The following is a 337,021-nucleotide window of genomic DNA, read 5'->3' as shown; positions in this document are numbered from 1 at the left end:
ACACCACCTACACCATCGGCAAGGACGGCGTCATCAACCTCGGCAAGCCCACCGTCTTCAACAAGGACAACATCGACCAGTTCAACTTCTGATCCGTCTCGCCCCAAGTGCCCTGACGTGCGCGGGCGGTTCGACCGCCCGCGCTTCGTCGGTCCGTGGAGGACGGCACGTGACACGTCCGACCGGCGTCCCCCGACGGGGGCGCCGTGCACCGTTTGTGGAGGTTCCAGTCCGATGGCCCAGTCGGTGGGTATCAAGGACGTCGCCCGTGCCGCCGGAGTCTCCGTGGGCACGGTCTCGAACGTCATCAACCGCCCGGAGGCCGTCGCCGACGAGACCCGGTCGCGGGTCCAGTCGGCGATCGACCGTCTCGGCTACGTCCGCAGCGAGTCGGCACGTCAACTCCGCGCGGGGAGCAGCAGGATCATGGGCCTGCTCGTCCTCGACATGGGCAACCCGTTCTTCGTCGACGTCGCCCGCGGCGCCGAACGGGCCGCGCGGGCGGCGGGGATCGGCGTCATGGTCTGCAACAGCGCGCAGAACCCGAAGGAGGAGGCCGAGTACCTCTCCCTCTTCGCCGAGCAGCGCGTACGGGGTGTCCTGCTCACCCCCACCGATGTCAGCGGCGCCAACATCACCGCGTTCCGCCGGCACGGCATTCCCTTCGTCCTGGTGGACCGGGTCGCGGAGCGGGTCGACGGCTGCTCCGTCTCGGTCGACGACGTGGCGGGCGGCGGTCTCGCGGCCCGGCATCTCCTCGACGGCGGTCACACGTCGATCGCGTACGTCAGCGGGCCGCCCGAGCTGAACCAGGTCCGTGACCGGCGTACCGGTGTCCTGAACGCCCTCGCGGAGGCGGGCCTCGCCCCGGACACCCTGCGCGAGCTCCCCACCGAGCGCCTGGACGTCGCCGCGGGGCGGGACGCGGGCGCCCGGCTGCTGGGCCTCGCGGACCGTCCCACCGCCGTCTTCTGCGCCAACGACCTCCTGGCCCTCGGCGTCCTCCAGGCCCTGTACGCGGCCGGGGTGCGGGTCCCGGACGACATGGCGATCGTCGGCTACGACGACATCGAGTTCGCGGCAGCCGCCGCCGTTCCCCTGACGTCCGTACGGCAGCCCGCGGTGACCCTCGGCGCGATGGCGGCGGAGCTGCTGCTGGCGGAGACCGCCGAGCGCCCCGCGGTCCCGCACGAGCACCGGCAGGTCGTGCTCCAGCCCGAGCTGGTGGTGCGCCGCTCCACCCTCGGCTCCCGCTGAACGGACGCGGTACGGCGGGCCGGTGCCCCTCTCGTGCCGACGGTCCGTCAGACCTCGTGCGGGGCGAAGAGTTCGAGGTGTCCGCAGACCGTGCAGCGGTAGGCGTCGATCTGGAAGCGGGGACGTCCCCAGCGCTTGGCGCCGCCGAAGATCCCCCGTTCCAGGGGGCCGGGTATCCAGCGCGAGTATCCGCTCGCGTGGTCACCGCCGTCCTCGACGAATCCCGGTTGCAGGTCGGACGACGGGCACTGGGTGCACTTGATCTCCACGGGCGCACTGTAGGTCAGCCGGGTGAACCACAGGACGGCGGACGCGCCGCCCGGGCAGGAGGCCCGGGCGGCGCGTCGATCTCGTCGCTCAGCTCAGGGTCGAGCCGAACGTCCAGTGGCCCGAACCGACTTGGTAGAAGGCCTCGGTGTCCGTGGCGCCGGTCTTCCGGGCTCCCTCGGGGGCGGTGGCGTGTCCGTCGTCGGCCGGGACGTGGATCTCGGCCGTGCTGCCCGCGGGGACGTCGACCGTGAGCCGGAAGGCGTCCGAGGTGCGGGTCCAGTCGGTGCGGGCCAGCCCGTAGGGCGTGCGGTACGAGCCCGCGGCGGAGGTCAGGTCGCCCTCGACGGCGGGGTCGATGAGCAGTTCGCGGTAGCCGACGGAGTCCGCGGTCTGTCCGATGCCGGCGACCCGGCCGGTGAACCAGGAGTCGATCGCGCCGAGCATGAAGTGGTTCTGCGACTGGCCGGGGCCGCCGTCCCAGGACTCGCCGAGCGCCGTGTTCCCCGCGAGCACCTGGTAGCCGTAGCTGGGGCTGGTGGTCTGCGTGGCGATGCGGTGGACGATGTCGTCCCGGTCGGCGGCGGACAGCACCCGGAACGCGGACGGCAGGGAGATCTCGCCGAGTTGCAGATGGAAGCCCGCGGTCTCGATGGAGCCGGTGAAGTGGGCCAGGAGACGGTCCCGCTCCCCCGCCGGGTAGGCGCCCATGTCGAGGGCGAGGGCCTCCGCGCCCTGCCCGCCGCCCCCGAAGGTGCCGTTGGCGGTGTCGTAGTACTTGGCGGTCAGGGCCTGGGACGAGGTCTCGGCCTTGGCACGGTAGTCGGCGGCGGCCGTGTCGTCACCGAGGACGCCGGCGATCCGGGACAGGGCGTCGACGACACGCCAGTAGCCGTACGTCCCGGCGACGGCGCGAGGGAAGGTGCGGTCCGGGGTGAACCAGTCGCCCAGGCCGTAGTCGAGGATGCCCGCGGAGACCTGGCTCTCCAGGAACGCCGCGTAGCGCCGCATCTCGGGGTAGTAGGTGCGCAGGGTGTCCTGGTCGCCGTAGGTGGTGTAGAGCTGCCAGGGGACGAGGACGAAGGCGCCGCCCCAGTTGGAGTCGTTGCGGTAGGCGCCGGGCAGGCTCGTGTACTCGGGGACGGTGCTGGGGATCAGGCCGTCGGTGGTCTGCGCGTCGGCCATGTCCCGCACGATCTTGCGGAGTTGGGCCTGCATGTCGTAGTTGGCGGCGAGGGCCGGGAAGACGAGCTGGTCCTGTTCGAGCCAGCCCAGTTTCTCGCGGCTGGGGCAGTCGGTGAGGACGCTCATCATGTTGCCCTCGATGGACCGCCGGATGATGCCGTGGATGCCGTTGATGAGCGGGTCGGAGCTGGTGAAGTCGCCGACCGGGTTGTTGTCGGTGCGCAGCACCCGGCCGCGTACGGAGACCTTCGCCCCCTGGGGCAGGCCCTTCAGCTCCAGGTAGCGGAAGCCGTGGTAGCTGAAGGTGGGGTGCCAGGTGGCGGTGCGGTCGTCGCGGGTGGTGTAGCTGTCCCACAGGGGTGAGCCGACGTTGCTGATGGACTGGAAGGCGTGCCCGTCCTTCAGGCTCTCCGCCGGATAGACGCGGACCTCGGTCCCGGCGGGTGCGCTGACGGTGATCTCGGGCCAGCCGGCGATGTTGCGCCCCAGGTCGAAGACGCGGCTGCCGTCGGCGCCTTCGACCTCCTTGCCGGTGAGGGTCTCGACGACCCGGATGGGTTCGGTCTCGCGGGCGCTGAGCGCGGCGGGCGTGTCGGCGGTGCCGGGGGCGGCGACGGTGACGGCGTGGTCCCAGGTGCGGCGGTCGCCCTTGGGGTCGTCCCAGTGCGGGATCTCGCGGCGGGCGTCGTGGTCCTCGCCGCCGTACCAGTTGCTGGAGGTGGTGGGGCCGAGCGTGGTGCGCCAGTCGTCGCCGCTGGTGACCGTGCGGCGGCTGCCGTCGGCGAGGGTGATCTCCAGTTGGGCGAGGAGCTTGGGGTCGCTGATGTTGCCGTAGAGCTTGCGGTAGCGGTCGGCGGTGCTGACGACGTTGGACATGCCGTTGCCGAGGGCCACCCCGAGGGTGTTGGCGCCGGTGCGCAGCCGGTCCGTGACGTCGTAGGTGGCGTACTGGACGCGGTCGCGGTAGTCGGTGTTGGCGGGTTCCAGCACGGCGTCGCCGACGGGTTCGCCGTTGAGGGTGGCGTCGTAGATGCCGAGTCCGGCGATGTAGAGCCGGGCGCTGCGGATTCCGCGCGGGAGGGTGAAGTCGTCGGCGAGCAGGGGCAGTCCGGCGGGCAGGTAGGGCTTCGGGGCTTCCTGGCCGGTGACGTGGGTGAGGTCCGTGAAGGGGCCGGTGGCCGTGTCGGAGGCCGAGAGGGCGTAGTCGACGGGGAAGTTCGGGACCTCGCCGTCGGCGGTGAGGACGTCGGCGCGCGGGTAGAGCGCGATCTCGTTGAAGGTCTTGGCCGACTTCAGGTCGAGGGTGAGGGTGACGGGGGTGGCCGAGGTGTCGTCGGAGGTGTGGGCGGCGCTGGAGTAGCCGGCGGCGGTCTGGAGGGCGCTGTTGGTCAATCCGTCGACGGCGAGGGCGGGTTCGTAGGTCTTGCGGACGGTGTAGGTCTCGGAGGCGGTGACGGCGGCGCCCTTGGCGAGTCCGGTGCCGGCGGTGGCGGTGTCGCGTACGTCGATCTCGCCGAGCTGGAGGCGCCAGGTACGGGCGTCGACGCTCTCCTTGAGGGGCAGGCCGAGCTTCGTCACGTCGAGCCGGACGTAACGGGCCGTGGTGCGGGGGACCTTGACGACGGCGGGCTCGATCCGCCGTTCGCTGAGCCGCCATTCGGGGTGGGTGATCCACCGGGCGTCCCAGTCGGCGGCCTTGGTGAGGCCGGTCTCGAAAACGGCCGGGTCGCTCCAGCCGGAGTCGCCGTGGCCGCCGGACCAGAGCTGGACGCGCCAGTGCACGCGGGTGCGGGAGCCGAGGGCGCGGCCCGCGTAGGTGGTTTCCGGGGTGCCGGAGTCGACCTTGCCGGAGTCCCACAGGTCGGGCCGGCCGGAGCGCAGCCGTGCGACGGAGGTGGCGGCCTGGACGCGGTAGGCGCGTTGGACGGTGCCGGGGGTGCGGGCGGTGGTTCCCCAGCTCAGTACGGGGGTGGTGTCGTCGATGCCGAGGGCGGCGTCGAGGTGCTGGGTGCGCAGGTGGACGGGTTCGATGGTGCCGGTCGTCGCGGCGGCTGCCGGGACGGTCACAGCCATCGCGGTGACGAGGGCGGTCAGGGCGGCGGGCAGCACGGCGATCAGGCGTCTGCGTCCGGGTCGGGGCATGGTGGTCCTTCCGGAACGGGGAACGGCGGTCACAGGCGGTCCAGTTCGACGGTCACGCGGCGCTTGAAGCGCAGGGTGACCGGGCCGAGGAGGCCGGACGGCAGGGGCTTGTTCCGTTCGTTGGACAGGGTGTTGGAGACGCGGACGGCGATCCGGTTGGTGCCGGGTCTGAGGAGCCCGGTCACGTCGGTGACGAACGGCGCCCACAGCAGCGGGTCGAGCGCGGTGCCGTTGACGGTCACTCCGGCCACGTCCCGTACGTCCCCGAGGTCGAGGAGCACGCGGCGTCCGTCGAGGACGGCGCGGTCCACGTCGAGGTCGCGGGTGTAGGTGCCGCTGCCGGAGAAGAGGCTGGCGTACTGGGTCCAGCTGCCGAGGGGGCCGGTGACCGGGGTGTCGCCGTCGCGCTCCAGGGTGAGGGTCCAGTCGCCGGTGACGGGGACCGGGGTGAGCGGGTCGTCGACGCGGAGGGTGCCGCGGTAGGTGCGGCCCGCGTCGGTTCCGGTGAGGGTGTGGGTGCCTGGGCCGGTCACCTCGGCGGTGGCGCGCAGGGCCCGCCCGTGGCGTTCGACGGTGAGGACGTCGACGGGGGCGTCGGTGAGGTGGGGCGGGTCCGTGGCGTGGGCGCGGACGAGGACGACGCGCGTCTCGTAGGGCGCGAGGGCCAGGGGGACGTGCAGGCCGCGCTTGCTCTCCCGGTACACGGGCGCGGTGCCGGTGGCGCCGGTCGTCGGCTCCCACAGTTCGGGGACACCGGTGGCGGGCAGGACGGCGGTGGTGGTGAGGGCCGTGCCGCTCTCGTTGTTGAACACGAAGGCGGTGTCGGCTCCCCGGGTGACGCGCAGGGCGCGGACGCTGTCCTGGGCGGGTTCCAGGACGGCCGCGGCGGCTCCGGCGTCGTGCGCGGCGGCGCCGAGGCCCGTGACGTCCGTGACGCGCACGGCGTGGCCGCGGCCGAGGGCGCGGCTGCCGGGGAGGGTGTCGCCGAACAGGTCGCCGAGGGCGCGGCTGAGGGAGCGGTCGTTGCCGTCGGCCTCGTCGGCGGGGAGCGCGCCGACGGCGACGACGGTGCCGCCGGCGCGGACGAACCCGGTCAGGGCGCGCACGGTGACGGTGTCCAGGGTGGGGGTGACGGGCAGCACGACGAGGTCGTAGCGGGCCTCGCCCACCGCGAGACGTCCGGCGCGCACCCGGGCGTGGGCGAGCAGGTCGGGGTCGCCGGTGAGGGCGCCCTCGTGGAGCAGGTCGAAGTCGACCTGGGCGCGTTCCAGGGCGTAGGCGGCGTCGCTGATCGCGCCGTCGACCTCGCCCTGCCGCGTGGTGCCCGACCACTGTTCCGCCGCGCGCTGCGGCTGGAGCAGGGCGGTGCGGGCGCCGGAGGTGCCGCGGACGGCTTCCATGACGCGGCCGATCCACTCGGCGAGGGGCCGCATGGACCACCACCAGGGGGCGCGGGGTCCGAACGGCGGCGGGAAGTAGACGACGGCCTCGTCGGTCCACAGGGCGTGCAGCACCGTCAGGTTGACGCCGCGGGCGGCCTGGGCGCCGACGGTCGCGTGCACGAACCCGGGTGTCACCTGCCAGCCCATGTTGCCGAACATCTCCATCAACGCCCGTTCCCGGCCCATCTGGTGGGCGACGGAGACCGGGTTGCGGGGCAGCATGGTCTGCTGTCCGGCGACGTACTCGGCGGTGATGATGTCGCCGCCGGGCACCTGTGCCCACTGGTTGACCTTGTGGAGGTCGCCGGTGGTGGGGACGCGCTTGGACGGCGCGGTCTCGTCGTAGAGCGGGTTGGTGATGAGGGCGACGCCGCGCTTCTCGCACCACTGGGCCTGGGTGCGGAAGTAGTGGGCGAAGCGGTTGGAGACGGCCTGCCAGTACAGGCCGCGGGTGATACGGCCGGTGCGGCCGAGGTCGTCGAAGGCACCGGCGTAGGCGATGCCGGGTGCGACGCCCACCGCGCGCAGCGCCTTGTCGAGGGTGGGTGACCAGGGCAGCCGCTTGAAGTGGGCCTCGGCGGAGGCGAAGAACGGCTCGTCGTCCCAGAAGCCGGGCACGACGGTGCCGAAGTACCGCTTGAAACGGCGGTGGTACTCGCCGGGGACGATGTCGAGGAAGAGGCCGACGGGTTCGTCGTCGAGGAGGTCGACGTAACTGCGGCTGTAGCCCTGGGAGTCGTCGATGAGCGGGGTTCCGCCGAACAGGTCGATCTGCCAGCGCCCCGCCGGTACCTGCCAGTCGGCGCCGTCGGTGAGGCGGGCGGTGAGGTCGACGACCTGGCCGGCGTCGGTGGCGCCCACGGGGCGGGCGGACGCGGCGGCGGCCGTGACGGGCAGTGCGTCGCGCTCGGGGAAGCCGCCCGCGTCGGCGGCGTCGTCGAAGGTGGTCGTGCGCAGGGTGGTGCCGTCGGGCGCGGTGACGGTGAGGCTGTCGAACAGGCCGCGTTCGTCGCCGACCGCGCGGACGCCCACTCCGCCGGAGGGGTAACGGTCGTCGGTGGCGGTGCCCTTGGCCCGGCCGTCGAGCGTCACGGTGAGGTCGGAGCCGGTCAGGGTGACGGCGAGGGTGTGGTACTTGGTCTTGTTGAAGCCGTCCGTGCGGGTGCTGCGCAGGAGTGGGACGGGGTCGGCGTCGCGGGACAGGCGCAGGACGGTGACCACGCCGGTCTGGTCGAAGGTGACGGCGTATCCGTCGAGGCCGTCGGCGGAGCCGCGCACGACGATCCCGGCGGCCGTGTGGTCGGCCTTGGCGCTGGTGGTGACGGTGAGGTCGGTCCAGGTGTCGCCGCCGCGCAGCACGCTCGCCCCGGCGAGCACGGCGGCGTCGGCGACCAGGTGGGCGGCTTCGACGCCGACGCCGGTGGTGCGGCGCAGGTCGGCGCGGACCGGGCCCTCGACGACGGTGGTGGAGCGCCACAGGGCCTTGAGCCGCAGGTCGGGGCGGGGCGTGTAGGTGCGGTCTCCGACGGTGCCGCCCTTGACGACGTACTCGCCGGCCCGGCCGCTGGGGAAGTGGTCGTCGTTGAACAACCAGACGCGCATCCCGGTGCGTTCGGCGGTGCTGAGGACGTGTCCGACGATGTCGAACCATTCCTCGGTGAAGAAGACCGGTCGCATGGCGTCGTTGTCGAAGGAGAAGAGGATGACCTCGTACATGCCCTTGTCGCGCAGGTCGGCCATCTGCCGGTCGACGAGTTCGGGGGTGACGGGTCCGTTCCAGTACCAGTAGACGGTGGGGCGGCTGTCCTTGGGCGGGTCGGTGAAGCGGCGGGTGGTGAAGGCCGCGGGGGCGGCGCCCGGAGCGGACCGGTCGGCGGGGGCCGCGGCGGCGGGCGGTACGGCGAGTCCGAGGCCGGGCAGGCCGGTGGCGAGGGCGGTGCCGACCCCGGCGGCGGCCACGAATCCGCGTCTGGACAGGGGGTTTTCGGGCATGCGGAAGCTCCTGTGCGATGCGATGAGTGGGGTGCGGGAGGAGATGAAGGGCGCGGTGGCTCAGCCGGTGGCGAGCCGGGTGATCTCGGCGGCGCTCAGGACACGGTTGTTGATCCGCAGGTCCCGTACGGCGCCTTGGAGACAGGGGTGGGTGCTGTTCTGGGAGCGGCCCAGGAAGGAGCGGGTGGTGACGCCGAGCAGCAGCGGGCTCGCCACCATGGCGGAGTTGCGGCCCACTTCCTGGCCGTCGAGGTGGAGGACGCCGGTGCCGGAGCCGAGGGTCAGCGCGACATGCGCCCAACGCCCGACCGGGAGTGGGCCGTTGCCGTCGATGACGTCCTCGCGTTCCATACCGGCGATCTTCAGAGCGGCGCGGGCCCGTCCGGCTCCGGTGACGGCGGCGAGGAAGAGGTAGGTGTCCTTGTGGTAGCCGAAGTCGAAGACGCGGGCGGAGGCGGCGAGCGCGTCGACCCGGACGCGGACGCTGATCGTCAGCTCGTCCTGTCCGGCCAGCAGCCCCGCGGGCAGGGCGAGATGACCGCTCTTCCCGTCGAACCGTACGGCGGGTCCGGTGCCGTCGTCGGCCCACTCCGCGCCGGGGGCGAGTGTGGCGTCCGCGAAGGCGCCGGTGGTGTCGGCGGTCGTACCAGCCAACGGGTAGTGCGCGAGGTCGCGTTCACGGGTGCGGGGCGGGGTCACCGCCCAGTAGACGTTGTAGCGCTGGTGCTGGATCTCGTGGAAGGGCCGCAGGGTCACCGCCTGTCCGTCGGCGAGCGCGGTGAACCGGGTGCCGGTGCCGGTGACGGGCCGAAGTGAGCGCGGCTGGATCAGCGGGAGGGTGGCGAGGCCGGTGTCCCCGTACTCTCCGGCCAGGACGAGCGGGCCGTAGGACAGCGTTGTCACCTGGCGGTTGTCGGGGGCCGGGGTCCACACGGGGCGGCGCGGGAGGGTGAGGTCGACGGTGTCGCCGGTGCGCCAGGTCCGTTCGACGCTCGCGTAGGTGCCGGGGCGCGGACGGGCGGTGACGGGGCGGCCGTTGACCTTCAGCGTGGCGTCGCGGCCGGTGTCGGCGACCCAGGCGGGGATCCTGAGGTGCAGCGCGAAGCGTCCGTGGCCCTCGGTGACGGTGAGCCGGGTGTGCCCCTCCTGCGGGTACCGCGTCTCCTGACGCAGCGTCACTCCGCCCTCGTTCCAGCGGACTTCGGAGGGGATGAAGAGGTTGACCCAGAGCGCCGGGGAGCGGTGGCCGGCGGAGCGGAAGTAAACGGAGTCGGCGAACTTGGTGTGGGTCTCCAGACCGGTGCCGTGGTCGCAGGAGAAGTTGTCGTAGTCGCCGCTGTAACTGCCGGGCGCGGAGCCGAGTCCGCCCTTGGGCTCGCGCCGCGACCCCGCCCACAGCCCGGTGTAGTAGGTGACGAAGCCGTGCGCGGAGTCGGGGTCCTGCTCCCCCAGCATCTGGTTGTAGAGGGTCCACTCGTAGTGGTCCATGTACGCGGCCCGGGCGGGGTCGTGCAGGAAGAGGTGGCGGCCGAGCTTGAGCATGTTGTAGCTGTTGCAGTTCTCGCAGGTGACCTCGGAGAGCCTGCTGACGATCTCGTCGGGCGGGCCGAAGAGTTCCTGGTTGGAGTTGCCGCCGATGGCGTAGGAGTGGTGGCGTACGACGGTCGTCCAGAAGGTGTCGGCGATGTCGAGGTAGCGGCTCTCCCCCGTGGCCTCGTACGAGGGCACGGCGCCGACGATCTTCGCGATCTCGGTGTTGGCGTGCCGTCCGGCGAGTTCGTCGCGTCCGGCGGCGAGCGGCGCGTACAGCTCCTCGTGGTCGAAGCGGCGGGCGGTGCGCAGGTGTGCCGGGTCTCCGGTCTCCTGGTGGAGCCGGGTCAGGACGTCGTTCATGCCGCCGAACTCGACCTTGAGCAGGTTCTGCATCCGCTCGTACGACAGCGGGGCGGTGCGGGCGTCGGCCCAGGCGGCCATCTCCCGCAGGACGTCGAGGGCCTGCCGGTTGCCGCTGAGGCGGTACTGGTCGAGCAGGCCCGCCATGATCTTGTGCAGGGTGTAGTAGGGCGCCCAGGGCTTGCCGCCCGCTTCCAGCTGGTCGAAGACGGACTCGGGGAAGGCGGAGAGGTAGCCGGGGGTGAACCCGGCGGCCGGGGCTGCCTGTTGGCATGCGGCGAGGGCGGACACCAGGGCGCGGCCCCGGTCGGCGTAGGCCGGGTCGCCGGTGTTCGCGTGGGCCTGCGCGAGGCCGCTGAGGAGGTGGCCGGTGGTGTGGCCGCGCAGTTGGATGTTCGGGGCTTCCCAGCCGCCGCAGGGTTCGGCGGTGGAGGGGAGCCCCACGGTGAGCCGGAAGGTGTGCAGCAGCCGGTCGAGGTCGACGAAGAGGAGATAGGCGCAGGTGCGGCGCATGTTGGCGAGGAAGGGGCTCTCCAGCAGCCGGACCTCGGAGAGTGCGAAGGCCGCGAGGGCGGGAGCGGCTGCGGGCGGGGTGCCTCCGGCGGTGGCGCCGGTGACGGGGGCGCCTGCGGCGGGGGCGGCGGCGAACGCGGGGGTCACGGCCCCGGTCGCGGTGACGGCCGCCGTGGCGGTGGCGGTGAAGAGGATCTGGCGCCGGGACAGGGCGGCGTGGTCGCGTGGGGCGGACAACGTGCGGGACCCCCTAGGACGGGACGGCTGACACACGCGGCCGACGAACGACCCGCCTGGGGCCCGAGCGCCGCGCCGCGCTGATTGAATCGTTTTTACTGTGCAGGCGCAGACGCTAAGCTCGGCCACCATCAACGTCAAGACTTCTCACAGGTATTGAATGAAGCCCAGGCGGCGGGAAGAGTGAAATGCCTGATGGGGGCGGCTGGTTCGAATGATCGAACCAGCCGCCCCCATCCGCCTCCCCCCAACTGCCGGAGCAACAGAGGGATTTGAAACGTTCAATTCACGGGCGTTCGGACGCGCCCCGTCAACGCCCCGTCAACGCCCCGACGACACCGGTTCGTCGGCCTGGTTCTCCGTGCGCAGCCAGATCGTGCGCCGCGGGAACGGGATGTCGATACCGGCGCCGTCGAGAGCCACCTTGACCCGGCGGCGCAGCTCCCGGGTGACGCCCCACTGCTGCTGCGGGACGGTCTTGACGGCGATCCGCACGACGACACCGTCGGCGTCCAGCGACTGCACGCCCCACACCGAGGGGTCCTCCAGGAGCAGGTCCGCGAAGGCGGGGTCCTCACGCAGCTCACGGCCGGTCTCCTCCAGCACCTGATGGACGGCGTCCAGGTCGGCCTCGTGGGCCACGGCGACGTCGAGGACGGCACGCGCCCAGTCCTGGCTGTCGTTGCGCACCCGCAGGATCTCCCCGTTGCGGATGTGCCACAGCCCGCCGTTCAGGTCGCGGACGTGCGTCAGCCGCAGGCCCACGTGCTCGACCTCGCCGACGGCCTCACCGAGGTCGACGGAGTCCCCGACGCCGTACTGGTCCTCGATCATGATCAGCAGACCGGACAGATAGTCGGCGACCAGGCTCTGGGCGCCGAACCCGATCGCCAGGCCGACCACTCCGGCGCTCGCCAGCAGCGGCCCCAGGGCGATACCGACCTGGTCGAGCACCATGGCGACACCCACGAGCGACAGCATGATCGTCACGGTGCTGCCGAGCACCGTGCCGATCGTGCGGGCCCGCTGCTCGCGCCGCTGGAAGCCCCGGGAGCGGTCCCGCTGGAGGACGGTCAGCCCTCGGCCGGACCGGCGGGCCGGCCTCGGCTCGCCCTCCCCCGAACCGGGTTGCAGCACATGCCGCACGATGCGGGTGATGGCCCGCCCCGCCACCCAGCGGACGACGGCGAGCACCACGATGATCAGGACGATGCGCAGCGGTATCTCGATGAGCGCGGCACTGTGGTCGCCGATCCAGTCGGGCCACTCCACGGCCAGCGGAACCACCGCGTCAGGGGTGGCGAGAAGGGGTGGGTTCGGCATCGGCACGGGGACTCCGTTCGTAGGCTTCGCGCTGTCGTCGGACGCGCCTACCCACTGCGCCGAAAAGCATGATCGTCAGCCGGGACCGCCACCGGCCCTGACCGGGACCTGCCCGGTGGCCCGTCCCCACGGGTCCAGGAGACGCCCCATCCGCTTCACCGAGTGCAGGACGACGGTGCGCTCCCTGACCTCGACGTCGGGAAAGCGCGCGGCGAGCAGCTCGTCGAACGGGCCGACCGCGTCCAGACCGTGCAGCCAGGGCACGAAGAGCAGATTGTCCGGACCGCTCACGGACGCGCACATCCGTACCTGCTCCAGGCGGGCCAGCGCGTTCCCCGTCCGGGCCAGCCCGGCGTGGGGCACGGCGGCCCGGTAGATCAGCACGGCGGGCAGCCCGGCGAGCCGGTGCGCCAGGTCGCAGCGCAGGACGACGTCCCCGTCGCGGATCATGCGCTGGACGCGGCGCCGCGCGGTGTGCTCACCGGTCCCGGTCCGTGCCGCGAGCTCGGTCCAGGGCAGTCTGCCGTCCTCGGCCAGGGCGCTGAGCAGCGCCTGCTCCTCGGGCGGTCTGCGGTCGTGCGTGCGGGCGCTGAAGGAGTACGGACCCGCGGGCCGCGGCTGCGGGAGCTCGGCCCGGCCCGAGGAGTCCATGGCCCGGGTCCGCCAGCTGCTGCTCTCGCCGTACTGCGTGATGCCGACCGCCGTCCGGACCGCCCGCACGCCCCGGAGACCGCCGATCTCCTCACGCACCGCGCGGCCGAGTGCGGGCAGGTCGGTGGCCAGCAGGGCCAGTGCGAGGTCGTGGTCGCCGTCGGTCTCGTCGACGCCGAAGACCCAGGGCAGCCGGGCCACCGCCGCGCTCACCGACGCCGCGTGCCGGGGTGCGCACCGCACCCGCGCATAGCCGACCGTCGCGGTCCCGACCCCCTCGTGCGCCGTGATCCAGGCGAGCCCCGCGCGGCGCAGCCGCTCCCAGCGGCGGGCTGCGGTGGTCCCGTCCACGCCGAGGGCACGCCCGATCCTCGGCCAGGGGGCGCGCGGGGAGGTCTGGAGCGCGTCGAAGAGGGCCAGGTCGAGTTCGGTGAGCGCGGTGGCGGGAGGCGCCGCGGCCGTGCCGGAATCCGGCATGTGCAGGGATCCTGAGTCGTTTTCCGGCGTTGTACCGGACTTCCGGGTCATTTGTCGGAGTGTAGTGACGAGCGAGCCGCGACCGGCGTGGCCTGTGGACGGCCGGATCGGCCGGGAGACGGAGGATCGGACTCATGCGGGAGGGAGACGGCGCGGCGCGAGAGGCCGCCCGGCGCGAGATCGCGCTGCTGGACGCCTGGGGGCCGCGGTTGACGGGCAACGACGCCCATGGACGGCTCGTCGGGCATGTCGCTCGCCGGTGGACGGACCTGGGGTTGCGTGTCCAGGAGGACGTCCACACGTTCACCCGCTGGGACGCGCCCACGGCGCAGGACGGACTGCGGCTCACCATCGGCGACGGGCCCGCCGTGCTTCCCTCCTCAGCCTTCCCCTACTCCGGCGCGACCGGCCCCGACGGTGTGCGCGGCCCGCTCCGGCTCCTCGGCGGCCCGCTCCCCCGCTGGTCGAAGGCGCGTGACGGAATCGCGGTGGTCGAGCTGCGCAACCGTCCGCTGCCCGTGGGCCGACTCGTCCGCACCTGGGACGGCACCGAGGGCTGGGGCCCGCGCTCCGTCCCGCTGATCAGCGCCACCCTCGCGGGCGCCGGACTGGCCCGGACCCGGAAGGCCGGGGTCCGCGGGGTCGTGTTCGTGTGGCGGGACATCACCCCGGACAACGCGCGCGACCAGTACGTCCCGTTCACGCTCCCCTACCAGGACCTGCCGGCGGTGTTCGTCGCGGGGCCGGAGGCCGACACCGTCCTCGACGCGGCGCGCGACGGCGCGGCGGCCACGCTGGTCCTCGACGCGCGGCTGACCCCGCGCGTCCCCACGCGCACGGTCTGGACGGTGATCGAGGGCACGGACCTTCCGGACGAGACGGTCCTGGTCGTCAGCCACAGCGACGGCACGAACTCCGTGGAGGAGAACGGGCACATCGGGCTCGTCGAACTGGCCCGCGCGCTCTGCGCGGCCCCGCCCCGTCGCACCGTCGTGTTCGTCCTGGCGACCGGGCATCTGCGCATCCCCGCGGTCACGGACGAGGGCCAGGCGACCACCCGCTGGCTGCGCGACCACCCCGAGTACTGGTCGGGACCGCGACGGGCCGTCGCGGGGCTCGCGATCGAGCACCTGGGCGCGGTCGAGTACCGCGACGATCCCACGACGGGCCGGTACGGTCCGACCGGCGCCGCGGAGCCCGAACTGCTGTACGCCACGACACGGGAGCTCAAGCATCTGGTCGACCAGGAGTGGCACGGACCCGAGCCGGGCCCGATCCGCGTCTCGGCGCCCGGCCCGATGGTCCACTTCGGCGAGGGCGAGCCGCTGTACCAGCACGGTATCCCGGCCGTCTCCCTGGTCACCGCCCCGCAGTACCTCCTGTCCACGCGTCAGGACGCCTACGTCGACGTCGATCTGCTCCTGCGTCAGCTCGACGGCTTCCACCGCCTCCTCCGCCGCATCGACGCGGCGCCCGCCGACGGCCTCGGCACCGTGACCCGCCCAGGGCGCGTGAGCAGGACACTCGGCACGGCGGCAACGCTCGCGAGCTTGTTGCGGCACCGACGCTGAGGCACGGAGCCCGGACCGCGCGCACCGGACCTGGGCGAGCGGCTCGGGCCGACGTCTCCGCGGCACACGCACCGACCAACGAAAAGGCCCCGCCCATCCAGCAGCCGACACCGGGACGAACCCCACGAACGCAGCCGACGCACAGGCCCCGTCCCGACCGCCGGACCGCCCACCACCCGGCCGCCTCCGCCGGACCCGGACCCCGGGCGGCCCGGCGCGCCGGACCTGACTCGTTCCGGCGCCCTTCCCCCGCATCGGCCCGGGTCCTGGCGGACGGTCAGTGGGCTAGCGGTGCGGAGTCGTCCGGGTCGGAAGGCGTCCCGTCGCGCAGCCACTCCCCCAGCGCCGCCAGCGCGTCCGGGGCGATCGTGTGGCCGACCGGGTCGCGGCGGGCGGTCGTCACGGCCCCGGACCCGACCGAGAGGAAGTCCCAGGTCCGGTCGAGGAGTTCGCGCGGGATGACCTGGTCGTGGTCGCCCTGCGCGACGAAGACACGGGCACCGTTCAGCGTCCCCGGGCCGGTGCTCAGACCGGCGTCGAAGGGCAGGGTGCCGGAGAGGACCGCGGTGCCCGCGTAACGCGCCGGGTCGTCCAGGAGCAGTCCGCCCGCGAACGCGGCACCTCCGCTGAACCCGACGAGGAAGACGGGACGTCCCTGCGGGGCCACGCGGTCGAGCCAGGCCCGGAACCAGTCCATGGTCTCGCGCAGCGACGCGGCGACCGGACGTCCGATGCCCCGGTTGGCGAACCAGGCGAAGCCTCCGTGCTCGGCGATGGGCGCGCGGACCGCCGTGTAGTCGAACTCGGGCGGAAGGGCGTCGGCCAGCGCGATGATCTCGCTCTCGCGCGAGCCGCGGCCGTGCAGCAGGACGACGAGAGGGCGGCCGGAATCACCCCGGGTGGCGACGACGGGCGGAACGGTGAAGGTCACGGGGCGACTCCGGTGCGGGAATTCGGGACGGGACGGGTGGGGCGGGGCAGTGACGGCGTCGGCCTGGGTGGTGGACGCCGTCACCGCGCGCGTCAGTTCCGGATGAGCAGGACGAGTCCGGCGATCACGGCCGCGAGGACGACGGCGGCGGCGCCGTACAGAAGGCGGTGTGCGCGCAGCACCGGCAGCAGGCGGTCGACGGCGAGGCGGCCGGGCCCGGTCAGGGCGAGGCCCGCGGCGGTGGCCGCGAAGAGGAGTTCGTACTCGACGCCGGCGGGAGCGAAGAAACCTCCCGCCCACTTGACGGCCATGGCGTTGATCATCGTGCCGAGGACGGCGGCCCCGGCGAGCGGGGTCAGCAGGCCGAGGACGAGGCCGAGGCCACCGAGCGTCTCGCTCAGGCCCGCGACCAGCGCCATGGTCCGGCCGGACGGGTAGCCGCTCATCTCGAAGAACTGCCCGGTTCCGTCCAGTCCTCCGCCGCCGAACCAGCCGAACAGCTTCTGCGTGCCGTGCGCGGCGGCGGTCAGGCCGAGCGTGAGCCGGACGATGAGCAGGCCGACGTCGTAGGCGTGCGGGGAGGCGGCGGGGTGTTCGGACGCGGTGACGGGGTGCGGGGGGACGAGGGTGTTCGTCATGGGGTCCTCCGGTGTGGGGTCGTCGGACGGCAAGAGGGCGGTGCGTCGAGTGCGTTCAGCGCATTCGGCCGGCCCAGCGGTTCATGGGTCTTTGAATGTTCAAGCGATCTCGACCCTAACCCACTCCGTGAAACTTCAACAAAACCGGGGGCCCCGCGACCGCCTCACCGACCCTTGCCCGGGACACCGCCGCTGTTCCATGATCTGGCGCACGCATTCACGCCGTTCCCCGGCGGAACGGGCCGTCGTAGCGCCGGTCCGTCCTCTCCTACGCCCTCAGGACGCCCGTGCCCGAGCCGTCACCCTCCCGGCCGCTGCCCCCGGACTCAGCCGGACCACCGGCCGCCGCACCGCCGCTGCCGCGTGCCGTACGCGTCGGATACGGCCTCGGCTCCCTGGCCACGGGCACCTTCGGCACGGTGCCGGGGCTGATCCTGCTGTACTACCTGACCGACGTCCTCGCCGTCGGAACGGCCGTCGCCGGGGCCGCCGTCTTCCTTCCCAAGGCGTGGGACGTGCTCATCAACCCCCTGGTCGGGGCAGCCGCCGACCGCAGTCGCGCCCGGGGCGGTTCCCGCAGACCGTTCCTCCTGGCCGGCGCGCTCACGCTGCCGCCGCTGTTCGCGCTGATCTTCGCGGCCCCGCCGGTGCGCGGCGCGGGCGCGGCCGTCTATGTCGCGGTGCTGTTCCTGCTGGCCGCGACGGCGTACGCGGTGTTCCAGGTGCCCTATGTGACGATGCCGGCCGAGATGACGGAGGACCCGGTGGAGCGCGGCCGGGTGCTGGCCTGGCGGGTCGGATTCCTCGGTGCGGCCATCCTGCTGTCCGGTGCGGTGGCACCGGCGATCGCGCACGCCGACGGGGACACCCCGGCGAGCTATCGCACGATGGGCGCGGTGGTCGCCGTCCTGCTCGCCGTCGGCATGCTCGGCGCCTGGCGGGCCACCCGACGGGCGCCGGTGGTGGCCCGCAGCCGGGCCGAGGCGTCCCTGCGCGCCCAGCTCTCCGCCGCCCGGGGCCATCCGGCGTTCGCGGCGCTGCTCGGCATGTGGACGCTCCAGGCGCTCGCGGTGGGCGTGATGCTGGCCGGAGTGCAGTACTTCGCGACCTACACCCTCGGCTCCCCCACCGCCGTGACCTGGCTGTTCATCTGCATGATCGGGCCGATGGCGGTGGTGATGCCGCTGTGGAACCGCCTCGCCCGCGCCCGGGGCACGACGTCGGCCCAGTGGTGCGCCTCGGTGCTGTTCACCGCGGCGGCCGCGTCCCTGAGCCTGACCCCGTACGCGCCGTTCGGACTGTGCTACATGTCGGTGGCCCTGGTCGGTGTCGCCTACGCCGGGCTCCAGTTGCTGCCGCTGACGATGCTGGCCGAGACCCTCGCGGCCGACGTGGCGGCGACCGGGCGGCGGCGGGCCGCGACCTTCACCGGACTGTGGACGGCGGCGGAGACGCTCGCCCTCGCCCTGGGCAGCGGGCTGTTCGCGCTGGTCCTCACGGTGACGGGCTTCCGATCGTCCGACGCGGCCGAGGAGGCCGTCCAGCCCGGGGCCGCGCTGACCGGGATCACCGTCGGCATGAGCCTGCTGCCCGCTCTCGTCGCGCTCGGCGCGCTCGTGCTGCTGCGCCGCTACGGCCGGGAGGAGGGTGTCGCCGGGAGCGGCGCCGCCGTACCCGGTCCGCCCACTGGAGAGGAAGAGATCCGCCATGCCCCCTGAACCCTCCGGACCGCCGGACCCCGTGCCGCCCGCCGGGCGGACCGCCGAGGACGTGCTCGCGGAACTGCGGACCATGAGGCGGAACGACGCCCCGACGCGCGGCGGACGGACCTTCGCCTATGTCTACGACGCGGCGCTGCCGGGGCTCGACGACCTCGCGGCGGACGCCTACCGGACGTTCGCGAGCGTCAACGCGCTTGATCCGACGGTCTTCCCGAGCGTGGGCGTGCTGGAGAACGACCTCGTGGGCACGGTCGCCCGGGTGCTGGGCGGCGGTCCGGGGACGCAGGGCACGTTCACCAGCGGCGGCACGGAGTCGATCATGCTGGTGGTCAAGGCCGCCCGGGACCGGGCCCGCGCCGCCCAGGGCGTGGACCGGCCGCAGGTGGTGCTGCCCGCCACCGCGCACGCCGCGTTCCACAAGGCCGCGCACTATCTGGACGTGGAGGCGGTGGTGGTGCCGGTCGACCCGGTGACGTTCCGGGCCGTGCCGGCCGCGATGGACGCGGCGACGACCGAACGGACCGCTCTGGTCGTGGCGTCGGCGCCGTCCTACGCCCACGGGGTGGTGGACCCGGTGCCCGAGATCGCCGCCGCGGCGGCGGCCCGCGGGGTGCTGTGCCATGTGGACGCCTGCATCGGCGGCTGGTACCTGCCGTTCCTGCGGCGCACCGGGCGTCCGGTGGAGCCGTTCGACCTGTCGGTCCAGGGGGTGACGTCGCTCTCCGTGGATCTGCACAAGTACGGCTACGCGGACAAGGGCGCCTCCGTGGTCCTCTACCGTGACGCCGAACTCCGCCGCCACCAGTACTTCGCCCACGCCCGCTGGCCCGGCTATCCGGTGGTCAACCCCACTGTCCAGGGCACCAAGCCGGGCGGGCTGCTGGCGCAGGCGTGGGCGGTGCTGAAATACGTCGGCGAGGAGGGGTACACGGCGCTCGCCGCCCAGGTGGCCGACGCCGCCGGACGTCTCCTGCGAGGGCTGCGGGCGACGCCGGGGGTGCGCGTGCTCGGTGAACCGGCGGGCAGCCTGGTGGCGTTCACCGTCATCGATGCCGACGGCACCCCGGACGTGGGGCTCGTCCTGCACACCGCCGACGAGATGCGCGCACGGGGCTGGTACCTCCAGCCCCAGCTGTCCTACGGAGATCTGCCGCCCAACCTCCATCTGACGCTCACCCCCGCCACCGGCGGCCGGGTCGGGGACCTGCTCACGGACCTGGCCGCCTCGCTGGACGCGGCCCGCGCGCTGGACCCCGTCGCCGTCGACCCCGCACTCGCCGCACTGGCGGCCGGGCTGGATCCGGACAACCTGACCCCGGAGGAGGTCGCGGGACTGCTGGCGTTCGCCGGGCTGGGCGGCCGGGACGACCGGCTGCCGGACCGGATGGCGCCGGTCCTCGCCCTCCTGGACGCGCTCGCTCCGAGGCTCAAGGAGCGGCTGCTGGCGGAGTTCGTCGGAACGCTGTTCCGCGTGTGACGGCTCGTGGACTCCCCGGGGCCCGGGCGGCGGGCGGCCCGGGGTGCCGTCCTCCGTACGGGCCCCTTCGCGCGCCGCCTCGCCGTCGCGGGTCGTAAGTCGGCGGTCAGCGGGTATCAGGGCTGCGATCAGCACCGACGCCCCGCCCGGGAGGACCCCCGATGACCGACGACGCCTACCTCGTTCTGCTGACCGACGCGGCACCGACGCTGGGGGTGCCTCCCACGGCGGTGGGCGAACTGGCCTGCATGGAGACTCCGGCCGTACGGGCGTGGCTGCACGCGCAGGGGGTGTCCGCGACCTCGCCCGATCTGCGCCTGCTGCCCCCGGAGGAGACGGCCGCCATCCCCGAGGACGCCGAACGCCTGCCCGTGCCGCTCGGCGACGAGGAGCTGATCCGGCTGCGGCACGAGCTCGCGCCGGTCACCCTGGCCGGACTGGAGGAGGACCTGCTCGCCTACCGCTCCCGCGTGGACGGCCGGGACGCGCTGCTCACCCGCGCCCTCGCCGCCGGGGTCCCGGCACACCGGGTGGCGGAACTGACCGGCGAGGACCTGGCCGTCGTCAAGGGGATGGAGCAGCACTGAGAGAAGCCCTCCGGGCCACCACCCGCCGAGACCCACCGGCGCCCGCCGGCACCAGCCGACACCGGCCGGCGGCCACCGGCACCCACCGACGCCCGCGCGTCGAACACGGCGCCGCCCCACACACCTGCGGGCCACCGCCGCGCACCCTCCCTCCCGACCCGTGCCATCATTCCTACCCGGCAGTAGCTTCAGGTCCCCGACGGGAGGCGGCACCGTGGCCCGAGTGTTCACCGTGAGCAGCAGCATCCTCATCGACGTTCCACCCGCGATCGCCTACCAGGCGGTGAGCCGTCCCGAGCAGATGGGGCGCTGGAGTCCGGAGAACCTCGGGATCTCCGGGGAGGCGGCGGGCGGCCCGGCGGCCGTCGGCGGGACCTTCACGGGACGCAACAAGCGCGGGCGGTTCCGCTGGGTGACGCGGTGCACCGTCACGGCGGCCGAACCCGCCCGCCGCTTCGCCTTCCGCGTCCACGCGATCGGCGCCCGCACGCCCCGGCTGCGCGGACCCATCGCCACCTGGGAGTACCGCTTCGAGGCGGTCGACGCCGGCACGCGGGTCACGGAGACCTGGACGGACGACCGGCGCCGGTGGCCGGACTTCGTCGCCAACGCCTTCGACCGGCTGGCCACTTCGGGCCACACCTTCGCCGCCTTCCAGGCCCGCAACATCGAGACGACCCTGCGCAACCTCAAGCGCGAGCTGGAGTCGAAGGGCGCCTGAGCGCGGTCCGCGCGCCCGGTGCGGCGGCACGGTGCCGACGGGCATCGGCATCGACCGCCCCGGGCGCGCGGCTCCCCCTGACTCGGTCCCCGGAGAGACACGTCAGCCCTCGGAGAGACACGTCACCCCTCAGCGGACACGTCGGCCCGCGGAGGGGCACGACCCGCTTCAGCGAAGATCCTCCCGCCAGTCCAGATACCGCCCCCGCCCGGCCCGCAGCGCGTACCGCGCCCGGCCGCCCGGCCCGTGGGCGCCTATCTCCGTGCGCAGTTCCACCCCCGCGCGCAGTTCGGGCTCGGGTCTGCCGGTGATGTCGAGCAGCAGCCCGTCCAGCGGTCCGCCGACCAGTTCGCCGTAGACCCGGTCGGGGCGGGGCCCGGCGTCCTCGTGGTCGGCGCCGTAGACACGCCCCCGCATGACCTGTGTCCAATCCGCCCATTCCATACGCGTCAGCGTCGCATCCACCACTGACAACGGCCGCCCGACGGCCGCGCGACCGCCGCTCACGGAACATCCCGACTGTTCTTACTTACTCAGGGGTAGGCTCAGCACGAGTGCTTGTTATACGTTCCGTCTAACAACGCGGCGGAGGCAGCGATGCCACCGGGACGCGGGGATGGCTCGCGCCCACGGGAGGCCGCCGGACCGCTCCCCCGCCGATCCGATCCCCCGCGGCGGAGCTGTTCCGTTCCACTTCATTCCCCTTCGTTCCGTTCCGTTCCGTCACTCGACACCGAGGAGTTGGGAGCATGGCAAGCAGCACGGTCAGGCCGGGAGCCGAGATCGACGCCCAGGCCGTCGAAGTCGCGGGCCGACTGCTCGACTCGGCCCGGCAGCTCTCCTACGACCCCTTGACCGAGGTGGACTGGGAGACGCCCCTGGACGAGGACTTCCACGGCGCGAGCCCCGAGTGGAGCACCCTGTACGGGACGTCGTACTGGGCCGAGCTCACCGAGGCGCAGCGCAAGGAGCTGACCCGGCAGGAGGCCGCGTCGGTCGCCAGCACGGGCATCTGGTTCGAGATGATCCTTCAGCAGCTCATCCTGCGGGACGTCTACTCCAAGGACCCCACCGACGAGTCGGTGCAGTGGGCGCTGACCGAGATCGCGGACGAGTGCCGCCACTCGATCATGTTCGCCCGCGGCGCCAAGAAGCTCCGGGCCCCCGCCTACCGGCCGCGCAGGATGGCGTTCGAACTGGGCCGGGCGTTCAAGACGTTGGCGTTCGGCGAGGCCGCGTACGCGGCGATCCTCGTCGCCGAGGAGGTCCTGGACGTCATGCAGCGGGACTGGATGCGCGACGAGCGCGTCGTGCCGTTCGTGCGGACCATCAACAACATCCATGTGGTCGAGGAGTCCCGCCACATGAAGTTCGCCCGCGAGGAGACCCGGCGCCATCTGGCGAAGGCGGGCCGGGTGCGCCGACACATCCACGCGTTCGTCATCGCCGTCGCGGCGTACGTCATCGTCACCAGCATGGTGAACAAGGACGTGTACGCGAACGCAGGACTGGACTCCAAGCGGGCGATCGCCGAGGCCCGCGACAACGAGCAGCACAAGGCGATGCTGCGCTCCAGTTGTGCCGGCCTGATGGAGTTCCTCGCCTCGGCCAAGCTGCTGACCCGGCCCGCCCTGGCGTTCTACAAGCGTGCCCACCTGATCTGACCGACCCCCCGGCAGCGTTGCCGAGCAGAGCGGACACCATGACCTACGCGATCACCCAGACCTGTTGCGCCGACGCCACGTGTGTCGCCGTCTGCCCGGTCAACTGCATCCATCCCACGCCGCAGGAGCGGGAGTTCGGCAGCACCGAGATGCTCCACGTCGACCCGCGGGCCTGTATCGACTGCGGCGCGTGCGCCGACGCCTGCCCGGTGGACGCGATCTTCCCCGTGGACCGGCTGACGGGCCCGCAGAAGGCGTACGCCGAGATCAACGCCTCCTACTACGACGGCACTCCCGCGCCCGCCCCCGCGGCGGACAGCCCCAACTTCCACGCGTGGGAACGGCCTTCGTTCGAGCGGGTCCTGCCGGCCGACTTCCGCCCGCTGCGGGTCGCGGTCGTCGGGACGGGGCCGGCCGGGATGTACACGGCCCAGGATCTGCTGCTGCACACGAACGCGGAGGTCACCCTCGTCGACCGGCTGCCGGTCGCGGGCGGTCTGGTGCGCTACGGCGTCGCCCCCGACCATCCGACGACGAAGAAGGTCGGCGACACCTTCGCCCGCTTCCACGACCACCCCCGGGTGCGGATGCTGCTGGGACTGCGGGTCGGGGAGCAGGTGACGGCGGAGGAACTGTCCGCCCACCACGACGCGGTGGTGTACGCGGTGGGTGCCTCTGCCGACCGGCGGCTCGGCATCCCGGGCGAGGACCGTACCGGCAGCGTCTCCGCGACGGAGTTCGTGGCCTGGTACAACGCCCATCCCGATGTCGCGCCGGACGCGATCGACCTGTCCGCCGAGCGGGTCGTCGTGGTCGGCAACGGCAACGTCGCCCTGGACGTGGCGCGCATCCTGGTGTCCGATCCCGAGCGGCTCGCCGGGACCGACATAGCCGACCACGCGCTGCGGGCCCTGCGCGGGTCCGCCGTCCGCGAGGTCGTGCTCCTGGGCCGCCGGGGCCCCGAGAACGCGGCCTGCACCCGGCCCGAACTCCTCGCGCTCACCCACCTCCCGGGCGTCCGGCTGGTCGTGGACGACCACGACCCGCGCGTGGGCGCGGCGATCGACTCGGCCGCGCCGGGCGAACTCGCCGCCCTGCTGCGGGAGGTGCCCCGCGAGAAGGTCGACTGGTCACGGACTCCCGGCGAGGACAGGCGCGTTGTGCTGCGCTTCCACTCCGAGCCGAGGGAGATCGCGGGCGCCGACGGCGAGGGTTCCGGGGGCAGGGCGACCGCCGTACGCGTCAGTGGCGCCGACGGTGACGTCCTGCTGCCCGCCACCACGGTCCTGCGGGCCATCGGCTACCGGGGAACTCCCGTGCCGGGGCTGCCGTTCGACGAGGCGACCGGGACCGTCCCGCACGAGCGCGGCCGGGTCGCGGGGCTGCCCGGCACATATGTGGTGGGCTGGATCAAGCGCGGTTCGTCGGGCGGCATCGGCGCCAACCGCACCTGTGCCGCCGAGACGGTGGGCACGCTGATCGCCGACGCGATCGAGGGCACGCTGCCCCGTCCGGAGCCCGCGCCGAAGGCGTTCGCGCGACTGGCCCGGCGCCGGGCCCCGCACGTCGTGGACGCGCGCGGCATGGCGGCCATCGACCGGGCGGAGCGCACCCTCGGCGACCGCGACGGCAGGCCGCGCGCCAAACTCGCCACCGTGGGCGAACTCGTCAGTGCCTCCCGACGCCGTGTGACGCGCTGACCTCGGGACGGGGCAGGGCCGTCGGCTCTCCCGCGTCCCCCTCCGGCGGGCGTTAGGCTTCGCCGGGGGTACGGAAAGAACGGGGGCGGATCCATGCAGTCCGACGAGATACCGCGGTGGGCTTCGACGCTCGACGGCGTCGTGGTGTACGCACGCGGCGCGGTGTGCGGCCGGCTGGCGCGGGGCACCGTGCCGCCGGACGGCCGGGTCCGGGTGACGGGGCTGCCCCGCACGCTGGACCCGGGTTCCGTGCGGGCCCGGGTGGTGGACGGCTCGGGGACCCGGGTCACCGAGGTGCGGGTCGCCGTGGACGCCGAACCGGCCGACGCGGAGCCCTCGGACGGCCTGCGCCGGCGCGTGGAGGAGCTCTCCGACCTGTGCGTCGCCACCCGGGAACGACGTGACCGTCTGCACCGGCGCATCGCGACGGTCGGCGGCCTCCAGCCGGTCGCCCCGCCCCGCAGGCGCGACGATCCCCACCGCCGTACGCCCGTCGAGGCGTGGCTGGCCCTCACGGGTTTCGTCGAGGACCGGCTGACGCGTCTGCACGGCGAACTCACCGCGCTGGAGGAGGAGTTGCGCGGCCAGGAGCACGACCTCGAAGTCGCCGAGGACCGCCTGCGCCGCGCCTCGACCGGCACGCCCTCGGGCCGGGTGCGCACGGAGGTCGGCGCCACGGTGACCCTCGACGGGACCGGTGAGGTGGCGCTGGAGATCGAGTACACGGTGCCCGGCGCCGTATGGGTGCCCGCCTACCGGCTCACCTACCGCCAGGGCGACGGAACCGGCGCCCTCGTGCTGCGCGCCTCGGTCGCCCAGCGCACGGGCGAGGACTGGAACGGGGTGCGGATCGCCCTGGCCACCGCCGATCTGCGGCGTCAGACCGCGGCACCCCGGCTGCGCTCCCTGCGGATCGGGCGCAGCCAGCCCGCCCCGGAACCGGCCGGCTGGCGCGAGCCGCCCGCCGGGCTCGACGACCTGTTCACCGCGTACGCCACGGCGGGACCCCGCCCGCGCCCGCAGCCCGTCTCCGGCCGCCCGGTCGCGGGCGGCGCGCCGCGCCCGCCGTCCCGGACGGGCGGTGGCCCGGTGCCCCCGCCCCTGCCGAGCCCGGTCCCCCCGCCGATGCCGGTCGCGGCACCCCCGCCGCTCGCCCCTCCGTCCTACGGCGCTCCCCCCGTGCCCGCCGAGCCGGGCGGCCTCGCGGGGGCGCCCGACTTCGCGCAGCCGGAACGGACGCGTGCCCGCAGGCCGTCGGGCGCCCGCCCGGCGACCCTCGAAGGGGTGCAGGCGTCCGCCTTCGCCCCTCCACCGGCGCCGCCCGCGCCCGTGACCGGGCCGCCGGAGCCCAGCGGCGCCGAACTCGACTACGCGGCCCTCGTCCTGGACGGCCCCGACGCGTCCGCGAGCCGCAGGGGCCGGCTGTTCCCCTCGGCGACGGACGACCCGGTCGCGCGGGAGCACCGCCTGCGCGCCGAGGCGGTGGCCGCGCTGCCGCTGCCCGGCCACGCCGTACGCCCCCGCGAGTCCGCCGGTTCCTTCGACCACCGCTACGACGCCGCCGCCCGCGCGGACGTCCCCTCCGACGGCACCTGGCACACCATCACGGTCACCGAGATCCCGATCGGCCTGCGCACCGAGTACGTGTGCGTGCCGTCCGTGGAACAGCGGGTCTACGGCACTCTGGTGCTCTCCAACGCGACGGGGCAGGCGCTGCTCGCCGGGCCCGTGGAGGTCGGCGTGGACGACGACTTCGTCCTCACCGCCGCGCTGCCCACCCTCGCGCCCGGCGGGGTCCGCCGGATGGGGCTCGGACCGGCGGAGGGCATCCGGGTCACCCGGCACACCAGCCTCAAGGAGTCGACGGCGGGCCTGCGCAACAACGTCACCGTGCTCGACCACGGCGTCCGCGTGGAGCTGGCCAACCGGCTCGCGCGGCCGGTCACCGTCGAGGTGCGGGAGCAGGTGCCGGTCACCTCGGACGCCGAGGTGAAGATCGAGGAGCGCGCCGACTGGACGGTGCCGGCGGAGACCGAGGGGCCCGAACTCCCCGCCCCCGGCACCCGCGTGTGGCGCGTCGACCTGGCCGCAGGGGCCACCGCCGGCCGTCAGGGCGGCTACGAGATCCGCATCCCGGCCGCGAAGGCCCTCGTCGGCGGCAACCGCAGGAGCTGACACACACGTGACCACGGACAACACCCCGCTCCCCCTGCCCGTCACCGCCGTCACCTGTCTGGAGGACCGCGCCCAGGTGGAGCGGTCGACGACGCTCGAACTGCGGCCGGGCATCCAGACGTTGAGGCTCGGCCCGGTCAGCGCCCTCGCCGTCGACCGCACCCTGCACGCCGAGGTCTCCGCCGAGCACCCGGCGACCGTCCTCGACGCCCGGATCGTCCGTACCTGGACGCCGCGCGGACCGGGGCCGGGCGCCGACGACTCGGCCCTGCGGCTGCGGCTGCACGCCGTCGAGGAGGAACAGACCGCGCTGGAGCGCCGGCGCGACCGGCTGCGCACCCGCCTGGGCCTGCTCGACACGCTCACCGCGGACCTGCTGCGCGAGATCGGCGAGGGCACCGGGTACGGCGAGAGCGACACCGCCCGCTGGACCGCCGAACTGGACCGGGTGGACGCGGAACACGACACCCACGACGGAGAACTGCGGTCCGCCGAGGCACGGTTGAAGGTCCTCGCCGAGGAACTCCAGGAAGCCGAGGAGGCGATCGCCCTTGCGGAGGAGCGTCCCGTCGAACTGGTCGGCCATGTCGTCCTGACCGTCGAGGCCACCGAGGCCGGTCCGGCCCGGCTGCGCGTCGGCCACCTCACCGCGTGCGCGCTGTGGCGCCCCGCCTACCGGGCGGTGCTCGACGGCGACTCGCTCACCCTGGAGACCGACGCCGTGGTCTGGCAGCGGACCGGCGAGGACTGGACGGACGTACGGCTGACCCTGTCGACGGCCCGCTCGGCGCTGTCCACCGAGCCGCCCCGGCTCGGGGAGGACAGACTGACGCTCATGGACCGCTCGCCGGAGGAACGCCGCACGGTCGCCGTCGAGTTGCGCGAGGAGGAGATCACGGAGCTGGGCCCGGCCGCCGTGCTCGGCCTGCCCGGCGTGGACGACGGCGGGCACACGAGGGTGCTGCACTCCCCCGCACCCGTCTCCGTCCCGGCGGACGGTCACGCCCACCGGGTGCCGCTCTCGGCGGCGACCACCGCCGTCACCAGTGAGTACACGTGCTCGCCCGAACTGTCCCCGCTGGTCACCCGGACGGTGCGGTGCGCCAATCCAAGCGGCCACGCCCTGCTGGCGGGTCCGGTGGACCTCGTCGGCCCGGGTGGGTCCGGCGGGCGCGGCACCCTGGACTTCACCGCTCCCGGCGCACCGCTCGAACTCGCCTTCGGCAGCCACGACGACTGCCGGGTGCTGCGCGAGGTGGAGGAGCACCGCGAGACCGCGACGCTGACCCAGCGCACCACCCTGACCCGTACCGTGCGGCTTCATCTGTCCCGCTTCTCCGCTCCCGGGCACGAGAACGACCAGGTGATCACCGTGCGGGAGCGGGTCCCGGTGTCCGAGATCTCGGCGGTGGAGGTGAAGCTGCGCAAGGAGGGCTGCTCCCCCGCCCCCGACACGGTCGACACCGAGGGCATCGCCCGCTGGGACATCACCCTGCCGCCGGACGGCCGCCGCACCCTCACCCTCGTCTACGAGCTGTCGGCGAGCGGGAAGGTCACCGGCCTGTGACCGGCAGTCCCGCGGCACGCCGCAGCACGGGGTGAATCGCTTCACCCTCACCTCGTCGTGACAGCACAGCTGCCGCCGGACGGCGACGGCTGTGCCGCTCATCATGGGGCGCAAAAACAGTGCGCACTAGGCTTTTGCAAAGTGGCGCAGATCACACAGCGAGCGCTCCCCGGTTCGACCGGCCGACCGACGGCCACGGATCGGCGACCCCGGCGAGCCCTCCGGGAAGCAGCCCACCAACCCGCTCTGGCCTGCGACTTCACGAAGCCCCGACCCCACCCCGCCGATCGCACGAGCGGCACTCCCCATCGGGGGGGGTGATCACCACCCTCCGACAACACCCGCCCTCGCCATGTGACTTGGGTCACGCATCCGCAGGGCTGGCGCACCCCTTCCGACTCGGCCACCATCTGCCGCAATCCATGGAGCACAGAACGGTGATTCGACACCGAACACATTGAAACGATTCATTACCCGCACAAGGAGTTCACCCATGGCGACCAACCCCCAGGACACCTCCCGCAGATCGGTTCTGGCAGCCGGTGCGGCCGTCGCCGCGGCGGGCGCCGTCGGCTCCGTCGTCCCGGCCGGTTCCGCGGTGGCCGCGCCCCGGGCGGCCGGCGCGAGCACGGCCGACGGCACCTTCGCCGTACCGGAGGCGGCGCAGCGGCCGGCCTTCCGCTACTGGTGGCCGGGGGGCGGTGTCACGCCCCAGCAGATCGCCAAGGAGGTCGGCGCCATGGCGGACGCCGGTTTCGGGAGCTTCGAGATCGCCGACGTCCGCAACAGCGAGACGGCTCCCATGCCCGTGAACGCCTACGCCTGGGGCTCTCCGACGTGGAAGGCGGGGGTGATCGCCGCCCTGCGCACAGCGAAGGCGCGAGGGCTGCGGGCGGACCTCACCCTCGGCCCGTACTGGCCCTCCGTGGTCCCGGGCCTGCGTCCCGACGACGACGCGGCGATGAAGGAACTCACCTACGGCCAGACCGTGGTGGACGGCGGCAGCCGCTTCGACGGGGCCGTGCCCGCACCGCACTCGACGCCGAGCGGGGTCAAGTCGGGTCTGCCCGAGGTGACCGTGACCCCCGTGCTGCAGGCGGTGCACGCCGCCCGGGTGGTGGGCAGCGCCACGGCTTCTCCGGTCGTCCTGGAGGACGGCACGCTGACGGACGTGACCGGCCAGGTGCGGAACGGGCGGCTGGCCTGGACCGCGCCCGCGGGCGGCCGGTGGGTGCTCATCGCGAGCTGGTCCCGCGGCACGGCCATGATCGAGCGGCAGGCCTACTACGAGGGGTACTTCTACTCGTTCACCGACCCCCAGGCGTACGTCGTGGACCATTTCGGCGCCGCGGGCAGCCAGGCGGTCGTGAACTGGTGGAAGCGTGACCTGCTCACCGGGGAGATGCGTTCCCTGCTGCGGTCCGTGGGCGGCGACTTCTTCGAGGATTCCCTGGAGTTCCTCACCGAACTGCACTGGACGCCGAGGATGCCGCAGGAGTTCGCGGCCCGGCGCGGCTACGCGCTCAGATCCCGACTGCCCCTGGTCCACGGCCAGTCTTCGGCGGTGTACGTCCTCCAGGACGCGGCCGTGGGCAAGCGGGTGCGCTGGGACTACTTCCAGACCCTGAGCGACCTGTACCTCGACCACCACGTCGGCGTGCTCGACGACTGGGCCCGCACGCTGGGCATGCGGCTGCGGATCCAGCCCTACGGCGCCCCCGTGGACACGGGGCTGGCCGCCGCCAGGGCCGGTGTGCCCGAGGGCGAGTCGCTCGCCTTCGGATCGGAGCCCGACTCCTTCCGTGTCCTGGCGGCGGGGCGCGACCTGGGACGGCGGGGCAAGGTGCTGTCCAGCGAGATGGGGGCCGTCGTCAACGGCGCCTACCGGCTGAGCCTCGGCGACCTGGTGACCACCGCCAACCCCGGCTACGCGCTCGGCGTCAACCAGGTCCGTATCCACGGCTTCCCCTACGCCACGTCCCCCTCGGGCCAGTGGCCGGGCTTCAACCCGTGGGCCCCCATCGGCGCCCCCATCAACTTCGCCGAGGCCTGGGGACCGCGCCAGCCGCAGTGGCAGCACATCGACGGCACCGCGGGCTATCTGGCCCGCGTGCACAAGCTCCTTCAGTCGGGCACCGGCAAGGTCGATCTCGCCGTGTACCGCGAGGAGTTCGACTCGGCGGGCGAGCAGTTCGACGGGGGCGCCCTGACCGACGCCGGCTACTCCTACCAGCTCGTCGACTGGGGCCTGCTGGGGCTGCCCGCGGCGCGTGTCCGGGGCGGCAGACTCGACGCCGACGGCGCGGCGTACAAGGCGCTGATCGTGCCCGAGCGGGACACGCTGCTGCTGGACAGCGCGCGGCGCGTCCTGGCCTTCGCACGGGCGGGTCTGCTGGTGGTCCTGGTCGGCGAACTCCCCTCCGCCGGGACGAGTTTCACCGACGTGGCCCTCCAGGACAAGGAACTGGCGCAGGTGCTGGGCGAGTTGGCGCGCCACGGCAGGACCGTCCGGGTCTCCTCCCCCGCCGGTGTCCCCGCCGCCCTGAAGCGGTGCTCGGTGACGGGATCCGCCGTGCCCGACGGGTTCGGCGGTCTGCTGCACGTCCGCCGCGCCGACGGCTCGGGCTCCCGGTACTTCCTCCTCAACACCACCGCCGCCGCGGTCAAGGGCACAGTGAGCCTGGAGGGCACGGGCCGGCCGTACCGCGTAGACCCGTGGACCGGGCAGGTCACCGCGCTCGCCGTCTACGACTCCCGCGAGCGCGGGCGGGTCTCGGTGCCCGTCGAGGTGGGCGCCGGGGAGGCGGTCGTCCTCGCCGTGTCGGAACGGCAGGAGTACGGCTGCCGTACGAGCGAGTTGCACGCCGTGTCCGCCGACACGGAGGTGCGGCACACCTCGGGCGGTCTGGTCGCGCGGGCGACGGCGGCGGGCACGTACACGGCGCGGCTGAGCGACGGCCGCTCGGCGTCGGCACGGGTTCCGGCCGTGCCGACGGCGCTCACCCTGTCGTCGTGGCGGCTCGACGTGGAGGACTGGCGTCCCGCGCATCCGGGCGAGACCGGTACGGCGGCCACCGCGACCGTCCGGAGCGAGCACAGCAAGTCCCTTGCGGAGCTGGTCTCCTGGCAGAGGATCGACGGTCTGGAGGACGTCTCGGGCGTCGGTGTCTACACCGCGTCCTTCACCCTGCCGGCCGGCTACTCCTCGGCCGCCGGGGCGGTGCTCGATCTCGGCGCTCTCGGCGCGGGCAGCGTCGAGGTGCGGGTCAACGGCAAGGACCTTCCGCCGGTCAACCAGGTCAGCCCGGTCGTCGACCTCGGCGACCGGCTGCGCGTCGGGTCCAACACGCTCACGGTCACCGTCGCGACGACCCTGCTCAACCGGCTGAAGGCCACCCGCCCCGACGCCTTCGTCCAGCCCAGGCAGGACTACGGTCTGCTCGGCCCGGTCACCGTCACGCCGTACGCGCAGGCGGCGCTGCGCACGACGGGGTGACCGCCGGCACGCCGTACGGCACCGGACTCTGACGGGTCGTCAGAGTCCGGTGCCGTCGGGGGTGATGGTGCGGGCGATGCGGTCGGTGTGCAGCCGGACGGCCTCCACCAGGTCGAGGGTGCCCCCGGAGATCACCCACTGGAGCTGGAGGCCGTCGCTGACGGCGATGCACTCGCGGGCGACGGCCTTGCAGTCGGTGTCGGCGCGCAGACTGCCGTCGTCCACGCCGCGCCGCAGCTGCTCGGCGAGCTCGTCGATCGCGCGCTCGTAGCGTGCGGCGAACAGCGTGTGGGCGGCGCTGTCGGCGTCGGCGGCCTCCGCCGAGATCAGGACGAAGAGTTCGATCAGACCGGGCTCGGTGAGGTGGCGTTCCGTCGCCGCGACCATCGCCCGCAGGGTGCCGAGGCCCGTCATCGGCTCGGGCAGCCGGCTCCACCACTCCTCCTCCGAGACGAAGCGGTGCTCCATCACGGCGAGCAGCAGATGCTTCTTGGAGCGGAAGTGGTGCAGCAGACCGCCCTCCGTGATGCCCACGTCCTGGGCGATCAGGGTGAGCGGGGTGCGGTGGTAGCCCTCCTGTGCGAAGCGCAGCGCCGCCGCTTCCACGATCTTCGCCCGGCGGGCCAGGCCCACCGCGTAACTGCCCCGGGGCCCTCGGTTGTTCCTGGTCATACGGTCACCGTAGTCAATGGCGCGGGAGCCGGTCCGGTCACCCGGCGGTCGGCGCCGCCGTGGCGACGGTGCGCCGGGGCAGCTGCTCGGCCAGGGCGTGGGCGCCCCGGGAGGCGAGAGCGACGGAGGTGAGGGTCGGGTTGCAGGCGGTGGCGGTCGGGATGACGCCGTTGCCCGCGACCCACAGTCCCTCGGTGCCCCACACCCGGCTGTGGGAGTCGCAGACGCTGGTGCCGTCGTCGGCGGGGCCCATGCGGGTGGTGCCCTGGTAGTGCAGCGAACTGCCGGCGGGCAGCAGGAACGGCTCGCCGCCCAGCGGGTCGCCGAGCGCCGCACCGGCTTCGGCGACGGCGTTCCTGGCGGCCTCGATGGTGGCGAGGTCCCGGTCGGTGCAGCGGTAGCGGATGCCGATGCGCGGCATGCCGAACGCGTCGGTCTCCGTGTCGGAGAAGGTGACGCGGTCCTCGGGGTCGAGGTCCTTGGCGCAGAACCAGCCCAGTCCGACGATGCTGCCGGGCCGGACGGTGTCCTCGTCGGCGAGCGCGACGGGCGAGGCGTCGAGCTGCATGACCTGGCCGTGGAAGGGGTGCTCGTCGGTGAACGGGACCCAGCTCACGCCGCTCTGCGGGACGATGCCGCCGTCGTCCTCGCGGGTGCGGCCGGTGACCTCGTCGTGGGCGGCGACGACGTCGTCCGGGAGGCGGACGGCGTGCACGATCTGCGGCTGGTCGTTGAGGTAGCGGCCCAGGGCGGCCGGGCGGATGCCGGAGGCGTGCAGGACCTGGGGGGTGCGGAGCGCGTCGGCCGCGACGACGACCGCCGCGGCGGTGACCGTCGTCTCCCGGCCGCTGTTCAGGTCGCGGACGGCGACGCCGGTGACGGTTCCGGCGTCGTGCAGGACGCGCAGGCACAGGCAGGTGTCGGCCAGTTCGACCCGGGGATCGGCGGCGGCCGGGCCGAGGATCACGTCGGTGCCGCTCCAGGCGTGGGTGCCGTCCGGGCGGGTGGTGACCGCCAGCGGCATGGGCGCGACCCTGCGGGAGACGGGGCGTCCGGCGTCGAAGCGTGCCGCCAGCCGCTGCCGCACGACATCGGCGAAGGGCGCCCGGTCGAAGGCGTGGGAGGTGACGTGGAGGAGTTCCTCGGCGCGGGTCAGATGGCGGTCCATCTCCGCGTCCGGGACACAGGGGATGCGTTCGCTGTCGCCGGGCCGGGGGCAGGCCGCGGTCCAGTGGGCGCCCATGCCGCCGACGTTGGTGGAGATCGCGGCGGCGGGCAGGTCGGGGGTGCCGAGCAGCCGGGTGCCGGGGCGGCCGGGGGCGGCGGGCGCCGGGCCCTCGGAGGCGCGCTGGGCGCGGGCGCGCGGCTCGTCGCCGTCGATGTTCTTGACGTGCCCGCCGGGCGGGTCTCCGAGTTTCGGTCCGGCTTCGAGGAGCAGGATCCGGGCGTCGGGACGCCGCTCGAAGACCTCGCGGACGTAGGTGCTGCCGGTGGGACCGCTGCCGACCACGACGACGTCGTAGGAGGGGGCGAGGGGAAGAGACATGGAGGGCTCCTGGATCTGGGGTCGTGCGTCGGCCGACGGGCGGGGCGGGGGCGGGGGCGGGGTATGACCCGAGGGGCGGGGCGAGGTGCGACCCGAGGGCCGGCGGCCGACGAGCGGGCACGGGTCGGACCGGGGCGGTCAGCCGATGACGAGCGGGCGCAGGGTGTGGTGGGCGATGGACAGGCCCTGCCAGACCTTCTCCGGGGTGCCGCCCCACAGGGGGTCCTCGTGTTCCACGGACAGGGTCCCGGTGAAGCCGGACTCGTAGAGGCGGTCGACGACGCGGGGCCAGTCGACCTGGCCGCGTCCGGGCACGCGGTAGCGCCACCAGCCGGTGGCCCACGGGTCGCCCTTCTTGTCGGTGGTGCCGAAGAAGCCGTACCGGTTGCGGGCGACCGGGTCGATCTCGATGTCCTTGGCCTGGGCGTGGGCGATGCGGTCGGCGTACGGGGCGATGGTGGTGAGGGGGTCGATGCCGAGCCACATCAGATGGGAGGGGTCCCAGTTGAGGTACAGGCCCAGGGAGAACATCCACTCCCACAGCTCGGGCGAGTAGGCGATGTTGCCCGGGTGGCCGTCGGGGTGCCAGCCCTCCATCACGCAGTTCTCGATGACCAGGCGGACGCCGCGCTCGCCCGCGTAGTCGACGAGTTCGGGCAGGACGCGCTCGGCCTCGCGCTGGTTGTCGGGGACGCCGCGGGCGGGGTCGCGGCCGATGAAGGTGCCGACGTAGGGGACGCCGAGGGCCCGCGCCGCGTCGACAGCGTGCTTGAGGTGGGTGCGGACGGCCGCCCGGTGGCCGGGATCGGGGTGAAGGTTGTTCTCGTAGTAGGCGAGGGCCGAGATCTCCAGTCCGGTGCGTTCCAGCACGGAGCGCACCCGGTCCTCCTCGCGGGTGCCGAAGGCGGCGACGTCGATGTGGGCGGCCTCGAAGTCGCGGCTGCCCGTGCCGGGCCAGACGGCGACCTCCAGCCGCTCGTATCCCATGGCGGCGGCCCGGTCGGCGACACGGTCCAGGGACCAGGTGGGCAGGCAGGCGGTGAGCAGGCCGAGGTTCACGAGGGGATCTCCGTCCAGGTGGAGCCGTTGGCGGCGGAGCGGACCACGGCGTCGGTGAGGTGTGCGGCGCGCAGGCCGTCGGTGAAGGTGGGCAGGCCGTCGGGTGCGGCGCCGCGGATCGCGGCGTGGGTGTCGGCGACGAAGTCGGCGAAGCACTCGTGGTAGCCCTGCGGGTGCCCCGCGGGCAGCGCGTCGGGCCGTTCGCCGGGCCGGACGGGGTCGCGCAGCAGGACGCGGTTCTCCTCCCGTCCCCCGATCCACAGGCGCTCGGGGTCCTCCTGGTCGAAGACGTAGGTGGCGTCGGGGCCGTCGAAGGAGAAGGTGAGCCGGTTCTTGCGGCCGGCGCTGGCCTGGCTGACGACGACGGTGCCGAGGGCGCCGGAGTCGGTGCGGAAGCCGACCACCGCACCGTCCTCGGTGGTGCTGGGCCGGCCGGCGCGGACCGGGTGGGCGGTGCCGAGGGTGGCCTGGAGGGCGGTGATGCGCTGCCCGGTGACGAACTCCATGAGGTCGCACCAGTGCACGCCGATGTCGCCGAAGGTGCGGCTCGCGCCCCCTCGGGCGGGGTCGGTGCGCCAGTTGTCGGCGGCGGGATCGGCGAGCCAGTCCTGGAGGTAGGAGCCGTGCAGGAGCCAGGGTGCCCGCGGGCCGGCGGCGATCCGGGCGCGGGCCTGCCGCACGGCGGAGTAGAAGCGGTACACGAACGGCACGGTGGCGACGGCGCCGTTCGCGGCGGCGAGGCGTACGAGGTCGGCGGCCTCGGCCGGGGAGACGGCGAGGGGCTTCTCGCACACCACGTGCTTGCCCGCCTCCAGCACCTGGCGGGCCATGGTGTGGTGCAGGTGGTTGGGGGTGCACAGGTGCACGACGTCGACGTCGGAGGCGAGCACCTCCTCGAAGGTGGCCGGGACGGCGTCCGGGACTCTCGCGGCGAGGGCCTTGGCCCGGTCGGCGGTGGATCCGGCCACCAGCGGCACCCGTCCTCCCGCGGCCAGGGTGGCCCGGGCGTGGACCGATCCCATGAATCCGGTGCCGACGACGGCGGCGCTGACCGGTGCTGTCATAGCGGGCGTCCTCGCTCTGCGCTGCTCTGCGCTGCTGCGGGCCGGGGAGCGTCCGGTGCGACGCTCCGATGAACCCCGCCACTATTGCACGCGACATACAAAAGTAGTCAAGGGTCTCCCGGTCTTCCGGCAGAAGTGCGCGATGATGCATGGCATGACTCGTCGCCCTCCCACCGCCGTCGACCACTTCGACGCCCTGTCCGCAGTCGTGCGGATGGTCCGCTCGGGCCGCGCCCGCACCCGGCCCGAGCTCGGTTCGGTGTCCCTGCTGGGCCGCACCGTGATCTCCCAGCGGGTCGACCAGGCCATCGACCTCGGCCTGCTGGAGGACGCCGAGACCGGCCCGTCCACGGGTGGGCGCGCACCGCGCCAGCTGCGCTTCAACGCCCGGCGGGGCCTCGTGCTCACCGCGGTGCTGGGCGCGGCGGCGCTGGACGTGGCGGTCACCGACCTCGACGCGCGCGTGCTGGACCACCGCCATCTGGAGTGGCCCGTCGCCAACGGCCCGCTGGAGACCCTGGAGACGCTGCGGGCCCAGTTCGACGAGCTGCTGGCGCCCCGCCGGGACACGCCGCTGTGGGCGGTGACGGTGGGGCTGCCGGGACCGGTCGAGTTCGCCACCGGACGCCCCTCGCAGCCGCCGATCATGCCCGGCTGGGACGGCTTCGACCTGCGCGGGCACCTCCAGGAGCACCTGCGCGTGCCGGTCTGGGTCGACAACGACGCCAACCTGCTGGCCCTCGGCGAGGCCCGCGCCGCCGGCCCGGCCGACGAGGACATGGTCTTCGTGAAGGTCGGCACGGGCATCGGGGCCGGGATCATCAGCGAGGGCCGGGTCCACCGCGGCAGCAAGGGGGCGGCCGGCGACATCGGGCACGCGCGCGTGCTGGAGGACAACACGGTGATGTGCCGCTGCGGGCGCACCGGGTGCCTGGAGGCGCTGGCGGGCGGCTGGGCGCTGGCGCGCGACGCGGTGACGGCGGCCCACGAGGGGCGCAGCAGGTACCTGAGCGAGATCCACGCGGAGCGGCGCGGGATCACCCCGGCCGACGTGGGCCGGGGGGCCGCCCTGGGGGACGCGTGGTGCCTGACCGCGGTGGCGCGCGCGGCGGAGCGGATCGGCAGCCTGATGGCCACCCTGGTCAACTTCTACAACCCGGCGAGCCTGGTGTTCGGCGGCGGTGTGCTGACCGTCGGCGACGCCTTCCTGCGGGTCGTCGAGCACACGGTGCGCAGCCGTTCGCTGCCGCTGGCGGCGACGGACCTGGTCATCCGCGGTTCACGGCTGGGTGACCTCGGCGGTGTCATCGGCGGCACCCATCTCGCCGTCGAGGCCCTGCTGTCGGCCGACGGCATGGCGGCCTGGGCTCCGGCGGGAACCCCTGGCGCGGTCGATCCCGGGCGGCTGGTGGCCGGGGTGTGAGACACCGGAGGACGGGAGGCGGGATGCGCATGCGCCACGCACAGGTCGATGCGTCCTGGGACACAGGATGCCCCCAAGCCATTGACTTCCGCTCGCCACAAACATAAGTTCCGTCGACAAGCGGGCCGGGCCAGGACGAGTGCCCCGCCCGCCGTCAACGGCAGCCGCCCCGTCCCCGTCCCCGTACGACCCGACGGCGGTGCGCCCTCCCCATCGAAGGGACTCGACGATGAGTGCCGCATCCTCCCCCGCCACCGGACTGGCCGCCGGCGCCCACCCCTCGGGCCCCCGCCCCCTGGGACGCGCCGCCCAGTTCGGCTACGGCCTCGGCGACCTGGCGTCCAATCTCACCTGGACGACCCTCACCGCCTTCCTGCTGTTCTTCTACACGGACGTCGCGGCGCTGACCGCGGCCACCGCCGGAACGATCCTGCTGGTCGGCCGGATCGCCGACGCGGTCATCGACCCGGTCGTCGGCCTCGCCGTCGACCGCACGCGCAGCCGCTTCGGCCGGGCCCGCCCGTACCTGATCTTCGCCGCTCCGCTCCTGGCCGTGGCCTTCGTCCTCACCTTCACCTCGGCGGGCAGCGGCACGAGCGCCGTGATCTGGGCGGGCGTCACCTTCGTCGCCGTCGGCATCTGCCACTCGCTGGTCAACGTGCCCTACGGCGCGATGCTGCCGATGCTCACCGCCGACGACGACACGCGGCTGCGGATGAGCGGCTACCGGTTCGTGGGCGCCTCGCTGGGCCTGATCACCGTCTCGGTGGCGGTGATGCCCCTGGTCATGGCGGTCGGCGGCGGTGATCTGCGCCGGGGCTTCACCGGCATGGCGATCGTCTTCGGTGTCGTGGGCACGCTGATGTACTGGGCGGTCGCCGCCCTGTGCCGCGAGCGGGTCGCCCCCTCCCCCGTCACCACACGGGTGCCCACCGGTCGGGCACTGCGGGAACTGGTCCGCAACCGGCACTGGCTCGGGGTCTGCCTCGCCTCGCTCGTGGCCTTCGTCCGCATGGGGGTGATCACGGCCGGGGCCGTCTACTACGCCCGTGACGTGCTGCACGACGCCTGGTCCACCAGCTACATCCTGCTCGCCTTCGCCGTCTCCGCCCTCGTGGGTTCGCTGGTCACCCCCTGGGTGCTGCGCCGGGTCGGCAAGCGGCGGGGCATCGTCGCCGGGCTGGTCGCCACCGCGGTGCTCTACGCCCTGCTCTTCCCGCTGCACGGCAGCCCCGTCGGGTTCCTCACCGTGTTCCTGCTGGCCAACGTCATCGGCGGCTTCGGCTATGTCGCCGCCCCCGCCCTGGTCTCCGACACCGTCGACCACCACGAGACGATCGCCGGCCGCCGCGAGGAGGGCCTGCTCTACGCGGGCTACAGCTTCGCGACCAAGGTGGGCACGGCCCTCGGCGGCTCGCTGTTCGCCTGGGCGCTGGCCTGGGGCGGCTACCGGGTGGGCGAGGTGACCGCCCCCGCCGCGCAGGCCATCGAGTGGGCCTTCGTCGGCGCCCCGCTGGTGCTCTGCCTGATCCAGGCCGCCTGCATGTACCTGTACGACCTCGAACGCCCCGCCCAGGTCGCCGGCTGACACGGGCGCCCCCGCTCGACACCCCGTTCACGCGGGACGCATGGCCGGGACGGGCGTCCACCCCCGTCCCGGCCGGACCCGCACCCCCAGAAAGGACGAGCCCACCGTGCTCGAACGCTCCCTCATCCAGCAGCGCGGATTCCGCAACGTCACCGCCGCCGACGGCACCGTCACCGGATTCCAGCTCCGGCTGCGCAACCCCAACTACCGTGGCGTCGCCGGGAGTCTGATCGACGGCGTGCAGGTCGTCGTCGACGGCGAGATCCACCCGGCCGAGGCGTCGAGCTGGACCCTCCAGGGCCGTACCTACACCCTCGACGAGCTGCGCGCCTCCACCGACGTGCGCTGGCCGCTCGACGAGACCGCCACGGTCACCGTTCCGCACCCCGGCGGGCTGACCGCCGGAACCCACCGTGTCGAGGTGGCCGTGCACCTGCGCAGGCCCTACATCCCGGCGGTCGCCGGGCCGTCCGTCTTCCGGGCGAGCGCGACGGCGACCGTCGTCCCGGGCCCGGCCGCCGGTGACGGGCTCCGGTACGGCGTCTCCCTGTACAGCTACTCGGGCGACCTGTACACGTCGATGAGCCTGGAGGACGCGATGGCCGACATCGCCGACCTCGGCGCCACCGGCATCGAGATCCTCGGCGAGGGCAACATCCCCGGCTACCCCCGCCCTTCGGCGGACTGGATCCGCGACTGGCACCGCCTCCTGGACACCTACGGACTCACACCGACCAACTACGGCTCCTGGGTCGACACGGCCATGTGGCGCGACCGCGACCTCACGGCCGAGGAGGGCCGGGCCCAGCTGGAGACGGATCTGCGGCTGGCGAAGGACCTCGGATTCACCTCCGTGCGCCCGAAGTTCGGCGTCGTCTCCCCCGACCTCGAACCCCACCCGATCTGGCAGAGCGCCGTCGAGCGGGTCCTCGGCCTCGCCGCCGACCTCGACATCGTGATCTGCCCGGAGATCCACAGCCCGACCCCGATCAGGCACCCGGTGACCCAGGGCTACCTGGACTTCATCGAACGGACCGGCAGCAAGCACTTCAAGCTGCTCATCGACACCGGCATCTTCCAGACCGCCCCCGTCGACGACGGCCACGAGGGCTTCGAGGGCAAGAAGCGGCCCCCGTTCCTGGAGCCCCTGCACGTGCCGATGGCCGACCTCGTGGAGGTCCTCCCCCATGTCCACTTCATCCAGGCGAAGTTCTTCGAGATCGACGACCGCCTGCACGACCTGCACGTCCCCTGGGGCGAGATCGTCCCCAGGCTGCGCGACGCCGGGTGGAGCGGCTGGCTGTCGAGCGAGTACGAGGGCCGCCGCGAGCCCTACCGCGGCCGGGACCAGGTACGCCGCCAGCACGCCCTGCTGCGGGAGTTGGCCGGCTGAGCCGTTGCGCGTCGGCCCGCTAGACCTCCCGTGGCGGGGCGAACGGCCCGTGCAGGGCGGCCCATTGGAGGAGCAGGACGGTCTTGCCGTCGCGGATGCGGCCGTCGCCGGTCATGGCGAGGGCCTCGGTGAAGGGGAGTTCGAGGACCTCGATGTCCTCGCCCTCCTCCGCCACTCCTCCACCGGTGCCGATCCGGTCGGCCCGCGTGTAGGGGGCGGCGAAGAAGTGCAGGCGCTCGGTGACGGATCCCGGGCTCATGTAGGCGTCGAGGACCTCGGTGAGCGGGCCCAGCCTGACGCCGAGCTCCTCGGCGCTCTCGCGTCGGATCGCCGTCCGCGGGTCGTCCGCGTCGAGCAGTCCGGCCGCCGCCTCGACGAGCATGCCGTCGGGGTGGCCGTTCACGTAGGCCGGATAGCGGAACTGCCGGGTGAGCAGGACGCAGCCGCGGGCGACGTCGTAGGGCAGGACGACGGCGCCGTTGCCGCGGTCGTACGTCTCGCGCTGCTGGGTCTCCCACCGGCCGTCGCCGCGCCGGTAGTCGAAGGTGGTGCGGCGCAGGACGTGCCAGCCCTGGGAGGTGAGCTCGACGTCGCGGATCCGGACGCCGGGGTTGCGGTCGAGGTCGCGTCCGGCCAGATGCAGACCGGTGCGCCCCCGGTGATCGGGGACGTCGACCCCCGGGCGGCCGGTCACCTGGTCTCCCGCGCGACGCGGCGGGGGATCTCGGCGACGTCGTGGTAGACGGGCAGGCCGCGGCGGCGGGCGCCGGCGACGTCCCCGTCGGCGCCGACGGACTCGCCCGGCAGGCGCAGCACCGCGTCGCAGCGCGCGAGCAGCCGCTCGGCGGTCGGGTGGAGCACCTGGTCGGCGAGGGGGTCGGTGGGCCCCGCGCCGGCGGACCGCAGGACGGGCAGGGCGATCCACTCGCCGATCACCGGGAGGTGCCCGGCCTCGAAGACGGGCCAGGCCGCCGATTCGAGGCGGGCCAGGTTGTCCGCCATGGCCCGCGGGTCGCCGTTCGTACCGGATCGGTACGGGCCTGCGATCAGGATGAGCAGGGGCTTGTCGTGGGTCAGCGGTTGTTCGTCGTTCATGACCGCTAAGATACATGCAACATCGCGCAACACCCGGAAGGAACGTGCATGCTGGCTGCTGAACGGCGTGAGCACCTGCTGGATCTGCTGACCCGTACGGGAAAGATCGTCGCCAAGGACGTCGCCGCCGACCTGGGCATCTCCGAGGACAGCGTCCGGCGCGATCTGCGGGACCTCGCCGCCGAAGGGCTGTGCCAGCGCGTCTACGGCGGCGCGCTGCCGGTGTCTCCGGCCGTGGCGGACTACGACGCCCGGCGGGCGGTGGCCCCGGACGGCAAACGGAAGGTCGCCTCGGTGGCCGCGGGGCTGGTGCGGCCGGGCGGCTCGGTGATCCTCGACGGCGGCACCACCGCCCTGGCCGTGGCGCGGGCGCTCCCCAAGGACCTCGTCTGCACGGTGATCACCCACAGCCCGACGATCGCCGCGGCGCTCATCGACCATCCGGGGGCGGAGCTCTTCCTGATCGGGGGCCGCGTCTTCAAGCACTCGGCGGTCACCTGCGGGGCGGCCGCGGTCGAGGCCGCGCAGAACGTCTCCGCCGAGCTGTGCCTGCTCGGCGTGACGGGGGTTCACCCGGAGGCGGGCCTGACCACCGGGGACGCGGACGAGGCGGCGATGAAGCGGGCGCTGTCCGCGCGGGCCGCGGAGACGTACGTCCTCGCCTCGTCGGAGAAGATCGGCACGGCCTCGCCGTACCGCGTGCTGCCGTGGGAGAAGGTCAGCGCGCTGATCACCGACGCCGACCCCGGCGACCCGGTCGTCGGGCGGCTCGAAGGGCTCGGCGTGGACGTCCTCCTGGCCGGCTGAACACGGGGCGGGGCTCCGTCACACGGCGCGTTCCATGCACACCAGCTGCTCCCGCTCGTCCCAGGACTCGGTGACGGTGAAGCCGAGGCGGCCGTACAGGGCGATGGCCCCGGTCCGCCATCTCCACACCGACAGCCGCACGGTGTGCGCGCCGCTCTCGGCAGCCTGTTCGAGCGCGGCGTCGAGCAGGGTCGTCGCGACGCCCCGGCCGCGAAAGACCGGGTCCGTCCAGAGCCGCTTGATCTCCGACCGCCCGGCGTCGGGGGCGGTGACCACCACGCAGCCGACGGCGGCGCTCCCGCTGAGCGCGAGCAGCACCATGTCGTCGGCGAACGCGGTCGCCGGGTCGGCGATCTCCGCGCGGTAGCGGTCGGGCAGCGCGTCCACCTCGGCGACGGCCTCGCCCTTCTCGGCCTCCGTCCGCAGGTGGTAGGAGGCCAGCAGGGGGGTCAGCCCGTCCTCGGCCGAGAGCGTGCGGCCCGGCCGCCGGACGAGGGACGCCTCAGGTCGATCCGTCATGCGGCCAGCATCACACGGCACCGGCAGGACTTCGCCGCGAGCCCCTCGCGCGCGGATCACGCCGAGGCGCCGGGCCCAGGGCCCGTCCGGCGGACCATGCCGCGGACGCGGGGTCCGGTACCGCACTCCCCCACTGCCCCGAAGGCGTGTGGACCCCCGGCATCGCCGTCGTCACCCGCCGACGTCCCCCAGCCTCCGGCCGGGACGTGCCCCCGCCGCGCGGATCACGCCGGGGGCGCGGCCCTAGTCGGGTGTCGGCGGGCCCCAGGGCTGTTCGAGGACCGCGCGCAGGGCTTCGACGTTCTCGGCGCCGATGCGCCCGGCGAGCGTGCGCTCCAGTTCGTCGACCAGCGCGGTGGCCCGTTCGTGGGTGCGGCGCCCCTCGGCCGTGCGGCGGATCAGCTTGCGGCGGGCGGAGTCCGGGTCGGGGACCTGTTCGAGCAGGCCGGTCGCGACGAGACCGTGGACGGCCTGGTGTGCCGTCTGGCGGGTGACGCCCATGCGGCGGGCCAGCTCCGAGACGGTCGTGCCGTCCTCGTCGAGGACGGTGAAGATGTGCAGCTGGACCGTGGAGACGGGCGCTATCCGCGCCGCCTCCAGGGCCGCGAGCAGGCCCTCGTCGAACCATCTCCGGGCGCCGCCCAGCAGTTGCGGCATGTTGAGGCGTCCGGCGTCCATGCGCTCCTCGTCATCGGCCGCGGGGGCCGGTCGGTCGGCCACGTCGGGCCGGTCGGTCGTCCCCGGCCTTCGCGAACGGTCGGAGATTTCTGTGTCGCCAGCATAGCCACGTCAGGCAACCTGACGTTAATGTCAGGCCACCTGACATTCATCGCGAGCCGCCGAGGAGAGTCATGACCTTCGAGTACGCCACCCGCTACCGCCGCGCCTCCCACATCCCGCCCATGCCCGGAGTGCCCTACTTCATCGAGAAGGACCTCGGCGACCGGGCGCACCTCTTCAACGACCTGTTCACCGTCTACGCCGGCGCCGAGCAGACGGAGAACTCCTTCAACTTCTTCACCTGCGAAGGCCCCCGGGGCGAGATCATCCCGGCCCACATGCACGCCGACACCTACGAGGTCTTCTTCGTCACGGACGGCGCCGTACGGCTCTTCGTCGAGGACGCGGCGGGCCACCAGCAGGCCAAGCTGCTCACCAGCGGCGACTTCGGCTTCGTCCCCAAGAACTGCCCGCACGCCTACCGCATCGAACGCCACGGGAGCCGCATCGTCGGTGTCGCCGCCGGCCCCGGAGGCACCTTCGAGCGGTTCTTCGAGAACCTCGGCACCCCCACCGAGGCGCTCGGCCTCCCCCAGCGGCCCCACATCCCCGAGGGGCACAAGTTCGGCACCGTGCCGCAGGAGCACGACGTGCGCTTCCTGCCCGAGCACACCTGGCACGTCCAGTGACCGCCCACGACGACCTGCGCTCCCTCATCGCCGCACCCCACCCCGACCTGGCGCCCCTGCCCCCGGCGGCACCCGTGGGCGCGGGGGTACGGCTGCTGCGCGGCGTCCCCTACGCCGACGTCCCCGGGGCGCGGCCCCTGGAGCTCGACCTCTGGCTGCCCGAGAACCCCGGCCGGCAGCCCCTGCCTCTCGTGCTCTTCGTGCACGGCGGGGCCTGGCGCAGGGGCCGGCGCGAGGACATGGGCTACCGGACGCGGGCCTGGAACCCCGGCCCGTTCGCCCGTATCGCCGGCGCCGGGTTCGCCGTGGCGTCGGCCGACTACCGGCTCAGCGGCGAGGCCCTCTTCCCCGCCCAGCTCGACGACCTGCGGCAGGCGCTGAGATGGCTCGCCACGCGCGCTCCCGAACTCGGCGTGGACACCGCCCGCACCGTCGTGTGGGGCGAGTCGGCGGGCGGCCAGCTCGCCGCGCTGCTGGCCCTGGCCGACGACACACCCGGCGTGGTGGGCGCCGTCGTCTGGTACGCGCCGAGCGATCTCACCGAGGACGGCGACAACGCGCACAGCCCGGAAGCGCTGCTCCTGGGCGGCGCCCCCGCCACGGTCCCGGAGAACGCGGCCCTGGCCAGCCCCCTGCTGCGGGCCCACGCCGGGGCGCCGCCCATGTTCCTCGCCCACGGGGAGGACGACTCGATGGTGAGCTGCGACCACACCCGGCGCCTCGCCGCCCGCCTCACCGCACTCGGGGTGCCGGTCGAGTCACGTCTCGTACCGGGCGCCGACCATGTCTGGCACGGGCTCTCCGAGGAACGGCTGGACGAGGTGTTCCGGACGTCACTGACCTGGGCCAGACGGCGTGTGGAACGGCGGAGGGAGGCCCAGGAGCCGTCGCCCGCCTGACCGGATCGTTCCGGTACGGGCCCGGATCGGGTCTACGAACGGACCGTCGCCGCAGGTCACCATCTATGGCATGAGCAGAGCGCTGATCGTCATCGATGTCCAGGAGTCGTTCCGGGCCCGCCCCGAGTGGGCGCGGACGGCCGACCCCGAGATCGCCGGGCCGGTGAACCGGCTGGTCTCCCTCGCCCGCACGGCGGGCGACCTCGTCGTCTGGGTCCTGCACGCGGAACCGGGCACCGGCACCGTCTTCGACCCCGCCGAGGGGCACGTCAGGCTGCTGGAGGAGGTGACCCCGCCGGAGCCGGGCGAGCCCGTGCTGTACAAGACCTCGCACAACGCCTTCACCACGACCAACCTCCAGCAGCGGCTGACCGAGGCGGGCGTGCGCGAGCTCGTGGTCTGCGGCATCCGCACCGAGCAGTGCGTGGAGACCACGACCCGGGTCGGCAGCGACCTGGGGTACCGGATGGTGTTCGTCACCGACGCCACCACCACCGACCCCATCGGCACGCTCTCCGCCGAGGCGATCATCGAGCGCACGGAGGCGGTGCTGCGCGACCGGTTCGCCCGGATCACCACGGTGGCCGACCTGGCGGCGGAGCTGGCACCCTCGGCCACGTGAGCCTTGTCGTCCTCGTCCTGCTGCCCGGTGTCCACCTCCTCGACCTGGCGGGCCCGGCGCAGGCGTTCAGCACGGCGGCCGACTTCGGACGGCCGTACCGCATCGAGTACGTCGCGGAACGGGAGCAGGTGCCCAGCGCCCAGGGGCTGCTCCTGACCGCGCGGACCGACTGGCCGCGGCTCGACGCCGACGACCTGGTCGTGGTGCCGGGCTGGCGGGCCCGGACGCTGGCCGAGGGGCCCACCCTCGGCCCCGCCGGGTCACGGTGGCTGCACGACCACCACGCCGCGGGCGGCACCGTCGCCAGCGTGTGCGCCGGGGCGGAGGCACTGGGGCGGGCCGGGCTGCTGGACGGGCGCCGGTGCACCACCCACCACTGCCACCAGGACGAGCTGGCCGCCCGGTATCCCCGCGCCCACGTGGTGCGGGACGTGCTGTTCACGGCCGACGACCGGGTCGTGACCTCGGCGGGCATCGCCAGCGGCATCGACCTGGCGCTCCATCTGCTGGCCGTCCGCCACGGCCCCGCCCTCGCCGCCCAGGTCGCCCGCGACATGGTCGTCTACTCCCGTCGCAACGGCCACGAACCGCAGGCCAGCGCCATGCTGCGGTACCGGTCCCATCTGGACGACGCCGTCCACCGCGTCCAGGACCTCATCGACGCCCGTTTCACCGAGCCGCTGCCGCTCGCCCGGCTGGCCGCCGACGCCGGCGTCAGCGAGCGCACCCTCACCCGCCAGTTCCACCGCGCCACCGGCGGTCTGACCCCGCTGCGCTACCAGCAGACCCTCCGCGTCGAACGCGCCGAACACCTCATCGCCCACGGCGCCACCACGGAGTCGGCGGCCCACCAGGTCGGCTTCGAGGACGCCCGGATGCTCCGCCGCCTCCGCAACCGCACACCCCGCCGGCCCGCCACGGCCGAGGGCTGACCCCCTGCGGCCTCAGGGCCCGGCCGGGCGCATCCCCGCTCTCACCACGGCAATTTCGTCTCATCCGCAACCGAACCACCGCCCCGGACGGAACCGCTTACGGCTGGACATGTTCCGATCTCGGAGGCTCGTGGTGGAGGAAGCAGTGCGCGTCGGAGGGGTCTCCTCTGCCGGGGCCGACCTGGAGGAGCTCCTCCGCCGGGTGGCGCTGGGGGACGAGGAGGCGTTCGCGGGGGTGTACGACGCCGTCGCGAGCGGGGTCCTCGGGGTCGTGCGCGCCGTCGTCCGCGACCGGGCGCAGTCGGAGGAGGTGACCCAGGAGGTCCTGGTGGAGGTGTGGCGGACCGCCCCGCGCTACCGGCGCGACCGGGGCACGGCGATCAACTGGATCCTCACGCTGGCGCACCGCCGGGCGGTGGACCGGGTGCGGTCCGTGGAGGCCGCCGCGGCGCGTGACCACAAGGCCGCGCTGCTGGACCGGCTGCCGGAGTACGACGAGGTGGTCGAGCATGTCGAGCGGCGGCTGGAGCAGGAGCAGGTACGGCGCTGTCTGCGCACGCTGACCGAGGTGCAGCGGGAGGCCGTCGCCCTCGCCTACTACCGGGGACTGACCTACCGCGAGGTGGCCGAGACGCTGTCGCTGCCGCTCGGCACGGTGAAGACCCGGCTCCGGGACGGACTCATCCGGCTGCGGGACTGCCTCGGGGTGACCCTCTGACCGTCGCGCCCGCCCTCGTCACCCGGGGGGCAGCGGGCCTCCCTCGGACGCCCAGGCCAGCAGGGCGGCGGGTTCGCTCGTGGCGGCCCGGGCGAGAAGTCTCTCGTACTCCGTCGCGCCGAGGCGGTCCAGGATCAGGTCCTGGCACTGGTCGCGCAGGGGCTCCATCTCGGGCGTGCCGCGCTGCGGGTGGCCGACCGTCTCCCAGTAGCGCTGGGCCCCGCCGAAGGCGCACGCGGCGGCGCGCGGATCGTCCGCGTCGGCCAGGGAGATCGCGAGGACGTCCATCGCCATGGCGATGCCGAACGCGTCACCGATGCGCTGCTTGGACAGGACGGCGGCGCGGGAGTGCCGTACGGCGTCGCGTTCGCGGCGTTCCATGACGGCGATGAGGGCGAGTTGGTGGTCGAGGTAGGAGCGGGTCCAGTACTCGTCCGCCGCCACGCAGGCGTCCCGCAGTTCGAGGGCCTTGGCGCGGGCCTGCTCCAGTCGGCCGGACCCGGTCAGCGCGAAGACCTGGACGAGCCGGCACAGCGCGCCCGCGGCGGACGGCGGGCCTGGGTGGGGCGCGGCGGCGCGGGCCGCCGAGGGGGTGGCCAGCGCCACCCCGACCAGCGCCGGGACGACGACGGCCTCCGCGGCCAGGGGACGGCCTTCGAGGAGGTGCAGCAGCCCGTCCAGGTAGGCGGCGCGGCCCCGGGCCTCGGAGCCGAGGGCCTCGGCGGTGCGCCGTCCGTCGGCGGCGACGGAGCGGGCGGCGGCGTGCTCGCCCTGGAGGGTGAGGGCGATGCCGAGGCTCCACAGGCCCTGTGTCAGGATGCGCCCGCCGCGGACGCCGGACAGGAGCCGCATCGCCCGTTCCAGATACTGGCGGGCCTCGTAGAGGTAGCCGGAGCAGACCCAGTAGAAGGTGACCTGTCCGGCCATCTCCAGGGCGGTCACCGGGTCGGTGACCAGAAGGTGGTCGAGGGCGGTGCGCAGGTCGGGGTGGAGGGCGGCGATGCGCCGGTACCAGGCCGACTGCGCGGGGCCGAACCACTCGTGGTGGGCCTGCCGGGTCACTCCGAGGAGGTGGGCGACATGCCGGTCGGCGACGGCCCGCTCCTCGCCGAGTTCCGCGAGCCACATCCGGCCGTACTCCCGTACGGAGTCCAGCATCCGGTAGGCGCCGTCCCGCTCCGTGATCACCGACTTGTCACGGAGCGAGGCGAGCGCGGGGCGTACGGCGCCGGGGGCGAGGGGTCCCGAGCCGGCGACCTGGACGGCGGTGCCGGCGTCGAACTCGCCGGGCAGGTAGGAGAGCCGCGCCCACAGCAAGCGCTCCTGCGGGGTGCACAGTTCGTGGCTCCAGCCGATGGTGGTGCGCAGCGCGTCGTGGCGGCGCGGGGTGCGGTGCGGCTGCTGCGCGGGGAGGTCGACCAGGGAGCGCGGGCCGACGCAGAGGTCGGTCAGGGGCATGGTCCGCAGCCGTGCGGCGGCGAGTTCCAGGGCCAGCGGCAGCCGTTCGAGGTGGTCGCACAGGGTGGCGGCGAGCTGCCGGTCGGCGTCGTCCTTGAGGGGGTTCCCGGCCGCCGCGGCCCGGTCGGCGAATAGGGTCACGGCCTCGTCCCCGGAGGCCAGCGGTTCGATGCCCAGCACCGTCTCGCCGGAGGCCCGCAGGGGTTCCCGGCTGGTCGCGAGGACGCGTAACCCGGGGCATCCGGCGAGGAGTTCGTCGACCAGCGCGCGGCACTCGGCGGTGAGGTGTTCGCAGGAGTCGAGGACCAGCAGGATCTGCCGGTCGCCGACCCAGCCGCGGATCACGTCGGTGGGGAGCCGGGGCGTGTGGTCGGACAGGTCGAGCGCGTCGGCGACGGTGGCGGCGAGCAGGTCGGCGTTGCGCAGCGGCGAGAGGTCGGCCCAGGCGACGCCGTCCGCCGCGTCCACCCGGTCGAGTGACACCACGCGCCGGGCGAGGCGGGTCTTGCCCACCCCGCCCACTCCGGTGAGCGTGGTCAGCCGGGCGCCCTCCAGGGACGCGCCGACCAGGTCGATTTCCTGGGACCGGCCGACAAAAGAGCTCTCTTCCTGAGGAGTCATCCACACCACGCGGCAATTCTCCCGCAAGTGGAGCCCGTTGACCGCGGGTGGACGGACATGGCCCGGATTCGTGCCCGCGGTGTGCGACGCCTCGTCGTCAGCCGGTCGTCGTGAGCACCGCCGTCGTGCCGTCCGCCCTGGGGTCGGTCGCCGCGTCGACCGCGCCCCCGCGCAGACGTGCCGCCTGGACGTGGCCGGCCTCGTCGTGGGGTCCCGGCACCGTGTCCACGGCGAGCCCGAGCGCGCGGGCGGCCTCGGTGAGGCGTTCCTCGTCCGGGGTCGCCGGCTCCAGGACGAGCGTGGGCCGGGGACGGTTCAGGTCGCGGGAGCCGATCACCCAGCGGGGGCGGGCCAGCAGCGCGTGGGCGTCGGCCGTGTCGAGGAGTTCCCCGGCCACCTGGGACAGGATCCAGGCCTGGGCCCGGCCGCCCTGGCAGCCGAGGGCGAGGACGCGGTCCGGGGCGGTGGCGAGGGCCGGGCACAGGGTGTGGGGCGGGCGTGCTCCGGGGCGGAGCGCGCCGGGGTGGGCCGGGTCGAGGCTGAAGGCGGAGCCGCGGTTGTGCAGGACCACGCCGGTGGCGGGGTCGGCGATGCCCGATCCGAAGGTCTGGAAGACGCTCTGGATGAGGGAGACGGCGTTGCCCCGGTCGTCGACGGCGGTGACGGCGACCGTGTCCCCCGCGGGTCTGGGTCCCGAGGGCAGGGCGGTGGTGTCGCGGGGCGCGCGCAGCAGCAGCCCGTCGAGGTCGACGGGGCCGCAGCGGGGGTCGCCGAGCAGTGCGTCCCGGTTCAGTTCGGCCCGGCGGGCGGCGGGAAGCCGGTCGCCGTCCTGTCCGAGCACGGCGAGCAGACTGGCGCCCTGGCTGGGTGGTGGGGCGGCCCACCAGGTGACGCCGTCGCGGGTCAGGGCCAGGGGTTCGGTGTTCTGGGCGCGGTGGGCGGCGAAGTCCTCCTGGGTGAGGTGGCTGCCGCGGGCGCGCAGGGCGGCGACCAGGTGCCGGGAGGTGGGTCCGGTGTAGAAGTGGCGCCAGTCCTCGGCGAGTTCGGCGAGGGTCGCGGCGAGCGCGGGCTGTCGGAGGGTGTCCCCGGTGTCCAGGGGCTGTCCCGCCTTGTCGAGCAGGAGCGCCGCGAGGCCGGGGTCGGCCCGTACGACGTCCAGGCGGCTGCGGACGGCCCGGGCCAGTCCGGCGCTGACCGCGACCCCGGCGGCGGCCATCTCCCGCGCCGGGGCGAGGGCCCGCGCCAGGGGCAACCGTGCCCCGGCGCGGGCGAGTTCGGCCCATCCGGCGACGGCACCGGGGACCGTCACGGTCTGCGCGCCGCCGCCGGGCATCCGCTCTCCGGCCGCGCGCAGCGCCGCCGGGTCGGTGGCGGCGGCAGCGGCTCCGGCCGACAGGACGGCGCGTACGGTGCCTTGCGCGCCGTCGCGGACCAGGGCGACGAGGTCGCCGCCGAGGGAGCACTGGTGCGGGTAGGCCACCGTGAGCGCCGCCGCGGCGGCGAGGGCGGCGTCGATCACGCCGCCCCCTTCGGCGGTGACCCGGCGTGCGGCCTCGATGCCGGCGGGGTGGGGGGCGGCGATCGCGATCGTGGCCATGGTCAGTCCCGGGTGGTGAGGATCGCGCGGGCGAACGAGCCGTCGGCGCCGACCAGTTTGGTGGGGAGACAGGCCAGGTCGTAGACGCCGGGGGGTACTTGGTCCAGGTCGGCGTTCTCCAGGATGAGGACGCCGGCGCCGAGCAGGGCGTGGTGGACGTCCCAGGTGTCGGTGCGGTGGTGGCTCTCGATGGTGAGGTAGTCGATGCCGACGAGCTCGACGCCGTGCTCGATGAGCCAGTCGGCGGCCTTGGGCGACAGACCCACCCAACTGGGGGCCCGTTCGGTCTCCTTGAGCGGTCCGGCGGAGTTGGAGGTCTTGAGCAGGACGCGGGTGTGCCCGGCCGCGTCGGCCTCCTCCAGGTGGTGCGGTTCCACGTCGCCCTCGACGTGGGTGAGGTCGATGACGAGGGCGGGGCCGACCAGCGAGTGCAGGGACACCTCGTCGATGGGGGTGGCGCCGTCGCGGAAGTGGGCCGGGGCGTCGACGTGGGTGCCGGTGTGGGCGCCGAGGCGCCAGCGGGTGACGTTGGAGGCGTCGCCGCCGGCGAGGGACTCGACGATCTCCACCTCGGGCCTGCGCCCCCAGTGCAGCATCTCGGGGTGGATGGGGAGGGTGATGTCGTAGATCTTCACGCGGTCGCTCCGGGGCGGTGGGTGGGGTCGGGCCAGGGTTCGCGGACGGCGGCGGAGACCGCGCGGGCGGTGGTGAGCAGGCAGCGGTCGAACTCCTCGCCGCCGTGCTTCGCGTTGGCGTCGGCGACGTCGCGTCCCCAGACGCCGGTCTCGCTGACCTGGTCCATCCGGTAGTCCCAGAAGGAGTCCACGTCGATGTGCGAGGTGGCCTTGTCCATGTGGACGAGTCCGGGGTGGAGGTGGAGCATGACCGAGGTCTCGAAGAAGTTGGCGTGCATGAGCGCCCGGCCGTACCGGACGTGTCCGTCGACCTCCGGGCCGGGGTACATGGTCACGTAGCCGAGGGCGCGGACGCGGGCGTCGCGGTGGCGGACCCGGAGCTTCTCGGCGGACACGTCGAGCGCGCCGTTGTTCCAGATGTGCCCGTTGAGGAGGATGAACTGCCGTACTCCGGAGGCGTACAGGGAGTCGATGACGTCCTCGACGACGGCGATCATCGTCTCGGGGCGCAGGGCCACCGTGCCGCCGAAGTCGCCGTGGGAGGCGGAGACGCCGAAGCTCAGCGGGGGCACCACCGGGACGCCGGTGAGCGCGGAGACTCCGTCGGCGACGGCTTCGCAGATGAGGGTGTCGACGGCCAACGGCAGGTGGGGGCCGTGCTGTTCGGTGGCGCCGACGGGGATGATGACCGCGTCGTGGGCGGCGACCGTCGACTCGGCCTGCTGCCAGGTCAGTTCCTCCCAGCGCACGGGAGTTCCGGTGCCGCCGAGTTCGGCGGCGAGCGAGGTGACGTCGAGTCCGGTGGGGACGGTCACGGGTGGTGTCACGGGGTGTCCTCCTTCTGTGCGGGCGGCGCTCACCAGACGCGCCGGCTCTTGTCCGGCAGCAGGTCAAGGGCGCGCACGGGGACCACCGCGTCGTCCTCGACCGCGGTGATCCAGACGACGGCGTCGGGGCTGTAGTCGCTGATCAGTTCGCGGCACACCCCGCACGGGGCGATGACCCGGAACTGTCCTGCGGGCTTGATCTGGACGGAGACGACGGAGGTCACGGACAGGGGCAGGTCTCCGGGGTAGGCCGCGCGGGCGGCGCCCAGGGCGGCGCCCTCGCCGCAGATCGAGCTGCGGCGGCAGGAGCCCTCCAGATGGACCCCCGTGTGGACGGCCCCGTCGGCGGTGCGGACGGCCGAGGCCACCTCGTGACGGCCGTCGCGCCACACCTTGGCGAGCACCTCCTGTGCGAGGGTGAGGAGTTCGGCGTCCTCCTCACCCATGGCGGCGGGGACCGCGACGGGCCGGACGGCGCTCACGCGGTGATCCCGAGGAGGCGTGCCATGTTGCCGCCCTCGACGAGCGCGCGGTCCTTGTCGTCCGGTATCGCCTTGGCGATCTTCATGCGTTCCAGGTCGAAGTCGGAACCGGGCCATTCGCTGCCCATGAGGATCTTCTCCGGGCCGAGGCGCGCGTAGGCCCGCTTCACGTCGCTCATCAGGGTGGCCGAGGTCTCCAGGTACACGTGGGGCTGCCGCTCGGCGACGATGATCGCTTCGGGGACGTTCCACACCGCGCCCATGTGGGCGATGACCGTGGGGACCTCGGGGTGGTCGCGGGCGATCTCCTCGATGGCGAGCGGGGCGCAGAAGGCGTCGTCCAGGGCGTTGATCAGGACCATGAGGCCGCGCCGGGCGCAGGCTTCGAACAGCGGGTCCAGCAGGCCGTGGTCGGCGACGTGGTAGCCGTGCATGCTCGGGTGGAGCTTGAGGCCGACCAGTCCGGCGTCGGCCATCCGGTCGATCTCCTCGACGGCGTCGTCGGCCTGCGGCATGACCTGCCCGAAACCGAAGAACCGGTCCGGGTGGGCGGCGACGAGCCCGCTGATGAAGTCGTTCTCGATGCGCTGCGCGAGCGAGCAGACCATGGCCATGTCGACGCCGGCGGCGTCCATGCGGTCCAGGATGCGCCGGGGTTCGAAGGGGGTGTACGGCGGCGGGGCCTGCCCCTTGCGGACGCCGGTGAGGTAGTCCGAGCGTCCGCGGACGTCCTGGGTGGTGTTGTACGCGTCGATGATCAAGCGGGTTCAGCCTTTCTCAGGGGACACCAGCGGCAGATGGCAGCGCACGGTGCGGCCGGGCGCGATCTCGCGCAGCTCGGGCATCCGGGTACGGCACTCGGCCTCGGCGAAGGGGCAGCGGGTCTGGAACAGGCAGCCCTCGGGCGGGTTCGCCGGGTCGGGCAACTCGCCCTCCAGCAGGGGCCGTTCAGGGCGGTCACCGGGCCGCGGGGAGGGCACCGACGACAGCAGGGCGTCGGAGTAGGGGTGGGCGGGGCCGGCGAAGAAGTCGTCGCGTGAGGCGATCTCGATGATCTGGCCCAGGTACATCACGGCGACCCGGTCGGCGATATGGCGGACGACGCCCAGGTCGTGGGAGATGAACAGCATGGTCAGGCCGCGTTCGACGACCATGTCGGCCAGCAGGTTGAGCACCTGCGCCTGGATGGAGACGTCGAGTGCGGAGACCGCCTCGTCCGCGACGACCAGGCGGGGCGAGGAGGCCAGGGCGCGGGCGATGCCGATGCGCTGGCGCTGTCCGCCGGAGAACTCGTGCGGCTTGCGGCGGCCGGCTTCCGCGCCCAGGCCGACCCGCTCCAGGAGTTCCCCGACGACCGGCGCGGCCTCGGCGCGGCTCATTCCCCGTGAGCGCAGGAGGGGTTCGGCGACGATGTCGGCGACCCTGCGCCGGGGGTTGAGGGAGCCGAAGGGGTCCTGGAAGACCATCTGGAGGTCGGCCCGGGTGCGCCGCAGGCGGCTTCCGCGGAGCCGGGTGATGTTCAGGCCGAGGAAGTCGATGGTGCCGGAGGCGGGTTCGACGACCCGGAGCAGGGCGCGGCCGAGGGTGGACTTGCCGCAGCCCGACTCGCCGACCAGGCCGAGCGTCTCCCCCTCCTTTATCTCCAGGTCGATGTCGCGCAGGGCCCGCACCTTGCCGCCGGACCGGCCGCGGTACTCGACCCGCAGCTTCTCCGCGCGGATCAGCGGGGTGCCGGGCCGCGCGGCGGGAACCGGGGCGGCGGTGGCGGGTGTGGTGGGCGGGGAGGTCATGAGCGCCCCCTTTCCTTGGCTTGCGGCTGTCGTCCCACGGTGTCCGGGCCGCCGCGCGCGCCCGCCGGGCGGTCCGCCGCGGGCAGGACGCACGCGTCAAGGTGTCCGGGGCCGCCGTGGCGGACGCGCAGGTCCGGCTGCTCGGCGCAGGCGGGTCCGGCGTGGGCGCAGCGGGCGGCGAACGCGCAGCCCGTAGGGCGTTCCACGCCGGTGACCGGCTGGCCGGGGATGGCGGGCAGCCGGTCGAGGACGGGGCCGTCGAGGGGCGGCACGGAGCCCAGCAGGCCGACGGTGTAGGGGTGCTGGGGGTTGAGGAGCACCTCGTCGCGGGTCCCCTGCTCGACGATGCGTCCCGCGTACATCACGGCGACCCGGTCGGCGACCTCGGCGACGACGCCCAGGTCGTGGGTGATCAGCAGGACGGTGGTGCCGTGCTCGGCTCGTGCGCGGCGGAGCACGGAGAGCACCTGGGCCTGGATGGTGACGTCCAGGGCCGTGGTGGGTTCGTCCGCGATGAGGACGGCGGGGTCGTTGGCCAGTCCCATGGCGATCATCACGCGCTGGCGCATGCCGCCCGACATCTGGTGGGGCAGGGCGCGGGCGTTGGCCCGGGGGCTGGCGATGCCGACCTCGCCGAGCAGTTCCACGGCCCGTTCCATGCCCTGGCGGCGGGGTGTCGGGCGGTGGGCCCGCATCATCTCCACGACCTGGTCGCCGACCCGGTGCAGCGGGTTGAGGGCCGCGAGGGAGTCCTGGAAGACGACGGCGACGTCCTTGCCGCGGACGGCGCGCAGTTCCCGCTCGGTGGCCGCGACCAGGTCGCGTCCGGCGAACTCCACCTCGCCGTCGACATGGGTGCGCGGGCCCCGGTTGAGGCCGACGAGACTCATGGCCAGCGCGGACTTGCCGGAGCCGGACTCACCGACGAGGGCGAGGATCTCGCCGCGGTGCAGCGTCAGGTCGACGCCGGCGACGGCGGGGAGGCGGCCCGCGGGCACGTCGAAACCGACCCTCAGGCCGCGCACCGTGAGGACGGGCTCGGGCGGCACCGCGCGTTCTGGCCCGGTCATGGGGTGACGCCCACGGCGAGCGCGGCCGTGTGGATGAGGTCGGCCACCCGCCGCGGATGCACGAGCGTCGTGTAATGGCTGCCCGGCACGTGCTCGGTGACGGCTCCCGCGCGGGCCGCCATGTCGCGCTGTGCCTCGGGGCGCAGGGTGCGGTCGTCGTCGGCGACGAGGTACCAGCTGGGCAGGGTGCGCCAGGCCGGTTCGCCGGTGGGCTGGCGGAAGATGGCGTCCTCGGCCTTGCGGCCCTCCGCCTCGACGACGGCGCGGTGCTCGGGCGACAGATCGGGGCCGATCTCCGCCCAGAACCGCTCGCTCGGTTCCGACTTCCACTCGCCGGCCGGGCCGCGCCGCATGAACGCGGAGATCTCGGCGGGTTCGTAGCGCTCCACGATGCCGTTGACGGTCTCGCCCTTCTCCGGGACGAACGCGGCGATGTACACCAGCCCGCGGACGGCGGGGTGGCGGCCGACGTTGGAGATGACGGCGCCCCCGTAGGAGTGCCCGGCGAGCAGGACCGGCCCGCCCAGTTCCTCGACGGCGGCTCGGGTGTGCGCGACGTCGTCCTCCAGGGAGGTCAGCGGGTTGGTGACGGCGACGGTCCGGTGTCCCAGGGCGGCGAGCAGCGGCTCGACCTCCGTCCAGGTGGTGGGGCGTCCGCCCGCTCCGTGGACCAGCACGATGTCCATGCGGCTCAGCCTTTCCGTATGCGGGGGTCGAGGATCAGATAGAGGAGGTCCACGGCGTGGTTGACGAGGACGAACAGCAGGGCGATGGCGAGCGCGGCGCCCTGGACGACGGGGTAGTCGCGCTGGAGGACCCCCTGGACCAGCAGCCGGCCGACCCCGCCGTAGGAGAAGACGGTCTCGGTGATCACGGAGCCGCCCAGCAGGGAGCCGAACTGGAGGCCGAGGACCGTGACGATCGGCAGCCAGGAGTTGCGCAGGACGTGGCGGCGCACGACGGCGCTCTCGGTGAGCCCCTTCATGCGGGCGGTCCGGACGAAGTCGTCGCCGAGGACGTCGAGTACGGAGGCGCGCACGATGCGGGTGATGTAGCCGGCCATGGACAGCGCGAGGGTGGTGGCGGGCAGGATCAGGTGCTGGATCCAGGGGCCGATGAGTTCGGGCCGGTTCTGGAGGATCGCGTCGAGGAGCACGAAGTTGGTGGTCGGCTGGTAGTCCAGGGAGCTGGGCAGCCGTCCCAGGACGGGCAGCCAGCGCAGCCAGACCCCGAAGACGACGATGCCGATGACGCCGAGGGCGAACCACGGCAGGGAGAAGCCGATCGTCGCGACGGCGCGGATCGTGGTGTCGATCCAGGTGTTCTTGCGCAGGGCGGCCAGCACGCCGGTGCTCACGCCGAGCAGGACGGCGATGGTCATGGCGGCCAGGGTCAGTTCGACGGTGCCGGGCAGGGCGTCGCCGAGGAGGCCGAGGACGCTGTTGGAGCCGAAGAACGACTCGCCGAAGCGCAGGTGGACGAGGTCGTCGAGGTAGTGCGCGTACTGGGTGAGCAGCGGCTGGTCGAGGCCGAGGGCCTGGCTGGCGCGGGCCTCGTTCTGCGCGATCTGCTCGGCGGTGAGGTTGGTGCCGCCGCCGGAGAGCGCGGCGGTGGGTGAGCCGGGCAGCAGGCGCATGGCGACGAAGACCAGCGTGGCCAGGACGAACATGACGACGGGGATGCCGAGCAGGGTGCGGGCGACGGTGCGCAGGGTGTCGGTGTGCGCGGAGCGGGGGCGCCGCGCTCGCCGTAGGCGCGGGAGGGGGAGGGTGGTCATGCGGTGCCCTTCGGGTCGAGCGCGTCCCGCAGGTCGTCGCCGACGAAGTTGCAGGCGACGACGAACAGCAGGGTCAGGGCGGCCGGCAGGACCACGAGGCGGGGCGCGGAGTAGAGGAACTCCTGGCCCGCCTGGACCATGTAGCCCCAGTCGGGGGTGGGGGGCTGGATGCCCAGGCCCAGATAGGAGAGCCCGGCGGCGAATCCGGCGGCGACCGACAGGGTCATGACGACCTGGGCGACCATCGGTCCGGCGATGTTGGGCAGGATCTCCTGGACGAGGACGCGCGGGCCGCGGGTGCCGCCGAGGCGGGCCGCGACGACGTAGTCCCGGGCGCTCTCCCGGGCGGTCAGCGCGCGGGCCAGCCGGGCGAGGCCGGGGGCGAGGGAGACCCCGACGCCGATGACGAGGCTGGTGGTGCCCGGTCCCGCGGCGGCGACCAGCAGGATGACGAGAAGGATCGACGGGAAGGCCAGGGCCAGGTCGACGACCCGCATCAGCGCCTGTTCCACGACGCCGCCCAGGTATCCGGCGAGGAGCCCGATGCCGGTGCCGAGCGCCGCCGCCAGGGTGGTGGCGGCGAACGCGACGAGCAGCAGGGGCCGGGCCCCGTGGACCAGCCGGGCCAGTTCGTCCCGGCCGAGGTCGTCGGTGCCGAGCGGGTGGCCGGGCGAGCCGAAGGGCAGCATCGCGGAGGAGGTCTGGCGGACCGGGTCGGCCGTGACGAGCCAGGGACCGACGAGGGCGACGAGGACGATGACGGCGAGGAACGCCCAGGACACCAGGGCGGGCCATGAGGTGCCCAGGCGGCGGGGCCGTCTCCCGGTGGTGCGGGTGCGCGGGCGGGCGGGGGCCGCCGTCGCCCCCTGTGCGCCGCCGGTGGTGGAGCCGGCCGGTTCAGACACTGGCTTTCTCCATGAAACAGCGGTGGTTGCCGAGGGCCGGAGCGTTGATCTTCTTCACCTTCGCGCCGCTGACGACGAGGTTGGTGGAGCAGGCGAGCATGGCGATCACCATGTACTCCTCCGCCCAGCGCCGCTGGATCTTGGAGTAGGCGGCGGTGCGCTTCTTGCCGTCGGGGAGGTTCTTGGCCGTCACCAGGTCCTCGGCCAGGGAGTCGACGCCGTCCAGGGTGTCGAGGCCGGTGATGGTGGAGCCGTACAGGCCCGCGGGGTTGGCCATGGAGCCGACCATGTTGTTGGGGTCGGGGACGTAGGAGTTGCGTTCCCAGATCATCAGGTCGTGGTAGTCGTCGTCGCCGTCGCTGAGGCGGCTGAAGTAGGAGGCGGGGTCGACGGAGGTCGTCCTCACCTTGAAGCCGGCGTCCTCCAGGTTCTGCTTGACGATCTGTGCGGCCTTGGGGTGCCAGGAGTCGCTGGCCGCCATCAGCCCCAGTTCGCGGCCTTCGGCGCCGGCCTCCTTGAGGAGCTTCCTGGCCTGGGCGAGGTTGCGGGTGCTCAGGTCGGCGAGGGCGGTGTCGTAGCCGTTCTGGGCGGGCGGGATCGCGTAGCCCTCGGGTTCGCTGCCGACGCCGAAGAAGGCCTGCTGGACGATGGCCTTGCGGTCGATGGCGAGGTTGATGGCCTTGCGGACCTTGAGTTCGGGCACGCGCCGGGCGTCGATCATCAGGATGGCGTCGAAGCCCTCCTTGGTGTCGTACACGGTGACCGAGGGGTCGGACTTGAGCTGTTCGACGGCGGAGTAGGGGGTGAACTGGGTGGCGGATATGTCGCCGCTGAGCAGGGAGCTGACGATCGCGGAGGGGTCCTGGACCTGGCGCAGGACGAGGCGGTCGACGGGCGGCCTGCCGAGGCGGAAGTCGTCGAAGGCGGTGAGGGTGATGGCCTGGCCGGAGGTGGCGGAGGTGAACTTGAACGGGCCGGTGCCGACGAGGTGTTTGCCGATGTCCGCCCCGTACTTGTCGAGGGCCGCCTTGGAGATGACCCGGCCGCCGATGTCGGAGAGCTGGGCGAGGACCGTGCGGTCGGGCGACTTGAGGACGAGCTTGACGGTCAGGTCGCCCTCCGCGGTCAGCGAGGCGACGTTGTTGCCGAGGGAGGCCAGCGGTCTGGTCGCGCCCTTGGGCAGGGTCTTGTCCTCGGGGTCGAACTGCCGGCCCAGGCTCGCCAGGACGTCGGCGGAGGTGAGTGCGGTGCCGTCGTGGAAGGTGACGCCGTCGCGGAGGGTGAAGGTGTAGGTGAGCTGGTCGTCGGAGACGGTCCAGCTCTCGGCGAGGTCGGGCGCGGGTTCGTTGGACTCGAAGGAGATGAAGGTGAGGCCGCGGCAGATGCAGTCGACGGCCATCCAGTCGCCGAGCGTGGTGTAGAAGGCGGGGTCGTTGACGGCGCTGGTGGAGTCGATCGCCAGGGTGAGGGTGCCGCCCTTGCCGGATCCGCCGTCGGAATCCCCCGACCCGTCGTCGGCGACGCCGCAGGCGGTGAGCAGCGGGGTCAGTCCGAAGCCGACCCCGACACCCAGGAGTCCGGCGCCGCGCAGCAGGGAGCGGCGCGAGACCGGCGGTCGGGCCGGGTTGAGGGCGGGTGATCCCTGCGGCTGATCCGGCATGAGGGCCTCCTTGGGCACCATTCCTGAGAGAGGATGGATCACATCTTGAACTGATTGGATCCAATAGGATGCTGTCCGGCTCGCGATTCCGAGCCGTGTCCCAGGTGTTACGGGATGATGAAACGCCGATATTTAATGCTTTGTCATGACCCGCAGCAGTGCTCGGACTTGGCCGAGGGGTCGGGGATGTCCATCGCCGGATTCCGGTCGAAGAAGCCGTCGGGCTCCAGGACCAGGCGCACCCGGTCCACCGGCATGACCGGCCACTGCTCGGGACGCGGGAAGTGGTGGGTGCCCACCACCGGCCACAGCACCAGCTCGGCCCCGTCCAGCGAGCGGTCCTGCCGCTGCCACGCCTGCACCCCGTCCTCACCGGGCTCCGCCTGGTTGGGGTACCGCCCGCCGACGAACTGCTCGTCGGGATCGGAGGCGGTGGCCCACAGGTGCTGGTGGACGAAGGGCGCCCGGCGGGCCATCACCGACTCGGGCCGGGCGAACGGCCGGGTGGTGTTCGGCAGGAGCAGCCGGTACGCCGTCGGCTCGCCGTAGCGGTTGACCTGGCCGGCGCTCTCGACGCGCCAGTGCCGCTGGGTCGCCGGGTTGGTGCGGCGCGCGGCCTGCGCCTCGGACAGCAGCGGGGTGCGCACCATGCGTACCGCGTTGCCGTAGGGGTCGTGGCGCGGGTCGTCCTCGGCCTCCACGTTCTCCTCGACCAGCCGGTTGAGGGGACCGTCGACGGCGGTGTCCAGGCGCAGACCGAAGTAGTGCTGGTGGGTGGGGGCCTGGACGTTGCGGGAGACCACCCGGCCGTGCCGGACCTCCTCGCCCTCCTCTATCCCCGACGCGGACAGCATGCCGGTCAGCTTGATCTCCAGCTCGATCCGGCCGTCCTGGTAGAGCGACCAGTAGAAGCCGTAGTCGTAGTTGGCGACGGTCTGGAAATTGGAGACGATCAGCCGCCGCGAGCGGCGCACCTCGCTCACTCCGCGGCGCAGGTCGTTGTGCTTCCAGAGGATGCCGTCGTCCTCCTCGTGCATGCAGACCGCCTGGGCGACCTCCTGGGCGGTGCCGTCGCCCGCGAGGTAGGCGGCGTCGAAGTAGTGGATGACGCCCAGACAGTCGCAGCCCAGCGCGAGGGAGTTGGTGAGCGGGCCGGCGCCGTACTCACCCCAGTCGAAGAAGTTCTTGCGGAACTGCGTCGAGCTGGGGTCGAGGTAGGGCACGTACATCTCGTTGCAGGCGGCGCGCTTGAGCACCGAACGGCCCAGGAAGGACACGTCGTACAGGACGAGGCCCTCGCGGTGGGTGAAGCCGACCCGGAACTCCCAGCCCTGCCAGCTCACCCGGTGCCCGTCGACGGTGAAGCTCGGCCCCTCGGGCTGCACCACCTCCAAGGGCTTGAGCCCCTCGCGGTCCGGGCCGAACCCGCCCGCCGACAGCGGCCCCGCCTCCTCCGAGACGGGCACCACGCCGTGGTCCTCGACCTCCAGGACCTCCATCGTCGCCATGTCGATGAGCGGGATGACGCCCTGCACCGGGCGGACATAGGCGTTGTCGTCCTCGCTGACCCGGTGCCAGACCGAACCCCAGGTGAGCCTGCGGTCCTTGTACTTCTCCGGCACGAAGCCGCCGATGGACTCCGCGTCGATCACCGTCAGCGACACGTCGTGGATGCCGCGGCGGGCCAGCGCCTCACGGAACAGCGGGCTCGCCCGGCAGGCCTGGGCGGCGGCGCGCGCCTCCGCGGAGGTGATGCCGGGGCGCCGCACGTCCACCGGGCGCCAGTCCAGGCAGCGCGGTGCGGCGCCGAGCTGCACGTCGATCTCCCAGGCGCCCGGCAGGTCGTGGTCCATCGCGACCAGGCCCACCCGGACCTCGCCCGCCGGCTGACGGCCCGCCACGACCTCGCGGGCGAACGTCTCGTCCAGGACCGCGCCCCAGAACCGGGTCCGCTCACCGAGCCGCCCGTCGGCCCGTGCCACGGCGACGGCAGCGGCGATCTCCGCCGGGGACAGCGGGTCGAGCGGATGGGTCCGTTCGCGCTGTGCGTGGACCCGGGTACTGACGCTTCCGCACTGCTCGCTCATGCTGTCGCTCCGCTCATTCGCGCGGTCCGCCCCAGGGACGGACCCTTCTTTTGGATCCTGTTGCAGATAGAATGGATACACATCGCTGTACGGGGGCCGGTCCCGATCCCCCTCGATCCGACGGAGACCCCATGGACACCGCCCAGCCCTCCGACCCGGCCGCCCCGACTGGCAAGGGCAAGGCGCTCGTCGACGACACGGCCGCCGCGATCCGCGCGCGGATCCTGTCCGGCGAGATCCCCATCGGCGCCCAGCTCCGCCAGGCGGAACTCGCCGACTCGCTCGGCGTCAGCCGCACCCCGGTGCGGGAGGCGCTGCGCCAGCTCCAGGCGGGCGGGCTGATCGAGGTGCTGCCCCACCGCGGTGCCGTGGTGCGGGTCCCGGCGCCCTGGGAGGTCCGCGAGGCCTACGAGGTCCGTGCCGAACTCGAAGGGCTCGCCTGCGTCCGCGCGGTCCGTGAGGTCACCCCCGACGTGCTGCGGGAGCTGCGCGAGGTCAACGAGACGGTGCGCACGGTCAGCGGTGCTCCCGCCCCGGCCGAGGGCTCCTCCCCCTCCACCGCCGCCAACGACTGCTTCCACACGCTCATCCACACCGTCGCCGGCAACCAGCGTCTGGCCCGCGCCATCAAGGAGATCAACGAGGCCTTCCCGCGCAACGTCTCCGCGCTCGTCCTCCAGGACAACCCGCGCCACCGCGAGGACAACATCCGTGAGCACGAGCGGATCGTGGAGGCGCTCGCCGCGGAGGACGCCGAGCGGGCGCGCGCCGAGATGAAGGCCCATGTCCTCAGCGCCGGCGAGCAGTTGGCCCGCTGGTACGAGCAGCGCTCGGCGACCGTGTTCCGCGGCTGACGTCCCGCGCGGGCGGGTCCCGGCGCTCACCGGCCGGACTCCGCGCCGAGCCCCATGGCGGCCGGGGACAGGAAGTCCAGGTCCGGTCGCCGCCCGCCCCCGGCCAGGTCGGCGAGGGCCGCGCCGAGCGCGGGGCCGAACTTGAAGCCGTGTCCCGAGCAGGCCGCCGCGACCAGCACCCGGTCCTCCCCCGGGAGCGCGCCGACGGCGAACCGGTTGGCGGGGGCCATGGTGTACCGGCAGGTGATGCTCTCCTCCACCGGGCCGTCGGCGGCCGGGAGGAACCGGGCGGCGAGCCCGAGCAGCCGCTCGCGCTCGGCCTCCGTGACCGGTCCCGCGGTCACCGAGGGGTCCTCCGCCGGTCCGTGGTCCAGGCCGATCTTGACGCCCGCGCCGCCGAAGGCCGGGATGCCGTAGAGCAGTCCGATGTCGGGGACCTCCACGGAGAAGGCGCCCAGCAGCGGCGGCTCCAGCAGGTGGCGGCGGGAGGAGCCCAGGTGCAGGTTGACGATCCGCACCACGTCCAGCCGGGTGGCGAACGCGGGCAGCAGCTCGCCCGTCCAGGGACCCGCGCACACCACCAGCCGGTCGGCGCGCAGCACGCCCCGCTCGGTGTCGACGCGTACGCCCGCGCCCTCGCGGCGCCAGCCGAGCACGGCGCAGCCGTCCCGGCGGTCCACTCCCCCGGCCTTGCCCAGCGCGGCCAGCGTGCCCAGCGCGGCGGCGGCGTCGATGACACCCGCGTCGGGGTCGTGGACCGCCGAGAAGCCCTCGCACAGGCGCAGCCCCGGGAAGAGTTCGGCGGCGCGGGCGTGGTCCACGGTCTCGCAGCCGGGGCCGCGCAGCCCGCCCGGGGATGTCGCCGGCCGGGCGAACAGGCCGCCGGTGACCGTCACCAGCCGCCGCCCGGCGGCCAGTTCGAGTTCCTCCCAGGCGCCGTAGGCGGTGTCGACCAGTCCGTCCCAGACCTCGGCGGGGTAGGCGCGGCGGATCATCCGGGTCCGTCCGTGCGAGGACCCCTCGGTGTGGCCCTGCGGGAACCGGTCGAGGTGGATGACGCGGGCGCCGCGGTTGGCGAGGTGCCAGGCGGCCGAGGAACCGTGGATGCCGGCCCCCACCACGATCACGTCCGCGTGGTCCGCGTCGGTGGTGGCCGCGCCCCAGGGGGCGCCGTCGGGCCGCGGGGTGGGCACAGGCGCTGTCCCGGGCTCCGGGTGCCGGGCGGTGGGCGCCGACGGGCGGCGTCGGCGTTCCCGCCCCTCCAGGGCGGCCACGAGCGCGTCCACGTCGTCGGCGCTGTTGTACACGTGCAGGGAGGCACGGACGACCCGCTCCAGACCCCGGCTGCCGAGGTCCCACTGCCCGTGCGAGGCGGGCACGGTCGTCAGCCGGAATCCGAGGGCCCGCAGGTCGCGTACGGTCTCGCGCGGATCCTCGTCGTCCCTGAGGAACGTGACGATCCCCGAGGCCGCCGCGGCCGGGTCGGCGAGCCGTACGCCGGGGACGTCCGGCAGGGCGGTCCGCAGCGTTGCGGCCAGGGCCGTCACATGGTCGCGGATGCGCTCGACGCCGAGGCCGAGGGTCTCCTCCAGGGCGGTTCCCAGGCCCAGCCGCAAGGCGTGGGAGGACTCCCAGGTCTCGTAGCGGCGCGCTCCCGGCACGACCTCGTAGCGGTACGCGGACGACCACTGGGCGCCCCGCACGTCGGGCGCGGTCGGCCGGGCCCGCTCCCGTACGCCGGGCCCCACGTACAGCAGTCCGGTGCCGCGCGGTCCGCGCAGGAACTTGCGGCCGGTGGCGACGACGATGTCGCTGCGCGTCTCGCGGACGTCCACCGGGAGCTGGCCCAGCGACTGCGTCGCGTCGAGGAGCAGCGGTACGCCCGCGGCGGCGGCCAGCGCGCCCACGGCTGCGGCGGGTTCCACCAGGCCGGAGGAGGTGGGGACATGGGCGAGCGTGACCAGCGAGGCCGGGGTGCGCAGGGCGCGTTCGAGCGCGTCGAGGTCGATGCGGCCGTCGGCGTCGGCGGGCACGACCTCCAGCTCGATGCCGTGCGTCCGGCGCAGCTCCAGCAGGTGCAGGGCGGAGCTGACGTAGGTGGAGGAGGAGGCCACGACCCGGTCGCCGGGCCCCAGGCGCAGGGCGTCCATGGCGCGCTGCCAGGCGGTGGAGGCGCTCTCCACCAGGGCGATGTCGTCGGGCTGCGCGCCGAGGAGGCGGGCGGCCGAGCGGTACACCTGCTCGGTGCGGGGGGCGAGTGCCTCGGCCGCTTCGTAGCCGCCGAGCAGGGACTCCATGCGCAGGTGCTCGGTGATCGTGGCGAGCGTCGCGCGGCTGGGCAGCGCGGCGCCGGCGGCGTTCATGTGGTGGGCGTGGCGCATCCCCGGGGTGGCGGCGCGCAGGGCGGCGACGTCGAGGGGCACGGTGCCGGGGGCCGGTGCGGACGCCCGGAGCGGGACCAGGTCGGTGCTCATAGTGCGACGACCACCGCCTTGCGCTCGCAGTAGGAGAACAGGGCGTCGTCGCCGAGGTCCCGGCCGAGGCCCGAGTCGCCGAAGCCGCCGAAGGGCAGCGCCGGGTCGAAGATGTTGTAGGTGTTGATCCAGACCGTTCCGGCGCGCAGGCGGGCGGCCATGCGGTGGGCGCGGGAGAGGTCCTTGGTCCACACGCCCGCGGCGAGCCCGTAGGGGGTGTCGTTGCCGATGGCCACGGCCTCCTCCTCGTCCTCGAAGGGGATCACGCCGAGCACCGGGCCGAAGATCTCCTCACGGGCGATCCGCATGGTGTTGGTGACGCCGGTGAACAGGGCGGGCTCGACGAAGTAGCCCGGCCGGTCCGGGACCTGGCCGCCGGTGACGAGCCGGGCGCCCTCGGCGACGCCGGACTCGACGTACGACAGGACCTGTTCGCGCTGTTCCTGCGAGACGAGCGGGCCGACGGTGACGCCGCCGTCCAGGCCGTTGCCGACGGGGACCTTGCGGACCGCTTCGGCGAGGCGTTCCTCCATCTCGGCCAGGACCGGCCGCTGGACGAGGAGCCTGCTGCCGGCGGTGCACATCTGCCCGGAGTGGCCGAAGCTCGCGCGGATCGCGGTGGTGACGGCGGCGTCGAGGTCGGCGTCGGCGAAGACGATGTTGGGGCTCTTGCCGCCGAGTTCGAGGGTGAGCCGCTTGACGCCGGGGGCGGCGGCGCTCATCACGAGCCGGCCGACCTCGGTGGAGCCGGTGAAGGACACCTTGGCGACATCGAGGTGCGCGGTGAGCGCGGCGCCCACCTCGCCGTCGCCGGTGAGGACGTTCAGCACGCCGGGCGGCAGGCCCGCCTCCTCGCACAGCGCGGCGACGCGCAGCATGGTCAGCGGGGTCTGCTCGGCGGGCTTGACGACGACCGTGCAGCCCGCGGCGAGGGCGGGGGCGAGCTTGAAGCAGCCCGTCATGATGGGGAAGTTCCAGGGCAGGATCAGCGCGGCGACCCCGGCGGGCTCGGGCACGGTGTAGACGTGGTGCGCCGCGTCGAGGGGCACGACGGTGCCGGTGAGCCGGGTGGGCGCGCCCGCGAAGTGCCGGAAGGTCCTCGCGCTCATCGCCGTGTCGGCGCGGGAGCGTTCGATCGGTTTGCCGTTGTCGCGGGTTTCGAGGACGGCCAGTTCCTCAGCGTGTTCCTCGATGAGTCCGGCGATCCGGTACAGGATCCGGCCGCGCTCGGCGGGCGGCAGACCGCGCCAGCGGCCGTCCTCGTGGGCCGCGGTGGCCGCGGCGACGGCGGCGTCCACGTCCTCGGGCGTGGCCTGGGCGACGTGGGTCAGGACGGTGGCCGAGGCGGGGTCGTGGACCGGGAACGTGACACGGTCGCCGGGGGCGATCCACCGGCCCGCGACGAGAAAGGGCTCCAGCGGCTGGGGCTGGGCGTTGAACCGGGTCATGGCGTCTTCCAAGGAGTGCGGGCCGGTCGCGGGACCGGCGGGGCTGCCGGAGGACCGGCTGGGGGCGGTCAGACGAGGTCGAAGTACTCGCGCTGCTCCCAGTCCGAGACATGGGCCAGATAGCGGGCGAACTCCGCGCGTTTGATCGTGGTGAGCCAGGAGACGACGTCCCGTCCCAGGGCCTCGGCGAAGACCGGGTCCGCGTCGAGGGCGTCCAGCGCGCGTCCGAGCGAGGTGGGCAGGACGGGCGCCTCGGCGTCGTAGGGGTCGGTGACCGCGGGACCCGGGTCGAGCCGGCGGGCCATCCCGTCCATTCCGCTGACGACCTGCGAGGCGATGTAGAGGTAGGGGTTGGCGGCCGGTTCGCCGGAGCGGTTCTCCAGCCGGGTGGCACCGCCGCCCTGGGCGCCGACGACCCGCACCATGGCGCCCTTGTTGTCCTTGCCCCACACGACCCGGTCGGGCGCCAGGGACATCGGGAGGTACCGCTTGTAGCCGTTGACGGTGGGGGTGGTGAACACGGCGGCGGCGGGAGCGTGTTCGAGGAGCCCGGCGAGGTAGTGCAGGCCCGTCGGCGACAGCGTCTGCCCGGGCTCCGGATCGAAGACGGCCTCGCCGGTGACACGTGACCGCAGCGACTGGTGCAGGTGCCAGCCCGTCGAGGCGCTCTCCGCTCCGGCGGGGCGGGCCATGAACGTGGCGTGGTAGCCGTTCCTTCGGCAGATCTGCCGTACGGCGGCCCGCGCGAGCAGGGCGTCGTCCGCGGCCTGGAGCGCGTCGCGGGCGTCGAGGGTCAGCTCCAGCTGGCTGGGGCCGAACTCCAGCTCCAGGGAGCGCAAGGGCAGATCGAGGCCGGTGAGCCCGTCGTACAGGAGGCCGACGAGGTCGTCGACGCGGTCGAGGCCCTCCTCGTGCAGGAGTTGGGCGCCGCCGGTGAGGGGGTCGACCTCCGGCGCGGGGCCGGGGGCGCCCGGCCGTCCGGGCGCGGGCGGGACGGGGGCGCCGCCCGCCGGGCGGTAGACGTGGAACTCCAGCTCCACGCCGACCGTGAGGTCGTAGCCGTGGTCGGCGAGCGCGTTCAGCCGGTCGCGCAGGAGGCCGCGCGGGCAGAACGCGGCGCGGGTGCCGTCCGGGTGGTGGACGTCGCACAGGATCCAGCCGGTGCGCCGGGCCCAGGGCAGGACCCGGAACGTCGTCGGGTCGGGCACCAGGACGATGTCACCGGCCCCGGCGAAGCGTCCGGAGACCAGCGGGTCGCCCTCGGTGAAGACGGGGAAGACGGTCCGGCCCGAGGTGTCCTTGAGCAGGAGCGAGGACGGCGCGGTGATCCCGGAGCGCAGCGCGCCGGCGACCGCCTCCCGGGTCAGGGTCTTGCCCCGGAGCACGCCGTGCTGGTCGGCGAAGGAGAACCGGACCATGTCCAGGCCGAGTTCGTCCATCACCCGGCGCATCTGGCCGGCGGCGGCGTGGTGGCGTTCGTCCCACAGTCCGTGCCGCTCGACGAATCCGCCGGACTGGGCGGAGAGCAGCGGGCGGGCGCCGGGGCCCTGGCCGCCCTCGGCGCGCGGGCGGGCGTCAGCGCTGCGCATGCGGTACCTCCCGTCCGGCCCACGGGGACCGTGCGCGCCGCTCGGACTCCCGTGCGCGCCAGGCGGTCTCCCAGTCGTCGGCGGGTGTGATGGTGTCGATGGCGAGGGGGCCGGTGAGTTCCCCGGCCGCCTGTTCGTCGAGGGGCAGTCCGGGGACGGGGGCGCCGTTCTCGAACGCGGTGACGGCCTTCAGCAGCAGCCTGCGGTTGGCGGTGACGGCGCGGTCGGAGACGCCGAGCCGTTCGACGGTGCGGTCCTGGATCGGGCCCATGCTCTCCACCGCCCACTGGTCGTGGACGTTGATGTCCAGTCCCATGCCGGTGTAGGTCAGTTCACGCTGTTCGCGGGGGTCGAAGCCCCAGTCGTTGGCACGGTTGCGCAGCGGCCGGTAGTCGGGCAGCGACACCTCGGCGAGGCGCTGGGCGAGCAGGGTGTCCTGGTCGGTGACCTCCTCGAAGTCGTAGAGGATCATGAACCAGTAGTGGTTCTCGTCGTCGATGGGGACGTGCCACTGGCAGAACGCCTTGCCGTTGCCGAAGGGCACCACGAAGGCGTTGGGGAAGACCAGGTTGGTGATCCGCACATGGCGGACGTCCTCGGTCAGGTCGCGCAGCGCGAACACCCGCAGGCCGTGCTCGGCGCTCTCCACCTCGATGTCGGGGCGGAAGCTGGCGCCGACCAGTTCGGAGAGCTTCTTCCCGGTGCCCTCCACCTCCTCGCTGAACTGCTGCCCGTACGTCTCGCGCGGGTCCTCCCCGACGAAGCGGTGCAGGAAGGAGACATGGCTGGGGTCGATGCCGCCCTCCACGCCCTGGAGCCAGTTGCACTCCCACCAGCCCTTGAAGGCGAAGGTGTACTCGGCGGGTGCGCGGAAGCAGTCGTACGCCGGGAAGGGCGGCGGGTCGCCGGTGCCGAGGTAGGCGAAGACGATGCCGTTGCGCTCGGCGCAGGGGTAGCTGGGGATGCGCACCTTGGCGGCGAAGTTGCTGTGCGCGGGTTCGGCGGGCTGCTCGACGCACTGGCCGTCCGGCCCGTAGAGCCATCCGTGGTACAGGCAGCGCAGGCCGCCGTTCTCCCGGCGTCCGAAGGAGAGGTCGACGCCCCGGTGCGCGCAGTACCGGCCGACCAGGGCCCAGGCGCCGTCCGCCGGCGCCTCCGGGCCGTCCTCGCGCCGGAACAGGACCAGGTCCTCGCCCATGATGCGGACGGCCTTGACCGGGCGCTCCCCGGACATCTCCGAGACGAGTGCGACGGGTTGCCAGTAGGCGCGCATGAGCTGTCCGAGGGGCGTGCCCGGCCCGGTGCGCGTAACGCGCTCGTTGTCCTCGCGTCTGAGCATCGCTCTCCTCATGCATGCGATCGTCCTGGAATTGGATCCAATACTTGCACATCGGAATCCACTGCAACAGGGGGTGTTTCCCCTCGGGGGCCGCCACGCCCGCCCGCCGCCCTCCGCACACAGACGCAAGTTCCTTGATCCGTATACGAGTTGGGCAGGCAGCCAGGTCATGGCCAGGCGAGCATGATCGCCATGGCGCCGATCATGAGGGCGCCCCCCGACTCCCCCGCCAGCAGCACCCGTCGCGCGGGACGGGGGCCGGTCGGGCGGACCGGCCACGCCCGGGACACCAGGACGGCACCGGCGCGGGCCAGACCCCAGCAGCCGACGAGGACCAGCACGGCCCACGGCGTGACCGCGTCCTCCGCGACGGCGACGGACGCGGGATCGACGTGATGAGCCCCCTCGGCACCCACCGCGACGGCGGTCAGCACGGCCATCGCCGCCAGGTTCACCGACTCGGCGCATCTGCGGTACGAGCAGCCCATACGCCACTGCCACACACAGCCGGCACCGAGCGCCACGGCACCCGCCGACAGGACGTCACGGCCCGCCACCCCCGGGACCATGACGAGCATGACCGCCAGCGCGACCGCGTGCGGCAGCCACCACCGCACGGGTGAGGAGAGATGACCGGCGAGGCACAGCACGGCCCCGGCCAGTCCGGCGGCCCACAGCACGTCATGCACGGGGCCGGCCCGGGACGCCGCACCGGGAACAGGGTGACGAAGTGGCGCGCACGATCCTCCTGGTGTCTCCACCGCGGGCGGACGGCCCGGCGGACAGGACAAACGTGCGCGCTACATGTTTCAACGTTGAACGGCCTTGCGTTTCCCCTGGGTAACGGCTGGCCGGAGCCCTTCGGACACATTGAGCATCCGCGCGCCCGTTCCTGAGTACGCGCACTCAGGAGGCGGCGGCCGTCCGGCGGCGAGAGTGGGGGCACACCGAACAACAGGAGGAACTCCATGAACAGGCTCCGCACCGCCGGCCGCCCCACCGCCGCCTCGCGGCCCGTACGGGGGCGCGTCGCCGCCGCGCTGGCGACCGCCGCCGTGCTCGCGACGCTCACCGGATGCGGTGGCTGGGAGTACCGGGAGAACATCTGCGGCGGCGGTGAGTACCCGGTCCTGTCCGTGGGCTCGACCGGCCAGGCCTGTGTCGCGGACGGCGAGGAGCCCGAGGCGGGCTACGCGAGATACCCGAAGGGCAAGGTGCCCGAGGAGGTCGGCGACAAGTGGGACGTGTACTGGGACACCCACACGCTCGACGAGGACGGCAGGATCGTCGAGGTCCCCGCGGGCTGACCTCGACGGAGGCGAGGTGAAGGGCCGGTGGCCGCGGGCGTCGAACGCCACGTCACGTCGGCGGCCGGGCTTTCACCGGGACGAGGGAGCCGAGTGGACGCCCCGTGGGCCGATCGGTCACAGTGCGGGCCCGGGACGAATCCCGGCCGGCGCCACTCGCCGTCTCCACCCACGTCCCCTCAGGAGTACTCGGTGTTCTCTGGGTTCCGCTCGTTCCTCTTGCGCGGCAATGTCGTCGACCTCGCGGTCGGCATCGTGATCGGAGCCGCGTTCACCGCGGTCGTCACGGGGTTCGTGACCGCCTTCCTCACCCCGCTGATCGGCGTGGCGACGGGGGCGGTCGGCGACTTCAGCAAGCAGACCTTCACCGTCGCGGGGACGGCCTTCCCCTACGGCGCGTTCCTCAACGCGCTGATCAGCTTCCTGCTGGTCGCCGCCGTCATCTACTTCGCGGTGGTGCTGCCGGTGGGCCGTCTCCAGGCTCGTTTCCACCCGGTGAAGGACGAGCCGGTGGCCCAGCTGGACTGCCCCGAGTGCCTCAGCACGGTTCCCGCGGCGGCCACGCGGTGCGCCTTCTGCACCTGTGAACTGGCGGGCCGTCCCGGGTTCCCGGTCCAGGCGGGCACCGCCGCCCACTGACCGCCGGCGGACCACCGCGTACGACGGCCGCCCCCGCCCTCACCGGCAGGGGCGGCCGGGGTCGGTCAGGAACCGTCCACCGTGAGCACCAGGGTGGGCGGATTCGCCGTGTTCTCACGGGAGTTGAGGATCACGGCCAGGCCGGCGCTCTCTTCGGCGAGCGCCACACAGACGGTGCCGCCGAGGGCCGGGCCCACCTGGGCCGTCACGTCGAACAGCAGGGAGCTCTTCGTCGTCGTGGCGACGGCGGACGAGAGCACGTCGCCCAGGGCGGGCCTGGTGTCCCAGGTGAGCGCGGACTCCGTCCAGCCCGGGTCGGCGACCGCGTGGGCGGCGACGGTCGTGGTGTCGCCGCCGCTGTCGGAGACGTAGCCGTACACGGAGAGCGTGGCGGCGCTGATCGCTCCGAGCACCGGTGAGGTGTCGAAGGTCAGGTACGACTGCCGGGTGTAGCCGCTGCCGCTCGCGTTCTTCACGACCAGGGTGGTGGCGCTTCCGTAGCCGGTCGCCGCGTAGGAACCGTCCCGGACATAGCCGTCCGCCACCGGGGCGAGCACGGCCGAGGTGAGGGTGAAGACCGCCTCGCGGGTGGCGCCCGCCCCACCGGAGAGGTCGACGACGAGGGTGGCGCCCGGCGTCGACCGGGTCACGGTGATCCCGTCGTCGGCGCTCACCAGGTCACCGCCCAGCGCCAGTTGGACCGTGACGGTGGAGGCGGTGCGGGACGGGTCCGAGACGCCGACGACCAACTGCCCCTGTGCCTGGCGGGTGATGACCGAGCAGGGCGCGGAGACCGTGATGCCTCCGGCCGAGCCCGCCGCGAAGAAGTTCGCCGCGATCACCCCGCTCGCGGTGTCCCGGACCGCCTGCACCGAGGCCGTGCGGGCGAGCACGGTGACGGTGGGCGCGGCGGCGCGCGCGGCCGTCCGAGCCTTGCTGAAGCCGGGCAGCAGCACGTAGGCGTACGCGTCGGACGAGGGCGCGGTGCCGTGCGACAGGCACAGGGAGAGGTACCGCCGGGTGAGCGTGTCCGTCGTGCCGGACACGGTGTTGATGTCGCTCCAGGCGCCGGTGCGGGCCGTGCGGGCGGCCTGGACGGTCGCGCCGTCCGGGAAGAGATAGCCGCCGACGTCCTCCAAGTGGGCCCAGGAGTCGACCTGGAGGGTGCTCGCCCAGCCGGTCGTGGCGGGCTGGGCGGTGCCGTCCACGGTGAGGACGTTGGCGCCGTCGGCGTGCAGGTTGCGGTTCTCGACCGTGGTGACCACCTCCGCGCCGCTTCCCCCGCCGATCCCGGCGCCGAGGCAGACGACGGAGTCGTCCAGGAAGAACCACGACTTCCTCGCGGTGAGCGTGGACCCGTACTGCCGGAAGTCCATGCCCAGGCAGCCGTAGGTGCCCGACAGGCTCGCTCCGCCGACCCAGGTGGCGGCGGAGCGGGTGCCGGTGCCCGCCGCGTCGGCCAGCGCGAGGGTGTCGACGGTGGTGCCGGGCAGCCGGTACGGGTCGGCGGTGGGCCAGTAGCCGTCGGTGAAGTGGCCCGGGTCGGAGGCGAGATAGAGGTAGCCCATGCCGTCGCCGGTGTGCCAGCCGTGCAGGTTCTCGCCGTTGATCGACTCGTAGCGGGCGATGCGGGCCGAGGACAGGGAGAGGGCGAAGGCCCAGCCGTCCCCGCGGTGCACGGCCCGGTCCATGGCCGGGAACTGGAGGTGCCCGCCGGCCTCCTCGGCCGGGGTGACCGACGCGTCGTCGAGTACGGGCCGCGCCAGGGCGATCCCGGCGACGGTCGCGGTGCCCGCGAACGGCGCGTAGTCCTCGCCGCGCGTGATCCAGCCCTTGGCCAGGCTCCTGAAGTGGGCGGCCTGCGTGGCGGTCCCGGCGGACTCGGCGGCGCGCAGCACGGACTGGATGACGAGGTTGCCGTCGTAGAAGTCCGTCTCGGCGACCCGGCTGACCGCTCTGCCGCGCACGGCGTCCATGCACAGCCCGTTCCACATCCAGGGCCGGAAGGCGGTGTCGACGGAGGTGTGCACGTGGGCGGCCGACGCGTCGGTGATCTCCCACGTGGAACCGTCGAGGAGCTGGAAGAGCGCGGCGAGACCCCGCAGCAGGACCATGCCGTATGTGCCGGTGTACGGGATGCAGGTGTGCTGGACGAACGACCCGTCGGCGTACAGGCCGTCGCCGGAGGTGACGTACGGGAAGACGTCCGAGAGCGCGGCGACGGCGGTGGCGACGCGCTCGTCGTCACCGCCGAGGATGCCGCGCACGGCGACGACCTGGCACAGGTCGACGCGGTTGGCGCCGGTGGAGGTGGAGCGGGAGGTGCCGTACTTGTTGAGGGTCGGGTCCGGTACGAAGTGGTCGACCGCGGCGAGGAGTTCCGCGAGCTGCGCCGACGACAGCAGCGGACGCACCAGGACGGCCGCGTTGGTCAGCGCGACGGGCGAACCGATCTCCCACTCCCACCAGTTGCCGGACTCGGCGGTGTCGGCGTTGTACACCTGCGTGCGGACGAAGTCGAGGCCGGAGACGACCGCCGCGCCCAACTGCGCGTTGCCGTACAGGGTGCGCCCGCTGCCGTCCGTCGCAGTCGTGCCGGCAGTGGCGTACGCCGTTGCCATGGAGGCCAGTTGCTTGCAGCTGGCCGTCATGTTCGCGGGGGTGCCGAGGGTCAGTCCCGGCCAGAGGGAGCCTGCCGTGGCGTCGGCGGCGAGGGAGTTCCACAGGTCGGTGGCGGTGGTGGAGAGGCCGGTCAGGGCGGTGGCGTAGGTGTCGTCGGCGGGGTCGATCGAGCCGCCGGTGAGGATGTCGGTCCACAGGGCGCGCAGGACGGCGTGGGCGTCCTCGGCCCGGGCGGGGGCCGCGCCGGGGCCGAGCTGGAGGGCGCCGGTGAGGCCGCCGAGGGCGAGGGCGGCCGCGGTGAGGAAGCCGCGGCGGCCGATGGCCGGGGCGGTGGAGGGGGCGGTGGTCGGGGGTGTGGGGTCGTGCACGGTGTTCCTCCGCTGGGGACGAGGTGTCGGGGGACAGGGCGAGGGACGTGCGGCATCGCGGTGCGTCGGGTGGGACCGTGCGGGTCGGGTACGGGGGCGGCCCGGGTGGGCTCGTCGGGGGTGTCCGGTGGGTCAGGCCGAGCGGGCGCGCCGCTCGGCGGTGGGGGCGTGCTCCCGGGGTCGGCGGTCCTCGGCGAGGTCGAGCGCGAGGAGCGCGGCGCCGCGGCAGCCCGCCTGGTCGCCGAGTCGCGCGGTCAGCAGCTCGGGCGGCCGGTGGAAGGCGAGGCGGGCCGCGAGCGCGGAGCGCAGCGGATCCATCAGGGCCGCCCCGGCGCGGGCCAGTCCCCCGCCGATCACGACCGTGCCCGGATCGCACAGCACGGTGTACGCGGCGAGACCGTCGGCGAGCGACGCGACGGCGCCGTCCCAGACGCGCCGCGCCACGGGTTCACCGGCGGACGCCCTCGCGCAGACCTCCTCGGCGGTGACTGGGGCGGCGGGTGCGGCGGCGGATGCGGGAGAGCGGCTCTCGGCGCCGGCCGCCGTCCCGGTGTCCGCCGCGCCGGTCGCCCGCGCGTACCGGCGTGCCACCCCGGACGCCGATGCCAGCGTCTCCAGACAGCCGCGCCGACCGCAGCCGCAGCGCGGTCCGCCGCGACGGATCGTCAGATGGCCGAGTTCCCCCGCGCCTCCCCCGTCGCCGTCGCGTACGGACCCGTCTCGGACGTGCGCGGCGGCGATCCCGGTGCCGAGGGCGACGAACAGGAACTCGTCCCGGCCCCGGCCCGCCCCCAGCCGCCCCTCGGCCAGCGCGCCGGCGCGCACGTCGTGCCCCAGGGCCACGGGAAGACCGAGCCTGCGGGCCAGGACCGCGCGCAGCGGCAGGTCGCGCCAGCCGAGGTTGGCCGAGTAGCGGGCCACTCCGCGCACGGTGTCGACGAGTCCGGGTACGGCCACGCCGACGGCGAGCGGGGGCACGCCGGTGAGGGCGCGGCTCTCGGCGGCGAGGGCGGCGGCCGTGTCGGCCACCGTGTCGACGACGGCCCCCGGTCCCCGTTCCCGGCGGGTCGCCCTGCGCTCGGTGCGCAGGACGCTGCCGTCGCGCGCGACCAGCGCGGCCTTGATGCCGGTGCCGCCCAGGTCGACGGCGACGACGTGACCGGGCGGAGGGCTGCTGGCGACGTTCATGGGTTCCGGGTCCTTTCGGGCGACGGCGACGCGGCACCGGGGCCTCGCGCGACCTGGGTGAACTCGTCCCGGGCGGCGTACCGGAGTGCCTCCGTCAGCGCGGGCGCCCGCGGGAACCACCGTTTCTCCCACTCCAGGCAGAGCCACCCCCGGTAGCCGACGGCGGCGAGGGCACCGGGCAGCTCGGCGAGCGGCACCGCGCCGGTCCCGGGGAGCCGGGGGTGCGGGTCGTCGCGGGCGGCGACGTCCTTGAGCTGCACGTGGCGCAGCCAGGGCGCCAGGACGCGGGCGGACTCGGCGGGGCTCTCCCCCGCGCGCCAGGTGTGCAGCACGTCCCAGACGGCGCCCACGGCCGGGTGGTCGACGGCGGTCAGGACCCGGGCCACGTCCGCGGCGCCGGGGTGCGAGTCGTGGGTTTCCAGGAGCAGGTGTGTGCCCGCCCGGGCGGCCCGGTCCGCCGCCGCGCGCAGGCGGCGGGCCGCGCGCTCGTCCGCTTCGGGGCCCGGCCGGGACGCGCCCGGGAAGACGCGGACGCCGAGCGCTCCCAGGTCGGCGGCGAGGGTCAGCAAGGCGTCGAGCCGGGTCCGGCAGTCGGTGTCCTCGATGCCGTCGTCCGCGACCCGTACGTAGGAGGCGAGCCACAGGGCGCGTACCCCCGCGGAGGCCAAGTGGGCTTTGACAGAAGCGCGTTCGGCCGGTGACGAGTGCGGGGTGAGGAGCCCTTCGGGCGGGGCGCAGCGCAGTTCGACGCCGGTGCAGCCGTGGGTCCGGGCGAGGCGGGCCACTTCGTGGACGTCCGCGTCGGGGCAGCCGAGGGTGCTGAACGCCCGTTCCCAGTGCGGCGTCCTGGGCGGGTCAGGCAACGGACGCCTCCGCCCGGTCCGGGACGGCGACCCGCTCGCCGGTGGCGCACGCGGCGTAGACGGACTCCACGGCCTCGATGACGCGTCGCCCGTGGGCGGCCGGGATCACGGGCGGCTGTTCACCGCATACGGCCGCGGCGAACGCGGTCAGTTGGTCGAGGAAGGCGGTGGGCACGTCGTCGTCGGACTCGTCGGCGAGGACGACCGGGTCGCCGTCGTCGGGGTGGAGGACGGCGCCGGTGCCGCGGGCGACGCGGATCGTGCCGCGTTCGCCGATGACGGTCAGTTCGTCGCGGGCGGGCAGCCGGGTGCTGGTGACCGTGATGTGCCCGGCGATTCCGTCGTCCAGTTCGAGGCGGGCCAGGACGTCGGTCTCCACGAGCAGGTCTCCCCGGTGGACGGCCGTCGCCGAGACGGCCGTCGCGCGCCGGCCGGTGAGCCACAGCAGCCGGTCCACGCAGTGGGTGCCGATGTTGATGAACACGCCGCCGCCGGAGACGGCCGGGTCGAAGAACCAGGCGGGCCGGCTGCCGGGGCGGTAGTCGGTGCTGCGCCAGTCGTGCACGGCCAGGACGGCCCCGACGGCGCCCGCGTCCAGGGCGGCCTTGGCGGCGGCCACGGGCGGCAGGAAGTGCTGGATGTGGCCGACGAAGAGGACGACTCCCGCGTCGGCGCAGGCCCGTTCCATGAGGGTGCAGTCCTCGGAGCGGGTGGCCATCGGCTTCTCGACCAGGACGTGCAGCCCGGCCGCCGCGGCGGCGGTGACGATGTCGGTGTGCAGGGCGTGCGGGGTGTTGACGACGACGGCGTCCACCAGCCCGGAGGCGATGAGTGCGCGGTGGTCGGTGAAGACCGCGGCGTTCAGCGGTGCGGCGACGCGGCGCGCGGTGTCGGCGACGATGTCGCAGACGGCGGTCACCCGCACGCCGGGGATGCCGGTGGCGGCGTCGGCGTGCAGCACGCCGACGGCGCCCGCGCCGATCAGGCCGAGCCTTATGGCGGTCACGTGGTGTTCTCCTTGGGAAGGACGGAAGCGGAGTTCTTCAGGGAGGCCCGTGCGGCGCCCTGAGCCGCCCCGCAGGACTGGCGGACGACGATGGCGGGGCGCAGCAGGACGCGGCTGCGCGGGAGTTCGGGATCGTCGAGGCGGCGCAGGAGGGTCTCGGCCGCGGTCTTGCCGAGGTGCCGCTTGGGAGGGGCGACCGCGGTCAGGGGGACGTCGGCGACGTCGGCGATCTCGTCGTCGTACGCGACCAGGGCGAGGTCACCGGGCACGGTGAGACCGGCGCGGCGGGCGGCGCCGAGCAGGAGCGCGGCCTGCCGGTCGCCGAAGCAGACGGCGGCCTTCGCCCCGGCCTCGCGCAGTGCGGCGAGGCAGCGGTCGGCCGCCGCCGGGCTCCATTCCTGGCGGGCGGCCCGGAACTCGACGGTGGCCAGGCCCCGTTCGTCGGTCGCCTGGTGGAAGCCCTCGGCCACGGGTCCCGAGGTGGGGCTCGGGTGGCGCAGGACGAGGCCGATCACCCGGTGGCCGAGGTCGGCGAGGTGGCGGACGGCGTCGTACGCTCCGGCCTCGTGGTGGGTGCACACGTATTCGTTGGTGTCGGCGAGGGAGGCGTGGCGCCGTTCGACGAGCACGGTCGGGACCGGCAGGGCCGCGAGCCGGGCGAGGTAGTCGCGGGCGGGCTCGGGTCCGTCGAGGGTGGGGACGACGAGCAGGCCGTCGACCCCGGCGTCCAGCATGTCCCGCAGGTCCTTGGCCTCGCGTTCCTGGTCGTAGCCGGAGCAGGCGAAGAGCAGGCGGGCGCCGGCGGCGGAGAGGGTCTCCTCGATGCCCTGGAGGACCTTCGGGTAGTAGAAGGCGGTGTCGGGGACGCTGACGCCGACCAGGGCCCGGACGGGGCCGGGGGCGCTCGGGGGGACCACGAAGGTGCCCGAGCCCTGCCGGCGGACGACGAGTCCTTCGGCGACGAGTTCGTCGACGGCGCGGCGCACGGTGCTCACCGAGGTGCCGCTGCTGTCGGCGAGTTCCTTCTCGGTGGGCAGGCGGCTGCCCGACGGCCACACCCCCTGCTGCACCTGCTGCCTCAGCTCGGCAGCCAGCCGGCGGAACTTCAGGTCACGGACTCCGGTCACGACGGTCCTCAATCTCGCTGCGGCTGTGCTCACTTGACGGAGCCGACGGTCATTCCCTCGATGATCCGGCGGCCCAGCCACACATAGCAGGCGAGGACGGGAAGGACGACGACCGCAACACCGGCGAACAGGCCTCCCCAGTCGGCGCCGTTGTACTGCATCTGCTGGAGGAAGCCGAGCAGGGCGAGCGAGAGGGTCTGGTGGTCGGTGGTCTGGATGAAGACCAGGGCGAAGACCGTCTCTCCCCAGTGCTGGATGATGTTGAGGATGAGGACGGTGACGAGTCCGCCCCGCGCCATGGGCAGCATGATCTGCCAGAAGGTGCGCAGCGGGGTGGCGCCGTCGAGTGCGGCGGCCTCCTCCAGCTCCACCGGGAGCGTGGAGAAGAACCCGGTGAGGAAGAACACGGCGAACGGCAGCGAGGTCGCCACGTACACCACGATCAGCCCGAACAGGCTGTTCACCAGACGCAGTTGGTTCATGACCACGAACAACGGCAGCATCACCACCTGGGCGGGGATGCCGAGTCCGAGGGCGAAGAACAGGGTGAGGCCGGAGTTGAACCGGGTGGTGATGCGGCTGAGGACGTAGGCGGCGGGGGCGGCGAGCAGCAGGGTGGCGAGGGCGGTCCCGGCCACGACGACGACGGTGTTGACGGCGGCCTGGCCGAACAGTCCGTCGGTCCAGGCCCGCGCGTAGTTGGCCCAGTTGGGGGCGGACGGGAGCCGCCAGGGCGAGCTGAAGATCTCGTCGCCGGTCTTCAGCGACGACAGCAGCAGCCACAGTCCGGTGAGGACGTTGAAGGCGGCGAGCAGCCAGACCAGCGGTACGCCGACGATCCGGGCGGTGGTGAGCCGGCGCAGCCGGCGGGCGAGAGGGCCGGGCGGGCGGCCGGGGCTGGCGACAGCCATCGGGGCTGACCTCCGTGACGGGGTGCGGAAGGTGTGCGGGGGGGGGCGGGTCACGTCCGGTGCGGGCACCCGGCGTCAGTACTGCACCGTGTCGCGGCGCATGAAGCGGCGGATGAGGACGACGAGGACGCCGACGAGGGCGAGCATGACCACGGCGCTCGCCGCGGCGGAGCCGTACCGGGGGACGCCGCCGGAGGCGAACGCCTCGCCGTAGGTGTAGAGGGCGGTGTTCCACACACCGGTGTCGGGCATCTGTCCGGCGGCGCCGGCGAAGGCGTAGACGAACTCGAAGACCTTCACGGCGGAGATGGTCCACAGCACGGCGCACACCCCGACGACGTCCCACATCAGCGGGAGGGTGACGTGCCGGAACTTCTGGAGCGCGTTCGCGCCGGCGAGTTCGCAGTCCTCGTACAGCTCGGGCGGGATCTGGTCGACGGCGGCCATCAGGATGGTGGTGTAGAAGCCGGTGGAGGTCCACACCAGGCCGATCAGGATGACCTTGAACAGGTTCTCCTGGCCCAGCCAGTTGACCGCGGGGAGTCCGGCGGCGCGGGCGAGGGCGTCGACGAGTCCGTCGTGCTGGAAGAGGAAGCCCCACAGGATCGCGATGACCACGCTGGGCACGATGTTGGGGAAGAAGAGGATGGACCGGGCCGCCTTACGGCCCCGCATCTCGCGCAGCACCATGGTCAGCGCGAAGGAGAACAGGAAGGTCAGTCCGCCCGCGCCGAGGATGATCCAGAGGGTGTTGGTGAAGGAGTGCCGGAACGTCGGGTCCTGGAACAGCCGTTGGTAGTTGTCCAGGCCGGTGAAGGTCATGGGGCCCGCCCCGGCCCATTCGTTGAGGCTGAGCCAGAGGGTGAACAGCGACGGGCCGGCGAAGAAGACGACGTACACGAGGACGGCCGGGAGCAGCATCGGCCAGAAGAGTCTTCTGCGGCGGGCGGCGAGCGGGCTGGGCCGGGTGGCCCCCTGCCCGGCGGCGGACCGGCGCCGGGCAGGGGTGGCGGTGTCGGCGCGGGGCAGGGTGTCGGTGGCCGTCACGAGGCCGTCTTCCAGTAGGCGGCGGAGTCGGCCGAGAGCCGGTCGGCGAAGGACTTCGCGGTGAGACCGCCGGTGAGGAACGTGGTGTTGAGCGGCAGGAACACCTTGGTGTACCACTCGGCGGCGGTCTCCTTGACCCCGTCCAGGGTCTTCACGACGGTGCCGTCGGTGAGGGCCTTCTGGGCGTCGGCGAGTTCCGCGGGGGCGTCGATGTCGGCGCGCGGGGTGATGTTCTTGGCCTCGGTGGCGATGCCCTGGAGGTGTTCCTTGGCGAGGAAGTAGGCGATGAACTTCTGTGCCGCGACGGCGTTCCTGGCCTTCTTCGGGATGGAGAAGCCGATGAGGGAGATGTCCTGGGAGGTGTCGCCGCCCGCGGTGAAGGCGGGGACGGGCATCGACCGGTAGGTGAAGCCGGAGGCGGCGAACTCCGCGGTCTCGCTGGGCGCGAAGGTGCCCAGGAGCAGGAAGTCGGACTTGCCCTTGGCCCACTTCTGCTGGACGGCGGGCCACTTGGAGCCGTCGTAGCCCTTCGTGAAGGCGCCGCCCGAGACGAGCTTCTCGACGTGGGTCAGCGCGTCGACGAATCCGTCCGCCTTCAGCAGCGCGCCGCTCTTGTCCGTGGCGGCCTTGCCGAAGGCGCCGGGGCCGAGGCCGCGCAGGACGGCGTAGTACGTCCAGTAGGCGGCGTAGTCGGGGATGTCGCCGTCGAGGGCGAGGGGGCCGTCGCCGCGCCCCGCCCGCAGCCGGGTGAGCAGGTCGGTGAACTCGTCCCAGGTGGCGGGCGGTCGGGCGGCGACGTCGGGGAGGGCGTGGCCGTCGTACCAGAGCTGGGTGGTGATCACCTCGTACGGGATCTGCCACAGCGTGCCGTCGGTCGTGGACAGGTCGCGGTACTTGGCGGGGACGACGCCGCCGACCGTGTTGCCCTTCTCCCCCGGGACGGCCAGGTCGAGGACGGGGGTGAGGTCGAGGGCCTGGCCGGTGGCCTGGAGCTGGGCGAAGGCGAAGCGGTCGGCGGAGTCGACGAGGTCGGCGGGGACGTTGGCGGTGTTGAGGGTGGGCGCCAGCTGCTGGACGACCTGGCGGCCCTTCCACTGGACGCTGACCTCGATGCCGGTGTCCTTGGTGAACTGTGTGATCGCGGCCTGGACGACCTTGGCCTGGGGCTCGTTCTGCTTCCACATCGACCAGTAGGTGAACGAGGAGGAGCCGTCCCCGGTGGACGTGGCCGCGGCCCCGCAGCCGGTGGCGGTCAGCCCGGCCGCCGTGGCGAGCAGCGCGCCGAGCACGGCGCGACGGGAGGGGAGGCGACCGGGCTCGGTGCCGGTCGTGGACTGTCTGGCAGCGGACATACCTGCGCTCCTCGGGAGGCGATGACCTGGGCGGGGGGGGACGGCGTGGCCACATGATTGCCCTTGATTCATCGGCGTATCAACGGGCTCCAGAGGTAATGAATTGCAGATGAATCACGCCGTGATCGCGCTTTCACCGAGCAGTACGGTTCGGTCGGCGAGAGCTTCCCCCAAGTCATAGGTGATTCATTCCCTGGGAGCGATTGACTCGTCCGGTCATCGCCTCCGACCATGTGGGCACTCCGACCACCCGCCCCGTCAGGCCCGGGAGAACCATGGCAAGCCGCGATCCGGACCGTCCCAACGTGTTGCTGATCCTGTCCGACGACCAAGGCCCCTGGGCCCTGGGGTGCGCCGGCAACCACGAGATCCACACCCCCCGGCTGGACGCCCTGGCCGCGAGCGGTGTCCTGCTCAGCCGCTTCTTCTGCACCTCGCCCGTCTGCTCACCGGCCCGCGCCTCGCTGTTCACCGGCCAACTGCCCTCGCAGCACGGCGTCCACGACTGGCTCTCCTACCATCACGCCGGCCGCACGGGCGTCGACTTCCTGGCCGAGCGGACCCTGTTCACGGATCTGCTCGCCGACGCCGGCTACCGGCTCGGCCTCAGCGGCAAGTGGCATCTAGGCGCCAACGACCGCCCCCGCAAGGGCTTCGTGCACTGGTACGCGCACGAGAGCGGCGGCGGCCCCTACCGCGGCGCGCCGATGTACCGGGACGGTGTGCGCACCGAGGAGCCCGACTACCTCACCGACGCCCTCGCCGCGGACGCCGAACGCTTCCTGGCCGCCGAGGCGGAGCGCGACGAACCCTTCCACCTCTCCCTGCACTTCACCGCGCCGCACAAGCCGTGGAAGGGCCAGCACCCCAGCCGCTACACCGGCTTGTACGAGGACTGCGCCTTCGAGACCTGTCCCCAGGGCCCGCCGCACCCCTGGCAGCCGCTCGACGAGGACGGCGCCCCGGTCGGCGGCGAGTCGGACACCCGGCAGGCCCTCATCGGCTACTTCGCGGCGACGACCGCGATGGACGCCGCCGTCGGACGCGTCCTGGACCGGCTCGACACGCTCGGCCTCACCGGCTCGACCCTCGTGATCTTCACCAGCGACAACGGCTTCAACGCCGGCCACCACGGCATCTGGGGCAAGGGCAACGGCACGTTCCCGCAGAACATGTACGACAGTTCGGTGCTGGTGCCCTTCATCGCGGCCCAGCCCGGCCGCCTTCCCGGCGGACGCGTCCGGGACGAACTGCTGTCCCAGTACGACGTCCTGCCCACCCTGGTCGAGCACCTCGGCCTGGACCACCGGCCCGACCCCGCGCTGCCGGGCCGCTCCTTCGCCGGACTGCTCGCGGGCACCGACGACACCCACGGCCACGACCGTGTCGTGGTCTACGACGAGTACGGACCCGTCCGCATGATCCGCACCCGGCGGTGGAAGTACGTGCACCGCTACCCGCACGGCCCGCACGAGCTGTACGACCTCACCGCCGACCCCGGCGAGGAGCGCGACCTCTCCGGCTCCCCCGACCACGCGGAGACCCGTACCGCGCTCGCCGCCCGCCTCGACGAGTGGTTCGCCGTGTACGTCGATCCGGCCCTGGACGGCGCCCGCCTGCCCGTGTCCGGCGGCGGCCAGCGCACCCCGGTGTCCCCGGGAACGCTGGCCACGGCGTTCGAGGCGCCGCCGGGTGGGCCGTCCGGCACCCCGGGCCGGCCGTCCGGGACCGCGCGGCCGGTCTCAGGGCTCCTGGGTGTCGAAGGCGACGAACCGCAGCTCTGAGGTGTAGCGCCGCCCCTCGTCGTCGGTCAGCCAGGTCTGTTCCGGGGTGGGGAGCATCTCGGTGAACGTGGCCGTGCCGTGCGGGTCCTTGCGGGCCAGCCGGCGCAGGGCCTTGGCGAGGATCGTCACGTAGACCGGGCTGTCGAAGTCCACGTAGAAGGGGCGGGACTCGGTCGGGGAGACGACGAACACGAAGCGGGGCAGGCCCAGTCGGGCGCGCCAGCGCCGTGCTTCCACGAAGCGGCGGGCCTCGTCCTTGTCGTCGGCGAAGGCGGCCTCCGCGGCGGGCAGTTGCCAGGTCTCACGGGCCACGACCATGCGGTCGAGGGTGACGCGCGGGGTGTGGGGGGCGGGCGCGAGGAGCCGGAAGAGGTCCATCGACAGCGTGGTCAGGACGTGCGAGAAGACGTCGGCCACCGGGAACTCCGCACCGTCCGGGAGGCGCACGACCAGCCCGCCGCCGCGTTCCTCGACGACGGCGTCGGCGCTGCGCACGGCACGCGGCCGGGCGGGGTCCGCGGTGAAGTCGGTGAGGGCGACCTGGTAGTCCTGGGGCCGTACCAGGGTCTGCCGGACCCGGGCGGACAGACGCGCCCGATGCTCCTTGGGGATCAGGGGCAGCAGGCGCGGCCCGGGATGGTCCCGGTCGGTGAGCGCGAGCAGTTCGTCGACGTCCGGGTGCTGGTGGGTGAAGAGCGAGGCGCCCAAGGTGTTGGCGGCGAGGTGGAGTTCGCCCAGGACGAGGGTCAGCTCACCGCGGGCCGCCGCCTCGGGGCCGTCGGCGGCGGCCATGATGTCCGGGCTGAGGTAGCGGGCCGCGGTCCAGCCCCCGCCGCCCTCGAACTCGCGGCTGACGGCCGCCGCGATGTCGGCGGTGCGCGCGCTCACCCGGCGCGCGCCCTCGGGCACGTCCAGGACGCGCCGCCAGCGTGCGGTGAACTCCCGTTGCAGGTCGTCGGCGGCGGTGCGGGCCGTGCCGTGCAGGACCGGCAGGCAGGCGAACCAGAAGGAGGCGAGGTCGACGGGGCCCTCGGCGGCGAGACGGTCGTGGACCGGGCGGATCCCGGCGGCGACGGCGGCGGCCAGCCGTGAGGTGAGCCAGCCCGCGCTGTCCATCAGAACGCGCAGCGGGGACAGGGCGTCCAGGACCGCGGGGCCGAGCCGGGCGGTCGCGGAACGCCGGGTGTCGCTGTAGACGAGCGCGCGGCAGGGCGCCGTGGAGGAGGACTTCTCCCGGACGGCCGCGGTGTCGGTGAGGCGCGTGAAGTCGCGCTCCAACTCCTCCATCGCGCGCACGAGTTCGTCCTCGCCGTCGGCGGCGGCGACCTTCGCCCGCCCGGCCTCCAGGAGGTCGAGGGCGGCCAGGGCCCGTCGCCGCGGGTCCGGTGCGCCGACCCGTTGCGCCCAGGCGCGCAGGGCGTGTTCGGGGTGCGTGCCCGCGGGGATCTCCAGCCGCCAGGTGACCCATCTGCGGGACACCAGGTCGGCCAGGACCCCGGGGACGTCGGTGCCGGGCAGACCGGCGGCGATGTCGCGGGCCGGGCGCACGCCGTCGCAGCGGGTGAGGACGGCCGCCTGCGCGGCGGACACGGCGGTCGGGCGCCGGCCCGGCACCCGCACCCGGTCCCCGTCCAGCACCACGAAGGGCACACGCCTCGGGGCGATCCATCCGCGCAGCTCCGGATCGGCGTCGAGGATCTTCGCCAGCGCGTCGATGCCCCAACTGGCCCAGTAGACGGTGGAGTCGGCGATCAGCCCGGTTCCCGTGTCGACGGTCGCACCGGACACGGAGGCGTCCCAGCGGCCCCAGCCGACGGGGCCGAAGAAGCCGATGGTGTCGTTCTTCACGCAGAACCGCTGCCAGTAGTGGGCGACCAGTTCCTCGCGCTGGCGCGGCATGCTGCTGCGGGCGTCCGTGCCCGGCCGCCAGCGCAGGAACGGGGCGATGCCGGTGCCGAGCACGGGCCGGTTCTGCCAGGCCAGTGCCTGCCGGAACGCGGGGGTGCGGGCGATGTCCTGGAGGATGTGCGCGGTCTCGACGGCGGCGGCGGACAACTCCTTCCCGAAGCCGTCCCATTCGGGGCCGGACAGGTCGGTGCCGGGGCCGAACTTGTCGGCGGCCTCGGCCAGTCCGGGCGGGGCCAGGCGCAGCACGCCGTCGGCGGGGAAGCCGGGGCCGCGCAGCGCGAACTGGTTCCACAGGCGCCAGCGGCCGAGGGACGGAACGAGGTCTTCGGTCATAGCGGCACTCCTTGGCGCGCGCGGGGCGGGGACGAGGTGAGGGGTGCGGCGGGACGCGGCGGTGGGGGTGGCCGCCTGCGCCCCGGCCCTGTGCGGCGGACGCCGGAGGGCCGGGGGACGGACGGGCGGGCCACGGCGCCGGTCAGGCGCGGCCGTAGTCGGCGTCGACGACCTCGGCGAGGTCGCGCGGGGTCGGGTAGGCGAAGACCAGGGAGACCGGGATGTCGTCGACGCCGAGGATCTCCTGGAGCCGGCCGGTGATCTGGAAGGCGGTCAGGGAGTCGCCGCCCGCCTCGTAGAAGTCGGTGTCCGCGGTGAGTCCGGCGAAGCCGAGGACGTCCCGGAAGACGTCGACGAGCAGGTCGAGGGTGCCGGCGGCGGTCGCGGTGTTCTCGGTCATGGCGTGTGCTCCTCGGGGTGTGCGGTGGTGGTGGGTGGTGCGGTGGTGGTGGGTGGTGCGGTGGGCGGGCGGTGCAGGGCGCGCAGCCGGGCCGGGGTGTTGCCGCCCGAGACGACGGCCACGGCGTGTTCGCGGCGGCCCGCGCGCAGGGCCCCGGCCAGGGCGACGGCCCCGCTGGGTTCGGCGTCGACGCCGTGCCGGCGCAGCAGGTCGGCGGCGGCGATGATCTCCGCCTCGCCGACGGCGATCAGGTCGTCCACCCGGTCCCGGACGATCGGGTAGGTGACGTGTCCGGGGCGCTGGCCGCGCAGCCCGTCCGCGACGGTGCTGCTCGGCGGCAGCTGGACGGGGTGTCCGGCGGCCAGGGAACGGGCGTAGCGCGGAGTGAGGGCGGGTTCGACGCCGACCACGCGCACCGGACGGCCCGCGGCGGCGAGGCAGACGCCCGCCAGGAGACCGCCGCCACCGACCGGGACGTAGAGCGTCCCGGTGTCGGGGGCGTCGGTGAGGATCTCGGTGCCGACCGTGCCCTGACCGGCGACCACCAGGGGGTGGTCGGAGGAGGGGACGAGGACCGCGCCGGTCGTCGCGGCCAGGGCCGCGGCGTGTTCCTCGCGCTCGGCCACGCCCCCGGCGACCCGGACGGTCTCGGCGCCGAGGGCGCGGATCGCGGCGGCCTTGGCGGGGGCGGCGCCCGCGGCGAGGACGACGGTCAGCCGCAGTCCGAGCGTGCGGGCGATCCGGGCCAGGGCGATGCCGTGGTTGCCGGACGAGCCGGTGACGACACGGTCGGCGTCCAGGGCGAGGACGGCGTTGGCGGCCCCCCGGGTCTTGAACGAGCCGCCGAGCTGGCGGTGTTCGGCCTTCAGCAGCAGCCGCGGGCCGTGCGCGGCGGTGACCGGGCCGCGCAGCAGGGGGGTGCGGACCACGTACGGGGCGATGCGGGCGGCGGCGGCCGTCAGATCGGCGGTCGCGGGCAGGACGGGTACGGACGTCGCGGCGGTCGTGGTGCTCATGCGGTGCTCCCGGCGACCAGGCGGCGGCGGTCGGCCTTGCCTCCGCGGGTGGTGGGCAGGGTGGCGTGGCGGTGGAAGTGGCGCGGCATCAGGTGGGGCGGCAGGGTGCGCGCCAGATGGGCGCGCAGGGCGGCGTCGGTGGTCGCGCCGTCGCCGGTGAGGTGGGCGGCGAGAAAGACGCGGCCCCGGCCGTCGGTGCCGGGCGTGACGACGGCGCCGGTCACCGCGGGGTGAGTGAGCAGGGCGCCCTCGATCTCGGAGGGGTCCACGCGGTAGCCGCGGATCTTCACCTGCCGGTCGCCCCGGCCCTCGTAGCGCAGGCCCTGCGCGGTCCACCGGCCGAGGTCGCCGGTGCGGTACATGCGGGAGCCCGGCGGTCCGTAGGGGTCGGGGACGAAGGTGCCGGCCGTGCGGGCGGGGAGGCCGCCGTAGCCGCGGGCGACGCCGGTGCCGCCGATGTAGACCTCGCCCACGGTGCCGTCGGGGACGGGCACGAGAGCGGCGTCCAGGACGCGGACCGTGGTGCCGGCGCGGGGGTGGCCCACGACGTCGTCGGCCGGGTCGGGCACGGCGGGCACGGAGTGGCGGGTGGTGGTCATGGTGCATTCGGTGGGGCCGTACTGGTTGACGAGGCGCCCCGGGACGAGACGGCGTCCGCCCGCGGCGAGGAAGGGGCGCAGGGACTCGCCGCTGGAGGCGACGAGGGTGACCCCGGCCAGCGGGTCGGGCAGGTCGGGCTGTCCGGCCAGGTGGGTGAGGAAGGAGGGGGTGACGCTGAGCAGCGCGGTGACGTGGTGCTCGCGGACGGTGCGGGCGAACTCGGCGGGGCGCAGGAGCCGGGCGCGTTCCACGAGGACGAGGCGGGCGCCGGCCAGCAGGGGGGCGAAGGTGTCGCGCAGGGAGGCGTCGTAGCCGAGGGGCGCGGTCTGCAGGACGACGGTGTCCGGCCCGAGTCCCAGGGCGTGGGCGGTGTCGCGCAGGTAGCCGTCGAGGGCGTGGTGCTCGACGAGGACGGGGCTGGGGTCGCCGGTGCTGCCGGAGGTGTGGCTCACATAGGCGAGGGACCGGGGGTCGGCGGGCGGGAACGGCGGGTCCTCGTCGGGCGCGGGCCGGTCGAGGCGGAGGACGGGGACGCCGAGGTCGAGGGCGGGGGCGTGGGCGGCGGTGGTGAGCAGGAGGCGGGCGCTGGCGGTGCGGACGAAGGACGCCAGCCGGTCGCGGGGCTGGCCCACGTCGAGGGTGAGGAAGGCCGCGCCGCAGCGCAGGACGGCGGCCATGGCGGCGACCGCGTCGCGCCCGTGTTCCACCGCGACGGCGCAGACGGTCTCGGGACGGACGCCGTGGGCGTGCAGCAGGCGGGCCACCTCGCGCACACCGGCGTCGAGTTCGCGGTAGGTGACGGGGCCGTCGGGGGTGTCGAGGGCGATCCGTTCCGGGTGCCGTGCGGCGTGGGCGGCGATGTCGTCGGCGAGTGTGCGCATCAGAGCTGCTCCTCGCCGGTGACGGTCCGGTCCACGGCGACGAACCGGAGTTCGGAGGTGTAGCGGTGTCCGTCGTCGTCGGTGAGCCATGCCTGTTCGGGGGTGGGGAGCATCTCGCTGACCTTCAGCCGGGCGGCGGGGTCCTTGCGGGCGAGCCTGCGGGCGGCCTTGGCGAGGATGGTGAGGTAGACGGGGCTGTCGAAGTCGACGTAGAACGGGCGGGGTTCGGTCGGGGAGACGACGAAGACGAACCGCGGCAGGTCGTGCCGGCGCTGCCAGTGGCGGGCCCGGACGAACCGTGCGGCCTCCGTCTTCTCGTCGGCGAAGTCGAGCTCGGAGACGGGGAGTTGCCAGGTCTCACGGGCCAGGATCATGCGGTCGACGGTGATGCGCGGGGTGTGGTCGCCCTCGGGGCGCAGCGTGAAGCGGTCCATGACCCGCTGGGTGAGGGTGTTGGCGTAGGCGTCGAGGAGGTCGTAGCGGGTGCCGTCGGGCAGGACGGCGGTCAGCCGGCCGTCGGTGTCCTCCACCAGGACGTCGGCGCTGAGCGCGGTGCGCGGGCGGTGCGGGTCCCCGGTCTGGTCGACGAGTGCGACGTAGTGGTCCTGGTCGCGGTCGAGGGAGGGGCGGCTGCGGGTGGACCACTTCAGGGGGAGTTCCTTGGCGAGCATGGGCAGCAGCCGGGGTGCCGGGAAGTCGCGGGTGGTCTCGGCGAGCAGTTCCTCCCGGTCGGGGTGCTGGTGCACGAAGAGGGAGGCGCCCATGGTGTTGAGGGCGCAGTGCATCTCGCCCAGGACGAGGTCGACGTCACCGCGGGCCAGGGCCGCCTCGTCGTCGGCGACGACCAGGACGTCGGGGCTGAAGTAGCGGGCCAGGGACCAGCCGTCGCCGGGCTCGGCGAACTCCTCGCGGACCCGGTCGGCGAGGTCGGCGGTGGTCAGCCGAACGCTGCGCGCGCCGGGCGGGATGTCGAGGAGGCGGGTCCACGCGGCGCGGAGTTCGGCCTGGACGGCGTCGGCGAGGTCGCCGGCCTCGGGGTGCGGGGAGGGCAGGGTGTGCAGCCACAGGGTGGCGAGGTCGACGGGGGCGCCGTCGGCGGCGAGCCGGGCGTGCACGGTGCGCAGGCGGGCGCGGATGCCGTCGGCGAAGCGGTTGGTCATCCAGCGGGCGGCGGTCAGGCACAGCTGGAGGGGTTCCATGAGGGCGAGCAGGCCGGGTCCGGCGGTGGCGGTGGCGGCGCGCCGGGTGTCGGAGTAGACGAGGCCGCGGCAGGGCGCGGTCCTGGCTCCCTTGGCGCGCTGGGCCTCGGTGTCGGTGAGGGCGGCGAAGTCGGCTTCGAGGGCGGCGATGGCGGCGCCGAGCGCGTCGGCGTCGTCACCGGCGTCGCGTACGGTGTCGCGGCCCGCCTCCAGGACGGCGAGCGGGGCCAGCGCGCGGTCGCGGGCCGCCCGGTCGGGGACGCGCTCCAGGATGGCGCGCAGGGCCTGGTCGGGGTGGGTGGCGGCGGGTACCTCCAGGCGCCACTGCACCCACCGCCGCCGTGCCAGCTCCCGTACGGTGTGCGTCACTTCGTCGACCGGCAGGTCCAGTGCGGCGGCGACGGCGGCGACGGGCCGGGTGCCGTCGCACAGCTCCAGTACGGCCGTCTCGCGCTCCCCCACCGGCTGCGCGGGGCGGCCGGGCACCCGTACGGTGCCGTCGGCGGCGCGGACGATGGAGACGCGGCGCGGCGGGATCCAGCGCATCAGCTCGGCGTCCTCGGCCAGCACCTTGGCCAGGGCGTCGATCGCCCAGCCGGAGAAGTAGACCTCTCCCGCGGCCAGGAAGCCGTGTCCGGCGGTGGTGGCGACGGCGTCGCCGGCGTCGGGGTCCCAGCGGCCCCAGCCGACGGGGCCGAAGAAGCCGATGGTGTCGTTCTTCACGCAGAACCGCTGCCAGTAGTGGGCGACGAGCTCCTCGCGCTGGCGCGGCATGCTGCTGCGGGCGTCCGTGCCCGGCCGCCAGCGCAGGAACGGGGCGATACCGGTGCGCAGCACGGCGGGGTTCTGCCAGGCCAGCGCCGCCTGGAAGCGGGGGCGGGCGGCGACCTCCTGGAGGCGGCGGGCCGTGTCCACGGCGGCGGCGGCCAGCTCCTCACCGAACGCGTCCCATTCGGGGCCGGACAGCGCGGTGCCGGGGCCGAACTTGTCGGCGGCCTCGGCCAGTCCGGGCGGGGCCAGGCCCAGCACGCCGTCGGCGGGGAAGCCGGGGCCGCGCAGCGCGAACTGTTCCCACAGCCGCCAGCCTCCGCCCGGCAGCAGGACAGGTGCGTGCTCGTCCGACATCGCGTGCTCCTTCCGGAAAGGGGGGTGCGGGAGGCGACCGGCCCCGGGGCGGACGGTGGTCCGCCCCGGGTTCGCCGGGTTCTCCGGCCGGACAGCACGGTCCCGCGCCTCGGGGCCGGGCCGACAGAGAAGATCCGGCAGCAACGCGCGCCGCGGGTTCGGCGCGTTCGTCCCTGACCCCGGCCGTGGGGTCCGGGGCACGCTGTCGGCGTCGGCCGTGACCTGCGGCCGGTCCCATCACCCGCGGGAGGTTCACCGTGACGCAACCCGACTCCGGACACGGCGCGGACGCCGACGAGGTCCGTGCTCACACCGACGAGGAGTACCTCGTGGTCCGCAACGACGAGGAGCAGTACTCGATCTGGCGGGCGGACCGCGAACCGCCCGCCGGCTGGCACCCGGAGGGGCTGCGCGGCAGCTGGCAGGCGTGCCTGGACCACATCGGCGTCATCTGGACGGACATGCGTCCGCTCAGCCTGCGCCGGCGCCTGGCAGGGGCCGATGCCTGAGCGGCTCCCGGGCCGCCTGCCGGGCCCGTCGGCCCACGACCCGCCGGGAACGGCGTCGCGCTCCTCGCTGCTCGTTCCCCCGCCGGAGCAGGCGCTCGCGCCGCGGCTGTGTCCGGCGGTGCTGGACCTGTCCGCGCTGCGGGCCGGGGCGGGTCCCCGGGGGCCCCGTGCCCTGCGCGGACCGCTGGAGCTGTATCTCGCCCGGGTCGCGGAGCAGGACGCGCAGGCGCTCCGGGACGCGGGCGAGGTCCTGGACGAGGAGGAGCGGGCCCGGGCCCGCGCCTTCCGCCACGACCGGGACCGGGACGCCTATGTGGTGGCCCACGCGGGGCTGCGGGGTGTGCTGAGCGTCGTGCTCGGGGTGCGCGCCGAGGCCCTTCCGCTGGCGCGCGAACCGTGCGCGGGCTGCGGCGGACCGCACGGGCGGCCCGTGCTGCGCACACCCGGGGTGCACTTCTCGCTGTCGCACAGCGGCGGGCTGGTGCTGGTGGCGCTCGCGCCGGCGCCGGTCGGCGTCGACGTGGAGGAGCTGGCCACGGTGAAGGTGATGCTCAGCGCGCAGGCCGCGCTGCACCCGGCCGAGGCGGACGAACTGGCTCGGCTGCCCGCGTACGGCCGTCCGGCCGCGTTCACCCGGGCCTGGGTCCGCAAGGAGGGCTATCTCAAGGGCCTGGGGACAGGTCTGGTGCGCGATCCGGCGCTCGACTTCCTGGGCACCGGCCCGACGCCGGCCGATCCGGCGCCGGGGTGGTCCGTACGGGACGTCCTCGTGCCGTCGGGCTACGCGGCGGCGGTGGCGCTGCGCACCCGCTGAGCCGCTCGCGGACCGCCGGCGACAGCGCGGCGGGGACCGGTGGGACACCGGTCCCCGCCGCGCTGTCGGCTTGTTCCGCGGGCGTCCGACCCACGCACCGCCTTCACTTCTCGCGCACCCTTTCCGCCAGGGCCGGCGGGATACGATCACGCGCGTGACAGCGCCCGAACCGACCATCCTCGCCACGTCCGGCGGCCACCGCCCCGGTACGCGCACCCGGGTGCTCTTCGACTCCCTGGTCCATCACGCGGTCGACCTGTCCGGCGTCCACGGCAGGCGCCCGCGGATCCTGCACGTCGGCACCGCGGTGGGGGACGCCGAACACGTCACGGCGCGGGTCTCGGAGGCGGCGCGGGTGGCGGGCTTCGACCTGACCCCGCTGTCGCTGTTCCCCATGCCCAGCGTCGAGGACGTCGAGGGCACGGTCCTGGGCCACGACGTGGTGTGGGTGGGGGGCGGCTCGGTCGCCAATCTCCTCGCCGTGTGGCGTGTGCACGGTCTGGACGAGGTGCTGCGGCGCGCCTGGCACGCCGGGGTGGTGCTGGCCGGGGTGAGCGCGGGCTCGATCTGCTGGTTCGAGGGCGGCACCACCGACTCCTTCGGCCCCGAACTGCGGCCGGTGACCGGCGGACTGGGCCTGCTGCCGTACGGCAACGGCGTGCACTACGACTCCGACGCGGGCCGCCGCCCGCTGATCCACCGTCTGGTCGCCGACGGCGTCTTCACCGAGGCCCACTGCACCGACGACGGGGTGGGGCTGCTCTACCGGGGCACACGGCTCGTCGAGGCGGTGGCGGAGCTGCCGGACAAGGCCGCGTACGTGGTGCGGCGGGAGGACGGGCGCGCCGTGGAGGAACGCCTCGTCCCGCGCCGCCTGCCCTCCCCCTGACGGGCGCCCCTCCGTCCGGCTGCGGGCACACGACCGCGCGGGGCGACGGGTCCGGCGCCCGGTGCCCCCGCACCCGGTCCGTGTTCCCGTGCCCCGCGTCGTGGACGTGGGCCCGCCCGGCTCAGACCAGGCCGTGACGTACGGCGTGGGCGACCGCGTGGGCGCGGTTGCGGGCCTGGAGGCGGGCCATGATCTCGTAGATGACGTTCTTGACGGTGTGTTCGGAGCAGCTCAGCAGCAGCGCGATGTCGGCGTTGCCGTAGCCCTCGGCCATCAGCAGCAGGACCGAGGTCTGCCGTGCGGTCAGGGCCGGGGTGCCGGTGGCGGACAGCGGCTCGCCGGGGTGCGGGCCGGTGGTCAGCAGCCGGGTCAACTCCGGGTAGGGGATGCTCGGATGGGGGTGGACGGCCCGGTCGACGGCGGTGCTCAGGGTGTCCTCGGTCAGTTCGGCGGCGCCGACCACGACCGCCCCGGCGCGCAGGGCCCGCAGCCGGCCGGCGCGTCCGACGGTGTCGCAGACCAGGAGCAGCGGCCCGGGGGCTCCGACGCCCCGCAGGGCCCGGTCCGGGTCGGCGGCCACGACGACGGTGACGGTGAGCGTCCTGGCGGACGTGTGCTCCCCCGGCGTGGGGAGGAGTCCGGCCCGTTCGGCCAGCGCGCGGACCCGGTCCGCCCCCGGACCGGGTACGACCCGCACGGCGACGGCGGGCGCGGGCATCGGCGCGGGGAGGGCGGGGGCGGACGGCGGGGCCGTGAGGGCGGTGGTCACAGCAGACCCGCCCGCAGCGCGTAGGCGACCGCGTGGGCGCGGTTGCGCAGCCGGAACCGCCGGGTGATGTCGTGGACGACCGTGGTCACGGTGCGGGGCGAGTAGGCGAGCCGCTGGGCGATCTCCGCGGTCTCGTGCCCGTCGGCCACCAGACGCAGCACGGAGCGCTCCCGGTCGGACAGCATGCCGTCGCTCCAGCCGCCGGCGCCGCGGACGACGGTGTCCGGCCGGTCCAGGAGCTGTTCGAGCAGGCCGGGTGGCAGGGTGCAGTCGTCGCGGGCGGCGGCCAGCACCGCGTGGGCGAGCCGCGAGGCGTCGGCCTCGCGGCGCAGGAGCAGTCCCCGGGCGCCGGCGGCGAGTGCGTGCACCACGTCCCCCGAGGCGAGCGTGCCCGCCACGAGGACGACGGCGGGGCGGTGGGGCTGGGTGCGGGTGGCGCGCACCATGTCGAGTTCGGCCGGGCCGAGCCGGTCCACGGTGAGGACCGCGACCCGCGCGTCGGCGGGCTCGCACACGGTCAGTTCGGGGCGGACCTGGAGGGTGGTGCGGGTGCCTGCCTCCAGCACGGGGTCGAGGGCGACCACACTGACAGGTACGGGTACTCCCATCTGCTGCTCCTTGGAAGGTCGTCCGCCCGGCCTGGGGCTCATCGGGCGGTCCGGCATGGGGACTTGGGTCCACCGTGCCGTCCGCGGCGGTGCGGCGGGATCGGTAGACGGCCCCCACTTTTCCGCCGGGACGGGGGCGGGCCGGCGGACCTGAGCCGTCCCGGGGCCCCGGGAGTGAGGGCGGGCGCCCGGGAATGGGGGGACGGACGCCGGGGAACGGGGGGCGGACCCTAGGAAGAGGAAGGCGGACCCTGGGGAACGGGGGGACGGGCCCCAGGGAACGGGGGGACGGGCTCTCCGGAACGGGGGTGTCCGTGGGGGACGTACGCCCTTCCCCGGCGCCGGGCGGGGCGGTCTGGGGGGTGCGGGGCCGCCCGCGCCACCCGGACCGGGTGGTTCCGGTGGCCGTCGCCCCGGTGCCACTCCCTGCGCGATCCCCCACGCGCACGGCTCCCGCCTGCGGTTTCTCCGCCCCTCCCCCCATGTCCGCACGGGTGGGTAGGGCCTCACCGAGAATATGGGGGACGGTTACCCATGTGGGCGCGCACGGGGGTCTGCGACCTTCTTCTCGTGACCGACACCGCAAGCCTCCCGACTCCCCGGAGCGCCGGACTCCCCGCCAGCTGGTGGGCCCCGGCGCTGACCCTCACGGAGCGGCTCGCCGCCCCCGGGCTCCCCGCGGCGTCCCCCTCGGCCGCCGCTCCGGGGCCGCTGCCCTGGACCGCCGGGGACACGGAGGGCTTCGCGCTGCGGCTGGACCGTCTCGGCGTCGGCGCGGACACGGTGGCCGCGCTGGCGGCCGAGCCGGCCGAGCGGCTGGCCTCCCGGGTGGCCGAGCCCGACTGGGCGGAGTACGGGGAAGCGGTCCTGGACACAGCGCCCGACGCCCTTCCCGAGGTCGAGGTCGCAGGCGAGGGTCCCGACGCGTTCGCCGCGGTCGTCAGGCCGGTGGTCGCCACCGCCGCCGCCCGCCTCGCCGACCTGCTGACCGAGGTCCCGGCGGCCGAACAGGCCGTCTGGCTCGACGGGTTCACCCAGCGGCTGACCCGCCAGCTGGTCCGCCAGGCCGCCCGCACCCTGGTCCACGAACTCCAGGCGGCGCGGCGCTCCGGGCGCCTGGCGGGGGCCGGTCCGCGGGAGCGGTTCGCGTCCTTCGCCGCGGCCACCGGCAGCCGGGCCGGGCTCACCGAACTGTTCGCCGCCTACCCGGTGCTGGCCAGGATGCTCGCCCGCACCGCCCTGGACGCCACGACGGCCGCCGCCGAGCTCGTCACCCGCTTCCAGGCCGACCGGGACGCCCTGGTCGACAGCCTCCTCGACGGCCGGGCGCCCGGCTCGCTGGTCCGGGTGGACCTCGGCCGCGGCGACGCCCACCAGGGCGGCCGGTCCGTGGCGGTCCTGCACTTCGCCGACGGCACCCGGATCGTCCACAAGCCGCGCCCCCTCGACCAGCACGCCCTGCTCGACACCCTGGTCGGCTGGCTCAACGCCAAGGTGCCGGGACTGGACCTGCGCACCGCGCGCACGGTGCGCCACGAGGCCTACGGCTGGCTGGAGTTCATCGAGCACCGCTGGTGCGGCACGGTCACCGAGACCGACGCGTTCTACCGCCGCCAGGGTGCCCTGCTGGCCCTGCTGTACGCGGTGGACGGCGCCGACATGCACTACGAGAACGTCATCGCCCACGGCGACCAGCCGGTCCTCGTGGACGCCGAGACGCTGCTGCACACCGGCCTGGGGCAGGTCCTGACGGCGGGTGCCGACCCGGCCGCGGACGCCCTGGCCGCCTCCGTGCACCGCACCTGCCTGCTCCCCCATCTCCTCATCGGCGAGCACGGCGCCCTGGACATCTCCGCGCTCGGCCGGGACACCGACGGCACCTTCCCCGGTGAGGGGCTGCGCTGGGAGGACAGCGGCCGGGACACCATGCGGGCCATGCGCGGCCCGCTGCCCAGCCCGGCCGCGCAGAACCACCCGCTGCCCGCGGGCACGTCCCTCGCGGGCGCCGACCACACGGCCGCCCTGCTGGAGGGATTCCGCACCGCCTACACGGCGATCGCCGCGCACCGCCACGAACTGCTCGGCTCCGACGGCCCGCTGGCCCGCTGGGCGGACCGCCCGGCCCGGCTGATCGCCCGCGCGACCCGGCTGTACGCGACGCTGCTGGAGGAGTCCACCCACCCTTCCCTGCTGGGCGACGCGCTCGCCAGGGAAGGGGTGTTCGCGGTGCTGTGGACCGAGTCCGAGCACGACACGGCGCGGGAGCGGCTGACCGAGCACGAGACGGCCTCCCTGTGGCGCGGCGACATCCCCTTCTTCACGCACCGGCCCAGCGGCACCGCGGTCCGCTCCGACGCCGGCACCACGATCCCCGGCGTTATGCCCGTGGCCGCGGTGACGGCGGTCCGGGAGAAGATCGGCCGGATGGACGAGGTCGGCTGCCACGACCAGGAATGGATCATCTCGGCCACCCTCGCGGTGCGCGGCGCGGGTTCCCCGCTCGACCGCCCGCGGTCGGAGCTGGCGGTGGCGCCGGTGCCGCCCGTGGCGCCCGAGGCGTCCCGGCTGCTGGCCGCCGCGTGCGGCATCGCCGACGAGATCGCCGCCCGCGCGGTCCGCGGCGGCTCACGCACCAACTGGATCGGCCTGGAGCGGGTCGCGGGACCCCACTGGGCGGTGCTGCCGATGGGCGCCGGCCTCGCCCAGGGGTACTGCGGAGTGGCCCTGTTCCTGGCCCACACCGACGCCCTGACCGGAGCAGGCCGGTACGCGGCGGCGGCCCGGGAGGCGGTGCGCCCGCTCCCCGCTCTCCTCAAGGCGCTCGCCGACGATCCCCAGCTGGGCGCGGCGGCCGGCCCCGGCGCCTACGACGGTCTCGGCGGCATCGTGTACGCGGTGGTCCGGCTGGCGGCGCTGCTCGGCGACGGGCTGGAGGCGTGTCTGCCGCACGCCCTGACCGCGCTGGGCCACGCCGCTGCCGCCTGCCCCGACCCGGGGCTCGCCCAGGGCAGGGCCGGGGCGCTGGCCGCGGCCGTCGCGGTGCACGAGGCCACCGGCGATCCGGCCGCGCTGCGGCTGGCGGACGCCGTGGCGGACCTGCTGCTCAAGGCCGCGGGTGACGGCACGGACGGCCGGGTCCTCGCGTCCTCCACGGGTTTCGCCGACGGCACGGCCGGAATCGCCTGGGCGCTGCTGCGCTACGCGGCCCTCGGCGGAGAGCGCGCCGCGCGTGCCGCCGGGCCGGCCCGGGCCCTGCTCGGCCAGGTCCCGGCGACCGACGACGGGGCGGACCTGTCCTGGTCGCGGGGGCTGGCCGGACAGGCCGCCGCCCGGCTCCACCGGGTCACCGCTCCGCTTCCCGGCTCCCGGCTTCCCGAGGCCACCACCGCTCTTCGCGCCTCCCGACGCCCCGGGACCGCCACCCCTCGTCCCGCCTCCGAGCTCCCCGAGACCGCCGCCCCTCTCCCCGACGCCCTCGCCGGCCGTCTCGCGCAGGCTCCGGTCGCCCCCGACCTCAGCCTCGCCGGAGGCGCCCTCGGCAGGCTGGAGGCCCTGACCGCCCTGGCCGAGCACGGCAGCGCCACGGCACGGTCGGCCCTGCACCGGCACAGCGGGCAGGTCCTCGCCCTCGTCGAGGCCCAGAGCCACCGCTGCGCCACGCCCGACCACGTGCCCTCACCGGGGCTGATGACCGGGCTGTCCGGCATCGGCTACGGACTGCTGCGCCTGGCCCACCCCGAATCCGTTCCGTCGGTCCTGCTCCTGCGTCACCCGGCCCGACGATCCGACCGCACCTGAGTTCTTCCGCACCACGGCACCTCCCACCTCCAGAACGTGCCTCCCGCACGGGACATCAGAAGGGGACCACCGTCATGGACCAGAACCTCATCGCCGCCGACTCCGCCGAGACCGCCCGCGTCGACGCCGCCGCCACCGAGCAGGACGCGGCGGGCGGCATCACCCTCTCCGGCCGCAACCGCGCCTGCGCCCGCGCCCGGGTGCTGGCCGGCATGGTCCTCACCAGCGGCATCGTCATCACGCTCAGCACCCTGGACACCTCGGTCTCCGCCCCCAACTGAGGTCCACCACCCAGTCGTCGCGCGTGATGGCGCGGGCCCGCCCGGCGGGCCCGCGCCGCGGCGTTCCCGCAGGCCGTACCGGGACGCCCCTCGCGGCCCCGCGCAACCGCCGCGAACGGCATCGCGGTCGATCAGGACCCGGGCGATCTGCCCCTGGCTCACATATGCCGATTATCATCAGCGTTCATGCGTTCCCATACGCCTTCCCTGGTCGGGCGGGACCCTCAACTCACCCAGCTCGAACGCGCCATGGCCGAGGCGAGGCAGGGCCGGGGCGGTGTCGTCTTCCTGGTCGGCGAGGCCGGCGTCGGCAAGTCCCGGCTCGCGGCGGAGGCCGTGGGCGGCGCACTGGACCGCGGTATGCGGGTGCTGCGCGGACGCAGCAGCACGACCGGCCCCTCCGTGCCGTTCCGGCCGCTGACCGAGGCCCTGATGTCGCTGTTCCGGGGCGGCGAGCCGATGGACGACCTCCCGCTCGGCCCCTACCGCACGGTTCTCGGGCGGCTGATCCCGGACTGGGACACCGGGGAACGCGACAGCAGCTCCATGGTCATCCTGGGCGAGGCCGTCCTGCGTCTGCTCATCGCCACCGGGCGCGGCCAGGGCCAGTTGCTGTTCCTGGAGGACCTGCACGACGCCGACCCCGAGACGCTCGGCGTCCTGGAATACCTGGTCGACAACCTGGAGTACACGCCCGTCCTGCTGGTGGCGACCGTGCGCACCGACATCAGCGACGCCCTCGACCTCGCGCAGTCCGCCCGCCGCCGGGGCGCCGCCGCGCTGGTCGAACTCGCGCCGCTCACCCGGCCGCAGGTGCACGAGGTGATCGCCGCGCAGCTCGGCGCGGACGGCCCCGACGCCGTCCCGGCCGAGGTGCTCCAGCGGCTCTGGGAGGACAGCGCGGGCAGCCCGTATCTCGTCGAGGAGCTCCTCCAGTCGATGATCGGCTCCGGCACTCTGGTGCAGGGACCCGAGGGCTGGCGCGCCGTCGGGGACCTGCGCCGTGACGTTTCCTCTACGCTGGCCCGCGGCATCCTGCGGCGCATCGACCGCCTCGGCGCCCAGGGCCTGACGCTGCTGTCGGCCGCCGCCGTGCTGGGCCGGCGCTTCCCGCTCTCCGTGCTCCAGCGCATGACCGGCGTCGACGACCGCGCCCTGCTCGGCCATCTGCACGCGAGCGTCGCCGCCCGTCTGGTCGTGCCGGACGAGCCCGCGCCCGACTGGTACTCCTTCCGGCACTCCCCCACCGTGGAGGCCCTGTTCACCCAGATGACACCGGGTCAGCGGGCCGACCTGGCCCGGCGGGGCGCGGAGGCGGTCGAGGAACTGCACCCGGGCCTGGAGGCCGACTGGTGCGCGCTGGCGGCCGGGCTGCGCTGCGAGGCGGGCGACCGGGTCGAGGCGGGGCTGCTGTACGCCGACGCGGGCGGCCGTGCCCTGTCGGCGGGAGCGCTGAACTCCGCGGTGACGCTGCTCAGCCGGGCCGAGGGACTGCTGGCGGAGGGCGGGGACCCGCAGGCACGGGCCGCGGTGCTGGAGAACCTGCTGCCCGCGCTCGCCGAGGCCGGTGACTTCGCGCGCGCCTTCGACCTGGTGGACGACCTCCACGCGCTCGACGGCGCCGGCCTCAGCGCGGTCCGTCTGGCCACCCTGCACGCACGGCTGGCCAAGGTGGCGCACACCGCCGGACGCTGGAGCGACGGCAACCGGCAGATAGCGCGCGCCCGCGAGGTCCTGGCGGGTGCCCCCGGAGAGGCCGCCGAGACGGCGGAGGCGACCACGGCCGCCGTGGACGTGACGGCCGCCTATCTGGCCCTGGACACCCCCGGCCCGGACCGCACCCAGCACGCCGAGAAACTGGCCCGCTCCGCCGCCGACACCGCCGAACGGCACGGTCTGCCCGTCGTCGCCTGCCAGGCGTGGGAACTGCTCGCCACGGTGGCCCGCGAACGGGACCCGCGGGAGTCGGCGGCCATGCTCCAGCAGGCCCTGACCACCGCGGAACGCAACCGCCTGCCCTTGCAGCGCATGTACGCGGCCACCCGCATGGGCGGCAACGCCTGGCTCGCCGAGGGCGACACCTCGGGACTGCTGGCGGCCCGTCAGGAGGCGCTGCGCCTGGGCTCGGTGAGCATCGTGCACACCGTGGACGGCATCCTCGTCCTGGACGCCGTCCTGCGGGGCGAGGACGCGTCCGCGCGGGCGTCCGCCGAGGAGTGCCTGGCCGTGGTCCGCCGGCTGCGCCTCGCACCCGCCGTGCGCTACGTCCTGATGGCGCGGGCCACGCTGGAGGCGCATCGCGGGGACCGCGCCGCGATGGAGTCGGCGCTCGCCGCGTTCGCCGAGTGGGACGGCGCCGGCTCCCAGGAGGAACCGCTGAGCCTGGGGCTGGCACGGGCCTTCTGCTCCCTGCTGGAGGAGGACCGGCAGTTGGCCCGGGCGGAGTTGGGGGCGGTGCTGGCGCTGGAGGCGGACAACCCCTCCACGTACCACCTCAGCGGCACCCACGGTCTGGTGCTGCTGCTGGACGTGCTGGCCGGGGACGCGGACCGGGTGCGGCACGAGGAGATCGCAGCGACCGCGATGGCCCGGATGCGGTGGAACCGGCAGTTCGTGCACCTCGCCGAGGCGGTCCTGCTGGGGCGCGAGGGCGCCGGGGCGCGGGCGGCGGCGGCCGTGGAGTCGGCGCTCGCGGTGGCGGAGCCGTATCCGCTGGCCCAGCACCTGGGGCTGCGGCTGATCGCGGACGCCGCGCACGAGGACGGCTGGGGCGATCCGGTGGGCTGGCTGCGGCGGGCGGAGCACTACTTCCACGAGCGGGACGTCGCCGCCGTCACGGGGGCCTGCCGGGCGGGCCTGCGCCGGCTGGGCGCGCCGGTGCACCAGCACCGCAGCGGCACCAGCGGCATTCCCGAGCACCTGCGCACACAAGGGGTGACGGTGCGGGAGTTCGACGTGTTCCGGCTGCTCGCGGAGCGGCTGACCAACAAGGACATCGCCGACCGGCTGTTCATCTCCCCGCGCACGGCGGAGAAGCACATCGCGAGTCTCATCACCAAGACGGGAGCGGCCAACCGCGCGGATCTGTGCGCGCGGTCGGCCGCTCTGCGGGACGGCTGAGGGAGGACGGCCCGGAGGTCAGCGCATCTCCCGCACCGCCCGGGAGGCGAGCACCGCGAGGCCCGTCACGGCGAGGACCGCGGCGACGACCCCGAACAGGGCGAGGTGTCCGGTGCCCGCGAGCGCGCCGCACAGGATGAGCGAGAGCGGGGCGGCGGCGTACCCGAGGACCATGTCGACGGAGACGACCCGGGTGAGGACGTCCTGCGGGATGTTGCGCTGGATCCAGCTGAGGCCGAACACGCCCTGGTAGCCGATGGCGAAGCCCATGGCGAGGACCGTCACCACCACGACCGGGGTGCTCTCGGCGAGGCCCAGGACGGCCATGCCCGCCCCCAGCCAGCCGGCGAGCGCGGCCACCAGCAGCCCCACCCGGGGCCTCCCGCCGACCGCGCCGCCGGCCAGGGTGCCCAGCACCGCGCCCCCGGCGAGCGCCCCGTTGAGTACGCCGAGAGTGGCCGAGCCGCCGCGCAGGACCTGGTCGGCGAGGGTGGCGAAGCCGACGGTGAAGGGGCCCGCGTAGCAGAAGTTGACGGCCGTGTCGAGGGCGACGATGGTCCGCAGGCGCGGGTCCCGCAGGGTGTAGGTGACGCCCTCGCGGATGCGGGCGCCGAAGGAGGGGCCGGTCTTCGCCGGTGTCTCCTTCGGGGTCTCGGGCCGGGGGCGGGTGCGGATGCGGGAGACGAGCAGACCGCACAGGGCGAAGCACACGGCGTCGACGAGGAAGGCGACCGGCGCCTGGGTCAGCGCGATGACCGTGCCGCCGACGGCGGGGCCCACGACGGCCGCGGTGCGCGCCCCGGCGCCGAGCAGGGCGTTGGCCGGGGCGAGCAGGTCCTTGTCGACGACCGAGGGGAGGATGGAGACGCGGGCGGGCTGGAAGAAGGCGTCCACGGCGCCGAACGCGGCGGCGGCGGCGCACAGCATCCACACCGTGAGGTCCCCGGTGAGCCCGGCGACGCCGACGGCGGCCATCAGCGCGGCGCGGGTCCAGCTGGAGGCCACCATGAGGGTGCGGGTGGAGAAGGTGTCGCCGAGGGTGCCGCCGACCAGGGTGAGCAGGGCGCGGGGCACGGCCTGGAAGGCCAGGACGTAGCCGAGGGTGAGGGTGGAGCCGGTCAGGGTCAGGGTGATCCAGGAGAACGCGACGACGCTGAAGCCGTCGCCGAGCAGGGAGAGCGCCTGTCCCGTCCACAGGAGGCGGAAGGAACGGTGCCGGGCGGGCGCCCACAGCCGCGGGCGGTCCGCGGCGAGGGTGGTGGCCATGGGGTGCCTTTCGTCGTTCGGCCGGGTCGGGCCGGTCAGTAGCGGACGGGCAGGGCGGTGAGGCTGCGGTTGAGCAGGGACGGCTGCCAGGTGAGCCGGTCGGGGTCGGTCAGGGTCAGCCCGGGGCGTTCGCACACCAGGGTGCGGACGGCACTGACGGCGACGAGCCGGGCCAGGGCGGCGCCGATGCAGAAGTGGGCGCCGAAGCCGAAGCCGAGGTGGGTGGCGCCGGTGCGGGTGACGTCGAAGCGGCCGGGGTCGGGGAAGCGGGCGGGGTCGCGGTTGGCGGCGGCGGTGACGAGGAAGATCCGGTCCCCGGCGCGCAGGGTGTGGCCGTCGAGGTCGAGGTCCCGGGCGGCGGTGCGGATCGACATCTTGGACGGGCCGTCCAGCCGCAGGGTCTCCTCCACGGCGCCCTGCGCCAGGTCCGGATCGGCGCGCACGGCGGCCAGTTGGCCGGGGCGGGTGTGCAGGGCGAGGATCGTGTTGGCGATGAGGTTGCTGGTGGTCTCGCCGCCGGCGAACGCCATCTGGGTGAGCATCCCGACGAATTCCTCCTCACTGACGGAGTCGCCGACCCGGCCCTCCTTGAGGACCTGGCTGATCAGGTCGTCGCCGGGCGCGGCGCGCCGCCGGGCGACCAGGTCGCCGAGGTAGTCCTCCAGGCTGACCAGGGCCTGGAGAGAGGCGCGGTACTCGCTCTCCTCCTGCGCGGTGCCGAGGACGAGGTCGGCGACACGGGTGTTCCAGTACCAGAAGGAGGGTCCGTCGGTGGGCGGGATGCCCAGCCAGCGGGCGAAGACCAGCGCGGGCAGCGGCTTGGCGACGTCGGCCATGAGGTCGCCGGCGCAGCCGGGCACGGCCTTGCGGGCCAGCACGGCGCGGGTCGCCTTCTCGGTGAAGGCGCTGTAGCGGGCCACGGCGCGGGCGGCGAACGCCTCCTGGAACACCTGCCGCAGCCTGCGGTGCTGGGGCGGGTCGTTGAACACCATCCAGCGCGACAGGATGCCGAAGGCGCGCTCGGCGTCGTCACGGGCGCCCTGCGGGACGGCGTCCATCAGCGGCCGGACCCGGTCGGCGGAGACGGCCCGGTCACGCAGGCAGCGCATCACCTGGTCGTAGCCGGTGACGAGCCAGGCGTGGTGCAGCGGGCTCCACTGCACGGGCGCGCCGTCCCGGAGGGAGTCGAGGTGGTCGTAGGGGTCCGCGACCATGTCGGGGGCGAGCAGGTAGCGCTCGACGCGGGCGGGGGCGGTGGTCATCGGGTCTCTCCCGGGTCCGTGCGGGCGGGGGCGGCGGCCGTCATCGCGGCTCCCCCTGTTCCAGGGCGGTGAGCAGGTCGGCGATCCCCGTGACGCGGGGGGCGGCCATCATCGACATGTGGTCGCCGTCGCTGATGTGGAGGGTGAGGCCGTCGCGTGCGGTGGCGCGCCAACGGGCCACGTAGGTCTCGTAGTCGACGTCGAGGCCGGGCATCGCGACGCCGCGCGGCAGCCCGGCGGCCTCGCTGCCGACGACCAGGTGGAGGTGGCCGGGGTAGGGCCGGACCTCGTAGGAGGCGAGGGCGGCCAGCAGGGAGTGCCAGACCTCGATGGGGGCGTTCTCGACGAGGGCCGCCTCGGCGGGGCTCATGCCGGCGCCGAGGAGGGTGGCGGTGAGCTCGGCGGTGGCGCGGTCGCGCTGCGGTGAGGGCGGCAGCTCGCGCAGCCGGTCGCGCAGGCGCAGGGCTTCGCGCAGGTCGCGGGTGACGCCGTCGAGGCGGGCGCGGGCCGCGGGGTTGGGCAGGTAGGGCTCGACGAGGACGAGCGGGGCGACGGGGTGTCCGGCCTGGTGGAGCTGGGTGGCCATCTCCAGGGCGATGTTGGCGCCCATGGACCAGCCGAGGAGGGCGTGCGGGCCGGGCACACCGCGATCGGTGATCTCGGCGGCGTAGTTGGCGGCGATGCCGGTGACGGTGCCGGGGTCGACGCCGCCGAGGAGGCCGCGGGCCTGGAAGGCGTGGACGGGTCGGCCGGGCGGCAGGGCCCGGGCGAGCGGCACGAACCAGGCGGCGCTGCCCCCGGTGGGGTGCACGCACCACAGGGGCTCCCCCGTGCCTTCGCGCAGCCGCACCTCGGAGGTGACGGCGGCGGGCAGGGTCCGGCCCGTCACCCGGGTGGCGTGGGCGGCGAGCCGGGCGAGGGTGGGGTGTTCGATCAGGTCGCCGACGGTCACGGTCAGTCCGCGGCCGGCGGCCATCAGGGAGACCCGGACGGTGGACAGGGAGCTGCCGCCGATGCGGAAGAAGTCGTCGTGGACGCCGATCCGGGAGAGGCCGAGGACCTCGCGCCAGATCTCGCCGAGGACGCGCTCGGCGGGGGTGGCGGGGGCGACGTACTCGGTCCCGTCCTGGTCGAGTTCGGCGGGTGGCAGGGGCAGCGCCCGCTTGTCGGTCTTGCCGCTGCGGTTGACGGGCATCTCGTCCAGGGCGACGAAGCGGGACGGCACCATGTACCCGGGCAGGCTGGTCCGCAGGGCGCCGCGCAGCTCCTCGGGCGTGGTCCGGCCGGTGCCGGGGTCGGTGACGAGGTAGGCGACGAGGGCGGGTTCGCCGCCGGGCAGGTCGGTGCGGTGCAGGACGACGGCCTGGCGGATGCCGGGCAGTTGGCGCAGGGCGTGCTCGATCTCGCCGAGTTCGATGCGGAAGCCGCGCAGTTTGACCTGGGCGTCGCGGCGTCCGAGCCACTCGACGGTGCCGTCGGGCCGGTAGGCGCCGAGGTCGCCGGTGCGGCACAGGCGCTCGCCGGGCTCGCCGTAGGGGTCGGGGACGTAGGTGGCGGCGGTAAGGGCGGGCCGGCCCAGGTAGCCGCGGCCGACGGCGAGTCCGCCGAGGTGGATCTCGCCGGGGACGCCGACGGGGACGGGCTGGAGGTCGTCGTCGAGGACGTGGACGCGGGTGTTGCGGATGGGGGTGCCGATGGGCGGGCGCCCCTGGCCGGGGGTGAGGTCGGCGGCGACGGACCAGACGGTGGTCTCGGTGAGGCCGTAGACGTTCTGGAAGCGGCGGCCGGCGGCCCAGCGGTCGGCGAGCTCGGCGGGGCAGGCCTCGCCGGCGACCTGGAGGACGCGCAGGTCGGGGAAGGTGTCCTCGCCGAGGACGGCGAGGGCGCTGGGAGGCAGCATCCCGCCGGTGATCCGGGCCTCGCGCAGGGTGCGGGCCAGGTCCGGTCCGGGGCGCAGGTCCTCCTTGGGGGCGGTGACGAGGCGTCCGCCGTTGGCGAGGGACCAGGTCAGTTCGAGGATGGAGGCGTCGAAGCCGAAGGAGGCGAACTGCAGGACCCGGTCCTCGGGGGTGGGGGCGACCAGGTCGCGCTGGCCTTCGAGCATGTTGGACAGGCCACGGTGGGCGATGGCGACGCCCTTGGGGACGCCGGTGGAGCCGGAGGTGTAGATGAGGTAGGCGAAGGTGTCGGCGTCGGGTGCGCGTCCGGGCACCGGTCCGAGGGGTTCGGCGGGCTGGTCCAGGTGGATCGTCGGGCCGTCGAAGGGGACGGCACCGTCGAGGGCGCGCTGGGTGAGCAGGACCCGCATGCCGCTGTCCTCGGCCATGAACGCGAGCCGTTCGGTGGGGTGCTGGGGGTCGAGCGGGACGAAGGCGCCGCCGGAGCGCAGCACGCCGAGCGCGGCGCGCACCCAGTCCGGGCCCCGGTCGACGCAGATGCCGACCACGGTCTCCGGGCCGACGCCGAGCAGGCGCAGCCGCCGGGCGATCTGCTCGGCCTGCTCGTGGAGCCGGGCGTAGGTCAGGGTGTCGCCGCGGTGTTCGACGGCGACGGCGTGCGGGGTGCGGGCGGCCTGGGCGGCGACGTGCTCGTGGAACAGCAGGGGCGAGGGGGCCAGTTCGGGGCCGCTCGCCCAGTCGAGGACGGTGGCGCGGGCGGCGCCGGTGGCGGCGGGGCGGGTGACGCGGGCGTGCGGGTCGGCGGTCATCGCCTCCAGCTGGGCCACGTACACGTCGGCGACCTGTTCGGCGGTGACGGGGGCCACGTACGCCGGGTCGACGTCCAGGGTGAAGGCGTTGACGCTCGCGTTGACCAGCAGCGGGAACATGGTGCGGGCGATCTCCAGGGAGTCGTCCCAGGAGTCGTGCGCGAGGCGGTGGAAGTTGACGTAGTTGAAGACGGTGTCGGTCAGGTTCGGTTCGGTGGGGCGCAGCCGCGCGATGCGGACCAGGGGGACCCTGCGGTGCGGGAGCATCTCCTGCTCGGCGGTGAACACGTCGCGCAGGTAGGCGAGCCAGTCGCCGCGCGGGCGGTCGACGCCGAACGGGACGGTGTTGAGGAACAGTCCGCGCATCCGGTCGGCGCCGGGCAGTTCGGGGCGGCCGTTGGTGACCAGGCCGATGCTGTGGCCCTGGACGCTGTCGTCGCGCTCGGCGAACAGGCTCATGGTGTGGTGGAAGGCCGTGACGAGCACGGTGCGGCGGGGCACGCCGGCCTCCTTGGCGAGGCGGCCGATGCGTTCGGCGAGGTGGGCGTAGGAGCGGCGTACCTCGTGCACGGGCGGTTCGCCGGCCGGGACGGTCCCGGTGCGGCGGCGCAGGGTGACGGGGCGCAGGGCGGCGAGCCGGTCGTGCCAGTGGGCCAGGGAGTCCTCGCTGTCGAGGGCGGCCCGTTCCAGGGCGACGTACTCGGCGAAGGCGGGGACGCTCGGCGGGCGCGGGGCGGTGTGCTCGGTGACGGCCTCGCGGTGCAGGGCCAGCAGGTCGGCGACGAGGGAGGTCAGGCTCCAGCCGTCGAGGACGACATGGCAGTCGGTGAGGACCAGGCGCAGGTCGTGGTCGGTGACGTGGTGCAGGTGGATGCGGACGAGGGGGGCGGTGGCGAGGTCGAAGCGGCGGTCGAACTCCTCGTCGACGAAGCGGCGCAGCCGGTCCCGCTGCTCCTCGCGGGGCAGTCCGCGCAGGTCGGTGTAGCCGACGGGCAGGTGGGCGGCGCGGTGCACGAGCTGGAGGGGTTCGCGGTAGGTGACGAGGTCGACGGAGGTGCGCAGGATGGGGTGGGCGGCGACGAGCGCGTCGGCGGCGGCCTGGAAGGCGGCGGCGTCGAAGCCCTCGGGGACGGTGATCTTCAGGTCGGTGACGTTGTGGTAGGCGCCGCGCCGGGGGTCGGCGAGCATCTCGTGGAGCATGCCGGCCTGGAGCATGGTCAGCGGGTAGGCGTCGGCGAGACCGTCGGGGAGCCGGCCGGCGTCGGCGGGGTCGATCAGCGAGAAGGGGGCGACCGGTTCGGGGGCGTCGGCCGCTTCGGTGACGAGGCCCGCGAGGTCGGCGAGGGTGCGGGCGCGGAAGACGTCGGCGACGGTGAAGGCGAGTCCGGCGAGCCGGCCGACGCCGACCAGCCGCAGGGCGAGGATGGAGTCGCCGCCGAGGTCGAAGAAGTTGTCGGTGCGGCTGACGTGTTCGACGCCCAGGACCTGCCCGAACACCTCGGCCAGGGTCCGTTCGGTGGCGCCCTCGGGGGCGACGTGCGCGGAGCGTCCGGCGGTGGTGGGGCGGACGGCGGTGAGGGCGGCGCGGTCGACCTTGCCGTTGGCGGTCAGGGGCAGCCGTTCGTGGCGGACGAAGAGGGCGGGGACCATGTACTCGGGCAGGGTCAGCCGCAGCCGTTCGCGCAGGGCGGGCGCGTCCAGGGGGCGGCCCTCGGGGGTGACGACATGGGCGACGAGGCGGGCGGTGCCCTCGTCGCGGCGGGCGACGACCGCGGTGTCGGCGACGCCGGGCAGGGCCCGCAGGGCGGTCTCGATCTCGCCGGGTTCGATGCGGTAGCCGCGGATCTTGACCTGGTGGTCGGCGCGGCCGACGTAGGCGAGTTGTCCGTCGGGCAGGACGCGGACGAGGTCGCCGGTGCGGTACATGCGGGTGCCGGGGCCGGCGAAGGGGTCGTCGAGGAAGCGTTCGGCGGTCAGCTCGGGCCGGTTGCGGTAGCCGCGGGCCACTCCGGCGCCGGAGACGTGGAGTTCACCGACCGTGCCGTGCGGGACGAGGCGGCCCCAGGTGTCCAGGACGTAGCCGTGGGCTCCGGTGAGAGGGCGTCCGACGGGTGAGCGGACGGTGCCGTGGACGTCGTCCTCGGTGAGGGTGCGGATCGTGACGTGGACGGTGGTCTCGGTGATGCCGTACATGTTCACCAGGGCCGGGCGGGGGCCGGGGGCGGTGAACCAGTCGCGGTAGTCCCGTACGTCGAAGGCGTCGCCGCCGAAGACGACGGTGCGCAGGGCGAGTTCGGAGAAGTCGGCGCCGGTCTCCCGCAGATGGGCGCGCAGGCCCTTGAACGCGGCCGGGGTCTGGTTGAGGACGGTGACGCCGTCCTCGCGCAGCACCCGCAGCACGGCGGCCGGATCGCGCACCTGGTCGGCGGTGAGGACGGCGACGCGGCCACCGGTGGCGAGCGGGGCCCACAGCTCCCAGACGGAGAAGTCGAACGCGGGCGAATGCATCAGGGTCCACACGTCGGCGGGCCCGAAGTCGAAGTGCCGGTCGGCGGCGGCGAGCAGCCAGGCCAGGTTGCCGTGGGTGATCTCGACGCCCTTGGGACGGCCGGTGGAGCCGGAGGTGTAGATGACGTAGGCGAGGTCGTCGAGGGCGGGGACGGTGTCCTCTCCCACGGGTGCGGCCTCGGCCGGGTCGGCGGCGTCGAGTTCCAGGAGCCGGGCGGGCAGGGCCTCGACGGCGTGGCGGGTCGCGGTGTCCGTGACGATCAGTCCGATGCCGGAGTCGGTGACGGTGAACGCGCGGCGGGCCGTGGGGTGGGTCGGGTCGAGGGGGAGGTAGGCGGCTCCGGCGCGCCAGACGGCGAGGAGGGCGACGGCGAGGTCGGGGGTGCGGTCGAGGCAGACGCCGACGAGGTCGCCCGCGGTGACGCCCGCGGCGCGCAGGCGGCGGGCCAGGACCGTGGCGCGGGCGTCGAGTTCGCCGTAGGTGAGGGAGCGTCCCGAGCCGGTGACGGCGACCGCTCCCGGGGTGCGGGCGATGTGGTCGGCGAGGCGGTCGGCGGCGGTGCGCGGTGCCGGGCCGCCGCCGGTGACGGCGCGGGCGGGGCCGTCGGGTCCCAGCAGGTGGTCGCGGTCGGCGGCGCTGAGCGGGTCGACGGTGCTCAGCGGGGCGTCGGGGGCGGTGTGGAAGGCCTCCAGGAACCGGACGGTGTGCCGGGCGAGCGCGGCGACGGACTCCTCGCTGAACAGGTCGGGCCGGTACACGAAGGCGAGTTCGGTGCGCCCGGCGCCGTCGCGCAGGTCGAGGGTGAGGTCGAACTTGGCGGTGGTGAGCCCGATCCGGTACGGCGTGCCGCTCGCCGCGCCGAGCGCGAGGGTGCCCGAGCCGGTCTCGGTGTGCGTGTAGAGCACCTGCACCAGCGGGTTGCGGGCGAGGTCGCGCTCGGGGCTGAGCGCGTCGACGACCTTCTCGAACGGCAGGGACTGGTGGGAGAACGCCTCCAGGACGCGCTCGCGGGTGCGGGCGAGCAGCACGGTGGGGGCCGGGTCGTCGGAGAGGTCGCCGCGGAGCACCAGTGTGTTGACGAAGAAGCCGACGACGTGTTCCGTCTCAGCCCGTTCGCGGTTGGCGACGACGGTGCCGACGGCGATGTCGTGCTGTCCGCTGTGCAGGGCGAGCGCGGCCTGGAAGGCGGCCAGGACCGTCATGTAGGGGGTCGTGCCGGCCCGGCGTCCGAGGGCGGCGAGGGCGTCGCTCAGGCCGGTGGGCAGGGTGACGGTGTGGGCGACGCCGCGGCCTGACGGGGTGTCGGGGCGCGGGTGGTCGGTGGGCAGGTCGAGCGGGGTCAGTCCGGCGAGCCGCCTCGTCCAGTGGTCGAGGGCGGCGCTCTGGTCGTCGGCGCGCTGCCAGATCGCGTAGTCGGCGTAGTCCAGGGGCAGTTCGGGCAGGTCCGGGAGGCGCCGTCCGGTCCTGGCCAGGTACAGCTCGGCCAGGTCGCGGACGAGGAGGTCGAGCGACCAGCCGTCGGAGACGATGTGGTGCATGCCCAGGACGAGGACGTGGTCGTCGTCGGCGGCGCGGACGAGGGTGGCCCGGAAGGCGGGTTCGGTGGCGAGGTCGAAGGGGCGCAGGGCGGCGGCGTGGACGGCGGCGTCCAGGTGCCGGGCGCGGTCCTCGTGCGCGGGGCCGCCGACGTCGACGACGTCGAGGACGGCGTCGGCGGCGGGCAGGACCCGCTGGTGCGGGACGCCCTCGTGCTCGGGGAAGACGACCCGCAGCTGCTCGTGGCGGGCGACGAGGTCGGCGACGGCGCCGCGCAGGGCCGGGACGTCGAGGGGCCCGGTGAGCCGCCAGGCGGCGGGCATCAGATAGGTGGGGGCCCGCGGGTCGAGGCGGTCGAGGAAGTACAGGCGCTGCTGGGCGGCGGACAGCGGGATGCGCTCCGGCCGGGGCAGGACGCGGACGGGACCGTCGTCGCGTACGGCCGACCGGCCGCGCAGCCGCTGTTCCAGCAGGCGCCGGGCGGCCGGGGAGAGGCCGCCGTCCGCGAGGTGGGGACCGGGGCGTACGTCGGACGTGGTCATGGGGGCACTCCGAATCTCGGGTCGGCGCGGGGTGGCGGGGTGCGGGCGCGGGCCGCCGGCGGGGCGGCCCGCGCGGCCGGTCACAGGTCGGCGGTCAGGGACAGGTCGATCTCGTCGTCGCTCATCTGGGAGATCAGCTCCAGCAGACGGTGTTCCACCTCGGCGGCGAGCCGCTCGACGGTGGGGTGTTCGAACAGGTCGCGGACCTGGAAGGGGCAGTCGAAGGCGGTCCGCAGCCGGGAGGCGACCGAGACGGCGCGCAGGGAGTGCCCGCCGAGGGCGAAGAAGTCGTCGTGGACGCCGACCCGGGGCAGATCGAGAACCTCGCACCAGATCTGGGCGACGACCGTCTCGGCGGGGGTGCGCGGTGGTACGAGGGTGTGCGGTTCCCGGGCCGTGGGCTCGGGCAGGGCGGCGGTGTCCAGCTTGCCCTGGACGGTCAGCGGCAGGGCGTCGAGCAGGACGAACGCGGACGGCACGAGGTAGTGGGGCAGGTGGGCCCGGCAGTGACCGGCGAGGGACTCCTCGGAGAGGCCGTCGCCGGCGACGTACCCGACGAGGGCGGGTTCCCCGTGCGGGGCGCGGACCAGGACGGCGGCGCCGCGCACGCCGGGGTGGGCGCGCAGGACGGCCTCGGCCTCGCCGGGTTCGACGCGGAAGCCGCGGATCTTGACCTGGTCGTCGTTGCGGCCGAGAAACTCCAGCTCGCCGGAGGGCAGTCGGCGTACGACGTCCCCGGTGCGGTAGAGGCGTCCGCCGGGTGCGCCGTGCGGGTCGGGCACGAAGCGTTCGGCGGTCAGGGCGGGCCGCTCCAGGTAGCCGCGGGCCAGTTCCGGCCCGCCGACGAGGAGTTCACCGGGGACGCCGTGCGGGGCGAGGTCACCGCGGGGGTCGACGACGTAGGTGCGGCGGGCGCCGAGGGCGCGGCCGATGGGCACCCGGCCGTCGGGGCGGACGCGGAGGGTGTGCGCGGTCGCGGAGACGACCGTCTCGGTGGGGCCGTAGGTGTTGACGACGGGCACGCCCGGCAGGTGGGCGAACCAGCGGTCCAGCGGGTCGGCGGGCAGTGCCTCTCCCCCGGTCACCAGCAGCCGCAGCGTGGCCAGTCGTGGAGCCAGCGCGTCCAGGCGGGCCACGAGTTCCGCCCAGTAGGAGGGGGTGAGTTCCATGACGGTGATCCCGGTCGCGGCGACGCGGTCGGCGAGTTCCTCCGGCGCCCAGATCTCGTCGGGCCGTACGACGACGCTCGCGCCGGTGCTCAGCGCGGGCAGGATCTGTTCGAGGGAGGCGTCGAAGGAGGTCGAGGCGAAGGTGAGGACCCGGTCGTCGCCGGTCAGCTCGAACAGGTCGCGGGCGGTGGCCACATGGGCGTCGAGGGCGTGGTGCGGGACGCCGACGGCCTTGGGCCTGCCGGTGGATCCCGAGGTGAAGACGACGTAGGCCAGGTCGTCGCCCGCGGGGGTGTGGCGGGGGCCGTCGGGCAGCGGCGGGGCGGCGTCGGCGCGGACGGCCGGTACGCCGAGCGCGGCGACGGTGTCCTCGGTGCGGGCGTCGCACAGCACGTGTCCCACGCCGGCCTCCTGGAGCATGTGGCGCAGGCGCTGCCGCGGGAGCCGGGGGTCCAGCGGGACGTACACGCCGCCGGTCCGCCACACGGCGAGCATGGCGGCGACCGCTTCCGTTCCCCGGCCCACGCACACGCCGACCCGGTCGGCGGGGGACGCGCCCGCGGCGGTGAGGGCGGCGGCGATGCCCGCGGTGCGGGCGTCGAGTCCGGCGTAGGTGAGGGTGGTGTCCTCGCAGACGACGGCGGTCGCGTCGGGCCGTCCGGTCACCGTGAAGGGCGGTGCCGGTTCGGTGGCGCGTCCGGCGGCCGTGAGCAGGTTCTCGCGTTCGTCCGCCGAGAGGAGGGGCGCTTCGTCGACGCGGACGTCCGGGGTGTCGAGGAGGGTGCGCAGGACGCGGCCGACGTGGTGGGCGAAGCGGGTCGCGGTGGCCGGGTCGAAGAGGTCGGCGGCGTACTCGACGTTGAGGGCGAGAGCGCCGTCCCGGACCACATAGGTGGCGGTGAGGTCGAACTTGGCCGAGTTCCACGGGAGGGCGAGGTCGGTGGCGTCGAGGCCGGGGAGCGCGGAGCGGCCGGTGGAGGAGTCCTGGACGTCGACCATGACCTGGAAGAGCGGGTTGCGGGACAGGTCGCGTTCGGGGCGCAGCCGTTCGACGACCTTGTCGAAGGGGACCTCCTGGTGGTCGAAGGCGCCGAGGACGACGTCACGGACCCGGTCCACGAGGGTGCCGAGGCGGGGGCGGCCGGAGAGGTCGGTGCGCAGCACGACGGTGTTGACGAAGAAGCCGACGAGGGGCTCCAGTTCGAGCCGTCCGCGTCCGGCGACGGGGGTGCCGACCGTGATGTCGCTCTGGCCGGTCCAGCGGGCCAGGACCGCCTGGGCGGCGGCGAGCAGCACCATGAAGCGGGTGGCGCCGTGCGCGCGGGCGACGGTGTCGACGCGGTCGACGAGTCCGTCGGGCAGGGCGATCTCGACGGCGCCGCCGCGCCCGGTGAACGCGGCGGGACGGGGCCGGTCGGTGGGCAGCTCCAGGACCGGGGTGTCCTCCAGAACCCTTTCCCAGTAGGCGAGTTGGGGTTCCAGGGCGCCGTTGTCGACGCGGTCGCGCTGCCAGGTGGCGAAGTCGGCGTACTGCACGGGCAGCGGCGGCAGGGCGGCGGGGTGGTGCCGGGTGCGCGCGTGGTAGTGCTGGGCGAGTTCGTCGAGCAGGACGCCCTTGGACCAGCCGTCGGTGACGGCGTGGTGCAGGGCGATGAGCACGACGTGGTCGTCGTCGGCCAGTTCCCACACGCCGGAGCGGAGCAGGGGCGGCCGGGCGAGGTCGAAGCGGCGGGTGGCGAAGGCCGCGGCGGCGGGGCGCAGTTCCTCGACGCGGTCCCGTCCGTCGGTGCTCTCGGGCAGGCGTTCCCAGTGGAGCGGGATGCCGACGGGTTCGCACACCTCCTGCACCGGGCGGCCGTCGGTCTCGACGAGGGCGGTGCGCAGGACCTCGTGGCGGGCGACGAGGTCGTCCAGGGCCTGCTGCCAGGCGGAGCGGTCGAGGCCGCCGCGCACCCGCCAGCAGTACCACAGGAGGTAGGAGTCGCCCCGGTCGGAGGTGCGGTCCAGGAACCACAGGCGTTCCTGGGCGAAGGAGAGCGGCAGGGGCCGGTCGCGGTCGACGGGCACCACCTCGGTGCCGCCGCCGGCGCGGGCCGCGGCCACGCGCGGGGCGAATCCTCGGACGGTGGGGTGTTCGAAGACGGTGCGCAGTTCGATCTCGCGGCCCAGGCGCTGGGCGATCCGGGAGACGGCCATGGTGGCGAGGAGGGAGTGCCCGCCGAGGTCGAAGAAGCTGTCGTCGAGTCCGACCCGCTCCAGGCCGAGGACGTCGGCCCAGACCTCGGCGACGATCCGCTCGGTCTCGTCGCGGGGTGCGGCGTAGGCGGGGCCGGTGGCGCTGCGGGTGTGCTCGGGGTCGGGCAGCGCGGACCGGTCGAGCTTGCCGGAGACACCGACGGGCAGGGCGTCCAGGACGACGAAGTCGGAGGGGACGGCGTGGTGCGGGAGGTGGCGTGCGCACCAGGCGCGCAGCGCGGCCCGGTCCGGTGCGGCCGGGGCGTCGGGGGCGGGCACCACGTAGCCGGTGAGGCCGCGTCCGGTGGCGCGGTCGGGGCGGGCGGCGGCCTGGGCGACGAGCGGGCAGGCCCGCAGGACGGTCTCCACCTCGCCGAGTTCGATGCGGAAGCCGCGGATCTTGACCTGGTCGTCGCGGCGGCCGAGGAACTCCAGGTCGCCGTCGGGGGTCCAGCGCACGATGTCCCCGGTGCGGTAGAGGCGTCCGCCGGGCGGGCCGTAGGGGTCGGGGACGAAGCGTTCGGCGGTCAGGGCGGGGCGGCCGAGGTAGCCGCGGGCCACTTCGGTGCCGCCGATGAGGAGTTCGCCGCCGACGCCCACGGGGGCGGGCTCGCCGTCGGTGTCGACGACGTACACCCGGCGCTCGCCCAGCGGCCGGCCGATGGGCACGGTGTGGGCGGGCGGGTCGTCGGCGTCGTAGGTGGTGGCGGTGACGGTGGTCTCGGTGGGGCCGTAGGCGTTGACGACGCGGACGCGGGGGACGGCGGCGCGCCAGGCGGCGAGGGTGTCGGGCGGGACGGCCTCGCCGCCGAGGACGAGCAGGCGCAGGGTGCCGAGGGCGGCGGCGAGGCGGCGGTCGAGGGAGAGGGTGAGTTCGGCCCAGTAGGTGGGGGGCACGTTGACGACGGTGAGGGCGTGCCGCTGGACGATCTCGGGGACCTGGGTGGGCAGCCAGGGTTCGTCGGGGCGCATGACGACGGTGGCGCCGCCGGTGAGGGCGGGCAGGATCTGGTCGAGGGAGGCGTCGAAGGAGAAGGACGCGAAGGCGAGGACGCGGTCGGCGGCGGTGATGCCGAAGCGGGCGCGGGCGGCGGCCACGTGCGAGGCGAGGGCGGCGTGTTCGACGCCGACGGCCTTGGGGTGGCCGGTGGAGCCGGAGGTGAAGATGACGTGGGCCAGTTCGCGCGGGTGCGGGTGGTGGCGGGGGCCGTCGGCGTCCGGGGCGAGGGTGGTGACGTCGATCCGCGCGGGGGCGAGGCCGTCGGCGGCGGAGGCGGTCGCCGGGTCGCTGAGCACACAGGCGAGGCGGGCTTCCCGGGCCATGAACCGCAGTCGCTGCTCGGGGAGTTCGGGGTCGAGGGGCACGTAGACGCCGCCGGCGCGCCAGATCCCCTCGACAGCGGCGACGGACCACGGTCCGCGGCGCAGCAGTACGCCCACGGCGTCGCCCGGTGCGATGCCCGCGCCGTTGAGCGCGGCGGCGAGTCCACCCGTCATGGCGTCGAGGCCGGCGTAGGTGACGCTGTCGTCGCCGCAGCGCAGCGCGGTGGCGCCGGGGCTGCCGCGGAAGGCGAGGGGCGGTGCGGGGGCGGCGGGGTGCTCGGGGGCGCGGTGCCAGTCGGGGCGGGGCCGGGCCAGGGTGCCGGGGCGCGGCGGCAGGGTGCGGGCCAGTTCCCGCAGCGGGGTGTCGGGGGCGGCGAGGACGGCCCGGACCAGGGCCGTGTAGGCCTGGGCGAAGACCCGCATGGTGGCGGTGTCGAACAGGGCGGTGGCGTACTGGAGCAGGGCGGCGATGCTGCCGTCGGCGCGCAGGGTGAGGTCGAGGAAGACGTCGAGCGGGGTCTCGGCCAGGGGCGGTTCGACCAGGGATACCTCCAGGTCCGGCATCCGCACCGGCTGGATCGGGGTGTTGAGGAGGGTGAACGAGGCCTGCGCGAGGGGGTGGCGGGACAGGTCGCGGGAGCCGCCGAGGGCGCCGACGACCAGGTCGAAGGGTGCCTCGGCGTGGGCGAGGTCCACGGGGACACGGCCGCGCACCCGGTCGAGGAGGGTCGTGAAGGCGGGGCGGCCGGTGAGGTCGGTGCGCAGGACCACGGTGTTGACGAGCGGGCCGATGAGGGCGGCGGTGCCGGGGCGGGCGCGGTCGGCGAGGGTGCTGCACACGGCGATGTCGTCGCGGCCCGCCCAGTGGCCGAGGAGCGCCTGGTAGGCGGCGAGCAGGACCATGTAGCGGGTGGCGCGGCGGGAGCGGGCGAAGCCGTCGACGGCGGTGACCAGGTCGGCGGGCAGGTCGAAGCGGACGACGTCGCCGGAGCCGTCCCAGGTGCGCGGCCGGGGCCGGTCGGTGGGCAGGTCGAGGGGGGTGAGGCCGGACAGGCGCTCGCGCCAGTGGCCGAGCAGCCGTTCCAGGCGCGGGCCGCTGAGCCGTTCGGCCTGGGCGCGGGCCAGGCCGGAGTAGGTGAGGGCGGGCGGGGCCACGGGGTCGCCGCGGTATCCGGCGGCGAGTTCCTCCAGCAGGACGCCCCATGACCAGCCGTCGACGGCGATGTGGTGCACCTCGACCAGCAGGAGGTGTTCGTCGGGGGCGACGCGGGCGAGGACGGCGCGGACGGGCGGCTCGGTCGCGAGATCGACGGGGCGTCCGAGGCGGCGGGCGTACAGGTCGTCGGGGCCGGTCGCCTCGACGCGCTCCAGGGCGATGCCGCGCGGGGCGTCGACGACCGGGACGGGTTCGCCGTCGACGGCGGTGAACCGGGTACGCAGCACCTCGTGCCGGTCGGCGACCGCGGACAGGGCGCGGTGCAGCCGGTCCGGGTCGAGCGGGCCGCGCAGGCGCAGGACCAGCGGGAGCATGGACCCGCTGGAGGAACCGGCGAGCTGGTCCATGAACCACAGTCGGCGCTGCGCGAAGGATGCGGTGCGGGTGTCGACGCCGTCCAGGGCCCTCTCGGGGGCCGGTCCTGCTGTCACGTTGAGCCTCCAAGCCGTGTTTTGCAGCAGACTGCCGCCGGCGGCCGGGGGCCCATAGGGAAGAAGACGCAGCACCGCGCGCAGAGCGGGCTGCCGGAGCGGCTGTGCGCAGGTCGGGGGCGTGCGAGCGTCGGGCGGGAGAGCCCCGGCCGATATGCTTGTACCGTACACACACAGGCCCGCTCGGCTGCGGGACCGTCGCACGAGGAAGCCGGGTACACGAGGCGTGAGCAGCAACGTCGGGCAGCACGAGGACCGACCGGCCCGGCGCGGCCCGCGCGCAGGGGCACGGACCCTGGCGGAGGCGGCCTGGTTCCCCGCGGTCCTCTTCCTCGGCTTCCTGACCTGTTTCGCCCCGGCCCTGCACGCGCCCGAACCCCACCACGCGCCGGTGGTGGTGGCCGGTGCCGACGCGGCCCGCGAGGTGGACGCCCTGCTCGAGAAGAGCCGGCCGGGCGCGTACGACGTCACCGCCGTCCCCGACGCCGCGCACGCCCGTCAGGCCGTGCGCGACCGTACGGCGGTGGCCGGGTTCGTCAGCGGTGAACGCGCGGTGCTCTTCGTGGCCAAGGCGAACGGCGCCTCGCTGGAACAGGCGCTGACGACCACGTTCACGGACGTCACGGCCGAGCGGTCGCAGCACCTGTCCGTCGACGACGTGGCCCCCACCGTGGCCGCGGACCGCATGGGCACCACGGTCGTCTACTTCGCCATCGCCTGGAGCGTGCCGGGCTACATCCTCGCCACGACCCTGCTGCGCGCCGTCACCTTCGACCGCCGCCGCAGGTTCCTCGCGATCCTCGCCGTCTCCGCCGTCTTCGCCCTCGTCGGCTACGGCGTCGGCGTGGGCCTCGGCTATCTGCCGCACGACCCGGCGACGCTCCCCGTGGCGTTCCTGCTCACCACCGCGGTCGCCACGTCCGCCTCCGGCATCGCGCCCTTCACCCGCCAGTTCTTCCCCGCGGTGGGCATGACCCTGTTCATCGTGCTGAGCATCCCCACCAGCGGCGGCGTGGCACCGCCCGTCATGCTCCCGCCGTTCTTCCAGTACGTCCACGCCGTCATGCCGCTGGGCAACGCCGTGGACGCCCTGCGGTCGGCCCTGTACTTCGACGGCGCCGGACTGCTCCGGCCGCTGCTCGTGCTGTGCGCGTGGATCGCCGCGGGCGGGGCGCTGCTCGGTCTGGACGCCCGGCTGCACCGGCTCCGCCCGCTGCGGGAGGCGGAAGGGGACGTGCCCGAGCCGCCGGTGGACGATCCGGCCGTGGAGTCGCCGGTGCCGACCCCGCTCCCCGTCCACCCGCACCACTTCGGGGAACCGGCGCCCGACCTCGTGGGCACCGTCCTCGACGCCGGGGGCCGGCCCGTGCGGTACGCGACCGCGGCCGTGCTGTCGCCCGGCGGACGCCATCTGGTGTCCACGTCCACCGACGCGCACGGCGCCTACGCGGTGACGGGTCTGCCCGAGGGCTGGCTCGACATCCTGGTGACCGCCCCCGGCCAGGAGCCCGTCGCCCTGCGCCACCGGCTCCGGGCGGGCGAGGTGATCCGCGCCGACGCCACCATGACCACCCGGGCGCCCACGCCCACGGAACCGACGGCGTAGCCGCTGCTCAGGCGGACCGGGCGGTCCGCTCGTCCTGGACCTGGCCCGGACGGGCGAGCCCCGCACCGCGCTGGTGGAGCGCCTCGCCGGGTGGAGCCGCGCGAGTGCGGGGAGCAGGGAAGTCGCCCTCGGAGAAGGCCGGTTCCGGGTGCCGGCGGCAGCCGAGCAGGATGGTGCGTTGCGGGTGTCCGCCGGGCGTGGTTGGCTCGCCGGATGGATCTTCTGCTGACATCGAGCGGTCTGCGCAACGACACCCTGCGGGACGCGCTCCGGGACATGGTGGGCAAGCCCTTCTCGTCGGCGAACGTGGTCTACGTCCCCACGGCGTCCGTGGCCGAGCCCGGTGACCACGGCTGGCTCCTCTCGGACATGAACCGGATGCACGCCCTGGGCTGGCGGGAGTTCGACATCCTGGAACTGAACGGCCTGCCGCGGCAGTCGGTGCTCGACCGGCTGTCGCGCGCCGATGTCGTCTACGCCAGTGGCGGCAACCACTACCACCTCGCCCGCAGCATCAGCGGCAACGAGCTGACCGAGGGCTTCCGGCAAGCACTGGAGGACCGGGTCTACGTCGGGTTGAGCGCCGGATCGATGATCTTCAGCCGGAACCTCACCGCGCACTCCGCCGACGTCATCGGGGACACCGCGGACCTCCACGCCCTCGGCACGACGACCGTGGAATCCCCCTTCAACGCCTTCGACTGGTACCTCAAGCCCCACCTGTACTCACCGGACTTCCCGGAACGCGACGACGCCTGGGCCGACCGCATCGTCACGCGGGCGGACTTCCCGATCTACTTCATCGACGACGACACGGCGATCCGCGTCCGCGACGACGAGGTGGACGTCGTCACCGAGGGCCGGTGGCGCTTCCACCCGTGAGCGCCGCGATGGCGGTGTCGAGCGCTGAGGTGACCGCCTCCTGTGGGCCGGGCGGGCCCCTTGCTAAGGTGCGCCGATGTCAACGATCAAGCAGTTCCAGGTCACCTTCGACTGCGCGGAACCCGCGCGTCTCGCCGCCTTCTGGTGCGAGGTCCTGGGGTATGTCGTGCCGGCGGTCCCAGAGGGGTTCGCGACGTGGGAGGAGTACCACCGGTCGCTGCCTCCCGAGAAGCAGGTCGCGTACTTCGCGTGCAGCGATCCCTCGGGGGTGGGTCCGCGGCTGCTCTTCCAGCGGGTGCCCGAGGGCAAGGTCGTCAAGAACCGGGTCCATCTCGACGTACGGGCCGGTACCGGGCTCACGGGGGCGGAGCGCCTCTCCGTGCTGGAGGCGGAGTGCGCCCGGCTGATGGCGCTGGGGGCGTCGCACGTGCGGACGCTGTACGCCGATGAGGACAACGAGTCGTGCGTCGTGATGCAGGACATCGAGGGCAACGAGTTCTGTCTCGACTGAGGCTCCGTCGCCGGGGGGCGGTGGCGGACAGCGGCCGTCCGCGGGCCGCGGTCCGCCGGTGGCGGCCACGTCGGTGCAGGGTGAGCAGGGTGACCAGCGCACCGGCCAGGACGCAGCACGCCGCGAGACGCAGGCCGAGGTCGTAGCCCGCCAGGAACGCGGCGCGCGGTTCCGTCCCGGCCCGCAGCGCGGAGCGTTCGCGGCGGGTGAGCACCACGCCCACCAGGACCACGCCGAAGACACCGGAGACCTCGCGGGCCGCGCTGAGCAGGCCGGTGGCCATCCCGGTACGGCGTTCCGGGACACGCAGAAGGGACCGCACCGTCAGCGGCGTGGTGAACGCCGAGCCCGCGCCGATCAGCAGCAGGCCCGGCTGGACGTCCCAGTACCCCGCGCCGAGTCCGGCGCCCGACACGTGGAGCAGGCCGAGCGCCACCACCGCGAGGCCCGCGGCGATCGACACATGTGTGCCCAGGGTCCGCGCGGCGCGCTCCGACAGCGGGGTGCACAGCAGCAGCGCGCCGGCCAGGGGCAGGAACGCGAGGCCCGCCCGCGTCGGTGAGAAGCCGAGGACGCGCTGGAGGTAGAGGGCCGTGAAGAAGAACACCCCGTTGACGCCGATGCCCCACAGCATCTGCGCGAGCACCCCTCCGGTGAGGAACCGGTCGCGCAACAGCCTTAGATCGACGAGGGGTTGGGCGGCCCTGACCTCCACGGCGACGAACACGCAGGCCGCTGCGGCGGCGACGCCCAGGCAGAGCGGTACGGGCGCGGCGGTGAAGCCGTGTTCGCCGCCGCGCACCAGCCCGTAGGTCAGCAGGTACAGCGCCAGGACGGACCAGCACACGCCCGGCACGTCCAGCCCGCCCCGAGGCGCACCGCCTGTTCCGGCAGCCGGGATCGCGGGTACCAGGAGGAGCATCAGCAGGCCGAAGGGGACGTTGAGCGCGAACACCCAGTCCCAGGACCAGCGTTGGGTGACGAACCCGCCGACCACCGGACCGAGCGCCAGCGCCACCGCGAGGGCCGACGTCCACAACCCGACGGCCATGGACCGCCGGTGCGCCGGGAGGTCCGCGGCGACGACGGCCAGCGAGGCGGGGATGACCAGCGCGGCACCCACCCCCTGCACGGTGCGCGCGGCGATGAGTGTCGCCCCGCTGTCCGCGAGCGCCGCCGCGGCCGAGGCCGCCGTGAAGACCACGATCCCGGTGGACAGGACGGGGCGGCGCCCGAGCAGGTCGGTCAACCGCCCCGCGGGCAGGAGCAGCGCGCCGAAGCTCAGCACGTAGCTGCTCGCCACCCACTCCAGGTCCGCTACGGAGAGGCCGAGTTCACGCTGCACGGTCGGCAACGCGACGTTGATCACCGTGTTGTCGAGCGTCGTGACGAATCCGGTCAGCATGAGCAGCACCAGCAGCGCGCTCAGTCGTCCACGTTCCACCGTCACCCCCTTCGCCGCGGACGGAACGGGCGGTACGGAGGATTCTTGGGGGTGACGGCGGGGCGGGGCTCTGCACCGGGGCGCCGAATCGGCGCCGTTCTTTGTCATCTCGGCGACAACACCGACCGGTCGCGGTCCCCGGCGGGCGGCTACGTGCGCGCGTGGTGGTGCATGACGTGCTGGGTGCGGGAGCAGTCGTCGAGGGCGTAGGCGGAGAGGTCACGGCCGTAGCCGGAGCCCTTGAAGCCGTCCCAGGGGACCTCGCTGGACAGCACGAGGTGGGAGTCGAACCAGACGGTGCCGAAGTCGAGGCGGGCCGCGACCGCGTGGCTGCGGCGGGCGTTCTCGGTCCGCACCGAGGCGGAGAGGCCGAGCGGGACGTCGTTGGCGCGCCGGACGGCCTCGTCCTCGTCCTCGTCCTCGTCGGTGAAGGTCTCGACGGTGACGACGGGGCCGAAGATCTCCTCCCGGGCGGCGTCGGCGCCCTCGGGCACGTCGACCAGGACGGTCGGGCGATGAAGCGGCCGGGGCCGTCGAGGGGTCCGCCTCCGGTCACCGCCCGCAGGCCCTGCTCCCTCGCGTGCTCCAGGTGTCCGGCGACCCGCTCGAAGTGGGCCCGCCGTCCGACGCGCCGCGCGACGACTCCCCCGGCGCGCCCCTGACCACCGATCCGGCCGTCGGGCTGCTCCGCGGGACCCTGCTCACCGGGGGCCACCGGCCGGGCGACCGGGTTCCGCAGGCCCCGCTGGCGCTCCGGCTCGGCCTGTCCCGTCGCGGGGTGCGTACGGCGCTGCACACGCTGGCCGAGGAGGGCATGCTCGACCTGCTGCCGGGCGGCGCGACGGCGATCCCGGCCGTGACCGCGAAGGACGTGCTGGACCTGTACGCCCTGCGCGCGAGCCCCGGCGCGCTGCTCATGCGGCGCGTCGCCATGCTGGGCCGCGACAACCTCGCCCCCGCCTCGGCGGCGCTGGCGAAGGTGCGGGCGGCGGCGCGGGCCGACGCCCATCGGCGTATCCGTGAGGTGGACCTGCGCTACCAGGACGCGCTGCTCAGTGCCGACGGCAACGAGGCGGCCCGTCTGTGGCGGGTGAAGATCGAACGCTGCGTCCGCTACATGGTCGCCCAACTGCCCGAGGACGACGCGGCACCGTATCTGTGGACCACCCTGGCGGGCAGACCGCGCATACGGCCGGGCGGCCGACCCAGGGGTTCCGCGCACTGAGGCGGCGCGTGACCGGCACCCGGGTGCGACCGCCGGGAAACGGGCACGCGGCGGTCACACCGCACCGGCCCAACGGGCAGACCCCCGCCCCTTCGACGCGCTCTCCGCGGCCCCTCGCTGGGAATCCCCGTCCGGGGAAACGGGCACGTTCGGTCACGAACCGCGTGGCGCCGAACCTGGCTGGCACGGGCGTTCCCCTTGTAGAAATTTGGCCACCGAGGCTCGCAGGGACCGGACTTCGGGAAGAGCCGCCGCGGCAACGCGCGCAGAGCCGTGAAACGGAGGTGTCGCCGTGGACGCCGAGGAACGAAGACGGGGAATCCTGGAGACGGCACGCCGGTCGGGATCGGTGGACGTCGTCCGACTGGCAGCGGAACTGGGCGTGTCCAAGGAGACCGTCAGACGCGATCTGAATCTGCTGGAACGGCACGGCCTCGTCCGCCGCACGCACGGCGGGGCCCATCCCGTGGAGAGCGCGGGTTTCGAGACGACGCTCGCCGCCCGCACCCTCACGCACGTCAACGAGAAGGCCCGTATCGCCGCCGCCGCGGCCGGACGGCTCGGGGACGCCGAGACCGTCTTCATCGACGAGGGCTACACGCCGCAGCTCATCGCCGCCGCCCTCCCCCGCGACCGGCCGCTGACCGTGGTCACCTCCTCGCTCACCACCGCCGGTGACCTGTCCCGCGCCGCGAACATCACCGTGCTGCTGCTCGGCGGCAGGGTGCGCGGCGGGACGCTGGCGACGGTGGACCACTGGGCGACCCGCATGCTGTCCGGTTTCGTCATCGACCTGGCGTACGTCGGCGCGAACGGCATCTCCCGCGACCACGGACTGACCACGCCCGATCCCGCGGTCAGCGAGGTCAAGGCGCAGGTCCTCAAGGCCGCCAGGCGCCGTGTGTTCTCCGGTGTGCACACGAAGTTCGGCGCCGTGAGCTTCTGCCGTTTCGCGGACGTCACGGAGTTCGAGGCGATCGTCACCGACGCCGGGCTGCCCGCCGCGGAGGCCCACCGCTACTCACTGCTGGGACCCGAAGTCATCCGGGTCTGAGCCGCGTTCACCTTCTCACCTCCTCTTTTCCCGCACGCCCGTGGGCCTGGTTCCCCATGCCCTCGCAACATCCTGGAGTCAGTCATGCGCACACGGAGAACGATCCAAGTCCTCGCCGCGGCGACGGCCGCGAGCTCGCTGCTGGTCGCCTGTAGCGGGGCGGGCGGTTCGTCGGGGTCCGGTGACGGGGGCAAGTCCATCAACGTCCTGATGGTCGGCAACCCGCAGATGGAGGACATCGCGAAGCTCACGAAGGACACGTTCACGAAGGACACCGGGATCAAGGTGAACTTCACGATCCTTCCGGAGAACGAGCTGCGCGACAAGGTCACCCAGGACGTCGCGACCCAGGCCGGCCAGTACGACGTCGCCACCGTCGGCGCCTACGAGATACCGATCTGGCAGAAGAACGGCTGGCTGCACGAGCTCAGTTCGTACGCGGCCAAGGACTCGGCCTTCGACGAGGGCGACCTGCTCAAGCCGATGGTCACCGCGCTGTCCGGCACCGACGGCAAGCTCTACGCGCTGCCGTTCTACGGCGAGTCGTCGATGCTCATGTACAACAAGGACGTCATGGAGGCGAAGGGCGTCACCGTGCCCGAGCGCCCCACCTGGCAGCAGATCGCCGACATCGCGGCCAAGGTCGACGGCGCCGAGCCCGGCATGAAGGGCATCTGTCTGCGCGGACTGGCCGGTTGGGGCGAACTCGGCGCGTCGCTGACCACGGTGGTCAACACCTTCGGCGGCACCTGGTTCACGAAGGACTGGAAGGCCCAGGTCGACAGCCCCGAGTTCAAGAAGGCGACGAACTTCTACGTCGACCTGGTGCGCGAGCACGGTGAGGCGGGCGCCCCGCAGGCCGGGTTCACCGAGTGCCTCAACGCCATGAGCCAGAAGAAGGTCGCGATGTGGTACGACGCGACCAGCGCCGCCGGGTCCCTGGAGGACCCCGCCTCGAGCAAGATCGCGGGCCATGTCGGCTATGCCTACGCGCCGACCGTCGAGACCAAGAGCAGCGGCTGGCTGTGGAGTTGGGCCTGGGCGATGCCGAAGACCACGAAGAACGCCGACGCCGCCTCGCAGTTCATGCTGTGGGCCTCCAGCAAGGAGTACGAGAAGCTGGTGGGCGAGAAGCTCGGCTGGTCGCGGGTCCCGGCGGGCAAGCGGGCCAGCACGTACGAGCTCCCGGAGTACCAGAAGGCCGCCGCCGCCTTCGGTGACATCACGCTGAAGTCCATCGAGGGCGCCGACCCGGCCGACCCGGGGATGCAGCCCCGGCCGACGGTGGGTGTCCAGTACGTCGCCATCCCCGAGTTCCAGGACCTGGGCACCAAGGTGACACAGGAGATCTCCGCCGCCATCGCCGGCAAGACGAGCGTGGACAAGGCGCTGGAGGACGGCCAGAAGCTCGCCGAGGACGTCGCCGAGAACTACCGGTGACCGTCGTCGTCCGTCGCCCGGCCGGGTCGCCTCTCCCGCCCCGGCCGGGCACCGCTTCTCCCTGACCGGCCGTCCTTGGCGGAGGAAAGTCCATGACCACGCTCACCGTTCCCCCTCGCACCACGTCCCCACCACGGCGTCCGGGCGCGTCGACCGGCGTCGGCAAGTGGCGGCGCCGCGTCCCGCTCCTCCCGGCACTCGTGTTCACCATCGTCGTCACCCAACTCCCGTTCGTGGCCACGATCGTGATCTCCACGCTCCAGTGGAACGTCCTCAAGCCGGGCGAGCGGCACTTCGTCGGGCTGTCCAACTTCACGTTCGTCTTCACCGACGAACGTCTGCGCACCGCCGTCCTCAACACCGTCGTCCTCACCGCGTCCGTGGTGCTCGTCAGCGTGCTGCTCGGCCTCGGCCTGGCGATGCTGCTCGACCGCAGGTTCATCGGCCGCGGTCTGGCCCGCACGATGCTCATCGCACCGTTCCTGGTCATGCCGGTCGCGGCGGCGCTCCTGTGGAAGCACGCCCTGTACAACCCCGACTACGGTCTCCTCAACGGCACCCTGAACGCCGTCTACCGTCTCTTCGGCGCCGCCAACGGGCCGACCGTCGACTGGGTTTCGTCCTATCCGATGCCCGCCGTCGTGCTCTCGCTGGTCTGGCAGTGGACGCCGTTCATGATGCTGATCCTGCTCGCGGGTCTCCAGGCCCAGCCCGGTGACGTGCTGGAGGCGGCGCGGGTCGACGGGGCCTCGGCCATGGCGACCTTCCGGTACATCACCCTGCCCCACCTGCGGCAGTACATCGAACTGGGCGTCCTGCTCGGCACGATCTACGTCGTGCAGACCTTCGACGCGGTCTACACGATCACCCAGGGCGGCCCCGGCTCCCAGACGACGAACCTGCCGTACGAGATCTATCTGACCATGTTCCGCAAGTACGAGTACGGGCAGTCGGCCGCCGCCGGTGTGGTCGTCGTCCTCGGCTCGATCGTGATCGCGACGTTCGCGCTGCGCACCATCGCGTCGCTCTTCCGCGAGGAGGTGTCCCGATGAGCGCTCACGCGACCACCGCCGCGCCGGGCGCGAGGCTGAAGAGGTTCGTACGGCGACGTGACGAGCAAGGCGGCTCCGGGGCACCGAAGTTGTCGCCGCTGTGGACGTTCGTCGCCTGGCTCGCCACGCTGGCGTTCTTCGCGCCGGTGGCGTGGATGGTCCTCACCTCGTTCCATCAGGAGGCGGACGCGGCGACGAACCCGCCGACGCCGTTCGCCCCGGTCACCTTCGACCAGTACCGGCTGCTGTTCAGCCGGGACATCACCCCGTTCCTCCTCAACTCGACGATGGCCGGCGTGATCTCGACGCTGCTCGTGCTGGCCCTCGCGGTGCCGGCGGCCTACGCGCTGTCCATCAAGCCGGTCGAGAAGTGGACCGACGTGATGTTCTTCTTCCTGTCCACCAAGTTCCTGCCCGCCATCGCGGCGCTGCTGCCGGTGTACCTGATCGTCAAGGACGCCGGGATGCTGGACAACGTGTGGACGCTGGTCGTCCTCTACACGGCGATGAACCTGCCGATCGCGGTGTGGATGATGCGCTCGTTCCTCGCCGAGGTGCCCAAGGAGATCCTGGAGGCGGCCGAGGTCGACGGCGCGAACCTGCTGACCGTGCTGTGGCGGATCGTCGCGCCGGTCGCCATGCCCGGTCTCGCGGCCACCTCGCTGATCTGCTTCATCTTCAGCTGGAACGAGTTCATGTTCGCGGTCAACCTCACCGCGACGAACGCCTCGACCGCACCGGTCTTCCTGGTCGGCTTCATCACCAGCGAGGGCCTCTTCCTCGCCCGGCTGTGCGCCGCCGCCACGCTGGTGTCGCTGCCCGTTCTCATCGCCGGTTTCGCCGCCCAGGACAAACTGGTCCGCGGCCTGTCCCTAGGAGCAGTCAAGTGAGAGCCGCCGTCATCGAAGCCCCCGGCAAGGTCACCGTCACCACGGTGCCCGACCCCACCCCCGGGCCGCGCGACGTCGTGGTCGAGGTGGCGGCCTGCGGGCTGTGCGGGACCGATCTCCACATCCTCCAGGGCGAGTTCGCCCCGAAGCTGCCCATCGTGCCCGGTCACGAGTTCGCCGGGGAGGTCGTGGGACTCGGCAGCGAGGTCACCGAACTGCGGGTCGGCGACCGCGTGGCCGTCGACCCCTCCCTGTACTGCAACGAGTGCCACTACTGCCGTCTGGGCCGCAACAACCTCTGCGACCGCTGGCAGGCCATCGGCGTGACGCGCCCCGGCGGGGCCGCCGAGTACGCGCTCGCGCCCGTCGCCAACTGTGTCCGCCTGCCCGACCACGTCGACACCCAGGACGCGGCCCTCATCGAGCCGCTGTCCTGCGCGGTGCGCGGCTACGACGTACTGAGCGCCCGCCTCGGCGCCCATGTCCTGATCTATGGCAGCGGAACGATGGGCCTGATGATGCTGGAGCTCGCCAAGCGCACCGGCGCCGCCTCCGTCGACGTCCTCGACATCAACCCGGAGCGGCTGGCCACGGCGGAGAAGCTGGGCTGCTCCCGATCAGCGCTGTCCGCGGACGAGTTGGGACGCCCGGCCGGCTGGGACGTCGTCATCGACGCCACCGGCAACGCCGCCGCCATCCAGGACGGCCTGGAACGGGTCGCCAAGGCCGGCACGTTCCTCCAGTTCGGCGTCTCCGACTACGCGACGACGGCCACGATCTCGCCGTACCGCATCTACAACCAGGAGATCACCATCACCGGTTCGATGGCGGTGCTCCACAGCTACGAGCGGGCCGCGGAACTCTTCGCCGGCGGGGTGCTCGACCCGCGGGTCTTCATCAGCCACCGCATGCCGCTGGACCAATACCCGCAGGCACTCCAGCAGTTCGCCGCCGGCCAGGGCCGCAAGATCGTCGTACTCCCCTGACCCACGCGCCGCACCCCAGGACGGTCACCACGCCCATGTGACGGCCGTCCTGGCTCGGCAGGTCGTTGTTAGGGTCGTTCCCAGCGGTGGTGTGGTGGAGCCACGTTCCGTCTCGGCGAGGGGGACAGTGGTCGGGTTCGAGGAGGGGGCGTCCGGGTGCTTGCCTCGCGGGTGATCGTGTTCCTCGTGTCGGCTGTGGCGGTTCTCGGCGTGTCCGGCTGTTCTGCCCCGTGGGGTTGCTCCGACACGGCCACGGAGCGCGGCAAGGCCGGTGCGAGGGTGCAGGTCGTCAACGTGTACGGGCAGAAGGTCGGTGTCGTCGCGAAGGTCGTCGACTGGCGCCTTCAGCCTCATCCGCAGTCACCGGACGAGGGCGACCGGGTCCATTTCCACTACCGCTTCGACGACGACGCCTTCGGCTCAGAGCACGCGGTGGACGTCTGCGCGGTCGACAACGAGCGTGTCGCCCTGGGCTGCCAGATCGTCTCTTCCGCGGGGGCGTTCGGGCCGGGCGGCATCGACACGGGCGACGAGTGGCTCTCCGTCGAGGACCCGTCACAGGTGGCCGCGGTGCTCATGATCCCCAACGACCAGTCCTACCTGGGGCGGAGCTGCGCCCAGGACGCCAAGGACGGCGGCGGGCCGCATCCCCCGGCACCGGCCGGCGTGGGCGATCAGCTGTGAGCCGTGCTTTCCGGGGCGGCGGGCCCACCGGTCGTGAGGACCGTGCGGGGAGGCGCCGCCCCGGTGGGCGGTCAGGCGCCGTTCCCGGCCCCGGAATCGGTTCCGGATCCGGTCCCGGAATCGGCCGCGCCGTGCTCCTCCGCCTTCTCCCGGACATCACGCGGTGTGGGCGCGGTGACATTCCGCTGTTCAGCGGAGCGCCGCCGCGTCTCGCCGTCTTTTCGAGGTGCTTCCTTGTCGCCCGGATTCTTCATCGGATTCTCCTCCTCGGATGCTCGGGTCCTGAAGTGGGCTACTGAGACTTCGCCCGTACGCCGTCGGCGATGCGTTTGCCGATGCCCTCGTCGATGTTCGACCAGTACGTGAAGGCACGTTCGAGGACGGGTTCGCTCACACCGTCGAGGAGGTGTCCGACGACGTTGTCGACCAGCCGGTCGCGGGCCGCGTCGTCCAGGACCTCGCGCACCATCGTGCCGGCCTGCCCCCAGTCGTCGTCCTCGGGATGGCTGACGTAGGCCGCGCGGACGATCGCGCCGTCGGCCTCCCAGCTCGGCGGGGAGTAACGGTCGGGGTCGGCCGCCGGACCGCCCTTGGAGTTCGGGGCGTAGACCGGGTCGGTCGTCTTCCGGTACGCCATCGCGCCGTCCTTGGAGTACGAACGGACCTCGGCGACCGGGGCGTTCACCGGGAGCTGCTGGTAGTTGCCGCCGATACGGTGGCGGTGCGCGTCCGCGTACGAGAAGAGGCGCGCGAGCAGCATCCGGTCCGGGCTCGGCCCGATGCCGGGGACGAGGTTGTTCGGCTGGAACGCCGCCTGTTCGATCTCGGCGTGGTTGTCCGTCGGATTACGGTCGAGGGTCATGCGGCCGACCGGGATGAGCGGGTAGTCGCCGTGCGGCCACACCTTCGTCAGGTCGAACGGGTTGAAGCGGTAGCCGGCCGCCTCTTCGTACGGCATGACCTGCACGTACAGCGTCCAGCTGGGGAAGTCTCCGGCACGGATGTGCTCGAAGAGATCCCTCGTGTGGTAGTCGGTGTCGGCGCCGGCCATCTGGTCGCCCTCGTGCTGGGTGAGGAACTCGACGCCCTGGTCGGTCTTGAAGTGGTACTTGACCCAGAACCGCTCACCGGAGGCGTTGATCCACATGTAGGTGTGGGAGGTGTAGCCGTTCATGTGGCGCCAGCTGCGCGGGATGCCACGGTCCCCCATCAGCCAGGTGACCTGGTGCGCGGACTCCGGGGAGAGCGTCCAGAAGTCCCACTGCATGTCGTGGTCGCGCAGGTTGTTGTCCGCGCGGCGCTTCTGGGAGCGGATGAAGTGCTGGAACTTCATCGGGTCCTTCACGAAGAACACCGGCGTGTTGTTGCCGACCATGTCGTAGTTGCCCTCGGCGGTGTAGAACTTCACCGCGAAGCCGCGCGGGTCGCGCCAGGTGTCGGGGCTGCCGCGCTCGCCTGCCACCGTCGAGAAGCGGGCCACGAGGTCGGTGCGGGCGCCCGGCTGGAAAAGGGCGGCCTTCGTGTAGGCGCTGACGTCGTCGGTCACCTCGAAATGACCGAAGGCTCCGCTGCCTTTCGCATGGGGCTGACGCTCGGGAATGCGTTCCCGGTTGAACTGCGCCATTTGCTCGATCAGATAGGCGTCCTGGAGGAGGATCGGCCCGCCGGGACCGAGCGTCAGTGAATGCTCATCGCTCTCCACCGGAGCGCCGGAGTCGGTTGTGGTGACGTTGCGTATATCCGCCATGACAATTTTTCTCCTTCGCCGGACATCGTATTCGAGGTGCGGGACGAGCGCAGAAGAGGCGGATTCCGTTCGCTCGCCCGCGGAGCCCACTCCACGCGTGACCCGGAGAGACCGAACCAAACGTCCCGCGCACAGCGGGGGGGCGGCCACGGGCGGTTCCCGAGGACCGGGTCGAGGACCGGATCGAGGACCGGATCGAGTTCCGGGCCGCCCCAGGGCAACGGTCGGGCCGGTTCGGCAGTCGAAGGGGGTGACACACACCTGTGTCCCGCTTCCTGGGAGGGTCCATGAGCCGCTTCACCACCCCGTCCGACACCAGACCCGGCGGCGGACGCGCCACGCGCCGCGGTGTCGTGGTGGGTACCGTCGCCGTCGTGCTGGCGGGGGCCGGCACCTCGGCCGGTGCCGTCTCCGCCGACGCGTCCAGCGAACCGGTGGTCAGCGGTGCCACCGTCAACTCCGGGCACGACGTCATCGTGGGGATCACGAAGGACGTCCGGTTCCCGGTCACGGTGACCGGCTCGGACGACTCCGGTCTGTCGTTCGTCGACGTGGACCTCAAGGGTCCGAACGGCGGTTTCTACACCACGGACGCGTTCTGTGAGACGGCGACGGCCTGTACGACGGCGTTCACCGTCAACGCCCACCTGTCCCCCGGCGGCGACGACCCGGTGGACCTCGCCAACGCCGACGCGGGCACGTGGTCGGTCGACGCCCTGGTCGACGCCGAGGACGGCGGCTCCGTCTACGCCCCCGGCGTCGGCTCGTTCGGTCTCAAGCGGGCCGCGCGCCTCACCGTCAACGCGGCACCGGAACCGGTGGCCAAGGGCGCGACCATCACCGTCACCGGCAAGCTCGTACGGGCCAACTGGGACACCTACCGGTACGCGGGGTACACGGGCCAGGCCGTGAAGCTCCAGTTCCGCCCGAAGAACAGCAGCACGTACACGACGGTGGCGACGGTCGGCACCAACAGCACCGGGAACCTGCGCGCCACGGTCAAGGCCGTCAAGGACGGCTACTGGCGGTGGAACTTCACCGGCACCAGGACCACCGGTCCGGCCAAGGCCGCCGGTGACTTCGTGGACGTCCGCTCCTGACCCGAGGCAGCGCGGGCACCCGCCACCCACCGCCCGCCGACGGCGCCCTGTACTCCGTATAGGGTGCTCCGGTGGAACGGATCCTGGTGGTGGGTGTCACCGGCGCGGGCAAGTCGACCCTGGCCCGGGCGCTGGGCGCTCGCCTCGGCCTGCCCTACCACGAGATGGACGCGCTCTACTTCTCCGGCCCCGGCTGGGCCGTCAACGAGAACCTCACCGAGGACGTGTCACGGCTCGTCGCCGAGCCTCGCTGGATCATCGACTCGGTCGGCTACCCGGAGGTCCGTGACCTGCTGTGGGACCGGGCCGACGCCGTCCTCTGGCTGGACTACCCGAAGCGGGTCGTCATGCCGCGCGTCCTGCGCCGGTCCCTGAAGCGCACGGTCACGCGCGAGGCCGTCTTCGGCGGCAACCGGGAGACATGGAGGGGCTGGCTGAGCCGGGAGCATCCGGCCTGGTGGTCCTGGTCCCAGCACGGGACGCGCCGCCGCGAGATCGGACTCCGGGTCCGCGATCCCCGCTTCGCGCCGCTCGGCGTGCACCGCTTCGCCCGCCCCGAGGACACGGCCGCCTGGCTCGCGGCGCTCTGACCCCTTCACCGGTGTCCCTCGTATCCGCCGGAGGGGGTCCGCCGTATCCGTCGTAAGGGGGTCCGGCCGGACTACGTCGGATCTCCCCCCTCGCGTGACCTCTCGTACGCCGCCACGGCCGTCGGCAGGGTCGGGAAGAACAGGGGCGGGTCCGCGGAGTCGACGAGGCCGTAGGCCCTGAGGTCGTTCATGAGGTCCTGTTTGACGCGGGCCAGCGCGAACACGACGCCCCGGTCGGTGAGTTCGCGGCGGAGTTCGTCCAGGGCGTCGAGCGCGGTGATGTCGACCTCGACGTTGGCCTCGGCGTTGAGGACGAACCAGCGTACGGGGGTGTCCTGTTCGTCGACGGCGGCGAGGGCACGCCGGTGGAAGTCCTCGGCGTTGGCGAAGAACAGGGGCGAGTCGTAGCGGTAGACGACCAGGCCGGGGATGGTGCGGGCGGTCGGGTAGTCGTCGACGTCGTGCATGCCGGCGAGCCCGGGGACCAGCCCCTGGACGGCGTCGTGGGGACGGGCCACGCGGGTCAGGAGCTCCGCCACCGACAGACCCACGGCCACCAGCACGCCGTACAGGATGTCCAGGGCCAGCACCCCGGCCAGGCAGCCGACGGCGAGCAGGAGTTCGCGGTGCCGGAAGGAGGCCAGGCGGTGGAAGCCGGAGAGGTCGATCATGCGGACGGCGGCGTAGACGACGAGCGCGCCGAGCACGGCGGAGGGCGTGTCGGCGAGCAGCGGGCTGAGCAGAAGCAGTACGGCGAGGACGGCCGCCGCGGCGACCAGGGAGTACGCCTGGCTGCGGGCTCCGGCCGAGGAGGCGAGCGCGGTGCGGCTGGCGCTGCTGCTGACGGGGAAGCCGTGCAGGAAGCCGGCGCCGAGGTTGGCCGTGCCGAGCGCCAGGAACTCCTGGTTGGCGTCGAGTTGGGGTCCGTCGGGGCCGTCGCCGTCGGCCTTGCCGGTGTTGAAGGCGCGCGCGGTGAGGATGAAGTCCGTGTATCCGACGAGGAGTACGCCGATGGCCGGCAGGACGAGACGCGGCAGCTCGCCGAAGTCCGGCCACAGGAGGCCGGGAAGGCCGGAGGGGACGTCGCCGATCACCTTGACGCCGTAGCGGGTGTCGAGGTCGAGGACGGCCACGGCGATCGTGGCCAGGACGACGACGATCAGCGGGCCCGGGATGGTGTTGGTGGAGCGCGCGACGATGAACAGGACGACGATCGCGGCGGCGGACAGCAGGACGGTGGCCGCGTGGGCGTCGGTGAGGTGCGTCAGGAAGGACCACAGTTGCGGGAAGAAGCCGCTGCCCGTCGTCTCGATGCCGGTGAGCTTCTCCAGCTGGTCCACCATCATGATCAGTGCCACGCCCGCCAGGTAGCCGATCAGCACCGGCCGGGAGAGCAGGTCCGCGAGGAAGCCGAGCCGGACCGCCCGCGCGACCAGGCACAGCAGGCCGACGGTGACCGCGAGGGTCGCCGCCAGGGTGGCGTACCGCTCGGAGTCGCCGACGGCGAGCGGCGCGATCACGGTGGCCGTCATCAGCGCGGTCGTGGACTCGGGGCCGACCGAGAGCAGGCGCGAGGAGCCGAACAGCGCGTACAGGACGAGGGCGGGCAGGATCGCCCAGAGCCCGGCGACCGGCTGGAGGCCGGCGACACCCCCGTAGGCCATGACCTGCGGCACCAGATACGCGGCCACGGTGACGCCCGCCAACAGGTCCCCGCGCAGCCAGCTCCGCCGGTAGCGGAGCAGGACCACCGCTCCGGGAAGCAGTCGGCGCGTCATCAGCGCCGCCCCTCCGCCCTCACCACGTGCCATGACCAGCCTCTCGTCCGTCCGGCCCCCAGCATCCACCGGGCGGAGGGCGTGCGCGAGACGCCGCTCGGACGACACACCGCGAGTCGGGCGGACCGGGGGAGAATTTCGGTGTCCCGCGACCGGCTCGCAGTGATAGACACCCGGTGTGGCAACGACACTTGACCTCTCCGACCTGCTGAGACTGATCGACGAACGGTCCGTCGCCTTCCGTTCCGCGGTCGCCTCCGCGCCCAGCCTCGACGCACGTGTGCCGACCTGCCCCGAGTGGACGCTGTCCGACCTGGTGCGGCACCTGGGGGGAGGTGACCGTTTCTGGGCCACGATCGTCGGGACGGGCCCCTCCGACACGCTGCCCGAGCGAGCCGCAGCGGAGCGCGCCGCCGTCGCCGTACCGCACGAACGGGAGGCCCTGTCGGCCTGGTTGGCCGAGTCGACGGGGCTGCTGCTGAGCGCGCTGCGGGAGGCGGGCCCGGAGCGCGGCTGCTGGACGTGGTGGGGTGCCTCGCAGTCCCCGCAAAACGCCGCCGCCGTCGCCCGGCACCGGGTCCAGGAGACCGCGGTGCACACCTACGACGTGCAGGTCGCCCTGGGCGGCCCGCGGGCGTTGCCGGAGGACGTGGCGCTCGACGGTGTCGACGAGTTCCTCTCCACCTGCTGCGCGACGACGTCCGCCTGGCCGCACCAGCCGGCCGCGTTCGACTTCCACGCCGTCGGGGGCGCCTCCTGGCGGCTCACCGTGGACGGCGACGGCGCCCGCTCCCGACGGCTTCCCGCCGGCGGCGCCGAGGGCCGGGACCGGGCCGGTGTCTCCGTCGGGGGCACGGCCGGTGACCTGGTCCTCTACCTCTACGACCGCGTCCCGTCGAACTCCCTGCGGATCGACGGGGACCCGGAGCTGCTGGACCTCCTCCGGGCCTGGGAGCCGGAGGAGTAGTGCGCGCCCGCTCGGGCCCGTGAACGCGGAGGGCTGCCCGGCCCGTATGAAGGGTCGAGCGAGGGGAGTCACCTCATGTCCTGGAGCCCTGCCCGCATACGGCTGCTGCTCGTCCTGGCCATCGCCGACCTGGCGCTGCTGGCGGCCGTGGCCGCGACGGACACCGACGCGACGAGCCCGCCACCGCGCGACGGACGCACGGCGGCGGGCCGCCAGCTCGCGGAGCGGGGACCTGGCCAGTAGGTCGGACGCGGCAACTCAGGGACGGCACGGTCGTCGCGGACCACGTCCACGGACCCCGCGACACCGATGGTGACATTCCTTCATCGCTCCTGTTCCCCTCGCGCGCGCTCAGCGCCACCCTTCCGCTTTCGTCGGGGAAATCGATCCCGCGCGGCGTTTCGCCGACCTCGGCGGGATTTCAATGAAGTGTCATTTCGAGCAGGCACCGTTCGCGGCCCGGGACAAAGGAAAGGGCAAGGAGAAACCTCTCCTTGCCTCTCTCAACTTATAGCTCACCCAGGGGCTTGCCACAAGGCCCCCCGGGCGGCGGAGAATCGGCGGCCGAAGCCACAGCCCGCGGAAATGGGAGCACGACGTGCGTGTTGAGTTGCAGGTGCCGGAGCCGGTCGCGGAGGTGGCGTGGTGAGCCAGCGGCATGTGCTGGATCTTCGGGAGGTGGACGAGACGCGGGGCGCGCTCGTCGGCGGCAAAGCCGCGCGCCTGGGCGCGCTGGCAGGACTCACAACGTCCCCGGGGATGCCGGGAGTTCACGTTCCTGAGGGCTTCTGCGTGACCACCGAGGCCTTTCGCGATGCCGTGGCGGACGCGCCCGCCGTACGGGAGCTGATCGGGCGGCTGGCGCACGTGGCACCGGACGACCACGACACGATCCGCACGCTCGGCGCGCGTCTTCGGCAGACGATCGAGGAGATCCCCGTGCCGGAGGACATCGCGACGGCGATCGCTCACGCGCTCCGACGGCACGGCGCGGAGGCCGCGTTCGCCGTCCGGTCCAGTGCCACGGCGGAGGATCTGCCGACGGCGTCCTTCGCCGGGCAGCAGGACACGTACCTGAACGTCGTGGGAGCGGCGGAGGTTCTCCGTCACGTCAGCCGCTGCTGGGCCTCGCTGTTCACGGAGCGGGCCGTGTCGTACCGGCGGCGGCACGGTATCGAGGACGGTGCGGTCCGCATGGCCGTGGTCGTGCAGCGGATGGTCTTCCCGGACGCGGCGGGCGTGCTGTTCACGGCCGACCCCGTGACGGGGAACCGGAAGGTCGCCACCGTGGACGCCGGGTTCGGGCTCGGTGAGGCGCTCGTCTCCGGGCTGGTGAACCCGGACGTCTACAGGGTGCGGGACGGCGAGGTCGTCGCAAGGTCGATCGCCGTGAAGGAGCGTGCCGTTCGGGCCGTACCGGGTGGCGGGACCCGGGAGGTGACGGTCGACGAGGGGCACCGGGAGCAGACCGCCGTCACGGACGCGCAGGTCGTGCGGCTCGTGGAGCTGGGGCGGCGGATCGAGGCGCACTTCGGCGCTCCGCAGGACATCGAGTGGTGTCTGGTCGGCGACGCATTCCACATCGTGCAGAGTCGGCCGATCACGACCCTCTTCCCCGTTCCCGACCCCGTTCCCGACCCTGGCCCTGGCAGCGGCTCCGGCTCCGGCTCCGGCTCCGGCTCCGGGGATCAGGGCAATCGCGTCTATGTCTCCGTCGGTCACGGCCAGATGATGACCGACGCCATGAAGCCGCTGGGGCTGTCCATGTGGCGGCTCACCGCGATGGTGCCGATGCACGAGGCCGGAGGGCGGTTGTTCGTCGACGTCACCCCGCGTCTGGCGTCGCCCGCGAGCCGCGCGGGCCTGCTGGACGTGCTGGGACGGGGCGATCCGCTCGTCAGGGACGCGCTGGAGACGGTGCTCGCCCAGGACGGTTTCGTGCCGACCCCGCCGGAGGCCGCTTCTTCCTCGGGGGCGGACAGCGAGGCCGCACGGGGTGCCGCCCCGGTGGCCGAAGCCGCCACGGTCACCGTGGCCGACCCCGCGATCGTCGCCGAGCTGATCGCCCGCAGCGAGGCATCCGTCGCCGCGCTGGAGCGCGAGGTGCGGACGAAGAGCGGACCGGCGTTGTTCGACTTCCTGCTGGAGGCCTTCGAGGAGCACAAGAGGGTGGTCGGTGACCCGCTGAACATCCGGGCGATCATGGCGGGGATGGAGGCCACGTGGTGGCTCAACGACCATCTGCGCGAATGGCTGGGCGAGACGAACGCCGCCGACACCCTCACGCTGTCGGCGCCGGACAACATCACGTCCGAGATGGGTCTCGCGCTGCTCGACGTCGCCGACGTCATCCGTCCGCACCCGTCCGTCGTGGAGTTCCTCCGGCAGGTCGGGGACGGTGACTTCCTGGACGAGTTGGCGAAGTCGGCGGGCGGGCCCGAGTCGCGCGACGCCATCGAGGCCTACCTCGACCGGTACGGCATGCGGTGTGTCGGCGAGATCGACATCACGAGGCCGCGGTGGCGCGAACGCCCCGACACCCTCGTCCCGGTGATCCTCGACAACGTCAGGAACTTCGAACCCGGTGCGGCGGCGCGGCGGTTCGAGGAGGGACGGCGGCGGGCGCTGGCGAAGGAGCAGGAGGTTCTGTCGCGGCTGCGTGAACTCCCGGACGGGGAACGGAAGTCCGAGGAGACCAAGCGGATGATCGACCAGGTCCGTGCCTTCATCGGGTATCGGGAGTACCCGAAGTACGGGATCGTCAGCCGCTATTTCGTCTACAAGCAAGCCCTCATGGAAGAGGCCGCGCGACTCGTCGGCGCGGGGGTGCTCGGCGACGCGGAGGACGTCTTCCACCTCACCTTCGAGGAGTTCCACGACGCCGTGCGCTCTCAGCGGGTGGACGAGCGGCTCATCGCGCGGCGCAAGGAGGCGTTCCGCTCGTACCGGTCGCTCACGCCGCCTCGGGTGCTCACCTCGGACGGTGAGGCGCTGAGCGGGGCGTACCGGCGCGACGACGTGCTGCCCGGCGCCCTGGTCGGTCTGCCGGTCTCCGCCGGGACGGTCGAGGGGCGGGCCCGGGTCGTCCTCGACCTGGCGCGGGCCGATCTGGAGGCGGGAGACATCCTCGTCACGGCGTTCACGGACCCGAGTTGGTCGCCGGTGTTCGTCGCGGTCGCGGGCCTGGTGACCGAGGTGGGCGGGCTGATGACGCACGGCGCGGTGATCGCCCGGGAGTACGGGCTGCCGGCCGTCGTCGGTGTGGAGGGCGCGACCCGGCTGATCCGCGACGGGCAGCGCATCCGCGTGCACGGCGCCGACGGGTACGTCGAGTTGCTGACCTGACCGGCCGTCCGGCCGCCGCCCGACGCGGGGCGGCAGGCGGGCCGATGGTGTGCGCGTCGGGCGCGCCCTGGGCACGGTGCCCGCCGACGCGTCCTCGACGGACTCAGGGACGACGAGCCTCCTCCGCCTCGTCCAGGAGGTCCATCAGGCTCGCGCGTGCGCGGGCGACGCGCGAACGGACCGTGCCGATGGGGCAGTCGCTCACCTCGGCGGCCTCCGCGTACGGCACACCGGCCAACTGGGTGAGGAGGAACGCCTCGCGCCGCTCCTCGGGGAGCGCGGTCAACAGGTCGAGGAGGGCGATGCCGTCGTCGAAGCCGGGCAGGTCGCACGGCTGGGCCCGCTCGACGGCCGACTGCCAGTCCGGTACGTCGGACAGGCGGGGCCGGGCGGCGGCGCGGCGGTAGCTGTCGATGACGGCGCGGCGCGCGATGGACAGCAGCCACGCGCGCGCCGAGGAACGTCCCTCGAACCGGTGCAGGCCGGCGAGCGCGCGCAGGAAGGTGTCCTGGGCCAGGTCGTCGACGGCCTGGGCGTCACCGCACAGGTGGGCGACGTAGCGCTGGACGTCACGGTGCAGGGCGTGCACGAACCGTTCGACGGCGTCCGGGTCGCCGCCTCGGGCGGCCAGAGCCCAGGCGGTTATCGACTCGTCCATCAACTGGTCTCGGCAGGAAGCCGATTCGTCCGTCTCGGCGGGCGGGTCAAGCAGGGCGGAGGTGGTCACCTGGTGTCCTTCTCGGATCCGTGGTCCGGACCGGGTGCGCGAGGGCACGCGGCGGTCCGGTGAGTGGGGAACCGGCCTTACGACACGCGGACGCGGAGGCGCTCAGCACGCATCGCTGCAGAACCCCATGGGACGGTAAGGAGCGGTACGGATCGGTGCTGAGGCGTCACGGCGCTGGTGCGTGCACGCGTACGACCGGGGCCCGGGGCGCGCAGGGGCGGCCTCGGGAGTCCGGCTGTCGTCAGAGGACAGCCGTCCCCACCGGGGGTCCCCGGGAGGTGATCGCGTGGACGAGGAGGCGGAGGACCGGCGCTCTGTCCGAGCGGGGGCGACGCGGGCGGAGGCGAGGGCGGGCCGGGGCAACCGGAGCCGCGAGCAGCAGCCGCAGCGGAGCCGCGAGCCGAGCGGCGACGGCCCGCAGGATACGGAAGGCGGCCTTCTCTCCGTACGCCAGCCACAGTCCGGTCAGCAGCGCGGCGAGCAGGTGGGCGGCGAGCATGCCGAGCGACGAGTGCGTGCCGTCCATGACCATGTCGGTCACGCCCATGTGGCTTCCGCCCATGGCGGTTCCAGCCATGGTGGTTCCAGCCATGGTGGTGGCCCCCACCCCCATATCGGCGGCACCCATGTGATGGCTCATGTCCATGGCGTCCATGTGCATCACGCCCATATGCGCCCCGTCCATATGCGCCGCGCCCACGTGTGACGCGCCCATGTGCAGCGAGCCCATATGGGCCGAGCCCATGTCCATGGCGGCTTCCCCGCCCCCGCCCGTCACCGACTGGGCGAGCGAGAACGACTCGTGCAGCACCGTCTGCGCGGCGACCACGACCGTCACGACGGCGACCAGCCCACGCTCACGCCCCGCCAGGGCCCAGCCCACGGCGACGGTGGCGACCGCGCCGGCGGCGAGCGTCCAGGCGGGCACGTCGCCCCCGGACATCAGGACGTGGCCCAGGGCGGCGAGCAGCACGCACACGGCCGCGAACACCGCGGCCCTCACAGTGCGAGAACCCCACCCTGCTGTCATGGCGCCTCATCTTCACCTTCGGGCGTCGTCGTCACGCATGGGTACGGAAATCCACGGTCACCCGCTCAATCCGGCGCACAGGACGATCAAGAGGTCGGCGGGACGAGCACCGCGAGTGTCCTGATCGGGCCCGTGCGTTCGAAGTGCAGGGTGAACGCGACGAGTTCTCCCTCCCGCCATCCCTCGACGGGGCGCAGCGTCACGACCACGCCCTGAGGCGACATCGACAGCGCGCCGCCCGCGCGGACGGCGATCGAGGTGACGGATTCCCTGGACGCGGCCGACCCTCCCGTCATCCGGTGCCGGCTCAGTTCGACGTCGCCGCCGGTCTCGGTGGACGTCACCCGGAGCAACAGGTCGTCCGCGCCACCCGTGTTGGCGATGTCGAAGAAGGCCGCGGTGCGTGTCGTGTCGCCGTACGGCACGAACACCCGACCCGCTGACACGGTGATCCGGGGCGGGCTGCCCGCTCTCCCCGCCGTGGCCCAGGCCGTCAGGCCCCCGAGCGCGAGGCTGCACGCGGCGACGGGGGCGAGGGCGAAGTTGAGGGCGTCGGCGATCCGGCGCCGGTTCGGGCGCCACGGGTGCGGTCGGACGATCGGGTGCGGTTCGTTGCTCGGGTGCGGTTCATTGCCCGGGTGCGGTTCATTGCCCGGGTCCGGTTCATTGCCCGGGTGCGGCTCGGTCAGTCGTCGCGGTGCGGCGGTCATCGGGCACGCCTCCGGGCGGAAGAGGTCGGGAGCGGGTGCGACGGCGTGGGCCTCCAGGCCCGCAACCGCAGGCTGTTGGCCACGACGAGCACCGAACTGGCGGACATGGCCGCCGCGGCCACCATCGGGTCGAGCAGGCCGACCATGGCGAGCGGCAGGGTGACGGCGTTGTAGCCGAAGGCCCAGCCGAGGTTGGCGCGGACGGTGCGCGAGGTCCTGCGGGCGAGCCGGATCGCGTCGGCGAGTGCCTCGATGTCACCGCGCACGAGCGTGACGTCGGCGGCGCCGATGGCGACGTCCGTGCCGGTGCCCATCGCGATCCCGAGGTCGGCGCAGGCCAGCGCGGCGGCGTCGTTCACACCGTCCCCGACGACCGCGACCCGCCGGCCGTCACGCTGGAGCCCGCGCACGAGTTCGGCCTTCTCCTCGGGAGTGCAGCGGGCGTAGGCCTCCTCGATGCCCAGGCCCTGGGCGACGGCACGGGCGGGTGCCTCCCGGTCGCCGGTGGCGAGCACCGGTCGCACGCCGAGGCGCCGCAGCCTGTCGACGGCCCGGTAGCTGCCCGGCCGTACGACGTCCCCGACCTCGAAGAGGGCCTCGGCGACGTCGTCCACGTATGCCACCACCGGCGTGTACGAGGAGGTTTCCACCGCCGTGAGAGCGCCGGGCAACTCGTCTTCGGGGGCGCGGAGTTCGACCCGGTGGCCCTCGACCCGTCCCCGGACGCCGCGTCCCGGCAGCGCCCGGAACCCGCTCACCTCGGGCAGCGGCACGCCCAGTTCACGTCGCGCGTAGGTGGAAACGGCCCGCCCGAGGGGGTGTTCGGACCCCTGCTCGACGGCTCCCGCCAGCCGCAGTACGGTCTCTCGACCGATGCCGTCCGGTACGACGGTGACACGGGCGACGCTCATGTGGCCCGAGGTGAGGGTGCCGGTCTTGTCCAGCACTACGGTGTCGATCCCCTGGAGCTTCTCCAGGGCCTGTGGTCCCGTGACCAGGACGCCCAGTTGGGCGCCGCGCCCGGTCGCGGCCATCAGCGCGGTCGGTGTCGCGAGTCCGAGCGCGCAGGGGCAGGCCACGACCAGTACGGCGACGCACGCGGTGATCGCCGCCCGCGGGTCCGCGCCGGCGCCGAACCAGAACCCGAGCGTGGTGACGGCCAGTGCCAGCACGACCGGCACGAAGACCTCGGCCACCGAGTCGGCCAGTCGCTGCGCCTTGGCCTTGCCCGCCTGCGCCTCGGCCACCAGCCGCGTGATCCGGGCGAGTTGGGTGTCGGAGCCGCCCGCTTCGGCCCGTACGAGCAACAGCCCACCGGCATTGACGGACCCACCGGTGACGTTCGAGCCGGGGCCGACCTCCACGGGGTCGCTCTCGCCGGTCACCAGGGACAGGTCGACCGCCGAACTCCCCTCCGTCACCCGCCCGTCGGTGGCGACCCGCTCCCCGGGGCGTACGACGAAGACCTGCCCGACCCGCAACTCCGCGATCGGCAGCAGTCGTTCGGAGTCGCCGTCGCGTACCGCGACCTCCTTGGCGGCGAGTCGGGCGAGGGAGCGCAACGCCGCTCCGGTCCCATGTCGGGCCCGTGCCTCCAGGAACCGTCCGGTGAGCACGAACAGCGGTACGCCGACGGCCGCTTCGAGGTAGACGTGCGCCACGCCGTCGGCGGCGGAGGGCGCCAAGCCGAACGGCATCCGCATGCCGGGATCACCGGCTCCGCCGAGGAACAGCGCGTACGCCGACCAAGAGAAGGAGGCGGTCACACCGAGCGACACGAGGGTGTCCATGGTGGCCGTCGAGTGCCGCAGCCCTCGCGCCGCCCGCTCGTGGAAGGGCCAGGAGCCCCACACGGCGACGGGTGCGGCGAGGACGAAGCACAGCCACTGCCAGTTGCGGAACTGGAGCGCGGGCACCATCGACAGCACGAGGACCGGCAGCGCGAGCGACGCCGTGATCAGCAGCCGTTGCCGTTCCGCGCGGCGGGCGTCGGACTCGGCGTCACCGGCGGCGCCGTCCGGCTCCCCCCGCTCACCCGCCGGCTCGGGGACAGCCGCGGTGTATCCGGCCTTCTCAACCGTCTCGACGAGGTCCCTCGCGCTGATCTCCGCCGGATGGCTGACGCGGGCCCGCCCGGTGGCGAGATTGACGGTCGCCGTGACGCCGTCCAGCCTGCCGAGTCTCTTCTCGACGCGCCCCACGCAGGCGGCGCAGGTCATGCCGCCGACGGTGAGGTCGGTGGTCACGAGGGTGCTCGTGGGTTCGGAGCCGGTCACCGGTCCCCCTCGTGCGCGCCGCCGCCCATGTCCATGCCGCCTGGATCTGTGCCGTCGGTCCCGCCTCCGGTGCCGTCCTCGTGGACGTCACCGTCGCTCGGCGCGGTGCCGTGCAGGCCGGGTGCCACGGGACCGGCGGCGGCGCCGACGCCGTACGACACCGTGAACATCAGCGCCAGCAGCAGGAGGAAGCCGCAGAGCGCGGGCGGCGGCGCGAAGCCGCGCGGCGGGCCGCCCGCGCTCCCACGGGTGGGCGGGCGCCGGGTCGCGCCGGTGCTCGCTCGGCTGCCGGAGGGACATTTCCGGGGCTCGTCCATCAACCGGGACTCCAGGTCGTACGACAGGGCAGCGGCCGGATCGGGCCGTGCTGTCTCAGGAGTCGGCGGAATGCCCCGGAAAGTTCCCGGGTCCGGCGGATCGCTACGCGGGGCGCGCCCCGCCGGATCGTCCGCGCAGGACGGCGAAGACCGCCGCGGACAGCCCCAGCGCACCGACGACGAGCCCGGCGACGCCGAGTCCGCGGGCGGTCGAGTCGCTGCCCGCCGACGACGGGACGGCCACGGCGGCGGGGGTGCTGCCGCTCCCGGCCTTCCGCGGGGTGAGTGCGAGGACGGGCGCCGGGTTCTCCGGCTCGTCGTCCCCGGAGGACGCCGTCTCGATCCAGCGGACGGTCTTGCCGTCGGAGTACGTCTGGAGCGTCTTGAAGGTCAACGAACCCGTGTCCTCGGGAAGTTGACCGAAGGCGACGTCGAAGTCCTCGTACTGTCCGGCCCCGATCCGCCCGCCGGTCCAGGTGATCTCGGAGACGGCCTCGGTGATGGTGCCGTCGTCGGTCTTGACGGGTGTCGCGAGTTTCGTGGTGGTGACCTTGGCGGTCCATCCGTCCCGCGGGGAGACGAGCACGCCGAGGACCGGGTGGTCGGTGGGCAGGAAGACCTGCACCTCGGTCGTGTCCGCCGTGTCCTCCTCGTCGGGGACACGGAAGGTCAGAACGCCGTCGGTGGCGCCCTTGGCATAGCTCTCGGGGTGGACGGTGACGTGCGCGGAGGCGACGCCCGCGGCGGCCAGGACGCCGACGGCGGTCAGCGCGGTGACGGCACCGGCGCGGCGCAGGGTGTGACGTGCGAGGGACATGGCTGAGTGGCTCTCCGTACGGGGTGGGTGGTGCCCGGTCGGGCGATGACGGGGGGACGCCGGGTCGGACGGCGTGCGCGATCCCCGTCGGCGGCCCTCGCCGGTGCACGGCGTGACGCAGCAGCGCCTGCCGTGGCGGCGGTACGTCCCCGGTCCGCACCGGTACGGCCGTCGGCGCGTCCGGCGCGCGCCACGCGCCGCCCGCCGTCCGCCACCAGCCGGCCAGGCCGGGCACGAAGGTGGCGGCCCACCGCAGCAGCGACCACAGCGCGGCCTCACCGCACCGCAACCACCAGGTCAGGACAGCCGCGGCGCCCACGTGGGCGGCCGTGGCGTGCGGTGTCAGCGCGTGCGGGTGCGCGGCCATGCGCAGGACCCCGGTGTGCATCGCCGTGGTGGTGGTGTGCGGTCGTGCGACACCGAACAGGACGTGCAGCCCGCCCTGCGCGGCCGTCGTACCGCCCCCGATGCCGACGAGCGACCGCTCGCGGCCACCCAGGCCGTACGCGACGGCGTAGACGGCGCCGCCCCCGGCGAGCTGCGCCCACACCGGCGGTGCCACCCCTGCGGCCAGCGTGTGTCCGCCGGAGGCCAGGAGGACGCAGAGCACGGCGAAGACCGCCGCACGCAGACTCCGCACTCCCGGGGACGCCGTCACGGCACCCGATGGTGCCATGCCGCCGTCGGCGGCTTCACGGGCGGGACCGGCGAACCGGCGTCCACCGGCCCGTCAAACAAGGAACCCTCGAAGATCAACTGTTCGGCTCAGCAGTGAATCGATCCGCCGGGTGAACACCGACGACGATGATCCGAACCGCCGCCCGGAGCTGCGAGCCTGAGCCGGTCGGCGTTCGACGTTCCGAATCAGACGTTCGAGGTTCGAGGTCCGACGTTCGACGACCCGTCACCACGCACCGGGCGGCCCGGACTCCGCACTCGGAGTCGGATTCGGCTGCCCCTACCCTCCTGTGGAGTTCACCTTGCGCATCCGTCGCACCCTGACCAGCACCCTCGGTTCCGTCGCCCTCGTCCTCACGTCCTTCGGCGCGGTCACCGCGAGCGCCGGTACGGCCGCAGCGGACCCCTGCGGCTTCTACGAGACCGCCTCCGACGCCTACTACAACCACTGCACCTCGGACGGTTCGCGCATCGTCATCGAGATCGACGACTGGGGACCGAACACGGAGATGTGTGTCGGCCCCGGCGTGACCTGGATCGGCGCCGCCTCCGACGTGGACGGCGCCTGGTACACCGGCCGCCTCTGCTGACACGCGCGCCCGAGACCGCGTAACCGTACGGCGGAAACCGCGTGCGTCAGGGCCGGGACGGTCACGGGAACCCGACCTGACGTACGCGGCTCGCCCCCGGCCCGGTCATCCGAGTTCCTCGGCGAGTCCGACGACGATGCCCTCCGGCCCGCGGACGTAGCAGAGCCGGTAGACGTTCTCGTAGGCCACGATCTCGCCGACCAGTTCACCACCGTGGGCCCGCAGTCGGGCGACGACGTCCTCGACGTCGTCCACGGTGAACATCATCCGCCGCAGACCGAGCGTGTTCGCCGGCGCGACCTCCGGTTCCGGGACGATCGCCTTCGGCGTGTGGAACCTGGCCAGCTCCACCCGCCCATGCCCGCCCGGAACCCGCAGCATGGCGACGTCCTGCTGGACGTCCCGGAGCCCGATGACCCGCTCCGCCCCACGCCACTCCAGCGGACCCTTGCCCTCCAGCTCCATGCCGAGCGCGACGAAGAACGCGATGACGGCGTCGAGGTCCTCGACCACGACGAGGACGTTGTCCATCCGCCGGAGCGCCATGACGGGCCTTCTTCCTGTCGCCGGTGACCCGGCCATTCTGCGCCTGGGCGCCGCGATGTCCGGTGGTCCCGTGGAAGACTTCACATCCGTTTCGCCCACTTCCCTGTCCCATCATCCGCCCGATCGGCACAATGCTGCCTGTGCCGCACTTCGACTACATGGAGTTCGCGCTCGACGACGGTGCGTGCGTCCGTCTTGAGCTGTCGCCGGCCGGTGAGGTCGTCACGTCCTCGGCGGACGGGGGTGATCTGCCGGAGGGGATCGCCGGAGTGGCGCCCGTGGGACGCGGGGCGCGCGTCGGGGAGCTGGCCACGGACGCGCTGCGTACGGTGCTGAGTCCGCTGGGCCCCGTGCTCCAGGAAATACACGACTCGGTCCGCGGCATCGCCGATCCTCCGCAGGAGTTGACGGTGGGGTTCGGCGTGCAGATAGGCCAGGACCTCAAGATCGGCATCATCGGCGCCAACGGCCAGGCCACTCTGACCGTTTCGGCCACCTGGCGCTCTCCCGGGGCGGGCGCGTGACCTGGTTCATGGCGGCGGGTGACGCCGGGGCGACGGACGCCCGTGCGGCGCTGGTCCAGGTGCTGGTGAGGGACCAGGCACGGACGGCCGGCGCAGGCGTGTACCTCGCCGGACGGTCTCTGCTGACGTGCGCGCATGTCGTCAACGCGGCTCTGGGACTGCGGATGCTCAGCCCACGGGATCCCGGAGGCGTGGTCCTCGAGGTGGCGTTTCCCGCGCTGTCCGCCGGGAGGACATGGCGGGCGCGACTCGCGGCATGGATACCGCCTCGCCCGCACGGTCAGGGACCGGAAGGCGCCGGCTCTCTGAAGTGGGAGGGCGACCTGGCCGTCCTGGAACTCGAGGAGGAGCCCCCGTCACCGGTGGGTCCGGTGCGCTGGGTGGAGATGACCAGCGGCCAGGAGGTCAGGGCCTGGTACGGCGGCGGGCAGCCGTTCTCGTACGCCGATGTACGGGTCGCCGCGTACGAGGACGGCATCGGCTATCTCGACGGGCAGTTGTCGGGGGCGGCCATCGACGACGGCTACAGCGGTGGACCCCTGTGGTCGACGGCCGAAGGGGCGGTCGTCGGTCTGGTGATGGGCCGGATCGTCGCACCGGGTCCGGCGTTCGCGGCGCAGCACACCGTACGGCGCAGCTGGGGCCTGGGATGGCAGTCGGTGATCACGGAATTGCGCCGGGCGGGTGCGGTGCCCGACGAGCATCTGCGTGCCCTGTGGGCGAGGCCCTCGGTCCTCGGGGTGGACGAGTCGGTGCGGGACATGATGGTCGGCCCGTTGCACACGCTTCTCGGGGATCCGAAGGAGCGGGCGGCGCACGCGGGAGCGCTCGCCGCCCAACTGGGCCTGCGGGTCCCGGAGAACCGTTCGGCGCCTGCCGTCGAGGAGTTGGCGCAGTTGCTCGCCGCCACGGAGCGGGCCTTGCCCACGCTCACCGAGTCCCTGGCGCCCAAGGTGGCGTACGACGCTCGGGGACGGGCCGAACTCGACCGCCTGCTGGCGCTGGGGCGGCTCACCGAGGCGGCGCGGCTGCTGTCGGTGGCGGAGCACCGTGTGCTGCTGGGCAAGACGGAGCACCTGGTGCGGCTCGATCCGGGGCTGCTTCCGCGCGCCGCGCATGCCGCCCTGCCCTACCTCGATCTGCCGCAGTCCCTCCAGGCGGCCAGGCTCGCGCCGTCCGCGGTGCCCGGGGTGCTGCGTGAGCTGGAGTCCTGGCACGGTGACGGCTCACCGGTGCCCGAGGAGACACCGCGGCTGCCCGCGCTGCTGCGCGTGGTGGAGTACCTGGCCGCGGAGACCGGTGGCATGGCGTGCGCGGCGCTCCAGGAGTGGAGCCGACGCGTCGCCGCGCGCCTGGGCGTGCACCCTTCGGCGCTGCACGAGCGGCGAGCCGACGCGGAACGCTGGTCGCGGCGGACCGCTCCGCCCGGGGCGCGCATCCTCGTGGAACTCGACCGGTACGCCAAGGATCCCGCGGACCACTACCGGTGCTCGGTGTGGCGGCTGCGGCCGGACGGCACCGCCGCGCGCGCCGTCACCAGCTCCGAACGGCCGCGTACCGGACCGGAGATCGCGCGGCTGATCCGTGAGGTGGCGGGCGGTGGCGACGCGTCGGGGGACGGGGTGGCACTGGTCGCGGTCTCCGTCCCGCCGGACGCGCTGGAGCTGGCGGTGGACGAGTGGGACGGAGCCGGACCCGACGAGGTGATTCCCGCGCCGCTCGGCGAGGACTTCCATCTCGTGCTGCGCTGCCCCCGGTTGCGTATGCGCTCGCGTACCGCCGTCTCGGATCTCAAGCGGCGCTGGAAGGCTCGCGCGCACAGTCCTCCGCTGCTGGCCGACCGGTCCTTCGGCGGGCGCGCGGCGCTGATCGGGCTGCTGAAGACAACCCACCGGGACAGCGCGCGCGTCTTCGTGGAGGGTGACGCCGAGCGCAGGGGCGAACTGCTGCCCGTCTGCCTGGTGATGGGGGTCCCCATCGTGCTGTGGGACCGCGAGGGCGGCACGGGCCTCGCGGTGCGCGGGCACGACGGTGTCGGCGAGGAGCCGGGCCTCGACGCCTTGCTGACGCATGGTCCGGTCGATCAACTCCCGGAAAGGCTGAGGCACTTCCGGGTCCGTGTGCACGCTGACGACACGCGGCCCGAGCGCCCTGCCCTGGTCTGGGAGAACGCCGAGCTGCCCTTGCCCGACGAACTCCAGCTCGCTGACCCCGCGGAAGAGACGGAGCGGCAGACATGACGAACGGTGACGGGTGGCGGCTGTTCCGCGGCGACGGAGTCGCCCGAGAGGTCGCCTTCCCCGAGGCTCCTCCATGGCGGCAGTTCGCGAGTGCCCCCGACGGCGAGGTCCAGCGGAGCCCGTATCTCATCGGTCCGACCGAGGCGGACGTGGTGAGCGCGGCTCTGCATCTGCGCCGCCCGCTGCTGGTGACCGGGCATCCGGGGACGGGCAAGTCGTCCCTGGCCCATGCGATCGCCCACGAACTCAGCCTGGGGCCGGTGCTGCACTGGCCGGTCAACAGCCGCTCGGTCCTCAAGGAGGCCCTGTACGGCTACGACGCGATCGGCCGGCTTCAGGAAACCCATCTGCGCAAGGAGCAGGGCGACGCCGAGCCCGACATCGGGACCTTCGTCCGGCTCGGCCCTCTGGGCACGGCTCTGGTTCCGCGCGATCGGCCACGGGTGCTGCTCGTCGACGAACTGGACAAGGGCGACGTGGATCTGCCCAACGACCTGCTGACCGTCTTCGAGGAGGGCAGGTTCGAGATTCCGGAGCTGTCCCGGCTGCCCGAGGCGCAGTCGGAGGTGTCGCTCCTCACCTTGGACGGTGACCGGGTCACCGTGCGCAGGGGGTTGGTGCGGTGCGACGAGTTCCCGGTCGTGGTGATCACCAGCAACGGTGAGCGGGATTTCCCGCCGGCCTTCATGCGCCGCTGTGTGCGCCTCGCGCTGCCCGATCCGGACGAGGTGCGTCTGCGCGGGATCGTGGCCGCGCATCTGGGCGAGGACGCGCTGCGCGGTGTGGACGACCTGTTCCACACGTTCCTCAACCGCCGCGCTCCGGGCGAACTCGCCACGGATCAGCTGCTCAACGCGGTGTTCCTGCGCAAGGGCGGGATGGAACTGAACGACGGTCTGCTCGACTCGGTGCTGCACCGGCTCGGCGGGACCGTCTAGATGCCGCCCGACGGCACCCGCCCCGAAGCTCCGGCAGAGCCGGACGGCGGTGACGGGCCCCGGCGCTCGGCGCTGGCCAGGCTCGCCCGGCTGACCGGGCACGACCTGTCCATCCACGAGTTGCTCGACACGCTCTGGCTCGCGGCCCGCCTGCCCGCTGACGCCGACGCACCGCTGGCCCGCTCACTGCGCGGAGCCACCACGGCTCCGCCCCGGCCGGGAACGCCGGACGCCTACGCGGCTCTCGGCGACTCGGCGGGTACCGGTCCCTCCCGCGACACATGGCCCGCCCCGGTCGTGCCGCCCCAGCCGCCTCCGCCCGACCAGTTGCTCGGGGCGCTGCACGCCGCCGCGGCGCTGCGCAGCGCTCCCGAGTTCGCCGAACTGGGCTCGGACAGTGCCGGGAGAGGGCTGCGCGCGGACGGCCGCAGGGGTGCGATGCCCGTCAGGGTCCCGGAGGAGAAGGCGCTCGGCGAGGACGAACTGCGTTTCGGACGAGCGCTTCGCTCCTTGAAGCAGCCTCAACCGGACCCCTTCAAGGCGGAGTTCGACGAAGAGGCCACCGCGGCGGCGCTGGCCGAGACCGGTCTGCCCGACCTGGTGACCCGGCCCGCGCGTCAGCGGTGGCTCAGCCTGGTCCTGCTCATCGACGACGGCATCTCCATGCTGCTGTGGCGGCGTCTGGCCTCGGAGTTGCGTGTCCTGCTGGAGCGGCTGGGCGCGTTCCGCGACATCCGCGTCCACGGCCTGGACGCCCGGTCGGCGCGAGCGCCCCTGTTGCGGACCCGCCCGTTCGACCTCCGGGCCCCGGCCCTGTCCCCCGGCACGGTCGTCGATCCTTCGGGCCGCACGCTGGTCCTGGTGATCAGTGACGGCATCGGGGCGTGCTGGCGGGACGGGCGCATGATCAAAGCTCTGGAGCGCTGGGCGCGTCAGGGACCGACGGCGGTCATGCACACCCTGCCCGCCCACCTGTGGGACGGCTCGGGGATCCGCTCGGAGCCCTGGCTGGTGACGAGCAGACGGCGAGGCGCGGCGAACGACACGTGGGAGGTGACCGACGCCCTCCTGCCGTCCGAGCTGTGCGACGACTTCACGGGCGTGCCGATCCCCGTCCTGGAACCGTATCCACCGGCGATCGCCACCTGGGCCGGTCTGGTCGCCTCCCCCGGGGCGAGCGTGGAACTGCCTCTGATGCGGGCGCCCCACGAGCGGACGCCCCGTACGGGCGCCGACACGCGGGGTGCGGACGCACCGGACGCCGTCCTGCGGTTCCGTGACGCGGCGTCCCCGGAGGCGTACCGGCTCGCCGCGCACCTCGCCGCCGTGTCCCCGCTCACGGTGCCGGTGATGCGGCTCGTCCAGGCGGCGGTTCCCTGGCGCGCCGACACCGCACATCTCGCCGAGGTGTTCCTGGGTGGTCTGATGCGCCAGATCGACCGGGCCGACGAGCGGCTTCCGGCGCAGCACCGCCGGTTCGGCTTCCCCCGGGACGCCCAGGAGATCCTGCTGGACACGGCGTCCCCGATGGACCTGCTGCGCACGACCCGGGCCGTCACCGACCGGCTGCGCACACTGGTGGGCCACTCGCCCGACTTCCCGGCCTGGCTGGCGCACCCGGTGGGCACCGGTGAACTGCTGCCCGGTACGCGTCCGTTCGCCTGGCTGGAGGACCGTCTCCTGACCCATCTGGGCGCGCGGCCGATGACTCCCACGCCCGAGCGGGTCGTCGAGTACGAGGAGATCCGTCTGCCCACGGGGCTGGAGACGTCGCGGGCCTGGCTCCCGCTGCGCCTCCAGGACCTGCACGCCCTCGGCCCGTATCTGCTGCTCCAGCGTGACGGATCGGGTGGGAAGCCCACCGCCTACATCGGTGCGGACGAGGCGGGACGGCAGGTGCTCCTGCGGGTGTCCTCGTCGTTCGACTCCCCCGTCGGGCAGGAACTCCTGGAGATCGAACGACGCGCGCTGCACCGCATGGAGGGGGTCTACGCGCCCGCGCTGCTGGGCAGCGATCTCGGCACCGCACCCACGCCCTGGCTCGCGCTGCGCCTGGACACCCTCGCCGACGGCCGACCGGCCCCGACGTTGCGGGCCGTGCTGGACGCGGCCGGACCGCAGCCCGGCACGCCCCTGTTCACCTGGCTCGGCTGGCACCTGGCACGCGCGGTGACCCGCTGCCACCGCCGGGGTATCGTCCACGGTTCGCTGACCCCGGGCACGATCCTGCTGACCGAGTCGACGCTGCACATCATCAGTTGGACCTCGGCCCGTATCGACGGCGCCTGGAGCGCGTCGACGGCGTCCGTGCCGGCCAACTCCCCCTATCGCGCGCCTGAAGTGACCTACTGGGGCGAGTCGCGCATCGCGGCCGGGGACGTGTACTCCCTGGGCGCCATCCTGCTGCACGCCGTGATGGGCCGCGTGTGGCACGTGCACGAGCGCGGTGCGCTGGAGTACCAGCGGGAGTTCATGGAACTCGATTCGCCGTTGCGGGAGTTGCTGCTGCGCTGTGTCTCGATCCGGCCCGAGGACCGGCCGACCGCCGAGGAGGTGACCGAAGCCCTGGCCACCAGGCTGCCCGGGGGCGTGGAGTGGGCCGCCGTGGAGGAGGAACCCTGGAGGCCCGCGGAACCGGGTTCACCGTCCACCGAGGAGGAGACGGAAGCCTCGGAGGCCGGCACCGAGGAGTGGGTACGGACGATCCGCGCGCCGCTGCGACACCGGATGCGCATCGCGGTCGTGGGAGTGAAGGAGGGGGCCGGGTGCACCACGACCACCATGGTCCTCGGCGCGGTCCTGGCCGACCAGCGGCAGGAACCTGTGCTGGCCATCGACGCCGACCGGCACGCGGGCGGCCACATCCGGCTCGTGCGGCGTCTCTTCCGGGACACCCTGGAGGGGCTGTCCGATCTGGCCGGATCACTGCACGAGGTGAGCAGCTTCGAGGATCTGCGGCTGTTCCTGTCCCCGCACAGGTCGGGGCTCACCGTCCTGGCCAACGACTCGATGTCCCACCCGTCGGCAGGGCTGCAGTTCACCGACCCGGACTTCGGCAGGGTGGCACTCGCCACCCAAGCGCACTTCCCTCTCACCCTCGTCGACGCCGACACCCCGCTGCCCGTGGTCCTCCAGTACGCCGATCGTGTCGTCATCGTCTCCCGGGCCGACCCCGCGGGACTCACCCAGGCCCAGCAGTCCATGGACCGCCTGGTGACCGCGAACCGTCCCGATCTGGTACGGGAAGCGGTCGTCGTCCTCAACCACAGCCGCCCGGCGGCGGGTTGGACGCTCGACCCGGCGGCCAAACGCGCCTTGAGTTCCCGCTGCCGCGGCCTCGTCAGCATCCCCCGTGACGGCCACCTCGCCATGGGCAGCACCGTCGAACTCTCCTGGCTGACGCCCGAGGTGTACACGGCGTACCTGCGGCTCGCCGCGCTGCTGCTCGGACCACGCCCGATCTTCCCGTGACGGTGTCCGCGGCCCTACGGTGAGCGTCATGAGTGATGCCCCGGAGGCACCTGTCAGACCGGTTCCGGCCTTCGACCCCCCTTACTACATGGCCGTGTTCACCACGGTGCGGAGCGAGGAGCAGAGCGGCTTCGGTGAGACCGACGCGCGGTTGGAGGAATTGGTCAGGGGTATCCCCGGGTTCCTGGGGGCGGAGCACGCGCAGAATCCCGGTGGGCTGGGGATCACTGTCGCGTACTTCCGGGACGCCGACGCGCTGGCCCGGTGGGGTGAGCACGCCGAGCACCGGGCGGCGCAGAAGCGGGGTCGGGAGCAGTGGTACGAGAGTTACACGCTCCATGTGGGCAGGGTGGAACGGAGCAACGAGTTCGTTCGCGCCGCACCGAATCGAGGGACGCATGACCGATGACTGGCAGACGATCACCCGCCTCGCCCGCCTCCTGGAGGAGCATTCCACGCGTCCCAGGGAACAGAGCATCCTCGTGCAGCTCCTGAAGATCCAGGAGGAGGCCGGTGAGGTCGCCGAGGCGGCGATCGGCGCGCTGGGGGCGAATCCCCGCAAGGGGCACTCCCATACGTGGAAGGACGTCGAGGACGAGGTGTGCGACGTCATCGTGACCGGGATGGTGGCGCTGCTCCGGCTGAACCCGGACGCCGAGGCCGTGTTCGCCCGCCATGTGAAGCGGATCGCCGACCGGGACCTGCCCGCGGAGGGGGAATGAGCGGCCCCGTCCTGCGGGCGCGGCCCGGTCACAGGGAGGTGCGCATGAGGCGGGTCAGTTGGCTGCGATGGTCGTTGAACGCGGCCCGGGCCGCCTGCACTTCGTCGGACTCGTAGGGCAGGCCCTGGGCCACCGCGTCCCGGTACACCCGTAACAGGGCGACGGCCTCGGTGACTTCGGCCATGATGTCGTCGGGGGCGACGAGGGCCAGTTCCAGCCTCCGTGACAGCACACTGCTGTCACGGAGGACCGTCCCGGCGCGGCCCGTCGTGTCCTCGGCCCGGTCGTGGCCGCGGGCGATGTTGACGAGGGTCTCGCTCGCCTGGGCCGTGGCGTCGAGGAACGCCACGTATCCGGCGCGGCGCTCCTCACGGGCCCGCTGGGCGCTCTCCCGGGACCATCGCCGGTGCTCGACGTAGGCGGAGGTGCCCAGCGCGATCACCGCGCCGAGTGCCGTGCTGAGAATCCCGGTCCATTCCACTCCCCTACCTTGCTCACCGCCGCCCGCTCCCAACCCGCGGGCTTCCGGGGAATCAGCGGGTGGGGGTGAACGACACCTTCAGGGACTCCAGGCCGCGGAAGTTGAGGCTGCGCAGACGGCTCGGCTCGGGGCCGTCGAGGCTCCAGCCGGGCAGCCGGGTGAGCAGCGCCTCCAGGACGACGACGCCCTCCAGGCGGGCCAGCGCCGCACCGAGGCAGAAGTGGGGTCCGTAGCCGAAGGCGACGTGCCGCCCGCCGGGGCGCTCGAAGTCCAGTACGTCGGGGTCGGGGAAGACCGCCGGGTCACGGTTGGCGGCGCCGCACACGAGGAGCACCGTCTGTCCGGCGGCGACGGAACGGCCCGCGAGGTCCAGGTCGTGCCGGGCGCGGCGGAGCATGAGCTGCACCGGGCTGTCGTAGCGCAGGAGTTCCTCGACGGCGGCGGGGATCAGTTCGGGGCGTTCGCGCAACTGGTCGGCCGCCTGGGGGTGGTCGAGGAGGGCCAGTGCGGCGTTGCCGATGAAGTGGGTGGTGGTCTCGTGTCCCGCGATGAGCAACAGGGCGCTGTTGGCGAGGAGTTCGTCGACGTCCTGACCGGGGTCGTCGGTGCCGGTGGCCAGCAGGGCGCGCAGGGTGTGGGGCGCGGGCGGGGCGTCCTTCCGGGAGAGGAGCGTCCTGAGGTAGGCGAGCATCTCCTCCATGGCCTCGGAGGCCGCGCGGCTGTCGTCCGCGTCGAGGCGGGAGTTGCCGATGGCCGCCGCGACGGGGTCGGACCAGGCGGACAGGGCGGAGCGGTCCTCCTCCGGTACGCCGAGGAGGTCGCAGATGACGGCCAGGGGCAGCGGGCGGGCGAGGTCGGCGACGATGTCGAGCCGGCCCGTCGGTGCGGCGTGGTCGAGGATCCGGTCGACCGCTTCCTGGATGCGGCCACGCAGCGTCGCGACCGCGCGGGCGGTGAAGGCCCTGCTGAGCAGAGCGCGCAGCCGGGCGTGGTCGGGGGCGTCGCTGTACAGCATCTGTCGGCTCAACACCCGGGCCAGCGGGCGCAGTTCCTCGGAGACCGCGTCGATGTCCGGGTACCGCACGGAGGAGAAGCGCGGGTCACCGGCGGTGGCGCTGACCACGTCGTGGCTGGTGGCGACCCAGGCGTCGAGGTAGCGGTCCCAGTGGAGTTCGTCGGCGCCGCGGAGGTCCGCGTAGAGGTCGTAGAGGCGGTCCTGGTTCTTGGGGCGGAGTGCGAACAGCAGGGACGCGGGTCTCGCTTGAGTGGGCACCGCCGCACGTTAGCACCGCGGTTCGCCCTCCGACGGCGGGTACCGGAAGCACGGTTGGCCGCTCGGTGAAGGGGGGCACCACGGTGGTCCAGGTCGGGAAAGAGACCTTTACTTCTCTCGCTTCTCCTCATCTACGCAGGTAGAGTTGAACGAAATTCATAATGTGGGGCCCATGCCGGACGCCCGTCGAGTAACGCATCCGCGGCCCTCGGCGCTGAAGTAGTCGACAAGCCCGTACGGCCGGAGGATTCATTTCCGGCCAGAACGCGGTCGGATGTCCTGGACCGGACCTCTCTCCGGTGAAAGCGTCCGCACGTGATAGCGGTTTCGTGGCCCACTCGTGCAGATCCTGTCGGCTTTCCGTGGGCGGCCGGACCGTTCTGCGGCCGTTTAGGCTTCTACGTCCCTGACGGCGGGCCGCCGTTCACCCTCTTTGCCATGTTTCAACGCATTGCCCGCACAGCAAAGAACTCCCTGTGATTGCGCTATCTTTCGCGCCAGTCAGAGCGCGCAAGGGAGCCGACAATGCGGGAGTTCTCCGTTTCCCCCTCGGAATTGGTCCGCCCACTGGGCGGGTTGGCCGACACCGTCTTCACACGCGCCTCCGAACATCCCGAAGCGGTCGCCCTCGGCCGGAAAGACGAAGACGGCGTATGGCATGACGTCACGGCCGCCGAGTTCGCCGCGGAGGTACTGGATCTCGCCAAAGGGCTGCTCGCCACCGGCCTCCGCTTCGGCGACCGGGTCGCCATCATGTGCCGGACCCGATACGAGTGGACACTGTTCGACTTCGCGCTCTGGACGATCGGCGCCCAGGTCGTTCCGGTCTATCCGACGGCCTCCGCGGACCAGGTGAGGTGGATCCTTCACGACGCCGAGGTGACGGCGGTCCTGGTGGAGGACGAGGACAACGCCATGACCGTGGCCCGGACCATGAACCAGCAGCCCCGGCTCCGCCACCTGTGGCAGCTCGACGCGGGAGTTCTGGCCGAGCTGACGCTGCTCGGACGCACCGCCGGCATCGGCGACGGCACGGTCCACCGGCAGCGGCAGGCGGTCACCCCGCACACGACCGCCACCGTCATCTACACGTCCGGGACGACGGGGCGCCCCAAGGGCTGTGTCATCACCCACGGCAGCCTCATGTACGAGACGGACACCGTGGTCAGCCACTGGGACCCGGTGTTCCACAGCAAGAAGAACGACCAGGCGTCGACGCTGCTGTTCCTGCCGCTCGCCCACGTGTTCGGCCGTATGGTGCAGGTCGCCGCGATCAGGGGCGGGGTCCGGCTCGGCCATCAGCCGGAGCTGACCGCGTCCGCGTTGCTCCCCGATCTCGCGGCGTTCCGACCGACGTTCATCGTCTCCGTCCCCTACATCTTCGAACGGATCTACAACGCGTCCTGGCGCACGGCCGACACGGCGGGCAAGGGTGCCGCCTTCGAACGCGCCGCGGCCGTCGCCGTCGAGTACGCGCAGGCCGCGGAGGCCCAGGCCTGGGGAACGGGTCCCGGCCCGTCCACCGCTCTGCGGCTGCGGCATCAGTTCTGGGACCGGCTCGTCTACGCCAAGCTGCGCGCGGTCATGGGCGGCCGGCTGCGGCACGCGCTCTCCGGCGGCTCGGGCATGAAACGCAGCCTCGGCCTGTTCTTCGCGGGCGCCGGCATCGCCGTCTACGAGGGGTACGGCCTGACCGAGTCGGCCGCGGCGGCCACCATCAACCCGCCGGAACGCACACGGTACGGGACGGTCGGCCGGCCCATCCCGGGGACCACGGTACGGATCGCCGACGACGGCGAGGTGTGGGTGGCGGGCCAGACGCTGTTCGACGGCTATCTCAACGACGACACGGCGACCGCGCAGGCGTTGACCGACGGCTGGCTGCGCACCGGTGACCTGGGGTCCCTGGACGCCGACGGCTACCTCACCATCACGGGCCGCAAGAAGGAGATCATCGTGACGTCCGGGGGCAAGAGCGTCTCCCCCGTTCCGCTGGAGGAGCGGGTGCAGGATCATCCGCTCGTCGCGCAGTGCGTCGTCGTCGGCGACGACCGCCCGTACATCGCCGCGCTCGTCACCCTCGATCCGGAAGCCGTCAAGCACTGGCTCTCCATGCGCGGACAGCCGATGCTCACCTCGGCCGAACTCGTCGACGACCCGGATCTCGAAACCGAGATACGGCGTGCGGTCATGGCCGCCAACACACTGGTGTCGCAGGCCGAGTCGATCCGCACGTTCCGGATTCTGGCCCGCCCTTTCACCCCGGAGCAAGGGCTCGTCACCCCGTCGCTGAAACTGCGGCGCAATGCCGTCGCCGAGGCGTACGCGAAAGAGATCGAGGCGCTGTACCGGAAGCGAACCTGAGACAGGACGCACCGGCGGCCCACCACACTTCGCACCAGCGACGCCCCTATTTCGCCTTCCACCTTTCGCCTATCGCGTATTCGCCATTCGCGCTACACCTTGTCGCCCTGCACCCCTTCCCCCCTTCACTCCTCATCCCCTTTCACTCCCCGCCCCTTCGCCTTTCGCCCGAAAGGCGAGCCGTATCAGCCGTGTTCGAAGAGGAACTCCCACCTTGTATCAGACTGACGCCAGGCACGGTCTCACCACCCTCACCGACCAGGACGAGATCGCCGCCTGCCTCCCTGACGTGACGCAGCTCTATCTCGACGCCTCCGCGGATCTCACCGCGTTCGCCGGGCTGCTGCCGCCCAGCGCCTTCTTCGACCTGTACCGCGGCGACCTGCGTTCCCCCGGCGCGCGACTGGTGAAGGCCGAACGGGGCGGCCACGTCGTCGGGTTCGGCTTCGGGACGCTGCTGCCCGCCGACACCACCTGGTGGCGGAGCCTGGTCAGCTCCGCCATGCCCGACTCCTTCACCCACGAGGACGGGCGGCGCACCTTCGTCATCAGAGCCGTCGTCGTGCGGCCGGCCTGCCAAGGACTCGGCTACGGCACCGCCCTTCATGACGCGCTCCTGCGCGGCACCGGCACCGAGCGCAGCACCCTGATGGTGAGCCCCCGGATCAGGCCCGCCCTCGCGCTGTGCGAGGCGTTGGGCTACCTGTTCGTGGGCGCGGCCCGGCCGGAGGGCACGGACGCCACGTATCTGAGCATGGTCCGCTCCGAGGGCTCCACAGCGTTCCACCGGCGGCCCCGCCGCCGGTGAAGCGGGGCTCGCGCCGGTGGCCTCAGCGGCGTTCGGCCAGGTCAGGCTCGGCCGGGAGGAGGGACGTGGTGCGCCGGCCGGGCGTGGGGGTCGTCGTGGTGGGCTTCTTCCCGCAGAACGCGGCCTCCAGCGTGCCGCCGAGCGCGGTGTTCGCCGAGCCGTGGTTGGAGGTGTTCGCGACCGAGGAAAGGGCGCGTCGGCCGTCCCGGGTGGAGAAGGCGTACGTGTAGTAGCCCTGGACGGTGCCGGTGTGGCCGTACACCTGTGTGCCGCAGGACAGGTCGTAGCGGCGCAGACCCAGCCCGTAGAAGCGGGTGTCGGTGGTGTCGGTCGGGGTGACGGTGGTCATCGCTTCGAGGGTCCGCGGGGAGAGGAGCCTGCCGCGCATCAGCGCCGTCATGAACGTGTTCAGGTCGGCCGGGTCGGAGATGACCGCGCCCGCCGACTGCGCCCAGGAGACGGTCTGTTCGGTGGAGTCGACGAGCGGCTGCCCCTCCTCGTCGGGGTGGAGGTAGCCGCGCACGCGCAGTCCGGCGATACGGGTGTCGGGGTGGACGTAGGAGGTGTGGCGCAGCTTCAGCGGGCCGATGACGCGGCGCTGGTAGGCGTCCGCGACCGGCTTGCCGGTGACCTTCTCGATGAGCATGCCGACGACCACGAAGTTCGTGTTGGAGTACCGGTACGACACCCCGGGCTCGGTGGTGCGGGGCTCGGCCAGCGACAGGTCGACCAGCTCCTGGTAGGAGAAGACCCGGTTGCGCACCGCCTCGAAGCCCGGCACCGTGTGCTCGAACATCGCGTCCGTGTAGTCCGCCAGTCCGCTGCGGTGCGTCAGGAGATGGCGCACCGTGATCCGGGCGTCCGGCAGCAGCCCCGGCAGGTACCGGTTGACCGGCGCGTCCAGCTCCACCCGCCCCTCGTCGACGAGTTGGAGCAGCACCACGCTGGTGAAGGTCTTGCTGACGCTGCCGATGCGGAAGCGGGCGTGGATGTCCATGGCGGCGCCCGTGGTCCGGTCGCGGACGCCCTCGGTCCGGGCCCGGACTCCGTCGGGTCCGGTGAAGCGGGCCATCGCTCCGGGTGCGCCCTCGGCCATGGCGGCCTTCAACGCGGCGCTCACGCCCTCCATGTCGGGGGCGGGAGCAGGGGTGGTGCGCACGGCCGTGGGGACGGCGGGCGCGGCGTACGCGGTGGTGGCGGTGGGGGCGACACCGGCCGCGAGCGCGGCGATCAGGGTGGCGCCGGCCAGCGTGCGGCGGCGGTTCGACAGGGTCACGGCGGTTCCTCGGCTCGACAAGCGGTAAGGGCGGCGGTCGGGAGCGGTCCGACGGGTCAGGGGCACTGCCTGATCTGCTGCTTCCAGACGGCGGAGTTGCCGGTGTTGAGGTACCAGTCGTTGACGTAGCCGGAGTAGCTGTTGCCGACCTCGACGCGCATCCAGTAGCGGTAGTTCGGGTTGTCCACGGCGCCGTCGCCCGTCGTCCAGCAGGTGATGCCGACCTGGTTGCCGTTGTAGAGACGGCTGTACGCCTCGGCGATGGGGCCGTAGCCGTAGCCCGGGCCCGTGCGGACCTGGAGCCAGGAGCCCGGGTCGATGCCGGTGACCGTGGTGCAGGGGATCGTGGAGTCGGACATCCGGCACGGGTAGACGTCGGCGCTCGCCGGGGTGGCCGTGGACAGCAGGGTCCCGGCGGTGAGGAGAGCGGTGGCGAGGGCGGTGGCGGCACCGAGGATCTTTCGGCGGGCGGTGTTCATGGGGTTCCCCCAGTTCTGTGCGGGTGAGGTGGCCGGGCGCGGGATGTGTGGTGCGGGGACGAGGTTCCTCAGCAGTGCGGGAGCCTCTGCTGCCACACCGCCGCGTTGCCGGTGTCGAGGTACCAGTCGTTGACGAAGCCGGAGCGGATACCGGTGTCGACCTGGATCCAGTAGCGGTAGTTCGGGTTGTCCGCGGCGCCGTCGCCGGTGGTCCAGCAGCCGAGGCCGACTTCCTCCCCGTTGTCCAGGCGGCCGTGGGCGACGTCGGCGTAGCCGTAGCCGGGCCCGGTGCGCATCTGGAGCCAGGAGCCCGGGTCGATGCCGGTGACGTAGGCGCAGTTCGTCCGGTCACCGGAGATCCTGCATTCGTGGACGGCCGCCTCGGCCGGTGTCACGAGGCCCACCGTCGCCGCCAGCGCGGCCGTCCCGGCGAGCAGCCCGGTGCCCGCACGTCGTCGAAAAGTCATGCGCTTCCCCGATTTCTTCGCGATTGCTGCGCGGGGGAACGGCGCTGTGCGCGAGCGCGCACCCGGATGGTCAGCCGCCACCGTCCCCCGTGGTCGGAGCCAGTCTGGGCAATGCCGGGGGCGCGGCCCAGCATTTCGAGAGGCTTCGAAACGTGTCCCCCGAGGACGGCCCGCCGGTCCCGCCCGCCCCGGTCGGCGGGGGCTCTTCACCCGGGCCGGCGGAAACCTTTGCCGAAACCTGTGCGTCCGAGAGTGGGGAAGGTACGTCTACGGGGGAGTGTTCATGGCCCGGTTCTCGGAGTTGCGACTGGGGCCGCTGGAAACGTTGCCGGTGTCCGTCGTCGCGCAACCGGGCGTCACGCTGATGTCGTTGGTCGCGGACGCGCTCGGCGGGCGTTCCCAGGGGGTGCATCCCTCGTGGCGGCGGGTGCTGTCGGCCGCGGTGCCGGGCGGGTCGGGTGCCGTGCTGCGGCCGTTGTTCGCCCGTGAGTACTCGATGGTGCCCGACTGCCTCACCCCCACGGCGCCGCTGTGGGAGACCGACCTCACGGTCCAGCTGGAGCGTCTGGCGGACGTCTCGCCGCAGGTGCTCCTGGCCGAGCTGGAGCGGGATTTCGAGGGGACGGTCCCACGGCAGTGGCAGTCGGTCGTCGACCGGCCGAAGACCTTCATCCACGCGTACGCGGCGATCCTCGCCTCCGTGTGGGAGGCGTTCGGGCCGATGTGGGCGCGGGCCGCCGCCCTGCTGGCCCGGGAGACGGAACGCGTGGGAGTGGCGGCCGTCAGCAACGCCCTGCCGCTCGTGCTGACCGGGCTCGCGCCCAAGGTGCGCTTCTGCGAGGAGACGTTGTACGTGCCCGACCCGCACCCCGAGACGTTCGAGCGGGGCGCCCGCCGTATGGTCCTGGTGCCGATCGTGTCGGGGCACGGCGCCTCGGTGTTCAGCTTCGACCGCTCCGACGCCGTCTGGTTCGGGTATCCCGTGCCCGGCCTCGACACGCTCTGGGGCAGCCGGGAGGTCGCTCCCGGCAAGGACCGGCTGAAGCTGGTCGTGGGCTCCCTGCGGGCGGGCATCCTGCGTGAGCTGGTCCACCCGGGCACCATGGGCTCGCTCGCCTCGGCGCTCAACTGCACTCCGGCGACGGTGACCTACCACTGCGGCCAGCTGGAGTCGGCCGGTCTGCTCACCCGGGAGCGCAGGGGGCAGCACGTGGTCGCCCGGCGCACGGCGGCGGGCGTGGCGCTCGTCCAGCTGCTGTCGGAATGAGGTGCCGGGGCGGGGGCGCGGTCGACGACCCTGACATCCGTCAGGACCGCCGGTGCCTCCCGCCTTTCTAAGGTTCGAGTCGTCTTCCAGGCCTCGGCTCCGGCACGGGGCACCCTCCACAGACAGGAGAGGACGGCCCTCATGCGCCCACCCCGCCCGCCCCGCCCTTCACTCACCGGCGTCCCCGGCCCCGTCGCTCACGACAGCGTCCGCATCACCCGCGCGCACGCCTCGATCCTCTTCAGGGAGCCCGTCCAGTGAGACTCCGTCTTCTCGGCGCGGTCGCCGCGCTGCTGCTGGTCTGCGGCGTGGCGGGGTCGGCCGCCGCCGACACGCCCTCCGAGCGGCCCGCCGCACCCGCCGGCACGCAGGCCGCCGCATCCGTGCAGGTGCCCGCCGGCGTCACCGCCGGGGTCGCCGTGTTCGACCGGCAGACCGGCACCTTCACCGAACAGCTCAACACCGGCACGCAGTTCCGGTCCGCCTCCGTCGTCAAGCTGCTGCTGGCGCTGGACTACTTCTGGGACCGGGCCCCCGACTACAGCGTGCCCGCCGCGGACCGGGCCTGGCTGGAGCCGATGCTGCGGAGCAGCGACGACAAGGCGGCCAGCGCCTACTGGTCGGACCACGGTGGCCCGGCCATCATCACCCGCATGGTCCGCACCGACCGTCTCGGCCTGAGCGACACGGCGCCGCCGCCCGCCGGGTACGAGGGCTACTGGGGCTACACGGCGCTCTCCGCCCGCGACACCGTGACGATCTACCGCTACCTGCTGGACAAGGCACCGGCCCCGGTGCGCGACTTCGTCATGGGCAACCTCCGCCAGTCGACCCGCTGCGCCTCGGACCACTTCGACCAGCACTTCGGCATCGCCGGGGCGTTCGACAAGCCATGGGCGGTGAAGCAGGGCTGGTCGGGATCGTCCTTCGAGAAGGGAACGTGCGGCACGCCCGGCTCGTTCGTCGCGAAGACCGACCCGACGACCGGCACGACGACCGACTCGACGACCGGCACGACGACCGATTCGGCCGGCACCTCCGCTGCTGCCGCCGCCGCGAGCGTGGATCTCGCCCGCCCCGCCCTGCACAGCACGGGAACCGTGGGCGCGAACGACCGCTCGATCGTGGCCGTGCTGACCCTGCACCCGACCGGTACGTCGTACGGGAAGGCGTACACGGACCTCGGCCGGCTGACCCGCTCGCTCGACGTCCCGGGCGGCGTCCGTCCCGCGGGCTGGTGGTACGGCACGTGGAGCGACCATGTGAACGTCCGCCCCGGCCCTTCCACCGCCAACCCGGCGCTCACCCAACTCCCCGCGGGGGTCGAGGTGTTGGTGGGCTGCCAGAAGCAGGGCCAGCGGGTGGACGTGCCGCCGTACAGCAATGACTGGTGGGCGTATCTGCCCCAGTACGGCGGCTGGATCTCCAACATCTACATCAGCACGCCCGACAACCGCATCCCGGACGTCAGGGACTGCTGACCGCCCCAGCCTCCGTCTCCGTCTCCGCTCCGTCTCCGCTCCATCTCGCGCTCCGTCCCCGCTCCGCCTCCGCGTCGACTACCGCTCCTGGTAGTCGGCGAGGAAGCGGAGCACCGTCGTGACGTGCGGCTGTACGCGTTCGGGGACGCCGCGTTCCTCGATGACGGTGCGGTCGCTCGTGCGGTATCCGGCGGCGATCAGCGCGGGCAGTTCGTCGGCGGGCAGCTTCGCCTTCTTGAACTGCTGGTCGAGCCAGCAGATGTAGAGACTCATCGTGGAGATGGCGTCCGGCGGGGACATGTAGTCCTTGTCGCCGTCCCCGTCGCCGTCGACGGCCCAGGCGCGGAACACCGACGGCGTCCACATGGCGATGCCGTACTCCTCGCTCTCGGGGCGGGTCGCCTTGGTGTCGAAGCCGCTCTCCGCCTTGATCATGGCGGCGAGCAGCGCGGGGGTGACCTCCGCGTCGGTGCAGCGCTTGGCGGCGGTGACGATGACGGGGCGCAGCGCCTCGGGTACGTCGGAGTCCTCGGGGATGTCGCCGGCGGCCTGGCTGTGCGCGCCGGTGACGACGACGGGCGTGCCGGTCTTCGAGGCTCCGGCCTGTTCGTCGTCGTCCCCTCCCCCGCCGAGCAGCGCGGCCCCGGTCGCGACGGCCGCGGCGGTGACGACCGCGACGGCGATCGGGAGCAGCCTGCGTCGCACGCGTGTGCCGGAGAGCCGCTCGATGCGGGTCACGAGGCTTGCCGCGGTGTGGCGTTGGCGTGCCGCGTGGTCCGGTGCCAGGCAGTCCTCGATGAGCCCGCGCCAGCCCTCGGCGAGTCCGGCGTCGAGCCGCAGCGCCGCGGTGCCGCGGGCGTAGGACTGGGCCGCGAGCGAGCGGGCGCGTGCGGTGGCGCCGGGGAAGGGGTGCAGGCCGCCGGTGAGGACCTGGTGGGCGAGGACGCCGAACGCCCAGATGTCGGCGGTCGCCCGCACCACGGCCCCCTCCGCGCCGGTGCGCTGGGACCACCACTCGGGCGGCAGGTGGTCGAGGGTGCCGAGCGGCGGGACGTAGGCGTGGGTGCCGTCGAGTTCGGTGGCGAGGCCGAAGTCGGCGAGCCAGACCTCGCCGTGCGCGCCCCGCAGGACGTTGGCGGGTTTGAGGTCGCCGTGCACCCATCCGGCGCCGTGCATGTGGGAAAGCCCGGCGGCGACACCGCGCAGGACGCGCACCGCGTCGGGGATAGGGCGGCCGGTGGGCTCGGCATCCAGCACCTGGCGCAGGCTGGCCTCGGCGCGGTCCATCACGAGGGCGATCGCCCCGTCCAGGGTGGGCAGTTCGGGTGCGTCGACGGTGCGCACGGCGTGGGTGCGGACGAGGTGGGGGTGGTCGGCCTCGGCGCTGAACCTGACCTCGCGGGCGACGAGTTCTCCGAGCGCGGCGCGCTGGCCGGGGGCGAGGGCGCCGGTCGGCAGGACCTTGACCGCGACAGTGGTGCCGTCGGCGACGGCGCGGGCCTCGTAGACCGTGCCCCAGCCGCCGGAGCCGATGACCTCGTCCAACTCCCAGTCCCCGATACGGAATCCGGCGGGCAGGCGCGGTGATGCGAGGGCGCTCTCCTCGGCGCCGGACGAGGTCATGCGCGGACCCCCTGCGGGGCACCGCGCCTGCGGGACGGCAGCAGGGCGAGGTGTTCCTCGCGCACCAGGCCGAACCGCAGGGCCAGGGAGGCGAGTCGGGCGCGCTTGACGCCGGTGCGGCCGGCGCCGTCCCCTCCCGGCTCGTCGCCGGGGTCCAGGCGGAGTTTCGCGAAGGCCAGGTAGTCGATGTGGTAGTTGACGGCGGAGCGGGTCAGTCCGCGACAGCTCTCCAGGGGGCGCAGCCGTTCCGCGATGTCACCGGCGCCCGGCAGCGCGGTGTCCGACGCGTCCCGCAGGCGGGGTTCGCACAGGGCGACGAGCACCAGGAAGTACTTGGCCGTCACGTCGAGGGCGTACGGGTGCACCGTCTGCTCGCCGGCGCCGGGTGCGGACCGCTCGTCCCGGTAGGCGTGCTGCGGCGCGAAGACCTTGAACTCGGCGGTGCCGTCGAGCGCGGGCAGGACGACCCGGGAGAACTCGAACGGCACCGGTGCGCCGAGCCGCCCGGGTGCGACGGTGATGTATTCGCCGGCGCCCTCCAGGTTCTCCACCACGTAGGCGGCGTCGCGGCTGAAGTTCGACAGCCGCCAGTAGTCCTCGGCCGCCTCCAGGCGTCCCGCCTGCCGGGAGATCCCGCGATCGGGCAGGAGGATGGCGACTCCCCCGCCGCCGGGCAGCCCCCGCCCGAAGTCGGCGACGTCCCCCGGCCCCATGTGCAGCAGTTCGGGCCCGCCCACGTCGACGCCCTCGGGCCGTCTGGACGGGCCCGGGGGCTCAACAATGATCGTTTCCATGTCGGCTCTCCCCCGATATGGTCGCCAAAAGTGCAGGGACGGCACCGCCCGCCCTCGGTCACCCGTCACATGTCGTGCCGTCGTCCTCGGCAGGTGTGGCGGGGTCGGGTCCACGCGTTCCCTCGCGATCGGCAGCGGGGGTCGGTCGCTGCGTCGCGGGAGGCGTGAAGTGACGTTCCGAAGGTGGGGGCGGAAGCCATGTCCCGTAGGACGATCAACGTATCGCGACGGTTCCGGGGCGCAATCCTCCGTATGAGGACTGGCCGGAACTGGTCTACACCGCTCGTCCCAGGCCGGAATCAGGCGTCACGCGGACGGTGCGCGGAGCTTGACGGCGATGGCGTCCAGGACCCAGTCCAGCCCGGTCGTGAAGGTCGTCTCGGCGTCGACGTCCGTGCCGTCGTGCACGACCCTGCTGACCGCCGGGAAGCGGCCCGTCTCCAGCATCCGCGTCATGTGCGGGCCGCGGGCGCGCTGCCAGTCGCGCTTGGACAGGCCCGTCGCCCGCTCGGCGCGCAGGTTCGCGATCTCGCGCCGGATCGCGCCGGTGGAGTAGGCGCTCACGGTCTCCACCGCGCGCATGACGGTGTCGACGTCGGTGAGGCCGTCCAGGGAGGCGAGCGTCGCCTCGGCCACGGCCAGGCCGTTGGGGCCCATGCCCGGACGGCCGCCGAGCAGGTCGGCCAGCCATTCGTGGCGCAGCGCGGTCCGCCGGGTGCGGTGGGCGATGCCGCCGAGCGCCTCGCGCCAGCCCTCGGCCGGTTCCCCGGGGAGGATCTCGGCCTGGACCTCGTCGACCATGAGGTCGAACAGCTCTTCCTTGGTGGCGATGTAGCCGTACAGCCGCATCGGGCCGGCGTTCAGGCGCGCGGCGACCTTGCGCAGCGAGACGGCTTCCAGCCCGCCCTCGTCGGCCAGCGCGACGGCGGCGGCGACGATCCGCTCCCGGTCCAGCGGTACGGGGCGAGTCGGCGGCTCCGGCCGGTCCCAGACAGTCATGACCTCACCGTACCGTTGCGATACAGGTCATCGAATCAATACAGTGTATCGCCATGAGACATCGCATCGCTCCACACTCCGCCTCACCGCACCCCTCCTCCCCTCTTCGCGCCTCCGCGCACCCCACCCCCGCCCCCGCGCGCGTCTCCTCCGCGCGCCGAGCCCTCCGGCGCCGCGTCGCCGTGGTCGGCGCCGGTCCCGGGGGCCTCACCTTCGCCCGTGTCCTGCACCGCCACGGCCATCCCGTCACCGTCCTGGAACGCGATCCCTCCCCGGACGCCCGTCCCCCGGGCGGCACGCTCGACCTGCATGCGGGACTGGGCCAACTCGCCTTGGAAAAGGCGGGGTTGCTGGCGGAGTTCCAGGCGCTGTCGCGCCCCGAGGGGCAGGCCCTGCGCATCCTGGACACGGACGGCACCGTCCTGCGCGACTGGCACCCCGACCCCGGCGAACGGGCCAATCCCGAGATCGACCGCGGGCAGCTCCGCGATCTGCTGCTCGGTCCGCTCGACGTCCGGTGGGGGCAGCGCGTGACACACGTGGAGCCGGGGACCGGCGACGGCACGGTGGTGCACTGCGCGGACGGCCACCGGGAGGCGTTCGACCTCGTGATCGGCGCGGACGGCGCCTGGTCCCGGGTCCGCCCGGCCCTCTCGCCGACGGCACCGCACTACACCGGCGTCACCGCGTTCGAGACCTCGCTGGACGACATCGACACGACCAGGCCCGACCTCGCCCGCCTGGTCGGCGACGGCTCGATGGCCGTCTACGGGGCCGGCCGCTCGATCGTCGCCCAACGCGGCAGCGGCGGCCACGTGAAGGTGTACGCCCAGTTCCGCACGCCGCTCGACCGGCACACGGACCCGCACCTGGACCTGACCGACGCGGAGGCCGTACGACGGCGTCTGCTGGACCTGTTCGACGGCTGGGCGGCCCCCGTCCTCGAACTCCTGCGCCAGGGCGCCGCCTTCGTGCACCGCCCCCTCCACGTCCTGCCCGTGGGTCACACCTGGACGCATGTCCCCGGAGTGACGCTGCTGGGCGACGCAGCGCATCTGATGCCGCCGTTGGGGGCGGGCGCCAACCTCGCGATGCTGGAGGGCGCCGAACTGGCCGAGGCCCTCGCCACCGGTTCCGGCGAACTGGACGACACCGTCCGCGCGTTCGAGGAACGCATGTGGGCACGGGCGGCCGGATGGGCGCGGCGCACGACCGACGGGCTGGAGCGACTCGTGAGCGACGACCCCTCCGAGGCGCTGGCCCTCTTCGACGAGGTCCAGCCGTCCTGACCGGCGACCGAAGCCATCACCGGCGCCCCCCGCCCGCGCCACCCCGGTACCGGTCGCCCCCGCCCTCGCCACCCCCGTACCGGCCACCCACGTCACCCGCCGCCCCGTTACCGCCCGCCCCCATCCACCAGCACGAGCCCCTCACGCGCCGGTTCGAGCCGCAGCATGGGCCGTGGCGTCATGGCGACGACCAGCGCGGCGGCGGCCGTCGCGGCGAAGGCGGCCACGGGGAGCCCCGCCAGCGCCAGCAGCGCCCCGGGCAGGAGGAGCCGCTCGAACAGGTGCCGGTCGACGGCCTGCCGCAGCCGGGCCTCCTCGACGGCGGGCCGCACCCGTGCCGCCGACAGCACGGCGACCGCGAGAGTGAGCCCGGCGCAGAGGAACAGCAGGAAACCGGCGGCCGATCCCCGCCCGGTCGACCACGGCGACAGCGCGGCGACGGCGTACGTGGCCGCCGACAGCACTCCGAGCGCGCGCACCGCGCTCGCGACGCCATGGCGGACCGGGAACGTACGGCACCCCGCCCGGCGGTCGTTGGGGCAGTCGTGGACGGCGAGGAGGAGGTTGCCGAACGCCCCCTGGAGTCCCAGCGCGAGGGCCGGCGCGACGAGCCCGGCGGGCGGCCAGGGTGCCGTCAGGCAGGCGCCGGCGAGGAGCGCGCAGGACCAGCCCGCGAAGCCGCTGGCCAGGTCGCCCCAGAGACCGCGGTCCTTCAGCCGGCGGCCGTACGCGTAGTAGGCGGCGGCGCCGAGAGCCACGAACAGCAGAGCGCGGACGTTCAGCAGGGAGGCCAGGACGACCGCGACGACGGCGGCGAGCGCGGCGGCCGTCTTGGCGGCACGCGGGGACAGCCGTCCGGAGGGAATGGGCCGGTCGGGCTTGGTCGCGAGGTCCTCGGCGCGGGTGAGGTGGTCGGCGGCGTACAGAGCGCTCGCGCAGGCCGCGGCGGCGCTCACCGCCGCCGTCGCCACGGCGAGCGGGGCGGGGTCCGGAGCGCCGAGGGCCGCACCCGAGGCGCCGACCAGCGCCACGACGACGAGGTCGTAGGGGCGCAGGGTCTCCACATGGCCGGACAGGCGTGGCCACTTGGGGCGGGCACCGGCACAGGACGCGTGGGGGGCCGTCACCGCTGCCCGCCCCCCGGGGCCGTGACGGGGCCGTCGCCGGTTCCGGTGACGACCCCGATCAGGTGGCGCAGGGTCCGGGTGTGCGGGCCGGGCGGAATGCCGTCGAGGGCCGCGTGGCAGTGCAGCGCGTACTCCTGGGCGATGATGTGGGCCTCCTTCAACGCGCCTGTCTCCTCCAGCAGTTCGGTCAGTTCATCCTGACGGTCCGGCCGGCCGTCCGCGAGCAGGCCCGCCAGCCGATCGCGCTCCTCCGGGCCGCCGAGGACGCCGGCGAGGAGCAGTGGCAGGCTGGGGCGGGCGTTGCGCAGGTCGCTGTCGTCGGGCTTGCCCTCGTGTGCGGCGGTGGAGGTGTAGGGCAGCAGGTCGTCCCGGATCTGGAAGGCGATCCCCAGCGCCTGACCGTAGTCGGCGAGCGCGCGGGCCTGGGCGTCGTCGCCGCCGCCGAGCAGGGCTCCGATCTCGCACGCGGCCCGCAGCAGCGGTGCCGTCTTGAGCCGGACCATCTCCGTGTAGTCCGCCAACGCCGTTTCGGGGCAGGTGATTCGGGCGACGGACGTCCAGGTGAGTTCGCGGGTCACGCCCTCGGCGAGGTCCCGGCCGGCGGTGGCGAGCACACCGATCGCCCGCCGGACCGCGGACACGGGGACGCCGCGCTCGGCGCACCGCGCGACCTGCTCGAAGGCGGCGCACAGCAGCCCGTCGCCGGCCAGGAGGGCGAGCGGCGCGCCGAAGCGCCGGTGCGCGGACTGGCGTCCGCGGCGGATGTCGTCGCCGTCGAGGATGTCGTCGTGCAACAGGCTGCACACGTGCAGCAGTTCCATGCCGACCGCGGCGGGCAGCACCCGCTCGGGGCTTGCGCCGACGGCGCGGGCCGACTCCAGCAGGAGGACCGGCCGGGTGAGTTTGCCCGGGGAGGCGAGGGCCCACGCGCCCACCTCGGTCAGCGGATCGCCGCCGCGCTCGGCCAGCCACTCCTTCAGAGCCCGGTGGACCGCGGCGGTCGCGTCGCCGCCACTCTGGAGGGGTCCGGCCCCCTGACCGGAAGCCGTACCGAACCGCTGCTCGTCGTCGCCCCTGCTCACCAGTCCGTCATCCGTTCACGCGAAGATCATTGAGGTTCGCGCGGAGAACGACAGGGCGCGGTCGCGGTCACACCCGCAGCGCCGGGAACACGGGACATCACTCCTTCGCAGCACCCGGCGCGCCCTCGCACCCGGGCGCGAGGGGGCGGTCCGCCAGGTGTCCGGTCGAGGCCGAAAACCTGCCCGGTCCGTACCAATTCTCCTGACTGGAATGGTCAATTCAAGCCGTTGCTTTGATGCTCCCATGACAATCCTGTGCACCGAGTGCCACTCTTCTGCGGAAGTTCACCGTTCGTTGACATGTTCACCACGCGGTGCGACCGCGTTTCCCCCACCCCCCACCTCCTTCCACCCGCATGCCGTGCAGCGCTCCGGACCGGCATACCCCGCCGCTCCGTCTCGTCCACGGCCCCCACCACGGGCCGATCAGCCGTATCGAAGGAGCATTTCGTTGTCCATGCGACACCGCGCCCTGAACCGGCGCAGACACTCGACCGCCGTCGCCCTCACGGCCGTCGGTTCACTCCTCGCCCTGGCGGCCCCCGGACTGGCCGCCGCGGCTCCGGCGGACCCGGGCCCCACACACATATCCGCCACCCCCAGGGCGGGCGCCGCGCAGGCCTCCCTCACCCCCGCCCGCCGTACCGCCCTGATCAAGAGCGCCCAGTCCGCGGCGGCCGGCACCGCCCAGCGGATCGGCCTCGGCGCCAAGGAGAAGCTCGTCGTCAAGGACGTCCTCAAGGACGCCGACGGCACCACGCACACCCGCTACGAGCGCACCTACGCCGGGCTTCCCGTCCTCGGCGGCGACCTCGTCGTCCACGACAAGAGCGGCCGTACGACGGTCACCGAGGCGAACTCGGCCGATCTGGCGCTGCCGACCCTCAGCCCGAAGATCACCGCCGCCGCGGCGGCCGGGAAGGCGCTCGGCGCCTCGAAGAAGGCCGAGGTCGAGGGTTCCGAGACGGAGCAGGCGCCGCGGCTCGTGGTGTGGGCCGGCAGCGGGAAGCCCGTCCTGGCGTGGGAGACCCTCGTCGAGGGCGTCCAGCAGGACGGCACCCCCAGCGAGCTCCGGGTCGTCAGCGACGCGGCGAGCGGCAAGCAGCTCCTGGCCGCCGAGCAGGTGCACACCGGGTCGGGCACGGGCCAGTACGCGGGTCAGGTCGAGGTCGGCAGCACCCTGACCGGATCGGCGTACCAGCTCGTCGACCCCGACCGCGCCGGGCAGAAGACGTACGACCTCAACCAGGGCACCTCGGGGACCGGCACGCTCTTCACGGACGACAACGATGTCTGGGGCGACGGCACCCCGTCGAACCGGCAGACCGCGGGTGTCGACGTGGCGTTCGGCGCGGCGGCGACCTGGGACTACTACAAGGAGAAGTACGGGCGCAACGGCATCCGCAACGACGGTGTCGCCGCCTACAGCCGCGCCCACTACGGCAACAACTACGTCAACGCGTTCTGGCAGGACTCCTGCTTCTGCATGACGTACGGCGACGGCTCCGGGAACACGCACCCGCTCACAGCGCTCGACGTGGCCGCCCACGAGATGAGCCACGGTGTCACCGCCGCCACCGCGGGCCTGGTGTACTCCGGTGAGTCCGGCGGCCTCAACGAGGCCACCTCCGACATCTTCGCCGCCGCCGTCGAGTTCTACGAGGACCTCCCGGCCGATCCCGGTGACTACCTCGTCGGCGAGAAGATCGACATCAACGGCAACGGCACACCGCTGCGTTACATGGACAAGCCCTCCAAGGACGGTGCGTCCCGCGACAGTTGGAGCTCGACGCTCGGCAGCATCGACGTCCACTACTCCTCCGGTCCGGCGAACCACTTCTTCTACCTGCTCTCCGAGGGCAGCGGCGCCAAGACCGTCAACGGCGTGGCCTACGACAGCCCGACGTCCGACGGGCAGCCCGTCACCGGCATCGGCATCGAGAACGCCGCCGCGATCTGGTACCGCGCGCTGACGACGTACATGACGTCGACGACCAACTACGCGGGTGCCCGGACGGCCACCCTCTCGGCGGCGTCCGACCTGTTCGGCGCGTACAGCCCGACGTACCTCGCCGTCGCCGACGCCTGGGCCGGGATCAACGTGGGCAGCCGGATCGCCCTCGGAGTGAACCTCGCCCCGGTCGCCGACCAGATCAGCGGCGTGAACCAGGACGTCAGCCTCCAGCTGGACGCCTACACCACCAACTCCGGGTCCGCCCTCACCTACGAGGCGACCGGGCTGCCCGACGGTCTGAGCATCGGCGCCGGCGGCCTGATCAGCGGCACCCCCACCACCCTCGGCAGCAGTGACGTCACCGTCACGGTCACCGACGGCACGGGGGCGACGGCCACGGACAGCTTCACCTGGCAGATCGCGTACGTGTACGCCAACTCGACCCGGGTGGACATCCCCGACAACGGGGCGGCGGTGGAGTCGCCGGTCACCATCTCCGGCCGTGACGGCAACGCCTCCGCGACCACCTCGGTCTACGTCAACATCGTCCACACCTACCGCGGTGACCTGACCGTCGACCTCGTCGGCCCGAACGGCACCGTCTACTCCCTGCTCAACCGCAGCGGCGGCTCCGCGGACAACGTCGACCAGACCTTCACGGTCAACGCCTCCGCCCAGCCGCTCAACGGCACCTGGAAGCTGCGCGTGCAGGACCGGGCGTCCATCGACGTCGGGTACATCGCGCGCTGGACGCTGTCCCCGTGACGGTCTGACCCACCCCGCGCACCGTGCCGCCGCCCGGAGGGCCAGTGACCTCCGGGCGGCGGTCGGGCCTATCACACCGCCCGGGACATCGTCCGCGCACCGGGAGCGACACGGCGCGGTTCACCCCATCAGGTATTGATCCTCTCCAGAATGTTTCCGCCGCCCGAGCGCGGGGAGATAGCTCGCGGGTCGCGCCGATAGGGACGCGACCGAAGAGACAAAGGGCTTGAAGAACATGGCGCAGGGCAGTGTGAAGTGGTTCAACGCGGAGAAGGGCTTCGGCTTCATCGAGCAGGACGGTGGCGGTCCTGACGTCTTCGTGCACTACTCGGAGATCCAGAGCAACGGGTACCGGAGCCTGGACGAGGGCCAGCGCGTCGAGTTCGAGGTCGGCCAGGGCAACAAGGGCCCGCAGGCCCAGCAGGTCCGCGCGGTCTGATCTCGCGCCCGCGCGGCACCCGACTTCACGACGGGAGGCCCGGACCGTACGGTCCGGGCCTCCCGTCGTGCCTGTCAGCCCTGGCGGGCCTTGAAACGCGGGTCCTTCTTGTTGATCACGAAGGTCACCCCGCGCCGGCGCACCACCTGGGCGCCGGGCCTGGCCTTGAGCGAGCGCAGCGAGTTGCGCACCTTCATCGCGGTCTCCTTGTTCTCCTCCGCGTCAGCGGCGGACGCCTGCGGTACGGCCGTAGCGGCGCTCGAAGCGCTCGACCCGGCCCTCCGTGTCCAGCACCCGCGAGGTGCCGGTGTAGAACGGGTGGCTCGCCGACGAGATGTCCACGTCGACGACGGGGTAGGTGACGCCGTCCTCCCGCACGACGGTGTCGTGGGTGTCGGCGGTGGAGTGGGTCAGCAGTTCGAATCCTGCCGCACGGTCACGGAAGACGACGGGGCGGGAGACGGGGTGGATGCCGGTCTTCATGGGTGGTGCCTCCTTCTGGTGCCTCGGCCGGCGGACGGCCGAGGCGGGTGTCAGCGCTCTTCGCGGAACAGGACGTGCCGCGCCGCCACCGGGTCGTACTTGCGCAGGACCAGCCGGTCGGGGTCGTTCAGCCGGCTCTTGCGCGTCACGTAGGTGACGCCGGTCCCGGCGGTCGACCTGAGCTTGACGACGGGCCGCGAGGTGCTGCGTGCCATGGGGTACTCCTTCCGCCACCACCGAGTTCTTTGACTCGGTCATGTCATGCACCCGGTGTAACGCGACCCCCCGCCCCCGCATTCCCGCCCCCGTGTGTCGGTCTTCCCGGGCGACGCGCCGGCGTCCCGGCCGTGGCCCGGGCGGCGGAGGAACGGGCGCCGGAGCCGTGGCAGGCCCCGGCGCGTTCCTGGCTCCGCTGGCCGCGGGGCGGGCTCACGCCACCTGTCCTCCGTGGAGGGCCGTGTAGGCGCCGCCCCGGTTCAGGAGCTCCTCGTGGGTGCCGATCTCGCGGATGCGGCCGTGCTCCATGACCACGATGCGGTCGGCGCCGCGGACGGTGGACAGACGGTGGGCGACCACGAAGGTCGTGCGACCGCGCAGCAGACGGGCCAGGGCCTGCTGGACGAGCGCCTCGGAGCGGGTGTCCAGGGCGGAGGTGGCCTCGTCCAGGACGAGGACCCTCGGGTCGCGGATCAGCGCCCGGGCGATGGCCAGGCGCTGGCGCTGGCCGCCGGAGAGCCGGGCGCCCCGCTCGCCGACCACGGTGTCGAGGCCGTGCGGCAGCTGGTCGACGAACTCCAGGGCGTTGGCGTCGCGCAGCGCGGCGCGCACCGTCTCCTCGTCGGCCTCGTCCTCCATGCCGTAGGCGACGTTCTCGCGGACCGTGCCGTCGAAGAGGATGGACTCCTGGGGGACGACCGAGACGAACCGCCGGTAGGTGCGCAGGTCCAGCTCGCTCATGTCGGCCCCGTCCAGGCACAGCCGGCCGCCGGTGGGCCGGATGAAGCCGATGACGAGGTTGAGGACGGTGGACTTGCCCGCGCCGGAGGCGCCCACCAGGGCGATGGTCTCGCCGGGGGCGACGTCGAGATCGAACTCCGCGACCGCCGGCCGGCCGCCGTCGTCGTCGTAGCCGAAGCCGACCCGCTCGAAGGTGACCGCGCCGCGGACGCCGGTCACCTCGCGCCGGCCCTCGTTCTCCTCCAGCTCGGGCTCCTGGAGGACCTCGCCGACCGAACGCACCGACTCCAGGCCCTTGGTGATGACGGGGGCCAGGCTCGTCAGGGTCGTCGTGGAGTTGGTGAGGGTGGTGAGGAAGGCGCTGAGCATGACGACATCACCGGCGCTGACGCCCCAGGCGCCGTAGTACGACACGAGGGCCGCGGCGGTGAGGACGGCGACGCCGATGACGTTCAGGACGACCCAGGCCAGTGAGCCGAAGCGGCCGTTGACCAGGTCCAGGCGCAGCCCCGAGGTAAGCAGGCGGCTGAGGGTGCCGTCCATGCGGCGCAGGGCCTTGCCCTCCAGACCGTGGGCGCGGGTGACCGGGATGAGCCGGGTCATCTCGGTGACCTTCGAGGACAGCGTCTCGACCTCGTGGCGGAAGTGCTCGTTGTGGCTGCGCAGCCGCGAGCGGAGCCGGGCCACGAGCAGGGTCGCCGCCGGGACGACGACGAGGAAGACGGGCAGGAACTGGGGGGTGCGGAAGCCGATGATGACCAGTCCGCCGGTGAGCACGGTCAGCGCGCCCAGGCCCTGCTCGGCGGTCTGCTGGACCATCTGCTCGACGGTCTCGACGTCCCGGACGACCTTGGCCTGGAGGACACCGGCACTGACCCGGGAGTGGTAGCCGATGGACAGTTGCTGCATGCGTGTGCAGAGCGCGGAGCGCAGTGTGGTGCCCATGCGGCGGACGCTGCCGTACAGGAGCCGGACGTAGAGCACGTGCAGCGGGTAATTGACCAGGAGGATCACCATGATCACCGTGACGGCGGTCCAGAGGTCGGAGATCGGTCCGTGCTGGACGACGGTATCCACGACGGACGCGGTGATGAGCGGCAGCAGCCAGATGGGGCTGTGTTTGACGGTGAACACGGCCACCGCCGCCAGGAGCTGGCGGCGGTCCGCGCGGAGCAGATAGGCGAGTGTCCGCACCGGGTGCTCACCCCGGTAGCGGTGGTCGAGCGGCCTTTCCTGCGTCGACGCCATCGGCGTTGATCCTCCCCTGTCCCCTGTCCTGGGTACCCCGCACGGCTGAGGGCGACCGGCCCGGCCACCCCCTCTAGCAACCGCTTTCTATACGTCTGCGTCACGCTACACCGGAAGACCCGGGCAGATCATCCGGCAGTCGTTCCTACCCAGCGGCGGTAGGTGTCCATGTCGACGTTGCCGCCGCAGACGACGGTGACGACGTGCCGCCCGGCGAAGCGCTCGCGGTCCTCCAGGACCGCCGCGACGCCGAGCGCGGCCGAGGGTTCCACGACGAGCCCGGCATGGTCGAGGAGCAACCGCATTCCGGCGACGATCGACTCCTCCCGGACCAGCACGGCGTCGTCGGCGACGAGCAGGAGGTCGTCCAGGACCTCCGGGATGGGGTACCGGCCGGCGACGCCGTCGGCGATCGTGTCCGTCGCGTCGGTCGTCACGACGCGCCGCTCGTGCCAGGAGCGGGTCATCGCGGGGGCGCCGAGCGGCTGGACGCAGATCACCTCCGTCCGCGGCGCCGCCTCCTTGAGCACATGCCCGATGCCGGTGGCGAGCGCGCCGCCGCCGAGGGCGATCAGGACGGCGTCGAACGGGGCCGCGGAGCCGAGCAGTTCGAGTCCGACGGTCGCCGCGCCCTCGCAGGTCTCCAGGTCCAGGCTGTCCTCGACCAGGCGGACGCCGTCGCGGCGGGCGAGGGCCGCGGCCCGCTCGCGCGCCGACTCGTGGTCCCCGTCGACTAGTTCGAGCTTCGCCCCCAACGCACGAATGCGGTCCAGCTTGGCCGCCGTCGCGGAGCGGGACGCCACGACCGTGACGTCCAGGCCCCGGGCCCGCCCGGACCAGGCGAGGGCCTGGCCGAGGTTGCCCGCGCTGGCGCAGACCACGGCTCGCGGGCCGTGCGCGGCGAGGGCGGTCGCGACGACCTCGGTGCCGCGCGCCTTGAAACTGCGGACGGGGTTGGCCGTTTCGAGCTTGACGCTCACCGCGCAGCCCAGGTGGGGCTCCAGCGCCTCGCAGCGGTAGAGCGGGGTGTCGAGGAACACCGGGTCGATCACCCGGCGGGCCGCCCGGATGCGAGCGGTGTCCAGACGGGTTCGCTGCATGGCAGGGGAGCGTAGTCAGGGCCGGGGCATCGCGGCGAGGGGATTATGTGTCCGCTGTGTCCCCGCGCACCTTCTGCCGGATGCGGGTGTCGCGGTCGTGCTCGTGGTGTTCCAGCATGCGCAGCCGGGCCGCCTCGGGGTCCTGGGCGCGGATCGCCTCGGTGATCGCCCGGTGCTGGGCGAGCGCCGCGTCGAAGGTGTTCTCCACCGTGCGGGTCCGCCACGGCGCGCTCGTCTTCACCTGGGCGTCGACGGTGTGCAGCAGGGACGAGACGGTGGTGTTGTGCGCGGCCGAACGGACCGTGTCGTGCCACTGGTTGAGGTCTCGCCGGATCTCCTCGGCGTCCGTCGCGGTGCCGGCCCGCTCGATGACGGCGTCCAGCTTGGCCAGGTCGACGGGGCTGCGCCTCAGCGCCGCCGCCGAGGCGAGCAGGGCGTCCAGCACGGCACGCAGCTCGAAGAGTTCGAGCATCTCCTCGTCCGTGCGCAGGCGTACGGCGAAGCCGCGCCGGGTGCCCACGAGGAGTCCGTCGCGCTCCAGCAGGGCCAGGGCCTCGCGGACCGGGGTGCGGGACACCTCGAACTCCTCGCTCAGGGCGAGCGGGACGAGAGAGGTGTCCTGGGGATAACTCCCTGAGGTGAGGCGGTGCTTGAGCTCGTCGTAGATCGTGTCCCGGGTGCTCTTCATCCGTCGTTCCCGCTCTCCGGGCCGACCGTCACGGGGAGGGTGGGGTCGGCGCGCCATTCCGTGAGCGAGCCGTCGTAGAGGAGCACGTCGTCGATGCCGATCTCGTGCAGGGCGAGGGCGAGGCCCGCCGCGTTGATCGCTCCGCCGCAGTAGAGGACCGTACCGTCTCCGGGCCGGACGCCGTGGGCGCGGGCGAGGTCCGCGGAGCGTTCGGCGCGCAGGGTGTTGTCCGGGCCGAGGAAGTCGGCGTACGGCAGGCTGCCGGTGCGGGGGATGTGGCCGGAGCGGGGTCTGGCGGGGTCGCCGAGGTACTCGGTGCGGCGCAGCGCGCACACCGCCGGGGTGGGGTCGGCGCCGCTCGCGATGCGTTTCATCCGCTCCAGGTCCACGAAACCCTCGCGGGCGGGGCGGTCGACGACGTCGCCCCGCGCGGGGGCGGGTTCGCGGCCGTCGGTGACGGGCAGTCCGGCGGCCTCCCAGGCGGTGAGGCCGCCGTTGAGGACGTGGACGCGGGTGATCCCGGCCGTGCGCAGCACCCACCAGACCCGGGCGGCCCAGGCGCCGCTGAGCCGGTCGTAGACGACGACGGTGGAGTCCTCGCGCACGCCGAGGTCGCGGGCGTACGCGGCGACGCGGGACGGGGGCGGGCAGGTGAAGGGGTGGGGTGCCGCCGGGTCGGAGAAGCCGGTGAGGAGGTCGGCGAAGTGGGCGCCGGGGAGGCGGCGTTCGGTGTGCAGGCCGAGTCCGCCGACGAAGACGGCGGAGCCGTCGGGGCCGGTGCGCCGGTCGACGGTGGCGTCGAGGACGAGGACGTCGCCGTGCCGTTCGCGGAGCCAGGCGGGGTCGACGAGGACGTGCGGTGCCGGGGTCACGGCCGCTCTCCCGTCGCCGGTGCGGCCCGGTTGCGCCACTCGCCGCGTTCCGGCCGGGCCAGGCCCAGGTTCTCGCGGAGGGTGGCGCCCGCGGGTCCGGTGCGCACGAGGCCGCGGCGGCGCAGTTCGGGGACGACGTGGGCGGCGAACTCCTCGAAGGCGGCGGGGACATGGGTGGCCTGGATCATGAAGCCGTCGGCCGCGCCGCTGTCCAGCCACAGTTCCATGGTGTCCGCGATGTCGGAGGCCGAGCCGATCATGTCGCCCTCGGTGCGCGCCCCGTACCAGCGGCCGATCTCGCGCACGCTGAGCTTCTCCCGTTCGGCGAACTCCACGACCTCCCGGTAGTGCCCCTCGACGCCGACCTCCTCCAGGGAGGGCAGCGGACCGTCGAGGTCGTATTGGGTGAGGTCCACGTTGACGTGGTACGCGAGCCGCGACAACCCGGCCTCGGGATGGACGAGTCGGGTGAACTCCTCGTGCTTGGCGAGCGCGTCGCGTACGTCGGTGCCCACGACGGTCGTCGCGGCGGGCAGGACCTTGAGCTGGTCGGGGTCGCGGCCGTGGGCGGCGGCGCGGGCCTTGACGTCGGCGTAGAAGGCGACGGCCGACTCCAGCGACTCGTGGCTGCAGAAGACGACGTCGGCCCAGCGGGCGGCGAAGTCCCGGCCCGCCGGTGAGGCACCCGCCTGGATGATCACCGGGTAGCCCTGGGGCGGGCGCGGCACGCTCAACGGACCGCGTACGGCGAAGTGTTCGCCGCGGTGGTCGACCGGGTCGACGGCCGCGGGGCGGCCGAAGACGCCGCTCTCCTTGTCGGCGACGATCGCGTCGTCCGCCCAGCTGTCCCAGAGTTGGGCGGTGACCTGGAGGAACTCCTCGGCGCGGGCGTAGCGTTCGCGGCGCTCGGGCAGCCTTTCCTGCCCGAAGTTCTGCGCCTCGGCGTCCTGGAAGCTGGTGACGACGTTCCACCCGGCGCGTCCGCCGAGGAGGTGGTCGAGGGTGGCCATGCCGCGCGCCACGTGGAAGGGCTCCTGGTAGCCCGTCGAGATGGTGGCGGCGACGCCGAGGTGGCGGGTCGCGGCGGCCATCAGCGTGATGACGGGCACCGGGTCCAGACGCGGGGTGCCGGTGCCCCAGGTGACGGCGGGGTCGAAGGAGCCGCCGAGGCTGCGGGGCACGGCGAGGGAGTCCGGCACGAAGGCGAGGTCGAATCCGGCGTCCTCCAGGACCCGGGCGATGTGGGTGTAGTGGGCGGCGGTCAGGAAGCCGTCACCGGCGTCGGGGTGGCGCCAGCCGACGGTGCCCTGCGGTCCCGCGTTGAGGAAGGCGGCGAGATGCATCCGGGGCCGGTCGGCCGGGTCGGGGGTGGTGCTCAAGGGGTGCTCCAGGGTTCGCGGCGGCCGTCAGCGGCCGAGCAGGGACAGCTCGTCGAGCAGCGCGACGGCGAAGGAACCGGTTCCGGTGGTCCGGGCGCCGGCCCGCTCGGCGGCGGTCGCGAAGGCGACGTGGGCGACGGCGGTGGCGGTGAGCGCGTCGGGGACGACCGCGAGGGCGCCCGCGATGAGCGCGCCGAGGCTGCATCCCGCCCCGGTGACCTGGGTGAGGCGGACGTCGCCGCCGGGCACGGCGACGGTGCGGGTGCCGTCGGTCAGGTAGTCGGTGGGGCCGCTGACCGCGACCACGGCGCCGGTCCTGCGGGCGAGTTCCTCGACGGCGCCGACCGCGTCCGCGGAGGACAGGGTCGTCTCGACGCCCTTGCCGGTGCTGTCGCCGCCGGCGAGGGAGACGAGTTCGCTGGCGTTGCCTCGGATCACCGTGGGCCGGTGGTCGAGGAGTTCCCTGACGAACCCGTCGTACTCGGTGGCGCCGGCGCCGGCCGCGACGGGGTCCAGGACCCACGGGGTGCCGGCCCGGTGCGCGGTGCGTGCCGCGTCGCGGACGGGTTCGGCCGGGTTGCTGATCAGCGCGGCCGTGTTGATCCAGACGGCTCCGGCGCCGGCCGGGAAGACGGTGGGGAAGTCGGCGGCGGCACCGATGGCGGGCCCGGCGCCGACCGCGAGGAGCACGTTGGCGCTCAGGTTGGCGGCGACGTAGTTGGTCAGTCCGTAGACGAACGGCGATCCGGACCGGATCGCGGCGAAGCCGTCGGCCATCGCGGGGCTGTCCCAGGTGAGTTCTTCCATGGCGGGGTGTCTCCGGAGGCTCGGACGCGAGGGGTGCGCATACGGGTGCGGGGCTCGCGTGTAGTGGTGCGGGGGCTCGCGTGGGGTGGTTCGGATGCTCGGGTGCGAGGAGAACGGGCCGATGGCTCCGTCTGCATGCAACTGTATGCATCTGATGCGACGGCTCCGCGGTTCGGAGGCCGCATTTCACGGAGCTGCAATGTTCACGGCCGGACGGCCCCCGGAGGAACCCCGCGCGCGGGGCCCGGTCAGGCTTCCTCTCGGCCCAGGACGTACAGGTGGGGGAGGTTGACGACGATCGCCTCCTGGGTGCTGCGGGCGATGACGACCACGGCCTCCTCGGAGGGGTCCGGGTTCTCCTCGCGGTGCGGCACGAACGGCGGGACGAAGATGTAGTCGCCGGGGGACGTGCGCACGCGGATCTCGGTCGGGGTGCCGTCGGGGTCGCCGAAGTCGTCCAGGAAGACGAACTCGGGGTGCCCGCTGACGACATGGATGGCGGTCTCGGACTCGCCGTGGTGATGGTCGGAGGAGGCGGTGGAGGGGGCGACGTGCGTCTGGCCCATCCACAGCTTCTCGGAGCCGACGGTCGTGCCGCTGATCGCGGCGAACCGGCGCATGCCGCCGGACTGGGCGGTGTCGCCGTCGAGTGCGTCGGCGCGGATGTGGTGCAGCCGGGCGCGCAGAGGCGTCGTCGGCCGGTCCGTGCCGTCGCCGAGATGGGGGTGGAAACCTTCACCGGGGGTGGTCAGCGGCTCGCTCATGACCGGGACGCTAAGGCGGGCCGAAAAAGGATGTCAAGAGGTGTCCATTGCGCTTCACCTGCGGCAATGTTCCCGCAATGAAGGAGGAGGAACTGCGGAAACCCTGGCCTGGGGGCGCTGTTCGGGCATCATGAGCGCATGCATATCTCCGCGAAGGCGGACTACGCCGCGCGGGCCCTGCTGGAGCTCGCCCGCGAACCCGACCGCCCGTTGACCTGCGAGGCCATCGCCTCCTCGCAGCAGATTCCGTTCCGTTTCCTGAAGTCCGTGGTGGGCGAGCTGCGCAGGGCCGGTCTGGTGCGCAGCCAGCGCGGCTGCGAGGGCGGCTACTGGCTCGGCCGGCCCGCCGACGAGATCACCCTGCTCGACGTCGCGCGGGCCGTGGACGGCGAGTTGCTCACCCTGCGGGGCGAGCCGCTGGACGGCCTCGACTACCCGGGCCCCGCGGGCGGTCTGCCCGGCGTGTGGCGGCGGATCGAGGCGGACGCCGCCGCCGTCCTCGGTGGCACGACGCTCACCGCGCTGCTGCCCGCGCAGGCGGACCGCAAGGGAGCGGCGTGACGGCCGGGGCCGTGGAGATCGTGGAGTACACGGACCCGCTCTGCCCCTGGTCGTGGGGTGCGGAACCGGTCCTGCGGGCGCTGCGCGCGGCGGTCGCGGGCCGGGTCCGCTGGCGGCGCGTGCACGGCGTCCTCTTCGACGACACCGACGATCCGGCACCGGACGCCGCCGCCGAGACCGCCTGGTACGCCCGCTACGTGCGGGACATCACCGGCCACACCCACGCGCCGATGGCCTCGGCGCTGAGCCGTGTCGCCGCGAGTTCGTGGCCCGCGTCGCTGGTCGCGAAGGCCGCCGAACGGCAGGGCACCGAGGTCGGCGAGCGGGTGCTGCGCCGGTTGCGGGAGACGGTCTTCGTCCTCGGCGAGCCCGCCGACACGACCGCGCTCGCGCTGGCGGCGGCCCGCGGCGTGCCGGGCCTGGACGCGGAGCGACTGGCGGCGGACGCCGCGTCGGCGGACGTACGGGACCTGGTGCGGGCCGATCACGCCGAGGCCCGTCGGCCGGTGCCCGAGGTGCTGTCCGTGCCCCCGGGCGACTCCCCGCATCCCGGTGCCGCCAAGGAGACGCCCGAGGGCGGGCACCGGTACGCGCTGCCGACGCTGCTCGTGCGCTCCCCCGCCGGGGTCCGGGCGGTGCCGGGCTGGCGGACCTACGAGGAGTACGTCACCGTGATCGGCGCCGTGCTGCCGGGTCTTCCCCCGGCGCCGGTCCGGACGGAGGCGGCGGAGGCGCTGGGGCTGCACCGCAGCCTCACCGAGCCCGAGCGGCGGCTGCTCGCGCACGGCGTGTGGCCCCCTTCCGGAGCCGTGCGGGTGGAGACGGGGAACGGGCCCCTGTGGCTGTCCGCCGAGGAGGCCGTGACGCATCCGGCCGTGCGGTCCGGGTCACCCACCGCACCGTGACAGGGCTCTGAGCAGCGGTCACGGACCGTCCCGCCGAATGAGACACCTTTTGGTGTCCATTGACAGCCGCCGATGAGCGGCCCCAGGATGTTCACCATGCTCACGACGCACCCCGGTGTGGTGTGCCGCTACGTGGACCTGCGGCGCACCTGTAGCGCTCTCTGTCGCTGACCGCCCGCCACCCGCGGCCCACAGGCGCCTGACCGCGCCCGCCACGGCCGGCCTCATGCCGCCCGGCGGCGCCGCGTCCCCCCAAGGTCGCGCCCCCTCCCTCCTCGCGCCCCGGCGCCTGCTCCTCCCCCGCCTTCCGGCCCACCGCACCCCTGTGCCGACGCCCCATGCCCCGGGTCCGGCATGCCTCCGCACGCAACGTGGCGCGCGGGCATGCCCGTCCCGCCATGCCCCACGGCCGTCGCCGCGTCCGCCGCCCCCGTGCCCGCAGCCCTGACCGGGCCGGGGCGCCCTCGAAGAAAGAACCGTCATGCCCCGACACAGCACGCCCCGCACCGGACCCGACCCGCGTTCCCGGCGCGGCACCCGGCTGCGCGCCGCCGCCCTGGGAACGGCCCTCGTCACCGTGCTCGTCCCTGCGCTCAGCGCCTGCGGCGGCGACAGCGCGTCGGCGAGCGGCGCCGCCACCCTGAAGTGGACCTCCTCCTACTTCCCCACCCACTGGGACCCGGTGGTCGGCGGCAGCGGCGCCCAGTTCCGTGAACTCGCCCTGGTGTACGCCTCGTTGACCCGCACGGACGAGACCGGCAAGGCGGTGCCCGACCTCGCCGAGAGCTGGGAGTACAACGCGAAGGGCGACGAGATCACCTTCCATCTGCGCTCCGGCCTGAAGTTCAGCGACGGCGAACCCGTCGACGCCTCGGCGGTGAAGGCGGCCATCGAACGCGCCCAGAAGCAGAAGAACTCGGCGCTCTTCGGTGACCTGACCTCGATCGGGTCGGTGGACGCGAAGGGCCTCGACGCGGTCCTCCACCTCACCCAGGTCGACTACCAGATCCCCCAGCTCCTCGGCGAGCGGGTGCTCCAGATCGCCAGCCCCAAGGCGGCGAAGTCCCCGGAGAAGCTGGACCAGAACCCGGTCGGCGCGGGCCCGTTCACCGTCACCCAGATCGTGCCGGGCACCAAGGCTGTCCTGAAGAAGAACCCCGACTACTGGGACGCCGACAACATCCACATCGACAACGTCGAACTCACCTCGGCCCCCGACGCCTCCACGGTCGTCTCCGGGCTCCAGACCGGCGTCTACAACTTCGCCGACATCGCGCCCAGTCAGGCGGACGCGGCCAAGAAGGCCGGCCTCGACGTCTTCGTCCAGCCGGGGTTCAACGCCTCCAACATCAGCCTCAACGTCAACAAGGCGCCCTTCGACGACGACAAGGTCGTGGACGCCGTCCGCTACGCCGTCAACCGCCAGGAGTTCGTGGACAAGCTGACCTTCGGGTACGGCGAGACCACCAACCAGCCCTTCCCCAAGGGATACGTGGCCTACGACCCGGCCTCCGAGGACGACTACGCCTACGACCTGGCCAAGTCGAAGAAGCTGCTCGCCGAGGCGGGATACAAGTCCGGTGACATCAAGCTCAACCTGGTGATCCCCGCGGAGGACCCGCAGGCGGAGATCGTCCAGTCGCAGCTCGGAGCGGTCGGCATCACCGTCACCATCAAGATCGACAAGAACTGGGCGACACCGTTCTTCGCCAAGGACCTGACCTTCTCGCTGTACGGCACCACGGGCCGGGACTCGGCGGTGCAGACCCTCACCGCGCACTTCGGCCCCGACGGTCCGCTCAACCTCAGCTCCCCGTACCAGCCTTCGGGCTTCGAGGCGGCCGTCGCCAAGGTCCGTGAGACCCCGCTGGACTCGCCCGACTACGCCACGGTGCTCCAGAGCGCGACCCGCGCCGGACTGGAGAGCCGGGCGCTGGTCTTCACCTACTCCCAGCCCAACCTCATCGCCAAGAGCAAGTCCGTGTCCGACCTGCCGAAGAACCCGGCCCACATCGACTGGACCGGCGTGACCATCGGCGCCAACTGACCGCCCGTACCCATCACTTCGAGAGGGGGCACCCCCATGACGACGACGCAGGCCCGGCCGCCGGCCGCAGCCCCGCGCACCGTCGCCACGGCCAGGACCCGGCACGCGCTGGGCCGCGTCCTGGCCACCCTCGCCCGGTCGGTCGCGATCTTCGTACCCGTCTTCCTGGTCGCGACGTTCGTGACGTTCGCGCTGCGCTCGCTCAGCGGGCTCAGCCCGGCGCGGATCCAGCTGGGCGAGGACGCGACACCCGAGGCGATCGCCCGGGTCGAGGCGCAGTGGGGCCTGGACCGGCCCTTCCTGGTGCAGTACGGCGACTGGCTGAGCGGCGTCCTGCACGGCCAGTTGGGCGCGAGCTGGACCAACGGCGCCGACATCTCCACCCTGATCGGCCTCGGTCTCGGGGTGAGCCTGTCGGTGGCGACCTTCGCGCTGCTCATCGGCGTGGTCGTCGGCTTCGCGCTCGGCACGCTCGCCGCGGTGCGCCGCACGACCTGGGTGGACCGCGCCGTCACCGGGTTCGTCACCGCGATCTCCGTGATGCCGGCGTTCGTCGTCGGGATCGTGCTGGTCGCCGTCCTCGCGGTCCAGCTCGGGCTGTTCCCCTCCGCCGGGTACGTCCCGGCGGAGCAGGGCTTCGGAGCGTGGATCGCCCACATCACCCTGCCCGCCGTCGCGTTGAGCTTCGACGTCGTCGCCGACGTCGCCCGCCAGCTGCGCTCCAGCCTCGTCGCGGCCTACCGCGAGAACTACGTCACCGGCGCGCTGGTACGAGGGCTGAGCCCACGCCGGATCTTCTTCGGGCACGTGCTGCGCAACGGCCTCGGACCGGCGCTCGCGACGCTCGGCCTGAAGTTCCCCTCGCTCGTCGGCGCGTCCGTCGTCACGGAGTGGATCTTCGGCCTCCAGGGCTTCGGCAGGTTCGCGAACGACTCGGCGCAGGCCGGTGACGTACCCGCCGTACAAGGAGTGCTCGTGGTGTCGATCGTCCTGGTCGTCGCGTTCAACCTGGTCGTCAACCTGGTGCTGGCGCGTGTGACGCCCGCGTCGCAGCGGGGGGTGTGAGCCGTGGTGCGCCGCGTTCTCTCCCTGCCCTCCGGCCGGATCGCCGTGGCCGTCCTCGCGGTGATCGCCCTGCTCGCCGCGTTCGGACCGCTGCTGGCCCCGCAGAACCCGCTCGCGACCAGCGACGACACGCTCGCCGCCGCGTCGGGCGCACACTGGCTGGGCACCGACTACCTGGGCCGGGACGTGCTGAGCCGGCTCCTCGACGGGTCCCGGATCAGTGTGCTGGGCTCGCTGGAGGTCGCCCTCACCGCGCTGGTCGTCGGGGTGGTCCCCGGCATCCTGTCGGTCTATCTGGGCCGGGCCTTCGAGTGGATCACCCTCCGGCTGGCCGACACCCTGGTCGCCCTGCCCTTCCTGCTGTTCGCCGTCGCCGTCGTCGCGCTGCTCGGCAACGGCATCACCCAGGCCATGCTCGTCACCGGCGTGCTCGTCTCCCCGCTGTTCTACCGGGTCTCGCGGGCCGCGACGCTGGCCGTGGCGCGCTCGCAGTACGTGGAGGCGGCGCTGATCTCGGGCGCCTCGCTCGGTTGGGTCGTCCGCCGGCACGTGTGGGTCAAGGTGCTGCCGCCCATCGCGGTGGCCCTCGCCCAGACCGTCGGCGTCGGCTTCGTCATCGTGTCGAGCCTGACGTTCCTCGGCATCGGCGTGCAGCCGCCCGCTCCCACCTGGGGCGGTCTGCTCGCCTCGGACCTCGGCTATCTCAGCCACCGTCCCTGGGCGCCGCTCACCCCGGCCCTGCTGATCGTCGTCACCGTCTGGGCCTGCAACCTCCTCGCCGACGCCATCCGGGACGTCTCCGGCGAGGCGGGCCGCGCGCTCCTCAACAGCCGCAAGGCCCGCGCCCGTCGGACCGGTCCGGCCGACCCCGTTCCCGCAGGAGGCGCGTCATGAGCACCCTGTCCCAGAAGCTCCCCGCACCCGCCGAGGCCCTCGCACCCCAGGGCGAGCCGACCCCGCCGGTGCTGTCGGTCCGGGACGTCCGCATCGGTGACCGGGCCGGTGACCGGGAGATCGTGCACGGCGTCGGCTTCGACCTCACCCCGGGCCGCACCGTCGGCATCGTCGGCGAGTCCGGCAGCGGCAAGACGCTGACCTGCCGGGCCGCCCTCGGCATCCTGCCCGCCCACTTCGAGGTCACCGGCGGCTCCATCGAGCTGGACGGCCGGGACATCACCGGCCTGACGCCCGCCCAGTGGACCGAGCTGCGCGGCTCGACGATCAGCGCGGTCTTCCAGGACCCCGCCTCCTACCTCAACCCCTCCATCAAGGTGGGCGCGCAGGTCGCCGAGGTCGTCCGGGTCAAGAAGGGCGCGAAACGGCGCGCGGCCCGCCACGAGGCGATCGAGCTGCTGCGCGCCGTGCACCTGCGCGACCCCGAGCTGGTCTACGGGCAGTACCCCCACGAGCTGTCCGGCGGCATGCTCCAGCGCGTGCTGATCGCGGCGGCCATCGCCGCCGGGCCGCGTGTCCTGATCGCCGACGAGGCGACGACCGCGCTGGACGTCACCGTGCAGGCCGAGATCCTCGACCTGCTGGCCGACCTGCGCGAACGGACCGGCCTCGCGCTCGTCGTGGTCTCCCACGACCTGGCCGTCGTCGCCCAGCTCTGCGACGAGGTCCTCGTCATGCGGCAGGGCCGGGTCGTCGAACGCGGGCCGACCCACGAGGTCCTGCACCACCCCCGCCACGCGTACACCCGGCTCCTCATCGACGAGCACGAGCAGTATGGGCTGGACAAGTTCCTCACCCCGCAGGAGGACGTGTGAGCACCGCCGGAGCACGTGAGGACACCACGACGGACATCCGCCCCGAGCCGGTCCTCGCCGTCGAGGGCCTGGAGGTGCACTACGGGCCGCGCCGCCGGCGACGGCGCGCCCTGCACGACGTCTCCCTGACCGTCGCGCCCGGCGAGACCGTCGGCATCATCGGCGAGACCGGCTCCGGGAAGTCCACGCTGGCGAGGGCCGTGCTCGGCCTGGTGCGCGCCTCGTCCGGCACCGTCCGCGTCGACGGCGAGGACGTCACCGGGCACACCGCCCGCCAGTGGCGGGCCCTGCGCCGCCGGGGCGTGATCCAGTACGTCTTCCAGGACCCGCTGCGCAGCCTCGACCCGGACCTCACGGTCGCCGAGTCGCTCGCGGAGCCCCTCCTCGTACGGGGCACCCCGCGCCAGGAGGCCGCCGCCCGGGTACGGGAGTTCCTGCCCCGGGTCCGGCTCACCGAGGACCTGTTGGACCGGCTGCCCGGTGAACTCTCCGGCGGTCAGCGCCAACGGGTCGCCGTGGCACGGGCGTTGGTCACCGAACCACGGCTGGTCATCCTCGACGAACCGGTCAGCGCCCTCGACTCCGCGAACCGGGTGCAGATCCTCCAGATCCTCAAGGAGCTGCGCGCCGACGGCGTGGCCCTCGTCTTCATCTCCCACGACCTCGGCTCCGTCGCCGGGGTCGCCGACCGGATCGCCGTGCTGTACCGGGGCGAGCTGGTCGAGACCGGGGAGGCCGCCGCCGTCGTGAACACCCCGGAGCACCCCTACACGCGGCTGCTCGTGCGGTCCGCGCCCACCCTGCACAGCGCTCCGGCCGACCGGGCCGAACGCGAGGCGCTGCGCGCCCTGTTGCACGCCTGAGCCCACCCGACAGACAGGAACAGCCATGCCCCGCACCATCCATCTCGCCCTGCACCCCTACGGCGTCGGCGGTCCCGGCCAGCACGGGCTGTGGAAGGACCCGCGCGTCGCGAAGAACTCCAGCATCGACATCGACTACTACATCCGGCTCGCCAAGGCCGCCGAACACGCGCTGTTCGACGCCCTGTTCATCGTCGACAGCCAGTTCATCAACTCCACCTACCCGGCGCACTACCTCAACCGGCTGGAGCCGCTGACCCTGCTGTCCGCGGTCGCCACCCACACCCGGCACATCGGCCTGGTCGGCACCGCCAGCTCGACGTACAACTCGCCCTTCAACCTGGCCCGGCGGTTCGCCTCGCTGGACCACATCAGCGGCGGGCGAGCGGGCTGGAACGTCGTCACCAGCTTCGACACCGGCACCTCCCGCAACTTCGGGTTCGACGAGCACCTCGACTACACGACCCGCTACGGCCGTGCCCTGGAGTTCGTGCAGGTCGCGCGGGGCCTGTGGGACTCCTACGAGGACGACGCCTTCCCCGCCGACGTCGAGCGAGGCGTCTTCCTCGACCCGGCCAAGCTGCACGCACTCGACCACCGGGGCGAGCACTTCACGGTCGCCGGGCCGCTGAACCTGTCCCGCTCGCCGCAGGGCCAGCCGGTGATCTTCCAGGCCGGGGTGTCCGAGGAGGGCCGTGACCTCGCCGCCCGGGTCGCCGAGGGGATCTACGCTCCCGGCGGATCGCTGGAGCAGGCGCGGGACTACTACGCCGACATCAAGCAGCGCACCGCCGCCTACGGGCGCGACCCCGACCACATCAAGATCTTCATCCACGGCGGGCCGGTCGTCGCCGCCACCGACGAGGCCGCGCGCCGCCGCGAGCGCGAGATCTTCGAGGAGGACAACGACTTCGCCGGCAACCTCGCGCTCCTCGGACGCTCCTTCGGGGCCTACGACTTCAGCGTCCACGACCTGGACGCGCCGTTCCCGGACGTCGCGCACCTGGCGGAGAAGGGCGGGCGCACGGGCGCCTCGGCGCTCATCGAGCGGGCCCGCGCGGAGAACCTGACGCTGCGCCAAGTGGCCCAGTCCGTCAACCAGTTCCGTCAGTCGCCGTTCGTCGGCGATCCCAACACGGTGGCCGACACCATCGAGCGCTGGTTCGACGCCGGCACCTTCGACGGCATCAACCTCGCCTTCCGCACCGAGGAGGAACTCGCCCTCTTCGTGGACGGTGTCGTGCCGCTCCTCCAGAAGCGCGGCCTGTTCCGCACCGAGTACGCCGCCGACACCCTGCGCGGCAACCTCGGCCTTCCGGTCCCCGCCAACCGCCACGCCCTCGCGGCGCGGCCGGCCCAGGACTGACGGCACCGCCATGACCCAAGACGGACCACGCCTGCGTCTGGGCTTCCTCACCCATGTCCAGGGCCGCGACGGCGACTTCGCCCGCACCTACCGCAACGCCCAGGAACTGTTCACCGTCGCCGACGAACTCGGCTTCGACATCGGCTGGGTCGCCCAGCACCACGTCCCGCTCGGCGGCGGTGGCCTGTCCTCCCCGTGGATGTTCCTCGCCCACGCGGCGGCCCGCACCACCCGCATCCGGCTCGGCACCGCCATCACGGTGCTGCCGCTGGAGAACCCGGTGCGTCTCGCCGAGGACATCGCCACCGTCGACATCCTCAGCGGCGGCCGGGTCGAGGTCGGCGTCGGCAGCGGCTCCAGCGACCTGGAGTACGCCGCGTTCGGCCAGGACCCCTCCCGCAGGCGCGAGTTGACCAGCCTGCACCTGGACATCCTGCGCGACGCCCTGGCGCACCGGGAGGTCGGTGCTCCCGGCTTCCGCGTCCAGCCCGAGCCGGGCGACTTCACCGACCGTGTCTGGCAAGGGGTGTTCAGCGCGCCGGGCGCCGTGTACGCGGCGGAGCACGGCTCGAACCTGCTGCTCAACCGGGCGGCGTACGGCTACGACGCGCCCACCGACGAGGTGCAGCGGCCCTGGGCCGACGCCTATCTCGGCGCCTGGGACCAGCCGCGCCGGCCGCGCATCGGACTGTCGCGTTTCGTGTTCCCGGCGCGGGACCGGCGCACCGCGCTGCGGCACATCGGGGACGACGTCCACCGGGCGGCCCTGCGCATGGCGGAACACGGCGCGTTCCCGAAGGACCTGGACGCGGACGACGCGCTGCGCCGCTTCCACTGCTTCTACGGCCATCCCGAGGAGATCGTCGCGGCGCTCGGGCAGGAGAAGGTGCTGCCCGTCGCCACGGATCTCATCACCCAGTTCAACCCGGCCGTGCCCGACCACGACGCGGCGCTGCGCGCCCTCGAACTCATCGCGACCCAAGTGGCCCCCGCGCTGGGCTGGACCCCCGCCCACCGGGCCGAGCCTCACACACCCGCACCCGCAGGAGTACGCACATGACCCAGTACAGCGACCACCACGGCCCCGAGGGCCTCCTCGTGCGAGGGACCGTCGTCGTGGTCCCCGGGCGGGGCGAGACCCGCGCGACCTACACCCGCCTCGGCCGGCGGCTCGCCGCGGACGCCTACCGCGTCCGTGTGATCGACGGCCAGGACCTCCACGCGGACGACCTGGACGCGTCCCTGGACGGGCTCGCCGCCCGCCTCACCGACGCGGTGGACGGCACAGCCGTGGACGGTCAGGTCGCCCTGCCCGTGGTGTTCGTGGGAGCGGACTCCGGCGCCGCCGCGCTCGCCGCGCTGCTCGCCCGGCCCGCCACGGCCGACGAGCGGCGGCCCGACGCGCTCGTCCTCGCCGGTCTGCCCGGAGGTGTCGCGAACCAGACCGGCACAGCGGCCACTTGGGACGACGAACTCGCCGTCCGCACCTCCTGCCCCACCCACCGGGGGGTGCTCAGCGACGACCCGCGGGTGCGGCGCGGCGCCCTCGACGAGGCCCTGCCGGACGCGCTGCTCGCCGCTGCGGACGAGGCCGCCGTGGACGTCCCGGTGCTGCTGCTCGCCGGTGACGCGGACCCTCTCGCGGACCACGAGGCGCTGGCCCGCGCGGCCAAGTCGCTGCCCCGCGCCCGGCTCTCGGTCGTGCACGGCGCGCACCACGACGTGCTCAACGACCTCCAGCACCGTTCCACGGCCGCCGAGGTCGTCACGTTCCTCGAAACGCTCCGCAACGAACTGCGCCCCCTGGTGACGGTGCGGTCGAGCGCGTGGTGAGCGACCACCGCGCGTCTCCGTCCCCCGACCACCGTCGCTGAACCCCTCTCCCGGAAGGTCCCCCGCATGGCCGTCGTCCTGTCCGTCTCCGGAAGCCCCTCCCCCACCTCCCGCACCACCCGTCTGCTGCGCCACCTGGACGACCGGCTGCGCCGGCAGGGGCACGAAGTGATCCCGCTGGAGGTCCGCACCCTGCCTCCCGAAGCCCTGCTCGGCGCGGACTTCGCGCATCCGGCGATCGTCGCCGCCACCGAGCTGTTCGCGCGGGCGGACGGCGTGGTGATCGGCACGCCGGTCTACAAGGCCGCCTACTCGGGGCTGCTCAAGTCGCTGCTGGACCTGCTCCCGCAGTACGCCCTCACCGGCAAGACGGTGCTGCCGCTGGCGACGGGCGGCAGCACCGCCCATGTGCTGGCCATCGACTACGCCCTGCGCCCGGTGCTCAGTTCCATGGGCGCGGCGCACATCGTGCCCGGCTGGTTCACCCTCGACCGGGACATCGCGGCGGAGGACACCTCGCTGCCGGTCGCCGCTGCCGCCGCCGAGGCGCTGGAGGAGGTCACCGACCGGTTCTCGGCCGCACTGGGCGGACGGACGCAGGCGCTCGCCGCGACCGGGTGAGGAGTACGGCGGACGCGGTTCGCCGACGGCGGGGTCCCCTCCCCGTCATCGGGGGCCTGCACCCGGCGGGCCCGCCACCGCCTCGGGGTGATCCGCAAGATAGGCCCGGACGACCGCCTCGAAGTCGGCGTCGGGCAGCAGGCCCAGGGCCGCGGCGCGCCGGCCGTCGAAGTCGGCGGGCCACGATCCGACGATCGCCTCGACGGCCGGATCGGGTGCCACGGTCACCAGGTCGGCGGTCGCGGCGCCCGCCACCTTCCGGAGCGTGGCGAGCATGTGCGCGACCGAGACGGTCAGGGCGGGCACGTTGACCGGCTCCGCCCCCTCGATCAGGCCCGGCCCGCTGCCGTGTCCGGCTCCCGCGATGCGCAGCAGGGCCTGGACCGTGGTCCGCGGCGACGCCAGGGCGACGGTCAGGTCCGGTGCGACGGGGCACAGGGCCGGCCGTCCGGCGAGGGGTTCACGGACGATGGCGGAGAGGAACCCGGACGCGGCGGCGTTGGGGCGGCCCGGCCGCACCACGACGGTCATCAGGCGGGCGACGCGTCCGTCGACGAAGCCGCGGCGGGTCATGTCGGCGACGAGATGCTCGCACATCAGCTTCTGGGTGCCGTAGCTGGATCGCGGGGCCGGCAGGGTCGTCTCGCTCACCGGCGGCCCGGGTTCCCCGCCCGGGGCGCGGCCGTAGACGGCGATGCTGCTGGTGAACACGGCCCGCACCACCGGCCCGCCGCCCCGCGCCTGTTCCCGGGCCGTCTGGAGAAGGGCGCGGGTGGTGTCCGCGTTGGCGCGCATCCCGAGGTCGAAGTCGGCCTCGCACTCGGCGGAGACCGCCGCCGCGAGGTGGAACACCAGGTCCACCGGCTCCGCGAACACGTCGGCGAGGACGTCGGCGAGATCGCCGGTCACCGTCCGTACGACGGGGTCCGCGCCGTGCGCCGGGAGGACACGGTCGACGAGCACCAGCCCGGTGACCGGGGCCCCCGCGCAGGTCCGGGTCCGCAGGAGCTCCTCGACGAGCAGGGTTCCCAGGAAACCGGACGCCCCTGTCACGACGATCCTCATGTGCCCCTCCTGCGGTCGGCGTTCGGTCACTCCGGCGTTCGGTCACTCCGGCGTTCGGCCGATGTCGTCGGAGCGTGTCACGAAACGGACGGCTCCCCCGGTCACCCGGTACAGGAATCCGCCGCTGTCGTCCTCGACCTGGAAGTACTGGGAGGCGGCGTCGAACCCGATCCGCCGGGTGATGCCCTGCCAGGGGGCGCGCAGCAGTTCCGAGCGCAGGGCGGACCGGCCGTCGTCGCCGACGGAGGCGAGGCCGTGGGCGGCGAAGCGGACCGCGTCGTACGCCTCGGCGGCCCAGGGGGTGGGCGCGGTGCGGTGGCGGGCCCGGAACGCGGCGGCGAACTTCTCGGTCCTGGGGTCCTCGTCCGCGTCGGTGTAGCTCGTGCCGATCCGCCATCCCTCGCCGACCGCGAGGAAAGCCGCGTCGAGGATGTGTTCGCCCGCGACCCGGGCGCCCTGATGGCCCGCGTCCCGCAGCGCGGAGGCGAGGGCGGCGGCACGGTCGGGGCGTACCCCGGCGAAGAGGACGGCGTCGCGGGGGCGGGCGGCGATGTGGCGGGCGAGCGCGGTGAAGCCGTCGTCCGCGGCGGCGTCCTGGACCTCCGTGTCGCTGTCGAGCTTGCCGTGGGTGGTGGCGATCCGGACGGTGGGCAGGCTGTCGGCCTCCGTGGCCCGGTCGTGGACGATCACCGTGCGCTCGGGTCGGACGACCCGGTTCAGATAGCGCAGGACCGCGTGCGGGCCGAGGGTCTTGGTGGAGCGCAGCAGGAGTCCGCTGGTGACGTTGAGGGCGTTGAGCTCCTCGCTGTCGGCGCGGGTGATGAGCAGCGTGAGGCGGGCCTTCGTGCAGGGTTCCAGGGCCGCGAGGACGGGTGCGTCGCCACCGACGGCGATCACCACGGACACGTCCGGGTCGGCGGCCAGCCGGGTGGCCGCCGCGAGGGCGCCCGCGGCGGTCCCCCGGTCGTCGGCGGTGCGCAGGGTGAGGTCGAGGGTGCGTGCCGGGTCCTGCGCGTGCTGTTCGACGGCGAGCCGTGCGGCGCGCTCCTGCGCCGGGTAGTAGGGGTCGTCGGGTGTGCCGAGCAGGGCGACGACATGCCGGGGGCGCGGGGTCGGACCCGCTCCCGCGGACGCCTTGTTCCTGCCCCACCGCCACCACACCCCCGCCCCGGTCACGGCGGTGACCCCGAGCGCGCTGCCCGCGACGAGCACCCTCCGTCGGGTGAGCGGCGGTCGGTCCTCCGGCTCGTCCGGGCCCGGCGGTGCGACGAGCAGGGTCGGTTCGGGCACCGGCAGGTCGAGCACCCGGGCGGCGCGCGAGGCGACCAGCGCGGGAAGCCCTTCGGGCAGCCAGCCGTCGGGGGTGAACGCGCCCAGCACGGAACGGAGTTCAGGCAGTCCGGGGCGCCCCTCCGGCTCCTTCGCCAGACAGCGCCGTACGAGGTCGTCGAGGCGGTCCGGTACGCCGTCCAGGTCCGGTTCGCCGTGCACGGTGCGGTACAGGACGGCCGCGGCGCCCCCGGTGCCGAACGGGGCGCGGCCGGTCGCCGTGAGGGCGAGGACGCAGCCGAGGGAGAACACGTCGCTCGAGGGTCCCACGGTGCGCCCGCGCGCCTGCTCGGGCGAGAGATAGCCGGGTGAGCCGACGACGGTGCCGTCCGCGGTGAGCGCGGTCGCGCCGACGGCCCGCGCGATCCCGAAGTCGATCAGGCGGGGGCCGTCGGCGGCGAGGAGCACGTTCGCCGGTTTGACGTCCCGGTGGACCAGCCCGGCGGCATGCACCTCCTCCAGCGCCTCGGCGAGCACACCGCCCAGACCGCGCACCTGCGCCTCGGGCCAGGGCCCTTGGAGCGCGACGGCCTCGGCGAGCGACGGGCCGGGCACATACGCCGTGGCCAGCCACGGGGAGCGGGCGTCGGCGTCGGCGGCGACGACCGGCACCGTCCACCGGCCGGTGAGCCGTCCCGCGAGCTCCGCCTCGCGGCGGAAGCGGGCGCGGAAGCCGGGGTCGGCGGCGTATTCGGCGCGGATCACCTTCAGTGCGCACCACGCGCCGTGCGGCGACCGGGCGAGGTAGACCACGCCCATGCCGCCCGCGCCGAGCCGCCCGGCCAGGCGGTGGCCGCCGATCGCGGACGGGTCGGAGGGCAGAAGCCGTTCCATGTCAGCCGCCCACCCGTCCCCCGGTCCGGCGCACCCGTTCCCCGATCACGCCGCGCCGTTCCCCTCGCGCCTCAACTGCCCTCCGCCTGCGCCTGTCTGACCAGGTCCGCGAGCGATCCGAGCTGCCGGAAGCGCCCGTCGCGGACCTGGTGGACGAACGTCTGCTCCGTCCAGCCCTCACCACTGTTGTCGTACTGGTGATAGTCGCCGAAGACGTAAGTCCGCGCGACGCCCTGGTACTTCACCTTCGCCAGCCGCTCCGCGAGGGCCGTCCGCGCTGGGCGGCCCCCTCCGGCCGGGACGGTGCGGGCGAACTCGGTGAGCAGCATCCGCGCGCTGTCGTACGCCTCGGTGGCGTACGGCTCCGGGACGGCGTCGTAGCGTGCCCGCCAGGCGGCGGTGAAGTCCTTGGCGGGCTTCGTCGTCAGGACGGAGGGGTCGACGGCCGCCGTCACGGCGTACCAGCCCTCGCCGGCGTCGCCCGCGAGCCGGGGGAAGTCCGAGCCGTAGAGCTGGTGCTGCATCCAGCGCGGCCCGGTGAAGCCGGCCGCGGCGAGGTCCCGCGCGGCGCGGACGGTGGCCTCCAGGGTGCCCATGTAGGCGAAGGCGTCGACGCCCTCGGCGAGCAGGTCGCGGACCGCGCGCGGGCCGTCGTCGGTGTCTTCGGCGACGACGGCGGGGACGACCTCGACGCCGATCCGCCGCAGGCCGTTGACCAGGGAGGTGCCCTGGTCCTGGACGACGGAGCCGCCCGCCCGGTCGATCACCACGCCGGTGCGTCCCACCTGCTGGGTGGCGTAGGCGTGGAAGGCCACCCAGGTGCCGATGGCGATGTGCGGGGAGGCGCTCTGGAAGGAGGTCGTGGGCGAGGTAACGAAGTAGTCCTGCTGGCCCGTGGTGCTGGACATGTGGGTCAGCCCGGCCTCGCCGTAGACGGTCGCGGCGGCCCGCATCGGGATCTCGCCGACGGGTCCCAGCACGGCGACGACGGCACGGTCGGCGGTGAACTCCCGGGCCACCTGCCGGGCGGTGTCGACGTCGCCGCGGTCGGACAGGACCTTCACCTTGAGGTCGTAGGCGCGCTTGGCCGAGGCGTTGTGCTGGGCGACCGCGAGCCGGGCCGCGCGCTCGGCGGAACGGCTGACGGCGCTGTCGGCCTCGGTGTCGGAGGCGTGCACGCCGAGGACGTGGACGGGGCGCCCGGGGGCGGACGGTTTCTCGTCGTCGCCCGTCGCCCAGACGGCGGCCCCGGCCCCGGCGCCCGCGAGGAGCAGCGCGCCGCCGGAGAGCAGCAGCAGCCGGCGTCGCCCGAGGTGCCGCGTCGGGGCGTCCCGCATCTCCCGCTCGTCGGGTTTGCCGACCTCCGTGGGCTCGATGTCGGGCAGCGCGAGGCTCTCGGCGGACCGCAGGGCGACCATGCGGGCGACCGGGTCGGGGAGCCAGCCGCCGGAGCCGTCCGGGGCGTCCCCGGCGAGTGCGGCGCGCATCTCGTCGGCGGTGGGCCGCGCCTCGGGCTCCTTGGCCAGGCAGCGTTCCGTCAGGGCCAGCAACTCGCCGTCCATGGAACCGAGTTCGGGCTCGTCATGGACCGTGCGGTACAGCAGGGCGTCCGGGGTTCCGGTGCCGAAGGGCGGAACGCCGGTCGAGGCGTACGCCAGCACGCAGCCGAGGGCGAAGACGTCGCTCGCGGACTCGGCGGGACGGCCCTGCGCCTGTTCCGGCGCGAGGAACCCGGGGGTGCCGACGACCATGCCGGACGCGGTCAGGGCCGTGTCGTCGGCGGCGCGCGCGATGCCGAAGTCGATGAGCCGGGGCCCGTCCAGCGCGAGCAGGACGTTGCCCGGCTTGACGTCCCGGTGCACCAGCCCGGCGCTGTGCACGGCGTCCAGCGCCTGGGCCAGCAGCCCGCCCAGCACCCGGACCGCGCCCGGGGGCAGCGGGCCGTGCGCGGAGACCGCCTCGGCGACGGAGGGACCGGGGACGAACGCGGTGGCGAGCCAGGGTTCACGGGCCTCGGCGTCCGCGTCGAGGACGGGCACCACCCAGGGGCTCTCCACCCGCCGCGCCAGGTCCACCTCGCGGGCGAACCGGGCCTGGAAGTCGGCGTCGGAGGCCCCTTCGCCGCGGATCACCTTGACGGCGGCGAGCGCGCCCGCGTCGGTGCGCCCGAGGTAGACGACGCCCATGCCGCCCGCGCCCAGTCGGCGCAGCAGCCGGAACCCCGCGATGCGGGACGGGTCGGAGGACCACAGTGCTTCGCTCACCGCTCCGTCCCCCAGCGGTCGATGTCGGCGGCGACGAAGCCCACGCCCTGGGCGAGGTCGCTGCTGACGGCGTTGTCCTCGTCCTCGGTGCGGCCCGCGCCGTGCCGGGCCGTCCCGGCCACGGTGACCGGACCGACCCGGTACTTGTACCAGTCGAAGGGGTGCCCCTTGGCCGCGCCGTCGGCCCGCCACTCCCCCACCTCGGCCAGGTCGTCCTCGGCGACCACGCTCCGCGCGTCGGTGTACGCGTCGACCCGGGAGAACAGGCCGCTGACCACGTCCGTGGCGTTCAGGCGCTGTTCGGGGCAGCGCAGCGCCGACTCCAGCGCGCCCGCCATGTCGCGCCGCGCGGCGGCGACGTCCTCGTGCACGGTGACGGTCACCGAGACGTACACCGGCCCCTTGCCGCCCTGTTCCGGCAGTTCGAAGGATCGGGTGAGGCTCGCCAGCGCGGTGCCGGCCAGCGGCTCGCGCCGCCACAGACAGTCCTCGCCGAGGACGGCCCACTCGGCCGGATCGCTCTCGAAGGGTTCGCGCTTGCGGTATCCGGCACCGAAGTAGTCGGGCCGCACGTCGAGTTCCCGCACGAAGGCGACCGCCTCCCGGCGCGTTCCCGGCGCCCGGTCCTCCGCAAGCGTGTACGGGTCGTCGCCCGCCGCGGACGCCGACGCCGAGGCGCCGGTGCTCGGACTCGGCTCCTTCTTCGACTCCCCCGCCGCCGGGCCGTCACCGCCCGACTCGCTCGTGCACCCCACCAGCAACAGCGTCCCCGCCGCCACACCTAAGACTGGTCTCCACCCGGCCATGCCCGACTCCCCTCCGACCCCCCGTACCCTGCAAGGCAGTCTGGCGCATCCGCAACAGGCGCCAACTCCCCTTGCGGGAATACCTAGTTACGGTTTCGGACGGCGGCACGGGCCGCTCCGGTTGCACCCGGCGGGGACTTCGGTGACGTGGTGTCAGGCCGGGCGCACCGCACCCCTGATGGCAGCCTCGCCCGCGAAGAACACCGACTCCTCACGGACCGCCGCTCCCGGCCCCGGCGCGTGGATCATCACGCCGTTGCCGGCCCAGACGCCGACATGGCCGAGGTCGTCCAGGAAGAAGATCAGGTCTCCCGGCCGAACCTCCGCCAGGGCCACGGGCGTTCCGATCGCCGACTGGGCGACGGACGTCCTCGGCAGGGTGACCCCGGCCATCTTCCAGGCGGCCTGGGTGAGCCCGGGAGCGTCGTAGGAGCCCGGTCCGGACGCGCCCCACACGCAGGGCCGTCCGATCTGCTCGCGCGCGAACGCGACCACCCGCTCGCCCTTGGTGCCGTGCGCCGCGCCTCCGGGCTGGGGGGACGCGACCCAGGGGGCGGGCGCCGGGGCGGCGGCGACCGGCTGGGGGGCGGGAGCGGGCGCCGGGGCGGCGGGCAGCCCGGCACCGTAGGAGGGGGTCGGGTCGGTGGGCAGCCCGGCACCGTAGGACGGGGTCGGGTCGGTCGTCCACCCGGTCCCGGTGGCGTACGGGGCGGGCGCGGGGGCCGCGACAGGGGCGGGTGCCGGAGCGGCGGCCGGGGCGGGCATGGGTGCCATCGACCCGGCGCCGTACGTCGTCATGCCGTTCGCCGGGAATCCGGGATCGGGCAGCCCCGGGGCGGGCAGAGAGATCGAGGGCTCCGGGACGAGGGCGGGGGCGGGCATCATCGGGGCCGGAGCGGCCTGGGGCATGGCCTGAGTCATCGTCTGAGACATTGCCTGCGGCATCACCTGGGGCATCGCCTGGGTCATGACCTGGGGCTGGAGATACTCCGGCTCGTTGTCCCGCAGGACGGGCTGGGGTCCCGAGTCCCACAGGCGCTGGCCATCACCGAACGTGCCGTCCATGGCCGAGGGAACGGGCTCGGGCGCGGGTGCGGTGACCACCTGCTGCGGGCCCGTGTTCCAGAGAGGATCTCCGGAGCCGAACGTGCCGTCCGGGACGGCGGGCGCGGGCGCGGCGAACTGCTCCTGAACAGGCGGCGGGCCCGACGGGGCCGGAGCGGCGGGCAGTTCGGGAAGGTAGGCGGTCTCCGCCATCGGCATGGCGGCGGCCAGAGGGGCGGCGGCGGTCATGGGGGCTGCTGCGGCCATCGGCGCGGCCGGGCCCGCGGTCAGCTCCAGCGGCGCGCCGCCGCCCGAGGACCCCCGGGCCGCCTTGGGCGCTTCGAGGGCGAGGGGCTCGGCGGAACGCCGCGGCTGCGGCGGACGGAACGACGGCTCACGGCCCGGCCGGGACACCGGGACGGTCGGACCGAGCTTGGCCCGGGCCACGTTGAACCACTGCCGGGTCAGCGCTTCCAGATCGCCGTCACCGCCCTGGGACCGGCCACCGCCGGCTCCGCCGCGCTGACGGGGGATCGAGCCCGCGCGCGTCGCGTTGAAGGTGCCCGTGTCGTCCTCGGCCCTGTCGTAGAGCCGGTTGACCCTCCGACGGACCTCGTCACGGCTCGGCCCCTCGGCTGCGAGGGAGTCAGCGGCCGAGGAATTGCCCTTGCCCGGGAGGCTGTTCGCTCCGGTGCGCGACGTTCGTTCCGGCGCCATGGGAACGTGCTCCTTCCGTACGGGACACACGAGCGACCTGTTCTTCCGAGGAAGTCGTGCGTGTAGACGCCAACTTAGCCAACTTGTGAGTCTTCCGTGAAGATCGAAGCGTTAAATGCCCGATACGCTTCTGTGACCTTCGCCCCATCTCCCGTTCCGCGCCAGTCCTTTGACCGTCAATTCGGAAACCGGGACGGCCGCCGCTACCGCGTCCCGCTCGGTTCCAGGTCGGCCTGGACGAGGTTGTGGTCGGAGTACTCGGTCGGGTGCACCTTCTGGTCGACCGCGGTGAAGCCGCGCAGGAAGACGTAGTCGAACTTGGCCTGCCAGTCGGTGGTCGTCGCGCAGCCCGCGGCGGGCGCGGGGTGGCAGTCGGGGTCCGCGTCGACGGCCACGTCCCACATGTCGGCGAGTTCGGCGGCGTCCGGGACCGCGTTGAAGTCGCCGAGGACGATCGTGCGGTCGTACCGGGCGACGACCGGGGCCAGGACTCGCGTCTGGGCGGCCCGGACCGGTTCCTGGCGCCGCTCGGCGAGGTGGGTGTTGAAGACGCGCACGGACCGGCCGGCCACGGTCGTGGTGACCGCCATGTACCCGCGGTCCTCCGAACCCCCGTCGGGGTACTCCACGTTGACGCGGCCGGTCATCGGCGCCGCCGAGAGGATCGCCTGGCCGTATCCGCCGGGCCGCCACGGCGCTCCCCCGCAGCGGCTCCAGTTGCGCAGCACCGCCCCGTACTCGACGTGGTAGTCGAGGCCGTACAGGCGCTCCAGATAGTCGCGGATCTTCTCCACGTCGCTGGAGCACGCCTCCTGGAGGCCGATGACCTGGGGCGCGTAGGAGGCGATCTCCCCCGCCCGGTCGGCGTTGCTCAGGTCACAGGGGTTGCACATGTTCCAGGTCATGACCCGGTTCGGTACGACCTCGCCGACGGCGTCGACGGGTGTCGACCGGCCGAAGAGAGGGCCGCCCGATCCGCCGGGGCCGCCGACGAGGCCCATGCAGACCACGATCACGACACCCGCGAGCAGCCCTTTGACCCGTCCGCGCACGATCGCCTCCTTGCTTCTGCCTGCCGTCAGGCGTTGAGCGCGGCGAGCACCACGGACCGCGCCTCCTCCTGGATCCGCCCCAGGTGCTCCGGGCCGTTGAACGACTCGGCGTAGATCTTGTAGACGTCCTCCGTGCCCGAGGGCCGGGCGGCGAACCAGGCGTTGGCGGTGGCGACCTTGATGCCGCCGAGGGCCGCGCCGTTGCCGGGGGCCTCGGTGAGGACGGTGGTGACGGGCTCACCGGCGAGGGTGTCGGCGGTGACCTGGCTCGGCGACAGCTTGGCGAGCAGCGCCTTCTCCTCACGGGAGGCGGGCGCGTCGACCCGGGCGTAGGCGGGTGCGCCGAAGCGGTCCGTCAGCGCGCTGTAGTGCTGCGAGGGCGTCCGGCCGGTGACGGCCGTGATCTCGGAAGCGAGCAGGGCCAGCAGGATGCCGTCCTTGTCGGTGGTCCACACCGAGCCGTCGCGGCGCAGGAAGGACGCGCCGGCCGACTCCTCGCCGCCGAAGCCGAGGCCGCCGCCGGACAGTCCGTCGACGAACCACTTGAAGCCGACCGGGACCTCCACCAGCGGCCGGCCGACGTCCGCCGCGACCCGGTCGATCATGCTCGACGACACCAGGGTCTTGCCGATCCCGGCATCCGCGGGCCACTGGTCACGGTGCGCGAACAGGTACGAGATCGCGACGGCGAGGTAGTGGTTCGGGTTCATCAGGCCCCCGTCGGGGGTGACGATGCCGTGCCGGTCGGCGTCCGCGTCGTTGCCGGTGGCGATGTCGTACCGGTCGCGCTGCGAGATCAGCGAGGCCATGGCGTACGGGGAGGAGCAGTCCATACGGATCTTGCCGTCCCAGTCCAGCGTCATGAACCGCCAGGTGGGGTCGGTGAGCGGGTTCACGACCGTCAGGTCGAGGCCGTGCTGTTCGCCGATGCGGCCCCAGTAGTCGACGGAGGCGCCGCCCAGCGGGTCGGCGCCGATGCGGACGCCCGCGGACCGGATCGCCGCCAGGTCCAGCACGTTCGGCAGGTCCGCCACGTACGTGCCGAGGAAATCGTAGCGGCCGGTGCCGGGGGCGGTCAGCGCGCGGGCGTAGGGGATGCGCCGTACGTCCTTGAGGCCGCCGGCGATGATCTCGTTGGCGCGGTCCTGGATCCAGGAGGTCGCGTCGGAGCCGGCCGGGCCGCCGCTCGGCGGGTTGTACTTGAATCCGCCGTCGGCGGGCGGGTTGTGCGAGGGCGTGACCACGACGCCGTCGGCGAGGCCCGAGGCGCGTCCCCGGTTGTGGGTGAGGATGGCGAGCGAGACCGCGGGGGTGGGCGTGTAGCCGTCGGTCTGGTCGATGAGGACCGTCACGTCGTTGGCGGCGAAGACCTCCAGGGCCGTGATCCGCGCGGGCTCGGACAGGGCGTGCGTGTCGGCGCCGAGGAAGAGGGGGCCGTCGGTGCCCTGCGCGGTGCGGTACTCGCAGATGGCCTGGCTGGTGGCGGCGATGTGGTCCTCGTTGAACGCCACGGCCAGGGACGAGCCGCGGTGGCCCGAGGTGCCGAACGCCACCCGCTGGCCCGGCTCGGCCGGGTCCGGGTGCAGCGCGTAGTACGCCGTGACCAGGCGGGCCACATCGATGAGGTCCTCGGGTCCGGCGACCTGTCCTGCTCGCGCGTCCTGCATCTCCCGGCTCCTCCACAAGGGTCGGTCATAGGGGTGGTCGAAGGGGTGTTCCCCGGGCCACCGTCCCATTCTCCCCTGTGGGGCCCTTGTGGGCGCGCACCGGCCGCCGTTGTGGCGCACGTCCCGTCGGTGCGAGGATGCGGGCCGGCGAACGAGGGGACACCGACGTGGCGCACGAGGACCGACGACCGCCCGCCGCAGTGCTGTTCAACGCGCTGGGCGCCGACTACGAGAAGGCGTTCGCGCACGCTCCCGCGCATCTGTCCGCGCTGGAGTGGCTGATCGAGCGGCTGCCGCCCGGCGCGCGGACGCTGGACGTGGGCTGCGGCACGGGGCGGCCGACCGCGGCCACGCTCGTCGCGGCGGGCCACGAGGTGCTGGGCGTCGACGTGTCGCCCGTCATGGTCGCCCTCGCGTCGCGTCAGGTCCCCGGGGCCGAGTTCCGGCAGGCCGACATCCGTGAACTCCCTCTGGAACCGGGGTCGTTCGACGGGGTGTGCGTGTTCTTCTCACTGCTCCAGATGACGCGCGCCGAGCAGTCCGCCCTGCTGCGCCGGCTGGCCGGGGCGCTCGCTCCGGGCGGGCATCTGGTGCTGGCCACCGTGCCCGCCGACGTGGAGGACCTGGAGCTGGCCTTCATGGGCCACCCGGTCCGCGCGACGAGCTTCGGCCCGGACGCGTTCGCCGCCGTGGCCGAGGCGGCCGGCCTGACGGTCCTGTCCCGCCATGACGCCCTCTTCACCCCCGACCACCCCGACGGCGGCCCGGAACCCCACCTCTTCCTGTACTGCCGCCGCGACACCGCACGGGACTGACGGTCAGCCGCCCTGCCGCGACCGCCGCCAGGTGCCGCCCCCGTCCTCGGAGATCCACAGCCCCTCGCCCTCGACCAGGTCGTACGACGGTGCCGGCGCGTCCGCGACGCCGTAGAGGGTGGTGCCGTCGACGGTCAGCGAGGTGAAGGCGGCCGGTGTCGTGACGCGGTGGAAGGCGAGGGCGGCGCGGTCGCCGGTGATCCAGTAGGGGCCGCCTTCCTCGCCGACGAGCAGCCGGCCGTCCGCCAAGGTGCGCAGGACCAGCGCCTCGGGGCCGCTCTTCAGGTCCTTCCAGGGCACGCCGCCGTCCAGGAGCGTCCGCCACGTCCCGCCGCCGTCCGTCGTGACCAGCAGTCCGCGCACCCGCTGGTGCGTGTCGTCGCCCCGGACGAGGGCGAGCGCCGCGCTGTCGCCTCCGGCGGCCAGCGCACCGCCGGTGTACGGCTCCGGGACGGCGACGGACCCGAGGGTGCGTCCCGCGCGCTGCCGTACGACGCGTTGCGGCGCGTCGGTCAGCGGCTGCTCCAGGCTCCACACCGTGCCCCGCTCGTCGAGGGCGAGGCGTACGGCGTCGTCCGGCAGTCCGGCGGGCGGCGCCGCGGTGCGGGTGGCGGAGCGGTGGACGAGCGCCGGTTCCGGGGCGGTGAGCAGGACGTCGCCCGCGCGGGTGCGCAGGGGCGTGTCCGAGACGCCGACGGTGTAGCGGTGGCCGCGTACGTCGAGGCCGTACACCCTGTCGACGCTCTCTCCCGACGGCACCCGCAGGAAGCCGCCGGGCACTCCGGTGAAGGTGACGCGTGCCGCCTCGGCGTCGGTGTGCTCCGCGTGCTGGGCGACGGTCCGGCCGTCCGCGCCGACGATCCGCCAGGCGAAGGCGGCGGGACCCTCGTCGTCCTCGACGTTCCTGACGTCGTACGTCAGCAGGAGTGAGCCGTCGCCCGCGCGGGCCACGCCGCTCGGCGCCCCGGCCGCCCGGACGACGTCGGCGGGGGCGGGGTGCGGGTCGTCGAGGACCTGCCGGTACCGGGTCTCGCGATCCGCCGAAGCGCCGCTCCCCGGACCGCTGTTCCCGGGCGCCCCCTCGGCGGTGCCGCCCGCGCCGCAGGCGACCGTGAGGGCCAGCACCGCGCCACCCGCCACCGCGAGCCCGGCCGGTGTCCGCCCGTATGTCCTCCGCCACACCATCCGCCGATCCTCGCACGGCCCCGCCGGGCGGGGCACGGGGACGGAATGCCGGAAGGCTCCGGCAGATGCGGGATACATCGATATGCCCTTGACACTCTCGGGGGCCGACGACGTACGTTGAACTCGCGAATCCCTGACGGGTGGAGGCCCTCGATGGACGTACCTGGCGCGGCACCGTGTGGTGCGTGCACGGGTGCGCGGCTGATCACCCGGCGGCATGTCGACTACTGCCGCACCTCCTCCGCGGTCTGTCCTTCCGTACACGTCTGATCCCCGCCGGCGCGTCCCGCCGGCCGTCTCGTCGTGGCCCCGTGCGCCGCGCGCCCCGGCGTGCCGTGCGCTTCGCGCCGCGTCTCCGCGTGTTCCTCGGAAGGATCCCCCTTGTCCGGCCCTGCCCTGGCTCTCGCCGTCGAACTCGACGGCGACGGCGCCCATCCCGCGGCCTGGCGCCGCGCCGCCCACTCCCCCGACCAACTGCTCACCCCGCGCCGCGTGGCCTCGGTCGCGGCCGTCGCGGAGAACGCCGGGTTCACCCTGGTGACGCTCGACGACGGCGCGCTGCCGCCCGACGCGTCGCCCGACCCCGTCGGCCGGATCGGCGCGGTGGAGCGGGCGGCGTTCGTCGCCGCGTCAACCAGCACGATCGGGATCGCCCCCGTCGTCCCCGTCACCTACGCCGAACCGTTCCATGTCTCCAGCCAGTTGGCGTCCCTGGACCACGTCTCCGGCGGTCGTGCCGGGTGGGTCGTCGGGGAGGAGGAGCGTCCCGGGGCGGCCCGTGCCTGGGGGCGGCCTCTCGTCGCGGACGCCGAGGGGCGGGCGCGGGAGTCACGGGAGGGGGTGGAGGTGGCGCGGGCGCTGTGGGACTCGTGGGAGGACGACGCCGTCATCAGGTCCGTGGCCACGAGCCGCTATCTGGACCGTGAGCGGTTGCACTACATCGACTTCACCGGGGAGACCTACGCCGTGAAGGGCCCGGCGATAGTCCCGCGCCCGCCGCAGGGCCAGCTCGTCGTCCTGGGGGCGCCGGACCGGGTGCCCGCGGCGCGGCTGGACGTCGCCCTCGTCGCGGGACGTGACCTGGCCGCGGTCGCCTCGGCCGCCTCCGGAGCGGGCACGCCGCGCGTCTTCGCCGAGGTCGAGGTCGCGCTGGACACGCCGGAGGCGACCGCCGCGGAACGGGTCGCCGACCTGGAGCGGCATACCCCGTGGACGGACCGGGGCAGGCTCCGGCACATCGGCTCGGCGGAGCGACTCGTGCGCCTGCTGGCCGAGTTGAGCCGCCACGTGGACGGCGTACGGCTGCGTCCGCTGGTCCTGGACGAGGATCTGGGGGTGCTGTCCCGGCTCGTCCTTCCGGCGCTGTCCGAGCGGCGGCTGCTGGTCCGCCCGCTGCCCGGTGCGTCGCTGCGCTCGGCGTTGGGTCTCGAACGCCCCGCCAACCGCTTCGCAACCGCGGCCGTGGCCGCCGAGGAGGACGCCCGATGACCCGCACCGATCCCCTCGACGTCCCCCGGCCGCACGCCCGGCTGCACTTCGGGGTGTTCTTCCAGGGCGTCAACCACTGGACCATCTGGTCGGCTCCCGACAGCGGTTCGCAGATCGACCCGGCGTCCTTCCGCAAGGTGGCCCAGACCGCCGAACGGGGCCTGTTCGACGCGTTCTTCCTCGGTGAGGGGCTGCGGCTGCGCGAGGTCGACGGCAGGATCCACGATCTCGACGTGGCGGGCCGCCCGGACGCGATCACCCAGCTCGCGGCGCTGGCGGCGGTCACCCGCCGGATCGGTCTCGTCTCGACGTCCAACTCGACCTTCAACGAGCCCGCCGACCTGGCCCGCAGGCTCTCCGGGCTCGACCTGCTCTCCGAGGGCCGCGCGGGCTGGAACGTGGTGACCACCGACAACGCGTGGACCGGTGCCAACTTCCGGCGCGGCGGCTATCTGGACCACGCCGACCGCTACCGGCGCGCCGAGGAGTTCCTCACCGTGGCCCGCGCGCTGTGGGACGGCTGGGCGGACGGGGCCGTCGCCGGTTCGGCGGGCGCGCCCGCCTGGTCGGCGCCCGGCGCGGTCCGCCAAGTGCGTCACCGGGGACCGCAGTTCGACGTCGATCTCGCGCCGACCCTGCCGCGCAGCGCCCAGGGGCACCCGGTGGTCTTCCAGGCAGGTGACTCCGGGGAGGGGCGCGACTTCGCGGCCCGCAACGCCGATGTCATCTTCTCCGCGCACGGCAGCGACTTCGACGACGCGCTGGCCTTCGCCGACGACATCCGCACCCGGCTGCGTGCCGTCGGACGGCCGGACGACGATCTGCGCATCCTGCCGGGCACCGAGATCATCATCGGGGCCACCGAGGAGGAGGCCGAGGAGAAGAAGCGCTGGATCCGCCTCCAACAGGTCACCCCCGCGACGGCGTTGGGCATCGCGACGCTGCTGTGGGGCATCGATCTGTCCGGCCGTGACGCCGACGGTCCGCTGCCTGAGGAGGACCCGGTCGTCGCCGAGAACGACGGTTCCTTCGGCGCGCGGCGGGTCGCCGACCCGCGCACGGTCGTCGCCGAGTGGCGGGCCAGGGCGGAGGCGAACGGCTGGTCGCTGCGCGAGACCGTCATCGCGCTCGGCCCGCAGCGCGGCCACGTCGGCACCCCGTCGGGCCTCGCCGACAAGTTCGCCCGCTTCGTCCGGCACGGCGCCGTGGACGGCTTCAACGTCACGCCGTACCTGATCCCCGACGGGCTCGACGACATCGTCGACCTGCTCGTCCCCGAGCTCCAGGAACGCGGGGTGTACCCCACGGAGTACGCCGGTACGACGCTGCGCGAGCACCTGGGGCTGCGGGCACCCCTGACCCACCGGGCCGCGGCCGACCGGACCGCGGCCGACCGGCGCCGCGCGGGCTGACCGCCGTCCACCGTTCCGTCCGAGGAGGATTCATGACGACCGAGGCCACCACGACCAAGGCCGGCACGACCGATCTGCACGCCTTCACCGAGAGCTGGCTGGAGTGGTACCGCGCGCAGGAGGCGCGGCTCTCCGCTCCGCACGGGTTCCTCGCGATCACCGGGCTGCACTGGCTCGACGAGCGCCCGCAGCGGTTCCCCGACGCGCCGGGCGCCTGGCACACCGGCCCCGACGGGGTCGTCGTCGCGCTCGGCGAGGGCGAGGAACTGGTCGTCGAGGGGCGGCCGGTGCGCGGCGAACACCGCTTCGGAGTGCTGCCCGAGCGGGGCGGCGTCGACGCGGTGTGGGGCGACGCGGTGATCGAGGTCGCCAAGCGCGGCGGCAACGACATCGTGCGGCCCCGGCACCCGGACGCGCCGCTGCGCACGGACTTCACGGGGACGCCCGCCTACGCGCCGGACCCGCGCTGGGCGGTGCCGGGCCGGTACGTCCCGTTCGAGACCCCGAGGCCGACCACCGTGGGCGCCGCCGTGGAGGGCCTTGAGCATGTGTATGACGCGCCGGGCCGGATCGAGTTCGACCTGGACGGGCGGCGGTTGTCACTGACCGCGTTCCCCGGGCACGGGGAGGGGCGGCTGCTGGTGCTGTTCACGGACGCGACCTCCGGCGTCACCACGTACGCCGCGAACCGGGCACTGGCCCTGGAGGCGCCCGGCGGCGACGGCACCCTCGTCGTCGACTTCAACCGGGCCGCCAATCTGCCGTGCGCCTACACCGACTTGGCGACCTGCCCGCTGCCTCCGGCCGAGAACCGGCTCCCGGTGGCGATCGAGGCGGGCCTGAAGATCCCCCGCGAGCGCGGCGGTTCGTGATCCGGCGCGTCTCACGCCGCGGAACCGTCGTTGACGTGATGTGAGACCGCTTCGTACGATCACTGACGGCATCGAGTGTCAGCGTCAAGCCCTGGCTCGCTGACCGGCAACCCTCCCGCGCGGTGGGGTGCTCCAGGTGAAGGCCCGGCGCGGATCGTGGTGATCCCCGCAAGCGCGTGGCCCCCCCTCGACGGGGGCGGAGACAAGGAGGACCGGTATGCGCCACAGCGGCGACCCGCGCGCCTCGTTCGCCCCCGCCACGGTGTTCTCCCGGCTCGCCCGCCGGCGCCACATCGATCTCAAGCGCTCGACCAGCTGTCTCTGTCAGGCCTGACACCCCCGTCGCCGGTCGTGATCCGGCACGCCCCGGTGGTCGTCGCAGCCGTCCACGGCTGCCTTCGCCGTCGCCCTCTCGCTGAACGACGGCCGCCCTCGTCCTCGCCGTGATCCTCGGGCTCCTTCGCCCGCCCTCCGGCCCACGGCTGCCTGCGCCTTCCCCCGGCCCCCTGTCTGCACAGCGCTCCCCGGCGCCGGTCACGCACCGGCCGGGGCCGCACACCCCCGCACGGCCGTGCCCCGAGCGGCACCGCCCTGTCCGGTGACCCGAGTAGGAGAATCCTCCGTGACAGCTCTTCCGGCTTTCAGATCCCCCCGATGGGCGGCGGCCACCGCCCTGTTCACCACCGGTGTGCTGTTGACCGCCTGCGGTTCGGGCACCGACGGCTCCGGCTCCGGTGGCGGCGAGCCCCGGTCCGGTGGCACCCTGACGTTCGCGGTGGGCTCGGACGCCGGGTGCGTCGACCCGCAGCAGGTCGCGAGCAACGACACCATCTACTCGGTGCGCCAGACCGTGGACTCCCTCACCGACCAGGACCCGGAGACGGGGAAGATCGTGCCGTGGCTCGCGAAGAGCTGGGACATCAGCGCCGACACGACCACCTTCACCTTCCATCTGCGCTCCGGCGTCACCTTCAGCGACGGGTCGAAGCTGACCGCGCAGGTCGTCAAGGACAACTTCGACGCCGTGCCTGAGCTCGGCGCCCTCGCGACCCTCGCCCAGGGCTATCTGAGCGGTGTCAAGAACACCACGGTGGTCGACCCGCTGACCGTCAAGGTGACCTTCGCGGAACCCAACGCCCAGTTCCTCCAGGCCACTTCGACGCACTCGCTGGGCATCGAGTCGTCGGCGAGCGTGCGGCGGACACCGCAGCAGCGGTGCAGCGAGGGCATCGTCGGGTCCGGGCCGTTCGTACTGAAGCGGTACGTGCAGAACCAGTCGATCACCCTGGCCAAGCGCACCGGTTACGCGTGGGGCTCCTCCCGCTGGGACAAGCAGGGCGAGGCCTATCTGGACCAGCTGGTCTTCAAGGTCGTGCCCGAGGCGGGCGTGCGCGCCGGCAGCCTCCGGTCCGGCCAGGTGGACGCGATCGGCAGCGTCGGCAAGGCCGACGAGACGGCCCTCAAGGGCGGACAGGTCAGCCTCCAGCGGCGCGCCAACCCCGGCGTGGTGTTCGGACTCGGCCTCAACAACGCGCGCCCCGCCCTCAAGGACGCCAGGGTACGCCAGGCGATCCTGGCCGCCATCGACCGCGAGGAGATCGCCGGCACCGTCTTCCCGACCGGGACCCGCGCGGCGACCAGCGTCCTGGCGCACACCACACCCGACTACACCAGCCTCGCCTCCGACCTGTCCTTCGACGCGGACAAGGCGAAGTCCCTGCTGGACGAGGCGGGTTGGAAGACCGGCGACGACGGCATCCGCACGAAGGGCGGCAAGAGGCTCGCCCTGACCGTCGACTGGGTCCCCAACTCGGCCACCAACCAGCCCGCGCTGGAACTGCTCCAGCAGCAGCTGAAGGCGGTCGGCGTCCAGGTGACCCTCAAGCAGCTCCAGATCACCCAGTTCGCCCCGATCCTCCAGGCGGGCGACTACGACGCGGCCTGGGGCAACATCACCCGGGCCGACCCGGACATCCTGCGCAGCTCCTTCTCCACGAAGCTCGCCAACAACTACCGCGTCCCGGAAGGGGAGCTGGACACGGCGCTGACCGCGCAGGCGGCGACCACGGACCCGGCCGAGCGCGCGGAACTGGTCGCCCGGGCGCAGCAGCTGATCGTGCGGAACGCCTACTACGCGCCCGTGGTGGAGCTCCAGACCCAGATCGGTGTGTCTAAGAAGGTGCACGACCTGGACTTCGACGCCTCCAGCCGGCTCCAGTTGCACGACACGTGGATCGGCTAGACCGTGCGCCGCTATGTGATCAAGCGTCTCGCGCAGGCGGTCGGGGTGCTGTGGGCGGCCTACACGGTCTCGTTCCTCGTGCTGGACTATCTGCCGGGCGACCCCGTCACGGCGATGGCGAGCGCGGGCATGGACTCGGGTGAGGTCGACCCGGCACGGCTCGCGGCGCTGCGCCATGAGTACGGCTTCGACCAACCGGTGCTGGTCCAGTACGCGGACTATCTGGGGCGGGCGGTGCACGGCGACTTCGGCGACGCGATCTCCACCGGCCGCCCGGTCACCTCGACCCTGGCGGACGCGCTGCCGCAGACCCTCCAGCTCACCGGTGCGGCGCTGTTGCTCGCGGTGGTCCTCGGCGGAGGTCTCGCGGTGGCGGCGACCTTCACCTCCCGGCGCTGGCTGCGGCAGTTCCTGCTGTCGCTGCCGCCGCTCGGGGTGTCGGTGCCGACGTTCTGGGTGGGGCTGCTCCTCGTCGACATGTTCTCGTTCCGGCTGAACTGGTTCCCGGCCTTCGGCAACGACGGCTTCCGGGGCCTGGTGCTGCCCGCCCTGACGCTCGCGGTCCCGACGGGGGCGCTGGTCGCCCAGGTGCTGGCCAAGAGTCTGCTGACGGCGCTGGACCAGGCGTACGTGGAGACGGCGCGGGCCAAGGGCGCGGGGCGCTGGCGGGTCCATCTGCGCCACGCGCTGCGCAACGCCTCGCTGCCCGCGCTGACGGTCGTCGGCCTGCTGGTGGGGCAGCTGGTGGCCGGTTCGGTGGTCGTCGAGACGGTGTTCTCGCGGGACGGGCTGGGCCGGGTCACCGCGGCGGCCGTCACCACCCAGGACATTCCCCTGGTCCAGGGGGTGGTGGTGTTCGGGGCGCTGATCTTCGTGACGACGAACCTGCTGGTCGATCTGGTCTATCCGCTCCTCGATCCGCGGATCGTGGTCGCCTCGGACAGAAGGGCGAGCTTCGCATGAGCCGGAACCAGAGCCTTGTCGACATCGGCGGTCCGCTCAAAGAGCCTCAGGAGGGGCCTCACGAGGGGCCTCATGGAGACCCGGTCGAGGCCCGCCCTGGCCTCCCGGAACCGGCGGACGGCACCGGAAAGCAGCCCGGCCGGGGGCGGCGCACCGGCCTGCGCAGGACAGGGCGGTTCCTGCTGCGCCGGCCCGGTCTGCTGCTGTCGGGGATCGTCGTCGTGCTGGTGGTGCTGGCCTCGTTCCGGCCCGGACTGTTCACCTCGCGGGACCCGCTCAAGGGGGTGCCCGCGGAGAACTTCCGGGGCCCGAGCGGCGCCCACTGGTTCGGGACGGACGAACTGGGGCGCGACGTGTTCGCCCGGGTGGTGCACGGCGCCCAGCTGTCCCTCAAGGCCACGCTGATCGCCGTCCTGGTCGCGTTCGTGGTCGGTGGCCTGCTCGGCGTGGTCGCCGGGTTCGTGGGCCGGTGGGTGGACGACGTGCTGATGCGGTTCGTGGACGTGCTGCTGGCCATCCCGGCGCTGTTCCTGTCGCTGGCGCTGGTCACCGCGCTCGGCTACGGGACGGTGAAGGTGGCCGTCGCGGTCGGTGTCGCGAGCGTCGCCTCGTTCGCCCGGGTGGCGCGCGCCGAGGTGCTGCGGGTACGGCAGGCGGTGTTCGTCGAGGCGTCACGTTCCTGCGGTGCCCGCTGGTACTCGGTGCTGGGCCGGCATGTGCTGCCCAACGCGGCGGGGCCGGTGATCGTGCTGGCCACGCTGGACTTCGGCGCCTCGATCCTCGCCGTGTCCGCGCTGAGCTTCCTCGGCTACGGGGCGCCGCCACCGGCCCCGGAGTGGGGCACGCTGATCTCCGACGGCCGCAACTACCTCGCCAACGCCTGGTGGCTGACCGCGCTGCCCGGTCTGGCGATCGCCGCGACCGTCCTGGCCACCAACCGCATCGCGCGGGCGCTGGACGGCGAATGGGCGGGGCAGCGATGACCGACGCGCGTCAAGAGGGTTCCAGGACCGACACACTTCGACCCGGTGAGAGCGAAGGGCCCGTGAGCACACCCCTGTTGGAGATACGCGGCCTGTCCGTGTCGTACCGGACCCGTGGCGGGACCGTGCCCGCCGTGCGGGGTGTCGATCTGGACGTGTGGCCGGGGCAGGTGACGGCCGTGGTCGGCGAGTCGGGCTCCGGGAAGAGCACGACCGCGCACGCGATCCTCCGGCTGCTGCCGGGCAACGGCGTCCTCGACGGGGGCACCGTCCGGTTCGGGCGGCGTGACCTCGCGACGCTGTCGGAGGCGGAGCTGCGGACCGTGCGCGGGGCGCGGATCGGGCTGGTCCCGCAGGATCCGACGGTGTCCCTCAACCCGGTCAAGCGGATCGGCGAGCAGGTCGCCGAGGTGCTGCGGGTGCACGGTCTGGCGACCCGGCGGGCCGCTCCCGCGGAGGCGGTGGCGATCCTGGACCGGGCCGGGCTGCCCGACGCGGCCCTGCGCGCCCGGCAGTATCCGCACGAGCTGTCCGGCGGTATGCGGCAGCGGGTGCTGATCGCCGTCGCGATCGCCGCGCGGCCGGATCTGATCATCGCCGACGAGCCGACGAGCGCGCTCGATGTCACCGTGCAGCGGGTCATCCTGGACCATCTCCAGCACCTCACCGAGGAGTCGGGCACCGCGGTGCTGCTCGTCACGCACGATCTCGGGGTGGCCGCCGACCGCTCCCAGCGCCTGGTCGTGATGGAACGGGGCCGGGTCGTGGAGGCCGGCCCGACCCGTGACGTCCTCGCCGACCCTCAACACCCATACACGCGGCGCCTGTTGGCCAGCGCCCCGAGTCTGGCCACGGCTCCGGCCCGCGTCCCGGTGTCCGCACCGGCCGCCACGGAGACCCCGCTGGTCGAAGTGCGGCACCTCGTCAAGGAGTTCAGGCTGCCCCGCACCGGGGGCGGGCCGCGGACGCTGCGCGCGGTCGACGACGTCGGCTTCACCCTGCACCGGGGCCGGACCCTCGCCCTGGTCGGCGAGTCGGGCTCGGGGAAGTCGACCACCGCGCGCCTCGCGCTCCGGCTCGCGGACCCGTCCGCCGGCCAGGTCCTGTTCGACGGCGTCGACGTCACCACCGCGCGGGGCTCCCGGGCCAGGGAGCTGCGCCGCCGCGCCCAGCTCGTCTACCAGAACCCCTACGCCTCGCTCGACCCGCGTTTCACCGTCGCCGAGGTCGTCACCGAGCCGCTGCGCGCCTTCAAGGTCGGCGACCGCGCCTCCCGGCTCGCGCGGGCCCGGGAGCTGCTGGAGCGGGTCGCGCTGCCCGCCGCCACCCTGGAACGGCGGCCGGCGGAGCTGTCGGGCGGGCAGCGGCAGCGGGTGGCGATCGCCCGCGCGCTCGCCCTCTCCCCCGACCTGGTGGTGTGCGACGAGCCGGTCTCCGCGCTCGACGTGTCCGTGCAGGCCCAAGTCCTGCAACTGCTGGCCGAGTTGCAGGCGGACACAGGGGTGGCCTATCTGTTCATCTCCCACGACCTGGCCGTCGTGCGGCAGATCGCGCACGAGGTCGCCGTGATGCGGTCGGGGCGGATCGTGGAGACGGGACCGCCGCAGGAACTGTTCACCGACCCCCGCCACCCGTACACGCGCGAGCTGCTCGCGGCGATCCCCGGCGACCGCGCCACCCGGACCACGACGAGCTGAGGCCCCGTTGAGCACTCCCCGCATCACCTCGCTGGCCCTGCTCACGCCGGGCAACTTCGCCGACGACGACCCGTACACCGGCCTGGAGGAGACGCTCCAGCTCTTCGAGCACGCCGAGGAGCTGGGCTTCGACGGGGCGTGGATCCGGCAGCGCCACCTCGAACACGGGGTGGGCTCGGCGGCCGTGTTCCTCGCCGCCGCCGGTCAGCGCACCCGGCGCGTCGAACTGGGCACGGCGGTCATCCCCATCGGTTACGAGAACCCCTTCCGCCTCGCCGAGGACCTGGCGCTGGCGGACGTGCTGTCCCGGGGGCGGCTCCAGGTCGGCTTCAGCACCGGCATGCCCCACGCGGACCTGCTCGGCGACCTCGTGCACGACGGCGACTGGCGGACGTACGACCTGTCGTACGGCCGGATCGCCCGGGTCCTCGACCACCTGCGCGGTGACTACCTGGGCGGCCCGGACACGGTCGTCCACTCCCCCGGCAACGTGCAGCGGCCCCGGCTCCAGCCGCACGACCCCGGACTGGCGCGGCGCGTCTGGTACGGCGGCGGGAGCCTGCGGTCGGTCCGCTGGGCCGCCGGGCGGGGGCTGAGTCTGCTGTCCGGGAACATCGTCACCGGCGAGGACACCGACGACTTCACCACCGCCCAGCTCGGCCTGCTGCGCGCGTACCGCCGCGAGCTGCCCTCCGACGCCTCGGCGCGGGTGGCGCTGGGCCGGGTGATCGTGCCGCTGGACGGCGCCGACGCGGCGGGCCGGGCCCGGTACCGCGCCTACGCGGCGAGCCGTCACGAGCGGACCCTGGCGCCGCAGGGCCCGAGGCGGGTGCTGTTCGCGCCGGACGTGGTGGGCACCGCCGAGCAGATCCTGGAGCGGCTGACCGCCGATCCCGTCCTCGCCGAGGTGTCGGAGCTGCGGCTGGAACTGCCGTACGAGTTCCACCGGGAGGAGTACGAGCAGATCCTGCACGACGTACGGCACCTGATCGCACCCGAGCTGGGCTGGCGTCCGGTCGCGGCGGCGGAGACGGTGCGGTGAGCGTGCGACCGGAGGTGCACGGGTGCGGCCGTGGCGGGGGTGCGCGCCCCGATGGTCGCGGTGCCGCCCGGCACGTACACCGGGTGGAACACCGTGCCCTGCACGAGTTCGGCGGCTCCACGTTCCCGTTCGCCGCGACGGAGGACGAGCGGGGGTACACCGGTGACCGGCGGCCGAGCGTGCGCGAGCGGTACGCGGACGCGGCGGACCGGCAGGCCCGGATCGGGTCCGCCGCCCGGGAGCCGGTGGCCCGCCGACTGCTTCTGGAGGAGGACGTGGAGCGCGCGGTGACGGCGGCGGCCGACTGGTCCGCACCCCGGCACCGCTTCGACCTGCTCTGACGCGGCGTCATGTCCGGTGCCGGGGAGGGCTCCTGGCATAGTGCCCGCATGCTCCGATGGATACGGCTCCCCAGACGTCCGCTCGTTGCGGCGGCGGCCCTCGCCGCCCTGCTCGCCGTGTCGCACGCGCCCGCGTCGGCCGCCGATCAGGTGGAGTTGAGGTTCGGCGTCCCGCCGGTGTTCGTGATGTACCGGGCGGACGAGGGCGCGCGGGCCGTGAACGGCGACTTCGTCCTCCCCGTCTCCGTGGTGCGCGGTGGCGGGGGTCCGGCCCGGAACGTCCGTGTGGTGGTGGACACTTCAGGGCTGAAGGGGGTCGCCACGGCGAGCGCGGGCACCGGCGGCAACTGCACCGGCGACGGGCCCGTGTACACGTGCCGGTACGGGGATCTCCAGAACGGCGACGGGGAGGCCACCCCGGCCTTCACCCTGCACGGCGTGGACGGCGTCGCGCCCGGCGACAGCGGGACCGTGACCTACACCGCCACCGCCGACAACGCCCCGTCCGTCACCGGCACCACCCGGATGACGGTGGGCCGCCCGACGCTGCACGCGCCCGACGAGACCGAGAAGGTGACGGGAGCGGCGCCGGGTGCCCCGCGGCGTCTGACGGCCAGGTTCGCCAACCGCTCCCGCTTCCCCGCGGACCGGGGCGTCGCGCTGCGCGTCGACGCGCGGGACGGTCTGCGGCTGACGTCCCGCCCCGGCAACTGCTGGTTCGCCTCCGACTCCGCCTCGGCCTGGTGCCGGTTCGCGACGAAGGCCGCGCCGGGCACCGCGTACGCCACCGCGTCCCCGCTCACCTACACGCCCGCCGCCGGGCAGTTGGCGGGTTCCCTCGACTACAGCTGGTCGTCCGAGCCGCAGCGCCCCGAGGACCTGCCCGAGCGCGGGACGGACGCACCGCTGGCACTGGAGCGGCTGACCGGCACGGCGGCGCGGGGGCTCGCGGGCGACACCGGACGCGTCGATGTCGAGACGACCGCGCAGGCCGACTACACCCCGGTCACCGCGACCGTGCGGGGGCGGGTCGGGGACACCGTGCGCGTGCGCCTGGGGGTCCGTGTCCTCAGCACCGGGCAGATGGCCTCCAGCGAGGCGATGGGCGGTTTCCGGGTGGTCCCGCCCGAGGGCACCACGGTCACCTCCATCCCGTACGTCTTCGAGGGGGACGAGAGCGACTGGGGCTGCGCACGGCCGCGGAAGCCCGGCGGCGCGTTCGACTGCCGGATCGGCACCGATGCGTTCTTCGACGACCGGCACCAGGACGGCACGACCACGATCGTCTTCCATCTGCGCATCGACCGTCAGGTCACCGGCGCGCAGGGCAGCATCCGCACCGACAACCCCTACGACCGCACCCCGGGCAACGACACCGCGGTCATCGCCGTGGACGCCTCGCCCGCACCGCTGTACCGGCGCCTGCACCTCGTCCCGGTCACGATCCTGGCGGTGGCCGTCGCCTTCGGGGCGCTCCTGTACCGGAACCGCCCGAGCCGCCGGCCGCGGCCCTGACCACGCCCGTGACCGGGATCGTCCCGTTGGCCTAAGAGGGTTCCCCAGGACGGGGCGGGAGAACGTTTCCGCTGTTCGGGGCCGCCCGCCCGGTGGACATGATCCTGACGCCCCGGCTCCGGGGCGCAGTTCCGTCCGGTCCCCGCGCCGCCGGCCCACGGCGGGCGCCGGGCCGTCCGAACCGGAAGAGGCACCGAGACATGAGACGTACCCCCACCCGCCGCGGCCTGGCCGCGGCCCTGCTCGTGGCGTCCGTGCTGGCCCCGATGGCGGCGGCCCCCGCCACGGCCGCGCCCGTACGCACCCCGTCGGTCACCGCCGACCGGTGCCCGAAAGCCGAGTGTCCCCCGCACGGACTCGACCGCAGGCTCACCGCACGGCTCGACAGGGCCATCGAGAAGGTACGCCGCCAGGCCTCTGTCCCTGGTGTCGTCGCCGGGCTGTGGATGCCGGGCAAGGGCAGCTACGTGCGGGCGACCGGCGTCGCGGACACCGCCACCGGCGCGCCCATGACCAAGAACGTGTTCGTCCGGATCGGCAGCGAGACCAAGACGTTCACGGTCACCGCGCTCCTCCAGCTCGTCGACGACGGGCGGGTCCGCCTGGACGACCCGATCTCCGACTACGTCCACGGCGTGCGCAACGGCCGCCGGATCACCCTGCGCCACCTCGCCGAGATGCGCAGCGGCCTGTTCCCCTACACCGAGGACGCCGGCTTCCAGCACGACCTGCTCAGCGACCCGCGGCGCTCGTTCACCCCGGAACAGTCACTGGCGTACGCGCACCGGCACAAGAACACCTTCGCGCCGGGCGCGAGGTTCCAGTACTCCAACACCAACCTCGTCCTGCTCGGCCTGGTCGTCGAGAGGGTGAGCGGGCGCAGCCTCGGTGACTTCCTGAACCGGCGGATCCTGCGCCCGGCCCGTCTGACCCGCACGTTCCTGCCCGAGAGCTTCGAGTTCCCCGAGCCCCACCCGCGCGGGTACACGAACCAGACCCTGTCGGGCGAGGTCACCGACAGCACCGACTGGAACCCCAGCTGGGCGTGGGCGGCGGGCGGGATGATCTCCGACCTGCACGACCTGCGCCGCTGGGCGCGGATCGTCGCCACCGGGACCCTGCTGCGGCCCGGGACGCAGGCCGAACGGCTGAGGATGCTGCCCACCGGCGTCCCGGGCACCGGCTACGGCCTGGGCATCTTCGAGAGCGGCGGCTGGATCGGGCACAACGGCTCCATCCCCGGCTACGAGACCGTGACGGTCTACCTGCCGTCGGAGAAGGCCACCCTGGTGCTGATGATCAACACCGACATCACCTACCAGGGCCAGGAGCCGTCGTCCCTGCTCGCACGGGCGATCACCGAGATCGTGACCCCGGACCACGTCTACGACCGCCCGAGGCCGCTCACGTAGTCCCGCCGGTCCCGGCGCCGGGCGGTGCCGGTTCCGTACGCTGGCTCGTATGCGCACCCGCCCCACTCTGCACTGGACGCCGCCCGCGGACCTGCCGCCGGGCACCACGGACCTCGGGCCGCTGGCCGGCGCGCTGGGCGCGGGCGGGGTGCTCGTGCTCAGCGGGGCGGGCATCTCCACCGAGTCGGGCATTCCCGCCTACCGGGGCGAGGGCGGGAGCCTGACCCGGCACACGCCGATGACGTACCAGGACTTCACCGGCAGCGCGGGGGCCCGGCGGCGGTACTGGGCGCGCGGGCACCTGGGGTGGCGGACCTTCGGGCGCGCCCGTCCCAACGCCGGGCATCTGGCCGTGGCCGCGTTCGCCCGGCACGGTCTGCTGTCGGGGGTCGTCACCCAGAACGTGGACGGTCTGCACCAGGCCGCGGGCAGCGAGGACGTCGTGGAACTGCACGGCGGGCTGGACCGGGTCAGATGCCTGGACTGCGACGCCGTCAGCGCCCGCGCCGAACTGGCCGTACGGCTGGAGGAGGCCAACGCGGGGTTCGCGCCGGTGGCGGCAGGCCTCAATCCGGACGGCGACGCCGACCTCACCGACGAGCAGGTCGCCGGGTTCCGTGTCGTGCCCTGCGCGCGGTGCGGGGGCGTCCTCAAGCCGGACGTGGTGTTCTTCGGCGAGACGGTGCCCGCGGCGCGGACCGAGCACTGCCGGCGGCTGGTCCGGGAGGCGGCCACGCTGCTGGTTCTGGGCTCCTCGCTGACGGTGATGTCCGGGCTGCGGTTCGTCCGGCAGGCCGCTCAGGCCGACATCCCCGTGCTCATCGTCAACCGGGAGCCGACCCGGGGCGACGCGCTGGCCTCGACGCGGATCACGCTCCCGCTCGGGGAGGCGCTGACCTCGGTGGCCGGGAGGCTGGGCGTCGCCGTCGAGGGGCGGACGGCCGGGCCGGGGAGCCGCTGAGCCCGGCGGCCCGAGCGCGCCGCGAGCCCCACCGGGTACGTCGTCTTGCCCGGGTCGACGACGGGTTCGCCGAGCTCGATCCGCCCTGTCTCCCGCAGTTCCTCGCACACGGCGGTCGGCAGCGCGGCATAGGCGCCGCCGCCTCCTGGTCCCGACCCCGCGGAGCGCCAATAGCCGTACCGGATGCGCCCGTTGGGCTGGACGGTGACGAAGACCGGGGTCCTGGGGTCGGCGATGATCCGCAGGACGTCGGCGGCGCGATCGCCCGGCCCGTCGAGGGGCGCGGACACCGGGGCGGGGCGGACTGCGTGCAGCATCGGCGCGGCTCTTTCCTGGGGGACGGTCGGGACACCGTTCCCCGCTTCGGGCCCGGTGTGGATCTTGCTCGCCGCATTCTCGCGCCTGCCACTGACAACGCGCTCGACGGGTCCTCCCCGGGCCGCTCCGGTCACCGGCCGGGCGGCGGCGCGGTGCTCTCGCGCAGCACCAGGCGGGTGGGGACGAGAGTGGTGCCGTGGGTGGCGTCGTCCTGGCGCATCTTGCGCAGCACGGCCTGGACGCAGAGCCGGCCGACCTCCGCGAAGTCCTGGTGGACGGTGGTGAGCGGGGGCAGGAAGGACGCCGACTCGGCGAGGTCGTCGAAGCCGACGACGCTGACGTCCTCGGGGACGCGCCGGCCGCGTTCGTGCAGGGCGCGCAGCAGGCCGAGCGCCATCTGGTCGTTGGCCGCGAACACGGCCGTGCAGTCGGGGTGGTCGGCGAGTTCGAGGCCGGCGCGATAGCCGGAGGTGGCCGACCAGTCGCCGCGGGCCAGCTCGGGGGTGGGGCGTCCGGCCTCGGTGAGGACGGCGCGCCAGGCGTCGGCGCGGCGCTGGGCGGCGAAGGAGTCGGCGGGTCCGGCGAGATGCCAGACCGTCTCGTGGCCGAGGCTCAGCAGATGCTCGACGGCGATACGGCTGCCGCCGGCCTGGTCGGTGTCGACGACCGTGTAGTGGTCGCCGGCGTCGGAGTCCACGACGAGGACCTGGACGTAGGGCGGGAGCGCGATGGTCGCGGCGTCCAGGAGGTGGACCTCCATGATGACGATCACCGCGTCGACGGCCAGCTCCTCCAGGCGGGTGAAAGCGCCGCTGACCTCGTCCTGGGTGGGCAGGGCGACCGGCAGCAGGGTGACGGCGTAGCCCTCCGCGGCGGCGGAGGTGGCGATGGCCTCCAGGGTGCGGACGTTGCCGGTGCTGGAGAGCGAGAAGGTGATCACGCCGATGGTGCGGAACTCGCCGCGCTTGAGGGCGCGGGCGGCGCTGTTGGGCCGGTAGCCGAGCTCCTTCATGGCGTCGAGGACCTGGCGGCGGGTCTCCTCGTTCACCCCCGCGTAACCGTTGGAGACCCGGGAGACGGTCTGGGAGGAGACTCCGGCGCGCTGGGCGACGTCGGCCATGGAGACGGTGGTGCGGGCACGCCCCCGCCGTTTGGGCGTGTCTCTGTCAGCGAGCTCCACGGTTGCCCCACCTCTCCAGCCGTTTTCGCCACGGCCTTCCCAGAAGACCCTTGACCGTCGTTAACAGGGCAGTGTAGACATGCCGCCATCAGATGTTTACGTAAACATAACAGCTCCGTCGAGCACCGCGGGCGGCGTATGTTTACGCAAACATCGTGATGGCGGCTACGCGCCGGAATCCTCCGTCCGCGCCGCCGCCGGTTCCACCACCGCACGAGCGAGGAACGACATGACGACGCTGCAACAACAGGCGGCCGCAGAACCCAGGCCGGCGCCCCCTCCGGCGCGACGAGACCGCCGCTCCTGGACGGGCTGGGGTTTCATCGGTCCCTTCGTGGCCGTGTTCGCCCTCGTCTTCCTCGCCCCGATCGTGTATTCGATCTACCTGAGCCTCTTCCGTGACCAGCTCATCGGCGGCACCACCTTCGTCGGCCTGGACAACTACACGCAGGCCCTCAAGGACGAGCAGTTCTGGGACTCGCTGGGCCGGGTCACCCTGTTCCTGCTGATCCAGGTCCCGATCATGCTCGGCATCGCCCTGCTGGCGGCCCTGGCGCTGGACAGCGGACGGCTCTACGGCAAGAGCTTCTTCCGCATCACGATCTTCCTGCCGTACGCGGTGCCCGCCGTGGTCGCCACCCTGATGTGGGGCTTCATGTACGGCACCAAGTACGGCCTGGTCGGCGACATCAACGGGGCCTTCGGCGTCACGCTGCCCGACCCGCTCTCCCCCGACCTGGTGCTCGCCTCCATCGGCAACATCGTGACCTGGGAGTTCGTCGGCTACAACATGCTGATCTTCTACTCGGCGCTCCGGGTCATCCCGCACTCCCTCTACGAGGCGGCGGAGATCGACGGCGCCGGGCAGTGGCGGGTCATCAGCTCGATCAAGCTCCCCGCGATCCGGGGCGCCCTCGTCATCGCGACGATCTTCTCGATCATCGGCAGCTTCCAGCTCTTCAACGAGCCGAGCATCCTGCGCCCGCTGGCCCGCAACGCGATCACCACGGACTACACGCCGAACTTCTACACCTACTCGCTGTCCTTCAACGGCCAGCAGCACAACTACTCCGCGACGGTGGCCATCATCATGGGCGTCATCACGATGGTGATCGCCTACATCGTTCAGCTTCGCGGCATGCGCAAGGGAGCCTGACCGATGAGCAGCCCTGCCTCGACGGCCTCCTCGGCCACGCCCGCGAGCGCCGCCAAGAGCGCGCCCCGCCTGCGCGGCAAGCGGGCGCACTCCCCGACCCGCCCCCGCCGCAGCGTCCTGATGACGGTGCTGGCCTCGCTGATCGTCCTGTACACCGTGGTGCCGCTGATCTGGCTCGTCATCAACGCGACCAAGACGCAGGCGGGCCTCGGCGCCTCCAACGGACTCTGGTTCGCCCACGACTTCGCGCTGTGGGACAACATCCGCGACACGTTCACCTACAACGACGGGGTGTTCGGCCGCTGGCTCCTCAACACCCTGCTCTACGTCGTGCTCGGCGCGGGCGGCGCGACCCTGCTGGCCGTGCTCGGCGGGTACGCGCTGGCGAAGTTCGACTTCCCCGGCAAGCGCGGCATCTTCGCCCTGGTCATCGGAGCCGTAGCCGTCCCCGGTACGGCGCTGGCGGTGCCCACCTTCCTGATGTTCAGCAAGATGGGCCTCACCGACACCCCCTGGGCGGTGATCATCCCGTCGCTGGTGTCCCCGTTCGGCCTCTATCTGATGTGGGTCTTCGCCACGGAGGCCATCCCCACCGAACTGCTGGAGGCCGCCCGGATCGACGGGGCCGGCGAGGCGCGCACCTTCTTCACGGTCGTGCTCCCGCTGCTCGCCCCCGGCATCGTCACCGTGCTGCTGTTCACCACGGTCGCCACCTGGAACAACTACTTCCTTCCGCTGATCATGCTGAAGGACCCGGACTGGTACCCGCTCACCCTGGGTCTGTCCGCCTGGAACTCGCAGGCCGAGACCATCGGCGGCGACGTGATCTTCAACCTGGTGATCACCGGATCACTCCTCACCATCCTGCCGCTGATCGCCGCGTTCCTGCTGCTCCAGAGGTACTGGCAGTCGGGTCTCGCCGCCGGAAGCGTCAAGGAGTGACCCCCGCGGCCCCGCGCCGCCCCACGACCCCACCTTCGCCCGGACCCCGGGTCAACGCACTCCCCCACCCTCACCTGTCCCACCCACGAAGAAGTGGAAGCACCGACATGCGCAGAAAGACCAGCCGCGTGCTGCGCGGCATCGCCCTCCTCGCCACACTCGCCCTCGGCGCCACCGCCTGCGGCGGCTCGGACGACGACTCCAGCACCAAGGACGTCTCCGCCTCCGACATCCAGGCCGCGCTGAAGAAGGGCGGGGACATCACGGTGTGGGCCTGGGAGCCCACCCTGAAGACGGTCGCCGCCGACTTTCAGAAGAAGTACCCCAAGGTCAAGATCAACCTGGTCAGCGAGCGGTCCGGCGACAAGCACTACACCGCCCTCTCCAACGCGATCTCGGCCGGCAAGGGCGTCCCGGACGTCGCCCAGGTCGAGTACTTCGCGCTCGGCCAGTACTCCCTCACCAAGGGCCTCGCCGACCTCGCGCCGTACGGCGCCGACAAGCTCGCCTCGAAGTACACGCCCGGCCCGTGGAACGCGGTGACCGAGGGCGACGCGGTCTACGGCCTGCCGATGGACTCGGGCCCGATGGCGCTGTTCTACAACAAGAAGGTCTTCGACAAGTACGACATCGCCGTCCCCACCACGTGGGACGAGTACCTGGACGCCGCGCGCAAGCTGCACAAGGCCGACCCCAAGGTCTACATCGCCAACGACGCCGGTGACGCGGGCTTCACCACCAGCATGCTGTGGCAGGCCGGTTCCCGTCCCTACCAGGTCGACGGCACCAACGTGAAGATCGACTTCGACGACGCCGGGGCCAAGAAGTTCGAGGCCGTCTGGCAGAAGCTGATCGACGAGAAGCTCCTCGCGCCGATCAACGGCTGGACCGACGACTGGTACAAGGGCCTCGGCGACGGCAGCATCGCCACCCTGGCCACCGGTGCCTGGATGCCCGCCAACTTCGTCTCCGGTGTCCCGGACGCCGCGGGTGACTGGCGCGCCGCCGCCATGCCGGCCTGGACCGCGGGCGACAAGGCCAGCGCGGAGAACGGCGGCAGCTCGCTGGCGCTGCCCGAGCTCGGCAAGAACAAGGAACTCGCCTACGCCTTCGTCGAGTACGCCAACTCCGGTGACGGTGTCGCCACCCGCGTGAAGGAAGGCGCCTTCCCGGCGACCAAGGCGGAGCTCCAGTCCACCGAGTTCCAGAGCAAGAAGTTCGACTACTTCGGCGGGCAGGAGGCGAACAAGATCTTCGCCGAGTCGGCCGCCAACGTCGCCGACAACTGGTCCTACCTGCCCTTCCAGCCCTACGCCAACTCGATCTTCAACGACACGGTCGGCAAGGCCTACGTCTCGGGCACCACGCTCGCCGACGGTCTGAAGGCCTGGCAGGACGCCTCGGTCAAGTACGGCGAGGAGCAGGGCTTCACCGTCGAGAAGTAGCCCTCGGCCAGCGGTACCTCAACGACGGGCGGCGCGGCGCGTGAGCCGCGCCGCCCCCGTGCACCACTTCGGAAGGAACGCCATGATCTCCACCCTCCAGTCCCGCATGCTCCGCGGGGCGGACGGTGACCCCGCCCCCCGCCTGGCCTACGGCGCCGACTACAACCCCGAGCAGTGGCCCCGGGACGTGTGGGACGAGGACATCCGGCTGATGCGGGAGGCCGGCGTCACCGTCGTCTCCGTGGGGATCTTCTCCTGGGCGCGCATCCAACCGGACGCCGACACCTACGACTTCGGCTGGCTCGACGAGGTCATGGACCTCCTGCACGCCGGCGGCATCGGCGTCGACCTCGCCACCGCGACCGCCTCCCCGCCGCCGTGGCTGTCCACGGCCCACCCCGAGATCCTCCCGGTCACCGCGACCGGCGAGACCCTGTGGCCGGGCGCCCGCCAGCACTGGCGGCCCACCTCGCCCGTCTTCCGGGAGCACGCGCTGCGCCTGGTCCGCGAGATCGCCGACCGGTACAAGGACCACCCGGCGCTGGTGGCCTGGCACGTCTCCAACGAGCTGGGCTGCCACAACGTCTACGACTACTCCGACGACGCGGCCCGCGCCTTCCGCACCTGGCTGCGCGCCCGCTACGGAACGCTGGAGAACCTCAACCACGCCTGGGGCACGGCGTTCTGGTCGCAGCGCTACAGCGACTGGGAGCAGATCCTGCCGCCGCGGCTGGCCGCCTCGCACCCCAACCCGACCCAGCAGCTGGACTTCAAGCGGTTCTCCTCGGACGCGCTCAAGGACTACCTGGTCGCCGAGCGGGACCTCCTGCGCACGATCACGCCCGGCATACCCGTCACCACCAACTTCATGGTGATGGGCAACACCAAGGGCATGAACTACCCGGACTGGGCGGACGAGATCGACTTCGTCTCCAACGACCACTACGTCCACCCCGGCCCGCAGGACCGCGACGAGCTGTCCTTCTCGGCCAACCTGACCAGCGGCATCGCGCTGGGCAAGCCGTGGTTCCTGATGGAGCACTCCACCAGCGCCGTCAACTGGCAGCCGGTGAACGTGCCCAAGCGACCCGGTGACCTCGCCCGGGACGCGCTGCTGCACGTGGCGCACGGCGCGGACGCGGTCTGCTACTTCCAGTGGCGCCAGTCCGCCGCGGGCGCCGAGAAGTACCACTCGGCGATGGTCCCGCACGCCGGCGCCGACAGCGACGTCTTCCGTGCGGTGGCCGCCCTCGGCGCCACCCTCAAGACCCTCGCCCCGGTGGCCGGTTCGGAGCGCGAGGCGGCCTCCGTCGGCATCCTCTACGACTGGGACTCCTGGTGGGCCAGCGAGCAGGACTCGCACCCCACCGAGCTGCTCGACTACCGGCAGGAGGCCCTCGACTGGTACTCGGCGCTGCTCGAGCTGGGCATCCGCGCCGACCTGATCACCACCCGCAACGACCTCTCCCGCCACCAGGTCGTCGTCGCGCCCGTGCTGCACGTCGTCCCCGCCGAACTGGCCAAGGAGCTGACGCGCTTCGCGGAGCAGGGCGGCCATCTGATCACCACCTACTTCTCCGGCATCGTCGACGAGAACGACCGGGTGTGGCTGGGCGGTTACCCGGGCGCCCTGCGCGAGCTGCTGGGCATCCGCATCGAGGAGTTCGCGCCGCTGCTCGACGGTGTGAGCGTGGGGCTGGACGACTCCTCCACGGGCACCCTGTGGACCGACCGGATCTCCGCGACCGACGCCGGCACCGAGGTCCTCGTCCGCTACACGGACGGCGAGCTGGCCGGGCTTCCGGCGATCACCCGCCGTCCCGCGGGCACCGGTTCGGCGTCCTACGTCTCCACGCGGCTCGGCGTCGACGGGCTGACCGGGCTGCTGCCGCGGCTGCTGGAGCCGGCCGGCGTGCGGAGCGAACTGCCCGCCGCGCTGCGTGGTTCGGTCGAGCTGACCGTGCGCCGCGGGGCCGGGGAGCGGTTCCTGTTCCTGGTCAACCGGACCGACGCGAGCGTCCCGGTGACCGATCTCGCCGGTGACGTCCTCATCGGCACGACCGGCCAGGACGGTGCCCTCGTCCTCGGTCCGCGGGAGGTCGCCGTCCTGCGGCAGCCGGCCGGCTGATCCGACGGCACCACGTCACACCTCACAACTCCACACCCACGACTCCTCGGCGCGGCCTCGGCCGCGCCGAGGGCCATCCCCTGGTGCCGGCACGGCGCCAGGGGCCCACCACAGCGACCGCACCGCAGTTGGGAGCATTGATGGCACGCCGTACCCGCAGCAGACGGACCTTGCCCGCCGCCGCGCTGACCGCCCTGGCGACCGGGGCCGCCCTCCTCACCGTCCCGGCCCAGGCGCACGCCGCAGCCGCCGTCACGGTGACGCCGGACCCGTCGTACGCGCACGAGAAGTTCGAGGGCTGGGGCACCAGCCTGGTCTGGTTCGCCAACGCGACCGGTGACTATCCGCCGGCGATCCGGGAGAAGCTCGCGAAGCTCCTCTTCGGCGACGACGGGCTCGCCCTGAACATCGCCCGCTACAACATAGGCGGCGGCAACGCCCCGGACGTGACGGACTATCTGCGGGCCGGCGGCGCCGTCGAGGGCTGGTGGAACGCGCCGGAGGGCACCACCCGCGAGGACACCGACTGGTGGAGCGCGGACGACAAGGCGGACTGGAACAAGGACGCGGACGCCACCCAGCGCTGGTGGGTGAACCGCATCAAGAACGACATCGACCACTGGGAGACGTTCAGCAACTCCCCGCCGTGGTTCATGACCGTCAGCGGCTACGTCTCGGGCGGTTTCAACTCCTCGGCCGACCAGCTCAAGACCGGGTCGGTCGACGACTTCGCCGCCTATCTCGCGGGCGCGACAAAGCTGCTGGAGAAGTCCGAGGGCATCAAGGTCGACACGATCGACCCGTTCAACGAGCCCAACACAAGCTACTGGGGCACCACCCTCGGTGCGGACGGCGAGCCGGTCGGCGGCCGTCAGGAGGGCGCCCACATCGGGCCCGCGCTCCAGCAGAAGGTGCTCGCCGCGCTTCCGGCGGCCCTGAAGAAGGCCAAGGTCAAGGCCGGCATCTCGGCGATGGACGAGACCAACCCGAGCACGTTCGCGACGAACTGGAACTCCTACTCCCAGGAGGCCAAGGACGTCGTCGACCAGATGAACGTCCACACCTACGGCACCGGGCAGCGCACCACCGTCCGCGATCTGGCCAAGGCCGCCGACAAGCCGCTGTGGATGAGCGAGGTCGAGGGCGACTGGGGCGACGGGCAGAGCTTCACCGACATGCGTCCGGGTCTGGGCCTGGCCCAGCGGATGGTCGACGACCTGCGCGAACTGGAGCCCACGGCCTGGGTGTTCTGGCAGCCGGTCGAGGACTACGACAACATGAAGCCGGGCGGCGAGTCCGCCAAGGGCGGCAACTGGGGTTCCATCCAGCTGCCGTTCAGCTGCACCTCCGCGGACACCCTGGAGTCCTGCCCGATCTACACGAACACCAAGTTCGACACGGCACGGAACTTCACGCACTTCATCAAGCCCGGCGACCAGCTGATCAAGGTCGACGACACCTCCAGCGCCGCCGCCGTGACGAAGAACGGCAAGGGTGCCTCGCTCGTCCACGTCAACTCGACCACCGAGGCGCGGACGGTCACCCTCGACCTGTCCAAGTTCCGCACGATCAAGCGGGACGCGACGGTCACGCCGACCGTGACCAGCGCCGACGGCAAGCTCCAGCGCCAGGCCCCGGTCAAGGTCGTCGACGGCAAGGCGACCTACACGGTCCCGGCGCAGTCGGTGACGTCGTTCGCCGTGAAGGGCGTCTCCGGTGTCGCGAAGGACGCCGGCCTGTTCAGCAAGGGCCACTCCTACACGCTGACCGGTGTGCAGAGCGGCAAGGCCGTCACGGTCGCCGCGAACGGCACGAACCTGGTCATCGGCGCGGCCAACGGCACGGTCGCGCAGGAGTGGCAGCTCGACGCGCGCCACGGCAGGACCGGCAACCGCCAGCGGTACGTGTTCGCCAACCCCGCCGAGGGCGAGCGGCTCGCGGTGCGGGACGACGTGCCCGTGGTGGAGCCCGACACCGGGGAGCGGGACCCGGCGACCGAGTGGATCCTGTCGTCGACCGGTGACGGCACCTGGACGCTGGTCAACGTGGCCACGGGACGGCTGCTGGAGGTCGGCGGCCAGGCCACGGGCGAGGGTGCGGCGGTCACCACCTGGCAGGCGAACTCCGGGTCCAACCAGCGCTGGCGGATCACGGACGTGACGGCCCCCTAGCGCCTCGTCCGGCCCCATGTTCCCGTCCGCGGTGCGACCTGTCGCACCGCGGACGGGGCGTTCCCGGGCCCGGCCGGGCGTTACGCCGTTCGAGTGGTGGGTTCGGGGCGGCCGTCGTAGCGTCGGAGGTGGACATCAGACGGCGATCCGCACCGGGGAACGGCCATGTACAGACGAGCGGGAATCAGCCTGGTCGCGTTCTGCGCCGCCGCCGCCCTCTCCACCGCGGTGGGCCCGCCGAGCGCCGCCGCCGCGGAGCAGGCCGCACCAGGGCGCGCCCCGCAGACCGTCCTCGTCGACTGCCTGTGGAACCCGGAGGTGCGCCCCTCCGACTTCATGCTGGCCTGCGGTGACGGCAACAGCCGCCTGGCCTCGCTGAAGTGGACGCAGTGGGGCACGGAGGCGGCGCGCGCCGAAGGCGTGAACTGGGTCAACGACTGCACGCCGTACTGTGCGGCGGGCCGCTTCCACGGCTACCCGGTGAAGGTGCTGCTGGACCAGCCGCAGTCGTGGAAGAAGCAGCCCGGGACGACCCACTACGCGCGGATCACCCTCGTGTACCCGGACGACAGGCCCGCGGGGTACGGGCAGACCATGTCCTATCCGCTCTGGGACTGAGCGGAGCCGGCGACCGGGTCCAGGGCCTGTCCGGACGGGGTGCCCGAGGAGGCGACCACGTCGGAGGAGCCCTCGCCCCGGTCCATGACGCCGCCCATCACCGCGAGCCCGATACCGGCCACGCCGAGCGCCGCGCCGACCAGGGCCGGTGAGGCCCAGCCCCAGCCGGCCGAGATGGCGAGGCCGCCGAGCCAGGCGCCACCGGCGTTGGCCAGGTTGAACGCGGAGTGGTTGGAGGCCGCCGCCATGGTGGGGGCGTCCTTGGCCTTGGACATGAGCAGGATCTGCACGGGCGTGGTGATCAGGGCGCCCATCGCGCCGATGAAGGCGATCGTGATCAGCGCGGGCACCGTGCTGTGGACGGTGAAGTAGAAGACGACCAGCGCCGACGACAGCAGGGCGAGGCCCGCGTACAGAGTCGGGCGCAGGGCGCGGTCGGTGAGAGGGCCGGCCAGCAGGGTGCCGAGGGTCATGCCGACGCCGTAGAGCGCGAGGACCAGGGTCGTCGAGGAGTCGGACAGGCCCGTCAGGTTGGTCAGCATGGGGACCAGATAGCTGTAGACGGCGAAGAACCCGCCGAAGCCGACGACGGCGGTGGCCAGGCCGATGAACACCTGCCGGTTGCCCATCGCGCGCAGCTCGTGCCGGATGCCGGCCTGGGCGCCCCGGGGCTGGTGGGGGACGAAGACGGCGAGCGAGGCGAGGGCGACGAGGCCGATGACGGCGACCGCGACATAGGCGGCCCGCCAGCCGAGCTGCTGGCCGAGCGCCGTGCCGGCGGGGACGCCCACGATGTTGGCGACGGTCAGTCCGAGGAACATCCGCGACACCGCGGTGGCGGCCCGGTCGGCGGCCACCAGGCGGGACGCGACGACGGCGCCGACACCGAACAGGGCGCCGTGGGGCAGACCCGCGAGGAAGCGTGCGGCGAAGAGGGTGCCGAAGCCGGGGGCGAGCGCGGAGGCGATGTTGCCGATGACGAAGAGCCCCGACAGGAGCAGCAGGAGGCGCTTGTGGGGGATGCGCGCACCGATGCCCGTCAGCAGCGGGGCGCCGACGACGACGCCCAGTGCGTAGGCGGAGACGATGTTGCCGGCCTGGGGCACGGACACGCCGATCCCGTCGGCGATCTGGGGCAGCAGACCCATGGTCGCGAACTCGGTCGTGCCGATGCCGAACGCGACAACAGCCAGGGCCAGGAGAGCCAGTGGCATGGCGCAGGTCAACCTTTCGGAGGTGGTGCGGGGAAAGTCCGTGGGCGGGGGCGGGGCGGGGCCGCGTCCGCGCGGCTCCTCGTGCCCGGCATCGTCGCCCGGCGCCCCCTGGGCATGGTGAGCCCGTAACCAGTGCAGCAGCCGCGCGGAGGCGGACATTCCAAGATCCCGCCCCGGCGTGCGTGAGCTGTGTCACTTCACCACCGCGGTCGCCCCTCCGAGCCCTCTGCGCCCTTCCGTGCTCCCGTGCGCCCGGTCGCCCGGCCTGTTTTCTGCCGCCGGTCGAGCATTCGTTCGGCCGGATGGGTATTCCTCCGGCATCGGCGGAAGCAGGGGCGCGGCAGGAACAGGGGCAGGGCAGGGCAACGGGACAGGCAGGGGGGCTTCACTGTGGCACGCCCGTCATGGACGTCCGATCCGGCTGAGGAACCGCGCCGTCGAAAACGGGACGTGGTGCGCGGGCTGCGCGCCCAGGACCGGTACGGGCCGAGGTTCCGCGATGTGCTGCCCGCGTTCATGGTGCTGACGGTGGTGGTGTGCTCGGTGGTGGCCGGGCTCGTCGTGGGGTCCCGCACGGTCGGGGTGGCCGTGCCCGTCGCCGCCGCCGGCGTCTTCCTGGTCGCCTTCTCGGTGGGGGTGCGCCGCCGCCGTCCGGGCGCCCGGCGCCGCAAGGGCCGCTACACCGCCCAGGAGCTGTTCGAGCTCGACATCCAGGGCCTGGCCCTCGCGGTGGCGCGGATGCTGCGCCGGGACCACTGGAAAGTACGCCTCTTACCCGCGCCGGACCGCCCCCGGCTGTGCGCCCGGCATCCCGACGGCCGCCGGCTCGACGTGGCGTTCCGGCCCGTGGCGGAACCCCTCCCCGACGAGGACGAACCCCACCCCCACACCCACAAGGGGAACCCCGACACCTTCCTCCACCTGGTCGTGCACCGCGGCACGTTCCGGGACCGCGACATCCGCTGGGCCCGGCGCGACGGGAAGACCGTCCTGCTGGACGGCTCGGCGTTACGGCTGTGGGCCGAGGGCGCGTCCCTGGACAAACTGCTCCCCCGCGGCAGATGACGGGGAACCACTACCCGGGTCGGCGGGAGGCGTGCGGGCGCAGGACGATCGCCGTCTTGCGCCGGCTGAGCCGGTGGACGGACCGGTACGGCCAGTCGGCGCCCACCGTGTCGAGTTCGCCCGGGGTGAGCGCGCCCCGGAACGCGCCCCGCCGCCTGCGGCACCCGGCGTCCTCGGTGCCGTCCCGCAGGTGCACCAGCGCGTAGAAGGCGCCTCCGGGGCGCAGCCAGCGGGCGATGTCCGGCAACAGACGCGCGTGCCGGAGGTACGGGAGGGCGTACCGGCAGGTGACCAGATCGAGGGTGCCGGCGGCGAGACCGGCGGGGGCGGGGTCCCGGTCGATGTCCCAGCGTGCGTAAGCGAGGTCCTCGTGGACTCCGGCGGCGGTGGCCTGGCGCAGGGCCTCGGCGGAGAAGTCGTAGCCGCGGACGGTCAGGCCCCAGGCGGCGAGCTGCCGGGTCCACTGCCCGTTGCCGCACGCGAGATCGACGGCGCGCAGGCCGGGCCGCGGGGCCAGGTGGCGACAGAAGAACTCGGCCTCCTTGCAGCTGACGACGAAGGGCAGCCCGGTGCGGTGCCAGTCGTCCCACTGGTCGGGCCGGGGCGGGGGCGATGACTCGGTACAGGGCACGGGCGGACACGTCTCTCGTGGTCGTGGGCGTGGTCGAGGGCAGAGGGCGTGGTCGAGGGCGAAGGGCGTGGTCGTGGGCGTGGGCGTGGGGTGCGGCCGGGGAGGGAGGGCACGGGAGCGGGGGCCCTCCGAGGCGAAGGGCACGGGCTCAGGGGCCGCCCTCCGTGGCGGGGGGCGCGTTCTCGGGTCCTCGCTGCGAGGTGGACGGCCCGTATGCCTGAGTCCCCTCCGCGGCGAAGGCCCGATCCGCGCGGGTTCCTCCTCCGAAGCGGAGAGCCGGGCGCGCACGTCCCCCTCCTTCTCGGAGAGGGGCACGGGCTCACGGGGCTCTCCCTCTCCCAGACGGAGGGCACGGGCTCGCGGGTGGCTCCCTCCGCAGCGGACGGCGCAGGCTCACGGGTCCTCTTCCAGGGCGAGGGCCCATGCGAACAGGTCCCTCTCCGCGGCGAAGGCCCCTTGCGCACGAGTCCCTCACTGAAACGGAGAGCCAAGAGCTCAGGTCCCCATCCGCAGCAGTGGGCACGGGCTCCGGAGGTCGCCCTCCGTGGCGGGGGGCCGTGTTCGCGGGTCCTCGTTCCGGCGGGGGACGGCCCATATGCGCGGGTCCCCTCCCAAACGGAGGGCCCAAGCGGAGGGTTCGTACACGCGGGTCCCCCTCCGAGGCGGTGAGCCGCGCACGCAAGCGCCCTCCGTAGCAGAGGGCACAGGCTCCGGCCCCCTCCGAGGCAAGGGCCCATGCGAGCAGGTCCCCCTCCGCGGCGCAGGGCCCACGCGAGCAGATTCCCCGCGGCGCAGGCCCCCTCCACCCGGTCCCCCTCCGGGGGCGGACCCGGTCAGTTCGGGGTTCGGGCTGCTGAGGGGGTCAGGGGTGACGGGGCCTCGCGGGGCTGGGGCGGGTTCGGTCGCCGTTCGCGTCGGCGGGCCTGGTCCGGGGTGTCGTCGGGTTCCTGGGTGTCGGCGAGGAGCTGACGGAGGTCGGCGGTGCCCCGGGGTTCGGGCAGCGCGGGGTCCAGGGCCGCGAGGACGCGGCGGGCCCGGCGGGCGGCGCGGCGGCCCCGTCCTTCGTGCCGGTCGAGGTGGGCCTGGGCGGAGCGGGCGAGGAGCGTGGCCCAGGCGTCGGTGCGGACGCTGGGGTGGGTGAGGGCGCGGCGGGCGCTGCGGCGGGCGTCCCGGGGTGCGAAGCGGGTCTGGGCGACGGCGAGGGCGGCGAGGCTGACGGCGGGTGAGGGGCCGCCCGGCGCGTGCGCGGGGATGGTCTCGGCGGCCTGCTGGAAGTGGAGGGCGGCGGCGCGGGCGTCGTCGTGACGCCAGGCCAGGGCGCCCTGGACGTGGGCGACGCGGCCGATGGCGGCGTCGTCGCCCGCGAGCACGGCGGTGCGCCAGGCGCGGTCGAGCAGGCGGCCGGCTCTCGCCAGGTCGGGGTCGGCGCACAGCCAGGCCGCCAGCCACCAGCCCTGGACGAGCGCGGGGCTGCCGGCCGGGCACAGCGGCAGCAGTCGCAGCAGCGCCTCGCGGCCCTCCTCGGCGTGGCCGTACACGACCCACCAGAACCAGAGGCCGACCACGGTCTCCACGGCCCACTCCGCGTGGTCGGGATGCGCGCACGCGTGGTGGAGGGCGGCCAGGAGGTCGGCGCGCTGGGAGCGGACGAGTTCGACGGCCTGTCGCTGGGAGCCCGTGCTCCACAGGTTCTCGGCGACCGCGGCCGTCTGCCGGGAGTGGAGCATGCGCCGCTCGGCGGCGACGGGCAGTTCGCCCGCCTCGGTGAGGCGTTCCAGGCCGAAGTCGCGGGCCGCGCGGGTCATCCGGTAGCGCGGGGCCCGGACGCCGCCCGTGTCGCCGAGGGGTTCCAGGACGCCCGAGGAGACCAGCCGGGCCAGGCAGACCGGGACCTGTTCGGGAGCGACCTCCCCGCCGGCGCACACGAACACCGCCGTCGGCTCGGTGAACGGCCCGGCCAGGACGCTCGCCCGGCCCCACACGGTGCGCGCCCCGTCCTCGCAGAGCAGGTAGTCGGCGCCGAGGGCCTCGCGCAGGGAGCGGTGACGGGGCACCGTCCGGGCGTCGCCGGTCAGCCAGCACTGGTTGCCGGCGAGCAGGGCGGGCAGGTCGGCGACCGGGTGGGCGGTCAGCTGCCGTGCGGCCAGGCCGATCGCGAGCGGGACGCCCTCCAGGAGGGCGCAGACCTCGTCGATCGCCCTCAGTTCCGGCTCGCCGGGGCTGAATCCGTCGACGACGGCGCGGGCCCGGGCGAGGAACAGTTCCGCGGCGGCGGAGGGGCCGTCGGGGTCGTGCGGTTCCCGGCAGCCGAGCGGGGTCAGGCGGAGCACCCGCTCCTCGCCCACGCCGAGCGCGCGGCGGGAGGTCACCAGCAGGCGCAGCGCCGGGGCCGCCATCAGCAGCCGCTGCACCACGCCCACGCACTCCAGGTGCACGGCGTCGACGTCGTCGAGGACGAGCAGCGTCGCCGCGGTGGGCAGGGCGGCGGCGGTCGCGGCGAGGTCCGTGCCGCGGGGCAACCCGCGTCTGCCCGCCAGTTCCTCGGCGACGCGCCGGCTCAGGGCGCCGGGGACGGCGGCGCCGCGTCCGCGCCAGCGCACCCGGACCACGCGCTGCCACGGTCCGGCGACCGAGGCCTCGCCCGCCAGGCGGCTCTTGCCCACTCCGACGGAGCCGGTGACCGTGACCAGCCGGTGTCCGGTCATGAGGTCCCGCAAGGCCGTGAGTTCCCGGGCCCGGCCCACCAGAGGGCCGTCCTCGGAGTCCCTGGACAGGGACAGGCGGCCTGAGCCGCCGACGGATGTCCGCACGTTCCACTTCTCCCCGTACCACTGTCAGCACATATCGAACAAAGAGCATCGAACACGGACACGGAAGGCGGGCGAAACAAGTGAAGAATCGTCACTGCAACCGCGTCACACGAGCTTCAACGCGCTCCCGGTACGCTGGGTGGCGCGGATGGGCGCCGATTCACACCCTCCAACGAACGTCCGCACGCCCATCCGTCCCACGCTCTTGCCACGAGGGCCCGCCACCCCGACACCCCCGGCGGGCCGCGCACCTGCATGGATGGCGGATACACACTTGCCAGAACATTAGGTAAGCCTTACCTTAATCAATCGCACCACTCGGGGCCGGCCGTCTCACGGTCCGCCCGCGGCGAGCGCTCCACCGACGCAGCCTGGCCGTCCGCTGTCGGACCCCGCTCCCTGGAACCGCACTTGAATCACGCCTCCTTCCCCGCGTCCGGTCTCCATGACCCCGCCCGCGACCACAGCGACTGCGGCGTCGGCTTCCTCACCCGCCTCGACGGGACACCGAGCCACGACGTCCTGCGCAAGGGCCACGAAGCGCTCTGCGCCATCCCCCACCGCGGCGGCAAGTCCGCCGAGGGCGTCGGGGACGGCGCGGGCGTGAGCATCGACCTGTCCGTGGAGTTCTTCGGCGCCCTCACCGGGGAGCCGCTGCGGGCCGGGCACTTCGGCGTCGCGAACTGCTTCGTGCCGACCGACGCCGGACGGCGCGAGCGGGCCGAGGAACTCGTCGGACGGTGCCTGACCGAGCAGGGCTTCGAGACGCTCCTCGTGCGCGAGGTGCCCGTCGACCACTCCGTCGCCCGGCCCGCCGCCGAGCAGTACCAACTCCCCATCGTGCAGTGGGTGTTCCGGGCCCCCACGGCATGGGAGCGGGCCGAGGTCGACGCGGCGGCCCACCGTGCCCTGCTCGCCGTCGAGGCCGTCGCCTACGCCGACGACTCCTGCGCCGGCCTGTACCCGCTGTCCCTCGGTGCGCGCACCCAGGTCCTCAAGGGGCGGCTCAACTCCGGTGAGGTCATCGGGTACTTCCGCGACCTCGGCGACCCCCGGCACTCCGTGCGGTCGCTGTACTTCCACACCCGGTTCTCCACCAACACCGAGCCGCACCCCACGATGGCGCAGCCGTTCCGGCTGATGGCGCACAACGGCGAGCTCAACACCGACCGCAAGAACCGGCTCAGCGACGAGGCCCTGGCCCGGGCCCGCACCCGGAGCATCGTGCGCCCGCCCGGCCAGTCCGACTCCAGCCGCCTCGACCAGACCCTCCAGAGCCGGGTGTTCGACGACGGACTCGACCTCGTCGAGGCGGTCGTGTCGCTGATGCCGCCCGCCTGGGAGAACGACCGCACCCTGCCCGACGCGGTCCGCGACATGCTGGAGTACTTCTCCCTGTACGAGGAGAAGAACGACGGTCCGGCCGCTGTCATCTTCAGCGACGGCGACGTCGTCGGCGCCCGCCTCGACCGGCTCGGGCTGCGCCCGCTGCGCACCGTCGAGACCGCCGAGTACCTGCTGGTGGCCTCCGAGGCGGGCCAGGTCGCCTTCCCCGACGACGAGGTCGTGCACCGGGGGCGCATCGAAGCGGGCGGCATGCTCGTCGTCGACCACCGCACCGGGAGCGTGCTGCGCACCCGTGAGGTCCTCGACGCGCTCGCCGGGCGCCGCCCCTACTCCCGGCTGCTCGCCGCCGCCCGCGTCGACCTCGACGACCTGCCCGCCCCCGGCTACCACCGCGGCACCACGACGCTCGGCTACGACGGCGACCTCACCCTCGCCGGACGGTACGTGGCGTACTCGCTGAACCAGGAGAGCTTCCGGTTCATGCTCGACCCGATGCTCGCCAGCGGGTCGGAGCGGATCTCCGCCATGGGGTACGGCAACGCGATCAACGCCCTCAGCGACACCGAGGGCGGCATGGCCAAGTACTTCTCGCAGCGCTTCGCGCAGGTGACGAACCCCCCGCTGGACAGCATCCGCGAGGCCGACGGCATGAGCATGCGGGTCGCGCTCGGCCCCAAGCCCGACGGGACCGGCGACACCAACGGCCGTCAGCTCGTGGTGTCCTCCCCCGTCCTCGGCCACCTCGACATGGTGCGGCTGCGCGACCAGCAGATCGTGCCGCTCGCCCGGTTCGACATGCTCTACGACCCGGTCACCGGCGACGAGAGCGCCAACGCCGACGCGTTGCGCGGCGCGCTGGAGCGACTCTGCGACGACGTCGAGCGGTTCGCCGCCGAGCGGGGCGGCATCGCGCTGCTCAGCGACCGGGCCGTCTCCTCGACGCGGGCGCCGCTGCCCGTCGTCCTCGCCGTCGCGGCCGTCAACCAGCGGCTCATCGAGACCGGTCTGCGGCTGCGCGTCTCCCTCGTCGCCGAGAGCGGCCAGCTCGCCTCCTCGCACCATGTCGCGACCGCGCTCGGCTTCGGCGCCTCCGCCGTCTACAGCCTCAGCGCCCGGCTGCGCGCCGAGGAGAAGTACCCGAGCGCACCCGCCCCCGCGGGCGAGACCACCGACACCGACCGCGCGCTCGCCAAGTTCCGCAAGGCCGCCGAGAAGTCCCTCGCCAAGACGATGGGCCGGGTCGGACTGTGCACGGCCGAGAGCTACATCGGCGGCGAGTTCTTCGAACCGAACTACCTCGACACCCGCGACGACGTGTTCGCGCGGATCTTCCCGCACCTGGACGCCCCGGTCGGCGGCGTCGGCTTCGCCCGCATCGCCCAGGCCGCGACCGACTGGCACGCACGGGCCCGCGCCGTGGAGAGCGAGCAGCAGATCCCGCTGCTCGGCCTGTTCAAGGAGCGCTCGGACGGCGCCGGGCACTCGTTCGGTGTCACCGCCGTGCGCGGTTTCGGCGACATGACCGAGGAGAAGGCCGAGTTCGCCCGCCCCGACGACCCGGACGCGCTGCGCCTGCTCACCCTCGGCCGGCTCGACGACGCGTTCGGCATCACCGACGCCGCCTACCGCAACACCGGGTACGACGCGCTGAGCGACGCCGAGATCGACGCGTTCCGCATCACGCCCGGCTACCGGGCCTTCCTGCGCACCACCCACGAGGAGCGCTCCCGGCGCCCCTCGGCGCTGCGGGACGTCCTCGCGCTCCCGGCGGACGTCACCGGGCTGCGCACCGCGGAGGACTTCGCCCGTGAGCTGGGCCGGTTCTCCACCGACGGCAACGCGAGCGTCACGGCCCGCGGGGTGGTCGCGACCGCCCTCGGCGACGACACGTTCCGGCTCCGCCTCACCTCCCCCGGCCCCGACGCGGCCGAGCGCCACACCGCCCTCGCCGAGGGCCTCGCCCGCCTCGGGACCGTCGAGACCCTCGACGTCGACGCGAGCGGCGTGACCGTCGCCGCCACCGGGGGCGCCGCCCGGCTCCTCACCCTCCTCGACGGCGCCCCCGACAGCGTCGAACTCGACGCCGTGCAGCCCGCGCACGAGATCACCCGCGCGCTGGCGTCCGGCGCGATGAGCCACGGCGCGCTGGTGGCGACCGCGCACGAGGCCGTCGCGCACGGCACCAACATGGTCGGCGGCATGTCGAACAGCGGCGAGGGCGGCGAGCACCACACGCGGTACGGCACCATCCGCGGCTCCCGCATCAAGCAGTTCGCGTCCGGCCGGTTCGGCATCTGGGCGGGCTATCTCGCCGATCCGATGCTCCAGGAACTGGAGATCAAGATCGGGCAGGGCGCCAAGCCCGGAGAGGGCGGCCAGCTGCCCGCACCGAAGGTCACCGTGGACATCGCGGCGGCCCGCGGCGGCACCCCCGGCATCGAGCTGATCTCCCCTCCCCCGCACCACGACACCTACTCCATCGAGGACCTGGCGCAGCTCATCCACGACTGCAAGGCCGCCCGGGTCCGGGTGGTGGTGAAGCTGGTGTCGTCCGAGGGCATCGGCACCATCGCGGTCGGCGTCGCCAAGGCGGGCGCGGACGTCATCAACGTGGCCGGGAACACCGGCGGTACGGGTGCCGCGGCCGTCACCAGCCTGAAGTACGCGGGCCGTTCGGCGGAGATCGGCGTCGCCGAGGTGCATCAGGCCCTCGTCGCCAACGGGTTGCGGCAGAAGGTCGTCCTGCGCTGCTCCGGCGCGCATCAGACCGGCGGTGACGTCGTCACCTCGGCGCTCCTCGGCGGCGACAGCTTCGAGTTCGGCACGACCGCGCTGATGATGCTCGGCTGTGTGATGGCGAAGAACTGCAACGTGAAGTGTCCCGCCGGACTCACCACCAACCCCGAGGTCTTCGAGGGCGACCCGCGCGCGCTGGCCCAGTACCTCCTCAACATCGCCCACGACGTACGGCAGATCCTCGCCCGCCTCGGTCTGCGCTCCCTGCGCGAGGCCCGGGGCCGCACGGACCTGCTCCAGCTCCTGGACCATCCGGCGAGCGTCGGCCGCCTCGACGTCCGGCGCCTGCTCACGCGCGTGCCGGAGAAGACCGTGACCGACCCGGAGTACCTGGAGAAGGACTTCACGACCGACGACGCCCTCATCGAGCGGGTCAGGACCGCGCTCGTGGACCGGCGCGAGCCGTCCGTCCTCATCGACGGCATCCGGCTCGGCAACAGCGACAAGTCGGTGGGCGGACAGCTCGGCATCGACGTCGAGCGCCTCCTCAACCACGCGTTCGACGGCGACGTGCCCGCCATCGTCTCCGACGACCGGGGCCGCCGACGGCTCGTCGACGACGCCGTACGGATCCGCACCAGCGGCTCCGCCGGACAGTCGTACGGCGTGTTCTGCAACGACGGCATCACCCTCGAACACACCGGCACCGCCAACGACGGCGTCGGCAAGAGCCAGAGCGGCGGCCGGATCGTCGTCCGCGCCCCGGGCGGCGGCAGCACCGAACGCGGCGGGAACGTCCTCGTCGGGAACTTCGCGCTGTTCGGCGCGACCGGCGGGCGGACCTTCGTGCAGGGCGAGGCCGGGGACCGGTTCGCGGTGCGCAACTCCGGTGCGACCGCGGTCGTCGAAGGGCTCGGCGACTTCGGCTGCGAGTACATGACCGGCGGCACCGTCCTCAACCTCGGCGGCTTCGGCAAGGGCCTCGGCAACGGCATGAGCGGCGGGTTCCTCTACCAGTACGACCCCACCGGCGAGTTGGCCGGACGGGTCAGCGCCGACTCACTGCTGGTGTTCCCGGTGACCGACACCGGCAACGGCGCCTTCCACGAGGAGGCCGTACGGCTGCTGCTCGCCTGGCACGTCGAGGCGACCGGATCGCCGCTCGCCGCACGCCTGTTGGAGAACTGGGACGACGAACGGCGGTACGTGTACTGCGGGATGCCCCGCGCGCTGCTGCTGTACCAGGACTCCACCGAGATCCTCGCGGCGGCGACCCGCTCCGAACTCCTCGACGAGCTGGCCACGTCCGTCGCCTCCGACAAGCTGCGCGCGTTCAAGGTCGACTACCGCGACCGGCGGGCCGTGCTCGGCGGCCGGGCCCCCGCCTTCGGCGACCAGGGCGACGACATGTTCTCGCTGCTGTCCTCGTACACGGTGCTCGCCGTCGCGCAGGACCTGGCGCTCCAGCGGGTGCCCGGCGCGAGCGGCCCGGACGACCCCCGGGTCGCCGAGGCGGTGCGCAACCTCGTGCTCACCGAGGACTTCTTCGTGCGGCAGCGGGTGGTGAAGTACCTGCGCGGCACGCTGGACCGGTTCGACGAGGGCGAGTTGGCCACGCTGATCGCGATGAAGCGCCTCGACGACTACAAGCGGGCGCTGCGACAGCGCAACAACCTCAGCGTGGACTCCCCCGGCACCTACGGCTGGATCGTCCACCAGACCGCCAAGAACGCGGGCCTCGCCCGCGCCTCCCGGTTCGACGAGCTGCTCGCCAACGCGGCGCTCACGGACCTCGCCACCCGCCGCGCCCCGCAGGCCCCCACCGAGACGGTGACCGCGTGACCCTCATGCCCCCGACCGGCTCCCTCATCCCGGCCGACGCCCCCTTCTCCGCCCAGCAGGAGGCCTGGCTCGCCGGGTTCATCGCCGGCATCGCCGCCGCCGCACGCCAGGACTCCGCGACCGACGCGGCGCCCTCGGCGACGGTCGACGTCCTGTTCGGCACCCAGACCGGCAACGCCGAGTTCCTCGCCGGTGAACTCGTCGCCGGGGCCCGCGCGCACGGCCTCGGCGGGCGGGCCACCGCGCTCGACGACGTCACACCGGACCACCTTGCCTCCCTGTCCCACGTCCTCGTCGTCACCTCGACGTACGGCGAGGGCGAGATGCCCGACAACGCGGGCCTGTTCTGGGAGGCGTTGGAGTCCGACACGGCACCGCGGCTCGAAGGGCTGCGGTACGCGGTCCTCGGCCTCGGCGACCGCGGCTACGACGACTTCTGCCAGGCGGCCAAGCTCATCGACACCCGCCTCGAGCAGCTCGGGGCGACCCGGCTGCACGAACGGGCCGACTGCGACGTCGACTTCGAGGACCCGGCCGCCGCGTGGACGGCGACGGTCCTGGAACGGCTCGCCGCCGAGACCGGCGCCTCCGGGGGCGAACCGCAGCAGGCCGCGCCCGCGAAGCCGCGGTCCCAGTGGAACAAGCGCAACCCGTACCGCTCCCGGCTCGCCGTGAACCGGCTGCTCTCCTCGCCGGGCAGCGCGAAGGAGATCCGCCACTACGAGTTCGACCTCGGCGACAGCGGCATCGACTACGAGGCGGGCGACGCGCTGGCCGTCGTCCCCGTCAACGACGGCGCTCTCGTGGACGCGCTGCTGGAGCGGCTGGGCGCGGGCGGCGACGAGGAATCCGCCCGGCTCCTGCGCGCCGAACGGGAGATCCGCACCCCGTCGAAGGAGCTGATCGCCGATCTCGTCGAGCGGGCCCCGGCCGGTGAGCTGGCGTCGGTCGTCGCGCACGGCGACCGGTCCGACCTCGACTCGTGGCTGTGGGGCCGGGACATCCTGGACCTGCTCCGGGACGCCGGACCGGCCGCGCCGTCGCTGCCCGAACTCCTGCCCCTGCTGCGCCCGTTGCAGGCCCGCCAGTACTCCATCTCGTCGAGTCCGCTGGCCCACCCCGGCAGCGTCCACCTGACGGTGGCGTCCGTCCGCCACGGCGCGGGCGAGCGGACGTACGGCGGTGTCGCCTCGACGTATCTCGCGGACCGGATCGGCGCGGGCGGGGACGTGGGGGTCTTCGTGCAGCCGAACGCGTCCTTCGGCGTCCCCGCGGACGACTCCGCGCCGATGGTGATGATCGGCCCCGGCACCGGCATCGCGCCGTTCCGCGGCTTCCTCCACGAACGCGCCGCGCGCGGGGCCACCGGCCGCAACTGGCTGTTCTTCGGCGACCAGCACCGGGCCACCGACTTCGTCTACGAGGACGAGCTGACCGGCCTCCGGGACAGCGGTGTGCTCACCGAACTCGACCTGGCCTTCTCCCGCGACCAGGCGGAGAAGGTGTACGTGCAGACCCGCATGCGGGAACGCTCGCGCGAGCTGTACGCCTGGCTGGAGGAGGGCGCGCACCTGTACGTCTGCGGGGACGCCACCCGGATGGCGAAGGACGTCGAGACGGCCCTGCTCGGGGTGATCTCCGAGCAGCGCGGGCGCGGGGACGACGACGCCGCCGAGTACCTGGCGGGACTGCGCCGGGCCAAGCGCTACGTACGGGACGTGTACTGAGCATGACCGACCATGAGGGATGCGCGTTCGAGGGCTGCTGCGGGCGGCGCGACAGCAGCGTGCGGCTGATCGACGCGCGGATGCCGGAGCTGGTGCGGTGCCTGACGCTGTTCCGGTACGTCCAGGCGGTCACCGGAGGGCCGGTCGCGCGGATCGACCAGGCGGGCAGCTACGCCGTGCCGAGCCTGCGCGGTGAGGCGTTCGCGGTGGCTCCGGGGGCGATCGCTCTGCGGCTGGACGCGGACGGCGTCGACTCGGCGGTCGTCGCCCGGGACCGGGGCACCGACGCGGTGTCCCTGCACCTGTTCGACGCCGACGGCCGGACCGTGCACCAGGGGCGGCTCCTGTCCGACGGCGACCGGCTGCTGGCGGGGCTCGTGGACACCGTCCACGCCGGGGCGCGCGAGCCGGGTGCGTCCACGCCCCCGGCCGTGCCCGACTGGGAGAACGGGGACCAGCTCGCCCAGTTCGACGCGATCCTCGCCGACGGCGGCCCCGCCCGGCGCACGGCCTTCCACCGGTACCGGGGCGAGCACCGGGCGATCGACGTCGATGTCCTGCCCGCCGTCCTCGACCACGTCTGCTCGGTGGGCCTGCCCATCGGCGTCGCCGTGTTCGCGCCCTCGGCCATGCAGGCGTGCGCGGGCCGGGTCCATGTCACCGACCGGACCGTCGGGGGTCGGCTCTTCGCGGCGATCGACCACAGCTCGGTGGAGATCGATCTGCCGTCCGTCCACGCCTGCCGCCTCGTCCGCTCGACGGCGGCCCACGGTCCCACGTCGGCGCTCGAACTGGACGACGGCGACGGCAACTGCGTCGCCGTCGTCACCCAGTTCGGGATCGTCGGCCAGGACGTGCACGGGGCGTGGGAGCACCTGACGGAGTCGCTGCCGGACGCGTAGGGGATCAGTCCTCGGCGGGCGTCACGTCGGTCACCTTGCCCTTGGGATCGGCCTCCAGGTAGCCGGAGCCGTAGTCGGTGGTGAGGTAGACCATCAGGTGCGCGGGGGTGTTGAAGGTCTCGTCGGGCACCTTGACGATGATGTAGCGGTTCTCGGGGTCGTCGACGTTCAGCTTGGCGTCCGCCTCCTTGAGGAGCGCGGGGACGCTGTCCCAGTCGAACTCGTCGAGGGTGATGGGCTGGTCACCACCGATGATGCTGCCCTTCATGCTGCCTTCCTCCACTCCCGTCCCCGGACGGTAGTAGTAGGTGTCGTATTTCTTGTCGCTGCCCTTGACCATCACCTCCGCCATCGCGAAGTCGTCGTACACGGTGAAATCGGCGTACCGGTTCCGGCCCGTGGCCTTCTCCAACTCCTTGATGACGGTACGGATGTTGGCCGGGGTGAGCAGGGAGGCCGTCGAGTCCACCGACGGCTGCTCGGCCTGCGGGGACTCGCCGGTGGACCGCGAGGCGGTCGGGTCGGGGCTGCTCGAACTCGACGTCGAGGAGCCCGGCTTGGCGTCCCCGCCACCGCCGTCGTCCGTCAGGGGGATCAGCCACCAGGCCAGGAGGCCGGTGAGCGCGACACCGGAGACGCTCCACAGGGCCGCCAGCCGGGGGCCGCGGCGGCCCGCCGTGCCCGCCACCGTCGTGGTCGGCTGGTGGCCGACCCGGACCGGCTCGGGGGCGATCAGCGGCGGCGGCCCGAACCCGGCCGGCGGGACGGTGGGCCGGGTGGTGGGGGACGGCGGGTTCAGCGGGTACGACGTGGGGGTCTGCGGCGGCGGGGAGGTGGCCGGGGCGGACTCGATCTCCGCCAGCAGCGCGTCCAGGCGGGCGGCGGACGGGCGCGCGGCCGGGTCCTTCACCAGGACGCCCATCAGGACGTCGCCCAGGGCCCCGGCGCGCACCGGCGGCGGGACCTCCTCGTTGAGGACCGCGGCGAGGGTCGCCAGGGTGGTGCCGCGGCGCAGCGGGTGATCGCCCTCGACGGCCGTGTACAGCATCATCGCCAGCGACCACAGGTCGGAGGCGGCGCTGCCGTCGTCGCCGGTGATGCGCTCGGGGGCCATGAAGTCGGGTGTGCCGATGATGGAGCCCGTGGCGGTGAGGGTGGTCGTCTCCCGGATCGCGGCGATGCCGAAGTCGGTGAGCACCGGGCGCCCGTCCGGACGCAGCAGCACGTTGGCGGGTTTGACGTCCCGGTGCTGGATGCCCGCGGCGTGCGCGGCGCCGAGCGCGGCCAGCACGCCCCGGCCGATCCTGGCCGCCTCCGGTACCGGCATCGGGCCCTGGGCGAGCCGGTCGGCCAGCGAGCCGCCGCTGACCAGTTCCATCACCAGCCACGGGTACGTGCCCTCGCCGCCGTCGACGATGTGGTGGATCGTCACCACGCTCGGGTGGTCGATCCGGGCCAGCGCCCGCGCCTCGCGCAGCACCCGCTCGCGCAGCATCGCCGCGGCCTCGGGGTCGTACTCGGCCAGGTCACGGTCGGGCGGCCGGACCTCCTTCACCGCCACCAGCCGGTGCAGCACCAGGTCCCTGGCCCGCCAGACGGTGCCCATCCCGCCGCCGCCGAGCCGGGTCTCCAACTCGAAACGCCCGTCGACGACTCGTCTGCCGGGCGGTCTGTCTGCCTCGCTCATGCGCCGGAGCCTACTGGCCGGGTCCGACATCTTTCACCGGCCCCCACCCCACCTCCCACCTGCGACGCCCTCGTGTGTCACTGGGGATCCCGTATGAGAGTGCTGTGAATTCTCGAGACGGTTGAACACGCGCGGCTCCGCGTCCGTACTGGGTCGGGGGATTTCCATGCTCGTACGGACGACAGGCGCAGGAGTACATCCGTGGGACGCAATAAGCGCAGACGGCCGAAAGCAGCACAGAGGGCGACCTTCGCCGCCGTGGCCCTGATGCTCGGCGGCAGCGGCCTGGTGGCGGTGAACGTGTACGCCTCCGCGACCGAGGGCGGCTCCAGCCAGCCGTTCCAGGCCAGTTGGGGAGCGGGCACGGTGGACTGCCCGGATGTGGGTGACGCGTTGACCAGCGTCCCCGACGAGGCGCGGGCGGAGGTCGACAAGGAACTCGCCGTACTGGACCAGCAGACGGCCGAGGCGTACCAGAAGTTGCAGGATCCGGCGGTCCAGAGCATCGAGGACGCCGAGAACGAGGTCATGGCCCCGCTGGCCGAGGACCGCGGCGAGACGGTGGCGCGGATCGCCGCCGCCCTGGAGCGCACGGGTGCGAGCTCCGAGGGCCTGGACCAGATGGCCACGTGCGAGATCCGCCAGAACTACGACCAGGCGGACGACCAGGGCGGCCAGGGCGACCAGAACGGCGGAGACCAGGACGGCCAGGACGGCCAGGACCAGGGCGACGACGGTCAGGACGGCCAGCAGCAGGGTGGTCAGGACCAAGGCGGTCAGGACCAGGGCGGTCAGCAGGGCGGCCAGCAGGGCAACGGCGGTCAGTCCGGCAACGGTCCGGTCGCCGCCGACTACGCCGACATCAGGAACGCTCCGCCCGCCGCGGCGGCTCCCGCCGCCGGTGGCGACGCCTCGCGCGGGAAGTTCGTCACGAGCTGCGGCGTCAACGCGAACGGCCTGTTCAACTCGGACAACGTGATCGTGGCCCCGGGTGTCTCCAACGGCGCCCACCACTTCCACGACTACGTCGGCAACCAGGCCAACAACGCCTTCGCGGACGACAACGAACTGGCCGCGGCCGACACGACCTGCGCCGACCAGCGCGACAAGTCCTCCTATTTCTGGCCCGTCCTGCGTCTGCAGAACGGCACCGAGGAGCAGGACGCGGCCTCTCCGGGCGGTGGCATCGAGGGCAACTCGGGTGAGATCGTCACGCCCAAGGCGGCCACCCTCACCTTCGTCGGCAGCCCGAAGAGCAAGGTCACGGCCATGCCGCGGCTGCTGCGCATCATCACCGGCGACGCCAAGGCGTTCGTCAACGGCACCGCGAACGCCAACGCCTCCTGGAGCTGCACCGGGTTCGAGGACCGTCAGCTCAAGGACAAGTACCCGCTGTGCCCTTCGGGCAGTGACGTGGTCCGTACGTTCAAGTTCCAGAGCTGCTGGGACGGTCGCAACATCGACAGCGCCAACCACCGCACCCACGTGGCGTTCGCGCAGGCCGACGGCGCCTGCCCGTCCGGGTTCCAGGCGATCCCGCAGCTGGTGCAGCGGATCGTCTACGACGTCGACGCGCCGAGCCTCCAGGACAACGGGCGCACCACGCCGCTGTTCGCCGTGGACTCGTTCCCGGAGCAGCTCCACAAGCCCATCACCGACCACGGCGACTTCATCAACGTCTTCGACGAGAAGCTGATGACCAAGATGGTCGGCTGCATCAACGACGGCCGGAAGTGCGGCGCGGGCCAGAACGAGCAGCCGCCCGGCGGCGGCAACGGCGGCAACAACGGCGGCGGTAACAACGGTGGCGGCAACGGGGGCGGTGACCAGAACGGCGGCGGTGACCAGGAGCCCGGTACCCCGGCTCCCTCCGAGACGGCCGGCGGTTCGGACGACGAGCCGACGCAGCAGCCGACCCAGCAGCCGACGCAGCAGCCGTCCCAGCCCGTCGACGAGAACGGCAACCCGAGCGAACCCCCGGCCTCGGGCGGCGACACCGGCACCACGGCGGCGGCCGAGCAGCCCAAGGCGGACGTCTCGCCGTCGGCGACCCGGCGGCCCTCGACGCAGTCCCCGGACGCCACCGCGTACCCCGAGGACCAGAACTCGGCGAGCGCGTCCGAGACCGGATCGTCGGGTGCGGTGGCCCAGCCTCCGGCCAACAGCTCCCAGACGGTTCCGCAGGGCGGTGACGGCTCCCTCGCGGAGACCGGAGCCCAGCTGTGGCCCGCCGCGGCCGGAGCGGTTCTGCTGATCTCCGGGTTCGTGCTCCTGCAGCGCACGAGGCGCCGCTACGCGTGACGCGACCCCGCTGAAACCCGCTTGATCACCCGGTCCCGCGAGCCGCTTCCAGGCTCGCGGGACCGATTGTCAGTGATCGCCGCTAACGTTCCCCTCATCGTCGCACTGGCGCCGGGATTGTCCCCGGTTGAACTGTGCTTTCTTCTTGCTGTCTTGTTGCGGAAGGCGGGGACTCGTGGGTTGGCTCTCGGCGGGTGACGGATATGAAGTCGCCCTGGTGGAAGGACGGGTGGCAGCGCGTGCCACCTCTGGGCGGGCGGCGGGACGGCAGCTGAAATCGCTGCCGCGCGCGCTGCGCGACCACCCGGAGGTGGACCGGCTGCGGCGGTTCGCCGAATGGCTGGACCGGCACGCCGCGTCCTGTGTCGCGCAGGTCGACTCCTGGATGGTGTCGTCGCTGCCCGTGCCCACCGGTCTGCTGGCCCGCGTGTGGCCGGACGAGGCCTGGCAGTCGGCCCTGCGCGACCTGGCCGTGGTCGGCGACGACCCGGACGAGGTCGGCTTCCTGCGCGGCGCCACCGAGGACGGCGAGCTGCGCGTGGTGAATCTGGACGGCGAGACGGTCCGGCTGTCCCCGCGCACGGTGGTGCTGCCGCACCCGGTGCTCCTCCCCGACCTGGACGACATCCGGGAGTTCGCGGCGGAGCTGGGCATCGTCCAGCGCGTCGAGCAGATCCACCGGGCGACCTGGCTGCGGCCCGAGGACCTCGACCCGAAGACCGCCGAGATACGCGACTTCGCCGGCGGTTCCTACCGCTCCCGTTTCGCGCTCGCCTCGCGGGCCAGCTCGCTCGGCTACCGCGTCTCCGGGGGGTACGCGACGGCCCGGGTCCGCGACGGCGGGCGCACGGTGGAGGCCTCCGTGTGGATCGGGGAGCCGTACTGGGAGGACACCGTGGAGACCGGCGGTCTGACCTGGCACGACGAGGACGGCCGTGCCCTGCCGCCGCGGGAGGTGGGCCCGGTGGCCTGGTCGGAGGGGATGCGGATGGCCGCGGCGCTGTACGCCGGGCGCGTGATCGAGGAGGGCAAGAACGCATGAGCGGGGGGACGCAGGTGTCGTACGAGGAGCTGCTGTCGGCGGGCGCGGTGCTGCCGCCGGACACGGAGGGGGCCGGGGAGCGCGCGGTGCCGCTGACGGCGCGCGCCTACCGTCACCCGGGGCTGGACGACCGGGTCGTGGTGCGGCTGGTCGCCGGTGAGCTGGGGGCGGCGGAGGATCTCGCGGCCGGGTTCCTCGGTCTGGAGCCGGAGGCCGAGCCCGCGGTGGTGGGGCTCGGGCTGCGGCAGTCGCTGGGCTTCCCGGAGTGGGTGCTGGTGCACCACCCGGAGGACGGGCACCACGCGCTGGGGGTCGTGCCGGATCTGGAGCGGGCGGCCCGGCAGGCGAAGTCCCGGCCGAAGGCCGCCCTGGACGCCTATCTGGAGCTGGGGCAGCGGCTGGCCGCCGCGGTGCCGCACTTCCTGCCGACCTTCTACGAGCAGGCCGGACGGGTGTTCCTCGCCGAGGAGAACGCCACCTACGCCTCGCAGTTGTTCACCCGGGCCCGCAAGGCCGAGGCGGAGCACGGCCTGGTGGTGGAGGAGGAGCGCCTGGACGCGGTGTTCCTGGAGTTCGCCCTGGCGGGCGCGCTGCCGGTGAAGGTGCTGTCGTCGTACGGCAAGGAGCTGTCCGCGCGGGTCTCCCCCGAGGAGGCGCTGCGCCGGTTCACGCGGCTGTGTCTGCGCCGTACGGCGGGCGGGCTGCCGCCGTCCGCGCAGATGGCGGGCGATCTGCGCAAGCTGGCCCGGGCCGCGGGCCAGGACGCCGACCGCGCCGAGCAGGACTATCTGGCCGAACTGCTGGGCCTGCCCGCCACGTTGCGGGCGGCGCCCGGCTGGTGGAAGGGGCACCGGGCCGCGCTGGTGGCACTGGCCGCGCGGGAGCGGCGGGTGCGCGGCGCCCTGCTGGACATGCTGCCCGCGGGCGGTGACGACGAGTTGCCTTCGATGTGGTTCGAGGTGTTGGAGTCGTCCGGCGCGACGGCGGGCCTGTGGGACGCGTCCGTGCCCGCGGAGGAGCGGCCCGCCGACGGTACGGCGGGCTGGCTGGACCGGTTCCTGACGTTCCGGGAGCGGGCCAGGTCCTGGCGCGGCTCGACCCGGATGCCGGAGCTGTATCCGCTCGTGGAGCGCGCGGCCGATCTGCTGCGCGGCGAACTCGCCGCCTCCGGGGGCGCGGTGAAGGTGCAGTTCGACCTGGACCTGGCCGATCTGCTGATGTCGCTCGACGTGCCGGTGGCCGCCCCCGTCAAGGACGCGGACCTGCCGCTGACGGCGTGGGCGCAGGGCGAGGGACACCGGGATCTGCTTCTGCTCTGCGGCGACGACCGCTTCCACGACGCGTTCCTGCGGGGCGCGGAGCGCTTCCACAACAGTGACCAGGCGCTGCGGGCCATCCGGGTGCTGGCCGCGTCCCCCGGCGGCCGTCCGTGGCTGACGGAATGGGTGAGCCTGGTCGTCAGCCGCTTCACCGCGGTCGGGCTGCCCGGTCTGCCGAACGCGCTGAACCGGCTGGGCTGGCTGCCCGCCGAGGCGCTGGCGCTCGCCGAGGACGACGTGCGTGCCGCCGTCGGCACCGACCTCGCGCCGGTGCTGGCCCGCACCCTGCACGCGGGCATCTTCGACGAACTGACCTGGCCCGCCTGGGAGGAGGCGACGGCCGAGCTCGTCCCGGCGAACCGGGTCGAGGACATCGTCGTCGCCGACGCCTGGCCCCACCTCGTCGTGGCCGGCAACGCCCAGGCCCGGGTCATCGGCGCCGAGGGGACCGTGCTCACCCACGATCTGCGGCTGCCCGCGAACGACGTGTCGGGCGACCCCGGTTTCCACCATGTCGACGGCGAACTCCTCGTGTACTGGAAGTCCCGCCGGGACGGCATGCGCGGCTACTGGCACTCCCGCGCCGACCGGGTCGAGTCCCTGAGCGGTGCGCTGCGCACCCGCGGCAGCGAGATGGACTGGTACCGGGGCGACTTCCCGATCACCCTGCCCCTGCCGGACGGCGGACGCACCACCGGCGCCGGTGTGCTGCACGCCGGGGACACCACGCTCCCCGACGAGCAGCCGGTCCTCTTCGACGGCTCGTCCTACTGGACGTGGTTCGCCAACACCGAGGACGAGGCGGAGCGCGGCTGGTACGAGTACGACCCGGCGACGAACACCCGCGGCCGGATGAGCCGCCCCGCCTTCCTCGCCGACGCCCTGCGCGGCGCCCCCGAGGGCAGCACGTACGCGGGCGGACGTCTGACCCTCGCCCCTCGCGCCGACGCCGCCCCGGCCTGCGCGCCCGTGGACGGGCTGGTCGGTCTGCGGGTGGTGGAGCTGCCCGACGGCTGCCGCCGGGCCGAGGACCTCGCCGGGAACACCGTCACCGTGCCCTCGGGCGTGGACCGGCCGACGGCACTCGTCGTCTTCCCCGGCGCCGAGCGGGCCAGTGCCGTCGTGCGCAACAACTGGCAGCTCGACGTGGTCGACGCGGACGGCGTCGTCACCTCCTGGGGCAAGACGGACCGCACCCCCGGCATCTTCGGCGAGGGCACCCTGCTGCTCCCGCCGGTGCAGTACTGGGCGTTCCTGACGCCGCGCGACGCGGAGGGCTCGAAGGCGCTGCGGTCCCTGGACCGGGACACGGCCGCCGCCCTGCTGGCCGCCGCCGCGAGCGAGGACGAGAAGGCGCTGCCCGACGCGATCCGCGCGCTCCTCCCGGTCACCGACGAGGCGCTCGTGAAGGGCATCGCCGGTGTGACGCGCTACGCCGCCGAGCAGCAGGCCGTGCTGGACGCGGCGGCCACCCGCCTCACCCGCGCCCTCGAAGAGGGCCTGGAGGACGAGGGCCCGGCCGGACCGGCCGACAGTCTGCTCAACGACGCGATGAGCGGTCTCGGTGTGGCCCACAGCTACTGGTGGAGCCGCGACGACGAGTCCACCACCACCTTCGGTGCGCTGCGGCTGATCGGCCGGGCCGCCGGGCTCACCGCTCCCGCCCTGCCCGAGCGTCCGAAGGGCCGGCTCCACCTCGACGGCCATGAACTGCCCTCCGGGCAGCCGGAGCTGGACTCGCTGCTGGACCGGACGGCCGCCCTGGCCTACCGGGCGGCCTGCGGCACCACCGGCGAAGAACACCGCGAGGCGCTGCGCGCCCTGCTCGCCGAGTTCGACCGGCTGGGACTCGCGCCGGGGTCGTCGGACCGCTGGCGCAAGGTGCGCCTGCGGCTGGAGGCGGGCCCGCTGCGCGGCGGCCCGTCCGGCGGCTGGCGCGAGGGTTCGTGGAACGCCGTGCTGCCGCTGCCGGACGGCGCCTTCATCGCCGTGACGGCGCACGACTCGCTCGGCGACGACGGCTGCTCCTTCACCGGCTACTTCCACGACCCGGCCGGGCGCTTCGAGGCGCCGGAGCCGTACCGGACGCTGTCGTCGGAGCCGCTGGGCGGGGACGAGGGACGGTTCGGCCGGTTCCTCGCGGAGCTGGCCGGGAACGGTGCGGCGCCCTGGTTCCCGCAGGCCGCCGAGGAGTTCGCCCGGCTGACCGGGGTCACCGAGACGCTGGCGCGGCTGATCGTGGCGGGCCTGCCGGGCATCGACGCCTACGAGCGGAGCTTCCTCGGCACCGAGGCGCGGACGCTGATCGGGGTGAAGGTCGCCGCGGCGGCGGTCGCCAAGGACGAGCTGCGCGGCCTCGACGGCGCGGTGCGGTGCGCGGTCGTGGGGGCGCTGCTGCCCGCCGACCCGGCTCTGCTGTGGACCGAGGGCCCGGACGTGGTGGCGGCGGCCGAGGTGTGGAACGCCCAGGTGGGCCGTCGGGTGGCCGTGCCCGAGGAGCTGATGGGTGACGCGATCCGCGCCTTCCGCCACACCCCGTGGGCGATCCGTGAGGCGCTGCCCGCGCTGCTGGACCCGGCGGCCTCGCCGCGGCTCAGCACGGATCTGGAGTGGGAGATCAACGGCGACCGCGCGCGGCCCGTCGGTGACAGCGGGAACGGGTTCACGGCGGAGACGCTGGTCGGCGCGACCGGTCTCGCCGCCTGGCTCGCGCACCGGCTGCCCGCGGGCGACCCGGTCCGGTCGGTGCTGCCTCCGGCCCTGACCGCCGTGCGCGACCGGCTCGCGGCCCCCGGCCTGATGCTCGACCTGGGGCGCTACATCAGCCTCCCGGAGTTCCGGAAGACCGCCGGCGCCCCGACCGAGACCGGCAAGGGCTTCGTGCGCTACGGCGCCGTCGTCCTCGCCACCCACGACGAGCAGCCCGCCCCGGCGATCCGGGTCGATCTCCTCGACGAGGCCGGTCAGGACCCGTATCTGCCCGCCACCCGCGTCGACGACCAGCGGCCCTACGCCGCCGAGGTGGCGCTGCGGCTCGTCCGCGACCAGCGGTTCGCGGCGCTCCTCGCCGACCCCGGTGAGCCGCTCGCGGGCGACCGGGACAAGGACGGCACGTGGTGGCCGCAGGACCCGAGCCGCTCGGTGCCCGAGCTGGTGACGGAGGCGGCCAAGGAGTACGGGCTGGGTGAGGACGCCGCGACGCTGTATCTGATGCTGCTCGCGATGCCCGACCCGACCGACCGTATGACGGCCCGGTGGACGGGCTGGAAGCCGGCCCGGCTGAAGGCCGCCCGTGCCGAACTCGCCGGCACCGACCTCGTGGTGGCGGCGACCCGTACCCGGGCCGGACGCTCCCTGTTCCTGCCCGGCGGCTGGGCCGAGCAGTCGGCGCCGCGCGTTCCGCTGGAGCGCTGGAAGCTGCCGCTGTTCGACGAAGTGACCGAGAACCACTCGCCGTTCGGCGCGATCGTGCCGACCGAACCGGCCGCGGACCTGTACCGCAGGGCGTGGGAGCGCGTGCGCAGCGGTGACGCTCCCCGGTTCGAGGAGCTGAAGGTGCGGCGGGGCCGCCGCCGCTGACGCACGGCGGCACGGGGCGCCGCCCGACCGGCGGCGCCCCTCCCTCCCCGCACCACCCCGCGACCCGTGCGGATCACCCGACCCGCCCGATTCTTCCGAACCACCCGATCCATCCGGACCACCCGATCTACTGAGCAAGGACACCCATGGCTCCGACCGACACGGTGACGGCCCTTCCGGCCCGGCAGACGCTGCCCGCCGAAGAACGCTTCGCCACCGAACTCGCCTTCCTCGCCGCCCATGACGACGGCCCCCGGCCGCCCGGCTGGCTGCTGACGCCCCGCGCGGTGATCACGTTCATCTGCGGCAGCGACGGCGAGCCGCTCAAGCTGTCCGCGGCCGACCCGACGCTCCCCGGCGAACTGGTCATAGCCCCCAAGTTCGTCGGCGAGCGCGCCCTGGTGGAGCGCTGTGTGGTCACCCTCGCCGGGGAGCGCGGGCTGCTCCTCGTCGGTGAGCCCGGTACCGCCAAGTCGATGCTGTCGGAGCTGCTGTCGGCGGCCGTCAGCGGCACCGGTGCCCTCACCGTGCAGGGCACCGCGGGCACCACCGAGGACGCGCTGCGCTACGGCTGGAACTACGCGCTGCTCCTCGCCCAGGGTCCGACCCCGCAGGCGCTGGTGGACTCGCCGGTGCTGGCCGCGATGCGCGCCGGGAAGGTGGCGCGGATCGAGGAGATCACCCGCTGTCTGCCCGAGGTGCAGGACGCGCTGGTGTCGATCCTGTCCGACCGGCGGATGAGCGTGCCGGAGCTGTCGGGCACCGTCGACGCGCAGGTGGCGGCGGTCCCCGGGTTCACGGTCATCGCCACCGCCAACCTCCGCGACCGGGGTGTGTCGGAGATGTCGGCCGCCCTCAAGCGGCGCTTCAACTTCGAGACCGTGCACCCGATCGCGGACGTCGAGGCGGAGACCGCGCTCGTCAAGCGGCAGGCGACGGCGGCCGTGGAACGGGCGGGCGCGGCGTTCGGCGTGGACGACGCGGTGCTCGACGTCCTGGTCACCGTCTTCCGCGACCTGCGCGCCGGACGCTCGGCGGAGGGCTGGGACGTGGAGCGTCCGGGGACGGTGATGTCGACGGCCGAGGCCGTACAGGTCGCCGCCTCCCTCGGGGTGGCCGCCGCCTATCTCCCCGGCGGGGACTCCCTCGACCTGGTCCCGGGTCATCTGCTGGGCGTGGTCCGCAAGGACGACCCGGCCGACCACGCGCGGCTGCTCGGCTACTGGGACGGTCCGGTGCGCCGCCGCGCCGAGGACGGTTCGGCGACCTGGCGCCGCCTCTGGGACCTGCGGGAGAACCTGCGGTGACACTCGTTCAGGAACCGCGGGCGGCGCTCACCGCCCTCGCGGACTCGGTGACGCCGTACCTGCTGGGGGTGCGGCACCACAGCCCGGCGCTGGCCGCCGTCGTGCCCGCTCTGCTGGACGCCGCCGGCGCCGAGGTCGTGTGCGTGGAGCTGCCGGTCGACTTCCAGCCGTGGCTGACGCATCTGGGCGCCCCGGGCACGATCGCCCCGGTCGCTCTGGCCGGGGCGGGCGAGGGCGGCCGGCTCGGCTTCTACCCGTTCGCCGACTTCTCGCCCGAACTCGCCGCGGTCCGCTGGGCCAGGGAGCGCGGGGTGGAGGTCGTGTGCTGCGACCTGCCGATGTCGGACGCCCGCTGGAGCGCCGCGACGGGCCCGGACGAACGGCTTCCGCAGGACGGGGCGCCGACCGCGTTCGCCGCCGCGCTCACCGCCGCCGGTACGGGCCGCGACGGGGACGACATGTGGGACCGCAGCGTCGAGGTGCTCGCCCCGGGCTGCACCCCCGAGGCGGTCCGCCGCGCCGCCCTGGGCGTGGGCTGGGCGCTGCGCCGTGACGCCGAGTCGGCGGGCGGGGTGCCGTCCGTGGACCTGGCGCGCGAGGCGCACATGCGGGACGTGATCGCCGCCGCCGGTGCCGGTGGGCGCCGGGTCGCGGCGGTCGTGGGCTCTTTCCACGCGGCGGCGCTGACCTCCGGGGGTGCTCCGCGGGACGGCGCGGCCCCGCGGGCTTCCGTGGCCGACGGCGAGGGTTCGACCGTCGTCACCTCGCTCGTGCCGTACGCGTTCGATCTGCTGGACTCCCGTTCCGGCTATCCGGCCGGTATCCGCGATCCGCGCTGGCAGCAGGCCGTGTTCACGGCCGGGGGCGACCCCGGGCTGCTGCACGAGGCGGCGGCGCGGGCGATCACGGACGTGTGCCGTGAGCTGCGGGCGGCCGGGCACGTGGCGGGTACGGGCGAGGCCCGGGAGACGCTGCGGGTGGCGGGCGACCTGGCCCGGCTGCGGGGCCTCGCCGCCCCGGGCCGCGGCGAGGTGCTGGAGGCGCTGACGACGGTGATGGGCCAGGGCGAACCCCTCGGCCGGGGCCGGGCGCTCGCCCAGGCGCTGGAGGTCGTGCTGGTCGGCACGGCACGCGGCCGGATCGCCCCGGGCACCCCGCGTTCGGGGCTCGGCCCGTCCGTCGAGGCCGAACTCGCCGCGCTGCGGCTGCCGGGCCCCGACGACCCGGCCGGGCGTGAACTGCGTCTCGACCCGCTGCGCTCGGCGCTCGACGGCCGCCGGGAGATCCTGCTCCAGCGGCTCGCCGTGTGCGGCGCGGGGTACGGCGAGCCGGTCCAGGTGGCGGGCACGGGTGACGCGGCGGCGCTCGGCACGCGCTGGCGGTTGTCGTGGAGCCCCGCGGTGCCTGTGCGGCTCGATCTGGCGGGCATCCGGGGGGTCACCGCGTCCCTGGCCGCCGAGGGCACCCTGCGGGAGACCTTCCGCAGGGAGTCCGCGGAGGGCGGGCCCACCACCGCGCTCGTCCTGGCGGGTCTGCGGGACGCCGCCCGGTGCGATCTGCCGGGGCTGGTCGCCGAGCGGCTGGCCGACGCCGCCGAGGTGCTGCCGGTCTGCGCGACGCTGCCCGAACTCCTCGGCGCCCTGGATCTGCTGGAGGCACTGCGGCGGGGCCATCTGCCCGGCACCACGTCGGGGACCCGCGAGGCGTCCGCCGCGCTGGCCGCCGAGCTGCTGGAGTCGGCGGTGCGGTCCCTGCCGGGCCTGGCGGGCAGTGACGACCCCGAGGACGCGAGCGCTCTCGTCGCGCTGGCGTCCCGCGCGGGCGAACACCGCCTGGGGCTGCGGATCGACGGTGCCCTCGACGAGCTCGCCCGCACCGGGTCGCCGCTCGTCCAGGGCGCCGCGCTGGCCGCCCGTGTGCTGCTGGACCTCGATGACGCGGACACCCTCGGCAACCGTGCCGCGGGCTGGATCGACACCGCCACGGGACCGGACGGACGACAGGCGCTGAACCGCCGGCTCACCGGTGTGCTGAGCGCCGCCGCGCCCTTGCTCCAGTCGGCGCCGACCGCGCTCGATCCGCTGCTCGACCGTGTCGAGACCCTCTCCGACCAGGGATTCCTGGCCCGGCTCCCCGCGCTGCGCGGTGGCTTCGACACGCTCAGCCCGGCGGGCCGGGACCGGCTCCTCGACACCGTCACCGAGCGCCTCGGCGACCGGCTCGACCTGTCGCTGGGCGCCTCACCGCACCTGCTCGCCCTGTGGACGGCGGCCGACACGGCGGGCCGTGCGGCGGTCGGGGCCTTGCGCCTGCCGCTGGGCACGGGCGAGGAGCCCCCGGCGAAGGCACCGGCCGAGCGGGCCCCGGCCGAAGTGCGCTCGCCGTCCCCCGCGGACGGCACCGCGCACCTCGCGCCGACCGACCGCTGGCGTCTGCTGCTGGGCCGGGAGAGCGAGAAGCTCCCGCAGAACGCCCGCCGTTACGCGCACGCGCTGGACGAGCTGTACGGCACCGGCCGCGGCGAGGGTTCCTCGGATCTCGGCCGGGTGGGCGGCAACCGGGGCGGTCAGGAGGCGTCCTTCCCGACGGCCCGCGAATGGGCCGAGGAACTCGACGCCCTGTTCGGCGCCGACGTCCGCGAGGAGGTGCTCGCCCGGGCCGCCGACCAGGGCCGCACCGACGTCCTGGCGGAGCTGGACCCTAAGGCGGTACGGCCCTCGGTCGATCTGCTGACGTCCGTGCTGTCGCTGGCCGGCGGCATGCCGGAGCAGCAACTGGCCCGGTTGCGCCCGCTGGTGCGCCGGCTGGTCGAGGAACTCGCCAAGGAGCTGGCCACGAAGCTGCGTCCGGCGCTGACCGGGCTGGCCACGCCCCGGCCGACGCACCGGCCGGGCGGCCGGATCGACCTGCCGCGCACCCTGCGCGCGAACCTCGCCCACACCCGCAGGACGGAGGACGGCCGCACGCTGGTCGTCCCCGAGCGCCCGGTGTTCAGCACGCGTTCGCGCAGGGAGGCGGACTGGCGGCTGATCCTGGTGGTCGACGTGTCCGGGTCGATGGAGGCGTCCGTCATCTGGTCGGCGCTCACGGCGGCCGTCCTCGGCGGGGTGCCCACATTGAGCACGCACTTCCTCGCGTTCTCGACGGAGGTCATCGACCTGACGGACCGGGTGGACGATCCGCTGTCGCTGCTCCTGGAAGTGCGGGTCGGCGGCGGTACGCACATCGCCGCCGGTCTGGCCCAGGCCCGTTCCCTGGTGACGGTCCCGAGCCGCACCCTCGTGGTGGTGGTCAGCGACTTCGAGGAGGGCTATCCGCTCGGCGGGCTCCTCGGCGAGGTGCGCTCCCTCGCGAACTCCGGGGTGCATCTGATGGGCTGCGCCGCCCTGGACGACACCGGCAATCCGCGGTACTCGGTCCCGGTCGCCCAGCAGCTCGTCGCGGCCGGGATGCCGGTGGCCGCCCTCAGTCCCCTCGCCCTCGCCCGCTGGGTGGGCGACCGTCTCCGCGGAGAGACCCGATGAACGCCGAACTGCCTCCCGTGGCACCCGAGGTGGTCGCCGCCGCCGTCGAGCACCTGACGTCCCGGCTGCGCAAGAAGCTGGACGCCGCGATCGACACGTACACGTCCCTGCCCGTCACCGCGGACGGGACGGTACGGCGGGTGCGCTGCGGGGAGGACGCCGAGGTCACCCTGTCCCCCGGCCCGTCCGGCACGGTCACGGACGACGATCAGGCGCGGTGCAGCTGCCTGCTGGCACCCCGGTGTCTGCACCGCGCGGGCGTGCTCAGCGCGGCGCCGGTCGCGGACGCCGTGCCGGAGGCGGCACCGGAGGATCCCGGAGCCCTTCCGAGTGGAGCCGCTGAGGCCGGAGTCCCTCAGGCCGGAGAACCTCAGTCCGGTTCCCCGGAAGGAGCTTCCGGTACCGGGCAGGACGTACCTGGCGCCGACCCGGCCGTCGCGGCGCACCCCGAACCGCCCGCCGGGCCCACCGCGGCCCAGGTGGCCGCCGCCACCGGGCTGTGGGCGGCGGCCTCCGCCGTGCTGGCCACCGGGGTCCCCGGTGCGGGCGCGGTGCCGCAGGCGGAACTGCTGCGAGCCGCGCACACGGCACGGCTCGCGGGACTCCACCGGTGCGAGGCGGCGGCGCTGCGCGTGGTGCGCGGGCTGCGGGCCGCACGGGCCCGGCACGACGGTCACCGGCTCGCCGACCTGCTCGCCTCCCTGCGTGAACTCCTCCTCACCAGCAACCTGCTGGCCGCCTCCGACCCCGAACCGGCCCTGATCGGCACGGCCCGGCGCGGCTACAGTCCGGGCGGCAGCCTGCGGGTCCACGGGGTGTGCCGGGAGCCGGTGATCTCGGCCACCGGGTACGGCGGCGTCGTCACGCATGTGCTGTCCGAGGACGGCCGCTGGTTCTCGGTCGCGGACGTCCGGCCGGGCGGCACGGCACGGGCGCGGGGTGCCGCCACGGCGACCGTCGCGCTGGGCTCCGGAAGCGTCGACCACGCGCAGCTCTCCCGGGGCGGGCTGCTGATCTCCGGCGCCACGATCTCCCCGGACGGCCGGCTCGGCGCGGGCAAGGGCGTGCGGGCCACTCCGCTCGCCGGTCTGTCGTGGACGTCGGGCCCGCTGGCCGCCCTGTTCTCACGTCCGCTGGCCGAGGCGGCGTCGGCACGGCTCGGGGGCGCGGCGTCGACCGACCCGGAGCTGGCCGGGCGGGCGGCGGAGGAACTCGTGGGCTGTGACGTGGTGGTCGTGGGGGCGGCCGAGGACCATCTCCTCGCGCGGGAACTGACGCCGAGGGGTCCGGACGCGGACGGATCGACGGACGAGCCGCGCGCGGAGGGCCTGCTGATCCGCCTGGTCCCCGCCAACGGCCACCCCGAGCTGGGGCACGCGGTCAACTTCCGCAAGCTGGCGGCCCGTCCCGGGCTGCGGTTGCGCGTGGTGGGGCGCCTGGACCCGGAACGCGCCGCGACGCTCCGGCCGCTCGCGGTCGGCCCCGTCCCGGACGGCACGGCGACGCTGCGGCTGCCGCCCGAGTGGGGCGGGCACGCCGACCTGGGCTACGACCGTCTCGAGGGCGCGCACTTCCCGCCGGCCGACGAACTCCCGTCCGGGGCGGGCCTGTCCGAGGCGCCGGTCGACCCGGTCGCCGAGGCGCCCCTGTGGCGGCTGCGGCGACTGGTCGAGGTCTCGGTGACCGGGGGCCGCCGGGCCGCCGCCGAACCCGCGCGCGCCGGTGACCGGGCCTCGGGGGCGGCGGCGCTGCGGCGCAGCGGCTTCCGGACCGCGGCGGCGCTCGCCGAGTCGCTGGCCGCCGAGGCGGACCGCCGGGACAGGGACGTCTTCGGCCGGACGCGGGAGGCCGATCCGGAGGGCTACGCGCGGGCGTGGCTGGCCGCGGCCGTCTATCTGTCCGGGACGGAGCGGGCGCTCGTGGAGGCGACCTGGCAGCCGCCGGCCGCGGCCTGAGCCGTCGGCGCCCCCGCCGGGAGGGGCGGCCCGGCTGCCAGGCGATTCACGCCCGCGGGATATTCATGGCCGATACACAGACCCGCCGTCCGGGCGTCCGGGTGCCGGTGAGAGGATCGAAGGGTGGAGAGCGGAGGAGCCCGACCCAGAGGGTCCTCCGTCTCCCCGGAAGGGGAATGAAGAGTGTCCGTGTTCCAGCGCATCCTCATCGCCGTCGATCCCGGCCCCGCCCGGCTCTCCGCCGTACGTCTGGCGGGCGACCTGGCCCGTCTGACCGGTGCCGAGGTGCGGGTCCTGCACGTCATCGCCTCCGCCGTGTCCCTCGCCGCCGTCGTCCCCCTGGAGGACGACGCCGAGGGCAAGGCCGTCCTGGACGAGGCCCTCGCGGTCCTCGCCGAGAAGGGCGTCAAGGCGGAGGGCGGTCTCACGCGTGGGCTGACCACCGAGGTGGCGGAGTCCATCACCGAGGCCGCCGAGGCGTTCGGTGCCGACCTCATCGTCCTGACCCCGCATCACCGGGGTTCGGTCGAGGCGTTGTTCAACCCCCGGGTGAGCGACGCGGTCGCGCACCGCACGGGGGCGGCGGTACTGCTCGCTCCGGAGGACCCCGAAGCGGCCTGACCCCCGCGCCGCACCAGGGCCGGCCACCAGCCGGACCGCGGCCGTACAGACCTGCGCCCGTCCCGGCATCGGCATCCGGGACGGGCGCAGGTGTCCTCGCGCTCGGGCGCTACCGCGCGGCCCAGGAGGCGGGGTCCCACAGTCCCGAGCGGCGCAGGGACTGCGGGCAGTGCAGGAAGATCTCGTCGATCTCCAGCAGCAGGGCGAGCAGGGGGCGTTTGCCGTTCTGGGCCATGTCGTCGAAGAACGGGGCGTCGGTGAGGATCGTCGCCCGTCCGTTGACGCGCAGGACCTCCTTGCTGCCCGGGATCAGATAGAGCAGGCCCGCGTGCGGGTTCTCCAGGATGTTGTGGAAGCTGTCGGCGCGCCGGTTGCCCGGCCGGTCCGGCAGCGCCAGCGTCGAAGGGCCGAGCACATGGGTGAAGCCCGGTCCGTCGCCGCGCGGCGAGACGTCGCAGCCGCCCCGCGCGTCGGAGGTGGCGAGCAGACAGAACGGCGAGCGGGCGAGCATGTCCTGGTCCGCGTCGGTCAGTTGGTCGTGCACCTTGTCGATGACCACCGGGTGCGGTTCGCCCAGCAGTTCTCGCAATTCTTCGACCGACTTCAAAGCCACCGTGTGGGACAAGCCGAACTCCCGGAGTAGGTACGCCACCGGACTGCGTTCACAGGCGATGACCAGCAAGTGTTAGCTTAGCCTCACCTAATCACACCGGAGGTAGCCCTCCATCTCCTAGGAACCGTCATGCCCGCGCCCCGTTCCGCCCCCGTGCCCTGTCGCCAGGCCCACTCGTGACCGTCGCCACGGGAACCGCCCGCCGCAGACCCGCGGCGCTCTCCGCAGGACTCCTGCTGCTCGCCGTGCTGCTGCTCGGTTCCGCCGCCCTGAGCCTGCTCGTCGGCTCGGGTCATGTCGCCCTCGGTGACGTCGTCCACGGCGTGTTCGGCCCCGACCGCTCGGTCCGCGGCCAGCTCGTCATCCAGGAGGTACGGCTGCCCCGCACGCTCGCGGGCGTCCTGGTGGGCATCGCGCTCGGCCTCGCCGGCACCGTGATCCAGGGGCTCACCCGCAATCCGCTCGCCGACCCGGGCCTGCTCGGCGTCAACGCGGGTGCCGCGGTCTTCGTCGTCCTCGCCATCAGCGTGTTCTCCCTGACCGCACCGGACCAGTACATCTGGTTCGGCTTCCTCGGCGCCTGCCTCGCCGCCGTCCTCGTGTACGGCGTCGGCAGCATCGGACGCGAGGGCGCCACCCCGGTGAAGCTGGCCCTCGCGGGCGCGGCCACCACGGCGGCGCTCGGCTCGGTGACCAGCGCCCTGCTCCTCATGGACAGCGGCACCTTCGACCAGTTCCGGTTCTGGCAGGTGGGTTCGCTGGGCGGCCGTGACATCGATGTCCTGCGCCAGGCGCTGCCGTTCGTCGCGGCCGGCGCCCTGCTCGCCCACTTCCTCGGGCCGCGCCTGAACGGACTCGCGCTCGGCGACGACGTGGCGCGCGGGCTCGGCCAGCGGCTCGGTGTCACCCGGGCGCTGGGCGCCCTGAGCGTGGTGCTGCTGTGCGGGGCCGCCACCGCCGTGGCCGGACCGCTCGGATTCGTCGGGCTCGCCGTACCGCACGTCGCCCGCATGATCACCGGCCCCGACCATCGCTGGATGCTGCCCTACAGCGCCCTGATCGCCCCGACGCTGCTGCTCCTCGCCGACGTCGTCGGACGGATCGTGGCGCGCCCCGGTGAGATCCAGGTCGGAGTGGTGACCGCGGCGGTCGGCTGTGTGCCGTTCATCCTCCTCGTCCGCCGCTCCACGCGGTCCGCGCTGTGAACGCGGTGAGCGCCGAGAAGGCGCCCCTCACCGCCGCCGAAGGGCTCGCACGGCTGCGCAGACGGCGCCGGACCCGCTTCGGCACCGTCTGTCTCACCCTGCTGCTCGTCGTCCTGGCCACTCTGACGGTGTCCCTGTGCACGGGTGACATCGCGCTGCCCGTGGGCGACGTCTGGGCGACCCTGCTGGGCGGCGGCGACGCCGGGACCCGCTTCGTCGTCATGGAACTGCGCCTGCCGCGCGCCCTGCTCGCCCTCCTGGTCGGCTGCTGCTTCGGCCTGTCGGGCGCGGTCTTCCAGTCCCTGCTGCGCAACCCGCTGGCCAGCCCGGACGTCATCGGCGTCAGCTCCGGCGCCGCTGCCGCCGCCGTCCTCGCCTCCCTGGTCCTCGGCGTCAGCGGCCTCGGTCTGTCGGCCACGGCGCTGGCGGGAGCGCTGCTCGCGGGTGCGGGCATCTATCTGCTGGCGTGGCGGCGCGGGGTGAACGGGCAGCGGCTCGTGCTGATCGGCGTGGGTGTCGGCACCGGGCTCACGAGCATCGTGTCGTATCTGATGACCCGGTCGGAGGTGACGGAGGCGCAGAGCGCGTTCGTCTGGCTGGCGGGAAGCCTCAACGGCCGCTCCTGGCCGCATCTGTGGCCGCTGGTGGGCGCCGCCGCCGTGCTGCTGCCGCTCACGTTCGCCGTGTCCAGGACGCTGCCCGCGCTGCAACTGGGCGACGGTACCGCCGCGGGACTCGGTTCGCGGGTGGAGCGGGACCGGCTCGCGCTGCTGGCCTGCGGCACCGCCCTCGCGGGCGTGGCGACGGCGGCGGCCGGTCCGGTCGGCTTCGTGGCGTTCGTCAGCGCGCCCGTGGCCCGGCGCCTGCTGCCGGGCCACGGCGCGGCCCTGCTGCCCGCCGCGCTCACCGGTGCGGCCCTGGTGGGGCTGGCCGACATCGTGGCCCAGCACGCCCTGCCGGGGACCCAGCTGCCGGTGGGCATCGTCACCAGCGTGATCGGCGCGCCGTATCTGCTGTGGCTGCTGGCCCGCGCCAACCGCGTGGGACAGGGCGGTTGACGCGGTGCCGCAGCCACTCCCCGCGCCCCGCCGCGTCCACGAGACATCCGGCCACCCCGGCTTCGACAAGGAGACCCCGTTGACCTCACCGCACACGCTGGAGGCCAGAGAACTCAGCCTCGGCTACGGAGAGCGCGAGATCGTCTCCCGTCTCGACCTGACGCTGCCGCCCGGCCGGATCACGGTCGTCGTGGGCCCCAACGCCTGCGGCAAGTCGACCCTGTTGCGGGCGCTGGCCCGGCTGCTGCCGCCCACCTCCGGTTCCGTGCTGCTCGACGGACGCGACATCCACCGGACGCCGACCCGTGAGGTGGCCGCCGCGCTCGGCGTGCTGCCGCAGTCGCCGGTGGCGCCCGACGCGATCGTGGTCGCCGATCTGGTCGGCCGGGGCCGCTACCCGCACCAGGGCTGGTTCCGTCAGTGGACCCGGGCCGACGACGAGGCCGTGGCGGCGGCGATGCTCGCCACGGACGTCCTCGACCTGGCGGACCGCTCGGTCGACGAACTGTCCGGCGGCCAGCGGCAGCGCGTGTGGATCGCGATGGCGCTGGCCCAGGAGACCGGCGTCCTGCTCCTGGACGAGCCGACCACCTACCTGGACATCACCCACCAGTTGGAGGTCCTGGACCTCCTCACCGACCTCAACCGTGCCCGGGGCGTCACCCTCGCCCTGGTCCTGCACGACCTCAACCTCGCCTGCCGCTACGCCGATCACCTGGTCGCGATGAAAGCGGGGCGGATCGTCGCCGAGGGGTCTCCCGGCGACATCGTCACCGAGGACCTCGTGCGTGAGGTCTTCGGACTGCGTTCGGCGGTCATCGCGGACCCGGCGTCCGGTACACCCATGGTCGTTCCGCTCGGCCGCCACCACGTCTCGCCGTCCCTCTGACGGCACACCCCCCAGAGAAAGAGTCACCATGTCCCCGCTCCCCTCCGTCCGGCGTGCCCGCGGACCGCTGCGCGCGCTGACCGGCGCCCTGCTCGTGACGATGCTCGGCACGCTCACCGCGTGCGGTTTCACCACCACCGAGTCCTCGGCGTCCGGCTCGTCCACGTCGTCCGGGTCGGACGCCTTCCCCGCGAAGGTCGCGACCAAGTTCGGCACCGTCACCGTGGACGCACAGCCCAAGCGTGTGGTGGCGCTCGGCTGGGGTGACGCGGAGACGGCGCTCGCGCTCGGCGTGCAGCCGGTCGGCGCCAGCGACTGGCTGGCCTTCGGCGGCGACGGCGTCGGCCCGTGGGCGAAGGGCCTGTACAAGAAGAGCCCGGAGAAGATCGGCACCCTGGAGCCGGAGTACGAGAAGATCGCGGCGCTCAAGCCCGACCTGATCCTGGACGTCAAGTCCTCCGGGGACCAGACCCGTTACGACACCCTCAGCAAGATCGCCCCGACCATCGGCGTGCCCGAGGGCGGCGACCAGTACAAGACGGGGTGGGAGAAGCAGACCACGATGATCGCCCAGGCGCTGGGCGTCTTGGACGAGGGCGAGAAGCTGATCGGCGAGAACGACGACAAGTTCGCCGCCGCCGCGAAGGCCCACCCGGAGTTCAAGGACAAGACGATCACGATCGGTTCGCGCACCTCCAGCGGCTGGGGCGCGTACGTGAAGGGCACGGACCGGGTGAACTTCGCCCAGTCGCTGGGCTTCGTCAACAACCCTAAGGTGGACGCCGAGGCGGGCACCGGGTTCTCCGTGCAGGTCTCCGAGGAGAACCTGGAGATGCTCGACGCCGATCTGGTCGTGATGGCGCCGATCGGCATCGAGGCGACGAAGATCTCCGGCGACCCGCTGTTCAAGTCGCTGCCCGCGGTGAAGGCCGGTCACTCGGTCGTCTTCGACGACAAGAGCCTCAGCAGCGCCTTCGCCACCAACACGGTGCTGTCCGTGGGGTACGCGATCGACAACGTCGTCCCGCTGTTCGCGGACGCCCTGAAGTAGAACGCCTGAGGTAGAGCGCCTGAGGTAGAGCACCTCAAGCAGAACGCCTTGAAGGAGAACGCCCTGAGAACGGTCAAGGGGTCGCGCCGGGTGCGCGACCCCTTGACCGAGTTGGTTCATACCTTTACCGTCGCGACACACCGGAGTTCACGGACGAACTCATCGTTCACGTAGGTGAATTCGTGGGATCGGGTGGCCTCCGGCCGCACCCCTCTGTCCTCCCCCACATCACGAAGGACGGCACGATGATCCGTACCGGAGTGCTCGCGACGGTGACCGTAGCGGTCACCGCCACCGCAGTGACCCTCCTCGGCGCGTCCAGCGCCGGGGCGGCCGACCCGGACGTCGCCCCCGGCGGCAACTTCGATCTGTCGGTCTGGCAGTTGCAGGAGCCGGTGGGCTCGCCCGGCAAGCCGACCACCGTCTCCTCGTCCCGGCTCCAGGGGGCGAACGGCTTCCAGGACACGTACTTCTACACGGACACCCGGGACGGCGCGATGACGTTCTGGGCGCCGGAGAAGGGGGTGACCACCCCCAACTCGAAATACGCCCGTTCCGAGTTGCGCGAGATGAACCGCAACGGCAGCGCGGCCGACTGGCCCCTCGGCGGCAGCCACCGGCTCAGCGCCACGCTGCGGGTGGTGTCGGTGACCTCCAACGTCTGCGTGGGACAGATCCACCTGGGCTCCGGCGGCAGTTCGACGAAGCCCCTGGTCGAGCTGTACTACCGGGCGAACGGCGACATCGTCGTCGGCACGGAGAACTCGCCCGCGGGCGGCCAGACCCTGCACACCGTGGGGCATGTGGCGGTCGGCAAGACCTGGAGCTACACCATCGCCGTCTCCGGCGGGAACACCATCGACCTCACGGTCAACGGCAGCACCACTCACTACGCGATACCGTCGTCGTTCTTCCCGTACAAGCAGTACTTCAAGGCGGGTTCCTACAACCAGTCGTCGTCCGACAGCACGACGAAGGGCGCGCGGGTGGCGTTCTACGGGCTGAACGTCTCGCACGGCTGACGGCTCCGCGAACCGGCCCCGGACACGCGACGACCCGGTACCTGGAGAGGTACCGGGCCGTCGCGCATCCCCCGGGTCAAGCTCTGGTGGGCAACATCGCCCACACCGTCTTGCCGATGAAGGCACGACGGGTCCAACCCCAGTGTTCGGCAAGGGCGTCGACGATGCGCAGTCCCCGCCCGTGCTCGCTCCACTGGCTCTCGTTCCGTGCGAACTCCGGAAGACCCCTGCCCGAGTCGGTGACGGAGCACACGAGATGGGCACCCCGAAGGGTCAACTTGAGCCACACGTCGGGCTCGTGGCCCGGTACTGCACCGTCCGGCCGTGCGTGAACCACGGCGTTGGCGACCAGTTCGGAGACGATGCTGAGCGCGTCGTCGCGACGATGGCCCAGTTCCCACTCGCCGAGCGTGCGCCGCGTGAACTCCCTTGCCTCACCGCACCCTTCACGGGTGCCGGGGAGGCGCAGCGTGGCGGCTCGCCGGGTCAGGGTTGCTGGGTGTGCGTGCGCGGACAACGACACAGCGGCTCCCTGAAAGGACGTCAGGACGGAGCACCAGCGCGAACGGTGGCGCTGGGGCTATTATCCACCCCGAGAGCAGTCTCGTGCAATTTCACGGGAAATTGCATGCACCGGAGCAGAGCAAGGAGAGCGTCGTGTCCTCTATACGGAACGGGGTGCGGGCGAGTTCGCTCGGCGTGGACTGGGTCAAGAGCCGGCACAGCAACGCCGAGGGCAACTGCGTGGAGGTCGCCGCTCTGCCCGGCGGGGACATCGCCCTGCGCAACTCCCGTGACCCGCACGGGCCGGCGCTCGTCTACACCCCGGCCGAGCTGGCCGCGTTCCTGTCCGGCGCCAAGGACGGCGAGTTCGACCGCTTCGTGTGACGCGCGGAACGACACCCCACTTCGGCCGGCACATGTGCGAAGGGACCGGACAGTGCCATACTGCACGGTGTCGTCGCCTGCCCACCCGGAGTCAGGATGCCCAGCGAGTCACCCCGCGTCTCCCGGCTCGAACCGTATCTGAATCGCGCCGAGCCCGCGCCCACGTTGCTGAAGATGCTGGTCGGAGTCCAGCTCGCCGGCCTGCGTGAGGACGCGGGCCTGCCGCAGGAACAGGTCGCCCGCGCCGTGGGGTTCAGCCCTGCCAAGCTGTCCCGGATCGAGGCCGGCAAGGGGCGCCGCCCACCCACCGAGAACGACGTGCTCGCGCTCCTCCAGCACTACGAGGTCCCCGAGTACGAGACCTCCGTGCTCCTCCAACTGCTGCGCCGCGCCGGGGAGCCGGGCTGGTGGCAGCGGTTCGACAAGCGGCTCATGCCCGAGTGGTTCGACCGTCTGGTGGGCCTCCAGGAGGCCGCGCAGGCGATCCGTACCTTCGAGATCCAGTACGTCCCCGGCCTGTTGCAGACCGCCGCCTACACCGAGGCCGTGGTCCGGCGAGGGCTGCCGGGCGCGCCCGCCCGCGAGGTGGAGCGCCGCGTCGAACTGCGCATGCGGCGCAGCCAGTTGCTGATGTCGCCCGACGCGCCCCGGTTCTGGGCGATCGTCGACGAGTCGGTGCTGCTGCGGGTGCTGGGCGGCGCCGAGGTGATGCGGGAGCAGCTCGACCATCTCGTCACGATGGCCCAACTGCCCCATGTGACGGTCCAGGTGGTGCCGCTGGACGTGACCGACGCGTCCGCGCCCGCCATACCGGTCACGTATCTGCGCTTCGGCGGGCTCGAACTGCCCGACATCGTCTACCTGGAGCACATCAGGAGTGCCACGTTCCTGGAGGACCGTGACGAGACCGAGGAGTACCGGGCGACCCTGGACCGGCTGGCCGACGAGGCCCTGAACCCGCGCGAGTCGCTCGAGCTGCTGCGCTCCACGGCGGCCACCCGGTACCGGGCCGGGTGACCGCGCGGTCCGCCGCTAGGGGAGTCGGCCCAGGCCGCCGAACTCGATCCACTCCTGGGTGAGTTGACGCGGTGCGACGTCGGTGTCCGGGCGCCAGGTGGAGACCTCCACCAGCCCGGGCTCCAGGATCTCCAGGCCCTCGAAGAGGGCGGCGACGTCCTTCTCCTGCCGCACCCGGCCCCAGTGGTTCTGGGTCGCCTGCGCCATGAAGTCGGTGACGAAGTCCCGGACCTTCTCGTCCTCGCTGACCAGCTGGCACATCACCAGATAGCTGCCGGGCGCGAGCCGTTCGGTCACGCGCCGGACGACCGCCCGCGGCCCGTCGGTGTCGCTGTCGGGGATGCAGTGGAAGACGGAGTTGAACAGCACGGCGACCGGCTGGGAGAAGTCGATCAGCCGCTGGGTCTCCGGGTGGCCGAAGATGCCCTCGGTGTCCCGCAGGTCCGCCTGGATGACGACGGTGCGCTCGTCCTGCTCCAGGAGGGCCCGGCCGTGCACCAGGACCATCGGGTCGTTGTCCGCGTAGACGACCCGTGACTCGGGGTCGACGGCCTGGGCGACCTGGTGGACGTTGTTCTGCGTGGGCAGGCCCGAGCCGTGGTCGACGAACTGGCGGATGCCGAAGTCCCGGGCCAGCGTGCCGACGACCCGTTGCAGGAAGCGCCGGTTGTTCAGCGCGAGCGGCCGGGTGCTGGGCACCACCTTGTCGAGTTCCTCGCAGGCGGCACGGTCGGCGGCGTAGTTGTCCTTGCCGCCCAGATAGTGGTCGTACATGCGAGCGGCTGTCGGAACTGTCGGATCGATCTGTGTCGACAACCGGTTCCCGGACTCCATCGTCTCCCCCACTCCCGAAGCGGACCCGGCGCGGCGGCGCACCAGGTCACCCATCTTAAGGACAACCCGCCGACATGGAACGCCACTTGATCCATCGTTCTCAGACGGCGCGCACCGGATGCCGCACCACGGCGTCGAACAGATACCCCTGGGTGTTGGGCACGGTCACCTCGGGCTGGGTGCGGCCGGCGCTGTCGGTGGCGCGGGCCAGCAGGTGGTGGGCGCCGGGGGCGGGCGGGCGCCAGTCGGTGGACCAGCGGACCCAGTCGTGGCGGCGCGGGGTGTCGTGGAGCCGGGCCCGGTGCCAGCGGGTGCCGCCGTCGGTGCTGACGTCGACACGGACGACGGCACCGGCACCGGACCAGGACCGGCCGGTGAGCCGGTGGGCGCGGTCGGCCGCCAGATCCGCGCCCCAGGGCAGTTCCCAGGCGCTCTTGACGGTCTGCCGGGTCAGCGGGGCGCTGCCGCCGGCCGGATGGGCGTCCCCGAACAGCCGGTAGAAGTCGGTGTTCCAGGGCGAGTACAGGGGCTGCGCCGACACCTCGATGTCACCGACCCACTTGATCGAGGCGATGCCGATCCAGGAGGGGACGACGAGCCGTACGGGATGGCCGTGGTCGTACGGGAGCGGTTCGCCGTTCATCTCGTAGGCGAGCAGCACGTCGTCGAGCGCCTTGGACAGGGGCAGGGGGCGGCGGACGCGCCCGAGGTTGGTCCCGTCGGCGGTCACGTAGTCGGGGTCGAGGCCGCGCGGCATCACGTCGACCGCGGAGCGGGAGAGCCCGGCACGGCGCAGGACGTCGGCGAGGCGTGCGCCGCGCCATCGGGCGGTGCCGATGGCGCCGAGGGTCCAGGCGGTGCCGGTGACGGTCTGGCCCTGCTGGGTGGTGAAGAGGCTGCGGCCGTTGCCCGCGCACTCCACGAACGCCGTGCGGGTGACCGGGGGAAGGCGCTTGAGGTCGTCGAGGCCGAAGCGGACGCCGTCGGCGTGGACGAGGCCGTCGCCGTGCACGGTCAGCGTCCAGTCGTCGGCGTCGATGACGGGGGTGGAGGTGTGGTTGCGGACGAAGAAGCGGTCCACCGGGGTGTGGTGGCCGGTGTCGGCGAGCGACGCGAACCGGGTCTCGGCGTTGGTGCCGCGGACGGTGAACCAGTCCTCGGGCAGCGGTTTGACGATGCCGGGGGACGTGGCCGCGGCGGCCGGTGTGCCGAGTCCGGCGGGGACGGCGAGCGCTCCGCCCGCGGCGGCGAGGAGTCGGAGCATGTCACGGCGCGGGACCCCGTCGGCGCGGGCCTCACCGGCCAGCCATTGGCGGAGTCTGCGGCGGTCGTAGGCGTTCTCGGACATGCGCATGGGTCGGCCCTTTCACGGAAGTGCCCTGAGGGCGGGAAGGTGCACGGAGCGCGCGGGACGGCGCGGCACGCCCGACCGGAGGGTCGGGCGCGGCGGTTACGCGAGAGGGATCAACAACAGCCGGACGGGACGAGCGCGCGGTACCGCGGGGCGGCGGGGCGGCGTCGGCTGAGGATCATGCGTGCCATCGTACGAGGGCGCGCGGCCCGGCGACAGGGGCCGGGGCGCGGGAGGGCGGGGCGGGTGGGGTCTCCCCGGTCTGCGGGTGGGGCCTCCCCGGTCAGCGGGTGGCCGCCAGGACGACCGCCGCGGCCCCCGTGCCGAGGACGGCGCCGGCGATCACGTCCCCGGGATAGTGCACGCCGGTGTGGACGCGGGAGTAGCCGACCGCGCAGGCCAGCAGGCCGAGCGGCAGGGTGGCGGCCGGGACGGCGGGTCCGACGGCCGCGGCGAAGGCGACCGCCGAGGCGGTGTGCCCGGAGGGGAAGGACGCCGACGCGGGCATGGGCACATGGCGGCCGGGGAAGGGCGAGTCCTCCGCGCGGTGCGGCCGGGGGCGGCGGACCAGCCGCTTGCCGAGGAGGTTCGCGGTGGCCGAGGCGACGCCGATGGCGGCGACCCCGGCGAGCGCGGCGCGGCGGGTGCTGCCGGGGCGCAGGGCGAGGAGTCCGGCGATCGCGAAGGAGATCTTGGAGTGGTCCGCCGCCGCCGACAACCGCCGCAGCGCGCTGTCCAGGGCGGGTGTACGGGTGATCGTCACCGCCTCGTACAGGGCCTGGTCGAGTGTGGCGAGGTCGCTCAGTACGCCCTGTCGTTCGCTCAGTGCCCGGCGTGGACGGTCAAGCATGGTCGTGCTCCTGACGGTGCTGGGGGGTGATGGTCCTTCGTGCGAGGGCGAGCCGGACGATGCGCCGCCAGTCCACGGACGGGGCGACGTAGGGGGCTCCGGGCCGGTGTCTGGGGACGCGGACCCGCAGGGCGCCGGGCCGCAGGACGCAGGTGACGGGCTGGGGCAGCATCAGTGCCTCTCCGTCGACCGCGACGGGGATCTCGGGGGCGTCGGCCTCCACGACCACGCGGCGGGGCGTCAGCGAGGTGACGCTGCTGGCCCGCTCGCCGCGCAGGGTGAGCTCGGCGGCCTGGGCCGGGCCCTCCACGCGGACGGCGATCACGCCGAGGCGCCCGCTGTCCAGGCGCGGGCGCCGGCCGCCGCCCAGGGGGTCGGCGCGGGCGTAGGGGTTGTTGGAGACGAGGAGGGTCTGCGGGGCGTGCAGCCGCTCCTCGTCGGCGGTGGCGACGAGATGGGCGCCGGCCTCGCCGACCAGCAGGTCGGGCAGATGGTCCAGCGCGGTGACGGCCTTGGCCTCGCGGTACTCGGGACTCTGCACGATCTCCGCGTACGCGCCGAAGGAGACGGTGTTGACGAAGGGGCGGCCGTCGACGTCACCGAGGTCGACGCGGAGCTCCACGCCGTCGGTGAGGGCGTCCAGGCCGGTGGACGGGTCGTCGCGGTCCAGGCCGAGGTCCATGGCGAAGTGGTTGCGGGTGCCCGCGGACAGCACCATGAAGGGGACGCCGTGCTCGACGGCCACCCCGGCGACCAGGGCCTGGGTTCCGTCGCCCCCGGCGACGCCGAGCAGGTCCGCGCCGTCGGCGACGGCCTGGCGGGCCAGTTCCACGGGGTCGGGGTCGCTGTCGAGGTCCAGGAGGATGACCCGGGCGCCGAGCGCCTCGGCCCGCTCGACGAGCCCGAACCGCTCGACCTTGCCGTCGCCCGAGCGCGGGTTCATGATCAGGACCGGTCTGCGGGGCGGCTTGGCCGACCGGGAGTGCATGCCGTGCGGCTTGCGCAGATGGCGCAGGGCGCTGCGCGCGCAGCCCAGGGCCGCCGCCCAGGCCGCCAGCGCGGTGGCGGCGAAGAGCCACGCGCCGGACACGGCGTACAGGACGAGGACGCTGACGGGTGCGGCGAGCGCCACCAGCGCGCCGAGGAACCGTGTCGGGCCGCGGTGCGCCAGGGTCCACCAGATGCCCGCCCCGGCCAGTCCGAGGCCGGCGAGGCCGAGCAGCAGCACCAGCCACTGTCCGGCACCGGCGACGACCGAGGCGACCGCTCCGGCCAGGAACAGCAGGGAGAGCCGGGCCAGGGCGCGGGCCGCGTGCACATCGCGGCCTGAGCCCTCCGGCTTCTTTCCGTCCTTCGATCGGGTCGCGTTCATGATGTCCAGGGCACCTGCCGGGGATTCCGAGTCGGCTGTCCGCCGTGCCATCGGGTTCCCTCCGCTCGGCCGATCGTGCCCGGTCCTCCCCTACATGGTCATCGCCGCCCTCGGATCCGGCATCCCGGCACCGCCCGCGAGGCGGTCCGGGCAGGCCGGAACGGCAACGATCTCATGCTGGGGCCGGGTACGGGGCGCCGGCCCGGGCCGCGGCGAGAGGCCGTGACCACCAGGCGAGTTGGCCGAGGAGGGTCTTGGCGTGTCCGGGGCTCCCGGGGGCGAGGGGGCGGCCGTCCCGCCACATGGTGAGGCGGTTCGGGAAGGAGGGGCCGTCCCGGACGGTCACCGCGTGGAGTCCGGTGCACACGTTCTCCGGACGCAGGACCGGTCGATGGTGCCGCTCCTCGCGCACGACGAAACGGCCGCCGCCGCCGAGGCGTTGCGGCGGCGGCCCCGTCGGGGCGCGCTCCGGGCCGTCTTCCGAGGTCCGGAACGCGCCGCGCGCGGCGGGTCAGCCCACCGTGCGGATGAGCTTCTTGTTGACGAACTCCTCGATGCCGAGACGGCCGAGTTCCCGGCCGAAGCCGGAGCGCTTCACGCCGCCGAAGGGCAGCTCGGCGCCCTCAGCGCCCACGCCGTTGACGAAGACCATGCCGGCGTCGATGCGGTCCGCGACCCGGGCGGCCTGCTCGGGGTCGGTGGTGAAGACGTAGGAACCGAGGCCGTAGGGCGTGTCGTTGGCGATGCCGACGGCGTCGTCCTCGTCGGCGGCCCGGAAGACCATGGCGACGGGGCCGAAGAGTTCCTGGCGGGCCGCGGCGTGCCGAGGGGTGAGCCCGGTGAGGACGCCGACGGGGAAGTAGGCTCCACGCCGCTCCCCCGCGCCGTGCAGGGTGGCGCCCTCCGCCACGGCCTGCTCGACCTGGCGGGCGAGGTTCTCGGCGGCGGCCGTCGAGGAGAGCGGGGCGCCGGTGGCGGAGTCGAGGAGCCGGGCCGTGAACTTCTCGACGAACGCGTCGTAGAGGTCGTCGACGACGACGAACCGCTTGGCCGCGTTGCAGGCCTGGCCGGTGTTGTCGAGCCGGGCGGCGACGGCGGACTCCACGACGGCGTCGAGGTCGTCGGTGGAGAGCACGACGAACGGGTCGGAGCCACCGAGTTCGAGGACGACCTTCTTCAGGTGCCGTCCGGCGATCTCCGCGACGGCGGCACCGGCACGCTCGGAGCCGGTGAGGGAGACGCCCTGGACCCGGGGGTCGGCGATGACGTCGGCGATCTGCTCGTTGGTCGCGTACACGTTGACGTACGCGCCGGCCGGGAAGCCCGCCTCGGCGAAGAGGCGTTCCAGCAGGGCGGCGGTGGCGGGGCACTGCGGGGCGTGCTTGAGGACGATGGTGTTGCCGACGGCGAGGTTCGGGGCGGCGAACCGGGCGACCTGGTAGGCGGGGAAGTTCCACGGCATGATGCCGAGCAGGACGCCCACGGGGCCGCGGCGGATCACGGCGCTGCCGGGTCCCGAGGTGACGTCGAGCGTCTCGTCGGCGAGGAACGCCTCGGCGTGGTCGGCGTAGTAGTGGTAGATGTCGACGCAGAAGTCGACCTCGCCCTCCGCCTCGGCGAGCGGTTTGCCCATCTCGCGCACGATGCTCGCCGCGAGGTCGTCGCGGTGCCCGGCGTGCAGGTCGCCGAGGCGGCGCAGCAGTGCGGCGCGTTCGGCCACCGTGCCCGTGCGGCCCCAGGCGCCCGCGGCGTGGGCGGCGTCGACGGCGGCGCGGACCTCGGTGTCGGTGGCGGTCGGGAAGACCTCCACCACCTCGCCGGTGGTGGGATCGGTGACGGCGTACATGGTGCCTCCGGTGCGGGGGGGGAAGGAAGGTCGGGCGGATCAGGGTTCGAGGACGGTGCGTACCCCGGCGTTGGCCCTGAGGTCGTCGAAGGCCTCGGCGGCCTCGCTCAACGGGCGGGTACGGCCGACGAGTTCGTCCAGGGGCAGCCGGCCGCCGAGGTAGAGGCGGGCCAGCTTGGGTATGTCGATCTCGCCGACGCTGGAGCCGTAGTTGCAGCCGAGGATACGTTTGCCCTGGTCGGCGAGGTCGAACAGGTCGAAGGAGCCGGTGGCGCCGGTGGCCGCCATGCCGACCAGGACGGCGGCGCCGCCGGGGGCGAGCATGCCGGGCAGCGTCTCGATGACCCGGGGGCTGCCGATCGCCTCGAAGGCGTAGTCCACGCCGCCGAGTTCGTCCCGGCACCAGGCGGCGACGTCGTCGCGGGCGCCGTCGAAGGTGTGGGTGGCGCCGAAGTCCCGTGCCACGGCCAGGCGTTCGGGCGAGAGGTCGACGGCGACGATCGGGTCGGCGCCGACCAGGCGCAGGCCCATCACCACGGAGAGGCCGACGCCGCCGGTGCCGATGACGACGGCGGACTCGCCGGGCCGTACGCCGGCGGTGTTGACGACGGCGCCGACGCCGGTGGTGACCGAGCAGCCGAGCAACGCGCCGATGGAGAAGGGCAGTTCCTCGGGCACCTTGACGGCGGCGGTCTCGGGGACGACGAGCCGGTCGGTGAACGCGCCGAGGCCGAGGTAGGGCCAGATCTCCTCGCCGTCGGCGCCGCGGAACGGGGTGGTGCCGTCGGGCAGGGTGTTGGCGACGGCCCGGGTGCCGGTGCACAGCCAGGCCTGTCCGGCGGCGCAGCGGCGGCAGCGGCGGCAGGGCGCGAACCAGGAGAGGACGACGTGGTCGCCGGGGCTCACCGAGGTGACGCCGGGGCCGGTGGCGGTGACCACGCCGGCCGCCTCGTGGCCGAGGACGAGGGGGCGGTCGGCGGGCCAGTCGCCGGAGACGACGTGCAGGTCGGAGTGGCACACGCCCGCGGCGCGGACCTCGATCTCCACCTCACCGGGTCCGGCGGCCCGGCGGGAGACCTCGCGGACGTCGAGCCCGGTGGCGGGGTCGAAGACGACGGCGGGAGACAGGGACGACGGCATCAGGACGTCTTCACCTCTTCGGTGGTCGGGCCCGTCGCCGCGGTGCCCGGGGCGGTCGCGGAGTCGGCGAGCTTGGTGTGGGGCTTGGCGACGACGACGTAGCCGACGCCCAGGAGGAAGAGGACCGAGAAGACCAGGACGACGGCCCAGACCTGGATCCAGCTGCCGCCGACGGGGGCGAGTTCGGTGCGCGGCCAGGCGATGTTGACGGCTTCGAACAGCAGCCACACCACCGCGAGGACGTTGACGACGAGGCCGGTCCTGCCGAGGCTGACCTGTCCCGCGCCGGGGTTCCAGCGGCCGGTGAGCCGGGCCACCAGGGCGACGACGGCGACGGTGAGGAAGATGAAGTAGAACCCGCCGGAGCCGAAGGAGATGAGGGTGGCCGCCGCGTTGCCGTTCAGTCCGAGCAGCAGTCCGAGGGCGGCGAGGACGGCGGTGACGATGAGCGAGACGTAGGGGATCTGGCGGGGGCCGACGGTCGCGAGGACCGGGGAGAACGGCAGCTGCCGGTCGCGGGCGAAGGCGTAGACGGCGCGGCCGATGTAGGTCTGGATGGAGATCGCGCAGGCGAAGAAGGCGATCAGGACGACGACGATGAACGGCTTCTCGCTCCAGCCGCCGAGCGAGGCGGTGACGGCCTCGAAGACGGGGTCCACGATCGCGCCGGACACGGCGTCCTGCGGCTTCGCCAGCGCGAGGGTGACGGCGAGGCCGGTCAGCAGGACGGTGAAGGCGACGAAGAGGTAGGCGCGCAGCAGGGCGCGGGGCACGTTGCGCCGGGGCTGCTCTGTCTCCTCGGCGACCTGGGTGGTCGCGTCGAAGCCGAGGAAGGCCCAGCCCGCGACGGCGAGGCAGGTCAGGAACCCGGCGGTCACCGAGCCGCCCGAGGCGTTCTCGGCACCGAGGGTGTCGAAGAGGATGCCGAAGCCGTTGTGGTGCGCGAAGAGCAGCAGGATCAGGCTGACGGCGATGGAGGCGACGCCCTCGGCGATGATGCCCGCGTTGAGGAAGTGCTTGACGGGGTTGACGCCGAGCAGGTTGATGGCGAGGGCCACCAGGACGAAGACCACGCCGAGCAGGACGTGGACGGCGGCGGAGGGCGCGCCGTCCGCGAAGAGCATCCACAGCCAGGTCGCGCCGAGGTAGGCGACGGTGGTCAGGGAGGCGACGGCCGCGGCGAGGTAGATCCAGCCGACCAGCCAGCCCAGGCGCGGTCCGGCGAGCCGCCGTACCCACTGGTAGACGCCGCCGGTGACGGGGAACTGCGAGGACAGTTCGGCGTAGACCACGGCCACGAGGAGCTGGCCGAGGAAGGCGACGACGACGGCCCAGATCCAGGCGGGGCCCGAGAAGACGAAGCCGAGCTGGACGACGGCGTAGATGCCGACGACGGGCGAGATGGTGGCGAAGCCGATGGCGAAGACGGCCCAGGGAGACAGGGTGCGTCTGAGCTCCTGCCGGTAGCCGTATTCGGCGAGTTCGCCTGCGTCGGTGCGCGGGTCGTCCACGTGGTTCTCCTGACGGTGGTGCGCCGGCCCGGCGTCCGGTTCCGCACGCGGGGCGCTGTGGACGGACGTGGGGGTGGTCCGGGAGGTAGTGGGAGTGCGCTGTCATCGGGTGTGACCGGCCGCCTCCGCCCCGGACCGCTTATTGGGCGCATGACCAATTGCTTTATTGGTCACGTACTCAATAACATTCACCGCATGACGTCAAGAGGTTCCGGCAAGCGCGTCCGCAAAGCTCCCGCCGAACGCCGTAACGAGATCGTGGGCACGGCGGCCCGGATCGGCCTCACCGAGGGCCTGGAGTGCGTGACCCTGCGCCGGGTCGCCGACGAGCTGGGCGTTCAGCCCGGACTGGTCGGCCACTACTTCCCGGCGGCGGACCAGCTGGTCGCGGAGGCGTTCACCAGCGCGACGATGGCCGAGCTGGACGCGCTGCTGCCGGAGCCAGGGAGCGAGGGGGCGGGCGGCCCGCTGGAGACGTTCCGCGCGTTCTTCGGGCTGACGTCCAGCGCGGACTTCGACAACATCAGCCGCCTGTGGCTCAACGCCCGCCATCTCTCCCGCTACCGGAGCGTGCTGCGGGACCACGTGGTGGCGCAGGAACTGCTCTGGTGCCGCCGCATCGAGGAACTGATCACCGCCGGCGTCACGAGCGGCGTGTTCACCTGCCCCGACCCGTGGGCGGCGGCGACCCGCGTCCTCGTCGCGATCGACGGCGCGAGCGCCTACGTCAACACCAGCGCGGACCACCGCCGGGAGCCGACGGCGGACATGGCCCGGGTGGTGGCGGAGGCGGAGCTGGGGGTCGGGCGGGGGGCCCTGGCAGGGGGGTGACCGGCGGGGGTCAGGGGTGGCCCAGGAGGGCGGAGGCCGCCTCGTCCCAGTCCAGGCGGGTGCCTTCCTCGCCCGGAGGGAGCGCCTCCCAGGTGCGGACCAGCCATGCGCGTACGGGCTGGGCGGGCAGGTGCAGCAGGGCCGCGCCCTCGTCGGTGCGGAGCAGCAGGGCGAGGTCCTGGCCACCGGTGGGCCGGCGGGTGGGGCGGATGAGGACGTCACCCGCGCCCGCGGGCCGGCGCAGGCCCTCTTGGAGCAGGTCGCGGGCGAAGTACCAGTCGTTGTGCTCCTCGTCGCCCGTCCCCGGCAGCCGGAGGCGGACCGCGAAGGGCTCACGGGGGTCGTAGGCGAAGGCGGCCGGGACGGCCACGCGCGCGTCGGGGCCGAGCATCACGTCGGCCGTGAGGCGCAGGGTGACGACGTCGCCGGGCGGCCGGGCGCCGTCACCGGCGGTTCGAGGCGCTGTCACGCCCCTCCTCTCGGGCATGCCCCCGGCCGGGCGGAGCGGGTGCTCCGCCCGGCCGGGACGGGGAGGCCGGGTCAGGCGACGGCGTCGACCGCGTCGAGGACGACCTGCGCGACGGCCTTCGGCTGCGAGACGGCGACGGCGTGCGAGGCGCCGTCGATCTCCACGACCGTCGCCGAGGCGCGTTCGGCGCCGAAGCGCTCGACCTCGGGGTTGATGGCCCGGTCGGCACCGGCGATCACGGCCCAGGAGGGCTTGGTGCGCCAGGCGGCGGCGGTGGCCCGCTCATTGAACGCGCCCAGGGCGAGCGGGCGCTGGGAGGCGGCGAGGACCTTCGTGACGTCGCCGTCGACGTCGGCGGCGAACACCGTGGGGAAGGCGTCCTCGGCGATGGTGACCTCGGTGGCCGGGGTGCCGTCCGCGGTCGGGTACGTCCACTGCCGGAGGTTGTCCACCAGGGGCGAGGCGGCGAAGCGGCCCTGGAGTTCACCGAGGCTCTCGTTCTCGTCCAGGACGTACGCGGCGACGTAGACGAGACCGACGACGTTCTCCGTGGCACCGGCCACGGTGATCAGCGCGCCGCCGTAGGAGTGGCCGACCAGGACGACGGGGCCGTCGATCTGGGCGGCGACGGAGGCGACGTACGCGGCGTCGGAGGCGAGACCGCGCAGCGGGTTCGGCGGCGCGACGACGGGGACGCCGGCGGCCTGGAGCTCCTCGACGACCCCGGACCAGCTGGCGGCGTCGGCGAACGCCCCGTGGACCAGGACGACCGTGGGCTTGCTCATGTTCGTGATCCCTTCGGGGATGTTCAGGCGCTGTGCAGGGCCGCGTGCAGGGTGCGGACGGCGAGTTCGATCGCGGCCTCGGCGGCGTGGGTCCCGCGCAGGGCGTTGAGCATCACGAAGTCGTGGATGATCCCCTGGAACCGCACCGCGGTCACCGCAACACCCGCCTCGCGGAGCTTGTTGGCGTACGCCTCGCCCTCGTCACGCAGGACGTCCGCCTCACCGGTGATGACCAGCGCCGGGGGCAGACCGGTCAGCTGCTCGGTGGTCGCCCGCAGCGGCGACGCGGTGATCTGCGCGCGCTCGCCCTCGTCGGTCGTGTACTGGTCCCAGAACCACTGCATGCCGTCACGCCGCAGGAAGTAACCCGTGGCGAACTGGTGGTAGGACGCCGTGTCGAACGCCGCGTCGGTCACCGGGTAGAACAGCACCTGCTGCACCAGCGGCAGCCCCCCACGCTCCTTCGCCATCAACGTCAGCGCCGCGGTCATGTTGCCGCCCACCGAGTCACCCGCCACCGCGATACGCGTCGCGTCCAGACCGTGCTCCGCACCCTGCTCCACGACCCAGCGCGCCACCGTGAAGTTCTGCTCGATCGCCACCGGGTACCGGACCTCGGGCGACAGGTCGTACTCCGGGAAGACCACCGCGGCCTCCGCACCGACCGCCAGCTCACGCACCAGACGGTCATGCGTGTGCGCGTTGCCGAACACCCAGCCCGCACCATGGATGTAGAACACCACCGGCAGCGGGCCCACAGCCCCCGCGGGCTTCACGATCCGCGCCCGGACACTACCGGTCGGGCCACCGGCGACCGTCACCCACTCCTCGTCCACCGCGGGCTTGTCGATCTCACCGGACTGCACCTCGTCGACCGCCTTACGGCCGTCCGCCGGAGCCAGATCGAACAGATACGGCGGATTCGCCGTCGCCTCGACGAACGCCTGAGCGGCGGGCTCCAGCACGGGTACCGGCGGCACGAAGGATTCGGACATGGATGTCTCCTGATCTCTGGACAAAGGGGAATCCGCTCATGGAGCGGAAACGACGGAAGGAGGACCTTCGGGTTCCACGCTAGGCGCGTGAGGATTCCCGGATGTCCTGTCCGTGCACCGCCGCGAACTCGGCAGTGCACTGCCATTCCTTCGGCGACATGCCGTACTCCTTCCGGAACAGACGGCTGAAATGCGAGGCGTTGGCGAAGCCCCAGGAATGGGCGACCGCCGCCACGGTGCGACTGCGTCGGCGCAGGTCGCCACGGCAGGCGTCCAGCCGGAGTCGTCTGGTCCAGGCACCCACCGTGGTGCCGTCGGCCTGGAACAGTTTGTGCAGGTAGCGGACCGAGATGTGGTGGGCGCGGGCGATCGACTCGGGGGTGAGTCCGGGATCGGCGAGGTGGTCCCTGATGTGGGCGCGGATCCGCAGGAGCAGGTCGTGTCCGGGGCCCGGGGCCTCCTGTTCACGGACGCGTCCGTCCGGTTCTCCCGCGAAGTCGCGCAGCAACTGCGCGACCAGTTCCGCGGGGACCCGGAGAAAGGCAGGTTCGTCGGTGTCGGACAGGACGATGCAGAGGGTGGATTCACCGCCTGCCGCCGTTCGTGTCACCGATTCCGTGACTGTCTCCGTCATCGCGCGCATTCCACGTTCCGGTCCGCCCCGGCCGGCCCGCCGGCGGTTTCCGCGCTCTCGTCGAGAAAAGCGCGCACCACCGCGTCGAAGGCCGCCGGATTCTCCAGGAACGGGACGTCCGAGCCGGCTTCGGCGGAAGGGAACACGTGCAGCCGCGCGCCCGGGATCGCCCGCGCGACGAACTCCTGGGAACGCGGGTCGACCTTGCCTCCCTCGCAGCCCAGGACCAGGGTCGGCCGGTCGATGCGGGGCAGGACGTCCCGCCAGTCCTGGACGCAGTGGTCGAACAGGAGCGGCACCGCGGCATCGGCGGGGGTCGCCCCGGCCCGCGCCCGGACGAAGGCGAGCAGCGCGGGCGGGTCGAAGAGGACCCCGGTCTCCCGCCGCTGCTCGGCCGTCATCCACGGCAGCGCCGTGACGGCGGCGGGCTGGTCGGCCAGGACGAGGCGGCGCAGCCGGGCGGTCCCGAACTGGTCGACGAAGCTCCACCAGACGGCGGCGCCCATGGACCAGCCGAAGGCGTCGCAGCGGTCGATCCACAGATGGTCGAGGAGTTCGATCACGTCCGTGGCGAGCCGGGCGACGCGCTGTCCGTGGCGCGGCCGGTCGGACAGTCCGTGGCCGCGGAGGTCGACGGTGAGGACCCGGCGCCCCGGGCCCGGTCCGGTGAGCTGGTGCCGGAACATCTCCTGGGACCGGCCCCAGCCGTGCAGCATGACCAGGGGCGGCCCCTCACCTCCGGTGTCCCGGTACGTCAGCCGTACGCCGTCGCTCGTCGTCAGCTCGCCCATTCCTCGTTCCCTGGTCATGTCCGCCGCACGGCACCTGTCCGGTGCGGGCGGTCCGTCGTCCGCGGAGCCGACGACGCTGTCCTCCGCGGTGCTGTGCCGATTCTGTGTCGGAGGTGTGCGCGCGGGCGACCGCGCTCTGTAGGGATCGCCCGGCGGATTCCGCGTCACTCTGTCGAAGCGTCGAGCACCACGAGGTCCCTGATCCGCAGGCCCAGATGGAGGGTGAGACGGTCGCCGCCGTCGTCGAGGTCGACGCCGGTGATCTCCTGGATCTGGCGGAGCCGGTAGTAGAGCGAGGTGCGGTGCACCCCGAGGGCCTGCGCGGTGCGGGGCACGGAGCCCGCGTGCTCCAGGAAGCAGCGCAGGGTGTCCTCCAGGCGCCGGCCCACCGGGCTCTCCAGCAGGTCGCGCAGCGGCCTGGGCAGCAGCGGGGCGCCGAGCGCCTCGTCGGGCACCTGCATGAGCACCGCGTACTCCCCCAGCGCGTCCCAGACGCCGACGCCGTCGAGGCGGGGCACCCGGCGGGCGGCGCGGGCGGCGGTCAGCGCCTGGCCGTGGGAGATCCAGGCGGCGGCCAGCCCCTGTTGCACCCCGCCGGTGCCGACCACCGGAGCCGCGGCGGGATCGACGTACGTGGTGAGGGTCTTGAGGAGGGCCGCGGAGTGCTCCGCGAGGTCCCGCTCGCCGACGGGGCGGGGGTGCAGTTCCAGGAGGATCGCGCCCTCGGGTGTGACGGCGCTGATCGCGGTGGCCGAGCGGGTGCGGCCGTACTGTTCGAGCCCGCCGCGCAGGGCGACCTCGGTCTGTCCTGGCGGCTCGGCGGCCGGGGCGAGCTGGACGACGCTGACGACGGCGTGCGCGGTGTCCGGGAGGAGTCCGCCGTTCAGGACGCGCTGCCGGGCCGAGGCGCGGACGGCGGGGTGCGGATCGAGGAGGTCGAGCAGGCACTCCTGGAGCGCGGCCTCCTGCGCGGTGGCGGCGAGCTGGTCGGCGTACATCTGGGCGGTGATGGCGGGGAGGGCCTGTCCGATGGCGGTGGTCTCCTCCTCGGTGAGGGTCCCGTCGGGGGCGACGACCATCAGCAGACCGACCAGGTGTCCGCGCTCGCGCAGGGGCGCGCAGTAGCGGGTGCGCAGGCCGAGGTCGTCGCGGCCGGCGATGAAGCCGGGGCCGGGCCAGCGGGTGACGCCCTGGTCGAGGACGTGCCGGATGGCGTCGTCGGGGGCCCGGCCCTGGAGGAGGCTGCGGATGCGCACCGCGTCCTCGTCACCGAAGTGCTGGCTCGAACAGACGAGCCTGACCAGCGGATCGTCGACGACCACCGCGCGGCGGAGCCGGGCCGCGAGCGTCTCCACCAGGTCCTGGAGGGCGTCGCTTCCCACCCGGACCCGCTGCCGCTGCTCGCCCATGAAGCTCCCCGCCGATCTCACCGTGCCCTGCCCTGCCGTGCCGCGGCCCGACGGCCGCCCCCCGGCACTCAGCCAAGCAGCGCGGGCGCCCGGTCTCCAGGCACAAGGCAGGCAGAAACCTCGGCACGGATGAGGAGTGCCGGTGGTGCGCTGACGGAACAGGGGTGTGCGCGCAGGGGACGACCGTCCCCCGGACCGGCGGCTAGAGTCCGGGGGACGGGTGGTTCTCAGCCCTGGGCGGCATCGAGTTCGGCCAGTCGCAGCCGGGCCCTGGCCACCCGCTCGGGGTCGGCGTCGGGCCCCAGCGAGACACAGCGCGTCAGGGCCTCACGGGCCCGGTCGGGTCGGCCGGTGGCGAACAGGGCCTCGCTGAGTTTGCCCAGCTCGCGGCTCTCCAGGGCGGTGTTGCCGCCGTCGCGGCAGATGGCGACGGCCGCTTCGAGGTGGGTGACGGCCTCCTCCCACCGCTCCAGGGCGCAGTAGGCCGTGCCCAGGCCGCCGTGCACGCCGAGCCGGGCCAGTTCGGCGATGTGCGGCTCGATCCCGTCGCCCACGTCCTGGAGCCAGGACAGCATCTCCCGGTAGGCCGTCTCGGCCTCCTCGTGACGGCCCTGCCGCTGCAGGATCACGGCGCGGTTGTGGATGCTCTGGAGGAGTCCGTGCAGATCGCCGGCGGCCTCGAAGAGCTCCACGGCACGCTCGTTGTGGTCGATGGCCTCATCGGGTCCGTCCAGCAGGCGGTACGCCCAGGCGCTGTACTGGTGGGCCCAGGCCTGCTGGACCAGGTCGCCCGCACGCTCGGCGGCGGCCAGCGCCCGGGCGGACCGGGCGAGGCTCTCACGGGGCCGTCCCTCGCACAGGATCAGCGCCCAGGCGTGGTAGTTCAGCTGGGTGGCCTCGATCAGGGGGTCGCCGAGCGCCCGGGCGGAACGGGCGGCGGTCTCGAAGATCTCGGGCCAGTGCCCCCAGAAGATCCACTGGTCGGAGAACCAGTGCAGGGACTCGGCGACCTCGACGACCGTGGAGTGGTCGCCGTCCGCCGCCGCGGCCCGGTAGGCGGCGAGCCAGTTGGCGCCCTCGGTCTGGAGCCAGTCGCGGGCCCGTTCGGCGTCGGACAGGTCGACGCCGCCCTCCCAGCCGAGGGGCGGGGCGCCGTGGTCGGGTTCGTACCAGCGGCCCGCGACCACGGCCGTCTCCAGCAGCCAGCGGTACAGCCGGGCGCGCGCCGCGTCGGCCGTCGCGGTGCCCTCCTCGGCCGTCTGCCGGACCCGCGCGTACAGGCACAGCAGGTCGTGCAGCCGGTAGCGGTCGCGGTGGGCGCCGAGGAGCCCGGCCTCGACGAGTTCCTCCAGGGTGTCCTCGGCGTCGAACAGCTCCTGCCCGGTCAGCCGGGCCGCCCCGGCGGCGCTCGCGTCGGCTCCGGGCACCAGGGACAGCCGCCGGAACATCCGGGCGGCGTCGGGGGTCAGTTGCCGGTACGACAGGTCGAAGGCGGCGTCGACCCGGACGTCGCCGGCGGACAGGGCGTCCAGGCGGCGGTCCTCCTGGGCGAGCCGGTCGGCCAGCCGTCCCACGGTCCAGCCGGTGCGCGTCGCCAGCCAGTTGCCCGCGACGCGCAGCGCCAGCGGCAGATGTCCGCAGCGCCGGGCGACCTCGGCGAGCGCGGCCGGATCGGCTCCGGCGCGCTCGGCGCCGACGAGCGCGGACAGGAACTCGGCGGCCTCCTCGGGGCTCAGCTCGCCGAGGGGCAGCCGGTGCACGCTGTCCAGGCCGGTGAGCATGCGGCGGCTGGTGACCAGCGTCATCCCGGCTCCGGCACCGGGCAGCAGGGGCCGTACCTGGGCCTCGTCCCTGGCGTTGTCGAGCACGAGCAGGCAGCGCCGCTCGGCGAGGACCTGCCGGTAGAGCCCGGGATGTCCGTCCGGTCCGGTCCGCGCGAGGTCCCGGTCGGGGACGCCGAGGGCCTTGAGGACCACGAGCATCAGTTCGGCCGGCGCGGGCGGTGCCGGATCGGTGCCGCGCGCGTCGACGACGAGCTGTCCGTCGGGGAAGCGGTCGCCCACCACGCGGGCGGCCTGGAGGGCGAGGGTGGTCTTCCCGGCGCCGGGCGGGCCGGAGACGGTCACCACGACCGGCGGGCTCGTCGTGCCGTCCGGTGTGCGCAGGGCGGCGCGGTCGGCGTAGGCGGCCAGCCGGTGCAGTTCCTCGCCCCGGCCGACGAAGTCGTCGACACCCCGGGGCAGGGCCCGGGTGCCCGTGGGGTGATACGCCGCGGTCCGTCCCCCGCGGGCGGCCGACAGGAGCCGTTCGCGCTCGCTGTCGCCCAGGCTCAGGCCGTCGGCGAGCGCGGCCACGGTACGGCGCTGGGGGGCGGCCCGGCGGCCCCGCTCCAGGTCGCCGATGCCCCGGACACTGAGGCCCGACGCCTCGGACAGTCCCTCGATGGTCAGCGACTTGGCCACCCGCAGCTCCCGCAGGAGCATGCCGAAAGCCGCCTCGTCCACAGTCACAGCACGCCCTTCCGGCTCTCGTCCCCTGCTCACCGGCGAGCATGATCGACACAATTCTATGGAACGCCCGGGGGTGGTCGCCGCCGAGGCCGGACAACGGGTGCCGGACGAGGGTGCGACGCGCGTGGGGCCGCCGCACGGCAGGGTGTGCCGTGCGGCGGCCGTCGTACGGGCCCGGTGTCCGTCAGGAGGTGTGCGGGCAGTTGCCGCGGGCCTCGGCGATCGTCAGGCTCGTCGAGGGGACCGGGCAGAGGAACTGCTCGTAGCGGGTGTCGTCGTCGATGAACCGCTTCAGCCAGGAAATGCTGTACTTCGCGATGGTCGTGTTCGAGGTGTTCGGCGTGAAGTGGGTGGCGCCCCGCAGCTCGATGTAACCGCGGTCGGTGCCGGCGGGCAGGGTCTCGTAGAAGGGCTCCGAGTGCGTGGCCACGGGGGCGATGGTGTCGCCGTCCGCGCCGAAGACGAGGGTCGGGGTGGTGATCTCGGGCCAGGTCTTGTCCAGGTTCCAGCCGGTCAGCGGGACGGCCGCCTTCAGCGAGGGCCGGGACTTGGCGGCCTCCAGGGTTCCGCCGCCGCCCATGGAGTGGCCCATCACACCGAGCCGCGTGGAGTCGATCCGGGTGCGCACGGAGCTGCTGTTGACCAGGTAGTCGAGCGCGGCCAGCAGCTGCCTGCCGCGGCTGTCGGGCTGGTCGGCGGTGGTGAGGGTGTCGATGGTGAAGACGACGAAGCCCTGGGAGGCCAGGCGCGGGCCGAGCCAGGCGATCGACGACTGGTAGGCGGTGTACCCGGGCGACACGGCGATCGCGCCGAAGGTGCCGTCGGCGGTGCTGGTCGGGTAGTAGACGGTGCCGCCGCCGAAGCCGCTGGCGGCGAGCCGCGACACCGTGGTCTCCGAGACCGCGTAGGAACCCCGGGCGGCCTCGATGCTCGCGGTGGTCGGGGCCGGGCCGCGCTCGTAGGGGTTGTCGGCGGCCTGGGCGCCGCCGGTGAGGGAGGTCAGCAGCGCGGCGAGGGCGGCGGCCGTGGCCAGTACCGAGGTGACCGCTCCCGGACGGCGCCGGCGGTGGCCGCGGGACGGGGCGTGCGGGGTCGTGGGGGCGTCGCTCATGAGCGCTCCTTCGAGGGGGGAGGCGGCCGGGTGCCGGCCGCGCCGGGGAGTCGGAGAGCAGCGCGCACGGAGGGGACGGGCTCGGTGCGGCCCGCGCGGTGCGTGCCGGACCGGGCGCCGGGGGTGGCGGCGCCGGGGTGGGGCACCGTCAGGTCGCTGACGGGGACGGTCCGTGACGGAGGTGGTCCGTGACGGAGGCGTGCGAACGGTTCCGTGCGGGGCTGCTGCTGCCGTGATGTCCGGTGACCTCGCCCGGGGGCGTGCCATGGGTCAGCCGGTGACGACCAAGGTAGGAGCGCCGCGGGCGCCGGCCATCAGGGGAATCACCAGTCGTGTGCCGGTGCCCCCGGGGCGGCGTGGCGTCGGGCCGGGCCGGGCGCCGGTGGGGCGGGCGGGATCTCGCGGCAGGTCCTGGGAGCCGGGGCCGGCCCACGGCGGGTCCGGACGGTCCCGTCGCCGACCCGGAGGGCGGGCCCCGCGGCGTCCGGTGCGCGCTCTCGGCGTGCCGAGCGCGAGGCCTCGTACCGGACGTACTCGGGCTCGCGTCCGGTACGGCGAGCGTACGTGCCGGGCGTCGCGGGGCGGGCGGGACTTCGCGGACATGCCCTAGTGCCGGTCCGGGGCGCCGTCGGTGCTCGCGAGCAGGTGGGCCAGGCCGGTGCGGGAGCGGACGCCCAGCTGCGCGAAGACGTTGCGCAGGTGGTACTCGACGGTGCGGATGCTGATGGAGAGTTCGGCGGCGACCTCCTTGTTCGTCGCCCCGTCGGCCACGTCCCGGGCGATGCGCTGCTGCTGGGGGGTGAGTGAGGACAGCGGGCCGGTCCCGGCGGCGCCGGTCGTCTCGCCCGCGGCGCGCAGTTCGGAGGCGGCGCGGCGCGCCCACATGGTGGCCCCGCAGCGTTCGAACGCCATGAGCGCGTCGCGGAGCTGGACGCGCGCCTCGGTGGGCCGGCGTCTGCGCCGCAGCCACATGCCGAAGGCGAGGTGGGTGCGGGCGTGCTCGTAGGGGCCGGGAGCCCGCTGGTGGTGGGCGAGGGCGCGGCGGTAGAGCTGTTCGCTGTGGTCCGGCGGTGCGACCAGCGCCCGGCACCGGTGCAGTTGGGCGGGGGCCTGCGGGTCGGCGCCGAGTTCGGTCCAGCCCGCGAACAGGTCGATCATCTCGCCCGCGTCGGGGGACCTGCCGGACAGGACGCACGCCTCGACGAAGCACGGCACGGCCAGGAACCACAGCCCGAAGTGCGCCTGCCGGGCGCCCGGCCGGACGAGCGGGGCGAGCCTGGCGGCGGCCCGCTCGACCTTGCCGCAGCCCAGTTCGGCCCGCGCCCGGGCCCAGGCGGCGAGGAACGCGGCCTGGGCCAGTCCGTGCGGCTGGGCGGTGGCGAGGACCGCCTCGATGCGCCGCTCGACGGTCGGCAGGTCACCGGCGATCGACTCCACGAGCGCGAGGACGGCCGCCAGTTCGGCGGCGACGTTGGCCAGGCCCAGCCGGTGCGCGAGCGCGAGCCCCTCCTCGGCGTGGGCGCGGGCCTGGGGGTGGCGTCCCTCGCGCAGTTCCGCGTAGGCGAGGTGCGCGAGGACCGCGGGGACGGTGTCCTCGTCGTGCGCGGAGCGGGCCGAGGCGAGGGCGAGGCTCAGCAGGCGGCGCGCGGCGGGGAGTCTGCCGAGCAGGAGGGCGGTGCGGCCGGCGTCGCCGAGTTCGTCCGCCCCGGCGTCGGCGGGCACGAGGTCGGCCCTGGGACCGAGGAGCCGCTTCGCGGACCGGAAGTCGCCGGCGAGGACGGCGTCCATGCCGATGCGGTAGGCCCGCCAGTCGCCCTGCGGGCAGGTGTCGGCGCAGGGCAGGTCCGTGCCGTCGGCGCCGCAGGAGTCGCACGGGCCCACGGCCAGGACCCGGCGGTGGCCGTCGCGGTCACCGGCGGCCCAGGCCGCGGAGGCGGCGGCGACCAGGGCGTGCCGGGCGGCGGGCGGGTCGGTGTCGCGCAGTCCGACGGCGGCGCGGTGCAGTGCCGAGCAGGCGTCCGCGACGGGGCCGTCCCGCAGCAGGCCGTAGCCGTGCGCGAGGGCGCGCCGGGACTCCTCCACCGTGGCGGTGCGGTCCCGAGGGGCGCCGCGGGGCTGGTCGTTCACGCGCGTCACCGCTTCCTTCCTGTGGCCGGGCGGCGGGGGTCGGGGGGTGCGGGGGCAGGAACGTGTTGTTGAAAGAATGTCCAACAGCGCCTCACGCGTCGACAGGCATTTCAGGACTGCCGCACACGGGCTCACCGAAGTCGGCCCACGCCGTCACGGAAGCCCGGGAGGAGAGCGACGGAAGGCCGGGGCCCTGCCATCGGAGACCGGCGGCCCTTTCCTGGCGGGCCTGGCGGAACGTCACGGACGTCCGGGCCGCCCCCTCTGGGGAGAGGGGGCGGCCCCTCCCGGAGGCCGGTCGGACCGTCGCGGAGGACCGAGCGGGCCTCCCGCGGGACCGGCGGACCATGGTGGGAGTCCAGGTGGCCTTTCCCGGAAGGCCGGCGGACCGTCACCGAAGCCCGGGCGGCGCGTTCCCCGACGGTGGTGGCCCCTCGGCCGGGGGCGGAGGACCGCTCCCCGGCGTTCCGGTACGGCGAAGGGCCCGGCGGTGGCCGCCGGGCCCTTCGTGTACTGCCGCGTGCGGGCCGCCGGCCGGGCTCACCCGTCCTCGGTGCGGCGGGCGACGGCCACGCCGGCGACCGCCGCGACCCCGGCGAGCGCGCACAGCGCCCACACCATGACGTAGCCGCCCTCGTCGGGGCTGCCGGAGGCCCTCGTGGTGAACCCGGAGAGCAGCGCGGCGACCGCTCCGCCGGTGACGGCGCCGCCGACGGTCTTGACGTTGTTGTAGAGCGCGGAGGCCACGCCGGTGCGGGCCGGGTCGGTGGCCTCGACGATGACGGTGGGCATGGCGCCGAGCGCGGCGCCGACCCCGGTGCCGCTGACCACCAGCGCCGCCACGATCTGCCACACCGCGGAGTGGAAGCAGGCCAGCGACGTGAACCCGACCGTCATCAGCGTGAAGGCGGCCATCAGCGTGCGCCGGTAGCCGAGCCGGCGGGCGATGACCGCGGTGGCGCCGGAGGTGGCCAGGGCGGCGAGCGTCGCCGGGAGGCTCACCAGGGCGATGTGCAGGGCGGACAGGGCGAAGCCGTAGCCGTCGGTGTCCGGATCGGCGGCCAGGAACGTGGAGTTGGGGGTCTGGCTGCCGAAGTACATGACGCCGAACAGGAACGACGTCAGGTAGAACGGCGCCACTCGGCGGCCCCGCATCGCGCGCAGGTCCACCAGCGGGTCGTCGCTGCGCAGTTCGTGCCGGGCCCAGACCGCGCCGACGGCCAGGGCGCCCGCCACCGGCAGCAGCACGCCGACGGACAGGCCGCCGTCCTCCTCCATCCGCGAGACACCGGCGAGCAGGCAGACCAGGGCGACGCCCAGGAGCACGGCGCCGGGCCAGTCGGGCCGCCCGGAGGTCTTGGGGACGCTCTCGGGGATGAACAGGAAGCTGACCGGCACGCACAGCGCGGCGAGGACGGCGGGCACGAGCAGGGCGACGCGGATGTCGCCGACGGACTTGGCGAGCGCGCCCATGACGACGGCGCCCAGGAGGGAGCCGAGGGTGAGCGCGCCGACGAGCCGGGCGATGGCGGAGCGGGCCAGGTCGGTGGGCAGCCGGTCGCTGACCAGGGCGATCTCCAGCGGCAGCAGCGCGACCAGAGCGCCTTGGAGCACGCGTCCGGCGAGCAGGGCCGGGTAGTTCGGGGCGAGCGCCACGAGGAGGGACCCGGCGGCGACGCAGGCGAGGGCGATGCGCAGCATCCTGCGGTGGCCGTGCAGGTCGCCGAGGCGGCCGAAGACGGGGACGAGGACGGCGCCCGCGAGGAGCTGGACGGACGTCACCCAGTTGAGGGCGGAGTCGCCGACGTGGTGGTGGTCGCCCAGCGAGGGCAGCAGCGGCACCAGTCCGGTCTGGAGGAATCCGCTGGTCAGCTCGAAGAGGACGAGCAGACCGACCACGGCGCGGACGGAGGCGGGGGCCTCCTGTCCGGGCCCGTCGGTCCGCTGTGCGGCCCGGACGCCGCTCATGCGCCGCTCCCCCTTGCGGATGCACCGGCGAGGCCGTCCGCGGCGGTGTCCGCGTACCGTTCCATGGCTCCGGTGGCGAGGCGGGCCAGGAGGGCGGCCTGGACGGGCAGGGCCGCGTCGTCGAACACGGCCTGCGCGGAGTGGTTGACGGGGGCGGTGGCCGGATCGGCGCCGGGCGGGCAGGCGCCGACGCCGACGAACGCGCCGGGCACCTCGTCGAGGACCATGGAGAAGTCCTCGGAGCCGGACAGCGGGGTGGGCACCTCGAACACGGCGTGCGGGCCGAGCAGTTCCCGCGCGGTGTCCAGGGCGTAGGCGGCCTCGTGGGCGGGGTTCACGGTCGGCGGGTACTGCCGGTCGTAGGTGAGTTCGACGTCCACGCCGTGGGCGAGGGCGATGCCCTTGAGGGTGCGTTCCACCAGTGCCTGGACCGCGACCCGGCCGGTCTCGCTGTAGGTGCGGACGGTGGCGCGGAACTCGGCGCGGCCGGGGACGACGTTGCGGGCCTCGCCGGAGTGCAGCGCGCCGACGGTGATCACGGCCGGGTCGTTGACGTCGATCTCGCGGGCGACGCGGGTCTGGAGCGCGGTGACCATCTCGCAGGCCGCGACGAGCGGGTCGCGGGTGAGGTGCGGCATGGAGCCGTGTCCGCCGCGGCCGACGACGACGGCGTCGAAGGCGTCACTGGCGGCGAGGAAGGTGCCCGCGCGGGTGGCGGCCATCCCGGTCGGCAGCTGGGTGGAGAAGACGTGCAGCCCGTACGCGGCGGCGACCCGTCGGCCGGCCGCGTCGAGCACGCCCTCCTCGATCATGATCCCGGCGCCGCCGTCGCCCTCCTCGCCGGGCTGGAACATCAGCACGACGTCTCCGGCCAGTTCCTCGCGGCGGGCGGCGAGCAGCCGCGCGGCCCCGACGAGTCCGGCCGTGTGCAGGTCGTGCCCGCAGGCGTGCATCACGCCGGGCACCTCGGAGGCGTACGGCAGTCCGGTGTCCTCGGCGACGGGCAGCGCGTCCATGTCCGCGCGCAGCAGCACGGCGGGGCCGGGCCGGCCGCCGCGGAGCACGGCGGTGACGGAGCTGAGCCGCTTCCCCGTGGTGATCTCCAGGGGGAGGTCCGCGAGGGCGTCGAGCACCTTGCGCTGAGTGCGGGGCAGGTGCAGACCGAGCTCGGGCTCACGGTGCAGGTCACGGCGGAGTGCGGTGAGCTCGTCGGCCAGGGGCAGGGCGTCGTCGTACGTGAACATGGCCGGTATGGTGCACCCGGAGCCGGCAGGCCCCCTCGGTGCGCAGGCATCCGCCACCCGGTGGACACTGGATGCAGGGATCCGCCGCTCCCCGGTGGGTCCGTGAGGGAGGTTCGGTGGCCGAGGCCGTGCTCGACGAGGTCGACTATCTGCTGATCACGGCGTTGCAGCACGCGCCGCGCGCGGACTGGCGCACGGTGGGGGCGCTGGTCGGGGTGGACGCGACGACGGCCGCGCGGCGCTGGGCGCGGCTGACCGGCGAGGGGCTGGCGTGGCTGTCCTGCCATCCGTCGCCGTCCGTCCTCGGGGAGGCGGTGGTGGCGTTCATCGAGATCGACTGCGTGCGGGGCCGTCTGCACGAGGTGTGCGAGCAACTCGTCGAGGAGGCGCCGCTGTTCAATGTCGAGCACACCACGGGCGCCCGCGATCTGCTGCTGACGGTGGTGCTGCGCAGCCGCGCCGACCTGGCGCGCTACGTCGGGTTCCGGCTGGACGCCCTGGAGGGGGTGGCGGCGACCCGGACGCAGATCGCCACCGCGCTGCACACCGAGGGCAGCCGCTGGCGGCTGGACCGGCTGCGCGGCGCGGCGCAGGGCACGCCCGCGCATCCCGAGCGGACCCCCGTCCCGGCCGCGCCGCTGAGCGACGCGGATCTGGAGCTGGTGCTGCTGCTGGCCCGGGACGTCCGGCAGAGCGTGGAGCGGCTGGCCCGGGACAGCGGCCTCAGCCCGACGACGGTGCGGCGGCGGCTGGCCCGGCTGGACGCGGCCCGTGCCGTCTCCTACCGGTGCGAGGCCGCGCGGTCGGTGTCGGGCTGGCCGGTGAGCGCGACCCTGTGGGCGTCGGTCCCGGCGGCCGATCTGTCGCGGGTGGTGGGGCAGTTGTCGGGGATGCGGGAGACCCGGATGTGCGCGTCGCTGTCCGGTCCGTGGAACCTGATGACGACGATGTGGCTGCGGTCGGTCGACGACATCCAGCCCTTCGAGGCGGCGTTGGTGCAGCGCATCCCGGAACTGGAGGTCAGGGACCGGTCGTTGACGCTCTGGCAGCTCAAGCACGCCGGTCAGATCCTCGACCCCGCGGGCCGGCTGCTGCGCTCGGTGCCCCTGTCGGACCGGTGGGACGACAGGGGCGCGGGCGCCGCCGAGGCCGCGCTGCTGGAGCGGCTGCGCACCGGGGGCCCGGGGAGCCCGGGGGGTATCTAGCTCCGGTCCTGGACCCGGGTGCGGTAGAGCCACAGCACCACGCCGAGGGCCAGCACACCGACGGCCACGGCCAGTTCGGCCGGTCCTCCGTAGCCGCTGACGGAGAAGCCGGTCGCGCCGACCACCAGGATGACGGTGAGCAGGGCGGCGAGGGTCCAGGCGACCGGGACCATGAGCGACGGCAGCCGGATGGGCCGTGCCGCGTCGGGCCGGTCGCGGCGCAGGAGGGCGAAGGCGGACAGGGCGAGGATGTGGGTGAGGATGTAGCCGAGGTTGCCCGCGACGATGATCGCCAGAGGTGTCCTGAGGACGGTCAGGGTCACGACGTTCAGCACCAGGGCGACGAGCAGCGCCCGTACCGGCACGCCGCGCCGGTCGAGGACGCCGAGCTGACGGATCGTGATGCCCTCGACGCCCATGGTGTGCAGGACGCGGGAGCCGTCGGCGAGCCCGCTGACCATGATCAGCAGCAGGGAGCCGATGAGGAAGACCACCATGAGGTCGGCACCGCCGCCGATCAGGTCCTGGAACGCCTTCACGTAGAACGTGGTGGGCTCCCCCGAGATCGGCCCCTCCCCCACGTAGCCCGCCAGGGAGAGCGGCAGGAGCACGAACACCCCGAGGCCGAAGAGCACTCCGGCGCGCAGGGCCCGTGAGGTGTCCTTGACCGGGTCGGCGTACTCGGGGGCGAAGGTGGCGCAGACCTCCACGCAGAAGCAGGTCCAGGCCATGATGTAGAGCCAGACCAGGGCCTCGTGGAGGCCGGCCGCCCCGTGCAGGTTCCAGTGCAGCCGGGAGGCGTCCCAGTCGCCGGTGACGAACGGGCCGACGATGAAGACCACGAGCGGGACGAGGAGCATCGCGCCGGTGAGGTGGACGATCCACATCGCCGCGTGCAGCCCGATCATGGCGGCCCCGAACAGCAGGGCGATGACGCCGAGCCCGACGACGACGGGGAAGGTCAGCTGGACGGGCCCGAGGTCGAGGGTCCAGCGCTGGCCGGGGAACCACTGTGCCTGGACGAGGGAGCCGACGATGCCCGAGTACACGGACAGGGCGGTCGTCCAGGAGAACCAGTAGCCGAAGGAGGCCAGCGGCCCGACGACGGGCGCGCGGCTCTTCCAGCCCTCGGTGGCGTAGTGGGCGATGCCTCCGGAGGAGTCGGGGAACATCGCGGCCAGTTCGGTGTAGATCCAGTTGGTGACCGCGGCGAGGACCATCGCGGTCACCCACAGGGCGACGGCGCCCCAGGCGCCGAGGCCGCCGATGGAACCGCCGAGGGAGGCGACGAGGGCCGCGGGCATGGTGAGGGACAGCGCGAAGCCGTCGTACCAGCGCATCTTCTTCTTCGCGGGCGCGGGGGCGGTCCCCTGGTCCCGGGCGGTCGGCTCCAGGTGAGGTGCAGCAGGCATGAGAGTGCCCTTCGGGGAAGTGCGCGGGAGCCGCGCTCACAGATCGAGGACGAGGCGTGCGTCCGCGCTGCGCGAGACGCAGATCATCATGGTGTCGCCGCAGGCCCGCTCGTCGGGGGTGAGCAGGTCGTCCCGGTGGTCGGGGCGTCCGGCGAGGACCTTGGTCTCGCAGGTGCCGCAGATGCCGCTCTCGCAGGAGGAGGCCACCGGGGTGCCGGCGGCGCGGACCGCTTCGAGGATGCTGCGGCCGGGCGGGACGGTCACCTCGGTGCCGGTGCGGGCGAGTTCGACGGTGAAGATGCCGTCGTCGCCGGGGGCGGGCGCCGGTTCGGCGGTGAAGCGTTCGGTGTGCACGGGGCCGGGGTGGAGCGCGCGGACGGCGTCGAGGAGTCCGGCGGGGCCGCAGGCGTAGACCGTGGCCCGGGGGTGGGGGGCCAGGTAGGCGGCGAGGTCGGGGCGGCCCGACTCGTCCTCGGCGACGACCGTGACCCGTTGGGGCGGCGGTTCGCCGAGGAAGGCCATGGTGGTGCGGGAGCGGCCGGCGTAGAGCATCCGCCAGGGGCGGCCGAGTGCGGTCAGCCGGGCGGCCATGGGCAGCAGCGGGGTGATGCCGATGCCCCCGGCGATCAGGACGTAGTCGGCGGCGTCCTCGGTGAGCGGGAACCGGTTGCGGGGCGCGGAGACGGGCAGTTCGGTGCCCGGCCGCAGTGCGGCGTGCACCCGCCGGGAGCCGCCCCGGCCGCCGGGCACGTCCAGCACCGCGATCCGGTAGTGGGACAGGTCCTGGGGGTCGGAGCACAGGGAGTACTGCCGTACGACGTCGCCGCCCAGGTGGAGGTCGACGTGCGCGCCGGGTGTCCAGGCGGGCAGGGGGCGGCCCGCGGGGTCGGCGAGGGTGAGGGCGACGACCCCGTCGGCGGCGTCGTGCCGGGTCAGGACGCGCAGCGGCGGCGGGGCGGGGCGGTCAGCGGGCCGGGACACGGTCGTACTCCGCGGGTTCCACCAGGGCCGCCGTGCGGCGCATCAACTCCGTGAAGGCGCGACGGTAGTTGAGGGTGAACAGGTCGGCGGGGGCCGAGAACTCCGGGACGTCGGCGTCCCAGGGCACCTCGCGGGGTTCGATGTGCGCGGTGATCGGGAGGTCCTCCAGGTAGACCATCTCCTCGACGCGCAGGCACTCCTCCAGGGAGGCTCCCTTGAAGTCCCGTTCGTTGGCGACGCCCCAGAAGATGCGCACCTCCTCGTAGGAGACCGGGGAGGGGAAGCCCGCGACGACGCGCAGGCCCGCGAGGTCGTAGTGGTAGCTGATGGAGGCGAAGCCGGGGGCGGTGCAGTGGTAGGCCATGAGGCAGTCGCCCTGGGCGGCCCAGTCGCCCGAACCGGCGTCCAGGTGGTGGTTCATGTGGACGTCGATGCCGTCGCGGCGGACCTGGAGGGGCTCGACGACCTCGGGGGTGGGGCCCATGGAGACCTGGTGGACGAAGGGGAAGTGGGCGACGTCACGGAAGTTCTCGATGGCGACGGCGACGCCGGTGGGTGAGGACAGGGGGTCGGCGGCGAGCCAGACGAGGTCGCGTCCGCGCCATTCCTCGGGGTCGTAGAGGTCGGTGACGGGTTCCTCCAGGACCGTCCAGACGTGGCCGAAGCGTTCGACGGCCGGGTAGGTGCGGATCGCGGCGCGGGGCGGGATGCCCGACTGGTCGGCGAGGGAGGGCACCTGCGTGCAGTGGCCGTCCGTGCCGTCGAAGCGCCAGCCGTGGTAGGGACAGCCCAGCGAGCCGCCGGTGACGGTGCCCTGGGAGAGGTCGGCGCCTCGGTGGGGGCAGCGCCGGGCGCTGACGCGGGCCGTGCCGTCGGCCGAGCGCCACACGACGAGCTTCTCGCCGAGCAGGGTGGCCGGCTGGGGCGTGGCGAGGTCGGTGGAGCGGGCGACGGGGAACCAGGAGTGGCGCATGGCGCGTTCGGCCTGGTCGCGTTTGCCGAGGGCGGTGGCAGAAGACATGGGGTTCCTCCGGGGGGGGACGGGTCAGATGCCGACGAGCAGGGCGCCGCCGTTGACGGGGATGGTCTGGCCGGTGATGAACGCGCCGGTGTCGGCGGCGAGGAACGCCACCACCTCGGAGATCTCGGCGGGGTCGGCGAGCCGGCCGATGGGGACGGCGGCGACCTCCGCCGCGTGGTTCTCGTCGGGCACCATGCGGGTGGCGACGGCGCCGGGGGCCACGGCGTTGACCATGATCCGCTCGCTCGCGAACTCCTTGGCGAGGGTCTTCATCAGTCCGAGCTGGGCGGCCTTGGAGACCATGTAGCCGTAGGAGTGGCCGTCGGGCACCTGTCCCCACTGGGAGGAGACGAAGACGATCCGGGCGGCCCGGCTGGCGCGCAGATACGGCAGTGCGGCGCGGGTCAGCCGCAGCGGTGCGCGGACGTTGACGGCGAGGAGCCGTTCGAAGTCGTCGTCGTCGGTGTCGGCGAGGCCGGTCATGGAGAACATGAGGCCGGCGTTGTGGACGAGGATGTCGAGGCCGCCCCACCGTGCGGCGGCGCGCAGGACGAGGTCCTCGGCGTGTTCGCGGGAGGTGATGTCGGCGATGAAGCCCTCGGCCCGGCCGCCGGCGGCGCGGACCTCGGCGACGGTGCGGTCGAGTTCGTCGACGTCGAGGTCGGCGAGGGCGACGGCGGCGCCGCGGGCGGCGAGCGCGAGGGCGTGGGTGCGGCCCATGCCGCGGGCGGCGCCGGTGATCAGGGCGGTGCGTCCGGCGAGGGAGCCGGTGGCGGGGGCGCTCACGCGTCGGCCCGGTGCGGCTCGGTGATGTCCCGGTGCGGCTCGGTGATGTACAGCATGTTGCCGTCGGGGTCGTAGAACGGGCGGTAGCGGTAGCGGACGCCGGAGGGGTGGGTCCAGACGATCTCCTTCCCGGTCACCCACTCCACGCGTCCGTCGAGTTCCGCGTGGGCGAGGTCCAGGTCGTCCACCTCGAACGCGAAGGAGTCGAGGCCGGGGGCGTTGTCGGCGTTGATCTCCGTGCGGCGCGGGACGTGTTCGCCGGTCTCGGAGGCGAACAGGTAGAGGGTGAGGTTGCCGAGGTCGAGGGCGGCCCACTGTTCCTCCGGCTCGTACGGCAGGTGGAAGCCGAGGCCGAGGACGCCGTGGTAGAAGTCCACGAGCCGGCCGACGTCGTGGGTGAGGATGTCCATGTTGTCGATGCGCTTGAGGTGGAGCATGTCGTTCCTCGGGTGGATGGGGATCGGTCAACTGCCGTCGCGGGGGCGGCGGCAGGGCGGTCCCGGACGGATGTCCAGACCGCGGGCGGTGAAGTCGATGCGGACGGCGGCGAGGGTCTGGAAGACGTCGTCGGCGCCGTCGGGCGCGTGCACGCACACGCCGCCTTCGTGGTCGCTGAGCGCGGCGAGCGCCTCGGCGCCGGTGAGGTCCCGGCCGCGCGCGTGCAGGGTGCGGCGCAGCACCTCGTAGCGCACGAGGGTGTCGGGGTCGGTGCGGGGTTCGGTGTCGCCGTGGGCGCCGGGCCGGCTCAGGAAGTGGTTGGTGTGCAGGAGCAGTCCGTCGGGGTCGGGCAGGACGTGGCCGGGTCCCCCGGGCCACAGTTCGGCGGCCACGGCGCTGCGGCCCGCGCCGCGCCCGCCGACGACGGTGATCGTGGTGGACGCGCCGGTCGCGGCCCGGCCGATGATCCGCAGGGCGTCGGTGACGGTGTCGGCCTCGTCGAGCAGCCGCCGGGCGACGACGTGCACGGGGACGCCGTGGGCGCCGGTGTCGGCGCGGTGGTGGAGGATGTTGAACAGGCAGGCCACACCGCGGTCGTTGACACCGATCTTGCCGACGATCCCGAACTCGGTGAGGGTCGTGGTGCGCCGTCCGTCGGCGTGCGGGATCTCCCACTCCAGCCAGTTCGCGGCGTGTCCGGCGTACCAGTCCCAGTTCTGCGCGGCCACGGGTTCGTCGTCGCCGTCGCGCAGGGCGACGATCGTCGAGCACTCGCCCCCCGTGCGGGTGCTCGCCAGGAGTTCGGTGCGGGCGTTGACGGCGGCGACGGTCTCGGCGGGCAGCGCGGCGCCGTCGGCGATGCCGCGGATCTCGGCGGCCAGGTACGGGGCCCACTCCTCGACGGCGGCCAGCGCGCGGGCGCCGGGGGCGGTGAGGTCGTGGATGCCGCCCCGGGCGAAGAGTTCGCGGTAGGCGTCGGCCGTCGCGGTCACGCGTTCACGCCAGGTCTCGCCGAACTCGGCTCCCCGGGCCCGGGGTTCGGTCCGGGTGGACACGAACCGGGGGTGGGCGGCGGGCCCGGTCACCGGCCCGCCGCCGCGGGGACGGGCAGCAGGGGGCGTACGTGCGCGGCGACGTCGGCGAGGGGGGCGTTCCATGCCTGGCCGTCCTCGGCGATGGCCTCGACGAGCCGGACGAGTTCGGCGAACCGCTGCGGGCGGCCGACGACTTCGGGGTGCAGGGTGTAACAGACGTGGCGGCGCTCGGTCTTGGCCCACGCGTACTCGGTGAGCCAGGAGGTGTGCAGTTCGCCGGGGGCGGCGGTGTTGCCGCCGGTGTCGATGTTCCAGCCGTAGCGCGGCCAGTCGTCGAGGGACCAGTGCACGGGCAGTTCGAGCAGGGACCGGCCGTCGTGGGTCTCGTAGTAGGGGCGGTCGTCGCCCATGCAGGAGGAGTCGTAGCCGAAGCCGTACTCGTCGAGCAGGGCGAAGGTCTCCGGGGTCAGTTCCCAGGAGGAGGAGCGGTATCCGGTGGGGACGGGTGCCCCGGCGGCGGTGAGGGCGACGAGTCCGCGCTCGATCTCGGCGCGCTGTTCGGCGGCGGAGACCTTGTCGCTGCGCAGGTGCAGATGTCCGTGGTGGCCGATCTCGTGGCCCGCGGCCAGGATGTCCTCGACGGTGCCCGGGTGCCGCTCGGCGGTGTGGCCGGGGACGAAGAAGGTGGCGCGGATGCCGTGGTCGGCGAGGAGCCGGAGGATGCGGGGCACGCCGCGGACGACGCCGTAGCGGCCCTCGGAGAGGCTGGTCAGCCGGCGTGCGTAGGACGCGTCCTCGCCGAGCCAGCCGGCCTCCGCGTCCACGTCGAAGGTGAACGACACGGCCGCCCGGCTGCCCGAGGGCCAGGCGAAGTCGAGGTCGGCGGGCGGGTGCGGGGTGGGTGCGGGCGACGGCATGTCCGACTCCTTGCGTAACCAGAAGGGCCTTGCTCTACGCAAAACAACACCCAAACGGATGCTGTCCTGCGCATTGCGTTAGTGCAGGACGTTAGAACCCGCAGTTCGTCAGCGCAAGGGGTTGGGGCTGCGCAATGCGTAAACGATGCGCCGTTCGTATACGCATTGCGGAGACAGGGGCCCGTCGCGGCACGGAACGCGTGACCGCGCACCGGCGGGGATCGCCTACCATCACGCCCATGGGCATCGAACTCGACGACCTCGACCGCGCGATCATCGGCGAACTGGAGCAGGACGGACGCCGCGCCTTCCGGGAGATCGCCCGGTCGCTCGACGTCTCCGAGGGCACGGTACGCAGCCGCTTCCGGCGCCTGGAGGAGGACGGCGTCCTCAAGATCACCGCCTTCGCGGAGCCCGGCCGCTTCAGCACGGCCCGGCTGGCGCTGCTGTTCCTGAAGGTGGCCCCCGAGCACCACGAGTCCGTCGTCGCACGACTGACCGCCTGCCGCGAGATCAGCTACGTCTCCACCACCCTGGGCCGGGCCGACGTCTTCGCCCAGGTCCTCACCGCCGACGACACGGCGCTGTGGCGGTTCCTCCAGGAGCGGGTGCGCCCCCTGGAGGGCGTACTGGAGACCGAGTGCACCCTCGAAGTCGCCGTGCACAAGCTGTGGTTCGACAAGGAGGGTCCCGCCCGTCCGGCCAACTGACCGCATCGGCACCGGACATGCGGGGCCCGGCGGTCCCGCGTCCGACCGATGAGACAGATCTTGTCAGGTACCTGCCCCTGTTGAACCATGGCCGGCATGTCCGATCACGCGTATCTGAGCCGTCGACTCCACGTCGACCTGGCCTACGCGTGCTCCGCGCTCTGTCGGACCACCGCCGTCTGACACGCGCCCGCCCGGTGCCTCGCGGCGCCCGGCACGTCTCCTGATCCAGGTCCGCCGCCGCCCGCGGCCGGCCTGTCGAACCCTGCGCCGGTGCCGCCCGGCGGTGCCGCTTCCCGATGGGACTCTGCCGATGACCCACTTCCGGCTCGCGCGCACCGGCGCGCTCGCCGCGTCCGTCGCGCTGCTGCTGGCCGCGGCGCTCTCCCCGGCCGGGGCCGCGGCCCCGGAGTTCACCCCGCTGCCACCGCACAACCCGTACGCCGGACCGGACGGCACGGCGACCATGCACGGCGACACCGGTTCCTCCGACGCCACACCCCTGCCGGGGCCGGGGGCGGGCGCCCTCTCCTCCCGCCGGATCGCCCTCCAGTCCGCGTGCCCGACGATCCTCGTCGGCGCCGACGGGTACCCCGTCGCGCTGTGCACCCCGATCCTGACCCGGGTGCCGACCGTGCGTCTGCTGGACCCGGACACCGGCGAGCCACTGGCACAGCTCTCCCTCACCAAGGGCTCGCTGCTGGGCGGGGTCTACGCCTATCTGGACCAGGACGACCGGCTGGTGGTGGTCGACGGCGACAACCGGCTGCTGCGCATCGGACACCACCGCACCACCGACGGGGCCTGGCAGCTGACGGCGGACCGTTCACTGCCGCTGAGCGCGGCGGTCCCGGAGGGCGACGCGGTGACCGGTCTCGCGCCCGACTGGCAGGGCAGGGTGTGGTTCGTCACCGGCGGCGGGACCGTCGGCACGGCGGACGAGGCGACGGGCACGGTGCGCACCCTGGCGCTGCCAGCCGGTGAGCGCGTGGACAACTCGATCTCCACCTCCCCCTCCGGGACGGCGATCGCCACCACCCACGCGACCTATCTGCTCACCGCGGACGCCGACGGCACGCCCCGCGTCGCCTGGCGGCAGCCCTACGACCGGGGTCCGGCGCGCAAGCCGGGTCAGCTGAGCCCGGGCACCGGATCCACCCCGACGTTCTTCGGCCCCGGCGACGGCACCGACTACGTGGCGATCGTCGACAACGCCTCCCCCACGGAGAGCCTGCTCGTCCACCGCACCGACACGGGCGCCGTCGTCTGCTCCGTGCCGGTACTGCTCGCCGGGGGCAGCGGCAGCGAGAACTCCCCCATCGGGGCCGGGCGTTCGGTCTTCGTGGCCAGCACCTACGGCTACCCGTACCCGGCGGTGCCCGACGACGCCGGGGAGAGCGTGCCGGCCTCGGCGGACTTCCCCGGCGGGCTGACCCGGGTCGACGTGCGCGCCGACGGCAGCGGCTGCGACCTGCGCTGGGACACCGTCGTACGGTCGGCCGCGGTGCCCCGGCTGTCGACCGCCGACGGCCTCATCCACACCGTGCTGCGCGGCTCGCTGCTGGCGGGGAGCGACGCGACCTCGCTCCTGGACCCCTACTACTACGCCCAGATCGATCCGGCCACGGGCGCGGTCGTGCGCACCCACTACCTGGGGACGTCGTCCCTGTTCGACACCCTTCAGATGGCCGGGTCCATCGCCCCGGGCGGTGTCGTCTACCAGGGCACCGTCACGGGGGTCGTGCGGATCGCGCCGCGATGACGAAGAGCCCGCCGACCGGAAGGTTCCGGTCGGCGGGCTCTGGACCGCGTCCGGCCGCCTACCAGCTGGAGTACGAGCCCGAGGTGCGGTTCATGTCCTGGGCCGGGTCCGCGGCGTGGGCGCCGCCGGGCGCGAGGGCCTTGTCCCGCGGGTCGTCCACGCCCACCATCATGTCCGGGTCGAACATCACGATGACGGCCGCGATCAGCAGCACGATGAGCGGGCCCGCCAGCATCATCAGCAGGAAGGACAGCAGGCTGGTGGAGGACTGCGTCGACACGACCTTGCCGGTGACGTCGACAGAGACCGCGGCCATGCCCGTGTAGTGCATGCCGGTGACCGCTATGCCCATGACGAGGCTGGCGCCGAGGCTGGACCAGACGCCGCTCACGGAGACGGCCGCCCACAGGGCCGCGGTCGCCGCGACCACCGCGATGACCACGGACAGCGCCACGACGGTCGTGTCGTAGCGGATCGCGCCCTGGGCGTGCATGGCCGCCATGCCGATGTAGTGCATGGCGGCGACGCCGACACCGGTGAGGGTTCCGGCGAGGCCCAGGTTGAGCCGCGAGGAGCCGCGGTAGCCGACGAGGAAGACCCCGACGGAGACCACGGCGATCGCGACGAGGAGGCTCAGCACGGTCAGCCGGGTGTCGTAACTGACCAGCGCGCCCTGGACGTTGAAGCCGATCATGGCGATGAAGTGCATGGTCCAGATGCCGCAGCCGAGCGCGATCGCGCCCAGCAGCAGCCAGCCGGCTCTGCGCTGCGAGCGCCGCAGCGAGCGGGTCGTACAGCGCAGACCGAGCGCGGCGCCGAGACAGGCCATCACGTAGGAGGCGACGGGCGTCACGGCTCCGTAATAGAAGTTGGATACATCAGCCATCGAGGGTTCCTTCAGCAGGCGGGACAGACGCCGAGGACGGGTGGGTCGGCGCGACCCGGCGGGCGCTGTACCGCGGGAGAACCCTCGTGGGGGGTGTCTGGGCAAGCTGGTTTCGGCCACCTGGCGTGTTCCACCCGTCCAGGTCTTTGCAATATCAACACATATTCGCGACAGGCTGTACCCAAATGACCACGGCTTCACCGAATCGCAACATCACGATCTTTCCCGGACACCGGAGCGACATCTGCCGACATGTAGGACGCAGGGCCCGGCGGACTCCCGCAAGGAGGGTCCGCCGGGCCCCGTCGGGCGCCGCCGCGTCCGGTCAACTCCGCGTGCGGATCAGCAGGTACAGGAAGTACGGGGTGCCGATGACGGCCGTCATCAGACCGGCGCCGAGCTGGGCCGGGGCGATCACGGTGCGGCCGAGGATGTCGGCGGCGCACACCAGGACGGCGCCGAGGAGGACGGCGACCGGGACGACCCGGCCGTGCCGGCGGCCGACCAGCGCACGGGCCGCGTGCGGCGCGACCAGGCCGACGAAACCGATCGTGCCGGCGGCGGCCACGGCCGTGGCGCTCAACAGCACACTCACGACGAGGAATCCGAGCCGGGCGGGCCCCGGTCGCAGGCCGAGCAGCGACGGCGTGTCGTCGTCGAGGGAGACCAGGTCGAGTTCGGCACGCCGGGTCAGGGCCACCACCAGCCCGATCACCAGGGCGCCGACGACGGGCAGCGCGTCCGGCAGGGTGCGGCCGTAGGTCGAGCCCGACAGCCAGGTGATCGCCTTCGTCGCGTTGAACGGGTCGGTGAGCACGATGAACAGGCTGATGAGCGCGCTGGTCGCGGCGGCGACGCCGACGCCGACCAGGACCAGCCGGTTCTGTCCGTAGCCGCCGCGTGCGGCGAGCCCGAACACGACGACCGCGGTGACGGCCGCGCCCGCGAACGCCGCTCCGGCCACGCTCCAGGAGCCCGCCGTCGACACCGAGGTGACGAACAGGACCGCGCCCAGGGCGGCTCCGCCGGACACACCGAGGACGGCGGGTTCGGCGAGCGGATTGCGGGTGACGGCCTGCACCAGGGTGCCGGACAGGGCGAGCGCCGCTCCGGCGAGGAGGGCGGCCAGGACCCGGGGCACGCGGGTGTCCAGGACGAAGGAGACGGACTGCGCCGCCCGGCCCTGGGCCCAGTTGACGACGTCCCCCATGAGCAGCTTGGTGTCGCCGAGGAGCACTCCGGCGACGCACACCGCGACCAGCGCCGCGACCAGAACGCCCAGCGTCGCCAGGTAGGCGGCACGGCTGACGATCCGCAGCCGCTCGGGCGCCCTGGCGGCGGCGGTGTCCCGCACCCGCAGCGCCATGGCGACGAGGAAGACGGCGCCGACGATGCTGGTGACGACGCCGGTGGGGACGGCGACGGCCGACTCGGCGGAGACCGTCGCGCGCAGCAGGACGTCCGCGCCGAGCACGATGCCGGCGCCGACGAGTCCGGCCACGGGCAGGTTCAGCCGGATGCGGGTGAACGGCCGCATCCGGCGGGCCAGGGGCCGCACCAGCGCGGGGGCGCACAGGCCGACGAAGCCGATGGGTCCGGCGAGGGTGACGGCGGCTGCGGAGAGCAGGGCCGCGAGCACGACGACCGTGATCCGGGTCGCCCGCACCGGGACCCCGAGCCCGCGGGCGGCGTCGTCGCCGAGCGCCAGCGCGTCCACGCGCCGGGCGACGAGCAGCAGGCCGACCAGTCCGACGAGGGCGACGGGCGCCATCTGGACGACGCCGTCGAAGCCGTTCTGGCTGATGCTGCCCTGGTTCCACTGGTAGAGGCCGTTGGTCTGCTCGGGGAAGAGCAGCAGCAGGCCCTCGGTGATGGAGGTCAGGCCGAGGGTGAGGGCGCTGCCCGCGAGGACGAGCCGGACGGTGCCGGTGCCCAGGCCGGACAGCGAGAGCACGACCGCCGCCGCGGCGAGGCCCCCGGCGAACGCGACGCCCGAGGAGGCGAGCAGCGGCAGGGACGCCCCGCTGACGGTGAGCACCCCGAGCGCCAGATACGAACCGGCGTTCACGGCCAGGGTGTCGGGGGCGGCGAGGACGTTGCGGCTGACGGCCTGGAGGGCCGCGCCCGCGATGCCGAGCGCGGCGCCGACGAGCAGTCCGGCGGCCATCCGGGGCAGCCGGGAGGCGATGACGACGGACGCGTCGGCGGGGTCGGCCCGTCCGGTGAGTGCCTTCCACACCTCGGACGGGCCGACGGCCGCCGTGCCCTGGGTGATGTCGACGACCGCCAGGACGGCGACGAGGAGGACGAGCACGGCCGTCACCGCGGTCGCGCCCGTCCGGGCGGCGACGGCCGGTGAGCCGGTGGTGGGTGCGGTTGCGGTGACGGTCATGGTGCTGTGTCGTCCAGTCGTCTGCTGTGGCGATGTCCGGTGGAGCGCGGGCCGGTGGGGCGGGGCCCGTGGGGCGGGGTCCGGCTACTTCGTCAGCGCGGCCACGAGCGCGTCGATGTAGGCCTCCATGGACTTCTGGCCGCCGAACATCCAGATGCCGTCGGGCAGCCGGTGCACGTTGTTCTTCTTCACGAAGGGCAGGCCCTTCCAGACGGCGTTCTTGGCGAGGTCGTCCGCGAACGGGTCGCTGGTCTCGCTGTCGCTGCCGATGTAGGCGAACTGCACGTCACCGAGGTCGGACAGGCCCTCGACGTCGGTGGTGGCCAGGCCGTAGTTCTCGTCGCCCTTGATGGTCCAGGCGTTCTTCAGGCCCAGCTCCTCGTTGACCGTGCCGATCAGCGAACCGCTGGTGTAGGGCCGGATGGAGACCTGGTTGGAGGCGACGTAGCCGTCGGCGAAGGCGATCTCCTGGCCGTCGAGACCGGCGTCGGCGAGGGCCTTCTTGCCCTCGGCGACCTTGGCGTCGAAGTCGGTCTTCAGCTTCTCGGCCTGGTCGGTGGTGCCGGTGGCCTGGGCGATGAGGTCGACGTTGGTCTCGATCTGGCCGATCTGGTCGGCGGCGTTGGCCGAGCGCACCTGGAGGACCGGGGCGATCTCGCGCAGCTGCTTGACCGCGGAGGCGGTCAGGTCGGTGGTGGCGACGATCAGGTCAGGGGAGAGCGAGGCGATGGTGTCCATGCTGGGCTCGCCGCGGGTGCCTATGTCCTTGGGCGAGTTGGTCAGCGGGGCGGAGGTGTCCCACGTCGTGTAGCCCTTGACGTCGGCGACACCGACGGGGTCGACACCGAGGGAGACGAGGTTCTCGACCACGTTCCACTCCGTGCCGACGACCTTCTTGGCCGGCCCGTCCAGCTTGACCTTCGCGCCGGAGGCGTCGGTGAGGGTGATGCTCTCGGCGGGCTTGGCGCTGGAGCTGTCCGCGGCGGGCTCGGTGGTGCCGCAGCCGGCGAGGACGAGGGCGCTGGACACGGAGGCGAGGACGATCAGAGGGCGTCTCATGAGGTGGTGCTGAGCCTTTCGGTGCGTGCGTGGTGGCGGCCGACGGCGCGGGTGCGCAGCCGGCCCGTGAGGGGGTCGGTGTCGACGTCGATACGGATGCCGTACGTCGCGGTCAGGCGCTCGGCGGTGAGGACGTCCTCGGGGGTGCCGTCGGCGACGACGCGCCCTTCGTGGAGCAGGGTGACCCGGTCGGCGACGGCGGCGGCCTGGTCCAGGTCGTGCAGGACGACGCCGACGGCGATGCCGTGCAGGTCGGCCAGATCCCGGATCAGGTCGAGCAGTTCGACCTGGTAGCGCAGATCGAGGTAGGTGGTGGGTTCGTCGAGGAGCAGCACGCCGGTGTCCTGGGCGAGGCAGCCCGCCAGCCAGACGCGCTGGAGCTGCCCGCCGGAGAGGTGCTCGGCACCCCGCTCGGCGAGGGGTTCCAGGTCGGTCAGGGCGAGCGCCCGGCCCACGGCCGCGGAACCCTCGGGATCGGCGCGGCCCCAGCGGCCCCGGTAGGGGTAGCGCCCGAACTCGACGATGTCCCGCACGGTCAGTCCGCTCGGCGTGGGACGGCTCTGGGTGAGCAGCGCGACCTGGCGGGAGAACTCACGTGCCGTCAGCGCGAGCGCGTCGGTCGCGGTGCCTCCCCGGTCGTCCAGTGTCAGCGTGGCCGTGCGGGCCTGCTGGAGCCGGGACAGCGTCCGCAGCAGCGTGGACTTGCCGCTGCCGTTGGGGCCGACGAGCGCCGTCACCTGTCCGGGCCGGAGCGTGATCGCCGCGCCGTGCACGACGTCCGTGCCGTCGTACGACACGGTCACGTCCCGTGCGGTCAGCCGCTGACCACGGGAGGGGGAGGGCTCGTTTGCTTCTTCACCAGAACTCACGAACGGAGATTAGCTTAGCCTTACCTAATTGCGTCAATCCCGTCTAAGGTTAGGCTAACCTTCAAGCATGGCGAAGATCCACCGGCTGATGCCCCAGCACCCGAGGATGTTCCGCGCCCAGGTCGTCCGCACCGAGCGCGTCTCCCCGTCGATCCACCGTGTCACCGTGACCGGCCCGGAACTCACCGAGTTCTCCTGGCAGGGCTACGACCACTGGTTCCGCCTGTTCCTCCCGCTCCCCCACCAACAGGGCCTGACGCTCCCGGAGTTCACCGGCGACCGCTGGTACAAGCCGTATCTGGCCATCCCGGACGACGAGCGCCCCCACTGCGCGAACTACACCGTCGCGGACTTCCGCCCGGCCGCCGACGACAGTGGCGAGGCGGACGCGGAGATGGACATCGACTTCGTCGTGCACGTGGGCCCGACCGGCGAACTGGAGGGCCGGGCCGCCATCTGGGCCTGCCGGGCCCGCGCGGGCGACACCCTCGCCGTCCTCGACCAAGGGCTGCTCTTCGACTGCCCGACGGACGCCTCCGAGGTCATCGTCGTGGCCGACGAGACCGGCCTGCCCGCCACCACCAACATCCTGCGCTCCCTGCCGCGCGACACCGTGGGCCGGGTCATCCAGGAGGTACCCACCGCCGCCGACCGGCGCGACATCGACGCGCCCCCGGGAGTCGACGTCACCTGGATCGTCCGCGACGACCACGCCACCGTGCCGGGGACCGACGCGCTCGCCGAACTCCTGCGCCACACCGCCGTCGACGCGGGCGGCTACGCGTTCGTCGTCGGCGAGTCCACGCTGGCCACCGAGGGGCGCCGCCATCTGCACCGGCAGGGCCTCGCCAAGGACCGCATCTTCTTCTCGGGCTTCTGGCGCCACGAGTCACGCCAGGCCGCGTGAACTCCTCGCCCAGCCCGGAACGACCGCGGCGTCCATGGGTCCGGCCGGCTGCGGACCGGCCCCATGGACGCCGCCTGCACGACAGGCCGTACGCGCCGCCCGACGGCCGCCGGGAAACCGGCCTGCGCCACCTCGTGCGGCGTGCTGAACTGTCCCGGTGACGCGTGGACGCGCAAGAGGACTGTTCGTCGGACTGGCCACGCTCGACGTGATCCAGCTCGTGGACCGTGTGCCGGGGCCCGACGAGAAGCTGACGGCCCGCGAGCAGACCGTGGCGGCCGGCGGACCGGCGGCGAACGCGGCGGCGACCTTCGCGCATCTGGGCGGCGAGGCCCGGCTGCTCACCGCGATCGGGGCGCATCCGCTCGGGCGGGCGGTGACCGCGGACCTGGAGGCGCTCGGGGTGACCGTGTGCGATCTGGCCGCGGGCTCGCTCCGGCCGCCCGCCGTCTCGTCCGTCCTCGTGACCGCCGCCAGCGGGGAGCGCGCGGTCGCCTCGACCAACGCGGCGGGCCGTCGTGTCGCCCCGCCGGACGGCCTCGACGCATGGGTGGCGGAGTGCGATGTGGTCGAAGTAGACGGGCATCACATGGAGTTGGCGCTCGCAACGGTCCGGGCCGCGCGGGCCGCCGGGCGGACGACCGTGCTGGACGGCGGCAGCTGGAAGGACGGGACGGAGGAGCTGCTGGCATCGATCGACGTCGCCGTCTGCTCCGAGGGATTCCGTCCGCCCGGCGCGGTCGACACGCTCGACTGGCTGCGCGAGCAGGGGGTCGTCTGGTCGGCCGTCAGCCGGGGCGCGGAGCCCGTCACCTGGGCGGGGCCGGACGGGGGCGGCACCGTGGAGGTGCCCGGGGTGCGGGTCGCGGACACGCTGGGAGCGGGTGACGTCCTGCACGGGGCGCTCGTCCGGTACCTCGCGGAGGGGCGGGACTTCGCGGACGCGTTGGAAGCCGCCGCCGCGATCGCGTCGCGGGCGTGCGCCTCGTTCGGCACCCGGTCCTGGATGCGGCGGAGTTGAGAGACGTCCCGCCACCTCGGAAAAGTTGCTGTTCGGCCTGTCGGACGTCGTTCGAAAACTATTGACGCGGCCATGTACACCGTTTGACACTCTCGCAACATCACGTCACACGGTTGAAACGGCGGTCTGCCATGGCGCACGTACGTCCCCTTCGCTGCCGCACGAGACGGAGGGCCGGCCGACTGGCCGGAGCACTGGCCGCCTCGCTCCTCCTCGGCCTCGCCGCTCCGACAACTCCCGCACAGGCGGCGGAAGTCGACGTCACCGACGGACTCGCCCTCTGGTACCCGCTCGACGGCGCGACGGGCACCACGGTCACCGACGCCTCCGGTCACGGCCGGGACGGCACGGTGAACGGCACCGCCGACTGGTCGACGACCGGCCAGGGGCTCGGCTTCAACGGTTCCGACACCTACGTCAAGGTGCCGAACGACGTGATGAAGGGCATGGACTCGATCTCCGTCTCGATGGACGTGCTGGTCGACTCCACCCAGAGCACGCCGTACTTCATCTACGGATTCGGCAACTCCAGCGGCAGCAACGGCAACGGGTACCTCTTCGCCACCGGCAACGCCCTGCGGACGTCCCTCGCGACCGGCAACTGGTCCACCGAGCAGACCACGAGGCCCGGCGACGCGCACAACCTCTCCCGCGCCGTGTGGAAGCAGCTCACCTACACCCAGACCGGGACCACCGGCGTGCTGTACGAGGACGGGGTGGAGGTGGGCCGCAACAGCGCCGTCACCATCACGCCGGGCGCGATCGGGTCGGGCACCACGACCGCCAACTACCTCGGGAAATCGGTGTACTCCGGCGACAAGCTCCTCAAGGGCCGGATGCGCGACTTCCGTGTCTACGACCGCGCGCTGGCCGCCGCCGAGGTCGAGCAGCTGTCCCTGCCCGTGGCCACGCAGGGCGTCGCCGACGACAAGGCCGCCCTCGACCTCGGTGACACCACCGCCGTCACCGCCGACCTGACCCTGCCCAAGTCCGGTACGGCGGGCGGTTCTTCCCTCAGCTGGGCCAGTGACAACACCTCCGTGGTGTCCGACAGCGGCGAGGTCACCCGCCCCGCCGCAGGACAGCCCGAAGCGCACGTCACCCTCACCGCGACCCTCAAGAAGGGCACGGTGAGCGACACCAAGTCCTTCGACGTGACGGTCCTGCCCGCCTTCGACGACCGGACGGCCACCGCGTACGCGGCCGAGGCCCTCGTCGTCCACAACCTCGACGACGCCCGCGGCAACCTGACGCTCCCGGCCACCGGTGCGTACGGCACCGCCGTCACCTGGTCCTCCGCGGACCCGGACGTCGTCAGCGCGGACGGTGCCGTCCACCGGCCCGGGCACGGCACCGGTGCCACCACCGTCGCCCTCACCGCCACCGTCACCAAGGGCGAGGCGAGCACGGCGCGCACGTTCACCGCCCACGTCCCCGAACTCCCGCGCCAGGAAGCGCTCAAGGGGTATCTGTTCAGCTACTTCACCGGCGAGGGCACCTCGGACGGCGAGCAGCTGTACGCGGCGCTCAGCAAGGGCGACGACCCTTTGAAGTGGCGGGAGTTGAACGACGGCGAGCCCGTTCTGACGTCCACGCTCGGTGAGAAGGGCCTGCGCGACCCGTTCATCATCCGCTCCCCCGAGGGCGACAAGTTCTACCAGATCGCCACCGACCTCAGGATCTACGGCAACGGCGACTGGGACGCCGCCCAGCGCTCCGGCAGCAAGTCCGTCATGGTGTGGGAGTCCACCGACCTCGTCCACTGGACCGACCAGCGGCTGGTGAAGGTCTCCCCGGACAGCGCGGGCAACACCTGGGCGCCCGAGGCGTTCTACGACGCGGAGCGCGGCGAGTACGTCGTCTTCTGGGCGTCGAAGCTCTACGCCGACGACGCCCACTCCGGGGACACGTACAACCGCATGATGTACGCGACGACCCGGGACTTCTACACGTTCAGCGAGCCCCGGGTGTGGATCGACCGCGGCTACTCGGTCATCGACTCGACGATGATCCGGCACGACGGCACCTACTACCGGCTGTCGAAGGACGAGCGCAACAACACCTCCTCGACGCCCAACAGCAAGTTCATCTTCCAGGAGAAGAGCGACTCGATCCTCGACCCGTCGTGGACGGCGGTCGCCGAGGGCATCGGCAAGGGTGCGATGAGCGCGGCCGAAGGACCGCTGGTGTTCAAGTCGAACAGCGAGGACAAGTGGTACGCGTTCCTCGACGAGTTCGGCGGACGCGGCTACATCCCGTTCGAGACGACCGACCTCGACTCCGGTGTCTGGACCCCGTCCACCGGGTACGACCTGCCGTCCGCACCGCGCCACGGCACCGTCCTGCCGGTCACCCAGGCCGAGTACGACCGGCTCCTGCGCGCCTATCAGCCGGACCAGCTGGTCGAGGGCGTCGAGGACGTGTCGGTGGGGACGAGGACCGGTCAGGCACCGGTGCTGCCCGCGACCGTGATCGCCACGTACGCCGACGGCGTCGCGCGTCCCGTCGCCGTCACCTGGGACGACGTACCGGCGTCGCGGTACGCCGAGCCCGGCGTCTTCACCGTGACCGGGAGCCTGCCGGACGGGGCCGCGATCCCCGTCCGGGCGGAGGTCACCGTCTCCGAGGAGGGTCCGGACGTCCCGGCGGACCTGCTGCTGCACTACGCGTTCGACGAGACCGGCGGCAGCATCGCCCGTGACTCCAGCGGCCACGGCAACCACGGGACCTACGTCCGCACGCCCGCGTTCGGCACCGGTGTCGAGGGCGGCTCGTTCAAGATGTCCGGCGACTCGTCCACGTCCCCGTACGTCAAGATCCCCAACGGCGTGCTGAAGGACGCCGACAGCGTCACCGTGTCGACGTACGCCAAGTGGAAGGGCGGCAGCAGCTTCCAGTGGCTGTTCGGGCTCGGCCCGGACAGTGACACGTACCTGTTCGCCACGCCCTCCAACGGCGGCTCCAGCCTGTACTCGGCGATCACCAAGGCGAGTTGGTCGGCGGAGTCGAAGCTGACGGCGGGCTCGCAGCTGACGCCCGGCGAGTGGCGGCACGTCACCGTCACCCTCGACGGCTCGACCGGCGTCATGGTCCTCTACCTCGACGGCGTCGAGGCGGCGCGGACGACGACGGGCATCAAGCCGTCCGAACTGTACGACGCGGCCAAGGACTACAGCGGCTACATCGGCCGGTCCCTGTACTCGGCCGACCCCTACTTCGGCGGCGAGGTCGACGACTTCCGCGTCTACGGCCGGGCCCTGTCGGCCACCGAGGTGATGGAGCTCAGCGGCAACACGGCGGGCATCGCCAGGGCGACCGTGTCCGGACTGAAGGTCGACGCCGTCGTGGACAACGCGGACGGCGAGATCACGCTGCCGATGAAGGAGGGCACCGATCTCACCTCGCTGGCACCGGAGTTCACCCTCGCCCATGGCGCGGCGATCAGCCCGGCCTCGGGCAGTGTCCAGGACTTCAGCGAGCCGGTGACGTACGAGGTGACCGGCTCCGACGGGAAGAAGCGCACCTGGACGGTGTCGGCGGTCGTCATGAAGAGCCCGGTCCTGCCGGGGCTCAACGCCGACCCGAACATCGTCCGCTTCGGCGACACCTTCTACCTGTACCCGACCACCGACGGCTTCGAGGGCTGGAGCGGCACCCAGTTCACGGCGTACTCCTCGACCGACCTGGTGCACTGGACGGACCACGGGGTGATCCTCGACCTCGGTCCCGACGTCTCCTGGGCGGACAGCAGGGCGTGGGCACCGACCATCGCCGAGAAGGACGGCAGGTACTACTTCTACTTCTGCGCCGACGCGAACATCGGTGTGGCCGTCTCCGACTCGCCGACCGGCCCGTTCAAGGACGCGCTGGGCCAACCCCTGCTCAAGGCAGGTCAGTTGAGCGGCCAGATGATCGACCCGGCGGTGTTCACGGACGACGACGGGCAGTCGTACCTGTACTGGGGCAACGGGCACGCGTACGTGGCGCCGCTGAACGCCGACATGACGTCGATCGACACCTCGAAGACCGAGGACATCACGCCGAGCGGCTACAACGAGGGCACGTTCGTCATCGAGCGGGCCGGCACCTACTACTTCATGTGGTCGGAGAACGACACCCGCGACGAGAACTACCGCGTCGCCTACGCCACCGGCCCCTCCCCCACCGGGCCCTGGACCAAGCGCGGCGTGATCCTGGAGAAGGACCTGTCGCTCGGGATCAAGGGGCCCGGCCACCACTCGGTGGTGCGGGTGCCGGGCACCGACGACTGGTACATCGCCTACCACCGGTTCGCGATCCCCGGCGGTGACGGGACCCATCGCGAAACCACCCTCGACAAGCTGGAGTTCGACGCGGACGGGCTGATCGAGAAGGTCGTGCCGACCCTCACGAGCGTGGACCCGGTGACCGTCGTGCGCGCCGGTCCGGACGCCGCGGGCCGGGAGGGCGACGCGATCGCGCTCCACGGCACGGTGTCGGGCGCCGGCCCCGCGCGGTGGACGGCGGAAGCGGGCGCGCCCTGCGCCTTCGCCGACGCCGGGTCCGCGGCGACGACCGTCACCTGCACGGACGACGGCACGTACACGCTCACCCTGACCGGAGGCCGCAGCACCGGCACGGCGACCGTCGACGTCACCAACGCGGCACCGGCGATCACCTCCGTGTCCTCGCCCCGCACGGCCGTGTCCGTCGGCAGGCCGGTCACCGTCACCGCCGGCTTCACCGACCCGGGCACGAGCGACACGCAGACCTGCCGGGTCGACTGGAAGGACGGCACCGCGCCGGCCTCCGGGACCGTCGCCGGGTCGGTCTGCCGGGCGGAGCACACGTACCGCAAGGCCGGCATCCGGCGCCCGGTGGTCACCGTCACCGACGACGACGGCGGCACGGACGGCACGACGCTCGACGAGCTGATCGTGTACGACCGCGCCGCGGGTCCGGCCCTCGGGGCGGGGGTCTTCGACTCCCCGGCCGGCGCCTGCCCGGCCCGCCCCGGGCTGACCGGCCCGGCCGTCTTCTCCTTCGCCGCCTCCTACGCGCCGCTGACCCGGCTCCCCCTGGCCAAGGTCGCCTTCGACTTCGGGGCGGCCCGGCTGAAGTTCCGCTCGACCGGCGCCGACTGGCTCGTGGTGAGCGGCGACCGGGCCGTCCTCCAGGGCACCGGCACCCTCGACGGCACCAGCGGCTACACCTTCCGCGTCACCGCCACCGACTCACCGGACTCCTTCCGCATCACGATCCGGAAGAAGTCGGGCGGCACCGTCGTCTACGACAACACCACCAGCCCGCACCTCAAGGGCGCCGTCTCCGTCAGGTCTGCGCCTGCCGCCAGACGGTGACGTCCGCCATCAGGAAGCTCCATCCGCTGTCCGGCAGCGAGTCCGACTTCACCGTGACCACCAGGAGGGCCACGGCCCCGGACTCGTGCCGGACACAGATCTCGGTCCCGGCCGCCACCGCCGCCAGCGGAATGCTGTGGCTCGTGGCGGCCTCGGCCATCAGGCTGCACTCGTCGTAGGTGACGCCCGGCTCGCCGTACATCACCACCATGGCGGTCCTGTCGCTCTTCAGCGAGCAGCCCTCGCCGGTGCAGCCGAACCGGATGTCGCCCTTGCGGTCGTCGCGGACGTCGGGAGTGACGAGGTCCAGGGAGTTCTGCTGGTCCAGCCGCTGGGCGGCGAGCGGGAAGGCCTTGAGGGACGAGGACGGGGACGCGGCAGGGCGGGACGCCGCTGCCGCTCCGTCGTCCCCGGTCACCGCGTCCCGCGCGTCGCCCGTCCCGTCGCCGGTCTCCGTCGCCGGGGCCGACGTCCGTCCGCCGGGTGTCACCGACGCGGTGGTCTCCCGCTCCTGGCGCCGGTCCTTGGCGTCCATGAACCGCCACACCGCGCCCGACAGCAGCAGCGCCCCCGTGGCGACGGCGGCGACGGTCAGCAGGACGGTGCGGCGGCGCCGGGCGGACCGCGCGGCCGGCAAGGTGAGCGGCGGCGGGCCGAACCCGGCCGGCGGCGGGGTGTGGACCTGCACCTGGGTCGGCATGGTGTGCACCGGTACCGGGGGCGGCACGGTGTGCACCGGTACCGGGGTGGCCACCGGTTCCGGTACGACGGGTTCGGGACCGGTGATCTCCCGCCAGACGGTCGCGCCCGCGCCGGTGTCCGCGCCGAGCTGCTCACGGCACCACGCGAGGACCTCGGCCGGGGTGGCCCGCTCGGCCGGTTCGGCGGCCATGCAACGGGCGAAGAGGGGCCGGAGCCGCTCGGGCAGCAACGACAGGTCGGGTCTTTCGTGCACGATCCGGTACAACAGGTTGACGGCGGGGCCGTCGCCGTAGAGCGGCTCGCCCAGCGCCGCGAACGCCGCCGTCTGGCCGAGCGCGAAGACGTCCGAGGCCGCCGTGACCTCACCGCCGGACGCCTGTTCCGGCGCCATGAAGGCGGGCGTGCCGATGGTGCCGCCCGTGGCCGTGTGGGAGGTGGCGTCGGCGGCGAGGGAGATCCCGAAGTCGATGACGCGGGGGCCGTCGGCGGCGAGCAGCACGTTGGACGGCTTCAGGTCGCGGTGCACGATCCCCGCGTCGTGGATGGCCTGGAGCGCCTCCGCCACCCCTGCCGTCAGCCACAGCACGGCCTGCGCGGGCAGCGGCCCGCGCCGCGCGACGGCGTCCGACAGCGACGGTCCCGGCACGTACAGCGTGGCCAGCCAGGGCGGGGCGCCGTCCGCGTCGGCGTCGATCAGCTCGGCGGTGTAGGCGCCCCGTACCCGCCGGGCCGCCTTGATCTCCCGGCCGAACCGGCGCCGGAACGCGGGGTCGTCGGCGAGTTCGGGACGCACCACCTTGATGGCGACCGGCCTGCCGCCCTGGGTGTGCGACAGATAGACCCGGCCCATACCGCCCGCGCCCAGCCGCGCGGCCAGCCGGTATCCGGCCACCTGGGGCGGATCGTCCGCCTGCAACGGCTGAAACACCTCGGTCGCGTTGTTCAACGGTTCTCGATCCCCCCTGATGGTCCGATGAATCGACCAACGGACGAAGCCTAGAGGGTCTGTTGAGGTTCCCGCCGCCCTCCCCCTGAGAAGATCGACGCCGCCGTCCCGTCGACCCCAGGGGTGAACCACATGATCGATCTGCTGCTCGGGCTCCTCGTGCTCGTCGCCATCGGCGGGTGCGTGTGCGTCTTCCGGGCGGAACGCGGCGGCCCGCGCTGGGTGCGGATCGTCGCCCGTCTCACCCTTGCCGCGAGCGACGCGGCCCGGGCCTCCGCCAAGCGGTCGAGGTCGAGCAGGAGCAGCAGCGGCGACGACTAGGCCGCGGGCGGACGACGTCCGCTCCGGACGCCACCGTGTGACATCCGGAGCGGACGCGTGCCCGGTGCCGCGGGCGGGTCAGCGGGTCAGGGCGTCGGCGCCGGCCTGGGCGTACTTCTCGTCCTGGGCGCCGGAGGGGGCACCCGCGACACCGATGCCCGCGACGGGGGCGTTCTGCGCGGTGACGGGGACGCCGCCCGCGAGGAACAGGGTGCCGGGGATGTCCTTGAGCTGGGGGGCCTGCTCCAGGCGCTCGGCCAGCTTGGACGTGGGCGCGTTCCAGGAGACGGCGGTGTACGCCTTGCGCTCGGCGGACTCGTAGGACTGCGGGCCCGCGCCGTCGCCGCGCAGGGTGACGACGGTGTTGCCGTTGCGGTCGACGACGGCGACCGTGACCCGCTGGTTCTCCTTCTCGGCGGCGTCGAGGGCGGCCTGCGCGGCCTTGGCGGCGGCGTCGATCGTCAGGTGGGTGGAGGTCGTGGTGGTCCTCGCCGGGGCGGCGGCGCCCACGGCCTCGGCCTTGACCGGCGCGGAGGCGTTCGCCGAGACCGTGCCGAAGCCGGCCAGCGCGACGGCGGCCAGGACGGCGCCGCCGGTGGCGACGCGGGCACGGCGGGAGAACTTCTTGTGCGCAGCCTTCATGACGTGTTCGACTCCTTCGCTGGGCGGCCGGCCCGGTTGCCGTCCGCTTGCTTCGCTCTCCACCCTCCGCCCGCGGCCGGGCCCCGACGGTCGGCGTACCGGCTCGTCCGCGGCGCTCTGACGGACGACACGAGGGTCATCCGATCGGTTGACCCACCCCTCTGCCCCGCCGGGTCACAATGGAGGTGTTTGCCCAGTTCAGCGCCTACGGGCGGGAAGGAGGCGGCCCCGGATGGGGAACCGGACCGACGAGCCGGACGCCGTGGACACGCGGTGGCTCGGCCTCGTGCTGCACGCGGCGTTCTTCCTGCTGCTGGGCGGGGCGCTCGCGCGTTTCCTCCAGCGGCATCCCGGGGAGCCGCGCACCCCGTGGGTCATCGGGCTGTGCGTCGCGCTCGTCGCGCTGCATCTGCTGGGCACCCGGGCCGTGCGGCACGGGGTGTGGCTGGGGCCGGTCGTCGTGGTGTGGATGGTGCTGGTGGTGCTCGCGCCGAGTTTCGCGTGGTGCGCGGTGCCGCTGTTCTACACCGGTCTGCGGACGCTGCCGGTGCGCGCGGCGCTCGCCCTGGTGGGGGTGCTGACGGTGTTCGTGGTGGCGGCGCAGCTGCGACTGGCGGGGCACTTCGACCCCAATCTGCTGCTGGCCCCGCCCGCGGTCGCCGCCCTCGCCACCGCCGTGTTCCTCCAGATGGAACGGCAGACCGACCGCCAGCGGGCCCTGATCGACGACCTGTTGCGCACCCGTCGTGAGCTGGCCGCCTCCGAGCGCCGCGCGGGCACCCTCGCCGAGCGCGAGCGGCTGTCGATGGAGATCCACGACACGCTCGCGCAGGGCCTGTCCAGCCAGCGGATGCTGCTCCAGGCCGCGGACCGGGTCTGGGAGGGCGAGCCCGGCAAGGCCCGCGCCCATGTGCGCACGGCCGCCTCGGTCGCCGAGCACAACCTCGCCGAGGCCCGCCGATTCGTGCACGACCTGGCCCCCGCCGACCTGGCCCGGGGCGAGGGCCTGGACGAGGCGCTGCGCGCGCTGGCCGCGCGGGAGTCCGGCGATCGGCTGACGGTACGGGTGCACGTCGACGACGACGGGCGCCTGCCGCGGCTGCCCGACCGGGTCCGTTCCGTGCTGCTGCGGATCGCGCAGGGCGCCCTGGCCAATGTGCGCGAGCACGCGGAGGCGGGCACGGCCACGCTCACGCTGACCGTCCTGGACGACGAGGTCGTGCTCGACGTGTCCGACGACGGCCACGGCTTCACCCCTGACGCCCCCACCGGCCCCACCGGCCCCGGTGACCGTCCGGCGGACGCCGCCCGGGGCCACGGTCTGCCCGCCATGCGCGCCCGGCTGCGCGCCCTCGGCGGCACCCTGACCGTCGAGTCCACGCCCGGTGAGGGCACCGTCCTGTCCGCCGCCGTCCCCCTGGAGACACCCCGATGACCGCCGCCGCCCCGCCGGGGGCTTCCCGATGACCGCCACCTGGACGCCGGAGGCTTCCCGATGACCGCCGCCCCCGTCCGCATCCTGGTCTGCGACGACCACGCCGTCGTACGGGCCGGACTGCTCGCCCTGCTCGACAGCGCCCCGGACATCGAGGTCGTCGGGGAGGCGGGCACCGGTGAGGAGGCGCTCGCGCTGGCCGCGAAGCTCGGTCCGGACGTGGTGCTGATGGACCTCCAGCTCGGCGAGGGCATCGACGGCGTGGAGACCACCCGCCGGCTCACCGCCGCCGAGGGTGCCGCGCCGCACGTCCTGGTCCTCACCACCTACGACACCGACGCCGACATCACGCGTGCGATCGAGGCCGGCGCCACCGGCTACCTCCTCAAGGCGGAACGCCCCGACGAGCTGTTCGCCGCGATCCACGCCGCCGCCGAGGGCCGTACGGCGTTGTCCGCGCCGGTCGCCGGGCGGGTCATGGCCCAGATGCGCCGCCCCCGGCCGACGCTCACGGACCGGGAACGGGACATCCTGGCCCAGCTCGCGCGGGGCATCGGCAACCGGGACATCGCCCGCGCCCTGTTCATCAGCGAGGCCACGGTCAAGACCCATCTGCGGCGGATCTACGACAAGCTCGGCGTCGACACGCGCGCGGGGGCGGTCGCCGTCGCCAAGGAGCGACGGCTGCTGCCCTGAGCGGCCGTGTCCCGGGGCGGCTGCTTCCCCAGGCGGCGGTCAGTCGCTGGTGAGGACGACGAGCTGCCGGGTCGCCCTGGTCATCGCCACGTAGTGGTCGACCGCGCCCTGGACGCCCTCGCCGTACAGGTGCGGGTCGACGAGGACGACGAGGTCGAACTCCAGCCCTTTCGTCAGCTCCGGCGCGAGAGACCGGACCCTGGGGTCCGCCGGCCGGTACGCCGGGGCGCCGATGACGCAGGCGATGCCCTCGGCGCGCTCGGCGAGCCAGGACGCGACGACGGAGTCCAGCTCGGCGGTGGAGCCGTGGACGACGGGCCGGCCGCCGCTGCGGATGGAGGTGGGCACGTTCGCGTCGGGCAGGACGGCACGGATGACCGGTTCGGCCTCCGCCATGATCTCCTCCGGGGTGCGGTAGTTGACGCTCAGGGACGCCAGCTCGATCCGGTCCAGACCGACCCGTTCCAGACGTTCCCGCCAGGACTCGGTGAACCCGTGGCGGGCCTGGGCGCGGTCGCCGACGATGGTGAAGCTCCGCGAGGGGCAGCGCAGCAGCAGCATCCGCCACTCCGCGTCGGTCAGCTCCTGCGCCTCGTCCACGACGATGTGCGCGAAGGGGCCCGCGAGCAGGTCCGGGTCGGCGGCCGTCAGTTCGGCGTTGTCCACCAGGCTGACCTGCGCGTCCTGGCCGCGCAGCATCATCACGAGGCCCTCGCCGTCGTCCATGTCGGCGCCGGAGTTGGAGACGGCCTCGACGAGGTTGTCGACGACCTGGGTCATCCGCTCGCGCTGGGCGGCCAGGACGGCCTCGTGGCGGCGCTTGCGGCGGGCGGTCTCCGGGTCGCCGAGCCGCTGCCGTGCCGCGTCGAGGAACGGCAGGTCGGAGACGGTCCAGGCCTGGCTGTCGGCGCGCTGGAGCCGGGCGGCGTCGGCGCGGTCGAGGGCGGGCGCGCACAGGCGCAGATAGGCGGGGACCGTCCACAGGTCCCCGACGAGGTCGGTGGCCTCCAGAAGCGGCCAGGCCCGGTTGAGGGCGGTGAGCAGTTCCCGGTGGCGCAGCAGCGCCCGGCGCAGGAGCTGCGGGGACACGTCCTCGCCGTCGTGCCGGTCGCCGATGATCGTGAGCAGTTCCTCCAGGATCTGGTCACGGGCCTCGTTGTGCGGGGTGCCGGGGTCGGCGGCCTCGAACGCCACGGCCCAGTCGTCGGCGCTCAGCCGGACCTCGGACCAGGGCGTGACGACGGTCATGGGCTCGGTGGGCGGTTCCTCGTAGAACCGGACGCCCTTGTCGATGACGCGGACGACGTCCATGGCGGCCTTGAGGTCGGCCGCCGTCCGGTCGGTCTCGGTCGTCGCGGTCGCCCCCTCGGTGACGAGGTCGCGCAGGGTGCAGGTCTGGACGCCGTCCTCGCCGAGTCCGGGCAGGACGTCGGCGACGTAGTTCAGGTAGGGGCGGTGCGGGCCGACGAACAGGACCCGGCCGCGGGTGTGGCCCAGGCGCGGGTCGGCGTACAGGAGGTAGGCGGAGCGGTGCAGGGCGACGACGGTCTTGCCGGTGCCGGGGCCGCCGTCGACGACGAGGGTGCCCTTGGACCCGGCGCGGATGACGGCGTCCTGGTCGGCCTGGATGGTGCCGAGGACGTCCCGCATGCGGGGCGAGCGGTCGCCGTCGAGGCTGGCGATGAACGCGGACTGGTCGTCGAGCGCGGCGTGGTGCCCGGCGAAGGCGTCGGCGGTGAACACCTCGTCCCAGTAGTCGCTGATCCGGCCGTCGGTCCACCGGTACCTGCGGCGGCTGGCCAGGCCCATCGGGTTGCCGTGGGTGGCGCCGAAGAAGGGTTCGGCGGCGGGCGAGCGCCAGTCCACGAGGAGCCGGCGGCCCTCGCTGTCGGTGAGGCCGAGGCGTCCGACGTACAGGGGTGCGCCGTCGTCGGCGCCGGCCATGTGGCCCAGGCACAGGTCCAGGCCGAAGCGGCGCAGGGTGCGCAGCCGGGCGGTGAGCCGGTGGATCTCCGCGTCCCGGTCCATGGCCTGGCGGCCCATGCCGCCGGGTGCCCTGCGTTCGGCGTCCAGCCGGGCGGACACCTCGGCGATCGTCTCCTCCAGGCAGCGCGCGACGGCCGCGAAGTGCCGCTCGTCGTCGGCGATCAGCGCCGGGTCGGCCTTGGCGGCGAGCTGCTCGGGCAGAGCGAAGGCGCTGGTGGTCGCGGGGTTCAATACGGTGACTCCAAAGACGGGGGCGACACGGATGCGGTGCGGTACGGACGAGGCCGACGGCGACTCAAGTGTGAACGACCGGGGCGGGTGATGTGCGTGCGGGCGGTGGCGGGCGGGGTGCGGGCGCGTGGCGGCGGGTCGTGCTCGGGCGGGTGGGGCGCGGATCGGGTGCGGGCGGCCGGGTGGTCCACCGGACACAGGCTCGCGAGCAGCCGGTCGGATTGCAGACCGGTGGGGCGGGGCGAGTGCGGGTGGCCGAGGCGGGGCTCGGGTGCCGGCCGGCGCGGGCCAGGTGAATTCGGGCGGGTGGGCTGGGGTGCGGGCCGTCAGGCCGTGGGGGCCGTTGGCCGTGCGGCGATCTCGTCGGTCAGCAGGTGTGCGGCGGTGGCCGCCCCGTCGGTGCGGACGGTGTCGGCGACGGCCGCGGCCCGGGTGCGGACCCGGGGCTCCAGGACCGCTTCGAGCAGCGCCGTGAGGACCGTCCCTCCGGGAGCCGGGCTCACGGTCACCGCGCCGATGCCCAGGTCGCTGACCCGTCGGCCCCAGTACGGCTGGTCCGCGAGCTGCGGCACCACCAGCTGGGGCGCTGCGGCGAGGGCCGCCGTGGTGGTCGTGCCCGCGCCCCCGTGGTGGACGACGGCGGCCACCCGGCGGAAGAGAGCCTGGTGGTTGGCCTCGCCGACGGCGAGCAGGTCGTCCTTTCCACCGCTCACGTCGAGATCGGCCCAGCCCCGGGAGACCAGGACCCGACGGCCCAGTTCACGGGCCGCCGCGACGGTCTCCTGGGCGGTGTCCCGGGAGCCGGGCGTCGCCATGCTGCCGAAGCCCACGTACACGGGCGGCTCCCCGGCGTCCAGGAACGCCTCCACCTCGTCCGGCAGCGGCCGGTCGTCGGTGCGGAACCAGGCCCCGGTCCGGACGACGTCCAGGTCGGCGGGCTCCTGCCACGGCGCGAGCGTGGGGTCGGCCGCCAGCCAGGGCCGGTCGGTGAGGACGTGGGCGCGGAAGTCGTCCACGGCGGGCAGTCCGTGCCCGGCCCGCAGGGTGTTGAGGCCGGGGCCGAAGACCTCGTGCGTGAAGCGCGCGTCGAGGTCGTGCAGGACCCGGTTGTCGGTCTCGCCCTCGGGGAACGTCTGCCCCGGCCGCAGATGCGGCACGTGGTACGGGGACGGCAGGTAGCTGGGGAAGAAGGCCACGAACCGGTAGGGCACGCCGAGCGTGTCGGCCGCGGTGCGCGCTCCGGCGGCGGCCGGGAGCATGCCGGTCCCCACGATCGCGTCGCAGCCGCCCCGGGCGGCGGCGGTGACCGCGTCGAACTGGGCGGCCGTCATCGCGGCGGCGCGCCGGGGCAGGCCCTGCTCCGGTGACACGGCCGCCGCCTGGGCGACCATCGCCCGCGCCGACAGGTCCACCGGTACGAACGCCACCCCGGCGGCGTCGAGCCGCTCGGCGAACTCCGCGTCCGAGGGGGCGCACACCGTGGCCTCCGCTCCCAGCGCGCGCAGTTCCACCGCGAGTGCCGCGAGCGGTTCCACATCGCCCCGTGACCCGTACGTGGACAGCACCACCCGCATCGCATGACCCCCTGTGTCTGCCCGGCTCCGCGCCTTGGCCCGGTGATTCTGCGCCACCCGGGGGGCCTTGCCGCAAGTCCCCCCGTGCGCTATAAGTTGAGAGTGGCGAGCACCGGGTGCTCGCCTTTTTTCATGGGGTCCCGCGTGGAGCGCCCCGTGGGTTTTTCCGTGGAGCCGATGATCGTCGCCGTGCTAGCGTCCGGACGCCGGCCGCGGGACTTCGGTGCGACTTCCGGAACGTGCCTTTGAAGCGATGATTCGCAGCTCGTGCCTCCATTCCCCGGCCGGCTTCCGAGGGGGGCGGGATGGAGTCGTACGGGGATCTGATCGCGGCCGATGACGTGCTGCTCTTCGTGAACGCCGCAATCACGGCGACCGGGCAGCGCGAGTTCCGTTCGGACGCCGACACCCAGCGGCTGTCACTGGACTTCCTGCACGCGTACATGCTGGGCAACTACCGCGCTCTGTACGCGGGTGTGCTGGCCCTGGACATCAACGACCACAACGCGACGCTGATCGTGCGCCGACTGCTCGAGACCGCGCACGAGGCGAGCGCCGAACAGCGGGTCGCCGAGGGCCGGTTGATCGCGGGACGGCTGGCGCTGCTGCCGCCGCAGCGGGTGTACGGGCTGTTCGGTGCGCTGCGCCGGTCCGGGGTGAACAACCGTCGCACCCGCGCCCTGCTGCGCGACTGGCTGGCCTCGCGGCCCGATCTGGCCTTCGACGCGGTGAAGTACCGCGCCGGGCTCAAGCGGGCGCTGCGGCACGCGCATCTGGTGCCCGGCGGCGGGGAGATCGGACCGTTCCTGTTCGCGCCGTTCAGCCGTCCCCGCTACGAGACGCCGATCCTGGAGGCCTGGCGGCGGGCGCACTTCGAGCAGGGCGCCGTGTACGAGCTGCCGTACACCGTGGCCGAGGGGTTCGCCGCCCGGCACGGCATCCCGCGCGCCGTCTTCCTGGAGCGCATCGCGCCCCGGCTGACGCGGCTGGAGGCGCTGCGGCTCCAGGAGGCGGGGCGGCGGGCGAAGGCCGGGGCGGTGGCGGCGGATCTGTCGCGGATGCCGCTGACCCGGCTGGCCGGGTACGTCCTGTCGCTGCCGGTGGCCGAACGCGTCGCGCGGCGGGCGGAGTTGACGGGTGCGCTGCGGGCGGCGGCGGGCCGGGTGGCGGGCGCGCACCGGGGGACGTGGGGGCGGGTGACCGCCGTGCTCGACGACAGTTTCTCGTCCTACGGCTCGGGGGTGAAGCGGCGTCGGCCGCTGGCGGTGGCACTGGCCTGCCACCATCTGCTGGAGGCCCTGGCGGGCGGCTACCGCGGGCTGTGGACGTCGGGGTGCCAGGACGCGCTGCTCGCGCATCCGGTGGGCCCGACGCCGCTGGGCGCGCGGATCCTGGACGCGCTGGAGACGGCGCCGGACCGGCTGGTGATCGTCTCCGACGGCTGGGACAACGCGCCGCCCGGGCTCGCCGGGGAGGTGCTGCGGGTGTGGCGCACCCGGCTCGACCCCGGGCACCGGACCGGCGTGGTCCATCTCAACCCGGTGTACGACGCGGAGGACTTCGACGTGCGGCGGCTGTCGGCGAGTGTGCCCACGGCGGGGGTGCGGGACGCGGAGGACGTTCCCGCACTGGTGGAGATCGCCCAGTTCGCCGCGGGGCGGACGGGGTTGGCGGAGCTGACCGCGTATCTGGACGCCCGTGCGCGGCGGTTGACCGGGGGTGGACGATGACGCGGGACGAGCGGACGCCGCTGGACGGGCTGGAGACGCGTCCGTCGCAGGTGTGGGGTGCGGTGCGGCTGGTGCCGCTGGTGCGGGCGGAGGCGGTCGAGGATCTGCGGCTGCATCCGCGGCTCCACGACGGGCCCGGGGTGGTGGATCTGGGCGGGCGGGTGCGGTACTGCTCCTACGTCCCGCACAGCTTCGTCGCGGAGTGGACCGACGACGGCTCGCCCGCCGCCGCGTTCGGCACCCAGCTCACGGCGCCGGACGAGACGGTGGCGGCGGCGCGGCTGCACTTCCACCGGCGGATGGTCCGCCGGGAGGACAGACGGCGGCTGCGGTTCCTGCCGTTGCACCTGGCGCTGGAGGGGTATCTGTCGCTGCACTTCGGCGGCCCGTCGATCGCGTGGGAGGAGTGGTCCCGCCAGGCGGTGCGGCAGGGCTTGTCACCGCGCGTGGAGGCGGCGTACACGGGGGCCGACGTACCCGGTCTCGCCGAGGCGCTGAGCGTGTTCGAGATCCATCCGGGACAGTGCGGTGTGCTCGTGCACCTGGCCGACGCGCTCGCCGCCGCGTTCGTGGTGCCGCACCCGGAGGACTACCGGACGCTGCACCCCACGCTGCTGAAGGACCTGTACGGCGATCTCGTGCACCACTACGCGACGTTGATGCCGGCCGTGCCGGACTTCCGGGCCCGGATCGACGCATCGCGGGTGCGGACCCTCGGTGATCTGCGGGTCGCCGCCGTGGAGCAGACGGCGCGGTGGGCGGAGTTCCACGACACGACGATGGCGGCGGGTCTGACGGGACAGGACAGCAGGTGGCAGGAGGTGCGGCGGATGGGCCGGTTCACCCTCGCGCGGTTCCTCCCCCGGTTCGTCCCCAAGGAGGAGAACCACATCGGCGAGGCGATCACGGACGAGCGGGGCAGGACCGTGTACCTGAAGACGTTCCGGCTGTCCGAGGCCCAGGTCAGGCGCGGCCATCTGCTGGACCGGCTCGCCGCGCACGACTGGCGTCTGGCGGACACGGCGGCCGGACTCGGCCTGGAGGTCGGCCAGTTGAGGCAGCGGCTGGACGCGGCCGGGTTCGGCCACCTGCTGCGCAACACCCCCTAGGGCAGGTCCTGCGTCGTCCGAGGGTCGCGTCGCATGATGACGTCGACTCCGTCCTCGCCCTCCGGGACGAAGCCGTGGCGCTCGTAGAGTCTGCGGGCGGGGCTGCCCCGGAGGACGTCGAGCCGGGTCGTGGCGCCCTCGCGGTCGCAGCGGTCCAGCAGGACGTCCAGGATCGCGGTGCCGACGCCCCGGCCCTGGACGTCCGGGGACAGCATGAAGTGCTCCAGCCAGTACGCCCCGGCGTCCGGCCGCAGGGCGACGCAGCCGGACAGGGTGCCGTCGATGTGGATCGTCCAGGTGTGGGCGGGCTCGAACGCGTCCCGCAGGCGCCGGCGGACGCGGTGCTCGTCGTAGCGGCCGAGCCGTTCGAGGTCCGCTCGCATGACCACGGCCCGCAGTTCCACGAGGGGTTCGATGTCGGCGGCCGTGGCCGGCCGCAGTTCCCAGTCCGCCATGACCATGATCATAGCGAGGGGGGGCTCAGCCGGCCGGAGGCGTCCGGATGGCGGCGATGTCCAGCTGGAGGCGCACCTTCTCGCTCACCATCGCGCCGCCCTCGGCGAGCCGGGAGCTGTAGTTGAGGCCCCACTCCGACCGGTTGATCGTCGTCGTGCCGTCGAATCCCACACGCTGGTAGCCGAACGGGTCGGTGACCTGTCCGATGTAGGTGAGTTCCAGGACCACGGAACGTGTGACGGCCTTGATGGTGAGATCGCCGGTCATGCGATAGACGTCGTCGCCGTGGAACTCCACACCGGTGCTGGTGAATCGCATCCGCGGGTAGTTCGCCGAGTCCAGGAACTCACGGCCGACGAGATGCGCGTCGCGCTGTTCCACTCCGGTGTCGACGCTGCCCGTGGAGACGACGATTTCGGCCTGCGAACGGGAGGGGTCGCGGCCGTCGAAGTAGAGCCTGCTGCGGAATTCGGAGAACGAGCCGCGCACCGTGGTCACCATCGCGTGCCGCACGGAGAACCCGATCCTGCTGTGCGTCGGGTCGATGGCCCATTCCCCGGTCAGGGCGGCCAGAGCGGGATCGGGCAGGGCCGCCGGGCCGACCTCCGGAGGTCCGGCCGGCCGGGGCGGGGCCGCGGGCTCCGGGCGGCGGGTAGCGCCGCGGGTGAACAGATTCATGATTCACCTGATTACTCCACGGGAGTTGCAGTGGCAAGTCGTCATCCGGTCTCCCGATATTCAGCCGATCGCGTCCACGTGGCGGCCATGCGCCGCGAACAGAAACTCCACAACTCGTGCCGACCGAACGGAAATAGCGTAAGGAAATCGAATTCCGCGCAGTTTTCCGGCGATCTGGCGGGTAGCGGGCGGACCCGGGGCCTCTCCCGGAGTCGGCGGCCGGCCCGGTCACCGGGTCAGGGCGCGGGCGGGCCGTCGTCGTCGCCTTCGGTCACCAGCGGGAGCACCAGCCGGAACGTGCAGCCCTCGCCGGGGCGGGTGTCGAGTTCCAGGCGGCCGTCGTGGGCGACGGCGATCGCGGAGACGATGGCGAGGCCCAGGCCCGACCCCGGCTCGGGGGCCGTGTCATGACCGCGTACGGGCTCGGCACGGTAGAAGCGGTCGAACACCCGGCGCGCGTCCGGCGCGGTGAGCCCGGGACCGTTGTCGGCGACCTCCACCACACAGGCCCTGGCCCCCGTGCGCAGCGGCGTGCCGACGCCGGTCCGGCCGGGACGGTCGGTGCCCGCGCTTCCCGCGTGGACGGTCAGGGTGCCGACCCGGACCTGGACGCGGGTCCCGGCGGGCGTGTGGACGCAGGCGTTCACGAGGAGGTTGGTGAGGATCTGGGCGAGCTGGTGGGGGTCACCGTACGTCTCGACGGTGTCGAGTTCCGGGCCGTCCGGGTCGTCGTCCTGGTCGGTGAGCGCGCCGAGGCCGATGCGCTGGTCGGTATGGCGCAGCGCGACGGCGGTGATGCTGTCGGCCGCCAGGGAGAGCAGTTCAACGGGCTCGCGCCGGACGACGGGGGCGTCGCTCAGCTTGGCGAGCTGGAACAGGTCGTCGACGAGCCTGCTCATCCGCTCCGCGTTGCGGACGATGAGCTGATGCGCCTCCTGCCGCCTTTCCTCGCCCATCTCCGGTTCGGTGAGCAGGAGTTCGGCGAAACCCTGGAGCGAGGTGAGCGGGGTGCGCAGTTCGTGCCCGGCGTCCGCGAGGAAGCGGCGCAGGCGCTGTTCGGACGCCTCGGAGCGGCGCAGTGCCGTGCGCAGCCGCTCCAGCATGGTGTCCAGCGCCCGTCCCAGATGGGCCACTTCGGTGACCGTGGGGCCCTCCGTGACGGTCAGCTCCAGTTCCCCGTCGGCGATCCGGCGCGCGGTGTGCTCGACCCGCCCGAGGGGGCGCAGACCGAGCCGGACGGCGACGCCGGCGGAGACGACGACCCCCACGGCGACGGCCAGCCCGACCGCGAGGCTGAACCACAGCATCGTCGACATCGCGTCGTCCACGGCGTTCAGCGGCAGCGCCACCACGACACGGACCCCCTCGGAGTCCTCCTTGGCGATCACCCGCCAGTGGCCGCTCCCGCCGGTCGACAGGACCGTGGTGGGACGTCCGTCGACCAGCCGCAGCTCCGTCTCCGACCTGGGCAGGTCCGGTGCGCCCTCGGTGTCCTCGCCGCCGCCGAGGGATCCCGCCAGCAGGGTCCCGGAACGGTCGTAGAAGTAGACCCGGTAGTCCGAGGGGAGCGCCTTGGGCGCGCTCTCGCCCGGCGCGGCCCCCTGTCCGCTCGCCTCCGAGGAGAGCTGCGGCACGGCCTGGAACCGGGTGAGCCGGGCGTCGATCTCGGCCGTCAGCCGGCCGCGCAGCACCGTGAGTCCGGCCCCCTGGCAGAGCAGCACGGCCAGGGTGGCCAGCACCGTCGTGACGACGACGAGCCGGGCGCGCAGGGAACGCGGCTTGCCGAGCCGGGGCATCCGGCGGCCTCGCCACCTCACGGCGCCGACGCTCCCGGCTCCGGGTCGGCGGCGCGCAGACAGTAGCCGACGCCGCGCACGGTGTGGATCAACTGGGGCTGCACACGGTCGATCTTGCGGCGCAGGTTGCGGATGTAGGTGTCGACGATGCGGGCGTCACCGGCGAAGTCGTAGTGCCAGACCCGGGAGAGGATCTCCTTCTTGTCCAGGACCCGCTCCGGCTGGGCCAGCAGGCAGGCCAGCAGCCGGAACTCGGTGGGCGAGAGACGGACCGGCAGCCCCGCCCGGTGCACTTCGTGCGTCTGCTCGTCCAGGACCAGGTCCTCGTAGCGCAGCGGGGCGGCGCGGCGGCTCTCGGCGGGGTGCGGCATGTGGGTGCGGCGGAGCACGGCGCGGATGCGCAGCAGGACCTCCTGCACGTGGAACGGCTTGGTGACGTAGTCGTCGCCGCCCGCGCTCAGCCCGATGATGCGGTCCTCGACGTCGGTGCGGGCCGTCAGGAACAGCACGGGTGTGTAGATCCCGGCGGCCCGCAGATGGCGGGTCACCGCGAAGCCGTCGGTGTCCGGCAGCCCCACGTCGAGGACGATCAGGTCCGGCTGGGCGCGGCCCGCCTCGAACATGGCCGCCTGTCCGGTCCCGGCGGTGACGACCGCGTACCCGGCGGCCTGGAGGGCGGAGGTCAGGAGGGTGCGGATGCTCGGGTCGTCCTCGACGACGAGCACGGTGTGTCCGGCGGACATGGCTGCTTCCTTCACTGGGGACCGGCCCTGCGGCCGGGGCGGGGCGCACCGGCGCCCGGACCGCGCGCCTCCTTCGGGTGGAGGCCGCTCGTCCGGGCACCGGCGGTCAGCCGGTCACCTCTTCGTCCTCGGCCAGGGCCTCGGTGCGTTCGGTGACGGTCGTACGGAGGGTCTTCACGGCGGAGTCGAGCGCCTCGCCGTCGGCGCCCGCCGCGGCGGCCTGGTCCGCGATGCCGTCGAGGCTCTTCAGCGCCGCGCCGGAGCCGAAGAACGTCTCGTACAGCTCGCTGTACGCCTTCTTGTAGACGGAGTCGAAGGCGTCCGACTCCAGGAAGCGCGACTTCAGCGCGTGGCCCGACATTCCGCCGAACCCGCCGCCACCGCCGGCTTCCCCGTCACCCTGATCGCCTCCCGTGGCTCCGCCCGGCATGCCCTCAGGCATTCCGGACGGCATCCCTTCGGGCATTCCCGACGGCATACCGGACGGCATGGCCTGGCCGGCTCCGCCGGTGGTGGCGCCGTCCTGGGCTCCGCCGTCACCGAAGCCGCCTCCGGCGCCCCCTCCCCCGCCGCCCATGCTGAACGAGTCGTCGGGACCCGCCGTCGCGTCGCCGGAGAAGGTGAGGTTGTAGTCCCAGCCGAGCACCGAGAACTTCTTGGTGCCGAGGTCGTACCAGAGCAGGTAGTTCTTGCCCGGGCCCGCCATGTCGTCGAAGTTCATCAGCAGGTTCTGGGCGGCGGCGTAGTGCGCGAGGGACTCGACGTCGACGTACTGGCCGAGGTCCCTCTCGAACTCCTCGTCGGAGGCCTGGGAGACCCACTTGATGAGCTTCATGACCGGCTCCAGGTCCTGGCTGCCGACCTTGTTGAGCTGCTTGAACGAGTCCTTGTAGTCGCTCGGGTCGTCGCCCACGTAGTCGAAGCTGCCGCCGGCCCTGGCCTTGTAGAGGACGCCGTTGCCGTCCTCTACGGCCTCGGCGTACTCGGTGTCGGGGTTCTCGACCATGAGCCGGGTGGCCGCCGTGCCGTTGTTGACCTGGACCGAGGTGAAGGCGTACCGCTCGGCCTGCGCGCCGGTGGCGTCGGTGAGGTCCAGCGAGAGCGCCTCGTTCAGCGGCACCTGGCTGTCGCTGCCGGGGCGGAGCGAGATCTCCCGCTCGCCCTGGTAGGCGCGGCCCTCCACGTACTCGTCGACCTTGATGAGCCAGGGCAGTTCCTGCGGCTTGTCCTCGGAGAGGTTGTACTGGGTCATCCCTCCCATGCCACCACCGCCCGCACCGCCCGCACCGCCCCCGCCGGTACCGGCACCGCCCGCACCGCCTTCGGCGGCCTGGCCGTCGCCGTCGGCCCGGCCTCCGCCGGTCCCACCGCCGTCGGCGCCCTGCGGAGCGCCCTGCGCGGCACCCTCGGGCAGGGTCCGGCCGCCACCGGCCCCACCGCCCGTGCCGGTGCCGCGCAGGGACATCAGGGTGGAGTTGCCCTTGAGACGGATCCCGACGTTCTCCAGGTAGACCCCGTCGATCGTGAGGTCGGCCTGGATGTAGTCCTTGGTCCCGTCGTCCCGGAACTCCTTCATCATCTTGGTGAAGTCGGTCTGCTTGAAATCCAGTTGGACGGAGTGGGCGACCGAGGTGTCGTACAGGCCGACGGAGCCGCGCACGTTCTCCGTGATGACGTCGGCCTCCACGACCGAGTCGGAGGTGACGTACGGGGAGATGCGGGCGTCGCCGAAGAACCAGACCATCACCGCCAGCCCGGCGCACAGGGCGCCGGCCGGCTTCCAGTGGTGCCGCAGCCTGACCGGTATCCGGTCCCGCAGCCGCATCACAGGTCGGTGGAGTCGTAACCGGTCAGCACGGTCACCCGCTGACCCGACGTCCGCTCCTGGAGGGCGGAGACGAGGTCGGCGGGTTCGGTGCCCTTCTTCATGCGCACGGTGTAGAACACCTCGGTCAGCGCGCCGCCGCGGATCGTCTCGGTGCTCACCAGCTCGAACTCGGACGTGTAGCGGATGAGGACGTCACGGATGCCGGGCGTGTAGTCGTCGCCCGCGGGGACCTGGACCTTGACGACCTGGCGCTGCACGTTCAGGGCGAACCAGTTGAACTTGAACATCACGACGACGACCACGGAGATCACGATCGCCGCGACGGCCGCGAGGGTGTAGAACCGGGCACCGCAGGCCATGCCGATGGCCATCGCCAGGAAGACGAAGCCGACGTCCCTGGTCTCCTTGATGGCGTTGCGGAACCGGATCACCGACAACGCGCCGACGAGCGAGAACGCCCGGGCCAGGTTGGAGCCGACGACCAGCATGATCAGCGCCACGACCATGCCGACGATGACGAGCGTCTGCACGTAGGACTGGCTGTAGGAGACGTTGCGGTGCGTGTAGCGGTACACATAGCCGATCACGGTGCTCAGGACGAACGACAGCGCCATGGCCACGACGACGTCCGTGACACTGAACGTGCCGCTGAGTTCCTGGAGATCGAGGTTCACTCTGTTCCTGCTTTCGAGAGCATGTCGTCGGGGACGTGGAAGACCGATCGCGGCGCGAGACCGAACGCCTCGATCGACTGCACGTACTTGGAGACCCTGATCAGGCTGAGGTTGCGGCGCGCCGCCAGATCGGTGATCCAGGTGGGGGTGCGCTCGTTGACCTTGATCTCCATCACCGACAGGTGCGGGGGGATGGTGAAGCGGTTCTCGGCGTTCTCGGTGGCGAAGTGGAAGTCCCGGTCCCGGCCGCGGATGCGCCGGTCGAAGGTGACCCGGAGCCCGGTGTCGGCATCGCGTCCGACGAGGGCCTCACGCTGGTACCCGGTGATCGCCATGGGCCTCAGGTCGAGCCGTACGACGAGTTCGAGGACCTCCTGGACGAAGGCGCTCTCACGTGCCGAGTGCTCGATGAGCCGCCGGTCGTCGCAGAGTTCGCGGGCCACGCCGTAGGGAAGCGTGATCCGGCGTTTCTGGGTGACGCGGTTGACCCGCTGCTTGATCTCGACGCACACCGGGGACCCGTCGGTGACGCCGTCGAGGTCGCCGTAGTGCCGGATGCGCAGCTTGCGGCGGAACTTGAGGCCCTCGATCTTCTCCCAGTAGAACCGGAGCTGCGGGGTGTCGTAGTACAGGCTCCACACGCCGTAGCCGCCGACGGGGCTGTTGAGGTCCCGGTCCATCCGCTGGGCCAGCTCGTCGCGGATGTCGGCGGCCTGCTCGACCGGGACGAGGTACTTCAGCTCGAAGCGGTTGAAGGCGTGGAGCCTGCTCGCCACATGCAGCGCCTCGTCCCCGGCCGGTTCCGTACCGCTGCGGGGCTGCTGCCGCGTGGTCACCGGTGATGCCACCATGCGCCTCCTCTTCGTGGGCCTGGTAGGTCGACCCCGCACACGAAACCGTCGGCACCTGAGAAGGCCCTGAGAATTACGAGGTAATTCCAGGAGTATTTGAGATGGCGTCCCGGTGAACTACGCGCGTCAAGCGATCACCGGCCGTGGGGGGGGGGGGGGGGGGGGGGCCCGCCCCCCCCCCCGGGGGGGGGGGGGGGGCGCCCCCCCCCCGCGGGGGGCCCGCCCGGGGGGCGGGGGGGGGGGGGCGGCGGGCCCGCGGCC

The 337,021-nt window shown here is 73.3% G+C and carries 259 protein-coding genes, 2 pseudogenes and 1 riboswitch; of the genes and pseudogenes, 119 read left to right on the top strand and 142 right to left on the bottom strand.

What is annotated here, in order from left to right:
- The first annotated feature begins 234 nt into the window (after window positions 1-234).
- Entirely contained in the window at window positions 235-1,257 is a 1,023-nt protein-coding gene (locus tag ACIPSE_RS25135; protein WP_401666040.1) for a LacI family DNA-binding transcriptional regulator, read from the top strand.
- 47 nt (window positions 1,258-1,304) lie between these two features.
- Here the strand turns inward: ACIPSE_RS25135 and ACIPSE_RS25130 are convergent, their stop codons facing one another.
- From ACIPSE_RS25130 to ACIPSE_RS25105, 6 genes are all read right to left on the bottom strand, one after another.
- Complete coding sequence (locus ACIPSE_RS25130) at window positions 1,305-1,520, bottom strand: hypothetical protein (RefSeq protein ID WP_401666102.1); 216 nt, start codon at window positions 1,518-1,520, stop codon at window positions 1,305-1,307.
- A 94-nt stretch (window positions 1,521-1,614) separates the two neighbouring features.
- The gene (locus ACIPSE_RS25125) at window positions 1,615-4,851 is read right to left on the bottom strand and encodes a family 78 glycoside hydrolase catalytic domain (protein ID WP_401666038.1); all 3,237 of its coding nucleotides are present in this window, start codon (window positions 4,849-4,851) and stop codon (window positions 1,615-1,617) included.
- Window positions 4,852-4,880: 29 nt separating this feature from the next.
- On the bottom strand, window positions 4,881-8,285 hold the full coding sequence (locus ACIPSE_RS25120) for a glycosylhydrolase-like jelly roll fold domain-containing protein (RefSeq protein ID WP_401666036.1): 3,405 nt from the start codon (window positions 8,283-8,285) through the stop codon (window positions 4,881-4,883).
- A 60-nt stretch (window positions 8,286-8,345) separates the two neighbouring features.
- Entirely contained in the window at window positions 8,346-10,928 is a 2,583-nt protein-coding gene (locus ACIPSE_RS25115) for a beta-L-arabinofuranosidase domain-containing protein (RefSeq protein ID WP_401666033.1), read from the bottom strand.
- Between the two features lie 321 nt (window positions 10,929-11,249).
- Window positions 11,250-12,251 (bottom strand): mechanosensitive ion channel family protein, encoded by a 1,002-nt coding sequence (locus ACIPSE_RS25110; RefSeq protein ID WP_401666031.1) that lies wholly within the window; start codon window positions 12,249-12,251, stop codon window positions 11,250-11,252.
- Between the two features lie 75 nt (window positions 12,252-12,326).
- Entirely contained in the window at window positions 12,327-13,379 is a 1,053-nt protein-coding gene (locus ACIPSE_RS25105; protein ID WP_401666029.1) for an AsnC family transcriptional regulator, read from the bottom strand.
- Between the two features lie 134 nt (window positions 13,380-13,513).
- Here ACIPSE_RS25105 and ACIPSE_RS25100 point away from each other — a divergent pair, with 134 nt between their 5' ends.
- Window positions 13,514-14,950: a hypothetical protein gene (locus ACIPSE_RS25100; protein ID WP_401666026.1), complete on the top strand. Its 1,437-nt coding sequence runs from the start codon at window positions 13,514-13,516 to the stop codon at window positions 14,948-14,950.
- A gap of 277 nt (window positions 14,951-15,227) precedes the next feature.
- Here ACIPSE_RS25100 and ACIPSE_RS25095 read toward each other — a convergent pair whose 3' ends face one another.
- On the bottom strand, window positions 15,228-15,881 hold the full coding sequence (locus tag ACIPSE_RS25095) for an alpha/beta hydrolase (protein WP_401666024.1): 654 nt from the start codon (window positions 15,879-15,881) through the stop codon (window positions 15,228-15,230).
- Between the two features lie 92 nt (window positions 15,882-15,973).
- Window positions 15,974-16,519, bottom strand: coding sequence for a DoxX family protein (locus ACIPSE_RS25090; protein WP_401666021.1), 546 nt, complete (start codon window positions 16,517-16,519; stop codon window positions 15,974-15,976).
- Between the two features lie 287 nt (window positions 16,520-16,806).
- Between ACIPSE_RS25090 and ACIPSE_RS25085 the strand changes: the two genes are divergently transcribed.
- From ACIPSE_RS25085 to ACIPSE_RS25070, 4 genes are all read left to right on the top strand, one after another.
- A complete protein-coding gene (locus tag ACIPSE_RS25085; protein ID WP_401666018.1) occupies window positions 16,807-18,237 on the top strand; it encodes an MFS transporter in 1,431 nt (476 codons plus the stop codon).
- Window positions 18,227-19,717 carry a pyridoxal phosphate-dependent decarboxylase family protein gene (locus ACIPSE_RS25080; protein ID WP_401666016.1) on the top strand — a complete coding sequence of 497 codons (1,491 nt, stop codon included), beginning with the start codon at window positions 18,227-18,229 and terminating at the stop codon, window positions 19,715-19,717. The genes ACIPSE_RS25085 and ACIPSE_RS25080 overlap by 11 nt, the downstream gene beginning before the upstream one ends.
- 161 nt (window positions 19,718-19,878) lie before the next feature.
- A complete protein-coding gene (locus ACIPSE_RS25075) occupies window positions 19,879-20,304 on the top strand; it encodes a DUF6003 family protein (RefSeq protein WP_401666014.1) in 426 nt (141 codons plus the stop codon).
- Window positions 20,305-20,518: 214 nt separating this feature from the next.
- Entirely contained in the window at window positions 20,519-21,025 is a 507-nt protein-coding gene (locus tag ACIPSE_RS25070; protein ID WP_401666012.1) for an SRPBCC family protein, read from the top strand.
- A 168-nt stretch (window positions 21,026-21,193) separates the two neighbouring features.
- On the opposite strand, the gene ACIPSE_RS25065 is transcribed toward ACIPSE_RS25070, so the two are convergent.
- The gene (locus tag ACIPSE_RS25065; protein ID WP_401666009.1) at window positions 21,194-21,469 is read right to left on the bottom strand and encodes a hypothetical protein; all 276 of its coding nucleotides are present in this window, start codon (window positions 21,467-21,469) and stop codon (window positions 21,194-21,196) included.
- Window positions 21,470-21,774: 305 nt separating this feature from the next.
- On the opposite strand from ACIPSE_RS25065, the gene ACIPSE_RS25060 reads away from it, so the two are divergent.
- The 5 genes from ACIPSE_RS25060 to ACIPSE_RS25040 all read left to right on the top strand — a co-directional run bounded on the left by ACIPSE_RS25060 (window position 21,775) and on the right by ACIPSE_RS25040 (window position 31,627).
- Window positions 21,775-22,689, top strand: a complete 915-nt coding sequence (locus tag ACIPSE_RS25060) for a diiron oxygenase (RefSeq protein ID WP_401666006.1) — start codon at window positions 21,775-21,777, stop codon at window positions 22,687-22,689.
- A 38-nt stretch (window positions 22,690-22,727) separates the two neighbouring features.
- Complete coding sequence (locus ACIPSE_RS25055; protein WP_401666003.1) at window positions 22,728-24,389, top strand: FAD-dependent oxidoreductase; 1,662 nt, start codon at window positions 22,728-22,730, stop codon at window positions 24,387-24,389.
- 93 nt (window positions 24,390-24,482) lie between these two features.
- A complete protein-coding gene (locus tag ACIPSE_RS25050) occupies window positions 24,483-26,564 on the top strand; it encodes a DUF4139 domain-containing protein (protein WP_401666000.1) in 2,082 nt (693 codons plus the stop codon).
- 7 nt (window positions 26,565-26,571) lie between these two features.
- The gene (locus ACIPSE_RS25045) at window positions 26,572-28,131 is read left to right on the top strand and encodes a mucoidy inhibitor MuiA family protein (protein WP_401665997.1); all 1,560 of its coding nucleotides are present in this window, start codon (window positions 26,572-26,574) and stop codon (window positions 28,129-28,131) included.
- A gap of 493 nt (window positions 28,132-28,624) precedes the next feature.
- A complete protein-coding gene (locus tag ACIPSE_RS25040) occupies window positions 28,625-31,627 on the top strand; it encodes a glycosyl hydrolase (protein WP_401665995.1) in 3,003 nt (1,000 codons plus the stop codon).
- A 39-nt stretch (window positions 31,628-31,666) separates the two neighbouring features.
- On the opposite strand, the gene ACIPSE_RS25035 is transcribed toward ACIPSE_RS25040, so the two are convergent.
- The 4 genes from ACIPSE_RS25035 to ACIPSE_RS25020 all read right to left on the bottom strand — a co-directional run bounded on the left by ACIPSE_RS25035 (window position 31,667) and on the right by ACIPSE_RS25020 (window position 35,968).
- Window positions 31,667-32,299, bottom strand: a complete 633-nt coding sequence (locus ACIPSE_RS25035; protein ID WP_401665993.1) for a TetR/AcrR family transcriptional regulator — start codon at window positions 32,297-32,299, stop codon at window positions 31,667-31,669.
- 37 nt (window positions 32,300-32,336) lie between these two features.
- Window positions 32,337-33,845: a GMC oxidoreductase gene (locus tag ACIPSE_RS25030; RefSeq protein WP_401665991.1), complete on the bottom strand. Its 1,509-nt coding sequence runs from the start codon at window positions 33,843-33,845 to the stop codon at window positions 32,337-32,339.
- 138 nt (window positions 33,846-33,983) lie between these two features.
- On the bottom strand, window positions 33,984-34,904 hold the full coding sequence (locus tag ACIPSE_RS25025; RefSeq protein ID WP_401665988.1) for a sugar phosphate isomerase/epimerase family protein: 921 nt from the start codon (window positions 34,902-34,904) through the stop codon (window positions 33,984-33,986).
- The gene (locus tag ACIPSE_RS25020; protein ID WP_401665986.1) at window positions 34,901-35,968 is read right to left on the bottom strand and encodes a Gfo/Idh/MocA family protein; all 1,068 of its coding nucleotides are present in this window, start codon (window positions 35,966-35,968) and stop codon (window positions 34,901-34,903) included. The genes ACIPSE_RS25025 and ACIPSE_RS25020 overlap by 4 nt, the downstream gene beginning before the upstream one ends.
- Window positions 35,969-36,122: 154 nt before the next feature.
- Between ACIPSE_RS25020 and ACIPSE_RS25015 the strand changes: the two genes are divergently transcribed.
- The 3 genes from ACIPSE_RS25015 (at window position 36,123) to ACIPSE_RS25005 (ending at window position 40,372) form a co-directional block, all read left to right on the top strand.
- Window positions 36,123-37,391 (top strand): ROK family protein, encoded by a 1,269-nt coding sequence (locus ACIPSE_RS25015; RefSeq protein WP_401665983.1) that lies wholly within the window; start codon window positions 36,123-36,125, stop codon window positions 37,389-37,391.
- A 229-nt stretch (window positions 37,392-37,620) separates the two neighbouring features.
- Window positions 37,621-38,979: an MFS transporter gene (locus tag ACIPSE_RS25010; protein ID WP_401665980.1), complete on the top strand. Its 1,359-nt coding sequence runs from the start codon at window positions 37,621-37,623 to the stop codon at window positions 38,977-38,979.
- A 106-nt stretch (window positions 38,980-39,085) separates the two neighbouring features.
- Complete coding sequence (locus tag ACIPSE_RS25005) at window positions 39,086-40,372, top strand: DUF6379 domain-containing protein (RefSeq protein WP_401665978.1); 1,287 nt, start codon at window positions 39,086-39,088, stop codon at window positions 40,370-40,372.
- A gap of 19 nt (window positions 40,373-40,391) precedes the next feature.
- Here ACIPSE_RS25005 and ACIPSE_RS25000 read toward each other — a convergent pair whose 3' ends face one another.
- Window positions 40,392-41,066 carry an NUDIX domain-containing protein gene (locus ACIPSE_RS25000; protein WP_401665976.1) on the bottom strand — a complete coding sequence of 225 codons (675 nt, stop codon included), beginning with the start codon at window positions 41,064-41,066 and terminating at the stop codon, window positions 40,392-40,394.
- Window positions 41,063-41,467, bottom strand: a complete 405-nt coding sequence (locus tag ACIPSE_RS24995; RefSeq protein ID WP_401665974.1) for a DUF4406 domain-containing protein — start codon at window positions 41,465-41,467, stop codon at window positions 41,063-41,065. The genes ACIPSE_RS25000 and ACIPSE_RS24995 overlap by 4 nt, the downstream gene beginning before the upstream one ends.
- Window positions 41,468-41,515: 48 nt before the next feature.
- On the opposite strand from ACIPSE_RS24995, the gene ACIPSE_RS24990 reads away from it, so the two are divergent.
- A complete protein-coding gene (locus ACIPSE_RS24990; RefSeq protein ID WP_401665972.1) occupies window positions 41,516-42,274 on the top strand; it encodes a DeoR/GlpR family DNA-binding transcription regulator in 759 nt (252 codons plus the stop codon).
- Window positions 42,275-42,292: 18 nt separating this feature from the next.
- Here ACIPSE_RS24990 and ACIPSE_RS24985 read toward each other — a convergent pair whose 3' ends face one another.
- Window positions 42,293-42,793, bottom strand: coding sequence for a GNAT family N-acetyltransferase (locus ACIPSE_RS24985; RefSeq protein ID WP_401665969.1), 501 nt, complete (start codon window positions 42,791-42,793; stop codon window positions 42,293-42,295).
- 243 nt (window positions 42,794-43,036) lie between these two features.
- Window positions 43,037-43,471 (bottom strand): MarR family winged helix-turn-helix transcriptional regulator, encoded by a 435-nt coding sequence (locus ACIPSE_RS24980; RefSeq protein WP_401666099.1) that lies wholly within the window; start codon window positions 43,469-43,471, stop codon window positions 43,037-43,039.
- Window positions 43,472-43,644: 173 nt separating this feature from the next.
- On the opposite strand from ACIPSE_RS24980, the gene ACIPSE_RS24975 reads away from it, so the two are divergent.
- The 5 genes from ACIPSE_RS24975 (at window position 43,645) to sigK (ending at window position 47,373) form a co-directional block, all read left to right on the top strand.
- The gene (locus tag ACIPSE_RS24975) at window positions 43,645-44,202 is read left to right on the top strand and encodes a quercetin 2,3-dioxygenase (RefSeq protein WP_401665967.1); all 558 of its coding nucleotides are present in this window, start codon (window positions 43,645-43,647) and stop codon (window positions 44,200-44,202) included.
- Window positions 44,199-45,101, top strand: a complete 903-nt coding sequence (locus ACIPSE_RS24970; protein WP_401665965.1) for an alpha/beta hydrolase fold domain-containing protein — start codon at window positions 44,199-44,201, stop codon at window positions 45,099-45,101. Before ACIPSE_RS24975 ends, ACIPSE_RS24970 begins: the two co-directional genes overlap by 4 nt.
- A 70-nt stretch (window positions 45,102-45,171) precedes the next feature.
- Window positions 45,172-45,723: a cysteine hydrolase family protein gene (locus ACIPSE_RS24965; RefSeq protein ID WP_401665963.1), complete on the top strand. Its 552-nt coding sequence runs from the start codon at window positions 45,172-45,174 to the stop codon at window positions 45,721-45,723.
- Entirely contained in the window at window positions 45,720-46,655 is a 936-nt protein-coding gene (locus ACIPSE_RS24960) for a GlxA family transcriptional regulator (protein WP_401665960.1), read from the top strand. The genes ACIPSE_RS24965 and ACIPSE_RS24960 overlap by 4 nt, the downstream gene beginning before the upstream one ends.
- A 133-nt stretch (window positions 46,656-46,788) precedes the next feature.
- Window positions 46,789-47,373, top strand: a complete 585-nt coding sequence (gene sigK / locus ACIPSE_RS24955) for an ECF RNA polymerase sigma factor SigK (RefSeq protein ID WP_401666097.1) — start codon at window positions 46,789-46,791, stop codon at window positions 47,371-47,373.
- Between the two features lie 18 nt (window positions 47,374-47,391).
- Here the strand turns inward: sigK and ACIPSE_RS24950 are convergent, their stop codons facing one another.
- The 13 genes from ACIPSE_RS24950 to ACIPSE_RS24890 all read right to left on the bottom strand — a co-directional run bounded on the left by ACIPSE_RS24950 (window position 47,392) and on the right by ACIPSE_RS24890 (window position 62,282).
- Window positions 47,392-49,452: an ATP-binding protein gene (locus ACIPSE_RS24950; protein ID WP_401665958.1), complete on the bottom strand. Its 2,061-nt coding sequence runs from the start codon at window positions 49,450-49,452 to the stop codon at window positions 47,392-47,394.
- A gap of 97 nt (window positions 49,453-49,549) precedes the next feature.
- Window positions 49,550-51,049, bottom strand: a complete 1,500-nt coding sequence (locus ACIPSE_RS24945) for a gamma-glutamyltransferase (RefSeq protein WP_401665956.1) — start codon at window positions 51,047-51,049, stop codon at window positions 49,550-49,552.
- Between the two features lie 2 nt (window positions 51,050-51,051).
- Complete coding sequence (locus tag ACIPSE_RS24940) at window positions 51,052-51,684, bottom strand: cyclase family protein (RefSeq protein ID WP_401665954.1); 633 nt, start codon at window positions 51,682-51,684, stop codon at window positions 51,052-51,054.
- Complete coding sequence (locus ACIPSE_RS24935; protein WP_401665951.1) at window positions 51,681-52,511, bottom strand: creatininase family protein; 831 nt, start codon at window positions 52,509-52,511, stop codon at window positions 51,681-51,683. Before ACIPSE_RS24935 ends, ACIPSE_RS24940 begins: the two co-directional genes overlap by 4 nt.
- Window positions 52,512-52,540: 29 nt before the next feature.
- Window positions 52,541-52,993, bottom strand: coding sequence for a cytidine deaminase (locus tag ACIPSE_RS24930; protein ID WP_401665949.1), 453 nt, complete (start codon window positions 52,991-52,993; stop codon window positions 52,541-52,543).
- Complete coding sequence (locus ACIPSE_RS24925; protein ID WP_401665946.1) at window positions 52,990-53,754, bottom strand: amidohydrolase family protein; 765 nt, start codon at window positions 53,752-53,754, stop codon at window positions 52,990-52,992. The genes ACIPSE_RS24930 and ACIPSE_RS24925 overlap by 4 nt, the downstream gene beginning before the upstream one ends.
- 6 nt (window positions 53,755-53,760) lie before the next feature.
- Entirely contained in the window at window positions 53,761-54,783 is a 1,023-nt protein-coding gene (locus tag ACIPSE_RS24920) for an ABC transporter ATP-binding protein (RefSeq protein ID WP_401665943.1), read from the bottom strand.
- Window positions 54,780-55,853, bottom strand: coding sequence for an ABC transporter ATP-binding protein (locus tag ACIPSE_RS24915; RefSeq protein WP_401665941.1), 1,074 nt, complete (start codon window positions 55,851-55,853; stop codon window positions 54,780-54,782). Before ACIPSE_RS24915 ends, ACIPSE_RS24920 begins: the two co-directional genes overlap by 4 nt.
- Complete coding sequence (locus tag ACIPSE_RS24910; RefSeq protein WP_401665938.1) at window positions 55,850-56,539, bottom strand: alpha/beta fold hydrolase; 690 nt, start codon at window positions 56,537-56,539, stop codon at window positions 55,850-55,852. The genes ACIPSE_RS24915 and ACIPSE_RS24910 overlap by 4 nt, the downstream gene beginning before the upstream one ends.
- A gap of 5 nt (window positions 56,540-56,544) precedes the next feature.
- The gene (locus ACIPSE_RS24905) at window positions 56,545-57,630 is read right to left on the bottom strand and encodes an ABC transporter permease (RefSeq protein ID WP_401665936.1); all 1,086 of its coding nucleotides are present in this window, start codon (window positions 57,628-57,630) and stop codon (window positions 56,545-56,547) included.
- On the bottom strand, window positions 57,627-58,535 hold the full coding sequence (locus tag ACIPSE_RS24900; RefSeq protein ID WP_401665933.1) for an ABC transporter permease: 909 nt from the start codon (window positions 58,533-58,535) through the stop codon (window positions 57,627-57,629). Before ACIPSE_RS24900 ends, ACIPSE_RS24905 begins: the two co-directional genes overlap by 4 nt.
- Window positions 58,528-60,195: an ABC transporter substrate-binding protein gene (locus tag ACIPSE_RS24895; RefSeq protein ID WP_401665931.1), complete on the bottom strand. Its 1,668-nt coding sequence runs from the start codon at window positions 60,193-60,195 to the stop codon at window positions 58,528-58,530. The genes ACIPSE_RS24900 and ACIPSE_RS24895 overlap by 8 nt, the downstream gene beginning before the upstream one ends.
- A 143-nt stretch (window positions 60,196-60,338) precedes the next feature.
- Window positions 60,339-62,282: a primary-amine oxidase gene (locus tag ACIPSE_RS24890; RefSeq protein ID WP_401665929.1), complete on the bottom strand. Its 1,944-nt coding sequence runs from the start codon at window positions 62,280-62,282 to the stop codon at window positions 60,339-60,341.
- Between the two features lie 131 nt (window positions 62,283-62,413).
- Here ACIPSE_RS24890 and ACIPSE_RS24885 point away from each other — a divergent pair, with 131 nt between their 5' ends.
- Window positions 62,414-63,136 carry a GntR family transcriptional regulator gene (locus tag ACIPSE_RS24885; protein ID WP_401665926.1) on the top strand — a complete coding sequence of 241 codons (723 nt, stop codon included), beginning with the start codon at window positions 62,414-62,416 and terminating at the stop codon, window positions 63,134-63,136.
- Window positions 63,137-63,162: 26 nt separating this feature from the next.
- Here ACIPSE_RS24885 and ACIPSE_RS24880 read toward each other — a convergent pair whose 3' ends face one another.
- The 5 genes from ACIPSE_RS24880 to ACIPSE_RS24860 all read right to left on the bottom strand — a co-directional run bounded on the left by ACIPSE_RS24880 (window position 63,163) and on the right by ACIPSE_RS24860 (window position 70,675).
- Complete coding sequence (locus ACIPSE_RS24880) at window positions 63,163-65,610, bottom strand: FAD-dependent oxidoreductase (RefSeq protein WP_401665924.1); 2,448 nt, start codon at window positions 65,608-65,610, stop codon at window positions 63,163-63,165.
- Window positions 65,607-67,058, bottom strand: a complete 1,452-nt coding sequence (locus ACIPSE_RS24875; protein WP_401665922.1) for an aldehyde dehydrogenase family protein — start codon at window positions 67,056-67,058, stop codon at window positions 65,607-65,609. The genes ACIPSE_RS24880 and ACIPSE_RS24875 overlap by 4 nt, the downstream gene beginning before the upstream one ends.
- Before the next feature lie 68 nt (window positions 67,059-67,126).
- On the bottom strand, window positions 67,127-68,647 hold the full coding sequence (locus ACIPSE_RS24870; protein ID WP_401665920.1) for a glutamine synthetase family protein: 1,521 nt from the start codon (window positions 68,645-68,647) through the stop codon (window positions 67,127-67,129).
- Complete coding sequence (locus tag ACIPSE_RS24865; protein WP_401665917.1) at window positions 68,634-69,986, bottom strand: Rieske 2Fe-2S domain-containing protein; 1,353 nt, start codon at window positions 69,984-69,986, stop codon at window positions 68,634-68,636. Before ACIPSE_RS24865 ends, ACIPSE_RS24870 begins: the two co-directional genes overlap by 14 nt.
- A 167-nt stretch (window positions 69,987-70,153) precedes the next feature.
- The gene (locus ACIPSE_RS24860; protein ID WP_401665915.1) at window positions 70,154-70,675 is read right to left on the bottom strand and encodes a hypothetical protein; all 522 of its coding nucleotides are present in this window, start codon (window positions 70,673-70,675) and stop codon (window positions 70,154-70,156) included.
- Between the two features lie 279 nt (window positions 70,676-70,954).
- Here ACIPSE_RS24860 and ACIPSE_RS24855 point away from each other — a divergent pair, with 279 nt between their 5' ends.
- The gene (locus ACIPSE_RS24855; RefSeq protein ID WP_401665912.1) at window positions 70,955-71,293 is read left to right on the top strand and encodes an SCO0607 family lipoprotein; all 339 of its coding nucleotides are present in this window, start codon (window positions 70,955-70,957) and stop codon (window positions 71,291-71,293) included.
- 192 nt (window positions 71,294-71,485) lie between these two features.
- Window positions 71,486-71,932: a large conductance mechanosensitive channel protein MscL gene (gene mscL, locus ACIPSE_RS24850; protein ID WP_401665910.1), complete on the top strand. Its 447-nt coding sequence runs from the start codon at window positions 71,486-71,488 to the stop codon at window positions 71,930-71,932.
- A 65-nt stretch (window positions 71,933-71,997) separates the two neighbouring features.
- On the opposite strand, the gene ACIPSE_RS24845 is transcribed toward mscL, so the two are convergent.
- The 8 genes from ACIPSE_RS24845 to ACIPSE_RS24810 form a co-directional block, all read right to left on the bottom strand.
- Window positions 71,998-74,922, bottom strand: a complete 2,925-nt coding sequence (locus ACIPSE_RS24845; protein ID WP_401665907.1) for a polysaccharide lyase family 8 super-sandwich domain-containing protein — start codon at window positions 74,920-74,922, stop codon at window positions 71,998-72,000.
- Between the two features lie 132 nt (window positions 74,923-75,054).
- Window positions 75,055-76,110 (bottom strand): ROK family protein, encoded by a 1,056-nt coding sequence (locus ACIPSE_RS24840; protein WP_401665904.1) that lies wholly within the window; start codon window positions 76,108-76,110, stop codon window positions 75,055-75,057.
- Window positions 76,107-76,973: a sugar phosphate isomerase/epimerase family protein gene (locus tag ACIPSE_RS24835; RefSeq protein WP_401665901.1), complete on the bottom strand. Its 867-nt coding sequence runs from the start codon at window positions 76,971-76,973 to the stop codon at window positions 76,107-76,109. The genes ACIPSE_RS24840 and ACIPSE_RS24835 overlap by 4 nt, the downstream gene beginning before the upstream one ends.
- Window positions 76,966-77,979 carry a Gfo/Idh/MocA family protein gene (locus tag ACIPSE_RS24830; RefSeq protein ID WP_401665899.1) on the bottom strand — a complete coding sequence of 338 codons (1,014 nt, stop codon included), beginning with the start codon at window positions 77,977-77,979 and terminating at the stop codon, window positions 76,966-76,968. The genes ACIPSE_RS24835 and ACIPSE_RS24830 overlap by 8 nt, the downstream gene beginning before the upstream one ends.
- Window positions 77,976-79,106 carry a LacI family DNA-binding transcriptional regulator gene (locus ACIPSE_RS24825; protein ID WP_401665897.1) on the bottom strand — a complete coding sequence of 377 codons (1,131 nt, stop codon included), beginning with the start codon at window positions 79,104-79,106 and terminating at the stop codon, window positions 77,976-77,978. The genes ACIPSE_RS24830 and ACIPSE_RS24825 overlap by 4 nt, the downstream gene beginning before the upstream one ends.
- A gap of 29 nt (window positions 79,107-79,135) precedes the next feature.
- On the bottom strand, window positions 79,136-80,017 hold the full coding sequence (locus ACIPSE_RS24820) for a carbohydrate ABC transporter permease (RefSeq protein ID WP_401665895.1): 882 nt from the start codon (window positions 80,015-80,017) through the stop codon (window positions 79,136-79,138).
- Window positions 80,018-80,092: 75 nt separating this feature from the next.
- Entirely contained in the window at window positions 80,093-81,064 is a 972-nt protein-coding gene (locus ACIPSE_RS24815) for a carbohydrate ABC transporter permease (RefSeq protein ID WP_401665892.1), read from the bottom strand.
- Window positions 81,061-82,416, bottom strand: coding sequence for an ABC transporter substrate-binding protein (locus ACIPSE_RS24810; protein ID WP_401665889.1), 1,356 nt, complete (start codon window positions 82,414-82,416; stop codon window positions 81,061-81,063). Before ACIPSE_RS24810 ends, ACIPSE_RS24815 begins: the two co-directional genes overlap by 4 nt.
- Before the next feature lie 275 nt (window positions 82,417-82,691).
- Here ACIPSE_RS24810 and ACIPSE_RS24805 point away from each other — a divergent pair, with 275 nt between their 5' ends.
- Entirely contained in the window at window positions 82,692-84,200 is a 1,509-nt protein-coding gene (locus ACIPSE_RS24805; RefSeq protein ID WP_401665886.1) for a sulfatase-like hydrolase/transferase, read from the top strand.
- On the opposite strand, the gene ACIPSE_RS24800 is transcribed toward ACIPSE_RS24805, so the two are convergent.
- The 5 genes from ACIPSE_RS24800 to ACIPSE_RS24780 all read right to left on the bottom strand — a co-directional run bounded on the left by ACIPSE_RS24800 (window position 84,159) and on the right by ACIPSE_RS24780 (window position 91,662).
- Window positions 84,159-86,441, bottom strand: a complete 2,283-nt coding sequence (locus ACIPSE_RS24800) for a lantibiotic dehydratase (RefSeq protein WP_401665883.1) — start codon at window positions 86,439-86,441, stop codon at window positions 84,159-84,161. The two genes, ACIPSE_RS24805 and ACIPSE_RS24800, sit on opposite strands and share 42 nt — an antisense overlap.
- Window positions 86,442-86,583: 142 nt before the next feature.
- On the bottom strand, window positions 86,584-86,841 hold the full coding sequence (locus ACIPSE_RS24795) for an acyl carrier protein (protein WP_401665880.1): 258 nt from the start codon (window positions 86,839-86,841) through the stop codon (window positions 86,584-86,586).
- The gene (locus tag ACIPSE_RS24790) at window positions 86,838-87,857 is read right to left on the bottom strand and encodes a threonine/serine dehydratase (RefSeq protein ID WP_401665877.1); all 1,020 of its coding nucleotides are present in this window, start codon (window positions 87,855-87,857) and stop codon (window positions 86,838-86,840) included. The genes ACIPSE_RS24795 and ACIPSE_RS24790 overlap by 4 nt, the downstream gene beginning before the upstream one ends.
- Window positions 87,854-89,338 carry an amino acid adenylation domain-containing protein gene (locus tag ACIPSE_RS24785; RefSeq protein ID WP_401665874.1) on the bottom strand — a complete coding sequence of 495 codons (1,485 nt, stop codon included), beginning with the start codon at window positions 89,336-89,338 and terminating at the stop codon, window positions 87,854-87,856. The genes ACIPSE_RS24790 and ACIPSE_RS24785 overlap by 4 nt, the downstream gene beginning before the upstream one ends.
- Entirely contained in the window at window positions 89,338-91,662 is a 2,325-nt protein-coding gene (locus ACIPSE_RS24780; RefSeq protein WP_401665872.1) for a lantibiotic dehydratase, read from the bottom strand. Before ACIPSE_RS24780 ends, ACIPSE_RS24785 begins: the two co-directional genes overlap by 1 nt.
- A 257-nt stretch (window positions 91,663-91,919) precedes the next feature.
- Here ACIPSE_RS24780 and ACIPSE_RS24775 point away from each other — a divergent pair, with 257 nt between their 5' ends.
- The 3 genes from ACIPSE_RS24775 (at window position 91,920) to ACIPSE_RS24765 (ending at window position 93,874) form a co-directional block, all read left to right on the top strand.
- Window positions 91,920-92,171 carry an MbtH family protein gene (locus ACIPSE_RS24775; protein WP_401665870.1) on the top strand — a complete coding sequence of 84 codons (252 nt, stop codon included), beginning with the start codon at window positions 91,920-91,922 and terminating at the stop codon, window positions 92,169-92,171.
- The gene (locus tag ACIPSE_RS24770) at window positions 92,164-92,985 is read left to right on the top strand and encodes a 4'-phosphopantetheinyl transferase family protein (protein WP_401665867.1); all 822 of its coding nucleotides are present in this window, start codon (window positions 92,164-92,166) and stop codon (window positions 92,983-92,985) included. The genes ACIPSE_RS24775 and ACIPSE_RS24770 overlap by 8 nt, the downstream gene beginning before the upstream one ends.
- A 154-nt stretch (window positions 92,986-93,139) precedes the next feature.
- Window positions 93,140-93,874: a Type 1 glutamine amidotransferase-like domain-containing protein gene (locus ACIPSE_RS24765; RefSeq protein WP_401665865.1), complete on the top strand. Its 735-nt coding sequence runs from the start codon at window positions 93,140-93,142 to the stop codon at window positions 93,872-93,874.
- Between the two features lie 121 nt (window positions 93,875-93,995).
- Here the strand turns inward: ACIPSE_RS24765 and ACIPSE_RS24760 are convergent, their stop codons facing one another.
- Together ACIPSE_RS24760 and ACIPSE_RS24755 are read right to left on the bottom strand one after the other, a co-directional pair.
- Window positions 93,996-94,643: a response regulator transcription factor gene (locus ACIPSE_RS24760; RefSeq protein WP_401665863.1), complete on the bottom strand. Its 648-nt coding sequence runs from the start codon at window positions 94,641-94,643 to the stop codon at window positions 93,996-93,998.
- Window positions 94,640-95,251, bottom strand: a complete 612-nt coding sequence (locus tag ACIPSE_RS24755; protein ID WP_401665861.1) for a response regulator transcription factor — start codon at window positions 95,249-95,251, stop codon at window positions 94,640-94,642. Before ACIPSE_RS24755 ends, ACIPSE_RS24760 begins: the two co-directional genes overlap by 4 nt.
- Before the next feature lie 570 nt (window positions 95,252-95,821).
- Here ACIPSE_RS24755 and lanM point away from each other — a divergent pair.
- From lanM to ACIPSE_RS24740, 3 genes are all read left to right on the top strand, one after another.
- Complete coding sequence (gene lanM, locus ACIPSE_RS24750) at window positions 95,822-99,049, top strand: type 2 lanthipeptide synthetase LanM (protein ID WP_401665858.1); 3,228 nt, start codon at window positions 95,822-95,824, stop codon at window positions 99,047-99,049.
- Window positions 99,050-99,123: 74 nt separating this feature from the next.
- Window positions 99,124-99,330, top strand: coding sequence for a hypothetical protein (locus ACIPSE_RS24745; protein WP_401665855.1), 207 nt, complete (start codon window positions 99,124-99,126; stop codon window positions 99,328-99,330).
- Window positions 99,331-99,516: 186 nt separating this feature from the next.
- Window positions 99,517-102,450 (top strand): AAA family ATPase, encoded by a 2,934-nt coding sequence (locus ACIPSE_RS24740; RefSeq protein ID WP_401665853.1) that lies wholly within the window; start codon window positions 99,517-99,519, stop codon window positions 102,448-102,450.
- Between the two features lie 18 nt (window positions 102,451-102,468).
- On the opposite strand, the gene ACIPSE_RS24735 is transcribed toward ACIPSE_RS24740, so the two are convergent.
- The 4 genes from ACIPSE_RS24735 to ACIPSE_RS24720 all read right to left on the bottom strand — a co-directional run bounded on the left by ACIPSE_RS24735 (window position 102,469) and on the right by ACIPSE_RS24720 (window position 118,646).
- A complete protein-coding gene (locus ACIPSE_RS24735) occupies window positions 102,469-103,716 on the bottom strand; it encodes an MFS transporter (protein WP_401665850.1) in 1,248 nt (415 codons plus the stop codon).
- 35 nt (window positions 103,717-103,751) lie between these two features.
- Window positions 103,752-104,978, bottom strand: a complete 1,227-nt coding sequence (locus ACIPSE_RS24730; protein WP_401665848.1) for a cytochrome P450 — start codon at window positions 104,976-104,978, stop codon at window positions 103,752-103,754.
- Between the two features lie 40 nt (window positions 104,979-105,018).
- Window positions 105,019-112,272 (bottom strand): amino acid adenylation domain-containing protein, encoded by a 7,254-nt coding sequence (locus ACIPSE_RS24725; RefSeq protein WP_401665846.1) that lies wholly within the window; start codon window positions 112,270-112,272, stop codon window positions 105,019-105,021.
- A gap of 80 nt (window positions 112,273-112,352) precedes the next feature.
- Window positions 112,353-118,646, bottom strand: coding sequence for an amino acid adenylation domain-containing protein (locus tag ACIPSE_RS24720; protein ID WP_401665843.1), 6,294 nt, complete (start codon window positions 118,644-118,646; stop codon window positions 112,353-112,355).
- Between the two features lie 226 nt (window positions 118,647-118,872).
- Between ACIPSE_RS24720 and ACIPSE_RS24715 the strand changes: the two genes are divergently transcribed.
- From ACIPSE_RS24715 to ACIPSE_RS24705, 3 genes are all read left to right on the top strand, one after another.
- Complete coding sequence (locus ACIPSE_RS24715; protein WP_401665841.1) at window positions 118,873-120,252, top strand: carboxypeptidase regulatory-like domain-containing protein; 1,380 nt, start codon at window positions 118,873-118,875, stop codon at window positions 120,250-120,252.
- A gap of 213 nt (window positions 120,253-120,465) precedes the next feature.
- Window positions 120,466-121,134, top strand: coding sequence for a Type 1 glutamine amidotransferase-like domain-containing protein (locus ACIPSE_RS24710; RefSeq protein WP_401665839.1), 669 nt, complete (start codon window positions 120,466-120,468; stop codon window positions 121,132-121,134).
- 76 nt (window positions 121,135-121,210) lie between these two features.
- Complete coding sequence (locus ACIPSE_RS24705; protein ID WP_401665836.1) at window positions 121,211-121,645, top strand: VOC family protein; 435 nt, start codon at window positions 121,211-121,213, stop codon at window positions 121,643-121,645.
- Between the two features lie 202 nt (window positions 121,646-121,847).
- On the opposite strand, the pseudogene ACIPSE_RS24700 reads toward ACIPSE_RS24705, so the two are convergent.
- A pseudogene (locus ACIPSE_RS24700) lies at window positions 121,848-123,197 on the bottom strand (MFS transporter); the annotation flags it as partial.
- Between the two features lie 41 nt (window positions 123,198-123,238).
- Window positions 123,239-123,592, bottom strand: coding sequence for an aldehyde dehydrogenase family protein (locus tag ACIPSE_RS24695; protein ID WP_401666095.1), 354 nt, complete (start codon window positions 123,590-123,592; stop codon window positions 123,239-123,241).
- A gap of 77 nt (window positions 123,593-123,669) precedes the next feature.
- Between ACIPSE_RS24695 and ACIPSE_RS24690 the strand changes: the two genes are divergently transcribed.
- The 7 genes from ACIPSE_RS24690 (at window position 123,670) to ACIPSE_RS24660 (ending at window position 130,420) form a co-directional block, all read left to right on the top strand.
- A complete protein-coding gene (locus ACIPSE_RS24690; protein WP_401665834.1) occupies window positions 123,670-124,314 on the top strand; it encodes a GntR family transcriptional regulator in 645 nt (214 codons plus the stop codon).
- A 292-nt stretch (window positions 124,315-124,606) separates the two neighbouring features.
- Window positions 124,607-125,368 (top strand): DeoR/GlpR family DNA-binding transcription regulator, encoded by a 762-nt coding sequence (locus ACIPSE_RS24685; protein ID WP_401665831.1) that lies wholly within the window; start codon window positions 124,607-124,609, stop codon window positions 125,366-125,368.
- A gap of 84 nt (window positions 125,369-125,452) precedes the next feature.
- Window positions 125,453-126,808: an ABC transporter substrate-binding protein gene (locus ACIPSE_RS24680; RefSeq protein WP_401665828.1), complete on the top strand. Its 1,356-nt coding sequence runs from the start codon at window positions 125,453-125,455 to the stop codon at window positions 126,806-126,808.
- A 92-nt stretch (window positions 126,809-126,900) separates the two neighbouring features.
- Complete coding sequence (locus ACIPSE_RS24675) at window positions 126,901-127,860, top strand: carbohydrate ABC transporter permease (protein WP_401665825.1); 960 nt, start codon at window positions 126,901-126,903, stop codon at window positions 127,858-127,860.
- On the top strand, window positions 127,857-128,750 hold the full coding sequence (locus ACIPSE_RS24670; protein ID WP_401665822.1) for a carbohydrate ABC transporter permease: 894 nt from the start codon (window positions 127,857-127,859) through the stop codon (window positions 128,748-128,750). Before ACIPSE_RS24675 ends, ACIPSE_RS24670 begins: the two co-directional genes overlap by 4 nt.
- Window positions 128,747-129,736, top strand: a complete 990-nt coding sequence (locus tag ACIPSE_RS24665; RefSeq protein ID WP_401665820.1) for a zinc-dependent alcohol dehydrogenase family protein — start codon at window positions 128,747-128,749, stop codon at window positions 129,734-129,736. Before ACIPSE_RS24670 ends, ACIPSE_RS24665 begins: the two co-directional genes overlap by 4 nt.
- A 279-nt stretch (window positions 129,737-130,015) precedes the next feature.
- Window positions 130,016-130,420: a hypothetical protein gene (locus ACIPSE_RS24660; RefSeq protein WP_401665818.1), complete on the top strand. Its 405-nt coding sequence runs from the start codon at window positions 130,016-130,018 to the stop codon at window positions 130,418-130,420.
- Window positions 130,421-130,491: 71 nt separating this feature from the next.
- Here the strand turns inward: ACIPSE_RS24660 and ACIPSE_RS24655 are convergent, their stop codons facing one another.
- Window positions 130,492-130,674, bottom strand: coding sequence for a hypothetical protein (locus ACIPSE_RS24655; protein ID WP_401665816.1), 183 nt, complete (start codon window positions 130,672-130,674; stop codon window positions 130,492-130,494).
- 38 nt (window positions 130,675-130,712) lie between these two features.
- Entirely contained in the window at window positions 130,713-132,167 is a 1,455-nt protein-coding gene (locus ACIPSE_RS24650; RefSeq protein ID WP_401665813.1) for a catalase, read from the bottom strand.
- Window positions 132,168-132,454: 287 nt separating this feature from the next.
- Here ACIPSE_RS24650 and ACIPSE_RS24645 point away from each other — a divergent pair, with 287 nt between their 5' ends.
- Together ACIPSE_RS24645 and ACIPSE_RS24640 are read left to right on the top strand one after the other, a co-directional pair.
- Window positions 132,455-133,267, top strand: a complete 813-nt coding sequence (locus tag ACIPSE_RS24645) for a calcium-binding protein (RefSeq protein ID WP_401665810.1) — start codon at window positions 132,455-132,457, stop codon at window positions 133,265-133,267.
- Window positions 133,268-133,338: 71 nt separating this feature from the next.
- A complete protein-coding gene (locus tag ACIPSE_RS24640) occupies window positions 133,339-133,857 on the top strand; it encodes an adenylate kinase (RefSeq protein ID WP_401665808.1) in 519 nt (172 codons plus the stop codon).
- Between the two features lie 71 nt (window positions 133,858-133,928).
- On the opposite strand, the gene ACIPSE_RS24635 is transcribed toward ACIPSE_RS24640, so the two are convergent.
- A complete protein-coding gene (locus ACIPSE_RS24635; RefSeq protein WP_401665806.1) occupies window positions 133,929-135,668 on the bottom strand; it encodes a SulP family inorganic anion transporter in 1,740 nt (579 codons plus the stop codon).
- Between the two features lie 145 nt (window positions 135,669-135,813).
- On the opposite strand from ACIPSE_RS24635, the gene ACIPSE_RS24630 reads away from it, so the two are divergent.
- From ACIPSE_RS24630 to rph, 3 genes are all read left to right on the top strand, one after another.
- Window positions 135,814-136,602 carry a maleylpyruvate isomerase family mycothiol-dependent enzyme gene (locus tag ACIPSE_RS24630; protein ID WP_401665804.1) on the top strand — a complete coding sequence of 263 codons (789 nt, stop codon included), beginning with the start codon at window positions 135,814-135,816 and terminating at the stop codon, window positions 136,600-136,602.
- Between the two features lie 75 nt (window positions 136,603-136,677).
- Complete coding sequence (locus ACIPSE_RS24625) at window positions 136,678-136,845, top strand: hypothetical protein (RefSeq protein WP_401665801.1); 168 nt, start codon at window positions 136,678-136,680, stop codon at window positions 136,843-136,845.
- 402 nt (window positions 136,846-137,247) lie between these two features.
- Window positions 137,248-139,947: a rifamycin-inactivating phosphotransferase gene (gene rph, locus ACIPSE_RS24620; protein WP_401665798.1), complete on the top strand. Its 2,700-nt coding sequence runs from the start codon at window positions 137,248-137,250 to the stop codon at window positions 139,945-139,947.
- Between the two features lie 103 nt (window positions 139,948-140,050).
- Here rph and ACIPSE_RS24615 read toward each other — a convergent pair whose 3' ends face one another.
- From ACIPSE_RS24615 to ACIPSE_RS24590, 6 genes are all read right to left on the bottom strand, one after another.
- A complete protein-coding gene (locus ACIPSE_RS24615) occupies window positions 140,051-140,674 on the bottom strand; it encodes a sigma-70 family RNA polymerase sigma factor (RefSeq protein WP_401665795.1) in 624 nt (207 codons plus the stop codon).
- Window positions 140,675-140,915: 241 nt separating this feature from the next.
- Entirely contained in the window at window positions 140,916-141,704 is a 789-nt protein-coding gene (locus tag ACIPSE_RS24610; protein ID WP_401665793.1) for a hypothetical protein, read from the bottom strand.
- Between the two features lie 86 nt (window positions 141,705-141,790).
- The gene (locus ACIPSE_RS24605) at window positions 141,791-142,414 is read right to left on the bottom strand and encodes a copper chaperone PCu(A)C (RefSeq protein ID WP_401665791.1); all 624 of its coding nucleotides are present in this window, start codon (window positions 142,412-142,414) and stop codon (window positions 141,791-141,793) included.
- On the bottom strand, window positions 142,411-144,633 hold the full coding sequence (locus ACIPSE_RS24600) for a heavy metal translocating P-type ATPase (protein ID WP_401666093.1): 2,223 nt from the start codon (window positions 144,631-144,633) through the stop codon (window positions 142,411-142,413). The genes ACIPSE_RS24605 and ACIPSE_RS24600 overlap by 4 nt, the downstream gene beginning before the upstream one ends.
- 53 nt (window positions 144,634-144,686) lie before the next feature.
- Window positions 144,687-145,007, bottom strand: a complete 321-nt coding sequence (locus ACIPSE_RS24595; protein WP_401665789.1) for a hypothetical protein — start codon at window positions 145,005-145,007, stop codon at window positions 144,687-144,689.
- A gap of 103 nt (window positions 145,008-145,110) precedes the next feature.
- Entirely contained in the window at window positions 145,111-145,824 is a 714-nt protein-coding gene (locus tag ACIPSE_RS24590; RefSeq protein ID WP_401665786.1) for a YcnI family protein, read from the bottom strand.
- 980 nt (window positions 145,825-146,804) lie between these two features.
- Here ACIPSE_RS24590 and ACIPSE_RS24585 point away from each other — a divergent pair.
- A complete protein-coding gene (locus tag ACIPSE_RS24585; RefSeq protein ID WP_401665783.1) occupies window positions 146,805-147,092 on the top strand; it encodes a DUF6355 family natural product biosynthesis protein in 288 nt (95 codons plus the stop codon).
- Window positions 147,093-147,197: 105 nt separating this feature from the next.
- Here the strand turns inward: ACIPSE_RS24585 and ACIPSE_RS24580 are convergent, their stop codons facing one another.
- Window positions 147,198-147,638: a VOC family protein gene (locus ACIPSE_RS24580; protein ID WP_401665780.1), complete on the bottom strand. Its 441-nt coding sequence runs from the start codon at window positions 147,636-147,638 to the stop codon at window positions 147,198-147,200.
- Window positions 147,639-147,778: 140 nt separating this feature from the next.
- Between ACIPSE_RS24580 and ACIPSE_RS24575 the strand changes: the two genes are divergently transcribed.
- Genes ACIPSE_RS24575 through ACIPSE_RS24550 form a run of 6 tightly spaced genes read left to right on the top strand, consistent with a single transcriptional unit; the run spans window position 147,779 to window position 155,533 of the window.
- Complete coding sequence (locus tag ACIPSE_RS24575) at window positions 147,779-148,162, top strand: CU044_2847 family protein (RefSeq protein WP_401665777.1); 384 nt, start codon at window positions 147,779-147,781, stop codon at window positions 148,160-148,162.
- Entirely contained in the window at window positions 148,159-150,402 is a 2,244-nt protein-coding gene (locus ACIPSE_RS24570) for a trypsin-like peptidase domain-containing protein (RefSeq protein WP_401665774.1), read from the top strand. The genes ACIPSE_RS24575 and ACIPSE_RS24570 overlap by 4 nt, the downstream gene beginning before the upstream one ends.
- Entirely contained in the window at window positions 150,399-151,340 is a 942-nt protein-coding gene (locus tag ACIPSE_RS24565) for an AAA family ATPase (RefSeq protein ID WP_401665771.1), read from the top strand. Before ACIPSE_RS24570 ends, ACIPSE_RS24565 begins: the two co-directional genes overlap by 4 nt.
- On the top strand, window positions 151,341-154,811 hold the full coding sequence (locus tag ACIPSE_RS24560; protein ID WP_401665769.1) for an SAV_2336 N-terminal domain-related protein: 3,471 nt from the start codon (window positions 151,341-151,343) through the stop codon (window positions 154,809-154,811).
- Window positions 154,812-154,839: 28 nt separating this feature from the next.
- Window positions 154,840-155,220 (top strand): antibiotic biosynthesis monooxygenase family protein, encoded by a 381-nt coding sequence (locus ACIPSE_RS24555; RefSeq protein ID WP_401665768.1) that lies wholly within the window; start codon window positions 154,840-154,842, stop codon window positions 155,218-155,220.
- Window positions 155,210-155,533, top strand: a complete 324-nt coding sequence (locus tag ACIPSE_RS24550; RefSeq protein WP_401665766.1) for a hypothetical protein — start codon at window positions 155,210-155,212, stop codon at window positions 155,531-155,533. Before ACIPSE_RS24555 ends, ACIPSE_RS24550 begins: the two co-directional genes overlap by 11 nt.
- A 28-nt stretch (window positions 155,534-155,561) precedes the next feature.
- Here ACIPSE_RS24550 and ACIPSE_RS24545 read toward each other — a convergent pair whose 3' ends face one another.
- Both ACIPSE_RS24545 and ACIPSE_RS24540 read right to left on the bottom strand, forming a co-directional pair.
- Window positions 155,562-156,014 carry a hypothetical protein gene (locus ACIPSE_RS24545; protein WP_401665763.1) on the bottom strand — a complete coding sequence of 151 codons (453 nt, stop codon included), beginning with the start codon at window positions 156,012-156,014 and terminating at the stop codon, window positions 155,562-155,564.
- A 52-nt stretch (window positions 156,015-156,066) separates the two neighbouring features.
- The gene (locus tag ACIPSE_RS24540; protein ID WP_401665761.1) at window positions 156,067-157,287 is read right to left on the bottom strand and encodes a cytochrome P450; all 1,221 of its coding nucleotides are present in this window, start codon (window positions 157,285-157,287) and stop codon (window positions 156,067-156,069) included.
- 525 nt (window positions 157,288-157,812) lie between these two features.
- Between ACIPSE_RS24540 and ACIPSE_RS24535 the strand changes: the two genes are divergently transcribed.
- Window positions 157,813-159,651 carry an AMP-dependent synthetase/ligase gene (locus tag ACIPSE_RS24535; protein ID WP_401665759.1) on the top strand — a complete coding sequence of 613 codons (1,839 nt, stop codon included), beginning with the start codon at window positions 157,813-157,815 and terminating at the stop codon, window positions 159,649-159,651.
- Between the two features lie 214 nt (window positions 159,652-159,865).
- On the top strand, window positions 159,866-160,459 hold the full coding sequence (locus ACIPSE_RS24530; protein ID WP_401665757.1) for a GNAT family N-acetyltransferase: 594 nt from the start codon (window positions 159,866-159,868) through the stop codon (window positions 160,457-160,459).
- A gap of 22 nt (window positions 160,460-160,481) precedes the next feature.
- Here the strand turns inward: ACIPSE_RS24530 and ACIPSE_RS24525 are convergent, their stop codons facing one another.
- From ACIPSE_RS24525 to ACIPSE_RS24515, 3 genes are all read right to left on the bottom strand, one after another.
- Window positions 160,482-161,735 carry a serine hydrolase domain-containing protein gene (locus ACIPSE_RS24525; RefSeq protein WP_401665755.1) on the bottom strand — a complete coding sequence of 418 codons (1,254 nt, stop codon included), beginning with the start codon at window positions 161,733-161,735 and terminating at the stop codon, window positions 160,482-160,484.
- A 56-nt stretch (window positions 161,736-161,791) separates the two neighbouring features.
- Complete coding sequence (locus ACIPSE_RS24520; protein WP_401665753.1) at window positions 161,792-162,214, bottom strand: hypothetical protein; 423 nt, start codon at window positions 162,212-162,214, stop codon at window positions 161,792-161,794.
- 68 nt (window positions 162,215-162,282) lie between these two features.
- Window positions 162,283-162,681, bottom strand: coding sequence for a hypothetical protein (locus ACIPSE_RS24515; RefSeq protein ID WP_401665751.1), 399 nt, complete (start codon window positions 162,679-162,681; stop codon window positions 162,283-162,285).
- A gap of 283 nt (window positions 162,682-162,964) precedes the next feature.
- Between ACIPSE_RS24515 and ACIPSE_RS24510 the strand changes: the two genes are divergently transcribed.
- On the top strand, window positions 162,965-163,948 hold the full coding sequence (locus tag ACIPSE_RS24510) for an ArsR/SmtB family transcription factor (RefSeq protein ID WP_401665749.1): 984 nt from the start codon (window positions 162,965-162,967) through the stop codon (window positions 163,946-163,948).
- A 257-nt stretch (window positions 163,949-164,205) separates the two neighbouring features.
- Window positions 164,206-165,429 (top strand): hypothetical protein, encoded by a 1,224-nt coding sequence (locus ACIPSE_RS24505; protein ID WP_401665747.1) that lies wholly within the window; start codon window positions 164,206-164,208, stop codon window positions 165,427-165,429.
- Between the two features lie 78 nt (window positions 165,430-165,507).
- Here the strand turns inward: ACIPSE_RS24505 and ACIPSE_RS24500 are convergent, their stop codons facing one another.
- The 3 genes from ACIPSE_RS24500 to ACIPSE_RS24490 form a co-directional block, all read right to left on the bottom strand.
- Entirely contained in the window at window positions 165,508-167,052 is a 1,545-nt protein-coding gene (locus ACIPSE_RS24500; RefSeq protein WP_401665744.1) for a serine/threonine-protein kinase, read from the bottom strand.
- Window positions 167,049-167,846 (bottom strand): serine/threonine protein kinase, encoded by a 798-nt coding sequence (locus ACIPSE_RS24495; protein WP_401665741.1) that lies wholly within the window; start codon window positions 167,844-167,846, stop codon window positions 167,049-167,051. The genes ACIPSE_RS24500 and ACIPSE_RS24495 overlap by 4 nt, the downstream gene beginning before the upstream one ends.
- Window positions 167,847-168,152: 306 nt before the next feature.
- On the bottom strand, window positions 168,153-168,845 hold the full coding sequence (locus ACIPSE_RS24490; protein ID WP_401665739.1) for a TetR/AcrR family transcriptional regulator: 693 nt from the start codon (window positions 168,843-168,845) through the stop codon (window positions 168,153-168,155).
- Between the two features lie 182 nt (window positions 168,846-169,027).
- Between ACIPSE_RS24490 and ACIPSE_RS24485 the strand changes: the two genes are divergently transcribed.
- The gene (locus ACIPSE_RS24485; protein ID WP_401666091.1) at window positions 169,028-170,134 is read left to right on the top strand and encodes an FAD-dependent oxidoreductase; all 1,107 of its coding nucleotides are present in this window, start codon (window positions 169,028-169,030) and stop codon (window positions 170,132-170,134) included.
- A 107-nt stretch (window positions 170,135-170,241) separates the two neighbouring features.
- On the opposite strand, the gene ACIPSE_RS24480 is transcribed toward ACIPSE_RS24485, so the two are convergent.
- A complete protein-coding gene (locus ACIPSE_RS24480; RefSeq protein ID WP_401665737.1) occupies window positions 170,242-171,261 on the bottom strand; it encodes a UbiA family prenyltransferase in 1,020 nt (339 codons plus the stop codon).
- A complete protein-coding gene (locus ACIPSE_RS24475) occupies window positions 171,258-172,343 on the bottom strand; it encodes a polyprenyl synthetase family protein (RefSeq protein ID WP_401665734.1) in 1,086 nt (361 codons plus the stop codon). The genes ACIPSE_RS24480 and ACIPSE_RS24475 overlap by 4 nt, the downstream gene beginning before the upstream one ends.
- A 457-nt stretch (window positions 172,344-172,800) precedes the next feature.
- On the opposite strand from ACIPSE_RS24475, the gene ACIPSE_RS24470 reads away from it, so the two are divergent.
- Both ACIPSE_RS24470 and ACIPSE_RS24465 read left to right on the top strand, forming a co-directional pair.
- Window positions 172,801-175,062, top strand: a complete 2,262-nt coding sequence (locus ACIPSE_RS24470) for a M4 family metallopeptidase (protein WP_401665732.1) — start codon at window positions 172,801-172,803, stop codon at window positions 175,060-175,062.
- Window positions 175,063-175,297: 235 nt separating this feature from the next.
- On the top strand, window positions 175,298-175,501 hold the full coding sequence (locus ACIPSE_RS24465) for a cold-shock protein (RefSeq protein ID WP_401665730.1): 204 nt from the start codon (window positions 175,298-175,300) through the stop codon (window positions 175,499-175,501).
- Window positions 175,502-175,575: 74 nt separating this feature from the next.
- On the opposite strand, the gene ykgO is transcribed toward ACIPSE_RS24465, so the two are convergent.
- The 10 genes from ykgO to ACIPSE_RS24415 all read right to left on the bottom strand — a co-directional run bounded on the left by ykgO (window position 175,576) and on the right by ACIPSE_RS24415 (window position 183,799).
- Window positions 175,576-175,698 (bottom strand): type B 50S ribosomal protein L36, encoded by a 123-nt coding sequence (gene ykgO / locus ACIPSE_RS24460; RefSeq protein WP_125191140.1) that lies wholly within the window; start codon window positions 175,696-175,698, stop codon window positions 175,576-175,578.
- Window positions 175,699-175,723: 25 nt separating this feature from the next.
- Window positions 175,724-175,984 carry a type B 50S ribosomal protein L31 gene (locus tag ACIPSE_RS24455; protein ID WP_401665727.1) on the bottom strand — a complete coding sequence of 87 codons (261 nt, stop codon included), beginning with the start codon at window positions 175,982-175,984 and terminating at the stop codon, window positions 175,724-175,726.
- A 50-nt stretch (window positions 175,985-176,034) separates the two neighbouring features.
- Window positions 176,035-176,199, bottom strand: coding sequence for a 50S ribosomal protein L33 (rpmG, locus tag ACIPSE_RS24450; RefSeq protein WP_401665724.1), 165 nt, complete (start codon window positions 176,197-176,199; stop codon window positions 176,035-176,037).
- Window positions 176,200-176,413: 214 nt separating this feature from the next.
- Complete coding sequence (locus tag ACIPSE_RS24445; RefSeq protein WP_401665721.1) at window positions 176,414-178,189, bottom strand: ABC transporter ATP-binding protein; 1,776 nt, start codon at window positions 178,187-178,189, stop codon at window positions 176,414-176,416.
- A gap of 128 nt (window positions 178,190-178,317) precedes the next feature.
- Window positions 178,318-179,289: a threonine/serine dehydratase gene (locus tag ACIPSE_RS24440; protein WP_401665719.1), complete on the bottom strand. Its 972-nt coding sequence runs from the start codon at window positions 179,287-179,289 to the stop codon at window positions 178,318-178,320.
- A 43-nt stretch (window positions 179,290-179,332) separates the two neighbouring features.
- Window positions 179,333-179,977, bottom strand: a complete 645-nt coding sequence (locus ACIPSE_RS24435) for a GntR family transcriptional regulator (protein WP_401665716.1) — start codon at window positions 179,975-179,977, stop codon at window positions 179,333-179,335.
- Window positions 179,974-180,849, bottom strand: a complete 876-nt coding sequence (locus ACIPSE_RS24430; protein ID WP_401665713.1) for a sulfurtransferase — start codon at window positions 180,847-180,849, stop codon at window positions 179,974-179,976. Before ACIPSE_RS24430 ends, ACIPSE_RS24435 begins: the two co-directional genes overlap by 4 nt.
- Entirely contained in the window at window positions 180,846-182,228 is a 1,383-nt protein-coding gene (locus ACIPSE_RS24425; protein WP_401665710.1) for an LLM class flavin-dependent oxidoreductase, read from the bottom strand. Before ACIPSE_RS24425 ends, ACIPSE_RS24430 begins: the two co-directional genes overlap by 4 nt.
- Before the next feature lie 27 nt (window positions 182,229-182,255).
- On the bottom strand, window positions 182,256-183,035 hold the full coding sequence (locus ACIPSE_RS24420; protein ID WP_401665707.1) for a hydroxyethylthiazole kinase: 780 nt from the start codon (window positions 183,033-183,035) through the stop codon (window positions 182,256-182,258).
- A 248-nt stretch (window positions 183,036-183,283) separates the two neighbouring features.
- Window positions 183,284-183,799: a cupin domain-containing protein gene (locus ACIPSE_RS24415; RefSeq protein WP_401665704.1), complete on the bottom strand. Its 516-nt coding sequence runs from the start codon at window positions 183,797-183,799 to the stop codon at window positions 183,284-183,286.
- A 138-nt stretch (window positions 183,800-183,937) separates the two neighbouring features.
- On the opposite strand from ACIPSE_RS24415, the gene ACIPSE_RS24410 reads away from it, so the two are divergent.
- From ACIPSE_RS24410 to ssuE, 11 genes are all read left to right on the top strand, one after another.
- Complete coding sequence (locus ACIPSE_RS24410; RefSeq protein WP_401665702.1) at window positions 183,938-184,360, top strand: RrF2 family transcriptional regulator; 423 nt, start codon at window positions 183,938-183,940, stop codon at window positions 184,358-184,360.
- Window positions 184,357-185,265, top strand: a complete 909-nt coding sequence (locus ACIPSE_RS24405) for a DsbA family protein (protein WP_401665699.1) — start codon at window positions 184,357-184,359, stop codon at window positions 185,263-185,265. The genes ACIPSE_RS24410 and ACIPSE_RS24405 overlap by 4 nt, the downstream gene beginning before the upstream one ends.
- Before the next feature lie 481 nt (window positions 185,266-185,746).
- Window positions 185,747-187,312, top strand: a complete 1,566-nt coding sequence (locus ACIPSE_RS24400) for an ABC transporter substrate-binding protein (RefSeq protein ID WP_401665696.1) — start codon at window positions 185,747-185,749, stop codon at window positions 187,310-187,312.
- A gap of 36 nt (window positions 187,313-187,348) precedes the next feature.
- A complete protein-coding gene (locus tag ACIPSE_RS24395) occupies window positions 187,349-188,377 on the top strand; it encodes an ABC transporter permease (RefSeq protein ID WP_401665693.1) in 1,029 nt (342 codons plus the stop codon).
- Between the two features lie 3 nt (window positions 188,378-188,380).
- Window positions 188,381-189,271 carry an ABC transporter permease gene (locus ACIPSE_RS24390; RefSeq protein WP_401665690.1) on the top strand — a complete coding sequence of 297 codons (891 nt, stop codon included), beginning with the start codon at window positions 188,381-188,383 and terminating at the stop codon, window positions 189,269-189,271.
- Entirely contained in the window at window positions 189,268-190,146 is an 879-nt protein-coding gene (locus ACIPSE_RS24385) for an ABC transporter ATP-binding protein (protein ID WP_401665684.1), read from the top strand. Before ACIPSE_RS24390 ends, ACIPSE_RS24385 begins: the two co-directional genes overlap by 4 nt.
- Window positions 190,143-191,009, top strand: coding sequence for an ABC transporter ATP-binding protein (locus tag ACIPSE_RS24380; protein ID WP_401665681.1), 867 nt, complete (start codon window positions 190,143-190,145; stop codon window positions 191,007-191,009). The genes ACIPSE_RS24385 and ACIPSE_RS24380 overlap by 4 nt, the downstream gene beginning before the upstream one ends.
- 25 nt (window positions 191,010-191,034) lie before the next feature.
- Window positions 191,035-192,375: an LLM class flavin-dependent oxidoreductase gene (locus tag ACIPSE_RS24375; protein ID WP_401665678.1), complete on the top strand. Its 1,341-nt coding sequence runs from the start codon at window positions 191,035-191,037 to the stop codon at window positions 192,373-192,375.
- A 10-nt stretch (window positions 192,376-192,385) separates the two neighbouring features.
- Window positions 192,386-193,435 (top strand): LLM class flavin-dependent oxidoreductase, encoded by a 1,050-nt coding sequence (locus ACIPSE_RS24370; protein WP_401665675.1) that lies wholly within the window; start codon window positions 192,386-192,388, stop codon window positions 193,433-193,435.
- On the top strand, window positions 193,432-194,208 hold the full coding sequence (locus ACIPSE_RS24365; RefSeq protein ID WP_401665672.1) for an alpha/beta hydrolase: 777 nt from the start codon (window positions 193,432-193,434) through the stop codon (window positions 194,206-194,208). Before ACIPSE_RS24370 ends, ACIPSE_RS24365 begins: the two co-directional genes overlap by 4 nt.
- Window positions 194,209-194,274: 66 nt before the next feature.
- Complete coding sequence (gene ssuE / locus ACIPSE_RS24360) at window positions 194,275-194,829, top strand: NADPH-dependent FMN reductase (RefSeq protein ID WP_401665669.1); 555 nt, start codon at window positions 194,275-194,277, stop codon at window positions 194,827-194,829.
- A gap of 45 nt (window positions 194,830-194,874) precedes the next feature.
- On the opposite strand, the gene denD is transcribed toward ssuE, so the two are convergent.
- From denD to pgm, 7 genes are all read right to left on the bottom strand, one after another.
- Entirely contained in the window at window positions 194,875-195,894 is a 1,020-nt protein-coding gene (gene denD / locus ACIPSE_RS24355; RefSeq protein WP_401665666.1) for a D-erythronate dehydrogenase, read from the bottom strand.
- Between the two features lie 42 nt (window positions 195,895-195,936).
- Complete coding sequence (locus ACIPSE_RS24350; RefSeq protein WP_401665663.1) at window positions 195,937-198,057, bottom strand: bifunctional serine/threonine-protein kinase/ABC transporter substrate-binding protein; 2,121 nt, start codon at window positions 198,055-198,057, stop codon at window positions 195,937-195,939.
- A 71-nt stretch (window positions 198,058-198,128) separates the two neighbouring features.
- Complete coding sequence (locus tag ACIPSE_RS24345; protein ID WP_401665660.1) at window positions 198,129-200,321, bottom strand: bifunctional serine/threonine-protein kinase/ABC transporter substrate-binding protein; 2,193 nt, start codon at window positions 200,319-200,321, stop codon at window positions 198,129-198,131.
- Window positions 200,318-201,076 carry a hypothetical protein gene (locus ACIPSE_RS24340; RefSeq protein ID WP_401665658.1) on the bottom strand — a complete coding sequence of 253 codons (759 nt, stop codon included), beginning with the start codon at window positions 201,074-201,076 and terminating at the stop codon, window positions 200,318-200,320. Before ACIPSE_RS24340 ends, ACIPSE_RS24345 begins: the two co-directional genes overlap by 4 nt.
- Before the next feature lie 204 nt (window positions 201,077-201,280).
- Complete coding sequence (locus tag ACIPSE_RS24335; RefSeq protein ID WP_401665655.1) at window positions 201,281-202,888, bottom strand: C40 family peptidase; 1,608 nt, start codon at window positions 202,886-202,888, stop codon at window positions 201,281-201,283.
- Between the two features lie 203 nt (window positions 202,889-203,091).
- Window positions 203,092-203,943, bottom strand: a complete 852-nt coding sequence (locus ACIPSE_RS24330) for an endonuclease/exonuclease/phosphatase family protein (RefSeq protein ID WP_401666089.1) — start codon at window positions 203,941-203,943, stop codon at window positions 203,092-203,094.
- A gap of 23 nt (window positions 203,944-203,966) precedes the next feature.
- The gene (gene pgm / locus ACIPSE_RS24325; RefSeq protein ID WP_401665652.1) at window positions 203,967-205,607 is read right to left on the bottom strand and encodes a phosphoglucomutase (alpha-D-glucose-1,6-bisphosphate-dependent); all 1,641 of its coding nucleotides are present in this window, start codon (window positions 205,605-205,607) and stop codon (window positions 203,967-203,969) included.
- A 137-nt stretch (window positions 205,608-205,744) separates the two neighbouring features.
- Here pgm and ACIPSE_RS24320 point away from each other — a divergent pair, with 137 nt between their 5' ends.
- Entirely contained in the window at window positions 205,745-206,422 is a 678-nt protein-coding gene (locus ACIPSE_RS24320) for a class I SAM-dependent methyltransferase (protein ID WP_401665649.1), read from the top strand.
- A 3-nt stretch (window positions 206,423-206,425) separates the two neighbouring features.
- Here the strand turns inward: ACIPSE_RS24320 and ACIPSE_RS24315 are convergent, their stop codons facing one another.
- Complete coding sequence (locus tag ACIPSE_RS24315; protein WP_401665646.1) at window positions 206,426-207,607, bottom strand: hypothetical protein; 1,182 nt, start codon at window positions 207,605-207,607, stop codon at window positions 206,426-206,428.
- Window positions 207,608-207,988: 381 nt separating this feature from the next.
- Between ACIPSE_RS24315 and ACIPSE_RS24310 the strand changes: the two genes are divergently transcribed.
- From ACIPSE_RS24310 to ACIPSE_RS24255, 12 genes are all read left to right on the top strand, one after another.
- On the top strand, window positions 207,989-209,095 hold the full coding sequence (locus ACIPSE_RS24310) for an LLM class flavin-dependent oxidoreductase (RefSeq protein ID WP_401665643.1): 1,107 nt from the start codon (window positions 207,989-207,991) through the stop codon (window positions 209,093-209,095).
- A complete protein-coding gene (locus tag ACIPSE_RS24305; protein ID WP_401665640.1) occupies window positions 209,092-210,507 on the top strand; it encodes an NtaA/DmoA family FMN-dependent monooxygenase in 1,416 nt (471 codons plus the stop codon). The genes ACIPSE_RS24310 and ACIPSE_RS24305 overlap by 4 nt, the downstream gene beginning before the upstream one ends.
- 32 nt (window positions 210,508-210,539) lie before the next feature.
- Entirely contained in the window at window positions 210,540-211,379 is an 840-nt protein-coding gene (locus tag ACIPSE_RS24300) for a DUF1684 domain-containing protein (RefSeq protein WP_401665637.1), read from the top strand.
- A 67-nt stretch (window positions 211,380-211,446) separates the two neighbouring features.
- Window positions 211,447-211,560: riboswitch (SAM riboswitch) on the top strand.
- A gap of 441 nt (window positions 211,561-212,001) precedes the next feature.
- Entirely contained in the window at window positions 212,002-213,621 is a 1,620-nt protein-coding gene (locus ACIPSE_RS24295) for an ABC transporter substrate-binding protein (RefSeq protein ID WP_401665634.1), read from the top strand.
- A 3-nt stretch (window positions 213,622-213,624) separates the two neighbouring features.
- Window positions 213,625-214,584 (top strand): ABC transporter permease, encoded by a 960-nt coding sequence (locus ACIPSE_RS24290; protein WP_401665631.1) that lies wholly within the window; start codon window positions 213,625-213,627, stop codon window positions 214,582-214,584.
- Window positions 214,581-215,567 (top strand): ABC transporter permease, encoded by a 987-nt coding sequence (locus tag ACIPSE_RS24285; protein ID WP_401665627.1) that lies wholly within the window; start codon window positions 214,581-214,583, stop codon window positions 215,565-215,567. Before ACIPSE_RS24290 ends, ACIPSE_RS24285 begins: the two co-directional genes overlap by 4 nt.
- Complete coding sequence (locus ACIPSE_RS24280) at window positions 215,564-217,264, top strand: ABC transporter ATP-binding protein (protein ID WP_401665624.1); 1,701 nt, start codon at window positions 215,564-215,566, stop codon at window positions 217,262-217,264. The genes ACIPSE_RS24285 and ACIPSE_RS24280 overlap by 4 nt, the downstream gene beginning before the upstream one ends.
- Window positions 217,265-217,271: 7 nt before the next feature.
- Complete coding sequence (locus tag ACIPSE_RS24275; RefSeq protein ID WP_401665621.1) at window positions 217,272-218,306, top strand: LLM class flavin-dependent oxidoreductase; 1,035 nt, start codon at window positions 217,272-217,274, stop codon at window positions 218,304-218,306.
- A gap of 83 nt (window positions 218,307-218,389) precedes the next feature.
- Entirely contained in the window at window positions 218,390-218,647 is a 258-nt protein-coding gene (locus tag ACIPSE_RS24270; protein WP_401665618.1) for a hypothetical protein, read from the top strand.
- Between the two features lie 48 nt (window positions 218,648-218,695).
- Complete coding sequence (locus tag ACIPSE_RS24265; protein WP_401665615.1) at window positions 218,696-220,162, top strand: hypothetical protein; 1,467 nt, start codon at window positions 218,696-218,698, stop codon at window positions 220,160-220,162.
- Between the two features lie 200 nt (window positions 220,163-220,362).
- The gene (locus ACIPSE_RS24260) at window positions 220,363-221,574 is read left to right on the top strand and encodes a serine hydrolase domain-containing protein (protein ID WP_401665612.1); all 1,212 of its coding nucleotides are present in this window, start codon (window positions 220,363-220,365) and stop codon (window positions 221,572-221,574) included.
- A 49-nt stretch (window positions 221,575-221,623) separates the two neighbouring features.
- Window positions 221,624-222,535 carry an NAD-dependent protein deacetylase gene (locus ACIPSE_RS24255; protein WP_401665610.1) on the top strand — a complete coding sequence of 304 codons (912 nt, stop codon included), beginning with the start codon at window positions 221,624-221,626 and terminating at the stop codon, window positions 222,533-222,535.
- 448 nt (window positions 222,536-222,983) lie between these two features.
- On the opposite strand, the gene ACIPSE_RS24250 is transcribed toward ACIPSE_RS24255, so the two are convergent.
- Complete coding sequence (locus tag ACIPSE_RS24250; protein ID WP_401666086.1) at window positions 222,984-223,973, bottom strand: LacI family DNA-binding transcriptional regulator; 990 nt, start codon at window positions 223,971-223,973, stop codon at window positions 222,984-222,986.
- A gap of 289 nt (window positions 223,974-224,262) precedes the next feature.
- Here ACIPSE_RS24250 and ACIPSE_RS24245 point away from each other — a divergent pair, with 289 nt between their 5' ends.
- From ACIPSE_RS24245 to ACIPSE_RS24220, 6 genes are all read left to right on the top strand, one after another.
- On the top strand, window positions 224,263-225,189 hold the full coding sequence (locus ACIPSE_RS24245; protein WP_401665607.1) for a carbohydrate ABC transporter permease: 927 nt from the start codon (window positions 224,263-224,265) through the stop codon (window positions 225,187-225,189).
- A gap of 3 nt (window positions 225,190-225,192) precedes the next feature.
- Entirely contained in the window at window positions 225,193-226,131 is a 939-nt protein-coding gene (locus tag ACIPSE_RS24240) for a carbohydrate ABC transporter permease (RefSeq protein ID WP_401665604.1), read from the top strand.
- A gap of 107 nt (window positions 226,132-226,238) precedes the next feature.
- Window positions 226,239-227,576, top strand: coding sequence for an ABC transporter substrate-binding protein (locus ACIPSE_RS24235; protein WP_401665601.1), 1,338 nt, complete (start codon window positions 226,239-226,241; stop codon window positions 227,574-227,576).
- Between the two features lie 82 nt (window positions 227,577-227,658).
- A complete protein-coding gene (locus tag ACIPSE_RS24230; protein ID WP_401665598.1) occupies window positions 227,659-229,704 on the top strand; it encodes a beta-galactosidase in 2,046 nt (681 codons plus the stop codon).
- A gap of 140 nt (window positions 229,705-229,844) precedes the next feature.
- On the top strand, window positions 229,845-231,875 hold the full coding sequence (locus tag ACIPSE_RS24225; RefSeq protein ID WP_401665595.1) for a glycoside hydrolase: 2,031 nt from the start codon (window positions 229,845-229,847) through the stop codon (window positions 231,873-231,875).
- 165 nt (window positions 231,876-232,040) lie between these two features.
- Window positions 232,041-232,493, top strand: a complete 453-nt coding sequence (locus ACIPSE_RS24220; RefSeq protein ID WP_401665592.1) for a hypothetical protein — start codon at window positions 232,041-232,043, stop codon at window positions 232,491-232,493.
- Here ACIPSE_RS24220 and ACIPSE_RS24215 read toward each other — a convergent pair.
- Complete coding sequence (locus ACIPSE_RS24215) at window positions 232,475-233,707, bottom strand: MFS transporter (protein ID WP_401665589.1); 1,233 nt, start codon at window positions 233,705-233,707, stop codon at window positions 232,475-232,477. The two genes, ACIPSE_RS24220 and ACIPSE_RS24215, sit on opposite strands and share 19 nt — an antisense overlap.
- A 390-nt stretch (window positions 233,708-234,097) precedes the next feature.
- On the opposite strand from ACIPSE_RS24215, the gene ACIPSE_RS24210 reads away from it, so the two are divergent.
- Window positions 234,098-234,772 (top strand): hypothetical protein, encoded by a 675-nt coding sequence (locus ACIPSE_RS24210; RefSeq protein ID WP_401665586.1) that lies wholly within the window; start codon window positions 234,098-234,100, stop codon window positions 234,770-234,772.
- A gap of 10 nt (window positions 234,773-234,782) precedes the next feature.
- On the opposite strand, the gene ACIPSE_RS24205 is transcribed toward ACIPSE_RS24210, so the two are convergent.
- Window positions 234,783-235,403, bottom strand: a complete 621-nt coding sequence (locus ACIPSE_RS24205) for a class I SAM-dependent methyltransferase (RefSeq protein ID WP_401665583.1) — start codon at window positions 235,401-235,403, stop codon at window positions 234,783-234,785.
- Between the two features lie 833 nt (window positions 235,404-236,236).
- Window positions 236,237-238,213: an ATP-binding protein gene (locus tag ACIPSE_RS24200; protein ID WP_401665580.1), complete on the bottom strand. Its 1,977-nt coding sequence runs from the start codon at window positions 238,211-238,213 to the stop codon at window positions 236,237-236,239.
- 411 nt (window positions 238,214-238,624) lie between these two features.
- Here ACIPSE_RS24200 and ACIPSE_RS24195 point away from each other — a divergent pair, with 411 nt between their 5' ends.
- From ACIPSE_RS24195 to ACIPSE_RS24185, 3 genes are read left to right on the top strand one after another with little or no spacing between them, the layout of a single operon-like run.
- Entirely contained in the window at window positions 238,625-244,138 is a 5,514-nt protein-coding gene (locus ACIPSE_RS24195) for a glutamate synthase-related protein (RefSeq protein WP_401665577.1), read from the top strand.
- A gap of 5 nt (window positions 244,139-244,143) precedes the next feature.
- Complete coding sequence (locus ACIPSE_RS24190; RefSeq protein WP_401666084.1) at window positions 244,144-245,865, top strand: sulfite reductase flavoprotein subunit alpha; 1,722 nt, start codon at window positions 244,144-244,146, stop codon at window positions 245,863-245,865.
- Between the two features lie 2 nt (window positions 245,866-245,867).
- On the top strand, window positions 245,868-246,767 hold the full coding sequence (locus ACIPSE_RS24185; RefSeq protein ID WP_401665574.1) for a hypothetical protein: 900 nt from the start codon (window positions 245,868-245,870) through the stop codon (window positions 246,765-246,767).
- A 4-nt stretch (window positions 246,768-246,771) separates the two neighbouring features.
- Here ACIPSE_RS24185 and ACIPSE_RS24180 read toward each other — a convergent pair whose 3' ends face one another.
- Complete coding sequence (locus ACIPSE_RS24180) at window positions 246,772-248,454, bottom strand: protein kinase (protein WP_401665571.1); 1,683 nt, start codon at window positions 248,452-248,454, stop codon at window positions 246,772-246,774.
- Window positions 248,455-248,721: 267 nt separating this feature from the next.
- Here ACIPSE_RS24180 and ACIPSE_RS24175 point away from each other — a divergent pair, with 267 nt between their 5' ends.
- The 7 genes from ACIPSE_RS24175 to ACIPSE_RS24145 all read left to right on the top strand — a co-directional run bounded on the left by ACIPSE_RS24175 (window position 248,722) and on the right by ACIPSE_RS24145 (window position 264,102).
- Window positions 248,722-250,755, top strand: a complete 2,034-nt coding sequence (locus ACIPSE_RS24175) for a DUF1996 domain-containing protein (protein ID WP_401666082.1) — start codon at window positions 248,722-248,724, stop codon at window positions 250,753-250,755.
- Between the two features lie 175 nt (window positions 250,756-250,930).
- Window positions 250,931-251,797 (top strand): DUF4132 domain-containing protein, encoded by an 867-nt coding sequence (locus tag ACIPSE_RS24170; RefSeq protein ID WP_401665568.1) that lies wholly within the window; start codon window positions 250,931-250,933, stop codon window positions 251,795-251,797.
- Window positions 251,794-256,695 (top strand): DNA-binding protein, encoded by a 4,902-nt coding sequence (locus ACIPSE_RS24165; protein WP_401665565.1) that lies wholly within the window; start codon window positions 251,794-251,796, stop codon window positions 256,693-256,695. Before ACIPSE_RS24170 ends, ACIPSE_RS24165 begins: the two co-directional genes overlap by 4 nt.
- A gap of 146 nt (window positions 256,696-256,841) precedes the next feature.
- Window positions 256,842-258,002: an AAA family ATPase gene (locus ACIPSE_RS24160; protein WP_401665562.1), complete on the top strand. Its 1,161-nt coding sequence runs from the start codon at window positions 256,842-256,844 to the stop codon at window positions 258,000-258,002.
- Window positions 257,999-261,526 carry a DUF5682 family protein gene (locus tag ACIPSE_RS24155; RefSeq protein WP_401665559.1) on the top strand — a complete coding sequence of 1,176 codons (3,528 nt, stop codon included), beginning with the start codon at window positions 257,999-258,001 and terminating at the stop codon, window positions 261,524-261,526. Before ACIPSE_RS24160 ends, ACIPSE_RS24155 begins: the two co-directional genes overlap by 4 nt.
- The gene (locus ACIPSE_RS24150) at window positions 261,523-263,481 is read left to right on the top strand and encodes a hypothetical protein (RefSeq protein WP_401665556.1); all 1,959 of its coding nucleotides are present in this window, start codon (window positions 261,523-261,525) and stop codon (window positions 263,479-263,481) included. Before ACIPSE_RS24155 ends, ACIPSE_RS24150 begins: the two co-directional genes overlap by 4 nt.
- A gap of 183 nt (window positions 263,482-263,664) precedes the next feature.
- A complete protein-coding gene (locus ACIPSE_RS24145; protein ID WP_401665553.1) occupies window positions 263,665-264,102 on the top strand; it encodes a universal stress protein in 438 nt (145 codons plus the stop codon).
- Between the two features lie 109 nt (window positions 264,103-264,211).
- On the opposite strand, the gene ACIPSE_RS24140 is transcribed toward ACIPSE_RS24145, so the two are convergent.
- The gene (locus tag ACIPSE_RS24140; protein ID WP_401665550.1) at window positions 264,212-264,727 is read right to left on the bottom strand and encodes an MSMEG_1061 family FMN-dependent PPOX-type flavoprotein; all 516 of its coding nucleotides are present in this window, start codon (window positions 264,725-264,727) and stop codon (window positions 264,212-264,214) included.
- A gap of 146 nt (window positions 264,728-264,873) precedes the next feature.
- On the opposite strand from ACIPSE_RS24140, the gene ACIPSE_RS24135 reads away from it, so the two are divergent.
- The 5 genes from ACIPSE_RS24135 to ACIPSE_RS24115 all read left to right on the top strand — a co-directional run bounded on the left by ACIPSE_RS24135 (window position 264,874) and on the right by ACIPSE_RS24115 (window position 269,940).
- Window positions 264,874-265,920, top strand: a complete 1,047-nt coding sequence (locus ACIPSE_RS24135) for a FecCD family ABC transporter permease (RefSeq protein WP_401666080.1) — start codon at window positions 264,874-264,876, stop codon at window positions 265,918-265,920.
- Window positions 265,917-266,978, top strand: a complete 1,062-nt coding sequence (locus ACIPSE_RS24130; RefSeq protein ID WP_401665547.1) for a FecCD family ABC transporter permease — start codon at window positions 265,917-265,919, stop codon at window positions 266,976-266,978. The genes ACIPSE_RS24135 and ACIPSE_RS24130 overlap by 4 nt, the downstream gene beginning before the upstream one ends.
- 79 nt (window positions 266,979-267,057) lie before the next feature.
- Window positions 267,058-267,867, top strand: coding sequence for an ABC transporter ATP-binding protein (locus ACIPSE_RS24125; RefSeq protein WP_401666078.1), 810 nt, complete (start codon window positions 267,058-267,060; stop codon window positions 267,865-267,867).
- A gap of 28 nt (window positions 267,868-267,895) precedes the next feature.
- Window positions 267,896-268,918: an iron-siderophore ABC transporter substrate-binding protein gene (locus tag ACIPSE_RS24120; protein ID WP_401665544.1), complete on the top strand. Its 1,023-nt coding sequence runs from the start codon at window positions 267,896-267,898 to the stop codon at window positions 268,916-268,918.
- 245 nt (window positions 268,919-269,163) lie between these two features.
- The gene (locus ACIPSE_RS24115; RefSeq protein WP_401665541.1) at window positions 269,164-269,940 is read left to right on the top strand and encodes a polysaccharide lyase family 7 protein; all 777 of its coding nucleotides are present in this window, start codon (window positions 269,164-269,166) and stop codon (window positions 269,938-269,940) included.
- A 76-nt stretch (window positions 269,941-270,016) separates the two neighbouring features.
- Here ACIPSE_RS24115 and ACIPSE_RS24110 read toward each other — a convergent pair whose 3' ends face one another.
- On the bottom strand, window positions 270,017-270,463 hold the full coding sequence (locus ACIPSE_RS24110; protein WP_401665538.1) for an ATP-binding protein: 447 nt from the start codon (window positions 270,461-270,463) through the stop codon (window positions 270,017-270,019).
- Window positions 270,464-270,606: 143 nt separating this feature from the next.
- Between ACIPSE_RS24110 and ACIPSE_RS24105 the strand changes: the two genes are divergently transcribed.
- Together ACIPSE_RS24105 and ACIPSE_RS24100 are read left to right on the top strand one after the other, a co-directional pair.
- A complete protein-coding gene (locus ACIPSE_RS24105; protein ID WP_401666076.1) occupies window positions 270,607-270,828 on the top strand; it encodes a DUF397 domain-containing protein in 222 nt (73 codons plus the stop codon).
- Between the two features lie 96 nt (window positions 270,829-270,924).
- Window positions 270,925-271,845, top strand: coding sequence for a helix-turn-helix domain-containing protein (locus ACIPSE_RS24100; RefSeq protein ID WP_401665535.1), 921 nt, complete (start codon window positions 270,925-270,927; stop codon window positions 271,843-271,845).
- Window positions 271,846-271,860: 15 nt separating this feature from the next.
- Here ACIPSE_RS24100 and ACIPSE_RS24095 read toward each other — a convergent pair whose 3' ends face one another.
- The 8 genes from ACIPSE_RS24095 to ACIPSE_RS24060 all read right to left on the bottom strand — a co-directional run bounded on the left by ACIPSE_RS24095 (window position 271,861) and on the right by ACIPSE_RS24060 (window position 280,749).
- Complete coding sequence (locus ACIPSE_RS24095) at window positions 271,861-272,679, bottom strand: SAM-dependent methyltransferase (RefSeq protein WP_401665532.1); 819 nt, start codon at window positions 272,677-272,679, stop codon at window positions 271,861-271,863.
- 100 nt (window positions 272,680-272,779) lie between these two features.
- Window positions 272,780-274,033 (bottom strand): sulfite oxidase, encoded by a 1,254-nt coding sequence (locus ACIPSE_RS24090; RefSeq protein ID WP_401665529.1) that lies wholly within the window; start codon window positions 274,031-274,033, stop codon window positions 272,780-272,782.
- A 280-nt stretch (window positions 274,034-274,313) separates the two neighbouring features.
- Complete coding sequence (locus tag ACIPSE_RS24085; protein ID WP_401665526.1) at window positions 274,314-274,880, bottom strand: phosphatase PAP2 family protein; 567 nt, start codon at window positions 274,878-274,880, stop codon at window positions 274,314-274,316.
- Complete coding sequence (locus ACIPSE_RS24080) at window positions 274,873-276,252, bottom strand: diacylglycerol/lipid kinase family protein (protein WP_401665523.1); 1,380 nt, start codon at window positions 276,250-276,252, stop codon at window positions 274,873-274,875. Before ACIPSE_RS24080 ends, ACIPSE_RS24085 begins: the two co-directional genes overlap by 8 nt.
- A gap of 172 nt (window positions 276,253-276,424) precedes the next feature.
- The gene (locus tag ACIPSE_RS24075) at window positions 276,425-276,664 is read right to left on the bottom strand and encodes a hypothetical protein (RefSeq protein WP_401665520.1); all 240 of its coding nucleotides are present in this window, start codon (window positions 276,662-276,664) and stop codon (window positions 276,425-276,427) included.
- Window positions 276,665-276,763: 99 nt separating this feature from the next.
- Window positions 276,764-278,098 (bottom strand): NAD-dependent succinate-semialdehyde dehydrogenase, encoded by a 1,335-nt coding sequence (locus tag ACIPSE_RS24070; RefSeq protein WP_401665517.1) that lies wholly within the window; start codon window positions 278,096-278,098, stop codon window positions 276,764-276,766.
- A gap of 39 nt (window positions 278,099-278,137) precedes the next feature.
- A complete protein-coding gene (locus tag ACIPSE_RS24065) occupies window positions 278,138-279,238 on the bottom strand; it encodes an alcohol dehydrogenase catalytic domain-containing protein (protein WP_401665514.1) in 1,101 nt (366 codons plus the stop codon).
- Entirely contained in the window at window positions 279,238-280,749 is a 1,512-nt protein-coding gene (locus tag ACIPSE_RS24060) for an APC family permease (RefSeq protein WP_401665511.1), read from the bottom strand. The genes ACIPSE_RS24065 and ACIPSE_RS24060 overlap by 1 nt, the downstream gene beginning before the upstream one ends.
- 195 nt (window positions 280,750-280,944) lie before the next feature.
- Here ACIPSE_RS24060 and ACIPSE_RS24055 point away from each other — a divergent pair, with 195 nt between their 5' ends.
- Window positions 280,945-281,580 (top strand): TetR/AcrR family transcriptional regulator, encoded by a 636-nt coding sequence (locus ACIPSE_RS24055; RefSeq protein ID WP_401665508.1) that lies wholly within the window; start codon window positions 280,945-280,947, stop codon window positions 281,578-281,580.
- 10 nt (window positions 281,581-281,590) lie between these two features.
- Here ACIPSE_RS24055 and ACIPSE_RS24050 read toward each other — a convergent pair whose 3' ends face one another.
- The 11 genes from ACIPSE_RS24050 to ACIPSE_RS24000 form a co-directional block, all read right to left on the bottom strand.
- Window positions 281,591-282,049, bottom strand: a complete 459-nt coding sequence (locus ACIPSE_RS24050; RefSeq protein ID WP_401665505.1) for an SsgA family sporulation/cell division regulator — start codon at window positions 282,047-282,049, stop codon at window positions 281,591-281,593.
- 71 nt (window positions 282,050-282,120) lie between these two features.
- Window positions 282,121-282,834 (bottom strand): alpha/beta fold hydrolase, encoded by a 714-nt coding sequence (locus tag ACIPSE_RS24045; protein ID WP_401665502.1) that lies wholly within the window; start codon window positions 282,832-282,834, stop codon window positions 282,121-282,123.
- A gap of 23 nt (window positions 282,835-282,857) precedes the next feature.
- Window positions 282,858-283,829, bottom strand: coding sequence for an alpha/beta hydrolase (locus ACIPSE_RS24040; RefSeq protein WP_401665499.1), 972 nt, complete (start codon window positions 283,827-283,829; stop codon window positions 282,858-282,860).
- 79 nt (window positions 283,830-283,908) lie between these two features.
- On the bottom strand, window positions 283,909-284,463 hold the full coding sequence (locus tag ACIPSE_RS24035) for a helix-turn-helix domain-containing protein (RefSeq protein WP_401665496.1): 555 nt from the start codon (window positions 284,461-284,463) through the stop codon (window positions 283,909-283,911).
- Window positions 284,460-285,272: an alpha/beta fold hydrolase gene (locus tag ACIPSE_RS24030; RefSeq protein ID WP_401665493.1), complete on the bottom strand. Its 813-nt coding sequence runs from the start codon at window positions 285,270-285,272 to the stop codon at window positions 284,460-284,462. The genes ACIPSE_RS24035 and ACIPSE_RS24030 overlap by 4 nt, the downstream gene beginning before the upstream one ends.
- Window positions 285,273-285,418: 146 nt before the next feature.
- Window positions 285,419-286,663: a PucR family transcriptional regulator gene (locus ACIPSE_RS24025; RefSeq protein ID WP_401665490.1), complete on the bottom strand. Its 1,245-nt coding sequence runs from the start codon at window positions 286,661-286,663 to the stop codon at window positions 285,419-285,421.
- 227 nt (window positions 286,664-286,890) lie between these two features.
- The gene (locus tag ACIPSE_RS24020; RefSeq protein ID WP_401665487.1) at window positions 286,891-289,173 is read right to left on the bottom strand and encodes an ATP-binding protein; all 2,283 of its coding nucleotides are present in this window, start codon (window positions 289,171-289,173) and stop codon (window positions 286,891-286,893) included.
- A gap of 184 nt (window positions 289,174-289,357) precedes the next feature.
- On the bottom strand, window positions 289,358-290,284 hold the full coding sequence (locus ACIPSE_RS24015) for a dienelactone hydrolase family protein (RefSeq protein WP_401665483.1): 927 nt from the start codon (window positions 290,282-290,284) through the stop codon (window positions 289,358-289,360).
- A 606-nt stretch (window positions 290,285-290,890) separates the two neighbouring features.
- Window positions 290,891-292,411 carry a LuxR C-terminal-related transcriptional regulator gene (locus tag ACIPSE_RS24010; RefSeq protein WP_401665480.1) on the bottom strand — a complete coding sequence of 507 codons (1,521 nt, stop codon included), beginning with the start codon at window positions 292,409-292,411 and terminating at the stop codon, window positions 290,891-290,893.
- 540 nt (window positions 292,412-292,951) lie between these two features.
- A complete protein-coding gene (locus ACIPSE_RS24005) occupies window positions 292,952-294,379 on the bottom strand; it encodes an MFS transporter (protein ID WP_401665477.1) in 1,428 nt (475 codons plus the stop codon).
- The gene (locus ACIPSE_RS24000; protein ID WP_401665474.1) at window positions 294,376-295,623 is read right to left on the bottom strand and encodes a M20 family metallopeptidase; all 1,248 of its coding nucleotides are present in this window, start codon (window positions 295,621-295,623) and stop codon (window positions 294,376-294,378) included. Before ACIPSE_RS24000 ends, ACIPSE_RS24005 begins: the two co-directional genes overlap by 4 nt.
- 116 nt (window positions 295,624-295,739) lie before the next feature.
- Here ACIPSE_RS24000 and ACIPSE_RS23995 point away from each other — a divergent pair, with 116 nt between their 5' ends.
- Window positions 295,740-296,828 (top strand): Lrp/AsnC family transcriptional regulator, encoded by a 1,089-nt coding sequence (locus ACIPSE_RS23995; protein ID WP_401665471.1) that lies wholly within the window; start codon window positions 295,740-295,742, stop codon window positions 296,826-296,828.
- Here the strand turns inward: ACIPSE_RS23995 and ACIPSE_RS23990 are convergent.
- From ACIPSE_RS23990 to ACIPSE_RS23960, 7 genes are read right to left on the bottom strand one after another with little or no spacing between them, the layout of a single operon-like run.
- Window positions 296,825-298,240 (bottom strand): APC family permease, encoded by a 1,416-nt coding sequence (locus ACIPSE_RS23990; RefSeq protein ID WP_401665468.1) that lies wholly within the window; start codon window positions 298,238-298,240, stop codon window positions 296,825-296,827. The genes ACIPSE_RS23995 and ACIPSE_RS23990 overlap by 4 nt on opposite strands.
- Window positions 298,241-298,276: 36 nt before the next feature.
- Entirely contained in the window at window positions 298,277-299,221 is a 945-nt protein-coding gene (locus tag ACIPSE_RS23985) for a PDR/VanB family oxidoreductase (protein ID WP_401665465.1), read from the bottom strand.
- A complete protein-coding gene (locus tag ACIPSE_RS23980; RefSeq protein WP_401665462.1) occupies window positions 299,205-300,242 on the bottom strand; it encodes a Rieske 2Fe-2S domain-containing protein in 1,038 nt (345 codons plus the stop codon). Before ACIPSE_RS23980 ends, ACIPSE_RS23985 begins: the two co-directional genes overlap by 17 nt.
- A 24-nt stretch (window positions 300,243-300,266) precedes the next feature.
- Complete coding sequence (locus tag ACIPSE_RS23975; protein ID WP_401665459.1) at window positions 300,267-301,028, bottom strand: SDR family NAD(P)-dependent oxidoreductase; 762 nt, start codon at window positions 301,026-301,028, stop codon at window positions 300,267-300,269.
- The gene (locus ACIPSE_RS23970; protein WP_401665456.1) at window positions 301,025-301,465 is read right to left on the bottom strand and encodes a VOC family protein; all 441 of its coding nucleotides are present in this window, start codon (window positions 301,463-301,465) and stop codon (window positions 301,025-301,027) included. Before ACIPSE_RS23970 ends, ACIPSE_RS23975 begins: the two co-directional genes overlap by 4 nt.
- 27 nt (window positions 301,466-301,492) lie before the next feature.
- Window positions 301,493-302,521: a C45 family autoproteolytic acyltransferase/hydolase gene (locus ACIPSE_RS23965; protein ID WP_401665453.1), complete on the bottom strand. Its 1,029-nt coding sequence runs from the start codon at window positions 302,519-302,521 to the stop codon at window positions 301,493-301,495.
- 26 nt (window positions 302,522-302,547) lie between these two features.
- Window positions 302,548-303,417 (bottom strand): polysaccharide deacetylase, encoded by an 870-nt coding sequence (locus ACIPSE_RS23960; RefSeq protein ID WP_401665450.1) that lies wholly within the window; start codon window positions 303,415-303,417, stop codon window positions 302,548-302,550.
- Window positions 303,418-303,656: 239 nt separating this feature from the next.
- Here ACIPSE_RS23960 and ACIPSE_RS23955 point away from each other — a divergent pair, with 239 nt between their 5' ends.
- Both ACIPSE_RS23955 and ACIPSE_RS23950 read left to right on the top strand, forming a co-directional pair.
- Window positions 303,657-304,127: an Lrp/AsnC family transcriptional regulator gene (locus ACIPSE_RS23955; protein WP_401665447.1), complete on the top strand. Its 471-nt coding sequence runs from the start codon at window positions 303,657-303,659 to the stop codon at window positions 304,125-304,127.
- A gap of 313 nt (window positions 304,128-304,440) precedes the next feature.
- Window positions 304,441-305,889 (top strand): hypothetical protein, encoded by a 1,449-nt coding sequence (locus ACIPSE_RS23950; RefSeq protein WP_401665444.1) that lies wholly within the window; start codon window positions 304,441-304,443, stop codon window positions 305,887-305,889.
- A gap of 58 nt (window positions 305,890-305,947) precedes the next feature.
- On the opposite strand, the gene ACIPSE_RS23945 is transcribed toward ACIPSE_RS23950, so the two are convergent.
- The 4 genes and pseudogenes from ACIPSE_RS23945 to ACIPSE_RS23930 form a co-directional block, all read right to left on the bottom strand.
- Window positions 305,948-306,775, bottom strand: coding sequence for an MHYT domain-containing protein (locus ACIPSE_RS23945; RefSeq protein ID WP_401665441.1), 828 nt, complete (start codon window positions 306,773-306,775; stop codon window positions 305,948-305,950).
- Between the two features lie 325 nt (window positions 306,776-307,100).
- Window positions 307,101-309,173: pseudogene (locus ACIPSE_RS23940) on the bottom strand (iron ABC transporter permease); the annotation flags it as partial.
- A 78-nt stretch (window positions 309,174-309,251) separates the two neighbouring features.
- Window positions 309,252-310,226 carry an ABC transporter substrate-binding protein gene (locus ACIPSE_RS23935; RefSeq protein ID WP_401665439.1) on the bottom strand — a complete coding sequence of 325 codons (975 nt, stop codon included), beginning with the start codon at window positions 310,224-310,226 and terminating at the stop codon, window positions 309,252-309,254.
- Window positions 310,223-311,095 (bottom strand): ABC transporter ATP-binding protein, encoded by an 873-nt coding sequence (locus ACIPSE_RS23930; RefSeq protein WP_401665436.1) that lies wholly within the window; start codon window positions 311,093-311,095, stop codon window positions 310,223-310,225. Before ACIPSE_RS23930 ends, ACIPSE_RS23935 begins: the two co-directional genes overlap by 4 nt.
- Window positions 311,096-311,162: 67 nt before the next feature.
- Between ACIPSE_RS23930 and ACIPSE_RS23925 the strand changes: the two genes are divergently transcribed.
- The 3 genes from ACIPSE_RS23925 (at window position 311,163) to ACIPSE_RS23915 (ending at window position 318,362) form a co-directional block, all read left to right on the top strand.
- Window positions 311,163-312,002: a siderophore-interacting protein gene (locus ACIPSE_RS23925; RefSeq protein WP_401665434.1), complete on the top strand. Its 840-nt coding sequence runs from the start codon at window positions 311,163-311,165 to the stop codon at window positions 312,000-312,002.
- Between the two features lie 157 nt (window positions 312,003-312,159).
- A complete protein-coding gene (locus ACIPSE_RS23920) occupies window positions 312,160-313,023 on the top strand; it encodes a PfkB family carbohydrate kinase (RefSeq protein ID WP_401665431.1) in 864 nt (287 codons plus the stop codon).
- 131 nt (window positions 313,024-313,154) lie between these two features.
- Window positions 313,155-318,362 carry a family 43 glycosylhydrolase gene (locus ACIPSE_RS23915; protein ID WP_401665428.1) on the top strand — a complete coding sequence of 1,736 codons (5,208 nt, stop codon included), beginning with the start codon at window positions 313,155-313,157 and terminating at the stop codon, window positions 318,360-318,362.
- Here ACIPSE_RS23915 and ACIPSE_RS23910 read toward each other — a convergent pair.
- Window positions 318,334-320,010: a serine/threonine-protein kinase gene (locus ACIPSE_RS23910; RefSeq protein ID WP_401665426.1), complete on the bottom strand. Its 1,677-nt coding sequence runs from the start codon at window positions 320,008-320,010 to the stop codon at window positions 318,334-318,336. The two genes, ACIPSE_RS23915 and ACIPSE_RS23910, sit on opposite strands and share 29 nt — an antisense overlap.
- Window positions 320,011-320,142: 132 nt before the next feature.
- Here ACIPSE_RS23910 and ACIPSE_RS23905 point away from each other — a divergent pair, with 132 nt between their 5' ends.
- Window positions 320,143-320,331 (top strand): hypothetical protein, encoded by a 189-nt coding sequence (locus ACIPSE_RS23905; protein ID WP_401665423.1) that lies wholly within the window; start codon window positions 320,143-320,145, stop codon window positions 320,329-320,331.
- A gap of 78 nt (window positions 320,332-320,409) precedes the next feature.
- On the opposite strand, the gene ACIPSE_RS23900 is transcribed toward ACIPSE_RS23905, so the two are convergent.
- On the bottom strand, window positions 320,410-320,973 hold the full coding sequence (locus tag ACIPSE_RS23900; protein ID WP_401665421.1) for a heme-binding protein: 564 nt from the start codon (window positions 320,971-320,973) through the stop codon (window positions 320,410-320,412).
- Between the two features lie 232 nt (window positions 320,974-321,205).
- Between ACIPSE_RS23900 and ACIPSE_RS23895 the strand changes: the two genes are divergently transcribed.
- Together ACIPSE_RS23895 and ACIPSE_RS23890 are read left to right on the top strand one after the other, a co-directional pair.
- Window positions 321,206-322,408: a sensor histidine kinase gene (locus ACIPSE_RS23895; protein WP_401665419.1), complete on the top strand. Its 1,203-nt coding sequence runs from the start codon at window positions 321,206-321,208 to the stop codon at window positions 322,406-322,408.
- A 60-nt stretch (window positions 322,409-322,468) separates the two neighbouring features.
- Window positions 322,469-323,104 (top strand): response regulator, encoded by a 636-nt coding sequence (locus ACIPSE_RS23890; protein ID WP_401665416.1) that lies wholly within the window; start codon window positions 322,469-322,471, stop codon window positions 323,102-323,104.
- Between the two features lie 39 nt (window positions 323,105-323,143).
- Here the strand turns inward: ACIPSE_RS23890 and helR are convergent, their stop codons facing one another.
- Both helR and ACIPSE_RS23880 read right to left on the bottom strand, forming a co-directional pair.
- Window positions 323,144-325,321 carry an RNA polymerase recycling motor ATPase HelR gene (gene helR, locus ACIPSE_RS23885; protein ID WP_401665414.1) on the bottom strand — a complete coding sequence of 726 codons (2,178 nt, stop codon included), beginning with the start codon at window positions 325,319-325,321 and terminating at the stop codon, window positions 323,144-323,146.
- A gap of 326 nt (window positions 325,322-325,647) precedes the next feature.
- A complete protein-coding gene (locus ACIPSE_RS23880) occupies window positions 325,648-326,895 on the bottom strand; it encodes a glycosyltransferase (protein WP_401665411.1) in 1,248 nt (415 codons plus the stop codon).
- A 305-nt stretch (window positions 326,896-327,200) separates the two neighbouring features.
- Between ACIPSE_RS23880 and ACIPSE_RS23875 the strand changes: the two genes are divergently transcribed.
- Entirely contained in the window at window positions 327,201-328,625 is a 1,425-nt protein-coding gene (locus ACIPSE_RS23875; protein ID WP_401665409.1) for a hypothetical protein, read from the top strand.
- Window positions 328,622-329,734: an ARPP-2 domain-containing protein gene (locus ACIPSE_RS23870; protein WP_401665406.1), complete on the top strand. Its 1,113-nt coding sequence runs from the start codon at window positions 328,622-328,624 to the stop codon at window positions 329,732-329,734. The genes ACIPSE_RS23875 and ACIPSE_RS23870 overlap by 4 nt, the downstream gene beginning before the upstream one ends.
- On the opposite strand, the gene ACIPSE_RS23865 is transcribed toward ACIPSE_RS23870, so the two are convergent.
- From ACIPSE_RS23865 to ACIPSE_RS23835, 7 genes are all read right to left on the bottom strand, one after another.
- A complete protein-coding gene (locus tag ACIPSE_RS23865; protein WP_401665403.1) occupies window positions 329,731-330,189 on the bottom strand; it encodes a GNAT family N-acetyltransferase in 459 nt (152 codons plus the stop codon). The two genes, ACIPSE_RS23870 and ACIPSE_RS23865, sit on opposite strands and share 4 nt — an antisense overlap.
- A 25-nt stretch (window positions 330,190-330,214) precedes the next feature.
- Complete coding sequence (locus ACIPSE_RS23860; RefSeq protein ID WP_401665400.1) at window positions 330,215-330,868, bottom strand: YceI family protein; 654 nt, start codon at window positions 330,866-330,868, stop codon at window positions 330,215-330,217.
- 236 nt (window positions 330,869-331,104) lie between these two features.
- The gene (locus tag ACIPSE_RS23855) at window positions 331,105-332,664 is read right to left on the bottom strand and encodes a sensor histidine kinase (protein WP_401666074.1); all 1,560 of its coding nucleotides are present in this window, start codon (window positions 332,662-332,664) and stop codon (window positions 331,105-331,107) included.
- 17 nt (window positions 332,665-332,681) lie between these two features.
- Window positions 332,682-333,407 (bottom strand): response regulator transcription factor, encoded by a 726-nt coding sequence (locus ACIPSE_RS23850; RefSeq protein WP_401665396.1) that lies wholly within the window; start codon window positions 333,405-333,407, stop codon window positions 332,682-332,684.
- Window positions 333,408-333,513: 106 nt separating this feature from the next.
- Entirely contained in the window at window positions 333,514-335,232 is a 1,719-nt protein-coding gene (locus ACIPSE_RS23845) for a CotH kinase family protein (protein ID WP_401665394.1), read from the bottom strand.
- Window positions 335,232-335,909 carry a DUF4956 domain-containing protein gene (locus ACIPSE_RS23840; RefSeq protein WP_401665392.1) on the bottom strand — a complete coding sequence of 226 codons (678 nt, stop codon included), beginning with the start codon at window positions 335,907-335,909 and terminating at the stop codon, window positions 335,232-335,234. The genes ACIPSE_RS23845 and ACIPSE_RS23840 overlap by 1 nt, the downstream gene beginning before the upstream one ends.
- Window positions 335,906-336,685, bottom strand: a complete 780-nt coding sequence (locus ACIPSE_RS23835; protein WP_401666072.1) for a polyphosphate polymerase domain-containing protein — start codon at window positions 336,683-336,685, stop codon at window positions 335,906-335,908. Before ACIPSE_RS23835 ends, ACIPSE_RS23840 begins: the two co-directional genes overlap by 4 nt.
- Window positions 336,686-337,021: the final 336 nt, after the last annotated feature.

This window comes from Streptomyces sp. NPDC090106, assembly GCF_044747265.1.
Taxonomy (GTDB): domain Bacteria; phylum Actinomycetota; class Actinomycetes; order Streptomycetales; family Streptomycetaceae; genus Streptomyces.
This window is presented reverse-complemented; position numbering and strand designations above follow the sequence as displayed.

Coding starts and splice junctions, on each gene's coding strand:
- ACIPSE_RS25135 (WP_401666040.1), top strand. CDS start 235: ATGGCCCAGTCGGTGGGTATCAAGGACGTCGCCCGTGCCGCCGGAGTC.
- ACIPSE_RS25125 (WP_401666038.1), bottom strand. CDS start 4,851: ATGCCCCGACCCGGACGCAGACGCCTGATCGCCGTGCTGCCCGCCGCC.
- ACIPSE_RS25120 (WP_401666036.1), bottom strand. CDS start 8,285: ATGCCCGAAAACCCCCTGTCCAGACGCGGATTCGTGGCCGCCGCCGGG.
- ACIPSE_RS25110 (WP_401666031.1), bottom strand. CDS start 12,251: ATGCCGAACCCACCCCTTCTCGCCACCCCTGACGCGGTGGTTCCGCTG.
- ACIPSE_RS25105 (WP_401666029.1), bottom strand. CDS start 13,379: ATGCCGGATTCCGGCACGGCCGCGGCGCCTCCCGCCACCGCGCTCACC.
- ACIPSE_RS25100 (WP_401666026.1), top strand. CDS start 13,514: ATGCGGGAGGGAGACGGCGCGGCGCGAGAGGCCGCCCGGCGCGAGATC.
- ACIPSE_RS25090 (WP_401666021.1), bottom strand. CDS start 16,519: ATGACGAACACCCTCGTCCCCCCGCACCCCGTCACCGCGTCCGAACAC.
- ACIPSE_RS25080 (WP_401666016.1), top strand. CDS start 18,227: ATGCCCCCTGAACCCTCCGGACCGCCGGACCCCGTGCCGCCCGCCGGG.
- ACIPSE_RS25075 (WP_401666014.1), top strand. CDS start 19,879: ATGACCGACGACGCCTACCTCGTTCTGCTGACCGACGCGGCACCGACG.
- ACIPSE_RS25065 (WP_401666009.1), bottom strand. CDS start 21,469: ATGGAATGGGCGGATTGGACACAGGTCATGCGGGGGCGTGTCTACGGC.
- ACIPSE_RS25060 (WP_401666006.1), top strand. CDS start 21,775: ATGGCAAGCAGCACGGTCAGGCCGGGAGCCGAGATCGACGCCCAGGCC.
- ACIPSE_RS25055 (WP_401666003.1), top strand. CDS start 22,728: ATGACCTACGCGATCACCCAGACCTGTTGCGCCGACGCCACGTGTGTC.
- ACIPSE_RS25050 (WP_401666000.1), top strand. CDS start 24,483: ATGCAGTCCGACGAGATACCGCGGTGGGCTTCGACGCTCGACGGCGTC.
- ACIPSE_RS25040 (WP_401665995.1), top strand. CDS start 28,625: ATGGCGACCAACCCCCAGGACACCTCCCGCAGATCGGTTCTGGCAGCC.
- ACIPSE_RS25035 (WP_401665993.1), bottom strand. CDS start 32,299: ATGACCAGGAACAACCGAGGGCCCCGGGGCAGTTACGCGGTGGGCCTG.
- ACIPSE_RS25030 (WP_401665991.1), bottom strand. CDS start 33,845: ATGTCTCTTCCCCTCGCCCCCTCCTACGACGTCGTCGTGGTCGGCAGC.
- ACIPSE_RS25020 (WP_401665986.1), bottom strand. CDS start 35,968: ATGACAGCACCGGTCAGCGCCGCCGTCGTCGGCACCGGATTCATGGGA.
- ACIPSE_RS25015 (WP_401665983.1), top strand. CDS start 36,123: ATGACTCGTCGCCCTCCCACCGCCGTCGACCACTTCGACGCCCTGTCC.
- ACIPSE_RS25010 (WP_401665980.1), top strand. CDS start 37,621: ATGAGTGCCGCATCCTCCCCCGCCACCGGACTGGCCGCCGGCGCCCAC.
- ACIPSE_RS24995 (WP_401665974.1), bottom strand. CDS start 41,467: ATGAACGACGAACAACCGCTGACCCACGACAAGCCCCTGCTCATCCTG.
- ACIPSE_RS24990 (WP_401665972.1), top strand. CDS start 41,516: ATGCTGGCTGCTGAACGGCGTGAGCACCTGCTGGATCTGCTGACCCGT.
- ACIPSE_RS24985 (WP_401665969.1), bottom strand. CDS start 42,793: ATGACGGATCGACCTGAGGCGTCCCTCGTCCGGCGGCCGGGCCGCACG.
- ACIPSE_RS24980 (WP_401666099.1), bottom strand. CDS start 43,471: ATGGACGCCGGACGCCTCAACATGCCGCAACTGCTGGGCGGCGCCCGG.
- ACIPSE_RS24975 (WP_401665967.1), top strand. CDS start 43,645: ATGACCTTCGAGTACGCCACCCGCTACCGCCGCGCCTCCCACATCCCG.
- ACIPSE_RS24965 (WP_401665963.1), top strand. CDS start 45,172: ATGAGCAGAGCGCTGATCGTCATCGATGTCCAGGAGTCGTTCCGGGCC.
- ACIPSE_RS24950 (WP_401665958.1), bottom strand. CDS start 49,452: ATGACTCCTCAGGAAGAGAGCTCTTTTGTCGGCCGGTCCCAGGAAATC.
- ACIPSE_RS24945 (WP_401665956.1), bottom strand. CDS start 51,049: ATGGCCACGATCGCGATCGCCGCCCCCCACCCCGCCGGCATCGAGGCC.
- ACIPSE_RS24920 (WP_401665943.1), bottom strand. CDS start 54,783: ATGACCTCCCCGCCCACCACACCCGCCACCGCCGCCCCGGTTCCCGCC.
- ACIPSE_RS24915 (WP_401665941.1), bottom strand. CDS start 55,853: ATGACCGGGCCAGAACGCGCGGTGCCGCCCGAGCCCGTCCTCACGGTG.
- ACIPSE_RS24910 (WP_401665938.1), bottom strand. CDS start 56,539: ATGGACATCGTGCTGGTCCACGGAGCGGGCGGACGCCCCACCACCTGG.
- ACIPSE_RS24905 (WP_401665936.1), bottom strand. CDS start 57,630: ATGACCACCCTCCCCCTCCCGCGCCTACGGCGAGCGCGGCGCCCCCGC.
- ACIPSE_RS24895 (WP_401665931.1), bottom strand. CDS start 60,195: ATGCCGGATCAGCCGCAGGGATCACCCGCCCTCAACCCGGCCCGACCG.
- ACIPSE_RS24890 (WP_401665929.1), bottom strand. CDS start 62,282: ATGAGCGAGCAGTGCGGAAGCGTCAGTACCCGGGTCCACGCACAGCGC.
- ACIPSE_RS24885 (WP_401665926.1), top strand. CDS start 62,414: ATGGACACCGCCCAGCCCTCCGACCCGGCCGCCCCGACTGGCAAGGGC.
- ACIPSE_RS24880 (WP_401665924.1), bottom strand. CDS start 65,610: ATGAGCACCGACCTGGTCCCGCTCCGGGCGTCCGCACCGGCCCCCGGC.
- ACIPSE_RS24875 (WP_401665922.1), bottom strand. CDS start 67,058: ATGACCCGGTTCAACGCCCAGCCCCAGCCGCTGGAGCCCTTTCTCGTC.
- ACIPSE_RS24870 (WP_401665920.1), bottom strand. CDS start 68,647: ATGCGCAGCGCTGACGCCCGCCCGCGCGCCGAGGGCGGCCAGGGCCCC.
- ACIPSE_RS24865 (WP_401665917.1), bottom strand. CDS start 69,986: ATGCTCAGACGCGAGGACAACGAGCGCGTTACGCGCACCGGGCCGGGC.
- ACIPSE_RS24855 (WP_401665912.1), top strand. CDS start 70,955: ATGAACAGGCTCCGCACCGCCGGCCGCCCCACCGCCGCCTCGCGGCCC.
- ACIPSE_RS24840 (WP_401665904.1), bottom strand. CDS start 76,110: ATGAACGTCGCCAGCAGCCCTCCGCCCGGTCACGTCGTCGCCGTCGAC.
- ACIPSE_RS24820 (WP_401665895.1), bottom strand. CDS start 80,017: ATGGCTGTCGCCAGCCCCGGCCGCCCGCCCGGCCCTCTCGCCCGCCGG.
- ACIPSE_RS24810 (WP_401665889.1), bottom strand. CDS start 82,416: ATGTCCGCTGCCAGACAGTCCACGACCGGCACCGAGCCCGGTCGCCTC.
- ACIPSE_RS24805 (WP_401665886.1), top strand. CDS start 82,692: ATGGCAAGCCGCGATCCGGACCGTCCCAACGTGTTGCTGATCCTGTCC.
- ACIPSE_RS24800 (WP_401665883.1), bottom strand. CDS start 86,441: ATGACCGAAGACCTCGTTCCGTCCCTCGGCCGCTGGCGCCTGTGGAAC.
- ACIPSE_RS24795 (WP_401665880.1), bottom strand. CDS start 86,841: ATGACCGAGAACACCGCGACCGCCGCCGGCACCCTCGACCTGCTCGTC.
- ACIPSE_RS24790 (WP_401665877.1), bottom strand. CDS start 87,857: ATGAGCACCACGACCGCCGCGACGTCCGTACCCGTCCTGCCCGCGACC.
- ACIPSE_RS24785 (WP_401665874.1), bottom strand. CDS start 89,338: ATGCGCACACTCGCCGACGACATCGCCGCCCACGCCGCACGGCACCCG.
- ACIPSE_RS24780 (WP_401665872.1), bottom strand. CDS start 91,662: ATGTCGGACGAGCACGCACCTGTCCTGCTGCCGGGCGGAGGCTGGCGG.
- ACIPSE_RS24770 (WP_401665867.1), top strand. CDS start 92,164: ATGCCTGAGCGGCTCCCGGGCCGCCTGCCGGGCCCGTCGGCCCACGAC.
- ACIPSE_RS24755 (WP_401665861.1), bottom strand. CDS start 95,251: ATGGGAGTACCCGTACCTGTCAGTGTGGTCGCCCTCGACCCCGTGCTG.
- ACIPSE_RS24745 (WP_401665855.1), top strand. CDS start 99,124: ATGGACCAGAACCTCATCGCCGCCGACTCCGCCGAGACCGCCCGCGTC.
- ACIPSE_RS24740 (WP_401665853.1), top strand. CDS start 99,517: ATGCGTTCCCATACGCCTTCCCTGGTCGGGCGGGACCCTCAACTCACC.
- ACIPSE_RS24735 (WP_401665850.1), bottom strand. CDS start 103,716: ATGGCCACCACCCTCGCCGCGGACCGCCCGCGGCTGTGGGCGCCCGCC.
- ACIPSE_RS24730 (WP_401665848.1), bottom strand. CDS start 104,978: ATGACCACCGCCCCCGCCCGCGTCGAGCGCTACCTGCTCGCCCCCGAC.
- ACIPSE_RS24725 (WP_401665846.1), bottom strand. CDS start 112,272: ATGACCACGTCCGACGTACGCCCCGGTCCCCACCTCGCGGACGGCGGC.
- ACIPSE_RS24710 (WP_401665839.1), top strand. CDS start 120,466: ATGGATCTTCTGCTGACATCGAGCGGTCTGCGCAACGACACCCTGCGG.
- ACIPSE_RS24705 (WP_401665836.1), top strand. CDS start 121,211: ATGTCAACGATCAAGCAGTTCCAGGTCACCTTCGACTGCGCGGAACCC.
- ACIPSE_RS24680 (WP_401665828.1), top strand. CDS start 125,453: ATGCGCACACGGAGAACGATCCAAGTCCTCGCCGCGGCGACGGCCGCG.
- ACIPSE_RS24675 (WP_401665825.1), top strand. CDS start 126,901: ATGACCACGCTCACCGTTCCCCCTCGCACCACGTCCCCACCACGGCGT.
- ACIPSE_RS24670 (WP_401665822.1), top strand. CDS start 127,857: ATGAGCGCTCACGCGACCACCGCCGCGCCGGGCGCGAGGCTGAAGAGG.
- ACIPSE_RS24655 (WP_401665816.1), bottom strand. CDS start 130,674: ATGAAGAATCCGGGCGACAAGGAAGCACCTCGAAAAGACGGCGAGACG.
- ACIPSE_RS24650 (WP_401665813.1), bottom strand. CDS start 132,167: ATGGCGGATATACGCAACGTCACCACAACCGACTCCGGCGCTCCGGTG.
- ACIPSE_RS24645 (WP_401665810.1), top strand. CDS start 132,455: ATGAGCCGCTTCACCACCCCGTCCGACACCAGACCCGGCGGCGGACGC.
- ACIPSE_RS24635 (WP_401665806.1), bottom strand. CDS start 135,668: ATGGCACGTGGTGAGGGCGGAGGGGCGGCGCTGATGACGCGCCGACTG.
- ACIPSE_RS24625 (WP_401665801.1), top strand. CDS start 136,678: ATGTCCTGGAGCCCTGCCCGCATACGGCTGCTGCTCGTCCTGGCCATC.
- ACIPSE_RS24610 (WP_401665793.1), bottom strand. CDS start 141,704: ATGACAGCAGGGTGGGGTTCTCGCACTGTGAGGGCCGCGGTGTTCGCG.
- ACIPSE_RS24605 (WP_401665791.1), bottom strand. CDS start 142,414: ATGACCGCCGCACCGCGACGACTGACCGAGCCGCACCCGGGCAATGAA.
- ACIPSE_RS24600 (WP_401666093.1), bottom strand. CDS start 144,633: ATGACCTGCGCCGCCTGCGTGGGGCGCGTCGAGAAGAGACTCGGCAGG.
- ACIPSE_RS24595 (WP_401665789.1), bottom strand. CDS start 145,007: ATGGACGAGCCCCGGAAATGTCCCTCCGGCAGCCGAGCGAGCACCGGC.
- ACIPSE_RS24590 (WP_401665786.1), bottom strand. CDS start 145,824: ATGTCCCTCGCACGTCACACCCTGCGCCGCGCCGGTGCCGTCACCGCG.
- ACIPSE_RS24580 (WP_401665780.1), bottom strand. CDS start 147,638: ATGGCGCTCCGGCGGATGGACAACGTCCTCGTCGTGGTCGAGGACCTC.
- ACIPSE_RS24565 (WP_401665771.1), top strand. CDS start 150,399: ATGACGAACGGTGACGGGTGGCGGCTGTTCCGCGGCGACGGAGTCGCC.
- ACIPSE_RS24560 (WP_401665769.1), top strand. CDS start 151,341: ATGCCGCCCGACGGCACCCGCCCCGAAGCTCCGGCAGAGCCGGACGGC.
- ACIPSE_RS24555 (WP_401665768.1), top strand. CDS start 154,840: ATGAGTGATGCCCCGGAGGCACCTGTCAGACCGGTTCCGGCCTTCGAC.
- ACIPSE_RS24550 (WP_401665766.1), top strand. CDS start 155,210: ATGACCGATGACTGGCAGACGATCACCCGCCTCGCCCGCCTCCTGGAG.
- ACIPSE_RS24535 (WP_401665759.1), top strand. CDS start 157,813: ATGCGGGAGTTCTCCGTTTCCCCCTCGGAATTGGTCCGCCCACTGGGC.
- ACIPSE_RS24520 (WP_401665753.1), bottom strand. CDS start 162,214: ATGAACACCGCCCGCCGAAAGATCCTCGGTGCCGCCACCGCCCTCGCC.
- ACIPSE_RS24515 (WP_401665751.1), bottom strand. CDS start 162,681: ATGACTTTTCGACGACGTGCGGGCACCGGGCTGCTCGCCGGGACGGCC.
- ACIPSE_RS24510 (WP_401665749.1), top strand. CDS start 162,965: ATGGCCCGGTTCTCGGAGTTGCGACTGGGGCCGCTGGAAACGTTGCCG.
- ACIPSE_RS24500 (WP_401665744.1), bottom strand. CDS start 167,052: ATGACCTCGTCCGGCGCCGAGGAGAGCGCCCTCGCATCACCGCGCCTG.
- ACIPSE_RS24495 (WP_401665741.1), bottom strand. CDS start 167,846: ATGGAAACGATCATTGTTGAGCCCCCGGGCCCGTCCAGACGGCCCGAG.
- ACIPSE_RS24490 (WP_401665739.1), bottom strand. CDS start 168,845: ATGACTGTCTGGGACCGGCCGGAGCCGCCGACTCGCCCCGTACCGCTG.
- ACIPSE_RS24470 (WP_401665732.1), top strand. CDS start 172,801: ATGCGACACCGCGCCCTGAACCGGCGCAGACACTCGACCGCCGTCGCC.
- ACIPSE_RS24465 (WP_401665730.1), top strand. CDS start 175,298: ATGGCGCAGGGCAGTGTGAAGTGGTTCAACGCGGAGAAGGGCTTCGGC.
- ykgO (WP_125191140.1), bottom strand. CDS start 175,698: ATGAAGGTGCGCAACTCGCTGCGCTCGCTCAAGGCCAGGCCCGGCGCC.
- ACIPSE_RS24455 (WP_401665727.1), bottom strand. CDS start 175,984: ATGAAGACCGGCATCCACCCCGTCTCCCGCCCCGTCGTCTTCCGTGAC.
- rpmG (WP_401665724.1), bottom strand. CDS start 176,199: ATGGCACGCAGCACCTCGCGGCCCGTCGTCAAGCTCAGGTCGACCGCC.
- ACIPSE_RS24445 (WP_401665721.1), bottom strand. CDS start 178,189: ATGGCGTCGACGCAGGAAAGGCCGCTCGACCACCGCTACCGGGGTGAG.
- ACIPSE_RS24440 (WP_401665719.1), bottom strand. CDS start 179,289: ATGCAGCGAACCCGTCTGGACACCGCTCGCATCCGGGCGGCCCGCCGG.
- ACIPSE_RS24435 (WP_401665716.1), bottom strand. CDS start 179,977: ATGAAGAGCACCCGGGACACGATCTACGACGAGCTCAAGCACCGCCTC.
- ACIPSE_RS24420 (WP_401665707.1), bottom strand. CDS start 183,035: ATGGAAGAACTCACCTGGGACAGCCCCGCGATGGCCGACGGCTTCGCC.
- ACIPSE_RS24415 (WP_401665704.1), bottom strand. CDS start 183,799: ATGAGCGAGCCGCTGACCACCCCCGGTGAAGGTTTCCACCCCCATCTC.
- ACIPSE_RS24410 (WP_401665702.1), top strand. CDS start 183,938: ATGCATATCTCCGCGAAGGCGGACTACGCCGCGCGGGCCCTGCTGGAG.
- ACIPSE_RS24400 (WP_401665696.1), top strand. CDS start 185,747: ATGCCCCGACACAGCACGCCCCGCACCGGACCCGACCCGCGTTCCCGG.
- ACIPSE_RS24395 (WP_401665693.1), top strand. CDS start 187,349: ATGACGACGACGCAGGCCCGGCCGCCGGCCGCAGCCCCGCGCACCGTC.
- ACIPSE_RS24385 (WP_401665684.1), top strand. CDS start 189,268: ATGAGCACCCTGTCCCAGAAGCTCCCCGCACCCGCCGAGGCCCTCGCA.
- ACIPSE_RS24375 (WP_401665678.1), top strand. CDS start 191,035: ATGCCCCGCACCATCCATCTCGCCCTGCACCCCTACGGCGTCGGCGGT.
- ACIPSE_RS24370 (WP_401665675.1), top strand. CDS start 192,386: ATGACCCAAGACGGACCACGCCTGCGTCTGGGCTTCCTCACCCATGTC.
- ACIPSE_RS24365 (WP_401665672.1), top strand. CDS start 193,432: ATGACCCAGTACAGCGACCACCACGGCCCCGAGGGCCTCCTCGTGCGA.
- ssuE (WP_401665669.1), top strand. CDS start 194,275: ATGGCCGTCGTCCTGTCCGTCTCCGGAAGCCCCTCCCCCACCTCCCGC.
- denD (WP_401665666.1), bottom strand. CDS start 195,894: ATGAGGATCGTCGTGACAGGGGCGTCCGGTTTCCTGGGAACCCTGCTC.
- ACIPSE_RS24350 (WP_401665663.1), bottom strand. CDS start 198,057: ATGGAACGGCTTCTGCCCTCCGACCCGTCCGCGATCGGCGGCCACCGC.
- ACIPSE_RS24335 (WP_401665655.1), bottom strand. CDS start 202,888: ATGGCGCCGGAACGAACGTCGCGCACCGGAGCGAACAGCCTCCCGGGC.
- pgm (WP_401665652.1), bottom strand. CDS start 205,607: ATGCAGGACGCGCGAGCAGGACAGGTCGCCGGACCCGAGGACCTCATC.
- ACIPSE_RS24320 (WP_401665649.1), top strand. CDS start 205,745: ATGCGGGCCGGCGAACGAGGGGACACCGACGTGGCGCACGAGGACCGA.
- ACIPSE_RS24315 (WP_401665646.1), bottom strand. CDS start 207,607: ATGGTGTGGCGGAGGACATACGGGCGGACACCGGCCGGGCTCGCGGTG.
- ACIPSE_RS24305 (WP_401665640.1), top strand. CDS start 209,092: ATGACCCGCACCGATCCCCTCGACGTCCCCCGGCCGCACGCCCGGCTG.
- ACIPSE_RS24300 (WP_401665637.1), top strand. CDS start 210,540: ATGACGACCGAGGCCACCACGACCAAGGCCGGCACGACCGATCTGCAC.
- ACIPSE_RS24285 (WP_401665627.1), top strand. CDS start 214,581: ATGAGCCGGAACCAGAGCCTTGTCGACATCGGCGGTCCGCTCAAAGAG.
- ACIPSE_RS24280 (WP_401665624.1), top strand. CDS start 215,564: ATGACCGACGCGCGTCAAGAGGGTTCCAGGACCGACACACTTCGACCC.
- ACIPSE_RS24265 (WP_401665615.1), top strand. CDS start 218,696: ATGCTCCGATGGATACGGCTCCCCAGACGTCCGCTCGTTGCGGCGGCG.
- ACIPSE_RS24260 (WP_401665612.1), top strand. CDS start 220,363: ATGAGACGTACCCCCACCCGCCGCGGCCTGGCCGCGGCCCTGCTCGTG.
- ACIPSE_RS24255 (WP_401665610.1), top strand. CDS start 221,624: ATGCGCACCCGCCCCACTCTGCACTGGACGCCGCCCGCGGACCTGCCG.
- ACIPSE_RS24250 (WP_401666086.1), bottom strand. CDS start 223,973: ATGGCCGACGTCGCCCAGCGCGCCGGAGTCTCCTCCCAGACCGTCTCC.
- ACIPSE_RS24245 (WP_401665607.1), top strand. CDS start 224,263: ATGACGACGCTGCAACAACAGGCGGCCGCAGAACCCAGGCCGGCGCCC.
- ACIPSE_RS24240 (WP_401665604.1), top strand. CDS start 225,193: ATGAGCAGCCCTGCCTCGACGGCCTCCTCGGCCACGCCCGCGAGCGCC.
- ACIPSE_RS24235 (WP_401665601.1), top strand. CDS start 226,239: ATGCGCAGAAAGACCAGCCGCGTGCTGCGCGGCATCGCCCTCCTCGCC.
- ACIPSE_RS24230 (WP_401665598.1), top strand. CDS start 227,659: ATGATCTCCACCCTCCAGTCCCGCATGCTCCGCGGGGCGGACGGTGAC.
- ACIPSE_RS24225 (WP_401665595.1), top strand. CDS start 229,845: ATGGCACGCCGTACCCGCAGCAGACGGACCTTGCCCGCCGCCGCGCTG.
- ACIPSE_RS24220 (WP_401665592.1), top strand. CDS start 232,041: ATGTACAGACGAGCGGGAATCAGCCTGGTCGCGTTCTGCGCCGCCGCC.
- ACIPSE_RS24215 (WP_401665589.1), bottom strand. CDS start 233,707: ATGCCACTGGCTCTCCTGGCCCTGGCTGTTGTCGCGTTCGGCATCGGC.
- ACIPSE_RS24190 (WP_401666084.1), top strand. CDS start 244,144: ATGCCCCCGACCGGCTCCCTCATCCCGGCCGACGCCCCCTTCTCCGCC.
- ACIPSE_RS24185 (WP_401665574.1), top strand. CDS start 245,868: ATGACCGACCATGAGGGATGCGCGTTCGAGGGCTGCTGCGGGCGGCGC.
- ACIPSE_RS24180 (WP_401665571.1), bottom strand. CDS start 248,454: ATGAGCGAGGCAGACAGACCGCCCGGCAGACGAGTCGTCGACGGGCGT.
- ACIPSE_RS24175 (WP_401666082.1), top strand. CDS start 248,722: ATGCTCGGCGGCAGCGGCCTGGTGGCGGTGAACGTGTACGCCTCCGCG.
- ACIPSE_RS24165 (WP_401665565.1), top strand. CDS start 251,794: ATGAGCGGGGGGACGCAGGTGTCGTACGAGGAGCTGCTGTCGGCGGGC.
- ACIPSE_RS24160 (WP_401665562.1), top strand. CDS start 256,842: ATGGCTCCGACCGACACGGTGACGGCCCTTCCGGCCCGGCAGACGCTG.
- ACIPSE_RS24150 (WP_401665556.1), top strand. CDS start 261,523: ATGAACGCCGAACTGCCTCCCGTGGCACCCGAGGTGGTCGCCGCCGCC.
- ACIPSE_RS24120 (WP_401665544.1), top strand. CDS start 267,896: ATGTCCCCGCTCCCCTCCGTCCGGCGTGCCCGCGGACCGCTGCGCGCG.
- ACIPSE_RS24115 (WP_401665541.1), top strand. CDS start 269,164: ATGATCCGTACCGGAGTGCTCGCGACGGTGACCGTAGCGGTCACCGCC.
- ACIPSE_RS24100 (WP_401665535.1), top strand. CDS start 270,925: ATGCCCAGCGAGTCACCCCGCGTCTCCCGGCTCGAACCGTATCTGAAT.
- ACIPSE_RS24095 (WP_401665532.1), bottom strand. CDS start 272,679: ATGGAGTCCGGGAACCGGTTGTCGACACAGATCGATCCGACAGTTCCG.
- ACIPSE_RS24090 (WP_401665529.1), bottom strand. CDS start 274,033: ATGCGCATGTCCGAGAACGCCTACGACCGCCGCAGACTCCGCCAATGG.
- ACIPSE_RS24085 (WP_401665526.1), bottom strand. CDS start 274,880: ATGCTTGACCGTCCACGCCGGGCACTGAGCGAACGACAGGGCGTACTG.
- ACIPSE_RS24080 (WP_401665523.1), bottom strand. CDS start 276,252: ATGAACGCGACCCGATCGAAGGACGGAAAGAAGCCGGAGGGCTCAGGC.
- ACIPSE_RS24070 (WP_401665517.1), bottom strand. CDS start 278,098: ATGTACGCCGTCACCGATCCCACCACCGGCGAGGTGGTGGAGGTCTTC.
- ACIPSE_RS24065 (WP_401665514.1), bottom strand. CDS start 279,238: ATGCCGTCGTCCCTGTCTCCCGCCGTCGTCTTCGACCCCGCCACCGGG.
- ACIPSE_RS24055 (WP_401665508.1), top strand. CDS start 280,945: ATGACGTCAAGAGGTTCCGGCAAGCGCGTCCGCAAAGCTCCCGCCGAA.
- ACIPSE_RS24045 (WP_401665502.1), bottom strand. CDS start 282,834: ATGAGCAAGCCCACGGTCGTCCTGGTCCACGGGGCGTTCGCCGACGCC.
- ACIPSE_RS24040 (WP_401665499.1), bottom strand. CDS start 283,829: ATGTCCGAATCCTTCGTGCCGCCGGTACCCGTGCTGGAGCCCGCCGCT.
- ACIPSE_RS24035 (WP_401665496.1), bottom strand. CDS start 284,463: ATGACGGAGACAGTCACGGAATCGGTGACACGAACGGCGGCAGGCGGT.
- ACIPSE_RS24030 (WP_401665493.1), bottom strand. CDS start 285,272: ATGACCAGGGAACGAGGAATGGGCGAGCTGACGACGAGCGACGGCGTA.
- ACIPSE_RS24025 (WP_401665490.1), bottom strand. CDS start 286,663: ATGGGCGAGCAGCGGCAGCGGGTCCGGGTGGGAAGCGACGCCCTCCAG.
- ACIPSE_RS24015 (WP_401665483.1), bottom strand. CDS start 290,284: ATGAGCGACGCCCCCACGACCCCGCACGCCCCGTCCCGCGGCCACCGC.
- ACIPSE_RS24005 (WP_401665477.1), bottom strand. CDS start 294,379: ATGAGCGGCGTCCGGGCCGCACAGCGGACCGACGGGCCCGGACAGGAG.
- ACIPSE_RS24000 (WP_401665474.1), bottom strand. CDS start 295,623: ATGTTCACGTACGACGACGCCCTGCCCCTGGCCGACGAGCTCACCGCA.
- ACIPSE_RS23990 (WP_401665468.1), bottom strand. CDS start 298,240: ATGCCTGCTGCACCTCACCTGGAGCCGACCGCCCGGGACCAGGGGACC.
- ACIPSE_RS23980 (WP_401665462.1), bottom strand. CDS start 300,242: ATGTCTTCTGCCACCGCCCTCGGCAAACGCGACCAGGCCGAACGCGCC.
- ACIPSE_RS23970 (WP_401665456.1), bottom strand. CDS start 301,465: ATGCTCCACCTCAAGCGCATCGACAACATGGACATCCTCACCCACGAC.
- ACIPSE_RS23960 (WP_401665450.1), bottom strand. CDS start 303,417: ATGCCGTCGCCCGCACCCACCCCGCACCCGCCCGCCGACCTCGACTTC.
- ACIPSE_RS23955 (WP_401665447.1), top strand. CDS start 303,657: ATGGGCATCGAACTCGACGACCTCGACCGCGCGATCATCGGCGAACTG.
- ACIPSE_RS23950 (WP_401665444.1), top strand. CDS start 304,441: ATGACCCACTTCCGGCTCGCGCGCACCGGCGCGCTCGCCGCGTCCGTC.
- ACIPSE_RS23945 (WP_401665441.1), bottom strand. CDS start 306,775: ATGGCTGATGTATCCAACTTCTATTACGGAGCCGTGACGCCCGTCGCC.
- ACIPSE_RS23935 (WP_401665439.1), bottom strand. CDS start 310,226: ATGAGACGCCCTCTGATCGTCCTCGCCTCCGTGTCCAGCGCCCTCGTC.
- ACIPSE_RS23925 (WP_401665434.1), top strand. CDS start 311,163: ATGGCGAAGATCCACCGGCTGATGCCCCAGCACCCGAGGATGTTCCGC.
- ACIPSE_RS23915 (WP_401665428.1), top strand. CDS start 313,155: ATGGCGCACGTACGTCCCCTTCGCTGCCGCACGAGACGGAGGGCCGGC.
- ACIPSE_RS23905 (WP_401665423.1), top strand. CDS start 320,143: ATGATCGATCTGCTGCTCGGGCTCCTCGTGCTCGTCGCCATCGGCGGG.
- ACIPSE_RS23900 (WP_401665421.1), bottom strand. CDS start 320,973: ATGAAGGCTGCGCACAAGAAGTTCTCCCGCCGTGCCCGCGTCGCCACC.
- ACIPSE_RS23895 (WP_401665419.1), top strand. CDS start 321,206: ATGGGGAACCGGACCGACGAGCCGGACGCCGTGGACACGCGGTGGCTC.
- ACIPSE_RS23890 (WP_401665416.1), top strand. CDS start 322,469: ATGACCGCCGCCCCCGTCCGCATCCTGGTCTGCGACGACCACGCCGTC.
- ACIPSE_RS23880 (WP_401665411.1), bottom strand. CDS start 326,895: ATGCGGGTGGTGCTGTCCACGTACGGGTCACGGGGCGATGTGGAACCG.
- ACIPSE_RS23875 (WP_401665409.1), top strand. CDS start 327,201: ATGGAGTCGTACGGGGATCTGATCGCGGCCGATGACGTGCTGCTCTTC.
- ACIPSE_RS23870 (WP_401665406.1), top strand. CDS start 328,622: ATGACGCGGGACGAGCGGACGCCGCTGGACGGGCTGGAGACGCGTCCG.
- ACIPSE_RS23865 (WP_401665403.1), bottom strand. CDS start 330,189: ATGGCGGACTGGGAACTGCGGCCGGCCACGGCCGCCGACATCGAACCC.
- ACIPSE_RS23860 (WP_401665400.1), bottom strand. CDS start 330,868: ATGAATCTGTTCACCCGCGGCGCTACCCGCCGCCCGGAGCCCGCGGCC.
- ACIPSE_RS23855 (WP_401666074.1), bottom strand. CDS start 332,664: ATGCCCCGGCTCGGCAAGCCGCGTTCCCTGCGCGCCCGGCTCGTCGTC.
- ACIPSE_RS23850 (WP_401665396.1), bottom strand. CDS start 333,407: ATGTCCGCCGGACACACCGTGCTCGTCGTCGAGGACGACCCGAGCATC.
- ACIPSE_RS23845 (WP_401665394.1), bottom strand. CDS start 335,232: ATGCGGCTGCGGGACCGGATACCGGTCAGGCTGCGGCACCACTGGAAG.